Raw genomic sequence first — 346,422 nt, forward strand, 5'->3', positions numbered from 1 at the left:
TGCCCTCACGGCGGTGAGCTACCCGATCTTGATCGACCCGAAACAGTCGCCCTGTTCGATTCGTGCTGAGCCGAACGGTTGGCGTCGCGCATCCCGGCAGCGAACGTGATCACCACGTTTCATGCATCTGGAGGTGCCCACGTGCCGTCATCTCTGCGAGTGGTCAAGCTCGGCGCCCACATCGGCGCTCGGATCGAGGGCGTCGACCTCAGCACCGGCGTCGACGCCAGAACCGCGTCGGCGATCAACTCCGCGCTGCTCGAACACAAGGTGCTGTTCTTCCGCGACCAGCACGGTCTGGACGATGACGGTCAGCTCGCCTTCGGGCAGACGTTGGGCACCCCGACGGCCGCGCACCCGACGGTGACCTCGCGCGAGGGCCGCTTCCTGCCGATCGATTCCCGCTACGACAAGGCCAACAGCTGGCACACCGACGTGACGTTCGTCGACCGGATCCCGAAGGCATCGATCCTGCGCGCCATCACCCTGCCCCCCTACGGCGGAACGACGACGTGGGCGTCCACCGAGGCGGCCTACGAGCGCCTTCCGGCGCCGTTGCGTGCCCTGGCCGAGAACCTGTGGGCCGTGCACACAAACCAGTACGACTACGCCACGCTGCACGACGAACCGGACGCCTCACCCACCGCCGAGCAGCGGTCGTACCGCGACGAATTCGTCTCCGACTACTACGAAACCGAACATCCCGTGGTCCGTGTGCACCCCGAGACGGGCAGGCGGGTGCTGCTGCTCGGCCACTTCGTCAAGAAGTTCGTCGGGCTGGGATCCACCGAGTCGGCCACCCTGTTCGACTTGTTCCAGGCACGAGTCACCAAGCTGGAGCACACGATTCGGTGGAACTGGCAGCTCGGCGACGTCGCAGTGTGGGACAACCGCGCCACCCAGCACTACGCCGTCGCCGACTACGACGATCAGTACCGCCGGCTGAACCGCATCACCCTGGCCGGGGACATCCCGGTCGACATCCACGGCAGGCCGAGCCGCGCCATCGCCCGGCGACGCCTCGGCATATTCCGCGGTGGTCGGTGCGCTGGGAAAAGCGGCATTGGCCAGCTGATCATCGCCGGCACTGCCTGTGTTGACGGCGGCACGAGGGGGCTACCGTGAACTCGTGGCCAGGACCCGCGATCGAGACGCCTGCCCCGGTGCGCTGCAGGTGCACCGGGCGGCAGACGGCGCCTTGGCGCGGATGCGGCTGCCGGGTGGAATGATCACCGCGGCGCAGTTGACGACGCTGGCACGCGCGGCCGTCGACTGCGGTGCGGGCACGCTGGAACTCACGTCGAGGGGCAACCTCCAGATCCGCGGCGTCACCGACACCGGGTCCGTGGCCGAGGCCGCGGCGGCGGCCGGACTACTTCCCTCGCCAACGCACGAGCGTGTGCGCAACATCGTCGCCTCACCGCTGTCGGGACGGGCGGGCTCGACCGCCGACATCCGCGGGCTGATCACCGAACTCGACGACGCCATCCGAGCCGACGCCGAACTCGTTGCGCTGCCCGGCCGGTTCCTGTTCGGCATCGACGACGGGCGCGGCGACATCTCGGGTCTGGCCCCCGACGTCGGCGTGCACTTCGGGGCCGCTGACGCCGCGCTGCTGCTGGCCGGGCGCGACACCGGTGTCCGGCTGCCGAGGAGGTCAGCGGTGCCGACGATGGTCGACGTCGCCAGGCGATTCGCCGCTATACGCGGAAATGCTTGGCGCGTAAACGAACTCACCGATACCGGTCGTCTCCTGGGTGAACTGTCGCCGTCCGTGCCGCCCGGCGCGACGTGGCCTGCTGTAACCCGGCCGCCCGTCGGTTGGCTCGAACAGCACGACGGCCGCATCGCGTTGGGTGCCGCCGTTCCGCTGGGCGTGCTGCCCGCCCGGACAGCGGAGTTGCTCGCCGCGATCGGAGCGCCTTTGGTGATCACACCGTGGCGTTCGGTGCTCGTCTTCGACCTTGCCGAGGACGTCGCCGACGTCGCGCTGCGCGTTCTTGCGCCGCTCGGCCTGGTGTTCGACGAGAACTCGCCCTGGCTGTCGGTCAGCGCGTGCACGGGCAGCCCGGGCTGTGAGCACTCGCGGGCCGACGTCCGCGCCGACGCCGCGGCCGCGGTGGCGCAACCGAGCGCGAGCCACCGCCACTTCGTCGGATGCGACCGGGCCTGCGGTAGCCCGCCCACCGGTGAGGTGCTGGTGGCAACCGGAGACGGATACCGGACGCGCGACGCTCACCCGTAGGGTGATCGCGTGCTCGACTACATCCGCGACGCCGGGGAGATCTACCGGCAGTCATTCGCGATGATCCGCGACGAGGCGAATCTGACGCGATTCCCCGACGACGTCGCCCGCGTCGTCGTGCGGTTGATCCACACCTGTGGTCAGGTCGACGTCGCCGACCACGTCGCGTACCGCGATGACGTCGTCGCCACGACCCACACCGCGCTGGCCGACGGAGCCCCGGTGCTGTGTGACTCGTCGATGGTCGCGGCGGGGATCACCCGGTCCCGGCTGCGCGCCGACAACGAGGTGGTCTCCCTGGTGGCCGACCCGCGCGCCGCCGACCTCGCCGCCCGCCTGGGCACCACCCGCTCCGCGGCGGCCGTCGACCTGTGGGCCGACCGGCTCGGCGGTGCGGTGCTGGCGATCGGCAACGCGCCGACCGCGTTGTTCCGGTTGCTCGAACTGCTCGACGAGGGCGCCCCGACTCCCGCGGCGGTACTTGGTGGTCCGGTCGGCTTCGTCGGCTCGGCGCAGTCCAAACAGGAACTCATCGACCGCCCCCGCGGGATGTCCTATCTCGTGGTGACGGGCCGTCGGGGCGGCAGCGCGATGGCCGCCGCGGCGGTGAATGCGATTGCGACGGAACGGGAATGAGGGGCACGCTATGGGGCGTCGGGCTGGGTCCCGGCGATCCGGAGCTGGTGACAGTCAAGGCGGCACGGGTGATCGGCGAGGCCGATGTCGTGGCGTACCACAGCGCGCGACACGGGAAGAGCATCGCGCGCGGTATCGCCGAACCGTACCTGCGGCCCGGTCAGATCGAAGAGCACCTGGTCTATCCGGTCACCACCGAGACCACCGACCACCCCGGCGGCTACGCCGGGGCGATGGAGGACTTCTACCGCGAGGCCGCCGACCGTATTGCCGCCCATCTGGAGGCGGGCCGCAACGTAGCGCTGCTCGCCGAGGGTGACCCGCTGTTCTACAGCTCCTACATGCACATGCACACCCGGCTCACCGAACGGTTCGACGCGGTCATCGTGCCCGGGGTGACGTCGGTCAGTGCCGCGTCCGCGGCGGTGGCCACTCCCCTCGTCCAGGGCGACGAGGTGTTGACGATCCTGCCCGGCACGTTGCCGGCCGATGAGCTGCGACGCCGGCTCGCCGATACCGACGCCGCGGTGATGCTCAAGCTCGGGCGTTCGTATCCGGTTGTGCGCGAGGCACTCTCGGCAACGGGCCGGTTGGACGACGCGTTCTACGTCGAACGGGCCAGCACTCCGCAACAGCGGGTGTTGGCCGCAGGCGAAGTAGACGACGCCACCGTCCCGTACTTCTCGCTGGCGATGCTGCCGGGCCGACGCGATCGCGAGGCGCCCGCCGGCAGCGTCGCCGTGGTCGGACTCGGCCCGGGCAGCACCGATTGGATGACCCCGCAGTGCCGTCGTGAACTCGCCGCGGCCACCGACCTGATCGGCTACCGCCCCTACCTCGACCGGGTCGGCAACCGGACCGGCCAGCGCAAGCACCCCAGCGACAACACCGACGAACCCGCGCGCGCCCGATTGGCCTGCACACTGGCCGAACAGGGGCGGGCGGTGGCAGTCGTGTCCTCCGGCGATCCGGGTGTCTTCGCGATGGCGACCGCGGTGCTCGAGGAGGCCAAGCAGTGGCCGGGGGTCTCGGTGCGGGTGGTCCCGGCGATGACCGCCGCGCAAGCGGTCGCCAGCCGGGTCGGCGCACCGCTGGGCCATGACTACGCGGTGATCTCGCTGTCGGACCGGCTCAAACCGTGGGATGTGATCGCCGCCCGGCTGACGGCGGCGGCGGCGGCCGACCTGGTGCTCGCCGTCTACAACCCGGCGTCGAAGACCAGAACCTGGCAGGTCGGTGCGATGCGCGATCTGCTGCTCGAGCACCGCGATCCGGGCACCCCGGTGGTCATCGGCCGCGACGTCTCCGGCCCCCGCGAGGAGATCAAGGTGGTACGCCTGGCCGACCTCGATCCCGCCGACGTGGACATGCGCTGCCTGCTGATCATCGGGTCGTCGCAGACGCAGTGGTACACCGACGATGGCGACCGGGTGTTCACGCCGAGGCGCTATCCGGAGTGACCGGTGACCTCGATGATCCCGTGAGCGCCGCGTTCGGCGTCGACCATCGCGTGGGTGACGAACAGATAGCGCCCGGGCTGTTCGAAGCTCAGCTCGACGAAACCGCCTTGGGCCGCTGACAATCCGAGGGTCTGCGCGCCGCCGGGACCCGGTCGCAGCCGGTAATCACCTTCGTGCCACACGGTGTCGAACTGGCCGCCGACGACATGGAACGAGCTGCCCCGGTTCGGCCCGGCCGCCAGCACCCAGATTCGGACCCGCTCCCCGGTGCGTGCAGTCAGCGGAGCGTGGTCGTACTGGTTGGCGTAGCCGTTGAACACCACCAGGTCCGGTTTGTCGGCGGCGACCTTGTCGGCGTCCACCTCGCCGCCCGGCGGGCCGAGGTAGTACTCGGACTGCACGAGAAGGTATTCGCGGTCCACGGGGGCGAGGTCCGGCGGGTCGATGATCACCGCTCCAAACATGCCGTTGGCGATGTGCACCGACATCGGCATCGTCGAGCAGTGATACATCCACACGCCGGCACGGGTCGCGGTGAACCGGTAGCTCAGGCGTTCGCCGGGCGGGATGGTGCGCATGGATACGTCCGGGGCCAGCGCCCCGGCGTGGAAGTCGATCGAATGCCCGATCGTGCCGTCGTTGACCAGGGTGACCTCGAAGACGTCACCGACCTTGCCCCGCAGCGACGGTCCGGGCGCCGAGCCGCCGAATGTCCACTGCCGCTGCGTGATTCCCGGTGACACCTCCCGCGTCGTCTCGGTGACCGTCAGCGTGATGCGGTGGTCGGGCGTCGCGGCGGCCAAGGCGGCGTCACGCGGATTGAAGCCGGGGCCCGGCCGCGTGGTGAGGCTGCGCGCGACGTCGTCCCCGGCGATCGATTCCGGCGCCGCCTCATGGTGTCCCGGATGGTGTGTTCCATCCGCCCGCACCGACATGGTCATGCCCATCTGGCGGTGCCCGGCGATCGAGCACCACCCATCGAGGTCGGCGCCGATCACCCCGGCGTCGAGGACGGCCTGCTCTCCGGGCGCGATGCGGCCGGTCCTGGTCCCGCTCGACAGCACCAAGTCGTGGTGGTCGGATCCGCTGTTGACCAGTGTGACCTCCAAGCGGTTGCCGGCGGGTACCGAAATGTTGTCGGGCACATAGCGCATTCCTTCGATGCGCACCTCGACCCGTGTGGTCTGTCCGGTCGCGGGCACCGATGCCGACGGGGCCAGAGCGACGCCGGTCGCGGACGGGTCCGCGGCCACCGCGGCCGCTGCCGTGAGCACGACGACGGCCAGTCCGGCGGCGGCGACGCCGAGCCGCTGTCGCACCGGCGGTCCGGACGGCGGCGGTCCCGGCGTCGACGGCGTCTCACGGAGCCTGCGTGCCCGCCACACCGCACGGGCCAGCAGCGGCAGGAACGCGGCATAGGACGTCACCACCAAGACCGACGCCGCCAACCGCAGCAGGCTAGGCGTCGGCAGCACACACAACAGAAGCGCGAAGTTGGCGACCGCGAGCCGCCACGGTGCGCCGCGTTCCAATTCGGTTGTCGCCGCGATGGAAGCGGCGCGTCCGCCGACGACGATGGTGGTCAGATAGCTCAGCGCACCCAACAGCACCTGAACCACGAACCCTGCGAGCACCGCCACGGTGAGCGGACCGGCCCTGTCGAGCAGACCGGGCCATGTCGGTGCGGTGGCGAAGGCGACCACGGCGTAGCTCAGCGAGCCCACCAGCCACACGACCCCGCACAGCACCGACAGCGTCGCGAAGCTTCCCGGTCGCTTACGCCGCAATTCGTCGAGATGCGGCCACAGCACGTAGAGCGTCGCCGCGAGGTAACCGAGCGCTCCCGCGGCGGTCACCACCGGCGAACCGGCAACCGCCCCCGACGCAGCCACCGTCAAGCCCCCTACCAGCCCAGGTAACCCACGCCGGGCGGCAACCTCGACTCCGTCGGCCATCCGGGTGCGCAACATCGTCGGCCACAGGGTCACCAACGTGCCCAGCACCGTGAGCCCGACGAAACCGAACAAGTTGACCGCCGCGTGGGCGATGACGAACCGGTCGTGCAGGGTGCCGGGCAGCATCGAGTTGGCCACCGCCACGCCCAGTCCCGCCCCGATCGAAAGCAGCGCTGCGGCAGCGACGTAGTAGCGAACGGTGTCACCGAAGCGTGAGGGCAGCGCGGAGCGCAACTGCCGCACCAAAGTGACGGCGTGGGCCAGCGCCACGGTCGCAACCGCGATGCCACCGGTCAGTACCACCGGCCAGAAGGACAGGACCATGCCGGCCACCACCGCGACCGCGCCGAGGTTGAAAACCGCGAGGGCGCAGGCCTGCCCGGCCCGCGAGGAGTCCGGCGGACGACGCAGAAGCGCATCGGCGAAGTGTCGGCTCCAGATGAGGATCGCGTTACCCGCCGCCCCCAGGCCGAGCACATGGATCAGCAGCCAGCCCGACGCCGGCACGGACCTGTGAACGATCGCAATCACCACAAGTGCTGTGAGCCAGGCGAATACGATCGATCCGACCCGCAGGTGCCACCGGGAGCGGTTCATGTCGGCACCCCGATCGGCCGGCGGCGCGTCGCCGCATGAACGGCAACCCCCGCGAAGGCGAGCACGGCAACGATGTTGAGCACCCCGCCGGCCTGCAGCGCCCACTCCACACCGCGCACGTCTCCGACGACCACCCGCAGCAGCAGCGATGCGTGCAGCAATACGACGGGACCGTACATCGCCGGGGTGTACGGAACCGGGCGGCGCAGCACCGCAGGCATGATGACCGGTGCGTGGGCCATGATCATCGACAGCACGAACCCGAGCATCACGGCGTGCACCACCGCGTCGTAGCCGCCACCGGAGTGCACGGGACCCACCACCAGCCACGTCAGGCCCGGCACCGCCAGCCACGCGTATCCGGCCAGCAGACACACGGCCATGTACCGCGTCAGCCCTGTCGTATGGACCGTGCGCCGGGCGATGTCGAATCGCAGCAGCCAGCAGGTGATGCCCAGGATCGCACCGCCCAACAGCACGAAACCAACTGTCGGCCAGAGTAATTGAACCAAAGCGCCGAGGACCACGGCCGCTGACGACGCGACGAGCAGGACTTCGGCGTTCGTGCCGAACATCGCCACCCTGGCCAGTTCGAGGCGCTCCCCGGCGATGGTCAGGATGAGGAATCCGGCCAGCCAGCCCAGCAGGTCGGACACCGGCAGCCCGGCGGCCCACAGCAGCGCCGCGCCCGTCGCCAGCACAGCGCCCGCCGCCTGCACCAGCACGGCCGCATCCCAGCTGCGCCGCCACAGCGGCACGTAGACCGCCACGAGCAGTCCGGCTCCCACCAGCAGTGCGACGTCAGCGACGCGGCGCGGCGCCGGGCTGACGAGCAGGACGGCGCCCAGGCCCAGGAACGCCGGAGCGAGGAAGCACCACCGCCGGCCCGACGCGACCGCCCGTTCCACCGCGATCACGGTGCCGACGAAGCCGAGCACCAGCAGAATCCCGTGCGCGTCGGCCAATCTCGCGGTATCGATCGGAGCCGGAAGTCCGAGCCGCAACAGCCCCGCGTCCAGCCCGGCCAGCAGTGCGAATGCGCCGGGAACCAGCAGCAGTGCCCGAGCGGGAATCCGGTTCTCAGCCATGGTTTTTCACCACCGGATCAGGAAGGAACAACCGGCAGGCGCCGGGTTCGGCGAACGGGAGCAGGTCCAGGCCGGGCCCGGTCGGCGCGTCGATGCTCTGCAGCAACCCTTCGACGATGCCGAGATGGACCTGGCAGACCACGCTCGGGTAGCGGCGGGCCGCGTCGAGTAGCGGACAGCGCCGAAGCGCCACCCCGCGCTCGGCACCCTCGTCGTCGGGCGCGAAGCCCAGCCGGGCCAGTGCATCGAGGACCGATTGGCGCGCATCACTGTCGGTGCGTGCCGTCTCGTCGGCCAGCTCGCGCCCCCACTCGATGCCGGCGGCGCGGGCGTCGCGTTCGGGGTCGGCGCTGGTGCGGGCGAGGTGTCCGGCGAGGGCGGTGGCAAGACCCGCATAGTCACGGACCCGCACCGCGGGATCGGCCGCCGAGGGCCGATACAGCGCGGCGGGCCGGCCGCGCCCGGCGGCGGGTTCGGTGGCGCGCTCGACGAGGCCGAGGTCGACGAGCGCGTCCAGGTGCTCGCGCACGGTGTTCTGGTGCAGCCCGAGCGTCGCCGCCGCATCAACCGTGCGGACCGGGGCGTGCGCCCGCACATGCTCGAGCACCCTCAACCGCTGCCCCGACAAGGCCACCGGACCAGTCGCCGAACGCGCCGGTGAGGGCCCGAGCGGCGATGCGCTATTTACCACGGAAATTATTGTAGTAAATTGCTAGTTGTAGGACCAGCACAGCCGAAAGGAATCCATCATGACTGTCAACGAGCTGATCGTCGCCACCACACCCGCGGACGCGGAGGCGGCCGAGACGGTCAAGAATCACCACGCTGAGCTGGCCGGACACCTCAAGGAGCTGACGGAGGCGATGGTGTCGGCGGCCGAACGCGGCGCCGGTTTCGAAGCGGCGCGCGCCGCGGCCGTCGAATTCCTGACCGACGAGTTGCTGCCGCACGCCACAGCCGAAGAGGCCCGCCTCTACCCCGCCGCCGCCCATACCGAACGGGCCCGGCCGCTGATCGAGTCGATGATCGCCGCGCACCGCGTCATCGGCGGTCTGGTCGACCGGATTCGCACCGAGCAGTCGCCCGTGCGCGCGGCCGCGGCCGGGCACGCGCTGCGGGTCGTGTTCGAGGCCCACCTCGTCGACGAGAACGACCGGATCCTGCCAATCGTCGCCTCCGACCCGGACATATCGCTGGCAGACGCCCTCGACGGGATGCACGAATTGATCGGCGGCCACCACCATGCCGAAGGCGGGCACAGCTGCGGCTGCGGAGCCGACGCCGAGGAACCCGTGCTCGACGTACGCGACGTGCCGCACTCGATCCGGCACGCCACGGTATTCGGCGCTTTCGACGCGGTTCCGGTCGGCGCCAGCATGGTGCTGGTCGCGCCTCACGACCCGGTGCCGCTACTACACCAGCTGCACGACCGCACAGCCGGCCGGATCTCGTTCGACTACATCGAACGCGGACCGGAGGCCTGGAGGCTTCGCCTCACCCGGATCTGACGCGCCGCGAGCGCTCAGCCCTGTGCAGAATCGGCCCGGCTTGATCCTTACAAGGTTGAGCGCTCGCGACGGTCGAAGGTGTTAATGTCCGGCGCGTGACATCCGTACTCGCCATTCCACGGGGGCCCGAAGATGTAACGCCCGCGTGGCTCGGATCAGTGCTGGGAACTGACGTCGACACGGTCGAGGTCACGCCGATCGGAACGGGCCAGACCGGCGCCACGTACCGAGTGTCGGCGACCTACGGCGGCGATACCGACCTGCCCGCGTCGTTCGCGGTCAAGCTGTCCGCGCAGGACGACGCGGTGCGTGAGCGGGTGGCGCTGGGGTACCGCTCCGAGGTCGAGTTCTATTCGCTGATCGCCGACCGCATGCGAATCCCCGTCCCACGCAGCTTCCATCAGGACATCTCCGACGATGGCACCGACGTGGTCCTGCTCCTCGCCGATATGGCCCCCGCGGTGCAGGGCGACCAGATCGCCGGCTGCAACCCCACCGAGGCGCGACTGGCCGTCGAAGCGTTGGCCGGGTTGCACGGCCCGAGCTGGTGCGCGACCGAGTGGATGGACCTGTCCGCGATCGTCATGCCGAAGCCCGGTGACGTCGAGGCGGCCAAGGGCATGGGTGACGTCTGCAAGATGGCCGCCGACATCGTGATCGACCGGCTCGGCGCGTCGATCAGCGCTGATGACCAGCAAACCCTCACCGCGGCAATGGCTTCGGTGACACCATGGCTGATGGCCGAGCCCGACCGGTTCGCGCTGATGCACGGCGACTACCGGCTCGACAACATGCTGTTCGACCCGGAGCGGACGCGCATCACGGTGGTCGACTGGCAGACCGTCGGCATCGGTCTACCCGCACGCGACCTCGCGTACTTCACCGCGACCAGCCTCGAACCGACGGTGCGCGCCGAGATCGAGCGCGATCTCATCGAGCGTTATCACCGGGCGCTACTGATATACGACGTTCCCGATTACGACCTCGAAACCTGTTGGACGGACTACCGTCTCGGGATGGTGCAGGCGCCGCTGCTGGTCGCGCTCGGTACCGCGTTCGCCACGTCGACCGAGCGCGGCGACGAGATGATGCTGGCGATGCTGAGCCGCGGCTGCCGGGCCATCCGGGAACTGGAGACGATGGAGCTGATCAACTCCTACCGCTGACCCAGTCGACCGCCTCCTGAACCGATGCGACGGTCGTCACCCCGGCAGGCAGCGGCGGGCGGTCCACCATCACCACGGCGATGCCGAGTTCGGCGGCGGCATCGAGCTTGGGCCGCGTCATCGTGCCCCCGCTGTTCTTGGTGACCAGCGCGTCGACGCGGTGCTCGCGTAGCAACGCGAGCTCGTCGTCGTAGCGGTACGGTCCGCGCGACAGCACGAGCTGATACCTGGCCGGCAGCTCCTCGACATCGGGTGGGGTGACGGCGCGGATCAGAAACCACGCGTCAACGTCCCTGAAGGCCGCCGCACCGGAGCGCCCTGTCGTCAGAAATACCCGGACGAAACCCTTGGCGGCAACGGTTTTCGCCGCCTCGACGTCGTTGCCGACGACGATCGCGTCGCCCGGTGGCCAGGCGGGGCGCGCCAGCACCAGATGGGGAAGCCCGACCGCGGCGCAGGCGGCGGCGGCATGGGCGGTCATCGTGGCCGCGTACGGGTGCGTGGCGTCGACGACGGCGTCGACGTGTTCGTCGCGCAGCCAGCGTCGCAGCCCGTCGACCCCGCCGAACCCCCCGATACGCACCTCGCCGACCGGCAGCGCGGGATCGGGCACCCGTCCGGCGAGGGAGCTGATCACCTCGATGTCGGGATGCAGTCGCTCGGCCAGCGCCCGCGCCTCGGATGTCCCACCCAGCAACAGGATTCGCATCAGTGCCGCCCGCGCCGCACCCGGTCCGACGAGTACAGGTAGCTGTCGGCGAAGCCCTCGGCCGCCAGCACGTCGCCGACGACGATCACCGCGGTGCGGGTGATGCCCGCCGCTTTCGTCTGAGCCGCGAGATCGGCCAGTGTGCAGCGCACCAACTGTTGCTGCGGCCACGACGCGAATGCGACTACTGCACAGGGCGTTTCGGGGTGGTAGCTGCCGGCCAGCAATTCCGGAACGATCGTGTCGATCTGCGCGGCCGCCAGGTGCAACACCAGTGTGGCACCCGGCGCCGACAGTGTCCGCAGATCCTCCCCCGTCGGCATCGACGTCGACAGCGTGGCCACCCGCGTGAGAGTGACCGTCTGCGCCACACCGGGAACGGTGAGCTCGCGGCCCAGTGCGGCGGCAGCCGCAGCGAACGCCGGTACACCGGGGACGATCTCGTAGTCGACACCGAGGTCGTCGAGCCGACGGCACTGCTCGGCCAGCGCACTGTAGATCGATGGGTCGCCCGAATGCAGCCGCGCCACATCGAGATTCGCGGCGTGGGCGTCGCCGAGTTCGGTGATGATCTGATCGAGTGTCAGCGGGCCGGTGTCCACGACGCGTGCATCCGTCGGGCACAGCGCGAGCAGATCCTCGGGCATGATCGACCCGGCGTACAAACAGACCGGGCAGCGCTGCAGCAGTCTCTGGCCCCGAACGGTGATCAGGTCGGCTGCACCGGGGCCCGCGCCGATGAAGTAGACGGTCATCGCCTGGTCACCGCCCACTGCGTGACGGGCATCGCGGGGCGCCAGCCCGTGAACCCGCCGAGCGGCTCACCATGCTGATACTCGAAACGCCTCAGATCGCCACCGTGCCGCGAGAACCATTGGCCGATAAGCGCTTCGGATTCCACCGTGACGGCATTCGCGACGAGCCGCCCCCCGGCCGGCAACCGATCGAAGCAGGCCTCCAGCAACCCGGGCTGCGTGAGGCCTCCCCCGACGAAGATGACATCAGGCGGCGGCGCTTGCTCGAATGCCTCGGGCGCCCCGCCCAACGCCTCGACACGCACACCGAATGCGACGGCATTGCGGCCGATACGTTCGCGGCGTCGCTCGTCGCGTTCGAAAGCCACCGCGCGGCAACCGGGCCCACTGCGACACCATTCGATCGCGATGCTGCCCGACCCGGCCCCGACGTCCCAAAGCAGTTGGCCCGGTCGCGGCGCCAGGGCGGTCATTGTCACCGCCCGCACCGGTTGTTTGGTGATCTGTCCGTCGTTGGCGAACATGTCGTCGGGCAGCACTCCGAGTCGCCGCTCGTCGGGCAGGTAGCGCACGGCGACCACGTTGAGGTCGTCGACGTCACCGGGAGGTCGCGCCGCCCATTCCCGCGCGGTCGCGGTCCGGCGCCGCTCCGCGGAGCCGCCCAGTTGCTCGAGGATGATGACCTCGGAATCGCCGCGGCCGGTGTCGGTCAGAAGGCGCGCCAGCGCGGCGGGAGTGGCGCGGTCGCGCGACATCACGACGGCTTGGCCCCCGCGGCGCACCGCGATGTGCGGGTCAGACGACACCAGGCTGATGACCTCGGTGTCGTGCACCGCCCAGCCCACTCGCGAGCAGGCCAGGGTCACCGAGGACACGTGCGGCAGCACCGCCACCTGGTCCGGGCCGTGCAGCCGGATCAGTGAGTTGGCGACGCCGTGCAGCAGCGGGTCGCCGCTCGCCACCACATGCACGTCGCCCTCGGCCCCGTCGAGCAGCGTGCGCAGCGCAGGCAGCATCGGTGACGGCCACTCCCGCCGCGCGGCGGTGATGCTGTCATCGAGCAGCTCGAGTTGGCGCCGAGAGCCGTATATCACGGTGGCCCTTGATAGTTCGGCTCTCGATGACAGAGACAGCCCGGCCATGCCGTCGGCACCGATACCGACGACGACGATCATCGGTGTCCTCTGCTCTTCGCGCAAGCGCTCATCGGGGACCCCCTGCTCATCGCGGCAGCCTCCGCCACACGAACCGCGGCGTCATCCGGAACGCCAGCGCCAGCACCGCCAGCGACGCCGGAACCCATACCGTGCGGCGGTCCTTATGCAGCGCGCGAACGGTGGCGTCGGCGACCTGCCCCGGCGTGCTGGACAGCGGCGCGGGCGCCATGCCCTCGGTCATCCGCCCGATCACGAACCCCGGCCGAACCACGAGCAGGTGGACCCCCGAGCCGTGCAGGGCGTCGGCCAGCCCGCTGCAGAACCCGTCCAGCCCAGCTTTCGCGGACCCGTAGACGTAGTTGGCGCGCCGCACGCGGACACCGGCCACCGACGAGAACGCGACGATGGCTCCGGCACCCGCCCCGCGCATCATCTCCGCCAGCACGGTCAACAGGCTGACCTGGGCGACGAAGTCGGTGTGCACGATCGCTGCGGCGTGCGCGGGATCCTTTTCGGCCAGGCTCTGGTCGCCGAGGACGCCGAAGGCCAGCACCGCGGTGTCGATCGGGCCGTGTTCGGCGACGATGGACTCGACGAGCGGGCCGTGCGCGTCCAGGTCGTCGGCGTCGAACTCGCGCACGTGCACGGCCGCGGCACCCGCGGCGCGCACCGCCGCCACCTCGGATTCCAGCTCGTTCGAGCGGCGCGCCGCCAGCAGCACCACCGCCCCGGGCGCCAGACGCGTGGCCACCTCGAGGCCGATCTCGCTGCGCCCGCCGAAGACCACGACCAAGGGCGCACGAGCGTCAGCCGTGTCTGTCATGGCAGCGATTATGTCCTGCGCTACGGTGAAGCCCGATGGCCCAGTCCAGCCGCCGGGCAACCACCCGGCTCACCGATGACGCGCTCGCGTTCCTGTCCGAGCGTCATCTCGCGATGCTGACGACCCTGCGATCGGACAACTCTCCGCACGTCGTCGCCGTCGGATTCACCTTCGACCCGACCACCCACATCGCCCGCGTGATCACCAGCGGCGGTTCGCAGAAGGCCGTGAACGCCGAGCGGCAGGGTGTCGCCGTGCTGAGCCAGGTAGACGGTGCGCGGTGGTTGTCGCTCGAGGGCAAGGCCAAGGTCAACACCGATCCCGACGCCGTCCGCGACGCCGAACTGCGCTACGCGCAGCGCTACCGCACGCCGCGGGTGAACCCGAAACGCGTCGTGATCGAGGTTCGTGTCGAGCGAGTGCTGGGCTCCTCGGGCCTGCTCCACCGGGTCGAACCCTAGGCCGTCGCGGCAGGACCTGCGGGCACCACCGCCAGGTCGTGCGGTCGGTTGTTCACCGACTCCGCGCCGTCGGCGGTGACGATCACGATGTCCTCGATGCGCGCGCCCCACTCGCCGGGAAAGTAGATCCCCGGCTCGACGGAGAACGCCATTCCCTCCTCGAGCGTCAGCGCGTTACCGGCGACGATGTAGGGCTCCTCGTGCACCGACAGCCCGATGCCGTGGCCGGTGCGATGCACGAACGCGTCGGCCAGACCTTCTGCGGCCAGCACGTCGCGGGCGGCGGCGTCGACCTCTTCGGCGGTGACGCCGGGCCGGACGGCCTCGACCGCGGCCTGCTGGGCCCGCTGCAGCACCGCGTAGCGACGGGCGACGTCCGGGTCCGGTTCCCCGATGCTGTAGGTGCGGGTGGAGTCGGAGTTGTAACCGGGCTCGTACGGTCCGCCGATGTCGACGACCACGATGTCACCGGCGCGCAGTTCGCGGTCCGAGCACTCGTGGTGCGGATCGGCCCCGTGCGGTCCGGAACCGACGATGATGAACGCGACGTCAGAATGTCCTTCGGCGACAATCGCTTCGGCAATGTCGGCCGCCACGTCGGCTTCGGTGCGGCCGGGCACCAGAAAGCCGGGGATCCGGGCGTGGACCCGGTCGATGGCCGCCCCTGCCTTACGCAGCGCGTCGATTTCGGCTTGGTCCTTGATCATCCGCAGCCGGCGCAGCACGTCGGTGGCCAGCACAGGCACCGCGCCGAGCACGCCGGCGAGCGGAAGCAGGTGCAGAGCGGGCATCGAGTCGGTCACCGCCACCGCGAGAGTCCCTGCCCCCAACGACTCGCCCACGAGCGCGTAGGGGTCGTCGCCATCGACCCAGTCGCGCACCGTCAGACCGAGTTCGGGGATTGCGGAGTCCTTGAGCGCCGCCAACTCCAGTCGCGGCACGACGACGGTCGCGTCGCCGTCGGCCGGCAGCACCAGCGCGGTGAGCCGCTCGAATGTCTGCGCGCGTGAACCGACCAGATAGCGCAAGTCGTAACCCGGCGTGATCACCAGGCCCGCGAGACCGGCATCGGCGGCGGCCGATGCGGCGGCACGCAAACGGCTCGCATACACATCGGTGCTGAATCGACTGGACGTCATGGGATTCAGGCTAATCCGGATCGGGGTGGGCGGTGACCGCGTGCTTCTCGTTAGTGTCAGCGATCGCGGCCCGCACGGCTGCAAGCGCTGGCCACTCGGCGCCGGCGGGGATGCGGGCGACGACGTCGGCGAGCGCGCCGGCGGCATCCCTGCCGCGAAAGTAGAGATCGTCTAGCGCGGTGCGCAACTCGAACAGGAGAGCTCCTTGCCGGCGTGCGAGCTCGAGCGCCGTCGCCAACTCGGCTCGCTGGCGGGCTGGATCCGCCGTCTGCGCGCGGAGTCGCAGCAGCTCGGCGTCGTAGAAGTGCATGCCCGTCTCGCGGGCCCTCGCGAGCCCGATCTCGAGCCGTTTGCGCGCGGACTCCGGTTCTCCCGCGGTGATCAACAACCGCCCAAGTATGCCGTCGAAGATGGTGGTGTAGATCTCCACTCCCATCGCACGCATGGAATCGAGGGAGTTCGTCAACGACGCAATGTGTTCGTTGAGAGCCGTCCGATCAACGGGATCGACGCGCGAGATATCCAGTGCACCGAGAGCGGCCTGCCAGGTGGCGCCTACTGGGAGCCACATGTCGAAACCGTGTTGCTCGGCCTCGGTGATCAACTTGGTGGCGCTGACTGCGGCGCGGGCAAACTGGCCCGCCTCGATGCGCAGCCAGGTCTCCATAGACAGCGTGAAGGCATGCAGGTACGGACCATCGGGGAATCGAGCGGCATCGGCGGCACGCGCCGACGCTTCCAGGCCGGCCTCGGCCGCCCGAAGGTCAGCGCGCATCAACGCGGCCACGGCCCGGTAAATGGAATGCATGTCGTTGTCGATGGTTCGTCGCTCTGAACGGCGCAAACCCGCAGTCGCTGAATTCAGAGCAGTCGTGGCGGCGCTCAGATCGCCGCGCATATGCGCCATCGCCCCGTCCAGAGTGTCGATTCCAGAGCGTGGCCAACGTCGTTGCCCGGATCCGTCTCGTAGCGCCCTGATCACCTGAGCGGCTCGGCGCAGGTCGGCGCGGACAAGGTAGTAATTGGCCAAAGCCACCAGAGTCATATACAAGTCGTTGTCGGTCAGGGCTCCGCTCAGCCGCAAACATCGTTCGAGATCTGTCGCGGCGTCCCGGCTTTGATATCCCTCCGCGGTCAGGCTGAGGAGCCCGCGTCCCAGCCGCAGGGCGGCTTCACGTCGATCGCGATCGGCTCCCGCTGCAACGTGATCGAGTTGGGCGAGCCCACGCGTCAGGCAGGTGATCGCCTCGCCGAGGGCACCACGGAGACGGGCGCTGTCGGAGGCGCGGCGGTAGGCCGTCGCCGCGTCGTCGAATCGGTCGGCTGCTTCGTAGTGGCCGGCTACGCGCAGCCAGTCGGGCTCACCCACTTCTGTCATGGCGTCGGCGACTCTGGCGTGGAGCGCCCGCCGGACTGTGGGCGGCGCTAATTCGGCTGCGACTTCGCGGAGTAGCTCATGCCGGAACCGCCAACCGTCGCAACCCCAACGTTCGAGAACGCGCGCACGTTCGAGTTCATCGACGGCCTCGTCGATCTCGCGCTCGCTCAGCTCGGGGACGGTGTAGAGCAGCTGTCGATGGATTTGTCGGCCGATCACGGCCGCAGCCTCGACCACCCGCACCACCGTCGGGCCTGTCCGCAGTCGGGCGAACAACGGCTCGTACAGCGTTTCGGGCACTCCGGCCTCGCTGGTGCCATTGACGATCTGCTCGATGTAGAACGGAACGCCGTCGCAGCGGGCAGCCACCTGCGCCCGCTGATCGGCGCTCATGTCAGCATCGAGTGCGCCGATCAACAAGCCGGATTCGTCCTCCGTCAATGGCCCGATCTCCAGCACCGTGGAATGCCCGAGCGTGTCCGGCGCGACCCCGTGCCGTTCGGTCATAACCGCCATCAATGTGCCGTCAGCCGCATCCAGTAACGCCGCGAGCACCTCACGGCTGGCCGGGTCGAACCAGTGGACATCCTCGGCGACGATCACACCGGCCCGACCGCCCAGACAGGCTTTCAGGTAGGTGGAGATCGCTTCGGAGATCAATTCGTAGAGTTTGCGCCCCTCGGCGGGAACCGGTTCGTAGCCGGCTTGCGCGTCCAGGCCCAGTACGGGGGCCAGCAAGGGGACATAACTCGACACATCCAGCCCGAGCGCATTCAGGTGACCGGTCAGCGCACGTAAGCGTTTGTCCGGCACCGTGTTCCGGTCGATGCCGCATTGGCTCTCGAGCAGCGTGCGTATCGGATACAAGCCGGCGTCGGTGTGAAACGGTGACCCCGTCAACTCCAATACCGCCGCCCCGGAAGCTTGCGCCAACTCGGCCGCAGCGGCCGCTAACCGAGACTTGCCAATCCCCGCTTCTCCCCGCAGGATCAGCCCCGGAGCCGTCAACACACCCGCTTCGGCCATCGCCCAGTACTTTTCGATCTCGGCCAGTTCGCGAGTACGTCCAATCAGCGGGCCGCGGCCGATTGCGCGCCGCCCACGGCGTTCAGCCACGACGCGGTAGTGAACAATGGCGTCGTCCACTCCTTTCACCAACGACGGTCGGCAGGCTGTCATCTCGAACTCGTTGCGTATCAACGGTTCTACGGTGTCGGAGACGACGACGGTGCCTGGTGCCGCGAGTCCCGAGACACGAGCCGCCAGATTGGCGGCCAGGCCGTACACGTCACCCTCTGCGGTGTCGAGATACACGACACCGCGATGCACCCCCACCCGAACGCCGATTCCGAACCCGTAGCGTCTCTTTGCCTGTTCACTCAGCCTGGCGACCTCCGAGGTGATTTGTAAGCCCGCGTGCACGGCCCGGCATACGTCGTTGTCGTGGGCGATCGGGTAACCGAACACTGCGAGAAGTCCGTCCCCGGCGGTGTTGCCGATATAGCCCTCGTAACGCCGCACGGCGCTCAGCACTTGTGTGCGATAGCGGCCCACCAGGAGCCGATAAGTCTCCGGTTCGACGCGCCTCGACAGCACGGTGGAGTCGACCAGATCGGCAAAGAAGATGGTCAGCCGTCGAATCTCGCCCGGCTCGGCCGGCGCCGCCAGCAGGTCTTCCGCTTCGGCGTTCATGCTGTCCGCCGCCAGCACCCTTCCGGCCAGCTCCGACGCCGTGGTCCGATCACCCCGGTTGATCGCGGCGACCGCCTGATCAAGCAACGCATCGATCGACGCCTCACCCGCAACGTGTGTGCAGCCCTTTATCGAGCGCGCCGCATCGTCGCTCATGGAGTTATCGTGGCATCCCTGCGGACCCCATGAGGGTGAAGCGCCGCCTGGCAGGATCTCCGTATGTCTTCTCTGGTCCTGCTCGACGGCGCCAGCATGTGGTTTCGCTCCTATTTCGGGGTGCCCAACTCGATCACCGCGCCGGACGGGCGCCCCGTGAACGCGCTGCGCGGCTTCCTGGACGCCATGGCGACGGTGATCACCCGAGAGCGTCCGGACCGGCTGGTGGTCTGCCGCGACGACGATTGGCGACCGCAGTGGCGCGTCGACCTCATTCCGTCCTACAAGGCGCACCGCGTGCTCGAGGAGAACCCCGAAGACGAGCCCGATGTCGAAGAGGTGCCCGACGACCTCAGCCCGCAGGTCGACATGATCTTCGAGATTCTCGACGCGTTCGGCATCCCGACCGCGGGCGCCGCCGAGTGCGAGGCCGACGACGTGCTGGGCACACTGGTCGCGCGCGAGAAGCGCGACCCCGTCGTGGTGGTCAGCGGGGATCGCGACCTGTTGCAGCTGGTGCGCGATGAGCCGATTTCGGTGCGGGTGCTCTACCTCGGCCGCGGTCTGGCCAAGGCCACCAAATGGGGTCCGAAGGAAGTGGCCGAGACGTACGGGGTGCCGGTGGACCGGGCGGGTCCGGCGTATGCCGAATTGGCGCTTCTGCGCGGCGATCCGAGCGACGGACTGCCCGGCGTTCCCGGCATCGGAGAGAAGACGGCCGCGACGCTGCTGGCACAGCACGGCTCGCTGGAGAACATCCTCGCCGCGGCGAACGACCCGAAGTCGAAGATGAGCAAGGCGTACCGGACCAAGCTGCTCAAAGCCGCCGACTACATCGAGGCGGCGGCCCCGGTGGTCAAGGTGGCCACCGACGCCGAGCTCGACTGGTCCACGCCGAACGACACGCTGCCCCTGGCAGCCGAGCATCCGCGCAAGGTCGTCACACTGGCCGAGGCCTACGGCGTCACGTCATCGATCGGGCGGTTGCAGAAGGCCCTCGACGGGCTCGACGGCTAGCGGCCAACAGGCTTACTTGGGCCTGCCGACCTCGTAGGTGCCCTTGTCGTCCTGGAAGGTCACCGTCACCTGACGCTTGGTGCCGTCGATGCTGACCTCGCAGTTGAACGTGCCACCCTTCTCGACGGTCGGATTCTGGCCGTCATTGCACTTGACGTCCTTGACGTTCGTGGCGCCGTAGCCGTTGGCCTCGTCGGTCAGGATTCGCTGCACCCCGGACTGCGCGGCGTCGATGTCGAGTTTGGTGGTGACGAAGAAACCCGGCTTCCAGAAGCCCAGCACCAGCACGACCGCGACGATCACCGCTGCCAGCAGGCCGATGACGCCACCGATCACCGCCAGGGAACGCTTCGATCCCTCCTCGGCTCCCGGAGTGCCGTACTGCGGGTACTGGCCGTACTGGCCCGGCTGCTGGCCGTACTGGCCGGGTTGCTGTCCGTACTGACCGGCCTGGTCACCGTACTGGCCGGGCTGCTGCTGGTAGCCCGGTTGACCCGGTTGCGCGTATGACTGGCCGTAATGCGGTTGCCCGTACTGCCCCGGCTGTTGATACGCCTGCGGGTTGTACTCGCTGGACTGCTGTCCGTACTGCTCCCCACCCGGGTACTGCTGCGGCGGCTGATATGCCGGCTGCTGGTACTGCGGATACTGCTGCTGCGTCTGCGACGGGTCGTAGGCCGGCGGCTGCCAGGTGGGCGCCGCCTGGGTGGCGTCGCCGCTCTGAGCCTGCCACGGCTGGTTGGCCGACGGATCGCTGGACGGCTGGTCCGTAGGCTGTTCCGGCTGCTGGCCCGGCCACGACTGCGTCGGATCAGATCCCTGCGGTCCGCTCATATCACTCCTTGTTCACCCGCGGCCGAGCCGCGAATACCTGCCCGTCTTGCTCCCGACACATTACCCCGCATCAACAGCGACGACGCCGCGTCGAACGTCGTTTATCGCGCGTTTTGCGGTGGTCCGCAACGCGGTGCTGGGCGCGGCGTTGCGCACCTGGTCGAGCAGGTCGAGAACCTGTCGGCACCAGCGGACGAAATCGCCCGCCGACAGCGGCGATCCGCTGCCCGTCGCGTCCGAGGCGGCCAGCGTGCTGGTCAGGTCGCCGGTGGTGGCCCACCGGAAGATCGCGGCGACGAACCCGTCGTCTGGTTCACGGCTGCCCGTGATGCGGTGGCGCTGCTCGTCGGCGCGCAGCTCGGTCCACAGCCGTCGCGTCTGGTTGAGTGCGCGGCGCAGGCTGCCGGTCGGGATGTCGAAACCCTCGCGACCGCCCGGCGTGTCGCCGCGAGCTTCATAGAGCACCGCGGACACCACGCCCGCCAGCTCGGCGGCGTCGAGACCCTCCCAGATGCCGGTGCGCAGCGCCTCGGCCACCAGCAGGTCACTTTCGCTGTAGATCCGGGCAAGCAGGCGGCCATCGTCGGTCACCTTGGGATCGTCCGCGGCGCCGCCGATGAAGCCTCGTTCGGTCAGCAGCACCACGATCCGGTCGAATGTGCGCGCCAGCGAGTTGGTGGCCGCGACCACCTTCTGCCGGGTCTGTTCGTTGTCCCGCTCGATGCGCAGATACCGCTCGGCCAGCCGCGCCTTCTCCTCCCTGTCGGGCCGGTGATGAACCGGGTGGGAACGCAATTGCTCCCGCAGCGCGGCCAATTCGGGGTCGATGTCGGGTTCGGTTTTCGCGGGGCCGCTGCGCTTGCCTTTTCTGGACGGGACGTCGAGGCGTTCGGCCGCCGAGTTGAGCGCCGACGCAAGGTCGCGCCGTGCGCGGGGGTTGCGGTGCTCGACGCGCTTGGGCAACGGCATGGTGCCCAATGGGGGCGACGTTCCCGAGTAGTCGGCCGACGAGATCCGCCCGGCCCAGCGGTGTTCGGTCAACACGAGCGGGCGTGGGTCCTCGTCGTCGCGGGCCGGTTCGAGCACGACGGCCAAGCCTCCGCGGCGACCGTGGGTGATCGTGATGATGTCGCCGCGGCGCAGCGAGGCCAGCGCGTCGTTGGCGGCCCTGCGGCGCTGCAGCCGCGAGGCCCGCGACTGGGCACGTTCGCGTTCGGAGATCTGCAGCCGCAGCCGCACGTAGTCCAGGATCGAGTGGTCGCCCAGTTCGGCGGTGATCTCGGTGAGGATCCGCTCACCGCGCTCGATGCCGCGACGCAGCCCGACCACCGAACGGTCGGCCTGGTACTGCGCGAACGAACTCTCCAACAGCTTGTGCGCCTGCGCCGGCCCCATCTGCTGGACGAGGTTGATGGTCATGTTGTACGACGGCGCAAAGGAACTGCGCAGCGGGAACGTCCGGGTGGACGCCAACCCGGCCACCTCGGCCGGTTCGACATCCGGGGTCCACAGCACCACGGCATGGCCCTCGACGTCGATGCCGCGGCGGCCGGCCCGCCCCGTCAGCTGCGTGTACTCCCCGGGGGTCAACGGCACGTGTTGTTCGCCGTTGAACTTCACCAGCCGCTCCAGCACCACCGTGCGTGCGGGCATGTTGATTCCCAAAGCCAGTGTCTCCGTTGCGAATACCGCCTTCACGAGCCCGGCGGAGAACAACTCCTCGACGGTATGGCGGAACACCGGCAACATGCCGGCGTGGTGGGCGGCCAGTCCGCGCAGCAGACCCTCGCGCCACTCGTGGTAGTCGAGCACGATCAGGTCGGACTCGGGCAGATCTCCGCAGCGACGATCGACGACCTGGGCGATGCGGGTCCGTTCCTCGTCGGTGGTCAGCCGCAGCGACGACCGCAGGCACTGTTTGACCGCGGCGTCGCATCCGGCGCGGGAGAAGATGAAGGTGATTGCCGGTAACAGCCCTTCGCGGTCGAGCGTGGCGATGACCTCGGGCCGCGACGGCGGACGGTACATGCTCGGCCTGCCCCGGTTGCGGCCGCGACCGCGTGGCTGCCAGTCGGCGAGCCGGTCGGCTTCGCGCCGATGTGCGATGTGCCGCAACAACTCCGGGTCGACCAGCAACTCCCGGTTCGGTTTCGTGGTCCCGCGGGCCGCCCGGGTGGCGCGGTAGTCGAACAGGTCGAACAACCGCTTGCCGACCAGCACGTGCTGCCACAGCGGAACGGGACGGTGTTCGTCGACGATGACCGTGGTGTCCCCGCGCACGGTCTGGATCCAGCCGCCGAACTCCTCGGCGTTGCTGACCGTCGCCGACAGGCTCACCAGCCGCACGTCGTCGGGCAGATGCAGGATGACCTCCTCCCACACCGCACCGCGCATGCGATCGGCCAGGAAATGCACCTCGTCCATGACTACATACGAAAGGCCGTGCAGGGCAGAGGAGTTCGCGTAGAGCATGTTGCGAAGCACTTCGGTGGTCATGACGACCACGTCGGCGTCTCCGTTGACCGACTGGTCGCCGGTGAGCAATCCGATCTTCTCCGGGCCGTATCGCTGCACCAGGTCGTTGTGCTTCTGGTTGCTCAGCGCCTTGATCGGCGTCGTGTAGAAGCACTTGCCGCCCGCCGCGAGCGCGAGGTGAACGGCGAACTCCCCCACGACGGTCTTGCCCGCGCCGGTGGGTGCGCACACCAGCACCCCGTGACCGTTCTCCAGCGCCTCGCACGACCGGCGCTGGAAGTCGTCGAGTGCAAACTTCAGCTGTTCGGCGAAACGGGCTAGCTCGCAGTCCAATTCGCTAGGTGGCATCGTCGTCGACCACATGCCGTGCGGACGTCGGCACGGTGCTGGGCGCTTCCACGGGTTCGGCGGGCTCGATCGGCGCGGCCGCGTCGTCGGGGACGTCCTCGAGCGCGGCCCGCCGCGCCTTGCGCCGGTCATGCAGCCGTGCGATCTGAATCGCGAACTCGAGCAGTACCGTCAGGGCGAGCGCGAGCGCCAGCATCGAGAACGGATCTGATCCCGGGGTGAACAGCGCGGCGAACACGAACAGCGCGAAGATCAGGCCGCGGCGCCACGCCTTGAGGCGCTCGTAGGTCAGCACTCCGACGGCGTTGAGCATCACGATCAGCAGCGGGAACTCGAAGCTGAAACCGAACACCAGCAGCAGGTTGATCAGGAACCCGAAGTACTGATCGCCGGACAGTGCGGTGATCTGGACGTCGCTGCCGACGGTGAGCAGGAAGCCCAACGCGGTGGCCAACACCACGTACGCCAGCACCGCGCCCGCGACGAACAACGTGGCGCCCACGCTGACGAACGCGACGGCAAAGCGGCGCTCCTTCTTGTAAAGCCCAGGTGTGATGAAGGCCCACGTCTGATAGAGCCACACCGGGCAGGCCAGCACGATGCCCGCGGTCAACGCGACCTTCAGCCGCAACATGAACTGGTCGAAGGGCGCGGTGGCGAGCAGGCGGCACTCGTCGCCGGGTGCGATGGTCGCCCGCGACGAGGGCGGCAGGGCACAGTAGGGCCCCCGCAGCCAGTCACCGAGGCTGGGCATTCCGAAGACGCCGTGGGTGTACCAGAGAAAGCCGAGGATGGTCGTGACGACGACGGCAGCCGCCGAGATCAGTAGCCGGGAGCGCAGCTCCTGCAGGTGCTCGACGAGTGACATCGTGCCATCGGGGTTGACCCGCGAGCGCCGTCGGCGAGGATCGAGCTTCTTGAAGAGTCCTGGGGTCTGCACGGCATGCCTACTGACGCGGCAGCGTGGCCGCGGTCAATTGATTCTCGGCGATCAGGCCGGACGTTTGTCCGACGGCTGCTCGGTGCCCGGAGCCGCTCCAGTCTCCGGAGCCGCTCCAGTCTCGGGAGCCGCAGAGTTGTCGACACGCTCCGAGGCGATCGGAGTGGCCGGCGGCGGCGTGTCCGACTTGGAATCGGCCTGCATCTCCTTGATCTCCGACTTGAAGATCCGCATCGACTTGCCCAGTGAGCGCGCTGCGTCCGGGAGCTTCTTGGCACCGAAGAGCAGCACGAATACGGCGATAACGATTACCCAGTGCCAGGGTTGTAGACCACCCATGTAGGTCACCTCCAGACGTCCGGGCCAGTCTACCGTCAGTCGGCCTCCGCGCCGTAGGCGCGCAGCGCGGCTTGCGCCGATTCGCGCACCCTGGCAGCCAGATGGGCGGGTTCGAGCACGCGCACGGCCGACCCGAATCCGAGCACGAACCGGGCCATCCAGTCGTCGGAGGCGTAGGTCATCGCCGCCTCCCAGCCGCCGTCGGGCAGTTCCCGGCTGACCCGCAGCGGGTAGTAGTCGAACATCCACGCCGCTGACCGGTCGATCTGCAGCGCCGCCGACGGCAGGGAGGGGTCCGCGTCGAACAGCGAGGTGTCCGGTTCGGGCTGCACGGCAGGCGGTGGCGGCGCCGACGGTTCGTCGAGGACTTGTGCGTCGACGATGCGGTCGAAACGGAACAACCGCACCCCCTCGGCGGTCCGGCACCACGCCTCCAGGTAGCTGTGGTCGCCGACCAGCACCACCCGAATCGGGTCGACGATGCGGCTGGTCAGCACGTCGTGGGACGCCGAGTAGTAGTCGATCGACACCGCGCGTGCGTCGCGGACCGCCTCCCGCACCGCCGCGGCCGCCTCACTCTCGATCGGCGCGCGCTCGTCGACCGCCGCGCCGTCCTGGCCCACCGTGCCCGCAGCAGACTCGATCTTTGCGATCGCGCTGCGCGCCGCCTCCGGATCGACCATGCCCGGCACGTCGGCCAGCGCGCGCAGCGCCACCAGTACACCCGTCGCCTCCGGGGACGTCAACCGCAGCGGGTGGTCGATGCCTGCGGTGAACGTGACTTCGATTGTGTCGCCGGAGAATTCGAAGTCGATCAGGTCGCCGGGGCCGTATCCGGGCAGACCGCACATCCACAGTTGGTTGAGGTCCTCGCGCAGTTGATTGACGCTGACGCCGAGATCGGAGGCCGCCTCGGCATAGGTGATCCTCGGGTTGGCCTGGAAGTACGGCACCATGTTCAGCAACCGAACCAACCGAGTCGATACGGCCGTCACTGCTGCCCCGCCTGCGCTCTCAACCGGGCCACCACGTCTTCGCGTAACGACTCGGGCTCGAGTGCGACCGCGTCGGGTCCGTAACTGGCGACCTCCCGGGCCAACCGGTCGAACATTCCGATGTCGATGGTGATCACCTCGCCTGCGCGGCCGTTGTGCGACTGCGGAGTCGCCGACGCGGCCCGTTGCCGCAGCGCGGTGCCCTTGCCGTCGGCGATCCACACCTGTGCCTGACCGCTTGACGGCCACTCACCCACCGCGCGCTCGACGACTTCGCGCAGGTCGACGCCTGGTGGCCGCTTGACCGCCCCGGGCGGTCCGACCGTCGTCACCTCGGCCCCGATACGTGAGAGCCGGAACGTGCGCGTGGCGTCGCGGTCGCGGTCGTGTCCCACCAGATACCAGCGGCCCCGGTGGGTGATGACGCCCCAGGGCTCCACCGTGCGGGTGGTGTAGGGGTCGCTGCGCGACGGTCGGTGCGGGAACTGCACGGCTTGTCCGGAATCGATGGCCGACAACAGGATTCCCAGCACCTCCTCGGAACCGCGCAGCCCGGGCAGGGCCGCGGTCGACGTGATCGCCGGTGGGGCATCCACGGCGTCGATGTCGATTCCCGCCGCGCGCAGCTTCAGCAACGCGCCCTGGGTGGCGGTGATGAGCTCCGGCGATTCCCACAACTGCGTGGCCACCGCGACGGCGGCCGCCTCGTCGGGGGTCAGTTCGACCGTCGGCAGCGCGTAGGCCTCCCGGTTGATTCGGTAGCCCTCGGTCGGATCGAATTGCGAAACCCGCCCGGTCTCGAGCGGAATGCCCAAGTCGCGTAACTCGTTCTTGTCGCGCTCGAACATGCGGGAGAAGGCCTCGTCGCTGGCGCTGTCGGCGTACCCCGAAACCGTCTGACGGATCCTCTCGGCAGTGATGAAGTTCCGCGTCGACAGCAGCGCGATCACGAGATTCATCAACCGCTCGACTTTGGAGATCGACACTCGACCCAGCTTAGGGCTTGCCGTCCTCATGCCGACCGCTCACCGGTGTACGAAATCTCGCGCGTCGAAACCGTACGAGGGTGAGCGCTCGCGCCAAAGATGACGCGCTACATGCTGGCGATGAGGCGCTTGACCCGCTCGTCGACCGACCGGAACGGGTCCTTGCACAACACGGTGCGCTGCGCCTGATCGTTGAGCTTGAGGTGCACCCAGTCGACGGTGAAGTCGCGGCCGGCCTCCTGTGCGGCGCTGATGAACTCTCCGCGCAGCTTGGCCCTGGTGGTTTGCGGCGGCGTGTTGACGGCCGCCTCGATGTCCTCGTCGGTGGTGATCCGCGCGGCCAGTCCCTTGCGCTGCAACAGGTCGAACACCCCGCGACCGCGCTTGATGTCGTGGTATGCGAGATCGAGCTGGCTGATCTTCGGGTCGGACAGCTCCATGTTGTAGCGGTCCTGATAGCGCTGGAACAGCTTGCGCTTGATCACCCAGTCGATCTCGGTGTCGACCTTCGCGAAATCCTGGCTCTCCACGGCGTCGAGTTGCCGTCCCCACAGGTCGACCACTTGCTGGATCTGGGTGTTGGGCTCCCGGCTCTGCAAATATTCGACCGCGCGGGCGTAATACTCGCGCTGGATGTCCAGGGCGCTGGCCTGCCTGCCGCCGGCAAGACGCACCGGCCGCCGGCCCGTCAGGTCGTGGCTCACCTCCCGGATCGCGCGGATCGGGTTGTCCAGCGAGAAGTCGCGGAACGCGATTCCGGCCTCGATCATCTCCAGCACCAGCGACGCCGTGCCCACCTTGAGCATCGTGGTGGCCTCGCACATGTTCGAGTCGCCGACGATGACATGCAGCCTGCGGTACTTCTCGGCGTCGGCGTGCGGTTCGTCGCGGGTGTTGATGATCGGACGCGACCGGGTGGTGGCCGAGGACACGCCCTCCCAGATGTGCTCGGCGCGCTGGCTCAGGCAGAATGTCGCGGCCTTCGGGGTCTGCAGCACCTTGCCCGCGCCGCAGATCAACTGGCGCGTGACCAGAAACGGCAGCAGGACATCGGAGATCCGCGAGAACTCGCCGGCCCGCACGATCAGGTAGTTCTCGTGGCAGCCATACGAGTTGCCCGCGGAGTCGGTGTTGTTCTTGAACAGGTAGATGTCGCCGCCGATGCCCTCGTCGGCCAACCGCTGTTCGGCGTCGATGAGCAGATCCTCGAGCACCCGCTCACCCGCCCGGTCGTGGGTGACCAGCTGCGTGAGGTTGTCACACTCTGCGGTGGCGTACTCGGGGTGGCTTCCCACGTCGAGGTAGAGGCGGGCGCCGTTGCGGAGGAAGACGTTCGAACTGCGACCCCACGACACCACTCGCCGGAACAGGTAACGCGCCACCTCGTCGGGACTGAGCCGACGATGACCGTGGAACGTGCAGGTGACACCGAATTCGGTCTCGATGCCCATGATCCGTCGCTGCACCTCATCGAGACTACTTGTTGCTGGGCGGTCACGGAGGGCAAGCCGCGCCGAAGAACGCACCCGACATCGGGTTGACACCTTCGGCGCGGTCCGTAAGGGCGGCGCTGGGCTCGGGCCCTGTGGATAACTTCAGCAGCGTGGACGTCGATTCTGTCAACATGAGCCATGGGGGAAATCGTTGAGGTCGACGTGGCGCAACTCCGCACCGTCGCAGACCGGGTCAGGTCCGCCGCTCACCGGATCGCCGAGATACCTTGGCCCGAGTTGAGTCCAGATGAGCTTCGCGGCGCGGCCGTCGCGGAGGCCGCCGCCACGGGGCGCGCACCGGGGTTCGCCGAGGTCGTCGTCAGCATGCGTGGCTGGGCGCTCGCGGCCCGGAGCTCCGCGGACGCGTTCGAGCGCGCGGAGCAACGCAACGGCGACCGCCTGGGGCGGTGACGCGACCGACCATCGGCCAGGCCGAAGCCTGGCGTCCCGGCGCGCTGAGCCGGCTGGCCGACGGCTGGGACCGCAACGCCCGGTTGGTGTGCGCCTACGCCGACGCCTTGGCCTCCGACTTCGGCTTCTGGACCGGTGCGGCCGCCGACACGGCCCGCGAGCGCGCGGAAAGCATTGTCGCGACGGCCGATACACTCTCGCGCGCCCTGGTGCTCGGCGCCGCGGCGGCCCGCGACGGCGCCGCCCAGATCAGTGCAGCCCGAGACGAGGTCATGGTGGTGATCTCCGCAGCGCGCGAGGAGGGCTTCGCCGTCGACGACGCCGGATCGGTTGCCGTGCACGGTCCACCCTCGCCGCTGCTGATCGCGCTGTCCGGGGGTGTCCCGGCTGTCGCCGTCGAGATGCTCACCGTGCGTGCGGCCGAGTTGAGCGGCCAACTCGATGCGGCGCTGACCCGCCTGGGCGCCGCGGACGCAGACGCAGCCGCCGACATCGCCGAGGCGTTCGCGGTACCGGCTGCCGGTCGTCAGGCCGCCGATGCCGGCGTTGTCGCCGCGTGGCCCTCCACCAGCCAGGACCGGATCGCCGCTCAGATCGCGGCCATGACGCCCGAGCAGCGGCAGCGGTTGATCGAGGATTTCCCCGCGCAGGTGGGTAACACCGACGGCGTTCCGTGGCAGATGAGGGTCGAGGCCAACCGCACCAACGTGGCGCAGGCCGTGCTGCGCGAGCCCGACCCGCAACGCCTCGCGGTGTACCGCGAGCTGCTCGGCGAGATCGACGACCCCGCAGGCGAACACGGCCGCTTGGACCGCCAGCTTCTGGCGTTCGATCCCGACCGCTCATCGCTGGTGGAACTGCATGGCAACGTCGCATCGGCCTCCAGCGTCGCCGTGTTCGTCCCGGGGCTGAACACGACGATCAACGGATCGGCGGCCAACGTCGGGACCGCCCGCAGGTTCGTTTCGGCGACCCGCGGCGACGTCGCAGCCATCACCTATCTCGGCGGTCCGTTTCCGCGCGGCGACAACGTCGTGAGTGGTCTGGCGGCAGCGGCCGACCCGCGATACGCGCTGGCCATGGCGCCGCGGCTGGTCGCCTTCACCGAGGACGTCGACCGCACGGTGGATTCCACCGGCCGCCGCATCCCGGTCACCGTCATCGGCCACTCGTACGGCGGATCGATCGTGGGCACCGCGGAGGCGTTGGGCATGACGTCGGACCGCACGATGTACGTGGCCGCCGCGGGGGCAGGTGTCGGGGTGCACGATCCCGCCGACTGGCACAACAGAAATCCGCATGTGCTGCGCTTTTCCATGACGCCGCCCGCCGATTTCATCACGGCGGTGCAGGGCATCCCGGGCGGCCCGCACGGCGCCGACCCCGACGAGATGCCCGGTGTGATCAGGCTGCCCGCGGGCCGGTACGACGACGGCCGGCCGATGGCCGGGCCGGGTGCCCACTCCGACGTGCTCAACGCGCCCTCCGACGCGTGGCGCGCGATCTTGGGAGTGATCACGGGCGATATCGGCACCGATCGTGCAACCGCGCAACACGCGGGTTGAGATCTGGCCAGAATAAGCCGGTGTGGTCGCGCAGCTCGCCGGTCGACGGGTTCCGGCTGGCCTACGACCGGTTCGGCGCCAGAGGCGCCCCACCGGTGGTTCTGCTGCACGGCTGGCCCGGCAACCGGCAGGACTATCGCCGGGTGGTGCCCCTGCTCGGGGAGGCCGCCGACGTCATCGTGCCGGATCTGCGCGGGTTCGGCGGCTCGGACAAACACGCGGTCGCGATCCGGCACTTCTACAGCGCCACCGCTCAGGCCGGCAGCGTCATCGGCCTGATCAAGGAGCTGGAACTGTCGGCAGTGGTGCTCGCCGGCTATGACGTCGGCAGTCGCGTCGCGCAGAGCATCGCTCGCATGCAGCCGGACCTGGTGCGCTCGCTGGTGCTGTCCCCGCCGCTACCCGGTGCCGGTGACAGGGTCCTGACCGCGAAGGCGCAGAGCGAGTTCTGGTATCAGGCTTTCCATCAGCTGCCGCTGGCGGCGCAGTTGCTCGACGGGAATCCCGATCTGGTTCGCGACTACCTGCGGCACTTCTGGACACATTGGTCCGGGCCAGATTTCGTCGTGACCGAGGACGATATGGAACGGCTGGTGTCCGACTACGGTTTGCCCGGCGCGTTCGCCGCGTCCATCGCGTGGTACCGCGCGGGTGCCGGGATGATCGCTCAGTCGCTCACCGAACTGCCGCCCGAGCGGGCCATCAAGATCCACGTCCCCACCGACGTGGTGTGGCCGCATCATGATCCGCTGTTCCCGGTCGCATGGTCGGACCGGGTGGGGCACTACTTCAGCGATGTCCACGTGCACTTCGCTTACGACGCAGGACATTTCACTCCGCTGGAGTGCCCCGAGCAGTTCGCCGAACTCATCCTCATCCGGGCTCGACCAGCGCCGGGGGCCGACTGACCTATTCCCCGGCGGGTTCGGAGTCCTGCGCAGTCGCCTCCGACTGCGGCAGCAGCGTTTCGAGAGCGGAGCCGGTGATCCGACGAAACGCACGGCGTGGCCGATTGGCGTCCAGGATCGCCACCTCGAGCGTCGAAGGACCCAGCACGCGTTGTTCGGAGCCACCGTTGCCGGCGGCGTGCAGCGCGTCGATCGCGATCTTCATCGCATCCTGCAGGCCGGCGTTCTCGGTGTAAGAGTCGTTGAGAGCAGCGGTGATCGGTTCCGTCGTTCCGCCCATGACCACAAAGTGGGGCTCATCGGCGATCGACCCGTCATAGGTGATGCGGTACATCTCCGGAGGTTTCGATTCGCCGTAGTGGGCGACCTCCGCGACACACAACTCGACCTCGTAGGGCTTGGCCTGCTCGGTGAAGATCGTTCCGAGCGTCTGGGCGTAGATGTTGGCCAGCTGACGCCCGGTGACGTCGCGTCGGGCGTAGGCGTATCCCCGGGTGTCGGCGTACTGGATGCCACCGCGGCGCAGGTTGTCGAACTCGTTGAAACGCCCGACGGCGGCGAACCCGACCCTGTCGTAGAGCTCGCTCACCTTCTGCAGCGAGCGTGACGGGTTCTCGGCGACGAACAGCACACCGTCGGCGTAGGCGAGCGCCACGACGCTGCGCCCCCTGGCGATGCCCTTGCGCGCGAGCTCGGAACGCTCGCGCATCGCCTGCTCGGGCGAGATGAAATAGGGAAAGCTCACGAATCTCCCCGCGCATCGGTCGAACGGTGAACGACGTCCGGGCCGAACGTGTCAGCGCGCGAACGGTTTTCGATCACCGAACGGGCGAACTCCGCGATGCGCTCCTCAGTCACCTCTTCGGCGCCTTCGGCATCGATGATCACCGCCGTCGGGTAGATACCGCGCACGAGGTCGGGCCCGCCGGTCGCCGAGTCGTCGTCGGCGGCGTCATAGAGCGCTTCGATCGCCACCCGCAGCGCCGAATCTCCGTCCGTCACTTGCGAATAGAGCTTCTTCATCGACGACTTCGCGAAGATGGAGCCCGACCCCACCGACTGGTAGCCCTCTTCCTCGACGTTCCAACCGCCCGCCGCGTCGAAGGACACGATGCGCCCGGCCGCTTCCGGGTTCGGGTCGTCGACGTCGTAGCCGGCGAGCAACGGTAGCGCGACGAAACCCTGCAGAGCCGCGCCGAGGTTGCCGCGCACCATGGTCGCGAGCCGGTTCACCTTGCCGGGGAAGGTCAGCGCGACGCCTTCCAGCTTCTCGTAGTGCTCGAGTTCGACGGCATAGAGGCGGGCGAACTCGACCGCGATGGCCGCCGTTCCGGCGATGCCCGTGGCCGTGTAGTCGTCGGTGATGTACACCTTCTGCACATCGCGACTGGCGATCATGTGGCCCTGGGTGGCGCGGCGGTCCCCGGCCATGACGACGCCGCCGGGGAATTTCAAAGCGACGATCGTCGTGCCATGCGGCGCGAAGTCGGAATGAGCGTCACCTGCCTGGGCGCCTGCCCGGTGTGCGGGTAGGAGTTCGGGCGCCTGATGACGCAGAAGTTCAGAGAAGGACGACAAGTCGACGGGGACAGACGGTGCTACCGGGTAGCGGTTGCCAGGGGGGTGGGGAAAGGCCAGCTGATCGCGTTGCGGCCAGGTCACTGTCCGCCCTTCTGTACGTATGCGCGCACGAAGTCCTCGGCGTTCTCCTCGAGAACGTCGTCGATCTCGTCGAGCAGGTCGTCAGTCTCCTCGCTCAGCTTCTCGCGACGCTCCTGCCCGGCGGCCGTGCTGCCGGTGAGGTCGTCGTCCTCGCCGCCACCACCGCCACGCTTGGTCTGCTCCTGAGCCATCGCCGCCTCCTGCGTGAGTTGTCGGCGGGCTCACTGCTGCCCGCCGTGACTCCACATTACCGGTCGCCGCGCCGATTGCCTGCGATAGCGCGGTTAGTTGGTGAGCTGGTCTACCAGTTCGACGGCGCTATCCACCGAGTCCAGCAGGGCTCCCACGTGCGCCTTGCTGCCCCGCAACGGCTCAAGGGTGGGGATCCGGACCAGCGAATCACCGCCCAGGTCGAAAATCACCGAGTCCCAGCTCGCGGCGGCGATATCGGCCCCGAAACGGCGCAGGCACTCACCGCGGAAGTACGCGCGCGTGTCGGTCGGGGGGTTGTCGACCGCGTCCAGCACCTGCTGCTCGGTCACCAACCGCTTCATCGACCCCCGGGCCACCAGCCGGTTGTAGAGGCCCTTGTCCAGCCGCACGTCGGAGTACTGCAGGTCCACCAGATGTAACCGCGGCGCCGACCAGCCCAGGTTCTCACGGTGGCGGAAACCGTCCAGCAGACGCAGTTTGGCGGGCCAGTCCAGGATCTCCGCGCACTCCATCGGATCGCGTTCCAGCAGATCGAGGACGTGGGCCCACAGCTGGACGAGGTCGGCGGCGCGCGGGTCCGGATCGCGGCTGTCCACGAGCTTGGCCACGCGGTCGAGGTACATCCGTTGCAGCGCAAGGCCGGTCACCTCGCGACCGTCGGCCAGCGCGACGGTGGCGCGCAGCGACGGGTCCCGGCTGATCACATGCACCGCGTGCACGGGACGGGCCAGCGCGAGATCGCTGAGGTCCATCCCCTCTTCGATCAGGTCCAGCACCAGCGCGGTGGTGCCGAGCTTGAGATACGTCGAGGTTTCCGACAGGTTCGCGTCGCCGATGATCACGTGCAACCTGCGGTACTTGTCGGCGTCGGCGTGCGGCTCGTCGCGGGTGTTGATGATGCCGCGCTTGAGCGTCGTCTCGAGACCGACTTCGACCTCGATGTAGTCGGAGCGCTGCGACAGCTGAAAGCCCGGTTCGTCGCCAGAGGGACCGATGCCCACCCGCCCGGAACCGGTCACGACCTGGCGGGACACCAGGAAGGGGGTCAGTCCGGCGATCACCGCGGAGAACGGGGTCTGCCGGCTCATCAGGTAGTTCTCGTGCGACCCGTAGGAGGCGCCCTTGCCGTCGACGTTGTTCTTGTAGAGCTGCAGTTTCACGGCGCCGGGCACGCTGGCGACGTGCCGCGCGGCGGCCTCCATCACCCGCTCGCCCGCCTTGTCCCAGATCACGGCGTCCAGCGGATCGGTGCACTCGGGTGCCGAGTACTCCGGATGCGCGTGGTCGACGTACAGGCGGGCGCCGTTGGTCAGGATCATGTTCGCCGCTCCGACCTCGTCCGCGTCGACGACGGGCGGCGGGCCGGCCGACCGGCTGAGGTCGAAACCACGGGCGTCGCGCAGAGGCGATTCCACCTCATAGTCCCAGCGCGTGCGCTTGGCCCGCTGGATCCCGGCCGCCGCGGCGTACGCGAGCACGGCCTGTGTGGAGGTCAGAATCGGATTCGCGGTCGGGTCGGACGGCGACGAGATGCCGTACTCGACCTCGGTCCCGATGATCCGTTGCATGCCGTCAAGCCTAGGTGACGACGGAAAGTAGCCTGCGAGCGTGCCATCCGATCCGGTCGTTCCCGCCCACCTCGACGCAACGCAACGTCAGGCTGCCGAACGCTGGTTCCTCGCGCATGGCCTGCCGGCGGTGCTGCGGCCCAGCCGTTCGGTGCGCCAACTGTGGTCACGCTCGGCCCCCGCCCTGGCCGCGTTCGCGGTGCTGATGGCCAACACCATCGCGGTGGTGTCGTTGACGGGCCAACACGCGATCGACATCGACGGCCGGCCGACGCGCGGCGAATGGTTCGTGCTGGTGCTGCTGATCCTGGTGCTGCCGGCTGCCGCGACGCTCGGCTGGTGGGTGTCGCGCATCCCTCTACAGCGCGGTCGACTCGTGGCCGCCGCGGTCGCCGTTGCCGTCGCTGTGCTCGGAGGTGTGTTCGGCGGTCCGAGCCCGCATCTGTCGAGGAACCTGGTGTGGGTGGCGGTGTCCATCGCGGCGATATTGGCACTCACCGCGGGTGGCGTCGGCTCGATCTTGGGCTGGGCCGCTCGGGTGACTCTCGCGCATCTGTCCGCGGCGGGGTCGCTGCTGCTGCGCGCGCTGCCCGTGCTGCTGCTGACGTTCCTGGTGTTCTTCAACTCACCTGTGTGGCTGATGGGGGCGACGATCTCGCGCATGCGGCTCTGGGTGGCGCTGTCGTTTCTCACTGCGATCGCGGCGGCGTTCGTCGCGTCGGTGATCGTCGACCGGTTGCGTCCCATGATGTACGCCACCGATCCGGACCCGGGGCACGCCGCCAAGCTGGACGACACTCCGTTCGCCGGCATGCCCGATCCTGCGCAGGTGAAGCCGCTGAGCCGGCCCGAGCGCTGGAACGTCTACTTCGTGCTCGCGGTGTCACAACTGGCCCACATCATGGTCGTGGCGACGGTCACCGCGCTGTTGTTCCTGGTGTTGGGGTTGATCCTGCTCTCCCCCGAACTGCTTGCGGCGTGGACGCGTAACGGTTCTGCCGACGGGCGGTTCCTCGGCATGACGATCCCGGTTCCCGATGCGCTGATACAGGTGACGCTGTTCCTCGGAGCGTTGACGTTCATGTACGTCAGCGCGCGGGCGGTGGGCGACGACGCCTATCACGACCGCTTCATCGGCCCCCTGGTCGACGATCTGCGGCTCACGCTCACCGCCCGCAACCGCTACCGGGCCGCCGTTCCGGCGCGCTGAGCGCCGCTAGGAGCGGATCTCACGCACAATATGGCCGTGTCGGACATGCGTCGGGTGCACGACTGGTTCCTGCATCGCGGTCTACCGCTGGTTCTCACTCGACGGGTCCGCTCCGGTGCACTGATCGAACGCGCCGCCCCGATGGTCAGCGGCCTCGGAGCGCTGATCTCGCTGACGATGCTGCTGGCGAACCTCACCGGCGACGATCCGGATATCGGCTATGCGATCCGAATGGGGGTGCTGACCGCACTGTTGGTGGCGGCTCCCTTCGGGTTACACCTGCTGCGCCGCATCGGCACCGCGCACAGCGAGGCCGGTCGCCGGTCGGCGGCGTTGGTGGTGATGGCCGTGTTCGTCTTCGGACTTCCCTTCGCCGACAGCGGCTTCTCGGGGATCGCGGCGGTCGAGGCGGTGGGATTCGCAGTCGTCGCCGTGCTCGCAGTCTGGCTCACCTATCTCGGTATCGGGGCCATCGCCTTGTGGGCGCTTCGGTTCGCCTGGGTGCAACTCGGTGCGCTCGGAACACTGATGAGCCGGGCGCTGCCGCTGTTGATGCTCACCGTCGTCGTGTACTTCACCGGCGAGCTGTGGCAGCTGGCCGCCCGGATGCCCCGGCAACGGCTCTGGCAGACGATAGGCTTCCTGGCCCTCGTTGCGCTGATATTCGTGGTCACCACGATTCGCGACGAGGTTCGGGCGCTGCGCGAAGATCGTGCCGAGCAAGACGATCCGGCCCAGCTGCTCGAGGGTACGCCACTGGCCGTCGAGCCCGGCACGCGCCTGGAACGCACACCGCTGTCGCTGGCCGAGCAGGTCAATGTCGTTGCGGTGATGGTGTTTTCCCAGACGATTCAGGTGGTGTTCTTCACGACCGGACTGTTCGTGTTCTTCCTCGCACTGGGTATCGTGGCGATTCCCGACGACGTCGCGGTGCTGTGGTCGTCGGAGGAGGCTTGTCCGGTCGGCCAACCGCCTTGTCCGGGAACGTGGTTCGGGGTCGACGTGCCTGTGCCGCAGACCATCGTGCACGTATCCCTTTTCGTCGCCGTGCTGTCCGGGCTGTACTTCACGGTCAGCACCAGCGTGGACCCCCTGTACCGGGAGCGCTTCTTCGAGCCCTTGATCGCCGACGTCGCCGTCAGCCTGGCCGGTCGCGACGCCTACCGGACGATGGAGGCAACCCGCTGATCACCGCGAGCGTGCGGTTATGCCCTGTTGCTTACGTCTGCAACGAGTAGCTGTTGGCGAGGTCGTCCTGGGTCACGCAGGCATCCTCGGTGGCGGTGTCGATGACGAGCGGCGATGTGGGGGTACGCGCTTGATACGACCAGCCCTCGGGGAGCGACAGCCTGGCGCCGAGGCATGCGAGGTCGCTCAATTCCAGTGACGGGTCGATGGTCTGACTGTATGTCTGCATCACCCAGCGCCGGCCGTCCGGATCGACGAGTTCGTAGATCTCCCGGCCCGCGTCGAAAGTGAAGATCGCCTTGCGGTCGACCCGGTTCAGTTGATACGGGGCCGGATTCATCGACGCGAGCTTGACGGTGGCTTGCCGCAACATCTCGATACCGCCGAAGCTCTTGCGCTCCAACGTCTCCCGGCCTCTCTTGCCGATACTGCTCATCAGCCAGTACCGCGGCCCGTTGAGCAGTGTGGCGACGGCGTCGTTCTCCTGGGCGATTGCCTTCGCGTCGAGCGCATTCCACAGATCGGCCGGGCAGTCGTTGAGCGGAAACGTGTTGTACACGGTGGCTTCGGCGCCGGACGGCGTGGACTTGACGAGCAGCACTTCGCCGTACCGCTTGCCGAAAACACCGTCCGTGACCGACAGGTCGTCCTCGGACATGACGCGACCGTATCCCTCGACGCGCGCGAGCGTGCGTGAATTGCTGCACAAGCGCGGTGTGCCGTGTGCTGGGCCCACCGCGCAGCGAGGGGAACACGCGCGCTCGCGCACATAAGGAGGGCTACAGGTACTGACCCAGGTTCGACTCGGTGTCGATCGCGCGGCTGGCCGACGAGGTCTTGCCGGTGACCAACGTGCGGATGTAGACGATCCGCTCGCCCTTCTTGCCCGAAATCCGTGCCCAGTCATCGGGATTCGTGGTGTTGGGCAGGTCCTCGTTCTCGGCGAACTCGTCGACGATCGAGTCGAGCAGATGCTGGATCCGCAGACCTTTCTGCCCGGTCTCCAGCACCGATTTGATCGCATACTTCTTGGCCCGGTCGACGACGTTCTGGATCATCGCGCCGGAGTTGAAGTCCTTGAAGTACATGACCTCTTTGTCGCCGTTGGCGTAGGTCACCTCGAGGAAGCGGTTGTCGTCGATCTCCGCGTACATCCGGTCGACGACCTTCTCGATCATCGCCTTGATCGTCAGCGACCGGTCGCCGCCGAATTCGGCCAGATCGTCCTCGTTGACCGGGAGATCCTCGGTCAGATACTTACTGAAGATGTCCTGCGCCGCTTCGGCATCCGGACGCTCGATCTTGATCTTGACGTCCAGGCGGCCCGGGCGCAGGATCGCCGGATCGATCATGTCCTCGCGGTTGGAGGCACCGATGACGATGACGTTCTCCAGCCCCTCGACGCCGTCGATCTCCGAAAGCAGCTGTGGCACAACCGTCGTCTCCACATCGGAGCTCACGCCGGTGCCACGGGTACGGAAGATCGAATCCATCTCGTCGAAGAACACGATCACCGGGGTGCCCTCGGACGCCTTCTCCCGCGCGCGCTGGAAGATCAGCCGGATGTGCCGCTCGGTCTCACCGACGAACTTGTTCAGCAGCTCCGGGCCCTTGATGTTGAGGAAGTAGCTCTTGGCCTCGCGGGCGTCGTCGCCACGCACCTCGGCCATCTTCTTGGCCAGCGAGTTGGCCACCGCCTTGGCGATCAGCGTCTTACCGCAGCCGGGCGGACCGTAGAGCAGCACACCCTTGGGCGGGCGCAGCGAGTACTCGCGGTACAGCTCCTTGTGCAAGAAGGGCAGCTCGACGGCGTCGCGGATCTGCTCGATCTGCCTGCCGAGGCCGCCGATGTCGTTGTAGCTGACGTCGGGCACCTCTTCGAGGACGAGGTCTTCGACCTCGGCCTTGGGGATGCGCTCGAACGCGTATCCGGCCTTGGTGTCGACCAGCAGCGAGTCCCCCGGCCGCAGCTTGCGAGGACGGCTGTCGTCGGCCAGGTCGTCGTCGTAGCCGTCGGGCAGGTCCTCGGCGGCGACCAGCGGCTCGGCGAGCCAGACGATGCGCTCCTCATCCGCATGCCCGACCACCAGCGCGCGGTGGCCGTCGGACAGGATCTCGCGCAAAGTGCTGATCTCGCCGACCGCCTCGAAGTTGCCCGCCTCGACGACCGTCAGGGCTTCGTTAAGGCGGACGGTCTGGCCCTGCTTGAGCGTTTTGGTGTCGATGTTCGGCGAGCACGTCAGCCGCATCTTGCGCCCGGACGTGAACACGTCGACGGTGTCGTCGTCCTGAACGCCCAGCAACACGCCGTAACCACTCGGCGGCTGACCCAGGCGGTCGACCTCCTCGCGCAATGCGAGGAGCTGCTGACGGGCCTCCTTGAGCGTCTCCATCAGCTTGGCGTTGCGAGCGGCGAGTGAGTCGATGCGGGCCTCGAGCTGGTGGACATCTCGGGCGCTGCGCAGACCACTCTGGGGGCCGACCGCGTTCTCCAACTGCTCTCGCAGGACCGCGGCCTCCCGGCGGAGCTCCTCGAGCTCTGCCGCGTCCTCACTGGACAAGCCGGATCCACGGGTGTCGAAACCCTCCGCGGAAGCGTCAGAACGCTCCGATTCACTCATGTTGCGCCCCTCCCCGCACCGAGAGTTGGTGCAGTAACAACTTCAAAGCTACCGGCGATTCAGCCTTCGTGTGCGGTGTACCAATTCGACACACTGGCACCACTGTTAACCTCTCTGATGTGTTGGGCCGACCGAAAGGAAAATCGTGACCCTGAAAGCCCTCGTTACCGGCGTCGCAGCGGCCGCTGTCGTCGGCGGTGCCGCGGCAGGTGTGACGTCCATTGCATCCTCGAACGTCGCCTCCGCACCGACTGTCGCTCCGGTCGTCTGGGACGTTCCGATGCCGCAAGCCCCGGCACCCGACCTCGAAGGCCCGCTTCTGCAGACGCTGCAGGCGCTGGGCACGTCCGGGACGGCCGCCAGTAAGGCGCCGTACGTCCAGGGCGGCATCGGACGCATCGAGAGCCGCGTCGCCGACACCAAACTTCGCGAGGCGGCGGCCGAAGGCAAGTTCCCGTTGACGTTCTCGCTGGCGAATGTCGCCCGAAATGGTGCCGTTGTGTCGGCCGATGTCACCGCGACCTCCGCGACCGGCGGTACGGCCAGCCAGAACATCCAGTTCGTGCCCGGGCCGAGCCCGACCGGCTGGCAGATGGCCAAGCAGTCCCTGATGGCGCTGCTGGCCTCCGTCGGCTAGGAGCCCGGTGCGTCGCACCTCCCGTTTTGCAGTCCTGAGCGCCGTCGCGTTTGCGGCGGCGCTCGGGCTATGCGGATGTGGCGCCGACGAACCGCAACCCCAGCCGCCCGCCGCGGCGGAGTCCTCGCCACCGAGCGCTGCGCCCCCGCCGACGGTGCCGGACCCCGGGTCGACGGTCGCGCCCCTGCCGCCTCCCGAGGCGCTCACCGACGTGCTCGCGCGGATCGCCGACCCCAACATTCCCCCGGCTGACAAACTCCAGCTGATCGAGGACGCCACTGCAGCCGACGGCGAATCGATGGACAAGTTCGCAATCGCGCTGCGCGACGGCGGCTACGCGCCGGTCACCTTCGAGGCGAGGGATCTGACATGGGCCGACGGCGCGAACGGTGTCGTCCAGGCGATCGTCACGGTCAGGAGCGCCAACCCGGCGGCGGGCGAGTTCACGTTCCCGATGGAGTTCCGCTTCGCCGACAACCGTTGGCAGCTGACTCGTTCGACGACCGATGCGCTGTTGCAGCTCGGTCCGGTCCCCACACCGACACCGACGCCGTGAGCCGTCGATGTGGATCGGCTGGCTCGAATTCGACCTGCTGCTCGGCGACGTGCGGTCGCTCAAGCAGAAGCGCTCTGCGATCCGGCCGGTGATCGCCGAACTGCAGCGGCGGTTCGCCGTCTCGGCCGCCGAAACCGGTACCCAGGAGCTGCACCGGCGGGCCAATGTCGGGGTGGCTCTGGTGGCCGCCGACCGCGCACACGTCGTCGAGGTGCTCGACGCCGCCGAGCGCCTGGTGGCCGCGCGCCCGGACTTCGAGCTGCTGTCGGCCCGGCGCGGCTTGCGGCGCAGCACCGACGACTGACCGGCGCGTAACGGGGGCGGGGCGTTGACCGGTTGATCGCCCTCAGCTCATGAGTGCAATCAACCCCTCAAGGTCAGCCGCCGAGCTGTCGTTTGCGTCGCAACGGCATCGGCGCCACCGCGCCCGGCGCCAACTTGCGCACGGTGACCAAGAACGCGGTATGGCCACGCATCGTGTGCTGCGGACGCACCGCCAGACCGACGACGTGCCAATTGCGTTGCATACTCTCCCAGGCCCGCGGCTCGGTCCAGCACTGCTGCTCGCGTAGCGCCTCGACCACCCGCGACAGCTGGGTGACCGTCGCGACGTAGATCATCAGCACGCCTCCGGCGACGAGCGCATCGGCGACGGTGTCCAACACCTCCCAGGGAGCGAGCATGTCGAGGACGGCGCGATCGACCTCCGGCCCGCTGTAGGTGGTCAGGTCGGCGACCACGAGCTCCCAGTTCGGCGGGGCCTCACCGAAAAGGGTCGCGACGTTGCGCTCGGCGTGATGAGCGTGGTCCTCGCGGACCTCGTAGGAGATCACCCGTCCCTCGGGACCGACGGCCCTCAGCAGCGAGCACGTCAGCGCGCCTGAGCCGGCACCGGCCTCCAACACCCGGGCGCCGGGGAAGATGTCGCCCTCGTGCACGATCTGGGCGGCGTCCTTGGGGTAGACCACCTGGGCGCCGCGCGGCATCGACATCACGTAGTCGACGAGCAGAGGCCGCAGTACGAGGAACTGGTCGCCGCTGGTGGACTTGACCACGCTGCCCTCGGGCAGCCCGATCACCGAGTCGAGCGCGATGACGCCCCGATGGGTATGGAACTCCCCGCCGGGCGTCAACACCATCGTGTAGTGACGGCCTTTGGCGTCGGTGAGCTGCACCCGATCGCCGATGGCGAACGGACCGGTCCTTGGCACAGTCCTTCAGCCTGCCAGTAGACGCGCCGCCGCGAGTACCGGGGTTGTCGGACACCGGTCTTAGGCTTGCGCTATGAACGACCGGGACGTGCAGAAGATGCGACGCCCGGCGCTGTCCCCATCGCGGGCCGCCGACTTCAAGCAGTGCCCCTTGCTGTACCGCTTCCGCGCGATCGACCGGCTGCCTGAGCCGTCGTCGGTCGCCCAAGTCCGCGGTTCGGTGGTGCACGCGGCACTCGAGCAGCTGTTCGCGCTGCCGGCCACCCAGCGCGGTCCGGAAACCGCGATGACGCTTGTCGAGCCGGCATGGGACCGCATCGTCGCCGAACAACCCGGCATCGTCGACGAGTTCGCACCTGAGGTGCGGGCCACGCTGCTGACGGAGGCGCGCGCTCTGCTGGCCGACTACTACCGGCTCGAAGATCCGACCCGCTTCGACCCGCAGGGGTGCGAACAACGTATCGAGGTCGAACTCGAGGACGGGACGCTGCTGCGCGGATTCGTCGATCGCATCGACGTCGCCCCTACGGGTGAGATGCGGGTGGTCGACTACAAGACCGGTAAGGCGCCGCCCGAGGCGCGGGCACTCGCGGAGTTCAAGGCCATGTTCCAGATGAAGTTCTACGCGGTGGCGCTGTGGCGCTCGCGTGGTGTGGTACCGGCGCGGCTGCGGCTGCTGTACCTGGCCGACGGTCAGATCCTCGACTACACCCCGGACCTCGAGGAGCTGGCGCGGTTCGAGAAGACCCTGACCGCTATCTGGCGGGCGATTCAGAATGCCGGCGCCACAGGCGATTTCCGTCCGCAGCCGTCGGCGCTCTGCGACTGGTGCGCCCACCACGCGCACTGCCCGGTGTTCGGTGGTACACCGCCGCCGTATCCGGGCTGGCCCGAGGTACCCGATGAGGGGTCGCCGACCGCTGAGGACATCGTGCTCCGCGCAGCGGAGCCTGCTGCGTGACCGACTCTCACTACCGGCGCATCGGCACGGACGACGAGTTCGAGATCTTCGAGTCCACCAACGGCACCCGCAGCAACTGGAATCCCGAACTTCAGCACGGTTCACCACCATTGGCGCTGATGACCAAACACATCGAGGAGCTGGCCGGCGACTCGGGTCTGCGCATCGGCCGGTTGACCCTGGACATCCTGGGCGCTATACCCGTCGCGCAGGTGCGGGTCCGGGCATGGGTCGAGCGCCCGGGAGCGCGAATCTCGCTGATGGTGGCCGAGATGTGTCACACCCGGCCCGACGGCACTCGGCGCGCGGTTGCCCGTGTCACCGCATGGCTGTTGGCGACCAGCGACACGGCCGACGCGGCCACCGACCGCTATCCGCCACTTGTCGAGGGCGATGCCGTCGCGGTGCCACACGGCTGGGTCGGCGCGAAAGGTTACCTGGAGACGGTGAGCTGGCGGCGCCAACCCGACACCGGCGAAACCGGCAACGTGGTCTGGTTGAGTCCACTTGTGCCACTTGTTGATTCGGAGCCGACGACGGCGCTGCAGCGGCTCGCGATGGTCGTGGACAGCGCCAACGGCGCGGGTGCGGCGTTGGACCCGGAGTCCTTCGTGTTCATGAACACCGACACCGCTGTGCATTTGCACCGCCTGCCGACGGGCGACGCCTTCGCGGTGCGCGCCCGCGGCTCGATCGGCCCGGATGGAATCGGGGTGACCACTGCCGAACTTTTCGACCGGCAGGGTTTCATCGGCACCTCGGCGCAGACGCTACTGGTGCAGCGGCGACCGTGAGCGTGACAGTTGTGTGTCACTCCCTCGCCGGTGGTGGCGGCCGCGCTCTGCGAGATATGCCTCGTTGAGGGCGCGCTCGGCGGCGATCCGGCGTCGGGGGCGTCGACGCCGAGGCATCGTCGATCGAAGCCAGTCGGCAGCCGGGCTCGCACGTCCAGGGGTGAAGATTTGCGACGATGTGAGGGCGTCCGCCTTCCCGCTCAGAGTCTGGCTTCATCTGCGGCCGGGGGCGGATGCCAGGCGCGCCATTCCGCGGAGGATCCACGGTGTGTGCCTCGCCATCACGGCCAGGGCTCGGTCGGAGCGGCGCATGGCGCTCCGCGGACCCGGGGTGGGCGTTGATGCTAGTTCGGCTTCGAGTGATCCTGTCCGCGTGCCGAGGCGATCGACCGCAAAGAGTTGCCACGTGCCGGGCACACCCCGCAACTCGACGCTGCCGCGGTCCTCGAAGCCCGTGCCGGAACCGACGACCAGGTCACGAACGGTGCGTGAGACGACGATGTCGCCAGCATCGGCCCGGTCGAGGATCCGCGCCGCAATGTGCACGGCGATCCCCCCGATGTCGTTGTCCAGCAGCAGTTCGCACTCGCCGGTGTGGATACCGGCGCGGATCTCGATGCCCAATGTCGCGGCCTCCGCGCACAAGGCGTTGGCGCAGCGAATGGCCCGAGTAGGTCCTTCGAATGTGATCAGGTGCCCGTCGCCGGTGTGCTGCACCACGGTGCCGCCGAATCGTTCGGTGAGGTCGGTGGTGATTCCACGAAAACGCTGCAGCACCGCTCGCCACCGTTCGTCGCCCATAGCCGCGGCACGTGTGGTCGAGGCAACGATGTCCGTGAACAACACAGTCCGTAGGGCGCGATGTGACTGGGTTGTTGCGGCGTGGCTGCCGGTCAGTAGTTCCTCGATTTCGGCCGCGATCCTGTCTGGCTCCGTGAACCACGGCGCATGGTCGACGCCAGCGAGATCAACCATGCGTGCCCCGGGAATGTGATCGGCAAGGTATCGGCCGCACTGCACTGGAACCACAGGGTCGTCGCACGCGTGAAGAACGAGTGTCGGCACATCGACCGTGGGCAGGATTGGCCTGACATCGATCCGAAATCCTGCCGCGGCTGTCGTTCGCGCCATCCCTGGGCTGGCGAACATGCGCTCCAACATTCCGGCTACGCGTGTCGAGCGGACACCAGAAATGACTGTCTTGGATGCCTCACCGCTGCCCCATGCCGATCGGATGGCCCGGAGGAATCGCTGCGCGTGGGCGATCCACTCCACCGACGCCACGTAGTCCTCACCCAGCTCGCGCACCGCGCGCGCCCGCAACTCCACCGGGTCGAGTTCGACGTCATCCCAGGCGTGGAAGAAGTTGTACGCCGTCGTACCGGCGAGAATCAATGCCCGCGTTCGGGCCGGTCTCGTTGTGGCGAAGAGAATGGCAGCCGGGCCGCCTTCGCTCACACCGAGAAGGGCCGCCTTCCCGAAGCCCGCGGCATCCATGACGGCCTCGATCTCGGCTGCTCGGTCGTCCAGTGTAGGAAGCCGTGGGACGGGGTCCGACAATCCCACTCCGGCCTTGTCGAACAGGAGGATGCGAGCGAACTTGCCCAAATTCTCCATTAGGGACTCGAATTCGGGGAGCGTCCAATACAGCTCGACGTGGCTGGCGAACGACCCCGCCCACACCAACTCCACGGGGCCCTCACCGAACACCTGATACGCCAGGCTGAGATCGCCGCAAGGTGCATACGACGTTTCCGCCACAGCGATCAGCGTACTGCGGCCCGACACTCGACGTACCTTCCAATGCATCATCCCCCGGGCACGACAACGGCGGCTCACCGCGCACATCGGCGCTTGCGAGATCCGCGGCGCGATGACATCGGCGGAATCGCGGTGCACATCGGCGCGCGAGTGAGCGCGCGGGCCGGACCGAATGGGGTATTGGTGTCGTGCACGTTGCGCGACCTGGTTGATGGGGTCGGGTTTGGGGTCGAGGACCGCGGCCCGCACGAACTCGAGGGCGTTCGGCCGACGGCAGCTGTCAGCTGTCGTGTCGACATGACGATGATGGTGAGAACGTCGGCGGCTCAGTGCTGTATCACAGAGGGATCGACCCTTGTAGGGCCTTCGCCGCAAGTGCATGCGTGCGGGCGAACTTCTTCAGCCGGCGGGAGAAGTTGTGGAAGAGCACGACTTGGACGCCTCGTTCCTCAAGGAGGCGAACGAAGTCGATCAGCGCCTCCTCGCTGGAATGCGCGGTCCAGGGACTTGTATCGATGCCCTGCCCGACTAGGTCCGCACCTCGCCCGATCGACAGCACTCGCGCCTCTGGTGGCGCGGCGAATCGATCGCCTGAGGCGTTTGGATCTATGAGCCAGATCCGGCGACCCGCTGGTAGGGCTTGAGTATGGTCGAGCCAATAGAGCCAAACAGACTCTGCCCACGCTGACATAGATCTGCCGTACTGCGCCCGAAGCAGCGGATCAAGGGATAAATGATCTCGGCGGATGAAGGCGTCGTGCACGGCTTTTACGACGCTGCGCACTGTCCCGGAGGCGAGGTAACTGACCGTGCCCCGTAACGGACTTTCCTTCCCGATGTGGAAGAGGTCAGCGAGCGCGTACGTCAGTTGATCTGGTGCACCGACCAATACGATGTCGGAAGCCCCAAGCGACAACACCTCTCCAGCCACTTCGTGGTTGCTCGCACCAGCCGGCCGTCCGGCCATCGTGGCGTCAAGCAGAACTGTGCATTGACGATCCTGCGGCAAAACGTCGAGGAGCTCTGCCTCTACAGAGTGACGCGCGGTCCGCAATACGACATCGCCTGTGTAAAGCAGAGCACGACGCCCATCGTCGAGCAGGTACGCGACCGAACCTGGAACATGCGGCACCGAGACAACCTGAACCTGGATGGCGCCGATCCGGAAATCCAGGCCAGGTTCGACCAGCGTGAGGTGGCCGATCCTTTCGACACGCGAGCCGAGAAGGAGACAAGTGATCTTCGACATGATGACGGGCAGTCCGCCGATGAAACCGTCCAAAACGGCGCCGGCATGATCGCGATGCCCGTGCGAAAGCAAGACTGCTACGTCATCCGAGTCCCCGACGAGTTCGGGTCCGAAGCCCACATCGAGGAGTGCTGACCCTGTGTCGAATCGCACCCGAATTGCGGTCCCGGCCTCAGCACCGGATCCTGCGGACTCGACCGATACCATCGACGAGGGGCCGTCTATCTCGAGGCCGACCGACTTGGGCACGCGGCTGCGCACCCACCTCGCACTCGCCAGTCGTTCGCCGGTCACCAAGGGGTACCACCCAGTCTCAGCAACGACGTCTGACGCGCGATGATGTAGCACCTCCCGTATGACTGGGTCCGACAGGGTGGAGCAGAGGGCAATCGTGTACCGAAACCCGTCGTCGCCGTGGACAAAATCGATGAGGCGAACCCCTGTGATATTGGACGCTGGTTGGCCGAAGAGCTTCCAAACCGTGTCGAGGAACCCGGCCGCGGGCAATGGAGAAGGGCGCGACTCAACGGAGAGCAATTCCCGTGCGCGCTTCCTTGGGCCGAACCAGGCCTTGGTGGTCCGCTCGACAATCGGGTTCCATGCGGCCGATCTCTGATCCGCCATGGCTCTCCATCCTCACCGCGCGTTGACACAAATGGTAGATAGGCCCAGCCGCTGTCCGAGACGAATGGACCGCGTCACCGACCTGTTACACCAAGCCTTCGGTTCTGATAAGCAAGCTGATCGAGGCGTTCGAGTTGGATCCCGGCGACGCACTTGCGGTGCGCGAACTTCCACTGACCTTCGTGCCGCGAATACCGGGTTTGTGCAGCGTTGCCGGCAGTGCGACGTCGCCGCGATCCATCGCACGACAGTATCGGAGAACGAGATCGCGGATCTCGTCCTTGGCGATCAGTGCGTCGGAATACGAGACCGCCGTGGGCATGCATCGACGAAATTCGAACGTCGGTCAGGCCAGCGGCGTCATCTCCTGCAGCATCGTCGGCACCAACTCACTGACCGTCGGGTGGATGTGCATCGTGCGCGAGATCGCGGTGTAAGGCTCCTCGGCGGTCATGATGTCGAGAATCGAGTGGATCACCTCGTCACCACCGACGCCGAGGATCGCCGCGCCCAGGATCTGCTCGGTCTCCGCGTCGACGACCACCTTCATGAAGCCCTGCGTTTCCCCCTTTTCCACCGCGCGACCGACCCGTGTCATCGGACGCTTGCCGATCAACGCCTTTCGCCCCGACTCACGCACCTGCGCCTCGGTCATCCCCGCCCGGCCCAGCGGCGGGTCGATGTAGAGCGCATACGTCGTGATGCGGTCGCTGACGCGACGCGGGTCGTCGTCGAGGAGGTTTGCCGCGACGATCTCGAAGTCGTTGTACGACGTGTGCGTGAACGCACCCTTGCCGTTGCAGTCGCCCATGGCCCAGATGTGTTCGACATTGGTGCGCAACTGATCGTCGACGACGATGTAACCGCGGGCGTCTGTTTCGACTCCCGCATTCTCAAGCCCGAGGTCGTCGGTGTTCGGCGTGCGTCCGACCGCGACGAGCAGATGGGTCCCTGCGATCGGCGGAGCACCGTCGCTCGCGATGACCTCGAAGCCGCTGTGGGTCTTGGTGAATCGGATCGCGTCGGCGTCGAGGACGATATCGATGCCCTCGGCCTCCAGGATGTCTTTCACCGCGGCCGAGACGTCCTCGTCCTCACGCGAGGCCAGCCGCGGCCCCTTCTCCACGACGGTGACCGCTGCCCCGAAGCGGCGGTACATCTGCGCGAACTCCAGCGCGATGTAGCTACCGCCGATGATGACGAGATGCTCGGGAACCGTGTCGATTTCGAGAATGCCGACATTCGTGAGGTAGTCGATGTCGGCGAGCCCGGGCATGTCGGGTGCGACGGCGCGCCCGCCGACGTTGAGGAAGATACGGTCCCCGTGGAGAATCCGGTCGTCGACGCTGATCGTGTGCGGATCGGAGAAGCGTGCGTGGCCGCGGATGAACGTGCACCCGTCCATGCCTTCGAGCCAGGACTCGACGCCGTCACGGTCACCGAGCACGATATTGTCCTTGCGCGCCTTGACCTTCGCCATATCGACGCGCACGTCGCCTGTGCCGACACCGTATTCGGCGCCCCGGCGGGCCAGGTGGGCGGCATGCGCGCTGGCCACCAGAGTCTTGGTGGGTATACATCCGGTGTTCACGCATGTTCCGCCGACGAGTTTGCGTTCGATCACCGCGACCTTCTGTCCCGCCTGCGTGAGCCTACCCGCCAGCGGCGGTCCGGCCTGCCCGGCGCCGACGATGATCGCGTCGAATTGCTCTGTCACAGTTCGCCCTTCACACCAGGCTGACCAGGAACGCGATCAGGAAGCCGCCCCCCACCGCGACGATGTCTTCGAGTATGGCGCCCGGGCGGTCCTGACCGTTGCGCAGGTCGGCGAAACGCTGACGTGCGGCCGCTCCGCCCATCGTGCCCAGCACCGCGCCGATGAGACCCGCTCCGAGCGCACTGTACGTATGAAAGGACGCACTGCCGATCACCGCTCCCGCGAATGCGCCCATGATGAGCCGCGTGATGAATTGCGGCGCCGTCCTACGGCTGGGTGTGCTCGGCAGCTGATCGGTGACCAGTTCGATGAGCAGGAAGATGGTCAACACCGTGACCGTGACCGGATGAGCCATCCACTCCGACCATTTCCCGTCCACGTCGATCCACCCCAGCAGTGCGCCCCAGGACACCACCGCCGGTGCGGTGAGTGCGCGCAGGCCGGCTATGACGCCGACCAGCAATGCGAGTACCAGAATCAGGACCTGCGTCATAGCGACCTCCGGCCGGTGTTATGGACCTCCGGACGCTAACACGCAGGCTGGACCGGGTCGCGCCGAATCACAAGCGACAGAATCGAATGTCGGAGGCCAGGATCGCCTTGGCGCCGATCGAGGCGAGTTCGTCCATGATCTTGTTGACGTCGCGGCGAGGCACCAACGCGCGCACCGCCACCCACGCCGGGTCTGCGAGCGGAGCGATCGTCGGCGACTCCAAACCGGGGGTCACCGCCGTCGCGCTGTCGAGCACGCTGCGGGGGCAGTCGTAATCGAGCATCAGGTACTGCTGGCCACGAACCACACCCTGCACACGGGCCACCAACTGGGCGCCGGTGGGGCTGTCCGTCGCGCCATCCCGCTCGATCAGCACCGCCTCTGAGTCACAGAGGGAATCGCCGAACGCCACGAGGTTGTGCAGTCCCAATGTGCGTCCGGAGCCGACCACGTCGGCGATCGCGTCGGCGACGCCGAGCTGCACGGAGATCTCCACCGCCCCGTCGAGCCGGATCACCGTCGCCTCAATGCCCCGCGCCGCCAGATCTTTTCGCACCAGGTTCGGGAACGCGGTCGCGATCCGCTTACCCGCCAAATGCTCGACCCGCCAATCGCGTCCGGCCGGCGCCGCATACCGGAACGATGACGAGCCGAAGCCCAACGCCAATCGCTCCCGCACCGGCGCATCCGATTCGGCGGCCAGATCGCGGCCGGTGATCCCGAAATCCAGTTGCCCCGATCCGACATAGATCGCAATGTCCTTGGGGCGCAGGAAGAAGAACTCGACATTGTTGACCGGATCGACGACCGTGAGGTCTTTCGGGTCGGTGCGGCGCCGGTAACCGGCTTCGGAGAGGATCTCGCTGGCCGGTTCGGAGAGTGTGCCCTTGTTGGGGACGGCGACGCGAAGAGGGGACATCGGCGAGGAGCCTCTCGGGCGAAGAGCAGACATCACAGCTTCTCGTAGATGTCGTCGAGTGTGAGGCCGCGCGAGAGCATCAGCACCTGTGTCCAGTACAGGAGCTGGCTGATCTCCTCGGCGAGCGCGTCATCGCTTTCGTGTTCGGCCGCCAGCCACACCTCGCCGGCTTCCTCGAGGATCTTCTTGCCGATCCCGTGCACGCCGCCGTCCAGTGCGGCGACGGTGCCGCTACCGGCGGGGCGGGAACGGGCGCGTTCGCTGAGCTCAGCGAACAGGGCGTCGAAGGTCTTCACGGCACGCGATTGTGTCACGCTCGCACCCGTCAGGTCACGCCGGTTTGCCTGCCCCCGTCACGCACGCGCCATGTGCAGTGCGGCGCGGTGACTGAACAACAGGGACGCCCCGATCGGATTCCCTCCACCGGGGTAGGTCTCCCCGGACACGGCCGCCATCGTGTTGCCCGCCGCATACAGCCCGGGGATGGGCCGATCGGAGGTGTCGAGGACGCGGGCGTCGGTGTCGGTGCGCAGCCCGCCCTTGGTGCCGAGATCGGACACCCCGAACGCCGCCGCGCGGTACGGCGGGGTGTCGATAGGTACAAGCGGCGACGCGCCACCGGTGAAGGCCCGGTCGAACGATTCGCGACCGCGACCGAAGTCCTCGTCGACCCCGCGCGCGGCGAACTCGTTGAACCGGCGCACCGTGTCCTCCAATTGCGTTGCCGGAACACCGATCTGGTCGGCAAGCCCCGCCAACGTGTCGGCCTGGACCCACAACCCCCGGATTCGGTACTCGTCGCTCGGCGAGAAGGACACGTTGGTGGCCATGACGGGCGGCTGTTCACCGGCTCGGCTGTCATACACCATCCAGTACGGCGATCCCGCCGTGCCGTCTTTCGTTGCCCGCAGGATCGCGCGGCCCAGCCGGTCGTACGGCGCTGACTCGTTGACGAAGCGCCGACCGGACCGGTCGACGAAGATACCGCCGGTGAAACACAACGCGAACGCGGCGCGACCGTCCGGATGGATCAACCCCGGCGACCACCAGGCCTGGTCCATCAGGTCCACGCTGGCCCCGACGGCGATCGCGGCCCGATGCGCCAAACCCGTGTTGGCCGGGGCGCCCATGGTGTCGCGGGCGCTTCCGGGGACGCCGAATTCGGCCCGCATCGCGGCGTTCTGTTCGAAGCCGCCTGTGGCGAGCAGCACCCCGCGCCGTGCCGTGATCGTGCGACGCTGGCCGTCGCGCTCCACCACCGCACCGACGACGCGACCGCCGTCGACGACCAACTCGACAAGACTGGTGGACAAATGGGCGGTCACGACCGGGTTGTCGGCCATCGCCCACAGGAACCGTCCGACCAACGCCCGGCCGCCGGTGAGCAGATCGGGCTGCGGCGCCCCGAGGCGTTCATGGTCCAGTGGCCCACGGACCAGGCCGGCGAACCGGCCGAGTCGCTCGTCTGGTACCGCCTTGGAGACGATGTGGCGCATGCCGTCGGTGCGCGCCCCGGGCGCCGAACTGTAGTAGTCGGGCCACGGCAGAATTTTGAACGCGAAGTGCTCGTCGCGTTCGAGGTAGTCGATCAGCGCGGCGCCGCCTCGGACATAGGTCTCCTGAAGAGCCGCGGGCGTGCGATCGCCGACGACCTCGCGGTAGTAGCGCAGCGCGTCGTCCATCGAGTCGTCGCAGCCGGCGCGGGCGAGCACCGCATTGCACGGATACCACATTCCGCCGCCGCCGGAGTAGGCGAATGTGCCGCCGAACCGGTCGGTGGCTTCCACGATCGCGACCGAAAGTCCCTCTCGCGCAGCGGTATAGGCTCCGGCCAGTGCTCCCGCGGAGCCGGCGACCACGACGTCGACCGACTCGTCGATGCCGGTCAGACGCTCTCCTCCTGCGGTGCGACCTCGGTGCCCATGTCCTCGAGGTGCTTGCCCTTCGTTTCGGCGACGAACTTCCATACAAACAGGAACGACAGCACCGCGCAGATCGCGTAGAAGCCGTAGGCGATGCCGAGCGAGAAGTCACCGAGTGCGGGGAACGACGCCGTGATCGCGCAGTTCGCGATCCACTGCGCTGCGGCGGCCAGGCCCAGCGCCGCGCCGCGGATGCGATTGGGAAACATCTCACCGAGCAGCACCCAGACCACCGGACCCCAGGACATGCCGAACGACACCACGAACAGGTTCGCGGCCACCAGCGCTATCGGACCGGCGATTCCGTCCAGGCTCGGCTGTCCGTCGACCACCGGCGCCGTGCCGAAGATGACCGCCATCGTGCCGAGGGTGATGGCCATGCCCGTCGACCCGACCAACAGCAACGGCTTGCGTCCGACCTTGTCGATCAGCGCGATTGCGATCAGTGTGGTGACGATGTTGGTGATCGAGGTGATCACGGTGATCAGGAACGCCTGGCCCTCCCCGAATCCGACGGCCTCCCACAGCACGTTCGAGTAGTAGAAGATCACGTTGATGCCGACGAACTGCTGAAACACCGACAGCAGCACACCCACCCAGACGATGCCGTAGAGCCCCCCGGTGGGCTTGCGCAGATCACGCCACGACGGCGGCTTCTCCGACTTCAGCGATTCCCTGATGCGCGTGATCGTCAGTTCGAGGTTTTTTTCTCCCAGCAACCGCGTCAGCACTCGCCGCGCCTCCGGAATGCGGTATGTGGCAACGAGATAGCGCGGTGATTCGGGAATCGTGAACGCCAGCAGACCGTAGACCACCGCGGGCACCGCCATCACGAGGAACATCCAGCGCCAGGCCGGCAACCCAAGCCAGAGTTCCTCGCGCGACCCGCCTGCGATGTGGGCCAGCAGAGCATCGATTGCCAGCGAGATGAAAATGCCCGAGACGATGGCCAGCTGTTGCAGCGAGCCCAGCCTGCCCCGGATCCGCGGCGGTGAGGTTTCGGCGATATAGGCCGGAGCGATGACCGAAGCCACGCCGACGCCGATACCACCTACGACCCGGAAGAGCCCGAACATCCAGATGTTGGTCGCCAGGCCGGTGCCGAAGGCGCTGATGAAGAACAGCAGCGCGGCGATCTTCATCACCGACAGTCGGCCGATCTTGTCGGCGAGTCGGCCGGCGACCACCGCACCCAGAGCGGCGCCGATCAGGGCCGCGGCAACGGCGAAGCCCGTCACGGCCTTGGTGGTCTGGAAGTGGTCCTCGACCGCCGCGACCGCGCCGTTGATGACCGCGCTGTCGTAGCCGAACAGCAGGCCGCCCAGCGCCGCGACAGACGCGATGAGGACGACGCGGCCGCTGTGCTCCGATTCCTCGTAATCCACGCCGGCCGTGGGATCGCCGGCGGGTCCGTGAGTCATGTGAGGCCTTTCCACAACATCGCGTGATGGACGTCACATTCAATCACAGCACCGGTTGTCAGGCGGTCCGTTCTCCGGGCCTCGTCACCAGTTCGGAATGGACCCGGCGAAGGTCCGAGACACGCAATCCGGCGAGCGAGGAAACCTGCCGTCGGCGCGGCCCGGTGGGTACCGCTACGTCGTTGAGCACCACCAGCACCGGGCATCCGGCAGCCTCGGCGGCCGCCGTGCCGGTGACCGAGTCCTCGACCGCCAGACACGCCGCCGGATCGAGTCTCAGAAGCGCCGCCGCACGCTCATACACGTCGGGCGCGGGTTTGCCGCTAGCCACCTCGTCGGCGCAAACCGTCACCGAAAAATAATGCAAGCCAATACTTTCCAATGCCCTTTCGGTCAATGCGCGCAGAGTATTCGTCACGAGTGCGACCGCAATACTCTCTGCGGCAAGCTCTTCCAGCAACTCCTGTGCCCCGTCGCACCATGGCAGACCGTTGTCGAACAGTTCTGCGGTGTAGTCGTGCAGCCATCGGCTCGATTCGGCCATGGCTCGCGGATCGTGCTCGAGGCCGAGGTCGGTGTACACCGTCCGAATGGTGTCCTCGGCGGAGCCGCCGACCAGCGCCTCGCGCACCTGTGGGGTCAGATCACCACCGAGATCGGTGTACAGCGCCGCCAGCGAGATATCCCAGAGCTTCTCGGAATCGACGAGGGTGCCGTCCATGTCGAAGAGGACGGCGCACAGCGCCTCCCCCATTCAGTCCTCCGGGTTGTAGCCGAGGTTGGGCGCCAGCCAGCGCTCGGCTTCGGCCAGCGTCCAACCTTTGCGCCTGGCGTAGTCCGCAACCTGGTCCTGAGCCAACCGGCCCACCACGAAGTACTGCGACTGCGGGTGCGAGAAGTACCAGCCGCTGACCGCGGCGCCCGGCCACATCGCCATCGAATCGGTCAGCTCGATGCCGGTGCGCTTCGTCACGTCCAGCAGCTCGAACAGCGTCACCTTCTCGGTGTGCTCCGGGCAGGCCGGATAGCCGGGGGCCGGTCGGATACCCACGTACTTCTCGCCGATGAGCGCATCGTTGTCCAGCTGCTCATCGGGCTGGTATCCCCAGAACTCCTTGCGGACCCGTTGGTGCATCCGTTCGGCGAACGCCTCGGCGAGCCGGTCGGCGACCGACTCCAACAGGATCGCGCTGTAGTCGTCGAGCGCCGCCTTGAACTCCATGATCTTGTCCTGGCTGCCGAGCCCCGCGGTGACGGCGAACGCGCCGACGTAATCTCGGAGACCCGTTTCCTTGGGGGCCACGAAGTCGCCGAGCGACCGGTTCGGGATGCCGTCTCGGTGCTCGCCCTGCTGGCGCAGGTTGTGCAGCGTGGTCAGCACCTCGGTTCGGGTGTCGTCGGTGTAGACCTCGACGTCTTCGGCATTCAAGCCGACCGCGTTGGCCGGGAAGAATCCGATCACGCCGTTGGCCGTCAGCCACTTCTCCTTGATCAGCGTGTCGAGCATCTCCTGGGCGTCGTCGTACAGCTTGCGGGCCGCCTCCCCCGTGGCGGGGTTGTTGAGGATGTCTGGGAATCGGCCCTTCATCTCCCAGGCGTTGAAGAACGGCTGCCAGTCGATGTACTCGCGCAGCTCGGCGAGGTCGTAGTCACCGAACTCACGCACGCCGAGGCCCTGAGCCGGCACCGGTGGCGTGTAGCCGTCCCATTCGATCGGCGTCCGGTTCGCGCGGGCCTTCTCCAGCGTCAGCATCGGCCGGTCGTTCTTCTGGGCGTGCCGATCACGCAGGGATGCGTAGTCCTTTTCGGTGGCCTCCAGCAGCCCAGCCCGCTGCTTGTCGTCGAGCAGCGCGGCGGCCACCGGGACCGAGCGGGACGCGTCCTTGACCCACACCACCGGACCGCTGCGGCGCGGCGCGATCTTCACCGCCGTGTGGGCGCGCGAGGTGGTCGCACCGCCGATCAGCAGCGGGATCTGCAGGCCTTCGCGTTCCATCTCGACGGCGAAGTTGGCCATCTCGTCCAACGACGGGGTGATCAGGCCGGACAGCCCGACGATGTCGGCGTTGTGCTCCTTCACCGCATCCAGAATTTTCTGGGCGGGCACCATCACCCCGAGGTCGATCACTTCGAAGTTGTTGCACTGCAACACAACCCCGACGATGTTCTTGCCGATGTCGTGGACGTCTCCCTTGACGGTCGCCATCACGATGGTGCCGTTGGTGTCTTTGGATCCGGTGGTACCGGCCTCCTCCTTCTCCGCCTCGATGAACGGCAGCAGGTAGGCGACGGCCTTCTTCATCACCCGGGCTGACTTCACGACCTGGGGCAAAAACATCTTGCCCGACCCGAACAGGTCGCCGACGACGTTCATACCGTCCATCAGCGGGCCCTCGATCACCTCGATCGGTCGCCCTCCCGCCTCGGCGATCTCGACCCGCAGTTCCTCGGTGTCCTCCTCGACGTGGGCGTCGATGCCCTTGACCAGGGCGTGCGTGATCCGCTCGCGGACCGGCAGGGATCGCCACTCGGCGGCGGTCGGATCCTCCGACTTCTCGGTGCTGTTGAACCGTTCGGCGATCTCCAACAGGCGCTCGGCGGCGTCGGCGCGACGGTTGAGCACCACGTCCTCGATGCGCTCCCGCAACTCCGGATCGATCGAGTCGTAGGGCACCAGCGCACCGGCATTGACGATGCCCATGTCCAGGCCGGCCTTGATGGCGTGGAACAGAAACACCGCATGGATGGCCTCGCGGACCGGGTTGTTGCCGCGGAACGAGAACGACACGTTCGAGATGCCGCCCGAGAGGTGCACCCCGGGCAGGTTCTCCTTGATCCACGCGCAGGCTTCGATGAAGTCGATGCCATAGGTGGCGTGCTCTTCGATGCCGGTGGCCAGCGCGAAGCAGTTCGGGTCGAAGATGATGTCCTCGGCGGGGAACCCGACCTCTTCGGTCAGGATCCGGTAGGCGCGACCGCAGATCTCTTTGCGGCGCTCCAGGTTGTCAGCCTGCCCCTGCTCGTCGAAGGCCATCACGACAACGGCCGCGCCGTATTTGCGGCACAGCCGTGCCTCGTGGACGAACTTCTCCTCGCCCTCCTTGAGCGAGATCGAGTTGACGATCGGCTTGCCCTGCACGTTCTTCAGGCCCGCCTCGATGACCTCCCACTTGGAGGAATCGATCATCACCGGCACGCGGCTGATGTCGGGTTCGGACGCGATCAGCCTGGTGAACCGGTCCATCGCGGCGACGCCGTCGATCATGCCCTCGTCCATGTTGATGTCGATGACCTGCGCGCCGACCTCGACCTGCTGCAGGGCCACCGACAGCGCGGTGTCGTAATCCTCGGCCTTGATGAGGTTGCGGAACCGGGCCGAGCCGGTGATGTTGGTGCGCTCACCGATGTTGACGAACAGGGTGTCGTCGTCGATGTTGAGCGGTTCCAGGCCCGAGAGCCGGGTGGCCACCGGGATCTGGGGCACCTTTCGCGGTGGCTTGCCCTCGACGGCCTCGGCGATCTTGGCGATGTGCGCCGGTGTGGTTCCGCAGCACCCACCGACCAGGTTGACGAAGCCCGCCTCGGCGAAGTCGGCGACGTAGCCGGCCTGGCGCTCGGGGGTTTCGTCGTACTCGGCGAACGCGTTGGGCAGCCCGGCGTTCGGGTAACACGACACGAATGTGTCTGCGATTCGAGAGATTTCGGCGATGTAGGGCCTCATCTCCGGCGCGCCCAGCGCGCAGTTGAGGCCGACCGCGAGCGGCTTGGCGTGCCTGACCGAGTTCCAGAATGCCTCGGTGACCTGTCCGGACAGCGTCCGCCCCGATGCGTCGGTGATGGTGCCCGAGATGACGACGGGCCAGCGGCGCCCGCGGTCTTCGAACAGCGTCTCGAGCGCGAACACGGCGGCCTTGGCGTTCAGCGTGTCGAAGATCGTCTCGACGAGGATGATGTCGGCGCCGCCGTCGACCAGACCGGTGGCAGCTTCCAGGTAGGCGGCGACCAGCTGGTCGTAGGTGACGTTGCGGGCGCCGGGATCGTTGACGTCCGGCGAGATTGAGGCGGTCCGCGTGGTGGGCCCCAGCGCTCCGGCGACGTAGCGGGGCCTGTCCGGGGTGCCGACCTCGTCGCAGGCCTTCCGTGCGAGGGCTGCACCGGTGTAGTTCAGTTCGTAGCTGAACTCCTCCATGCCGTAGTCCGACAGCGAGATCGCGTTCGCGTTGAACGTGTTGGTCTCGATGATGTCGGCGCCGGCGTCGAGGTATTCGCGGTGAATCGCCTCGATGATCTGCGGCTGGGTCAGGTTGAGCAGGTCATTGTTGCCTTGAACGTCGCTCGGCCAGTCCTTGAACCGCTCACCGCGGTACCCGGCCTCGTCCGGCCGGTCCCGCTGGATCGCCGTGCCCATCGCGCCGTCGATCACCATGATCCGCCGGCGCAGGGTCGCCGTCAGCTCGTCCGTGCAGTCGGGGCGGACGTTCGGCGTGAAGGTGGTCGACTCAACCGCGGTCATGCGCGCTCCTTCCCTTAGGAAGGCGTCCTTGAGTCTGCCGAGCGTGGCGGATGACGGTGAAGACCGGAATCCGTTGCAACGCCTCTCGACAGGCAAAGTCTACGTTGTCACCCAATCGATTTTCGGACGCCCACGTGGTCGCGGCGGTCGAACCGGTCCGCACTGCGACGCGCACCCATGAGCGAGGGCTGGCGGATCTTGTCGGCACTGTCGTCGACACCTCGGTTAACCAGACTGCCGCCGAGCGAATTTCGTCTCGGTTGGATCCTGCACATCAGCCACGAAACCAGGGTAGTCGGCGCATCAACTCAGCACGTGTGGCGATGGCGCTCCTCCCCGCCTCAGAGGGCTTACGCTGGCCTTGTGACCTTGTCGGATGCGAGCGGTTTCAGACCGCCCGACCTGCCGGAACTGACCGACACGATCGTCGTCGCGGCGTTCGAGGGCTGGAACGACGCGGGTGATGCCGCCAGCGATGCGGTGGAGCACCTCGATGCCATCTGGGAAGCCGAGACGATCGTCGAGATCGACGACGAGGCCTACTACGACTACCAGGTGAACCGGCCGGTGATCAGGCAGGTCGACGGGGTCACGCGGGAACTGTTGTGGCCGTCGATGCGGATTTCGCACTGCCGTCCGCCGGGTGCCGACCGTGACATCGTGTTGATGCACGGCGTCGAGCCCAATATGCGCTGGCGCACGTTCTGCTCGGAGTTGTTGGCGATCGCCGACAAGCTCAACGTGCAGACCGTCGTCATCCTCGGCGCCCTCCTGGCCGATACGCCGCATACCCGGCCGGTGCCGGTGTCGGGCGCGGCCTACTCGTCGGACTCCGCCGCGTTCTTCGGGCTCGAGGAGACGCGGTACGAAGGCCCCACAGGCATCGCCGGCGTGTTCCAGGACGCGTGCGTGCAGGCGGGTATCCCCGCGGTGACGTTCTGGGCCGCGGTCCCGCACTACGTTTCCCAGCCGCCGAACCCGAAGGCGACGGTTGCCCTGCTGCGCCGCGTCGAAGACGTGCTCGACATCGAGGTGCCGCTGGCCGACCTGCCCACCGCGGCCGAAGAGTGGGAACAGGCGGTTTCGGAGATGACCGCCGAGGACGACGAGATCGCCGAGTACGTGCAGTCGCTGGAGGAACGCGGCGATGCCGAGGTCGACATGACCGAGGCGCTCGGCAAGATCGACGGCGACGCGCTGGCCGCCGAGTTCGAGCGCTATCTGCGCCGCCGCGGTCCCGGCTTCAGGGGCTAGGGGTCTCTCCCTCCGCGCGAGCGACCGCATTTGTACAGGGATCGGCGGCGTGCCGCCGTGCAGACACGGCCGCTCGCGGCATGGGGTTCACAGGAGGGGTGCTACCGCTTTTCCAGCGCTTCGGTGCGCGCGCTCATCGAGCGGCCCAGCGCCGCGACTTCGGCGTCCATCTTCGGCAACAGCTCGGGCACCGACTTCAGCGTGGCGCGGTCCCCCAGGCGTGACGCCAGCACCGGCTTGAGCCAGCGCATCAGGCCGACGAACCGCGGGCAGTTGATCTGCCGTTTGCGCTGCTCGATGCCCTTGACGAACAGCTCTCCGCACTCGCGCACCGACGTGGTCTTGCCCAGCGGTCCCGGCAAGGTGTCGAGCATCGCGCGGGCGCTCGGCAGATCCGACTGGCTCTCCCGCACGAGCGGGGTGTCGATCCAGAGCATGTGCGCCGATCCGACGTCGACGCCGTGGTGGGCCACCTCGAGGCGCAACGCGTTGGCGAAGTGCTCGACCGCGGCCTTGGAGGCGTCGTACGGCGCCATACCGGCCGTTGCCGCGTAGGCGGCCGCCGAGGACACGATCAGTACGTAGCCGCGGCGGTCGATCACCGAGGGCAGCGCGGCCCGTACGGTGTTGAACACGCCGACGACGTTGACGTCGATCAGCGTCCGGAACGCCTCCGGGTCGACCTGTAGCACTGACCCGTAGGTCGCGATGCCCGCGTTGGCCATCACGATGTCGATCCCACCGAACCGCTCGACACCCTTGGCGACGGCCGCTTCCATCGCGGCCAGATCGCGCACGTCGGCGACTGCCGTGACCACGCCCTCATTGCCGAACCGCGCCGCGACCCGGGCCAGCCGGTCCCCGTCCAGGTCGGTCAACACCAACTTCGCGCCCTTGTCGTGCAAGCGGCGCGCCACCTCTTCGCCGATACCGTTCGCCCCGCCGGTGATCAGGACGACTTTGCCGTTCACAGAAGCCATGAGCGACAACGTACTCGCCGTTCTACAGCTGAATGCCCAACAGGGCGTCGACGGCGGTCGCCACCGCGTGTCCCGCCTCCGGGTCGTGGCCGCCGTAGCTCAGTGCGTCGGTGCTCCAACCATCCAGGGCGGCAAGCGTTTTGGGGGTGTCGAGATCGTCGGCGAGGTAGCGACGAACCCGGTTCACCACGTCGGTTGCATCCGGCGCGCCGGGCAGCGCGACGGCCGCGCGCCAGCGGGCCAGCCGCTCGGCCGCCTCGGCGAGCACCGCGTCACTCCAGTACCGATCGTCACGGTAATGGCCGGCGAACAGCCCGAGCCGGATCGCCGCGGGATCGACGCCGTCGGCGCGTAACCGTGAGACCAGCACCAGGTTCCCCCGGCTCTTGCTCATCTTGTGGCCGTCCCAGCCGATCATGCCGGCGTGCACGTAGTGACGCGCGAATCTCCGCTCACCGGTGACGGATTCGGCGTGGGCGGCGGAGAACTCGTGGTGCGGGAAGATCAGGTCGCTGCCGCCGCCCTGAATGTCGAGGTCGGTGCCGATGCGGCTCAGTGCGATGGCCGCGCATTCCACGTGCCATCCGGGACGGCCCGGCCCGAACGGCGACGGCCAACTCGGCTCCCCCGGCCGTTGGGCCTGCCACAGCAGCGCATCGAGTTCATCGCCCTTGCCGGGTCGCTCTGGGTCGCCGCCGCGTTCGGCGAACAGCCGACGCATGGTGTCTCGGTCGTAGCCGGATTCGTAACCGAATTGCGCAGTGGCGTCGGCGCGGAAGTACACGTCGGGATACTCAGCGTCCTCGACGATGTAGGCGGCGCCGGACGCCAGCAGCTTTTCCACGACCTCGATGACCTCGGCGATGGCCTCGGTGGCGGCGACGTAGTCGTGCGGCGGCAGCACCCGCAGCGCGGCCATGTCCTCGCGGAACAACTGGGTCTCGCGGTCGGCGAGCTCGCGCCAGTCCACGCCGTCGCGCTGGGCGCGTTCGAACAGCGGGTCGTCGATGTCGGTGATGTTCTGCACGTAGTGCACCCGGTGTCCGGCGTCCAGCCAGACGCGGTGCACGAGATCGAACGCGAGGTAGGTGGCGGCGTGGCCGAGGTGGGTCGCGTCGTAGGGTGTGACGCCGCAGACGTACATGGTGGCCGTATTGCCCGCAGTGACGGGACGGACCTGACGGTCGGCGCTGTCGTAGAGCCGCAGCTGCGGCCCGCGGCCCGGCAACGCCGGTACGACGGGAGCCGGCCACGAATGCATAGTCTCGACTTTAGGCATCGACCTCACCGACATCGCGGGCGGCCGTTGCATTCCCGGTTCAGTTTCTCCAGCGGTTCCGATATGCCGACAGGATCTCCTCGAGCAGCACCTCCTTGAGTTCCGGCCGGCACATTAGCAGGTCGGGCAGGTAGGGGTCGCGCCGGTTGTAGACCAGCTCGGAGCCGTCGATGCGCGATGCGTGAAGACCCGCGGCCTGCACCACTCCGGCGGGGGCGGCCGAATCCCACTCCCACTGACCACCGGCATGCAGATAGGCGTCTACGTCACCGCGCACCACCGCCATAGCCTTGGCGCCGGCGGAGCCGATCCGCACCAGCTGGATGTCCATCCGTTCGCGCAGCCACCACAGCACCGGCGGCGGGCGGTTGGCGCTCGCCGTGATGAGGATGGGACCTTCGGCGCGCGGTGGCGGCGGGGTGACGGTGTCGGTGCGGTAGATCTCGTTGCGGGCGGGAAGCGCTACGGCGGCGTCGGTGATGCGTCCGTTCGGGCCGCCGTCGCGTCGCCACAGTGCGATGTGCACCGCCCAGTCGGTCCGGCGCGGCATGGAGAACTCATGGGTGCCGTCGACCGGGTCGACAATCCACACCCGGTCGGCGGTGACGCGCGATAGATCGTCGACGGCCTCTTCGGAGAGCACCGCGTCGTCAGGCCGTAGGGCGCGCAACCGATCGAGGATCAGCCTGTTGGCCAGCGTGTCCCCTGTGTCGCCGAGGTCGTAGGGGTCGTAAAAGCCCACTTGGTCGCGGACCTTCAACAGCATCTCGCCCGCCTCAGCGGCCACCTCGGCGGCCAGCGCCGCATCGGTCAGGCTCATCAGGTCAGAACGCCGGCCACGGGATCGGGCGGCGCCGATCGGGTGAAGGCATCACCGGATCGGTGAGCAGCGCAACGGTTCTGGAGAGCAACGCGGCGATCTCCCGCTCCGTGACCAGGGTGCACAGGTCGTCGGCCAACCCGTTTCGCAGCTGATCGCGCAGCGTCGCCACCGATTCCAGCGTCTGGTCGTCGACGGGTTTACCGGCCCAGCCCCACAGCACGGTGCGTAGCTTGTCCTCGACATGCAGGGTGACCCCGTGGTCGACGCCGTACACGCAGCCGTCGACGCCGGACAGGATGTGGCCGCCCTTGCGGTCGGCGTTGTTGACCAGCACGTCGAACACCGCCATCCGACGTAACCGGTCGTCGTCGGCGTGCACAAGGGTGACCTCGTCACCCGCGTAGTCGTAGGCATTAAGAATCGGTAGAAATCCTGGCGGAATGCGGCCCGCCGGAAGCAGATCCACCAGTTCCGGACCTGTCGGTCGTTCGTCGTCGCCTTCATCGCCGGGCTGGTCCACCCACAGTTGCACCATGCCCTCACCCGCGGGTCCTTTGCGAATGATGGTGTAGGGCACGATGTTCCACCCCAACGCGGCCGACACCAGATACGCCCCCCGCTCACGGCCGGCCAGCGTGCCGTCGGGGAAGTCCCACAGCGGCGCCTCGCCCGCCACCGGTTTGTAGACGCAATGCACCTGGTGCTGACCGAGATTCGCCTCGCACAGGAAGGTCGCGTTGCTGGCCGACCGGATGCGCCCGATGACGGTCAGCTCGCCGCACCGCAACACCTCTTCGCGGACCGCACCGGCCCCGCAGTCAGATGTCGATGTCATCGTCGGACTCGGCGAAGGCGCCGCGCCGATAGCCGTTCGTGCGCACGCAGATGTGACCCTCGGGGTCCAACGGTTCGTCGCACAGAGGACAGGGCGGGCGGCCTGCCGAGATGACCCGGTTCGAGCGCGTCGCGAATTCGCGTGCGGATTCCGGTGTCAGGAACACACGGACCGCGTCGGGGCCCTCCTCCGCGTCGTCGAGCACGACCGACGCGTCGAACTCGGTCTCCGACACCGCGAGGAGTTCGACGACGACCGTCTGCGCCTCGGAATCCCAGCCCAGTCCCATCGTGCCCACGCGGAACTCCGCGTCGACCGGCGTGATCAGCGGGCTGAGATCCTCGACCTCACCGGTGTCGGGCGGGATCGGCGTTCCGAACCGGCGATTGATCTCGAGCAGCAATGCGGCGATCCGCTCGGCGAGCACGGCAACCTGCTGCTTCTCCAGCACCACCGATACGACGCGCTTGTCATGAACGGCCTGCAAGTAGAACGTGCGGTTGCCGGGTTGGCCGATGGTCCCGGCCACGAATCGGTCGGGTGTGCGGAAAACGTGGATTGCGCGGGCCATGGCACTTCCCAAAATACCGGTTCGGGCTCGTCAGCCGTAATTGCGACTAGCCGGTCGACCCGCCGATGACGGCATCCTGCGGCGGCACCTCTCCGTCAGGAGGGCCGTCTTGGGCGTCGCTCTCGGGCGGTTTGGGCAACAGGCCGGACGTGAGTTGGTCACCGGTGTGGTTGACGTGGATCACGAACGGCCGCACCGACGTGTAGCGGATCACGCTCATCGACGCCGGGTCGGCGGTGATCCGCTGAAAACTGTCGAGGTGGGTTCCGAGCGCATCGGCGACGATCGCCTTGATCACATCGCCATGCGTACACGCGACCCACAGTGCGTCGCCCTCGGACTCCTCGGCGAGTCGACGGTCGTGCTCGCGCACCGCGGCCACCGCGCGGGCCTGCACTTGGGCGAGCCCTTCCCCGTCCGGAAACACCGCGGCGCTCGGGTGCTGCTGCACCACCGCCCACAGCGGCTCCTTGACCAGGTCGGCGATCTTGCGCCCGGTCCAGGCCCCGTAGTCGACCTCCGAGATCCGGTCGTCGACGACCGGTGTCAGGCCCAGCGCCGCGGCCAACGGTTCCACCGTTCGTTCGCACCGCAGCAGCGGCGAACGCACGATTGCGCGGATCGGCAGTGATCCGATGCGCGTCGCCACCGCCTGCGCCTGTTCGCGTCCCTTGTCGTCGAGGTCGACGCCGTCGGATCGGCCCGCGAGCGTGTGCGCGGTGTTGGAGGTCGAGCGGCCGTGCCGCAGCAGGATCACCGTCACGTCGCTGCCACCACACCCGTCCCCAACAAGATCAGCACCACGGTGCCCAGCATGACGCGATACCCGACGAACCAGTACATGCTGTGCCTGACCAGGAACCGCAGGAACCAGGCCACCGCCGCGAAACCGACGACGAACGCGATCACCGTGGCCACGAACAGCTGCGGGCCACTGGCGCTCATCCCTTCGCCGACGGGGTGGAATGCGTCGGGCAGCGAGAACAACCCCGAGGCGAACACCGCGGGGATGGCGAGAAGGAAGCCGAACCGGGCGGCCACCTCGCGGTTGAGGCCGAGGAAGAGCCCCGCACTGATCGTCGCCCCGGAGCGGGACACACCCGGCAGCAGGGCCAGGCACTGCGCGAGGCCAACGATGATGCTGTCTTTCCACGTGAGTTGTTCGACGGTGCGAGCCTGGCGGCCGAAGTACTCGGCGGCGGCGATGACGGCCGAGAACACGATCAGCGCGATCGCGATGGCCCAGAGATTGCGTGCCCCGGTGCGGATCTGGTCCTTGAGCAGCAGCCCGAGCACGGCGATGGGAATGGTTCCGACGATCACGTACCAGCCCAGCCAGTAGTCGGCGTTGCGGTGCGCGGTGACGAACAACCCGTTGAACCAAGCCTTGACGATGCGCGCGATGTCCTTGGCGAAGTAGAGCAGGACCGCGAATTCGGTGCCGAGCTGGGTGACGGCGGTGAACGACGCCCCGGCATCGTCGGCGAAGAACACACGCGAGGTGATCGCCAGATGTCCTGAGGACGATACGGGCAGGAACTCGGTCAGCCCCTGCACTATCGCGAGGACGACCACCTGCACCCACGACATCGCCGGCACGTCCGTCACGACGACGACCGTACCGTGAGCGGGTGTTAGCGACCGGTCCGCGCCACGGGCTCTGCGGAGGCGACGAGATCACGCACCGCCGCGCCCACGCTGCGCCGGTCGGTGAGGTCGATGTCGGTGAGCTTGCGGCTCGACACCGCGACAACGTCCTCCTCGTGCGGGACCGGCCCCGCCAACCGCGGGCGGTAGATCTCGACGACCAGCATCTGACGCTCGACGTGGAACGAGAAACTGCGGCCGTCGCCCACCTGGCCGAAGCCACTGGCGTGCAGACCCGTCGTCATATCCTCGATCACAAACTCCCGGGCACCCACTGCTCGGTCCGCTGCGAGGGTCATGATCGCACCATACCGCTGACGTGGCCGCTAATTGGTAAGCCACGGAGAGCGGATGAAAGCCGACGTGCAGCAGTCTGCCTAGACTGGCGATCCAGTCGATTTCCCGTAAGCACGATCGAGAGCTACCCCTTGCCGCCGCTTGTAAACGCACCGAATCAGCCGCTTCACCGGACTGTGGCGGCACTGGCTATCGTTCCGGCGCTTGTCCTGGTCGGGGGCTGCTCGTCGGGGGGTTCCGACGCGCCGGCCACCATCGCTCCCGCGCAGGCCGCGGTGTCCCCGCCGGTCGCCGGCCGACCGGACGGCGCGGTGCGGCCGTTGGCCGGGGATCCGCAGGCGGCGATCGTCGACGCGGCGAGCGGCTCGTTGGCGGTGCTGACGACGGACCCGGCGGGCCGATCGCAGGTCACGGTGTTTTCCAGGGCGGGCGAAGATGCTGCGACGGTGTCGCTGCCCAGCCCTGCCACCGCGGTGACCGGCGACGGCGAGGGCCATGTCTACGCGGCGACGCGCGGCGGTTACCACCGGATCGACCTGGCCGGCCGCGCCGCCACCAGGGTCGAGGTCGAGGGCCGGCCGGACACTGAGTTCACCGCGATCGCACGGCGGGCTGACGGCCGGCTGGTGCTCGGCAGCGCCGACGGCGCCGTCTACACGATGGGCTCGGACACGACCGTCGCCGCTGAACTGAAGATCTTCGCCCGCGTGGATGAGCTTGTCACACAGGGGAATACGGCCGTGGTACTGGATCGCGCCCAGACCTCGGTGACAGCGTTGACCGAGCGCGGTGACGAGCAGGCACAGGCGCTACGCGCGGGTGAGGGTGCGACGACGATGGTCGCCGATCCGGCCGGCCGGGTGCTTGTGGCCGACACCCGCGGCGACGGACTGCTGGTATTCGGCACCGACCCGCTGATCCTGCGTCAGCGGTATCCGGTGCGCGACGCCCCGTACGGCCTCGCCGGGTCTTCGACGTTGGCGTGGGTGTCGCGAACAGCGGCGAACGAGGTCGTTGGTTACGATCTGGCCACCGGCATCCCCGTCGAGAAGGTGCGATATCGAACCGTGCGGCAACCGAACTCCCTGGCATTCGACGAATCCTCTGGCACGCTGTATGTGGTGTCCGAATCGGGAGCGGGTGTGCAGGTGATCGTCGACGCGGCGAGAGCCCACGAATGAGCGCGATTCACCGCGGACGGATGCCGGCGGCTTGGGAGGACGTCGTCCAGGCCGACCCCTCGGACGACTACGAATGGATTCCGCTGCGGCTCCCGCCGGATGTCACGCGTGTCAGCGCCTCGACCCGGTTGTCGATCGAGGCCGAGTACCGCGGTTGGGAACTCACCCGCGTGCGGCTGTACACGGACGGTTCGCGGCGAGTGTTGTTGCGGCGCAAGAAGACCGCGGCCGGCCGGGCGAACACCCCCGAGCAGCCCGCACAGTGATCGCGTGATGTACGGCGCGCTGCGGCGGGCGCTGTTTCTCGTTGCGCCCGAACGGATCCACACGTTCGTGTTCGCCGTGCTCAGGATCGTCACTTATCCGTCGTGGCCGCGGCGCGCTCTGAAACGGTGGTTGGGACCCCGCGATCCGATACTGGCGAGCACCGTCTTCGGCGTCCGGTTCCCCGGCCCGCTGGGTCTTGCCGCCGGCTTCGACAAGGACGGGAGCGGACTGCACACGTGGGGCGCGCTGGGCTTCGGGTACGCCGAGGTGGGCACGGTGACCGCGCAGGCTCAGCCCGGCAATCCGAAGCCGCGCATGTTCCGGCTACCCGAGGACCGCGCGTTGTTGAATCGGATGGGATTCAACAACCACGGTGCGGGAGAACTTGCGGTGCGGCTGGCCCGGCACCTTCCCGATGTCCCGATCGGGGTGAACATCGGGAAGACGAAGGTCACCCCGGCTGAGGCGGCGGTTCAGGACTACGCCACATCCGCTCGGCTGCTGGGACCGCTGGCGGCGTACGTGGTGGTCAACGTCAGCTCACCGAACAGTCCGGGGCTGCGCGACCTGCAGGCGGTGTCGTCCCTTCGTCCGATCCTGACCGCAGTCCTGGCGGCGACGTCGACACCGGTGCTGGTGAAGATCGCACCGGACCTGTCCGACGAAGATGTCGACGAAATCGCCGATCTGGCAGTCGAACTCGGCCTGGCAGGCATCGTCGCCACCAACACGACGGTGTCGCGTGACGGCTTGGTCACCCCGGGTCTCGACGATCTGGGGCCGGGCGGCATCTCAGGGCGGCCGGTGGCCGGGCGTTCGGTGGAGGTGCTGCGCAGGCTCCATCGCCGCGTCGGAAACCGGCTGGTGCTGATCAGCGTCGGTGGCATCGAAACCGCCGACGACGCCTGGGACCGGATCACTTCCGGGGCCTCTTTGTTGCAGGGGTACACCGCGTTCGTGTACGGCGGCGGGCTGTGGGCCAAGCGCATTCACGACGGCATCGCCCGCCGCCTTCACGAGGAGGGCTTCGGCTCACTGGCCGAAGCGGTGGGTTCGGCGGCCTAACCGGCGCGCTTGCGTTTGCGGATGAACTCACCCGCCTCGGCTTCGCGCTGACGCTTCTCAGCGCGCCGGTCCTTGAGGGACCGTTCGGCCTTCTTCAGGCTTCTTCCCGGTTTCTTGTCAGCCATTGTCGCTCCTTCAGCAGAAGTGGCAATCACTCAGCTGCGACCATACGTCAGTTCCTCGGAAAAGCCAGTCGTGCAGGTAATCGGAGCGCGCAGAGCCGATTTCGCTACTTCTGCTCGTAGGTCGCGTGGATCAGCGCCCGCGCGATCGCGTGCTGGAACAGGTTGAAACCCAGGTATGCCGGAGTCGCATCCTCAGGCAGATCGAGCTTTTCGACGCCGACGGCGTGCACGGCGACGATGTAACGGTGCGGGCCGTGCCCCGGCGGCGGGGCGGCACCAATGAAGCGCTTGAGGCCGGCGTCGTTGCGCAGCGTGAGCGCATCACCGGGAAGCCCGCTGCCGTCACCTGCGCCCGCGGGCAGTTCCGTCACGGTGGCGGGCAGGTTCGCCACCGCCCAATGCCAGAAGCCGGACGCGGTCGGGGCGTCGGGGTCGTAGACCGTGACGGCGAAGCTGCGGGTCTCCTCGGGGAAACCTGACCACGTCAGATGCGGCGAGACGTCGCTGCCCCCAGCGCCCATGATGCCGCTGACCTGGTCATTAGTCAGCGTCCCGCCGTCGGTGAAGGTATCCGAGGACACCGTGAACGTGGGCAGCTCGGGGAGGAACTCGTACGGGTTGTAGTCAAACGCCATGACTCGTCCTTTCGTCTATCAGCAGTTCAGCAGGAAGTGTTCGAGGACCTGGGTACCGAACTTCAACGCGTCAACGGGTACCCGTTCGTCGACGCCGTGGAACAACGCGGTGAAGTCCAGATCCGGCGGTAATCGCAGCGGCGCGAACCCGAAGCAGCGAATCCCCAACTGCGCGAAGGCCTTTGCATCCGTTCCGCCGGAAAGCATGTACGGCACGATGCGGGCGTCGGGATCCACGGACAGGATCGCGCCGTTCATCGCGTCGACGAGATCGCCGTCGAAGGTGGTCTCGTAGGACGGCAGTTCGGTGACCCACTCACGGGTGACGTTCGGGCCGATCAGCTCGTCCACCTCGCGTTCGAAGGCGGCCTGGCGCCCGGGCAGGATGCGACAGTCCACCACGGCTTCGGCGGACGCCGGGATGACGTTGGCCTTGTAACCGGCCTTGAGCATCGTCGGATTGGCGGTGTCGCGCAGGGTGGCGCCGACCACGCGGGCGATCGGACCCAGCTTGGCGATCGCGCCGGCCAGATCCGGCGAGTCGATGTCGAACGAATAGCCGGTCTCCTCGGTGACAGCCTGCAGGAATTGGCCGACCGCGTCGGTCATCACCAGCGGGAACTCGTGGCGGCCGAGTTTGGCGACCGCTTCGGCGACCGCGGTGACGGAGTTGCTGTCGTGGATCATCGAGCCGTGGCCCGCGTGGCTGCGCGCGGTCAGCTTCATCCAGTTCATCGACTTCTCGGCCGTCTCGACCAGGTAGAGCCGTCGCTCCCCGCCGTCCTTGCGCGGCACCGTCAACGAGAAGCCGCCGACCTCGCCGACGGCCTCGCTGACGCCGGCGAAGAGGTCAGGCCGGTGCTTGACCAGCCAGTGTGAGCCGAACCGGCCGCCGGCCTCCTCGTCGGACAGGAACGCGAAGATCAGGTCGCGGGGCGGGGTGATGCCGGCGCGTTTGAAGTGCCGCGCGATCGCGATCAGCATGCCGCACATGTCCTTCATATCGACCGCGCCGCGGCCCCACACGTAGCCGTTCTCGACCGCGCCGGAGAACGGGTGCACGCTCCAGTCGGACGCCTCGGCGGGTACCACGTCGAGGTGGCCGTGCAGTAGCAGCGACCCGCGCGAGCTGTCGGCCCCCTCGAGCCGGGCGAACACATTGCCCCTGCCCGGCGCCCCCGCCTCCACGTATTCGGTCGTATAGCCGACCTCTTCGAGTTGCGCGGCCACCCAGTGGGCGCATTCGGCCTCACCCTTGGTGGTGGCCGGGTCACCGGTGTTGGACGTGTCGAACCGGATGAGCGCGCTTACGAGGTCGACGACCTCCGCTTCGGCGTTGACGGGACCAGTCACAGTGCTAATGGGTAGTGCTCCTCTCGTCCGCCACCATTCGTACCATTGACCTGCCAGCTGGGTTTGGGTCCGCCTCGGGTGATCCGATAGCCTTAGCTGCCCGCAACGAGTCCGAGTGGCGGAATGGCAGACGCGCTAGCTTGAGGTGCTAGTGCCCTATTAACGGGCGTGGGGGTTCAAGTCCCCCCTCGGACACAACACTCACCGGCCGTATCCTCGCACTTAGATGGCGGTTTTCGTGCGTTTTCGGCGACGGTCAACGGGCGCTTTGGACACACTTTGGACACTATCTGCGATCTTCGCGTCGAGATTGACCGCAACCGCATCAAGGTCGCTGTCGAACAAGTCGGCGTAGATCTGCAGCGTCACGCTCGGGTCTTTTTGGCCGAGCATCCGCGACACCGCAAGGACATTCGCCCCCGAGGAGACGGCCAAGCTCGCGCACGTGTGCCGCAGATCGTGCGGCGTGATCGTCTGCACCTTGTGCGCTCGACCGCCCGTTGAACCATCCCGTCGAGTCGTAGCTGGGACGCTTCAAGTACCCGCCGTTTCGCGCCGGGAACAGTAGATCGCCCGCGGAGCGGCCATCGCACCGTGCCGCCAGCCGAGACAGCACCGACGCCGCCACCGGCACCGTACGATTCTCTTTGCTCTTCGTCTGCCCGACCTCGAACTCCTGCCCCACTCAACGGCGTTGCGGTGCACCGGAATACGGTGTATCAGGAACTCGACCTCGGCGACGGTGAGCGCGATCGCCTCACCCCACCGCAGTAAATGCGAGTGTCAGCACCAGGTCGGCGTGACGGCCGGGTTCCTCGGCTAACCGACACACGTCGGCCTCGGTGAGGTGGACCTGGCGTTCCGGTGCCTTTTCGGTTTCTCGCCGCGCTTGAACCGACGTGCCCGGATTGAAAGCCAGTGCGCGGTGCTCGACCGCATCGTCGAGGATGCCGATTGCGCGGTTGACACTGTGGCGGTCGACCCGTTGCGGGTCATCGACGCGGCCCACGCCTTGACGTCCAAGCTGTCGACCTTATTCACCGGGACGCCAGGTGCCAGCATTGGGTGACGCTGTGCACGCACGACGAGGGCAGGATCGAGGTGCTCGTCGCGGTGCCTGACGAGACGGCCGTATCGCTGACCGAGATCGGGCACCGCACCGAGGTCGACAACGACGCCGACAAGCGACCCGCCTGGTTTTACTAACCCGGATTGACGCACACCATCACGGAGGTACGTTTCGGTGCATGCCGCTGCATTACGTTGACCCGCACAAGAAGCACAGCCGCCGGTATGACGCTTGGGTAAGTTTCAGCCGTTCACGTCCCGGACAGTTCTTAGCGCACCACCTTTGGCCTCGTATCGACCCATGGTTGTACCGCGCAACCGGCGGGCGCTATCCATCCATCTTTGGCGGGCCTTCCACGGCCCCGCTGTTGACAACGGGTGCGAAGTCGGGACAACCGCGGGAGCACCAAATCACCTACTTTCATGATGGACCCGATCCCATCGTGACTGCCTCAAACTACGGCGGCCCGAAACACCCCCAGTGGTACTACAACCTCAAGGCGCACCCTGAATGCGAACTGGGCGACGAAAAATTTCTGGCCAGTGAGATCACCGACCCCGACGAATACGCACGTGTCTATGGGCTTGCGGAGCAGGTCTACGCCGGTTGGAGCGACTATCGCCAAAAGACCGACCCGATTGGCCGCCACATCCCTGTCTTTCGGCTCAAACCGCGGTAGCGGGCTAGTAGACGCGGGGCCGGGCAGGCCGCGCCAACAAATATTCGACCCCCACCACCCAAAGAATGAGGGCATCCCCCATCTGACTGCCGCCGCGGTAGTCAGGAATTTTCGAGCTGCGGATTTCTTCGGCCGGATAGGGCCGAGCTCGGGGCTGCGAGGGGGGGCGGCGTCCTGCAACGGCGCATATAGATGGACCGTCAAACACGGATGACAACGTGGCCAGCCATTTAGTCTCCGGGCATGGATCACATCTGGCAGTGGACGTGGGATCGGTACGGACCGAGATACTCGTGGGCGACGTCGGTACTGACGTTCGCCTCGTCACTGCCGCCCTACCTTTTTTGGTCATTCGTTGTTGTCGCTTTCGAGAAGTCCAGTCACTACGTCGAGGTGACCGTCGTGGCCTGTGTCGCCGTGCTGGTGCTGGCGTTAGTCATGGTTCTTCCCGGCAGCCGTTTCCGTCTTGCGCAACGGTGGGCGGCGGGCGATGAGGTCGATCGTGAAGCGGCACTGAAAGACACGTACGCATGGACTCGTGCGACGGGTGTTCGAGCTTTGTGGTTCTTCCCTGTTTGGGCTGCACTTCTCTTGATCGTTGTTGCTGTGATCGCCGGAGCGAGCGGCTGGCGGCTTGTCCAATACGGGATTGTGGGCGCCGTCGCCGCCGGAATCGGCACGGTGCTAATCGGCACGCACACCTTTGGGGAAGGAGCAATGCGACCGGCCAGGGCCGCCCTCTCCGGGGACACCGCGGTTGGAGATTCCCTCCCACGGTCTCGCCCGACTTTTGCCGCTTGGTTAGAACTATCAATCCTGGGTTCCATGTTCGTTTCCTCCGTACTGGGCGCCATGTTGGCCACTGTGCTCGGTCGGAGTGGCGAGTCCCCCGTACTGGCTGTGGTGATCGGATGCGCGTTGACGCTTGGCTTGGGAGTGCCGATCACCGTCGGCGCCGTCGTCTCACCATCACTGAAACCCATTCGCGACCTCGCCGCAGGAACGGAACGTGTCGCGGCTGGCGATTACACACAACGGGTGCTGGTGGTCCAAGACGATGACCTCGGTGCGCTGGCGGCGTCGTTCAACCGGATGCAGGCGGGTTTGGCTGAGCGGCAACGCCTTCAAGCCGCGTTCGGCACCTATGTGGACGCCACACTTGCAACACGTCTGCTCGAACAGGGTGACGATGTGTTCAGCGGTGAGCGTCGCGAGGTGACAGTGATGTTCGTCGATGTTCGCGACTTCACCGCTTTCGCCGAGGCGAACACCGCCGAAGACACGGTCTCCCGCCTCAACGCCTTATTCGAAATCGTGGTGCCTGCCGTCGTCGACGCCGGTGGGCACGTCAACAAGTTTCTCGGCGACGGCGCGCTGGCGGTCTTCGGCGCCCCGAACGACCTCGCGGATCATGCCGACGCCGCGTTGAGTGCCGCGGTTCTGATTCACCGGCTCGTCGTCGAACGATTCGGTGGCGCCCTTCGGATTGGCCTCGGGATCAACACCGGTGTGGTGATCGCGGGCACCATCGGCGGCGGCGGCAAGCTCGAATTCACTTTGATCGGTGATGCCGTCAACGTCGCCGCCCGCGTCGAGCAACTCACCAAAACCACCGGCGATGCGATTCTTCTCACACACCAGACCGTTGACGCCCTGAATGGTCGATCGCCCAGACTAATCGACCGGGGCTCCCACGCCCTCAAGGGGAAGTCATCCCCGGTGCAGATTTTCGGTCTAGACCCAAAGGGCGGCGCTGATTCCTAGGTCGTTCGAGCTGAGGCGACGGCGAAGAGCCGCCATTCGCCGGGCACACCCCTGACGCGATCACAAGGTCGCGCAGCGTACCCGGGTGCTCAGCTTCGGCCACAGCACCTCGTCTTCGGCAGCGTGGTGGTGGTGCAGCACTGAGATCATGTTATTCAGATATGCACCGACGGTGCGGGCCCGGTTCGTGTCGCCTGGATCGACGTCGCGGATGAGCCTCGTCAGATTGTCAAACTCGGCCCGGAATGTCCGGTGAATCATCGCCATCTGAAATGGATCGCTTGGCATGGCAAACCCCCCATCCGCCAGGACCGCCTAATCATAAGACGTGGCCGATGGACGGGTCGGCAAATGGGATCACGCGCGAGGAGCTTCAGTACACGTCGCGCACATAGCGTTTGGTCGCGACCAGCTCACGTTTGTAGCCGTGGGCCTGTTCGTGCGACATTCCGCCGTGCCGCTCGATGATCGTGGTCAATGCGGCGTCGACGTCCTTGGCCATGCGGGTGGCGTCGCCGCAGACGTAGAAGTGTGCGCCGTCGTCGAGCCAGCGCCACACCTCGGCCCCCTGTTCGAGCATCCGGTGCTGGACGTAGACCCGCGACGCCTGGTCGCGGGAGAACGCGAGATCGAGCCGGTCGAGCAGCCCGTCGCGGGCCATGTCTTCGAAATCGTTGCGGTAGTAGTAGTTCTGGTCGCGGTGCTGCTCGCCGAAGAACAGCCAGTTGCGTCCGCGGTGACCCAGGGCCCGTCGCTCTTGCAAGAAGCCGCGGAACGGCGCGACACCCGTGCCGGGGCCGACCATGATCATCGGGATCGAGCCGTCCTCGGGCGGCCGGAAGTGCGGCGAGTGTTGCAAGAAGACCGGCGCCGACGACGCGCGGTCGGCCAGGAAGGTCGAGCAGACGCCGCCGCGCCGGCCGCCGTCGGCGCCGCGGTAGCGCACCACCGACACCGTCAACTGCACCTCGTGCGGACTGACCAGCGGGCTCGACGAGATCGAGTAACTGCGCGGTGTCAACCGGACCAGCACCTCGCGCCACTCGTCGGGATCGGCGTGGACCACGAATTCCTGGACGAGGTCAAGGCCGTTGCGGCCGTTCAGCCACTTGTCCAGCTTGGCCTTGGGTGCTCGCAGCGCCTTGGCGTCGCGGCTGTGTTCGGCGATGAAGCGCACCAGGTCGGGGGTGACCCGGCAGAAGTCGTAGTGCGAGATGAGCGCGTCGCGCAACGACTGCTCGACGCCGTCGATCTCGACGGCGTGCTGACCCGGCATCCCGGTGGCCGCCAGCCACGCGTCGACCATGACGGGGTCGTTGGTGGCGCACACACCGAGCGAATCGCCTGCGGCGTAGGTGACGTCGTGCTCGGAGATGTCGAAACCGAACTGGCGCACCTCTTTTCGGGATGCCCGCCCGGTGAGCACCACGTTGCGGGACAGCGGTACGACGAGGGGACGCGCGCGGGTGAACGGCTGCGCGACGGTGGTGGGCCGCACAAGTGTCGCGACGCTACTGGTCGACGGTGAGATTCCCGGATTCAGCAGTGCGGTGACGTCGTCGGCCCAGCGCCGCATGCGCTCGTCGTCGTAGGCCTCGCAGTCGGCGCGCTCGAGCAGCCGCACCGCGCCGAGGTCGGCCAGCCTGGTGTCGACGGACTTGGCGTGTCCGCAGAAGTCGTCATAGGACCGGTCGCCGATGCCCAGCACCGCGTACCGCACGCCGGTCAACGGCGTCTTCAACGACTGCAACCGGTGCCAGAAGGCCGCACCGTTGTCGGGCGGTCCCCCGTCGCCGAAGGTGCTGGTGACGACGAGCACCTCGCGAGCAGCCACGAGGTCGGCAGGCGCGAGATCATCCATGTTCATCAGGTGCGCGTTGCCGAGTCGTGCGGCCAGCCGCGAGGCGAAGTCCTCGGCGTTGCCGGTTTGCGACGCCCACAGCACGAGCGGCCCGTCGTCGAGCTGCGGCCGTGCCGGTTCTGCGCACGGACGGCCCTGCGCTGCGAGCAGACCGTTGATCCACTGCCTCACCTCGGTGGACACCGGCGCGGAGTCGGGCAGCACAGGGACATCCGCTCCAGCCTCGGCCAGTCCGCTGAAAAAGCCTGACACATAGAGCGATTCCTGCTCGGTGAGCGTCGGGGACGCGACGGCCCGCAGGTCGACCGCGCAGACCTTGAATTCGGGCTGCAACGAGTCGGGGTCGACGGCGTCATTGGTCAACGCGTTGACGGTGAGGCTGTCGCCGTGGTCGTCGTTCCAGTGGAACGGCGCGAAACAACTGCCCGGGCGTATGCGTTCGGTGACAGTAGCGGTCAGCACCGCGCGCCCGCGCCGTGACGTGAGCTCGACGGGTCGCCCATCCTCGATGCCCAATCTCAGCGCGTCCTCGGGATGCACCTCGACGAACGGCTCACCGGTCAGCTTGTTGAGCGACTCGACGCGGCCCGTCTTGGTCATGGTGTGCCACTGGTGTTGCAGCCGACCGGAATTCAGCACCATCGGGTATTCATCGTCGGGCAACTCCCGCGCGTCCATGTGTGGGCGCGCATGAAAGACGGCGCGGCGCGACGGGGTCGGGAACGCGAGCCGGGGCGCGTGTCCGTTCTCGTCGACGAAGTGTTCCTGGCTCACACCGTCGTTGAGGTAGCGGATCGGGTGGCGATCGTTCTCGTCGTCCGGCGGACACGGCCACTGCACGGGAGTTTCCCGCAGCCGCGCGTAGCTGGCACCGCGAAGGTCATAGCCGGTCTTCGGATTCCAGAATCGCCGGATCTCGTCGAAGATCTGCTCGCTGGAGCTGTAGGCGAAGTGCCCGCCGAAGCCCATGTGGGCGGCCACCTCGCAGATCAGCTGCCAATCAGGTCGGGCCTGGCCCTTAGCGCGAATCGACTGCTGCAGCAACGTCAGATTGCGTTCGGAGTTGACCATCACCGCATCGGCCTCCGCCCACATCGCGGCGGGAAGCACGATGTCGGCGTAGGTATTGGTGGCCGTCGCGCGGTAGGCGTCCTGGGTGATGACAAGCTCGGCGGCCTTCAACCCCTCGATGACCGTCGACCGGTTGGCCGCGCTGGCAACGGGATTGGTGCAGATGATCCAGCATGCCTTGATCTCGCCGTCGGCGAGTTTCCGGAACATGTCAACGGTGCCCGGACCGACGTCCGCGCGGATTGTGCCGGGTGCCAGACCCCACTGCGTCTCGACGAACGCGCGGTCCTCCGCTGAGGTCACGGAGCGCTGACCCGGCAATCCCGGTCCCATATAGCCCATTTCGCGCCCGCCCATAGCGTTAGGCTGTCCGGTCAGCGACATCGGTCCGCTGCCCGGCCGGCAGATCGCGCCCGTGGCCAGGTGCAGGTTGCAGATGGCGTTGGTGTTCCAGGTTCCGTGGGTGCTCTGGTTGAGCCCCATCGTCCAACAGCTCAGCCACTCCCCCGCGTCGGCGATCATCCGCGCGGCGAGCCGGATGTCGGCCTCAGCGAGGCCCGTGAGGTGAGCCACCTTCTCGGGTGTGTAGTCGGCGAGGAACGCCGGCATCGCCTCCCAACCCTCGGTGTGGTCGTCGATGAATTCGCGGTCGATGTCACCGTTTTCGACGAGAAGGTGGAGCAGACCGTTCAGCAGTGCGAGGTCGGTGCCGGGTTTGATTTGCAGGTACAGATCGGCGCATTCGGCGGTCGTCGTGCGGCGGGGGTCGACGACGATCAGCTTGGCACCAGTCTTGAGCCGATCGGCCATGCGCAGGTACAGGATGGGGTGACAGTCGGCCATGTTGGAGCCGATGACGAAAAACAGGTCGGTGCAGTCGAAGTCGGTGTAGGAGCCCGGCGGGCCGTCGGCACCCAGCGATTGTTTGAAGCCGGTGCCCGCGCTGGCCATACACAGCCGTGAGTTCGACTCGATGTGCACCGTGCGCAGGAACCCCTTGGCCAGTTTGGTTGCGAGATACTGGGCCTCGATCGACATCTGGCCCGACACGTAGAGTGCCACCGCGTCGGGGCCGCGCTCGTCGATGATCGCCCGCAGCCGTCGGCCCGCCTCGGCGACGGCGTCGTCGACCGGTGTGGGGACCAGTTCCTCATCGCGGCCGGGTCGCAGCATCGCCGAGGTCAGCCGGCCGTCGTCGGCGCGCATCAGCTCGGCGTGGGTCGCACCTTTGGTGCACAGCCTGCCGAAGTTGGCCGGGTGCAGCTTGTCCCCGGTGACCCGCGCGATGACGGGGTTGCCGGTGTCGCGGTCGGTGGCGGTGTGCACCTCGATACCGCAGCCCACGCCGCAGTACGAGCACGCCGTCCGAGTCACCATGGGCGTCAGGCGGGCACCGGCGCGGCTGTGCGGCCGGTCTGCTCGTCGGAACCGGCGCTCGAGGTCTGCATGCGCAGGAACACGAACCAGGTGACGATCGCGCAGATCACGTAGAAGCAGAGGAACACCCAGAACGCGTTGGTGGCGGATTTGGCGTCGCTGACATACGACGCGCGCAGGACGACGTTGATGAACACGCCGCCAAGCGCGCCGACCGCACCGGCGAATCCGATCAACGCGCCGGACATGCTGCGCGACCAGGCGGCCTTGTCCTCGCGGCTCCACTCGTCATGGCCCTGGGCCTTGGCCTCGAAGATCGACGGGATCATCTTGTACGTCGAGCCGTTGCCGATGCCCGAGAGGATGAACAGCAGGATGAAGCCGGTGACGTAGGCGACCATCTGTCCGCCGGTGGCCGCGCCAGTGATACCGTCGTCGAGAACGCCTGCGGTGACCAGGATTCCGGCGGCGAAGATCATCGCGACGAAGGTGTAGAGCGTGATCTTGCCACCACCGATCCTGTCGGCCAGTTTGCCGCCGAAGGGCCGCGCGATCGAACCGAGCAGCGGGCCGATGAACGCGATCTGGGCGGCGTGCAGCGACGCCTGTGCGGGAGTGTCGCCGCCGGCCAGGAAGTTGATCTGCAGCACCTGTCCGAACGCGAACGAGAACCCGATGAACGAGCCGAACGTGCCGATGTACAGAAAGCTCATTACCCAGGAGTGCTTGAATCGCAACGCTTCTGTCATCGCGCCGAGGCTGGACCGCTGGTTGCCGAGGTTGTCCATGAACAGCGCGGCCCCCAGCGCCGCCAACGCGATCAGGACAAGGTAGATGGCGCAGACGATTTCGGGTGCGGTGTTGCTGACGGTGGCGATCACCAGAAGCGCGACCAGCTGGATCACCGGTACGCCGATGTTGCCGCCGCCGGCGTTCAGGCCGAGCGCCCAGCCCTTGAGCCGCTGTGGGTAGAACGCGTTGATGTTCGTCATCGAGGACGCGAAGTTGCCGCCGCCGACTCCGGCCACGGCGGCCACGATCATGAAGGTGGTGTAGGACGTGCCGGGGTTGTTCATCACCCAGAGCGTCGGCACGGTCGGGATCAACAGCAGTAGGGCGCTGACGATGGTCCAGTTGCGCCCACCGAATCGCGCAGGGGCGATGGTGTACGGGATTCGCATGAACGCGCCGACCAGGGTGGGCATCGCGACCAGGTAGAACTTGCCCGCCGCGTCGATGCCGTAGATGTCCTGGGGCATGAACAGCACCATCACCGACCAGATGGACCACACGGAGAATCCGACGTGCTCGGCGAAGATCGACCAGATCAGGTTCCGCTTGGCGATCTTCTTGCCACCGGATTCCCAGGCCTCGACGTCCTCGGCGTCCCAATCTTCAATGGTGCGGCTGCGGCTCAGACTCTTCACAGGCACCAGAGTCGCCCGAACCCATTCCGCATCCGTTGCGTCATCGTGTCGGAAACGTCAACTCCAGCTCACATAGGTAACGAATACGCGTGCGGGGTGCACGAAACCGAGCCGAAACAAATGTGGCCGGGGCCACTCCGCGGCATCTTCAAAGGGCCATCTTCAAAGGGGCCCGCACACCTCGGCGAAAGCGCCGCAGGTCTCAGAACGGCGCCGGTCGCCGGTTCCTCGCGCGTTCGGCCTTGATTCGCGCTGCGTATTCGGCGGCGCGGCTACGCCGTCGCAGCGGCATCATCAGCCCGCGGTCGCAGACTGTCGGCGGGGAGATCGGTGGCGGAGGAAGGTCAGCGGTCGTCGTATCCCACGTCGGAAAGAACAGCCTGCTTCCGGGTTTGGTGGTGTATTTCCGACCGCTCGGCGAGGTCCAGATCACCGTGCCGTCCGGCAGCTGAACATCGTCCCAGCCACCAAATGTCTTGGCTAGATGGTGTTTTCGACACAGGCACTTGAGATTTGACGCATGTGTCGGACCGAACGGATACGGAATGGTGTGGTCGATGTCGCAACGATCGGCTGGCGCACTGCAGCCGGAGGCCCGGCAGTGCAGATCTCGCATGCGCACGAACTGGGCCAAGTCCGCGGACGGGCGGTAACGCGGCTCGGGCTCGTCGCTGGGCAGTTTGATCGGACGGATCTTCGCGCCATCGCGGATCAGTTGGGCCAGCAGCGGTGCAGGCAGGATGTCCTCACCAAGGATGAGTGCTGTGGGCGGCTTGGCCTTCGACTCGCGGACCGTCGGGGTAGGTCCCTGGGACTCGCCGGCTGTCGGGGCAGGTGCCTGGGACTCGCCGGCTGTCGGCTGCTGTAATGCCGCTTCGGCCGCTGACCGCTCGGCGAAAACGTTGACGACGACGTTCGACGACCGCGGCACGTCAGCCGACGGACACGTGTCGGATCCGCAGCGACACGCGAGGCGGTCATTGCCCGAGATCATCGCACCGACCGCGTCCGATCGGCGCTCCCCGGCGGATCGAGGATCGGCATCGCACAGGCCCTGCACCATTGCAGCGATGCGACGTTTGAGAACCGCCCCATCCGTGGCCAGCAGCCGGCCCCACACCGACATAGTTCCTGCCGGATCGTCGATGTCGCCGACCGAGAAGTCTCTGCTGCGCATGGTTGTTTCGCTGTGGCGCAAGGCTTCTGGATCGTACCGCTCGACCCACGCGTCAATTGCCCTCTCGAGCTTGTCATCGGACAGGCGACCCCATTTCGTCGCGCCTTCTGCAAGGGCAGCGTCGATCAAGGCCAGCGCTTCGGCGTCGTAAACGAGCTGTGTGCGCCACGTGAGCGCCGAGACGACGCGGGAGTTAATGGCGCCCTGCAGATACAGCGCCGCAACGCGCGGAAGCCGGTCCCGAAGTGCGATCGCTATCCGCATCTGTGCCGAGGCCCGCCTGTGGCCGACGGTCATAGCGGCCGCGACTTCGGCGGCGGCCGCATCCCAACCGTCGAATGCTGCTCGGTCGTCATCGTCGACTCGGCGGCGGGCGAGTTCGGCGATGGCGGCCAGCCGACGGGCTCCCGCCCTTGCTTCGGCCCGCATGCTCTCCTCGATCGCAGCGGCGACCGCGGCGTCGTCAGCCTCCGAGAACTCCGAGTCGAACATGTGTTCGAGTATGCCACCGCCCACCGACACGTTGACTCATCGGAAATGCGCGCGAACGGCCGAGCCGACAAGACCGTCAGTCAGCGGCGGTCTCCCAGAAGCGCGTGAGCACCCCGGCCCCGAGCGCCGGATCCTGGACCATCCACCAGTGTCCGAGCCCCTCGAGAACTTCGGTCCGCGCGCCGGCACGCTCGGCCGCACGCCGGCGCATGTCCTCGGTTCCGACGTACGGATCCTCGGTGGCGAGTATCGACAGGCCGGGCCGCGAGGCGGCGGTGCCCAACCCGCGCCCGGCTTCGCGGAGAACCGGCTGGGCGGCCGATCGGTACAGCACCAGGATCGCGCGCCCCATCTCCGGGCCTTGGGCCTTCGCCAGCGATGTCGCGATGTCGATTGGCAGCCCGAGATCGGCCATTTGCGCCGTCCTGTCCGCGACCGTGCCGCCCATCATCGCCTCGACCAGTTCCTCGCCGGCTCCGGGCGTCTGCCACACCTGCGCGAGGTCATGCCAGACGTAGTCGGCATCGAACAGCCCCACGACGTCACTGGCCCAGGTGCGCAGGAGATCAGGACGGTGCATCGCCACGTTGACGACGTGACCGCCGCCCCAGTCGTGGCCGACGAGGTCGACCGGTTCGCCGAAGCGCTCCAGTTCGCGCTCGAGCCAATCGCGATAGTCGAGGTAAGTCGCCGCGAAATCGTCGGGCAGCGGTGCGCCGAATCCGGGCGGGGAGAGCCGCACGACGTCATTGCGGCCGAGAGCGTCGACCAAAGGGCCCCAGATCGCGTCAGTCTCCGGATTGCCGTGCACCAGAACGATTGTCATACGGCGATACTAGGGTGTCGCGCGGCTTCCTGGGCCAGCTGCACGCGCGAGGCCAGCCCGAGCTTGGTGTAGACGTGGGTCAGATGCGTCTGCACCGTCCGGTGGGACACGAAGAGCCTTGCGGCGATGTCCTTGTTGCTGAGTCCCTCGGCGACCAACCGGACCACGTCTAACTCGGTCGGCGTCAACGAGGCCCAACCGCTCGACACGCGCTTGCGCTCACCGCGTCCGCGCTGCGCATACGCGATCGCCTCCTCGATCGACAGCGCGGCCCCTTCGTCCCACAAGGCCTCGAACTCGTTCTCGCCGAGGGACTCTCTGAGTAGCGACACCGCTGCCTCGTACGTAGCGTCGTGCACTCGGAGCCGGACCAGCCCCAAGCGTTTCCGCAAGGCGTCGGCTGTGCCGAGGAATCGCGCCGCGTTGCGCTGATCACCGGCCGCACAGGTCAACTCGCCCAGCACCTCGAACGCGTCGGGCGCGATCTGATACGACCGATGGGCGGTCACGGTGTCGAGTGCCCGGCGCACATCCTCATCGGCCTGTGCAATATCACCCTGCGCCAACGCGATTCGCGTGCGATTCACCAGGGCCCGTGCCAGGTGCCATCCGTGCATGAGTGACACGTCGGCGTCGGCGTATTCTCTGGCGGCGCGCAGATCACCTCTGGCGAGTTCGAGCTCCGCCGACGGGATGACGTTCGTGATCGCCGTCTCGGGCTGCGCGTTGATGCGCTGCCATGCCCAATCGCACGCATCGGCAGCCGCTTTCACGTCTCCCTCGGCGAGGACCGCGAAAGCATACGGCGCGTACGCCCACGGTTCGAGATGCGGGCCCAGCGTGTGCGCGGTTTCGATGGCCGCCTCGGCGTAGCTTCGCCCTGTCGCGGGATCGCCCAACCACACATACGCATGCCCGAGGCCGACGCGCGCAAGGTAGCCGTGGAGCACGTCACCAGATGCATCCGCCTCGGTGAGAAGCGCATGCAGGAGTGACGTGCCCTCCTTCAGATCGCCCGTCTGATAAACCGACATCGCCGCACCCCAGTACCGGTTCATCCGCGACATGAACGTGTCCCCGACGGCGTCGGCCAGCGACTGACCCTCCTCACCGGCCGCGATCGCCGAGACCGGATCTCCGACAAGGATGTAGATGAACGCCTTCCAGGCGAGGATCTGGCAGAGCCGCCACCGGTCGTCCAATCGCCGTGCCAGCTCGAGAGCTTCGTCCATGTACGGGTAGGCCGCCTGCGCATCGAACGCGGCCGCGCCTATGCACGACACCAGCACACGAAGCAACAAGACGGGGTCGTCGAGCTCCCGCGCTGTGGCCAAGGCCTGCTCGAGACCCTCCGTGACACCGACGGTGACGGCAAATGCGTACAGCACAGCCCGATCGGCGACCGCACTAACCTGTGCCACGACATCGGACGCCGCGTCCAGACCCGGATCGTCCAGCGCGGCGTTGAACCAGGACAACCCCTCCTGTACCCGCCCGCGCATGAGCCACAGCGGTTGCAGCGAACTCGCGAACCGCAACGCCGCGTCGTTGTCCTGCCGCTCGAGGCTCCACGCGAACGCCGAACGGAGATTGTCGATTTCGATCTCCGCCTGTGAGATGAGGTGTTCGTATTGGGCGCACCCCGGCGCCTCGAGCTGCGCGGTCATCAAGATGTAGTGATCCCGGTGGCGGCCGCGCACAGTGTCGGCTTCACCGGACTCACTAAGTTTGTCCAGCGCGTACTGACGGACCGTTTCCAGTAGCCGGTATCGCGCTCGCCCACTGCTGCTTTCGGCCAACACCAGCGACTTGTCCACCAGGAGCATCAGCAGATCGAGCACCTGGAAGCGTTCGATCTCTCCGCCCGTGGCCACCGCCTGCGCGGCTTCGAGGTCGAAGTCTCCGGCGAACGCCGCCAGCCGCCGGAAGACGACACGCTCGGGTTCGGTCAACATCTGATGCGACCAGTCCACGGATGCTTTGAGGGTCTGCTGGCGACGCACCGCTTTTCGTGATCCGCCCGTCAAGAGACGGAACCTGTCGTGCAGGCCGTCGAGGATCTCCCGTACGGACAGGGCGCGGACTCGGGCGGCCGCCAGCTCGATCGCCAGCGGCATGCCGTCCAGACGCCTGCAGATCTCGCCGATGACCGCGAGTTCGTCGTCCGAGGGAGCGAAATCCGACTGAACATGACGGGCGCGGTCGACGAACAACTCGACGGCTTCGTCGTCGATCGCCAGCGATGCCACTCGCCAGACGACCTCACCCTCGACACCGATCGGTTCACGGCTGGTGACCAGCAGCCGCAGCGCAGGACACCGCTCCAGCAGAGTGGTGATCAGCTCGGCACTGACCTCGAGTAGGTGTTCGCAGTTGTCGAGCACCGCGAGTACCGCACGCCCGCCGATGAAACCGACGATGCTGTCCAACGTCGAGCGACCCGGTTGATCCGGTACCCCGAGCGCTCGCAGCACGGCGACGGGCACCAGATCCGGATCGCTGATCGGAGCCAGGTCCACATACCAGACCGACGGCAGATCGGTGCGATCCGCGATCTGCACGGCCAGCCGCGTCTTGCCCACCCCACCCGCACCCGTCAGCGTCACCAACCGGTTGCCGGTCAGGAGCTCACCGATCTCGCCGATCTGCTTGCGGCGTCCGATGAATCGCGTCAGTTGCGCGGGCAGGTCGTGTCGATGCGCGGCCTCCGCCGTACGCAGGGGCGGAAAGTCGTTGCGGATGTCGGGGTGACACAGCTGCACAACGCGTTCTGGCCGGGGCAGGTCCCGCAGCGGGTGCGATCCGAGATCGCTGAGCCACGTACCCTCAGGCAAATAGTCGACAACCATGGATTCGGTAGCACCGGTCAGCACCGTCTGCCCGCCGTGCGCGAGATCGCGTAGCCGCGCCGTGCGGTTGATGGTCGTCCCGATGTAGTTGCCCTCGTCCCGTAGCTGAATCTCACCGGTGTGCACACCGATGCGCAGCCGAATCGGGGCCAGCGGCGCCTGCTGCAGCGCCAGCGCGCACGCCACCGCATCGCTGGCGCGTGCGAAGGCCAGCACGAAGCTGTCGCCCTCGCCCTGCTCGACGGGGCGGGCACCGTTGTTCATGACCACGAGATCGGCCAGCGTCGCGTCGAGTCGCCGGATCGCCGCACGCATCTCCTCGGGTTGCGAGCCCCACAACCACGTCGACCTCTCGACGTCCGCCAGCAGCAACGTCACCGTTCCGGTCGGCAGTCCGCTCACACCAAGTTCGCTCCACTCGAGTGCGCTCATGCTAGCCAGCATGCGACCCGCGTATCGGCAAAACATCAGCGCAAGCGCGTAGATTTCACCCACGCAGCCCGGTCACAGCCGCCGTTTCAGCCTATCCCTATACGACCGCCCGTCGGGGTCGTACATGAACCGGTACACGGGCTCGGCCCACAGCCGCGTCAGCAGCCCGAGCCGCTCGGCCTTGTGGGGACGCAACCGGCCCGGTGGCCGCGGCCCTCGACGACCGGAGTCATACCACGCCTCCAACGCCTCTGCGGCATCGACGATCTCGCCGACCGCGGCGACCAGGTCGACCAGGCCTCCGTCCTCGCTGCCGTCGTCGGCGCGGTCCAGATGCTCCCGCATCAGTTTCAGCCTGAAGTCGCGAGCGAAGGCGCCCTCTTCGTCGAGCACCGCACAGGACAACTCACTGTCGTGCGTCCACGACCGCCGGTTGAAGTTGTCGCTTCCCGAACACGCCCACACATCGTCGATCACGCAGACCTTTGCGTGTACGTAGACCGGTGTGCCCTCGTGGTTCTCGACATCGAAGATGTGCACGCGGTTCGGTGCGGCACGGTGACACGTCTCGATGGCCTGCCAACGCCCAACCTGGTTGGGTGGCAACGCCAACCGACCGTCGACGTCGGGATACCGCGGCACCACGGCGACCAGATGCAACTCGGGATTGTCCCGCAGCGCGGTGGCGAACAGGTTGGCCACCCGCTTCGACCACAGGTACTGGTCCTCCAGGTAGATCAGCCGACGGGCACGCGGCACCGCCTTGCTGTAGCCCCGTGCGATGCTGCGCTCGCCGTGCGGTGCGAAGTCGTAGGTGAAATGCGCGTCCGGATAGGTCCGCAACACCTGGACGCTGTGCGGACCGCACCGGGGCGGGTCCGGCGGTTGCTCCGGCAACGGATCGGCCGTCATGTCCGCGCCGCCGAGCTTGTCCCGCAGCCATGCCAGGGGGTTCAGCATGTCCAGCGACGCCGGATCGTTCCACCGTTCGCGAAACGTCGTGTCCAGCGCGCCGACCACCGGGCCCTGCAGTCGCAGTTGCACGTCGTGCCACGGCGGATTGTCACCGTAGCGCGGCGACATCTCGATGGCCTGGGGATCACCGCGGTGCGACGCGTCATCCCGCCGCGAGTGACACAGATCGATCCCTCCCGCGAACGCCACATCGCGCTCGGGCTGACCGAGATACCGGATCACGACCAGCTTCTGGTGGTGCGAGCCGCCGATCCGCACCCGCTGGTCCAACAGGACCTCGCCGCCGGCCTTCTCGATGTGCTCGCCCAGATGGCGGTTCTCGTCCTCGCTGTAGGAGAGCTGATCCAGATGCGACCGCCACACCAGGCCCTTGACCACCACCCCGCGTTCGGCTGCGCGGCTGAACAACTCGCGAACAGTCGGCCCGTCGTCGCGCATCTTCTCGTCGGGATCACCACGCCAGTCCGTGAAGAACACGTAGTCGCCCGGTGCAAGCGCCTCCACCTCGGTGACGAGGTGGTCGAAATAGGTCGACCCGTGCACAAGTGGTTCGACGCGGTTGCCGTCGCACCACGCCGGGAGATCCGACGCGGGGTTGCCGCGCTCCTCTGCGCTCAGGAACCACTCCTCGACGTTCACGGCCGCCGCCGCAACAGCCGGTCGCGGTACGAGCGACCATCGGGGTCGAAGATCATCCGGTAGGCAGGTTCGGCCCACAGCCGGGTGAATGGATCGACCCGCTCGCTCTCGTGCGGACGCAGCCGGCCGGGTGGCCGCCGCCCGGAACGGCCCGACCGGTGCCACTGCTCCAAAGTCTCTGCGCATGAGCAGATCTCATCAACGGCGGTGACGGGATCGACCAGCCCCTCGTCTTGGCTGCCGTCGTCGGCACGGTCGAGATGCTCGCGCAGCAGGCGCAGACGCAGATCCCGCGCGAACCTGCCGTCCGCGTCGAGCACCGCGCACGACAGCTCGCTGTCGTGCGTCCATGACCGGCGGTTGAAGTTGTCGCTGCCGACGCAGGCCCACGTGTCGTCGATGATGCACACCTTGGAGTGCACGTAAACCGGTGTGCCCTCGTGATTTTCGACGTCGAACACATGCACCCGGTCGGGTGCTGCGCGCCGGCACGCGTCGAGCGCCAGCTGACGGCCGACCAGCGTGGGCGGCCGGCCCAGACCACCCTCCAGATCGAAGTAGCGTGGCACGACCGCCACCAGTTGCAGTTCGGGATTCGAGGTCAGCGCGTCGACCAACAGGTTGGCGACCTCTTCCGACCACAGATACTGATCCTCCAGATAGATCAGGTTGCGGGCGCGCCGTACCGCTTTCGTGTAGCCGCGTGCGATGCTTCGCTCGCCCTCCTTGGCGAACTCGTACTGGATCAGGGCGTCACCGTAGGTACGAAGCACCTGCACCGCGTGCGGTCCGCAGGCCGGCGGATCCGGCGGCTGCTCCGGTAACGGACGTCGCCGCTCGTGGTCGCCACCGAACCTGTCGCGAAGCCACGCAAGCGGGTTGAACAGGTCCAGCGGCGCCCGCGCCGTCCACCGCTCCCGAAACGTCACATCCAGTGCGCCGATGACCGGGCCCCGCACCTGCAGCTGCACGTCGTGCCACGGCGGCCGCTCTCCGTACCGCCTCGACATCTGCACGGCCTGCGGGTCACCGCGATGCGACGCGTCGTCGCGACGGGAATGGCACAGGTCGATGCCTCCGATGAACGCGACATCGCGGTCCGGTTGGTCGGGATGGCGGAGCAAAACCAGCCGCTGATGATGCGAACCGCCCACCAGCACCCGCTGATCGAGCAAGACTTCCCCGCCGGCGCGCTCGATGGTCTCGGCGAGGTGGCGGTTCTGCTCCTCGTTGAACTGCAGGCGATTCGGATACGACCGCCACATCAGACCCTTGACGAGCACGCCGCGCTCGGCCGCCGCACGGAACAGTGCGGCGACGGTCGGGCCGTTGTCGCGCAACCTCTCGTCGGCGTCGCCGCGCCAGTCGGCGAAGAACAGGTGATCGCCCTCGCCGAGCGCCTCCACCTCCGTAACGAGCCGATCGAAATACGACGCGCCGTCAATCAAAGCCTCGGCCTGGTTGCCCTCACTCCACGCCGGCAGCTCCCAACTGGGGTTGCCGCGTTCACCCGCGGTGAGGAACCATTCGGCCAGCACTGACACCCCGTGGAATGCCCACTCGGCGGAGGATCTACGCCCGAAATAAGTGGCCGGTGAGAGACATATCGCAGAGATCACCGCCTTCGGCATCACTCACGACGAACTGCGCTCCCGGACAACCTGATTCGCGGTCGACGTGCGCCCGAGTTCGTGAGCGAGCGCACCGTCGATGGACGGATGGCGGAAGCGGTGACCTCGCGCCTGCAACGCGGCGGGCAGCACGCGTTGGCTGGCCTCGGCGAGTTCACGCGCCCCCTGCTCACCGAGCAGTAGTCGCGGCCCGAACGACGGTACGGGCACGACGGCCGGACGGCGCAGCACCCGCGCCAGTGTCCTGGTGTAGTCGGCGTTGCGCACCGGATGCGGGGCCACCGCGTTGACGGGGCCGTCCAGCCGGTCGTCGTAGAGCGCGCGGAGATAGACGTCGAGCAGATCGTCGAGCGCGATCCACGCCAGCCACTGTCGGCCGCTGCCCAGCCGACCACCCAGCCCGGCGCCGAACAGCGGCCGCATCAACCGCAGCGTGCCGCCCCGAGCGGACTGCACGATCCCCGACCGGACGGTGACGACCCGCAGCCCCGCCTCGGCGGCCGGGGCCGTCGCCGCCTCCCACTGCCGGACCACCTCGGCCAGGAAGCCGTCGCCGGGCACGCTTTCCTCGGTCAGCACCGCATCATCGCGGTCGGAACCGTAGATGCCGACCGCCGACGCGCTGACGAACACTCCCGGTCCGTCGTCGGTCAGCGCCGCCGCCTCGGCGAGCCGACGGGTCGGTTCGACGCGGCTGTCGCGGATCGCGTCCTTGTGCGCGGCGGTGAACCGGCCGGCGATGGACGCACCGGCTAGGTGCACGACGACGTCGACACCTTTCAGGAGGTCGGGACCCGGCCGATCCGGGTCCCATTGCCGCTCGTCCGGACCCGCCGCCGCCCGTCGCACCAACCGGATCACCCGGTGCCCTCCGGTGCTCAGGAATGCCGTCAGCGCCGAGCCGACCAGGCCCGATGCGCCGCTGACGGCGACGGTGAGCGGCGAAAGCCCGGCGTCGGCGGCGTCGCGGTGGGCGGCCAGGTCGTCGGCCAGCTGGCGATGCCGGTAGACGAACATCGGCCGCAGCACCGCCGCCGGCACCGGCGCCTCGACGCGGTCGTACACCCGGGTGCCGCCGGCGGCCTCGCCGAACTCGTGGATATGGGTCCACCGACCGACCAGGCGCGGGGGCCACGATGCCGGCCCGTCGGAGGACAGCACGTCGACGAAGCGGCGCGGCGGGTCGTAGCGCCCCGGATCGTGTTGGGCGATCCAGCGCAGACCACCCGGCAACCCGAGCACCGCTCGGCCGTCGGCCAGCGACTCCGCTTCCGCGATCACCTTCATCGGCTGCCACGGTGGAACCAGCCGCCGCATCGCTCCGGGCCGTGCGTACCACGCGAACACCTCGTCGAGCGGGAGCCCGATGACACTCTCGTATTCGATTCCCATGTTTCGATATTCGTCACCGTCATACCGATGGATTGCCTCCGGGTGGGGTACCCACGGTCGTAGTCTGACAAGGTCCCGACATCGAAGCGGCCGTCATGAACGGATGGAGTGGGCTCGCCCGCCGAAACGGCAAACGCGTGTATCAGGACCGCCGGGACGCCGGTGAGGTCCTGGCCCGCGAGCTGTTGTCCTATCGCGGTCAGGATGTCGTGGTGTTGGGACTCCCGCGCGGCGGCGTACCGGTCGCCTCGCAGGTCGCCCGTTCGCTGCATGCTCCCCTCGATGTCTTTCTGGTTCGCAAGCTCGGGGTGCCGCAGTGGGAGGAGCTTGCGATGGGTGCGCTTGCCAGCGGGGGCGGCGTGGTGATCAACGAGAACCTGGTGCGCAATCTCGGCATCGGTGACGAGGCGATGCAGGCCGCGATCGCTCGCGAAAGCGAGGAGTTGAACCGCCGCGAGCGGGCCTACCGCGGCGACCGACCGCCGCTCGATCTGACGGGCAGGACGGTGATCCTGGTCGACGACGGGATCGCCACCGGAGCCAGCATGCTCGCCGCGGTGCGTGCCGTGCGGGCCAGGAATCCGGCGCGGATCGTCGTCGCCGTCCCGGTCGGACCGGCGTCGGCGTGCCGGGAGCTAGCCAAGGAAGCCGACGACGTCGTCTGCGCGAGCATGCCGGCGGGATTCGAGGCTGTCGGGCAGGTGTTCGCCGACTTCCATCAGGTCAGCGACGACGAAGTGCGCGAGCTGCTGGCGCCCGGCGAGCCGGGCAGGCAAGGGCGGCAAGGGTTTTAGCGGCGGTCTTCGCCGGAGTCGGCTTGTTCGACGACCGTGGTCTCGTCGTCCGCGCCGGGCTCGCCCCCGTACTCGGGTTGCTCCGCGACGGTCTCGTCGTCGGGGTAGTCCTCGTAGTACTCCGGTTCGGCATCGGTTTGCGCGTCGTTCGCGGTGTCGGTCGTGCGGCCCGACCGCTCCCGCACCGCATCGACGATCAGGAGCACCACACCGATCACGCTGGCCGCGATACAGACCCAGGCGATCAGTTCATTGCTGGTGACGACCGCTGTCACCAGCGCGGCGAGGCCGATGACAGCGAGGACGAGCGCAACGATCAGCATTGATCAACCCTAGGTCAGAATCGGCTCAGTTGTTTCCCCGGTTGAACTGATTGAAGCCGCCACCGTCGTTTCCGGCGCTGGAGTCGACGGGCGCGGCCGAACCGCGCTGCCCGAGCTCCTCGAGTTGGGACTCCAGGTAGGTCTTGAGCCGGGTGCGGTATTCGCGCTCGAACGTGCGCAACTGTTCGAGGCGGCCCTCCAGGACCGTGCGCTGCTGATTGATGGTGCCCATGATCTCCGAGTGCTTGCGCTCCGCGTCGGCCTGCAGGGCATCGGCCTTCTCCTGCGCCTGGCGCAGCTGCGCCTCGGATCGGGTCTGGGCGTCGGCGAGCATCGCGTCGGCGCGCTGGCGAGCATCGGCGACGGTGGTCTCGGCGGTCTGCCGCGCCTCGCTCACAAGGGCATCGGCCTGCGCCCGCGCGTCGGCGAGCAGCTTCTCCGACTCGGCCTTGGCGGTGCTGGTCAACCGGTCCGCGGTGTCCTGGGCGAGGCTCAACACCTTGGCCGCCTTCAACGCCTGCTCTTCGCTGGACTGCGCCGAGGGCGCCTCGTAGGCCGGCTGCGGCGTCGGAGCGGGTTCGGGGGCGGGCTGCTCGTAGACGGGTATGGCCTGTGTCGACTGGCCACCGCCGGAACCGCCGGAAGCCAACTCCTGCTCCAGCTCGGCGACACGCTGCCGGAGATCCGCGTTCTCCTCGATGAGGCGCGTCAACTCGTTCTCGACCAGATCGAGGAACGCGTCAACCTCATCCTCGTTGTAGCCGCGCTTGCCAATGGGTGGCTTGCTGAACGCGACGTTGTGAACGTCGGCGGGTGTGAGCGGCATTGTCGCCCCCTATGAAGTCTGGACAGTCAACCGGTCTCAAAGTGTAAAGCGTGGGTGGAACGTAACTGGCGTCCATCCTGTCACACCAGACGCGGCCGTAGCAGAAGAGGATGAAATTAAGAGCGAATTTCAAACACGGCCGGGGGGCCGCCGATCATTTCGCCGCTCAATTTCTCCCTGGCAAACCACCGCAGAGTGGACGGCCTCAGGCCGCCGCGCCGAAAGCCAGTTGCATGCCGATGAAGGCGACGAGCAGCAGCACCATGATCGACAGGTCGAACCGCACCGCACCTATCGTGAGCTGGGGAATAAGCCGCCGAAGCAGCTTCACCGGCGGATCGGTCACCGTCATGATGATCTCGAGGATCACCACGGTCGCGCCCTTGGGATGCCAGTCCCGGGAGAACGACCGGATGAACTCGACCACGACCCGCGCGATCAGCAGGAGCCAGAAGACGAACAGGGCGAAGCCCAGGATTTCGAAGAAGAGCGACAACGCCGAGGGTCCTCACTACGGGCACAATGTGACTTTTACTACACGGTTGATACAGCCAGGTCGCGCCCGAGGCCGCTCAACCCCGGACGCGACGCCAGCCTACCCGTCTGTGAGCCGCCCTATTGATAGGAGTAGAAGCCGGCCTCGGCGATGCGCCGACGCTCCTCGGCCGTCACGTCGATATCCGCCGGCGACAGCAGGAACACCTTGGTGGCGACCTTGTCGAACGACCCTCTCAGCGCGAAGGCCAGGCCGGCTGCGAAGTCGACGAGGCGCTTGGCGTCGGCGTTGTCCATCGACACCAGGTCCATGATCACCGGGGTTCCGTCGCGGAACCGCTCTCCGATCGTGCGGGCCTCGCTGTAATCCTTCGGCCGCAGCGTGGTGATCTTCGACAGCGGGCTGCCCGCCTCGAACAATTCGGCCATCCTGCGGGGGTCCATGGCCAACGCGCCGCGGGTGGCACCGCGCATCGGGGCGAAACGCGGTGCCGGGCGGTCGAACTCGCGCGGTGCACGCAGTCGCGGCTCGAACCGGTCCTCGTAACCGCGGTAACCGCCGGGCGCGTCGTCGTAGTCGCGGTCGTCGTAGCCGCGGTGCCCCGGGCCGTAACCGTCGTCGTCGAAGCGCTCGTCTCGACTACGGCGCGAATATCCACGCGAGGCGCCGCGTTCGTCGTCCTCGTAGTACTCGTCGTCGTAGTCATCCATCGGGGCCATACCGAAGTAGGCCTTGACTTTGTGAAGTGTGCTCATCGCTCGACCCTTCTCATGCCCTGGACTCTGGTGTCTGTGATGAAGATGTGACTGGAGTGACTACTTCTGGTGAAGGTAGAGGACGTTGCCCCAATAACGCGGTACCGACACGCACACATGTCGAGCCGTGTTTGACCGCTGCTTCGAGATCGTCCGACATCCCGGCCGACAGCTCGAGGCGTTGCGAATAGTCGGCCTGAACCCGCCTGTACTCGGTGTTCACGCGTGCGAACGCCGCGTCCGCGTCCTGGTCCAGCGGGGGTATCGCCATCAATCCGGCGAACTCCAGTCCGGGTGCCGCGTGCGCCGCCGCACACAATTCGTCGACCGAGCCGGGCCGGGTGATGTCGACACCGCCGCGGCTTTCGTCGCCATCGAGGCTCAACTGGATGAAGACGCGCAGCGGTTCGGTCCGTCGGCCGTCGTCGAGGGCGGCGGCCGCCGCGCGGCTCAGGGCGTCGACCAACTTGGCGCTGTCGACCGAGTGCGCCGCATATGCCCACCCGGCTATCGATCGGGATTTGTTGCGCTGTATCCGCCCGACCATGTGCCAGCGAATGGGTCCGACACCCGGAATGGAGGCGATTTCTCGGACTTTATTCGACGCTTCCTGTTCGCGTGATTCGCCGAAAGCTTCACAGCCCAATCGGCGAAGAATAATGACATCGTCGGCGGGAAAGAATTTGGTCACCGGCAGCAATTCGATTTCGGAGACATCGCGTCCTGCGGCCTCGGCGGCGGCGGCGAGCCGTGTCCGCACCGCCGCCAGCGATTCGCTCAGCTCCAGTTCGCGCGATGACGGCACGGTGTCGCTCACTCCATCCACACCAGCGAGGCGAGCCGGCCAGTCGGGGCGTCGCGTCGATGACTGAACAGATTGCGGTCCTCGAACGTGCAGCGCGGGTCGACATCGATGGCGGTAACGCCGAAAGTCGTTAACTGCCGGTGGATTCCGGCTCGCAGATCCAGCGCGGGCGTGTTCTTCGCGCTCGTTGTGCGGCTGCCGGGCAACGCGGTCTCGACCTCGGCGGCCATGACCTCCGGGACCTCGTAATTGCGTCCGCTGATCGCGGGCCCGAGAAACGCCGAGAGGTCCCCGGCGTGCGCGCCGAGCGACAGCATCGCCTCGACGGTGCGCGCCACGACGCCGTTCTGCGTACCGACGCGCCCGGCGTGGACGGCGGCCACCACACCGGCGCGCGCGTCGCCCAATAGAACGGGCACGCAATCGGCGGTGACCACCGCCAATGCCAATCGCGGCGTGGCGGTGACCAAGGCGTCGGTCTTGTCGACCGGGCGCTCCGTGGCTTCGTCGACCACGACGACGCGATTCCCGTGTACCTGATTCATCCACACGATTCCGTCGTCGCCCAATCCGGTGGCGCCGCTGAGCCGTTTGCGGTTGGCGGCCACGGCCTGCGGATCGTCGCCGACGTGGTCGCCGAGGTTGAAAGTGTCGAACGGCGGCGCGGAGACACCGCCGGCCCGTGTCGTGGTCACGCGCCGTATGCGAACCGTCACGGTCGCCAGTATTGCCGGATCAGTGGCGCATGAACGGCGGCACGTCGACGTCGTCGTCATCGTCCCCGCCGATACTTACCGTCGCACCGTTGGTGTGCACCGGCACGCTCGCCGGATCCGCAGGCTCGAACAGCGACGTGCTCACTTTGCCGGCCTTACCCGGGGTGATGCCTTGCCCTTCGGCAGGGCTGACGACCGGTTTGCGTCCCGGACCGGCGGAGTCGAATCCCGCGGCGATCACGGTGACCCGCACCTCGTCTCCGAGCGAGTCGTCGATCACCGTGCCGAAGATGATGTTGGCATCGGGATGAGCGGCGTCCTGCACCAGCGACGCGGCCTCGTTGATCTCGAACAGGCCCAGATCGCTGCCCCCCGCGACCGAGAGCAGCACACCCTGCGCGCCCTCCATCGACGCCTCCAGCAGCGGCGAGTTGATCGCGATCTCGGCGGCTTTGAGCGCACGACCGTCACCGCGCGCCGAACCGATGCCCATCAGCGCGGTGCCCGCCCCGCTCATCACACCCTTGACGTCGGCGAAGTCGACGTTGATCAGGCCCGGCGTCGTGATCAGGTCGGTGATCCCCTGCACGCCGTTGAGCAGCACCTCGTCGGCGCTGCGGAACGCGTCCATCAGCGAGACCGCGGCGTCGCCCATCTGTAGTAGACGGTCGTTGGGAATCACGATGAGCGTGTCGCAGCTCTCCCGCAACGCCTGGATGCCGTTCTCGGCCTGGTTGCTGCGCCGCTTTCCCTCGAACGAGAACGGCCGCGTCACCACGCCGACGGTCAGCGCGCCCAACTTGCGCGCGATCGACGCCACCACCGGCGCGCCGCCGGTGCCGGTGCCGCCGCCCTCGCCCGCCGTGACGAACACCATGTCGGCGCCGCGCAGCAGCTCCTCGATGTCGTCCTTGGCGTCCTCGGCGGCCTTGCGCCCCACTTCGGGATCGGCGCCCGCGCCGAGACCTCGCGTGGAGTCGCGACCGACGTCGAGCTTGACGTCGGCGTCGCTCATCAACAACGCCTGGGCGTCGGTGTTGATGGCGATGAACTCCACGCCCTTGAGGCCCTGCTCGATCATCCGGTTGACGGCGTTGACTCCGCCGCCTCCGATGCCGACCACCTTGATGACGGCGAGGTAGTTGTGTGGGGGGGTCATCGCGATCCCTTCCTCCCAAGTTGTCCGACGACACGCCGACCGGCTTGACAGGCCCTGCAAACCCTAAACCTCAACCAGAGGGTTATAGTTATGTCAAGTTGTTCCGCGCAACCAGAACGGTAGGGCGAGGTCGCGACCTGACGATGCAGGCGCGCCGACACGCGCGACAAATTTTTTTCCGTGCATCGCGCGCTGGACATGCACGAACTCACTTCACGGTCGGCAGGTCCGGACTCGAGACGTCGTAGGTCTTCCCCGGCTGGGTGAGCAACGCCCCGAGTTTGAGCGCCTTCTCCTCGGTCCGGTCGGTCGTTCCCCACACCACCTCCCTGCCGTCGATCAACTGCAGGGTGATAGCCGCGACCGAGGGGGCCGCGATGCGGGCGACCTGCGCGGCGACCTCCGGGCGCAGCGACGTCATCACCTGCAGCGCCGCCTTGGTCGGTTCGTCGTTGGGACCGGGATTCTCGGTGTCGAGGTAGGGCACCCCCGGCGGCGGTAAGCCGATCGCGAAGTCGACGCCGTCGCGGTCGAACAGATGCGGTCCGTCGGGATAGTCCTTGACGACCACCGGCACGCGCTCGACGACGGTGATCCGCAGAGTGGACGGGTATTGCCGCTGAACACGCGCGCTGGCGATGCGCCGGATCGCGGCCACCCGTTCGGCGACGCTGTCGGTGTCTACCTGCAGCAGGGGCGTGCCCGGCGCGACGGCCGCGGCCGCCACGATCTCTTCCTGTGTCACCGCACCCACACCCGTGACCACCGTATTGCGCACCGCCATCGCCGGGGTGAAGTACAGCAGCAGGCCGAGCCCGACGACGATGACGCTGATCAGCGCCGACCACATCAGCACCTTGAGGCCGCGGACGGTTCCGCGGCGCAGTTTTCTGGTATCCCCTGCGGGTTTGCCCAGCGCGCGCCGCTTGGCCTCCCTGCGGGCCTGTTCGATCGCCATGGCGCGGGCCTGCGCTGCGCGGCGCTCCTCACGCTCGCGGCGCGCACGCCGGCGCGGACCTTCGAAATCCGTTGCTGCGGTTGGCGTTTCAGGATCCTGCGGCATCTCCTCCGGTGGCGGGGGCGGCTCCCCCGGCTCGGACGCCGTCGAGGACTCCGGAGACTCCGGGTCACGGTCGATCGGCCCGGTCATCGCGACCCCGGCGTGCTCCGGTTGGCCTTGACGCGCAACGCGGTGACGATCTCCGGGCCGAGCATCGTGACATCACCGGCACCCATGGTGACCACGACGTCGCCCGGTGCGGCGGCCTCGGCCACCCGCGCCGGCACCGCAGAGAAGTCGGGCACGTACGTGCCTGGCACGCTGATGTGTTCGACGACGCTCGCGCCGCTGACGCCCGGGATCGGCTGCTCGCGGGCGGCATAGACATCGAGCACGAACACTTCGTCGGCGCCGTCGAGCGCCTGTCCGAACTCGCGCGCGAATGTCTGTGTGCGCGAATACAAATGCGGTTGGAAGACGACGATCGAACGACCGCCGGCCTGCTCGGTGACGGTACGCAGTGCGCTGAGCGTGGCGCGCACCTCGGTCGGATGGTGCGCGTAGTCGTCGAAGACACGCACACCGTTGGCTTCTCCGACCAACTCGAACCGGCGCCGCACCCCTTCGAAACCGGCCAGCCCGTCGAGCACGACGTCGACCGGCGCGCCGGCCTCGATCGCCGCGAGCACGGCGCCGATCGCGTTGAGCGCCATGTGTCGTCCCGGTACCGCGAGGCGCATCACCCGGGGATGCGGTTCGTCGGCGAACTGGATGTGCGCCACCGCGCCGGTGTCGTGCTGCTCCCAGCTCAACAAGGTGCCCTGCAACCGACGGCTCGGGTCGCTGCCGTAGCGCAGTACGCGGATGCCCAACTCCTCGGTGCGCTCCGCGAGTGCCGCGGCTCCGGGGTCGTCGGTGCAGACCACAAGAGCGCCACCGGGTTTGAGGCGTTCGACGAAGTCGTCGAACACGGCGCCGTAAGCCTCGGCGCTTCCGAAGAAGTCGAGGTGGTCGGCCTCGATGTTCGTCACCACCGCGACATCCGGGCTGTACTCCAGCAGTGAGCCGTCGCTTTCGTCGGCCTCCGCCACGAAGCAGTCACCGCTGCCGTTGTGGGCATTGGTGCCCGCCTCGCCGAGATCACCGCCCACCGCGAACGACGGGTCGAACCCGCTGTGCTGCAACGCCACGATGAGCATCGACGTCGTCGAGGTCTTGCCGTGCGTGCCGGTCACCATGAGCGTCTTGTGGCCCGCCATCAGCTTGGCCAGGACCACCGGCCGCAGGATCACCGGGATACCGCGCCGACGGGCCTCGACCAGTTCGGGGTTTGTCTTGGGAATGGCGGCGTGGGTGGTGACGACAGCGGTCGGCCCATCGGGCAGCAGGTCCAGCGAGGAGGCGTCGTGCCCGATTCGGATCGAGGCGCCGCGGGCGCGCAACGCCGCGACCGCGCGCGACTCCTTGGCATCGGAACCCGACACCAGCCCGCCACGGTCGAGCAGGATGCGCGCGATACCCGACATACCCGCACCGCCGATACCGACCATGTGCACCCGCTGCAGCTCTGCGGGCAACGACTTCGGTTTCACCACAGGCCCTTTCGGGACTCGGCGTGAGCAACCTCCATGGCGATCTCGGCGACCCGTCTGGCCGCGTCTCGGTGACCGGCCAGCGCGGCGCCCGCCGTCATCGTCTGCAACCGGCCGGGATCGGTGAGCAGGTCGACGACGGTCTCGGCGACGAAACCGGGCGACAGGTCGGCGTCGTCGACGATCAGCCCGCCCCCCGCCTCGACCACAGGAAGCGCGTTGAGCCGTTGTTCACCGTTGCCGATCGGCAGCGGAACGTACACCGCGGGCAAGCCCACCGCGGTCAGCTCGGCGACCGTCATCGCACCGGACCGGCACATCGCCACGTCTGCGGCGGCGTAGGCGAGGTCCATCCGGTCCAGATACGGCACCGCCACGTACGGCGGGTCGCCGTCGGCGGGCTCGCGCAGGTCGAGGGTGTTCTTCGGGCCATGTGTGTGCAGCACCGAGATACCTGCTGCCGCAAGATCTTTGGCGGCCCCCGACACCGCCCGGTTCAGCGACTGCGCGCCCTGCGACCCGCCGAACACCAACAACACCCGGGCGTCAGGGGCGAAACCGAAATGGGCGCGCGCCTCGGCCCGCAACGCCATGCGGTCCAGGGAGGTGATCGCCGCGCGCACGGGCACCCCGACCACCTCGGCTGTCCGGCCCAGTCCCGGGTCGGGAACGGCCGAGAGCACCCGCCGTGCCGAGCGGGCGCCGACCCGGTTGGCCCAGCCCGCGCTGGCGTTCGCCTCGTGCACCACCACCGGCACGCGCCTGCTTCGGCGCACACTGCGCGCGGCCAGATAGGCGGGCAGCGCGACGTAGCCGCCGAAGCCGATCACCACGTCGGCCTCGACCCTGTCGAGCAGCGCACGGGTCTGCCGCACCGCCCGGAGCACCCGGAGGGGCAGGCGGAGAAGGTCGGCGGAGAATTTGCGCGGCAGCGGCACCGGCGTGATCAGCTCGAGGTGATAGCCGCGTTCGGGCACCAGCCGGGTTTCCAGGCCGCGCTGGGTGCCGAGAGCGGTGATCCGCACGTCGGGCACGAGTTCGGACAGGGCGTCGGCCACCGCCATCGCCGGTTCGACGTGTCCCGCGGTACCACCGCCCGCGAGGACCACGGAGACTCCCCGGTCGTCCCCCGGCCGCCGAGGGACGGGACCAGTGTCGTTCACCCGTAACGCTGACCTTCCAGTGCGCGCCGCCGGCTATTCTCCGCGCGGCCGCCTCCATGATGCCTTGCCGTCCGAACCGGCCCACCGGCCGTCCGGCGTTTGCGTACGGGCTTGGCCGCCTGTTTGGCCGCGGGCTTGGGCGCTCGGGCGCGCTTTCCGGCCGAGGGTTTGCCGGATCGTTGCGAGCCGCGGCCGTTGAGCCGGTCTCGAACCGCCTCGGTCCGCGGCGGCACATAGGGCGCGGGCAGCGGCAGCCGGAGCAGCCTGTTGACGCGGTCGTCGCGGCCTGCTCGCAGCGCCGCGACCGCCTCCGGTTCGTGCCGCGCCGCGCTTGCCATGATGCCGATCATCAGAAGTGTTGTCGCCGTTGATGTTCCGCCTGCCGAGATGAGGGGTAGCTGCAGTCCGGTCACGGGGAGCAGACCGACCACATAGCCGACGTTGATGAACACCTGGCCCATGATCCACAGCGTCGCGGTGGCGGTGAGCAGGCGCAGGAACGGATCGGCGGAGCGCCGTGCGATGCGCATACCCGTGTAGGCGAACAACCCGAACAAGCAGAGCAGGCCGCCGGCGCCGATGAAGCCGAGTTCTTCGCCGATGATCGCGAAGATGAAGTCGTTGTGGGCGTTGGGCAGGTAGTTCCACTTGGCCGCCCCCTGGCCGAGGCCGTCGCCGAAGACGCCGCCGTTGGCCAGCGCGAACCGTGCCTGGCGGGCCTGGTATCCCGACCCCTGCGCATCGGCGCCCGGGTTGAGCCAGGACTGCACCCGCGCCGACCGGTAGCCCTCGGCCATCGCCAGGACCACGGCCGAGACGACGACCATGAACAGCGAGGACACGAACACCCGCAGGGGCAGTCCGGCGTACCAGAGCAGCCCCAGCAGGATGATGCCCAGCGACACCGTCTGCCCGAGGTCCGGCTGGGCGACGATGAGCGCCAGCGCGACGAATGCGGCAGGCACCAGCGGGATCAGCATCTCCCGCAGCGATGCCTGCTCCATGCGCCGGGCGGCCAGCAGATGCGCACCCCAGATGGCGAACGCGATCTTGGCCAGCTCGGAGGGCTGCATCGAGAACCCCGCGACCACGAACCATCCGCGAGAACCGTTGGACACCGTGCCGATTCCCGGGATCAGCACCAGGATCAACAGCACGATGGTCAGCGCGAAGCTGGAGAACGCCAAGCGGCGCATCAGTTGCACCGGGATGCGCATGGCGACGTAGAACGCGAACAGCCCGATGACCGTCCACAGCACCTGCTTGGCGAACACGACCCACGGCGACCCGTCCTGGTCGTAGGAGTACACCCCGGACGCCGACAGCACCATGGTCAGGCCCAGCGTGGTCAGTAGTGCGGCCACCGCGATGATGAGGTGAAACGACGTCATCGGGCGGCCGAGCCACGCGCCGACCCGGGTGCGGGGCCCCCCGGTCGCGGGCACCGGTTCGGCCGGTTTGTCTTCGGCGCCCGTCCTGCGCAGGCGCAGGCGGGTCAGGATCGTGGCCACCGGCGGTTATCGGGTTAGGGCGCGCACGGCGTCGGCGAACGCGTCGCCGCGGTGGCTGTAGCCGCTGAACTGGTCGAAGGAGGCACCGGCGGGGGCGAGCAGCACGGTGTCGCCGGACTCCGCGAGGCGGCGGGCGGCGTCGACCACGGCGGCCATGATCGCGTCGCCGGAGGCCGCTCCTCCGAGTCTGATCACACTAGTAACAGGACCAACATCCGACCCAATTGTCCCTTGCACCCCAAAATCCTCCCCCGTCACAACCTCGATGACGGGGACATCCGGGGCGTGTCGCGATAACGCCTCGGCGATCAGGGCCCGGTCGCGGCCGATCAACACGGCTCCGACCAGCCGATTTGCTACCGATGCGAGCAGCTCGTCGACCGAGGCGCCTTTGAGAAGGCCGCCGGCCACCCACACCACACGCGGGTAGGCGGCGATCGACGCCCGCGCCGCGTGCGGGTTGGTGGCCTTCGAGTCGTCGATATAGGTGACCCCGTCGACCGTGCCGACCACTTCCGCGCGGTGCCTGCCGACCCGGAAACCGGCGAGCCCGTCGGCGATGGCCGCCGGCGGCACGTCGACGGCACGGGCCAGGGCCGCGGCGGCGAGCGCATTGAGCACCCCGACCGGGCCGGCCACCGGGATCGACGCGGCTTGGGCCAGCGTCCAGCCGTCCTCGGGCGGATCACCGAACGCGTTGTCGACGAGCGTGCCGCCGACGACGCCCAGTTCGCCCGGGCCCGGCTGTCCCAGCCGGAACCCGACGCGAGTCGGGGCGGCCGCCGTCGCGAGCAGACCCGCGGCCACCGGGTCGTCGAGTCCGACCACCGCGACGCGGCCGTCGAGGACGCGGGCCTTGGCGTGGGCGTAGGCGGCCATGGACCCGTGCCAGTCGAGGTGGTCCTCGGCGACGTTGAGCACCACGCCCGCCTCCGGCCGCAGCGACGGCGCCCAGTGGAGCTGAAAACTCGAGAGCTCCACCGCAAGCAGGTCGGACGGTTCGGCGAGCACGTCGAGCACGGGGTTGCCGATGTTGCCGCACAGCACCGCGCGTCGGCCCGCGGCGACGAGCATGTCGTGCAACATCGAGGTGGTCGTGGTCTTGCCGTTGGTCCCGGTGACGACGAGCCAACGCCGCGACGGCCCGAACCAGCCCGCGCGGTCCAGTCGCCACGCCAGTTCCACGTCCCCCCAGATCGGCACGCCCGCTCGCGCCGCGGCGGCCAGCACGGGTGCGGTCGGGGCGAATCCGGGGCTGGTGACGACGAGCGCGTATTGGCTGATGGTGGCCTGGGCCTCGGCGGTGGTGACGACCTTCGCGGGGGTGATCAACCGCTGCAGCGCCAACGGATCGTCGTCGCAGATCGTCAACCGGACGCCGGTGGGTTCGAGCACGGCGCTCACCGAGCGGCCGGTCAGGCCCGCGCCGGTCACCAGTACCCGGGCGCCGGGAACCAGCGGCTCGAGGTGGGTCATGTCAGGCACCGACGGTCGTCAACCACTCGCTGTAGAACAACGCGACGCCGAGCCCGCAGGCGATCGCGGTGAGCAGCCAGAACCGGATGATCACCGTGGTTTCGGCCCACCCCACCAGCTCGAAGTGATGGTGGAACGGCGCCATCCGGAACACCCTGCGACCGGTGGTGCGGAACGCCAGGATCTGCACGACGACCGAGACCACCTCGGCGACGAACAGGGCGCCGAGCACCACGGCCAGCATCTCGGTGCGGCTGGTCACCGAGAGTCCGGCGATGATGCCGCCGAGGGCCAGCGAGCCGGTGTCGCCCATGAAGATCTTGGCCGGGGCGGCGTTCCACCAGAGGAATCCGATGCAGGCGCCCGCGGTGGCCGCGGCGATGATCGCCAGATCGAGAGGGTCGCGCACGTTGTAACAGCCGAGGCCCGGGCTCGTCGCGCAGGCGTTGCGGAACTGCCAGAACGTGATCAGCACATAGGCCGCGCACACCATCGCCATCGCGCCCGCGGCCAGCCCGTCGAGCCCGTCGGTGAAATTCACCGCGTTCGACCACGCGCTGACCACCACGATGCAGAACAGCACGAACAGCGCGGGTGGCAGTGTGACCGTGGCGATCTCGCGCACATAGGACAGTTCGGCGCTGCCCGGCGTCAACCCGTCGGCGTTGCGGAATTGCAGGGCCAGCACGCCGAAGATCACCGCGGCGGCCAGTATGCCGACGGTTTTCGCGGTCTTGTTCAGCCCGAGGTTGCGTGAGCGCCGGATCTTGATCAGGTCGTCGACGAATCCGACGACGGCCAGGGCGCTGGCCAGAAACAGCACGAGCAGGCCGGAAGCCGAGGGCCCCCGACCGTCGATTACGACGCCGACGAGATGGGTGCCCAGGTAGCTGGCCCAGATGCCGGCGACGATCGCGACGCCGCCCATCGAGGGGGTGCCGCGCTTCTTGGCGTGGGTGGGCGGTCCGTCCTCGCGGATCTCGTGGCCGAGTCCCTGCCGGGTGAACAGCCGGATCAGCAGCGGGGTGAGCAGGATCGAGACCGTCAGCGCGATGCCGACGGCGATGAGGATCTGCCTCATGCGTGCGGATCCCGGGTGTCGGCGGGCCCAAGGTCGAGCAACGCTTCGGCGAGCGCGCCGAGGCCGGCCGCGTTGGAGGCCTTCACCAGCACCACGTCGTACGGTCGCAGTTCGGCGCGCAGGAGTTCCAGCGCCGCGTCAGCGTCGGCGACCATGGTGGCCTCAGCCCCCCACGATCCCTCCATCACCGCGCCGTGGTGCATGGCGCTCATAGCCCTCCCGGTTCCGACGACGACGAGTCGTGACACATCTAAGCGCACGGCCAGCCGGCCGATGCGGTCATGCTCGGATATCGCGTCGTCGCCGAGTTCGGCCATCTCGCCGAGCACCGCCCAGCTGCGCCGGCGGCCCCCGCCTCCCCTGCGTCCCCTGCGCTCCGCGCGTGGGCCCTCCGCGCGTGGGCCCTCGCGGGCCATCCACGCCAGCGCCTTGAGACCGGCGCCCATCGAGTCGGGGTTGGCGTTGTAGGCGTCGTTGATGACGGTGACGCCGTCGCTGCGGGTGGCGACCTGCATGCGGTGTTCGGACACGGGACCGGCGGTGGCCAGCGCGGCGGCCACCTGCTCGAGGGACGCACCGCACTCCAGCGCCACGGCCGCCGCGCACAGGGCGTTGGACACCTGGTGGTCCCCGTGTACGGCCAGCGCGACGTCCACGGACTCCGCGCCGGCGTGCAGGGTGAACCGCGGCCTGGCGAGCTCGTCGAGCGTGACCGCCTCGGCCCACACGTCCGCGTCCCGGCCGCCCGGCTCCCGCGACACCTGCACGATGCGCGCGACGGTCTTTGCGGCCATCGCCGCCACCGCGGTGTCGTCGACATTGAGCACAACCGCTCCCGTCGATGGGACAGCTTGCGGCAGTTCGGATTTGGTCTCTGCGATGGCCTCGCGTGAACCGAATTCACCGAGGTGTGCGGTGCCCACGTTGAGCACCACCCCGATCGAGGGTGGGGCGATCGCGGCGAGCGCTGCGATGTTGCCGCGATGCCGTGCCGACATCTCCAACACCAGGAAGTCGGTGGATCGCGTCGCGCGCAACACCGTCCACGGATGCCCGAGTTCGTTGTTGAACGACCCAGGCGGCGCGATCACCTCGCCGAGCGGCGCCAGTACCGCGGCCACCAGGTCCTTGGTCGAGGTCTTACCCGATGATCCGGTGATACCGATGATCGTGAGCCCGCCCGCGACGAGTTCGGCGGCGACCGCACCGGCCAGCTTCGCCAACGCGCCAAGCACGGCTGCGCCCGAACCGTCGACGTCGTGTTCGAGCACCCCCGCTCCGCCGTCGGATGTCTCCGGTGTCGGATGGACGACGACCGCCGGCACTCCGACCGGGCGGGCGGCCAGCACCGCCGCCGCCCCGGCCTGCACCGCCGCGGCGGCGAAGTCGTGTCCGTCCGAGCGGGCTCCCGGCAGTGCGAGGAAGAGGCCTCCGGGCGTGACGGCCCGCGAGTCGAACTCGACGGTGCCGGTGATCCGGGTGGTCGCGGCGTCCGCGTCGGAGATGTCGGCCAACCGGCCGCCGACGATCTCGGCGATCTGAGCCAGCGTCAGGTTGATCACGGCCGGGATCTCCGTGCCTCGAGAGCGCGCGCCAACTCCTCGCGGTCGTCGAACGGCCGGGTGACCCCGGCGCTGGTCTGGCCGGCCTCGTGGCCCTTCCCGGCGACGAGCACGACGTCCCCGGGTCGCGCCCACGCCACCGCGTGCTCGATCGCGGCAGCGCGATCGCCGATCTCGACGATGTCGGCGCGTCCTCGCGCCGCGCCGGCCACGATGGCCGCGCGGATCTCGGCGGGGTCCTCGTCACGCGGATTGTCGTCGGTCACCACCACCAGATCGGCCAGGTCTGCCGCGACGCGGCCCATCGGACCCCGCTTGCCGGCATCGCGGTTGCCACCCGCTCCGAACACGACCGCCAACCGGCCGTCGATCTGCGCCCGCAGCGTCTCCAGCACCGCTTGCAGGGCGCCGGGCTTGTGCGCGTAGTCGACCAGCGCCAGGAAGTCCTGCCCGCGCTCGACGGGCTCCATCCGCCCCGGAACCGTCGCGGTGCGCAGGCCGGGCACGGCCTGTTCGGGTGACACCCCGACAGCATCGAGCAACGCGATCGCCAGCAGGCAGTTGGCCACGTTGTAGCGACCCGGCAGCCCGATCTGCAGATGGTGGTGCACCCCCGCGGGGTCCACTGCGAAGAACTCCTGCGCGTTGCGGCCCACTGTGCGGACGTCCTCGATACGCCAGTCGGCGACGCGGCCGGTCGCGCTGACCGTCACCGGTTCGCGGGCCAGCCTGGCCATCTCCCGGCCGGCATCGTCGTCGACGCACAGCACGGAAAGGTCTGCGCGGTTGGGGGATTCGGGAGCAAACAGTCGAGCCTTGGCCTCGAAGTAGTCCCGCATCGTCGGGTGGAAGTCGAGGTGGTCGCGCGAGAGGTTCGTGAACCCGCCGACCGCGAAGCGCACTCCGTCGACGCGGCCGAGGGTGAGCGCGTGGCTCGAGACCTCCATCGCGACGGTGTCGACGCCCTGCTCGACCATCACCGCGAGCAGCGCCTGCAGATCGGGCGCCTCGGGTGTGGTGAGGACGCTGGCCTGATCGCGTCCGTCGATTCGGATGCCGACGGTGCCGACGAGTCCCGCCGTCCGCTCCGCCGATCGCAGCCCGGCCTCCACCAGATAGGTGGTGGTGGTCTTGCCGGAGGTGCCGGTGACCCCGATGACCCGCAGCCGCTCGGACGGCCGCCCGTAAACCTCGGCGGCCACCTCGCCGAGCACCGACCGCGGTGCCGGATGGACCACGACCGGGATCTGCGCTTCTGATTCCAACAGCGCCAGCCCGTCGGGGTCGGTGAGAATCGCTGCCGCACCGCGTGCGGTCGCCTCGGCGGCGTAGCGGCCGCCGTGCGACGACGCTCCCGGTAGCGCGGCGAACAGGTCGCCCGGCTCGACGTCCCCGCTGCGCAGCGTCACGCCGGTGACGCGGATGTCGGGTACGGCACCGCCCGCGGGCACCGCCTGGACCTGCCCGGCCAGCGGTCCGAGCGCCGCGCCGGCGGGATGGCTGGGTCGCAGGTTCATGGCGTTGACACAGTACCCAGTCGCCCTTCCGCGCCCGCGACATATCGGGGCGGCCCGCAGCGCCGTCAGTCGGCTACCAAGGTCAACCGCGAGCCGGGATCCGGCGACAGCGGCACGTTCTCGCGCTGTAGCAGCCAGGAGGCGATGTTGTGGAACAACGGCGCCGATGTGGTGCCGGGCTGACCGTCGGCCGTGCGCTGCGGGTGATCCATCATGATGGCGACGACGTACCGCGGGTCGTCGGTGGTGGCGATGCCGGCGAAGGTGATCCAGTAGACGTCGCTGTAGTAGCACCCGCAGGCCGGGTTGATCTGCTGCGCGGTGCCCGTCTTCCCGGAGATCTGATATCCCTCGACGGCCGCCTGCGAGCCCGTGCCCTGTTGCACCCCGGTGGGGTCGCGCTGCACCGTGGCCCGCAACATGTGCCGCACCGTTCTCGCGGTCTGCGGCGAGACCACCCGAATGCCTTCGGGGCGGGGCTCGTCGGTGCGGGTTCCGTCGGAAGCGATGGTGGTCTTCACGATGCGCGGCGGGATGCGCACCCCATCGTTGGCGATGGTCTGGTACATGCCCGCCATCTGCAGCAGGGTCATCGAAAGGCCTTGCCCGATGGGCAGGTTGGAGAATGTGCTGCCCGACCACTGGTCGATCGGGGGAACCAGACCCGCGCTCTCGCCCGGCAACCCGACCCCGGTGCGCTGGCCGAGCCCGAACTTGCGCACCATTTCGAAGAAGCGCTCCGGGCCCAGCCGTTGCGCCAGCATCAGCGTGCCGACGTTGGAGGACTTACCGAAGATGCCCGTGGTGGTGTAGGGCATCGTCCCGTGCTCCCACGCGTCGCCGACGGTGACGCCGCCCATGTGGATCGAACCGGGTACCTGAAGCACCTCGTCGGGATTCGACAGCCCGTACTCGATGACCGACGCGGCGGTGATGACCTTGTTGACCGAACCCGGTTCGTAGGGCGAGGACACCGCGGGGTTGCCCAGTTGGCGGTGCTCCTGCCTGCCGATGTCCTGGCTCGGGTCGAACGTGTTGTCGTTCGCCATGGCCAGCACCTCAGCGGTCTTGGCGTCCAGGACGACCGCCGAGACGTTCTTGGCGCCGGACAGGTTCTTGGCCTGCTGCACCTGCTGCTGGACGTAGAACTGGATGTCGTCGTCGATGGTCAGCATGACCGTGGAACCGTCGACCGCGTCGTGGCGGTTACGGTAGCTGCCCGGGATGACCACGCCGTCGGAGCCACGGTCGTAGGTGATCGATCCGTCCGTGCCCGCCAAGACCGCATCCAGTGAATCCTCGAGTCCCAGCAGGCCGTGTCCATCCCAGTCGATGCCGCCGACGACGTTGGCCGCCAGGGAGCCACCCGGATACTGGCGCAGATCCTGTCGCTCCGAACCGACTTCGGGGAACTTCTTGGTGATCGCCTCGGCGATGGCGGGATCGACCGCTCGCGCGAGATAGACGAAAGTCTCGTTGCTCTTGAGCTTCTTGAGGACCGTGGCGGCGTCCGGCTTGTTGTTCAGTCGCGACGCGACCTCGGCGGCGATGTCGCGCAGCCTGCGGTCGGGTTCGGGCGCCTCGGTGCTTTTCGCCCTGGCCTCCTCCAACTGCTTGCGGATCCTCTGCGGCTGGAAGGTCAGCGCGCGCGCCTCGATGGTGAAGGCGAGCTTGTCGTTGTCGCGGTCGACGATCGCCCCGCGAACGGCCTTGTCGACGTCGGTGACCTTGAGCTGGCTCGCCGCCTCGGCCCGCAACCCATCCGCGCGCGGCACCTGTAAGTGGAACAGCTGTCCCGCCGCGACGATCAGCACGAGGAAGATCGCCGCGTTGCCGACTCGATGCCGGAATACGAAAGATGCGCTGCGAAGGCCGGTTTCGGCGATGGGAGCGCGAGTCCGGCGGGCCCTGGCCGAGCGCTCCTGGGAACCGGCGGCCGGTGCCGCTTTACGGGTCTTACGCTCGCCGCGGCTCATGCGCCGGGACCCGCCGGAGGCGCGACCGCGGGGCTGAACTGTTCGGCGCCGGGGACGGGACCCGGCAGCACCTGTGGGTTCGGGATGTGCAGCTCGCCGGGCGGGGCCGTCGGCGCCGAGGGCGGGACCATCGGCCCAGGTGCGGCACCGGCCACCTGCGGTTGTCCCGGAACAATCGGCGGTTGCCCCGGAACAATCGGCGGTTGCCCCGGAACAATCGGCGGTTGTCCCGGAACCGCCTGCGGCACCGCACTGGGGGTTGGCGCGGTACGCGTAGGCATGCGAACGGTGACCTCGCGGGGATCGACGACTCGCGGAGCGGGCGGTCGCGGACCGGGTGGCGGCGGCTGCGGGGTCGCGTCGGGCAGCGGTGTGTTCAGCGGCGGGGGCGGTACGCCTTCGGCCGGTTTGGGTGTGCCGACCACCACCCAGTTACCCGCGGGGTCCTGTACGAGGTGTGCGGTGTCGCGGGACGGGATCATTCCCAGCTCACGCGCGGATTCGGCCAACGCGGGGGCCGCCTGCGCCTCGAGCACATCGCGCTCGAGCGCTTCCTTCTGTTGCAGCAGAGCCTGATTCGTCTCGCGAGCGTTGCCCAGTTGATAGGACCGCTCGGCGGCGTCGGTGGACAACCACAGGGTCGTCCCGAGGCCCATCCCCAGCGAGCCGATCACCAACACCACGAACGGCACCCTGGCCACCAGGGCCCGCGGGCTGAGCTCCACCGAAGCCAGCTTGACGATGAGGCGCTGCCGTAGTGGTGTCCGAACAACCTTGGGCGCCTTGGCTTTTCGCGCCTTGGACCGCGCCTTTGCCTGGCTGGCGCTCTTGGGCCGGCCGGGTGCATCGGTCGGACGCGGGATGGGGTTGGTCTGGGGTGCCGAACGCAGCGGTCGCTGGTCGCGGGTCGGCTTGCGCCGCGCTTGCGGGTCGGCCGAGCGCCGCTGGGCACCACGGGCGGTGCGCCGACGTTCGTCGGCGCGACGGACGCCCTTTGCGCCCTTGGCCTGCTTGGTCTGCTTGGTCTGCTTGGCCTGTTTGGTTTTCACCTGGCTGCCCCCACCTTCTCCAGTGCTCGTAGCCGCACAGGGGCGCTACGCGGGTTCCGTTCGATCTCCTCTGGAGTTGCACGCTCGGCGCCGCGAGTCAGTGCGACGAACTCCGGCTCGTGACCGGGCAGTTCCACCGGTAAGCCGGGCGGCGTCCTGGACGCCGTTGCGGAGGCGAAGGCCGCCTTGACGATGCGGTCTTCGAGTGACTGATAGGCCATCACGACGATGCGCCCCCCGGGAGCCAGAGCGTTCAGCGCCGCAGGCAACGCGTCACGCAGCGAGTCCAGTTCGCCGTTGACCGCAATCCGAAGCGCTTGAAACGTGCGCTTCGCCGGGTGTCCTCCGGTGCGGCGCGCCGGCGCGGGGATCGCCTGATACAGCAGCTCGACGAGCTCACCGGTGGTACGGAACGGTTGTCGCGCGCGCCTGCGGATGAGCTGGGCCGCGATCCGGCTCGCGAAGCGCTCCTCGCCGAACTCTCGCAGCAGACGGGTCAGCGATTGCTGGTCGTAGGTGTTCACCACGTCGGCGGCGGTCAGTTCGGCGTCGGGGTCCATCCGCATGTCCAGCGGCGCGTCGGCGGCGTAGGAGAAGCCGCGCTCGGTGCGGTCGAGCTGCATCGAGGACACGCCGAGGTCGAACAGGACCCCGTCGACCTGACTGGCCCAGTAGCCGTCGTCGCCCAGCACCCTGCCGATGCCGTCGTACCGCGTGCGGACCAGCATCACCCGGTCACCGAACCGTGAGAGGCGCTCGCCGGCGATCCTTAGGGCGTCGGGGTCGCGGTCCAAGCCGATCAGCCGCAGGCCGGGCAGTTCGGTCAGGAAGCGCTCCGCGTGTCCGCCGGCTCCGAGAGTTGCGTCGACAAGCACGGCGCCCTCACCGTCGGAACTCCGCCGTGTCAGTGCGGGTGTGAGTAGTTCGACGCAGCGGTCCAGCAGGACGGGGATGTGTCCGTGGTCGCCGCTGCGCCGTTCCATCGCGTTGCCTCCGTCTAACGCCCCTGCACCGAGGTCCCTGTCCGAGAGCGCGGACCTGGCGTCGGGGAAGTACGCCAGGGCCGGTTCGGGCAGAGGCCGCGATGCACGGGCCGGGTGCCTGTGCCTGCGTCGACCTGTCGCCGAGTCAGATGATGTCGTGCAGAGCTTCATCGGTGGCCGCGGAAAAGTTCTCTTCGTGGGTCTGCTGGTACTCCTGCCATGCGGTGGAATCCCAGATTTCCAGGTAATCGACCGATCCGATCACCACGCAGTCCTTCGAGAGGTTCGCGTAGCGGCGGTGATCGGCCGACAGGGTGATTCGGCCTTGTGCGTCGGGATGCTGTTCGTCGGTGGCGGCGGCGAGGTTCCGTAGGAATGCGCGCGCCTCCGGGTTGCTGCGCGATGCCTGCGACGCCCGTCGGGCCAACTTCTCGAACTCGGCGCGCGGGTAGACGGCAAGGCTGTGATCTTGGCTCTTGGTGACCATCAACCCTCCTGCCAGCGCGTCGCGGAACTTGGCGGGCAGCGTGAGCCGCCCCTTGTCGTCGAGCTTCGGCGTGTAGGTGCCGAGAAACATCTCGTCACCTCCGCCCTGCCAGTCAACGGAGCCCCGGTCGCTCCGTTGCCCGCCACTTTACCCCACAATCCCCCACCTTCCACCATTTGAGTGTCAAAAATCCTGGTGAGTCCCCACAGCACGCCCCACGTTGGGGGCCGTAACGGCGGTAGGACCCCTGCGGGTAGCGCAGTGACAGAGAAAAGCGCAGCTGAGAGGCGTGTGGGCGGCGGTGGGGCGCGGTGGGGTGATCAGCCGCCGAACACACGAAAAAAGGGGCAGCCCGCCGTGCGGGCTACCCCAGTGTCGTGTCAGGGCCTATTCGTCGAAGCGGCGCCGGAAGCGATCCTCCATGCGACTGGCGAACGAACCGCCCGAGCCCTTGCCCCGCTTCTGACGGGGGGCGCCCGGTTCGGCGACCGCCCGGTCGCGCCCACCGGGGATGCGCGGGCCGGTGATGGCGAACACCACACCGCCGAACATCACGATGAACCCGAGGACCGACAGCACCGGAAAGCCACCGATCTGGGTGGCGGGTATCGCGACACCGGCCACCAGCATCGCGAGCCCGAGCACGAAGAGCGCGGCCCCCTGCAGGCGACGCCGCGTCGAGGGTGCGCGCAGCGTCCCGCCCCTGACGCTCGAAGCGAACTTCGGGTCCTCGGCATAGAGCGCGCTCTCGATCTGATCGAGCATGCGTTGCTCATGATCGGAGAGTGGCATTCGTCCCTCCCTCGGAACCCAGGGGCCGACCGCGGCCGTGTCGATGTTCAAAGTCTTGTGTGCCCGCGTTCACGGTCATCTAACAGTCATGATACGAGGTCGATCTGAGCCGTACCACCTAGTTGGATGCCCGATTGTATGACGGACGCCGCCGCCTGGGAGGCACAGGCGACTTCGCTCGATAATGGTTGCAACGACACCGCCCGACACGCGGAGAGGCAGACACAGTTGGCGACATTTCTGATCGATCTGTCGCCGAGCGATATGCAACGCCGGCTCGGTGACGCGCTCGCGGTTTACGTCGACGCGATGCGCTATCCGCGCGGCACCGAGGCTCAGCGGGCGTCGATGTGGCTGGAGCACACCCGCAGGCCGGGATGGAAGGCCGTCGCGGCGGTGTCCGTCGGCGGTGCCGACAAGGCAGATCGAGTCGGCGGTGCCGACAAGGCAGACCGAGTCGGCGGTGCCGACAAGGCAGACCGAGTCGGCGGTGCCGACAAGGCAGACCGAGTCGAGCTGGCCTCCGCCCCGATCGTCGGAATCGCCTATGGCTACTGCGGCGCCCCCGACCAGTGGTGGCAGCAGCAGGTGGTGGCCGGGCTGCAGCGCGTGGGCGCAGACCGCACGCACATCGCTGCTTTGATGACGAGCTACTTCGAGCTCACCGAATTGCACATCCACCCCAGCGCCCAGGGGCGGGGGCTCGGTGAAGCGTTGGCTCGCCGATTGCTCTCCGACCGGCGGGAGTCCCATGTGCTGTTGTCGACGCCGGAGATCAACGGTGAGGCGAACCGGGCGTGGCGGCTGTACCGCAGGCTCGGCTTCGCCGACGTCATCCGTGGCTACCACTTCGCGGGCGATCCGCGGGCGTTCGCCATCCTGGGCCGGTCATTGCCGCTGTGACACCGATTCGACGTCGCCGACGCCTCGGCTCTCCGATTTGACGTCGCCGACGCCTCGGCTCGGTCCCGTCTGGCACGATGACCACGTGCCGGCCCGCCACCGCAGCAGCAGAACCCGCCTGTTCGCACTCGTGATGCTGATCCTCGTCGTGCTTCCGACCGCCGTCGGCTGCGTGCGGGTGCGGGCCTCGATCACGGTCTCCCCCGACGACCGGGTGTCCGGTCAGATCGTCGCGGCGGCAAAGCCGCGAAACGCCGACGACAAAGGCCCGCAGCTGCTGAACAACCTGCCGTTCGCCAACAAGGTGGCGGTCTCGGAGTACAGCCGCGACGACTATGTCGGGTCCCAGGCGGTGTTCTCCGACCTCACCTTCGCCGAAGTCCCTCAGCTCGCCAACATGAATCGCGACGCCGCCGGTGTCGACCTCTCGTTGCGCCGCGCGGGCGACCTCGTCATCCTCGAGGGTCGCGCCGACCTCACCTCGCTCAGCGACTCGGAGGCCGACGTCTCGCTGACCGTGTCGTTTCCCGGCGAAGTCACCTCGACCAACGGGGATCAGGTGTCGACCGAGATCGTCGAATGGAAGTTGCGGCCCGGCGTGGTCAGCACGATGAACGCCCAAGCCCGCTACACCGACCCCAGCGCGCGGTCCTTCACCGGCGCCGCGATCTGGCTCGGCCTCGGCTCCTTCGTGGTGGCGGCCATCATCGGGGCCTTGGCCTACATGAGCCGCGACCAATCGCCGAAAGTGGGCGAAGCCCGCGATTAGCAGTCGGATCGCCGCCGGTCCTCACTTGCTCGGACCACTCATGCAGGCTCTACGCTGAAGGCGTTCGGGGCAGGGTGGTCGCACAGAGAAAGGGGCGCCCGCTGAGCGTGCATGCCACGGCACCGTCAGCCGTCGAGCTGGCCGGCGCCGTCACCGATCAGCTGCGGGGCTATCTGCAGGAGCGTCGCGGTGAATGCGCCTACATGGGCGACGACTACGCCGAAATGACCGCTGCGCTGGAGGAATTCGTGCTTCGCGGCGGCAAGCGGCTACGGCCCGCTTTCGCCTACTGGGGCTGGCGGGCGGTCGCCGACCGGCCCGAGAACCCGCTCGAGCCCGAAATGCTGCGGTTGTGTTCGGCGCTCGAACTGCTGCATGCCTGCGCGCTGGTGCACGACGACGTCATCGACGCCTCCGCGACGCGTCGCGGGCTGCCGACCGTGCACCGGCTGTTCACCGAGCGGCACCGCACCCGTGGCTGGCACGGATCGGCCGAGCAGTTCGGCATGTCGGCGGCGATCCTGCTCGGCGACCTGGCGCTGGTTTGGGCCGACGACATCGTCGCTACGGCCGACCTGTCCGCCGACGCCGCCCTGCGGGTCCGCCGGGTGTGGAGCGCGATTCGCACCGAGGTGCTCGGCGGGCAGTACCTCGATATCGTTGCCGAGGCCAGCGGAGCCGACTCGGTGGCTTCGGCGCTGACGGTCAACATCTACAAGACAGCGTCGTACACGATCACCCGGCCGCTGCAACTCGGCGCCGCCGCTGCAGCCGACCGGCCCGACGTCCAGGCCGCCTTCCACGACTTCGGCACCGACCTCGGCGTCGCGTTCCAGCTGCGCGACGACGTGCTCGGGGTGTTCGGCGATCCCGCTGTCACGGGGAAGCCGTCCGGCGACGATCTTCGGGCCGGCAAGCGCACCGTGCTGTTGGCCGAGGCGGTCGAACTGGCGGAGAAGGCCGATCCCATGGCGGCGAAGCTATTGCGCACCTCCATCGGGTCCACACTCACCGAGGTCCAGGTCAACGAGCTGTGCGGAGTGATCGAGTCTGTCGGCGCGCTGGCCGCGGTGGAGAACCGCATCGAAGAGCTCACCCGCCGCGCGCTCGACACCCTCGATTCGGCCGCCATCGATGCCCATGCCAAGGCGGGGTTGTCCGAACTCGCCCGATTGGCCGCGAATCGAACTGCATGACGATGACGCCCTCACCATCGAAGCTGCCGTCGAAAGTCGGTTTGGCTCAGCATATTTCGCGGTTGACGTCGTTCGCGACCTCACCACAGGCCCAGCCCGCCCGGCTCGGCTTCGTCGGCGCTGTCCTGATCACCGCGGGAGGGCTGGGCGCGGGCAGCACCCGGCTGCACGACCCGCTTCTGGAGTCGGTCCACCTGTCGTGGCTGCGGTTCGGGCACGGGCTGGTGCTGTCTTCGGTCCTGCTGTGGGGCGGCGTGGCACTGATGCTGGCGGCCTGGCTGTGGCTGGGGCGCCGGGTGATCAACCGCACCGAGACCGAATACACGATGGTGGCCACGACGGGCTTCTGGCTGGCGCCGCTGCTCCTCAGCGTCCCGCTGTTCAGCCGGGACACCTACTCCTACCTCGCCCAGGGGGCACTGCTGCGCGACGGCCTCGACCCGTACGTCGTCGGGCCCGTCGACAACCCGAACTCGTTGCTGGACAACGTCAGTCCCATCTGGACCACCACCACCGCGCCGTACGGGCCCGGTTTCATCCTGATCGCCAAGTTCGTGACGATGCTGGTCGGCAACGACGTCGTCGCGGGCACGATGTTGTTGCGGTTGTGCATGCTTCCCGGCTTGGCGTTGCTGATCTGGGCTGCGCCGCGGGTCGCCAGGCACATCGGTGCCGACGGTGCGATCGCGCTGTGGATCTGCGTGCTCAACCCGCTGGTGATCATCCATCTGATGGGCGGCGTGCACAACGAGATGCTGATGGTCGGCCTGATGATGGCCGGCATCGCGCTGGCGTTCGCCGGCCGCCACGTGTGGGGCGTGAGCCTGATCGCCGCGGCGGTCGCCGTGAAAGCGACCGCGGGACTGGCGCTTCCGTTCATGGTCTGGGTGTGGGCCAGAGCCCTGCGAAGCAGGCGCCACTTCTCACCGGTCAAGGCGTTGGTGGCTGCGACGGCGGCGTCGGCGCTGATCTTCACCGCCGTCTTCGCGGTGCTGTCGTTCGCCGCCGGTGTCGGACTGGGTTGGCTCACCGCCTTGGCGGGCTCGGTGAAGATCATCAACTGGCTGACTCTGCCCACTGCGGCGGCCAATCTCATCAATGCCGTCGGCGGCCTCTTCCTGCCGGTGAACTTCTATGCGGTGCTCGACGTCGCCAGGATCATCGGCATCGCGCTCATCGCGGTCTCACTTCCGTTCGTGTGGTGGCGGTTTCGGCACACCGACCGCGAGGCGCTGACCGGTATCGCGGTGGTGATGGTGATCGTCGTCCTCCTCGTGCCCGCGGCGCTGCCCTGGTACTACACCTGGCCCCTGGCGGTGGTGGCCGCGCTGGCCCAGAGCCGGCGGTCGATGGCGATCATCGCGGGCCTGTCGACGTGGATCACCGTGATCTGGAAACCCGATGGGGCACATGGCATGTACTCGTGGCCGCACGTGTTGTTGTCGCTGGCGTGCGCCGTGGTGGCGTGGTACTCGCTGAAGAACGCGCCGGAGTCGCGACCGCGAGTGGTCGATAAGCCACGACCGCGAGCGGTCAACAAGCCAAAGCCTGCGCCCGGCGCACCACCTCACGGGCCTGATGCGAGTGAAGAGCATCAACCGGCCGGGCATTAGCCAGTTCGCCGGTCGTGCCGTCGCGTCGGATCGTCAGCGATGCGTCGGGGGTGAACAACCAGCGCACGATCTCGGTGTCGTGGTAGCCCCCGTCGCGCAGCACGACGAGTAGCCCGGGCAGGCTCTTGACGACGTGGCCGGTGTCGTCGAAGAACACCTTCGGAACCACCACGACTCCGTTGCGCCGCACGCCGATCAGATGGCCGTCCCGTAACTGTTGGTGCACTTTCGTCACCGCGACACCGAGCATCTCGGCGACGGTGGTTAGGTCATAGACGTCCTCAGCGGGATCGAGGACATCCTCGGCGGCCGGAATGCTGCTCACCGCACCGAGTCTAGATGCGATGACCGTCGACCGGAGCCGGGAAACCGCCGCTGCTGCGCTCCGTAACATGTCTGCGGTGGAGGCCTATCCGCGGACCGACCCGCTACTAGGGACCGTGCTCGACGGTCGGTACCGCGTCGACGTCATGATCGCCACCGGCGGCATGTCGGCCGTATACCGAGGGTTGGACCTGCGCCTGGATCGGCCGGTCGCGCTGAAGGTGATGGACACCCGGTATGCGGGTGACGCACAGTTTCTCACCCGGTTCCAGCGCGAGGCCCGGGCGGTGGCGCGGTTGACCGATCCCGGTCTTGTCGCGGTGTACGACCAGGGCGGCGGGCGGGCAGGCGGTCCTCCCCCGTTCCTGGTGATGGAGCTCGTGGAGGGCGGGACGCTTCGGGAACTTCTGCGCGAGCGCGGGCCGATGCCCCCGCACGCCGCCGCGGCGGTGCTCGGCCCGGTCCTCGGCGGGCTGGCCGTGGCGCACCGCGCCGGCCTGGTGCACCGCGACGTCAAACCCGAGAACGTGCTGATCTCCGACGACGGCGACGTCAAGATCGCCGACTTCGGGCTGGTGCGGGCCGTCGCCGAAGCGAAGATCACCTCGACCAGCGTCATCCTGGGCACCGCCGCGTATCTGTCTCCCGAACAGGTCAGCACCGGCGACGCAGACCCCCGCAGCGACGTCTACGCGACGGGCATCCTGACCTACGAACTGCTGACCGGTCGGACCCCATTCGCCGGCGACTCGGCGCTCGCGGTGGCGTACCAGCGGTTGGACAACGACGTACCGGCGCCGAGCTTTGTGATCGCCGGTGTCCCAAGGCAATTCGACGATCTGGTGTTGCGCGCCACCGCCCGCGACCCGGCTCGGCGCTACACCGACGCCGGCGAGATGCGCGACGATCTGGACGCGATCATCGACGAACTCGGCTTGCCGCCGTTCCGGGTGCCCGCGCCGCGCAACTCCGCACAACAGGCGTCGGCTCCCCTCGGCCCTCCTCCGGCGCCCCCTGCTGCGGCCCCACCCGCGCCACGCCAGGCGACCCGGACGCTGGCGCGCGACGACTGGCAAGCCCCCGAACCCGAATACCAGCCGATGTCGGGACGGTTCGCCGGAATCGAGCTCGAGGAGTTCCACTGGGCGCGGCAGCGCGCCAGGCGCGCAATGCTGTTCTGGGTCATCGCCGTGATCACGTTGACGGCGCTCATCGCCGCGGCCGCGTGGACGCTCGGCGGCAATTTACCGAATCTGATCTAGTTACTGTCGGACTCCTCAACGCGGCTCGTTCCTCGCCGCTTGATCGTCGTCCGATTAGTTCTACTGTCGGACTCCTCAACGCGGCTCGTTCCTCGCCGCTTGATCGTCGTCCGACTAGTCGCGCAGCATCTCGGCGACCAGGAACGCGAGCTCCAGGCTCTGCTGGGTGTTGAGTCGCGGGTCGCACGCCGTTTCGTAGCGCCCGGCGAGGTCTGTGTCGGAGATGTCCTGCGCGCCACCGAGGCATTCGGTGACGTTCTCGCCGGTGATCTCGACGTGAATACCGCCGGGATGGGTGCCCAGCGCCCTGTGCACCTCGAAGTAGCCCTGCACCTCGTCGACGATCCGGTCGAAGTGGCGGGTCTTGTAGCCGGTCGACGACTCGTGGGTGTTGCCGTGCATCGGGTCGCACTGCCAGATCACCTGATGGCCGGTTGCCTGCACCTTCTCGATGATCGGCGGCAACAGGTCGCGCACCTTGTTGTTACCCATGCGGGTGACCAGTGTCAGCCGCCCCGGCTCGTTGTTCGGGTCGAGCCGTTCGACGTACTCGACGGCCAGCTCCGGTGTCATCGTGGGGCCGAGCTTGACCCCGATCGGGTTCGCGATCACCTCCGCGAACGCGATGTGCGCGCCGTCGAGCTGCCGGGTGCGCTCGCCGATCCACACATAGTGGGCGGACAGGTCGTAGAGCTTCGAGCCTTGATCCGTCTGTGACAGCCGCAGCATCGCGCGCTCGTAGTCGAGCACCAACGCCTCGTGGCTGGCGTAGATCTCGGCCGTCTCCAGGTTGCGGTTGTCGACACCACACGCGCTCATGAAGGTCAGCGCGCGGTCGATCTCACCGGCCAGCGCCTCGTAGCGGGCCCCCGCAGGCGAGGTGCGGACGAACTCGCGGTTCCAGTCGTGCACCAGATGCAGCGACGCCAGGCCCGATCCCGTCAACGCCCGAACCAGGTTCATCGCAGCACTCGCGTTGGCGTACGCGCGCACCAGCCGCGACGGGTCGTGTTCGCGCACCCCGGGGTCGGGCGCGAAACCGTTGATCATGTCGCCGCGGTAGGACCGCAGACCCAGCGCGTCGATGTCGGCCGAGCGCGGTTTGGCGTACTGGCCCGCGATGCGGGCCACCTTGACCACCGGCACGCTCGCGCCGTAGGTCAACACCACCGCCATCTGCAGCAACGCGCGAAGGTTGGCCCGGATGTGGGGTTCGGTGTTGTTGACGAAGGTCTCCGCGCAGTCGCCACCCTGCAGCAGAAAGGCGTCGCCGCGGGCCACGTCGGCCAGCAGACTCTTGAGCCGCTCCACCTCGGCGGGCACCGTCACCGGCGGGACGCTCTCGAGCACCGTGCGCATGGTCTTCGCCGCCTCGGCATCCCAGGTGGGCTGCTGCACCGCGGGCTTGGCGAGCGCGGCGTCGAGCCGATGCCGCAGCTCATCGGGCAGCGGCGGCAACGGGGGCAGCTGATCGATGGGTACGTCGACGGTCCAGTTCACCCGTTCATGGTAACGGCCCGCGACATGTGCTTTTCACCGCTGGCCCGGCGCTTCGCCCGTGGTCATCAGCTGGAACCGGCGCAAATTGTGGCGAGCGTCGACCAGCGCGTCGTGGGCGTCCCGCGGACGCGGGGGCATCCGCGGTGAACCGCGCTCCTCCCAGAACTGCCGCAACTCGCGGGTGAAGCGCGGTATCGCCGGCGGAAGGTCCGTCATCGGACCCCACAGCTGACACAACACGACGTGGTCGTAGGCCCCCACCCAGGCCCACAGCTCGATCGGCTCGTCACCGTCGATTCCGAAGAAGTCTTCCAGTTCGGCGCGGATCTGCCGGCGCGAGCGCCACAGCTGCGACGCCGGCGGCGGAAGCTTCGGCAGCACATGCTTGCGGACCCAGCTGCCTGCCCGCTCGGGGTTGAATTCGGTTGACACCGCGTAATATTCGCGACCATCCTCGGCGGCAACGCCGATCGAGATCAGCTCGATGGTGCGCCCGTTGTCGATGAATTCCGTGTCGTAGAAGTAACGCACTACGCGGGTTCCTTCTCCGTGGCGGCCACGACCGACCGATCCTTCGGGGCGGGGGCGGCGTGGATCTCGCGGTCGAGCTGCTCGTCGACCTTGGCGTCGTCGGGAAACTTGGGCATACCCGCGACAGCGTCCTGCAGCCACAGCTTGGCCTGGACCACCGGTCGCCGCAGCCAGCGCTCCCGCTCCAGCGCCCGGTGCATCTTGCGCGGGCGATTCGTGTATCGCCAACGGGCCCACGGCGCGTGCGGCCTCGACAACCGGATCGCCCCAACGAACAGCAGCGGCGTCACGAACATCCCCACGAGACCGGTCCACACCTTGCCCTTGAGCAGCACGATGACGGCCAGCATCAGCGTCAGCACCGCGGCCACGACCACACCGGCCCGTGCGACCAACGAGTGATCGTTGCGCCAGATGTCGATGTCGAAGAACGACAGCGGGTTGAAGCCCAGAATCAGCAGGCCGGCGACGGCAACGGCCGCGAAGACCGCATCGACCGAGGTCCTCCCGTCCTCGGCCCAGTACACGTCCTGGAGATGCAGGATCAGCGCGAACTCGTCCAGCACCAGCGCCGCACCGACGCCGAAAAAGATTGCCGCCACCGTGAACTCGGGTACTCCCCCGTCGACACCCAACGTCACCATCGTCACGCCGGAGATCATGACCAGGACCACACCGACCACCACGTGGTGGATGTGCAGCCCAGACCCCCCTCCCCCCGCGACAGAGATGTTGCGCGGCTGCCACCATTTGCGCGGCGCATCGCTGTCGGCATGCCTGCGGATGTACCGCACGATCGTGCGGGTGACGAAGAACGTCAGGATGAACGCGATCAGGCAGTACACGAGGGGCAGCCGCGCGTGCGGGACGCCGAATACGAGGTGTAGGTCCGCGAGCACGCAGAAAACTTACGCCGCCCACTGCGGCCGCGAGGAACAGAATGACCAGCGCGTGTCGTGGGCCGGATACCGGCCGACGCGCGGGGGTGCCCCGATAGTCTGGTCAGCGACATGAGTACATGGCGGTCGCCCGGCGGGCGGGGTTGGGGGCCAACGCTCGCCTGGCGGCTGTTTCAACTGCTGACGCTGGCGGCGTTGGCCTGGGCCGGCTGGCGTGTGCTCGGCCGGATGCCCTACCGCATCGACGTGGACGTCTACCGGATGGGCGGCCAGGCCTGGCTGGACGGTCGGCCGCTCTACGCCGACGGGGCGATGTTCCCCACCAGGGGCGGCCTCGACCTGCCCTTCACGTACCCTCCGCTGGCCGCCGTGGCGTTCGCTCCGTTCGCGCTGATGTCGTTGGAAGCGGCCGCCGTCGCGATCACGGTGATGACGCTGGTGCTGCTCATCGTCGCGGTGACGATCGTGCTGCACCGGTGCGATGTCTGGTCTCAGACGTCGGTGACGGCCGAACCCGCGTGGCTGCGGCAGGCGTGGCTGGCCGCGGCCATCGTCGCGCCGGCGGTGGTGTACCTGGAACCGATCCGGTCCAACTTCGACTTCGGCCAGATCAACGTCGTGTTGATGACGCTGGTGATTGCCGATTGTGTGCCACGCCGGACGCCCTGGCCACGCGGCATGCTCTTGGGGCTGGCAATCGCGCTGAAGCTCACCCCGGCGGTCTTCCTGCTGTATTTCGTGCTGCGCCGCGACGTCCGCGCGGTGGTAGTCACCGCGGTGTCCGCCGTCGCCGCCACGCTGGTCGGGGTGGCGTTCGCCTGGCGCGACTCCCTCGAGTACTGGACCGAAACGGTGCGCAATACCGATCGCATCGGCACGGCGACGCTGAACACCAACCAGAACATCGCCGGTGCCCTGGCTCGGCTGGGGTTGAGCGAGGGGCCACGGTTCGTGTTGTGGACCGCGGCCTGTTTCGCCGTGCTGGCGATCACCGTGTGGGCGGTGCGACGCGTGCTCCACGCCGACGAACCGGTGCTGGCGCTGATCTGCGTGGCGATGTTCGGGTTGGTGGTGTCGCCGGTGTCGTGGTCGCACCACTGGGTGTGGTCGCTGCCGACACTGCTGGTCACAGCGCTGGTGGCGTATCGGAAACGGCACGCGGCGCTGGGCGTCGTGGCCGTCGCGGGCTTTGCGTTGATGGTGTGGACACCGATCACGCTGATGCCCGAGCATCAGGAGACCGCCGCGTCGCTGTGGCGACAGCTGGTCGGCGGCTCCTATGTGTGGTGGGCGATCGCGGTGATCGTGGTCGCCGGCACCGTTGCGGGCACAGCGGCGCCCGCCATGCGCAGCAGGCCGGTGGTCGACGCGGCGCCGGTACCGGCGGTCAACTAGGCGGCCGGGCTCAGCCGGCGGCTACCTGCGGCATGCGGGCCGACGGCTTTGTCGTGTCGTCGGCCCTGCCCTCCTTGATGTCGGCGGCGTAGAGGTCGACGTACTCCTGACCGGACAACCGCATCAACTCGTACATCACCTCGTCGATGACTGCGCGCTCGATGAAACGGTTGCCCGCCAGCCCCTCGAACCGGCTGAAGTCCATCGGCGCGCCGAACTTCACCTGGACCCGGCCGAAACGCCACATCTTGCTGCCGGGCGGGTTGACGACGTCGGTTCCGATCATCGCGACCGGAATGACCGGCACACCGGTCTCCAACGCCAGTCGGGCAAGGCCGGTCTTGCCCTTGTAGAGCCGGCCGTCCGGTGAGCGGGTGCCCTCGGGGTACATCCCGAGCAACTTGCCCTCACCGAGGATCCGCGCCGCCGTGTTCAGCGCGCTCTGCGCACTGTCGGCGTCTGTGCGGTCGATCGGCACCTGACCGGCGACGGTGTAGAACCACCGGGTGAACCAGCCCTTCAGTCCGGTGCCGGTGAAGTACTCAGCCTTGGCCAGGAATGTGATTCTGCGGCTCACCACCAGCGGTAGATAGAAACTGTCTGCGACAGCAAGGTGATTGCTGGCCAGAATCGCCGCGCCCGAGGACGGAAGATGCTCCACCCCTTCGACTTTCGGCCGACCCAGCAACGACAGCAGGGGCCCCATGAAGATGTACTTGAACAGCCAATACCACATGGGCCCTCCCGGTGATCGAACACCGGCCGGTGTTCTGCGACAACTTTACCCACGCACTGTGGATGCGACCACAGCGCGCACGACTATTCCTCGACGGTTACCGGAATGTGCTCATAGCGCCCCGGTGCGGGCGGCTCTGAGCCGTTCGGCCCCGGTTCTGGAGGTGGCGCAGGCGGACCGTCAGGCGGCCCATCCGGTCCCGCCCCGCCGCCGGCCTGGTCCAGAATCGCGCGGACCACGGCGAGCAGGGCGACGCTGTGCTCGGCGATGACGGTGAGCAACGGATGTTGTTCGCCCGCCGCCAGGGCCGCGAGCGCGCACACCGGGCACCAGACCTGCTGGCACTTGCCCGCACCACCGGCGGCCGCCCGGGCCGCGACCAGTCGCACCGCGGGGTCGAGCCGGTCGAGAATGGCCTGCGCGAGAGCCCGTAACTCCGGTCCCAGATCGCCGTGTGGCGTAGTCACTTCGGCCACACCTCCGGATTCGGTCGGAACCGCACTGTCAACTCACACCCTCGCAGTTGCGCGTCTACGACGATGCATCGTCGCAACACGGACGCCAATCGGACCCGGCGCCGCAGTCCGCCCGCGCCGATTATCAGATCGTCGTCGACCCGGCCCAGCGTCAGCGCTGAGGAGTCGACCTGCGGCAACTCTAGCCGTAACCGGTACACCGATTCGAGACCGGAGCCCGACTCGCGGTCGACGATCGGGCGCAGTGGCCCCGGCGGGGGTGACCCGTCGCGACGGCGTGCGCTGTCCAGCAGCTCCCCGAGCGCTTTCGCGCCGATCGGCTCGCCGGCCAGATGCGGCACCATCACGAGTTGGACGTCGCCGATGGTGGCGTCGAGCTGATCGAGGACGGCCTGCTGTTCGGAGATCCGCTCGCTGTACCAGTCGAAGGCGGGATGTTCGGGCAAGTTGCGGTATTCGAACGAATCGTCTTGTACCAGTATCTGATTGACGATCAGCTCGGCAACCTGGACGCCCATCAGCGCCAACGAACCCAGCGTGCGGGCGGCCTCCGCGGCCACCACCCGCTCGGCCGTCATCACCAGGTGCGCGCTGACCCGGGACCCGTCGGTGAGCATTGCGCTGAGCATCTCGGTGCCTGCGCTGATGCGTTCGAACAGACCGACGACGGCCGCGGTGTGCGGGTCGTCGAACCCCGTGGACAGCCGACGGTGCCGCGGCCACGCACGCTCCAGGTACAGACCGAACGTCGCGGGCAGGGTGAGCATGCGCAGTGCGTCGGCGGTCGACGCGCAGTCGACCACGATCCGGTCCCAGTTCCCTGAGGCAGCAAGTTCGCCCACCTCGTAGAGACCGAGCACCTCCTGAACGCCCGGCAGCGCAGAAAGCTCCTCGGGGGCAACGCTTCCCAACTCAGAGTCCGGGAACCTGTCTAACAACAGGCCGGCGATCTCGCGCCACCGCGCCTCGAGCAGGGCCAGCGTGTCCAACGCCAGCGCGTCCAACGATCCGCCACCGGCGTCAGCGTCATCGGTGAACACCCGGGTGGGCCGGCGCAAACCGGTCGGCGCCACGGTGACGCCGAGCACGTCGCCGATGGAGTGCGCCTGATCGGTCGAGACGATCAGGACCCGCAGTCCCGCTCGTGCGTCACGCACGGCGGTGCCGGTCGCCAACGTCGACTTGCCGACCCCGCCCTTACCGACGAACAGGCCGATCTTGGCGACGGACGGGCCGGGGGCATTCAGCTCACTCAGCCTCGACTCGTTTCTTGAGGTCCTTCAACGCGGTGTCCGTAAGGCGCCGTTCGGCTTTGCGCTTCAACAAGCCGATCATCGGAATGATCAGATCGACCGACAGCTCATAGGTGACGTCGGTCCCCGATCCCTTGGGCGACAGTCGATATGCGCCTTCCAACGACCTCAGCAGCGAGCTCGACACCAGCGACCACGTCACCGACTTGCGGTCAGGCGGCCAGACGTAGGACAAGACCATGGTGTCCTTGAGGACGGCGGCATCCAGCACGAGCCGGGCGGTCTTCGGATAGCCGTCAGCGTCGGCCTCGAGCACCTCGGTCTCCTTGTACTCGGCCACCCAGTCCGGATAGGACCCGATGTCCGCGATGACGTCCATGACCGTCGAGGGATCGGCATCGATGTAGATGGTCTGCGCAGTCTTGTCCGCCACGTTGAAAATCTACCCTCCCCTGTCGTTGACGGCCGAACCCTCAGGCCAGCGGTGACACACCCACCGGACGCGTGGCCTCGAGCCGCTGCTTCACCTCGAATGCCATGTTCTTACCCGCGACCCGCCGGCGGTGGTTCATCTTCGCCAGATTCATCCTCGCCAGCTGCCACGCGGCCACCCCCGCCGGTTCAGCGTGCAGAAAATAATGCAGGACGACGCCGTCGAGCACCGCCTCCAACCAGACCTCCATCGTCCCGATGAGCGCCCCCGTGACGGTCCACCGGTGGCCTTTGTCGCCACGATCCTCCACCACCGTCAGCCGCAGGTCGGGCCACCAACGACGCCAGCTCGCAGGGTCGGCGACGTAACGCCCGACCTCGGCGGGATCCGCCGCGACGAACGTGTCGTCAGCGATCTGAATGCTGTTCATGGCATACCAGCTTCACACACGAGCGCGGCTGGCCGGATTCCGGCCGACTAGGCTGGATACGGCAAGAGCAGCCGCATCGAGAGGCCAAGACCGTGCGTGAGTTCAGTGTGCCCGCGTCCTTCACGGTGGAAGAGCACGACAATGTCGTCAGCGCCGTGTTCGACCACGCGCGCGACGATCCCGACCATGTGATCTTTCAGCGCCTCGTCGACGGATCATGGACCGATGTGACGTTCAGTCAGGCGGCCCACCAGATTCGCGCCGCGGCGCTCGGTCTGATCGCCAAGGGCGTGCAACCGGGCGACCGCGTCGCGCTGCTGTCGGCCACCCGCTACGAATGGCCCATCCTGGACTTCGCGATCCTGGCCACCGGTGCGCTCACCGTGCCGATCTATGAGACCAATTCGCCCGAGCAGGTGAAGTTCGTGCTCTCGGACTCCGAAGCCGTCCTGGTCATCGCCGAAACCGACGCGCACGCCGACAAGATCGAGCACCTCAAAGGGGACCTGCCCGGGCTGCGGGAAGTGCTGCGCATCGAGGGCGCCGGCACGTCGGCGCTCGACGAACTCGCCGAGGCGGGAAAGTCGGTCGACGCCGAACAACTCGACGACCGGTTGGCTGGGCTCAAGGCCGCCGATCCGGCGACGCTGATCTACACCTCGGGCACCACGGGTCAGCCGAAGGGCTGCCAGCTGACCCACTCCAACCTGGTGTACGAGATCCGCGGCGCCAAGGACTGCTTCCCGACACTGTTGACCGAGGGCGAGCGCATGTTGGTGTTCTTGCCCCTCGCGCACGTGCTGGCCAGGGCGATCACGCTCGCGGCGCTCGCCAACAAGGTCACGTTGGGCTTCACCAGCGACATCAAGAACCTGGTCGCGACGTTCGCGGTGTTCAAACCGACCCTGGTGGTGTCGGTGCCGCGGGTGTTCGAGAAGGTCTACAACACCGCCCAGCAGAACGCCCGCAACGACGGTAAGGGCCGAATCTTCGAGATGGCCGCCGACACCGCGATCGAGTGGAGCAAGTCGCTGGACACCGGCAAGGCCGGCCTTCTGCTGCGCGCCAGGCACGCGGTGTTCGACCGCCTGGTCTACGGCAAACTCCGGGTGGCGCTGGGCGGCGACTGTCGCGGCGCCATCTCCGGGGGCGCTCCACTGGGCGCACGGCTTGGCCACTTCTACCGAGGGGTGGGACTGACGATCTACGAGGGCTACGGCCTGACCGAGACCAGCGCCGCGATCACCGTCAACCGACTCGACAACGTCAAGGTGGGTTCGGTCGGAACGCCGTTGCCCGGCAACAGCCTGCGCATCAACGACGACGACGAGTTGCTGGTCAGGGGCGGCGTGGTGTTCAACGGGTACTGGAAGAACAAGGAGGAGACCAAGGCGGCCTTCTCCGACGGCTGGTTCCACACCGGTGATCTCGGTGCGATCGACGACGACGGTTTCCTGACCATCATCGGCCGCAAGAAGGAGATCATCGTCACCGCGGGCGGCAAGAACGTCGCCCCGGCGATCCTGGAGGATCGGCTGCGCGCGCATCCGCTGATCAGCCAGGCGATGGCGGTCGGTGACGCCAAGCCCTTCGTCGGCGCGCTGATCACCATCGACCCCGAGGCGATCGAGGGCTGGAAGGAACGCAACGGCAAGAACACCGACGCGTCGGTCGGCGACCTGGCCACCGATCCGGACCTCATCAGCGAGATCGACCTGGCGGTCAAGGAGGCCAACGAGGCCGTGTCCAAGGCCGAGGGAATCCGCAAGTTCCGCATCCTCCCAGTGGATTTCACCGAGGACACCGGCGAGTTGACCCCGACGATGAAGGTCAAGCGAAAGGTGGTGGCGCAGAAGTTCGCCAGCGACATCGAGGCGCTCTATTCGCAATAGAGCAAATTCGACAATCGCCTCGCCTGGGTGTGCCACTGCCAGTTGTCCACCACCCAGCGCCGGCCTGCCGCGCCCATCCGCACCGCACGGTCGGGGTCGGCCAACAGGTCGCTGACCGCCGCCGCGATCGCGCCCACGTCCCAGCCGTCGACCACCACGCCGGTTTCCCCGTCACGCACGGTCTCGGGCGCACCGCCCGACCGGCCCGCCACAACCGGAACCCCCGTCGCGGACGCCTCGAGGTAGACGATGCCGAGACCCTCGACGTCCAGTCCGGCGCCGCGGGTTCGGCACGGCATTGCGAATACGTCGGCCATGGCGTGGTGGGCGGGCAACTCGTCGCTGGGAACGGCGCCGGTGAACACGACGTCGTCGGCCACCCCGAAGCTGTGCGCCAGCTCGTGCAAGGTCGACCGGTAGGGTCCGCCGCCGACGATCACCAACGCGGCACCGAGCACACGTTGCCGGATGGCGGGCATCGCCCGAATCAGCATGTCCTGGCCCTTGCGTGGAACCAGGCGAGACAGACACACGACGACGGGACGGTTGCCCAGCCGATAGCGGGTCCGTAATTCGGCTCGCGCGACCTCATCGGGGGTGAACCGGTCGGTGTCGACGCCCGGCGGCAGGTGTTCGAGCGCGGCGCGCGGCCCGAATGCCGACGCGAACCGGCGCCGGGTGTACTGGCTGACGTAGGTGACCGCATCGGTACCGGATCCGATGCGCCGCAAGGCGTTTCGCGCCAAGGGCAACATCGACCAGCCGACCTCGTGGCCGTGGGTGCTGGCGATCACCCGGCGCGCGCCTGCCCCGCGGGCCAGCGACGCCATCAGCGCGAGCGGAGCCGCCGCACCGAACCACACCGTCTCCGCGGTGGTCTGCTCGATGAGGCGCCGCATCCGGCGGCTCACCGACGGCTCGGGAAGCATGAGCGTGGTCGGGTGCCGCACGACCCGATATGGCGCCTTCCGGTCGAACTCGTCGGAACCCTTCCACTTCGGCGCGTACACCGTGAGCGTGTGGCGCCCTTCGGTTTGGAGGTGGTCGACCAACTCCTGCAGATAGGACTGGATTCCACCTCGCCGCGGCGGAAAGTCGTTGGTGACCAACAGAACCCGTGTCACCTCAGCGACTCGCCCACTGCCGCCACTGGGCGAGCGCCGTATCGAGGTCCATTCCGAGGCTGTCTTGCACCGCCGTCGCGACGTCGGGGTGGCCGGGTCCGCATGCCCGGTGGTACAGCTCGAGCAGCTTGCCGGTGCCGAACCGGTCGGCGATGAACCGGCTGAACCACCAGGCCCGGTCGTAGGCCAGCGACCGGGCGGGCCCGGACAGTTCGGCGTCACCGGGCAGCGTGAGAAGCGAGGCGTCCGGCATCGGCGCCGCGGGTCGGGCGACGAAGTCGGCCACACCCTCGGTGAGCCAGCGGGGCGCATCCGACGCGGTTCGGGCGCGGGCCGCGTAGTGAAACAGCTCGTGGCGCAACACGACTCGCAATGCCGCGTCGCTTCGGTCGACGGCACCGGGAGCGAACGTGATCCGCTCGGGGGTGGTGGTGGCCGCGGTGTGGGCGTCACCGCCGCCGATGGCGGCGAACTGCGCGTCGGTGCCCGCAACGGCGATCACGACCTCGCGCGGCCAGTGCGGGCCCCAGAACCCGGTAACCGCCGCCGCGGCGCCGTCCATCTCGGCCCGGATCCGTGACAGCAACCCTTCGGTCCGCGGCCCGCCGAGATTGATCAACCGGACCGCACGGCCATCGGCGAGCGCGTGAACGCGTGATACCGCGGTCGGCGTGATCAGCGACGCCGGCGTGGCCGGCGTGGCCATCATCGGCACGGACGGAACCTCGGATCGGCCGACGATCAGCAGCGCGCAGATCAGTTCGGCGATGAGTAGCGCCGCGAGCCTAGACCTGCTTCTCGCGTGCGCGACACCCCGGCGGTCAGTAGCGGCGGACGTTGTAGATCGGCGCATTGTCCACCGGGGCGACTCGCACCGGCGTGCCGTAGGTCGAGGCGTGCACCATCATTCCGTCACCGATGTAGATCGCCGTATGCGACGCGTCGGAGTAGTAGTTGACGACGTCACCCGGTTGCATCTGGTCCCGCGACACCGGCTGACCGCCCCGGGCCAGCGCCTGGCTGGAGTGTGGCAGCGAGATGCCGGCCTGTTGGAACGCCCACATCACCAGTCCTGAACAGTCGAACGCGTTCGGGCCCGAACCGCCCCACGAGTACGGCGAGCCGATACGGCTCAACGCGGCCTGGATCACGGTCCCGGAGTGTCCGCTCCCCGGCGGCGCCAAATCCCCGGGTGGGATGGCGCCAGGCGCGGGTGGCGCGGCCATGACCGCGGGATCACCACCGGGCACCGGCGCAGGCGCGGGCAGCGGAGGCATGGGCGGCATGGCGGCGAGTGCCTCGCGCTGATTGGGTGTCAGCGCCTCGTACTGCGACTTCACGACGGCGATCTGCACCTGCAGCCTGCTCTGCTTGGACTGCAGATCCGCCCGGACGGCGGCGGCCTGTTCGGCGGCCGTCTTCGCCGCGGCGGCCGACTTGGCGGATGCCTCTTCGGCCAGCGCCGCCTGCCTCCCGATTTCGCGGTGGCTCTTCATCTGCGCCGACATCTCGGCGGCCATCACGCGCTGCACCGACAACTGATCGATGAGGCCCTGCGGTGAGCCGGCGGTCAGGATCGCGTCCAGTCCATCGGTTCTGCCGCCCATGTATTGAGCTGCGGCAACCTTGTCGACGGCGGTCTGGAAGTTTGCCAACTGTTCTCGGGCCGTGTTGGCCGCCGCCGCATCGGCGGCGTGCTTGGCCTCCGCGTCCCGCTGGATGGCCAGCTTGTCGTCGAGATCGAGCTGGGCCGAGTGCATCGCTTCGGTGGTCTGCTCGGCCTGTCGCGAGAGTTCGTTGAGCTTCGCCAACGCATCGTCTGCCGGGTCGGCTTGCACACCGACCGCGGAGAGCCCCGCGAAGACGGTGATACCGGCGATCGCGGCTACCAGGAGCCGAAAAAACCCGCGAATGGTCAAGCGCCTGCGGTCGAGCCTCAAGATTTTGCGTCCTTCAACGTCCGGAACGAAGCCGTGTCGAATAGCCCTTAGGTCTCAGACAGGTTACGAAACGGCATCGGGGTTGTCCAACAGAAGTTGCAAATTTAACAGGCAGCTCATATTTCGATTCGTCGCCCGCCACGCCGCGTGTCGTCAGGCGACACCTGAATCACCTTCCCGGCGGATGGGTACCAGGCGCAGCCGCGGCGCCAGGCCCACATCGGCGAGCACCTCCAAGGCTCGACGCTCGTCGTCCAACAAGGTGTCGGGTACGCCCAGCAGAACGCTGACGACGCAGTCCTGACATCCCGGTCCGCGGACCGCGCAGTCGTCGCAGTCGATCTTCACCGTGCCCACGAATGGCTCCTCTCGGTCGGTGCGGTCCGCACGCTATCGGGAGGCACCGACAAAATCGCAAGGCCCGCGTGGCAACCCGAAGGTGTCGGTGGGGTTTTCTACCGTCGATCCGTGAGCCAGCTCAGCTTCGCCGACGTCGATCGGCAGGCTGACGTGTCGCTGCACGACACCACGTTCGTGGTCGTCGACCTGGAAACCACTGGCGGGCGGGCCCGTGGTCACCACCCCGACGAGATCACCGAGATCGGAGCGGTCAAGGTGCGCGGCGGCATCGTGCTCGGCGAACTGGCGACGCTGGTGGACCCGGGCCGCAGCATCCCGCCGCAGATCGTGGCGCTCACCGGGATCACCACCGCGATGGTGTGCAACGCGCCGAGGATCGAGTCGGTGCTCCCGGCATTCCTCGAGTTCTCCCGCGGCGCGGTGCTGGTCGCCCACAACGCCGGGTTCGACATCGGGTTCCTGCGGGCCGCGGCCGAACGCTGTGAGATCGCCTGGCCGCGGCCGCCGGTGCTGTGCACGGTCAAACTCGCCCGTCGCGTCCTCACCCGCGACGAGGCGCCCAGCGTGCGTCTCTCCGCGCTGGCCCGCCTGTTCGGCGCGAGCACCACCCCGACGCACCGCGCACTCGACGACGCCCGCGCCACCGTCGACGTCCTGCACGGTCTGATCGAGCGCGTGGGCAACCAGGGCGTGCACACCTACACCGAATTGCGTTCGTACCTACCCGATGTCACCCCCGAGCAGCGGCGCAACCGCCACCTCGCTGCGGGTCTGCCCCACCGGCCCGGCGTCTACCTGTTCCGCGGCCCGGGCGCCGAAGTTCTCTACGTCGGCACGGCCGTCGATCTGCGGCGGCGCGTCGGGCAATACTTCAATGGCTCCGACTCGCGCACCCGCATCAAGGAGATGGCCTCCCTGGCCACCGCGGTCGACCACGTCGAATGTTCGCACGATCTCGAGGCAGGGGTGCGCGAGCTACGCCTGCTGGCTGCGCACGCCCCGCCGTACAACCGTCGATCGAAGTTCCCGCACCGATGGTGGTGGATCGCATTGACGGACGAGGCGTTTCCCCGCTTCTCGATCGTGCGGACCTCCAAGCACGACGCGGTGATCGGTCCGTTCCGCGCACGCGCCGACGCCGTCGACACCGCCGCCCTGCTGGCCCGGTTCACCGGCGTCCGAACGTGCACCAAGAAGCTGGGGCGCGGCGCGGTGCACGGCCCATCCTGCCCCGAACGCGAGCTGTCACCGTGCCCGGCGCCGCGCGACGTGGGCGCCGCCGAGTACGCCGAGACGGTCGCCCGAGCCGCCGACGTGCTGGCCGGGTGCGACGGGCGGGCACTGGCCGCGGTGCTGGCCCAGGTCGCCGACCTCGCTGACCGCGGCCGCTACGAGACTGCGGCGCGCCTACGCGATCACGCCGCCACCGCGATCGACGGATTGTGGCGAGGTCAGCGCCTGCGGGCGCTGGCCGCCATCACCGAATTGGTCGCGGCACGACCCGACGGCAGCGGGGGGTGGCATCTCGCGGTGATTCGCAACGGCCAACTGGCGGCCGCGGGGAACGCGCAGCGCGGTGTGCCCCCGATGCCGGTCATCGACGCGATTTGCACTGGCGCACAAGCTGTTCTGTCGTCGGCGGCACCTTTGGGCGGCGCGCTGGTCGAGGAGACGGCACTGATCGCGCGGTGGCTGCATCAACCCGGAGTGCGCATCGTGCGCGCCGACGACGGCTACTGCTCGCCGGTGCATGCGGCGGGCCGGTGGGCGGCATGGGCGGCGTCGGCGCGCTCGGCGCGGCTCGCCGCGGAACAGCTCGACAGGACAACGCGCTCAGGCTTTTTGCGTGAACCGCACCCAACGCGCCAGGAGCTGTTCGGCCGCCCCGGAGTCGATGGCCTCGACCGCCTTGGCCAGCCCGCTCTCCCAGGCGGGCAACCATTTGGCGTCGCTGGCTAGTCCCGCGTGCGCCACCAACGCGCCCGCGGCGTTGAGGATCACGGCGTCCCGCACCGCCCCCTGCTCGCCACCGAGCACCGCGCGCACCGAGGCCGCGTTGGCCTCGGCGTCGCCGCCGACCAGTTCGGAGATCTCGGCGCGCTTGAAGCCGAACGCGGCGGGGTCGAACTTCAGCCGCTCGACCGTGCCCGCTTGTACCCGCCAGATCGTGCTGGTCGTGGTGGTGGTGAGCTCGTCGAGGCCGTCGTCACCGTGTACCACCAGCACGCTGGACCCTCGGGCCGCGAACACACCGGCCATCACCTCGGCCAGGTCACCCCAGGCGCAGCCCACCAGCCCCGCGCGCGGCGAGGCCGGATTGGTCAGCGGGCCGAGCAGATTGAACACCGTCGGCACCCCGATCTCGCGACGCACCACACCGGCGTGGCGGTACGAGGGATGGAACTGAGGTGCGAACGCGAACCCGATCCCGACCTCGGCCACACTGCGCGCGACTTCGCCGGGACCCAGGTCGATGCGCACCCCGAGCGCCTCGAGCGTGTCGGCGCCGCCGGACAGCGACGACGCGGCGCGGTTCCCGTGCTTGATCACCGGCACCCCGGCAGCGGCGACGACGATGGCCGCCATCGTGGACAGGTTCTGTGTGTTGGCGCCGTCCCCACCGGTACCCACGACGTCGACGGTCGCGGTTCCGATCACGTCGGTCGGCACGCGGCGCGCGTGTTCGAGCATGACGTCGGCGAGCTCGGTAACCTCGGCCGACGTCGGGCGCTTCATCCGCATGGACACCCCGAAGCCGGCGATCTGGGCAGGTGTGGCCGCGCCGGTCATGATCTGGTCCATCGCCCATGCCGCTTGTCCGGTCTGCAGCGACTGACCGGTGGTGAGGCGGCCGAGAATCCGGGGCCACGTGAAGGAATCGGGGTTTTCGGGAGAAGCCACCACGCGATTATGACGAAACGCCGACCCGGGTGGAGATCGACAACTACAAAGCGTCATACTTGCTCTTGTGACGAGCGCTGTAGGGACCTCGGGAACCGCAATCACGTCGCGAGTGCATTCGCTGAACCGGCCGAACATGGTCAGTGTCGGCACCATCGTCTGGCTGTCCAGCGAGCTGATGTTCTTTGCTGGCCTGTTCGCGATGTACTTCACCGCGCGTTCGCAGGCGGCTGGCGAATGGCCGCCGCCGCCGACGGAGCTGAACCTCGTGCAGGCCGTGCCGGTCACGCTGGTGCTGATCGCCTCGTCGTTCACCTGCCAGATGGGTGTGTTCGCCGCCGAACGAGGCGACGTATTCGGGCTGCGCCGCTGGTACGTCATCACGTTCCTGATGGGTCTGTTCTTCGTGCTGGGCCAGGGTTACGAGTACATCGAGCTGGTGAAGCACGGCACGACCATCGCCAGCAGCGCCTACGGCTCGGTTTTCTACATGGCCACGGGTTTCCACGGATTGCACGTGATCGGCGGCCTTGTCGCCTTCCTCATCCTGCTGGCCAGAACCCGGATGAGTAAGTTCACTCCGGCGCAGGCCACCGCCGCGATCGTGGTGTCGTATTACTGGCACTTCGTCGACATCGTCTGGATCGCCCTGTTCGCCGTCATCTACTTCGTAAGATGATCGGCTCGCCGATGTGTCCGATGACCGACTCGCCGATCTGTCCGATGATCGGCTCGTCGTGCCGATCGATCCGATGAGAAGGAGTTCGATGACCGACAAGTCGCGCCGTCGGCTACGCCGGCGCCTGTCAGGTGCTGTGCTGCTGCTGCTCGGACTGGGCGTCGCAGGTGGTCTGGCCGCCACCCTCACGCCCGCGCCGCAGGTTGCGGTCGCCGACGAATCGCAGTCGGCGCTGTTGCGCACGGGTAAGCAGCTGTTCGACACCTCTTGCGTGACCTGCCACGGCGTGAACCTCCAGGGTGTGCCGGACCGCGGTCCCAGCCTCATCGGGGTCGGTGAAGCGGCCGTCTACTTCCAAGTCTCGACCGGCCGCATGCCCGCGATGCGCGGTGAGGCCCAGGCCCCGAACAAGCCCCCGCTGTTCGATGAGGCGCAGACCGACGCGCTCGGCGCCTACGTGCAGGCCAACGGTGGCGGCCCGGTCGTCCCGCGCGACGACAACGGACGCGTCGCGCAGGAGTCGCTGGTGGGCGACAACGTCGCCCGCGGCGGCGACCTGTTCCGCCTGAACTGCGCGTCCTGTCACAACTTCACCGGCAAGGGCGGCGCCCTGTCGTCGGGCAAGTACGCACCCGACCTCGGCGACGCCACGCCCGCGCAGATCTACACCGCGATGCTCACCGGCCCGCAGAACATGCCGAAGTTCTCCGACCGGCAGTTGTCGCCGGACGAGAAGCGCGACATCGTCGCCTACGTCCGCGAGTCGTCGGAGGCCCCCAGCTACGGCGGCTACGGCCTCGGCGGGTTCGGCCCGGCGCCCGAGGGCATGGCGGCCTGGATCATCGGCATGGTGGCCGTCATCGCCGCGGCCCTGTGGATCGGAGCGCGAGCATGAGTCAGCCGGGCAACGGCACCGACAACACCCCGAAGGGCACCGACGCACCCGGTCAGGCCGGCGTACCCGGTCAGCCCACCGACGCCGAGCTGGCCGCGATGTCACGCGAGGAGCTGGTCGAGCTCGGCGGCAAACTCGACGGTGTCGAGATTGTCTACAAGGAGGACCGCTGGCCGGTATCAGACACCAAGGCCGAGAAGCGCGCCGGCCGTGTGGTCTCGTACTGGCTTCTGCTGGGCGGTTTTTCGGGCCTGGCCCTGCTGCTGGTGTTCCTGTTCTGGCCGTGGGAGTACGTGCCCCACGGCTCCGAAGGCGAGTTCCTGTTCGCCCTGACCACGCCGCTGTACGGGTTGACGTTCGGGCTGTCGATCCTGGCAATCGGCATCGGTGCGGTGCTGTACCAGAAGAAGTTCATTCCTGAAGAGATCTCGATCCAGGAGCGTCACGACGGCGCCTCCCCCGAGATTCACCGCAAGACGGTCGTGGCGAACCTGACAGACGCGTTGGAGGGCTCGACGATCAAGCGGCGCAAGCTCGTCGGCCTGTCGCTCGGCATCGGCCTCGGCGCGTTCGGTCTCGGCACGCTCGTGGCGTTCATGGGCGGTCTGATCAAGAACCCGTGGAAGCCGGTGGTGCAGACCGCCGACGGCAAGAAGGCCGTGTTGTGGACATCGGGCTGGACGCCTCGGTACCCGGGCGAGACGATCTTCCTCGCCCGCTCCACCGGCAGCGGCACGTTCGTCAAGGTGCGACCCGAGGACATCGACGCCGGCGGCATGGAGACGGTGTTCCCGTGGCGCGAGTCCGACGGCGACGGCACCACTGTCGAGTCGCACCACCATCTCGCCGAGATCGCGATGGGGGTACGCAACCCCGTCATGTTGATCAGGATCAAGCCACAGGACCTGCCCCGGGTGGTCAAGCGCAAGGGCCAGGAGAGCTTCAACTTCGGCGAACTGTTCGCCTACACCAAGGTCTGCTCGCACCTGGGTTGTCCCGCTTCCCTTTACGAGCAGCAGTCGTATCGCATCCTCTGCCCGTGCCACCAGTCGCAGTTCGATGCGTTGCACTTCGCTAAACCCATATTCGGCCCGGCTGCGCGCGCGTTGGCGCAGCTGCCCATCACCATCGACCAGGACGGGTATCTGGTCGCCAACGGCGACTTCATCGAGCCCGTCGGGCCGGCCTTCTGGGAACGGAAAACAGTATGAGTCCATCACTGCCGAAACCGCCGAAGCTCGCCGAAGTCGCTGCGGCACAAGGCGATGCCGTCGATTCCCGCTACCACCCCTCGGCTGCGGTGCGGCGCCAGCTGAACAAGGTGTTCCCGACCCACTGGTCGTTCCTGCTGGGTGAGATCGCGTTGTACAGCTTCATCGTCCTGCTGATCACCGGCGTGTACCTGACCCTGTTCTTCGACCCGTCGATGGCGGAGGTAACCTACGACGGCGTGTATCAGCCGCTGCGCGGTGTGCAGATGTCGAAGGCCTACGAGTCGACGCTCGACATCAGCTTCGAGATCCGCGGCGGGCTGTTCGTCCGGCAGATACACCACTGGGCCGCATTGCTTTTCGCGGCGGCGATCATGGTGCACCTGGCCCGCATCTTCTTCACCGGCGCCTTCCGGCGGCCGCGTGAGGCGAACTGGGTCATCGGCGCGCTGCTGCTGATCCTGGCGATGTTCGAGGGCTACTTCGGCTACTCGCTGCCCGACGACCTGCTGTCCGGCATCGGACTGCGGGCCGCGCTGTCGTCGATCTCGCTCGGCATGCCGGTGATCGGCACCTGGTTGCACTGGGCCCTGTTCGGCGGCGACTTCCCCTGCGGCGGCGTCGGTTACGAGTGTGCGACCGACGGGTTCTGGATTCCTCGGATGTACGCACTGCACATCCTGCTGCTCCCCGGGATCATGTTGGCGCTCATCGGGCTTCACCTGGCCCTGGTGTGGTTCCAGAAGCACACCCAGTTCCCCGGCCCTGGCCGCACCGAGACCAACGTCGTCGGCGTGCGCGTCATGCCGGTGTTCGCCGTGAAGTCCGGCGCCTTCTTCGCGATGACCGTCGGGATCCTCGGCCTGATGGGCGGTCTTCTGACCATCAACCCGGTCTGGAATCTCGGGCCATACAAACCTTCTCAGGTGTCGGCCGGCAGCCAGCCGGACTTCTACATGATGTGGACCGAGGGTGTGGCGCGTATCTTCCCGCCGTGGGAGCTCTACTTCGGCAACTACACCGTCCCGGCGTCCACCTGGGTGGCCCTGTTCATGGGCCTGGTGTTCACGCTGTTGATCGCCTATCCGTACATCGAGAAGCGACTCACCGGCGACACCGCCCACCACAACCTGCTGCAGCGTCCGCGTGACGCTCCGGTGCGAACCGCGTTGGGCGCGGCGGCGATTGCGCTGTACATGCTGTTCACGCTGTGCGCGATGAACGACATCATCGCGCTGAAGTTCCACATCTCGCTGAATGCGACGACGTGGATCGGCCGCATCGGCATGGTGGTGCTGCCGGCGATCGTCTACTACATCGCCTACCGGTGGGCCGTCGGCCTCCAGCGCAGCGACCGGGAGGTGCTCGAACACGGCATCGAGACCGGCATCATCAAGCGGCTACCGCACGGTGCCTACATCGAGTTGCACCAGCCGCTCGGTCCCGTGGACGAGCACGGTCATCCGATTCCGCTGGAGTACCAGGGCGCTGCCATCCCGAAGCGGATGAACAAGCTGGGCTCCGCGGGAGCGCCAGGTACCGGAAGCTTCCTCACGGCCGATCCGATCGAAGAGCACGAGGCGCTCACCGCGGCTCTGCACGCCGGTGAGCGCAGAGCGCTCACCGCGCTGGCCGAGCACCAGGAACGCAACGGTTCGTCGAACGGTCACGGCTCGCGAGACGGAGACTCGGGCAACGGCCACCATCGAGGCCACCACTGAGCGGGGGCGGGCAAGAACGAAAAGCGCCCGCTTCAAAGGGCTTACGCGCCCTGCTGATCGAGCAGGGCGCGTAGTTCTTTGAGATAGAACCACGGCACGGCGGGCATGGCCAGCGTGACCAAGGCGGTCAGCGCATAGAAGATCCAGGCCGTGACATGGCTGTCGACCGCCATCAAATAGGTGGCCACACCGATCGCCACCATGGCGATGCCGATCGCGCAGGCGATCGCCACCGCGCAGCGCAGCCACAGCAGGTCCACGGCCGTGGACCCGGGCTGAGGCGCCTCGAGCGCGCGCTCCTGGCGCGGCGCCGCGTACGGCAACTTCTCGGTGGGCGGCGTCGGGTCCATCGCCCGTGGCCGACCCGGAGTTGCCTGCGGGGCGGGCGCGGGCCCGGTGTCCTGGAGCTGCGGTGCGTCGGCCAGCGCGTCCCGTCGGGCCCGCAACAGCAGCGGGACCGCTGCGATGATCACCACCGCGGAGATCCCGATGATGGTGTAGAGCAGCCATGGCGTGCCGGTGTCCCCGGACGACTCGGTCGGCCCTCGCCCGAGGTCCACCAGCGCCACCGTCGCGGCGACGCCGGTGCCCAGCGCCACCAGCCAGATCGCCGCACACGAGCCGAGCAGGATGCGATCGGTGCGGTCGAGTTCGCTGGGATCCAGTGCGGGGGTCAACCGCGAGCGCCCCGACGGGTCGGTTTCGTAGGTCATCAGCAGCTGGTCTGTGCGGCGTTGTTGGTGTTCGACGACAGCACGGTGCCGTCGCTCGTGGTGATCGAGCAGTTCAACCGGCTGACCAGGAACAGGCTCGACGCCTGCACCGATCCGACCTCGGACTGCGAGATCGGAGTCACGGTCAGCGACCACGGAATGTAGACGTTGCGCTGGGTCCGGCTACGGCCCGACGCGTCGATATAGGTCACGGTGATGATGTCTCCCGGTGCTTTGGTTCCCGTCACCGAATAGGTGACCTGTCGCGGACCCGAACGCGTCGTCGTGGGTGGTGGCGGCGCCGCCGGCGACGTGGTCTCCGGCGCCGGTGGCGGTGGCGGTGGTGGTTCGGCCGGTGGGGGCGGTGGCGGCGGCGGCTCCTGGGTCACCGTCACCGTCTCGGGCGGCGGCGGTGGCGGCGCTTCGCTTGGCGGCGGCGGCGGTGGCGGCGGCGTGGTGGTCGTGATCTCGTCCTGCACCGGAGGCGCCACGGTCGTGGTCGAGGTTTCGGGTGTCGCGAGGTTGTCGGTGTCGGTGCGGGTCACCAACACCGAGACGGACGCCACCAGCGCGATGGCCGCGATGATCGCCGCCACGCCGACGACCCATGGCCACCGCGGCGGCGCGGGTTGGTCGACCGGCTCAGCCCGGTCGTAGTGGTCGTAGTCGTACAGCGACGAGTCGGCGGGAACATACGGGCCGGCGGTGAACTGCTCGGACTCGGGCGCCGAGTACGCCTGCGAGTAGAACTCCGTCTCGCCGGTGTCCGGCGCAGGCTGGTCACCGGCGGTCGGATCCGGTCCCTGACTCGGGTCCTGACCCTGCTCCCGACTCTCGAATTCCGACTGAAAATCCGACCCTTCGTCATCCGGGGGATTCGGCCCGCTCATTTACGCCTATCCTTCTCGACTACTCAACCGGCGCGGCACGCCACAGACTCCCCGGCTCAGCCGGCGGCGACTGACCGTGCCCCGGCAACATTACCCAACGGCGTCACCGGGGGTGATCCCCCGGCACGGTTCCGGACACAAGTGATGGCCCGATTGTGACCTTGACCGCTGCGCACCGAACAGCAAGCCGGCGATTCGACGGTCAGTGCTTTTCAGGGCCGGTGTAGTACTCGAACGTCAGGCCCGCGACCGTCGTGACCACGAAGCAGGCGCCGGCCACGATGAGCCACGGCAGCCAGAGCGCCACGCCGACGGCGGCGATCGAGGCGGACAGCGCGATGAAGATCGGCCACCAGCTGTGCGGGCTGAAGAAGCCCAGCTCACCGGCGCCGTCGCTGATCTCGGCGTCCTCGTAGTCCTCGGGCCGGGTGTCCAGGCGCCGCGCCACGAACCGGAAGAACGTACCGGTGATCAACGTCAAGCCGGCGGTCAGCACCAGCGCGGTGGTACCGGCCCATTCGACGCCGCCGTACTGGAACATCGCCGTCAGCACCGCGTAGACGATGGCGGCGAGTACGAAGAACGCGGTCAAGAACTCGAACAACCGGGCTTCGATATGCATGTGGTGTCCCTACTTGCTGGCCTGCGTTAGTTGGGGTGCCAGTTCACCGCGACGGGTGTCGAACGGCTTCGTGGTGACGGCGGTCGGCGGCTGGTTGATCGCCCGCAGTGCCTCGGCGTTGGTCTTGCCGTCGATGCGCTGCTGCAGATACGCCTTGAAGTCGTTCGGCTCGACCACGCGCAGTTCGAAGTTCATCATCGCGTGGTAGGTGCCGCACATCTCGGTGCACCGCCCCACGAACGCCCCGGTCTGGGTGATCTCGCTGATCTGGAAGGTGTTGTCGGAGTTGTTCGCCCGCGGGTCCGGCAGCACGTCGCGCTTGAACAGGAACTCGGGCACCCAGAATCCGTGGATGACGTCGGCTGAGGCGATCTGGAACTCGATGCGCTTGCCGGACGGCACCACCAGCACCGGGATCTCCGACGACGAGCCGAGCGTCTCGACCTTGTCGAACGGCAGATATGAGCGGTCCTGCGGATGCTTGCCGGCGATCACGCCGAACGCGGGGTCGTGTGCGCCTTGCTCCTCGCCGTGGCCACCCTCTACGCCCTCGGGGGCGGACGCCACGGCAGCCGCCCGCTCGGGGTCGGCGCCCTCGTAGGTGAAAGTCCCGTCGGAGAAGTTCACTTTCTGGTAGCCGAACTTCCAGTTCCATTGGAACGCGGTGACACTGACCACGACCTCGGGGTTCGACTCCTCGTGCAGCATTCTTTCCTGCACCACCACGGTGAAGTAGAAGAGCACCGAGATGATCAGGAACGGTATGACCGTCAGCACCAGCTCCAGAGGCATGTTGTAGCCGAACTGGCGCGGCAACTCGGTGTCGGTCTTCTTGGCCCGGTGAAACGCCGAGGTCCAGAAGATGAGACCCCACACGATCGCGCCCACGACCAAGGAGGCGATCACCGAACCGATCCACAGTTCACGGTTGACGTGCGCTTCGGGCGTGATGCCCTTCGGCCATCCCAGACCCAGCACCTCCGACCAGCTGCAACCGCTGAGCAGCAACGCCGTAGCACCCAGGACGATTGACAGCGACGCGGTTCGCGCCGCCGCCTTCAGCCCGCGAGGTGTCACGTTGGAGCCTCCTAGAAGTCAGTGACGCGCGACCGCGGTGCGGTCAGTTTCTGGAGCGAATACTACGCAGCGTAGACCACGCCCGGGTGGAGGTCTCAACACACCTCATCTATCTCGCTCGTCGCGTGCGCGGGCAGTTAGTCGCGTGCGCGGGCCGTTAGGCATACTGGCGCCGTGTGCGGAGTGCTGGCCCTGGTGCGTGACCCGTCCGCTGACGTCTCCCCCGCGCTGATCGAAGCGGTGTCCGGCGCATCACACCTGATGCGTCATCGCGGCCCGGACGAGCCGGGGACCTGGTCCGACGACCGGGTGGTGCTCGGGTTCAACCGGTTGTCGATCATCGACATCGCGCACAGCCACCAGCCCCTGCGGTGGGGACCGCCGGACACACCCGACCGGTATGTGCTGGTGTTCAACGGCGAGATCTACAACTACCTCGAGCTGCGCGAGGAACTGGCGGCCCGGCACGGCGTGGCGTTCAACACCGACGGTGACGGCGAGACGATCATCGCGGCGTACCACTACTGGGGCACCGACGCGCTGACCCGGCTGCGCGGCATGTTCGCGTTCGCGTTGTGGGACACCGTCGACGGTGAGCTGTTCTGCGCCCGCGACCCGTTCGGCATCAAGCCGCTCTACCTGGCCACCGGCCCGGGCGGCACGGCGGTGGGCAGCGAGAAGAAGTGCCTGCTCGAACTGGCCGACGAGCTGGGCCTCGACCTCGACATCGACCAGCGGGCAGTTCAGCACTACACGGTGCTGCAGTACGTTCCCGAACCAGAGACTCTGCACGTCGGCATTCGGAGATTGGAGTCGGGTTGCTACGGGCGCGTCCGGCCCGGCGGCGAACTCGAGGTGACCCGCTACTTCCATCCGCGGTTCTCGGCTCAGCCTTTTCCCAGCCCTTCGGCGCCCGGCCGCGAACATGATCGCTACGACGAGATCACCGCGGTGCTCGAAGATTCGGTCGCCAAGCACATGCGTGCCGACGTGACCGTGGGCGCGTTCCTCTCCGGCGGCATCGATTCGACGGCCATCGCCGCGTTGGCCATGCGGCACAACCCGCGGCTGATCACGTTCACCACCGGCTTCGAGCGGGAGGGCTTCTCCGAGGTCGACGTCGCGGTCGCGTCGGCCGAGGCGATCGGCGCCAGGCATGTGGCCAAGGTCGTCAGCCAGGCCGAGTTCGTCGCCGCGCTGCCCGAAATCGTCTGGTATCTCGACGAACCCGTCGCCGACCCGGCGCTGGTGCCGTTGTTCTTCATCGCCCGCGAAGCCCGCAAACACGTCAAGGTGGTGCTCTCCGGCGAGGGCGCCGACGAGTTGTTCGGCGGCTACACCATCTACCGGGAACCGTTGTCGCTGAAGCCATTCGAATACCTGCCGCGGTCGGTGCGACGGTCGCTGGGGCGGGCGTCGCGACCGCTGCCCGAGGGCATGCGGGGCAAGAGCCTGCTGCATCGCGGTTCGCTCACGCTCGAAGAGCGCTACTACGGCAACGCGCGCAGTTTCTCCGACGAACAACTGCGCGCGGTGCTTCCCGGGTTCCGTCCGGAGTGGACGCACACCGACGTGACCGCGCCGGTGTACGCGGCGTCGCAGGGCTGGGACCCGGTTGCGCGCATGCAGCACGTCGACCTGTTCACCTGGTTGCGTGGCGACATCCTGGTCAAAGCCGACAAGATGACCATGGCGAACTCGCTCGAACTGCGGGTGCCCTTCCTCGACCCCGAGGTTTTCGCCGTCGCTTCCCGGCTACCGTATGACCAGAAGATCACAAGGACCACAACGAAATTCGCATTACGACGGGCACTGGAACCCATCGTTCCCGAGCACGTGCTCAACCGGCCGAAGTTGGGCTTCCCGGTGCCGATCCGGCACTGGCTTCGGGCCGGCGAGCTTCAGGACTGGGCTTACTCGGTGGTCGACTCGTCGCAGGCCGGCCATCTGGTCGACCTTGCGACCGTCCGCACCATGCTCGACGAACACCGCGACGGCACAAGCGATCACAGCCGCCGGTTGTGGACCGTGCTGATCTTCATGCTGTGGCACGCGATTTTCGTCGAGCACAGCATCTCCCCGCAGATCGGCGAGCCGACCTATCCGGTGCAGCTGTAGCTACTCGAGCGCCTGCGAGATCTCCTCGGCCGCTTCGTCGCCGTAGGCGTCGCCGAGCCGCTGGATCGCCTCGTCGCGATTCCAGCTCCATTCCTGCGGGCCGGGCGCCTCGAACACGAGCACGGCCACCAGCGAGGCGAGCTGTGCCGAGCGCTCCAGGCTCAGCCCGGCACTGCGACCGGTCAGGAAGCCGGCGCGGAACGCGTCCCCGATGCCGGTCGGGTCGGCCCGGTGCTTCTCCGGCACCACCCCGACGTGGATGAAGGTGCCGTCCGAGCTGACCAGGTCGACTCCTTTGGGGCCGAGTGTGGTGACGCGCAGCCCGATCTGGCTCATCACCTGAGCCTCGCTCCAGCCGGACTTCTGCAGCAGCAGGTCCCATTCGTAGTCGTTGGTGAACAGATACGCGGCGCCGTCGATCAGCTTGCGGATCTCCTCACCGGACAGCCGCGCCAGCTGTTGGGAGGGGTCGGCGGCGAAGGGCAGGCCGAGCCTGCGGCACTCCTCGGTGTGCAGAAACATCGCCTCGGGGTCGTTGGCGCCGACGATCACCAGTTCCGGCTTCCCGATCCGCTTCGTCAGATCGGCCAGCGAGATGTTGCGCGCCTCCGACATCGCACCGGGATAGAACGACGCGATCTGCGCCATGGCCTCGTCGGTGGTGCACACGAACCGCGCGGTGTAGGCGGTCTCGGAGACCAGGACGTTCTCGGTGTCGACGCCGACGGCCTCCAGCCAGCTGCGATAGTCGTCGAAGTCGCGGCCGACAGCACCCACGAGCGCGACGTCGCCACCGAGCACACCGATCGCGAACGCCATGTTGCCCGCGACACCGCCGCGGTGCACGACGAGGTCGTCGACCAGGAAGCTGAGCGAGACCTTCTGCAGGTGATCCGGAAGCAGCTGTTCGGAGAACTTTCCCGGGAACCGCATCAGATGGTCGGTTGCGATCGATCCGGTCACCGCGATTGTCACGAACTCACCCTTCGTTTGTTAAGTCACCTAGGTAACTCTGGTGCGCTAACCTGCCTACAAAAGCACGCCAGCCACTGTAGACAGGCACACTTTCCGACGCACATTTCGGGGGAGCAAATCCATGACCGGTCCGTATCCGCCCGAATACGGCGCTGGACCGACTGGCCCGCAAATGTATCCGCAATCATTTCCGTACCCGGAGAATGTGCCGTCGGGTTATCCGGGCATGCTGCCGCCGCCGGTGCCGTACCGGAAGAAGAAGCGGTGGCCGATCGTCGTGGCGGCGGTGCTGGCCGTCGTGTTGGTCGCGGCCGTCGTCGCGGTCATCGCCACGGCGGGCGGAGACGAGGAGGCGTCCGGTTCGACCGCGCTGAGCGAATCGTCGGCCACGGCCGCCATCCAGGATTATCTGGACGCACTGACCAACGGCGATGACGAGACCGTCGCGCGCCACACCCTGTGTGGGCTGTTCGACGCGGTGAAGGAGAAGCGCTCGGACCTCGCGCTGGCGCGCCTGTCCGGTGACGCTTTCCGTAAGCAGTACCGGCAGGCCGAGGTGACGTCGATCGACAAGATCGTCCAGCCCTCGCCCCACCAGGCGCAGGTGCTGTTCACCATGCGGGTGATACCGGCAGGCGGATCACGCCGAGGCCAGAACGAAGCCCGGGAACAGCAGGCCGTCGCGCAGCTGTTGGCGCAGGACGACGAGATCCTGGTCTGTTCCTACCTGCCACGCACCTCGGGGCAGTACTGACCGACCGGGCGGGAGGTCAGTTGAAGGAGTCGCCGCAGGCGCACGAACCGGTGGCGTTGGGGTTGTCGATGGTGAAGCCCTGCTTCTCGATCGTGTCGACGAAGTCGATGGTCGCGCCCTGCACGTACGGTGCGCTCATCCGGTCCACCGTCAGGTTGACGCCGCCGAACTCCACGGACAGGTCTCCGTCGAGCGACCGGTCATCGAAGAACAGGTTGTAGCGCAGTCCGGCGCACCCACCCGGCTGCACGGCGATACGCAGGGAGAGGTCGTCGCGGCCCTCCTGGTCCAGCAACGCCTTGGCCTTCGCGGCAGCCGCGTCGGTCAGGATCACACCGTGGGTGGCGGTTGCCGTCCCGGGGGTTCCTGCCGACTCTTCCTGAACTGTCATTACGTCTCCTGTAGGCCTCATTGTCGTGGCGCGTACTGACTCAACGGTACCTCGTTGCGCCGCTATTCCCGAGTTTGTCCCCAGGCCTCCTCCCCTGGCTTCCTCCCCAGGCAGTGGCGCCCCCTCGCGGCGGAAGTAACCTGGCAGGCGTGAACCTGCTGGGCCGCAAGAAAGACGACAAGCCGACCGCGGACGCGTCCAATGCCGACGTGTCTGCCGATGTGTCGGACAACACCGCCGCCGAGGCGCAGGAAACCGCCAGGCCCGGCGGCACCACCCCACCCAAGGGCAGACCGACCCCCAAGCGCACCCAGGCGGCCCGCAGGCGCGGTCCGGTGGCGCCCGCCCCGATGACGGCCGCCGAAGCGCGTCGCCGCCGCAAAGAGATGCGCAACAAGATGAGCCGCGAAGAGCGCCGCGAGGAGAAGGCGGCGCGCCGCGAGCAGATGAACCAACGCCGGGAAAGGATGATGGCAGGCGAAGAGGCCTACCTGCTCCCCCGGGACAAGGGACCGGTCCGCCGCTATGTCCGCGACGTGGTGGACGCCCGGCGCAACGTGCTCGGGCTGTTCATGCCGTCGGCCCTGGGCCTGATCTTCGTGATGCTCGCGGTGCCGTCGGTTCAGGTGCAGCGTCTGCTCTCCCCGGCGATGCTCGTGCTGGTGCTGATCATGGTGATCGACGGCTTCGTCCTCGGCCGTCGGGTCAACCGGCTGGTCGACGAGAAGTTTCCGAACAACACCGAAGGTGGCTGGAAGCTCGGCTTCTATGCGGCCAGCCGCGCATCGCAGCTGCGTCGCATGCGCGCACCGCGACCGCAGGTCAACCGCGGCGACAAGGTCACCTGAGCCCGGTGCGCACCCTGGTGCTCGGCGGCATCCGGTCGGGTAAGTCGCACTGGGCCGAAACCGCGCTCGCCGACGAGGCGACCGATGCGCAACCGGTGCGCTACCTCGCCACCGGACCTTCGCCCGCCGACGATCCCGAGTGGGCGGCCCGGGTGGCGGCCCACCGATGCCGCCGTCACGATCGCTGGTCAACCGTCGAAACCACTGACGTCGCAACGCAACTGCGCATGCATCAGGTCGCGACCCTGGTCGATGACATCGGTTCCTGGCTGACCGCGGTGATGGATCGGTCGGAAGTATGGGCTGGCGGCTCGGTCGCCGGGGACGTCGACGACCTGCTCGACGCGGTCGGCGGCTTCGGAGCGCCGCTGGTGATGGTCAGCCCCGAGGTGGGGCTGACCGTCGTACCGGCGACGGCTGCCGGTCGCCGTTTCGCCGACGAGCTCGGATCGCTCAACCAGCGGCTCGCCGCGGTCTGCGATCGGGTGGTGCTCGTCATCGCCGGGCAGCCGCTGGCCGTCAAGGAGCCGGTGTGACGGACTTCCCGGCGGTCCAGCCGCCCGACGCGGAGGTGGCCGCCGCGGCGCGGGTGCGCCAGGACCGGCTCATCAAGCCCCCCGGATCCCTGGGGAGGCTGGAAGACCTCGCGGTCTGGATCGCCTCGTGTCAGGGCGTGTGCCCCCCGCGGCCGCTTCAGCGCCCCCGGGTGGTCGTGTTCGCCGGTGACCACGGCGTCGTCTCGGCTGGCGTGTCGGCCTACCCGGCGGACGTCACCGCGCAGATGGTCGCCAACTTCGATGCCGGTGGCGCGGCGATCAACGTGCTCGCCGAGCTCGCGGGCGCGACCGTGCGGGTCGTCGACATCGCGGTCGACACCGACGAACCGCACTCGCCGTCCATCGGCGCGCACAAGGTCCGCCGCGGCAGCGGCGACATCACGGTCGAGGACGCGCTGAGCGCCGACGAGGTCGCGGCGGCACTCGAGGCCGGCCGCCGTATCGTCGACGACGAGGTCGACTCCGGTGCGGACCTGCTGATCGCGGGCGATATGGGCATCGGAAACACCACTCCGGCAACGACTTTGATCGCGGCGCTCACCGACACCGAGCCGGTCGTGTTGGTCGGGCGAGGCACCGGCGTCGACGACGCCGGCTGGGCCCGCAAGGCCGCCGCCGTTCGCGACGCGCTGTACCGGTGCCGGAACAGCTTCGCCGATCCCGTTGCGCTGCTGCGGATCTGCGCCGGCGCGGACCTCGCCGCGATGGCCGGCTTCTGCGCGCAGGCAGCGGTCCGACGCACGCCGGTGCTGCTCGACGGTCTCGTGGTCACCGCGGCCGCGCTGCTGGCCGAACGCCTCGCACCGGGCGCCCGCCACTGGTGGCGGGCGGGACATCTGTCCACCGAACCCGCCCACGAGGTGGCGCTGAACCGGCTGGGACTCGATCCGATCGTCGACATGGGCATGCGCCTCGGCGAGGGCACCGGAGCCGCGGTGGCGCTCCCCGTCGTGCGGGCGGCGGTGGCCACGCTGACGTCGATGGCGACGTTCGACGAAGCCGGCGTCACGCGTCCGCTCCAGGAGGACTAGCCTGTGATCCGTTCGCTTGCAGGGGCTTTCGCGTTCGGCACCGTCGCACCGGTACGGAGTACGGCCGCGGTCGGTCGCGGTGCGTTGACGGCATTGCCGGTGGCAGGTGCGGCGATCGGCGGGCTGGCGGCCGTCGCCGCGTGGGCGGGGTCGTGGGCCTTCGGGCCGGGACCGCTGGCCGGTGTGCTGGCGGTGGCCGTCGTCGTCGCCGCGACGCGAGCGCTTCACATCGACGGGCTCGCCGACACCGCCGACGGTCTGGGTTGTTACGGCCCGCCGCAGCGGGCCCTCGAGGTGATGCGGGACGGCTCGGCCGGCCCGTTCGGCGTGGCCGCGGTGGTGTTGGCGCTCCTGACGCAGGCATTCACCTTCGGGGGCCTGACAGCCTTCGGTCTGGTGGCGGCGGTCATGTCGGGACGCGTCGCGGCGGTGCTGGCGTGCCGTCGAGGCGTGTCGTCTGCGGCGGGAAGTGCGCTGGGCGCGCGGGTGGCCGGCACCCAATCGTCGGCGGTGGCCGGCGCGTGGATCATCGCCGTCGCCGGGTTGGCCGCGCTCGCGGGCCCTCGGCCGTGGCAGGGCCCCCTGGCCGTCGTCGTCGGGCTGGCGTGCGGCGCGGCGCTGGTGGCGCACTGTGTACGACGCTTCGGCGGGATCACCGGCGACGTGCTCGGCGCCGCGATCGAGGTGACGACCACGATCACGGCCCTGGGGCTCGCGATCCGCTGAGCCGTCCGGCTCAGCCGAGTCGGGCCATCCAGCCGTGGGTATCGGCGAAGGTGCCTCGCTGGATCCCGGTCAACGTGTCGCGCAGCGCCATCGTGATCTCCCCCGGCCCGCCGTCGGCGATGGTGAACTCACCGTCGGCGTGCTTGACGGTGCCCACGGGGGTGATCACCGCGGCGGTCCCGCACGCGAACACTTCGGTGATCTCGCCCGCGGCCGCCTTCTTCTGCCACTCGTCGACGTCGATCTTGCGTTCCTCGACCGCGAAACCGGCGTCGGATGCCAACTGCAGCAACGAATCTCGGGTCACGCCGGGCAGGATCGAGCCACTCAGCTCGGGAGTGACCAGCCGCGCCGACCCGCCGCTGCCGAAGACGAAGAACAGGTTCATCCCCCCCATCTCCTCGACATAGCGGCGTTCGGCGGCGTCCAACCACACCACCTGGTCACAGTCGTTGTCGGCGGCCTGGGCCTGCGCGAGCAGCGAAGCGGCGTAGTTACCGCCGAACTTGGCCGCACCGGTACCGCCCGGGCAGGCCCGCACGTATTCGGTGGACAGCCATACGGAAACGGGTTTGACGCCGCCGGTGAAGTAGGCGCCCGCCGGCGAGGCGATGACCATGTAGCGGTATTCGGTTGCCGGCCGCACACCCAGTCCGGGCTCGGTGGCGAACACGAAAGGCCGCAGATACAGCGACTCCTCACCACCGGCCGGTGGAACCCACTGCTCGTCGACCGCGATCAACTGGCGCAGCGACTCGATGAAGACATCCTCGGGCAGTTCGGGGATCGCGAGCCGCCGTGCCGACATCCGCAGCCGGCGTGCGTTGGCCTCCGGCCGGAACGACACCACCGAGCCGTCCGCCCAGCGGTACGCCTTGAGACCCTCGAAGATCTCCTGCGCGTAGTGCAGCACGATCGCCGACGGGTCGAGTTCGATCGGGCCGTAGGGGATCACGCGCGCGTTGTGCCAGCCCTCACCGTCTACCCCGTCCTTGCGCCAGTCGATCGACACCATGTGATCGGTGTGGTAGCGGCCGAATCCGGGATCGGCCAGGATCGACGCCCGGACCTCGTCGCTCGCCCGGTTCGCGTTGCGCTCGACCGTGAACTCGAGGGGGCCGTCAGTCATGCAGCGATTGTATATCCGCGCGCTACCGGGTTTTTGCCGCGACGAACGGAGGCTTGACCACCTCGCACTCGACCGCGCGGCCGCGCACGTCGACCGTGACGCGGCCTCCGTCGACGATGTCTGCTGCGGTGTCGATCAACGCCAGTGCGATCCCGACTTTCAGTGTGGGAGAAAAGGTTCCAGATGTCGTCACGCCCACGGGGCGCTCACCGTCGAGCACGGTGAGATCTGCCCGCAGCACGCCCCGACCGACGGCCTTCAAGCCACGCAGCAGCCGTGGCGGGCCGGCCTCCTTCTCGGCCAGCAGCGCGTCGCGCCCCCAGAACGTGTCCTTGCGCCAGCCGATGGCCCACCCGCAGCGGGCCTGCAGCGGCGAGAAGTCCAGCGACAGTTCATGGCCGTGCAGCGGATACCCCATCTCGGTCCGCAGGGTGTCGCGCGCGCCCAGTCCCGCAGGCTCGCCACCCGCCGAGACGACGGCCTCGAGCAGCGCGTCGAAGACCACGCCCGAACGGTCCCACGGCGGCAGCAGCTCGTAACCGTGCTCGCCGGTGTAGCCGGTGCGGCAGACCCGTACAGGTACACCGGCGAACTCGGCGTCGGCGTAGCCCATGTAGTCCATGTCGGTCGGCAGCCCCAACCCGCCGACCACCTCCGCCGATTTCGGCCCCTGAACCGCCAGCACCGCGTACGACCGGTGTTCGTCGGTGATGGTGAGGCCGGCCGGCGCCCGCTGCCGCAGCGCGTCGACGACCGCGGCGGTGTTGGCGGCGTTGGGTACCAGAAAGATCTCGTCGTCGGAGACGTAGTAGGCGATCAGGTCGTCGATCACACCGCCGGAATCGTTGCAGCACAACGTGTATTGCGCCTTGCCCGGGCCGATCCGGCGCAGGTCGTTGGTGAAGGCGGAATTGATGTATTCGGCAGCGCCGGGGCCGCGGACCAACGCCTTGCCGAGATGGCTGACATCGAAGAGCCCGACGGAGTTGCGCGTCGAGTTGTGCTCGCTGACGGTTCCCGCGTACGAGACGGGCATCAGCCACCCGCCGAACTCGGCGAAATTCGCGCCGAGTTCGCGATGGCGCTCTTCCAGCGGGCCCTTCGACACGTCCGTCACGCCGATCCACCCTAATGGGGCCAACGAGTTGGCACACTTGTGCAGGTGGTCGACCTCGACGCGCTGCAAGCCGCCGGGATCGCCGACGCCCACAGGCGGGCCGGGCTGATCGCCTACCTCGACTCACTGGGCTTTTCCGCCGAGGACATGGTCGAGGCCGAACGCCGCGGCCGGCTCTTCGGCCTGGCCGGAGACGTCCTGCAGTGGTCGGGACCTCCCACTTACACCCTTCGGGCGGCCGCCGAGCAACTCGGCGTCCCGCTCGCGGACCTGACCCACGCGTGGCAGGCGCTCGGTCTGCGGGTCGCCGGCCCCGACGTGCCCGCGCTGAGCCGCGCCGACGTCGACGCGTTGACGTCATGGCGGACGATCAGCGCGGTGACGGGCCCGGACGCCGCGCTCAACTTCCTGCGGATCGTCGGTGCGGCGATGGCGCGCCTCGCCGAGGCCAGCGGAACGATGATTCGGCTCGCCCAGCCGGACCTGCTGATGACCCACACCCACGACGAGCTCACCACCGCGCGGGCCTACCGTTCGGTTGCCGCGCTCGTGCCCGGCATCTCGGCGCTGATGGACGCGGTGTGGCGCCACCACATCACCAGCGCCAGGGCGTACTTCGAGGACGTCATCCACGACGCGTCGGCGATGGTGACCTGCGGCGTCGGGTTCGCCGACCTGTCGGGGTTCACGGTGCTCACTCAGCGGCTGAGCCCGACGGAGCTGTCCGATCTGCTGGTGGAGTTCAGCGGCGCGGTGAGCGATGTGGTGCACGCCGACGGCGGCCGGGTGGTCAAGTTCATCGGCGACGAGGTGATGTGGGTGAACGCGAGCCCCCACCAGCTGGTCAAGGCCGCGACCGACCTGGTCGATTATCCGCGGGCGCGCCAGGCCGGTCTGGGGGTTCGCGCGGGCCTGGGGTACGGCCTGGTGCTGTCGATCGGCGGCGACTACTTCGGGACCCCCGTCAACCTGGCCGCGCGACTGGTGAGCGCCGCCGCGCCCGGTCAGATACTGGCCGCGGGCGATGTGCGCGACGCGCTGCCCGAGCATCCAGCGGCCCGGCTGGAACCCTTGACGCTCAAAGGGTTCGAGGGCCCGGTCACCGCCTACGACCTTCACGCCGGCTCCTGAAGCTAGGGTTGGGGGTCGTGAGCCCTGCAACCTCTGGATATCAGACCCCGACCGTCACCGTCAGCACGTCGTTGCCCAAACGCAAAGCCGACGGCTCGGTGCTGATCGTTCCCGTGGTGAACGGGGACGACGACTCTGCGGCGAAGGTGGTGGCCAGCCCGTTCCTCGATTCCTCGGCGGTCGCCGAGATCGAGTCGGCGTTGGCGGCGCTGGGCGCCAAAGGCGGCAGCGAGCAGGTCACCCGCGTCATCGCACCGTCGTTACCGGTAAGCAGCGTGCTGGCCGTCGGGCTCGGTAAGCAACGCGACGGATACCCGGCCGATGTCATCCGCCGCGCGGCCGGCGTTGCGGCCCGGTCCCTCAACGGCACCGAATCGGTGGTGACCACCCTGTCCGGTGTGGATCTCGCGGCGGCGATCGAGGGTCTGATCCTCGGCGCATACCGGTTCAGCGAGTTCCGCAGCGACAAGACTGCACCCAAAGACCGCGGCCTGCAGTCGATCATCGCGCTGGCCCCGGATACCAAGTCGGCCACCAAGGAAGCCGCACAACGGGCGGCAGACATCGCGACTGCGGTGGTCACCGCCCGCGATTTCGTCAACACCCCGCCCAGCCACCTGTTTCCCGACGAATTCGCCCGGCGTGCAAAGGCTTTGGGCGAAGCGGCCGGATTGTCGGTCGAGGTGCTCGACGAGAGGGCGTTGGAGAAGGCCGGTTACGGCGGCATCATCGGCGTCGGCAAGGGCTCGTCGCGGCCACCCAGGCTGGTGCGGCTGACCCACAAGGGCGCCAAACGCAAGGGTAAGCGTGTCGCGTTGGTCGGCAAGGGCATCACGTTCGACACCGGCGGGATTTCGATCAAGCCCGCGGCGAACATGCACCACATGACCTCGGACATGGGCGGCGCGGCGGCCGTGGTGGCCACGGTGGCGCTGGCGGCCAAGCAGAAGCTGCCCATCGACGTGATCGCCACAGTGCCGATGGCCGAGAACATGCCGTCGGCGACCGCGCAGCGTCCGGGCGACGTGTTGACCCAGTACGGCGGGACCACGGTCGAGGTGCTCAACACCGACGCCGAAGGCAGGCTGATCCTGGCCGACGCGATCGTGCGGGCGGGTGAGGACAAGCCGGACTACCTGATCGAGACGTCGACGCTGACCGGCGCCCAGACCGTCGCGCTCGGGGCCCGGACGCCAGGTGTCATGGGCAGCGACGAGTTCCGCGACCGGGTGGCCGGCATTTCGCAGGCGGTCGGCGAGAACGCCTGGCCGATGCCGCTGCCCGAGGAGCTCAAGGACGACCTCAAGTCGACCGTCGCCGACCTCGCGAACGTCAGCGGTTCGCGCTATGCCGGCATGCTCGTGGCGGGCACGTATCTGCGCGAGTTCGTGCCGGACGGCGTGCAGTGGGCCCACATCGACATCGCGGGCCCGGCGTACAACACCGGAGGGCCGTGGGGCTACACCGGCAAGGGCGGCACGGGTGTGCCGACGCGGACGATGTTCGCGGTGCTGGAGGATATCGCCGCGAGCGGCTGATCGGGCTGGAGCCGCGAGCGGCTGATCGGGCTAGAGCGGCGAGCGGCTAGGCCGTTCGCCGAGACGGAGTATCGCCGAGACCGACGATATGGCGGTTTTCACTCGCACAGATCCGCCATAACGTCGGTTTCGCCGCTAGACAACCCCCGCCGCTAGACGACCTTGCCGCGCGCGGTGCTGCGCATCACCTGCGGAAACAGGTGTGCGATTCCATAAACGATGTGGGCCTCCGGGGCGACGGGGCGGATCGGCTTGTTCTTCTTGACCGCCGACACGATCGCGTCGGCGACCTTGTCCGGACCGTACCGACGCCGGGAGAACGCCTTTTCCAACTGCGCGCGACGGGCTTCGACCTTGTCCCGCTTGGAAGGGGGCGTGTCGAACCGGGTGGTGTGCACGATGTTGGTGTCGATGACGCCGGGGCACACCGTCGTCAGGCCGACACCCGCTTGGTCCAACTCGGCGCGCAGGCAGTCGCCGAACATGAACACCGCCGCCTTGCTGGTGGCATAGGCGTTCATCGACTGCTGCGGTGAGTATGCCGCCATCGACGAGATGTTCACGACGTGCCCGCCGAGTCCGCGGTCAACCATCCTGCGCCCAAAGGACCTGCAGCAGTTGACGACTCCGCCGAAGTTGATGGCCAGTACGCGGTCGTACTCCTCGCGCGGGGTGTCGAGGAACATGCCTGCGTGCCCGACACCTGCGTTGTTGACGACGATGTCGGGCACCCCGTGTTCTGCGCACACCTTCTCGGCGAACCGCTCGACGGCGTCGGCGTCGGACACGTCGACGGTGTAGGCGTGCGCAATGCCACCGCGCGCGGCGACGTGGGCCGCGGTCTCCTTCGCGGTGCCTTCGTCGACATCGCTGACCACGATCTCGGCGCCCTCGCGGGCGAACGCGAGCGCCGTCGCGCGGCCGATACCGCTACCCGCGCCTGTCACGGAAACCAGTGTGTCGCTGAAGTATTCGCGTGGCCGGCCGACCTGTGCGCGCAGGAGTTCACGGGCGGGTGGCTCGCCACCGAGGAAATCGACGAGCTGCTCGACCGAGCGGGCGATGGCTTGCGGATGCGACATCGGCGACCAGTGCCCGGCGGCGATGTCGCGGCGCCACAACCGCGCGACCCAGTTCTTCGTGTCGTCGTAGACGTACGGCCGCACGAACGGGTCTCTGGTGTTGACGATCAGTTGCACCGGGACATCGACGTAGTGATCGCTTCGCCCGGGTTTCATCGACCGCAGATAGTTCGCCCCGTACACCTTGACGCTCTTGACGGCGTCGGCCTTGTAGGTCGGCGAATGGTGCAGTTGCTCACGCGGGATGCCGTCGCGCACCAACAGGATCTGGCGCACCAGACCCGCGACGAAGCCACGCACGGCGATCGGTGCGACCACCGGGATCGAGAAGAAGCCCATGTAGGCAAAGGACAGGAACTGACTCAGCGCACGCACGAATCGGCGCGGACGCCACGGGCGCAACAGGCTTCGGGTGACGAAGACGTTGAGGTGATCGATGCTGGGACCGGAGATCGAGGTAAACGATGCGACCCGCTCACCGGCACCGGGCCGGGCCAGGTACTCCCACATGGCAGCCGAGCCCCAGTCGTGGGCGAGTACGTGCACCGGTTCGCCCGGGCTGACCGCAGCGACGACCGCGTCGAAGTCATCAGCGTACTGAGACATGCGATAGGCCGAAACCCGTTTGGGCGCAGTCGATTCCCCGACACCACGGTTGTCGTAACGCACGATGCGGAACCGGCCGGACAGCAGCGGCACCACGCCGTCCCACAGCACGTGTGAATCGGGCCACCCGTGCACGAGGACCAGCGTCGGACCGTCGGGATTGCCCTCTTCGTAGACCGCGATCCGCACGTCGTCCGTGCTGTCGACGAATCGCTGCGTGCTCTCCCCCATCACACCTCCCGTGACTTGGCGGAACCGCCGGTACCGTATCAGTGCCCTTCATCCTCCCCCTACCCTCCGGGTGGAGGCACCCGCACACGCAAGCCTTCGTCAGCGCTCGTCGAGTTCCCGCCGAGCCGCGCGTCGGCGCTCGATTCGGCGCCGCTCGTCGTAGTCCCGCATCCGCTGCGGGTAGCCGACTTTCTGCACGTCATAGACCGGGATCTTCAGCCGTTCGGAAAGCCGCCGGGCGCCGACGTCTCCCCCGGCGCGGCGCCGCGTCCACTCCCCGTCGGCGGCGACCAGCACCACGGTGACGTCGGTGACGGTGGTCTTCGGTTCCACGAAAGCTTCGACGCCGGTGTGCGTGGCGACCCATTGCCGGAGATAGTTCAGATCCGCGGCGGGGTCCTTACCCGAATCCCTGCCTTCGCGTTTTCCGCGCCGAAACCTGTCGAGGACTCCCACTCGCGTTCGCACTCCCTCCGATCGCCTGTCTCGATAGTGCCAGAGGAGTGGGTCGGACGGTCTGCGGCGAACTGCGCGTCCGGACGTGACAGGATGGGTATGAACACAATCACCCAGCACGACTGACGATCGTTCAAGGGAGCGAGGGAGTCAATCACATGGCCATCTCTGTTCAGATGCCCGCACTCGGTGAGAGCGTTACCGAGGGGACTGTCACCCGATGGCTCAAGCAAGAGGGTGACACGGTCGAACAAGATGAGCCTCTGCTCGAAGTCTCCACCGACAAGGTCGACACCGAGATTCCCGCGCCCGCTTCCGGTGTGCTGAAGAAGATCATCGCCCAGGAGGACGACACCGTAGAGGTGGGCGGTGAGTTGGCGGTCATCGGTGATGCCGATGAGGACGGCGACTCCGGGGGCTCGGACGACTCCGAGGAAGCGTCGGACGACGAGCAGGGAGAGTCGGACGACTCCGAGGAGGCGTCGGACGACGAGGAGCAGCCCGCCGAAGAGGACAAGCCGGCCGAGGAACCGGCCGCGCAGCCGGAACCCTCCGCCGAGGAGACGGAATCAGAACCGGAGCCCAAGGCCAAGCCCGCCGCGAAGTCGTCGGGTGAGGGTTCAGGTAAGTCCACGCCGGTGCTGATGCCCGAACTCGGCGAGTCGGTGACCGAAGGCACCGTGACCCGCTGGCTGAAGAAGGTCGGCGACAGCGTCGAAGTCGACGAGCCGCTGCTCGAGGTGTCGACGGACAAGGTCGACACCGAGATCCCCTCGCCCGTGGCGGGCACGTTGATCTCGATCACCGCGGAAGAGGACGACACCGTCGAGGTGGGCGGCGAGCTGGCCAAGATCGGTGATACCGATGCCGAGGCCGAACCGGAACCGGAACCCGAACCGGAGCCCAAGGAAGAGAAAAAGCCGGAGCCGAAACCGGAAGAGGAAGAGGAAGAGGAGAAGGAAGAGGAGTCCGAACCGGAGCCCAAGCCCGAGCCCAAGGAAGAGAAGAAGCCCGAGCCCGAGCCCGAGGAAGAGCCCAAGCCCGAGCCCACGGAAGCAAAGAAGTCCGAGCCACAGCCGACGAGCGATTCGGGGCCCTACGTCACCCCGTTGGTGCGAAAGTTGGCCGCGGAGAACAACGTTGACCTCGCCAGCGTGAAGGGCACCGGAGTCGGCGGCCGCATCCGAAAGCAAGACGTCCTGGCGGCAGCGGAGGCCGACAAGGCGCCGGCGGCGTCGACCGATCAGGCGGCCGAAGCCCCGGGAAGGTCGCCCGCTGCGGCTACGGCGTCCGCGGACGCCGAGGCGTCGGCCGCGTCGCTGGCACACCTGCGTGGCACGACCCAGAAGGCCACCAGGATCCGGCAGTTGACCGCGCAGAAGACGCGCGAATCCCTGCAGGCGACAGCGCAATTGACGCAGACCCACGAGGTCGACATGACCAGGATCGTGTCGCTGCGGGCGCGGGCCAAGGCCAGCTTCGCCGAACGCGAAGGCGTGAACCTGACGTATCTGCCGTTCATCGCCGTCGCTGTCATCGACGCGCTCAAGGCGCATCCCAACGTCAACGCCAGTTACAACGAGGAAACCAAGGAGATCACCTACTACGACGCCGAGCATCTCGGTATCGCTGTCGACACGGAGCGGGGTCTGCTCTCGCCGGTGATCAAGAACGCCGGTGACTTGTCGCTCGGCGGGCTGGCCCGCGCGATCTCTGACATCGCCGCACGCGCCAGGTCCGGTGACCTCAAGCCCGACGAGTTGTCCGGTGGGACGTTCACCATCACCAACATCGGCAGCCAGGGCGCGCTGTTCGACACGCCAATCCTGGTGCCGCCGCAGGCGGCGATGCTGGGGACCGGTGCGATCGTCAAACGGCCGCGGGTGATCGCCGACGAGTTCGGCAACGAGTCGATCGGCGTGCGCTCGGTGTGCTACCTGCCGTTGACATACGACCACCGGTTGATCGACGGCGCCGACGCCGGCCGCTTCCTGACCACCATCAAGCGCCGCCTCGAAGAAGGCGCATTCGAGGCCGATCTGGGTCTCTAGAGCGCCTCTAGAGAAGGGCTTGCGCCTGTCGTGTCCGAACCCGTAATCGCGGTCGCGGGATCGTCCGGTCTGATCGGCACGGCGCTGGTGTATGCGCTGCGCGCCACCGACCGCCGTGTACTCCGCATCGTCCGGCGCGCGCCGTCCAACTCCGACGAGGTGTTCTGGAACCCCGACACCGGCGAATTCGACCCGGCGATGCTGGCCGGGGTGGACGCCGTGGTCAACCTGTGCGGGGTCAACGTCGGCGAGAAGAGGTGGTCGGGCGCCTTCAAGCAGAGCCTGCGCGACAGCCGTATCGGACCGACCGAGGTGCTGGCCACCGCCGTCGCCGAGGCCGGGGTGCCCGTGCTGGTCAACGCCAGCGCCGTCGGGTACTACGGCGACACGGGATCCGAGATCACCGACGAGACCGCCCCGGCGGGCGACGGGTTCCTCGCCCAGCTGTGCGTGGACTGGGAGGCCGCCACCTGGCCCGCCCGACAGGACGGCGCCCGGGTGGTCCTGGTGCGGTCCGGGCTGGTGCTGGCGCAGGCGGGAGGGGTGCTCGGCAGGCTCAAGCCGCTGTTCTCGCTGGGGCTGGGCGCTCGATTGGGCAACGGCCGCCAGTACATGCCGTGGATCAGCCTCGAGGATGAGATCCGCGCGCTGCTGTTCGCGATATCGCACGACGAGCTGTTCGGTCCGGTCAACCTCACCGGCCCGGCGCCTGTCACCAACGCCGAGTTCACCACGGCGTTGGGTCGCGCGCTCAACCGCCCGACACCGCTGATGGTGCCCGGGTTCGCGCTGCGCGCGGCACTGGGCGAATTCGCCGACGAGGGTCTGCTCGGCGGCCAACGCGCCATCCCCGCCGCGCTCGAGCGGGCCGGATTCATCTTCCACCACAACACCATTGGTGAGGCGTTGGCGTTCGCCAACGCGCAACCGGAGTAGCGTCGTCGTCATGGCGCATTCGATTCGGGCGGCGACAGAGCCGGTCGAAGTGCGCCGACTGGGCTCGGTCGACTACGAGAACGCCTGGCAGCTGCAGCGAGCGCTCGCCGACGCGCGGGTGGCGGGCGGCCCGGACACCCTGCTGCTGCTCGAACATCCGCCGGTGTACACCGCCGGGCGGCGCACGCTCGCCGAGGAACGGCCGAACCCCGGCGCCGGCACGCCCGTCGTCGACACGGACCGAGGCGGAAAGATCACCTGGCACGGGCCGGGCCAACTCGTCGGCTATCCGATCATCGGCCTCGCCGAACCGCTCGACGTCGTCAACTTCGTCCGGCGACTCGAGGAGTCGCTGATCAAGGTCTGCACCGACCTCGGCGTGCGGACCGGCCGGGTGCAAGGCCGTTCCGGCGTCTGGGTGCCACCCGATGCCAAAGGGCCGGCCCGCAAGATCGCCGCGATCGGGATTCGAGTGGCGCGCGCGACGACGCTGCACGGGTTCGCGCTGAACTGCGACTGTGACCTGTCCGCGTTCTCCGCGATTGTGCCGTGCGGGATCTCCGACGCCGGGGTGACTTCGCTGTCGGCCGAGCTGGGCCGTCGCGTCTCGGTCTCCGACGTCGTCGACCACGTGGCCGACGCCGCGTGCGACGCGCTCGACGGTCGGCTAGAGGTAGCGTTGACGTAGTGACTGTCGCTCCTTCTTCCAATGTCGCCGGCCATCCGGCTCCGGCGCCCAATGTCGCCGGCCATCCGGCTCCGGCGCCCAATGTCGCCGGCCATCCGGCTCCGGAAGGCCGGAAACTGCTGCGTCTCGAGGTCCGCAACGCCGAGACGCCGATCGAGCGCAAGCCGCCGTGGATCAAGACCCGCGCGAAGATGGGCCCGGAGTACCAGGAGCTCAAGGCGCTGGTGAAGCGCGAGGGTCTGCACACCGTCTGCGAAGAGGCAGGCTGTCCCAACATCTTCGAATGCTGGGAGGACCGCGAGGCCACATTCTTGATCGGTGGTGAGCAGTGCACCCGTCGCTGCGACTTCTGTCAGATCGACACCGGCAAGCCGGCCGAACTCGACCGCGACGAGCCGCGCCGGGTCGCCGAGAGCGTGCAGGCGATGGGGTTGCGCTACTCGACGGTGACCGGTGTGGCCCGCGATGATCTGTCCGACGGGGGCGCGTGGCTGTACGCCGAGACGGTCCGCGCGATCAAAGCACTCAACCCGACCACCGGCGTCGAGTTGCTGATCCCGGACTTCAACGGTGACCCGGACCTGCTGCAGCAGGTGTTCGAGTCGCGCCCAGAAGTGTTGGCGCACAACGTCGAAACGGTTCCGCGGATCTTCAAGCGGATCCGGCCCGCGTTTCGTTACGAGCGCAGCCTCGACGTGCTGACGGCGGCTCGCGACGTCGGGCTGGTAACGAAGTCGAACTTGATCCTCGGGATGGGCGAGACGCCCGATGAGGTGCGGGCCGCGCTGACCGATCTGTACGACGCGGGATGCGACATCGTCACGATCACCCAGTATCTGCGGCCCTCGGTGCGCCACCACCCCGTGGAGCGCTGGGTGCATCCCGACGAGTTCGTCGAGCACGAGCAGTTCGCACAACGCCTCGGCTTCGCCGGTGTGCTGGCCGGACCGCTGGTGCGCTCGTCGTATCGTGCGGGTCGGCTCTACGCCCAGACGGTCGCGTCGCGGCCGCCCGTATCCTGAAGCAATGGCGAAAACCCGCAATCCCGAGGCACTGAAGGCCGCGAAGGCCGAAGCCAAGGCAGCTCGTAAGGCGGCGTCCAAACAGCGCCGCAGCCAGCTGTGGCAGGCGTTCCAGATTCAGCGCAAAGAAGACAAGCGTCTGCTGCCGTACATGATCGGCGCGTTCGTGCTGATCGTCGCCGCGTCGGTGGCGCTCGGCATCTTCGCGGGCGGCTTGACCACCTACATGATGATTCCGTTGGGCATCGTGCTCGGTGCGCTGGTGGCGTTCATCATCTTCGGTAGGCGCGCGCAGAAGTCGGTTTACAGCAAGGCGGAGGGACAGACGGGCGCTGCGGCCTGGGCGCTGGACAACATGCGCGGCAAGTGGCGCGTGACGCCCGGTGTCGCGGCGACGGGACACTTTGACGCCGTCCACCGGGTGATCGGCAGGCCGGGCGTCATCTTCGTCGGTGAGGGGTCGCCGTCGCGGGTGCGGCCGCTGCTGGCGCAGGAGAAGAAGCGTACGGCCCGGTTGGTCGGCGACACGCCGATCTATGACGTCATTATTGGCAACGGCGAGGGTGAGGTGCCGCTGGCCAAACTGGAGCGTCACCTCAACAAGCTGCCCGCCAACATCACCGTCAAGCAGTTGGACGCGCTGGAGTCGCGGCTGGCTGCGTTGGGCACGAAGGTCGGCCCCGCCGCGATGCCCAAGGGTCCGCTGCCGGCGCAGGCCAAGATGCGCGGCGTGCAGCGCACCGTCCGGCGACGCTGATCGTCGGCGCCGAGTTCCGCCGAAACAGACGTAATGGTCGAAATCCGACTGAACTTCCAACCAGAGCGTCGGTTTCGGCGCCAGACCTAGCGCGACCTACCGCCGGACCACCGCGGTGTTGGTGAAGCGGTCCTGATAGCCGCGAAAGTCCCGGTCGGTGAACAGCGCGGGAATGACGAGCCCGACCAAGAGCACCCGGACGATCGCGCGGCCGATGCCGACGTGCTCACGGTGATCGTTCGAGGCGACCCGCAGGCCCAGCGCCCACTGACCGGGCGTGAATTCGAACAACCGCACCGACACGGCGCCGATCACCAGCCACACCACCGCGATCGCCGTCGATCCCATCGAGGTGTAGATGAACTCTCGGCCGCCGAGCAGTCCGAAAGCGCCTGCAAACCCCACCAACCCGTAAGCGATGAAGGTGTCGAGCAAGTACGCGGCGATGCGCCTGCCGAACCGGGCGATGGACCCCGGGCCGGTCTCCGGTAAACCGAGGCGCTTGCCAGGAAAGTCGTTGGGTCCCGCGTCGCTGGTCGGATCCGGTCCAGACAGCCAGGACCCGAGTGTGCGGGCCATACACTGAAGGATATGGGACTCGAAGAAGTCCATCGGCCGCCGGCGACTGGCACTGACGTGATTGCGTAACTTCAGCGCAACATTCGGTTGACGACCGTGCAACATCGTGTCCTTAGCGTCAACCCGCGAGTTACTGGATAAAGGAGAAAACTCAGTGGCAGAAAAGACGGCCGACGACATTCTCAGGCTGATCAAGGATGACGATGTCGAATACGTCGACATCCGGTTCTGCGATCTGCCCGGCGTCGTTCAGCACTTCTCGGTCCCGGCTTCGGCCTTCACCCAGGATGTCTTCGAGGACGGCCTGGCCTTCGACGGCTCGTCGGTTCGCGGCTTCCAGTCCATCCACGAATCCGACATGATGCTGCTTCCGGATCCCGCGACCGCACGCATCGATCCGTTCCGCGCCGCCAAGACGCTGAACATCAACTTCTTCGTGCATGACCCCTTCACCCGCGAGGCCTACTCGCGCGATCCGCGAAACGTGGCCCGCAAGGCGGAGAACTACCTGATCAGCACCGGCATCGCCGATACCGCCTACTTCGGCGCCGAGGCCGAGTTCTACATCTTCGACTCGGTGACCTTCGATTCCCGGATCAACGGCACCTTCTACGAGGTGGACTCCGAGGCAGGCTGGTGGAACACCGGCGAACCGGTCGAGGCCGACGGCAGCGCCAACCGCGGCTACAAGGTGCGGCCGAAGGGTGGCTACTTCCCCGTCGCGCCGTATGACCACTACGTCGACCTCCGCGACAAGATGGCCACCAACCTGATCAACGCGGGGTTCACCCTCGAGCGTGGCCACCACGAGGTGGGCACCGCCGGTCAGGCCGAGATCAACTACAGGTTCAACACGATGCTGCACGCGGCCGACGATGTGCTGCTGTTCAAGTACATCATCAAGAACACCGCGTGGCAGGCCGGTAAGACGGTGACGTTCATGCCCAAGCCGCTGTTCGGCGACAACGGCTCCGGTATGCATGTGCACCAATCGCTGTGGAAGGACGGCCAGCCGCTGTTCCACGACGAGTCCGGTTATGCCGGACTGTCCGACACCGCCCGCCACTACATCGGCGGCATCCTGCACCACGCGCCGTCGCTGCTGGCGTTCACCAACCCGACGGTGAACTCCTACAAGCGTCTGGTGCCGGGCTACGAGGCGCCGATCAACCTGGTGTACAGCCAGCGCAACCGCTCGGCGTGTGTGCGGATCCCGATCACGGGCAACAACCCGAAGGCCAAGCGCCTCGAGTTCCGCTGCCCCGACAGCTCGGGTAACCCGTACCTGGCGTTCGCGGCGATGCTGATGGCCGGCATCGACGGCATCAAGAAGAAAATCGAGCCGCAGACACCGGTCGACAAGGACCTCTACGAGCTGCCGCCCGAGGAGGCCGCCAACATCCCGCAGGCGCCCACCTCGCTGTCGGCCGTCATCGACAAGCTCGAACAGGACCACGAGTACCTCACCGAGGGCGGGGTCTTCACCGAGGACCTGATCGAGACCTGGATCTCCTACAAGCGCGAGAACGAAATCCTGCCGGTCCAGATTCGGCCGCACCCGTACGAGGTCGCGCTGTATTTCGACGTGTAACCGAGACGGTAAACATCAGTCGACACTTCGGGCCGGGCGAGTCATTTCGCCCGGCCCGAAGTGCGTCTGCGCGTAGGGTCAACACGCATGACGACCACATTCGACGCCCGTCTTGCCAGTTACTCGTCGCCGCTTCTGAGCCTGTTCCGGATCATCGCCGGATTGTTGTTCGCACTGCACGGATCGCAGAAGCTGTTCGGCTGGCCGGTGGCCTCGCCGGTGCCGATCGAGGCCGGTTCGTGGCCGCTGTGGTGGGCCGGGCTGATCGAGCTCGTGGCCGGCCTGCTGATCGCCGTGGGCCTGTTCACCCGCATCGCGGCGTTCATCGCCTCCGGCGAGATGGCCGTCGCCTACTTCTGGAAGCACTGGCCGCCGCTGGAAGGCCCGTCCGCCAGCTTCTGGCCGATGGAGAACGGCGGCGAAGTCGTGCTCCTGTTCTGCTTCGGATTCCTCGCGATAGCCGGGTTGGGCGCAGGCGCCTGGTCGGTCGACGCCCGGCGCAGGGTCGGTGGCACAGCACCCGGTGGCACAGCACCCGGGCGCGTGGTCACCGGAACGGCGGCACCCGCCGCCGCCACCGCCCAGCCGGTTCAGCGCCGCGGTCTAATGAGCCGCTTCCGTCGGCCCCGTTACTGATCGAGCCGAAGATCCTTGCGGAATCGCTTCATTCCGTCGATCTTCTCGGCCAACGAAGCCCGCGGACCGGCGTAGAACATCCACGGCATGGTGACGATGCCCGTGATGCCACCGGCCTGCGCCCGGTCGAAGTGATCGGGGGTGAACGCGTCGGTCAGCGGGGTCAGCACCTCGAAACCGTCCATCGTCAAACCATTTTCGGCGCGTAGCTCACGCAGCTTGGCGACGCGTTCGAGTGCCCGGTCGGTGGTGATCAGGTCGCCGATCCAGCCGTCGTGGCGCGCCGCCCGCCGCAGCGCGATATCCGAGAGCCCGCCGACGTACACCGGGATCGGCGGCGGTGTCGGCTCCATCTCCAGCTTCGGCGTCTTGTAGAACTCGCCGTCGAACTCGGTCCAGCCCGGCTTCCAGAGTTCCTTCATCAATTCGAGCATCTCGTCGGTGCGCTTACCGCGCCGCGCGAACTGCTGACCCATCAGCGTGAACTCTTCCTCGCACCAGCCGACGCCGATGCCGAGTTCGAGTCGGCCACCGGCCAGCACGGCCGCCGTGCCGATCGCCTTCGCCGCCGAGTACGGGTCGCGCATCGCGGGTAGATACACCGTCGTCACGAACCGCGACCGTGACGTGACGAGGGCCAGCCCACCGATCAGCACCCACGGATCAGGCCAGTCGGTGAACGCCTCCCATCGCCTGCTCCCGTCCTTGGTGTAGGGATACGGCGTCTTCAACGTCTCGAGGTTGACGACGTGGTCCGGGATACCCAGACCTTCGTAACCGAGATCGTCTGCAGCTCTGGCGATCTCGACAACCTCAGCGGTATCGAGGAACGCCAGGCTGACATAGAACTTCATCCGGCGTCCCTTGCCCACGCCGGCTGGATGAACACACCCTCCGCCTCCACCGTGGGCCCGCCCGCGTCGAGCAGATATCCGCGGGCGAACGTCTTGACCCCCTCGGACCGCTCCACGAACGCTTCGGCACGCAGCGGTCCCAGCGGTGTGCCGCGCAGGTAACGCAGCGAAATGGTGCCGGTGAACTTCGGTCGGGTCAGGCCATCGCTGGCCGCCTCACCCAGCAGATGGTCGAGCACCAACGCGCAGATGCCCCCGTGCACCCACCCGGGGGGCCCCTCATAGGCGCCGCTCAGCGTGAACTCGCTCCAACAGCGACCGTCCTCCTCGTGCTGGATGACCATCGGCGGTGCGATCGCATTACGAAGTCCTACAGCGGGATTCGCCCACGCCAGCGGCCGTCCGGTGACCTCGTGCCGCAGGGTCGAGGACACCGGGCGCTGCTTGCTCTCGAGGATCTGCGCGGCTGCCTCGATCTTGGCTTGCGCTTCGTCGACGGCGGTTTCGTCAATCTCGGTGTGCAGGCTGGCGTAGATCAGTCGGCGCACCGCCTCGGTCAACGGACCGTACAGCGCGCGTTGGCGCTCGTACTCCTCGTCGGTGATCACGTCGAACCCGAAATCCATGCTCATCGGCTGTGCCTATCCACTATGTCTCGCCGCCGAAAACCTTGCGCACCACGGCTTTCGCCCGTCTGGTCACCCGCAGGTAATTGTCGAGGAACTCGCCACCGTCGTCGGTGTCCCAACCGGCAGCCACCGCAACGGCATTCAACTGGCGGCCCCCTCCGGGCAGCTGATCGGTCGGCTTGCCTCGCACCAGCACCAGTGCGTTACGGGCACGGGTCGCGGTCAACCAGGCTTGGCGCAGCAGTTCGACGTCGCCCTCGGCGATCAGCTCGGCGGCCCCGATCGCGTTCAGCGACTCGAGCGTCGAGGTGTTGTGCAGCGCGGGCACCTTGTGCGCGAAACGCAGCTGCAGCAGCTGCACCGTCCACTCGATGTCGGCGAGGCCTCCGCGTCCGAGTTTGGTATGGGTGTTGGGGTCCGCTCCCCGCGGCAGCCGCTCGGCGTCCACCCGCGCCTTGATCCGCCGGATCTCCTGCACCGCTTCGGCGGACACCCCGCCGGGTGGATACCGGATCTTGTCGATCATCAACAGGAACCGCTCCCCCAGGTCCAAATCGCCTGCCACGCGGTGAGCACGCAGCAACGCCTGCACCTCCCAGGTTTGCGCGTACCGCTCGTAGTAGGCCTGATACGAGGCCAGCGTGCGCACCAGCGGACCGTTGCGACCTTCGGGTCGCAAGTTCGCGTCGACCTCCAGCGGCGGATCCGAACTCGGCGTCCCGAGCAGGGTTCTCACCTGCTCGGCGACCGTCACCGCCCATTTCACCGCGGCCGATTCCTCTACGCCCGCTTCGGGTTCGCACACGAACATGACGTCGGCGTCCGATCCGTAGCCCAGTTCCCCGCCACCCAGCCGGCCCATGCCGATCACCGCGATCCGCGCCAGCGACCCCCGGTCGGGCGTCTGGGCGCGGATCACCGCTTCCAACGCGGCCTGCAGCACCGCGACCCACACCGACGTCAGCGCGCGACACACCTCGGTGACTTCGAGCATGCCCAGCAGATCGGCGGAGGCGATGCGCGCCAGTTCGCGCCGGCGCAGGGTGCGCGCCGCGGCGATCGCCCGCTGCGGGTCGGAATACCTTGCGGCCGAGGCGACCAGAGCTCCGGCCACCGCATCGGGTTCGGCGTCGAGCAGCTTGGGCCCGTCGGGCCCGTCCGCGTAGGACTGGATGACTTCGGGCGCCCGCATGAGCAATTCGGGAACGTAGGCCGAGGTGCCGAGGACCTGCATGAGCCGCTTGGCGACGGCTCCCTCGTCGCGCAGCGTCGCCAGGAACCACCGCTGTTCGGACAGCGCATCGCTGATGCGGCGGTACGACAGCAGCCCCGCATCGGGATCGGGTGTGTCCGACAGCCAGTTGAGCAGCGTCGGCAACAGCACCTGCTGCACGCGGCCGCGACGGGCGCTGCTCCCCGTAAGGGCGGCCAGATGCGACAACGCGCTCTGCGGTCCTTCGTAACCCAACGCGGCCAGCTGCCGTTCGGCGGCCTCCTGCGTCATACCGTCCGAGATGCTCAACGCCGGTTGGCCGACCGACTCCAACAGTGGTTGATAGAACAGCTTCTCGTGCAGCCGCGACACCCGCAGGCTCTGGCGCTTGAGCTCTTCACGCAACACGCCCAGCGCGTCACGCGTGCCGTCGGGCCGCACGTGTGCGGCCCTGGCCAGCCAGCGCAGCGCCTCGTCGTCGTCCTCGTCGGGAAGCAGATGAGTGCGCACCAGCCGTTGCAGCTGCAACCGGTGCTCGAGCAGCCGCAAGAATTCGTAGGATGCCGTCAGGTTGGCGGCGTCGTCGCGCCCGACGTATCCCTGTTCCCCGAGTGCGGCCAGCGCGGCCACCGTCGACGCGACATGCAACCGCTCGTCGTTACGGCCGTGCACCAATTGCAGTAGCTGCACGGCGAATTCGACGTCACGCAGCCCACCGGTGCCCAGCTTGATCTCCCGTGACCGTTGTCCGGCGGGCACCAGTTCCTCGACCCGCCTTCTCATCGCCTGCACCTCGGGGACGAAGTCCTCACGCTCGCAGGCCGTCCACACCATCGGCATCAGAGCGTCGATATAGGCCTGACCGAGTTCGGGGTCGCCCGCGGCCGGGCGCGCCTTCAACAACGCCTGGAACTCCCACGTCTTGGCCCACCGCTGGTAGTAGGCGATGTGCGAGTCCAGCGTGCGCACCAGCTGGCCGTGTTTGCCTTCGGGCCGCAGCCCCGCGTCGACTTCGAAGAAGGCGTCGGCGGCGAACCGCATCAGTTCCCCCGCCACCCGGGTCGCCAACGCGTCGGCGGGCTCGGTGACGAAGATGACGTCGACGTCGCTGACGTAGTTCAGTTCGCGCGCACCGCATTTGCCCATCGCGATGATCGCGATCCGGGGCGGTGATTCACCCCCGGCCGTCTTGATCGCGAGGTGCAACGCGGCGGCCAGCGCCGCGTCGGCCAGATCTGACAGATGCTCACCGACGGTCGGAAAGGGCAGGACCGGTTCGTTCTCCACCGTCGGCGCCAGATCCAGGCTGGCCAACACCAGCAGCCGGTCGCGGTAGAGCTTGCGCAGCGGCTGCAGCGCGGTCGACGTGTCGGATGCCTCGTCGGCCAGCGCGACGAACATCTCGCGCAGGGTGTCGACGGTCGGCAGAGCGACGTCACCGGCCAGCAACCGCCAGGTCTCCGGATTCGCGACGAGGTGGTCACCGAGGGCCAGCGAGGAGCCCAACAGACTGAACAGCCGGCCCCGCAGGCCCTTGTCGGTGAGCAGGGCACGGTTGAGCTCGTCCCAGTCGTCGCCCCGGCCGGCATTCAGAGCCTCGGCCAGCCGGACCATCGTGCGCAGCGCGGTGTCGGCGTCGGGGGCACGCGACAACGACCACAGAAGCTCGACGTGCGCGTCGGTGGTCCAGCCCAACAGCTCCAGATCCGCGGGCGCGGTGGGTTCGACGAGACCCAGCCGGCCTACGCTCGGCAGCTTCGGACGCTGCGTCGCTGGTTTGGCCACGCCTAAAAGGTATCTCGCCTAGTCGCCTATAGAGACAGGTAGGCCTGCAGCTCGAACGGCGTGACGTGGCTGCGGTAGTTCTCCCACTCCGCGCGCTTGTTGCGCAGGAAGTAGTCGAAGACGTGCTCGCCCAACGCCTCAGCGACCAACTCCGAGTTCTCCATCTGCTCGAGCGCGGCACCGAGACTGCCCGGCAGCTCCTTATAGCCCATCGCGATGCGCTCCTCTGAGGTCAGCGTCCACACGTTGTCCTCGGCCTCCGGCGCCAGCACGTAGTTCTTCTCGATGCCGCGCAGGCCGGCGGCCAGCAGCACCGCGAACGTCAGGTAGGGGTTGCATGCCGAATCGGGGCTGCGCACCTCCACGCGGCGGGAGGACGCTTTGCGCGGCGTGTACATCGGAACCCGCACCAACGCCGAGCGGTTCGCCGCACCCCAGGACGCCGCCGTCGGCGCCTCGCCGCCGTGGACGAGACGCTTGTAGGAGTTCACCCACTGGTTGGTGACGGCGCTGATCTCTTTGGCGTGTTCGAGGATCCCGGCGATGAACGACTTCGCGACGTCCGACAGCTGCAGGGGGTCGTCGGGGCTGTGGAAGGCGTTGGTGTCGCCTTCGAACAGGCTCATGTGCGTGTGCATGGCCGAACCGGGATGCTCGGCGAACGGCTTGGGCATGAACGACGCCCGCACCCCGTCGCCGAGCGCGACCTCCTTGACGACGTAGCGGAATGTCATCACGTTGTCGGCCATCGACAACGCGTCGGCGTAGCGCAGGTCGATCTCCTGCTGGCCGGGCGCGCCCTCGTGGTGGCTGAACTCGACGGAGATCCCCATCTGCTCGAGCGCGTCGATGGCGTGCCTGCGGAAGTTGGGCGCCGAATCGTGGACGGCCTGGTCGAAGTAGCCCCCGTTGTCGGCGGGCACGGGCGGGGTGCCGTCGTCCTCGCCGGGCTTGAGCAGGAAGAACTCGATCTCGGGATGCACATAGCAGGAGAAGCCAAGGTCACTGGCCTTGGCCAACTGCCTGCGCAGCACGTGCCGCGAGTCCGCCCACGACGGGGAGCCGTCGGGCATGGTGATGTCACAGAACATCCGCGCCGAATGATGACGGCCGGAGTCGTCGGCCCACGGCAGCACCTGGAAGGTGGACGGGTCGGGACGCGCCACCATGTCGGCTTCCGAGACCCGGGCGAAGCCCTCGATCGCCGAGCCGTCGAACCCGATTCCCTCTTCGAACGCGCCCTCGAGTTCGGCCGGCGCGATCGCGACCGACTTCAGGTATCCGAGCACGTCGGTGAACCACAACCGGACGAAGCGGATGTCGCGTTCCTCCAGCGTGCGCAGCACGAATTCCTTCTGCCGATCCATGACCGCAGCGTAGGCACCGGCTGTTAAATCGGTGTTACACGGCGGCTGCGTTCACCCGCTTACCGAATGCGGCGCATCTGCGCACCGGTTCGACGGTGCCGCAGCTGGGCTCGCCGGCGGATTTGCGTTCGGTCACCGAAGCCGACGCCGACACCTCTGCGCAGGCCGCGGTCGCGAAGCCGGCCGCGGTCGTGATGATGTCGCTGACCGGAGACGGGCTAACCGGCACCCGCGCGCGCATCGAGCTGCTGCTGCAGGCCAGTCGCGATCCCGCGATATCCGCTGTGTTCCATGCGAATTGGCAGACCAATCTCATGTTGCACCGCCGCCAGCACATCCGCACGCGTGCGGACCTAACCGGCAGGTCGCCTCCACATCGCGTAGAGGGGCGGACTGTCAGCGACCGTCAGCTCCCTCACAGTTTCGAAACCGTGGCGCTCGTAGAGACGTTTGTTGGCTGGGCACGACGCCTCCAAATAGGCCGGCACGCCGTTGCGATCCGCATTTTCGAGAACCGCTCGCAGAAGAACACTGCCGATCCCGTGGCCCTGCAGCGAGGGGCGGACGCCCATGAACGCCAGGTACCAGTGGGGGTCCGACGGATGGTGCTCATCGAGCATCTCGACCAGCTCGATTTGTCGCTGGCACGATGCCTTGTCCCCCGCGGTTTCCACAAGCTCGCGGCCGAACGCTTCGGCTCTGTCGCCATCGACCAGCTGCCGCTCCGGTGGTAACCAGAGCGCCGCTCCTGTGCGTCCGCCGGCCGCATACACCCCGCCATGCGGCCAATACGCATCGACGAGCAGTGAGTAGAACGACTCCGCGCTGCGTCGCCGTTGATCGTCATCGGGAACGATCCACCGGTAGATCGGATCTTCGACGAATGCTGCAACCAGAGTGGCGACAACGTCGGACCGTTCGTCCTCGGTCGCCTGGTGAGCCCGCTCGGCATCAATGGTCGCCATCTGATCCCTCCCGCGGAGGACGCCGCCGCCGACGCGGCCGCAGACTACAGAGTCGCACGGCTGGGGCGCCTGGGCCGCAGAACCAACAGAAACGCCGTCGGATCACCGCAACCCGGCGGGCGGCAGGTCGGCGGTAATCAGTCCGAGGAGCAGGTGGTGTCCGGCGGCGGCACCGCCAGGTCGACGAGGTAGCGGGCGGCGATGTCGTCGACGCATTTGTTGCCCTGGAACACCACGGTGTGCTGAGTGCCCTGGAAGGTCACGAGAGACCCCCCGAGTTGCCTGGCCAGCTCGACACCCGCCTCGTACGGCGTTGCGGGATCGTTGGTCGTTGACACCACCAGCGTCGGCGGCAGCCCCTCCACCTCGAGTTCGTGCGGTTCGCTGGTCGGCGGCACCGGCCAGAACGCGCACGTGCCCAGAGGAGCGTGCCCGGTGAACTCGCCGTAGCTCATGAACGGCGCCGCCTCTCGGACGCGCCGGTCCTCCTCGACGACCTTCGCCCGGTCGGTCACCGCGGGCTTGTCCACGCAGTTGACCGCGACCCGCACGTCGGTCGAGTTGTTGTAGTGACCCTGCGCGTCGCGGCCCATGTACAGGTCGGCCAGCGCGAGCATGGTGTCGCCGCTGCCACGCTCCATCTCGCTGAGCGCCTGCGTCAGGTGCCGCCACAGGTCCGGTGAGTACAGCGGCAGGATGGTGCCGACGATCGCGTCGGAGTAGCTCAGTCCGCGCGGGTCGCGCGTCTTTAGCGGCTTGTCCACCAGCGGGTCGACCAGGCTGTGGTAGACGTCGTTGGCCTTCGCCGGGTCGGTGCCCAGCGGGCAGGCGGCGTTCTTCGCACAGTCGGCGGCGTAGTCGTTGAACGCGGTCTGGAAGGCCGCGGCTTGGCGGACGTTGGCCTCGGTGGGATCGGCGTTCGGATCGACCGCCCCGTCGAGGACCATCGCGCGCACCTTGTCCGGATAGTTCTCGGCGTAGGTGGCCCCGATTCGGGTGCCGTAGGAGTAACCCATGTAGGTCAGTTTCTCGTCCCCGAGTGCCTGGCGCATCGCCTCGAGATCCTTGGCCACGTTGACGGTCCCGACGTTGGAGAGGAAATCCTTGCCCATCTTGTCCTCGCAACGCTGAACGAAGTCCTTGGTCTCCTTCTCGATCTCGGCGACACCCTCCGGCGAGTAGTCGACCTGCGGCTCGGCCCGCAGCCGATCGTTGTCGGCGTCGGAGTTGCACCACAGCGCGGGGGTGGAGTTCGCGACGCCACGCGGGTCGAACCCGACGAGGTCGAAGCGTTGCCGCACCGACTCGGGCAGCGAGCCGACGACGCTGGCGGCGGCCTCCACCCCGGACTCCCCCGGGCCGCCGGGGTTGATGATCAACGAGCCGATCTTGTCGCCGGTGGCCTTGAATCGGATCATCGCGATGCGGGCGACGTCACCGTCGGCCTGGTCGTAGTCCACCGGCACCGATAGCATGCCGCATTCGGCGTCGGCGGGAATCCGCGACCGGTCCGACTGTTGGGTCTGGCATTTGGCCCATTCGATCGGTGTGCCCGGCGGCGGCACCGCGACGACGGCGCGCCCGTCGACCAGATGGCTGCATCCGGTGGCCGCGAGCAGCACAGTGGTCGCGAAGACCCCGATCTTGGCGTTCATGGCTCAACATGCTGCCATGAACCGTCATCCTCGCTGGCTAGGGCGCTATCGCGTGGCGGCCAACAACTCGTCGAGGGCCGCGGCGAAGTCGTCGGCCATGTCCCACAGGTCGGGCAGCAGTTCCGGACAGGACACGATGCCGACGTTCAACGACCCGGACAGCGACATGACGGTGATGTTGAGGCCCGATCCGTGGAAGATCGGGCCGAGCGGATACATCGCCTTGGCCTCGCAGCCCAGGTAGTACAGCGGCACCTGCGGGCCGGGAACGTTAGAGATGACGAGGTTGTGCACCGGCCTCGCGCCGCTCAGCCGGCTCGAAGCGTAAACGCGCATCGCGACACCGAACACCGCCGGGGCGGCGAACTGTGACCAATCCTGCAGCAGCGTCGCGCCGATCGCCGAACTATGTTGTTTGGCAACCGAATTCGCCTCGGCGATGGATTTCAGCCGGGCCGCCGGATCCTCGATGTGGGTCTCCAGCCGCGAGAACATCCCCGACACCTGATTACGACCAGGGCGATCGGAGCGGTCGTGCACCGAGACCGGCACCATCGCTACCAGAGAGTTCTCCGGCAGCTGACCACGGTCGGCGAGGTACTTGCGCAGGACGCCGGAGACCAGCGCCATCACCACGTCGTTGACCTTGACCCCGAAGTGGTTCTTGACGGTCTTGATGTCCTCGAGATCCAGTTGCGCGAAGGCGACATTGCGGTGCCCGGTGACATTCATGTTGAACACTGTCCTCGGGGCCGCGAACGGCGGCGCCATCGAGAGTCCGGAGCGGGCGCGGCGGACCGTGTCGACCACCGACGTGACCGTCATCGGCACCGCGCTGGCCAGCTTCAGCGGCCGCGTCGCGAATTTGACCGCACCGGTGAGAGCGATCTCCAGTGAGCTCGCGTCGCCGGGACCGTCGACGGGATCGGGTGGCAGCGCGTCGGGTTCGGTGCTGCACAGCTGCGACATCAAGCTCGCGCCGGTGACGCCGTCGACGCCGGCGTGGTGCACCTTCGTCATCACCACGAGACGCCCACCGTCCTGCGGATTGGTTCCGTCGACGTTCTCGATCACCCACTTCTCCCACAGCGGGCGGCTGCGGTCGAGCGGCAGTGACGCGATATGACCGCAGATCTCCGCGAGCTCGCGGTGGCCGCCGGGCGCGGGCAGGCCGATGCGATGCAGATGGCGGTCGACGTCGAAGTCCTTGTCCTCCACCCACACCGGATGGTCGAGGTTGAACCGGCTGTCGGCCAGCTTCTCGCGGAACTCCGGCATCGCCTTGATTCGCTGGTTCAACTCGTCACGGAACCGGTCGAACGTGTAACCGCCGGGCATCGTCGAGGTGTCGAGCTCGAGGATCGAGCACACGTGCAGCGGTTGCTGCGCGGTCTCGAGGTACAGGAAGCTGGCGTCGAGCCCGCTGAGCCGTTGCATGTCGGAATGCTATGCCCGGTGAGAGCGGGTGTGAGCAAATCCACTCAACAGGCCTTTTAACATCTCGTGCGCGGAGTGGCAGACTGAGGGCGTCAGCGAACCCGGGGACCGACTGTTCGGCCTCGAGGATTCGACCCGACCCACCCAATTGGGGGACAACGATGTCTGAGCAGACCGTCTACGGGGCTGCCGAGCCCAAACCACGCATGAAAATCCGCACCCTGCATCTGCAGAAGTGGAAAGCCGAGGGCCACAAGTGGGCCATGCTCACCGCCTACGACTACTCCACCGCCCGCATCTTCGACGACGCAGGGATCCCGGTGCTTCTGGTCGGCGATTCGGCCGCCAACGTCGTTTACGGCTACGACACCACCGTGCCCGTGGGCATCGACGAGCTGATCCCTCTGGTACGCGGCGTCGTGCGCGGTGCGCCGCATGCGCTGGTCGTGGCCGACCTGCCGTTCGGCAGTTACGAGGGCGGGCCCCAGCAGGCGCTGGCGACCGCGACCCGCTTCTTGAAGGAAACCGGTGCGCACGCGGTCAAGCTTGAGGGCGGCGAACGCGTGACCGAACAGATCGCAACGCTGAGCGCGGCGGGCATCCCGGTCATGGCCCACATCGGATTCACCCCGCAGAGCGTCAACGGCCTGGGCGGCTTCCGGGTCCAGGGCCGCGGCGATGCCGCCGAGCAGACCATCCACGACGCGATCGCCGTGCAGGAAGCCGGTGCGTTCTCCGTCGTCATGGAGATGGTGCCCGCCGAACTGGCCACCCAGATCACCGGCAAGCTGACCATCCCCACCATCGGCATCGGCGCCGGCCCGAACTGCGATGCACAGGTGCTGGTATGGCAGGACATGGCGGGCATGACCAGCGGCAAGACCGCGAAGTTCGTGAAGCGGTTCGGTGACGTCGGCGGCGAATTGCGCCGTGCCGCAGAGCAATACGCCGACGAGGTGGCCAGCGGAGCATTTCCCGCCGACGAGCACTCCTTCTAGGCGAACTCCGGCTTGCGCTTGGCCAGGAAGGCGTCGACGCCTTCTCGGCCGTCGCTGGAGACCGCGCGCGCGGCGATGACCCGTCCCTCGAGTTCCATCTGTTCCTCGAGCCCGTTGGTGAACGTGCCCAGCAGCAACTGCTTGACCCCACCGTTGGAACCGGCCGAGGTGGCCGCCATTTGATCGGCCAGCTTCGAGGCGCGATCAGCCAATTCGGCGTCCGCGACGACCTCGGTCACCAGCCCCCACTGCGACGCCTCCTGCGCCGTGAGTGTCCGGTTGGTCAGCATGAGCTCCTTGGTCTTGGTGATGCCGATGAGCCGCGGCAGGTAGTAGGAAGCACTGCCGTCGGGGCTCAGGCCCACTCGGGTGTAGGCCATCGTGAACGACGCGGACTCGGCGGCCAGTACCAGGTCGCCGGTCACCGCGAGCGAAAAGCCGGCGCCGGCCGCGGTCCCGTTCACGGCGGTGATCAGGACCGCGTTCATCCGGGCGAACGTCGAGATCGCGCGGTGCAGATCGTCGGCGACGCCCTTGATGTGCGCGCCGCGGTCCGGCGCCGACGCGAAGTCCTTCAAATCCCCACCGGCGCAGAAAAACCGGCCTGACCCGGTGAGCACCACGACCTTGGTCGCGTCGGTGTCGCACTGCTTGGCCGCCGCGGCCAGCTCACGAGTCATGGTGCCGTTCATGCCGTTTGCGGAATCCGGCCGATTCAGCGTGATGCGGGCGATGGCGCCGGTCTGCTCGACGGTCAGCGTTTCGTATTCGGTCACAGGGGGACACTATCTTCTCTGTCCCCGGCACCCTTTGCCCCCGTGTTCACGTGCGTGTGGCAATCTGTCTCGCACCATGGGCAAATCCAGCGACAAGTCGACGCGGCATCTGGAGGTCGAGCGCAAATTCGACGTCGGCGAATCGACCTTGTCGCCGTCGTTCGAAGGTTTGTCGGCGGTGGTCCGCGTCGAAGGATCGCCGGCGCACGATCTGGAAGCCGTCTACTTCGACACCCCCGATCACGACCTCGCGGCGCGGCGCATCACGCTGCGCAGGCGCACCGGTGGTCCGGACGAAGGATGGCATCTCAAACTTCCCGCGGGCCCCGACGCTCGCACCGAGGTCAGGGAGCGCCTTGGCCATGAGGACGAGGTGCCCGAGGCGCTTCGCGACATCGTGCTGGCCGTCGTGCGCGACCGCCCGCTGCGCCCGGTCGCGCGGATCTCAACTCGGCGCACCGTCCACATGCTCTACGGTCCGGACGGGACGCCGGTGGCGGAGTTCTGCGATGACCAGGTGACCGCGTCGGCCGAGCCGGGCGGTCCTGAACAGGCGTGGCGCGAATGGGAACTCGAGCTGGCCGACGGCGCCGACCGGGACCTGCTCGACCGGTTGTCGAACCGGCTGATCGACGCGGGCGCCGAACCCGCGGCCAGCGGTTCGAAGTTGGCGCGCGTGTTGGCCGAATCGTCGGTGCCGGAGGACGCTTTTCGACCGGCCGACCCCGTGCACCGGGCGGTCGCCGAACAGGTCGAGCAGCTGATCGAGTGGGACCGCGCGGTGCGCGCCGACGTGCCGGACTCCGTGCACCAGATGCGGGTGACGACGCGCAAGATCCGCAGCCTGCTACAGACCTCTCGGGACGCGTTCGGCATCTCCGACGACGCCTGGATTCTCGACGAGCTCAGGCAGCTGGCCGCGATCCTGGGAGTGGCCCGCGACGCCGAGGTGCTGGCCGAACGCTATGAGGAAGCCCTCGATGCGCTGTCCGACGAGTTGATCCGAGGGCCGGTGCGGGAGCGGCTGGTCGACGGGGCCAACAGGCGCTACGCATCCGGACTGCGCCGATCGCTGATCGCCATGCGCTCGCAACGCTACTTCCGGCTGCTCGACGCGCTCGAAGGGCTGGTCGCCGCGGAGCCGGCGCCGTCGCAGGACGAAGACCAGCGCGCACAGGCGACGATCGGCGCGGCGTACAAGCGGGTGCGCAAAGCGGCCAAGGCCGCGGCCGCCGCCGAAGCGGACGACGACAAAGACGAGGCGCTACACCGAATCCGCAAGGGCGCCAAGCGGCTTCGATACACAGCCGCGGCGACCGGCGCGTCGAAGGTGTCGGATCGGGCCAAGAGCATTCAGTCGCTGCTCGGTGATCACCAGGACAGTGTGGTCAGCCGGACCCACCTCAGCCAGCAGGCCGAAGCCGCGCACGCCGCAGGCGAGGACACGTTCACCTACGGTCTGCTCTATCGGATGGAGGAGGAGCTCGCGCACCGCTCACGGAAGCAGTTGGACGGCGCGCTCGAGAAGCTCGCCAAGGCGGTCCGCAAAGCGCGGTGACCCCGGGCCCGGGGCGGCCCTGGCCACGGGGCGGATGAGTTGGCCTGTAAGCCGGATTCTGTCCCGCACCACCGCGGATGACCGCGGCGGCGAGGTGGCGACCATCCATCTGGACACACCGTCGCCGGGTGCCTCGAGCGGCCTACCCGCAGGCTCGGGCGAGCAACCCTCGGGCGCCTGCGCGGCCGCAACCAGGTTGCGGCCTTCTTGGCCTTGCTTCGGGTGGGGTTTGCCTAGCCACTCCGGTCACCCGGAATGCTGGTGCGCTCTTACCGCACCGTTTCACCCTTACCTCCCCGAGTCCGAAGACCCGGTGGTGGCGGTCTGTTTTCTGTGGCACTTTCCCGCGAGTCACCTCGGATTGCCGTTAGCAATCACCCTGCTCTGTGAAGTCCGGACTTTCCTCGAAACCCAGGTGAACCTGGATTCCGCGGCCGCCCAGCCAACTCATCCGCGCGTTCAACGTACTGCGTGTGCCCGCTGTTCCGCGAGTTCGACATACTTGGCGCATGGCGCAGGTGCCTCCGGCGCGCTATCTGATGCGCGCCAAGGATCTGGTCGACGCGCGATACGCCGAGGCGATCACCGTCGACGACCTCGCCGCGGCCGCGGGACTGTCCCGCGCGCACTTCAGCCGGATGTTCACCCGCACCTTCGGCGAGACGCCGCGGGCATACCTGCAGACCCGCCGTCTGGAACGCGCCGCGGCGCTGCTGCGCTACACGGATCGCTCGGTCGCCGATATCTGCGTGATGGTGGGGTTGCAGAGCGTGGGATCGTTCACCACAAGCTTCGCCCGCGTGTACGGGCTGCCCCCGGCCGCGTACCGCGCGAGCCTGCCGCCGGCGGCCATCCATGCCCGAGTTCCCAGTTGCATCGTCAAACGCGACACCCGGCCGCCCGCCGACAGTCGGGTGCGCAAGACAGCACACGGGGAGAAGACGAGGAAAGCCGAGCGGCCGTAGCGTCGAGCCATGATCAAAATCGCAAGCGCCCACCTGTGGGTCCACGATCAAGAAGCGGCACTGAAATTCTGGACCGAGAACGTCGGTATGGAAGTGCGGCAGGATGTTTCGCTACCCGATGTCGACGGCATCTTTCGGTGGCTAACCGTCGGCCCGCCGGGCCAGGACGATGTGTCGATCGTGCTGATGGCCGTACCCGGTGAACCGGTCATGGACGAGCCGACCCGTGAACAGGTGCTGGACCTGACCGCCAAGGGATTTGCGGGCACGGTGTTCCTCACCACGGAGAACTGCCAGGCCTCCTATGAGGAAATGCGTTCGCGCGGAGTGGAATTCACTGAAGAGCCGCACGAGATGCCCTACGGCATCGACTGCGGGTTCCGCGATCCGTCGGGCAACAGCGTGCGCCTGACTCAACTCGCGGACATTTCGGCCATCACGGGGTAGCGCACGGCCAGGCCGGCGGACGTCAGGTGCGAGGCCAGGTCGAGCGTGGCGCCGGCCCTGCCGGCGGAGCGGGTTTGATATTCGCGCCGGGGACCTGCGAATTCTGCCAGGCCGCAATGCACAGTCCGATCCTGCCCGGTTTACACCAGCCGCCCGTGCCCGAAACCCCGAGTGAAGTCTGGGACTGATCCCAGCACACCCCGGTGCGCTGGTCCCATACCTCGCCGGCCGTACACTGCGCGAGCGCCGTCGGTGCGGTCAACACTGCGGACGAGATCAACGCAGCGCTGCACACCGAAGCCACCAGGGTGGCCGGAGAAGGTGTCCGGATTCTCATATCGATGCGTCTCCGTCGGTAAGCGGGGCCCATGAGTTTCGGATGCCGGTGGTCACGACGGCGGCCCGATGGTCGTCTGTTCATCGATCACCTTGATGGCATCGAGCACCACGTTCTGCTCGCTCTCGGGACTGTCCGCATTCAGCTGCAGGACGAATAAACCGTCGGCTGCCGGCACAACAACTGTCTTCTGGGCGACGAATCGCGGCTTGCCATTGTCCATGAAAGTGCCGGCGAACGAAATCGAGTCGAAGCCGCCGAAGGAGCCCTTCGTCGGTTCCGCCAATGGCTTGAACTCGGCCATGTCCTCGAGTTGCTCCGGCGCGTACTCGAAGATTTTCGCCGCATCGACGTTGCCGGTGAGTTTGGAGGCGATCGCGTACATGTCGGGCGGATCGTTGGGGTCCTTGGGATTGTCGTAGACGATGGCACCGTAGGCCCATTCCGGCGTCGCCTCCCCCGCGTCACTCCATTGGGGTGGAATGGGGAACTCAAAATTGGGAGTTCCCGGTTCACCGGGTTTGATCGGCGTTTCCGCGATCCCGCTGTCGGTGATGTACTCGTTGATCGTCTCGTCGTCGTCGGCCTGCGGACTGGGTGCTGCCGACGTGCCGATCGTGCTCGTTGCCGAGGTCGTTGTCGCGGCCGCCGTGTCAGCGCTGGAACCGCAGGCCACCAGCCCAAAGCTCAGAGCAACGGCGCAGAGACCGGCGGTCGTTCGTACAGGCAGATTCTTCATCGACTCCTGTCTCCTACGGTCGCTTGTCCGGAACACGAGGCAAGATTTGGCCACGAGCTTAGAGCTGCGAGGACCGGAAATTGGCAGGTTCATCAATTTCATGATCAGTCGGCGTGCCGGCAAGACTCGCGTGACGCCGAGTTCAGAACGGCGGAGGCTTGTAGTTCGCGGCGAGCAACGCTTGGCGTCGTTGCTCGTCGCCAATCAGTTCGCTACGTCTTCGCCGTTCGTGTTGATGCGGTCACGGCGGTCATGTTCGCGAGTTTGCCTGCGCCGCGGCATCATCGCCGTGCGGCCGGGCTTCTCGAGAGCGGCCCGTGCGATCGGCCCGCGGTTGGTCCGCCGCGCCGGTGCGCCGCGGCGTGTCGGTGGGGCGCTCGGGTGAGCGCTACACGCTCGGGCTCATCTTCCACGACGCCGCATAGCGCCTATCGGCGGCGCAGGACGATCACGTTGTCGGACCACAGCGCAGCCTCGCCGTCCGGCGTGGTGACCTCACGCATCGGTGTGCTGATCTGAGCCGGTTCCCATTCGGGCTCAGGCAGTTTCAGCGCCGCGACCACATCCTCGGGCGGTGTTAACGTGTGGTGGTGATCATGAAGTTCGGAAAGCCATGGCGGCGGCGACCCGTGATCGACGATGAGCAGAAGCCCACCCGGCCGAACCGCCCGCGCGGCCGCCTCGAAGATGGCCGTCCGGTCAAGCGGGAACGTGGAGTGCAGGAACTGCGCGTTCACCAAATCGAATTCGCCATCGGGGAAGCTCTGCGACAGGTCGTGCTGCTGAAAAATGATCCGGTCCTCGACCCCGCGCGCGACGGCATCGGCGGCCGCACGCCGCAAGGCGGTTTCGGCGATGTCGACGGCGACGACCCGCCATCCCTTCTCGGCGAGCCACATCGCGTCACCGCCCTCACCGCTGCCCAGATCTAGCGCGATTCCGGGCTCGAGGTCCGACGCCACCTCCACGAGACGGACGTTCGCCCGCCCACTCCAGATGCGATTGCGTTGGCTGTAGCGCTCCTCCCAATGCTGTTTGGCCTCAGGCGTTGACATGTCGGCTCCTTTCGCGGCCCAGCACACCGTGGATTTCAACCCGGCGGCAGCCGCCCCCGCTGACGATGAAATCCCGAATCTCGTCCATTTCACACCACCTTGCAGTCGTCGCGAGAAGCTGCCAAGCTTTCTTGCCATGCAGGCAAAAGACGACGGAGTCGATGCGCGGGTGCGACGCAGGCTGCGCGACCTGCGCACCCAGCACGGCCTGACGCTCGAGGAGGTGGCCCGACGGTCGAACATCGACGTGTCGACGCTGAGCCGGCTGGAGTCCGGCAGGCGCCGCCTCGCCCTCGATCACCTACCGAGACTGGCCGCGGCATTGTCGGTGAGCACCGACGAACTGCTGCGCGCACCGGATGCCGAGGATCCGCGCGTGCGCAGAGGATCCCATACCGCACATGGCATCACGTACTGGCCGTTGACCCGCCAGGCCGCAGGCGGTCTGCACGCGTACAAGATCAGGATCAGCGCCCGGCGCCGAAACCCACCCGCCGAACTTCCCGTGCACGAAGGCCAGGACTGGATGTACGTGCTGTCCGGTCACCTACGGCTGATCCTGGGCGAGCGCGACTTCGCGGTGAAACCCGGTGAGGCGGTGGAATTCTCGACATGGACACCGCACTGGTTCGGTGTCGTGGACGGTCCAGTCGAGGCGATCACGATCTTCGGGCCGCACGGCGAGCGGCTCCATTTACACGACTAGTCCAGGTACGCCGTCTGATTGACCAACCGCACCGAAGCCGCCCCGTCGGGATAGAACTCGGCGATCGACAACGACGCGAGGTCCAGATGCAACCGGTACAGGATGTTCGGGCCGCCGTCCAGCGCCATCCGCAGCAGCGTCTTGATCGGCGTCACGTGCGACACCACCAACACCGTCTCCCCCGCGTGTTCAGCGAGGATCCGTGCCCGTGCCCGGCCGACACGCTCGGCGGCGGAGTCGAAGCTCTCGCCGTCCGGGGGCGCCAGGGAGGTGTCGCGCAGCCAACGCCGGTGCAGGTCGGGGTCGCGTTCGGCCGCTTCGGCGAACGTCAGCCCCTCCCAGGCACCGAAGTCGGTCTCGATCAGGTCGTCGTCGACGGTCACGTCCTGACCGAGCACCTTGGCCGCCGCCGCCGCGGTGTCGTACGCCCGTTGCAGCGGTGACGTGACCACCGCCGCAACGCCTCCGTGCCGTCCGAGATAGCGTGCGGCGGCTTCGGCCTGACGACGCCCGAGCTCGGTCAGCGCCGGGTTCCCGCGCCCCGAGTATCGGCGCTCGACCGACAACTCGGTCTGACCGTGCCGCAGCAGGAGGAACCGCGTCGGCGCACCGCGGGCGCCGCTCCACGCGGTGGGCGTCGACGCCCGATGCGGCTTGGACTCCTCGACACCCGAAGGTATTTCGGCCGCGGCGTTCATCGCCTCGTTGGCCAACCGGTCGGCGTGGCTGTTCTCCGCGCGCGGGACCCACGTGTAGGTGACGCGATCGAAACGGGCGGCCACCGCCGTGGCCTGCTGATGCAGAGTCGCGATGTCCGGGTGCTTGACCTTCCACCGGCCCGACATCTGTTCCACCACGAGCTTGGAGTCCATCCGCACGTCGACCTCGGTGGCCCCGACGCTCGCCGCCTCGCTCAGACCGGCGATCAGCCCGCGATACTCGGCGACATTGTTGGTGGCGTGGCCGATCGCTTCCTTGCTCTCGGCGAACACTGTGGCATGATCCGCCGACCAGACTACCGCCCCGTAGCCCGCCGGCCCGGGGTTGCCGCGCGAACCACCGTCGGCCTCGACGATCACCTTCATCCGCCAGAACCTCTGACCCGCAACAGGATCGCACCGCATTCGGGACAGCGAAGCACTTCGTCGTCGGCAGCGGCGGAGATCCGCGCCAGCTCGCCCTTGTCGATCTCGATCCGGCACGCTCCACACCGGCGGCCCTGCAACTGGCCGGCGCCCGCGCCACCGCGAGCGCGCTGCCGTTCGTAGAGGGCGACCAGGTCGAGGTCGAGCGCCGCGACCAGCTCGTCGCGACGGGAAAGACTCTGGTGGCGTTGCTGATTCAGTTCGGTGTGGACCTCGTCGCACGCGGTCTGCGCGGCGCTCAGGTCGTTCTGCAGTTCGTCGATTTTCGCAAGCGCTTCCTGTTGGTCGCGTTGCAGTTCCTCGCGTCGCTCCATCACCTCGAGCTGCGAATCCTCCAGCGCGGCTTGCCTGCGCTCCAACGTGTCGAGTTCGTGCTGCAAGTCGGTGAGTTGTTTGGCATCGACCGAGCCGCCCGCGAGCAGCGTGCGGTCGCGCTCCTCGCGCTGGCGCACCGAGTCGATCTCGGATTCGAACTTGGCGATCTGCGCATCGAGATCCTCGATCGCGATCTGCAACGCCGCCAGCCGGTCGTTGGCCTCGCGATGCGCGGCCTGGACCTCTGTCAGCCGCTGCTGCTCGGCGAGGTTCTTCACCCGATGCTCCAGCCGAGCAAGCGAAGCATCGAGTTCGGCCAGCGCGAGTAACGACTGTTGTTGAGCTACTTCAGCTTTCATGCTCATCTCTCGACATTCCACGGATCGGTGCGCACGTCCGACACCCGCACGGGCAGCGCTGCACCGAAGTGGGTTTGCAGCAGGTCGGCGGCTTGGCGACACCACGGGTATTCACTGGCCCAGTGCGCAACGTCCACGAGCGCGACCCCCGACGCTCGCCTGTGTTCGTCGGCGGGGTGATGCCGCAGGTCCGACGTGACGTACGCGTCGACGCCCGTGCCGGCGACGAGGCCGAGCAGGGAGTCACCCGCACCACCGCACACCGCGACCCGCGACACCTCCGCGTCCGGGTCGCCGGAGGCGCGCACCCCCCACGACGTGGCGGGCAGCGCTTCGCGCACGCGAGACACGAACGCCGACAACGGTTCGGGACGATCCAGCACGCCGATGCGTCCCAGCCCGGCATCGCCCGGAATCGGCGCCAGCGCGAAGACGTCGAAGGCCGGTTCCTCGTAGGGATGCGCGCCCCGCATCGCGGCCAGCACGTGGCCGCGCAACCGCGCGGGTGCGATGACCTCCACCCGGTCCTCGGGGACGCGTTCGACCGATCCGACGCTGCCGATGGCCGGGGACGCGCCGTCGTGCGGGAGGAACTGCCCGGTTCCGGTGGTGGTCCAGCAGCAGTGCGAGTAGTCGCCGATGCGCCCGGCACCCGCGGCGAACATGGCTTCCCGCAGCGCCTGCGAGTTCTCCGCGGGCACGAAGACGACCCACTTGTCCAGGTCGGGTTCCGCGCTCGCAGGGGCGAGTACCTCCTCGACGGTCAGTCCGAGCGCTTCGGCGAGCGCGTCGGAGACACCCGGCGAGGCCGAGTCCGCGTTGGTGTGCGCGGTGAACAACGCCCGGTCGCTGCGGATCAGCCGATGGATCAGGGCGCCCTTGGCGGTGCTGGCGGCCACGGTGTCGACGCCGCGCAGCAGCAGCGGATGGTGAGCCAGCAGCAAGCCGCGATCGGGTACCTCGGCGACGACCTCGGCGGTGGCGTCGACAGCCACCGTGACCGTCTCGACGGTCTCCGAAGGGTCCCCGCACACCAGACCGACCGAATCCCAGTCCTGCGCCAGGTCCGGCGGGTATGCCGCCTCCAGCACGTCGATGATGTCGGCCAGTCGAGCGCTCACCGCAGCACCTCGGTCATCGCCTCGACCAGCACGGGCCACTCCGGGCGTACCGCCGCGCGCAGGAACTGACCCTCGAGCCCGATGAACGTGTCGCAGCGACGCACGGCAATACCTTTGCGGTTCAGGTGTTTTCGCATCAGTTCGGCATCCGGAACGGCGAACAGGACGAAGGGGGCCGAACCGGTGACGACATGCACGCCGATGCTAGTCAACGCGGCCACCATCTCTGCGCGCACCTCCGTCAGCCGCCGGGCGGCGCGGTCGGCTTCGGCCACCGCCGTGGGCGCGCTGCACGCGGCGATCGCCTCCAGTTGCAGCGTCCCGAGCGGCCAGTGCGGACGCCGTGCCGTCAGCCGCGCCAGGACGTCGGGCGCGCCGAGGGCGTAGCCGACGCGCAGGCCCGCCAGCGCCCACGCCTTGGTCAGGCTGCGCAGAACCACGACGTCGGGTAGGGCTTCGGTGGCCAGCGATGCGGGCTCGCCGGGAATCGCATCGGCGAACGCTTCATCCACCACCACCAGACGGCCCGGCCTGCGGAGGGCGAGCACCTGCTCGCGGGTGTGCAGCACGCCGGTCGGATTGGTCGGGTTGCCGACGACGACGAGGTCCGCGTCCTCGGGCACCGCGTCGGCGGTCAGGGTGTACGGCGCTTCCAGCACCACGTGCACGAAGGGCACCCCGGCCGCGGTCAGTGCCGCCTCCGGTTCGGTGAACGACGGCGCGATCAGGGCGGCGCGTCGTGGCTGCAGGTCGGCCAGCCGCGCGAAACCCTCGGCCGCCCCGGCCAGCAGCACGACCTCGTCGACGGCGCGGTGGTGCCTGCGGGCGACCGCGTCGAGCGCTCGCTGCGTATCGGCCGCACTCGGATACCGGGCGAGTTCGGTCAAGCGGGCCGCGAGTCGGTCGACCAGCCAGGACGGTGGCGCGTCGGCGCGGACATTGACGGCGAAGTCCAGCATCCCCGGGACCACGGCCTGGTCGCCGTGGAAACGCGCGGTCTCGCGCAGCGGACTCACCACATCACGACCCTAGTGCGCTGCCTGGGGTGGTTCTGCGATCGGGGAGAATGGGGTCGTGACCGACATGCTGGCCCCCACGTCCACGGCGACCCGCCCCCAACTGGTGATCTTCGATCTCGACGGCACCCTGACCGACTCCGCGCAGGGCATTGTCTCGAGTTTCCGCCATGCCCTGGGATCGGTCGGCGCCGCGGTGCCCGATGGAGACCTCGAAGGCATGATCATCGGCCCGCCGATGCATCACACCCTGCAGGGCCTCGGGCTCGGTTACCGGACCGACGAAGCGATCGAGGCATACCGGGCGGATTACCGGACCCGAGGGTGGGCGATGAACCGGGTCTTCGACGGCATCCCCGCGCTGCTGGCCGATCTGCGCGCGTCCGGCGTGCGCCTGGCCGTGGCCACCTCGAAGGCCGAGCCGACCGCGCAGCGGATCCTCGCCCACTTCGGTCTGGCCGACTGCTTCGAGGTCATCGCCGGCGCGAGCGTCGACGGCTCGCGCGCGAGCAAGGTCGACGTCGTCGCCCACGCGTTGGCCCAGCTGGACGACATCCCGGAGCGCGTCCTGATGGTCGGTGACCGATCCCACGACGTCGAAGGCGCCGCGGCGCACGGTATCGACACCGTGGTCGTCGGATGGGGCTACGGGAAGGACGATTTCGACGGGCCCGACGCCGCTGCCGCCGCCGCGCACGTCGCCTCGGTTGCGGACCTGCGCGAGGTGCTGGGTGTCTGAACCGCTACACGTGACGTTCATCTGCTCGGGCAACATCTGCCGGTCGCCCATGGCGGAGAAGATGTTCGCCCATCAGATCTCCGAGCGCGGGCTGGCCCACGCGGTCCGGGTGACCAGCGCCGGCACCGGCGGTTGGCATGCCGGCGAGCCCGCCGACCGCAGGGCCAGCCACGTGCTGCGCGAGCACGGGTATCCGACCGCGCACCGCGCCGCCCAGGTCGGCGAGGATCACATGTCGGCCGACCTTGTGATCGCGCTCGGCCGCAACCATGTGCGGATGCTCAAGGAGTTGGGCGTGCCCGCCGAGCGGATCCGGATGCTGCGGTCTTTCGACCCGCGCTCGGGCGCCCATCCGCTGGACGTCGAGGACCCCTACTACGGCGACCACGCCGACTTCGAGGACGTGTTCGCGGTGATCGAAGCGTCGCTGCCAGGTCTGCACCAATGGGTCGACGAGCAGCTCGCCGGCCGGGGGATCGCCAGCTGATGCGCCGGTGGTCCTTCCTGCTGCGGCCGTCATGGCTGGCGCTGTTCGTCGTGGTCGCCGCTTTCGCGTATCTGTGTTTCACCGTGCTGGCGCCGTGGCAGCTGGGCAAGAACACCAAGACCTCACGGGAGAACGCGCAGATCGCGCACTCTTTGACCGCCGAACCGGTCCCGGTGACCTCGCTTCTGCCGAAGCAGGATTCGGCGGCGCCGGACGACCAGTGGCGGCGGGTCACCGCGACCGGACGCTATCTACCGGAGGCTCAGGTGCTCGCACGGCTGCGGATGGTCGAAGGCGAACCCGCGTTCGAGGTGCTCGTTCCGTTCGTCGTGGACGGCGGCCCGACCGTGCTCGTCGATCGCGGCTGTGTCCGGCCGGTACAGGCTTCGGGCGTGCCGGAGATCCCACCGGTGCCCGACGGCACGGTGACGATCGCCGCGCGCTTACGCGACTCCGAGGGGTTGGCGCAAGGGAAAGAGCCGTTCCGGCAGGACGGCATCCAGCACGTGTACTCGATAAACACCGCGCAGATCTCGGCGATCACCGGCGTCCCGCTGGCCGGTTCCTATCTGCAGCTGGAGGCCGATCAGCCGGGCGGACTGGGGGCGATCCCGCTGCCGCATCTCGACGCAGGACCGTTCCTGTCCTACGGCATTCAGTGGATTGCGTTCGGCATCATCGCACCGATCGGTCTGGGCTACTTCATCTTTGCCGAGCTGCGTCAGCGCAGGCGGGAGAAGGCGGCCGAGGAGGCCGCGCAGGCGCGTCCCGACACTCCGCTCACGACGCAGGAGAAGCTCGCCGACCGCTACGGCCGACGGCACTGAGCGCGACCGCCACCCCGGCGGCGGCCAGCTGGACGGCCCGCGACAGCCGCACAGCCCGACGGAGGTCGGCCACCTGCGGCGGCGGCCCGTCGCCGAGCGTCGGCCGGATCTCCAGCTCGTGCGCGTACTGCGTGGGCCCGCCGAGTCGCACCCCCAGCGCGCCCGCGAAGGCGGCCTCCACCACGCCGGCGTTGGGACTTGGGTGGCGGCCTGCGTCGCGCTTCCACGCGCGCAGCGCCGTGACGGGAGAGCCGCCGACCACGGGAGCGCATGCGGCTACCAGCACCGCGGTCGCGCGGGCGGCGAGATGATTCGCCAGATCGTCGAAACGCGCTGCGGCCCAACCGAACCGCGAATAGCGTGGCGAGCGGTGGCCGATCATCGCGTCCAGTGTGTTGGCACCGCGATACACCAGCACTGCAGGGACACCTCCGAGGGCTGCCCACAGCAGCGGCGCCACGTGGGCGTCGGAGGTGTTCTCCGCGACCGACTCCAACGCCGCCCGGGCCAGGCCGGCATCGTCGAGCACCGCGGGATCGCGCCCACACAGTGACGGGAGGAGCCGACGGGCCGCGTCGAGGTCGCCGCTGTCCAGGTGGTGTGCCATCCGGTCGCCGGTGCGCGCCAGGGAGGTCCCGCCCAGCGCGACGAACACCGTGGTCGCCGTGGTGACCGTGGCCGCAAGGGCGCCCCGGCGCAACGACGTTCGTTCCACTGCGGTCCCCAATAGTGCGAGCGCGCCCAGCAGGGTTGCGGTGTGCATGAAGCCCACCGTGCGGGAGTCCGCGTAGCTGCGACGCTCCAAAGCCGCTGCCGTGCTACCGAAGAGCGCCACGGGATGTCCGCGCCGAGGGTCGGCGAACAACCAATCCGCGCCACAACCGGCCGCGATCCCCGCCACCCGCGAGCCTGAAGTCGGCGCAAACACTTCGCGAGCGTCTCACAAGGTGATTCACTCGAACGCATGAGGTTCGGGCCGCCGCGGCACCCGACGCGCGTCGTCGATCTGCTCAATCCCGCCGCCCTGCTCGCGCCGGCGGCCAACGTGATCATGCAGTTGGCGTCGCCGGGGGTGGGCTACGGGGTGCTGGAGAGCCCGGTCGACAGCGGCAACGTCTACAAGCACCCGTTCAAACGGGCACGCACCACCGGCACCTATCTCGCGGCGGCGACCATGGGCTCCGAGTGCGACCGCAAGTTGATCCGCGAGGAGGTCGACCGCGTGCACGCGCTGGTGCGGTCGACCCCGTCAAGTCCGTTGTCCTACAAGGCGTTTGATTCCCGGTTGCAGCTGTGGGTGGCCGCCTGCCTGTACCGCTACTACGTCGACCAGCACGAGTTCCTGTACGGACCGCTCGACGACGAGGCCGCCGATGCGATCTACCTCGACGCCAGGAAGCTGGGCACCACGCTGCAGGTGCGCGAGGACATGTGGCCACCGGATCGCGCCGCGTTCGACGAGTACTGGAAACGCTCACTGGACGAACTGCGCATCGACGAACCGGTGCGCGAACACCTGCACGGGGTGGCCGCAATGGCATTCCTGCCCGCTCCGCTGCGGCTGTTCGCGGGCCGGTTCAACCTGTTCGCGACGACGGGGTTTCTGCCCCACGAGTTCCGTGAGCACATGCAGCTGTCGTGGTCGGGAGGCCAGCAGCGCAGGTTCGAGGCGCTGCTGACGACACTGCGCGTCGTCGACCGCATCGTGCCGCGCGACGTCTGGCTTCTCGGCTACCGGCTTTACCTGTGGGATATGCGGGCCCGGGCGCGCCGAGGCAGGCGAGTCGTGTGAGTGGGCGCGGACGGTATCGAACCGCCGACCGCTGGTGTGTAAAACCAGAGCTCTACCACTGAGCTACGCGCCCCTGCAGGGCAAGCTACACGGCCATGACCTGCGACGAGAAATCCATCAGCCGTTGCGCAGCGCCGCCAGCGCGTCGGTCCACAGCGCCTGATCGCGGGCCTCCCCCGGCTCCTTCATCTCGGCGAACCGGACGATCCCGCTGCGGTCGACGACGAACGTGCCGCGGTTGGCGATACCCGCGGCCTGGTTGAACACCCCGTAGGCCATCGCGACCTCTCCGTGCGGCCAGAAATCCGACAGCACGGGAAACGTGAAGCCGCTCTGCGTCGCCCAGATCTTGTGCGTCGGCGGCGGACCCACCGAGATCGCCAGCGTGGCGGTGTCTTCGTTCTCGTACTCGGGCAGCCGGTCGCGGATCTCGTCGAGCTCACCCTGGCAGATGCCCGTGAACGCCAGCGGGAAGAACACCAGCAGGACGTTCTTGGAGCCCCGGTAACTGCTCAGCGTGACGGGCTGACCGTTCTGGTCCTTGAGCGTGAAATCGGGCGCCTCTGCACCGACCTCGATCACGCGCGCCTCCCCGCTGCCTTCGACTTCGGCTGCACCAGCCGGGTGCCGATCCAGTCGCCGAGGTTGGCCGACGACGTCTGCATCAGCCCGGCGGTGGGCGCCGACTCGGCGATCTCGGCCGGCTGGACGTGCCCGGGTTTGCCGGTCTTGGGCGTGACGACCCAGATGACGCCGTCGTCGGCGAGCGGGGTGATGGCGTCCATCAGCGCATCCACGAGGTCCCCGTCGTCGTCTCGCCACCACAGCAGCACCACGTCGATGACCTCGTCGGCATCCTCGTCGAGCAGCTCACCACCGCACGCTTCCTCGATGTCGGCTCGGATGTCGTCGTCGACGTCCTCGTCCCAGCCCAGTTCCTGTACAACCTGATCTTTTTGGATGCCCAGTCTGCGGGCGTAGTTCGGGGCGTCATCCGCCGCGACCACGGTCGGTCCTCCTTCAGCCGGCTCGGGCGCACGTTGCGCTCGGCATCTCCTAGGCGATTGCCTTGCGCCCTATCGTCGCACGAAGCAGTGCACCCGCACGTGACCGGCAGCAAGGTTGGTCAAATATCCGCTCGGTCAGTACGCGGCATCGCAGAGGTTGAGCGCGGTGGTCTTGGTGTCGTTGAGCCGGGTGATCGCGGCGTTGAACTCGTCGGGCCCGTAGTTGCCGGCGATTGCGGTGGCCACGTCCCTGGCGGCGCCGACCCAACCGTTGAGCGCGTCCCTGAGCTCAGGGCCCAAGGGGTCGGCGATGCTGCGCGCGACCATGTCGGCGCTGTGGTTCAGGGCGTCGATCGCGGGCCTGGCTTTGGCGGGCACGTCGCTGCCGCTCCGGTTGAACGCATCGACGTAGTCGTTGACGGCGGTGATCGCGTCGACGCTGGTGGAACTCAACGTCTCGCACGACGAGTGGATCGCCTCCCGGGTGATCGAGGCCTGCCGTGTCGACTCCCTGGCGCTGGAACTGGCCGCCGACTCCGCCAGGGACGCCGACACCGACGCCCGGTACACCGGCGCCTCGCTCGCGTCGACCTGTGCGGAACCCCCGGTGACGCTGCTACAACCGACGACGACCATGGCGGCGGCGGCCGATATGCCGACCACGAATGCGCCGATCCGCAGCGGTTTCTGCACCAGCGCACCGATGACCACGGCTGCAGACGTTACCGGTTCGGTGCGGCGATCGCCGGTTCATTCCAGTCGGCGACCCCACTGGTGCGTGTTGGGGCAGGATGGGAGAAGGATGTGACCCGTCGCTCACGGTTCGAGCGCAGAAAACATCTGCGCGAGGAGCGTGGGCACCCGAACCGCCTACCAAGGAGCGGAAGTTGACCACCGAGTTCGCGCGCCAGGACCTGGCCCAAAACTCCACCACCGCAGCTGAACACGACCGGGTCAGGGTGATCCGGGAAGGTGTCGCGTCGTACCTGCCCGACATCGATCCCGAAGAGACCGGCGAATGGCTGGAATCGTTCGACCAGCTGCTCGAACAGTCCGGCTCCGCGCGGGCACGCTATCTGCTGTTGCGGCTGCTGGAACGTGCCGGCGAACAACGCGTGGCCATCCCGTCGTTGACGTCGACGGACTACGTCAACACCATCCCCACCGAGCTGGAGCCGTGGTTCCCCGGCGACGAGGACGTCGAACGCCGCTACCGCACCTGGATCCGGTGGAACGCCGCGATCATGGTGCACCGCGCACAGCGCCCGGGAGTCGGTGTGGGAGGCCACATTTCGACCTACGCGTCGTCGGCCGCCCTCTACGAGGTGGGCTTCAACCACTTCTTCCGGGGAAAGTCGCACCCCGGCGGCGGCGACCATGTGTTCATCCAAGGGCACGCCTCGCCGGGGATCTACGCCCGCGCGTACCTGGAAGGCCGCCTGACCGCAGACCAACTCGACGGGTTCCGCCAGGAACACAGTCACCCCGGCGGCGGGTTGCCGTCGTACCCGCATCCGCGGCTGATGCCCGACTTCTGGGAGTTCCCGACGGTCTCCATGGGGCTTGGCCCGATGAACGCCATCTATCAAGCCCGGTTCAACCACTACCTGCATGACCGGGACATCAAGGACACGTCCGATCAGCACGTGTGGGCGTTCCTCGGCGACGGAGAGATGGACGAACCCGAAAGCCGCGGCCTGGCGCACGTCGCCGCGCTGGAAGGCCTGGACAACCTCACCTTCGTGGTCAACTGCAACCTGCAGCGCCTCGACGGGCCGGTGCGCGGCAACGGCAAGATCATCCAGGAACTCGAGTCGTTCTTCCGCGGGGCCGGCTGGAACGTCATCAAGGTGGTGTGGGGCCGCGAATGGGATGCGCTGCTGCATGCCGACCGCGACGGCGCACTGGTCAACCTGATGAACAGCACGCCCGACGGCGACTACCAGACCTACAAGGCGAACGACGGCGCCTACGTGCGCGACCACTTCTTCGGCCGCGATCCCCGCACCAAGGCGCTCGTCGATAAGATGTCGGACTCCGAGATCTGGAACCTCAAACGCGGCGGCCACGACTACCGCAAGGTCTACGCCGCTTACCGTGCCGCCATGGAGCACAAGGGCCAGCCGACGGTCATCCTGGCCAAGACCATCAAGGGATACTCGTTGGGCGCTCACTTCCAGGGCCGCAATGCCACCCATCAGATGAAAAAGCTTGCGCTCGAAGACCTCAAGTACTTCCGCGACGCGCAGCGTATCCCGATCAGCGACGCGCAACTCGAGGAGAACCCGTACCTTCCGCCGTACTACCACCCCGGGCCGGAGGCTCCCGAGATCCGCTACATGATCGACCGCAGGCGCGCGCTCGGTGGGTTCCTGCCCGAGCGTCGCACCAAGACCAAGTCGCTCACGCTGCCCGGCCGCGACACCTATAAAGCGCTGAAGAAAGGGTCCGGTAAGCAGGAGGTGGCCACCACGATGGCCACAGTCCGTACGTTCAAGGAACTGTTGCGCGACAAGGAAATCGGCTGGCGCATCGTGCCGATCATCCCCGACGAGGCGCGCACGTTCGGCATGGACTCGTGGTTCCCGAACCTCAAGATCTACAACCGCAACGGTCAGCTTTACACGTCGGTCGACGCCGAACTGATGTTGGCCTACAAGGAATCCGAGGTCGGCCAGATCCTGCACGAGGGGATCAACGAGGCCGGGTCCTCGGCCAGTTTCATCGCGGCGGGCACGTCCTACTCGACGCACAACGAGCCGATGATTCCGGTCTACATCTTCTATTCGATGTTCGGCTTCCAGCGCACGGGCGACAACCTGTGGGCGGCCGCCGACCAGATGACGCGCGGCTTCCTTCTGGGCGCCACGGCCGGACGCACCACGCTGGTCGGCGAAGGTCTGCAGCACGCCGACGGGCACTCGCTGCTGCTGGCCGCGTCCAATCCCGCGGTGGTCGCCTACGATCCGGCGTTCGCCTACGAGATCGCCTACATCATCGAGAGCGGTCTGAGCCGGATGTACGGCGAGAACCCCGAGAACGTCTACTTCTATATGACGATCTACAACGAGCCGTACGTCCAGCCGCCGGAACCGGACGGTCTCGACGTCGAGGGCCTGCTGCGGGGTATCTACCGCTACCGGCCCGCGCCCGAGAAGCGGTCCAACAACGCGCAGATCCTGGTGTCGGGTGTGGCGATGCCGTCGGCTCTCAAGGCCGCCGAGATGCTCGCCGACGAATGGGATGTCGCCGCCGACGTGTGGTCGGTGACCAGCTGGGGTGAGCTCAACCGCGACGGTGTCGAGATCGAGAAGCAGCGGCTGCGCCATCCGGACCAGCCGGCGGGCACGCCGTACATCACCAAAACGCTTACGGATGCCGCAGGTCCGGTCATCGCGGTGTCGGACTGGATGCGCGCCGTTCCCGAGCAGATCCGGGCGTGGGTCCCCGGCACCTACATCACGCTGGGCACCGACGGGTTCGGCTTCTCTGACACCCGACCCGCCGCGCGGCGCTACTACAACACCGACGCCGAGTCGATCGCGGTCGCCGTGCTCGAGGGTCTGGCGCGCGACGGCAACATCGACCAGTCAGTCGCCGTCGAGGCGGCGAAGCGCTACGAGATCGACGACGTGCTGGCTGCCCCCGAGCAGACTTCGGATCCCGGAGTGGCCTGACGCGGGTCGGTCATGCCGCGAACGGCAGCCCGCGCTTGGAGGTTTCCTCTATAGCGGTGGCGTAGCCTTTAGAGGTGCCTGACAACAGGTTCGTGCCTCCGAAGTCGACGGTCGAGGTTCTCGAGGCCGTTCCCGATTCGGTGCTGCGCCGGTTGCAGCAGTATTCGGGCCAGCTGGCCACCGAAGCGGTGCGTGCGATGGAGGAACGCCTGCCGTTCTTCGCCGAACTCGAGGCGTCGCAACGAGCCAGCGTGCAACTGGTCGTGCAGACCGCGGTGGTCAACTTCGTCGAGTGGATGCGCGACCCGCAGAGCAACGTCAGCTACACCGCACAGGCCTTCGAGGTGGTGCCGCAGGACCTGCGTCGGCGCATCGCTCTGCGGCAGTCGGTGGAGATGGTGCGCGTCACCATGGAGTTCTTCGAAGAGGTGGTTCCACTACTGGCCCGATCCGAGGAGCAGCTGACCGCGCTGACCGCAGGCATCCTGCGCTACAGCCGCGACCTCGCGTTCGCCGCGGCGAGCGCCTACGCCGACCAGGCCGAGGCGCGCGGCGCGTGGGACACCCGAATGGAGGCCAACGTCGTCGACGCGGTGGTGCGCGGCGACGTCGGCCCGGAGCTGCAGTCCCAGGCCGCGGCGCTGAACTGGGACGCCACCGCACCGGCGACCGTCATCGTCGGGCTTCCTCGGCCCGACCGGATCGATCTTGCCAGCGACGACGTCCACGACGTCGTGCGGCGCAACGGCCGGGCTGCGCTGTCTGACGTGCACGGGACCTGGTTGGTCGCGATCGTCTCGGGTGCACTGGCCCCGACCGACAGGTTCCTCGCCGACATGATGTCGGTGTTCGCCGATGGTCCCGTCGTAGTAGGCCCCACCGCAACCACGCTGGCGAGCGCGCACCGAAGCGCGACCGAGGCCATCGCCGGCATGAACGCCGTTGCGGGCTGGTCGGGCGCGCCGCGGCCGGTGTCGGCGCGCGAACTACTCCCCGAACGCGCACTGCTGGGCGATGTGTCGGCGATCGCGGCGCTGGAGACCGAGGTGATGCGGCCACTGGCCGACGCGGGCCCGGCGTTGACCGAGACCTTGGACGCATACCTCGACTCCGGCGGCGCGATCGAGGCCTGTGCACGCAAATTGTTCGTTCATCCAAATACCGTCCGGTACCGCCTGAGACGAATCGCCGACTTCACCGGGCGCGACCCCACGCTGCCGCGCGACGCCTATGTGCTGCGGGTGGCCGTCACCGTCGGCCGACTGGGCCGTCACCCATACCAAACGAGCACAGTAAACATTATCGATCCGGCCCGGTCGGCGCTGCGACCAGCAGCGCTCAACTCCCAGCTCGACAGGGCGTAGATCGCGGGCAGATTTCAGTAGAGTCGCATCACAGACGATTTTGTGGGGTCTCCACAAAAACCTAAGACGAGGTTCATAATCTCTTACACCGCGCGAACCCGTCTTCACAGTGTTCTCTTAATGTGTGCCTCGTAATGATGTGCCTCGTAATGATGTGCCTCGTAATGATGTGTCTCATGAAGCCGTGCTTGCGCTTCTCGCCCCCGGACAGGGCTCCCAGACACCGGGCATGCTCACCGCATGGCTGGAGCTGCCCGGCGCCGCCGAGCGGCTCGCCGGATGGTCCGAGATCAGCGGGCTGGATCTGACTCAGCTGGGCACCACCGCTTCCGCAGAGGAGATCACCGACACCGCGGTGACCCAGCCGCTCGTCGTCGCGGCCACGCTGCTGGCCCATGAGGAACTGACTCGGCGCGGCCTGATCGCCGACAAGACGACCGTGGTCGCTGGCCATTCCGTCGGTGAGATCGCGGCCTACGCGATCGCCGGAGTGATCTCCGCCGACGATGCCGTCAAGCTGGCGGCCACCCGCGGCGCCGAGATGGCCAAGGCGTGCGCGGTCGAGCCCACCGGCATGGCCGCCGTGCTCGGCGGCGAGGAAGCCGATGTGCTCGCCCGCCTCGAGGCGCTCGACCTGGTCCCGGCCAACCGCAACGCGGCGGGACAGATCGTCGCCGCCGGTGCGATCGCCGCACTGGACAAGCTGGTCGAGGACCCCCCGGAGAAGGCGCGGGTGCGCAAGCTGGCGACCGCCGGCGCCTTCCACACCCACTACATGGAATCGGCCCTCGACGGTTACGCCGCCGCGGCCGAGGGTGTAACGAGCGCCGAGCCGAACACGACGCTACTGTCGAACGCGGACGGCCAGCCGGTGGATTCGGCTGCCGACGCCATGAGCAAGCTGGTTGCCCAGATGACGCGCCCGGTGCGCTGGGATCTGTGCACCGAGACGATGCGCCGGCTCGATGTGACCGCGATCGTCGAGTTCCCGCCCGCCGGGACGCTCGCGGGCATTGCGAAGAGAGAACTTCGGGGGGTGCCGACGCACGCCGTCAAGTCCCCCGCTGACCTGGACGGGCTCGCCGAACTCGCATAAGCAGCCTGAGCCAGACACAACCACATAACGATCGTCATTCCCATCAAGTAACACCACTGAATAGAAGGAGCCACCGTGCCCGCCAGTCAGGATGAAATCATCGCCGGTCTCGCCGAGATCATCGAAGAGGTGACCGGTATCGAGCCTTCCGAGGTCACCCCCGAGAAGAGCTTCGTCGACGACCTGGACATCGACTCGCTGTCGATGGTCGAGATCGCCGTGCAGACCGAGGACAAGTACGGCGTGAAGATCCCCGACGAGGACCTTGCCGGTCTTCGCACCGTCGGTGACGTCGTCACCTACATCCAGAAGCTCGAGGAAGAGAACCCCGAAGCGGCAGCGGCCATCCGCGCGCAGATCGAAGCCGATCGGGCATGAGTAGACCTTCCACTGCTAACGGCGGTTTCCCCAACGTCGTCGTGACCGCCGTCACGGCGACCACGTCGATCGCGGCGGACATCGAGAGCACGTGGAAGGGGCTGCTGGCCGGCGAAAGCGGCATCCGCGTCCTCGAGGACGAGTTCGTCACCAAGTGGGACCTGCCGGTCCGCATCGGTGGTCACCTCGTCGACGCAATCGACGACCACATGACGCGACTGGACATGCGACGGATGTCGTATGTCCAGCGCATGGCCAAGTATCTGTCTGGCCAGCTCTGGGAGACCGCGGGCACGCCCGAGGTGGATCCGGATCGCTTCGCCGTGGTCGTCGGCACCGGTCTGGGTGGCGGCGAGAAGATCGTCGAGACCTACGACGCTATGAACGAAGGCGGCCCCCGCAAGGTGTCGCCACTCGCGGTGCAGATGATCATGCCGAACGGTGCGGCCGCGGTGATCGGTCTGCAGCTGGGCGCGAGGGCCGGGGTCATCACCCCGGTCTCGGCCTGCTCATCGGGTTCGGAGGCCATCGCCCACGGTTGGCGTCAGATCGTCATGGGTGACGCCGACATCGCGGTCGTGGGCGGCGTCGAGGGCGGAATCGAAGCGCTGCCGATCGCGGCGTTCTCGATGATGCGCGCGATGTCGACCAACAACGAGGATCCCGAGGGTGCCTCGCGGCCGTTCGACAAGAACCGCGACGGGTTCGTCTTCGGCGAGGCCGGAGCGCTCATGGTCATCGAGACCGAGGAGCACGCCAAGGCACGCGGCGCCCAGCCGCTGGCCCGTCTGATGGGTGCGGGCATCACGTCCGATGCCTTCCACATGGTGGCGCCTGCGTCCGACGGTCTTCGCGCCGGCCAGGCGATGAAGCGTGCGATGGAGACTGCGGGCCTGGAGCCCAAGGACATCCAGCACGTCAACGCCCACGCCACGGCCACGTCCATCGGTGACGTCGCCGAGGCCAACGCGATCCGGTCGGCCGGGGTGGAGCATGCGGCGGTCTACGCGCCGAAGTCGGCACTGGGCCACTCCATCGGAGCGGTCGGGGCGCTGGAATCGGCTCTGACCGTCCTCTCGCTGCGTGACGGCGTCATCCCGCCGACACTGAACTACGAGACGCCCGATCCTGAAATCGATCTCGATGTCGTTGCAGGCGAGCCTCGTTACGGCGACTACCAGTACGCCATCAACAACTCGTTCGGCTTCGGCGGACACAATGTCGCCCTGGCCTTCGGGCGCTACTGAGCGGAAGGAAGTCCTCAGCAGTAATGGCAGGGTCAGCCTCACTTTCCACGGGGGACGGTTTCCCCAACGTCGTCGTCACGGGCATCGCCATGACGACAGCCCTGGCCACCAGCGCGGACGACACGTGGAAGAAGCTGCTGGACGGCCAGAGCGGAATCCGCAAGCTCGAAGATCCGTTCGTCGAGGAGTATGACCTGCCGGTTCGTATCGGCGGGCATCTCCTCGAGGACTTCGACCACGAGTTGACACGCGTGGAACTGCGTCGGCTGTCGTATCTGCAGAAGATGTCAACGGTTCTGAGCCGGCGGGCCTGGGAGAGCGCGGGCACACCCGAGGTGGACCCCAAACGGCTGATGGTGTCGATCGGAACCGGCATGGGTTCGACCGAGGAGTTGGTGTTCAGCTACGACAACATGCGCTCCAAGGGTCTGAAGGCGGTTTCGCCACTGGCCGTGCAGATGTACATGCCCAATGCCGCTGCTGCCGCTGTGGGATTGGAGCGGAAGGCGCGCGCCGGGGTGGTCACTCCGGTGTCGGCCTGCGCATCGGGTTCGGAGGGCATCGCGCACGCCTGGCGCAACATCGTGCTCGGTGAGGCCGACGTCGCGATCTGCGGCGGGGTGGAGACCAAGATCGAGGCGGTGCCGATCGCAGGCTTCGCCCAGATGCGAATCGTCTTGTCCACCACCAACGATGATCCTGCGGGCGCATGCCGCCCGTTCGACAAGGACCGGAACGGGTTCGTGTTCGGCGAAGGAGGTGCGCTGATGATCATCGAGACCGAAGAGCACGCCAAGGCCCGCGGCGCGAACATCCTGGCGCGGATCATGGGGGCCAGCATCACCTCCGACGGCTACCACATCGTGGCGCCGGACCCGAACGGCGAGCAAGCCGGTCACGCGATGACGCGCGCCATTCAGCTCGCCGGGCTGTCGCCCACCGACATCGACCACGTCAACGCGCATGCCACCGGCACCAGCGTCGGCGACGTGGCCGAGGGCAAGGCGATCAACAACGCGATGGGCAGCCACAAGCCCGCGGTGTACGCACCCAAGGCGGCGCTCGGCCACTCGGTCGGCGCGGTCGGTGCCGTGGAGTCCATCCTGACCGTTATGGCGTTGCGCGAGGGCATTATTCCGCCGACGCTGAACTTGCGGAACCTCGATCCGGACATCGATCTGGACGTGGTCGCCGGCGAACCGCGGTCGGGCAATTACCAGTACGCGATCAACAACTCGTTCGGATTCGGTGGGCACAACGTCGCGCTCGCTTTCGGGAAGTACTGACACTCCCCCGGAATCCCAGCGGCTACAGGAGGTATTGAATGACGACCTTGGCGCCCGAGACAGTCGGCGAATCGCTCGACCCTCGTGACCCCTTGCTGCGTCTGAGCACCTTCTTCGACGACGGCAGTGTCGAATTGCTGCACGAGCGCGACCGTTCGGGCGTCCTCGCGGCCGCCGGCACCGTCAACGGGTCGCGCACCATCGCGTTCTGCACGGACGGCACCGTCATGGGCGGCGCCATGGGCGTCGAAGGATGTGCGCATATCGTCGACGCCTACGACCAGGCCATCGAGGAGCAGAGCCCGATCGTGGGCATCTGGCACTCGGGGGGTGCGCGGCTCGCCGAGGGCGTCAAGGCGCTGCACGCGGTCGGCCTGGTGTTCGAGGCGATGATCCGGGCGTCCGGTTACATCCCGCAGATCTCCGTCGTCGTCGGTTTCGCCGCGGGCGGCGCGGCGTACGGGCCCGCCCTCACCGACGTGATCGTGATGGCACCCGAAAGCCGGGTGTTCGTCACCGGACCCGACGTCGTGCGCAGCGTCACCGGCGAGGACGTCGACATGGCGAGCCTGGGCGGTCCGGACACCCACCACAAGAAGTCCGGCGTGTGCCACATCGTCGCTGACGACGAGCTCGACGCATATGAGCGGGGCCGCCGGTTGGTTGGATTGTTCTGCCAGCAGGGACATTTCGACCGTGCCAAGGCCGAAGCGGGTGACACCGACCTGCACGCGCTGCTTCCGGAGTCGGCGCGGCGCGCATACGACGTGCATCCACTCGTCGAGGCGTTGTTGGACGAGGGTGTTCCGTTTGACGAGTTCCAGGCCAAGTGGGCCCCGTCGATCGTCATCGGTCTCGGCCGGTTGTCCGGGCGCTCCGTCGGCGTGATCGCCAACAACCCGCTGCGACTCGGCGGCTGCCTGAACTCCGAAAGTGCCGAGAAGGCGGCGCGATTCGTGCGTCTATGCGACGCGTTCGGGATTCCGATCATCAACGTCGTCGACGTTCCCGGTTACCTGCCCGGCGTGGATCAGGAGTGGGGCGGCGTCGTGCGGCGCGGAGCAAAGCTGCTGCACGCGTTCGGTGAGTGCTCGGTCCCGCGGGTCACGCTGGTGACGCGGAAGATCTACGGCGGCGCCTACATCGCGATGAACTCGCGCTCGCTGGGTGCGACGAAGGTCTACGCCTGGCCGGACGCCGAGGTCGCGGTCATGGGCGCCAAGGCCGCGGTCGGCATCCTGCACAAGAAGAAGTTGGCCGCCGTGGAGGATGCCGCCGAGCGCGATGCGCTGCACGAGCAGTTGGCCGTCGAACACGAGAAGATCGCGGGCGGAGTCGATTCCGCGATCGACATCGGCGTCGTCGACGAAAAGATCGACCCGGCGCACACCCGCAGCAAGCTGACGCAGGCGCTGGCGGAGGCCCCGGCACGCCGCGGCCGGCACAAGAACATCCCGCTGTAACCTTTCGGCGCTCGAACCTTCGGCGCCGAAACGGACGCTTCGGCGGTAATGCGCGCGTGGGACCGACCATTTCGTCGGTCTCGGCGGAAGCGGCGCGGCCGCTACCGTTTGCGCGCTGAGACCACGAACTCCTCGGCCGTCGCCACCACCCGCTCGCGGTCGGCTTCGACCAGCCCGATGCGCGTGCGACGGTCGACGATGTCATCGACGGTCAGCGCGCCCTCGTGGGTCACCGCGTACTCGAATTCCGCCCGCATGACGTCGATCCCGTCGGCGACGGGTTCGGTGGGCCGCTCGCACGCGGCGGCGGCGATGACGTTCGGCGCCTCGGCGCCGAAGCGGGCCACCAGCGAACCCGGCATCTCCGTCGGATAGCGCAGTGTGGCAACGGGATTCGATGGTGCCCCGACAAGCGGCAGATTGCGGGTGCGGCAGCGGGTCGCGGCCAGCCCGCGCCACTCGATCGCCCGGTCGAGCACGTCCTCGGCCATGAAGCGGTATTCGGTCAGCTTGCCGCCGATGACGCTGATGACGCCCGAGGGCGATTCGACGACCGCGTGTTCACGCGAGACGTCGGCGGTGCGGCCGGCACCGGTGTCGATGAGCGGGCGTAAGCCCGCGTAGGCGCCGATCACATCCGACGGGCTCAACGCGACGTCAAGGGCGGTGTTGACCGTGTCGAGCAGGAACCTGACCTCCTCGGGGGCGGGCTCCGGCACGTCGGGGATCGCGCCGGGCGCATCCTCGTCGGTCAGCCCCAGGTACACCCTGCCCAACTGCTCGGGCATGGCGAATACGAAGCGGTTGATCTCGCCGGGTATCGGAATGGTCAGTGCCGCAACCGGATTGCCGAAGGCTGCCGCGTCGAATACCAGATGTGTTCCCCGACTGGGCCGCAGCTTGATCGAGGGATCGACCTCGCCCGCCCACACTCCCGAGGCGTTGATCACGGCGCGAGCGGTGACGTCGAACGACTCGTCGGTGAGCTGATCGGTCAGCCGCACGGAGGTACCGGTGGCGTGCGAGGCCGCCACGCGCGTCAACACCCGGGCACTGTGCTGGGCCGCCGTCCGCGCCACTGCGGTGACCAGGCGGGCGTCGTCGATCAACTGACCGTCGTAGGCCAGGAACGCTCCGTCGAGACCGTCGCGCCGCACGGTTGGCGCCAGTTCGACGGCCCGGCGCACGTCGATCCGCCGCGAGCGGGGCAACACCGACGCCGGCGTGCCCGCCAGCTTGCGTAGCCCGTCGCCGGCGGCGAAGCCGAAGCGCACCAACATCCGTGACGCGGAGTTCATCGACGGAAGCAGCGGGACCAGCTGCGGCATCGCCGTGACCAGATGGGGCGCGTTGCGGGTCATCAGGATTCCCCGTTCGACCGCACTGCGCCGGGCGATGCCGACGTTGCCCGTCGCCAGGTACCGCAGGCCGCCGTGAACCAGCTTGGAGCTCCACCTGCTGGTGCCGAACGCCAGATCGTGCTTCTCGACCAATGCCACGCGCAGACCGCGGGTGGCGGCGTCCAGCGCGATGCCCGTTCCGGTGATGCCGCCGCCGATGACGATGACGTCGAGGCGCTCGCCGTCGGCCAGCGCCGCCAGTTCGGCGTTGCGGCGCGCGGAGTTCAGCGCCGTCGAGCCGGTCACGGTGCCAGGTACCCGTCGAGGGCGTGCGCCAACTCGGTGTCGAGCGCATCGGTGTCCAACAGCTTTTCGACCATCTGCGCGGACTGGATCGCCGACTGGGTGATCAGCAGGCACATCGCCGCCAGCTGACGCGCATCGCCGGCGCGCACGCTGCCGTCGTCCTGGGCGATCTTGATGGCGTGGGTCAACGCGTCGATGAGGATCATCTGACTCGTGCCGAGCCGGTTCGCGATGTAGACCATCGCGAATTCGGGCGCGTCCCGCAGCACCGACATGATGATTTCGTCGTTGCGCAAGTGCCGAGCCACGTCCAGGACCCGCTGCACCAGCGCTTTGCGGTCGGAACCGGTGTCGGGCACCTTGTCGAGCACACCGGCGATTCGCTCGGTCATCAGCGCCGCGAGCACGCCGTTCGTGTCAGACCACCTGCGGTAGATCGTCGGGCGGCTCATGCGCGCGCGACGGGCGATGTCGGTCAGGGTGACGCGCTTGACGCCGACCGCGAGCACGCAGGCCGCCGCGGCGTCGATGATGCGCTCCTCGACCGTCGACTCGTCGTTACGGATTGACGACATATGTAATACTGTAACGCATGACGCGTCCGGATGCTCACACCACCGCTCTCCTACCCCCGATGAAGTGGAACGCCTGGGGTGATCCCGCCGAGGCGAAGCCGCTGTCCGACGGCGTCCGGACGCTGCTCGAACAGGCGCTGGGCGTGACGACGTCGACCACCGAGGAGCTCGAACCCGAACAGGTGCGATTGCGGCCGTCGGCGCTGACCGACGAGGACCGCGACGCGCTCACCGGCATCGTCGGGCGGGAATACTGCCGCGTCGACGATTACGACCGCCTGCTCCGGGCCGGCGGCAAGTCCACGCTGGACCTGCTGCGCCGCCGCGACCCCGGCGAGCAGGACGCACCGGACGCGGTGCTGCTGCCGGGCACCGAAGACGAGATCGCCGCCATCCTGCGCTTCTGCGGTGAGCACCGCATCGCCGTCGTTCCGTTCGGCGGCGGCACCAGCGTGGTCGGCGGCCTCGACCCGATTCGCGGCGAATTCCGTTCAGTCATCTCCCTGGACCTGCGCCGCTTCGACGAACTGCACGTCCTCGACGAGGTGTCCGGCGAAGCCGAACTGGGCGCGGGTGTGACCGGGCCGGATGCCGAACGCCTGCTCGGCGAGCGCGGCTTCTCGCTCGGCCACTTCCCGCAGAGCTTTCAGTTCGCCACCATCGGCGGCTTCGCCGCGACCCGGTCGTCGGGCCAGGGCTCGGCAGGCTACGGCCGGTTCAACGACATGGTGCGCGGCCTGCGGGCGGTCACGCCGGTCGGCGTGTTGGACCTCGGCCGGGCACCGGAGTCGGCGGCGGGACCGGATCTGCGCCAGCTGCTGATCGGATCGGAGGGCGTGCTCGGCGTCATCACGCGGGTGCGGGTGCGGGTCCATCCGAAGCCGACCGCCACCCGCTACGAGGCGTGGTCGTTTCCCGACTTCGCCACGGGCGCCGACGCCCTGCGCGCCGTCGTGCAGACCGGGACAGGCCCGACGGTGATCCGGCTGTCCGACGAGGCCGAGACCGGAGTGAACCTCGCGACCACCGAGAGCATCGGCGAAAAGCAGATCACCGGAGGGTGTTTGGCGATCACGGTGTTCGAGGGCACCGACGCGCACGTCGCCAGCAGACACTCCGAGACGCGCGCGGTGCTCGAGGCCGCCGGCGGCACCTCGCTCGGCGAGGAACCCGCACGCGCATGGGAGCACGGCCGATTCGGGGCGCCCTATCTGCGGGATTCGCTGCTGTCGGCTGGCGCGCTGTGCGAGACGCTGGAGACGGCGACGACCTGGTCGAACATTCCAGCGCTCAAGGCGGCCGTCACCGAGGCGCTCACGAACGCCTTGACCGAAACCGGCACGCCCTCGCTGGTGCTGTGTCACATTTCGCACGTGTACCCCACCGGCGCGTCGCTCTACTTCACGGTCGTCGCCGGGCAGCGGGACAACCCGATCGAACAGTGGCGCAAGGCCAAAGCCGCAGCGTCGGACGCGATGATGCGGACGGGGGCCACGATCACCCATCACCACGCCGTCGGCGCCGACCACCGTCCGTGGATGCGCGACGAGATCGGCGACCTCGGCGTCGCGGTCCTGCGCGCCGTCAAGGACACACTCGACCCGGCGGGAATCCTCAACCCCGGCAAGCTGATCCCATGACGATCGACGGCCGCGTCACGATGCTGACGAACCCCGCCGCGGGGCACGGCAGCGCACCACACGCGGCCGAACGCGCCGTCGCACAGTTTCATCGGCGCGGAGTCGACGTCGTCGCGATCGCGGGCACCGACGCCGAGCACGCGCGCACACTCGTCGAAGGCGCGCTCGAGCGCGGAATGGACGCGCTTGTCGTGGTCGGCGGAGATGGCATCATCTCCCTTGCGCTGCAAGTGCTTGCGCAGACCGATATACCCCTCGGCATCATTCCGGCCGGCACCGGCAACGACCACGCACGCGAGTTCAAGATCCCCACACGCGATCCCGAAGCCGCCGCCGATGTCGTCGTCGACGGCCTGGTCGACGGGACCGCCCAGATCATCGACCTCGGCCGGATCCGCGGCGCCGACGGCACCGACAAGTGGTTCGGCACCGTGATGGCCGCGGGTTTCGACTCGCTGGTGACCGACCGGACCAATCGGATGCGCTGGCCCCACGGCCGCATGCGGTACAACCTCGCGATGGTCGCCGAGTTGTCGAAGTTGCGGCTGCTGCCGTTTCGGTTGTCGTTCGACGGCGACGAGGTGACGACGGAGTTGACGCTGGCCGCGTTCGGTAACACCCGCAGCTACGGCGGCGGCATGCGGATTTGTCCCGGCGCCGATCCGACCGACGGTCTGCTCGACGTGACGATGGTGGCCTCGGCGTCGCGCACCCGGCTGATCCGATTGTTTCCCACCGTGTTCAAAGGCACCCACGTACACCTCGACGAGGTGCGTACCGCGCGGGCGAAGACCATCACCGTCGAGTGCCCCGGGATAAACGCCTACGCCGACGGCGAGTACATGTGCCCGCTTCCGGTCGAGGTGTCGGCGGTCCCCGGCGCGCTTCGGATCCTGACGCCGCGACGCTGACGAGAGTGCCGTTTCATACCCGACCCGCCGGGCGGGCGTATGGGTCCGCACACTCGCGCCGGACCGCCTCGGCTACCCGACTCCTACCCGACTCCGCGGCTGAATGTCGTCGGCTACCCGACTCCGCGGCTCAGCCAGCTCACCTCCGCGCCCGCGCCGCCGTCGCGGTACGGCTCCAGAGCGTCGTCCCACGCGGTCCCCAGCACCGAGTCCAGTTCGGCGGCGAGCGTGTCCGCGCCGGAAGCCATCATCGCCCGCAGCCGCATCTCGCCGACGATCACGTCGCCGTTGGCGCTCATCGACCCGCTCCACAGTCCGAGCTGGGGCGTGTGACACCAGCGATGGCCGTCGACGCCGGGGCTGGGGTCCTCAGTCACCTCGAACCGCAACACCGACCACGAGCGCAGCGCACTGGCCAGCGCGGCACCGGTCCCCACCGGACCGACCCAGTTGGTGACGGCCCGCAGCTGTCCGGGCATGGCCGGTTGCGGTGTCCACTTGAGGTTCGCCCTCGACTGAAGGGTCGACGACAACGCCCACTCGACATGCGGGCACACCGCAGCGGGTGACGCGTGGATGTAGACCACGCCCGTCGTCGCTTCGGCGAACTGGTTCGACGCACGCATTTGCCACTCCTTCGGCTCCACGAGGGACGTCTTCCCCAAGCGGCCTCTTGGAACCGAAATCACAGCTGTGTCGTGCGTGTCTATTGTGCCTTGTGAGACGCGTGTTGCGCTAGTCTGCGCCGAATTCTCTCAGTACTTCGTCAGACACGGCCCGCCACGGCTTGTACGCCCACCGCCCGAAATCGCGGTCGGTGAGCAGGACCAACGCCAGGTCGGCGTCAGGATCGACCCATAAAAACGTCCCTGACTGGCCGAAATGCCCGAACGTGCGCTCGGAGTTCGCCTCGCCGGTCCAGTGCGGCGACTTGCCGCCGCGGATCTCGAAGCCCAGCCCCCAGTCGTTGGGCCGCTGCACACCGAAGCCCGGCAGCACCCCGTCCAGGCCGGGAAACTGCACCGAGATCGCCTCGCCATGCAGCCGCGTGGACACCGTGGCCGGTCGCAGCAAGTCGGCGGCGAACGCCGCGAGATCGGCCACCGTCGATGTCGCGCCGTAACCAGCGGCGGCCGCACCCCCGTCGAGCACGCTGTCGGACATGCCCAACGGTTCGAACACCGCTTCGGTCAGATATCGACCGAATTCGATCTCCGTCGCCTTCTCCAATGTCCCGGCGGCCACCTCGAATCCGTAGTTCGAGTAGACGCGCCGGGCGCCCGGCTCGGCCATCGTCTCCGCCGAGCGCATCGAGTAACCCGACGCGTGCGCCAGCAGGTGGCGCACCGTCGAACCCGGCGGGCCCGCTTCGGTGTCGAGCTCGACGGCGCCCTCCTCCACACCGACCTGCACCGCACGCGCGGCCAGCGGCTTGGTCACCGACGCCAGCGCAAATCGGCGCCGCTGGTCGCCGTGCTCGGCCAGCACCCCGGACGGACCCACCACGGCGGCCGCGGCATTGTGCACCGGCCAGTCGGCCATAGCATCCAAGGCGCTCATCGCGCCGAGCCTACTTGCGCGCGATGTAGTAGTTGTTGATCGGATCGGTGTCGATCTCGCGCACCTGGACGGCGCTGAAGCCGGCATCGGCGAGCATCGACGTGGCGAGCTGATGGCCCCAGCAGGTGCCGAGTCCCGCGCCGTCCAGGCCGAGGGACACTGTCATGCAGTGCATCGTCGAGACCGTGTACAGATACGTGGCCAGCGGCACGCCGACGTTGTCCTCCAGCCGGCTCGAGGCCTTGATGTCGACCATGAGCAGGTAGCCGCCCGGCCGGAGCGCACGATGGATGTTCGCCAGCACCGCGGCCGGCGCGGCCTGGTCGTGGATGGCGTCGAAAACCGTTATCACATCGTAGCTTTCGGCACTGTCGAGGGTGGCCAGGTCCGCGGCGACGAAGGTGGCGTTGGTCAGACCGAGCCGGGCCGCCTCCGCCCGACCCACCTCGAGCCCCTCGTCGCTGAAGTCGATGCCGGTGAACCGGCTGGCCGGGAATGCCTGGGCCATCACGTTGATCGCGTGTCCGCTGCCGCAGCCGAAGTCGGCGACGTCGGCACCCTCGCGCAACCGCTCCGGCAGGCCGTCGACCATCGGTAGGATGACGTCGACGAGCGCGGCGTCGAACACCTCGCCGCTCTCCTCCGCCATCACGTTGTGGAACCGCGGGTACTCGCCGTAGGACAGCCCGCCGCCGGAGCGGAAGCAGCCGATGATCTTCTGTTCGACCTCGGCCAGCAGCGGGATGAACTGTGCGACCCGCGCGAGGTTGTCCGGGCCCGCGGCCCGGGTGAGCACCGCGGCGCGGTGCTGTGGCAGCGAGTACGTGCCCGCCGCCGGGTCGTAGTCGACCACCCCGGCGGCGACCACGCCGCCCAGCCACTCCCGCACATAACGTTCGTTGAGCCCCGCGGCCGCGGCGATCTCAGCGCTGGTGGCAGGGGCCGAACCGGCCATGGTGTCCCACAGCCCGGTCTGGTGGCCGATCGACGACAGGAGGGCAAGGCTGGCGTCGTCGATCGCCGACATCATCCGCGCGGTGAACTCCTCGGTCGACTCCACGGCTGGTCTCTGGTCGATATCCGTCATCGCGTTTCCTTCCGGGGTGCTGAACTGATGTCCGCTGAACTGATGTCCATTGCACAACGAAGCCCCGCGCCGGGCGGTTCAACGGCTAAATCAGTTCGATCGACCTCTTGGCCAGGCCCATCCAGTAACCGTCGATCACCTGCCGTGCCCGCTGTCCGGGATCGCCGGAAGCGCCGAGCGCGACGAACAGCGGTGACCAGTGCTCGATGGTCGGATGCGCGTACGGCATGCCCGGCGCCCGGTGCCGGAAGTCGACCAATGCGTCGACGTCGCCGGCGGCGAACATCTCGGCCGCCCACATGTCGAACTCCGTCGACCAGTCCGGCGGCCGCGCATCCGGTGACGGGTCTCGGAGGAACGGCAGCCCGTGCGTCGTGAAACCTGATCCGATGATCAGCACGCCGTCGTCGCGCAGCGGTCGCAACCGCTCGCCCAATTCGAGGAGCGCCTGCGGATCGAGCGTCGGCATGGAAACCTGCAGCACCGGAATGTCGGCGGCGGGATACATGACTGTCAGCGGAACGTAGGCGCCGTGGTCGAGCCTGCGCCGCGGGTCGTGGCGGACCGGCTCGTCGCCGGACAGCATCGCCTCCACGCGGACCGCCAGGTCGACGGCGCCGGGCGCGTCGTAGGTCGTTTCGTAGTAGCGCTCCGGAAAGCCCCAGAAGTCATAGGTCAGCGGCGTCTCGGTCGACGTCGATCCGATCGTCAACGGCGCCGACTCCCAGTGCGCCGACACCACCAGGATCGCCGCTGGACGCGGCAGCTCGCTGGCCCACGCCGCCAACTGCCTCACCCACAGCTCATCGTCGACGAGCGGCGGCGCACCGTGGGACAGGAACAGCGCGGGAAGCGAATCGGTCATGTGACCAGTGTTCCCCGTGAGCCGATAGGTTGTAACCATGAGTCAAACTGTGCGCGGAGTGATCTCACGAAAGAAGGGCGAGCCGGTCGAGGTCGTGGATGTCGTGATCCCAGACCCGGGTCCGGGCGAGGTGGTGGTCGACGTCACCGCGTGCGGGGTGTGCCACACCGACCTGACGTATCGGGCGGGCGGCATCAACGACGAGTTCCCGTTCCTGCTGGGCCACGAGGCCGCGGGCACCGTCGAGTCCGTGGGCGAAGGCGTGACCAACGTCGAACCCGGTGACTTCGTGATCCTGAACTGGCGCGCGGTCTGCGGCCAGTGCCGGGCCTGCAAGCGTGGCCGCCCGCACCTGTGCTTCGACACCCACAACGCCGCGCAGAAGATGACGCTGACCGACGGCACGGAGTTGACTCCGGCCCTCGGCATCGGCGCGTTCGCCGACAAGACCCTCGTGCACGAGGGCCAGTGCACCAAGGTCGATGCCGCCGCGGACCCTGCCGTGGCCGGGCTGCTGGGATGCGGCGTGATGGCCGGACTGGGTGCCGCGGTCAACACCGGCGCGGTGGGCCGCGACGACACCGTCGCGGTGATCGGTTGCGGCGGGGTCGGCGACGCGGCCATCGCGGGGGCGCGACTGGTCGGCGCCAAGCGCATCATCGCCGTCGACACCGACAACAAGAAGCTCGACTGGGCGCGCGACTTCGGCGCCACCCACACCATCAACGCCCGCGAACTGGACCCGGTGGAGACCATCGCCGACCTCACCGACGGGTTCGGCGCCGACGTGGTGATCGATGCGGTCGGGCGACCGGAGACCTGGAAGCAGGCGTTCTACGCCCGGGACCTGGCGGGAACCGTTGTGCTGGTCGGGGTTCCGACTCCGGACATGACGCTGGAGATGCCGCTGATCGACTTCTTCTCGCGCGGCGGCTCGCTGAAGTCGTCGTGGTACGGCGACTGTCTGCCCGAACGCGACTTCCCCACGCTGATCAGCCTGTACCTGCAGGGGCGCCTGCCGCTGGAGAAGTTCGTCACCGAACGCATCGGCATCGACGACGTCGAAGAGGCGTTCCACAAGATGCACAGCGGGGAGGTCCTGCGCTCGGTGGTGATGCTGTGATGAGCGCTAACGCGAAGAAGGGAGCATCATGAACGGCGGACCGATCGGCCGGGTGGTCACCCACGGCACCTTCGAACTCGACGGCGGCAGTTGGGAAGTCGACAACAACATCTGGATCGTCGGCGACGACTCCGAGGTGGTGGTGTTCGACGCGGCGCACGACGCGGGACCGATCGTCAACGCCGTCGGAGGCCGCCACGTGGTCGCGGTCGTCTGCACACACGGACACAACGACCATGTGACGGTCGCGCCCGAACTGGGACAGGCGCTCGACGCTCCGGTGCTGATGCACCCGGCCGACGACATGCTGTGGCGGATGACGCACCCCGACAGCGACTTTCGTACCGTCGCCGACGGTGACACCCTGCGGGTCGCCGGGACCGAGCTGCACGCCCTGCACACGCCAGGCCATTCGCCGGGCTCGGTGTGCTGGCACGCGCCCGAGTTGAACGCGGTGTTCTCCGGCGACACCCTCTTTCAGGGCGGACCGGGCGCGACAGGGCGGTCGTTCTCCGACTTCCCCACCATCCTCGAGTCGATCTCCGGTCGGCTGGGAAAGCTGCCCGGCCACACCGTCGTCTACACCGGTCATGGTGATTCCACCACCATCGGCGACGAACTCGTGAACTACGACGAGTGGGTGGCCCGCGGCAGCTGAGATGCCTATCGGGCTGGGCAGCTGAGCTGCCTATCGGGCTGGGCAGCTGAGCTGCCTATCCACTAGCTACTCTCCCAGGATGCGCCGCTTCTCGGCCTCGAACTCGGCCTCCGTCAACGCACCCGAATCCCGAAGTGCGGCGAGATGCTTCACCTGCTCGATGCGCACGCCCCGGTCGTCGGGCTGATACGCCGCCGCGGGCGTCGACACCGACCGAAGCGTCGGCGGTGCGTCGACATCGACGATCTCGTCGGGCACCGGCGGTCGCGCGGCCTTGGCGGCGCGTGCGGACCAGATCAGGGCGGCGACGAGCTCGAGCACCCCGAGTGCGGCCAATCCGCCGAACAGCCACACCAGCCAGCCGTACGAACTGCCGTGTCCGAACGAGAGCCGTGGGTTGATGTATCCGTTCACGCTGCCATCGGTCGAGACGCGATAGGCGCCGGCCTCGGCGATCTCGACCATCCAGATCCGCACGCGGGTGTCGCTGTTGACGGTGGTTGTCCCGCCGATGCTTTCGGTCACGACGGGATCGGCCGCACCGTCGGGCGCAGCGATGTTGATGCTGAGCGCGGGGATCGGGAAATCACTCGTCGGTTGGCCGGCGGTCCGGGTGTGGAAGCTGACGGTCACCTCGCCGGCGGGCAACTCGACGCTGCCCGATCCGGGGATCGGCACCTCGCCGTAGGCGTCGAAATCGTCGAACACGAACGCGTTGAGGACCAATGTGACGATGAATCCGACGACGGCGGTGACGAGGGTCGACACGGAGACAACGACGGCGACGCGCGGGGCGACCCTTCCGCTCATGGGCAGAGTTTGACACGGCCCGCGAGCGCGCGGCGTGGTGTTGCCACGGTTACGTCGACCTCCGTCGGCGCCGACCGCCCGCGGGTACTACCGTCGAATACGACCGAACCTGTTGTCCGCACGTCACGGAGGTCGCGATGCCCGAGTCCAGCATCGTCGTGCGGCCCGAGCCGATGGAAAGCGAGTCTTACACCGCCGGTTCGCGCCTGCAGGCCGCCGGCCTGCAGCGGGCGATCAAGCTTTTCGAGGAAGCGGCCGCGGCCGTGCCGGTCCCCAAGCTTCCGCAACCGTTCGTCATCGCCGACTACGGCGCGTCGACCGGCCACAACTCGCTGCTGCCCATCTGCGCGGCAATCGCGGTGTTGCGCAAGCGGACCCGCACCGACCACCCCACCCTCGTCGTGCACACCGATGTGCCGGAGAACGACTTCACCGCACTGTTCCGCACCCTGGCCGAGGATCCGGACACCTATCTGAGCAAAGACTCCGCGGCCTTCGCCTCCGCGATCGGCCGGTCGTTCTACTCGCAGATCATGCCGTCGAGCAGCGTGAACCTCGGCTGGAGTTCGTGGGCGATCCATTGGCTCAGCCGCGTTCCCGCGCCGATCCCCGACCATGTCCACGTGGCCTACAGCCGCGACGAGACCGTGCGCGCCGCCTACGCCAGGCAGGCCGCGACCGACTGGCAGCAGTTCGTCGCGTTCCGCGGTCGTGAACTGCGTCGCGGTGGTCGTCTCGTCGTGATGACAACGGCGGTCGACGAGAACGGAGAGGTCGGGTACCGCTCACTGCTCAGCGTACTCGTCGACACGATCGACGAGCTGGCCGCCGACGGCTTGTTGACGTCCGACGAGGTGCACCGGATGGGCATCCCGATGGTCGGGCGGAGCGAGCAGGACTTCCTGGCGCCATTCGCGCCGAAGGGCCGCTTCGAACAACTCGAGATCGAGCATCTCGAGATCTTCGACGCCGAGGACCGCTTCTGGCAGCAGTACCAAGTCGACGGCAACGCAACAACTTTCGGGGCGCAGTGGGCGTCGTTCTGCAGGGCGGCGGTGTTCCCGATGCTGGCGATCGCACTCGACGGCGGTGCCGGCGACCCTCGTTCGGCCCAGTTCTTCGATCGTCTGGAGGCGGGTCTGGCGGCCCGGGTCGCCGCGGCTCCCGAGAAGACTCAGATCCCGATGGCGCACCTGGTGCTGACCAAACGGCCGACGAACCCCTGAGCCGTCACGCCCTCATGGCCCCGGTTGAGCGGGCAGCTGCGGTGCCGGCACCCACGGCAGACCCGGGATCGTCGGGTACGGCGCAGTCGGAGTCCAGGGCGGCTGGGTCGTCGGCGGGGGTTCCGCCGTGGTGGGCGGCGGCTCGGTCGCCGGAGGCGGCTCCGAGGTAGGTGGCGGTGGCTCCGGCGACGCGGGCGGCGGTTCGGGCGACGGAGGCGGCTCGCTGGCCGTCCGCGTCACCGGCGGAGGCGGCCGATAAACGGTCTGCGGCGCCTGGGTGGCCGGGGGCGGCGGCTCCGCGGTGGTCGGCGTCGTGGGTCGCGGGGTGACCGTCATCGGTGGTGTGGTCGACGCGGGCGCGGGGGCGGACTCGTCGTCGGACATCACCCACAGCACCGCGGCCACCAGCGCGGCCAGCACCACGATGACGCCACCGGCGAGCGGTACCGCCGGATTGCGATACCAGGGCACCGGTCGCGGCGGCAGATCGTCCCAGGACTCGTCCTCGAACTGCATCTGCGGCCGCACGTCGGTTGTACCCGCCGCGGGCGGTCCGTAGTCGTACGGGTCGGTGGCAGCGACCTCGGGCAAATCGTCGGCGTCCGACCACGCCAATGCCCCGAATGAACCGGACTGTGGCGACCCTTCGTCGCCGCCGGAGCCGACCTCGGGGGCCATCGCCGTCGCCGCGGCGGCGGCAGCAGCGGCAGCCCCGGGAGCCGCGGACATGGCGGTCATCCCCTCCTCGACGGTGCCTCGGACGGCCGCCAACCCGCCGCCCACCGCCGGCGCCAATTCGGGGTGGCCCGACGTGATGACCGGCACCCGGAACCGCTCCGAGAGCGAGGTCGTGACGACCGGGATCCGCGCCCCACCGCCGACCGACGCCACGGCGGCGAGATCACGAATCCGGTTGCGCTCCAGGGTCTCCTGCAAAGTATTCGCGAATCCGGTGAGCGGTCCGCGCAGCAGTTCTTCGAGTTCGGTGCGGGTCAGCCGCACGTCGCTGCGGTTCCCGGGCACTTCGGCCACGAGCGAGGTGAACGCCGCCGTGGACAGCCGCTCCTTTGCGCCGCGGCACTGCGCACGCAACCGCGACAGCGATCCGATCGCCGAGGTGCTGGACAGATCGACGGCCCCGGCCGCCGACAGATCCTTGAGGACGTGGGTCAGCAGCGCCTGATCGACCAGGTCACCGGACAGGTCGTGGTGGCGGACGGTCTCGCCGATCTGCGCATAACCGTTACCCGCGTCGAACAGGCTGATGCTGGTTCCGGTCCCGCCGAAGTCACAGAGCGCGATGACGCCGCGAGCGGGCACCCCCGGTTCATCCTGGAGGGAGGTCAGCGCCGCGACCGCATCGGAGACGACGGGCGCCGGCCGGGGCCGCTGGAACTCGGGAACCGCGGCCAACGCACCCCGTAGCGCGTCGACGGCGGCGGGCCGCCAGTGCGCCGGATGAGTGACCGCGATGTTGCCGACGGGACTACAACCTCCCCCGACCGCGTGAAGCATCGCCCGCAGAGCGTCGGCGATCAGGCCTTCGGCTTTGTGAGTGGAGCCGTCCGCGGCGACGATGCCGACCGGATCGCCGACCCGGTCGACGAAATCGGTCAGGATCAGCCCGCGTTCGTTGAGGTTACGGTTCTCGCTGGGCACCCCGATCTCGGGCGGCCGGTGGGGAAACAGCGTCAACACCGGCGACCGGGTCAGGGCGGATCTGCCCACGACGACCGCCGCGAGTTTGGTGGCGCCAACCGATAGGCCTACCCCGTCAGCCATCAGCGGATGGTTCCTGCGCCCGGAATCAACGGCAGATCCAAAGCCGTCACCCAGCCCGGTGAGAGTTGGTTGACCGCGGGCACCGCGTTGAGCGCGCGCAGGCCGGTCGCCAGGCAACCGGCCGCGGCCGCGTCGCGCCCGGAGCCGTCGGTGAACCGGAACGCGGTCTCCTGGAAGATGCTCGGGGTGCCCTCGATGTCGACGCGGTAGACGTCGTTGTCGTTGCCCGACGGCCAGTCGGGCGCCGCGTCGTTGCCGATCCGGTTGACGTGTTCGAGCTGGATGCGGGTCTCACCGCGGTACACGCCGTTGATGGTGAACCGCACGGCCGCGACGTCACCCGGGGCGATGATTCCCTTCGCCGTCCTGCGTTCGGTCGGCGTGACCCACTTGTCCCATGTGGTGGTGATCTCGTCGAGCATGATGCCCGCGGCGTGCGCGATCATCGGAACCGTTGCGCCCCAGGCGAATATCAAGATGTCGGGATTCTCGAGCAGCGGCCGGTACTCGGGCGGCTTGCCGATGCCCATCTCGCGGTCGTAGTCACCGGTGTAGTTGGTGTAGTCGAGTAGTTCGGAGGCACGCACCTTGCGCACCTCCGAACACAGGCCCATCAGCGTCATCGGAAACAGATCGTTGGCGAACCCGGGGTCGATGCCGGTGGTCAGGCACGAAGATTCGCCGAGTTCGCAGGCCTCGGTGATGGGTTCGATCCAGTTTGGCGGGTTCAGATGCATGGTGGGCCAGATCCAGGGTGTCATGGCGGTCGAGCAGACGTCGATACCGGCCCGCAGGAAGCGGGTGATCAGTGCGATGTTGTCCTCGGCGTGACCGGCCGTCGGCCCGTAGTGCACCAGCGCGTCGGGTTCCAGCGCGATCAACGCATCGACGTCGTCGGTCGCGGTCAGCCCCAGCGCCGAACCCAGCCCGCAGATCTCACCGACGTCGCGGCCGACCTTGTCCGGGCTGCTCACACCGACTCCGACCAGCTCGAACAGAGGGTGTTTGACGATCTCGGGGATCACCATCGCGCCCACGAAACCGGTGCCCCAGACCACGACGCGTTTGGCGCCGGAATCCCCAGCTCTCCCAGCCACTGCTCGCCTTTCACTCGGTCCCGCTTTAACACCTTAGGGGCGTCACGGTCCCGACGGCTGCGACGCTACAGATTGATCGGATCGGGCGGAGGCACCGTCCTGGTGCTGTCTTTGAGCGCGGCCTTGAACTGCATCGCGCGGTATGGCCAGCCCGTCGCTGTATTCCATTGCGAGACAACGATTCCGATGCCACCGTCGATGTCGAAGCGCGACCCCGGCAACAGATAGCCGCCGTAGAGCTGGGCGACCCGGCTACCGGAATGGTCTTCGGCTTCCCATGCCGATCCGAGGACGGGGGTCTGGACCGCTGTGGTGTGCATGTTCGAGACCGGTGAGGCCACGACGCGGTAGCCGAGCGCGTACTCCGAGGCGAGAAAGCCGCCGAGGATCCATTTGCCCGGTCCGATGCGACGCAACGCGAGCTCGCCCCATTGTTCACCGGCGGGCGTGACCGGTGTCGCCGATGTCCCCCACGACCACCTCGTCCCGTCGAAACACCAACTGAGATAACGCGTCCTGTCGCCGATGTGCTCCGGACGCACCCGCATCAGCACGATTCCCTTGTCCCGTTGGAAGCCGGTCGCCGCCACGTAGACCCAACCGTCGTCGGGGTCGTAATCCCACGCCCAGCACTGTGCGTGACCGTTGTGCAGGCCGGCGGGGAACTTGGCTTTCTCCCCCAGGTGCGTCCAGCTCACGCCGCTGTCGTGCGAGTGCCAGATCTCGGTCCAGACGATGTTGCCGAAGCCGCGGTTGACGATGGCGTGCAGATACATCGACCCGTCGACGGTCAGCAGGTCCGACGGGATCACCGTGCTGATACCGCCGCGATGCCAGCTTGTGCCTGCGTCGTCGTGCTCGTAGTGCCACAGTTGGCGCGCGTAGTCGGGGTCGCTGCCGCCGGCGCGTTCATAGACGATCGGATGGTCGGCGTCGCCGGTGCCGATCAGGACGACCGGGGACCGCCAATCACCGTGGCCGACTTTGAGCCCCGAGAAGGTGTCCCCGAACACCGACACCAGTTTGCCGTTCGGCGCGATCACCGACGCGCCGAGGTCGGTGCACGTGACACCCCATCGATCGGTCAGTCCCGGACCGGTCAGGTCGGCGGCCTTGCCGTTGAGAAGGGGTTGGCGGGCTCGCCCAATGGGGCTGAGCCTGCGTCCGGCCGCGCCGCCGATCGACGGGTCGCCGGGCACCTAGTAGCAGATCCGGAGACCGCCGGGCTCGCAAATCAGTGGGTACGGCGTGACGGGGATCGCCAAGGGCTCCTTGAACGTCAGAGTCAGCGGCAGTTCGACCATGCCGGGCTGCTCGCCGCAGACCTCACCGTGGATGATCTTGACGCGCCCGGTGAGCGTGGCCCCGTTGAAGGAATAGATCTCCTTCTGCAGGGCGGTGCTGCCGTCGGGGCAGTTGCGGATCGAGTCGAACGTGTTCGCTTTGAACGTCCACTCGCCACCGACCATGTCGGCCTCGGAACCGCCGCGACCCGCCGGGGTGACCTTCAGCCTGCACCCGACCGGGAGGATCAGCGGCTCGCGCAGGTCGCCCACCGTCGGCACGCAGATCGGGAAGATCTCCCAAGTCGTCTCGGCCTGCCCGGCGATCTTGACCGTGTAGACCCCTTCAGGGGTATCGGGAGATTTCACGTCGCCCTGGCCGGCCGCGGTCCCCACGGCGCCGAGTATCAGCCCGAGCGCGAACGCCACGACGCCTAATGTCCGCGCGATCGTCTTGGTCACGTCGTGCCCCTTCAGCCGTCTACGGTGGTGTCGAGTATCTCAGTGTGCACGCAGCGTCGTCACCGCTTTCTCGGCTCCGGTTTCGGCGCTCGTTGTCGAAGGGTAGAGCCGTCGGGTAGAGACGATGCACGCGACCGGCGGGGTGAAGGCATGTGAAACGACTCGTAGCGTGGCTCGCCGTCGTCGCGACCGTGCTGGCCGGGTGCTCCACCGGACAACGCGTGGATCTCGGGGGGTCGTCGAACAACCTGGTCGCCGCGATCGCCGGCGAACCCGACCAGTTGGACCCACACAAGACCAGCGCGTACTTCTCGTTCGAGGTGCTCGAGAACGTCTTCGACACGCTCGTCGAACCGGACGCCGACCTTCAGATGCGGCCCGCCCTCGCCGAGTCGTGGGAGGTCAGCCCCGATCAGTTGTCGTGGACGTTCCATCTGCGGCCGGGCGTGACGTTTCACGACGGCAGCCCGTTCACCGCCGAGGACGTCGTGTTCTCTTATCGGCGCATCATCGACGAGCGGTTGGCCAACGTCGACAAGTTCAGCGCCGTCGTCGACGTCCGGGCCGTCGACCCTTTGACCGTGGTGATCCGGGTCGAACATCCGACGCCGAACCTGTTGACCAACATCGGCGGGTTCAAGGGCATGGCGATCGTGCAGCGCCGCAACGTCGAGACCGGTCAGATCGCCACTCACCCGGTGGGGACCGGGCCGTTCGCGTTCCAGTCTCACAAGAGCGGGGACTCGATCACCCTGACGGGGAATCCGGCGTATTGGGGACCCGCTCCGAAGGTGGCCGGCGTGACGTTCCGCTTCATCTCCGAACCGTCGACGGCGCTGTCGGCACTGCAGGCCGGTGAGATCGACTGGACCGACGCCGTTCCGACGCAGCGGGTGGCGCAGCTTCGCGATGACGACTCGCTGCATCTCGAGGTGACCCCCAGCAACGATTACTGGTATCTCGCGCTCAACGAGGCGCACAAACCGTGGGACGACATGCGGGCACGCCGGGCCGTCGCCTACGGCATCGACCGAAACGCCATTGTGCAGGCCACCAGCTACGGCACCGCGGCCGCCAACCAGCTCGCCATCCCCAAAGGCAATCCGTGGTACGCCGCCTACGACCGCTACCGATACGACACGGACACTGCCGAACGGCTTCTCGACGAGGCGGGGGTCGGCGATGTCGATCTCGACATGCTGGTCACCAGCGAGTATCCCGAAACCGTGACGGCGGCGCAGGTGATCGCGGATAACCTTGCGCCGCTTGGCATCACGGTCAACATCCGCACCGTCGACTTCGCCACCTGGCTGGACGAGCAGAACTCGGGCAACTTCGACATGCTGATGATGGGCTGGCTCGGCAACATCGACCCCGACGACTTCTACTACGCCCAGCACCATACGAACGGAACGAGCAACGCCCAGAAGTACTCCAATCCCGAGGTCGACCGCCTGATCGACGCGGGGCGCGTCGAGACCGATCGGCAGGCACGCTTCGAGCTCTATCGCCGGGCCGCGACAATCATCGCCGACGAGGTCAGCTACCTCTACCTGTACAACCCCTCGGTGATCCAGGCCTGGGGGACCAACCTGTCCGGGTACGAGGCCCGCCGCGACGGGGCCGTGCGATTCCGCGCAGCGAGCCTGACCGGGAGCCAAACACCGTGACCGGCTTGCTCACTCACCCGATCACGCGGTTCCTGGCGCGCCGGTTGGCGTATTCGGCGGTGGTGTTGCTCGGCGTGCTGATCGCGAGTTTCGCGCTGGTGCATCTGGTGCCCGGCGATCCGGTGCGGATCGCGCTGGGAACGCGCTACACACCGCAGGCCTACGAGGCGTTGCGGTCGGCGAGCGGCCTGGACAAGCCGATCGTCGGGCAATTCCTGTCCTATCTCGGCAACGCGCTGACCGGCGATCTGGGGGTCAGTTTCCGCAACGGCGATCCGGTGACGGTGATCCTGCTCGAAAGACTGCCTGCCACAGTGTCGTTGGCGGCGGTCGGGATCGGCATCGCGCTGCTGATCGCCATCCCGGCCGGAATCTGGTCGGCGCTGCACGAGGGCCGGATCGGCGACGCGCTCGTGCGGGTGGGCAGCCAGTTCGGGGTGTCGATCCCCGACTTCTGGATGGGCATCCTGCTCATCGCGTTGTTCGCCTCGACGCTGCACTGGCTGCCGACCTCGGGCTACCGGCCGCTGTTCGACGACCCGGCCGGATGGTTGCGTCATCTGATCCTGCCCGCGCTGACCGTCGGACTGGTGGCCGGCGCGATCATGACGCGTTACGTCCGCTCGGCGGTGCTGGAGGTCGCCGCGATGGGCTATGTGCGTACCGCGCGTTCGAAAGGGCTTGCGCCGCGGGTGGTCACACTGCGCCACACCGTGCGTAACGCGTTGATTCCGATCCTGACCATCACCGGAATCCAACTGGCCACGATCCTGTCCGGGGTCATCGTCGTCGAGGTGGTGTTCGCCTGGCCCGGGCTGGGCCGGCTCGTCTACAACGCGGTGGCCGGGCGCGACTACCCGATCATCCAGGGGGCGGTGCTGCTGATCGCCGCGCTGTTCCTGTTGATCAACCTGGTCGTGGACGTGCTCTACGCCGTCGTCGACCCGAGGATCCGGTTGTCATGACCGGTGCCGCCGAGTCGAGCAGCAGGGTGTCGTCGCTGCGGCTGCTGATCGCCAACCCGGTCACGGCGGTCAGCGCGGCCCTGCTCGCGCTGATCGCATCCGTCGCGGTCACCGCCGATTGGATTGCGCCGCACGGCATCAACGACGTCGACGTCCCGAATGCGCTGCGCCCGCCCAGTGGGACGCACTGGTTCGGCACCGACGAGCTGGGCCGCGATGTGTTGTCGCGGGTGCTGGTGGCGACGCAGGCGTCGATGCGCGTGGCGGTGGTCAGCGTGGCGTTCGCCGTCGTCGTCGGTGTGACGGTCGGCGTGGTGTCGGGTTATCGCGGTGGTTGGCTCGACACCGTTTTCATGCGCGTGGTCGACGTGATGTTCGCGTTCCCGGTGCTGCTGCTCGCCCTCGCCGTGGTGGCGATCCTCGGACCCGGTGTGACGACGACGATCCTGGCGATCGGCATCGTGTACACGCCGATCTTCGCGAGGGTGGCGCGCGCCAGCACCATGAGCGTGCGCGTCGAACCGTTCGTGTCGGTGTCGCGCAGCATGGGCACCGGGCACCTCTACATCCTGAGCCGCCACATCCTGCCCAACATCGCCGGACCGTTGGTCGTGCAGACGTCGCTGTCGCTGGCCTTCGCCATCCTCTCCGAGGCGGCATTGTCGTTCTTGGGGTTGGGGATTCAACCGCCGCAGCCGTCGCTGGGGCGGATGATCTTCGATTCGCAGGGCTTCGTGACGATGGCCTGGTGGATGGCGGTGTTCCCCGGGGCCGCCATCTTCGTCACGGTGCTGGCGTTCAATCTGCTCGGCGACGGTCTGCGCGACGTCCTCGATCCCCGGCAGCGCACGCTGGTCGAAGCCCGCCGGAAAGGGATGCCCCAGTGAGCGATCCGGTGTTGAGCGTGCGCGACGTGCGTGTGAGCATCGGCACGCGGGAGATCGTGCACGGCATCTCGTTCGACGTGTACCGAGGGCAGACCCTGGGGATCGTGGGTGAATCCGGTTCGGGCAAGTCGATGACCGTCCTCGCCGCGACGGGCCTGCTCGATGCGCCCGGTGCGCGGGTCACCGGAACCAGCACGCTGACAACCGAATCCGGCGTTACCCAGCTGGTCGGCGCCCCGAACCGAGTCCTGCGCCGCGTGCACGGCGGCCAGATCGGGTTCGTGTTCCAGGACCCGGGTACGTCGCTGAATCCGCTGCTGACGCTGGAGCGTCAAATCACCGAATCACTCGAGGCGCACCGGCGGATGACCCGACAGCAGGCGCGCGGCCGGGCGCTCGAACTGCTCGAGGCGGTCGGGTTGCCGGACCCAGAATCGCGGTTGGGCGCCTATCCGCATCAGCTGTCCGGCGGGCAGAAGCAAAGGGTGATGATCGCGATAGCGATGGCGTGTGACCCGGCGCTGCTGATCGCCGACGAACCCACGACCGCCCTCGACGTGACCACTCAGGCTCAGATCGTCGAGCTGGTCGCCGACCTGCAGCGCGACTTCGGCACCGCGGTGGTGTGGATCAGCCACGACCTCGGCGTGATCGGGCAGGTCGCCGAGGACGTGGCGGTGCTGCGTGGCGGCGAAGCGGTCGAACAAGCCTCGGTCACCGACGTTTTCGACAAACCTCGCCACGAGTACACCCAAGAGCTGCTCGCCGCGCGGCCGCTCGTCGGGCGTCCGGGTCCGCCCCCGGCGCCCGATGCGCCGGTGCTGTTGGACGTCGACGGTCTCGATGTTCGGTTCGAGGTGAGCACGCCGGTCGGGAAGTCGGGCGTGCACGCCGTCAAGGACTTGTCGTTTCGGATTCGCCGGGGCACCACCTTGGGTCTCGTCGGAGAGTCGGGTTCTGGCAAGTCGACCGTGGCGTCGGCGCTCACCGGCCTGCTGCGGCCCGATGCCGGCACCGCGACACTCGGTGACGCCGACGTGTTCGGCGTGCGCGGGTCGGCGGAGAAGGCGATGCGCAGGCGAATCGGCCTGGTGTTCCAGGACCCGTTCTCGTCGCTGAACCCGCGCGCCCGCGTCGCCGCGGCGATCGCCGAACCGCTGATCGTGCACCGGCTCGCGAAGGGTCGGCACGCCCGCGCGGCCAGGGTGTGCGAACTGATCGACCTTGTCGGTCTGCCGACGTCGTTCGCGTCGCGCTACCCGCACGAGCTGTCGGGCGGTGAACGCCAACGGGTGAGCATCGCCCGCGCACTGGCCGGTGAACCCGAGTTGCTGATCCTCGATGAAGCGACTGCGGCGCTGGATGTTTCGGTACAGGCCAAGGTGCTCGACCTGCTGGCCCGGCTGCAACACGACCTGGGGGTGACCTACCTGTTCATCGCCCACGACCTCGCGATCGTCCAGCGGGTCAGCCATGACGTGCTGGTGATGCGCGACGGTGCGGCGGTCGAGTACCGGCCCGCCGCCGAGCTGTTCGCATCACCGCGCGACGACTACACCCGCGCGCTGTTGGCCGCCGTTCCTCCGGAACGACCCCGCGCTGCTGCGCCGAAATAGCGTTCCCGGTCGCTATTCGGGTGATCGAACAGCCCTCACTTCTCGCTCGCCGACGCCATGAGAAGGTCTAGAACCATGACGCAACTCAGGGGCAAGGTCGCACTGGTGACGGGCGCTTCAGCGGGATTGGGCGCCGCGGTCGCGCAACTGTTCGCCGAACGGGGTGCCACGGTCTTCGGAATCGCGCGCGACGCCGAGCGGATGGCGTCGGTGTTCGAGGCCGTGCCCGGCGGCCGCTTCGCGTCGGTGGATGTGACGTCGTCGGCGGCGTGCGGTGAAGCCGTCGCCCGGTGCGTCGAGGAGTTCGGACGACTCGACGTCCTGGTGAACGTGGCGGGCTTCCACCAGATGCGGCACACCACCTCGGTGACCGACGAGGAGTGGGAACGCGACCTCGCCGTGAACCTGCACGGGCCGTTCTACCTGTGTCGTGCCGCGCTGCCGCATCTTCGCCAGAGCGCGGGCAACATCGTCAACGTCTCGTCGATCGCCGGCGTGGAGGGCGAGGTGTACTCGGCGGGTTACTGCGCGGCCAAGCACGGTCTCGTCGGGCTGACCCGGGCGCTGGCCGTCGAGTACACCAAAGAGAAGGTGCGGGTGAACGCGGTCTGTCCGGGCGGCATGCCGACCGCCCAGACCACCGAGTTCTCCGCGCCCGAAAACGCCGACTGGGACCTCATCATGCGCATCGCGTCGCCGCGCGGCTTCATGGACACCGTCGACGTCGCCAAGACCATCGCGTTCCTCGCCAGCGACGACGCCGCCGCGATCCACGGTGCGGTGTACCGCGTCGACAACGGCAAGGGCGCCGGCTAGAGCAACTTGTGCTCGACGACGGTGGTCAGGTGCGGCTTGCGCCAGCTGCCGGTGACCTTCTCGATCCGTACGCCCATCTCGCCGCGCGCGATTTCCAGCGTCCCCACCTGATTGCGGAAATGAGGCTCGGTGACGGAACGCCATCGGAGCCGCGGCTTGGGCACTTTCGCGGTTTTCGCCAGCGCGTTGCCGACGCTCTCGACGAAGCCGGTGTGGCCCAACCGCAAGATGACCCGTTCGACCGCGGATGTCTCTTTGCGCAGTCCCGAACAGACCACCTGCCAGACTTTGGTGCCCAGCCTGGCCGGCTCGTCGGGCACAGCGTCATCTAGCGAGACCTCCGAAACCCAGCAGTGGTGGACATCGCCACCGAACAGCACGACCGAATCGGGTGCCCGACCGCGCCTTCCGCTCGCCACGTCGATGACCAGATCCTCGAAGCGCCGGAAACTCTCTTGGAAACAGGCCCAGTGGTCGAGGTTGGCGGTAATGCGTACCTTCTCCCCCAACCCGGTGAGCCGTCGTCCCCAGGCGCCGTCGCCCACGGCTTCCGACCACGCTTCGATGTGATGCATTCCGTAGGGCAGCAGGATCGGCAGCGAGCTGGCGAACAGCAGGTGCTCGTAGTTCCCGTCGGCGTTGGCGGTGATCCAGTCCCATTCCTCGTCGGTGGTGATCTGGCGCCGTCCGGGCTTGAGTTGGCGGCCGGTGCGAGCGTCGACGACAATCAGCCGTGCCGTGCCGAGATCGCGACACATGCTGAAATGTGAAACCCCGTCGTCTTTTTCGGCCATCTGCGCTAGTTCGCGAACCGCTTCGGACCCCTGCCTGGTCTCGATGACGCGCTGGAACGTCTGGTCCTTGGCCAGTTCGTCGGGCGACATGTTGCCGAGGTGTTGGTAGATCCAGTAGGCCATCAGCCCGCCGATGATCCGCGTCTGATACCAGTCGGTCTCACGCTTCTCATCGAGCCAAGCCTGCGAGGTGTTCCACTTGTCGTTGATCTCGTGGTCGTCGAACATCATCGACGTCGGAATGGTCGAGAGCATCCACCGCACGACCGGATCGCCCCAGGCGTCCCAGTAGCCGATGCAGTACTCCTCGAAGTCCTCGAGCACCTCGACCGGGCCGTTGGCGTGTACTTCGCGGTCGGCGACCAGATCCTTGATGGTGTCGTTCACCTGATCGGCGTAGAGCTGGTCACCCATCATCAGCAGGGCGTCGGGCCACAGCGCCGACGGCTGGCGCAGCATTCGCATCCCGTATGTGCGCAGCACATCGATGCCCTTCCCCTTGGGGTGCCACCAGTGCTGGTAGGTGTAGGGCGGGTGATGCGGGGCCGAGGCGCGGCAGGACCCGAACAGCAGCCGCAGCGAGCCGTCGCGCGGCATCAACCGGATCCGCGGTTGCGGATAGTCATATCCCCGTGGCGGCCATGCCTTTTCCCCGTCGAGATACACCTCATAGGGGTGCTCGCTGTCGGGGTCGAGGTCGGTCACGCAGACAATCGCGAAGTGGTGACCCTCGACCTCGAAGGTGTCCGCGCGGTTGCCGAGAATCTCGACCGTGCACGGTTCGTCCGTCTCGACCCAGATGGTCGCGTCGGCCTTGCCGACATGGCGGAGCAGGGGACCCACGCGAACCTCGGGCATCGCCCCATCATGCACCCTTATCGACGGCGATGTCGCGGCGGTGACGACTTTCCCGGTGCGCCGACCGCCCCTCAGTGTTCGGGGCGTCGACGTCCGAGGAAGAACGCCAGGCCGATGGCGCCGAAGCCGAGCGTGCCGATCACACCCGCCGAGACCATCAGGAAGATGTCCCTGCCGGTGAGACCGCCGGTCGACGACTCGTCTGACGCCAGCCGCAGCCGGTAGTCACCGGGCAGCGGCGCCTCGGCCGGTTCACTCAAGCCGGGGAACTGCTGGGTCTTACGGACCTCGAATTGACGCTCCCCGCTTGCGGTTTGGGTCCATTCACCCCAGACCGGGGTCGCGCCGTCGAGCAGCACCTTGCGACCGCCGTAGACCCGGTCCTCGCCGACGTCGACGATCTGCCGCACGCGGAACGGCTGGTAACGGGCGTTGGAGTAGTTGACCAACACCGGCACGTTGTCGTAGCGCAGGACGGGCGGCGGAGGCGGCGGCAACGGCAGGCCGACGCCCGGGAAGTAGCCGCCGCCGAAGAAGCTGCCGACGGCGATGTTGGTGGCCGCTTGCACGATGTTGGCCGCGACGGCCACCGGGGTCAGCACGGCCGCGGTGAAGCTGTAGGCCGCGAACCGCGCCGCCTCGAGCACGAGCCGACTCAGCGGCTGGATGTACACGATGCGCGGCCGCATGTCGTAGACGTAGACGATGCGCACCGGCGCCCGGAACGGGTTCATCAGCACCGGGCGGAAGTACTCGTCGTACTCGATCCACTCCGGTCGCCACTGACGCACATTGCTGACCAACTCGAAGTCGCGGTCACGCTTGGCCTCGAATTCGACCTTCGCGCTTGCGCTGGCTTCGGCGCCGTTCAAGCCGAGCGTCATGTCGACCGACTGCTTGAACGCGGCCACGTCCTGCTCGGGGGCGGGCGCAGGCTCCGGTTCGAAAGCCGGCTTCGCGTTGCGTGCCAGTGCGACATCTTCGGCCGGTGCTTCGAGCGTCTCGGGCGCCAGCGTCTCGATCTCCTTGGCGGCATTCTCGATCGACACGGACGGGGTGTCGGATTCCGAACCGCTCTCCTCGCCGGCCGTCGTCTCTGCCACCGTCTTGTCACTCGATGGCGGTGTCGCGGAGTCGGAAGCGGGTGCGACCGCCGCGGACGACGCGGTGGACTTGCCCGGTTCGGCCGGTTCGCGGGTCTCGGGCTTGGTCGCCGGAGCGGCGCCGCTGGTGCTCGGCGCCGCGGATGTCGCGGGCGCCCGCTCGGTTGGCGTCGACCGCTCGACAGTCGGCGTCGACGGCTCTGCCGGCTGGACCGCGGTGCTGGTCTTCGGCTCAGGCGCAACGGGCTCCGGCTCGACGACAGGCTCCTGGGTCCGGGGTTCCTGAGTCTGAGGCGACTGTGGTGCCTGAGTCTGTGGCGCCTGGGTCTGCGGTGCCTGCGTCTGCGGTGCCTGTGTCTGCGGCGCGACCTGGCTGGCCGGCACTTGCGGCTCCGGCACCGACGTCTCCTGCTCCACAGCCACGTCCGGCTCAGGAGCGCTGACTCTGGGTTCCGGGGCGACCGTCGTCACGACGTCGTCGGAATCCGGCTGCGCGACGGCCGGTGCGAGCCCAGCCGTCAGCGCGGTCAGGGAGATCACGGCTCCCGACGCCAGGACGGCGATACCTCGTTTCCGGACATCCCTGCGGAACTCATCCAGCGGAGCACCCATCGTGCCTCCACTCCCTTCTCTGCCTGGTTGGCGCTTGGACGCCGTGCGACACGGTTCGTCGCTGAGACGGAAGCGAGCACCCCGAGGCGCTCCCCCGACGCTGCCGGCCTCACAGAATTCATCGCGCGGACCACCCCGGTGTTACATGCAGTCAGTCCCGCCCGCGATTGCGGGGGACAATCTCCGCTCGGCCGACGAAGTGACGCGACGCGGTTTTCACGCAGTGGGCGCGACCGGAGGGCTTATCTGCCCGGATTCACTGATCCGCCGGGGCACGAGATCCTCCAGGACTGCTGCAACTTCGGCAAAGCCCGGAGAGGCGGCCATTTCAGCCGCGATGCGCCTGCTGGTGTGTCGGTATCGCGGCTCGTCGAGCACGCGCAGGATTTCGCGACGCAGCGCGCGCGGGCTCGGCCGGTCGCTTCTGATCCGTCGACCGACGCCGGCCCACTGAACACGTGCGCCGACCTCCGGCTTGTCTTCCTTGCCGCCTGTGGCGACGATCGGCACGCCGTACCGCAGGGCGTACTGGACGCCACCGTAACCGCCGTTGGTGACGAAAACCGCGGTGCGCGGAAACAGCTCGTCGTACGGCAGATACTCCGCCGCACGCGCGTTCGCGGGCAGTGGCGGCAGAGTGTCCACTGGACGACCGCCCGTCGCCACCACGACAAGGACGTCCTCATCCGCGAGCGCGCGCATCGTCGGACCTATCGCCTGGTCGTAATCGGTGTTGGCCACCGTGCCCTGCGTGACGTGTACGACGCGCCGGGCCTCGCCGAGGTCGGACCACCAAGGCGGCAGCGGCGCCTGTGAACCCGTCGCCGAGAGCGGCCCCGCGAACCGGAGGGTGGGAGGCGCATCGGTCATCGGATATTCGAATGACGGCACCGTGAAGTGAATCAGCGCGTCCGCCCGCCGACCCCAGTTCGGATACCTTCCCGGCATATCCGTTCCGTGCACTTCGCGATGGAGGTCATTGATGATTCCGTTGGCGCCCTTGAGAATCCGATGGTGCACGCCCGCCAGCACGGTGTTGCGGGCCCGGTTCAGGTAACGCGCAGGCGGCAGCCCCAAACCGAACGGCGCGATGTCGCGGCTCTCGATGCAGAGCGGGATCACACAGCACATCACCACCGCGGGGCGCGCGGGACGTGGGAGCCCGAGCAGAAGGGCGGCGCCGACGAAAGCGGGATCGGCGAACACGATGTCGGCGGGTTGGTCGGCGAGCGTAGCGGTCAGCGACTCGTATTCCGTTTTGGCCGGCCGGGCGAAGACGTGCTCGACATCGAAGGCCACCGCGCGAACGCCCTTCAGCCGCGCACGCTCCGGGAACCGTTCCGAAAGAGGCTGCTCGCCGAAGTCCGCCTCGGCGGGCAGTGCGATGAATCGAGCCCCGGTGGCGCGCACCTTCTCGGCGAATCCCGAGCCGGTGATGAAGCGAACGTCATCACCGCGTTCCACGAAGTTCCTGGCAAGCGTCAGAAGCGGTGCGACGTGACCCTGCGCCGGAAACCCAGCGATGATGATCGATGCCATTGCGGGCCCCCGCCCATCCGAAGAATTCGATCTGGTGAGCTAGTATTCATTACTGTGACACCCAAGTCAATGTCTCGGCCCCGCTCCTATCAATCCGAACTGCGCAGGCAGCAGGCGCAGGCAACCAGAGATCGAATCGTCTCGACCGCCGCGACGCTGTTCGCCGCGGACGGCTATGCGCGCACCACGCTCGCCAAGATCGCCGCCGGGGCCGGAGTCTCCGCTGAAACCGTCCAGTCTCAAGGACCCAAGGCGGCGCTGCTGATCGCCGCCATCGAGTACACCGCACTTGGCGCCGTCGGCGAGGATGACATCTTCAATCTCGACATCGGCCGCAGGATTCTTGCCACAGACGACTTCGACGAGGCGGTCGACCTGGTCATAGCCGCGCAGATCGATGTGCATCAACGATCGGCGGACCTCGCGTCCGCACTCATCGGAGGCGCGAACGCCGATCCCGAGTTGGACCGGTACCTCGGTGACCTGATCGCCAGTATCAACAGACAGTTCTCTCGGGTCCTGGAGCACTTCGCGCGTCGCGGTTGGCTGCGCACCGATGTTCCATTCGACGAACTCGTCGAGACAGCAGCAGTGCTCGGCAGCATCGAGTCGTTTCTGCGGATGACCCAGCGGGACGGCTGGAGTGTGGACGCGTACCGGTCCTGGTGCCGGCGAATGCTCCTCGAGACGGTGTTCCGGGCGCCTGTCGAGAACTAAGGCTTACGGCGGCGGAAACCGCCCACCGCCAGCGCGATACCGATCAGCGCGATGATCGGGCCCAGGATCGACCAGGTGGTGGTGTTGCTCATCGGGCTGCCGCCGACCACACCGAAACCCTGGAGGGTGAAAAGCAGACCGAACAGCGCGACGATCACTCCGAGCAGGGCAATGGCGAACCGCATGCCTTCACCTTAGGTGAGCGCACCCGTCGCGAAGCCGTCAGCGGCGCCCTGACAGATACTTCTGATACGCCTCGGCGGCAGCCGCAAGTTCGGGGCGGGCATCGAGCACGGGCTGCATCTTCTGTCGTGCCTGCTCCCGCTTGTAGGGCAGGAACTCCGTCGGGAAATCGCCCTCGTGCGGCTGATAGTCGCGCAGCACGCGGCGCGCGACGGTGGCCTTGTGCACCTCGTCGACGCCGTCGGCGATGCCCATCGTCGGGGCGGCGGCATACATCGCCTGGATCGGGGTGAGGTCGGTGGTGCCCAGCGACCCGAGGATGTGCAGTGCGTTGAACGACACCTCGCGTAAGACCTTCGCCATCGTGAACTTCACCGCGGCGATCTCGGTGCGGGCCTCCTGCGTCGAGGTGTTGTCGATCTTCCACGCGGTCTCGAGGACGAACAGGCGCAGCATCTTGATCATCGCGTAGGACTCGGCGATCTTCTCCTGCACCATCTGGTGTTCGGCGATGATCTTGCCGTGCGACTCGCGGCTGAGCGCCCGCTCGCACATCATGTCGAACGCCAGCTTGCACTGCGCGATTGTGCGCATGGCGTGGTGGATTCGTCCGCCGCCGAGTCGACGCTGCGCCAAGACCTTCGCGCCGTTCTCCGGCCCGAGCAGATGGTCGAGCGGCACGCGCACGTCGCGGTAGACGATGTGGTTGTGGTTGCGCGGCTCGGGCATGATCTCCACGCCGGGCGTCTTGCGCGGGACGACGAACATCCCGTTGGTGCACATCACGAACAGAATGTCGGCAACACGGCCGGCCGAGGTGAACCACTTCTCGCCGTTGATCACCCACTCGCCGCCGTCACGCACGGCGTGGGTCTTGAACAGGTTGGGGTCGCTGCCGCCCTGCGGTTCGGTCATCGAGTAGGCCGAGAACATGTCCTGGTTGAGCAGGGGTTCGAGCCAGCGTCGCTTCTGCTCCTCGGTGCCGTAGGCGGCGAGCATCTCCATGTTGCCGGTGTCGGGTGCTGAGGCGCCGAACATGTGAGGGGCGCCGGCGTAGCGGCCGATGACCTCGTTGAGCAGGCCGAGCTTGAGCTGCCCGTAGCCGGGCCCACCGAGCTCCTTGTCGAGGAAGATCGCCCACAGGCCCTGGTCCTTGACCTCCTGCTGAAGTTCGCGCACGTAGGCCTTGACCGCCGGATCGGGTGAGCGCACCGCGTGCGGGAACACGTGGTCGAGAGGTTCGACCTTCTCTTCGCAGAACTGCTTGACCCAGTCCAGCTTCTGTTGAAACTCCGGTTCGGTGCTGAAATCCCACGCCATGTTCGCAGTCTGTCACCACGCCCGTGACGAGACCCAGCACTCACGCCTCGATAACGCCGCAATCTCGATCTCCAGCCGATCCTGCGTGCCGCATGCCAAAGCGGGTAGACGAACGCTAGGAAGGACGTGACATGACTACGCGTGCGCTCACAGCGCTTCTGGCGGCGGCGGCCGGCCTGCTGATGGCCGCACCACACGCTGCCGCATCGCCCGAGGACGACCTGTGCCGCAGTATGGCGTCGGTGGGATTCACGGGTGACTGCGCGACCCTGACCACCCTCGCCCGGGACGCATGCGCGCAGTTCGCCCGCGGTGCGGATTCAACCGCCGTGGCCGAGAAGTTGGACATCGCGACCAAGGACGAGACGCTGTCGAACTTCATCGTGGCCGGTGCTCGGCTCTACCTTTGTCCGGAGCCCAAGCTAGCGTGACCCGCCGGCGCCGTCGGCGGCGCTAGACTCCGACGGCAATGAATGCCCGTCTCGCCGCCGCCAGGATCGTTGCCGCTGCGGGCGTCGGCATGATCTTGTTCGCCCTGGTCGGGTGCTCGGATTCCGACAAGCCGCAGACACCGCCCGCGTCGTCCGCCGCGCCGGCCCCCGCGGTCCCACCACCGGCAACCGAGGCACCTCGTCGAGAGCTGGCCTCCGATCCGGTGCGCATCGCCGACGATCTCGTCGTCGACGAACGCGCGCTGCGGGACCCGTCGTCGACCGAGGCGGTGAAGAACGCGGCCGCCCAGAGGCAGCAGGCGGCGTACCGGGCGATAGCGCGACATCCCGAGTGGGATCCGACGGTGCGCCCACGCATTGCGCCGGAGTTCTTGAAGATCTACGACCACAACGTGCACGCGCGGCGTGAACTCGGTGTGATGAGCCGGCCGCATGACACGCTGCCCGCGTGGCGGATCGTTCCGCCCACGCCTGTGGACGAGCTCATGACCTATTACCGCCAGGCGGAATCCGAGTTCGGCGTGCCTTGGCACTATCTGGCGGCGATCAATCTCGTCGAGACCGCGTTCGGACGCGTCGCCGGGGTGAGCACGGCGGGTGCGCAGGGGCCGATGCAGTTCATGCCGTCGACTTTCGCCGCCTACGGTGCGGGCGGGGACATTCACTCGCCTCGTGACAGCATCATGGCTGCCGGACGCTACCTGTCCGCCAACGGGTTTGCGCGAGACCGCGACTACGCGCTGTACCGGTACAACAACTCGAACAACTACGTGCGGGCCATCCACGACTACGCCGCCGTCATGGCCGCCGATCCCGCCGGCTTCGACACCTATCACCGGTGGGAGGTCTACTACCTGACAACGGCCGGTGACGTGCTCCTACCGGTCGGGTACGCCGAGACCACTCCCATCCCGGCCGTGAATTACCTCGCCTCAACGCGGGAATCCGCGCCCGACGTCCTGATCTCCGAGCAGAGCTCGCAGATACTCGAGCGCATGCTGGCCGCCAGGAACGGCGCAGGAGCGCCGGAGCGGGCCGAAGCCATCTCACGCGAGTTCCTCGGAACTCCCTACGGCGCAGACACACTCGTCGGTTCGGCGACCGACCCGGAGAATCTGGTGGTCGAATTGTCGCGGGTCGACTGCTTCACATACGCGGATTACGTCGAAGCGCTGAAACGGGCGGGCAACCGCGACGAGTTCATCGCTGCGCTGACCGAGGTTCGCTACAAAGACGGTGTCGTCGGCTTTACCAACCGGAAGCACTTCTTCACCGACTGGGCCGCCGGGTCATCCGCCGTCGCGAACGACATCACCGCGACCCTGAGCCCCAATGCCGTTCAGGTGCACAAGAACCTGAACCAGAAGGACTCCGGTGATGTATACCTGCCCGGCTTGCCGGTCGTTCCCCGGACGGTGACCTACATCCCGAGTGTGCAGTTCGACAACGGCGTGGTGAGCGGACTCCGAACCGGCGATTACATCGGGGCGTATGCCGACGACGGGGGGCTGGACGTCACGCACGTCGGGATCTTCGTCGACACACCGAACGGACCGATGCTGCGGAACGCCTCGTCGCTGCCTTCCGATCAGAGGGTGGTGGACACCCCGCTGTTCGACTACCTCCGAACCGTCCCGGGGGCGGTCGTGCTGCGCCCGGTTCAATAGGTTCGACGCTGGCCTGATCTCTGAATCCGCAGCGGACAATTGCCGCGTCGCACCCATCAGGATGCTCGACTTCGGTCACAATGGAAGCGTCAACGTCTCCACAAGGGGATGAGATCGTGTGGTCGTGGAACAACGTCGTTAGCAGGGCGAAACTCCGTCGATGGGCGGAGCGGGGGGTCGCGATCCGGGCGCGGGTCGTGGATTTCGCCGAGCGGTATCCGTGGGCTGTCGGCGTGTTCGCGGTGCCGTTGACAATCATCGGCTTGGCCGGGGTGGCGCTGTACCCATATTTTTTCGTGCCGCTACTCTTGCTCGGCACCGCGGCTCTCATCCTCGTCGAGGTGTGGGCGGGGCGGCAGGAAGAGGCCGAACACCAGGCCCAGGTGGCCGCGGAACGACGCGCACACCACGATCCGAGTTCGCCGGGGTGGCGGTCCGACGAGCGAGTGCGTGCAGAGGCTGCGGAAGCACGAGCTCGCGCCGCACAGTTGTGGGCGCAAGCAGAAGCCGCCGAAGCGCGAGCGCAGGCGGCCGAGGCGCGGGCCCAGGCGGTCGAGGCGCGGGCTCAGGCGACTCGCCGACAACACGGCGAAGCCGATACCGAAGAGTTCCCGCGCCCGAACTACCCGTAGCCGCTAGGACGTCGCCGCTTCACCAGACGATCTACGCTGGGAGGACGGGGCTCGAACCGCGACCAACGGATCATCGAACCATGGTCACGGTCGGTTGCGGTTAGCGCGTCGTCAAGCCGGACGATTCACGTCGATCCGGGTCAATCGAGTCCAAAGGGACCGGCTCTCACACGAATCATCTCCATTTCGCTTCGGGCCGTAGGTTGCTGGGCTATCAATGTTCCTGCACACCCCGGATGTGTAGTAGGGGGACGTCATGAAGCCATTTGCCATCATCGTCGGGATCGGTCTAGCCGTGTTCGGTCTGTTCTTCGGTACCTCGGAGATCCAAGCGAGTGACGGCGGCGACAGCGCGAAATGCGGTAGCGCCTTCTCACCCGACTTCAGTTACTCCGCTCAAAAAGATCAACTGAACGCACTGGTTCGTGGCGTTCTCGGAAGAACCGACATCGAGGGCGAATGCCGCGACAAGATCGAAAGCAGGAAAATCATCGCTCAGGTGCTAATCGGCGTCGGCGTAGTGGTAGCCATAGGTGGCATCTTCATCCGCACGCGTCAGCAAGAATAACGATTTGTGGCGTTGTGCCGGGAGTCCGGGCAAACTGCCTCGTGGGGACACCCCCAGTATCTCGCGGCGTACGATTAGCGTCATGAGGGCGCTCGTTACAGCACTGGTCGCAGCGGCTGTCGCAGTGGTGCCAATGCAGGTAGCAAACGCAGACCCCGGCGAGGATGCTGCTGCTGCGAACGCAGTGTTCATCTCGCTGCTGACCGAGCGAGGGATGTATAGCCCTGCTCAGGAGAGCGGCCCATACACTGCGCAATACCTCATCAAGACTGGCAGATACGTCTGCCAATACGTGGACCAAGGAATGCCGCTTGAACAGATCCAGGGGGGAATTGTTCGATCGGGAACCGGCTGGGAACCGGACGACCTTCGGAACACTATCTTCGCGGCGCTCTCGATTCGCACGTTCTGCCCCCCGACTCCTTCAGACCGGTCCTACTGACGTTCTCGGCTCCTCGTGCCGCTGCCGCTGCAATGTTGCACCCAGGCTCAACTGGGCACCACGATGCCGTGGTCGTATGCGTAAACGATTGCGGCAGAACGGTCCCGCAGGTCGAGCTTGGTGAAGATGTGGCTGAGGTGGCTCTTTACGGTCACCGTCGAGATGAACAGCTCTTTCGCGATCTCGGCGTTGCTCATACCTTTTCCGATCAGTGTGAGCACGTCGCGTTCGCGCGCCGTCAGCTCGGAGGCGGCGTCATGGGTGCGCGGCGGGTGTACGGCGTTGCGGTATGTGCTGAGCACGCGACCGGTCACCGCCGGATCGAGGAAGCTGTCACCCCTGGCGACCGCGCGCACTGCGCGTATCAGTTCTTCGGCTGAGGAATCCTTGAGGACGAATCCCGCCGCTCCAGCGCGCAGCACCCGCGCCAGAAGTTCGTCATCATTGAACGTGGTCAGCGCCAGCACCGGCGGACCGTTGCGATCGGTGAGCCTTCGAGTGGCCTCGATACCGTCGACTCGTTTCATTCGCAGGTCCATGACGACGACGTCGGGCCGGTGCTCGGCCGCGGCGTCGAGAACTTCGTCACCGTCGGAACATTCGGCGACGATGATGAAGCCGTCTTTGCGGCGCAGGATCCGGCGTAGCCCCGAGCGCACAAGGTCCTGGTCGTCGACAAGGAGGACGGTGATTTCCACGACGTCCATGTCAGGATCCACACCTCTGTCGCCGCTCACGGCCGTTGAGTGGGATTTCGGCCCGCACGCGCCAGAAACCGTTCTGGGGGCCGAGATCAATTGTCCCACCCAAGGTTTCGACGCGCTGGCGCATTCCTCGTAAGCCTCTGCCTTCAGACGTGACAGTGGAGAGAGGGACGTCTGCCATGTCGTTGACGACCTCGAGACTCGCCGTCGACGGTGTGATCGATAACGACACCGATGATCGTGACTCGGGGGCATGCTTGGCGATGTTCGCCAGCGATTCCTGAGTGATCCGGTACAGGGCCAGGCCCGTGGCGGCCGACACCCGGCCGGTCGGTCCGCCGACGTTGGAGGTGACCTTCAGGCCGGCCTTGACGAATCCGTCGACCAGAGGCGCTATGTCGTCGATGCCGGGCTCCGGAGCAATTGTCATCGGTGCGGTGTCGAGGAGTCCCACCGTTCTGCGGATGTCGGTCATGGCATGGCGCCCGAGATTCTCGGCGTGCTCGAGCGCCTCCACCGCGTCGTCGACGTCGCGGTCCTGCTGCAGCGCTCGACGAGCGCCGGTCACGTGCAGCAGCGTCACCGACAGCGAATGTGCGATGACATCGTGCACCTCGCGGGCGATCCGCCGACGTTCATCTGCCACGGCGTGCGCCGCGAGCGCCGCGTGCGCCTCCCGTTGCTCGAGCAGGAGCCGCTGCTGAGCCCGCATCAAGTACCCGACCAGCCAGCCCATGGCGACGAAACTCAGATAAAGCGCAGCCGCGTCGAGCCGATGCGTCGCTGACGCCACCAGAAGCAAGCCGGCCGCCGACGCGGTCGCCAACAGCCCGACGGGAACACCGGCAACGGAGACGACATCGCCGACCATCAGCACCAGCAGGACAGGAGCGAAGTCGGCGTCGATGGGAGTGGCCGTGACGAACAACAGGAGCGCCGCCGCCGTCGACCAACACACCCACACCAGCCATGCGCTGTACTTGACGCCGAACACGAAGAACCGCGTCGCCGGGATGAGTGCGAGAGCCAACGCGACGAGCGCCGTGGGCAGGTCAGAGCGCGGACGCTGCAGCGCTGAAACGATTACGATCAACAGCACGCTGATGTTGGTCAACACGATGAACGACCACGTGAAGCCCAGCGGGATCAACTCGCGGCGTCTGTTGAGCCCGTCCCGCACGTTCCGCGTCACCGCCGGGAGCATCGCATCATTCTAAGAGTGCTCGCAGCAAGCCACCTCCGTCTGGCGAAGGAACCATGCTCCACCTTCGGTAGGAGAAGGAAACCGGCCTTCGGCACGACGCGATGGACAGCGCCGCCTTCATAACGTCGAGTCATGACATGGTCACTGCTACATGAACGTATGGCCTTCATGGCCGATCTCATCGACTGCGCCGCGACAGATTGCGAGGCGGCGCTCTGCTTGGACGACAAGGCGGACGACGTACGCCGGCTGTTCGGCACTGAGGAAGGGTTGCTGTTGTCGTTGCGGCAACGGTGGATCACAATGCTCGCCGCCAAACTCGACCAGGCCGAGTACGACAACGTGCCCGCCGAGCAGGTCCGCGCCGAACTGGCCGCCGCTCACCCTGGCTTGTTTGGGCTGCTCGAGGCCGGGGCCCGCCGGTCAGTGCGGATGCGATCGCTCGCTTCCGGCGATCAGCGCATCCTCGATCTCTACGCGGGCCCGCTCACCGCGCAGAGAACCATCGCGTGACACGTAGCCTCGTCGAAGCGGCAACCCATGCAACGTTGGGCCGATCTGGTTACGCGCCGAGCCCGATGGCTCGTGGTGTGGTTCGCATGTGCAACCGCGGCGCTCGGCGTCTACGGAGCCGAGGTTTACGACCACCTCAGCGCCGGGGGCTTCGACAACCCGGGCAGTGAATCCGCAAGAGCCGCAACGGTTGAGCGGGAAGTCTTCGGCAGTCGCTCTGCGGATGTGTCAGCTCTGTACTCGAGCGCCACGGCGCCGGCCACCTCCCCAGTGGTCGAATCTGAGGTGCGCCGGATAGTCCAGCAGCTCGACCGTGACGCGGTCACCTCGGTGCTCACCTACTACGACACGGGGGACCTACGGCTGCTCAGCCAAAACGGTCAGATCACGCAGGTGATCGTCTCGTTGGCCGGCGACAGCCAAGACGCGAAGATGGCGAACTATGAGCGGATCGAGGGTCAACTTCGCTCCCCTCAGCTCGACACGCAGCTCACCGGCATCTGGCCGGTCTATGCCGATGCACAGGAACGAAGCGACACCGACGCCAAGCGGGCCGAGGTGTACTCCCTGCCCATCGTCATTGCCCTGTGCCTGTTGATCTTCGGCAGCGTGATCGCCGCCTTGATGCCCGCCTTGATCGGCGTGGTCGCGATCGTCGGGGCAACAGCCAGCGTGCGGCTGCTCACCGAGTTCACCGAGGTATCGATCTTCAGCGTCAACATCATCACTCTGCTGGGCTTGGGTCTGGCCGTCGACTATGCGCTGTTCATGGTCGGCCGTTTCCGTGAAGAACTCGCCGCCGCCCACGGCGACGACTGCGATGCGGTCCCCGCGGCGATTCACCGAACGTTGGCGACGGCCGGACGCACCGTCATGTTCTCCGGACTCACCGTCGCGGCCGCACTGTCGTCACTGCTTTTCTTTCCGCAGGTTTACCTGCGATCCATGGCATATGGCGGCATCGCCGCGGTACTCGTCGCAATGATCGCCGCGCTCTCGATCCTGCCCGCCGTGTTGACGCTCCTCGGACGCAGGATCGATGCCGGTCGCGTCTTTCGTCGGCGACCGGTTGAGCAAGGACGTGCCTGGTGGGCGACGTGGGCCCGCGCCGTCATGCGTCGACCAATGGTCACGGTGCTCGTGGTTCTCGTCGTGCTGGGAACTCTTGGTTGGCCGTTCCTGTCGTCGAGTTGGGGCGGTATCGACTACCGCGTCCTGCCGTCCGATGCACCCGCTCACCGCGCGGCCGACACCCTTATCAGTCAGTTTGGTGGAGACGAAACCTCCGCGGCCACCGTGGTGCTCCAGCGCGCCGGCGAACCTGAAGCGGCAGCGGTCGTCAACGACCTGGCTGAGGTGCCCGACGTTGTCGAGGTGCGGCCGGTAGCCGAGGACGGCGATCACCGGCTCCTCCAAGTGCACTGGAACGGCAACAGTCAAAGCGAGGCGTCCCGCGCGGTCATCGACCAGCTACGCGCGATCGATCCTCCCGGCGATGCCACCGCATTGGTGGGCGGCACGACCGCCGAAACCGTCGATCTGCTCGACTCCTTGCGCCGAACTCTTCCGTGGATGGCGGTGTTCGCCTCGCTGGTGATGCTCGGCCTGTTGTTCATGGCGTTTGGCTCAGTTGTGTTGCCGGTCAAGGCGATTCTGATGAACGCTGCGTCGCTGACTGCCTCGTTCGGTGTGGTGACGTGGATCTTCGCCGACGGCCACCTGGAAGGGCTGTTGCGCTTCGAGTCGCAGGGCTTCCTCGATGCCACCCAGCCGGTGGTGATGCTCGCCGTACTGTTCGGGCTGTCGATGGACTACGAAGTGTTCCTCCTGTCGCGGATCCACGAACAGTGGCGGCTGACGGGCGACAACACGCACTCGGTCGCCGCGGGTGTTCAGCTCACCGGACGGATCATCACCAACGCTGCCCTACTGCTGGCCGTGGTGATCGGCGCCTTCGCGATGTCCGGATTGGTGTTCATGAAGCTCATCGGCGTGGGCATGATGGTGGCGCTGTTGATCGACGCCACCGTGGTACGGGCGGTGCTGGTGCCCGCCACAATGGCACTGCTGGGCAGATGGAATTGGTGGGCTCCCCCACCGCTGGCCCGGTTCTGGGAACGCTACCGGCGGAGGCCGGAAGGGGGTTTTTATGCACCACAGGAAGCGGACCAGCCGGCGTCGACTTCGTCCACTCGCTGAGCTTGCAACCCGGGAATGCAGCGCCACATGACTCGCAGCACCACGCGTCGCGGCGGGGCGCTCACCATGGCGACCTGCTGCTTCACTGCCTACACCGCCGTCATGCTGCGGCTCGAGCGGCGAATGCGACTCACCGGTGGGCCGGGAATCGTGCCGTTCGAGTTGGCGGGAAACCCGACTCGCGCCGCGCAGATCATGACCCGCTGGGGCCCCGACGGCCGGCGCGCCGCCCGGTTGTCGCTGTGGCTGGACTTCGGGTACATGTCGACCTACGGCGCGCTGACCGCGCTTCTGCTCGAGCATGTCCGCCGCATGCGCGGGCACCCCGCCGCTCTAACCGCCGTCGTGATCCCGGCCGTGGCGGCTGACGCAGTGGAGGGAGTGTCGTTACTCAAGGTCCTCGATGGCTCAGAGGTCGACGTGCATGCTCGTCGTGCTCGAAGTGCCGCCATCGTCAAGTTCGTTGTTCTCGGCTGCGCTATCGGCTACTGCCTCATCGGGGGATCCCATCGACTCGTCAGCGCGTAGAGCGTGGAGCGAGTCCGCCCACCAGGAGGTCGACGAGTTGCGCCGCGAAGGCACGGTCGAGCGGACGGTCGATGATCGTTGCCCGGGCCAGCGCGGTGCCCAGGAAGGCGTCGATCACCAGCGACAGGTCGAAGTCGTCACGAATCTGTCCGCGCCGCTGGGCACGTTTCAGCAAGTCATGGACGCGCGCGTATTCCGGCTCCACCACTCGACTGCGAACTAGTCGTGTCGACTCAGCGCTGGCCGACAGATCGGCCAGCATGCCGGGCAAGGCGGCCCGCGCCTCCGGTGCGGCGAATTCCGCGACCGCCCACTCGTAGGCCTCGAGCAGGTCGGTGACCACGTCACCGGTATCCGGGATGGAAAGCGCCTTCGTCTTACCGAAGACCGCCTCGAACACCAGCGCCAACTTGGTCGGATAGCGCAGGTACAGAGTCGGCTTGCTCACCCGTGCGCGCGCAGCGACGGCTTCCATCGACAATCCCGGGTAGCCGACCTCGAGGAGCAACTCGCGCGCGGCCGTCATGATCGCCGCGTCGATTGCGGGATTTCTTGGTCTTCCCCGTGGCTTCACAGCGTCGTATCATATACGGTACGTATAGAAAACTAAGGGAGGGGCGATGTCTCCAACCGAAATTCCAACCCAGAAACCGCGGGCACACCGCCGTCCTGTCCCGGCCGAGCCTTTGGTGGAAGGCGGGTACGATTACGCGGACGCGTTCGAAGTCGAAGTGGCCGAGTCGGATTCGCGGGTAGCCGAACAGTTCATGCGTGACGCACTGGAACGCTCGGCGCCGGCGCTGCGATCGCTCGTCCTATTGGTGCACCGACACGTTTTGAGATTTCGATTGGGCCCACTCGCGGCACCCGACCACGTGCTGGGCTGGCGGATACTGACGTCCGAACCCGACGTGGTGCAGTTGGAGGCGCAGGGACCCATCGGTCGCGGCGTTCTCGTGCTGCGCCGCGTCACGCCGGCCCGTGGCGTGCTCTCGACCTTCGTCTTCTTCAGGCACCCGGTGGCCCCGGTGATTTGGACCATCGTCGGACCCGCGCACCGCAGGGTCGCGCCGTACTTGATGGAGCGCACGGTGTCTCGGTGACGTGGACCGACACTGTGCAGCGCCGAATGATAACGAACAGGCGGTGGAAACGCCGGACGTGCGGTCTCCGACGTCCCTCGGCTGATGCCGTCACCAGCACGGCCCGCTGACCGGTGGAAGCCGAACGAGATCGGTTTGATTGCGACACCCGGAGTCGCCCGGGGCGCGCCCCCCACGACGACGAAACCCCGCTAGATTGACCCCAGATTGAGCGACCCGAGGTTGAGCGAACCCGGCCACAGCGAACCCGGCGACAGCGACGGTCCCGACGTGCACAACACCATGCCGGGTGTGGCGAAAGCGGAGTCACAGCCGCACAACTGCACGCCGTTGATGACGCCACAGCCGGGTCCTGCCGGGGCGGGTATAACAGGCGATGGGACGGCATTGGCCACACCCCCCGCGCCTAGTCCCAGAACGCTGAAGCCCGAGGCGCAAGCGAATACGACCGCAAAAATGGTGTTCTTGAACTTCACGGCGCACCCCTATTAGTTCCAGACAGCACGGACCACTCCGAAACTGCTCTCTCTTATGCTGCACTTGTTGAGGGCACATAGGAACCCAGTTCCCGATTTTCGCCAGTTGCTGCGACCGCAGACCCCGCCAGCACCGGAATCACCCGCGGTACCGCGGCGCGCGGTCACAGGTCGCGGTACTGCTTTGCTGGTGACGTCGGCGCCGGCGGCCATTGCGGGCCCGCGTCGACGTAGCGGATGCGGAGCCGGGGCCGGATCCACCCCGATCTTGCTGGACTGCTCGACCGCGGTATTCAACGCCGACTTGGCCACCAAGTGAAGGCAAAACACCATCTGACGTGGGGCGGGCGGGGCTCGAACCCGCGACCAACGGATTATGAGTCCGCGGCTCTAACCGACTGAGCTACCGCCCCCGGCGCGCTGCGCGGCAACCATCGTCCCACATCGTGATGTGCCCACCTCTCAGCGACTATTTCGCTCCCAGCGATTCTTTCGCTCAGAGGTGGGCACCCAGACTGGTGCCCTTCCCGCGGCCGTCACGCGATGTCTGCGTACACCGGCTGCCCGTCGTCGCCGATCGAGTAGCGGTCGGTGCCTGACGCCACCCGCGGGGCGTCGGCCCCCAGCGATACGGCGATCTTGTTGCACGCGTTGCGCATGACGTCCAGCGTCAGCTCGAACGCCTGCTTCTCCGAGAAATGGTGCCGCACCCCCGCCGCCACCTCCACTCCGATGCTCGCCGGCGACCAGATCAGCGCATCGACGTACCGCAGCGCCGACTTCTGCGCTTCGGTCAGGTTCTCGGCGGATTCGTAGTCCTCGATCTGCCCGTACATGTCCTCCGACCCGCCCGAGTCCAGTGCGTCGCGGTCGCGAAGCGACTTGCACAGCCGGCAGTGGTGCTGCGCCGCACCCCGCAACCGTACGATCTCGGCCGTCACCGGGTCGAGCGACCGCAAGCGTGCCACCGCCGGCGCGAACCCGTTGAGCAGCGCGTCGACGGGGTCGGACTCGTGGTTCCATTCGACGACGCTGACGTAGCCAGGTCGGCCCAACCCCAGCGCCTCACATCCCGCCCACACCCGCGGCACGAAGTCCGCGATGAAGATCGTCGTCACTGTGCGAAAGGCGTTGTCGCCCACGGTCGCCAATAGTCGCTTCCGTTGGTTGTCGCCGATACCGGACACATCCGTCGCGAACTGCTCCGCGAACGCCGCCACCACCCGGTCGGCTTCGGTGGATTCTTCGATCAGGTCGACTTCCACCGCCAGCGGCGGCAACGACAGCGACCTGCCGCACGTCAACCGGATCAGCGTGTCCCGTCGGCTGTCACCCGACGACATCGCCACCAAGCCGGCGATCCGATCGGCAAGCTCATCAGCGCCCACGCAATGATTATTGCGCCTGACTGACCGACGACATGTGAAAGTCCGGAATCCGCAGCGACGGCATCGCCGCCCGCGTCGCCCAGTCACCCCACTCGCGCGGCAACGTGACCTCGCTGACGCCCGCCTCCGTCGCGCGGCGCAGCAAGTTCAGCGGACTCTCGTTGAACCGGAAGTTGTTGACCGCCGCCGTCACCTCGCCGTCCTCGATCAAGTACACGCCGTCGCGGGTCAGTCCCGTCAGCAGCAGCACCGCCGGATCGACCGCCCGCAGGTACCACAGCGTGCTCAGCAGCAGTCCGCGCTCGGTCCCCGCGATCAGGTCCGCCGGCGCCGACTCGCCACCGGTCATCAGCAGGTTGTCCGCCGGCACCGCCGGGGGCGCGTCGAACTCCGCGGCCGCAGCCCTCGAATACGCCAACGAATTGATCGCACCGCTGCGGATCCAGTCCACCCGACCGATGTCCATACCGTTGTCGAAAACCGAAACCCGTTCCGACGACGTGGACGTCGCGACGAACGGTGTACAAGCCAGCCCATCGGCGAACGGATCGGAGTACAGCGTCAACGGCAGATCGGTGAGCCGCTCCCCCACCCGGGTACCGCCGCCCGGCGCCGAGAACGCCGTGCGCCCCTCCTGCGCGCCCCGGCCGTCCATCGCCCAGGTCAGGAAGATCATCAGGTCGGCCACCGCCGACGGCGGCAGGATGGTCTCGTAGCGTCCGGCAGGCATCTCCACCGTGCGTCGTGCCCACCCCAGGCGCATCGATAACTCGTCCAGCATGGATTCGATTGACACACAGGCGAAGTCGGCGGCGCTGACACCGACCCACGCGCTCGCGCCGTCACGCTTGCCATTGATCTCCACCGAACCCGTCGGCTGCGTGTGCCGACGCCGCAGTCCGCCCGACGTCGCCACGAACGTCGTCTCCAGGATGTGCCGCGCATACCCGTACAGCCGGTCGCTGCCGCGGAATCCGCGGGCGAGGCCTCCGGCCACCGGCAGGAACACCTCCGCTCCGGTGCTCGGCACCGGATCATCCCAATCGGGTGGTGCGTCGCCGCCGGCCAGCAGCGGCGCGCTGTCGCGAGCCTCGGGCGCCGAGCGCGCGGCCTCCTGGGAGGCGGCCACCAGACCCGGGATCGTCGACGGGTCGACCTCGCTGGACCGCACCGAGCCGACATGTGATCCGCCGTCTCTGCGCACCACCGAAACCACCGTCGTGTAGCGCGTCGTCGATTCGCCGTTGGTGGTCATCGAGTTGCCCGCCCACCGTAAGGACGCGTCGGCGCGGTCGGTCACCAACACGATCGTCTCGTGGGCCCCGCCCAACCGGGTCGCCTCGGCCAGCGTGACCTCTACCACCTGCTGTGCGGCGATCATCGCTTACCGTCCGCCTTCCGCGCGGGTGTTGAGCACGTTCACCCCGCGGAACAACGCCGAGGGGCAGCCGTGGCTCACGGCGGCCACCTGGCCCGGTTGCGCCTTGCCACAGTTGAACGCCCCGCCGAGCCGCCACGTCGACGGTCCACCGACGGCTTCCAGCGAGCCCCAGAAGTCCGTCGTCGTCGCCTGGTACGCCACGTCGCGCAGCTGCCCGTCGAGCCGACCGTCGCGGATGCGGAAGAAGCGCTGCCCGGTGAACTGGAAGTTGTAGCGCTGCATGTCGATTGACCAGCTCTTGTCTCCGACGATGTAGACACCGTCGTCCACGCGCGCGATCAGATCGTCGGTGCTCACCTGGTCGGCGCTGGGCTCCAGCGACACGTTGGCCATCCGCTGGAGCGGCACGTGATGCGGCGAATCGGCGTAGGCACAGCCGTTGGAGCGCGCCTCCCCGAGCCGCGGTGCGAACACCCGGTCCAGTTGGTAGCCGACGAAGACACCGTCACGCACCAAATCCCACTTCTGCGCCTGCACTCCTTCGTCGTCGAAACCGATTGTGGCCAGACCGTATTCGACGGTCCAGTCGGCGGTGACGTTCATGACCGGAGAGCCGTAACGCATAGTGCCGAGCTTGTCAGGCGTGGCGAACGACGTACCCGCATACGCCGCCTCATATCCGATCGCCCGGTCGTATTCGGTGGCGTGGCCGACGGATTCGTGGATCGTCAGCCAGAGATTCGACGGGTCGATGACCAGGTCCGTCGGCCCCGCCGCGACGCTGGGCGCCTTGACCTTCTCGGCCAGCCACGTCGGCAGCATGGCCAGTTCCTCGGTCCAGTTCCACACGTCGTCGCCGGCGACGTACTCCCAGCCGCGTGCCGTTGGCGGCGCCAGCGTGCGCATCGTCTCGAACGTTCCGGCCGCGGCGTCGACGGCGACCGCCTCCAGCGACGGCTGCACGCGCACCCGCTGTTGGGTGATCGACGAACCGAAGGTGTCGGCGTAGAACGTCTGCTCCTTGGCGGTGTGCAGTCCCGCCGAGACGTGGTCGACGCCGTCTGCGGCCAACAGCCGCCCCGAGTACTCGCCGAGCACGGCCAGCTTGTCGGCGGTCGCGACGGTGAACGGGTCGACCTCATAGTCGGAAACCCATGTGAAATCGGAGTAGACGGGTTCGGCGGCGAGTTCGATGCGCTCGGCGTTGAGCGCCGCCAGTGTCTTGGCCACCCCCACGGCGCGGCGCGTGGTCTGCGCCGCGACGTCCGCGCTGAGCTCGGCATGGGACGCAAATCCCCATGTCCCGTCGACGATCACGCGGACCGCCAAGCCGATCTCCCGGTCGATCACCGACGTCTGCAGTTCGCCGTCGCGCAACTGCAGGAACTCCGAAGTGATCGCGTGGATGCGAAGGTCGGCGTAGCCGGCGCCTGCGGCCAGCGCCGCCGACGTCGCCGCGTCCGCCAGCGCTTTCCGCGGCAGGTTGACGAACGCGTCGTCGACTCGTCGGGTCGCTGTCACGCCACCACCGTAGTGGTGACGTGCGCGGTGAGCGTGGATCAACGCGTGACGGCGCTGGTGCCGGCCACCGTCAACTCCAACGCCAGCGCCGTCCCGCACAGCGCGGCGACGATGAGGAACGCCCACCAGTCAATCGTTTTGGGACCCGACGGCGCGGCGGAGATCTGGCCGGCGCCACCCCGCGCGGTGATCGCATCGCCCATCTCGTCGGCACGCCGCAGCGCGACGGTGATGGCCGCGGCCAACAGATCGATCGCCTCGAGCCACCACCGCCGCCATCGGCTCCGACGGCGTGCGTGGACCGGTTTCGGCCTGAGATTGCGCGCGGCGTGGAGCACGCGGAACTCGTCGATCAGCATCGGGAACGCGCGCAGCGCCAACGCCAGCGCCACCGCCCACTCGTCGACCGGCACCCGGAACACCCGAAGCGGCCGGCCCAATCTCGCGACAGCAGGCGCGATTTCGGCGACATTCGTCGTCCACGAAACCATCGCCCCGAGCCCGAGCAGCACGATCGAGAGCGCGGTGATGCGCAGGAAGTTCAACAGACCGCCCAGCCCGACATCGACCGCACCCAAAGAGACGATCGGGCTGCCGCCGGCGAAGGTGGCCGTCAACCCGCCGAGGAAGAGGAGAACCCACAGCCAGGACGGCACCGACGGGAGCACGCCGCGCGGGATGTTGGCCAGCCGCGCCGAGACCAGCACCAGCACCGCGACCGCGCCGATCGGCACCCATCCCGGGTAGAATGTCATCAACACGCCGATGGCCGCGACGAGCAAGAGCTTTGTGCCGGCCCAGAGTTGGTGAACCACGCTGTTGCCGGGCACTGGCCGCAGCAGCACCACACCCCTGCGCTGGCGACGCCTCGTCGGTGCTGTCACGGGAGACCTCCCGCAGCCGTCGGTGCGGGCACCAGCACGCCACCTTCCAGATGCAATGTGCGCGGGCACAATTCGTCCAGCCCCACGAAGTCGTGGGAGATCACGACGACGGTGAGTCCGGCGCGGCGGCGCAGCTCCACCAGCAGTCGCAGCAGCCCGCGCTGGCTCGTGGCGTCCAGGCCGGCCAGCGGCTCGTCGAGGATGAGGGCGCGCGGCGAGCGGGCTAGCAGCCCGGCGAGGACGACGCGACGCATCTGGCCTCCGCTGAGCTGATCGATGCGCCGTTCTGCCAGCGTCGCATCGAGGCCGACCGTCGACAGCGCTTCGTTGACCCGGCCGCGATCACGCGGCGAAAACCCGGCGGCCGAAGCAATGTCGAGGTCGACCCGGCTGCGCATCAGCTGCAACCGCGCCGCCTGGAACGAGATCGCAACGGCGCCAACCTGATCCGATGCCGGTTTACCATCGAGCAGGCATGTGCCCGCCGTGGGCTCGGTGAGGCCCGCCATGATCCAGGCCAGCGTCGACTTGCCTGACCCGTTCAGGCCGTGGATCAACAGGCCGTCACCCTCATGCACCGCGAAGGTGAGGTCGCGCAGCGCCGTCGCGGCCCACGGCGTCCCGCGCCCGTACTCGTGGCTGACGTCCACGAGTTCCAGTACCGGGGCTGCTTCGGTTCCCGGTGCGACGGTCGCGACCGGCGCATCGGCGGATTCCACCATGTCGGTGTTGTCGGCGGCGCCTCCATTTCCGGTCAGGTCGACCGTGCGATCGGCGGCGTCGGCCTCGTCGTTGTAGTGGGTGATGTGCACCAGCGACATCTGGTGGTGCCGCGTCAATCCGGACAGCACCGACATCAGTCCCTCGCGGCCCTGCTGGTCGACCATGCTGGTGACCTCGTCAGCGATCAACAGGGACGGTTCGCGCGCCAGCGCCGCCGCGACGGCAAGCCGCTGTAGTTCACCGCCCGACAGCCCTCCGGTGTCGCGTTCGGCCAACCCGTCCAGGCCCACCTCGGTGAGCAACTGGCCGACGTCGGTGGCCTTGCCGGGTGGCAGCCCCCAGACGACGTCGTCGGCGACGCGGGTGCCGAGCACCTGACTCTCCGGATGCTGCATGACGACCGCCGTGCCGCCGATGCGGCCCAGCCCGACGGCACCCGGCCGTTCGATGGCGCCCGACGTCGGTTCGCGCCCGGCCAGTATCAGCATCAGCGTCGTCTTGCCCGAGCCGTTGGCGCCCGTCACCGCGAGGTGCTCACCCGGTTCCACGTCCAGCGACACCGGACCCAGCGCGTCATGGTCGGCGCTTGGATAGCGGAAGCGGACGTCGCGCAGTCGTGCTGGCACCGGGGCGATCGCGCCCACGTCTTTGGAGGACTCCAGTTTGTGGACATCGGGGATGCCGGCCAGCCGCTCCATCACCCGCGACAGGGCCCACCACCCGACGAGGCTGACAAAGGTGATCGACATCACCCCTGCGCTGAAGAACAGCAGCGGCCAGTAATCGAGCGCGGTCGCGAAGTCAGTCTTGAGTCGCTCGGCCGCGCCCTCCATATCGGGGATGCGGGCAATCACCGCAGCGAGGCCGTTGACGTTGGCGGTGACGGACTCGAATATCAGGTGACGCAGCCGCGCCAGAACCGACAACGCCACCACCCCCGCCGCGCCGAACACCGCCCCGGCGAGCAGCGCCGCGAACAGCACGGTCGGGGTGCCGCGTCCGCGACGCTTGACGATGCCGGTCAGCCCGCCGATATAGGCGCAGTTCACCACGGTCATGAATCCGCCCATGCCCGCGATCAGGAACGCGATGATGCCGCCGGCGACGGTCGCGGTGAGCAGTACCCGCAACCGGTATCGGTAGGCCAGCAGCCCCATCGGCACCGTGCCCAGCAGCGACAACCCCGCCGCGAAGGGGACGACCACGGAGATGATCGCGGTCGCCGCGCACAGCGCCGCCATGACGGAGGCCTGCGCGAGTTCGACGGGACGTAAACGACCGGTATGGCGAGTTCGGCCCCCGGTCGCGGTCATTGCACGATTCTGCCAGCCGCGATCGGGCCGTCCACACGGCGCTGTGATCGCTGGAGCCGGACGAGCGTTCGGAACACATAATGTGGTCGCCATGACGCAGACCCTCGGAGCCGATCTGCTGTCCGTGGTCGCCCGGATCAACCGACTGGCCACGCAGCGGGCCCGTCTGCCCCTCGGCTATGCCCAGGCACGGCTGCTGTCGACGATCGAGGATCAGGGCGAGGCCCGCATCTCCGATCTGGCCGCGCTCGACCACTGCTCACAGCCCACGATGACGACCCAGGTCCGCCGCCTCGAGGAGGCGGGCATGGTGTCGCGAACCGTGGACCCCGAGGACGCCCGCGCGGTACTGATCCGCATCACGCCGCAGGGGGTGGACACGCTTCGGCAGGTGCGGTTGGACCGCGGCGCGGCCATCGATCCGTACCTCGAACGGCTCGACGCCGCCGACCGCGAGACGCTCACCGAGGCGGTGCGTGTATTGCGACGGTTGCTCGACGACGCCTCGGCCCGCGACACGATCACCGCCCCGCTCACGTGACGGCGCTGCCGACCAGCAGCCCGACGACAAACGTCGCGGCGACGGCGGCTGCGCCCAACGCGAGTTGGCGCAGCGACGCGAACCACAGCGGTTTCTTGGTGAAACGCGATGCGACGCCACCGGCGATCAACAGCCCGAGCCCGCCGCACAGCAGGCCCAGCCAGAGGGTCTCGAACCCGAGGAGATACGGGATCAGCGGCGCCATAGCGCCGATCGCGAACGTGACGAACGACGACCCCGCCGCGATGTAGGGGGACGGCTTCTCGGTGGGATCGATGCCGATCTCCTGCACGAGATGAAAGTTGATCGCCCGGTTCTCGTCGCGGTGGATCTCCTCGGTGGCCGCCGCCGCCGTCTGGGACGACATGCCCATCTGCGTCAACGCGTCGGCGAGTTCAGCCTTCTCGGCTTGCGGATGCATGCGGAACGCGCGGCGCTCGACAAGGACTTCGGACTCTATTTGTTCGTTTGCGGTCTTCACAGAGGTGTATTCGCCCAGCGCCATGGAGAAGGCGCCGGCCGCCAACCCGGCGAATCCGCTGAGCAGCACGGTCTGCGCGGCGGCCGTCGCGCCCACGCCTGCAATCAGTGCGGTGTTGGAGACCAAGCCGTCCATGGCGCCGAACGTCGCAGCCCGAAGCCATCCGCCGCTGACATCACTGTGGCGGTGGTCGAACTCGTGCGGATGCCACCACCCGCGCTGCCGGTCTGAGTTCCTCATGGCCTGATTCAACTCCGGCCGCCGGGGCGCAGGGTCACTCAGGTCCACCTTGGTTTGTGACATCACAGTTTGCGCAGGCGCGCGGAAGGCTACCGTCGAGTCATGACCACCACTGCCGAACATCTGCGCAATGCGCTCGACGGACGTTGGCGCGATGTGAAGAACCGGATGCGTGAGGAGCTCTCCAACGAGATCTTTCGACCGCACTACACCCCCAACACCGTCATCGCCCGTACGAAGGTGGCCGAACAGCTCAAGATCATGGCGGCTATGGGGGCCGCCGAGGACGGCTTCAAGAAGGAGCACGGCGGCAACGGTGACGTCGGTGCGGCCGTCACGCAGATCGAGATGCTGGCGATGAGCGATTTGTCGCTGATGGTGAAAGCCGGTGTGCAGTGGGGGTTGTTCGGCGGGGCCATCGAGAACCTCGGCACCGAGCGACACCACGAGAAGTACGTCAAGCCGGTCATCGACTGCGAGCTTCTCGGCTGCTACGCGATGACCGAGACCGGCCATGGCAGCAATGTGCAAGCGTTGGAGACCACCGCCACCTACGATCCGGCGACCGAGGAGTTCGTCATCGACTCCCCGACACCGACCGCACGCAAGGACTACATCGGCGGGGCCGCCGAAACCGCCCGCATCGCCGCTGTTTTCGCCCAGCTGATCACTCCCGACGGGGAGGGCCACGGTGTGCACTGCGTGCTGGTGCCGATCCGAGACGAGGACGGCAACGACCTGCCCGGGGTGACGACATCGGACTGCCACTACAAGGGTGGTCTGCCCGGCGTCGACAACGGCCGGATCCAATTCGACAAGGTCCGCGTTCCGCGGGAGAACCTGCTCAACAGGTACGGCGACGTCGCGCCCGACGGTACCTACAGCTCACCGATCGAGAGCCCCGGCCGCCGGTTCTTCACCATGCTCGGCACCCTGGTTCGGGGCCGGGTCACGGTAGGGGGCAGCGCAGCGGCCGCGGCTCGCGTCGCGCTCGACATCGCCACGCGATATGGGTTGTTGCGCAGGCAGTTCGAGGCGCCGGGCGAGGACCACGAAGTGGTCATCATGGACTACCTGGTGCACCAGCGCCGGCTGCTGCCGTTGATCGCGGAATCGTATGCGCTGCAGTTCGCGCAGAACGAACTCGTCGCCAAGTGTCATGACCTGCAGAGCGCCGAGGATCCCGACCCGGAGGAGCAGCGTGAGCTCGAGGGTCGCGCGGCCGGGCTGAAGGCCGCCAACACGTGGCACGCCACTCGCGCGATCCAGGAGGCGCGCGAGGCCTGCGGCGGCGCGGGCTACATGGCCGAGAACCGGTTGATCGCGTTGAAGGCCGACACCGACGTGTTCACCACTTTCGAGGGTGACAATCACGTCTTGACGCAATTGGTGGCCAAGCAACTGCTCACCGCGTACGCCGACGACGTCAAGAGCATGAGTCCGGTCGAATGGGTGCGGTTCGCGGCGAACTTCGCCGGTGAGCGGGTGCTGAAACGCACTGCGGCCGAGACGATCATGCAGACGATCCTCGACACTCGGCAGGACAACGAGGAGGAAGGCAGCCTGTTCAACCGCGGCACCCAGGTGCAGATGTTCGAGGACCGCGAGGAGTACATGATCTCCACGGTGGCGCGCCGGTTACAGGGCAAGTCGAAGGAGATGAGCGAGTTCGACGCGTTCAACGCGGTGCAGGACCATGTGCTGCACTGCGCCCAGGCCCACATCGACCGGGTGATCCTCGAAGCGTTCGTCGCCGGGATCGACGCGTGCGAGGACGAAGAGGCCCGCAAGATACTGAACATGGTGTGCGATCTGTACGCGCTGTCGGTGATCGAAAAGGACCGAGCGTGGTTCATCGAGCACCGGTTCATCTCGACCGAACGCGCGAAGGCCGTCACCCGTGGCGTCAACGAACGTTGCCGGACGCTGCGCCCGTACGCCGAGTTGCTGGTCGACGGGTTCGGCATCCCCGAACAGTTGCGCTACGCCGAGATGTTGCACCCCGAGCGCATCCCCGATGCCGATGAGCACGTGGAGCAGGACGCGATCAGCGCGGGCACTATCGGGCCGAAGTAACGGCAAACCGTGGGGCTGGCCCGTCATCACCGGACGACGGACCAGCCCGTACATTACCCTCAGCCGGCGGCCAACTCCTTCTTCCCGTACACCCGCTCCATCAGAGCGGTGTCGCCGTGAATCCTCACGGCGACCGTCTTACCGTCGCGGATCGTGAATACGTCTGCATCACGGCCGGTTTGGCCATCGACGTGGATTTCGGTGAGCACGACGACGGTGTCGCCCTCGGCGATCATCTGGTCGACCCTGATGGTGATCGGCTTCTGCGCGAGGCGGCCGAGGTACTCCATCAGCTCCGTCTTGCCGTGGTAGGTGCCGCTGACGGCGCTCTCGCCGGGCTGAACCCATTCGATGTCGTCGTCGAACAGACCCATGAGTGACTCCATGTCTGCGGCGGCGAATGCCTCGTACCCGCGTCGGACGAGTTCCTTGTTTTCCTGCTCGGACATTTCGATCCCCTTTGTGCGCATTCGATAACTTCGGCCGCGAGCGCGTGGCCGGTCTTGGGAGTCGCACGTGTGCAGCTCCCGGGATCAGTCAGACCGTTCGCCGCCGCAACAGATTATCCGCCTCGGACACGGCCAAATGAGCGGATCGGCCGACAAAGTTCTGACGATTGCAGAGTTTCGAGCGCGGTCGGCCGCGCCCCCGGCACCGCCGCCACCCAAGGACCTAGTTACGGCGAGGCGGCGACTGCCCGCTCGGCCTGGCGGCACGCACTGGCTGCCGGGGGTTTGCGTCAAGGTTCGTTCGGGTCCACCGGACGCCTCGCGATGACGATGAAGAACCCGCCCTCGCGATGGCCGCTGATTATCATTCCGAGGTTGACCAGCATGCGCTCGAACCCGCTGCCGAGCCGCTCCGGTTTGAACAGCAGCTCGTCTTCAGTCATTACCTTGAACGGCTCGGTCTTGGGAATCGCGTGCACGAACTCGAAGCCGATCTTTTCCAGCCAGCCGATCACTTCGCCGACAGTGTGCTTCGATTCGTGCGGGTTCTTGTATTGATCCATGAACCATGACCGGCGTTTCTGCGTGCTGACGTAGGCGTCCACGGCGTGGCGATCAAGAAACATGAAGCGATCGTTGGTGGCGTTGAAGGCGACGCGACGGATGTCCGTGGCTAACCGTCCGTACTTGTGGTACAGGCCGATCATGATGTAGCCGCCTGGCCGCACGAGCCGCGAGATTGACTCGAAACCGAGCTGGGGATCGCTCGTGTGGTGCAGCACTCCGTTTGAGATGACCAGGTCGAACGTGCCGGGTTTGAATGCCGGCCTGAACAGATTCATCTGCAGAAAGTGGGCGCGCTTCAGATCGTTCTGCTGCTTGAAGGCGGTTGCCATCTTCAGCGAGTTGAGGCACAGGTCGGTGCCGATCACCGTACGTCGGATGGCGAGAAAGTTGGTGAGCTGCCCTGTCCCGCAACCGCATTCGATCACACGCGCGCGGTATGGAATCTGATCGTCAAGCAGCTTGGCGAACACTGCCTTTCGCGCTTTGTCGATCAAGCTGCCGACGTTGTCGAAGTCGTCGTAGTTGGGAAATGGGTTCTCTTCGTAGAACGCCTTGATCTTCTCGGTAACGTCCTCCTTCGAATCATCCCACTCGTTCGGCATGAAAAGTGACGGGATGCCGTCTTGGACGGGATAGTGCCGCTGACACAGCCGGCAGTTGAAGCCGTCGGCTTGAATCCCCAGAGTTTCGCTGCCGCAGCGCGGGCAGCATAGGTGCTCGGAATATTCCCTGAAGAAGTTGTCAAGCTCTGAATGAGGCACACCAAATTCTAATGGCGTGTTGGCCGTGAAAGGATTTGGCTCCAGGGGGCGGCCTGATCTGGCCTCGCCTGGGTGGCGGCGGGGTGTCGTGGACGGTCTGTGCCCCACTTCGGTGACACGCTGTATCGGTTATGACGGCTCTACTTGGCCCCACCTCAGCGTGGTCGTGTTCGGATGGTCCGGATCGCCGGTCACAGAGGTCAGGCGTGCGAGGGTGTCCCGGGTGCAGCAGTTGGAGGCGATTCGGCGTGATCATCGGGTCGAGGGGCTTTCGGTTAGGGGGTTGGCCGACAAGCACGGGGTGCATCGGCCACGGTGCGCCAAGCGTGGGCGTCAGCGGTGCCGCCTCCGCGCAAGACCGCCGCGCGGTCAGCGCCTCGGTTGGGTCCGTTCAAGGCAGCGTGGCCCGGGACTGGGCGGCCGAGCAGATGCTGTTGGCGCCGATACCGCGCTGAGTCTGGCCCCGCTGGTGGACCGCTACGCCCAAGGTGTTCGCCGCACATGGTGGCCCGCCGAAGGTGCTGCGCCGGGACAACGGCTCGGAGACGGTTTCTCAAGCACTGCAACGGTTCTCGAGAACAAGACCGGCATGGTCTACATCGCGCCGGGCTGCCTGGGATCATGGCTACATCGCCTCGTTCAACAACCGACTGCGCAAGGAGTGTCTCCACCGCAACCACTGGAACACCTTGTTGGAGGCCGCGTGCTCATCGGCGACTTCAAACACGACCACAACCACCGGCACTGCCACTCCGTCTTGGGCTCCCGCACTCCGGCCGACTACGCTGCGGCCCACTGGTGCAGCCACACCCCGGTCACCTGCAGCGATCTCCTGAGAACGGATCAAACGAAACCCGATTCTAGAACCGGGTCGACTCAATAACGGGGACTCGCCAGTAACTGTGGCCTGATGATTTGTGCCTGATTCTTTTTGGGCTAGACTTGCTCAAATTCTTCCAGGTGAATTCGCCTGACCTACTGTATTCGCAAAGTTCCGGAATCATGCGCGGATGTCGTTGGGGATGAGTGCGGTGAACCCTGGAGGAAGCCGGGATCCGCGGATCGTCAATTTGCGAGTGGTAACTCAGAAAAGTGCGTACAGCGTGAACGGAACACTGATCTGGACCACACCGATGAACCCCGCAACCCCCAGCAACAATATGATCAGACCCATGACCCAGTAGGCCCTGTTTACAACAGCGTACCGGCCGAACTCTGTCAGCAATCGCCAGGTATATACGGCGCGGCGCATCAGTCGAGCACCGTCGAAATCTCGAACAATTCCCGGTTCTCACGGCCGGGCTGCATTCGTTTGTCCAGTACGTGGTCTTCGAGAATCAGATAGTCCATTTCGGTATTCATGAAACACCGGTAAGCGTCCTCGGGGGTGCAGACGATCGGCTCTCCCCGGATGTTGAACGAGGTGTTGACCACCACGGGACAACCCGTCAGCTGCTCGAACGACGTCAGAACGTTGTGGTAAAACGGATTTGTTTCCCGCGAGACAGTCTGGACGCGCGCCGAATAGTCGACGTGGGTAACCGCCGGAATCGACGACCGCACTTGGTTGACCTCACTGAAGAGGTCGTCCGATCCATTGGTGCTGGCGTTGGTTCGTATCTCGTCCCGGACTGGACTGACCAACAGCATGTACGGGGAAGGTATGTCGAGGTCGAAATAGTCTTTCGCTCGTTCCTCGAGAACCGATGGGGCGAACGGGCGGAACGACTCCCGGTACTTGATCTTGAGATTCATGACCGACTGCATCTCCGGTGACCGCGCGTCGCCCAGGATGGAACGATTGCCGAGTGCCCTTGGTCCGAACTCCATGCGTCCGGTGAAGAGGCCAACGACGTTGCCTTCCGCGATGAGTTCTGCGATCTTGCGTGCTCGCTCGCCGGTATCCGGCAGCGTCTCGAACGGGTAGCCGCGGTCGGACAAGTACCCAGCGATCTCGCTCGCGGAGAACTCGGGTCCGAGATATGCCCCCTGCATGCAGTCACCTGTGACGGGTCGAGGATTTCCGCCGGTCTGATACCACGTGTGCAGCGCAGCCCCTAGGGAACCGCCGGCATCGCCGGCCGCCGGCTGGATCCAGATGTCGGTAAACGGCCCTTCGCGGAGCAACCTCCCGTTGGCGACGCTGTTGAGGGCGACACCACCCGCAAGGCAGAGGTTCTTCTCGCGGGTCACCGCGGCCGCGGTCGCGGCCATCCGCATCACGATCTCTTCCGTGACGTCCTGGATGGAGCGCGCGATGTCCATCTCTCTGCGAGTGATGGTGCCTTCCGGAGGACGCGGAGGCCCGCCGAAAAGTTCGGCAAAACGATCGTTTGTCATCGTGAGGCCACCGAGAAAGTCAAAGTACCTGAGATTGAGTTCGATTGAACCGTCGTTGTGGATGTCGACGAGGTTGTCGGTGATGAGGTCCACGTATTTCGGCTCACCGTAAGGCGCGAGGCCCATAAGCTTGTATTCGCCTGAGTTGACCCGGAATCCGCAGAAATAGGTGAACGCCGAGTACAGCAGTCCCACCGAGTGTGGGAACCGCATTTCGCGATGGATCTCCAGCTGGTTGCCGGCCCCACGGCCGATGCTCGCCGTTGCCCACTCGCCGACTCCATCCATCGTGAGGACTGCGGCCGACTCGAACGGTGAGGGGTAGAAGGCGCTCGCGGCGTGACTCTCGTGATGCTCGGTGAAGTACAGCTCCGACGGCACCTGATAGCCGAGCGCTTTCAGGTTGCGTTCGATCTCGTACGTGATCCAGAGTTTCGTTCTCAGCCACTGCGGAAGCGCCGTCTGGAACGATCGAAAGCCCCGGGGGCTCACGGCACCGTACGTCTTGATGAGACGAATTAATCTCGTTATCGGCTTCTCGTAGAAAGCAATTGCATCGATCCCCGCGCGGTCGACGCCTCCTGCCCGGAGGCAATACGCGACGGCGTTCTTCGGGAACCCCGGGTCATGCTTGACGCGGGTGAAGCGTTCCTCCTGCGCGGCCGCAATGATCTGACCATCTCGGACCAGAGCGGCAGCCGAGTCATGGTAGTAGGCGCTGATACCCAGAATGTTCATCGCTTCAACCCGAGATTTGGATATATGGCTCGCGCAACAAGTTCCGCGCCCCGTTCGTTGGTGTGCGAATTGTCCATGAACACGGCTTCCTTCACGCCGTCCAGTTCATCGGCGAAATTGAGGACCGGAGGAGCGATGAGCGCTGTCGCGTCACGAAAAGCCGCTCCCACGCCCCACTCATCCGGGCTCGCGAATTGTTCGGCATCACCACCCTCAGTGGTGTATGCAGTGGGCTGCCACACGAATACGGGTTTGAAGCCGTAACTCTTTGCCAAGTTTTCGATGACGTCGATCGCCCTCTCGTAGAGGTGCACAGCGTTTCGAGCCCGCTCCTGGGTCAGCTCCGCAGTGGGCGCCGGTCCCGCCTGTTTGGAATTCGACCTTAGGGCGAGGCGCGTCAGAATACTATGGGTGGAGTAGAAATCCACGACGGAATCCTTGACGGAGAGCCCCGAGCCGCGCATCCGCGCCCTTTCCACCGCCTCTCGTACAAAGAGTCCCCCGGGATATGTCGGGTCGGTGGTGAGCCCCTCAACCTGCTCGGCCACGTCGTTCACACCGTCGTAGAAAACCACGACATCGGGCGCGTGCCCCTCACTGAGCAACTGTTGGAGTAAGGAGAGTTCCTGCCAGATGCCCCACGCGACCTGACCGTAATTGCTGACCCGGACCGGAACGCCGTCTTCTTCGGCGAGTCGAGCGACGTAGGAAGGGATCGTGTACAAATCGCGTTGACCGTAGCCCCACATCGTCGACCCGCCGAACAAGTACACCGATGTGGCGTCGTCGCCCACTCCCTCAGCGATATAGGTCTTGCGGGCGCGGTCGGCAATGTTGATGTATCTGCCCTTGTAGTCTTGACTCACCATGCCTAATAGCGGCACATATACGTTGTTGGTGTAGATGTTCCCGAATTCGTTGAACCAGTCGCCAGCCCAGTCTTGATCCGCCGCCATAGAAGCCGACGACATTTGCGCGGTGAAGATGTCCTCCCACGTACCTTCTTTGCCTCCGACGCGAACTCCGCCGTGGGGAGCCCAGTGGGGGAACGCGAGCCCGATCATGAGATCCACGACCGCCAACAACACCGCGGCACGAATGGCCACCACCGCAAGATGTTTCGCACCCGCCGCACGTCCTCTTGGTTTGACCACTACGTCCGGCTCGACACTGAACTGGCGGCGAGCCATCGCCGGATCGGAGACGCGCGGTTTCGTGACCCAGGTGCTTTCCGCAGTGATGCCGGGTGAAGCGAGAAGTTTGCGGCCGAAGAGGCGAAGATAAAGGGATACCGGCGTTATCACGACGAAGTAGACGAGCGCCAACACGACCGTCGACACGAGTCGCCCGACCCACGCCGCCACCCTGGCGATGCCCGCGTCGATTGTCGACCCGACGGCCGGCCAGGCGACCGAGCACAATGCCAGCCCTATCACCACGAACGTGAGCAGGACGGCTCCGAGTCGCACATCGAGTAGCCACAGGACCGCAGCGACCACCAGCCCGCCGCAGGTCCGAAATGCGGAGGCCTTCAGGGCTGCAGCCCGTCGGGATCGCCGGTCTTGTCCATTGGAGGGCGCTGAACTCACATCGCGCGCCCACCATTCGTACTCGCCGTGGACTGTGGCGGCCTCGTCGTGCTTCTCGCGGAGCATCCCTCCCCCTACCGATGCGCTCCCACTTCGTACCTCAGACCAGCTCTCAAATGCGTCCTTTCCGCGGCTGGTGTCGGTAGTGCGATGGAACCTAGCATTCAGGCGACGCCGATGTCGCCGAAACGGTACGCGCCGCCAAAATTCTTCGTTCAGGGGGTCGGGAAGACACAGGCGGGAGGCTCAACATTGCGATCATGAATGTCATCGAATGCCGCGCCCCTGAAAGGAATGCCTGAGACTCCAATATGTTGCAGGTCGCGACACTTGGGACATCGCAGCTCCGCACTGCAAACATTGGCTCCCCCGGCTGGACTCGAACCAGCAACCCTTCGGTTAACAGCCGAATGCTCTGCCAATTGAGCTACAGGGGACTGCTCACCCGCGATCTCGCTCTGCGCGGGACGGGGGTTGACTCTAGCGTACGTGTCGGCGGCGCCGCCAATACGCCGCCTCCGCTCGCGCTCTCAGGTACGTGAGGCAGGATGGAACGCAAACACCTCGTCTGGAAGGGACCCCGTGATCGGGTATTTCGTCGTATTGGGTGTCGGCTATGTACTCGGCTCCAAGGCCGGCCGCCGCCGATATGAACAGCTCGCCGGCACCTACAAGGCGGTCACCGAGAGCCCCACCGCCAAAGCCGTACTCGACGCCGGACGACGCAAGATCGCCGACCGGGTGTCACCGGACCCACCGATGATCAAGTTGACCCAGATCGACAACGGAACCGAGATCATCGGACCCGAGACTGCGCAGGTGAGGAAGGTCCGTTAACGGTACGGATCAGTGATCGTCTGGCCGGGAAGCAGGGGGCCCGTGTTGACGCCGACTTGGCCCTGATCTAGGCCGATCTGCGGAGTACCGACATTGATGCCGTTGCCGTTCGAGACGCCGAGGCACCGGCCGTCCTCCTTGTTCCCGAACCACGCCAGGCATTGGCTGAGCGGCGGGGCCGCGTCGGATTCGGACAGCACGGAGGCCGCAAGCGGTGCCGCGACCGCGGCCATGGCGATCGCGCCTGCGGCGATGAACCGCCGCGCCCGGTTGTTGGTCGATGTCACGTGCACGCCTTCCTGACCGTTCCCACGGTGTACAGCGCGCCCACCATATCGCGTTACCGGGGACTACGCAGAGATGTCGTCTCCGCTGGCCTGCTCGAGCAGGCTGCGCCGATACGCCTCCATCGCGACCAGGTCACCGAACAACGCGTGGTACTCGTCGCCCTGCTCGACCGGCGACATGCGCTGCAGCTTCGACTTGACCTCGGCGATCTGCCGCCCCACCCAGACCTCTTGCAACCGGGCCAACACCCCGCCGATGTAGCGCGGCAACCGCTCGTCGTCGTCGACGTTGACGGCTTCCACCCCGAGTTCGTTGACCAGGCTCGCCGCCGCGGGCGTCTCGGTGTGCGATCGGACCGTCTCGATCCATTGCGCGCCGGACTGGCCCGTGGACGTGCCACCGGCGGCGTCGACGGCCGAGCGCACCGCGGCGTAACCCGGGTGTGTGAAGCTCTCGACCGTCAGCGAATCGAACACCGGCCCCGCGAGCGCCGGATACTGCAGGGCGGCTTTGAGCGCCTCGCGCTGCGGCCACAGCGTCGGGTCCGCGGGGTCCGGTCGCGCAGCCGGGTCAGGCGTACGCGCCCCGCGTGGCTGCGGCTGCTCGCCTGCCGCGCGTCTGCGACCGGCGCGTTCGGGCATCCCCCGCTTCTGCGCTTCCTCGCGCACCCGTGTCAACACCTGCGCCTCGTCGGCCCAGCCCACCCAGCCCGTCAGCCGCCGCGCATACTCGTCGCGCAGCATCGGCTCCTTGATGCGGGCCACCATAGGCACGCATCGGCGCAGCGCGGCGACTCGGCCCTCGGCGCTGTCGAGGTCGTGTTCGGCCAGTGCGGTGCGAATTGCGAACTCGAACAACGGTGTTCGTCGCGCCACCAGGTCGCGCAGTGCACCGTCGCCGAATTGAAGCCGGATGTCACACGGATCCATCCCGGCCAGTTTCTCTTCTGAGGCCACCGCGACGAACGACTGGCCCGCCAGGTTCTGCTCACCCTCGAACGCCTTGATAGCCGCGGCGCGGCCCGCGGCGTCGCCGTCGAAGACGTAGATCAGCTCACCGCGAAAGAAGTTGTCGTCCATCATGAGTCGACGCAGCATCGACAGGTGCTCATCGCCGAACGCGGTTCCGCACGACGCCACCGCTGTCGTCACGCCGGCCAGGTGCATCGCCATCACGTCGGTGTAGCCCTCGACAACGACGGCCTGATGGCCTTTGGCGATGTCGCGCTTGGCCAGATTCAACCCGAACAGGACCGACGACTTCTTGTACAGAACGGTTTCGGGGGTGTTGACGTACTTGGCTTCCATCGGGTCGTCGTCGAAGATCCGGCGGGCGCCGAAGCCGATCACCTCGCCGCCACTGGCCCTGATCGGCCACAGCAGTCTGCGGTGGAAGCGGTCCATCGGGCCGCGTTTGCCTTCGCGCGACAGGCCGGCCGCTTCGAGCTCCTTGAACTCAAAACCCTTGCGCAGCAGATGCTTTGTCAATGTATCCCAGCCCGACGGCGCGAAGCCGCAGCCGAACCGTTTGGCCGCGTGGCCGTCGAAGTTGCGCTCGATCAGGTACTGCCGCGCGGGTGCGGCCTCGTCGGACTCCAGCGCAGCCGCATAGAACTCCTGTGCCGCCGCGTTGGCGGCGAGCAACCTGCTGCGGCTGCCGCGGTCGCGCTGCACATTGGTGGTCGATGCGCCGGTGTAGGTGATCGTGTAGCCGACGCGGTCGGCGAGCAGTTCGACCGACTCGACGAAGCTGACGTGCTCGATCTTCTGGACGAAGGCGTAGACGTCGCCACCCTCACCGCAGCCGAAGCAGTGGAAGTGGCCGTGGTTGGGCCGCACGTGGAACGACGGCGACTTCTCGTCGTGGAAAGGGCACAGCCCCTTCAGGGAGTCCGCGCCCGCGCGCCGCAACTGCACGTAGTCGCCGACGACGTCCTCGATGCGGACCTGGTCGCGGATGGCCGCGATGTCGCGATCAGGAATGCGGCCGGCCACCGGGCCAGTCTAGAGCGCCCTGCGCGAACCCCTAGGCGGGTTCCAACCGCTCGAGGCGGCCCTCGGTGAAGGACGCGACCTGGTCGATGACCACCCGCAGGCGCGCGCCGTCGTCACCGGCGGCGTTGAACGCCGGCACGAAGATCGGGTCGAGCGTCGCCGGTGCGCCCGCGGCGACCCACGCCACCACCCGGCGCACGCGCTCGCGCTGGCGTGCCTGCAGTTCCAGATGCCGCGGATCCGACATGATGAACTGCAGCGCCAGGATCTTGAGCACCGCCACCTCGGCCCGCACCAAGTCAGGAACGCGCAGGTCGGCCCGGTAACGGACCAGCGGTCCCCGACCGGCTTCCTCGCGGGTCGCCGCGATCGCCGCTGACGCGAACCGGCCGACCAACTCGCTGGTCAGTCTCTTGAGCGCGACCGATGCCGCGAGCGTGCCGTCGTACTTACCCACCGCGGCGACCACCGGCAGGCCGGACAGCCGCGCCGCCGCAGCCACCAGATCGTCGGACCGCAGCCCGGCGCCCATCCCGCTCGACTCCCCCAGCCGACCCAGCTCGGCCGCCGCATCGGCGTCGGCCAGAACCCGCATGTCGATGCGGCCGGACACCACACCGTCCTCGACGTCGTGCACCGAATACGCAACGTCGTCGGCCCAGTCCATGACCTGCGCCTCCAGGCAGGGTTTCTCGGCGGGCGTGTCGGCGCGCACCCAGTCAGCGGCGGGCACGTCGTCCTCGTAGAAACCGAACTTCGCCTGCCGTGACCCGCGCCGCCACGGATACTTGGTGACGGCGTCCAGCGCGGCCCGGGTGAGGTTCAGCCCCGCGCTCTCGCCCTGTGTGTCAACCACTTTCGGCTCGAGGCGGGTCAGGATTCGGAAGTTCTGGGCGTTGCCCTCGAAGCCGCCGCAGTCGGCGGCGATCTCGTTCAGGGCCCGCTCGCCGTTGTGACCGTAGGGCGGATGACCGATGTCGTGGGCCAGGCCGGCGAGGTCGACGAGGTCGGGGTCGCAGCCCAGGCCGATCGCCATGCCGCGGCCGATCTGGGCGACCTCCAGCGAATGCGTCAGCCGGGTGCGCGGAGTCTCACCCTGGCGCGGCCCGACCACCTGGGTCTTGTCGGCCAACCGGCGAAGCGCCGCGCAGTGCAGCACCCGTGCCCGGTCGCGCGCGAAATCGGTGCGGTGCTCGGTGTCGGTACCCGGCAACGCGGCACCCTTCGGCGGCTCCACCACCCATCGCTGGCGGTCGAACTCGTCGTAGGGATCTGCATAGGGATCTGCGTTGCCTGTCACCGCCGGATAGTCTGCCAGCACCAACCGGCCCGACGGCGGTGCGCACTAGATTGGCGGACATGCGTCTCGTCCGCTTGCTGACCCTCGTGCTCGTCATGCTCATCGCCGGCGCGCTCATCGCACCGACGGCGACGGCCGAGCCGCCGTTTCGACTTCCGGGCTACGTCACCGACAACGCCGGTGTGCTCGACAACGCCGGCCGGGCGGATGTGACCTCGGCGGTCAACTCGCTCTACGACAGCAGCAGGACCCGGCTGTGGGTCGTCTACGTCGACTCGTTCTCCGGTCAGCCGGCCGAGACGTGGGCGCGCAACACCATGCGCGTGAGCGACCTGGGCTCTTTCGACGCGCTGCTCGCGGTGGCCACGGTCGACCGCTCGTACGCGTTCCTGGTGCCCGACAGCGCGACCGAGTTGAGTTCGAGCCGAGTGCAGAGCGTGCGGCGCAGCGGCATCGAACCCGCGCTGCGTCAGAACGACTGGGCCGGAGCGGCGGTCGCGGCGGCCGACGGACTCGCCCAGTCGGGCAGCTCGGGTTCGAGCTTGTCCTGGACCGGAGTGCTCATTGCCCTCGGAGTGATCGCGCTCGCGGTGGTGGTGTTGATGGTCTGGCGCCGGCGGCGACAGCGCAAGCGTCGGGAGGCCGAGTTCGCCGCCGCGCGCCGCGTCGATCCCAGCGACCCGCAGGCGTTGGCGGGGGTATCGCTGGATGCCCTCGACGATCTGTCGCGAGCGATGGTCGTCGAGGTCGACAACGCGGTGCGCACCAGCGACCACGAATTGGAGTTGGCCGTCGAGGAGTTCGGGACTACGCGGACCGAGCCGTTCACGCGGGCGGTCAACAACGCGAGAACGACGCTGGCCCAAGCGTTCAACGTCCGGCAGATTCTCGACGACGCCATCCCGGAAACCCCTGCGCAGCGTCGCGACCTGCTGACCCGCGTGGTGGTCGCGGCGGCCAAGGCCGACCGTGAGCTGGACGCACAGCGGGACGCGTTCTCCGAGTTGCGGAACCTGGTGATCAACGCGCCGTCCAAACTGGACTCGATGACCCAGCGGGTGGTCGACATCACCGCCCGGCTCGAGCCGTCACGCCAGAAGCTTGCTCAACTGCACAGCGAGTTCGACGCGACGGCCCTGAGTTCGGTGACCGGCAACGTGGACGCGGCCAAGGAACTGCTCGACTTCGCCGACGAGAGCATCAGTCGCGGGCGTGACCTGGCCGCCCGTCCGGTGCCGGGACAGCAGAGCGAACTCGTCGAATCTGTGCGTGCCGCGGAGTCGGCGTTGGTGCAGGCGCGAGGTCTGCTCGATGCGGTGGACAGCGCCGCCAGTGACATCCGTCGCGCCGCTGCCACGCTGCCCGCGGCGATCGAGGACATCCAGAACGGCATCAAGCAGGCCGGTGCCCTGTTGCAGCAGGGCGCCGTGCCGCAGGCCGCGCAGCTGGCCGAGGCGCGTGACGCGGCAGCGGCCGCTGTCGCCGCCGCACAGCGCTCGAAAGCCGCTGACCCGCTTGGTACTTTCACCGAACTGACGAAGGCGGACGCGGATCTCGATCGGCTGCTGGCCGCCGTCGAGCAGGAGCGGGAGGCTGCCGAACGGCTCAACCGAGCGTTGGACGAGGCGCTGTTCACGGCGCGGTCGCGGGTTCGGTCGGTGTCGGACTTCATCGACACCCGTCGCGGCATCGTCGGTCCCGAGGCCCGCACCCGGCTGGCCGAGGCCGTCCGTCAGATCGGCGCAGCCGAAGAGCGGCGGGCGACCGATCCGGCCGAGGCCGTCAAGCATGCCAACGGCGCGGCGATGCTCGCGTCGCAGGCGCAGAATCTGGCCAACGCCGACGTTCAGAACGCGCACAGCTCGTATATGGGTCCGTTCGGCGGCGGCCGCGGCGGTGGGGGCAATATGGGCGCGATCATCGGCGGCATCCTCATCGGTAACATCCTCAGTGGCGGAATGCGCGGCGGCTTCGGCGGTTTCGGCGGCGGCGGATTCAGCCCCGGTTCGTTCGGTGGCTCCGGCGGCGGCGGAATGTTCGGGGGCGGCGGGCGCTTCTAGCGCATCCTTCACCACCGCGCGCGGATCCTTCACCACCGCGAGCGTGCGTGTTTGCGCACGACATGCCGCGGATATGGAGCGGTTCGTGCACTTTCGTCGCTCCGCGAATGTGCGGAAAGTGCTGCGCCACAACGGCGTGTCGTCGACAGACCCGCACGCTCGCGACAGAGGAACTAGCAGCCCTTGAGCCGAGCGGCGAGGTAATCGCTGACGTTGTCGAGCGACACCCGGTCCTGCGTCATCGCGTCGCGCTCGCGGACCGTGACGGCGTGATCCTCGAGCGAGTCGAAGTCGACCGTCACGCAGAACGGGGTGCCGATCTCGTCCTGGCGACGGTAGCGCCGCCCGATCGCCCCCGCGTCGTCGAACTCGACGTTCCAGCACTTGCGCAGTTCGGCGGCGAGGTCGCGCGCCTTCGGTGAGAGCGCCTCGTTGCGCGACAGCGGCAGCACCGCGGCCTTGACCGGCGCCAGCCGCGGATCCAGCCGCAACACGGTGCGCTTGTCGACACCACCCTTGGCGTTGGGCGCCTCGTCCTCGGCGTAGGCGTCGACGAGGAACGCCATGAACGACCGCGTAAGGCCCGCCGCCGGCTCGATCACATAGGGAACGTATCGGGTGTCGTTGGCCTGGTCGTAGTAGGACAGGTCGACGCCGGAATGCTTTGTGTGCGTGGACAAGTCGAAGTCGGTGCGGTTCGCGACACCCTCGAGCTCACCCCACGGGTTGCCCTGGAATCCGAACTTGTACTCGATGTCGACGGTGCGGTCGGAGTAGTGCGACAGTTTCTCCTTCGGATGTTCGTAGAGCCGCAGATTGTCGCGGTCGATGCCGAGTTCGACGTACCACTGCAGCCGCTCGTCGATCCAGTACTGGTGCCACTCGCGGGCGGTCGACGGCTCGACGAAGAACTCCATCTCCATCTGCTCGAACTCCCGGGTCCGGAAGATGAAGTTGCCCGGCGTGATTTCGTTGCGGAAGCTCTTGCCGGTCTGCGCGATGCCGAACGGCGGCTTCTTGCGTTGCGTGGTCACCACATTCGTGAAGTTGACGAAGATACCCTGCGCGGTCTCCGGCCGCAGATAGTGCAGGCCCTCCTCGGTCTCGATCGGACCGAGGTAGGTCTTGAGCATCATGTTGAAGTCGCGCGGTTCGGTCCACTGGCCCTTGGTGCCGCAGTCCGGGCAGGCGATCTCGCTCATCGCCACGGATTCGGGGTCTGTAAGACCCTTCTTCGCTCCGTGCTTTTCCAGATACGCCTCCTGCAAATGGTCCTGCCGATGGCGCCTGTGACAGTTGAGGCACTCGACCAGCGGATCGTGGAACACGTCGACGTGCCCGGACGCCACCCACACCTCACGGGGCAGGATGATCGACGAGTCCAGGCCGACGACGTCGTCGCGGCTGGTGACCACCGATCGCCACCACTGGCGCTTGATGTTCTCCTTGAGCTCGACGCCCAACGGGCCGTAGTCCCAAGCCGATTTGGTGCCGCCGTAGATCTCCCCCGCCTGGTAGACCAGACCGCGCCGCTTTGCCAGGTTCGCGACGGTGTCGATGATCGAAGAAGATGAAGCCACGACTGCATAGCCTAGCGACACCCTCACCGCCGACGAGCGACCGCATTTGCCCAACGACACGCCGCGGATTCGTGGACAGACACGGTCACTCGGCGAAGGGTGGGCCACCGCAGTCCGGCGTTGACATGCATAGAAGCGCATGTATGGTGGGTCGTAATGAAAATCGTTTCCACTTTGGCCGACGGTCGCGTCGCCTCCGCGGACGCCCACGACCACGGCGGCGCGCCCTACGCAGACCTGCCGCCCCGCGACGTGCTGGATACCTCGGGTGACCTGCTGCGTGCACTGGCCGCTCCGGTGCGGATCGCGATCGTGCTGCAGTTGCGCGAGTCGGCGCGCTGCGTGCACGAACTCGTCGACGTGCTGGCCGTTCCCCAGCCGTTGGTCAGCCAGCACTTGCGGATCCTGAAGGCGGCGGGCGTCGTGGCCGGTGAACGGTCCGGACGCGAAGTGATGTATCGCCTCGTCGATCATCACCTCGCCGACATCGTCGTCGCCGCGGTGACGCACGCGGCCGAGGCCGGCGAGTGAATACGTGTCAATGAGCATGGGGGTCCGCGCGACGCGACAGCGCGCGGCGATCGCGACCCTCCTGGAGAGCCTCGACGAGTTCCGCTCCGCCCAGGAACTGCACGACGAGCTGCGGCGGCGCGGCGAGGGCATCGGCCTGACCACCGTGTACCGCACGCTGCAACAGATGGCGGCCGCCGGCGTCGTCGACACGTTGCGCACCGACACCGGCGAGTCGGTATACCGCCGCTGCTCGGACGACCACCATCACCACCTGGTGTGCCGCGCGTGCGGTTCGACGGTGGAGATCCAGGGCGGTGACGTCGAGACCTGGGCCGCCGACATCGCCCGACAGCACGGCTTCTCCGACGTCAGCCACACGATCGAGATCTTCGGCGTCTGCGGCGAGTGCGCAGCGGCGAACGGTTCAGCCGACTAGTGCGCGGCGCACCTCGGCGCCGGTGGCCAGCACCATGAGGATCAGCGTGCGCAGCGCGTCGTCGGTCAGCCCGGCGGCCGGAAAGTTGTAGCGCAGCAGCACATCCGCGGCCTTCTTGGAGTTGCGCTTGGCTCCGGCGGCGACCTGCTTGGGTGCGCTCTTGGATGCCAGCGAGACCGTGCCCAGCAGCGTGTTGTGGGCGTGCTCGGCGACCGCGGCGCGCAGCTTGGCGTCCAGCGGAAGGTCCCACGCCAGGATCTGGGTCAGCGATACCAACTCCAAGCCCTCGGCGACCGGAACCGTGCGCAGCGAGGCGAACGTCTCGTCGTGGTGGACGGTGACCGCCCCGTCGGCCTCACGCGTCACGGGCAGGACGCCTTCGAGGATCTCGCCGAGCCGTTCCTGCAGTGCCATCAGGCTCTCCCGCTCAGGTACATCATTCGGCTCTGCCGCTCAGGTACATCATTCGGCTCGGCCGCTCAGGTACATCATTCGGCTCGGCCGAAGCGGCGGTTGCGGTTGACGTACTCTTCGCAGGCAGCCCACAAGTCGCGGCGGTCGTAGTCCGGCCACAACTTGTCCTGGAACACGAATTCGGCGTAGGCGGCCTGCCACAGCAGGAAGTTGCTGGCGCGCTGCTCCCCCGAGGTCCGGATGAACAGGTCCACGTCGGGGATGTCGGAACGATGCAGGTGTTTCGCGAACGTCGCCTCGTTGATGCGGTTCGGGTTGATCTTGCCGTCGACCGCCAACTGCGCGATCTCGCGCGTCGCCTCGACGATCTCGGTGCGCCCCCCGTAGTTGACGCAGTAGTTGATCGTGATGACGTCGTTGCCGACGGTCATCTGCTCGGCGATGTCGAACTCCTTGATCACGCTGCGCCACATGCGGGGCCGCGAGCCGACCCAGCGCATCCGCACACCCATGTCGTTGAGGTTCTCCCGGCGGCGACGCACCACCTCCCGGTTGAAGCCCATCAAGAAGCGCACCTCTTCGGTGCTGCGTTTCCAGTTCTCGGTGGAGAACGCGTAGACCGTCAGGTGTTTGATGCCGATTTCGATTGCGCCACAGGTGATGTCGATGAGGACGGCCTCGCCCATCTTGTGCCCCTCGGTGCGGTGCAGGCCACGCTGGGTGGCCCAGCGCCCGTTGCCGTCCATGACGACGGCGACGTGGCGGGGCACCTGCTCGGCCGGGATCCGCGGCGCGGCCTCCTTCGACGTGTGCTGCGGCGGGCGCGCGAACCGGCCGTTGGTGCCCGGCGGAATCTCAGGGAAGACGACGGGCCACGTCGACTTGTCGGGGAACGTCGGGTAGTCGTCAGGCGCCGGGGGCAGCTGAGGGTAGCTCGGCGGAGCCTTCTTCCTCCGCCCATCCCGTTCGCTTGCCATGGGCCACATCATTCCCGACCAGCCGCACATGCTGGTCGCCGACACTCCTATCCACCCGGTACACCCGTTCCACCAGCGGCAACGTCCGCAATTGGCGCTCCAGGTGCCACTGCAGATGGGCGGCCACCAGCCCGCTGGCCTGGCTGCGGTGCGACGTCGTGGACGTCTCGGCGTACTCCCAGTCCCCGTCGTGCAGCGCGGCCATCAGATCGAGCACCGCCTGGGGCGGCGTCACCGACCCGGAGGGCCGGCAGTGCACGCACACGCTGCCTCCAGCCGCCACGTGGAACGCCCGGTGGGGACCGGGCGCAGCGCAACGGGCGCATTCGGTCAACGCCGGAGCCCAGCCCGCGATCCCCATGGCGCGCAACAGGTACGCGTCCAACACGAGCTCACGAGACCGGCCCCCGTCGGCCACCGCCCGCAACGCGGCCACCGTCAGCCGGTGCAGCGCGGGCATCGGGGCGCGTTCCTCACCGGCCAGGCGTTCTGCGGTCTCCAGCACCGCGCAGGCGCAGGTGTAGCGGCCGTAGTCGCTGACGATGTCGGAGGCGAACGCGTCGATGGCCTGTACCTGGGTGACGATGTCGAGGTTGCGGCCCGGATGCAGTTGAACGTCGATGTGCGCGAACGGCTCAAGCCGGGCGCCGAACTTGCTGCGGGTGCGCCGCACCCCCTTGGCCACCGCCCGCACCAACCCGTGATCGCGGGTGAGAAGTGTCACGATGCGGTCGGCCTCGCCGAGCTTGTGCTGGCGCAGCACCACCGCCCGGTCCCGATACAGCCGCATCGGTTCAGTCTCCCACTGCGGTCCGTCAGATTCCGATCCGCACCGCCGATAAGCTTTCACTCGATGGTCAAAAACACGCGCTTCCCCACCCTCACTCAACAGCTCTTCCAGCTCGCGAGCGGCTCGGTCACGTCGGTGGAACTGGTTCAGCGCTCCCTCGACGCCATCGCGGCCAGCCAGCCGACGCTCAACGCGTTCCGGGTGGTGCTCACCGAGCAGGCCCTGGTCGACGCCGCCCGTGCGGACCGCAAACGCTCGACGGCCCAGGATATTTCGAAGTATCCGCTGCTGGGCATCCCCATCGCCGTCAAGGACGACGTCGACGTCGCGGGCGTCCCGACCAGGTTCGGCGCCGACGGCAACATCCGTCCGGCCGCACGGGACGCCGAGGTGGTGCGGCGGTTGAAGGCGGCAGGCGCGGTCATCGTCGGCAAGACCAACACCTGCGAACTGGGTCAGTGGCCGTTCACCAGCGGACCCGCCTTCGGCCACACCCGCAACCCGTGGTCGCGCGACCACACCCCCGGCGGTTCGTCCGGCGGCAGCGCCGCCGCGGTCGCGGCCGGGCTGGTGACCGCCGCGATCGGTTCCGACGGGGCAGGCAGCGTGCGTATCCCCGCCGCGTGGACGCATCTGGTCGGCATCAAACCGCAGCGCGGCCGGATCTCGACGTGGCCGCTGCCAGAGGCGTTCAACGGGATCACGGTCAACGGTGTGCTGGCGCGTACGGTCGCCGATGCGGCGCTGGTGCTCGACGCCGCGTCCGGCAACGTTGCCGGCGATCGCCACCAACCCCCGCCGGTCAAGGTGTCGGAATACGTGGCGCAGGCGCCCGGTCCACTGCGGATCGCGATGTCGACGAAGTTCCCGTTCACCGTGTTCCGGGCCACGCTGCACCCCGAGATCCAGGCGGCGATGTCCGTGGTCGCCGCTCAGCTCCAGGATCTCGGGCACGGCGTGTTCACCGCCGAACCCGACTACAGCCTGCAGATGTCGTGGAACTTCCTGTCCCGGTCGACGTCGGGACTGCTGGACTGGGCGGACCGGCTCGGCCACGACGTCACGCTCGACAAGCGGACCAAGGCCAACCTGCGCACGGGCCGGCTCTTGTCCGAGCACGTCCTGCGCAAGGCCCGCGCCCGCGAGACCCGTGCGCACCGTCGCATCGGATACATCTTCAACATCGCCGATGTGGTGCTGGCGCCGACGACCGCGCAGCCGCCTCCGAAGGTGCACGAGTTCGACGAGCTCGGCGGGCTGGCCACCGACCGCACGATGATCAAGGCGTGCCCGGTGACCTGGCCGTGGAACCTGCTGGGCTGGCCGTCGATCAACGTGCCGGCCGGATTCACCTCTGAAGGCCTGCCGATCGGCGTTCAGCTGATGGGCCCGGCCAACAGCGAACCGTTGCTGGTCTCGCTGGCCGCGGAACTGGAGGCGATCAACGGTTGGACGGTGCGCCAGCCCGAGCCGTGGTGGCTCCCCGCACCCGCGCCCGACCCCGAATCCGCGGCGTCCGAGGAGCCGGCAGCGGCCCCCGACCGGCGCGAAGACGAGGACGTCTCCGACGAGGTCGCGTAGAGTCTGCCGACATGAGAGCGCTGAGTTACGCGTGCGCGGTTGCGGTTCTGGCGTTGGTGGCCGGCTTGGTGACCGGGATCCCGACCGCGGCCGCTGACAACAAGCGGTTCAACGACGGTGTGGTGGCCAACGTCTACACCGTGCAGCGGCAGGCCGGCTGCGACACCGACATCAAGATCAACCCGAAGCTGCGTCTGGCCGCCGAATGGCACACCAACGACGTGCTCAACAACCGCGCGCTCAACGGCGACATCGGCTCGGACGGCAGCACGGTGGCCGACCGGGCGCGCAATGCCGGCTACGCGGGCGCGGTGACGGAGACGGTAGCCATCAACCCCGCGCTGGCGATGAGCGGCATCGAGCTGATCAACCAGTGGTACCACCGGCCGGACTACAAGGCGATCATGTCCGACTGCTCCAACGTCGACATCGGCGTGTGGTCGGCGAACGCGATCGACCGAACGGTGGTCGTGGCGGTCTACGGCAAGGGCGACGGCGCCCCACCGGCGCACGGCCCCGGAAGGCCGTTCGGGGAGCCCGGCTCGGGCGCCCAGAGCTGACGCGTCAGAAGCCCAAGCGGCCCAGTTGTTTCGGGTCGCGCTGCCAGTTCTTGGCGATCTTGACCCTCAGGTCGAGATAGACCTTCGTGCCCAGCAACTTCTCGATCTGCTGGCGCGCGGCGGTGCCCACCTCACGCAACCTCGCGCCGCCCTTGCCGATGACGATGCCCTTCTGGCTCTGGCGTTCGACGAACAGGATGGCGTGCACGTCAATCAGATCGCCCTGCTCCGGTGTGCGGCCCTCCCGCGGGGTGACCTCCTCGATGACGACGGCCAGCGAGTGCGGTAGTTCGTCACGCACACCTTCGAGCGCGGCCTCGCGGATCAGCTCGGCCATCAGGGTCTCCTCCGGCTCGTCGGTGAGCTCGCCGTCGGGGTAGAACGCCGGCCCCGGGGGCAATTTGGCGGCGAGCACGTCGACCAGTACGTCGAGGTTGTCGGCCGCGGTCGCCGACACCGGAACGATCTCGACGTCGGGACCGACCAGCTCGCTCACGGCGACCAGTTGCGCCGCGACGCGGTCCCTGGGCACCTTGTCGATCTTGGTGACGATCGCGACCAGCGTGGTTTTGGGCGCGACCGCGCGGATCTGCTCGTGGATCCAGCGGTCGCCGGGACCGATCTTCTCGTCGGCGGGGATGCACCATCCGATCACGTCGACCTCGGAGTAGGTGTCCTTGACCAGATCGTTGAGCCGCTGCCCCAGCAACGTGCGCGGGCGGTGCAGGCCCGGGGTGTCGACGAGGACGATCTGGAAATTCTCCCGGTGCACGATCCCCCGGATGGTGTGCCGGGTGGTCTGCGGCCGGTTCGACGTGATCGCGACCTTCGCGCCGACCAGGGCGTTGGTCAGCGTCGACTTGCCGGTGTTGGGCCGCCCGACGAAACAGACGAAGCCCGAACGGAATTCGTCCTTCACACCGGGCGTCCGGATCGGTCGGTGACGATCACCGCCGCGTCGGCCGACAGCTCGCGCACCGCCGCCACGCCCGCGTCGTCGGAGGAACCGCCGAGCAACACCGCGGCCTCCAGACCGGTCGCGCCACTGGACACCGCGGCGGCCACGGCGGCCTGTAAGGCGGTCAGCTCCAACGCCGTCAGCGCTACCGGAGCCGCCGCGTAGGTGCGGCCGTCGCGGTCGCGCACGGCGGCGCCGCTGCCGGCCTCGGCCCTCGCCATCGCCCCGCGGGCCAATGTCACCAGCTTGGCGTCCTCGGCGTCGAGGTCAGTCATCGCGCTCGTCGTCTCCCTCCGGGGTCTCCGTTCGGCTGACCAGCACCGTGCCGATGCGCACCCGGCCGCGATGGTCCGGCCCGCCTTCGGCCTGCAGCCGCAGCCCGTCCCACGTCACCTCCGCGCCCGGCAGTGGAACGCGGCCGAGTTCGAGCGCAACGAGGCCGCCGACGGTGTCCACATCGAGATCGTCGTCGAACTCGATGTCGTAGAGCTCCCCGAGGTCCTCGATCGGCAGCCGGGCCGAGACGCGATAGCGGTTGTCGCCCAAGTCTTCTACGGGCACCACTTCGCCGGCGTCGTACTCGTCGACGATCTCGCCGACGATCTCCTCGAGCACATCCTCGATGGTGACCAGTCCCGCGATCGCGCCGTACTCGTCGACCAGCAGGACCATGTGGACGCGGTCGCGTTGCATCTCACGAAGCAGCTCGTCGAGCGGCTTGGAATCCGGGACGAACACCGTGCGCCGCATGACATCGGAGACCTTGGTGCCGCGACCGCCGTCGGTCGAGTAGTACGTGCGCTGGACGAGGTCTTTGAGGTAGACGACCCCGACGATGTCGTCGACGTTCTCCCCGATCACCGGGATCCGGGAGTGGCCGCTGCGCACGGCCAGTGAGGTCGCCTGCCCTGCCGTCTTGTCGCTTTCGATCCACACCATCTCGGTACGCGGCACCATCACTTCGCGGGCCGGGGTGTCACCGAGTTCGAACACCGACTGGATCATCCGCCGCTCGTCGTCGGCCACCACGCCGCGCTGCTGCGCCAGGTCGACCACCTCGCGCAGCTCGATCTCGGAGGCGAACGGTCCGTTGCGGAATCCGCGGCCGGGTGTCAGCGCGTTGCCGATCAGCACCAGCAGGCGGCTGATGGGCGTCAGCAGCACCGAAAGTGCCTGCAGCGGAAGGGCGGCCAGCAGCGCGATCGTGTAGGCATGCTGTCTGCCGAGCGTCCGGGGACCGACGCCGATCACGACGAAGCTCACCACCACCATGATCGCGGCGGCGGCGAACAACCCCCACGTGACCCCGAGGTGCCCGTCGAGGTAGGCGGCCAACAACACCGTCGGCCCGACCTCGCAGGCGATGCGCAGCAGCACGATCAGGTTGATGTATCGCGGGCGTTCGGCCATCACCTTGGCCAGCCGCACCGCTCCTGGTCGTTCCTCGCGGACGAGTTCCTCGACGCGCGCCATCGACACCGTGCTCAAAGCCGCGTCGATCGCCGCGAACAACCCGCCGAAGAAGACGAGGACGATCGCGAAGATCAGTTGTCCGACGCCGGTCACAGCTCGTCGAAGTATCGGGAGTTGTCGAGAAGCCTGCGTTCTTTCTCGGACTGGCGGTCGTGGTGGTAGGCCTCGACCTGTGCCGCGACCCATTCCTCGAGCAGTTGACGTTGCAGGGTGAACATCTCTTTCTCCTCGGCCGGCTCGGCGTGGTCGTAGCCCAGCAGGTGCAGCACCCCGTGCACGGTCAGCAGCGCCAGCTCCTGGCCCAGCGAATGCCCGGCCGCAGCGGCCTGATCGGCCGCGAACTGCGGGCACAGCGCGATGTCACCCAGCATGGCCGGACCGGGTTCGGGCGCGTCGGGCCGACCGCCCGGTTCCAGCTCGTCCATCGGAAAGCTCATCACGTCGGTGGGTCCCGGCAGGTCCATCCACCGCATGTGCAGGTCGGCCATCGCCGCGGTGTCGAGCAGCACCATCGACAGCTCGGCCGCGGGATTGACCTTCATCTTGCGGATGACGAAACGGGCGACGCTGATCAATTCCTCTTCGGAGACGTCGATGCCCGACTCGTTGGACACCTCGATGCTCATATCGGCCGCTACCGCCTGGACCGGCCGCCAGAGGCACGTCGCTGCGCCCGGTTCAGCTGCGCCGGCTCTTCGGATCTGGCGTAGGCGTCGACGATGTCGGACACCAGCCGGTGTCGCACGACGTCGGCGCTGGTGAGCTCGGCGAAGTGGATGTCGTCGATGCCGTCGAGAATGCGCATCGCGGTCTGCAATCCCGAGGCCGCCCCGCCGGGCAGGTCTACTTGTGTGATATCGCCCGTCACAACGATTTTCGAGCCGAACCCCAACCGGGTCAGGAACATCTTCATCTGCTCGGCGGTGGTGTTCTGTGCCTCGTCGAGGATGATGAACGCGTCATTCAACGTGTTGTGGGTGAGCAGGAAATCCTCGGTGACGTATAGCGAGTCGTCCGCCGCCACTCGAATACAGACTGCCTCTTCGGTGCCCGCGGGCTCGATGCGGTCGACGAATCGCATCGGCCTGCCTCCGCCGGCCGCGTCATACTTCGCGATCTTGCGTGCGAGCCGAAACGGGACTATTCCCTCTGGGAGGCGAATGTCGAGGATGTGCGCATCGGCTCGGTGGCGAACCTCCCGTCCCCGGGCCATCCCAGGGTTGCGTCCCTGAGCCTTCCGCGTGCGTCGGTATACCACTCCCCCCAGCGACCGAACGAGGAACGTCACATCGTCGGCGAGTTGTTCTGACGCCGTTCCGTACTGTACCCGGCGTGTCCGGCCGTTCTGGGTCACTGGGCCGCCGTCGGCGTCCAACAGGCCTTGCAGAACCGCCAGTCGAACGTCCGGAGAATTTCGCAAATATTCGAAGGGGACGAACTTGTCGTCGAAGCGGGCACCTGCAAGCGCGAGCTTGCGCATCGCTGTCGTGACCGGGTTCTCACTACGGCCGCCCCCGAGTCGTCCCACCAGCACGTAGTCAATCTCGGACTTCTTCTCGACGATGATCCCCGGTATCAGCCGCTGCAACGCGTCCGCTAGTTCCGGGTCACTCGTCGCAAAGCTGGGCGAACTACGAGTCGAAACACATCCGTCGCCGAGTAGAAGCCCCAAGGCGTAGGGATCAAACGGAACAGGCTCCGGTTCAAAGGCGACTGGGGCGCTGAGCAAGGGCAACTCGTAGCGGTGATAGTGAGCGGCCCGAAGATTGCCAATCATCTCCTTGGTCTGCAGCACTCGAAGAGGTCTACCTCGTCGCTTGTCGTGACGGGTGTGTACCGCCCACAGGTGATCACCCGAAGCCAGCGTTGATGAACCGTCCTGCGTGTAGACGCGGTAAATCTCTTTGAAGCCTTGCGGATAGATCCCGAGCACCTCAGTCGGACGGCCATCGGAGCCAATCACGAAATCGCCGATCTTGAGGTCGCCGATCGCCTCGAAACCCCTTGGCGTCAACACCCTGGTGAACAAAGGTTGTGCGCGGCCACGCATGTACCCCAGCGGCGCCACCTCGATTACCCCGGCGCTCATCAACTTTGGGATCAGCTCGGGGTCCATCATGTCGTGCAGCGCGTCGTAGAGCGGACGCAGGTACGGGTCGATCTTCTCGCTCAGCGTGCCCGGCAGGAAGCCCAACCGCTCCCCCGCCTCGACGGCCGGCCGGGTGAGGATGATCCGCGACACCTGCTTGGACTGTAATGCGTTGACCGCCTTGGCCATTGCCAGATACGTCTTGCCCGTTCCAGCGGGGCCGATGCCGAACACGATTGTGTGCGCGTCGATCGCGTCGACGTAGCGCTTCTGGTTCAGCGTCTTGGGCCGGATCGTCTTGCCGCGCCGCGACAGAATGTCGAGGGTGAGCACCTCGGCGGGCGACTCGTTGCCGGTGCCGGTGAGCATCCCCACGCTGTGTCGCACGACATCGGGGTTCAGCGTCTGGCCGTTGGCCACGATCGCGATGAGTTCGGAGATCACCCGTTCGGCCAACGCGACGTCGGCGGGCTCACCGGAGAGGGTCAGCGCATTGCCGCGCACATGGATGTCGGCCGCCAGGATGTGCTCGAGTTCACGCAGATTCTCGTCGGCGGAACCCAGTAGGCCCACGACGTAGGGGGGCGGCACATCGATCCTGGAGTTGCTGCTGCGTACCGACTCAGAAGGCTGATCAGAGTCAGCGGTCGTTTCGCGGGGCGTCAAGAGGGTTCAGTGCCTGCTTTCTGTTTCTTGCCTGGTCGTGGCTGCGATGCTGCCCAGTTTACCGCTGGTAAGCGACACGACCCAATGGTCAAGGCGGCCGCGTATCACGACCATCGACCGGTCAGCACCCCCAGCGCCCCCAGCGCGACCGCCGCGGCGCTAGAAGTCCGCAGCACGTCCGGCCCCAGGCGCACGGCCGTCGCACCCGCATCCGACAGCGCGGCGAGTTCCTCGTCGGTGATCCCGCCCTCCGGACCCACCACCAACGTGACCGAATCAGCTTCGGCCACAGCCAACTCGGTCAGGCGTCGGGTCGCCGATTCGTGCAACACGAGCACCACCGGCTGGTCGCGCAGTCGGTCGGCCAACTCGGCCGTCGACACCGGCCCGCTGACCTCGGGAATCCGGGGTCGCCGGGACTGCCGGGCAGCTGAGCGCGCCACCGCCCTCCATCGCCGCAGACCCTTGTCGACCTTGGCAGCCGTCTCCCAGCGCGCCACGCACCGCGCCGCCTGCCACGCCACGAAGCCGTCGGCACCGGCCTCGGTGGCCAGTTCGATCGCCAGCTCGGAGCGATCCGACTTGGGCAGCGCCTGCACCACGGTGACGGTCGGTGACGGGGGTCGCACGAAGCGCCGGTCCAGCACCCGCGCGGTCAACCTGCCCTTGCCGACCTCGGCGACCTCGCAGTGCGCCAGTTCTCCGGCGCCGTCGCTGAGCTGGAGCCGCTCACCGGGCCGGATGCGGCGCACATTGGCGGCGTGAAAGCCCTCGTCGCCCTCGACGACCGCGAGTTCACCGATTGCAGGCAGGGCGTCGACGTAGAACATGGCGGCGGTCACGGCTCGTACACCCGAAACTGCGCTGGGGGTCGTCGATCGCGGTTCGGAGACGCAGCCCTCAGCGCAATCTCGCGCATAGGCTTCGGCACGGGCGCCGCCCTGTCAGCGGCCGCTGAACGTCTCACGCAGCCGGCTGAACAGCCCGCCGCCGCTCGTGGCGGTCGGCTGGGCGGAGCGCACTTCGGGGACGTCGCGGGCCCGCTTGGCCTTGAGTTTGCGCAACAGTTCAGCGTCCTCGTTGTCCAGCCGCGACGGCACCACGACATCGATGTGCGCATGCAGGTCGCCCCGCACCCCGGAGCGCAGGTGCGGCATGCCGTGACCGCGCAGCGTGACGATGCCGCCCGGCTGGGTGCCGGACGGGATCGCGATCTCGGTCGGGCCGTCGAGGATCGCGTCGACGGTGACGGTGGTGCCCAACGCCGCGTCGACCATCGGAACCGAGATCGTGCAGTGCAGGTCGTCGCCGTCGCGCAGGAAGGTGGGGTGCGGCTGCTCGTGCACCTCGACGTACAGATCGCCTGCGGGTCCCCCGCCGGGTCCGACCTCGCCCTGCGCGGCCAACCGCACCCGCATGCCGTCGCCGACGCCGGCCGGGATCTTCACGCTGATCTCGCGGCGGGCCCGCACGCGGCCGTCGCCGCCGCAGCGGTGGCAGGGATCGGGGATGACCTCGCCGACGCCGCCGCACACCGGGCAGGGCCGCGACGTCATGACCTGGCCCAGCAGCGAACGCTGCACCGTCTGGATCTCGCCGCGACCGCCGCAGGTGTCGCAGGTCACCGGGCTGGAATTGCCGTGTGTGCCCTTGCCGTGGCACAGGTCGCACAGGATCGCGGTGTCGACGGTCACCTGCTTGGTCACGCCGGTGGCGCACTCGGACAGGTCGAGTCGCATGCGCAGCAGCGAATCCTGACCGGGCCGCACCCGGCCGACGGGCCCCCGTGTGGTGGTGCCGCCGCCGAAGAACGCCTCGAACACGTCGCCGAGGCCCCCGAAGCCGCCGGAGAACCCGGCTCCGTTTGCCGCCGATGCCAGCGGGTCGCCGCCGAGGTCGACGATGCGGCGTTTCTCCGGATCGCTGAGCACCTCGTAGGCGGCGCTGATCTCCTTGAACCGTGCCTGGGCCCCTTCGTCCGGGTTGACGTCAGGATGCAGTTCACGCGCCAGCCTGCGATAGGCGCGCTTGATCTCCGCATCGGTCGCGCCCTTGCTCACTCCGAGCAGCCCGTAATAGTCGCGTGCCACGCTGACTTGCCTGACCTTCCACCAGTGCCGGTGTCTACCGGCTGCCTAAGACTTCCCCGATATAGAGAGCAACCGCAGCGACATTAGCGATAGTTCCCGGATAGTCCATTCGGGTGGGGCCCAATACCCCCATGCCGCCGTACACCTTGCCCGAACTGCCGTACGCGGTCGTCACCACCGAAGTGCCCGCCATCTCCTCGGCCTCGGTTTCGTGGCCGATACGCACGGTCACCTTGCCGGCCTCCTGCTGTGCCGCCAAGAGTCGCAGCACCACCACCTGCTCCTCGAGCGCCTCGAGCACCAACCGCAAGGAGCCGCCGAAGTCGGCGGTGTTGCGGGTGAGGTTGGCGGTGCCGCCCAGTAGCAGACGCTCCTCGCGGTGCTCGACCAACGTCTCGACCAGCACGGTCGCCGACCGGCCGACCGCGTCGGCCAACCCGCCTTGCCCGTCGAGGTGCGATGCCAGGTCCGACACCGCGATCGATGCCGCCGCCAACGCTTTGCCCTCGAGAGCCTGTCCGAGCAGGTCGCGCAGTTTGATCACGTCGTGCTCGTCGAGGGCGTCGCCGAGTTCGACGATGCGCTGGTCGACCCGGCCGGTGTCGGTGATCACCACGAGCAGCAGCTTGGCCGGGGTGAGCGCGACCACCTCCAGACGACGGACCGTCGAGGTGGACAGCGTCGGGTACTGCACGATCGCGACCTGGCGCGTCAGCTGCGCGAGCAGCCGCACGGCGCGGCGCAGCACGTCGTCGAGGTCGTGACCGGATTCCAAAAACGACAGGATCGCCCGGCGCTCCGAGGCGGACAGCGGCTTGACTTCGTCAATGCGGTCGACGAACTCGCGATAGCCCTTCTCGGTGGGCACGCGCCCCGAGCTGGTGTGCGGCTGGGTGATGTAGCCCTCGGCCTCCAGTACCGCCATGTCGTTGCGCACCGTCGCACTGGACACCCCGAGGTTGTGCCGCTCGACGAGCGTCTTCGACCCGATCGGCTCCTTGGTGGCCACGAAGTCGGCGACGATCGCGCGCAGCACCTCGAACCGGCGGTCGTCGGCGCTACCCATGTCTGCTCACCTGCCCCTCGCATCGCGTTCGACCTATTTTACGGGCACCAGCAGCGTCGATAGCGTCCGAGCGGCTGTGGCCCCGTGCGCGGGTCCGGTGCACTAACCTGCTACGTGTTGCCGGCGTGACATCCATCGGGGGGGACGACGCGAAGGACGTTGACCCGATGATCTTCAAGGGAGTGCGGGAGGGCAGACCCTATCCCGACCACGGACTGTCGCATCGCCAGTGGGCGCAGATCCCCCCGCGCCAGATCCGGCTCGACGAGTTGGTCACCACCACCACGGTGCTCGCGCTCGACCGATTGCTGTCCGAGGATTCGACGTTCTACGGCGACCTGTTCCCGCACGCGGTGCGATGGAAGGGCATCATCTACCTCGAGGACGGCTTGCACCGCGCGGTGCGGGCCGCGTTGCGCAACCGCACGGTGCTGCATGCGCGCCTGTTCGACATGGACGTTGCGTCAACGGCCGACGCGTGGGCCTAGGCGTCACAGGTTCGGACACGGTTTCACCGAACCGATTGACCCGCATGTCCTTTCGACGACGGCGCGCCGGCGGCCTCTCCCAAGTCCGCGCCCAAGTCCGCGCCCAGGATGCGGTCCGACAACAAGCCCAGGCATGACAGGTTGGGGAAGCCCGGCCCCTGCGTGAGTCCGGCCAGACCCGGCAGGAAAAGCTTCGGCCGCAACCCGGACACGGCGAGGTCGTCGCCGATGGCCTCCTGCAACACGTCCGGGGTCAGCGGCGCGCCAAGACCCAGTTCCAGCAGATCCAACGCGTCCTGGCCGAGCAGCGGCACGAACCACATCGCGTCGGCACCCGAACCGTCGATCACCAGATCGAATCCATGCACCGTCTCGAGCGACTCACCGCCCGCAGTTGTGCTCAGCGTCAACCGGATCCGGCCCTCGCGGGCGACTGCGTGCGCGACTCGGCCCCGTAGGTGGCGGATCCGGTCGTCGGCGAGCAACGCCTCCTGGACGCGCGCCGAGAACACCCCCCGATCGGTCCGCAGGAGCGCGTCGCGTCGCTCGGCCATCGTCAGGCTGGTCCAGCCGGTGGGATCGGAAAACAGCGTGTTCTCGAAGAAACCCTCACCGCGGGTGAACAGCGTCACCTGCGGCGAGATCACTGTGATCGTCGAAACCCGGTGCCGGAAGAGCTCATTGAGCATCGACGCCGCGGTCTCTCCCCCGCCGATGACGGCCACGCGTTCGGCGCGGATCAGCTCGTGCTGCGCCGCGCGATGCCAGAACTGCGCGATCGAGAGCACCCGCGGATTGCCGGGCAGGATGGAGCGCTCCGGCTGGCCGGGGCCGGTGATCATCAACCCCTCGGCGGTCACGGTGCGGTCGGGCGTGTGCAGCGCCCACCGCGGTTCGCCGGATTCGGTGTCGGCTGTTTCGATCGAGATGCCCCGCACCTCGCCTCGGACCACGTTCATCTCGACATTGCCCGCGACCCAACGCAGGTACTGGCTCCACCTGCGATGGGTGGGAGCGGGCCTTCCGCGGTCGACCCATTCGGCGAACTGGCCCGTCGAGATCAGGTACTGCTGCCAGCTGTGCCGGGTCATGCGCTCGTCGAGTTCGGCATTGCGGCGCGGTACCAGCGCCGAGCGGTACGGGAAACCGACGTCCTTCTCCGGGCTGGTGCCCAGCCGGTGTTGTCCGTCGGTCCAGCCGCCGTCGGCCTGCCAGTTGGCGGCCACGCCCGTCTTCTCGACGGCGACGACCTCGGGCACGTCGATGCCCATGTCGCGGAGTTCAGCGGCCTTGGCGGCGAGGGCGACGGCCTTCGCACCCGCGCCCACCACCGCCAGTGTCCGGCTCATGAAACGACCTCTCGGAGCGATTCCTGCCACATCGCCTGCAGTGCGGCGACGTCTTCGGCGGTCAGAATGTCGGGAAGCGTGCGCCATTGCGTGCCGAGCACCGGGGAGTCGCTGTCGCCGAGCACCGCAGCCAGCACGGTCAGTTCGTGCCGGACCGCGAGCCGCGGCTCGGGCAGCGGCGACACCCCCGCCAGCAGTGCCCGGTCCGGGCGCAGCGCACCGCCGTCGAAGCCCGCGTGCACGCGGCCAAGGAAGTTGAGCAACACCTGCGGTTCGGGCAGCGCCGCCAGGCGTTCGGCGGTTTCGGGACGCAGATAGCGCAGCAGTCCGTAATCGATTCCGTCGCCGGGGATCTCGCCGACATCGCGGGCCGTCTGCACCCGCAGCGGATAGATCGCGGTGAGCAGACCGACGGTGTCGGAGGTGTCGACGGTGTCGAGGGTGGCGACGAGGCTGTCGGCGCGCCCGTGGGTCTCCAAGGCCAGCAGCGGCGGTGGGGTGTCCTGGCCGCGCTGCAGCCGCCAGCGGGTGACGGTGCGCGCGGCTGCCGCGGCCAGCAGGTGTGGGGTGGGTTCGGATGCGTTGAGCAACCGCACGGTCAGGGCCGTGTCGGCCACCGCCATGGAGACGACGACGTCGCCGAGCCGATCGGTCTGAGGGCACAGCCGGCGCGCCCCGAGCGGCGGGTCCGCGCCTTCGAGTTGGGCCGCCCAGAAGTCGGCCGTGTCAAGTGTGTACGCCCGCTCGCGCAGCAGCCTCGACCAGCGCCGGTAGCTGGTGTGCTCCCGGATGGGCGCCGGCTCGCGGCCGGACGCGACGGTGTGCCACGCCGCGTCCAGTTCGGCCAACACGATCCGCCAGGACGCCGGGTCCGCCGCCAACACGTGGGCGCTCAGCAGCAGGATGCCGGGGCCGCCGGGCGGGTGCAGCCACACCGCGGCGAGCATCGAACCCCGTTCGGGGTCAAGGCGTTCCACCGACCGACGAGCCTGTTCGGAAACGGCCTGAACGAGGGTGGCGTCCGTATCGCCGTGCACGAGCACCTTGGTCAGCGGATCGCGTGCCTCCTGCTCGACGAGCGTCATCGTCTGCCGGTCCAGCCGGCTCCGCAGCACCGGATGACCCTCGATCACCGCGCGAAGGATCTGCTGGAGTCGCTCTCCGGTGATGCCGTCGGGCAACCGGATCGCCTCGGTCTGCGCCAGCCGCCGCGGGTCGCCGCGCTCGTAGAGCCAGTGCGCGTTGGGCAGCACGGGGGCGGGCCCGCCGGGGTCGTCGTCGTGTCCGGCGACCGCCGACTCGTTCTCGACGGCCTCCGCGAGCTCCCGCAATGTCGCGCACTGCAGCATCAACTTGGCGCGCAACGGGATTCCGCGCCTGCGGGCGGCCTGCACCACCGAGAGCGCCACGATGCTGTCCAGGCCCAATGCGAGGAGGTCCGCGTCGACGTCGATGGTGCGGCTGTTGGTGGCGTCGGGGCCGTCGAGCAGCTCGCAGAGCACGGCCGCCAGCGCCTTCTCGGTCTCGGTCTCGGGGGCGGTGCATGGACCCTCCGCGACCGCGATGGCGTTCAGTGCGGCCTCGTCGACCTTGCCATGCGCGGTCAGCGGCATCCGGTCGACGACCACGATCGAGTGCGGAACCATATAGCGCGGCAGCCGTTTTGACACCAGGGCGCGCAGTTCTGAGACGGCGGGTGCGGGCTCGGCGGCGACGAATGCCACCAATTGCGGCCCCCACCGTTGTCGGCGCACCGCAACGTGGGCATGCCCTACCGCGGGATGGCTGTGCAGCACCGCCGCGATCTCCGTCGGCTCGACGCGGAACCCGCGGATCTTCACCTGCGCGTCGGAACGCCCGAGGAACTCCAGCGCCCCGTCGGGTTGGCGCCGCACCACGTCACCGGTCCGGTACATGCGCTCGCCCTGCCCGAACGGGTCGGCCACGAACCGGCACGCGGTCTCGGCGAACCGGCCCAGATAACCGCGGGTCAATTGAGCGCCCGACAGGTACAACTGGCCCGGCACTCCGTCGGGAACCGGCCGCAGCCACGAGTCCAGTACGTAGGCCCTGCTGGGTGACGTGGGATGCCCGATGGTCGGCCGATCGTGCTCGGCGATGGTGGCGACGACCGCCTCGACTGTGGTTTCAGTTGGGCCGTAACAGTTGTAGGCCGCCATGCCGGTGCGCGCACATTCGTCACGGATCAGGTTCCACGCCGGTATCCCGACGGCCTCGCCGCCGAGCGCCAGCACCCCGAGCGGCACCGTGGTGAGCAGTCCGACCGCGTGCAGTTGGGCAAACATCGAGGGGGTGGTGTCGATCAGGTCGATCCCGTACCGGCCGATGGTCTCGACCAGGGCCTGGGCGTCACGCTGGACGTCGTCGTCGACGATGTGCACCGCGTGACCGTCGAGCAGAGCCGCCAGCGGTTGCCAGGCGGCGTCGAAGGTGAACGACCAGGCGTGCGCCACCCGCAGCGGGTGGCGCAGCCGAGCCGCAGCCGGGCGCAACACGTTTCGGGCGTGGTCCTCGGCGTAGGCCAGCAGCGCCTGGTGGGTTCCGATGACGCCCTTCGGCCTGCCGGTGGTGCCGGAGGTGAACACCATGTACGCGGTCTGGCCCGGCAGCGCGGCCACCGGCCGGAAGTCCTCGGCGGGCTCGGCCGTGGCCTCGGCGAGCAACTCGTCGTCGATGACGACCGCCGCGCCGCACTGGTCGAGGATGTCGGCGATCCGCTCCGCCGGCATCCCGGGATCCAGCGGCACGATGACGCCGCCGGCCTTCAGCACCGCCAGCATCGCGACGACATACCGCGGTCCCCGCGAAAGGCGAATCGCGACAGGCGTTTCGACGCGTACGCCCTTCGACACCAGCGCGGCGGCGAGCTGATCGGCCGCCTCATCGAGTTGCCGGTAGGTGAGTTCGCCGCCGGACCAACTCAGCGCCGGAGACCCCAAGCGCGCACTCGCGGTTTCGGCGAACGCGGTGTGCACGCCGAGATGTTCGCTGGCCGGTGCGGGGCGGGCGGTCGCGATGCCGCCCTCGCCGTCGAGCAGGACACTGACCTCGCGCAGCGGGCGATCCCACCCGGTGACCAATCGCTGGGTCGTGGTGAACAACCTGTGCCCGAGCGACTCGGGACTCATCTGGCCGAGCGCCCCCTCGACGACCTCGACCAGGACCGTGAGCTCGTCGTCGATCAAGTGCGCGGCGATGGTGACCGGAAAGTGCGACACGCTCTCCAATGCCGCCGGCCGGAATGTCGCGCCGTTGGCGACGAAGTCGCCGTCGCCAACCAGGCCGCCCGGCGGGAAGTTCTCGTAGACGAGCAGGGTGTCGTACATCTCGCCGATGCCACCCAGGGACCGCAGTTCGTTGTGGGGTAGGTATCCGTGGTCGCGCAGTTTGGCCGCTTCACGTTGCAGCGCAACACATTGCGCGCCCACCCGGACGGATGGATCCAGCCGGACCCGCAGCGGCACCGTGTTGATGAAGAGCCCGACCATGGTTTCGACACCGGACAGCTCGCCGGGACGCCCCGACACCGTCACGCCGAACACCACATCGGCGCGGTCGGTGAACGTCGAAAGCACTGTCGCCCAAGCCATCTGGACCAGGGTGTTGACCGTCACACCGAGAGTGCGGGCGGCCTCCGCCAGTCGCCGCGTCGTGTCCCGATCCAGGCTCAGCTCGGTGCGGTGCGGTTCGCCGGTGGGCGGTTCCCCCGAGGTGAGGGCGGGCGTGACGAGCGTCGGACCGTCGAGGTCGGCGAGGTGCTCACGCCACAGAGCGCGGCTGGTCTGCTGATCGCGGCCGGCGAGCCAACCGATGTAGTCGCGGTACGGGCGCGGCGGCGGAGGGAGCACGGCCGGGTCACCGCCCGAGCGGTACAGCGAGATCAGCTCGCCGACGAACAGGGGCAGCGACCAGCCGTCGATGATGATGTGGTGGGCGACGACGACAAATCGCCAGTGCGATTGGGACACCTCGATCAACAGGAACCGGATCGCCGGTCCACGTTCGAGGTTGAACGGCCTGCGCCGTTCGTCGGCCTCCAGCGCATCGACCTCGTCGGCCGTCGCGGTGATGTGCCGCCATGGCAGCTCGACGCGGTTCGGCACGATCTGGACCGGCTTGCTCTGTGCCCGAACGAAACTCGCACGCAGGTTGGGATGGCGGTCGAGCATCGCCGCGGCGCACTCGCGCAGCAGGTCCGCGTCGAGCGAGCCGGTGACGTCGGCCGCCATGGTGATGACATAGGGGTCGTCGCCGCCATCCTCGGCGGCGCTCAGCTGAGCCAGCGAAAACAGTCCCTGCTGCAGCGGGCTGAGCGCCATCACGTCCTCGATGGCGACCGTCGGTCCGGCCTTGGTTGAGGTCACGTCGCGCCCTCTTGCGACGCCGACCACATCGACGTGACCGCCGCCAACTCGTCGGCCGACAGTCCGGAGGCCGCCATCGGCTCGTGATGGACGTCGGGCGTCTCGGTCCCCGCGTCGGCGTCGACCTTGGCTGCGAGCTCGTGGATCGTGGGGTGCTCGAACACCATTCGCGCGGTGAGCGCCAGTCCCGCGTCGCGGGCGCGGGCGGCGAGCTGGACCGCGAGGATGGAATCGCCCCCGAGCTCGAAGAAGTCGTCGGTGCGGTTCACCTCGGGCACGTCCACGACGTCGGCGAGCAGCGTTGCCAGCACCCGTTCGGTTCCGGTGCGCGCGGATTCGGCCGGACCCGCCGGCGCCGGCGGGCGACGCTGCTCGACGACTTCGATGTACTCCAGTTCACCGTCGGCGGTCCAGCGCCCGCGCCTGCCCGTCGCACGAAGGTCGGCGCCCGTCTCGTCGATGACGTGCTCGTAGACGTCGCCGACCACGCCGATCGCCACCGGATCGCGCCAGCCGTCGAGCACGCTGGCCGATGCCGCCGCGCTGAACCGCCGCACCAGGTGGCGCTCGTCGCGGTCGGCGATCTGCACATCGCGCACCCGTTGGCCGGGATCCTCGGCGAAGGCGGCCAGCACGCGGTTCAGCCAACGGACGAACCGTTCGGCGGTGCTGCGCCGGTACAAGTCGGTGCGATAGATGACGTGACCGCGGTAGCCGTCCTGGGCGCCGAAGAAGTTCACCGACAGGTCGGCGTGCGCGACGTCGAACGGCGGCTCGAGCGCGGTGAACGTGGTGTCGCCGTCCGGCCGCGACTCGATCACCTGGTCGGCGGGCAGCGCCTCCCGCACATGCACGACGACACCGAACAGCGGGTTGCGCGACAACGACCGTGCCGGGCTGACCGCGTCGACCACCTGATCGAACGGGAGGTCCTGATGGGCGTACGCCTCCAGCGCGGTATCGCGGGCCCGGCGCAGCACCTCCCGCAGCGTCGGGTTGTCGGTCAGGTCGTTTCGCAGCACCACGATGTTGATGAAGAAGCCGACGAGCTGGTCGAGTTCGGCCTCGGTGCGGCCCGCGACCGGGGTGCCCAGGGGGATGTCAGGACGCTCACCGGCCTTGTGCAATGCGACCGCGACGGCCGCCTGCAACAGCATGAACTCTGTGACACCGAGTTCGGAGCTCAGTTCGGCGAGCTTGGCGCGGGTGGTGGCGTCGATACCGAACTCGACGGCGTCCCCCTCTCCGCTGAGTACCGGTGGGCGAGGGAAATCCGGTGCCAAGCCAGGGTTTTCGTGCATACCGGCCAACTGCTGGCGCCAGTAGTCGCGCTGCGCCGCGACCGGCCCGTCGGTTACGCCGAGCAGGGCCGCCTGCCACGCCGCGTAGTCGGCATACTGGACCGGCAGGGGCGCGAATCCCGGTGCCTCACCGGCGCGCCGGGCCCGGTAGGCCGTCAGCAGGTCGGTGAACAGCACCATCGCCGACCAGTGGTCGGCGGCGATGTGGTGAACCACCAGCGACACCACGTGCGCATCCGGCGTCGCCAGCACGGCGGCGCGAACGGGTGGGTCGGCTTCGAGGTCGAAGACGTGCCTGCGCTCCCTGCCGAGCTCGGTGTCCAGCCAGTCGTCGTCGGCGCCGTGGGCGCGGCGCACCGCGACCTCGAGATCGTCGTTGACAATCTGGTATGGCGCGCCATCGATTTCGCGGTATGTCGTGCGCAGCACCTCGTGCCGGGCCACCACGTCGTGTACCGCGTGCACAAACGCCTCGGTGTCGCAGGGCCCGTTGATGCGGGCCGCGAACGGGATGTTGTTGACCGGGCTCGGACCGTCGATGCGGTACTGGAACCACATGCGCAGCTGTGAGGCCGACATGAGCAGCGGTCCGTCGTGCGGGACGGGGACCAGCTTGGGGCGGGTGGGGCCCTCGGCGGCGGAGCACGAGTCGATCCGTTGGGCCAGGGCAGCCACGGTGCCCAGCTCGAAGACCGCGCGCACACTGATGTCGACGTTGAACGCAGTGCGCACCCCGGCAACGAGTTTCGTGGCCAACAGCGAATGGCCGCCGAGGTCGAAGAACGAGTCGTCGGCGCCGATGCGGTCGCGTTCGAGGAGTTCGGCGAACAGGTCGGCGACCCGGCGTTCGGTACCCTCGGCCGGCTCGCGGAACGCGGCACCGGAGCCGATGTCGGGCTCAGGCAGTGCCGCCCGGTCGATCTTGCCGTGCGCGGTGATCGGGATCTCGTCGATCACGACGTAGGCGGCCGGAGTCATGTACTCCGGCAGTGCGGCGGCGACCCGGTTGCGGATTCGCTCGACGTCCACGGATTCGACGTCCTCGGCCGGGGTGACATAGCCGACGAGGCTCTTGCCGATACTGGGCAGATCGCTGACCACCACGACCGCCTGGCCGACACTGGGGTCGACGGAGATCGCCGCCGCCACTTCGCCGAGTTCGATGCGGAAGCCACGGATCTTGACCTGCTCGTCGGCGCGGCCGACGAACTCGATGTCGCCGTCGCCGTTGCGACGGGCCAGGTCACCCGATCGGTAGAGCCGGCCGCCGGCGCTGAACGGATCGGCGACGAACCGCTCCGCGGTCAGCTTGGGCCGATCGTGATAGCCGTGCGCGACATGCGTTCCGCCGATGTAGATCTCGCCGATCACTCCGACGGGGACCGGCCGCAGGGCGTCGTCGAGCAGGTGGATCTGGGTGTTGATCTTCGGCTTGCCGATGGGCACGATGCGGGTGCCCTGCTTACCTTCGACCTTGTAGCGGCTCGCGTTGATGACCGTCTCGGTCGGTCCGTAGAAGTTGTGCAGCAGTGCGTCGAAGGTGGCGTGGAACTTGTCGGCCAGCTCGCCGGGCAGTGCCTCGCCGCCGATGGGCACGCGTTGCAGGGTCCGCCACTGGTTGACGCCGGGCAGCGACAGAAACAGGCCCAGCAGAGAAGGCACGAAATGCATTGAGGTGATGCCCTCGTCGTGCAGCAACTCGGTGAGGTATCCGACGTCGCGCAGACCGTCCGGGCGCGGAATCACCAGCCGGCCCCCACACGCGAGCATGCCGAAGATCTCGGCGATCGAGACGTCGAAGCTCGGTGATGCGACCTGCAGCAGCCGCTCGTCCTCGTCGATTTCGTACTCGCCCTTGAACCAGACGAAGTACTCGGCGACGGGCCGGTGAGGCACCGGAACACCCTTGGGCAGGCCGGTCGAACCCGAGGTGTAGATCAGGTAGGCGGTGCTGTCCGGGTACAGCGGGCGCACGCGCTCGAAGTCGGTGGGGTTGGTGGTGCGGTACCCGTCGAGGTCGGTGATCGGTTGGCTGATGGTCAGTTTCGGATCGGAGTCCGACAGGATGAACGTCAGCCGATCCTCGGGGTAGGTCGGGTCGACGGGCTGGTACACCGCGCCCGCCTTGATCACCCCGAGCGCGGTGATCACCAGCTCCAGTGAGCGGTCCAGCAGCACCGCCACGCGGTCCTCGGTGCCGATGCCCCGCTCGATGAGCCAGTGCGCCAACCGGTTCGCCGACTCGTTGAGCTCCTGGTAGCTGTAGTTCCGTCCCTCGTAGACCACGGCGACCGCGTCGGGTGTGCGGGCGGCCTGCGCCTCCACCAGTGCCGTCATCGTCGCCGGGGCGGTGTCGAACTCCTCTCCCGCCGAGACCCGGCGCAACCATTCGGCGTCGCCGGGGCCCATCAGGTTTAGTGCGCTGATGGGAAGATCGGGACGCCGCAGCGCGTCGTCGAGCAGCACCGCGTAGTGCTCGAGCATCTGGCGTACCAGCGCCGCGTCGAGGACCTCGACGAGGTACTCGGCCTCCACCACGACCCCGGGCGCGTCGAACTCCACCATGAAGCCCAACGGCAGCTGGGTGAGATGACTGCGCAATTCGGCTCGGCGGCAGGTGATCCCGGGCGGCTTGAAGCCCTGGCGGTCCGCCCCGCGCGCACCGAAGGTCACCCGCGTCATCCGCTCCACACCGTGGCGGCGATCCGGGTTCAGTTCGCGCACCACCCTGTCCAGGTTCACCCGCTGATGGGCGAACGCACTGACCGCGGTGTCACGGGCATGTGCGAGGACGTCGCGGAAGCTCTCGTGAGCGCCGGGGCGCAAGCGCAGGGCCACCGTGTTGCCGTAGTAGCCGATCACGTCCTCGACGTCGGACGTGCGGTTGAGAACCGGTGTGGCGACCAGGAAGTCGTCGGCGTGGGTGTAGCGCTGCAGCAGCACCCCGAAGGCCGCAAGCAGCACCATGTACGGTGTCGCGCCGGCCTCCTTGGCCAGCGTGGCGACCCGCTCGACAGTCGCGTCCGGTAACTGCAGCGTCAGCCGCTGCGAGCGCCAGTTCGTCGGCACCGCAGAGCCGTTCGGACCCGGCAGCTCCAGCGGCTCCGGCGGATCGGCGAGCGTTTCGCGCCAATGGTCCAAGTCCTCGTCGACCGGGCCGAGCGTGTGGGACGGCGGTGTGACCGCGGGGGCCAGTGCTTCACCGACGTACGCGCTGGTGAGATCGCCGAAGAAGACCTGCCAGCAGCCATCGTCCCAGGCGATGTGGTGCGCGACGAGCAGCATGACGTGTTCGTCGGGGGCGGTGCGCACGACGGTGAGCCGCAGCGGCGAGTCGGTGCCCAGGTCGAAGGGGGCGCCGAACTCACGCTGGGCCAGCACCTCGAGGCGGAGCCGGCGCGCATGCTCGGACAGCTCGGTCAGGTCGTGCACGGTCCAGCCCGGGGTCAGGTCGTCGTGGACGGTCGGCTGGGGTTCGCCGTCGTCGTCGATGCCGTAGGTGGTGCGCAGCGTGGCGTGTCGTGCGGCAACGGCGTTGACGGCGTCGTGCAGCCGGGCGACGTCCAGGTCACCGGTGAGCCGGTAGGACAGGCAGATGTTGAGGATGGCACCCGTCGGGTCGGCGGCTTGGACGAACCACATGCGGCGCTGTCCGTCAGCCAGTCCGGCGTGGACAACGTTCGACGTGTTCTGAGTGCGCAGTCCGCGCTCGGCGAGCTTGCGGCGCAGCAGCTCCAGCCGGCGGTCTTCGGCCTGCCCGCGGATAGCGACGGAGTCAGTCAGGTCGGTCACGGGTGGTTCACCTTCTCGGATCGTTCTGTGCTGTCGAGGTCGACGATGAGTTCGCCGGCGGTGATGCCGCCGAGCAGGACGGCCAGCGACACCTTGTGGCCGGTCGCCCGCTGCAGCCGCGTACGGAGGTCCAGGGCCAGCAGTGAGTCCACCCCCAGGTCGAGCAACGATGTGTCGAGGTCGATCGAGCCCGCATCGAGGTTGAGTACCGCCCCAAGCTCCGCCCTGACCAGCGCCGTGGTGTCGGCGGCGGGTTCGGTTGTGGGCGTGCCCTTCTCGGCGGACTCGGCGGTCCGGCTTTCGAGGAACACCCGCAACCGGTCCCGATCCGCACTGAACAACAGCGGGTCTTGGCTGTGGTCGCGCAGGCTGGCCTCGACGACGGCCTCCGGCGACATCGCCAGCAACCCCGACCGCTCGATCTTGGTGACCTCGGCTGCGTCGGCGATCCCGCTGCCGCGCCACAGTCCGAACCTGGCCGCGACGCAGTGCTGCCCCTTGGCCCGCAGCTGGCCCGCCATCACGTCCAGCATCCGATTGGCGGCCGAGTACGCCGCGTGTCCGCGCCCGCCCCACACGCCGGACACCGAGGAGCACACCAGGATTCGAGCGTCGCGGCGCATCGGCCAGAGCTCGGCCATTCCGGCAAGTCCACCGATCTTGGCGGCCGCCGCTTCGGTGAACGCCTCCGGTGTGAGCGCGCCGCGATCGGCGAAGGTCGCCGCGCCCGCGGCATGGATGAGCAGGGACGCGCCGTCGCCGCCGAACTCCTCGGCCGCGATGGCCACCTGCTCGGTGCAGGTGATGTCGCAGCGCGGCGCGACCACGTCGAGATCGGTTGCGAGCCCCGCGAGTTCGGCTTTGAACGCGTCATCGACGCCGCGACGGCTGAGCAGCACGATGCGGCGTGCCCCGTGGGCGGCCAGATACCGCGCGAAATGCCCGCCCACCGCCCCGTTACCGCCGGTGATCACGACGTCGTCGAACACGCCGGGCGCCGAGAGCCACGACGGTGCGGGCTCCACAGCCTCTCCGACGGAGCGCAGGAAAACCATTGGGCCCGAACCATCGTCGCGCACTGCCGTCTCATCGGCGCCGGACAGGAGCGCGCCTACCGCCGCAGCGGTGAGGGCGTCGTCGGGTTCCCAGCACGGCAGGTCGAGATGCCTGAACGCCTGCTCGGGTCGCTCGAAGCCCAGACTGCGGTGCATCGCCGCCAGCGCGGTCTGCGCGGGCAAAGCGACCGGCTCCCCGGCCTGGACCTGCTCACCGCCGACCGTCACCAGGCACACCGTGCGGCAGTGGGGTCCTGGCAGGTCCACGTAATCGAGCAGGCCCTCGCCGACGAGCTGGGAGATCTCCTGGGCGGCGCGTTCGGCGTCGGGATGGTCCAGCAGGGGCGCGACCGCGACGACCACCTCGGCCTCGCCCGGCTCGACGACTTCGGATCCGTTGTGTTGCAATGCCACCCGCAATCGCTCACCGAGCGGCCCGCACGGACCGGCAAGCTCGACGACCGCGACGCTTTGCCCGGCGTCCTTCGATCGCGCAGCGGTGAGGTCCCATTTCTCGCGGGCGACGGTGATCCCGTGAACCGGGGCCAAGGGCTGCGGTTGTGCCCACAGCCGCACCGCACGCATCGGCGCGTTCGGAAAGCCGCGCAACCGGGGTTGCGCGGCGACGTCGACCAGGTCGGTCCAACGGAATTCGGGATTGGCCACCGCGGCGGCGGCGATGTTGGCCGACACCGCGTCGATGAGCGAAAGGTCACGATGCCCCGACCCGAAGACCAGTGAGTCCTCGTCGGCCAGCAGGTCCCCCAACGCGAAGAGCAGGGCCGGATGCGCCGACATCTCAATGTAGGCCGCGGCACCTCGGCGCCCCGCGGCCGCGACCGCGCGGTCGAATCGCACGGTGTTGCGCAGGTTCTCGTACCAGTAGGAGGAAAAGCAGGTGCCCGCGGGCACTACCTCGGCGTTGGTGGAACCGATGAACTCGATTGGAGCGTCGACGAACTCGCCGTCCGGGAGCATCGCAAGCAGATCCTCGCGCACCCGCTCCAGCGCACTGGTGTGTCCGGGGTAGTCGACGTCGAGTTCGCGGGCGAACAGCCCCTGTTCGGTCGCGGCCGCCACGAGCGCGCCGATCGCGGCGCGCTCCCCCGACACCGCCACCGACGCGCCGGCGTTGACCGCCGACACCTCGAGCCAACCCGGGGTCGACTCCATCAACCGCTCGGCGTCCGCCAGCGAAACTCCCAGCGCCGCCATACCGTAGTCACCGGAGAGCCGCTCGACGGCCTTGGCGCGGGCGACGACCACCGCGGCCGCGTGAGGCAGCTCGATGCTTCCGGCGACGTAGGCGGCGGCAACCTCACCGAGGCTGTGCCCGACCACCAGGTCGGGCACGATTCCGCAGGAGCGCCACATGTGCGCCAGCGCGACGGCATGGGTGAACTGCGCCGACTGGATCTGCGTCTGCGACCAGAGCCCGCCGTTGGTCTCAGCGGTCAGGTACGGCAGCGGCGAGGGCTCCCCTGCTGCGACGAACGCCTCGGCGCACCGGTCGACGTGCATGCGGTACACCGCAGACTCCCGGTAGCCGTCCGCCCCCATCGACGGCCACTGGTTGCCCTGCCCCGGGAAGACGAAAGCCGTTCGCGCCCCAGTTGCTTGCGACGAGCGCGCCACCAACGGATGCGAACCGCCGTCGGCGATCGCGCGGAGACCTGCGGCCAGTTCTGCGGTGGTGGCGGCGCGCACCACCGCGCGGTGCCTGCGCACCCGCCGGGTCCGCAACAAGGCCGCAGCGACCGCCGCCACGTCCGGCTCACGATCGAGATAGCGCAGTATCGCCGCGGCGTCGGCGGCGAGGAGTTCCTCGGCGTGCGCACTCAGCACGACGGGCACCCGGCCGTCGGGGAAACCGATGGACATCACGCCGCCTCGGGCGGGATCGACGGCACCGACACGATCACATGGGCGTTGGTGCCGCTCATGCCGAACGCGGTGACGGCGGCCAACCGCTCACCGTTGACGGCCGGCCAAGGAGTCAGCTCCGATGCGAGCCGCAACCCCTGGCTGTCCCAGTCGATTTCGCGGCTGGCCTCGTCGGTGTGCAAGGTGGCGGGGATCGCGCCGTGTTCGGCGGCGATGAGCACCTTGGCCAGGCCGAGCCCGCCCGCGGCGGCCTGCGTGTGGCCCAGATTCGACTTCACCGAGCCGAGCAGTGGGCCTTGGCCGGGCCGGGTGGCGCCGTAGGTCCCGGCCAGCGAGATCAGCTCCGTGCGATCCCCGAGCCGGGTACCGGTGCCGTGCCCTTCGACCATCCCGATGTCCTGCGGGCGCAGAACGCTCTGTTCGAGCGCCCGCGCGAACAACCGCGCCTGCGCCTGCCCGCTCGGCGCGGTCAGGCCGACGGAGCGGCCGTCCTGGTTGAGGCAGGTCGCCCGCAATTCGGCGAGGACATGGCGTCCGTCGCGGAGCGCCCGCGACCGGCGCTGCAGGACGAACATGGCCGCGCCCTCGGCCCACACGGTGCCGCTGGCTTGAGCGCTGTAGGGCCGGCAGTGGCCGTCGTCGGAGAGCGCGTGTTGTTTGGAGAATTCGACGAAGAAGCCGGCCGAACCCATCACACAGACACCTCCGGCCAGTGCCAGGTCGCATTCTCCGGACCGCAGCGACTGCGTCGCGGTGTGGATCGCGGTCAGCGTCGACGAGCACGAAGTGTCGATGGTCAACGCGGGCCCGGCCAGGCCCAGGGTGTAGGCGATGCGCCCCGAGATCACGCCGAGCGCCGTGCCCGACATCAAATGCCCCGTGAGGTCGGACAATTCGGCCAGGTCGGGTCCGTAACCCATCACCGACGCGCCCACATAGCAGCCGGCGTCGTGACCCGCGAGGTCGTCGGGGTTGATGCCGGTGTTCTCCAGGGCCCGCCACGCCACGCGAAGCGCAACCCGCTGCTGCGGATCCATCGCGACCGCTTCCCGTGGCGAGATCCCGAAGAATTCCGGATCGAAATCGGCTGCCCCGGACAGGAATCCGCCGAGATCGTGGATGCGTTTGAATCCGTCGCGCACCGAACCGTCGAGAATGTCGCGGACCGGCCATCCGCGGTCCCGCGGAAACGGGCACAGCCCCTCGCGTCGGTCGACCAACAGGTCCCAGTAGTCCTCGGCGGTTTCGATCCCTCCCGGCGCCTCGATCGCCATGCCCACGATGACGATTGGATCGTCGCTGACGCCGTCGGGCGCGCTAACCGGCATTGACCAACTCCGCCACGGCATCGAGATGGTCGTTGATGTAGAAGTGCCCACCGTCGAACAACGACAGCGTGAAGGCGCCCGAAGTGTGAGTTTCCCATCCGCGCAACATGTCCGAGCTGATTCGGTGATCGTCGCGGCCACCGATGGTGTGAATGTCGGCGGCGAGGCGAGCGTCGGGCTCACACGCATAGCGGTTGAACGCCACATAGTCCGCCCGCACCGCGCGAACGAGCAAGTCGATGAAGTCCTCGTCGGCCAACAGGCGGGGGTCGGTTCCGCCGAGGTCGACCATGTTGGCGACGACTTCGGCCTCGGCGGTCGGCAGGCGCGGTGAGGTGGCGATGGTCGATGGCGCCTGGCTCGCCGAAACCCACAGCTGGCGAACGGGAACACCGGTGCGCTCGGCCACGCGGCCGAACTCGAACGCGATCACCGCACCCATGCAGTGGCCGAACAACCGCAGCGGCCCCAGTTCGGACCAGTTCCCCGCGGCGAACAGATCGGCGGCCAAGTCGGGCACCGTCTCCGGTGCGGGATGGCTCAGCCGGTCCGCGCGCTGCGGGTACTGGACCACGTACGCGTCGTCACCGGTGCGGGCCAACGCCGACGCGAACGGCCGGTAGGCCGCCGCCGCGCCGCCGGCATGAGGGAAGACGACGGTCGCACCGTGTGATGACTGCCCGGTGGAACGTTTGATCCAGGGTGCGAAGGTCAGCCGGCTCCGTTCGTCGATCATCGGGTCGCAGTCGCGTTGGGACGGCGTCGAAGACTGCGCAGGTACGGTGAGCGGGCCTGCGATTCCGCGGTGAGAACGCCCATGTATTCCTCCGTGTGATTAGCGCAGGCTGTCCTAAATCGGAAGTGAGGTTACCCTATCCTTCTCGACGCTGACACGCCACGTCGCCGCTGCGCCGAGGGCGATCCCGGCTCTCGCGCGCGTTTACTGCCTCGCGCAGCTGTACCGGTCCTGACGTGCGCGGCGAGCGGCTACCCGTCCGCGCGGCCATCACCCAGATACGGGTGCCCAACCCCACCGGCCGCGTGACGAGTGGCGGTCGCTACGTAACGTGAAGCCGTCGGTTACGAGCACACCTCTCGAAGGGATCGCGATGGATCTGGCAGGCGTCGGTATCTGGAGTTCGCAATTGCGCTACGGCGATCACGGCGAAGCGGCCGAGGCTGCCGCGGAGTTGGAGGATCTCGGGTTCTCGGCCCTGTGGATCCCCGACGTCGGCGGGCCGGTCCTCGATTCGGTGGAGAACCTGCTCTCGGCGACGAAGAGGGTGGTGATCGCAACCGGGATCCTCAACCTGTGGATGCATGAGCCCGCCGATGTCGCCGCTCGCTACGCGTCACTGACCGACACCCACGGCGAGCGCTTCCTGCTGGGCATCGGGGTCAGCCATGCGCCGCTGATCGACTTCAAAGAACCAGGGCTCTATCGCAAGCCACTCGCCGCGACCCGCAAGTACCTGGACGCGATCGATGCGACTCCGCAGCCGGTTCCGGTCGCCAACCGGGTGCTCGCGGCGCTGGGCCCGAAGATGCTCGAGCTCGCCGCGACCCGCGCACGCGGAGCGCACCCCTATCTGGTCACCCCGGACCACACGAGCTACGCCCGCGACCGGCTCGGCCAGGGCCCGCTGCTGCTCCCCGAGCAGACCGTCCTGCTCACCACCGACGCCGACCAGGCACGCGCGCTCGGAACCGATTGGCTGCGTTCGTATCTGGCGCTGCCCAACTATGCCAACAACCTTCTGCGGTCGGGCTTCAGCGAGGAGGACGTGGCGACGGTCAGCGACCGGTTGTTCGACGCGATCATCGCCTGGGGCGACGAGGAGACCGTGCTGAACCGCGTTCAGCAGCATCTCGACGCCGGCGCCGACCACGTATGCGTGCAGGTACTCACGGCAGATCCGCGGGAATTCCCGCGGGATCAGTGGCGCCGGCTGGCCAGTGCCCTCCGCTGAGGCCCTAGGCTGACGACTCGAGTTCGGAGAGTACTGCCGCGCTGTCCATCTCGGCGACCTCCAGGTACACCTCGGCAACCGCGTGGAGTCGCTCACCGTCGGGTTCGCGGCCGACGAGCCGTTCGGCGAGTTTCGCGACGCACCGGCTGGCGAACATGTCGGTGACCATCACCGTCGGGGTGTCCAGCCAGTCGCGCACCCGGGCGATCACCTGGGTGGCCAGCACGGAATCTCCACCGAGGGAGAAGAAGTCGTCGTCCACACCCACGCGAATGTCGTCGTCGGCGTCGAGCACGTCTTCGACGATCGCGACCAAAGCAGACTCCAATGGGGTGGCCGGCGCCCGATATGCCTGTGCCGCAGGGGGTTCGGTGTTGGCCAATAGGCACGCCACAGCCTTGCGGTCGATCTTGCCGTTGACGGTGAACGGGATGCGGTCGGCCACCGCGATGATCTTCGGAATCATGTGGGCGGGGACGAGATCGGCCATGGCTGCGGTGACCGTTCGCGCGTCGACCGCGGGATCATCGGTGCGCACCAACGCCGCGAGCACGTCACGCTCACCGGGGATGACGGCGGCCACCGCTGCGTCGACTCCGGTCACCCGCTTGAGCGCGGCCTCGACCTCGCCGAGTTCGATGCGGTATCCGCTGATCTTGACCCGGTGGTCGACACGGCCGACGAACTCGAGTGTCCCGCCGGGAAGGTAGCGCACGAGATCGCCGGTGCGGTACCAGATCCGACCCTCGTGTTCGACGAACTTCTCGGCGGTCAGATCCGGTCGGCCGCGGTACCCGCGGGCGATTCCGCGGCCGGTGAGCCACAGTTCGCCGGGGACCCAGTCGGGGCAGTCCGATCCGTCCGCGGCCACCACGCGGCAGGCGTTGTTCGGGAACGGGATGCCGTAGGGCACCGATGTCCAGTGCGCGGGCGGATCGCCGACCTCACAGATCGTGCCGTGCACCGCGGTCTCGGTCGCGCCGCCCAGTCCGGCGGCGCGCACGTTCGGGGCCGAGTTCCGCAGGGCCCGAATCAGTTCCGGCCGCACCCAGTCACCGCCGAGTAGGACGACTCGCAAGCTGGTCAGCCGGTCACCGCCGACCTCCAGCAGCATGTCGAGCCAGCCCGGCATCCAGTTCAGGAACGTCACGCCGTGCCGTTGGATCAATTGCGCCCAGGTGTCCGGATCACGACGCTGATCCTCGTCGACCACCACGACCGCACCGCCCGCACGCAGCAACGCGAAGATCTCAAGCACCGACATGTCGGCTTCCAGCGAGGCCAGCGCCAGGCTGCGATCGCCCTGGTTCAGTGCGAAGTGGTCGGAGATGAACTCGATGGTGTTCATCACCGCGTCGTGCGTGAGTTCCACACCCTTGGGTTCACCGGTCGAACCCGAGGTGAACAGCACGTAGGCAAGCGAATTCGGATCGACCCGGGCGGGTTGCGCGTCGGCGCCGCGGAGTGCCGCGTCGGCGACCGATACGACGGGCAGGCCGGTGTGGTTCGTCCCGGCGCCGCCGCACACGAGCACCGCGGCCACCGCGCTCGAATCGAGGATCTTCGCGGTGCGTTCGGCGGGTTGGTCCGCGCCGATCGGGAGGTAGGCGGCGCCCGTCGCGAGGATGCCGAGCACCGCGGGGATCTGCTCGGCGCACTTGGGCCCGATCAGGGCAACGAGGTCACCGGGGCGAACACCGTTGTCGCGCAAGGTCGCAGCGATGCTCAGCGCGCGGCTGCGGAGGTCGCCGTAGGTCAGCTCGCCGTCGCGGCTGAAGACTGCCGGGGCGTCGGGGTTGGCGAGCGCTTGGTCGAAGAACCCGTCGTGGATCGCTTCTGCGCTGGGTGGCGCGGTGGTGCTGTTGACGGCCTGCCGCACCGCTCGCTGCGTTTCGGGCACCGCGGGCGGATCGGGCGCGTCCCAGGCGGTGTCGTCGGTCGCGAGCCGGGTCAGCTCGGCGAGGTGGTAGGCGAACATGGCCTCGGCCACACCGGGCCGGAACGCGTCGACGCGCACGTCCCAGTTGATCATCAGGCCCTCGACGAGAGGGGTCGCCTGCGCGTCGATCAACACCTGCGGGCCTTGCGAGATCGTCCACACGGGCGACCCGAACTGGTCGGTGACCTCGCCTGCGAACAGATCGCCGAGCCCCAGTGCACTGGTGTAGACGATCGGAGCCAGCACCTGGTTGCCGCGGTGACGTCCGAGGTCACGCAGCACCGACAAGCCGGAGTAGCTCGAGTGTCGAGCGGTGTTGTGCAGGGTCTCCTGAACGGCGCGGGCTCGCTGCGCGGGCGTGCGGGTTTCGGTGAGGTCGACGTCGAGCATGAGCGAGGATGTGAAGCAGCCGACGAGCTTCTCGACGTCGGGATGGAACGGCTCGCGACCGAACATCGGCAGGTTCAGCAGGAACCGCGAGCCGCTCGACCAGCGGGCCAGCGCATGGGAATACGACGCCGCGACGGCCATCGCGGGCGTGATGCCGCGGCGGTGGGCCGCGGCGAACAAGGCGTCGCGGGTGGCGACGTCGAAGATGTGCCAGAGCCGCACACTGCGCCGGGCGTCGTCCTGTTCGCCGAGCGGAACCAGGGGCAGCGCCGGTGCTTCCGGAAGGTCGGGAATGCGCTCGGCCCACCACCGCACATCCTCCTCGGACGGGCCGGGGTCCGACGCGGTCAATGCCGCCCGGTACTCGCGATAGGTGTACCGCAGTTCGGGAAGGTCGGCGCCGCGGTAGAACACCGCAAGGTCGGCCATGAACTTGCGGTAGCTCACCGCGTCGGCGGCGTTCATGTCCATGTCGACGTGCAGCCGGGTGCGCCCGTCGGCACGCAGCGACAAGCTCAGCTCGAGCACGTCGCCGTCGAGAATCTGGTGCGACTTCTCGCGCCGGATGGCTTCGAGGCGCTGCTCGGCGGTCTCGGCGTCCAGGTCGCGCAGGTCGTGAACCGTCACGGGCAGGCCCCGGTCACCGATCCGCTGTGTGCCGTCCGGGAGAATCTCGACGCGCAACATCGGATGGCGCGCAACGAGTTCCGTCGCCGCGAGCTGCAACCGCTCCGGGTCGACGCCCGCGCCGTCGAATTCCACGTACAGGTGCGCGGCCACCCCACCCAATTGTTGATCGTCGTTGCGGCCCAACCACATCGCGTGCTGCATCGGCGCCAACGGGAAGGGGTCGTTCTCGTCGCCGGTCTTCGCAGACTGGAGAACCCGCTCGGGGGCGCCGCTGCCGGATCGGTCAACCACCAGCGCCGACCAGGCCGCCACGGTGGGGTTCTCGGCGAGCGCGGCGAAGTTGACGTCGATGCCCTGCTTGCGCCACCGGCCGGACAGCGACATCATGCGGATCGAGTCGAGGCCGCAGGCGATCAGGTCGGCGTTCGGATCGACCTCGTCGGGACTCACCCCGAGCAGTTCGGCGACCTCCTCGCGGACGGTGCGATCGGTCGTGCGCCCTGTCATGCGATCGGTCGGCGAACCAGTCTGACCCACACCCACGCGTCCCTCCGGATTAGTACAGGCTGCCCTAACTAACCCGGGGGACGCTACCTTATATTCGACACACCGAACACACCTACCCCAAGGGGTCGCATCTCCTATGAGCACCGGTTTCGAGCAGCGCCCACCAGCAGAACGGCCGCTTGCGAAGGGCGGGCTCGGCGACCTCACGACTGGGTTCGTGCCGTTCCCCGCCGACCGCGCCGACGAGTACCGCCGGGCGGGCTACTGGACCGATGAACCACTGGAGTCGCTCCTGACCGATGCCGTCGCGGCGTGGCCCGACCGGACCGCGGTGATCGATGACCACGTCAGCTACACGTTCGCCGAGCTGGACGCGCGTGCCGATCGGATCGCGGCGGCGCTGGCCGACCGCGGTATCGCCCCCGGCGACCGGATGCTGCTTCAGCTGCCTAACACCTGCGAGTTCGCGGTGGCGTTGTTCGGCGTGCTGCGGGCAGGCGTCGTCCCGGTGATGTGTCTGCCGGGGCACCGGTCCGCCGAGCTGAACCACTTCGCCGCGGTCAGCGGTGCGGTGGGACTGATCGTGCCCGATTCGGTCGGCGGCTTCGATTACCGTGAGCTCGCCGACGAACTCGTCGGGAACAACCCGCAGCTGCGGCACGTGTTCGTCCACGGAGAGCCGGGACGGTTCCAATCGTGGTCTGCGCTGGCCGATTTCGACGGCCCACGGGTCGAACGCCCGCCCGTCGACCCCGATGCGCCCGCACTTCTCCTCGTCTCCGGCGGCACCACGGGCTTGCCGAAGCTCATCGCCCGGACCCACAACGACTACCTCTACACCGCCAGGACGAGTGCGCAGGAGTGCCGCCTCACCGGCGACGACGTCTATCTCGTGGTGCTGCCCGCCGGACACAACTTCCCGTTGGCGTGCCCCGGACTGCTGGGGTCGATGAGCGTCGGCGCGACGTCGGTGTTCACCACCGACGCCAGCCCCGAGGCCGCGTTCGCGCTGATCGACAAACACACGGTCACGGTCACCGCGCTGGTCAACGCGCTGGCCAAGGTGTGGACCCAGGCATGCGAATGGGAACCCGTGCTGCCGACGTCACTGCGACTGGTCCAGGTCGGCGGTTCGCGGATGACACCGCAGGAGGCCGAGTATATCCTGTCCGGGCTCACCTCAGGGTTGCAGCAGATTTTCGGCATGGCCGAGGGCATGCTCAACTTCACCCGCCCCGGCGATCCCGTCGACGTGGTGGTCAACACCCAGGGCAGGCCGATGTCCCCGCACGACGAGATGCGTGTGGTCGACGAGTCCGGCGCGGAGGTGGCTTCCGGCGAGGAAGGCGAACTGCTGGTGCGGGGCCCCTACACGCTCAACGGCTACTACCGCGCCGACGAGGCGAACGCGCGCTCGTTCACCGCCGACGGCTTCTACCGCAGCGGCGACCGCGTACGCATCTTCGCCGACGGTCCGCGCGCCGGCTACGTCGAGGTGACCGGCCGCATCAAGGACGTCATCCACCGCGGTGGTGAGACGGTGTCGGCATCGGACCTCGAAGAGCACCTGTTCGCACACCCGGCGATCTACGCCGCGGCCGCGGTGGCTCTGCCCGACGACTTTCTCGGCGAGAAGATCTGCGCGGCAGTTGTTTTCAAGGGCGCTCCCATCACGCTGGCCGAACTCAACCGGTTCCTCGACGAGCGCGGCGTGTCGGCGCACTGCAGGCCCGACGTGTTGGCGCCGCTGCCCGCGCTGCCCAAGACAGCGGTCGGCAAGGTCGACAAGAAGAAGGTCGTCACTCAGTTGACGTCGTGACGCGAGGGCGGCCGGACGCCCTGCCACGCGCCGCCGAAACTGAAGCTCTGCAGCAAATTTCGACAATTTTTCGTGCAAATCTTCAGTTTCGGCGGGTTCGGCGGTCAGGACACCTCGACCGCCTGCGGTGCGTCGAGCAGCTCGACGAGGCGTTCGCAGACCGCTGCTGCCGTCGGGTACTCCCATAGCAGTGTCGGCGGCAACGGCAATCCGGTCTGCTTCTCCAGCTGCTTGAGCAGCCCGACGGTCATGATCGAGTCGACGCCGACCTCCACCAGCGGCAGGCCGGTGTCGACGTCCGCCTCGGCCACGCCCAGCTGTGCGGCCACGGCGGCAGTGACGATCGCTGCGATGCGGTCGGGATCGGCATCGACCAAGCTCGCGTCGGGTGCGTCCTCGCGTGCACCCTCGTACGCCGTTGGCGCCACGTCGGCCAGCATCGGCACCGACGCGGCCGCCGGAAGCACCGGCAGCACAACGATATTCGAATCGTCATGGCGCATCGCCAGGTCGAGCGCCCGCATCGCCTCGTCCGCTCCGATCGTGTCCATGCCCAGCGCATCCAGTTGTGCCGCCACGAAGCCGGAGGTCGACCCCATGCCCAGGCCCCGCCAGGCGGTCCAGGCGACGCTGACGGTGCGGTCGCCCAGAGCCCGCCGGTGTCGCGCCATTCCATCGAGAAACGAGTTCGCGCACGCGTAGGCACCCTGGCCGGGGAAGCCGGCGAGGTAGCCGCACGACGAGAACAGCACCAGCCAGTCCAACTGTTCGGGCGGAAACACCTCGTGAAGGGTCAGCGTCCCGTCGACCTTGGGACGCATCGCCGCGCTGAAATCCTCGGGCGTCGTGTTGACCAGCAGCGCACCCGCCTCGACACCGGCCGCGTGAATCACCCCGCGCACGGGAGGCAGGTCGCGCAGCGCGGCGCGCAGTTCGTCGGCCGCTGCGGGCGCGGCGATGTCCAACGCCGCCACGCGTACGGACACACCGCGCTCCTCCAGCGTCGTGACCGTGTGGACGAGGTTCGAATCCGATTGCCACTCAGAGCGATCGGGCATACCGCTGCGCGAGAGCAACACCAGTCGACGTGCGCCGATGTCGGCGAGTCGTCGTGCCATCCGCAGGCCGAGCGCGCCGGTGCCACCGGTGATGACATAGGTGCCGGCGGCCGAGCACTGCATCGGCGCTCCGGTCCCCCGGCCCGCCGCCGACAGGCGCGCCGAGTGGGCGGAGCCGTCGCGGAAAGCCACGACCGGTTGGCCCTGCACCGAGGCGAGGACCCCGACCGGGAGTTCGGTTGTGGTCACGTCGATCACGCCGCCGAAGACCTTCGGATGTTCGGCGGCCGCGACCCTGGCCAGCCCCCACAGCGGTGCGTGCAGCACGTTCGCGCCCTCGTACACGCCCTGCGTGAGCACCCACATCCGCGCCTTGGCGCCGGAGTCGAGCAGCCCACGCAGCGTACGGGTCACCACGCCGACCGATCGTTCCGGCGTGTCGTGCGCGCTCGGGAGCACCAACACGACGGTGTCTCGGTCGAAGGACTCTGCCGCAGAAACGATCTCGAACGCATCGCCGTAGAGCACAGTGGGCACGCCGGCGGCCGACAGGTCCCGCGTCACGAACTCGCGGGTGGCGGCATCGCCGCCGATGACGACGACCGCCCCGGGCCGACGGTCGGCCTGCCACCGCACCGGCTGCCACGAGACGCGGTGCAGCATCCGGGAAACGTCACGGCCGGAGGGGTTTTCGAGCTGTTCGAAGGACATGCCCGTCAGCGAGGCGAGGACCTTGCCGGACTCCTCGGCAAGCAATACGTCGGTCGCGGTGGTGCCGGGCCTGCGCCGCGCGTGCAGCAACGCCACCGCCGGTGGGCAGCCGTGTACCTGCACGCGATCGATGTGGGCGGGCATGCGCAGCCGCGGCGGCCCGTCGAACACCGTGGAGGCCGCGGAGGTCGCCGCGTCCAGCAGCGAAGCCCAGGTGTCAGGCGTCGTGCGGTCACCGCGCGCGGCCACCCTGGCAAGCAGTTCGCCGTCACCGCCGTGCAATTCGAGGATCTCCCAATCGAATCCCATGGCGGCGACACCCAATGTCGCGAGCGTGTCCACGACATGATTCGGCGGCAGTGGATCTCGGCAGCCGTCGCGAGCGGCCGACTCGTCGAGCACCCCGCCGAGGAGATCCTCGATGTCGTCGTCGGCCGCGACCACCGCGCTGCTGTGGGTCAACCAGCCGCCGTCGACGGCGTCCTCGTCGTCGTCGACGAGGCGGGTGGCCAGGGTCAGACCGCGGTCCTGCAGGACCACCTGCACGTCACGGGCGCGTCCCGGCGCTACCGGGGTCCGCAACCGGACGTCGACGAGGTCCCTGCCCGCGCGGTCACGGTGCGTGTCCAATTCGCCGGCCGCACCGAGGAAGGTGTTGATGAGGACGGCGGCGGGCACGATCTCAGTGCCCTTCACCGGGTGATCGCCCGGATACGGGCGCGAGTCGAGGTCCACGCGCGTCTGCCACATCGTGGAGGCCACCGCACCGGTCACCTGAATCCGGCCGCCGAGCAGCGTGTGGGTGTCGACGTCGTGCACACCTCGGCCGCCGGGCGGAGGGGTCGGTGTGCGCCAGAAGCGGCGGTGTTGCCACTGCGTCACCGGAAGACCGGAGACCCAGGGCGCCGACCGGAGTCGGTGCTCGACCGGCGCACCATGGCAGTGCAGCGCGGCGACCGCCGTTGCCAGCGAACGCATCTGGGGGCGGTCACGACGTAACAGCGGGACGACGGCATGCTGGCCGGCACCGCTCGCCGTGAGGGTCTCGACGATCGAGTGGGCCACCACCGGGTGCGCCGACACCTCGAGGAACAGCCGATGCCCGTCCTCGACGGCCGCCGAAACGGCTTCGGCGAAGCGCACCCGGTCGCGCAGGTTGGCCACCCAGTAGCGCTGATCGCGTGGCGCCACGGAGCGGGGATCGGCCAATGCCGTTGTGTAGAGCGGAATCTCGGCTGCGCGCGGCGGTGGGAGGTGGGCCGTGAGACGTCCGAGCTCACCGGTCAATGCGTCCATGGCGGGGCTGTGGAAGGCGACGTCGGTGTTGACGCGGCGGACCATGAAGCCCTGACCGGCCCATTCCCTGCAGATGTCGTCGACCGCACCCACGGCGCCCGATATCACCGTCGACTCGGGCGACGCGCTGATCGCCGCGACCACATCGGTCCGCCCAGCCAGCCGCCGCTCGGCCTCGGCGAAGGGGAGCCGAACGAGCGCCATCGCGCCCCTGCCCATCACCGAGCGGAAGCCGCGGGCGCGATAACACGCCACCGCGGCGCCGACGGCCAGATCGAAGACCCCTGCGGTGACGCATGCCGCGACCTCGCCGACCGAGTGTCCGATGACCGCCGCCGGTGTGACGCCGCGCGAGCGCAGCATCGCGGCCAGGCCCACCTGCATCGCGAACGTCAGCGCCTGCACCTGATCGGTCCCGCCGAGTTCCCCTGTGCTCAGCGCACGGCGCGCCGAGAACCCCAACTCGGCGGTGAACACCGGGTCGATGGCGTCTATCACGTCGGCGAATTCTGATGCCGCCGTGAGCAGTTCACCGCCCATACCGGTCCAGTGCGAGCCGTGGCCGGAGAACACCCAGACCGCGCCGTTCACCGCGGCGGGCAGCACCGTACCGGTCACCACGGAGGGGTCCGGGACATCCTCGGCGAGTGCGGTCAACCCGGCCGCCGCACCATCGGTGTCGTCGGCGACGACGGCGGCCCTCGCCGGTTCGTGCGAACGCCGCGCCCACAGGCTGGCCGCGACGTCGCCGATCGGCGCAGGGTGGTCGCGGAGGTATTCGGCGAGCGCACCCGCCTGTGTGCGCAGCCGGGCGACGTTGCGCGCCGAGACGGGAATGACCGCCGGAAACTGGTGTGCCGGTAGGGGTTTCGGGGACAGATGCGCGGTCGGCGCTTCCTCGAGAAGCACGTGCGCGATGGTTCCGCCGTAGCCGTAGCTGCACACCGCGGCACGCCGGGGCGCATCGTCGGAACTGTCCCAGGCTTCGACCCGCGTCGGGACCCGCAGTCCGCTGGTGGCCCAGTCGACGGCCGGGGTCAGCGAGTTGATGCCCGCCGTCGGAGGAATGGTCCGGTGGTGCAGCGCCAGCGCGGCCTTGATGAGCCCCACCACTCCGGCACCGCCTTCGAGGTGGCCGACGTTGGGCTTCACCGACCCGATGCGGCACGGCGCGTCGGCGGGTCGGTCCGTACCGTAAACCGCTGCGAGGGCGCCCACCTCGGTTGGGTCACCGGCAGGGGTGCCGGTGCCGTGCGCCTCGACGTAGCCGACGCTGGCCGGCGAGATGCCTGCGAATCGGCATGCGCGGCGGAACATGTCGGCCTGCGCGTCGCCGTTGGGCGACATGATGCCGACGGTACGTCCGTCCTGCGCCACCGCACCGCCCCGCACGACCGCGTACACGTGGTCGCCGTCGCGCAGCGCGTCGGCGAGGCGCTTGAGCACCACCACGCCGGCGCCTTCACCGCGTCCGTAGCCGTCGGCCGAAGCGTCGAAGGTCTTGCACCGGCCGTCGGGCGCGGTCGCGCCTGCCACGTCGAGCACCCGGGTCAGGCCCGGGCCGATCAACGCGCTGACCCCGCCCGCCAGCGCCAGCGACGTCTCACGGGCAGCGAGCATCTGACACGCCTGGTGCACCGCGACCAGTGAGGCCGCGCACGCCGCGTCGAGCGCGACGCTGGGGCCGCGCAAGTCGAGCAGGTGTGAGACGCGGTTGGCGATGCCGCACAGCGACGTCCCGATGCCCGTCCACGCCTCGATCCCCGGCAGGTCTTCCATGATCAGCTTGCCGTAATCGTCGGAGTTGACGCCCATCAGCACCGCGGTGTCGCTGCCCGCCAACGATTTCGGCGGAACGCCCGCGTGTTCGAGTGCCTCCCAGCTCACCTCGAGCGCCAGCCGCTGCTGGGGGTCCATCAGCTCCGCCTCGCGCGGTGAGACGCCGAAGAACTCGGCGTCGAACCCCGGCAGGTCGTCGAGGAACGTTCCCCACCGGGTGAGGTCCTTGAGCACCGCGGCGTTGCGGGGATCGCGCTGAAGGTACGGCTCCCAGCGCTCCCGCGGCACCTCGCGGACGTCGCTGCCGCCGTCGAGCAGGAAGTTCCAGAACTGTTCCGGGGTGCCGATCGCACCGGCCACGCGGCAACCGATCCCGATGATCGCGATCGGGTCGGGGCGTGGGGAATCGTCGGACGGGGCGGTATCGGTCACGTCAGAAGCGTCCAGCCTGGATAGCCTTGCCTAAGAAGCCACACGCCATGGCGGCCATATTGGCATAACCGCGCCCATTTGTGGGACCTACGCAGGCCGCGTGACCGTGGTGCCGATCACGTTCGAATTGGCTTGCCGCGACGCCGATCCGCCGCCGCACCCAACCGCCACCGCCGAGCCGTCACAAGGCGCGAACGGCGAGCGGCTCGTCGCTGCCCGACACCCGGATGTCGACGCTGCGGATCTCTGAGGTGGGGATGCTCGTCGCCGCGGACAGCCCGGTCGCCTCGTCGCCCGCGGGTCGCCACGAACCCACCGCGGTCTCGACGCCGTCGCGCGTCGTCACCACGATGTCGTAGCTCTCGACGTCGCGGGCCCAGTCCTTGGTGTACTCGCAGGCCCAGTTGAGCTCGGTGCCCCACTTCTTCTCGGTCACCGCGAGTTGGGCGGTCAAACCCTGGCGCTGACCGGGCTGCATCGGCTCCATCGCCACCGTCTGCGAGGTCGTGCGGGGAAAGACCGTCGCGCCCACGACGCCGCCGAGGACGGCGAGGGCCGCCGCGACCGCGACGGTCGCCGCGAGCATCGCCCGGCGTGACCGCCGCTCGCGCCTGCCCGCGGCACGCGCCAGCGACGCGATGCCTGCGGAGCGGTCGGCCTCGGGCGTCTCGCCCAGATCGGTCAGCGCGACGGCCTCCTCGCGGCTGAGCGCGCCGAGGATCGCCGGCATCTCGGCGAGGTCGGTCAGCTCGGCGGCGCGTGCCGGGTTCGCGGCGAGGTAATCCTCATAGGTGCGACGATCCTCCACGCTGAGTGCGCCGAGCACGTAGGCCGCATCCCATTCCGCGAGGTTGTCGTCGGGCGTCCGGTCGAACTGTTCACTCATTGGACGACCCCCTTCTCCTGCAGCGCAATCCGCAACGCCCGCAACGCGTAATGAAGCCTGGACTTGACGGTGCCCGGTGCGATCCGCTCATGCTGGGCGATGTCGGCGACAGTCTGCCCGAGGTAGTACGCGCGCACGATCGCGGTGCGGTGGTCGACGCTGAGCGATTTCAGCGCGTCGGCGAGTATCCACTTGTCGACCGCGGGCCCGATCGCGTCGAGCGACGGCCGCTCGGGCAGGTCGTCGGTCTGCAACTCCCGGCTGAAGCGTGCACTGCGCCGGTCATCGATGACGAGGTTGCGCGCTACGGTGAACAGCCACGCCCGCGCCGCGTCATCCGGTTGCAGGATCTCCGGTTTGCGCCACAGCCGCAGCAGGGCTTCCTGCACGACGTCCTCCGCGAACGGCATGTCACCGCGGGTGAGCCGCAGCACGTACCGCAGCAGCGCCTGGCTGTGCTCGTCGTGGATCGCGCGCAGCAACTCGGCCTGCGCGGGGTCGGGAGTCATCGCTCATCCACCGCAGTCGTCATCGTCGAGCACAACGACGTTCACCGCTCAATCGTTCAACGCCCGGCCCGCGAAAATGAGCTTATGCGCGAGAAATCGGCGAGTTTTCGCTTACAAGCTCAGTTTCGGCAGTCACTCAGGTGAGCAGATCGCGGACCACCGCATCGGCCAGCAGCCGGCCGCGGTCGGTGAGCACCAGCCGGTCGGCAACCCGGCTCAGCAGTCCGTCGGCGACCGCCACCGCGGCCCGCTCCCGTTCGGGTGCGCTCAGCACGCTTGTCGGCAGCCCGTCGCGCAACCGCACCCGCAGCATCACGTCCTCGATGTGCAGGGTGGCGGCGTCGAGGCGTTCGTAATCGGCCACCGGCAGCGAGCCGTCGGCCAGCGTCTGCGCATATGTGCTCGGGTGTTTGACGTTCCACCAGCGCACCGCGTTGACGAAACCGTGCGCGCCCGGTCCCGCACCCCACCACTGGCCACCGTTCCAGTAGCCGATGTTGTGCAGGCACTCACCGCCCGGCCGGCTCCAGTTCGAGACCTCGTACCAGGCGAAACCGGCGGCTACCAGGCGCGCGTCGAGCAACTCGTAGCGGCGGGCCAGCACGTCGTCGCCGGTCGGCACGAGCTCGCCGCGCCGGACCCGCCGGGCCATGGCCGTCCCGTCCTCGATGACCAGCGCGTAGGCCGACACGTGGTCGACACCGGTTTCGACGACGGCGTCGACCGAGCGCAGCAGGTCGTCGTCGGACTCCCCCGGCGTGCCGTAGATCAGGTCGAGGTTGACGTGGTCGAAACCCGCGGCGCGGGCCTCTCGCGCCGCGGCGAGCGCCCTGCCCGGCGAATGCGTCCGGTCGAGCACCGCCAGCACATGCGGAGCCGCCGACTGCATGCCCAACGAAATCCGGGTGTATCCGGCCGCGCGCAGCTGGTCGAACAACTGCGCAGACGTCGATTCGGGGTTGGCTTCGGTGGTGACCTCTGCCGCCGCGGCCAGCGGGAAGTGCGCCCGCACGGCGTCGAGCACCGCGGCCAGACCGGACCCGCCCAGCAGCGACGGCGTGCCGCCGCCGACGAACACGGTGTCGACCTCGGGGACGTGGCCCAGGTGCTGCGCGGCCAGCGTCAACTCCGTACGCAGCGCCGCGAGCCACGCGTCCGGGTTGACGCCGCCCAGCTCGCCGGGTGTGTAGGTGTTGAAGTCGCAGTACCCGCAGCGGGTGGCGCAGAACGGCACGTGGATGTACACGCCGAACGGCCGCCCCTGCGTCGGGGTCAGCGCTGGCAGCGCCGCCACCGTCGCGGCGGGGCCGGCTGCGGTTCGGGTCATGTCAGCGATTGTCCGCCTGCACGCGAGATTGCACTCACGCAGGCGTGCACTCGAACTTCCGATGCGTGGATACAGTCTCGACGAAGTTCCGCTCACCATGAGCGCAAATCTCCCCCGGTTAGGGCTGGTGGGGGGATCCGTGGCACAATTGGCGGCGTGACTGCCGCCCGCATCTTCCCCAAGCGTGTATCGCTGGTGGCGCGCCGGCACGTCGACTTCAAGCGCGTGTGTACCTGTTGTTGTCTGCCTTGCGCTTGATCTAGGTCCCCAGCCCACCCGTACGTACAGCTGGCCGCCGGATCTGCGCCGCCGGACAGCCACCCGGTAATCACGCGCGATTCGAACGCCGGCTCCACCGAGGAGCCACCCCATGACCACCGCGGAATCCAAACCGAGACCCGCCAAGAAGACCCGTGCCGAAGGGCAGTGGGCGCTCGGGTACCGCGAGCCACTGAACGCCAACGAGCAGTTCAAGAAGGACGACGACGCGCTCAACGTCCGCGCTCGGATCCTCGACATCTACTCGAAGCGCGGCTTTGACAGCATCGACAAACAGGACCTGCGCGGCCGCATGCGCTGGATGGGTCTCTACACCCAGCGTGAGCAGGGCTACGACGGCACCTGGACCGGCGACGAGAACGCCGACTTGCTGGAGGCCAAGTACTTCATGATGCGGGTGCGCTGCGACGGCGGCGCGCTGAGCGCCGCGGCACTGCGCACCATCGGCGAGATCTCCACGGAGTACGCCCGCGACACCGCCGACATCAGCGACCGCGAGAACGTGCAATACCACTGGATCCAGATCGAGGACGTGCCACAGATCTGGGAGCGGCTGGCCGCGGTCGGGCTGCAGACCACCGAGGCGTGCGGCGACTGCCCGCGTGTGGTGTTGGGCGGCCCGCTGTCCGGTGAGTCCCTCGACGAGGTCCTCGACCCGAGTTGGGCCGTCGACGAGATCGTGCGCCGCTACATCGGCAACCCGGCGTTCTCCAACCTGCCGCGCAAGTACAAGACCGCGATCTCGGGCCTGCAGGACGTCGCCCACGAGGTCAACGACGTCGCGTTCATCGGAGTCAGCCACCCTGAGCATGGACCCGGCCTGGACGTGTGGGTGGGCGGCGGTCTGTCGACCAACCCGATGCTCGCCCAGCGCCTCGGTGCGTGGGTGCCGTTGGAAGAGGTCCCCGACGTCTGGGAGGGCGTGACATCGGTCTTCCGCGACTACGGCTACCGGCGGCTGCGCAGCAAGGCGCGGCTGAAGTTCTTGATCAAGGACTGGGGCGTAGAAAAATTCCGTGAAGTCCTCGAACAGGAGTATCTGGGCCGCAAGCTGATCGACGGGCCGGCGCCCGAGCCGGTCAAGCACCCCATCGATCACGTCGGCATCCAGAAGCTCAAGAACGGGCTCAACGCCGTCGGCGTCGCGCCGATCGCGGGCCGGGTATCCGGCACCATCCTGACCAAGGTGGCCGACCTCGCCGAGGCGGCGGGCTCGGACCGGATCCGGCTGACCCCGTACCAGAAGCTGGTGATCCTCGACGTCGCCGACGACAAGCTCGACGAGCTGGTCGCCGGACTCGACGCGCTGGGCCTGCCGTCGCGGCCGTCGGCGTGGCGCAAGAACCTCATGGCGTGCACCGGCATCGAGTACTGCAAGCTGTCGTTCGCCGAGACCCGCAACCGCGCGCAGGTCCTGGTCCCCGAGCTGGAGAAGCGGCTCGAGGACATCAACGCGCAGCTCGACGTGCCGATCACGGTGAACATCAACGGCTGCCCGAACTCTTGCGCCCGCATCCAGGTCGCCGACATCGGGTTCAAGGGCCAGATGGTCGACGACGGTGACGGCAACTCGGTCGAGGGTTTCCAGGTGCACCTGGGCGGCAGCCTCGGCCTGGACAGCGGATTCGGGCGCAAGCTACGCCAACACAAGGTGCTGGCCACCGAGCTCGGTGACTACGTCGACAGGGTCGTCCGCAATTTCGTGAAACAACGAGAGCAGGGCGAGCGTTTCGCTACGTGGGCGATACGAGCAGACGAGGCGGATTTGCGGTGACGGATTTGATGAACGAGATCGAACTGCAGGCGCTGGCCGAGCGCGGTGCCGCCGAACTCGACGGGGCGAGTGCCAACGACCTGTTGCGCTGGACCGACGAGCACTTCGGCGACGCCGGCGGGCCGGCCAATGGATCCGGCTATGTGGTGGCCTCGAACATGCAGGACGCCGTGCTCATCGATCTGGCCGCGAAGGTGCGGCCCGGCGTCGACATCCTGTTCCTCGACACCGGATACCACTTCGTCGAGACCATCGGCACGCGCGACGCCGTCGAGGCGGTCTACGACGTCAACATCGTCAACGTCACGGCCGAGAAGAGCGTGGCCGAGCAGGACGAGTTGTTCGGCAAGAACCTGTTCGCCCGCGAGCCCAACGAGTGCTGCCGCATGCGCAAGGTCGAGCCGCTGTCCAAGGCACTGCGCGGTTACTCGGCCTGGGTGACCGGCATTCGCCGCGTCGAGGCGCCCACGCGCGCCAACGCGCCACTCATCAGTTGGGACAAGGCCTTCGGGCTGGTGAAGATCAATCCGCTGGCGGCCTGGACCGACGAGGACATGCAGGCCTACATCGACGCCAACGGTGTGCTGGTCAATCCGCTTGTCTACGAGGGGTATCCGTCGATCGGCTGCGCACCGTGCACAGCGAAGCCCGTCGAAGGCGCCGATCCCCGCAGCGGCCGCTGGGCCGGGACCGGCAAGATCGAGTGCGGGTTGCACGCCTCGTGAGGTCACAATGACGCTCGTGCTGACCGCGCACGGCAGCGCCGACCCACGTTCGGCGGCGGTGACGCATGCCGTCGCGGGCCGGGTCAGGCGGCTGCGGCCGTGGCTCGACGTCCGTCCGGCGTTCCTGGAGCAGAACGGCCCGACCCTGCTGGACACCTTGCGCGCTCTGGACCGCCCCGGTGTGGTCGTACCGTTCTTGTTGGCCAGCGCGTTCCATGCGCGGGTCGACATCCCCTCGATCATCGAGGAATCGGGCGCGATGGTCGATCGGGCCGAGGTGCTCGGCGAGGATCCGGCGCTGTTGACGGTATTGCGTCAGCGGCTGGCCGAGCTCGGCGTCTCCCCCGATGACGAGGGCGTGGGTGTCCTCGTGGTCGCGGTCGGGTCGTCACGTCCGGATGCGAATGCCCGGACAGCGACGGTCGCCCGGGTCTTGCGGTCCGGAACCCGTTGGGCGGGAGCCGAAGTGGCGTTCGCCACCGGACCATACGCCGATGTCCCCGATGTCGCCGACCGCCTACGCGCCCACGGCGCCGAACGTCTGGTCATCGCGCCGTGGTTCCTGGCGCACGGTCTGATCACCGATCGCGTCACCGGATACGCTGTGGCGCAAGGCATCGCGATGGCCGAACCGCTCGGATCGCACAACCTCGTCGCAGCGACGGTGTTGGACCGCTACGACGCGATCGCCGCGGGCGCCGCGGCCGCCGCCTGACCCGTCGTCAGGGCCGAACCTCGAACACGTTGTTGAACGGTGTCTGTGCGGCCAGGCGGAACCGGCTGAACCCGGCTCCGGTCACCACGTCGCGGATGCGGGCCGGACCCGCCTGAGTGCCCAGCGCCATCCCGACCGGCTGCGCCATCGACGACGGCGTGCACAGCAGCGTGGAGAAGCCGTAGTACGCGCGCCCGATCGGGTTGAGGTTGTCTTCGACCCGATCACCGGCGGCCGGTTCGACCACCATCCACGTACCGTCCTGCGCGATGACCTCCCGGATGTGGCGCGCCGCACCGATCGGATCACCCATGTCGTGCAGGCAATCGAACATCGTCACCAGGTCGTACGGTCCACCACCGAAGGCGTCGGCGGGCGCGACCCGGAAATCGACCGCTGCCGCTGTCCCCGTGCGTTCACGGGCGACCTCGATGGACTCCGCGTGACCGTCCACGCCGACGAACGTCGACGCCGGAAACGCTTGTGCCATCAGCAATGTCGATGCTCCGTGGCCACATCCCACGTCGGCCACCGTGGCACCGGAAGCCAGTTTGTCCACGACGCCGTCCAACCCCGGAAGCCAATCGTTCACCAGGTGCGCGGTGTAGGTCGGGCGGAAGAACCGTTCGCATCCGACGTGGACATCGGTGTTGTGATCGCCCCAGCCGACACCGCGACCCGTCGATGCCGCCTCCACGACCCGGGCGGCATCCGCCGCGGTTCCGTGGGCGATCTGGAACAGGCCGCCGACGAAGGCCGGGCTGGTCTCATCGGTGAGGGCCACGGCCTGCTCGGGGGGAAGCCGGTAACGCCCGGCCTCAGGGTCGTACTCGACGAACGAGCCGGCCGCTTGCGCGTTGAGCCACTCGCGGGCGTAGCGCTCGTCGGTGCCGGTGCGCTCGGCCAACTCGGCGGGCGTGCTCGGCCCGTGTTCGGTCAGCGACCGGTAGTACCCGAGGCGGTCGCCCATGACCACGAGGGCGCAGTTGAGCGCGGCGCCCGCCTCCTCGACCGCGCGGAAGACGAAGTCCATCAGCTTGTCCGGGTCGACCAGGGTCGGTGTGCTCGAGGTGTTCATACGAGCAACCCAACCAGGCCAACAGCCGCACGGGATGGGGCAATTGCCCCATTTTCGGCCGGAAATCAGGCCTTGGTCAGCGCTTCGTCGTCGGCCCTGTCGCTGGCCGGGACATGCGTACCGCCCGGCAGCGGAGGCACCCGGGTGGCGCGGACGTAGACCGTGTCGCCTTCCCTGAGGCCGAGCGCTTCGGCGTCTCCCCGGGTGATCTGCGCGGTGAACGGCGTTTGGTCGGTCGCACTGTGCAACTCGACGCGGACCTCGAAGCCCAACATGACGATCCGGTCGATGATCGCGCGCACCACCCCCGTCGACTGCACCGACTCGTCGGTGGAAGCGATCGCCATGTCCGGGTTGCGGCCGACGCGGATATCGTGCGGACGCACCAGCGAACCGTTCAGCGACGACACCGCGCCGAGGAACGACATGACGAACGCGTTGGCGGGCGCATCGTAAACCTCGGCGGGCGAACCGACTTGTTCGATGCGTCCCTTGTTCAGCACCGCGATCCGGTCGGCGACGTCGAGGGCCTCGGATTGATCGTGGGTCACCAGCACCGTGGTGACGTGCACCTCCTCGTGCAGCCGGCGCAGCCACGCCCGCAGGTCCTCACGCACCTTGGCGTCGAGCGCGCCGAACGGTTCGTCGAGCAGCAGCACCTGCGGATCGACCGCCAGCGCGCGGGCCAGCGCCATGCGCTGACGCTGGCCGCCGGAGAGTTGATTCGGGTAGCGGGTCTGGAAACCGGCCAGCCCCACCACTTCCAGGAGGTTGTCGACCTTCTCCCTGATCTCTGCCTTGGGCCTTTTGCGGATCTTCAGCCCGAACGCGACGTTGTCGCGCACTGTGAGGTGCTTGAACGCGGCATAGTGCTGGAACACGAAACCGATGCCGCGGCGCTGCGGCGGCACGTTCGTGACGTCACGTCCGTTGATCGTGATGGTGCCGGTGTCGGGCTGGTCCAGGCCGGCGATGGCCCGCAGCAGCGTCGACTTGCCCGACCCGCTGGGTCCGAGCAGTGCGGTCAGCGAGCCGGACGGCACCTCGAAGTCGACGTTGTCCAACGCGGCGAAGTCACCGTAATGCTTGTTCGCTCCGCGCACGACGATTGCGTTCGTCATCTGTTCTTCTCCCTACGCCTTGCCCGCCCGGACCCGCCGCGCGTCGAGGACCAACTGCGCCACCAGCACCACCACCGCCACCGCCATCAGCAGCGTCGACACCGCATAGGCGCCGTATTCGGCGCCGCGGGTGTAGCGGTCCGACACCAACAGTGTGAGCGTTTGCGAGCTTCCCGGCAGATTGGACGACACCATCAGCACGGCGCCGTACTCGCCGAGGGTGCGCGCGATCGTCAACACCACGCCGTACGTCAGACCCCACCGGATGGACGGCAGCGTCACCCGCCAGAACGTCTGCCACCACTGCGAGCCCAGCGTGGCCGCGGCCTCTTCCTGATCGGTACCGATTTCGTGCAGCACCGGTTCGACCTCGCGGATCACGAACGGCACCGTCACGAAGACGCTGGCCAGCACGATGCCGGGGAAACCGAAGATGATCTTGAACCCGAGGTTGTTCTCCACGAAGCCGAAGAGCCCCGCCGAGCCCCACAGCAGGATCAGCGCGACGCCGACCACCACCGGCGACACCGCGAACGGCAGATCGATGACGGCCTGTAGCGCGCTCTTTCCCCGGAACTTGTTGCGCGCCAACACCAACGCCGTGGGTACGCCGAACAACACGTTGAGCGGCACGACGATGGCGACCACCAGAAGCGACAGGTTCAGCGCCGATATCGCGGCCGGGGTGCTGATCGATTCGACGAACGCACCGATGCCCGGCGAGAACGTGCGCCACAGGATCAGCCCGACGGGCACGACGACCAGGACGACGACGTAGGCCAGCGCGAGGTAGCGCAGCAGATGCTTGACCGCGGGCGACAGGATCATTGCGCCAACTCCCGTCGCGCAGCACGCGAGCCGACCGCGCGCAGTATGAACAGCATAACGAACGAAATCAACAGCAGCACAATCGAAATCGCCGCCGCACCGGTGCGGTCGTCGTTCTCGATCAGGGTGCGGATCCACTGCGATGACACCTCGGTCTCACCGGGCACGGCACCACCGATCAGGACCACCGAACCGAATTCGCCGATCGCGCGGGAGAACGCCAGACCGGCGCCCGACAGCAGCGACGGCAGAAGCGCGGGCAGCATCACCCTGGTGAAGATGATCCAGTTGTTGGCGCCCAACGACGCTGCGGCCTCCTCGATTTCGCGGTCCAGTTCCAGCAACACCGGTTGCACGGACCGCACCACGAACGGCAGCGTGACGAACAGCAGCGCCACCCCGATGCCCCACCTGGTGTGCTGTAGGTGCAGCCCCACCGGACTGGCCGGCCCGTAGAGCGCGAGCATGACCAGGCTGGCCACGATCGTCGGCAGCGCGAACGGCAGGTCGATCACCGAATCGATCAGCCGCTTGCCGACGAAGTCGTCGCGCGTGAGCACCCACGCCACCAGCAAGCCGAACACCAGGTTGACCACCGTCACCCCGAACGACACGCTCAGGGTCACCTTGAACGACGCGATGGCCGCGTTCGATGTGACCGCCAGCCAGAACGCCTGCCAGCCGCCGCCTGCCGCCTGCCACAGGATCGCGGCAAGGGGCAGCAGCACAATGATGCTCAGCCAGATCGTCGCGGCTCCCACCCGCAGCGACGTCGTCCCGTGACGACGTTCGAGGAATCGGGACCCGCGGCCCGGCTCACCACCGGTGAGCTCGGGCCGGGTCACGACGGAAGAGGTCATCCGGTCGCCTGGGTGTAGATCTTGGTGATGGAGCCGTTGGTCTTGTCGAACAGTTCGGGATCCAGCTTCTCCCAGCCCCCGAGGTCCTGGGCGGTCCACAGCTTGGCGGGCGCGGGGTACTTGTCCCTGAACTCCTCGAGCACGGCGGGATCGACGGGCCGGAAGCCGGCCTCCGCCCACAGCTTCTGCGCCTCCGGGGTGTAGATGAAGTTCTTCAGCGCGTTCGCCTTGTCCAGGTGCGCGCTCGACGTCACCACCGCGACCGGGTTCTCGATCTTGAAGGTCTCCGGCGGGTTCACGTGCTCGAGGTCAAAGTGCAGCGCCTCGTTCTCGTAGGCCAGCAGCACGTCGCCGCTGCCCTGGCGGAAGACGTCGGTGGCCTCACGGCCGGAACCCGGGCGCAGCTTGATGTGCTGGGTCACCAGCTCGGTGACGTAGTCGAGCCCGGCCTGGGGATCCTGACCGCCCTTGCTGGCCCACGCGTACGGCGCCAGAAGGTTCCACTTGGCCGACCCGGAGCTCAGCGGGCTGGGCGTGATGACCTCGACGCCGGGCTTGAGCAGATCCGGCCAGTCGCGGATGTTCTTGGGGTTGCCGGGGCGCACCGCGATCGAGACCACGGACCCGAACGGGATGCCCTTGGTGGCGTCGGCGTCCCAGTCCTCGGCCACCTTGTCGGCCTTGACCAGGCGGGTGATGTCGGGTTCGACGGAGAAGTTCACGATGTCAGCGGGCTTGCCGTCGACGACAGCGCGCGACTGATCGCCCGAGGCGCCGTAGGACGTCGTCACGCCGACACCCTTACCCTCCGGGGTGGCGGCGAACGCGGGGATGATCTTGCTCCAACCCGGCTCGGGCACGGCGTACGCGACGAGCGTCAGCGTCGTGTCGGCGCCGTTGCCGCCGCCCTCCCCTGCCACGTCGCTCGAACCGCCGCCGCACGCGGCGAGCACGGTGGCGGTGGTGGCCAGCGCCGCAACGGCGCGCCAGGTTCTGCGGATGTCGACCATCGGTGACCTTTCGTTGGGGGACTTCGGTGGTACCCGACCCGACGGGAAGGCGATGGATCAGCGCGAGGGCGTCATCCCACAGCCGTTACCGACGCCGAACCGCGGACGGGCGGAGGAGTCAGCAACAACAACGGACATCAGCAACAGCGCTCAAACTCACGGCAATGAGGGCCAGCACATGGCCGCTCTTGTTGCCGGACGCTGTTTGCATGGCGCGAAGCCTAACAGAATTCTCCCAACCTGCTCGGTGAGCGTTTCGGCGGCGTCAACGCGTGAACAGCCACATGACGATCACCAGGATCAGCAGGATGACGAGCACCAACGTCACCCGGGACCGCGGCATCCCGCCGCTCACTGGTCGGCGTCCCGTTCGTCATGGCGAAGGTGGCGAAACAGCCTGATCCCGTTACCGAGGGCGCCGTCGAGCACGACCGCGGTGCCGTACGCCAGCGCGAGCACCACCGGCATCACCACCGCGGTCTGGGCGACGAACGGCAGGCCGGTGAGCCAGAGTTCGACACCGTCCCACCAACTCAGGAAGCCACCCACGCAGCCAGCGTAGCGATGCGAAGATGGGCACGTGCCCGCCGACACCACCTGCATCGTGGCCGGCGGCGGTCCGGCGGGTATGATGCTCGCGTTGCTGCTCGCCCGCGCCGGGGTCGACGTCACGGTCATGGAGAAGCACGCCGATTTCCTCCGCGATTTCCGTGGTGACACCGTGCATGCCAGCACGCTGCGACTGCTCGACGAGTTAGGGCTGTCCGACGAATTCGCAGCTGTTCCGCACCGCGAGATCGACACGTTGTCGATGACGGTGCAAGGCACGCCGGTCACCATGGATCTGCGGCGAATTCCCGGGCCCCACAAGCACATTGCCCTGGTGCCGCAGTGGGATTTCCTGGAATTGCTGGCCACCGCCGCCGCGCGGGAGCCGTCGTTCACCTTGCTGCGCAGCACCGAGGTGCTGGGACCGATCCGTCACGGCGACAGGGTGGTCGGTGTCCGCTACCGCGGCGCGGACGGTGCGGTGCGCGAGATGCGCGCGGCGTTGACCGTCGCCTGCGACGGGCGGTCGTCGACGCTACGCACCGCGATGGGGCTGGAGCCGAAGAACTTCGGTGTTCCGATGGATGTCTGGTGGTTTCGGGTGCCCCGCGATCCCGAGGACCCGCACGGGCTCGCCGGTGTCCTCGGCGCCGGGGCCGCGCAGATCGTCATCGACCGCGGTGACTACTACCAGTGCGCGTACGTCATCCCGAAGGGCCGTGACGCGCAGTTGCGCGCGCGGGGTATCGAGTCGCTGCACCGCGGTGTGGTGGCGCTGGTGCCGTGGCTGGCCGACCGCATCGGGGCGGTGACGTCATTCGAGGACGTGAAACTGCTCGATGTGCAACTGAACCGGTTGCGGCGCTGGTACGGCGACGGCCTGCTGCTGATCGGCGACGCCGCCCACGCGATGTCGCCGGTCGGCGGGGTGGGCATCAACCTCGCGGTGGCCGACGCCGTGGCCGCGGGTCGGATCCTGGCGCGTCCGTTGCGCGACGGCACGCTGTCCACCCGGCATCTGGCGCGCGTGCAGACGCGGCGCTGGCTGCCCGCGGCGTTGATCCAGTCGGTGCAGAAGGTGATCCACCGCCGTGTCATCGCGGCCGCGGTCGCCTCGACCGGGCGGGCCGAGGCGCCGTGGTTCGTGCGCGTCGCGGCCGGGCTGCCGATGTTGCGTCAAGTGGCGGCCTACGGGGTGGCGATCGGTCCCCTTCCGGAACACATTCCGGCCTTCGCCCGCCGTTGACGGGTCAACGAGTAGACGCCGAGCGCGTCGGCAGTCGATGATGTCGGCATGGTTCTGCAACAATCCGGGCCGTCGGACGGGTCAACGGAGACGGAGAACGGGGCGAAGCCCGCCCAGGCCGTCATGGCGAACACCCCGTTGACCGTGACCGCCCCGACGCCGTACGCGCCCACCGGAGCGTTGCGAAACCCGTTTCCGCCCATCGCCGACTACGGCTTTCTGTCCGATTGTGAGAACACGTGCCTGATCTCCTCGGCCGGTTCGATCGAGTGGTTGTGCGTGCCACGCCCGGACTCGCCGAGCGTGTTCGGCGCCATCCTCGATCGCGGCGCCGGCCACTTCCGGTTGGGGCCCTACGGCGTGACGGTGCCCTCGGCCCGGCGCTACCTGCCCGGCAGCCTGATCCTGGAGACGACGTGGCAGACCCACACCGGATGGCTGATCGTGCGCGAGGCGTTGGTGATGGGCCCGTGGCACGACCTGGAGACCCGCTCGCGCACCCACCGCCGCACGCCGATGGACTGGGATGCCGAGCACATCCTGCTGCGCACGGTGCGATGTGTGAGCGGCACCGTCGAACTGGTGATGAACTGCGAGCCCGCGTTCGACTACCACCGCATCCCCGCAACATGGGAGTACTCGGCGCAGGCGTACGGCGAGGCGATCGCGCGGGCCACCCGCGACGCCGACGCCCATCCCACGCTTCGTCTCACCACCAACCTGCGGCTCGGCCTGGAGGGCCACGAGGCGAGGGCGCGCACCCGCATGAAGGAGGGCGACAACGCGTTCGTCGCGCTGTCGTGGTCCAAGCACCCGGCGCCGCAGACCTATGACGAGGCCGCCGACAAGATGTGGCAGACCAGTGAGGCCTGGCGCCAATGGATCAACGTCGGCGACTTCCCCGACCACCCGTGGCGGGCCTACCTACAGCGCAGCGCGCTGACGCTGAAGGGACTGACCTACTCCCCGACCGGTGCGCTGCTGGCCGCGCCGACCACGTCACTGCCGGAAACGCCGCAGGGCGAACGCAACTGGGACTACCGCTATGCGTGGGTGCGTGATTCGACGTTCGCGCTGTGGGGCCTCTACACGTTGGGGCTCGATCGCGAGGCCGACGACTTCTTCGCCTTCATCGCCGACGTGTCGGGTGCGAACAACGGTGAGCGACACCCACTTCAGGTGATGTACGCCGTCGGTGGCGAGCGCACCCTCTTGGAGGAGGAACTGCGCCACCTGTCCGGATACGACGGGGCGCGGCCGGTGCGCATCGGCAACGGCGCGTACAACCAGATGCAGCACGACATCTGGGGCACCATGCTGGATTCGGTGTATCTGCACGCCAAGTCGCGCGAGCAGATCTCCGACACGCTGTGGCCGGTGTGCAAGCAGCAGGTCGAAGAGGCGATCAAGCACTGGAAGGAACCCGACCGCGGGATCTGGGAGGTGCGCGGCGAGCCGCAGCACTTCACGAGCTCGAAGATCATGTGCTGGGTGGCGCTGGACCGCGGCTCCAAGCTCGCCGAACTGCAGGGCGAGAAGTCCTACGCCCAGCAGTGGCGTGCGATCGCCGAGGAGATCAAGGCCGACGTGCTCAAGCACGGTGTCGACTCCCGCGGTGTGCTGACGCAGCGTTACGGCGACGACGCGCTCGACGCCTCGTTGTTGCTGGCCGTGCTGACCCGGTTCCTGCCGCCCGACGATCCGCGGGTGCGCGCGACGGTGCTGGCGATCGCCGACGAGCTGACCGAGGAAGGCCTGGTGCTGCGCTACCGCGTCGAGGAGACCGACGACGGGCTGTCCGGCGAGGAGGGCACCTTCACGATCTGCTCGTTCTGGCTGGTTTCGGCGCTGGTCGAGATCGGCGAGATCAGCCGCGCGAAGCATCTGTGTGAGCGGCTGCTGTCGTTCGCCAGCCCGCTGCACCTCTACGCCGAGGAGATCGAGCCGCGCACCGGCCGCCATCTCGGCAACTACCCGCAGGCGTTCACCCACCTGGCGTTGATCAACGCGGTCGTGCACGTGATCCGGGCCGAGGAGGAGGCCGACAGTTCCGGGGTGTTCGTCCCGGCCAACGCCCCGATGTAGCTCGCGTTTCCCAACAGCAGACGCGAAGCTGCTCCCTCTCGGTTGGAGCGGGCAGTTGCGCGACTATTCGGCTGGGCAAGGACTGGGGCAAGGGCAGCTCGCAAGAGAATTAGGCCTTCCCAACTGGCTATTCACGAATTACCTTGAATAGGTGACTACACAACCCGCGGTGAAGCGGGCGTTCAAGAATCGGTTGTACGGAGAGTTCGCACGCATCGGCAAGGCGCTGGCCAGCGCCCCCCGCTTGGAAATTCTCGAGGTGCTGGCGCAAGGCGAGCGCACGGTCGAGTCCGTGGCGGCCGAGACGGGGCTTTCCGTCGCCAACGCGTCGCGCCACCTGCAGCAGTTGCGACAGGCCCAGTTGGTGCGCACTCGACGCGAAGGATTGTTCGTCCACTACCGACTGGCCGGCGCCGAGGTGTCCGCGCTCGTACTGGCGCTGCGACGCACCGCAGAAGAGCACCTCGCCGAGGTGGATCGTGTCGTGCGCGACTTCCTCGGCGACCGGCACGGTTTCGAACCCGTGACGCCCGACGAACTCGCCCGACGCCTGTCCGACGACGGTGTCGTGCTGCTGGATGTGCGTCCCGCACAGGAGTACGCGGCAGGACACATCACCGGAGCGCTTTCGATGCCGGTGTCCGATCTCCCGGGTCGGCTGGCCGAACTCCGTGCCGACAAGGACTATGTCGCGTACTGCCGAGGACCCTACTGTGTGTACGCCGACGAGGCGGTGGCATTGCTACGCGCCAATGGCTTCATGGCACAACGACTTTCCGAGGGATTCCCGGAATGGAAGCTTGCGGGCCGCCCGGTCCGCACGGCGTCATAGGAGGACACCATGAAGCGTGCAGTGATCATCGGCTACGGCGCCGTGTGCTACGTCGTGTTCCTGGCGGCGTTTCTGTATGCCATCGGCTTCGTCGGCAACTTCGTGGTGCCTCGCTCGGTCGACAACGGCGTCTCAGCGTCCGTCGGTGAAGCCCTCGTCGTGAATGTGTTGCTACTAGGACTCTTCGCCGTTCAGCACAGTGTGATGGCGCGGCCCGGGTTCAAGCGGTGGTGGACGAGGTTCGTGCCGTCGACGATCGAGCGCAGCACCTACGTGCTGATCGCGAGTATCGCGCTCTTCGTGCTGTATTGGCAGTGGCGCACCATGCCGACGATAATCTGGGACGTCACGTGGCCGCCCGCCGTCTTCGTTCTGTGGACGTTGTTCGCACTGGGCTGGTTGACGGTTCTGGCGTCGACGTTCATGATCAATCACTTCGACCTGTTCGGTCTGCGCCAGGTGTATCTGGCGTGGCGCGGCGAGCCGTACACGAACCTGCCCTTCCGTACCTCGATGCTGTATCGCACTGTGCGCCATCCGATCATGGTGGGTTTCATCATCGCCTTCTGGGCAACGCCCACCATGACCGCGGGCCATCTGCTCTTCGCGCTGGTCACCACGGGTTACATCCTGATCGCAATCCGCCTCGAAGAGCGCGATCTCACCGCCGCTCTCGGTGACGACTACCGCGGTTACCGAGACCGGGTCGGCGGCCTGATACCCAAGCTGCACCGGCACACACACGGGGCGCCCGACCCGACGGTCCGGCCGGCATGACCTCACCACTCACCAAGAGCGGCATCGACCTGATCCCGATCGTAGATGAGGGCCTCGGCAACTCCGCGTATCTCGTCGACCTGGGTGACGGCCGTGCACTGGCCGTCGACGTCAGCCGTGATCTCCGCGCGGTACACAAGGCCGCAGCCACACGGAACCTGTCGGTGGCCTTCGCGGCAGACACCCATCTGCACGCGGACTTCCTTTCCGGGGCAGTCGAACTCGCCGCCAAGTCGGGCACCAGCGTCCTGGCGTCGGCGGCGGGACATCGCGAGTTCGCACACACCGGCCTGTACGACGGTGACGAAGTGGACCTGGGTGGACTTCGACTGCGCGCGCTGCTCACCCCCGGCCACACGTACGAACACATGGCGTACCTCCTGCTTGATGGCAGCCGCGAGGTCGGCGTCTTCACCGGTGGCTCGTTGATCGTGGGATCGACGGCCCGCACCGACCTCGTCTCGGATGGACTCACCGACGAGCTGACCCGAGCGCAATATGCGTCGTTGCGGCGGCTGGCCGGGCTGCCCGGCGACGTCGGGGTCTGGCCGACCCACGGTGCCGGATCGTTCTGCTCGGCGCCCGCAGGCGCCGAGCGGACCAGCACGATCGCCCGCGAGATCGCCACCAATCCATTGCTCGCGGCGTCTGACGAAAACGCCTTCGTATCAGAGCTTTTCGGCTCACTGGGCAGTTATCCGCCTTACTTCCGCAGGCTGGGCGAGCTCAACCGGATCGGGCCGCCGCTGCTCGATGGCGAACCCCTCCTGGCGCCGCTGAACGTCGACGAGGTTCGCAGCAGGCTCGCCGATGGTGCGGCACTCGTCGACGCCCGCCCGATGGACCGCTACGCGGCCCGCCACATCCCCGGTGCGATATCCATACCGCTGCGACCGGTATTCGGTAGCTGGTTGGGGTGGCTGGCACCGCCTCACCGACCGCTCATCATCGTGCGCGACGACCACCAGGATGCGGCAGAGATCGGTTGGCAGGCAGCCAAGATCGGCTGCGACACCGTCGTGGGTGAGCTGCACGGCGGAATGGACGCGTGGGTGGCCGCCGGACATGCCACGGCGAGCATGTCCCTGGTGCGGCCGACAGACATCGGCGCTCGCCATGTTCTCGACATCCGACAGGAATCCGAATTCGCGAGCGGCCACGTACCCGGCGCTCAGCACATCGAACTGGGCCGGGTCGGCGCCAAGGTGGCCGATGTCCCCGACCGGCCTACGGTGGTGATGTGCGGCCACGGTGAACGTGCGATGGGTGCCGCGAGTCTGCTGGAGGCGGCGGGGCACCGCGGCCTGGCGGTGCTCGACGGTGGACCCGGCGACTGGACGAAGGCCACCGGCCGCCGACTCGAGAGCGGCGTATGACCGTTAGGCCACCGCCGCCGCGGCTCGGCCTGCGCGCCAATCTATTTCAGTTCCTCCTGCTCGTCGCCGTCAACGCGCTCGTCGGCGGCATGGTGGGGCAGGAACAGACGGTGCTGCCGCTGCTGGCGGAGCGACACTTTGCGCTGACCGGTTACACCTTCCTATGCACCTATGTGCTGGCATTCGGCATCACCAAGGCTGCCGCCAACTATTTCGCGGGCAGGTGGTCGGACCGCTTCGGCCGAAAGCCGGTCCTGGTGGTGGGCTGGCTGCTCGCGATCCCCATACCGCTGCTGTTGATCTGGGCGCCGTCATGGGGATGCGTCGTCGCCGCCAACGTGCTGCTCGGGCTCAGCCAGGGACTCACCTGGTCCACGACCGTGGTGATGAAAATCGACCTCGTCGGCCCCCGGCAGCGCGGGCTGGCAATGGGTTTCAACGAAGCGGCCGGATACGGGGCCGTCGCAGTGACCGCCGTCGTCGCCGGATATCTCGCCGCCCACTACGGGCTGCGGCCGGCGCCGTTTCTGCTCGGTCTGTGCTATGCGGTGATCGGGCTTGCGGTCAGCGCGGCTCTGGTGCACGAGACGCGAAGCCATGCCCGTCTCGAGGCCGGCCACCACGGGGACGTCGGCGCCGAGGCGACCAACCGCGAGATCTTCGTGCACACCTCATTCACGGAACCGGCCCTGTCGTCGGCGAGCCAGGCGGGCCTGATCAACAACCTGAACTTCGGGCTGTCGTGGGGTTTGTTCCCGATCCTGTTCGCCAGCACCGGTATGCCGATCGAGCGCATCGGCATCCTCGTCGCCGTGTATCCGGCTGTCTGGGGTCTGGGGCAGGTCCTCACCGGTGCGCTCTCGGACCGGTGGGGCCGCAAGCGTCTGATCACCGCGGGCATGCTCGCCCAGGCGGTCGCGCTGGCGATGATCGCCAACGTTGACACCTTCACGTGGTGGGCACTGGCGGGCACCCTGCTCGGCGCGGGCACGGCCATGGTCTACCCGACCCTGCTGGCCGCGGTCGGCGATGTCGCGCACCCGCTTTGGCGTGCGCGCGCCGTGGGGATCTACCGACTGTGGAGAGACAGCGGCTATGCCGCCGGGGCGATCGTCGGAGGGGCCACGGCCGACCTGTGGGGTCTGCGCGCTGCGGTGTGGGTCGCCGCCGGCTTCACCGTCGTCTCGGCGATCGTGGTCGCGGCGCGAATGTACGAGACACACCCAACGTCGCAGCCGACCGGGCGACACTCGAGTTGATCCACGGGCGAGACCTTACTTCGCCGCGTTGGCGAGCATGTCCTGCGCGATGGTAGCCGCCTCGTCGCCAATCGAGTAACTGCACGCCCATGCCTCAACGGTCAGGTTCGACGCGGTCGACAGCGCATGTTGACACGCCCAGCCGTCGGCATCCTGTTGGGTCGTGACCTGAGTGATCATCTCACCTTCGGTGCGGACCTCACCGAGCTCCCACAAGTACGAATCTCCCGAACTGTCAACGGTGACAGTGGAATTGGCGCAACCCTCCCACGCCGACCTGGACTTGTCGAAAAAACGCTGCGCCTCCTCGGCGGAGCTGTAGAGCACCGCGGTCTGTTCGACCCAATGGTCGTTGTCCTCCTGCGGCTCTCGGGCCACCTGGTCGCGCACGTCGGTCCATCCGCTGCCCGCGTACACCGGCCCCTCGGCGCCGTACATGGCACCGAGGCACTCGCGCTCCGACACGTCGTCGGAATGATCGGTCATCTCGTCGAGTTCGCTTGTGACCTTCATCGTCGTCGAGCCCATGATTCCGTTCACTTCACCGATGGTGACCAATACGTCGTCGAGCTTCTCAGCGGTCAGCTCCGGCACGTCGAACGACCCGGACTGGCCACGCACGGCCATGCCCGCAACGGTGCTCACACAGCCAGTCAGCACAGCCGACGTCACCACGACGACACCCGCGATGAACAGCCGCGACGCCGTGCCGAATGGAGTCACCGCGTCATTGTGACCGACTTCCGGCCGATTCGCGGCGTCGATGACAATTTCGCGGCGCGTTCAGGACCGGCCGATCTTCTCCAGCATCAGGTCGGCGACCGCGCTCGCCTGCCGGGCGCCGGTCGGACTGGGTCCGGCGACATCGGCGATCTCCACCTCCACGATGCAATCGCCGGCCACCCCGAGGGCCCGCTGAATCGTCGACCCGGCGTCCTGCATCAGCACCGCCGAGACGATCTCGTCGTCGACACCGACCTCGGTGATCCGGCTCGATCCCTGTGCGCCGCGGTCGGGTTGGTTCAACACCAGCGTCTGGCCGTTGCATCGGTGCCACTTGTCGGCCGACGTGGCGAAGAACCCCTGCGCGGCATCGGCGTCGACGAACTCGACCACGCCGAAGAACCCGGTAACGGTCGGACCGTTGGCGTCGCCGCCGGCCCACGACTGGCTGACCACCGACCGCACCGGGCTGGCCTGATACACGACCTTCTCCAGCCGGTATCCGGTGCTCACACAGTCGAGCGGCGTTGCTTCCGACTGCCCCACACCCTGCAGCAGCATGTCGGCGCCACCCTCGACGACCTGGCCCATGAGGCCGCTGGCCCCGAACATCGTGGTCAGTTCCTCGGCGGTGGGCAGCGCCTGGTCGAGCATCCGGTTGGGCGACGGTTTGACGACCTCGGCGACCTGCGGGGCCGGCGCATCGACGGCGGGCGTCGAACAGCCGACGACGATCGCGCATGCGCCCACCGCCGCCGCCGTCATCGCCGCCGAGCGCACGATGTCCTACTTCTTGGCCTTGTCGGCGGACGAGTCGGTGGACAGGGCGGCGACGAACGCCTCCTGAGGCACCTCGACCCGGCCGATGGTCTTCATCCGCTTCTTGCCTTCCTTCTGCTTCTCGAGCAGCTTGCGCTTGCGGGTGATGTCCCCGCCGTAGCACTTCGATAGCACGTCTTTGCGGATCGCGCGGATGTTTTCGCGAGCGATGATCTTCGAACCGATCGCCGCCTGCACCGGAACCTCGAACTGCTGACGCGGAATCAGCTCCTTGAGCTTGGTGGTCATCTTGTTGCCGTAGGCGTACGCCGACTCCTTGTGCACGATCGCGCTGAACGCGTCAACCGGCTCGCCCTGCAGCAGGATGTCGACCTTGACCAGGTCGGCTTCCTGCTCACCGGCCTCCTCGTAGTCCAGGCTGGCGTAGCCGCGGGTGCGCGACTTCAGCGCGTCGAAGAAGTCGAAGATGATCTCGCCCAGCGGCATCGTGTAGCGCAGCTCCACCCGCTCGGGGGAGAGGTAGTCCATGCCGCCGAGTTCGCCGCGCCGCGACTGGCACAGCTCCATGATGGTTCCGATGAACTCGCTCGGCGCGATGATCGTGGTCTTGACCACCGGCTCGTAGACCGTGCGAATCTTGCCGTCCGGCCAGTCCGACGGATTGGTCACCGTGACCTCCGAATTATCTTCCTGCACAACGCGATACACGACGTTGGGTGAGGTGGAGATCAGGTCGAGGTTGAACTCGCGCTCGAGGCGCTCGCGGGTGATCTCCATGTGCAGCAAGCCCAGAAAGCCGCTGCGGAAACCGAATCCGAGCGCCACCGAGGTTTCCGGCTCGTACGTCAGCGCCGCGTCGTTGAGTTGCAGCTTGTCCAGCGCGTCGCGCAGGTCCGGATAGTCCGAGCCGTCAACGGGATACAGCCCCGAGTAGACCATCGGCCGCGGCTCCCGGTATCCGGTGAGCGGTTCGGCCGCGCCGTTGCGCGCCGTCGTCACGGTGTCGCCGACTTTGGACTGGCGCACGTCCTTCACACCGGTGATGAGGTAGCCGACCTCGCCGACGCCGAGACCGGCGGAGGCCTTGGGTTCGGGCGAGACGATGCCCACTTCGAGGAGTTCGTGGGTGGCGCCGGTGGACATCATCTTGATGCGTTCGCGCGGGACGATCTTGCCGTCGACGACACGGACGTAGGTCACCACACCGCGGTAGGTGTCGTAGACCGAGTCGAAGATCATCGCGCGCGCGGGCGCATCCGCATCGCCGACCGGCGGCGGCACCTCGCGCACGACGTGGTCGAGGAGGTCTGCCACCCCCGCGCCGGTCTTTCCGGAGACCCGCAGCACGTCTTCGGGTTCGCAGCCGATGATGTGGGCGAGCTCGGCGGCGTAGCGGTCCGGGTCGGCGGCGGGCAGGTCGATCTTGTTGAGCACCGGAATGATGTGCAGGTCGCGATCCAGGGCCAGGTAGAGGTTCGCCAGCGTCTGCGCCTCGATCCCCTGGGCGGCGTCGACGAGCAGCACCGCACCCTCGCACGCCTCCAGCGCTCGCGACACCTCATAGGTGAAGTCGACGTGGCCCGGGGTGTCGATCAGATGCAGTACGTAATCCTCGCCGTCGACCTTCCCCTGTAATTTCCATGGCAGCCGCACGTTCTGCGCCTTGATCGTGATGCCGCGCTCGCGCTCGATGTCCATCCGGTCGAGGTACTGCGCGCGCATGTCGCGATCGGCGACGACGCCGGTGAGTTGCAGCATCCGGTCGGCCAGCGTCGACTTGCCGTGATCGATGTGGGCGATGATGCAGAAGTTCCGGATCTGCGCCGGCGCCGTGAAGGTCTGATCGGCGAAAGTGCTGATGGGAATCTCCTGGTGAAGGCGGACTTCGGGTGCCACCAGCGTATCCAGGCGGCACCCGAAGCACACAATCGCGCCGAGCGGCGCTCGCTTATGCTCGGAAATATGCCTGCGTCCTGGAGACCACTGCAGACATTCCAGAGGTTTGCAGAGAATCTGGTGTTCAACGAGGCGCCGAAGATCATCCGTCAGATCGGGCAGTCAGAAACCGTGCAGCGCGGTATCCAGCAGGGCATCCGGATCGGTTTGGACGCGATCGCGGGCGCATCCAGGGACGAGACGCCGGCCATCGCGGCCGGACGACCGGTCAGCCGTAACTTCGTGCCCACCGCTCATCGCGCCCGCACGTTGGTGTACGCCCCCGACCTGGACGGCCGGGCCGACCCCGGCGAGATCGTGTGGACGTGGGTGGTCTACGAGGATGATCCGACACAGGGCAAGGACCGACCGGTTCTGGTGGTCGGGCGCGACAGGTCCACGCTGCTCGGCCTGATGTTGTCCAGTCAGCAGCACCACCGCGACGATCCGAACTGGGTGGCCATCGGGACCGGCACCTGGGACTACGAGGGGCGTGCGAGTTGGGTGCGGCTGGACCGGGTGCTCGACGTACCCGAAGACGGCATCCGCCGCGAAGGGGCGATCCTCGCCCGCGAGAAGTTCGAGGCCGTCGCGGCCCGGCTGCGTGCCGAATACTCCTGGAGCTAGCCTCCCGACTGCGCGAGTGACCGTGTCTCCGCGCGACACGCCGCGCGGGTGTGGCACTCCGCGGTCGCTCGCGGATTCTTATCGTGGCTCCCGCCACATCTGTCTTATCGTGGCTCCCGCCACATGGGCCACATGCGCGGGCCGCCATCGGGCAACGTGATCTCGCCGGTGACGTCGAACCCGAAGCGCTGGTAGTAGGCGATGTTGTCGGGGTTGCTGGACTCGAGGTAGGCGGGGGCGTGCTCGGCGTCGCAGCGGTCGAGGCGCGACCGCATCAGCGCCTGCCCGTATCCGCTGCCGCGCACGGTCGGATCGCTGCCGATCACCCCGAGGTACCAGTGCGGCTCCTCGGGGTGCTGCTCCTTCATCAGGTCTGCGACGACCTGACCCCGCCGCACATTGGCTCCCAATGCCCGGAAGAACGCCGGCATCATCCGCAGCTCCTGCCGACCGGTCTGTTTCCACTCGCCCGGCGGGTCCCACAGCGCGGCGGCGCCGATGCGCCCGCCGCCGGCCACCTCGACCCCTTCGGTGCGCAGGAAATGATGACGAATCATGGTGGCGAACATCCGTCCGAGGCCCCGCTCCCGCGCAGCGTCGTTCGGCAGCATCCACGTCATCACCGGGTCGTCATAAAACGCGCGCGCCAGTACCCGCGACATCTCGGGTGCGTGCCGCCGCGTCGCCGGAGCGACCTCGACGTCAGCCACGGGTGATGTAGGCCTGCAGCTGCTCCTGCTGCGCTTCGAGCTCTTCCATCCGCGTCTTGACGACGTCGCCGATGCTCACGATGCCGACCAGCCTGCCGTTCTCCATCACCGGCACATGCCGGACCCGGTTGGTCGTCATCAAGGCGCTCAGGCTGTCGACCGAATCGTCCGGAGCGCAGGTCGCCACCAGCGTGGTCATGATCTCCGACACCGGCTGGGTGAGCAGTTCGGCGCCTCGGCGGTGCAGCGCCCGGACGACATCGCGCTCAGAGACGATCCCGATCAGACCGTCGGGCGACACCACGACCATCGCGCCGATGTTGTGCACCGCCAGTTCCGTGAGCAATCCCGAGACCGACGTCTCGGGGGTTATCGTGGCCACCGCGGCGCCCTTGTTCCGCAACACGTCCGCGATTCGCATCTTCGCCTCCGCTCGTGATGTTCCTCACAGGCTAGGTCGGACGGACTCGGCGCGGAAGGCTTTGCGAGGTTGCAACCCGGTCACGTCTGATCGCGCAGTTGCCAAAAGGTGTTCCGGCCGCGGAAAGTCGAGCACACGCCTGCCGGGACACCATCACGGGACTTTTACCGGAGCCACCTCGACGCGCGTCTCGGGTATATGTGGGGCCATGATCGAGGTCACATTGCTTGGCACTGGAAGCCCCATCCCTGACGCCCACCGGGCGGGCCCGTCGACCCTTGTGCGCGCCGGCGGGCAGACATTCCTGATCGACTGCGGTCGCGGTGTGCAACAACGTCTGACCGCCGCGGGCGCCCCCGCGAACGGATTGTCGGCGCTGCTGTTGACACATCTGCACAGCGACCACATCGCAGACCTGGGCGATGTGATCATCACGCGGTGGGTGTCGACGTTCACGCCCGAGCAGGCTCCGCTGCAGATCATCGGACCGCCGGGCACCGCGGAAGTGGTCGAGCACACCCTCAAGGCGTTCGGCTTCGACATCGGATACCGCATCGCGCACCACGCCGACCTGACGGCGCCACCCCCCGTCGAGGTGCACGAGTACACCGAGGGTGAGGTGTGGAATCGCGACGGCGTGACGATCCGGGTCGCGCCGACCGACCACCGCCCGGTCGCCCCGACCATCGGCTTCCGCGTCGAGCACGCCGACGCCTCGGTGGTGCTGGCCGGCGACACCGTCCCCTGCGAGACCCTCGACGAACTGGCGGCAGGCGCAGGAGCGTTGGTGCACACCGTGATTCGCAAGGATCTGATCGACAGGATGCCCATGCAGCGCATCCGCGACATCTGCGACTACCACTCGTCGGTCGAACAGGCGGCGGCCACCGCGGCGCGGGCAGGAGTCGGAATTCTGATCCTCACCCACTTTGTGCCCGCGATCGAACCCGGACAGGAAGACGACTGGCGCGCACTCGCCGCGTCGGTTTTCGACCGGCAGATCGAACTCGGTGACGATCTGCTTCGCGTGGAGGTCCATCCCGGCATGTCCGTCAAGCCTGCCGGGTGATCGGTCAGGCCAGGCGGGTGATCTCGACGACGACGTCGAGGTCGGTCGAGCCCTCGCCGGAATAGATGCCCTTTAGCGGGGTGACATCGGAGTAGTCCCGGCCGACGCCGACGCTGACGTACTGCTCGTTGATCGCGGCGTCGTTGGTGGGGTCGTAGTTCCACCAGCCACCGGTCCACGCCTGCACCCAGGCGTGACTCTGCCCGTCAATGGTGTCCCCGATCACCGCTTTGCGCTTGGGATGCAGATAGCCCGATACGTAGCGGGCGGGAATGGCCATGGAACGCAACAGGATCAGCGTCAGGTGGGCGAAGTCCTGGCATACCCCCTTGCCTTCGCGTAACGCGTCGAGGCCTGAGGAGTGCACCCCGGTGGTGCCTGCGACGTAAGCCAACTCGCTGCGCACCCAGGACGCGGCGGCGGTGACGGCCTCCAGCGGCGTGTGGTCCTTGACGATGCGTTGACCGACCCGCCGTATCCGCTTGCTCGCCGGCGTGTAGTGGGTGGGCGCGAGCACCTCGTCGAATCTGTCGACGACCGCCTCGGATTGCAAGTCCTCCCACGTCACGTCATGTTCGGGCATCTGGTCGGCATCGGTCTCCACAACCGATGACGAGGTGACCTCCAGTTCGGTGTGCGGTGCGTGCAGGTCGAAGGCCGTCACCGCGGTGCCCCAGTAGTCGACGTACCGGTAATTGCGGGTGGCCGGGACGGTTTCGACACGGTTGAGGATGACGTTCTGGCGCGAGTCCGAGCGCGGCGTCAAGCGCGCCTCGTTGAAGGAAGCCGTCACCGGCGATTTGTATGCGTAGCCGGTCGAGTGCACCACCCGCATCCGCCACATTGCTGTCTCCTCTTCACCGTCTGCTCTTCGCCCGAGGACTGATCGCTGCGCCAGCGGCTCATCGTCAGAGTTCACCTTCTTCGATGACGAGTGCGCCGTTGTGACCTGCGTCGTGCCACGCCACCCAGGGCGCGGAGTGGAAGTACTGCAGCGCCAACGCTTCACCGACATCGAAACACGTCTTCTGCAGGTCGGCCAGCCGCTGTTCGAGCGACTCCAGAAGCACGCCGGGACGCATGAACTCTAGTTCGCTACGCGCCCTGCCGAGGAGCCTCTGCGCCTCGGCGGTGGCACCCAGGCGGCTGTGCGGACGGTTCATCAACTCGTCGAGGCTGTGTTCGGCAAGCCGCAACGAATAGAAGATGGAACGTGGGAAAAGCCGGTCCAGCAACATGAATTCGACGACGCGACCTGCGTCGAGCACACCACGGTAGGTGCGCAGGTAGGTGTCGTGTGCCCCTGCCGAACGCAGCAGCGTCACCCACGCCGGTGATGATGCGCTGTCCCCGACCCGCGAAAGCAGCAGCCGCACGGTCATGTCCACACGTTCGATGGCGCGACCGAGCACCATGAAGCGGTAGCCGTCGTCGCGGGACAACGTCGAGTCGGCCAATCCGGCGAACATCGCGGCGCGCCCTTCGACAAAAGAGAGAAACTCGTGCGGGCCAAGGCGTTTGGCGGCTCGCTCCCGCTCGGCCAGCGCGTTGTAGGTGGTGTTGAGGCACTCCCAGATCTCGGTGGACGTGACTTCTCGTGCGCCGCGGGCATTCTCGCGGGCCGCCGAAACGGCGTCGACGATCGATCCCTGCGTGCCGCGACTGAAGGCGACGATGTCGGTCAGCGACCACACGTCCAGCGGCGCGTCGGGAGCCTGCATCCCCAGCACCCGCAGCAGGGTCCGCGAGGCCTGGTCGGGGTCGACGCTGGAGTCTTCGAGCAGTTGATGGACGGTCACATCGAGAATGCGGGCGGTGTCGTCGGCGCGCTCGACGTATCGTCCGATCCAGTACAAGGATTCGGCGTTGCGGGCCAACATCAGCGCACCACCCCCTACTGCTGCTGTTGCTGTTGATCTTGGTTCTGCCCGTCGCCGCTCTCGACCTTCGGCCCGCGCGCCGACTTGGGCAGTTTGCGCACCACTTGCGCGGCACCGAGTTCGCGGTCGGCCACCGAGGTGCGCGACGCGAGCACCCAGGTGTCCTTCGACCCGCCGCCCTGGCTGGAGTTGACCACCAGCGAACCCTCAGGGAGGGCGACCCGCGTCAGCCCGCCGGGCAGCACCCACACGTCGTCGCCGTCGTTGACCGCGAACGGGCGCAGGTCGACGTGCCGTGGGGCCAGCTGGTCGCCGATTTGGGTGGGCACGGTCGAGAGCTGCATGACGGGCTGGGCGATCCAGCCGCGCGGGTCGTTGCGGATCTTCTTGGCGACCGCGGCGAGCTCTTTTTCCGATGCGTCCGGACCGAACACGATGCCGTAGCCGCCCGAGCCCTCGACCGGTTTGATGACGAGCTCGTCGATGCGGTCGAGCACTTCCTCGCGTTCCTCGTCGAGCCAACATCGGAAGGTGTCGACATTGGCCAGCAGCGGTTTCTCGCCGAGGTAGTACTCGATGATTGTCGGCACGTACGTGTACACGAGTTTGTCGTCGCCGATGCCGTTGCCGACCGCGCTGGAGATCACCACGTTGCCCGCCCGGGCGGCGTTGAGCAGGCCGGCGACACCGAGCACCGAGTCGGGCCGGAACTGCATCGGGTCGAGAAACGCGTCGTCGATGCGGCGGTAGATGACGTCGACCTGCCGCTCCCCCTCGGTGGTGCGCATGTACACGGCGTTGTCGCGGCAGAACAGGTCGCGACCCTCGACGAGCTCGACACCCATCTGGCGGGCCAGCAGCGAGTGCTCGAAGTACGCCGAGTTGTAGACGCCGGGTGTGAGCACGACGACGGTGGGATCGGCGACGTTGTTGGCCGCCGCACTGCGCAGCGCCCGCAACAGATGCGACGAGTAGTCACCGACAGCGCGCACGCGGTGGGTGGCGAACAGGTTCGGGAAGACCCGCGCCATGGTGCGCCGGTTCTCCATCACATATGAGACCCCCGACGGTGAGCGCAGATTGTCCTCCAGCACCCGGAAGTCGCCCTTGGCGTCGCGGATGAGGTCGATGCCCGCGACGTGGATCCGCACCCCGTTGGGCGGGACGATGCCCGCGGCCTCGCGGTGGAAATGCTCGCAGGAGGTGATCAGCCGGCGGGGGATGACGCCGTCGCGAAGGATTTCCTGCTCGCCGTAGATGTCGTCGAGGTAGAGCTCGAGCGCCTTGACACGCTGGATGATGCCGCGTTCCAAACGCGTCCACTCCGCCGCGGAGATGACCCGCGGCACCAGGTCGAGCGGGAACGGACGTTCCTGCCCGGACAGCGAGAACGTGATGCCTTGGTCGACGAAGGCGCGACCCAGCGCCTCGGCACGAGCTTCGAGCTCGGAGGCATCCGACGGGCCGAGCTCGGCGTAGATGCCCTTGTAGGGGCCCCGCACGTTGCCCTGGGAGTCGAACATCTCGTCGAAGGCCTTGGCGTAGCTTCCAAGATCGCGATAGCCGGCGAAGACGCCTTGATATCGCCTTTCCTGCCGATGGGGGCTCCGCGACGCTCGTGCGGACTCGGTCGGAAGCGTACTCAGGCTCACTCCTGCCATGCTGCAACACTTCGGCCGTTTCGGCAGGCCAGCGGACTCACTTTGGGCATTTACCCGCTCCGCTGGTAGCCTGAACCCTCGCTGCCCGCGTGCCGGGCGCCTACCAGACTTTGGAAAACCCCTACAGGATTTACGAAGGACTACACGCGTGGCCAACATCAAGTCGCAGGAGAAGCGCAACCGGACCAACGAGCGCCGCAGGCTGCGTAACAAGTCGGTCAAGTCGTCGCTTCACACGGCGGTGCGCGGCTTCCGGGCGGCGGTCGAGGCCGGCGACAAGGAGAAGGCCCAGGAGCTGTTGGCGTCGACCAGCCGTCAGCTGGACAAGGCCGCCAGCAAGGGCGTCATCCACAAGAACCAGGCCGCCAACCGCAAGTCGGCGTTGGCTTCCGCGTTCAACAAGCTCTGAGGTTCAACAGGCCCTGAGGTTCAACAGGCTCTGAGATCCGTTCAGCAGGTTCTGAGCCGTTTCGTCCGCTCAATCTGCGATGAGCTCGGCGACGCGCCGCACCGTCGCCTCCAGCGCGTAGTCCGCATCCGCGGCGGCCCCTTTGACATCCGCGTTCAGCGCGGCCACCAACCGCATCGCCTCGGCGACGGTGGTGTTCGACCATCGCCTCGCCTGCTTCTGCGCCTTCTGCACCCGCCACGGCGGCATGCCCAGCTCTGACGCCAGCCGGTAGGGGTCGCCCGACAACGGCCGCACCCGCGCGATGGTGTGCACCGCCTCGGCCAGGGCGTCGGCCAGCACGACATGCGGTTCGCCGCGCATCATCGCCCATCGCAGGGCCTCGGCCGCCCCTGCCACGTCGCCGACGACCGCCTTGTCGGCGACGTCGAACCCCTTCACCTCGGCCTTGCCCGAGTGGTAGCGGCGCACCGCCGCGGCGTCGACGGCCCCGCCGGTGTCGGTGACCAACTGCGAACAGGCCGCAGCCAACTCGCGGATGTCGGAACCGATCGCGTCCAGCACCGCGGTGACGGTGTCCTCGCCGACCTTGACCTTCAACGCGCGGAACTCGCGCCGCACGAAGTCGGCGCGTTCGGCGGCCTTGGTGATACGCGCGCACGGGTGCACCTGCGCGCCGAGTTTCTGGAGCTGATCGGCCAGCGCCTTGGCGCGCCCGCCACCGGAGTGCACGACGACGAGCATGGTGCCCGGCGGCAGGTCGGCCGCGGATTCGGCGATGAGCGCGGCGGCGTCCTTGCCCGCCTCGGCCGCCGACTCCAAGACCACCACCCGTTCATCGGCGAACAGCGACGGGCTCAGCAATTCGGCCAGTTCGCTGGTGCTGACCTCACCGGCGCGCAGGCGGTCGACCGGGATGTCGTGGATACCGGCCAATTTGCGCGCCTCCCGAAGGACCGCCGCCACCGCCCGTTCGACCAGCAGCTCCTCGTCCCCGAGCACCAGGTGCAACCGCGACGCTTCGCTCACTCGACGATCGTGTCACGGCCACCTGACAACCCCGACACCGTCCACGCCAGCAGGCAGACCGCGCCGGCGCCCGCCGCGATCCGCACCCATCGGAACCGCCACGCGAGCACCACCGCGGTTCCCGCTGCCGCGGTCAGCATCACCCCGGAAAGACCGGACGGCACCGACACCGAGGACCCCGGAACGCCCGCCGCCCAGCGGGCCACATGCAGCAGCCACCACACTTCCGGCCCGGTGAAGCGGATCAGCAGGTCGGCGCCGGCGGGCCAGATCTTGCCCAGCGCGGCCGCGGCGGTGCCGAAGACCGTGATCGGCGGAATCACCGGGGCCACCGCGACGTTGGCCGCGACCGATACGACGCTGAACGTGCCCGCCATCCCGGCGACCAGCGGTGCGGTGACCAGTTGTGCGGCGGCGGCCACGCTGATCGCGTCGGCGGCCGGCTTGGGCCAGCCACGACCGACAAGGCGCCGCGACCACACCGGCGCGACAACGATCAGAGCCGCGGTGGCCGACACCGACAGCGCGAACCCGACGTCGACGGCCAACTCCGGTGATCCGATCATCAACGCCAGCACGCTGGCCGACAACGCGGGAATGGCCTGTCGGCGGCGGTGCGACAACACCGCCAACAACGTGATCGCACCCATCACCGCGGCGCGCAGCACACTCGCCGTCGGCTGCACGACCACCACGAACGCGAGCAGCGCGATCGCCGCCAGGGCGACGGCGGCCCGTGGCCCAATCAGTCCCGCGGTCAGCAGCACCGCCCCGCACACGATCGTCACGTTCGCCCCGGAAACCGCGGTCAGATGTGTCAATCCCGCCGCGCGGAACTCGGCCGTCGTCTGGCGCGGTACGCCCGCGGTGTCGCCGAGCACGAGCGCAGGCAGCATCGCGGCCTGATCGGCGGGCAGTGACCGTCGCGCCGCCTCGGCGAACCCGCCGCGGACCTCGGAGGCGGCGCGTTGGACGGCGGACGCCTCGCCGTAGGTGGGATCGCCGATGGCCGACAGCACCGCGACGCTCAGATCGCGCCGCGTCGGTTGTCCGACGCGCACTCGAAACGCCACGGGGGTCCCTGCGGTCAGGTCTCCGATGCGGCTGCTCGACGCGAAAACCACGACGCGCCCGGGCATTTCGCGTCCATCCAACGCCATCAGCGAACCGCGGAACATCGTCCGGTTGCCACCGAGCGCACGCGGGTTCTCCGTCGGGGTGACCACGACGGTGGCGGCCGCGCCGTAGCGCTGGGTGACCGGATGATGGCGCACCTCGTCGACCCGCAAACCGATCGCGATCGCAAAGCCCGCCGCCACCAAACCGACCGCCACGACGGTCGCGCCGACACCTTTCCCGCCGGTCGCCGCCCGCCGGCCACTACCCCACCACCCCAGCGCCGCGGTCGCCACCGCCGCCCCCACGGCGGCGGCGACTGACCCGCCGACCGGCCACAGGATCCCGGCGGCCGTCACCGCCCAACTGGTCAGCGCCGCCGGGACGAGGCGCAGATCGAGTGGGGCCGCGTCGGCGTCCGCCACCGGCGTCACACATGGACGAGGTCGCGCAGCTTGTTCAGCCGCGCCGGTCCGATGCCGTCGACGTCGCCGAGCTGGTCGACGCTGGTGAACGGGCCGTTGGCGTCGCGCCAGGACACGATCGCAGCGGCGGTCACCGGCCCGATTCCGGGGAGCGTGTCCAGTTCCTCGACGGTCGCGGTGTTCAGGTTCACCTTGCCGCCGGCCGGTGTGCTGCCATCGCCCGACGATGGCGTGTCCGTCGAAGCGGGTGCCGCGACACCCGTGCTGACCGAGCTCCCCATGGCTGCCGGTTCACCCGTCGCCGGAGCGATCCCCACGACGATCTGCTCACCATCGGCGATTCGTCTCGCCATGTTCAGCCCCACCAGGTCAGCACCGTCCAGGGGCCCACCCGCCGCGGTGAGCGCGTCGGCGATCCGAGCGCCCTCCGCCAGGGTGACCAGCCCCGGCTTGTGCACCAGGCCCACGACGCTGACGACGACGGGTCCTGCCGACTCCTGCGACGCGGCGCCCGGCGTCGGGCTCGCCGACGAAACCATCTGCACAGGTGGCAATTTGGCCGCTGCGACCGCGGGAGTGTCGTCGCGCAACAGAACGAACACCGTCACCAGAACGGCGACGAGACCGACACCGCCGAGCGCAACGACACCGGCTCGGCCTGGATCTGCGCGCACCGCGGCGATCCAACCGGCCGCGCCGCTGCCGGCGGATTCCGGCAACCAGCGCGTCAATGACGTGTCGGATCGCCGTTCCTCATCGGCGGGCTCGGGCTCCGCTTCGGCACCCAGCCTGCGCTGCACGCGCTCGGCAGGCAATTCGGTTCGCATGCCTGTGAAGTTAGGCGCGGCCACCGACCGCCGGGCCCGCCAGCGGTGGCCGGCGACGCGCCCTGTGGATGAAATGAGCGTTGGGGACAGGGCCGATGTCTACAGTGTTGCTGTGGATCGTCGAGTGCCGATGGTCGCCGCCATCGCGTTCGCGGTGCTGTACGCGGTTGCGCTGCTGATGGTTCCGGCGCTGCCCGGGATCGACCGCCCCGGCCTCGACATCGTCACCCACCTCAATGAACACTCCGGCGCAATACGGACCCAGGCGCTGTTACAGGCGTTCGGCTCACTGGCTCTGGTCGTGGTGCTCGGCCATGCCCGCGACCGGCTCGCGGGTCCGTACGCCTTTGTCTTCACCATCGGGTCGGCCGTCGTCCTCGTCCAGATCAGCATCGCGACCTGGTTCACGGCTGGATTGTCGTTGCATCCTGCCGATCTCGGCTCCGGAACGGCGCGGGCGCTCGCCGACGTGGTGGCCATGTGGGGTCCCATCCTGACCGTGGCCGACATCATGGTCGCCGCTCCGATTCTGTTGGCCGCCAACGAGGGCCGATTCCCTCGCTGGCTCGGCATGGTCGCCGCGGTCTTCGCCGTCGAGCAGTTGATCGAGACCATCACGATCATCGGGCCGTCGGGTAGCTTCATCTCGCCGGGCGGTGCGATGAACCTGTACCTCGGGGGTCCGTTGTTCATCCTGTTCTTCCTCGCACTCGGGGTGGCGCTGTCGCTGCCCGACGCATCCGAAACACCGGCGCTGCCGGCTGGCGCCCATACCGTCGCCGACGAGTCCGGCAATACCGACGTCGCCGACAAGTCCGGCTCGGAAGACGGCGCCGAACGCGATCCGCAATAGCACAGCCGCGCTGCACGGACGCACTAACATTTCCCCGGTGGCGACGTTGCAGCGGTTCACCGACCGTCGGGTTTTGATCACCGGAGCGGGATCGGGCATCGGCCAGGCGACGGTCCTACGGATCCTCGACGAGGGTGGCACCGTGGTCGCCGCCGACGTCAGCGAGGCCGGGTTGTCCGATACCGAGGCCAAAGCCGGTGAGAACGCCGCCGGGCTCACCACCGTGGTGATGGACGTCGGCAGCGAGAATTCGGTGATCACCGGGGTCGCACGCGCCGTCGCCGCGATGCGCGGGCTGGACGCGCTCGTCAATGCCGCGGGCATCCTGCGGTCGTCACACTTCACCGACACCACCCTCGCCGACTTCGAACAGGTCCTGCGCGTCAACCTCATCGGGACGTTTCTGGTCACCCGCGAAGCCCTGCCCGCGCTGCGCGGCGGCACTGCACCGGCGGTGGTCAACTTCAGCTCGACATCGGCGAACTTCGCGCATCCCTACATGTCGGCTTACGCGGCGTCCAAGGGTGGCATCCAGGCCATGACGCACACCTTGGCACTGGAGTTCAGCAAGCAAGGCATCCGGTTCAACTGCGTCCAACCGGGGTCGATCTCGTCGGGGATGACAGACGGCACAGGGCGATCGGGCCAGAGCGTGGGACCGGGCCTGCCGGAGGACGCCGATTACACGCTGTTCAGCAAGATCATGCCGACACAGCCCGTCGACGGTGACGGAATGTTCGCCAAACCCGACGCCGTCGCCGCCGTCGTCGCCATGCTCGCCGCGCCGGAGGCCTACTTCGTCACCGGCACCGAGGTCCGCATCGACGGCGGAACCCACATGTGATCGATTGGCACCGAGGAGTTTTCGTGACGACACCCGCCCGGCCGCTACGCGTCATCCAGTGGACCACCGGCAACATCGGCCGCCGGTCGCTGCACGCCATCATCGGGCGCGGCGATATGGAGCTCGTCGGCGTCTACGCTCACGGCGCGGACAAGGTCGGCGTGGACGCAGCAGAACTGGCCGGCTGGCCGGAACCCACTGGGGTGAAGGCCACCAACGACATCGACGCGCTGCTGGCCCAACGGCCCGACGCCTGCTGCTACAACCCGCTGTGGCCCGACGTCGACGAGCTGACCCGGCTCCTCGAGGCGGGCGTCAACGTCTGCTCGAGCGCGGCGTGGATCACCGGGGGCAAACAGTCGCCCGGCGACCTCGACCGGATCCGAAAGGCCTGCGAAAAGGGCGATTCCACGATCTTCGGCAGCGGAGCGCATCCCGGTATGAGCAACATGGTGGGAATGGTGCTCTCCGGTGCCTGTGAACGGGTCGACGAGATCCGCATCACCGAGTCGGTGGATTGTTCGACCTATGAATCGGCGGGAACACAGACCGCGATGGGCTTTTCGCAAGACCCGGACACCCCCGGGCTGGCGGCGAGTGTGCGGCGGGAGAGCGAGGTGTTCGCCGAGTCGGCGGCCATGATGGCCGACGCGATCGGCGCCAAGCTCGACCGGATGACTTTCGACGTCACGTTCACCGCGGCCACCGGCGATTCCGATCTCGGGTTCATGCGGATTCCGGAGGGCACAGTCGCCGGTGTCTACGGCTATCACCGCGGCTGGGTTGGCGAGAAGAACGTCGTCAGCGTCGGATTCAACTGGATCATGGGTGAGCACGTCACCCCGCCGAAGCCGCTCGAACACGGCCATGTCATCCAGGTGTTCGGGTTACCGAACATGCGCACGGTGCTGCATTGCCTACCGCCGAAGGACTGGACCGAACCGGGCTTCATGGGCCTTGGCATGATCTACACCGCGCTGCCGGTGACCAACGCCGTACCCGCGGTGGTCGCTGCGCCGCCGGGCATCGTGACGCTCAAGGACCTGCCCCCGGTCACCGGACGCGTCGCGGTGTGATCGGCCGCCGAGCACACAGCGGGGTACGGTCTTTCCGCAATTTTCGTACCACGTTGAGCGCTCAGCGAAATCGTGGCGCGTCACCGAAGTCGTTGTGCGAGGGTGGCTTTCCCCGGTCCGTCCAAATCGTCCAGCGCAGCCGGCCGTCCCGTCATCGCCAACATCAGCGCCTCCCCCGGCCCGGTCACCTCGGCGCCCTGCCCGTGACTCCAGTCGACGTCCGTCGCGCACAAGCGCAGCCCGCGGATCCGCCGCCCTGCCCCCAGTCGCGGATTGCCCGGGATCAGCGGCAGGATGCGCGCGAGGCGATCTGCGGGGATGGTGCGCGGGCGGTCGAGCGCACGACGGATGTCCTGGTGGTGGACCGTACCGTCGACGAAACCGATCATGCCGCCCAGGCGTGCCGTGAGGCCACTCGGATACAGATGACGGTTCAGATACGCGAGCAACTCATCGGGTGACAGACCCGCGAATTCGTCGACACCGACCTGATTCGCGTTCACCACCATGCCCTTGGCGAACCGCGTGAGCAGACCTGCGGGACCGAGCTCCTCGTAGCTGACCACATGTGCCACAATGTCTTTGACCGTCCACTTGGTACACAGGCTTGGGCGATACCACTCGTCGGGTGTCAACTCGCCCAGGAACTCCGCGAGGTCGGCCCGCTCGGCGCGCGTCAGGTCCTTGAGGTCGGCGCCGCCCGCCGTCACTGCGCCTCCCGCTCGAGCAGCTCACCGTACCGGCGCAGATACAGCGGCCAACCGGCATCACCGCCGACACCTGAAGCAACGGAATCCCACCCGTCGCCGTGACGTTCGATGTGGCGATGCTCGAGGCTGACGCGCGTGCGGCCGTCCGCTTCGGCGGTGAACACCACCTCCACCTCGCTGCACCGCGCCGGATCGGCTTCGAGCTGCCATGTCGTGCCGATGTCCCACGAGAAGACGATGCGATGCGGAGGGTCGACGACGAGCACCCGCGCCCACGCGCACACGCTGCCGTCGACACCGCGGTCATAGATCCGCCCGCCGACTCGGGGTTCCAGCACCGTCTCCGCGATCGGCACGCTCAGCAGGTTGTGTTCGCGGGGCTTGAAATCGCCGAATCTCTCAGTGAACACCCGAAACGCCCGCTCCAGCGGCGCGTTGACGGTGATGTCGTGGCGGATGACCGCGGATTGGGCTGAGGTCATGGGGTGTCTCCTTCGCTCTCGACTATCTCTTTGAATCCGGCCAGCGCCTGCATCCAGAAGCGGTCGAGTTCGGCCCGCATGGCGGCCAGGCCCGCCGGGTCCAGTTGATAGACGCGGCGGGTGCCGTCGGCGCGGTCGCACACCAACCCGGCGAGCTTGAGCACCTTGAGGTGTTGTGAAACCGCCGGCCGGCTGACCGGAAGTTCGCGGGCCAACTCCCCTACCGCCATCGGCCGGTGCGCGAGACGTCCGACGATGGACCGCCGGGTGCGGTCAGCCATCGCCACCCACGCATCGCCCTCTTGGTAAGCCAGCACGAACGGTAAGTTATCACTTACCAATGGACGCCGCAATCATTCCGGAGGCACGGAGGGGGTTAGGGCGTGTCTGACAAAGGTTTCGGGTGTTGTGCCTGAGGCTTGAGGGATGTCGCGATTTGAGTTGTTGTCTGATGCCCAGTGGGCATTGATCGAGGATCTGTTGCCGGTGCGGACAGGCAAGCGGGGCAGGCCTTTCCAGAATGCCCG

The 346,422-nt window shown here is 67.7% G+C and carries 310 protein-coding genes, 4 tRNA genes, 1 other RNA gene and 9 pseudogenes (1 of these 324 cut by a window edge); 121 read left to right on the forward strand and 203 right to left on the reverse strand.

Features of this window, described 5'->3' with window-relative positions; translation table 11 throughout:
* Nucleotides 1-9, reverse strand: partial view of an ABC transporter permease gene (locus tag AU193_RS00280; protein WP_064420350.1) — the start only. The gene continues 639 nt to the left of window position 1, outside the view; only the first 9 of its 648 coding nucleotides appear in the window; its start codon is at nucleotides 7-9; the stop codon falls past the left edge of the window.
* Between the two features lie 132 nt (nucleotides 10-141).
* Between AU193_RS00280 and AU193_RS00285 the strand changes: the two are divergent.
* The 4 genes and pseudogenes from AU193_RS00285 (at nucleotide 142) to AU193_RS00300 (ending at nucleotide 4,341) form a co-directional block, all read left to right on the forward strand.
* Nucleotides 142-1,075 (forward strand): annotated as a pseudogene (locus tag AU193_RS00285) (TauD/TfdA dioxygenase family protein).
* A 54-nt stretch (nucleotides 1,076-1,129) separates the two neighbouring features.
* On the forward strand, nucleotides 1,130-2,245 hold the full coding sequence (gene cobG, locus AU193_RS00290) for a precorrin-3B synthase (RefSeq protein WP_064420351.1): 1,116 nt from the start codon (nucleotides 1,130-1,132) through the stop codon (nucleotides 2,243-2,245).
* A gap of 9 nt (nucleotides 2,246-2,254) precedes the next feature.
* Nucleotides 2,255-2,881: a precorrin-8X methylmutase gene (locus AU193_RS00295; RefSeq protein WP_064420352.1), complete on the forward strand. Its 627-nt coding sequence runs from the start codon at nucleotides 2,255-2,257 to the stop codon at nucleotides 2,879-2,881.
* Nucleotides 2,878-4,341, forward strand: coding sequence for a precorrin-2 C(20)-methyltransferase (locus AU193_RS00300; protein WP_064420353.1), 1,464 nt, complete (start codon nucleotides 2,878-2,880; stop codon nucleotides 4,339-4,341). Before AU193_RS00295 ends, AU193_RS00300 begins: the two co-directional genes overlap by 4 nt.
* On the opposite strand, the gene AU193_RS00305 is transcribed toward AU193_RS00300, so the two are convergent.
* Genes AU193_RS00305 through AU193_RS00315 form a run of 3 tightly spaced genes read right to left on the reverse strand, consistent with a single transcriptional unit; the run spans nucleotide 4,329 to nucleotide 8,672 of the window.
* On the reverse strand, nucleotides 4,329-6,893 hold the full coding sequence (locus tag AU193_RS00305; protein WP_064420354.1) for a multicopper oxidase domain-containing protein: 2,565 nt from the start codon (nucleotides 6,891-6,893) through the stop codon (nucleotides 4,329-4,331). The genes AU193_RS00300 and AU193_RS00305 overlap by 13 nt on opposite strands.
* Entirely contained in the window at nucleotides 6,890-7,981 is a 1,092-nt protein-coding gene (locus AU193_RS00310; protein ID WP_064420355.1) for a hypothetical protein, read from the reverse strand. The genes AU193_RS00305 and AU193_RS00310 overlap by 4 nt, the downstream gene beginning before the upstream one ends.
* Nucleotides 7,974-8,672 carry a metalloregulator ArsR/SmtB family transcription factor gene (locus AU193_RS00315; protein WP_064420356.1) on the reverse strand — a complete coding sequence of 233 codons (699 nt, stop codon included), beginning with the start codon at nucleotides 8,670-8,672 and terminating at the stop codon, nucleotides 7,974-7,976. Before AU193_RS00315 ends, AU193_RS00310 begins: the two co-directional genes overlap by 8 nt.
* A 58-nt stretch (nucleotides 8,673-8,730) precedes the next feature.
* Here AU193_RS00315 and AU193_RS00320 point away from each other — a divergent pair, with 58 nt between their 5' ends.
* Both AU193_RS00320 and AU193_RS00325 read left to right on the forward strand, forming a co-directional pair.
* Nucleotides 8,731-9,489 carry a DUF2249 domain-containing protein gene (locus AU193_RS00320; protein WP_064420357.1) on the forward strand — a complete coding sequence of 253 codons (759 nt, stop codon included), beginning with the start codon at nucleotides 8,731-8,733 and terminating at the stop codon, nucleotides 9,487-9,489.
* A gap of 95 nt (nucleotides 9,490-9,584) precedes the next feature.
* Nucleotides 9,585-10,655, forward strand: a complete 1,071-nt coding sequence (locus AU193_RS00325; RefSeq protein WP_064420358.1) for a phosphotransferase family protein — start codon at nucleotides 9,585-9,587, stop codon at nucleotides 10,653-10,655.
* On the opposite strand, the gene AU193_RS00330 is transcribed toward AU193_RS00325, so the two are convergent.
* The 4 genes from AU193_RS00330 to AU193_RS00345 are packed head-to-tail and all read right to left on the reverse strand — an operon-like array spanning nucleotide 10,639 to nucleotide 14,099.
* Nucleotides 10,639-11,364: a cobalt-precorrin-6A reductase gene (locus tag AU193_RS00330; RefSeq protein WP_064420359.1), complete on the reverse strand. Its 726-nt coding sequence runs from the start codon at nucleotides 11,362-11,364 to the stop codon at nucleotides 10,639-10,641. The two genes, AU193_RS00325 and AU193_RS00330, sit on opposite strands and share 17 nt — an antisense overlap.
* A complete protein-coding gene (cobM, locus tag AU193_RS00335; protein WP_064420619.1) occupies nucleotides 11,364-12,119 on the reverse strand; it encodes a precorrin-4 C(11)-methyltransferase in 756 nt (251 codons plus the stop codon). The genes AU193_RS00330 and cobM overlap by 1 nt, the downstream gene beginning before the upstream one ends.
* On the reverse strand, nucleotides 12,116-13,294 hold the full coding sequence (locus tag AU193_RS00340; protein ID WP_064420360.1) for a bifunctional cobalt-precorrin-7 (C(5))-methyltransferase/cobalt-precorrin-6B (C(15))-methyltransferase: 1,179 nt from the start codon (nucleotides 13,292-13,294) through the stop codon (nucleotides 12,116-12,118). Before AU193_RS00340 ends, cobM begins: the two co-directional genes overlap by 4 nt.
* A gap of 46 nt (nucleotides 13,295-13,340) precedes the next feature.
* Entirely contained in the window at nucleotides 13,341-14,099 is a 759-nt protein-coding gene (locus AU193_RS00345; protein ID WP_064420361.1) for an SDR family NAD(P)-dependent oxidoreductase, read from the reverse strand.
* A 35-nt stretch (nucleotides 14,100-14,134) separates the two neighbouring features.
* On the opposite strand from AU193_RS00345, the gene AU193_RS00350 reads away from it, so the two are divergent.
* Complete coding sequence (locus tag AU193_RS00350) at nucleotides 14,135-14,560, forward strand: F420-dependent biliverdin reductase (protein WP_064420362.1); 426 nt, start codon at nucleotides 14,135-14,137, stop codon at nucleotides 14,558-14,560.
* On the opposite strand, the gene AU193_RS00355 is transcribed toward AU193_RS00350, so the two are convergent.
* Nucleotides 14,557-15,699, reverse strand: coding sequence for a Xaa-Pro peptidase family protein (locus AU193_RS00355; RefSeq protein WP_064420363.1), 1,143 nt, complete (start codon nucleotides 15,697-15,699; stop codon nucleotides 14,557-14,559). The genes AU193_RS00350 and AU193_RS00355 overlap by 4 nt on opposite strands.
* Nucleotides 15,700-15,709: 10 nt before the next feature.
* A complete protein-coding gene (locus tag AU193_RS00360; RefSeq protein ID WP_082682773.1) occupies nucleotides 15,710-18,925 on the reverse strand; it encodes an adenylate/guanylate cyclase domain-containing protein in 3,216 nt (1,071 codons plus the stop codon).
* A gap of 63 nt (nucleotides 18,926-18,988) precedes the next feature.
* Here AU193_RS00360 and AU193_RS00365 point away from each other — a divergent pair, with 63 nt between their 5' ends.
* Entirely contained in the window at nucleotides 18,989-19,942 is a 954-nt protein-coding gene (locus AU193_RS00365; RefSeq protein WP_064420364.1) for a 5'-3' exonuclease, read from the forward strand.
* A gap of 12 nt (nucleotides 19,943-19,954) precedes the next feature.
* Here the strand turns inward: AU193_RS00365 and AU193_RS00370 are convergent, their stop codons facing one another.
* The 7 genes from AU193_RS00370 to pafA form a co-directional block, all read right to left on the reverse strand.
* Nucleotides 19,955-20,776, reverse strand: a complete 822-nt coding sequence (locus tag AU193_RS00370) for a DUF4333 domain-containing protein (protein ID WP_064420365.1) — start codon at nucleotides 20,774-20,776, stop codon at nucleotides 19,955-19,957.
* 60 nt (nucleotides 20,777-20,836) lie between these two features.
* Nucleotides 20,837-23,599 (reverse strand): RNA helicase, encoded by a 2,763-nt coding sequence (locus tag AU193_RS00375; RefSeq protein WP_156425063.1) that lies wholly within the window; start codon nucleotides 23,597-23,599, stop codon nucleotides 20,837-20,839.
* Nucleotides 23,589-24,539 carry a twin-arginine translocase subunit TatC gene (gene tatC, locus AU193_RS00380; RefSeq protein ID WP_064420367.1) on the reverse strand — a complete coding sequence of 317 codons (951 nt, stop codon included), beginning with the start codon at nucleotides 24,537-24,539 and terminating at the stop codon, nucleotides 23,589-23,591. Before tatC ends, AU193_RS00375 begins: the two co-directional genes overlap by 11 nt.
* A 51-nt stretch (nucleotides 24,540-24,590) precedes the next feature.
* Nucleotides 24,591-24,878, reverse strand: a complete 288-nt coding sequence (gene tatA, locus AU193_RS00385; protein WP_064420620.1) for a Sec-independent protein translocase subunit TatA — start codon at nucleotides 24,876-24,878, stop codon at nucleotides 24,591-24,593.
* A 35-nt stretch (nucleotides 24,879-24,913) separates the two neighbouring features.
* Nucleotides 24,914-25,873: a YafY family protein gene (locus tag AU193_RS00390; RefSeq protein ID WP_064420368.1), complete on the reverse strand. Its 960-nt coding sequence runs from the start codon at nucleotides 25,871-25,873 to the stop codon at nucleotides 24,914-24,916.
* Nucleotides 25,870-26,859 (reverse strand): YafY family protein, encoded by a 990-nt coding sequence (locus AU193_RS00395; protein WP_064420369.1) that lies wholly within the window; start codon nucleotides 26,857-26,859, stop codon nucleotides 25,870-25,872. Before AU193_RS00395 ends, AU193_RS00390 begins: the two co-directional genes overlap by 4 nt.
* Nucleotides 26,860-26,966: 107 nt before the next feature.
* A complete protein-coding gene (pafA, locus tag AU193_RS00400; RefSeq protein WP_156425064.1) occupies nucleotides 26,967-28,325 on the reverse strand; it encodes a Pup--protein ligase in 1,359 nt (452 codons plus the stop codon).
* Between the two features lie 165 nt (nucleotides 28,326-28,490).
* Between pafA and AU193_RS00405 the strand changes: the two genes are divergently transcribed.
* From AU193_RS00405 to AU193_RS00415, 3 genes are read left to right on the forward strand one after another with little or no spacing between them, the layout of a single operon-like run.
* Complete coding sequence (locus AU193_RS00405; RefSeq protein ID WP_064420371.1) at nucleotides 28,491-28,763, forward strand: hypothetical protein; 273 nt, start codon at nucleotides 28,491-28,493, stop codon at nucleotides 28,761-28,763.
* Nucleotides 28,760-30,328 (forward strand): alpha/beta hydrolase, encoded by a 1,569-nt coding sequence (locus tag AU193_RS00410; protein ID WP_064420372.1) that lies wholly within the window; start codon nucleotides 28,760-28,762, stop codon nucleotides 30,326-30,328. The genes AU193_RS00405 and AU193_RS00410 overlap by 4 nt, the downstream gene beginning before the upstream one ends.
* A 20-nt stretch (nucleotides 30,329-30,348) precedes the next feature.
* Nucleotides 30,349-31,236 carry an alpha/beta fold hydrolase gene (locus AU193_RS00415; protein WP_064420373.1) on the forward strand — a complete coding sequence of 296 codons (888 nt, stop codon included), beginning with the start codon at nucleotides 30,349-30,351 and terminating at the stop codon, nucleotides 31,234-31,236.
* A gap of 1 nt (nucleotide 31,237) precedes the next feature.
* On the opposite strand, the gene prcA is transcribed toward AU193_RS00415, so the two are convergent.
* The 4 genes from prcA to dop all read right to left on the reverse strand — a co-directional run bounded on the left by prcA (nucleotide 31,238) and on the right by dop (nucleotide 34,679).
* Entirely contained in the window at nucleotides 31,238-31,981 is a 744-nt protein-coding gene (gene prcA, locus AU193_RS00420) for a proteasome subunit alpha (protein ID WP_064420374.1), read from the reverse strand.
* A complete protein-coding gene (gene prcB / locus AU193_RS00425; RefSeq protein WP_064420375.1) occupies nucleotides 31,978-32,898 on the reverse strand; it encodes a proteasome subunit beta in 921 nt (306 codons plus the stop codon). The genes prcA and prcB overlap by 4 nt, the downstream gene beginning before the upstream one ends.
* Nucleotides 32,895-33,089: a ubiquitin-like protein Pup gene (locus AU193_RS00430; RefSeq protein WP_064420376.1), complete on the reverse strand. Its 195-nt coding sequence runs from the start codon at nucleotides 33,087-33,089 to the stop codon at nucleotides 32,895-32,897. The genes prcB and AU193_RS00430 overlap by 4 nt, the downstream gene beginning before the upstream one ends.
* Nucleotides 33,090-33,182: 93 nt before the next feature.
* On the reverse strand, nucleotides 33,183-34,679 hold the full coding sequence (gene dop / locus AU193_RS00435; protein WP_064420377.1) for a pup deamidase/depupylase: 1,497 nt from the start codon (nucleotides 34,677-34,679) through the stop codon (nucleotides 33,183-33,185).
* Between the two features lie 40 nt (nucleotides 34,680-34,719).
* Here dop and AU193_RS00440 point away from each other — a divergent pair, with 40 nt between their 5' ends.
* Both AU193_RS00440 and AU193_RS00445 read left to right on the forward strand, forming a co-directional pair.
* On the forward strand, nucleotides 34,720-35,889 hold the full coding sequence (locus AU193_RS00440; RefSeq protein WP_064420378.1) for a hypothetical protein: 1,170 nt from the start codon (nucleotides 34,720-34,722) through the stop codon (nucleotides 35,887-35,889).
* Nucleotides 35,890-35,919: 30 nt separating this feature from the next.
* Nucleotides 35,920-37,077: a hypothetical protein gene (locus AU193_RS00445; RefSeq protein ID WP_064420379.1), complete on the forward strand. Its 1,158-nt coding sequence runs from the start codon at nucleotides 35,920-35,922 to the stop codon at nucleotides 37,075-37,077.
* Nucleotides 37,078-37,108: 31 nt separating this feature from the next.
* On the opposite strand, the gene AU193_RS00450 is transcribed toward AU193_RS00445, so the two are convergent.
* A complete protein-coding gene (locus AU193_RS00450) occupies nucleotides 37,109-37,735 on the reverse strand; it encodes a hypothetical protein (protein WP_064420380.1) in 627 nt (208 codons plus the stop codon).
* A 121-nt stretch (nucleotides 37,736-37,856) separates the two neighbouring features.
* Nucleotides 37,857-39,698 carry a proteasome ATPase gene (gene arc / locus AU193_RS00455; protein ID WP_064420381.1) on the reverse strand — a complete coding sequence of 614 codons (1,842 nt, stop codon included), beginning with the start codon at nucleotides 39,696-39,698 and terminating at the stop codon, nucleotides 37,857-37,859.
* A 145-nt stretch (nucleotides 39,699-39,843) separates the two neighbouring features.
* On the opposite strand from arc, the gene AU193_RS00460 reads away from it, so the two are divergent.
* From AU193_RS00460 to AU193_RS00470, 3 genes are read left to right on the forward strand one after another with little or no spacing between them, the layout of a single operon-like run.
* Nucleotides 39,844-40,335, forward strand: coding sequence for a hypothetical protein (locus AU193_RS00460; RefSeq protein WP_064420382.1), 492 nt, complete (start codon nucleotides 39,844-39,846; stop codon nucleotides 40,333-40,335).
* A gap of 7 nt (nucleotides 40,336-40,342) precedes the next feature.
* Entirely contained in the window at nucleotides 40,343-40,891 is a 549-nt protein-coding gene (locus tag AU193_RS00465) for a hypothetical protein (protein WP_156425065.1), read from the forward strand.
* A 7-nt stretch (nucleotides 40,892-40,898) separates the two neighbouring features.
* Nucleotides 40,899-41,195 (forward strand): DUF503 domain-containing protein, encoded by a 297-nt coding sequence (locus AU193_RS00470; RefSeq protein WP_064420383.1) that lies wholly within the window; start codon nucleotides 40,899-40,901, stop codon nucleotides 41,193-41,195.
* 73 nt (nucleotides 41,196-41,268) lie between these two features.
* Here AU193_RS00470 and AU193_RS00475 read toward each other — a convergent pair whose 3' ends face one another.
* Nucleotides 41,269-42,102 carry a tRNA (adenine-N1)-methyltransferase gene (locus AU193_RS00475; protein WP_172798162.1) on the reverse strand — a complete coding sequence of 278 codons (834 nt, stop codon included), beginning with the start codon at nucleotides 42,100-42,102 and terminating at the stop codon, nucleotides 41,269-41,271.
* A gap of 73 nt (nucleotides 42,103-42,175) precedes the next feature.
* Here AU193_RS00475 and AU193_RS00480 point away from each other — a divergent pair, with 73 nt between their 5' ends.
* Nucleotides 42,176-43,063 carry a RecB family exonuclease gene (locus AU193_RS00480; RefSeq protein WP_064420384.1) on the forward strand — a complete coding sequence of 296 codons (888 nt, stop codon included), beginning with the start codon at nucleotides 42,176-42,178 and terminating at the stop codon, nucleotides 43,061-43,063.
* Complete coding sequence (locus tag AU193_RS00485) at nucleotides 43,060-43,857, forward strand: thioesterase family protein (RefSeq protein ID WP_064420385.1); 798 nt, start codon at nucleotides 43,060-43,062, stop codon at nucleotides 43,855-43,857. Before AU193_RS00480 ends, AU193_RS00485 begins: the two co-directional genes overlap by 4 nt.
* A 213-nt stretch (nucleotides 43,858-44,070) precedes the next feature.
* On the opposite strand, the gene AU193_RS00490 is transcribed toward AU193_RS00485, so the two are convergent.
* The gene (locus AU193_RS00490; RefSeq protein ID WP_064420623.1) at nucleotides 44,071-45,618 is read right to left on the reverse strand and encodes an adenylate/guanylate cyclase domain-containing protein; all 1,548 of its coding nucleotides are present in this window, start codon (nucleotides 45,616-45,618) and stop codon (nucleotides 44,071-44,073) included.
* A gap of 70 nt (nucleotides 45,619-45,688) precedes the next feature.
* Between AU193_RS00490 and AU193_RS23465 the strand changes: the two are divergent.
* Nucleotides 45,689-45,919 (forward strand): annotated as a pseudogene (locus tag AU193_RS23465) (hydrolase); the annotation flags it as partial.
* A gap of 36 nt (nucleotides 45,920-45,955) precedes the next feature.
* Here AU193_RS23465 and AU193_RS22990 read toward each other — a convergent pair.
* The 10 genes from AU193_RS22990 to metH all read right to left on the reverse strand — a co-directional run bounded on the left by AU193_RS22990 (nucleotide 45,956) and on the right by metH (nucleotide 58,476).
* The gene (locus AU193_RS22990) at nucleotides 45,956-47,491 is read right to left on the reverse strand and encodes a hypothetical protein (protein WP_156425066.1); all 1,536 of its coding nucleotides are present in this window, start codon (nucleotides 47,489-47,491) and stop codon (nucleotides 45,956-45,958) included.
* An 85-nt stretch (nucleotides 47,492-47,576) separates the two neighbouring features.
* Nucleotides 47,577-47,813 carry a hypothetical protein gene (locus AU193_RS00505; RefSeq protein ID WP_064420388.1) on the reverse strand — a complete coding sequence of 79 codons (237 nt, stop codon included), beginning with the start codon at nucleotides 47,811-47,813 and terminating at the stop codon, nucleotides 47,577-47,579.
* 24 nt (nucleotides 47,814-47,837) lie between these two features.
* Nucleotides 47,838-49,208, reverse strand: coding sequence for an FAD-containing oxidoreductase (locus AU193_RS00510; RefSeq protein ID WP_064420389.1), 1,371 nt, complete (start codon nucleotides 49,206-49,208; stop codon nucleotides 47,838-47,840).
* A gap of 10 nt (nucleotides 49,209-49,218) precedes the next feature.
* Nucleotides 49,219-49,701 (reverse strand): DUF4126 family protein, encoded by a 483-nt coding sequence (locus AU193_RS00515; RefSeq protein WP_064420390.1) that lies wholly within the window; start codon nucleotides 49,699-49,701, stop codon nucleotides 49,219-49,221.
* Between the two features lie 67 nt (nucleotides 49,702-49,768).
* Nucleotides 49,769-50,620 carry an ATP phosphoribosyltransferase gene (hisG, locus tag AU193_RS00520; RefSeq protein ID WP_064420391.1) on the reverse strand — a complete coding sequence of 284 codons (852 nt, stop codon included), beginning with the start codon at nucleotides 50,618-50,620 and terminating at the stop codon, nucleotides 49,769-49,771.
* Nucleotides 50,621-50,652: 32 nt separating this feature from the next.
* Nucleotides 50,653-50,934, reverse strand: a complete 282-nt coding sequence (locus tag AU193_RS00525; protein ID WP_064420392.1) for a phosphoribosyl-ATP diphosphatase — start codon at nucleotides 50,932-50,934, stop codon at nucleotides 50,653-50,655.
* A gap of 39 nt (nucleotides 50,935-50,973) precedes the next feature.
* The gene (locus AU193_RS00530; RefSeq protein WP_064420624.1) at nucleotides 50,974-52,509 is read right to left on the reverse strand and encodes an FAD-binding protein; all 1,536 of its coding nucleotides are present in this window, start codon (nucleotides 52,507-52,509) and stop codon (nucleotides 50,974-50,976) included.
* Nucleotides 52,506-53,963, reverse strand: a complete 1,458-nt coding sequence (locus AU193_RS00535; RefSeq protein ID WP_064420393.1) for a sugar porter family MFS transporter — start codon at nucleotides 53,961-53,963, stop codon at nucleotides 52,506-52,508. The genes AU193_RS00530 and AU193_RS00535 overlap by 4 nt, the downstream gene beginning before the upstream one ends.
* A 58-nt stretch (nucleotides 53,964-54,021) precedes the next feature.
* Nucleotides 54,022-54,705, reverse strand: coding sequence for an HAD family phosphatase (locus tag AU193_RS00540; RefSeq protein WP_064420625.1), 684 nt, complete (start codon nucleotides 54,703-54,705; stop codon nucleotides 54,022-54,024).
* Between the two features lie 12 nt (nucleotides 54,706-54,717).
* Complete coding sequence (metH, locus tag AU193_RS00545; protein WP_064420394.1) at nucleotides 54,718-58,476, reverse strand: methionine synthase; 3,759 nt, start codon at nucleotides 58,474-58,476, stop codon at nucleotides 54,718-54,720.
* A gap of 363 nt (nucleotides 58,477-58,839) precedes the next feature.
* Between metH and AU193_RS00550 the strand changes: the two genes are divergently transcribed.
* Complete coding sequence (locus AU193_RS00550) at nucleotides 58,840-59,730, forward strand: PAC2 family protein (protein WP_064420395.1); 891 nt, start codon at nucleotides 58,840-58,842, stop codon at nucleotides 59,728-59,730.
* 101 nt (nucleotides 59,731-59,831) lie between these two features.
* On the opposite strand, the gene AU193_RS00555 is transcribed toward AU193_RS00550, so the two are convergent.
* The 8 genes from AU193_RS00555 to AU193_RS00590 are packed head-to-tail and all read right to left on the reverse strand — an operon-like array spanning nucleotide 59,832 to nucleotide 66,164.
* Nucleotides 59,832-60,710: an SDR family oxidoreductase gene (locus tag AU193_RS00555; protein WP_064420396.1), complete on the reverse strand. Its 879-nt coding sequence runs from the start codon at nucleotides 60,708-60,710 to the stop codon at nucleotides 59,832-59,834.
* Between the two features lie 22 nt (nucleotides 60,711-60,732).
* On the reverse strand, nucleotides 60,733-61,971 hold the full coding sequence (gene mshC, locus AU193_RS00560; protein WP_064420397.1) for a cysteine--1-D-myo-inosityl 2-amino-2-deoxy-alpha-D-glucopyranoside ligase: 1,239 nt from the start codon (nucleotides 61,969-61,971) through the stop codon (nucleotides 60,733-60,735).
* A 58-nt stretch (nucleotides 61,972-62,029) separates the two neighbouring features.
* Nucleotides 62,030-62,809 (reverse strand): 3'(2'),5'-bisphosphate nucleotidase CysQ, encoded by a 780-nt coding sequence (locus tag AU193_RS00565; RefSeq protein WP_064420398.1) that lies wholly within the window; start codon nucleotides 62,807-62,809, stop codon nucleotides 62,030-62,032.
* 4 nt (nucleotides 62,810-62,813) lie between these two features.
* Complete coding sequence (locus AU193_RS00570) at nucleotides 62,814-63,647, reverse strand: SCO1664 family protein (protein ID WP_156425067.1); 834 nt, start codon at nucleotides 63,645-63,647, stop codon at nucleotides 62,814-62,816.
* Nucleotides 63,631-64,218: a DUF3090 domain-containing protein gene (locus tag AU193_RS00575; protein ID WP_064420400.1), complete on the reverse strand. Its 588-nt coding sequence runs from the start codon at nucleotides 64,216-64,218 to the stop codon at nucleotides 63,631-63,633. The genes AU193_RS00570 and AU193_RS00575 overlap by 17 nt, the downstream gene beginning before the upstream one ends.
* Nucleotides 64,219-64,264: 46 nt before the next feature.
* Complete coding sequence (locus tag AU193_RS00580) at nucleotides 64,265-64,981, reverse strand: histidine phosphatase family protein (protein ID WP_064420401.1); 717 nt, start codon at nucleotides 64,979-64,981, stop codon at nucleotides 64,265-64,267.
* Nucleotides 64,978-65,808: an undecaprenyl-diphosphate phosphatase gene (locus AU193_RS00585; protein ID WP_064420626.1), complete on the reverse strand. Its 831-nt coding sequence runs from the start codon at nucleotides 65,806-65,808 to the stop codon at nucleotides 64,978-64,980. Before AU193_RS00585 ends, AU193_RS00580 begins: the two co-directional genes overlap by 4 nt.
* Nucleotides 65,809-65,852: 44 nt before the next feature.
* Complete coding sequence (locus AU193_RS00590; RefSeq protein ID WP_064420402.1) at nucleotides 65,853-66,164, reverse strand: hypothetical protein; 312 nt, start codon at nucleotides 66,162-66,164, stop codon at nucleotides 65,853-65,855.
* Between the two features lie 174 nt (nucleotides 66,165-66,338).
* Between AU193_RS00590 and AU193_RS00595 the strand changes: the two genes are divergently transcribed.
* From AU193_RS00595 to AU193_RS00605, 3 genes are read left to right on the forward strand one after another with little or no spacing between them, the layout of a single operon-like run.
* Nucleotides 66,339-67,343: a YncE family protein gene (locus tag AU193_RS00595; protein WP_082682774.1), complete on the forward strand. Its 1,005-nt coding sequence runs from the start codon at nucleotides 66,339-66,341 to the stop codon at nucleotides 67,341-67,343.
* Nucleotides 67,340-67,609, forward strand: a complete 270-nt coding sequence (locus tag AU193_RS00600) for a DUF5703 family protein (protein ID WP_064420404.1) — start codon at nucleotides 67,340-67,342, stop codon at nucleotides 67,607-67,609. The genes AU193_RS00595 and AU193_RS00600 overlap by 4 nt, the downstream gene beginning before the upstream one ends.
* A gap of 7 nt (nucleotides 67,610-67,616) precedes the next feature.
* On the forward strand, nucleotides 67,617-68,675 hold the full coding sequence (locus tag AU193_RS00605) for a quinone-dependent dihydroorotate dehydrogenase (protein WP_064420405.1): 1,059 nt from the start codon (nucleotides 67,617-67,619) through the stop codon (nucleotides 68,673-68,675).
* Here AU193_RS00605 and AU193_RS23715 read toward each other — a convergent pair.
* From AU193_RS23715 to AU193_RS00615, 3 genes are all read right to left on the reverse strand, one after another.
* The gene (locus AU193_RS23715) at nucleotides 68,672-68,800 is read right to left on the reverse strand and encodes a hypothetical protein (protein WP_256364322.1); all 129 of its coding nucleotides are present in this window, start codon (nucleotides 68,798-68,800) and stop codon (nucleotides 68,672-68,674) included. The two genes, AU193_RS00605 and AU193_RS23715, sit on opposite strands and share 4 nt — an antisense overlap.
* Nucleotides 68,801-68,904: 104 nt before the next feature.
* Nucleotides 68,905-69,435, reverse strand: a complete 531-nt coding sequence (locus tag AU193_RS00610; RefSeq protein WP_064420406.1) for a YbhB/YbcL family Raf kinase inhibitor-like protein — start codon at nucleotides 69,433-69,435, stop codon at nucleotides 68,905-68,907.
* A gap of 18 nt (nucleotides 69,436-69,453) precedes the next feature.
* Nucleotides 69,454-70,797 (reverse strand): M20/M25/M40 family metallo-hydrolase, encoded by a 1,344-nt coding sequence (locus tag AU193_RS00615; RefSeq protein WP_172798176.1) that lies wholly within the window; start codon nucleotides 70,795-70,797, stop codon nucleotides 69,454-69,456.
* Nucleotides 70,798-70,897: 100 nt separating this feature from the next.
* On the opposite strand from AU193_RS00615, the gene AU193_RS00620 reads away from it, so the two are divergent.
* Nucleotides 70,898-70,983, forward strand: a tRNA-Leu gene (locus AU193_RS00620).
* 27 nt (nucleotides 70,984-71,010) lie between these two features.
* Here AU193_RS00620 and AU193_RS00625 read toward each other — a convergent pair.
* On the reverse strand, nucleotides 71,011-71,268 hold the full coding sequence (locus AU193_RS00625; protein WP_082682776.1) for a tyrosine-type recombinase/integrase: 258 nt from the start codon (nucleotides 71,266-71,268) through the stop codon (nucleotides 71,011-71,013).
* A gap of 277 nt (nucleotides 71,269-71,545) precedes the next feature.
* Complete coding sequence (locus AU193_RS00630) at nucleotides 71,546-71,797, reverse strand: hypothetical protein (protein WP_064420408.1); 252 nt, start codon at nucleotides 71,795-71,797, stop codon at nucleotides 71,546-71,548.
* A gap of 56 nt (nucleotides 71,798-71,853) precedes the next feature.
* On the opposite strand from AU193_RS00630, the gene AU193_RS22995 reads away from it, so the two are divergent.
* The 3 genes from AU193_RS22995 to AU193_RS00640 all read left to right on the forward strand — a co-directional run bounded on the left by AU193_RS22995 (nucleotide 71,854) and on the right by AU193_RS00640 (nucleotide 74,300).
* Complete coding sequence (locus AU193_RS22995; RefSeq protein WP_156425068.1) at nucleotides 71,854-71,994, forward strand: hypothetical protein; 141 nt, start codon at nucleotides 71,854-71,856, stop codon at nucleotides 71,992-71,994.
* Between the two features lie 41 nt (nucleotides 71,995-72,035).
* On the forward strand, nucleotides 72,036-72,536 hold the full coding sequence (locus tag AU193_RS00635; protein ID WP_064420409.1) for a nitroreductase/quinone reductase family protein: 501 nt from the start codon (nucleotides 72,036-72,038) through the stop codon (nucleotides 72,534-72,536).
* Between the two features lie 243 nt (nucleotides 72,537-72,779).
* A complete protein-coding gene (locus AU193_RS00640; protein ID WP_064420410.1) occupies nucleotides 72,780-74,300 on the forward strand; it encodes an adenylate/guanylate cyclase domain-containing protein in 1,521 nt (506 codons plus the stop codon).
* 60 nt (nucleotides 74,301-74,360) lie between these two features.
* Here the strand turns inward: AU193_RS00640 and AU193_RS00645 are convergent, their stop codons facing one another.
* The 9 genes from AU193_RS00645 to AU193_RS00685 form a co-directional block, all read right to left on the reverse strand.
* Nucleotides 74,361-74,588, reverse strand: coding sequence for a hemerythrin domain-containing protein (locus tag AU193_RS00645; RefSeq protein ID WP_082682777.1), 228 nt, complete (start codon nucleotides 74,586-74,588; stop codon nucleotides 74,361-74,363).
* An 85-nt stretch (nucleotides 74,589-74,673) separates the two neighbouring features.
* On the reverse strand, nucleotides 74,674-78,609 hold the full coding sequence (locus tag AU193_RS00650; RefSeq protein ID WP_172798164.1) for a bifunctional nitrate reductase/sulfite reductase flavoprotein subunit alpha: 3,936 nt from the start codon (nucleotides 78,607-78,609) through the stop codon (nucleotides 74,674-74,676).
* A gap of 5 nt (nucleotides 78,610-78,614) precedes the next feature.
* Nucleotides 78,615-80,042 (reverse strand): nitrate/nitrite transporter, encoded by a 1,428-nt coding sequence (locus tag AU193_RS00655; RefSeq protein WP_082682778.1) that lies wholly within the window; start codon nucleotides 80,040-80,042, stop codon nucleotides 78,615-78,617.
* Between the two features lie 196 nt (nucleotides 80,043-80,238).
* On the reverse strand, nucleotides 80,239-81,705 hold the full coding sequence (locus tag AU193_RS00660; protein ID WP_064420628.1) for an HNH endonuclease signature motif containing protein: 1,467 nt from the start codon (nucleotides 81,703-81,705) through the stop codon (nucleotides 80,239-80,241).
* A gap of 76 nt (nucleotides 81,706-81,781) precedes the next feature.
* Nucleotides 81,782-82,531, reverse strand: coding sequence for an alpha/beta fold hydrolase (locus tag AU193_RS00665; RefSeq protein ID WP_064420413.1), 750 nt, complete (start codon nucleotides 82,529-82,531; stop codon nucleotides 81,782-81,784).
* Nucleotides 82,528-85,812 (reverse strand): LuxR C-terminal-related transcriptional regulator, encoded by a 3,285-nt coding sequence (locus AU193_RS00670; RefSeq protein ID WP_253867526.1) that lies wholly within the window; start codon nucleotides 85,810-85,812, stop codon nucleotides 82,528-82,530. The genes AU193_RS00665 and AU193_RS00670 overlap by 4 nt, the downstream gene beginning before the upstream one ends.
* A gap of 72 nt (nucleotides 85,813-85,884) precedes the next feature.
* The gene (locus AU193_RS00675) at nucleotides 85,885-87,426 is read right to left on the reverse strand and encodes a phospholipase D family protein (RefSeq protein WP_064420414.1); all 1,542 of its coding nucleotides are present in this window, start codon (nucleotides 87,424-87,426) and stop codon (nucleotides 85,885-85,887) included.
* Entirely contained in the window at nucleotides 87,423-88,970 is a 1,548-nt protein-coding gene (locus AU193_RS00680; protein WP_064420415.1) for a phospholipase D-like domain-containing protein, read from the reverse strand. The genes AU193_RS00675 and AU193_RS00680 overlap by 4 nt, the downstream gene beginning before the upstream one ends.
* A gap of 90 nt (nucleotides 88,971-89,060) precedes the next feature.
* Entirely contained in the window at nucleotides 89,061-90,449 is a 1,389-nt protein-coding gene (locus AU193_RS00685) for a TIGR01777 family oxidoreductase (protein ID WP_064420416.1), read from the reverse strand.
* 95 nt (nucleotides 90,450-90,544) lie between these two features.
* On the opposite strand from AU193_RS00685, the gene AU193_RS00690 reads away from it, so the two are divergent.
* Nucleotides 90,545-91,243, forward strand: a complete 699-nt coding sequence (locus AU193_RS00690) for a phosphoribosyltransferase (RefSeq protein WP_064420417.1) — start codon at nucleotides 90,545-90,547, stop codon at nucleotides 91,241-91,243.
* Here the strand turns inward: AU193_RS00690 and AU193_RS00695 are convergent.
* The 20 genes from AU193_RS00695 to AU193_RS00790 all read right to left on the reverse strand — a co-directional run bounded on the left by AU193_RS00695 (nucleotide 91,240) and on the right by AU193_RS00790 (nucleotide 112,512).
* Complete coding sequence (locus tag AU193_RS00695; protein ID WP_064420418.1) at nucleotides 91,240-91,566, reverse strand: phage holin family protein; 327 nt, start codon at nucleotides 91,564-91,566, stop codon at nucleotides 91,240-91,242. The genes AU193_RS00690 and AU193_RS00695 overlap by 4 nt on opposite strands.
* Before the next feature lie 25 nt (nucleotides 91,567-91,591).
* Nucleotides 91,592-92,392, reverse strand: coding sequence for a DivIVA domain-containing protein (locus AU193_RS00700; protein ID WP_064420419.1), 801 nt, complete (start codon nucleotides 92,390-92,392; stop codon nucleotides 91,592-91,594).
* Between the two features lie 205 nt (nucleotides 92,393-92,597).
* Nucleotides 92,598-92,888: a YggT family protein gene (locus AU193_RS00705; protein WP_059098939.1), complete on the reverse strand. Its 291-nt coding sequence runs from the start codon at nucleotides 92,886-92,888 to the stop codon at nucleotides 92,598-92,600.
* Between the two features lie 119 nt (nucleotides 92,889-93,007).
* A complete protein-coding gene (locus tag AU193_RS00710; RefSeq protein WP_064420420.1) occupies nucleotides 93,008-93,643 on the reverse strand; it encodes a cell division protein SepF in 636 nt (211 codons plus the stop codon).
* A gap of 13 nt (nucleotides 93,644-93,656) precedes the next feature.
* On the reverse strand, nucleotides 93,657-94,460 hold the full coding sequence (locus AU193_RS00715) for a YggS family pyridoxal phosphate-dependent enzyme (protein ID WP_253867527.1): 804 nt from the start codon (nucleotides 94,458-94,460) through the stop codon (nucleotides 93,657-93,659).
* A complete protein-coding gene (gene pgeF / locus AU193_RS00720) occupies nucleotides 94,457-95,164 on the reverse strand; it encodes a peptidoglycan editing factor PgeF (protein ID WP_064420421.1) in 708 nt (235 codons plus the stop codon). Before pgeF ends, AU193_RS00715 begins: the two co-directional genes overlap by 4 nt.
* A 19-nt stretch (nucleotides 95,165-95,183) precedes the next feature.
* Complete coding sequence (ftsZ, locus tag AU193_RS00725; protein ID WP_064349978.1) at nucleotides 95,184-96,323, reverse strand: cell division protein FtsZ; 1,140 nt, start codon at nucleotides 96,321-96,323, stop codon at nucleotides 95,184-95,186.
* Nucleotides 96,324-96,531: 208 nt separating this feature from the next.
* Nucleotides 96,532-97,473, reverse strand: a complete 942-nt coding sequence (locus AU193_RS00730; RefSeq protein ID WP_064420422.1) for a cell division protein FtsQ/DivIB — start codon at nucleotides 97,471-97,473, stop codon at nucleotides 96,532-96,534.
* Nucleotides 97,470-98,873 carry a UDP-N-acetylmuramate--L-alanine ligase gene (gene murC, locus AU193_RS00735; protein ID WP_064420631.1) on the reverse strand — a complete coding sequence of 468 codons (1,404 nt, stop codon included), beginning with the start codon at nucleotides 98,871-98,873 and terminating at the stop codon, nucleotides 97,470-97,472. Before murC ends, AU193_RS00730 begins: the two co-directional genes overlap by 4 nt.
* A gap of 38 nt (nucleotides 98,874-98,911) precedes the next feature.
* Nucleotides 98,912-100,078 (reverse strand): undecaprenyldiphospho-muramoylpentapeptide beta-N-acetylglucosaminyltransferase, encoded by a 1,167-nt coding sequence (gene murG / locus AU193_RS00740; protein WP_064420423.1) that lies wholly within the window; start codon nucleotides 100,076-100,078, stop codon nucleotides 98,912-98,914.
* Nucleotides 100,075-101,580: a putative lipid II flippase FtsW gene (gene ftsW / locus AU193_RS00745; RefSeq protein WP_172798177.1), complete on the reverse strand. Its 1,506-nt coding sequence runs from the start codon at nucleotides 101,578-101,580 to the stop codon at nucleotides 100,075-100,077. Before ftsW ends, murG begins: the two co-directional genes overlap by 4 nt.
* A gap of 15 nt (nucleotides 101,581-101,595) precedes the next feature.
* Entirely contained in the window at nucleotides 101,596-103,074 is a 1,479-nt protein-coding gene (gene murD, locus AU193_RS00750) for a UDP-N-acetylmuramoyl-L-alanine--D-glutamate ligase (RefSeq protein ID WP_156425069.1), read from the reverse strand.
* Nucleotides 103,067-104,146 (reverse strand): phospho-N-acetylmuramoyl-pentapeptide-transferase, encoded by a 1,080-nt coding sequence (mraY, locus tag AU193_RS00755; protein ID WP_064420426.1) that lies wholly within the window; start codon nucleotides 104,144-104,146, stop codon nucleotides 103,067-103,069. The genes murD and mraY overlap by 8 nt, the downstream gene beginning before the upstream one ends.
* Nucleotides 104,143-105,708, reverse strand: a complete 1,566-nt coding sequence (murF, locus tag AU193_RS00760; RefSeq protein WP_064420427.1) for a UDP-N-acetylmuramoyl-tripeptide--D-alanyl-D-alanine ligase — start codon at nucleotides 105,706-105,708, stop codon at nucleotides 104,143-104,145. Before murF ends, mraY begins: the two co-directional genes overlap by 4 nt.
* Nucleotides 105,705-107,225 (reverse strand): UDP-N-acetylmuramoyl-L-alanyl-D-glutamate--2,6-diaminopimelate ligase, encoded by a 1,521-nt coding sequence (locus AU193_RS00765; RefSeq protein ID WP_064420428.1) that lies wholly within the window; start codon nucleotides 107,223-107,225, stop codon nucleotides 105,705-105,707. Before AU193_RS00765 ends, murF begins: the two co-directional genes overlap by 4 nt.
* A gap of 65 nt (nucleotides 107,226-107,290) precedes the next feature.
* Nucleotides 107,291-109,201, reverse strand: a complete 1,911-nt coding sequence (locus tag AU193_RS00770) for a penicillin-binding protein 2 (RefSeq protein WP_064420429.1) — start codon at nucleotides 109,199-109,201, stop codon at nucleotides 107,291-107,293.
* Complete coding sequence (locus AU193_RS00775; protein ID WP_064420430.1) at nucleotides 109,198-110,250, reverse strand: hypothetical protein; 1,053 nt, start codon at nucleotides 110,248-110,250, stop codon at nucleotides 109,198-109,200. Before AU193_RS00775 ends, AU193_RS00770 begins: the two co-directional genes overlap by 4 nt.
* A complete protein-coding gene (gene rsmH, locus AU193_RS00780; protein ID WP_172798166.1) occupies nucleotides 110,247-111,404 on the reverse strand; it encodes a 16S rRNA (cytosine(1402)-N(4))-methyltransferase RsmH in 1,158 nt (385 codons plus the stop codon). The genes AU193_RS00775 and rsmH overlap by 4 nt, the downstream gene beginning before the upstream one ends.
* Nucleotides 111,379-111,810, reverse strand: coding sequence for a division/cell wall cluster transcriptional repressor MraZ (mraZ, locus tag AU193_RS00785; RefSeq protein WP_059098924.1), 432 nt, complete (start codon nucleotides 111,808-111,810; stop codon nucleotides 111,379-111,381). The genes rsmH and mraZ overlap by 26 nt, the downstream gene beginning before the upstream one ends.
* A gap of 297 nt (nucleotides 111,811-112,107) precedes the next feature.
* Nucleotides 112,108-112,512 carry a DUF3040 domain-containing protein gene (locus tag AU193_RS00790; RefSeq protein WP_064420432.1) on the reverse strand — a complete coding sequence of 135 codons (405 nt, stop codon included), beginning with the start codon at nucleotides 112,510-112,512 and terminating at the stop codon, nucleotides 112,108-112,110.
* Between the two features lie 228 nt (nucleotides 112,513-112,740).
* On the opposite strand from AU193_RS00790, the gene AU193_RS00795 reads away from it, so the two are divergent.
* The 4 genes from AU193_RS00795 to AU193_RS00810 all read left to right on the forward strand — a co-directional run bounded on the left by AU193_RS00795 (nucleotide 112,741) and on the right by AU193_RS00810 (nucleotide 116,993).
* Complete coding sequence (locus tag AU193_RS00795; protein WP_064420632.1) at nucleotides 112,741-113,415, forward strand: N-acetyltransferase; 675 nt, start codon at nucleotides 112,741-112,743, stop codon at nucleotides 113,413-113,415.
* A 133-nt stretch (nucleotides 113,416-113,548) separates the two neighbouring features.
* Complete coding sequence (locus tag AU193_RS00800) at nucleotides 113,549-114,184, forward strand: DUF3153 domain-containing protein (RefSeq protein ID WP_064420633.1); 636 nt, start codon at nucleotides 113,549-113,551, stop codon at nucleotides 114,182-114,184.
* A 107-nt stretch (nucleotides 114,185-114,291) separates the two neighbouring features.
* Nucleotides 114,292-115,380 (forward strand): bifunctional (2E,6E)-farnesyl/geranyl diphosphate synthase, encoded by a 1,089-nt coding sequence (gene idsA2, locus AU193_RS00805; protein WP_064420433.1) that lies wholly within the window; start codon nucleotides 114,292-114,294, stop codon nucleotides 115,378-115,380.
* A 2-nt stretch (nucleotides 115,381-115,382) separates the two neighbouring features.
* Nucleotides 115,383-116,993, forward strand: coding sequence for an alpha-(1->6)-mannopyranosyltransferase A (locus tag AU193_RS00810; protein WP_064420634.1), 1,611 nt, complete (start codon nucleotides 115,383-115,385; stop codon nucleotides 116,991-116,993).
* Here the strand turns inward: AU193_RS00810 and AU193_RS00815 are convergent.
* Entirely contained in the window at nucleotides 116,914-117,318 is a 405-nt protein-coding gene (locus tag AU193_RS00815; protein ID WP_064420434.1) for an Rv2175c family DNA-binding protein, read from the reverse strand. The genes AU193_RS00810 and AU193_RS00815 overlap by 80 nt on opposite strands.
* 67 nt (nucleotides 117,319-117,385) lie before the next feature.
* Between AU193_RS00815 and AU193_RS00820 the strand changes: the two genes are divergently transcribed.
* Entirely contained in the window at nucleotides 117,386-118,579 is a 1,194-nt protein-coding gene (locus tag AU193_RS00820; protein WP_064420635.1) for a protein kinase, read from the forward strand.
* A 114-nt stretch (nucleotides 118,580-118,693) separates the two neighbouring features.
* Here AU193_RS00820 and AU193_RS00825 read toward each other — a convergent pair whose 3' ends face one another.
* The 3 genes from AU193_RS00825 to AU193_RS00835 are packed head-to-tail and all read right to left on the reverse strand — an operon-like array spanning nucleotide 118,694 to nucleotide 121,509.
* On the reverse strand, nucleotides 118,694-120,079 hold the full coding sequence (locus AU193_RS00825; RefSeq protein WP_064420435.1) for a class II 3-deoxy-7-phosphoheptulonate synthase: 1,386 nt from the start codon (nucleotides 120,077-120,079) through the stop codon (nucleotides 118,694-118,696).
* 33 nt (nucleotides 120,080-120,112) lie between these two features.
* Nucleotides 120,113-120,610 carry a polyadenylate-specific 3'-exoribonuclease AS gene (locus AU193_RS00830; RefSeq protein ID WP_064420436.1) on the reverse strand — a complete coding sequence of 166 codons (498 nt, stop codon included), beginning with the start codon at nucleotides 120,608-120,610 and terminating at the stop codon, nucleotides 120,113-120,115.
* Nucleotides 120,610-121,509: a hypothetical protein gene (locus tag AU193_RS00835; RefSeq protein ID WP_064420437.1), complete on the reverse strand. Its 900-nt coding sequence runs from the start codon at nucleotides 121,507-121,509 to the stop codon at nucleotides 120,610-120,612. Before AU193_RS00835 ends, AU193_RS00830 begins: the two co-directional genes overlap by 1 nt.
* Before the next feature lie 111 nt (nucleotides 121,510-121,620).
* Between AU193_RS00835 and AU193_RS00840 the strand changes: the two genes are divergently transcribed.
* On the forward strand, nucleotides 121,621-122,904 hold the full coding sequence (locus AU193_RS00840) for a glycosyltransferase 87 family protein (RefSeq protein WP_064420438.1): 1,284 nt from the start codon (nucleotides 121,621-121,623) through the stop codon (nucleotides 122,902-122,904).
* A 10-nt stretch (nucleotides 122,905-122,914) separates the two neighbouring features.
* On the opposite strand, the gene AU193_RS00845 is transcribed toward AU193_RS00840, so the two are convergent.
* From AU193_RS00845 to AU193_RS00865, 5 genes are all read right to left on the reverse strand, one after another.
* Nucleotides 122,915-123,640 carry a 1-acyl-sn-glycerol-3-phosphate acyltransferase gene (locus tag AU193_RS00845; RefSeq protein ID WP_064420439.1) on the reverse strand — a complete coding sequence of 242 codons (726 nt, stop codon included), beginning with the start codon at nucleotides 123,638-123,640 and terminating at the stop codon, nucleotides 122,915-122,917.
* An 83-nt stretch (nucleotides 123,641-123,723) separates the two neighbouring features.
* Nucleotides 123,724-124,107: a hypothetical protein gene (locus AU193_RS00850; RefSeq protein WP_064420636.1), complete on the reverse strand. Its 384-nt coding sequence runs from the start codon at nucleotides 124,105-124,107 to the stop codon at nucleotides 123,724-123,726.
* The gene (locus AU193_RS00855) at nucleotides 124,104-125,363 is read right to left on the reverse strand and encodes an ArsA family ATPase (RefSeq protein ID WP_064420440.1); all 1,260 of its coding nucleotides are present in this window, start codon (nucleotides 125,361-125,363) and stop codon (nucleotides 124,104-124,106) included. Before AU193_RS00855 ends, AU193_RS00850 begins: the two co-directional genes overlap by 4 nt.
* A 1-nt stretch (nucleotide 125,364) precedes the next feature.
* Nucleotides 125,365-125,802, reverse strand: coding sequence for an SRPBCC family protein (locus tag AU193_RS00860; protein ID WP_064420441.1), 438 nt, complete (start codon nucleotides 125,800-125,802; stop codon nucleotides 125,365-125,367).
* 40 nt (nucleotides 125,803-125,842) lie between these two features.
* A complete protein-coding gene (locus AU193_RS00865) occupies nucleotides 125,843-126,232 on the reverse strand; it encodes an SRPBCC family protein (RefSeq protein WP_064420442.1) in 390 nt (129 codons plus the stop codon).
* A gap of 92 nt (nucleotides 126,233-126,324) precedes the next feature.
* Here AU193_RS00865 and AU193_RS00870 point away from each other — a divergent pair, with 92 nt between their 5' ends.
* Nucleotides 126,325-128,124: a long-chain fatty acid--CoA ligase gene (locus AU193_RS00870; protein ID WP_064420443.1), complete on the forward strand. Its 1,800-nt coding sequence runs from the start codon at nucleotides 126,325-126,327 to the stop codon at nucleotides 128,122-128,124.
* Here the strand turns inward: AU193_RS00870 and AU193_RS00875 are convergent.
* The 4 genes from AU193_RS00875 to AU193_RS00890 all read right to left on the reverse strand — a co-directional run bounded on the left by AU193_RS00875 (nucleotide 128,112) and on the right by AU193_RS00890 (nucleotide 131,545).
* The gene (locus AU193_RS00875) at nucleotides 128,112-129,248 is read right to left on the reverse strand and encodes a glycosyltransferase family 4 protein (RefSeq protein ID WP_064420444.1); all 1,137 of its coding nucleotides are present in this window, start codon (nucleotides 129,246-129,248) and stop codon (nucleotides 128,112-128,114) included. The two genes, AU193_RS00870 and AU193_RS00875, sit on opposite strands and share 13 nt — an antisense overlap.
* Nucleotide 129,249: 1 nt before the next feature.
* On the reverse strand, nucleotides 129,250-130,101 hold the full coding sequence (locus AU193_RS00880; RefSeq protein WP_064420445.1) for a hypothetical protein: 852 nt from the start codon (nucleotides 130,099-130,101) through the stop codon (nucleotides 129,250-129,252).
* Complete coding sequence (ripC, locus tag AU193_RS00885) at nucleotides 130,070-131,188, reverse strand: peptidoglycan hydrolase RipC (RefSeq protein ID WP_064420446.1); 1,119 nt, start codon at nucleotides 131,186-131,188, stop codon at nucleotides 130,070-130,072. The genes AU193_RS00880 and ripC overlap by 32 nt, the downstream gene beginning before the upstream one ends.
* Before the next feature lie 153 nt (nucleotides 131,189-131,341).
* Nucleotides 131,342-131,545: a hypothetical protein gene (locus AU193_RS00890; RefSeq protein WP_064420447.1), complete on the reverse strand. Its 204-nt coding sequence runs from the start codon at nucleotides 131,543-131,545 to the stop codon at nucleotides 131,342-131,344.
* Between the two features lie 111 nt (nucleotides 131,546-131,656).
* Here AU193_RS00890 and AU193_RS00895 point away from each other — a divergent pair.
* A pseudogene (locus tag AU193_RS00895) lies at nucleotides 131,657-133,444 on the forward strand (DEDD exonuclease domain-containing protein); the annotation flags it as partial.
* Here AU193_RS00895 and trpD read toward each other — a convergent pair.
* A complete protein-coding gene (gene trpD / locus AU193_RS22605; RefSeq protein ID WP_371259113.1) occupies nucleotides 133,382-134,506 on the reverse strand; it encodes an anthranilate phosphoribosyltransferase in 1,125 nt (374 codons plus the stop codon). The pseudogene AU193_RS00895 and the gene trpD sit on opposite strands and share 63 nt — an antisense overlap.
* Before the next feature lie 10 nt (nucleotides 134,507-134,516).
* On the opposite strand from trpD, the gene AU193_RS23000 reads away from it, so the two are divergent.
* The 4 genes from AU193_RS23000 (at nucleotide 134,517) to AU193_RS00925 (ending at nucleotide 138,955) form a co-directional block, all read left to right on the forward strand.
* Nucleotides 134,517-135,128: a heme-copper oxidase subunit III gene (locus AU193_RS23000; protein ID WP_064420451.1), complete on the forward strand. Its 612-nt coding sequence runs from the start codon at nucleotides 134,517-134,519 to the stop codon at nucleotides 135,126-135,128.
* 73 nt (nucleotides 135,129-135,201) lie between these two features.
* The gene (locus AU193_RS00915) at nucleotides 135,202-136,023 is read left to right on the forward strand and encodes a c-type cytochrome (protein ID WP_172798178.1); all 822 of its coding nucleotides are present in this window, start codon (nucleotides 135,202-135,204) and stop codon (nucleotides 136,021-136,023) included.
* The gene (locus AU193_RS00920) at nucleotides 136,020-137,234 is read left to right on the forward strand and encodes a ubiquinol-cytochrome c reductase iron-sulfur subunit (RefSeq protein ID WP_064420452.1); all 1,215 of its coding nucleotides are present in this window, start codon (nucleotides 136,020-136,022) and stop codon (nucleotides 137,232-137,234) included. Before AU193_RS00915 ends, AU193_RS00920 begins: the two co-directional genes overlap by 4 nt.
* The gene (locus AU193_RS00925; protein WP_064420453.1) at nucleotides 137,231-138,955 is read left to right on the forward strand and encodes a cytochrome bc complex cytochrome b subunit; all 1,725 of its coding nucleotides are present in this window, start codon (nucleotides 137,231-137,233) and stop codon (nucleotides 138,953-138,955) included. Before AU193_RS00920 ends, AU193_RS00925 begins: the two co-directional genes overlap by 4 nt.
* Before the next feature lie 41 nt (nucleotides 138,956-138,996).
* Here AU193_RS00925 and AU193_RS00930 read toward each other — a convergent pair whose 3' ends face one another.
* From AU193_RS00930 to AU193_RS00945, 4 genes are all read right to left on the reverse strand, one after another.
* Nucleotides 138,997-139,668 carry a DUF2561 family protein gene (locus AU193_RS00930; protein WP_064420454.1) on the reverse strand — a complete coding sequence of 224 codons (672 nt, stop codon included), beginning with the start codon at nucleotides 139,666-139,668 and terminating at the stop codon, nucleotides 138,997-138,999.
* Entirely contained in the window at nucleotides 139,668-140,558 is an 891-nt protein-coding gene (locus tag AU193_RS00935) for an MmpS family transport accessory protein (protein ID WP_064420455.1), read from the reverse strand. The genes AU193_RS00930 and AU193_RS00935 overlap by 1 nt, the downstream gene beginning before the upstream one ends.
* Nucleotides 140,559-140,760: 202 nt before the next feature.
* Nucleotides 140,761-141,180, reverse strand: a complete 420-nt coding sequence (locus tag AU193_RS00940) for a cytochrome c oxidase subunit 4 (protein WP_064420456.1) — start codon at nucleotides 141,178-141,180, stop codon at nucleotides 140,761-140,763.
* A gap of 9 nt (nucleotides 141,181-141,189) precedes the next feature.
* Nucleotides 141,190-142,257 (reverse strand): cytochrome c oxidase subunit II, encoded by a 1,068-nt coding sequence (locus AU193_RS00945; protein WP_064420457.1) that lies wholly within the window; start codon nucleotides 142,255-142,257, stop codon nucleotides 141,190-141,192.
* A 174-nt stretch (nucleotides 142,258-142,431) separates the two neighbouring features.
* On the opposite strand from AU193_RS00945, the gene asnB reads away from it, so the two are divergent.
* Complete coding sequence (gene asnB / locus AU193_RS00950; protein ID WP_064420458.1) at nucleotides 142,432-144,375, forward strand: asparagine synthase (glutamine-hydrolyzing); 1,944 nt, start codon at nucleotides 142,432-142,434, stop codon at nucleotides 144,373-144,375.
* On the opposite strand, the gene AU193_RS00955 is transcribed toward asnB, so the two are convergent.
* Nucleotides 144,376-145,350, reverse strand: a complete 975-nt coding sequence (locus AU193_RS00955) for a carbohydrate kinase family protein (protein WP_064420459.1) — start codon at nucleotides 145,348-145,350, stop codon at nucleotides 144,376-144,378.
* A 121-nt stretch (nucleotides 145,351-145,471) separates the two neighbouring features.
* Between AU193_RS00955 and AU193_RS00960 the strand changes: the two genes are divergently transcribed.
* Nucleotides 145,472-146,104 (forward strand): hypothetical protein, encoded by a 633-nt coding sequence (locus AU193_RS00960; RefSeq protein WP_064420460.1) that lies wholly within the window; start codon nucleotides 145,472-145,474, stop codon nucleotides 146,102-146,104.
* A gap of 16 nt (nucleotides 146,105-146,120) precedes the next feature.
* Here the strand turns inward: AU193_RS00960 and AU193_RS00965 are convergent, their stop codons facing one another.
* Complete coding sequence (locus AU193_RS00965) at nucleotides 146,121-146,495, reverse strand: iron-sulfur cluster assembly accessory protein (RefSeq protein WP_064420461.1); 375 nt, start codon at nucleotides 146,493-146,495, stop codon at nucleotides 146,121-146,123.
* Nucleotides 146,496-146,644: 149 nt separating this feature from the next.
* Here AU193_RS00965 and AU193_RS00970 point away from each other — a divergent pair, with 149 nt between their 5' ends.
* The 4 genes from AU193_RS00970 to AU193_RS00985 are packed head-to-tail and all read left to right on the forward strand — an operon-like array spanning nucleotide 146,645 to nucleotide 149,657.
* The gene (locus AU193_RS00970; RefSeq protein WP_064420462.1) at nucleotides 146,645-147,343 is read left to right on the forward strand and encodes a DUF3043 domain-containing protein; all 699 of its coding nucleotides are present in this window, start codon (nucleotides 146,645-146,647) and stop codon (nucleotides 147,341-147,343) included.
* A 5-nt stretch (nucleotides 147,344-147,348) separates the two neighbouring features.
* Nucleotides 147,349-147,879: a bifunctional adenosylcobinamide kinase/adenosylcobinamide-phosphate guanylyltransferase gene (locus tag AU193_RS00975; protein ID WP_064420463.1), complete on the forward strand. Its 531-nt coding sequence runs from the start codon at nucleotides 147,349-147,351 to the stop codon at nucleotides 147,877-147,879.
* Nucleotides 147,876-148,931, forward strand: a complete 1,056-nt coding sequence (cobT, locus tag AU193_RS00980; RefSeq protein ID WP_064420464.1) for a nicotinate-nucleotide--dimethylbenzimidazole phosphoribosyltransferase — start codon at nucleotides 147,876-147,878, stop codon at nucleotides 148,929-148,931. Before AU193_RS00975 ends, cobT begins: the two co-directional genes overlap by 4 nt.
* A 3-nt stretch (nucleotides 148,932-148,934) precedes the next feature.
* Nucleotides 148,935-149,657 carry an adenosylcobinamide-GDP ribazoletransferase gene (locus tag AU193_RS00985; protein ID WP_064420465.1) on the forward strand — a complete coding sequence of 241 codons (723 nt, stop codon included), beginning with the start codon at nucleotides 148,935-148,937 and terminating at the stop codon, nucleotides 149,655-149,657.
* 10 nt (nucleotides 149,658-149,667) lie between these two features.
* Here the strand turns inward: AU193_RS00985 and AU193_RS00990 are convergent, their stop codons facing one another.
* Both AU193_RS00990 and gcvT read right to left on the reverse strand, forming a co-directional pair.
* Complete coding sequence (locus AU193_RS00990; RefSeq protein ID WP_064420466.1) at nucleotides 149,668-150,786, reverse strand: branched-chain amino acid aminotransferase; 1,119 nt, start codon at nucleotides 150,784-150,786, stop codon at nucleotides 149,668-149,670.
* Between the two features lie 22 nt (nucleotides 150,787-150,808).
* Entirely contained in the window at nucleotides 150,809-151,903 is a 1,095-nt protein-coding gene (gcvT, locus tag AU193_RS00995) for a glycine cleavage system aminomethyltransferase GcvT (protein WP_064420467.1), read from the reverse strand.
* Between the two features lie 45 nt (nucleotides 151,904-151,948).
* Between gcvT and AU193_RS01000 the strand changes: the two genes are divergently transcribed.
* Together AU193_RS01000 and AU193_RS01005 are read left to right on the forward strand one after the other, a co-directional pair.
* Nucleotides 151,949-153,034 carry an adenylate/guanylate cyclase domain-containing protein gene (locus AU193_RS01000; protein ID WP_064420638.1) on the forward strand — a complete coding sequence of 362 codons (1,086 nt, stop codon included), beginning with the start codon at nucleotides 151,949-151,951 and terminating at the stop codon, nucleotides 153,032-153,034.
* Nucleotides 153,035-153,051: 17 nt separating this feature from the next.
* Nucleotides 153,052-154,572: a leucyl aminopeptidase gene (locus tag AU193_RS01005; protein WP_064420468.1), complete on the forward strand. Its 1,521-nt coding sequence runs from the start codon at nucleotides 153,052-153,054 to the stop codon at nucleotides 154,570-154,572.
* Nucleotides 154,573-154,724: 152 nt separating this feature from the next.
* Here AU193_RS01005 and AU193_RS01010 read toward each other — a convergent pair whose 3' ends face one another.
* Both AU193_RS01010 and AU193_RS01015 read right to left on the reverse strand, forming a co-directional pair.
* Nucleotides 154,725-156,491, reverse strand: a complete 1,767-nt coding sequence (locus tag AU193_RS01010) for an SDR family oxidoreductase (RefSeq protein WP_064420639.1) — start codon at nucleotides 156,489-156,491, stop codon at nucleotides 154,725-154,727.
* A 99-nt stretch (nucleotides 156,492-156,590) separates the two neighbouring features.
* Nucleotides 156,591-156,947: a hypothetical protein gene (locus AU193_RS01015; RefSeq protein WP_064420469.1), complete on the reverse strand. Its 357-nt coding sequence runs from the start codon at nucleotides 156,945-156,947 to the stop codon at nucleotides 156,591-156,593.
* Between the two features lie 158 nt (nucleotides 156,948-157,105).
* On the opposite strand from AU193_RS01015, the gene sucB reads away from it, so the two are divergent.
* The 5 genes from sucB (at nucleotide 157,106) to AU193_RS01040 (ending at nucleotide 162,401) form a co-directional block, all read left to right on the forward strand.
* Nucleotides 157,106-158,998, forward strand: a complete 1,893-nt coding sequence (gene sucB / locus AU193_RS01020) for a 2-oxoglutarate dehydrogenase, E2 component, dihydrolipoamide succinyltransferase (RefSeq protein WP_082682781.1) — start codon at nucleotides 157,106-157,108, stop codon at nucleotides 158,996-158,998.
* Nucleotides 158,999-159,028: 30 nt separating this feature from the next.
* Complete coding sequence (locus AU193_RS01025; protein ID WP_064420471.1) at nucleotides 159,029-159,934, forward strand: TIGR01777 family oxidoreductase; 906 nt, start codon at nucleotides 159,029-159,031, stop codon at nucleotides 159,932-159,934.
* Nucleotides 159,935-159,944: 10 nt separating this feature from the next.
* Nucleotides 159,945-160,622 (forward strand): lipoyl(octanoyl) transferase LipB, encoded by a 678-nt coding sequence (lipB, locus tag AU193_RS01030; RefSeq protein ID WP_064420472.1) that lies wholly within the window; start codon nucleotides 159,945-159,947, stop codon nucleotides 160,620-160,622.
* 116 nt (nucleotides 160,623-160,738) lie between these two features.
* The gene (gene lipA, locus AU193_RS01035; protein ID WP_064420640.1) at nucleotides 160,739-161,644 is read left to right on the forward strand and encodes a lipoyl synthase; all 906 of its coding nucleotides are present in this window, start codon (nucleotides 160,739-160,741) and stop codon (nucleotides 161,642-161,644) included.
* A 4-nt stretch (nucleotides 161,645-161,648) separates the two neighbouring features.
* On the forward strand, nucleotides 161,649-162,401 hold the full coding sequence (locus AU193_RS01040; RefSeq protein ID WP_064420473.1) for a DUF4191 domain-containing protein: 753 nt from the start codon (nucleotides 161,649-161,651) through the stop codon (nucleotides 162,399-162,401).
* Nucleotides 162,402-162,497: 96 nt separating this feature from the next.
* On the opposite strand, the gene AU193_RS01045 is transcribed toward AU193_RS01040, so the two are convergent.
* The gene (locus tag AU193_RS01045; protein ID WP_064420474.1) at nucleotides 162,498-162,980 is read right to left on the reverse strand and encodes an RDD family protein; all 483 of its coding nucleotides are present in this window, start codon (nucleotides 162,978-162,980) and stop codon (nucleotides 162,498-162,500) included.
* A gap of 154 nt (nucleotides 162,981-163,134) precedes the next feature.
* Between AU193_RS01045 and glnA (AU193_RS01050) the strand changes: the two genes are divergently transcribed.
* Together glnA (AU193_RS01050) and AU193_RS01055 are read left to right on the forward strand one after the other, a co-directional pair.
* Nucleotides 163,135-164,571 (forward strand): type I glutamate--ammonia ligase, encoded by a 1,437-nt coding sequence (glnA, locus tag AU193_RS01050; RefSeq protein ID WP_064420475.1) that lies wholly within the window; start codon nucleotides 163,135-163,137, stop codon nucleotides 164,569-164,571.
* An 87-nt stretch (nucleotides 164,572-164,658) separates the two neighbouring features.
* Nucleotides 164,659-165,078: pseudogene (locus tag AU193_RS01055) on the forward strand (DoxX family protein); the annotation flags it as partial.
* 122 nt (nucleotides 165,079-165,200) lie between these two features.
* Here AU193_RS01055 and AU193_RS01060 read toward each other — a convergent pair.
* The 8 genes from AU193_RS01060 to AU193_RS01095 all read right to left on the reverse strand — a co-directional run bounded on the left by AU193_RS01060 (nucleotide 165,201) and on the right by AU193_RS01095 (nucleotide 175,112).
* A complete protein-coding gene (locus tag AU193_RS01060) occupies nucleotides 165,201-166,061 on the reverse strand; it encodes a TIGR03619 family F420-dependent LLM class oxidoreductase (protein WP_064420477.1) in 861 nt (286 codons plus the stop codon).
* The gene (locus AU193_RS01065) at nucleotides 166,058-166,693 is read right to left on the reverse strand and encodes a PaaI family thioesterase (protein ID WP_064420478.1); all 636 of its coding nucleotides are present in this window, start codon (nucleotides 166,691-166,693) and stop codon (nucleotides 166,058-166,060) included. Before AU193_RS01065 ends, AU193_RS01060 begins: the two co-directional genes overlap by 4 nt.
* A gap of 16 nt (nucleotides 166,694-166,709) precedes the next feature.
* Nucleotides 166,710-169,688, reverse strand: coding sequence for a bifunctional [glutamine synthetase] adenylyltransferase/[glutamine synthetase]-adenylyl-L-tyrosine phosphorylase (locus tag AU193_RS01070; protein WP_064420479.1), 2,979 nt, complete (start codon nucleotides 169,686-169,688; stop codon nucleotides 166,710-166,712).
* 26 nt (nucleotides 169,689-169,714) lie between these two features.
* Complete coding sequence (gene glnA, locus AU193_RS01075) at nucleotides 169,715-171,055, reverse strand: type I glutamate--ammonia ligase (RefSeq protein ID WP_064420480.1); 1,341 nt, start codon at nucleotides 171,053-171,055, stop codon at nucleotides 169,715-169,717.
* 34 nt (nucleotides 171,056-171,089) lie between these two features.
* Entirely contained in the window at nucleotides 171,090-171,296 is a 207-nt protein-coding gene (locus AU193_RS01080) for a hypothetical protein (RefSeq protein WP_064420481.1), read from the reverse strand.
* Nucleotides 171,297-171,408: 112 nt separating this feature from the next.
* Nucleotides 171,409-172,020 carry an N-acetyltransferase gene (locus AU193_RS01085; protein ID WP_064420482.1) on the reverse strand — a complete coding sequence of 204 codons (612 nt, stop codon included), beginning with the start codon at nucleotides 172,018-172,020 and terminating at the stop codon, nucleotides 171,409-171,411.
* A 137-nt stretch (nucleotides 172,021-172,157) separates the two neighbouring features.
* Nucleotides 172,158-173,675 (reverse strand): alpha/beta hydrolase, encoded by a 1,518-nt coding sequence (locus AU193_RS01090; RefSeq protein ID WP_064420483.1) that lies wholly within the window; start codon nucleotides 173,673-173,675, stop codon nucleotides 172,158-172,160.
* Between the two features lie 45 nt (nucleotides 173,676-173,720).
* On the reverse strand, nucleotides 173,721-175,112 hold the full coding sequence (locus tag AU193_RS01095) for a wax ester/triacylglycerol synthase family O-acyltransferase (RefSeq protein ID WP_064420484.1): 1,392 nt from the start codon (nucleotides 175,110-175,112) through the stop codon (nucleotides 173,721-173,723).
* A 161-nt stretch (nucleotides 175,113-175,273) separates the two neighbouring features.
* On the opposite strand from AU193_RS01095, the gene panB reads away from it, so the two are divergent.
* Nucleotides 175,274-176,110, forward strand: a complete 837-nt coding sequence (gene panB, locus AU193_RS01100; protein WP_064420485.1) for a 3-methyl-2-oxobutanoate hydroxymethyltransferase — start codon at nucleotides 175,274-175,276, stop codon at nucleotides 176,108-176,110.
* Here the strand turns inward: panB and AU193_RS01105 are convergent.
* Nucleotides 176,107-176,886 carry an enoyl-CoA hydratase/isomerase family protein gene (locus AU193_RS01105; RefSeq protein WP_064420486.1) on the reverse strand — a complete coding sequence of 260 codons (780 nt, stop codon included), beginning with the start codon at nucleotides 176,884-176,886 and terminating at the stop codon, nucleotides 176,107-176,109. The genes panB and AU193_RS01105 overlap by 4 nt on opposite strands.
* 76 nt (nucleotides 176,887-176,962) lie before the next feature.
* Here AU193_RS01105 and AU193_RS01110 point away from each other — a divergent pair, with 76 nt between their 5' ends.
* Nucleotides 176,963-178,444 (forward strand): CYTH and CHAD domain-containing protein, encoded by a 1,482-nt coding sequence (locus tag AU193_RS01110; protein ID WP_064420487.1) that lies wholly within the window; start codon nucleotides 176,963-176,965, stop codon nucleotides 178,442-178,444.
* Nucleotides 178,445-178,475: 31 nt separating this feature from the next.
* Here AU193_RS01110 and rnpB read toward each other — a convergent pair.
* Nucleotides 178,476-178,894: RNase P RNA component class A (gene rnpB / locus AU193_RS01855), an RNA gene on the reverse strand.
* 59 nt (nucleotides 178,895-178,953) lie between these two features.
* Here rnpB and AU193_RS01115 point away from each other — a divergent pair.
* Together AU193_RS01115 and AU193_RS01120 are read left to right on the forward strand one after the other, a co-directional pair.
* On the forward strand, nucleotides 178,954-179,409 hold the full coding sequence (locus AU193_RS01115; RefSeq protein WP_064420488.1) for a helix-turn-helix transcriptional regulator: 456 nt from the start codon (nucleotides 178,954-178,956) through the stop codon (nucleotides 179,407-179,409).
* 9 nt (nucleotides 179,410-179,418) lie between these two features.
* Complete coding sequence (locus tag AU193_RS01120) at nucleotides 179,419-179,856, forward strand: VOC family protein (RefSeq protein ID WP_082682782.1); 438 nt, start codon at nucleotides 179,419-179,421, stop codon at nucleotides 179,854-179,856.
* Nucleotides 179,857-180,245: 389 nt separating this feature from the next.
* Here AU193_RS01120 and AU193_RS01125 read toward each other — a convergent pair whose 3' ends face one another.
* Nucleotides 180,246-181,025 (reverse strand): LpqN/LpqT family lipoprotein, encoded by a 780-nt coding sequence (locus tag AU193_RS01125; RefSeq protein WP_253867531.1) that lies wholly within the window; start codon nucleotides 181,023-181,025, stop codon nucleotides 180,246-180,248.
* A 209-nt stretch (nucleotides 181,026-181,234) separates the two neighbouring features.
* On the opposite strand from AU193_RS01125, the pseudogene AU193_RS22615 reads away from it, so the two are divergent.
* A pseudogene (locus AU193_RS22615) lies at nucleotides 181,235-181,357 on the forward strand (2OG-Fe(II) oxygenase); the annotation flags it as partial.
* A gap of 3 nt (nucleotides 181,358-181,360) precedes the next feature.
* Here AU193_RS22615 and AU193_RS01130 read toward each other — a convergent pair.
* Nucleotides 181,361-181,987: a class I SAM-dependent methyltransferase gene (locus AU193_RS01130; RefSeq protein WP_064420642.1), complete on the reverse strand. Its 627-nt coding sequence runs from the start codon at nucleotides 181,985-181,987 to the stop codon at nucleotides 181,361-181,363.
* Between the two features lie 136 nt (nucleotides 181,988-182,123).
* Between AU193_RS01130 and AU193_RS01135 the strand changes: the two genes are divergently transcribed.
* Complete coding sequence (locus AU193_RS01135) at nucleotides 182,124-182,693, forward strand: helix-turn-helix domain-containing protein (protein WP_064420490.1); 570 nt, start codon at nucleotides 182,124-182,126, stop codon at nucleotides 182,691-182,693.
* Here AU193_RS01135 and AU193_RS01140 read toward each other — a convergent pair.
* The 4 genes from AU193_RS01140 to cobC are packed head-to-tail and all read right to left on the reverse strand — an operon-like array spanning nucleotide 182,690 to nucleotide 186,592.
* On the reverse strand, nucleotides 182,690-183,778 hold the full coding sequence (locus tag AU193_RS01140) for a bifunctional RNase H/acid phosphatase (RefSeq protein ID WP_064420491.1): 1,089 nt from the start codon (nucleotides 183,776-183,778) through the stop codon (nucleotides 182,690-182,692). The two genes, AU193_RS01135 and AU193_RS01140, sit on opposite strands and share 4 nt — an antisense overlap.
* Entirely contained in the window at nucleotides 183,775-184,512 is a 738-nt protein-coding gene (locus AU193_RS01145) for a zinc ribbon domain-containing protein (protein ID WP_064420492.1), read from the reverse strand. The genes AU193_RS01140 and AU193_RS01145 overlap by 4 nt, the downstream gene beginning before the upstream one ends.
* 2 nt (nucleotides 184,513-184,514) lie before the next feature.
* On the reverse strand, nucleotides 184,515-185,633 hold the full coding sequence (locus AU193_RS01150; RefSeq protein ID WP_064420493.1) for a Nif3-like dinuclear metal center hexameric protein: 1,119 nt from the start codon (nucleotides 185,631-185,633) through the stop codon (nucleotides 184,515-184,517).
* Nucleotides 185,630-186,592 (reverse strand): Rv2231c family pyridoxal phosphate-dependent protein CobC, encoded by a 963-nt coding sequence (gene cobC, locus AU193_RS01155; RefSeq protein WP_253867541.1) that lies wholly within the window; start codon nucleotides 186,590-186,592, stop codon nucleotides 185,630-185,632. Before cobC ends, AU193_RS01150 begins: the two co-directional genes overlap by 4 nt.
* 124 nt (nucleotides 186,593-186,716) lie before the next feature.
* Here cobC and AU193_RS01160 point away from each other — a divergent pair, with 124 nt between their 5' ends.
* The 3 genes from AU193_RS01160 to AU193_RS01170 are packed head-to-tail and all read left to right on the forward strand — an operon-like array spanning nucleotide 186,717 to nucleotide 188,702.
* Complete coding sequence (locus AU193_RS01160; protein WP_064420643.1) at nucleotides 186,717-187,388, forward strand: HAD-IA family hydrolase; 672 nt, start codon at nucleotides 186,717-186,719, stop codon at nucleotides 187,386-187,388.
* On the forward strand, nucleotides 187,381-187,875 hold the full coding sequence (locus tag AU193_RS01165) for a low molecular weight protein-tyrosine-phosphatase (protein WP_064420495.1): 495 nt from the start codon (nucleotides 187,381-187,383) through the stop codon (nucleotides 187,873-187,875). Before AU193_RS01160 ends, AU193_RS01165 begins: the two co-directional genes overlap by 8 nt.
* A complete protein-coding gene (locus AU193_RS01170; RefSeq protein WP_064420496.1) occupies nucleotides 187,875-188,702 on the forward strand; it encodes an SURF1 family protein in 828 nt (275 codons plus the stop codon). Before AU193_RS01165 ends, AU193_RS01170 begins: the two co-directional genes overlap by 1 nt.
* Here the strand turns inward: AU193_RS01170 and AU193_RS01175 are convergent.
* On the reverse strand, nucleotides 188,656-189,630 hold the full coding sequence (locus AU193_RS01175; protein ID WP_064420497.1) for a cobalamin biosynthesis protein: 975 nt from the start codon (nucleotides 189,628-189,630) through the stop codon (nucleotides 188,656-188,658). The two genes, AU193_RS01170 and AU193_RS01175, sit on opposite strands and share 47 nt — an antisense overlap.
* Before the next feature lie 36 nt (nucleotides 189,631-189,666).
* On the opposite strand from AU193_RS01175, the gene AU193_RS01180 reads away from it, so the two are divergent.
* The gene (locus tag AU193_RS01180; protein ID WP_064420498.1) at nucleotides 189,667-190,494 is read left to right on the forward strand and encodes an oxygenase MpaB family protein; all 828 of its coding nucleotides are present in this window, start codon (nucleotides 189,667-189,669) and stop codon (nucleotides 190,492-190,494) included.
* A 1-nt stretch (nucleotide 190,495) separates the two neighbouring features.
* Here AU193_RS01180 and AU193_RS01185 read toward each other — a convergent pair.
* The 4 genes from AU193_RS01185 to AU193_RS01200 all read right to left on the reverse strand — a co-directional run bounded on the left by AU193_RS01185 (nucleotide 190,496) and on the right by AU193_RS01200 (nucleotide 192,212).
* Nucleotides 190,496-190,567, reverse strand: a tRNA-Val gene (locus tag AU193_RS01185).
* A 44-nt stretch (nucleotides 190,568-190,611) separates the two neighbouring features.
* Nucleotides 190,612-191,076, reverse strand: a complete 465-nt coding sequence (locus AU193_RS01190) for a peroxiredoxin (RefSeq protein WP_064420499.1) — start codon at nucleotides 191,074-191,076, stop codon at nucleotides 190,612-190,614.
* Nucleotides 191,073-191,501, reverse strand: coding sequence for a DUF3052 domain-containing protein (locus AU193_RS01195; protein ID WP_064420500.1), 429 nt, complete (start codon nucleotides 191,499-191,501; stop codon nucleotides 191,073-191,075). Before AU193_RS01195 ends, AU193_RS01190 begins: the two co-directional genes overlap by 4 nt.
* 135 nt (nucleotides 191,502-191,636) lie before the next feature.
* The gene (locus AU193_RS01200) at nucleotides 191,637-192,212 is read right to left on the reverse strand and encodes a hypothetical protein (RefSeq protein WP_172798169.1); all 576 of its coding nucleotides are present in this window, start codon (nucleotides 192,210-192,212) and stop codon (nucleotides 191,637-191,639) included.
* 176 nt (nucleotides 192,213-192,388) lie between these two features.
* On the opposite strand from AU193_RS01200, the gene aceE reads away from it, so the two are divergent.
* The 7 genes from aceE (at nucleotide 192,389) to AU193_RS01235 (ending at nucleotide 202,012) form a co-directional block, all read left to right on the forward strand.
* Nucleotides 192,389-195,178: a pyruvate dehydrogenase (acetyl-transferring), homodimeric type gene (gene aceE, locus AU193_RS01205; protein ID WP_064420501.1), complete on the forward strand. Its 2,790-nt coding sequence runs from the start codon at nucleotides 192,389-192,391 to the stop codon at nucleotides 195,176-195,178.
* Between the two features lie 74 nt (nucleotides 195,179-195,252).
* Nucleotides 195,253-196,542, forward strand: a complete 1,290-nt coding sequence (locus tag AU193_RS01210; RefSeq protein ID WP_064420502.1) for a CdaR family transcriptional regulator — start codon at nucleotides 195,253-195,255, stop codon at nucleotides 196,540-196,542.
* A 184-nt stretch (nucleotides 196,543-196,726) separates the two neighbouring features.
* A complete protein-coding gene (locus AU193_RS01215; RefSeq protein WP_172798170.1) occupies nucleotides 196,727-197,638 on the forward strand; it encodes an ACP S-malonyltransferase in 912 nt (303 codons plus the stop codon).
* A gap of 75 nt (nucleotides 197,639-197,713) precedes the next feature.
* A complete protein-coding gene (gene acpM, locus AU193_RS01220) occupies nucleotides 197,714-198,016 on the forward strand; it encodes a meromycolate extension acyl carrier protein AcpM (RefSeq protein WP_064420504.1) in 303 nt (100 codons plus the stop codon).
* The gene (kasA, locus tag AU193_RS01225; RefSeq protein WP_064420505.1) at nucleotides 198,013-199,263 is read left to right on the forward strand and encodes a 3-oxoacyl-ACP synthase KasA; all 1,251 of its coding nucleotides are present in this window, start codon (nucleotides 198,013-198,015) and stop codon (nucleotides 199,261-199,263) included. The genes acpM and kasA overlap by 4 nt, the downstream gene beginning before the upstream one ends.
* Before the next feature lie 23 nt (nucleotides 199,264-199,286).
* On the forward strand, nucleotides 199,287-200,549 hold the full coding sequence (gene kasB / locus AU193_RS01230) for a 3-oxoacyl-ACP synthase KasB (RefSeq protein ID WP_064420506.1): 1,263 nt from the start codon (nucleotides 199,287-199,289) through the stop codon (nucleotides 200,547-200,549).
* 38 nt (nucleotides 200,550-200,587) lie between these two features.
* Nucleotides 200,588-202,012: an acyl-CoA carboxylase subunit beta gene (locus AU193_RS01235; RefSeq protein WP_064420507.1), complete on the forward strand. Its 1,425-nt coding sequence runs from the start codon at nucleotides 200,588-200,590 to the stop codon at nucleotides 202,010-202,012.
* Between the two features lie 101 nt (nucleotides 202,013-202,113).
* Here AU193_RS01235 and AU193_RS01240 read toward each other — a convergent pair whose 3' ends face one another.
* A complete protein-coding gene (locus AU193_RS01240; protein ID WP_064420508.1) occupies nucleotides 202,114-203,658 on the reverse strand; it encodes a glycerol-3-phosphate dehydrogenase/oxidase in 1,545 nt (514 codons plus the stop codon).
* Nucleotides 203,655-204,233 carry a TetR/AcrR family transcriptional regulator gene (locus AU193_RS01245; RefSeq protein ID WP_064420509.1) on the reverse strand — a complete coding sequence of 193 codons (579 nt, stop codon included), beginning with the start codon at nucleotides 204,231-204,233 and terminating at the stop codon, nucleotides 203,655-203,657. The genes AU193_RS01240 and AU193_RS01245 overlap by 4 nt, the downstream gene beginning before the upstream one ends.
* 59 nt (nucleotides 204,234-204,292) lie before the next feature.
* On the opposite strand from AU193_RS01245, the gene AU193_RS01250 reads away from it, so the two are divergent.
* Nucleotides 204,293-205,873, forward strand: a complete 1,581-nt coding sequence (locus AU193_RS01250; RefSeq protein WP_156425077.1) for an FAD-binding oxidoreductase — start codon at nucleotides 204,293-204,295, stop codon at nucleotides 205,871-205,873.
* On the forward strand, nucleotides 205,870-206,784 hold the full coding sequence (locus tag AU193_RS01255) for a diacylglycerol kinase (protein ID WP_064420511.1): 915 nt from the start codon (nucleotides 205,870-205,872) through the stop codon (nucleotides 206,782-206,784). Before AU193_RS01250 ends, AU193_RS01255 begins: the two co-directional genes overlap by 4 nt.
* Before the next feature lie 113 nt (nucleotides 206,785-206,897).
* Here AU193_RS01255 and AU193_RS01260 read toward each other — a convergent pair whose 3' ends face one another.
* The 4 genes from AU193_RS01260 to AU193_RS01275 form a co-directional block, all read right to left on the reverse strand.
* Complete coding sequence (locus AU193_RS01260; RefSeq protein ID WP_064420645.1) at nucleotides 206,898-207,410, reverse strand: DUF3145 domain-containing protein; 513 nt, start codon at nucleotides 207,408-207,410, stop codon at nucleotides 206,898-206,900.
* 109 nt (nucleotides 207,411-207,519) lie between these two features.
* A complete protein-coding gene (locus AU193_RS01265) occupies nucleotides 207,520-208,344 on the reverse strand; it encodes a serine hydrolase (RefSeq protein ID WP_064420512.1) in 825 nt (274 codons plus the stop codon).
* 10 nt (nucleotides 208,345-208,354) lie between these two features.
* On the reverse strand, nucleotides 208,355-209,431 hold the full coding sequence (locus AU193_RS01270) for a class I SAM-dependent methyltransferase (protein ID WP_064420646.1): 1,077 nt from the start codon (nucleotides 209,429-209,431) through the stop codon (nucleotides 208,355-208,357).
* 85 nt (nucleotides 209,432-209,516) lie between these two features.
* The gene (locus tag AU193_RS01275) at nucleotides 209,517-210,296 is read right to left on the reverse strand and encodes a dioxygenase (protein WP_064420513.1); all 780 of its coding nucleotides are present in this window, start codon (nucleotides 210,294-210,296) and stop codon (nucleotides 209,517-209,519) included.
* Between the two features lie 37 nt (nucleotides 210,297-210,333).
* Between AU193_RS01275 and AU193_RS01280 the strand changes: the two genes are divergently transcribed.
* Both AU193_RS01280 and AU193_RS01285 read left to right on the forward strand, forming a co-directional pair.
* Nucleotides 210,334-211,419 carry an S-(hydroxymethyl)mycothiol dehydrogenase gene (locus AU193_RS01280; protein WP_064420514.1) on the forward strand — a complete coding sequence of 362 codons (1,086 nt, stop codon included), beginning with the start codon at nucleotides 210,334-210,336 and terminating at the stop codon, nucleotides 211,417-211,419.
* A 28-nt stretch (nucleotides 211,420-211,447) separates the two neighbouring features.
* The gene (locus AU193_RS01285) at nucleotides 211,448-212,077 is read left to right on the forward strand and encodes an MBL fold metallo-hydrolase (RefSeq protein WP_064420515.1); all 630 of its coding nucleotides are present in this window, start codon (nucleotides 211,448-211,450) and stop codon (nucleotides 212,075-212,077) included.
* 66 nt (nucleotides 212,078-212,143) lie between these two features.
* On the opposite strand, the gene AU193_RS01290 is transcribed toward AU193_RS01285, so the two are convergent.
* A complete protein-coding gene (locus AU193_RS01290) occupies nucleotides 212,144-212,887 on the reverse strand; it encodes an SHOCT domain-containing protein (protein ID WP_064420516.1) in 744 nt (247 codons plus the stop codon).
* 137 nt (nucleotides 212,888-213,024) lie between these two features.
* On the opposite strand from AU193_RS01290, the gene AU193_RS01295 reads away from it, so the two are divergent.
* Nucleotides 213,025-214,113, forward strand: coding sequence for an SAM-dependent methyltransferase (locus AU193_RS01295; RefSeq protein ID WP_064420517.1), 1,089 nt, complete (start codon nucleotides 213,025-213,027; stop codon nucleotides 214,111-214,113).
* Between the two features lie 12 nt (nucleotides 214,114-214,125).
* Here the strand turns inward: AU193_RS01295 and AU193_RS01300 are convergent, their stop codons facing one another.
* The 4 genes from AU193_RS01300 to AU193_RS01315 form a co-directional block, all read right to left on the reverse strand.
* The gene (locus tag AU193_RS01300) at nucleotides 214,126-215,895 is read right to left on the reverse strand and encodes an Hsp70 family protein (protein WP_064420518.1); all 1,770 of its coding nucleotides are present in this window, start codon (nucleotides 215,893-215,895) and stop codon (nucleotides 214,126-214,128) included.
* Nucleotides 215,895-216,923 (reverse strand): hypothetical protein, encoded by a 1,029-nt coding sequence (locus AU193_RS01305; RefSeq protein WP_064420647.1) that lies wholly within the window; start codon nucleotides 216,921-216,923, stop codon nucleotides 215,895-215,897. Before AU193_RS01305 ends, AU193_RS01300 begins: the two co-directional genes overlap by 1 nt.
* A gap of 134 nt (nucleotides 216,924-217,057) precedes the next feature.
* On the reverse strand, nucleotides 217,058-218,140 hold the full coding sequence (locus AU193_RS01310; RefSeq protein WP_064420648.1) for a DUF4185 domain-containing protein: 1,083 nt from the start codon (nucleotides 218,138-218,140) through the stop codon (nucleotides 217,058-217,060).
* A 51-nt stretch (nucleotides 218,141-218,191) separates the two neighbouring features.
* The gene (locus tag AU193_RS01315) at nucleotides 218,192-218,737 is read right to left on the reverse strand and encodes a hypothetical protein (protein WP_064420519.1); all 546 of its coding nucleotides are present in this window, start codon (nucleotides 218,735-218,737) and stop codon (nucleotides 218,192-218,194) included.
* Nucleotides 218,738-218,889: 152 nt separating this feature from the next.
* Here AU193_RS01315 and AU193_RS01320 point away from each other — a divergent pair, with 152 nt between their 5' ends.
* The 5 genes from AU193_RS01320 to AU193_RS01340 all read left to right on the forward strand — a co-directional run bounded on the left by AU193_RS01320 (nucleotide 218,890) and on the right by AU193_RS01340 (nucleotide 224,691).
* Nucleotides 218,890-220,407, forward strand: coding sequence for an ABC transporter substrate-binding protein (locus AU193_RS01320; RefSeq protein ID WP_064420520.1), 1,518 nt, complete (start codon nucleotides 218,890-218,892; stop codon nucleotides 220,405-220,407).
* Entirely contained in the window at nucleotides 220,404-221,372 is a 969-nt protein-coding gene (locus AU193_RS01325; RefSeq protein ID WP_064420521.1) for an ABC transporter permease, read from the forward strand. The genes AU193_RS01320 and AU193_RS01325 overlap by 4 nt, the downstream gene beginning before the upstream one ends.
* Nucleotides 221,369-222,259, forward strand: coding sequence for an ABC transporter permease (locus AU193_RS01330; RefSeq protein ID WP_064420522.1), 891 nt, complete (start codon nucleotides 221,369-221,371; stop codon nucleotides 222,257-222,259). The genes AU193_RS01325 and AU193_RS01330 overlap by 4 nt, the downstream gene beginning before the upstream one ends.
* A complete protein-coding gene (locus tag AU193_RS01335) occupies nucleotides 222,256-223,875 on the forward strand; it encodes an ABC transporter ATP-binding protein (protein WP_064420523.1) in 1,620 nt (539 codons plus the stop codon). Before AU193_RS01330 ends, AU193_RS01335 begins: the two co-directional genes overlap by 4 nt.
* Before the next feature lie 75 nt (nucleotides 223,876-223,950).
* Nucleotides 223,951-224,691, forward strand: coding sequence for an SDR family NAD(P)-dependent oxidoreductase (locus tag AU193_RS01340; RefSeq protein ID WP_064420524.1), 741 nt, complete (start codon nucleotides 223,951-223,953; stop codon nucleotides 224,689-224,691).
* Here the strand turns inward: AU193_RS01340 and AU193_RS01345 are convergent.
* The 3 genes from AU193_RS01345 to AU193_RS01355 form a co-directional block, all read right to left on the reverse strand.
* Nucleotides 224,688-226,343, reverse strand: coding sequence for an alkaline phosphatase D family protein (locus AU193_RS01345; protein WP_064420525.1), 1,656 nt, complete (start codon nucleotides 226,341-226,343; stop codon nucleotides 224,688-224,690). The genes AU193_RS01340 and AU193_RS01345 overlap by 4 nt on opposite strands.
* Before the next feature lie 71 nt (nucleotides 226,344-226,414).
* Nucleotides 226,415-228,058 (reverse strand): hypothetical protein, encoded by a 1,644-nt coding sequence (locus tag AU193_RS01350; protein WP_064420526.1) that lies wholly within the window; start codon nucleotides 228,056-228,058, stop codon nucleotides 226,415-226,417.
* Nucleotides 228,059-228,274: 216 nt separating this feature from the next.
* Nucleotides 228,275-229,597, reverse strand: coding sequence for a glycosyltransferase (locus AU193_RS01355; RefSeq protein WP_064420527.1), 1,323 nt, complete (start codon nucleotides 229,595-229,597; stop codon nucleotides 228,275-228,277).
* 54 nt (nucleotides 229,598-229,651) lie between these two features.
* Here AU193_RS01355 and AU193_RS01360 point away from each other — a divergent pair, with 54 nt between their 5' ends.
* Nucleotides 229,652-230,314 carry a TetR/AcrR family transcriptional regulator gene (locus tag AU193_RS01360; protein ID WP_064420528.1) on the forward strand — a complete coding sequence of 221 codons (663 nt, stop codon included), beginning with the start codon at nucleotides 229,652-229,654 and terminating at the stop codon, nucleotides 230,312-230,314.
* Here the strand turns inward: AU193_RS01360 and AU193_RS01365 are convergent.
* Nucleotides 230,311-230,499, reverse strand: a complete 189-nt coding sequence (locus tag AU193_RS01365) for a hypothetical protein (protein WP_064420529.1) — start codon at nucleotides 230,497-230,499, stop codon at nucleotides 230,311-230,313. The genes AU193_RS01360 and AU193_RS01365 overlap by 4 nt on opposite strands.
* A 37-nt stretch (nucleotides 230,500-230,536) precedes the next feature.
* Complete coding sequence (locus AU193_RS01370) at nucleotides 230,537-231,817, reverse strand: acyl-CoA dehydrogenase family protein (RefSeq protein ID WP_064420530.1); 1,281 nt, start codon at nucleotides 231,815-231,817, stop codon at nucleotides 230,537-230,539.
* 131 nt (nucleotides 231,818-231,948) lie between these two features.
* Here AU193_RS01370 and AU193_RS01375 point away from each other — a divergent pair, with 131 nt between their 5' ends.
* The 6 genes and pseudogenes from AU193_RS01375 to AU193_RS23775 all read left to right on the forward strand — a co-directional run bounded on the left by AU193_RS01375 (nucleotide 231,949) and on the right by AU193_RS23775 (nucleotide 235,578).
* Nucleotides 231,949-232,248 carry a DUF732 domain-containing protein gene (locus tag AU193_RS01375; protein ID WP_064420531.1) on the forward strand — a complete coding sequence of 100 codons (300 nt, stop codon included), beginning with the start codon at nucleotides 231,949-231,951 and terminating at the stop codon, nucleotides 232,246-232,248.
* Nucleotides 232,249-232,286: 38 nt separating this feature from the next.
* A pseudogene (locus AU193_RS23765) lies at nucleotides 232,287-233,204 on the forward strand (lytic murein transglycosylase); the annotation flags it as partial.
* Nucleotides 233,178-233,936: a DUF1460 domain-containing protein gene (locus AU193_RS23770; RefSeq protein ID WP_371259121.1), complete on the forward strand. Its 759-nt coding sequence runs from the start codon at nucleotides 233,178-233,180 to the stop codon at nucleotides 233,934-233,936. The pseudogene AU193_RS23765 and the gene AU193_RS23770, both read left to right, overlap by 27 nt.
* Before the next feature lie 197 nt (nucleotides 233,937-234,133).
* On the forward strand, nucleotides 234,134-234,568 hold the full coding sequence (locus AU193_RS23410) for a hypothetical protein (RefSeq protein WP_064420533.1): 435 nt from the start codon (nucleotides 234,134-234,136) through the stop codon (nucleotides 234,566-234,568).
* Nucleotides 234,569-234,824: 256 nt separating this feature from the next.
* Nucleotides 234,825-235,136, forward strand: coding sequence for a hypothetical protein (locus AU193_RS01390; RefSeq protein ID WP_064420534.1), 312 nt, complete (start codon nucleotides 234,825-234,827; stop codon nucleotides 235,134-235,136).
* 133 nt (nucleotides 235,137-235,269) lie between these two features.
* The gene (locus tag AU193_RS23775) at nucleotides 235,270-235,578 is read left to right on the forward strand and encodes a DUF732 domain-containing protein (RefSeq protein ID WP_371259122.1); all 309 of its coding nucleotides are present in this window, start codon (nucleotides 235,270-235,272) and stop codon (nucleotides 235,576-235,578) included.
* Nucleotides 235,579-235,625: 47 nt separating this feature from the next.
* Here the strand turns inward: AU193_RS23775 and AU193_RS01400 are convergent, their stop codons facing one another.
* Nucleotides 235,626-236,285, reverse strand: coding sequence for a response regulator transcription factor (locus AU193_RS01400; RefSeq protein ID WP_064420536.1), 660 nt, complete (start codon nucleotides 236,283-236,285; stop codon nucleotides 235,626-235,628).
* A gap of 1 nt (nucleotide 236,286) precedes the next feature.
* Nucleotides 236,287-237,486, reverse strand: coding sequence for a sensor histidine kinase (locus tag AU193_RS01405; RefSeq protein WP_064420537.1), 1,200 nt, complete (start codon nucleotides 237,484-237,486; stop codon nucleotides 236,287-236,289).
* Between the two features lie 132 nt (nucleotides 237,487-237,618).
* On the opposite strand from AU193_RS01405, the gene AU193_RS01410 reads away from it, so the two are divergent.
* The 3 genes from AU193_RS01410 to AU193_RS01420 are packed head-to-tail and all read left to right on the forward strand — an operon-like array spanning nucleotide 237,619 to nucleotide 240,726.
* A complete protein-coding gene (locus AU193_RS01410; RefSeq protein ID WP_064420538.1) occupies nucleotides 237,619-237,999 on the forward strand; it encodes a hypothetical protein in 381 nt (126 codons plus the stop codon).
* Between the two features lie 27 nt (nucleotides 238,000-238,026).
* Nucleotides 238,027-240,198, forward strand: coding sequence for an MMPL family transporter (locus tag AU193_RS01415; protein ID WP_064420539.1), 2,172 nt, complete (start codon nucleotides 238,027-238,029; stop codon nucleotides 240,196-240,198).
* Nucleotides 240,199-240,225: 27 nt separating this feature from the next.
* Nucleotides 240,226-240,726, forward strand: a complete 501-nt coding sequence (locus AU193_RS01420) for a hypothetical protein (RefSeq protein ID WP_156425072.1) — start codon at nucleotides 240,226-240,228, stop codon at nucleotides 240,724-240,726.
* Here the strand turns inward: AU193_RS01420 and AU193_RS01425 are convergent.
* A complete protein-coding gene (locus AU193_RS01425; RefSeq protein ID WP_064420541.1) occupies nucleotides 240,716-241,252 on the reverse strand; it encodes a TetR/AcrR family transcriptional regulator in 537 nt (178 codons plus the stop codon). The two genes, AU193_RS01420 and AU193_RS01425, sit on opposite strands and share 11 nt — an antisense overlap.
* A gap of 163 nt (nucleotides 241,253-241,415) precedes the next feature.
* On the opposite strand from AU193_RS01425, the gene AU193_RS01430 reads away from it, so the two are divergent.
* Entirely contained in the window at nucleotides 241,416-241,829 is a 414-nt protein-coding gene (locus AU193_RS01430) for a hypothetical protein (RefSeq protein WP_064420542.1), read from the forward strand.
* Between the two features lie 815 nt (nucleotides 241,830-242,644).
* Here AU193_RS01430 and AU193_RS01435 read toward each other — a convergent pair.
* The 6 genes from AU193_RS01435 to AU193_RS01460 form a co-directional block, all read right to left on the reverse strand.
* Nucleotides 242,645-242,718 (reverse strand) — tRNA-Ile (locus AU193_RS01435).
* Between the two features lie 123 nt (nucleotides 242,719-242,841).
* On the reverse strand, nucleotides 242,842-243,648 hold the full coding sequence (locus tag AU193_RS01440; RefSeq protein WP_064420649.1) for a carboxymuconolactone decarboxylase family protein: 807 nt from the start codon (nucleotides 243,646-243,648) through the stop codon (nucleotides 242,842-242,844).
* 52 nt (nucleotides 243,649-243,700) lie between these two features.
* Nucleotides 243,701-245,074 (reverse strand): metallopeptidase TldD-related protein, encoded by a 1,374-nt coding sequence (locus AU193_RS01445; protein ID WP_064420543.1) that lies wholly within the window; start codon nucleotides 245,072-245,074, stop codon nucleotides 243,701-243,703.
* Nucleotides 245,075-245,077: 3 nt separating this feature from the next.
* Complete coding sequence (locus tag AU193_RS01450; RefSeq protein ID WP_064420650.1) at nucleotides 245,078-246,595, reverse strand: TldD/PmbA family protein; 1,518 nt, start codon at nucleotides 246,593-246,595, stop codon at nucleotides 245,078-245,080.
* A gap of 38 nt (nucleotides 246,596-246,633) precedes the next feature.
* The gene (locus AU193_RS01455; protein ID WP_064420544.1) at nucleotides 246,634-247,479 is read right to left on the reverse strand and encodes an energy-coupling factor transporter transmembrane protein EcfT; all 846 of its coding nucleotides are present in this window, start codon (nucleotides 247,477-247,479) and stop codon (nucleotides 246,634-246,636) included.
* Nucleotides 247,476-249,515 (reverse strand): ATP-binding cassette domain-containing protein, encoded by a 2,040-nt coding sequence (locus AU193_RS01460; protein ID WP_064420545.1) that lies wholly within the window; start codon nucleotides 249,513-249,515, stop codon nucleotides 247,476-247,478. Before AU193_RS01460 ends, AU193_RS01455 begins: the two co-directional genes overlap by 4 nt.
* A gap of 91 nt (nucleotides 249,516-249,606) precedes the next feature.
* On the opposite strand from AU193_RS01460, the gene AU193_RS01465 reads away from it, so the two are divergent.
* A complete protein-coding gene (locus tag AU193_RS01465; protein WP_064420651.1) occupies nucleotides 249,607-250,056 on the forward strand; it encodes a MarR family winged helix-turn-helix transcriptional regulator in 450 nt (149 codons plus the stop codon).
* Here AU193_RS01465 and AU193_RS01470 read toward each other — a convergent pair.
* Nucleotides 250,049-250,777, reverse strand: a complete 729-nt coding sequence (locus tag AU193_RS01470) for a VIT1/CCC1 transporter family protein (RefSeq protein ID WP_064420652.1) — start codon at nucleotides 250,775-250,777, stop codon at nucleotides 250,049-250,051. The genes AU193_RS01465 and AU193_RS01470 overlap by 8 nt on opposite strands.
* A 102-nt stretch (nucleotides 250,778-250,879) precedes the next feature.
* On the opposite strand from AU193_RS01470, the gene AU193_RS01475 reads away from it, so the two are divergent.
* The gene (locus tag AU193_RS01475) at nucleotides 250,880-252,853 is read left to right on the forward strand and encodes an acyl-CoA dehydrogenase (protein WP_064420546.1); all 1,974 of its coding nucleotides are present in this window, start codon (nucleotides 250,880-250,882) and stop codon (nucleotides 252,851-252,853) included.
* A gap of 59 nt (nucleotides 252,854-252,912) precedes the next feature.
* On the opposite strand, the gene AU193_RS01480 is transcribed toward AU193_RS01475, so the two are convergent.
* Both AU193_RS01480 and AU193_RS01485 read right to left on the reverse strand, forming a co-directional pair.
* Nucleotides 252,913-253,302 carry a nuclear transport factor 2 family protein gene (locus AU193_RS01480; RefSeq protein WP_064420547.1) on the reverse strand — a complete coding sequence of 130 codons (390 nt, stop codon included), beginning with the start codon at nucleotides 253,300-253,302 and terminating at the stop codon, nucleotides 252,913-252,915.
* Between the two features lie 290 nt (nucleotides 253,303-253,592).
* Nucleotides 253,593-254,630 (reverse strand): methyltransferase domain-containing protein, encoded by a 1,038-nt coding sequence (locus AU193_RS01485; protein ID WP_156425073.1) that lies wholly within the window; start codon nucleotides 254,628-254,630, stop codon nucleotides 253,593-253,595.
* 326 nt (nucleotides 254,631-254,956) lie between these two features.
* On the opposite strand from AU193_RS01485, the gene AU193_RS23780 reads away from it, so the two are divergent.
* Nucleotides 254,957-255,085 carry a hypothetical protein gene (locus AU193_RS23780; RefSeq protein ID WP_371259115.1) on the forward strand — a complete coding sequence of 43 codons (129 nt, stop codon included), beginning with the start codon at nucleotides 254,957-254,959 and terminating at the stop codon, nucleotides 255,083-255,085.
* Between the two features lie 796 nt (nucleotides 255,086-255,881).
* Here AU193_RS23780 and AU193_RS01490 read toward each other — a convergent pair.
* The 3 genes from AU193_RS01490 to AU193_RS01500 all read right to left on the reverse strand — a co-directional run bounded on the left by AU193_RS01490 (nucleotide 255,882) and on the right by AU193_RS01500 (nucleotide 259,734).
* Nucleotides 255,882-257,708: a carbamoyltransferase gene (locus AU193_RS01490; RefSeq protein ID WP_064420549.1), complete on the reverse strand. Its 1,827-nt coding sequence runs from the start codon at nucleotides 257,706-257,708 to the stop codon at nucleotides 255,882-255,884.
* A complete protein-coding gene (locus tag AU193_RS01495; protein WP_156425074.1) occupies nucleotides 257,705-259,363 on the reverse strand; it encodes a GDSL-type esterase/lipase family protein in 1,659 nt (552 codons plus the stop codon). Before AU193_RS01495 ends, AU193_RS01490 begins: the two co-directional genes overlap by 4 nt.
* Nucleotides 259,364-259,658: 295 nt before the next feature.
* Nucleotides 259,659-259,734: transfer RNA gene (locus AU193_RS01500), tRNA-Asn, on the reverse strand.
* 145 nt (nucleotides 259,735-259,879) lie between these two features.
* Here AU193_RS01500 and AU193_RS01505 point away from each other — a divergent pair.
* Nucleotides 259,880-260,134, forward strand: coding sequence for a hypothetical protein (locus tag AU193_RS01505; RefSeq protein ID WP_064420551.1), 255 nt, complete (start codon nucleotides 259,880-259,882; stop codon nucleotides 260,132-260,134).
* On the opposite strand, the gene AU193_RS01510 is transcribed toward AU193_RS01505, so the two are convergent.
* The 3 genes from AU193_RS01510 to AU193_RS01520 all read right to left on the reverse strand — a co-directional run bounded on the left by AU193_RS01510 (nucleotide 260,131) and on the right by AU193_RS01520 (nucleotide 263,716).
* Nucleotides 260,131-260,421: a hypothetical protein gene (locus AU193_RS01510; protein ID WP_371259116.1), complete on the reverse strand. Its 291-nt coding sequence runs from the start codon at nucleotides 260,419-260,421 to the stop codon at nucleotides 260,131-260,133. The two genes, AU193_RS01505 and AU193_RS01510, sit on opposite strands and share 4 nt — an antisense overlap.
* 63 nt (nucleotides 260,422-260,484) lie before the next feature.
* Nucleotides 260,485-262,416, reverse strand: a complete 1,932-nt coding sequence (gene dnaG, locus AU193_RS01515) for a DNA primase (RefSeq protein ID WP_064420553.1) — start codon at nucleotides 262,414-262,416, stop codon at nucleotides 260,485-260,487.
* Nucleotides 262,417-262,447: 31 nt separating this feature from the next.
* Nucleotides 262,448-263,716 (reverse strand): deoxyguanosinetriphosphate triphosphohydrolase, encoded by a 1,269-nt coding sequence (locus AU193_RS01520; protein ID WP_064420653.1) that lies wholly within the window; start codon nucleotides 263,714-263,716, stop codon nucleotides 262,448-262,450.
* A gap of 59 nt (nucleotides 263,717-263,775) precedes the next feature.
* Between AU193_RS01520 and AU193_RS01525 the strand changes: the two genes are divergently transcribed.
* The gene (locus tag AU193_RS01525; protein ID WP_064420554.1) at nucleotides 263,776-265,776 is read left to right on the forward strand and encodes a TPM domain-containing protein; all 2,001 of its coding nucleotides are present in this window, start codon (nucleotides 263,776-263,778) and stop codon (nucleotides 265,774-265,776) included.
* Between the two features lie 173 nt (nucleotides 265,777-265,949).
* On the opposite strand, the gene AU193_RS01530 is transcribed toward AU193_RS01525, so the two are convergent.
* A complete protein-coding gene (locus AU193_RS01530) occupies nucleotides 265,950-267,356 on the reverse strand; it encodes a glycine--tRNA ligase (RefSeq protein ID WP_064420555.1) in 1,407 nt (468 codons plus the stop codon).
* A 156-nt stretch (nucleotides 267,357-267,512) separates the two neighbouring features.
* Between AU193_RS01530 and AU193_RS01535 the strand changes: the two genes are divergently transcribed.
* Nucleotides 267,513-267,887 carry a metalloregulator ArsR/SmtB family transcription factor gene (locus tag AU193_RS01535; RefSeq protein WP_064420556.1) on the forward strand — a complete coding sequence of 125 codons (375 nt, stop codon included), beginning with the start codon at nucleotides 267,513-267,515 and terminating at the stop codon, nucleotides 267,885-267,887.
* Nucleotides 267,888-267,897: 10 nt separating this feature from the next.
* Complete coding sequence (locus tag AU193_RS01540) at nucleotides 267,898-268,305, forward strand: Fur family transcriptional regulator (RefSeq protein WP_064420557.1); 408 nt, start codon at nucleotides 267,898-267,900, stop codon at nucleotides 268,303-268,305.
* Here the strand turns inward: AU193_RS01540 and AU193_RS01545 are convergent.
* The 3 genes from AU193_RS01545 to recO all read right to left on the reverse strand — a co-directional run bounded on the left by AU193_RS01545 (nucleotide 268,294) and on the right by recO (nucleotide 270,486).
* Nucleotides 268,294-268,719, reverse strand: a complete 426-nt coding sequence (locus AU193_RS01545) for a hypothetical protein (protein WP_064420558.1) — start codon at nucleotides 268,717-268,719, stop codon at nucleotides 268,294-268,296. The genes AU193_RS01540 and AU193_RS01545 overlap by 12 nt on opposite strands.
* 74 nt (nucleotides 268,720-268,793) lie before the next feature.
* On the reverse strand, nucleotides 268,794-269,696 hold the full coding sequence (locus tag AU193_RS01550) for a decaprenyl diphosphate synthase (protein ID WP_064420559.1): 903 nt from the start codon (nucleotides 269,694-269,696) through the stop codon (nucleotides 268,794-268,796).
* Nucleotides 269,626-270,486 carry a DNA repair protein RecO gene (recO, locus tag AU193_RS01555; protein WP_064420560.1) on the reverse strand — a complete coding sequence of 287 codons (861 nt, stop codon included), beginning with the start codon at nucleotides 270,484-270,486 and terminating at the stop codon, nucleotides 269,626-269,628. The genes AU193_RS01550 and recO overlap by 71 nt, the downstream gene beginning before the upstream one ends.
* A gap of 63 nt (nucleotides 270,487-270,549) precedes the next feature.
* On the opposite strand from recO, the gene AU193_RS01560 reads away from it, so the two are divergent.
* On the forward strand, nucleotides 270,550-272,067 hold the full coding sequence (locus AU193_RS01560; protein WP_064420561.1) for an amidase: 1,518 nt from the start codon (nucleotides 270,550-270,552) through the stop codon (nucleotides 272,065-272,067).
* Nucleotides 272,068-272,078: 11 nt separating this feature from the next.
* On the forward strand, nucleotides 272,079-272,627 hold the full coding sequence (locus AU193_RS01565) for a CAP domain-containing protein (RefSeq protein WP_064420562.1): 549 nt from the start codon (nucleotides 272,079-272,081) through the stop codon (nucleotides 272,625-272,627).
* Between the two features lie 4 nt (nucleotides 272,628-272,631).
* Here AU193_RS01565 and era read toward each other — a convergent pair whose 3' ends face one another.
* The 10 genes and pseudogenes from era to hrcA form a co-directional block, all read right to left on the reverse strand.
* Entirely contained in the window at nucleotides 272,632-273,546 is a 915-nt protein-coding gene (era, locus tag AU193_RS01570) for a GTPase Era (RefSeq protein ID WP_064420563.1), read from the reverse strand.
* Complete coding sequence (locus tag AU193_RS01575; RefSeq protein ID WP_064420564.1) at nucleotides 273,543-273,860, reverse strand: hypothetical protein; 318 nt, start codon at nucleotides 273,858-273,860, stop codon at nucleotides 273,543-273,545. The genes era and AU193_RS01575 overlap by 4 nt, the downstream gene beginning before the upstream one ends.
* Nucleotides 273,853-275,151, reverse strand: coding sequence for a hemolysin family protein (locus tag AU193_RS01580; protein ID WP_064420565.1), 1,299 nt, complete (start codon nucleotides 275,149-275,151; stop codon nucleotides 273,853-273,855). The genes AU193_RS01575 and AU193_RS01580 overlap by 8 nt, the downstream gene beginning before the upstream one ends.
* On the reverse strand, nucleotides 275,148-275,684 hold the full coding sequence (gene ybeY / locus AU193_RS01585) for an rRNA maturation RNase YbeY (RefSeq protein ID WP_064420566.1): 537 nt from the start codon (nucleotides 275,682-275,684) through the stop codon (nucleotides 275,148-275,150). Before ybeY ends, AU193_RS01580 begins: the two co-directional genes overlap by 4 nt.
* Nucleotides 275,685-275,692: 8 nt before the next feature.
* Nucleotides 275,693-276,028: pseudogene (locus AU193_RS23480) on the reverse strand (PhoH family protein); the annotation flags it as partial.
* Between the two features lie 258 nt (nucleotides 276,029-276,286).
* Nucleotides 276,287-277,108, reverse strand: a pseudogene (locus AU193_RS23785) (LAGLIDADG family homing endonuclease); the annotation flags it as partial.
* Nucleotides 277,097-277,813 (reverse strand): annotated as a pseudogene (locus tag AU193_RS23490) (PhoH family protein); the annotation flags it as partial. The pseudogenes AU193_RS23785 and AU193_RS23490, both read right to left, overlap by 12 nt.
* Nucleotides 277,814-277,917: 104 nt before the next feature.
* Nucleotides 277,918-278,655 (reverse strand): 16S rRNA (uracil(1498)-N(3))-methyltransferase, encoded by a 738-nt coding sequence (locus AU193_RS01595; protein WP_064420568.1) that lies wholly within the window; start codon nucleotides 278,653-278,655, stop codon nucleotides 277,918-277,920.
* Nucleotides 278,656-278,757: 102 nt separating this feature from the next.
* Nucleotides 278,758-279,903, reverse strand: a complete 1,146-nt coding sequence (dnaJ, locus tag AU193_RS01600) for a molecular chaperone DnaJ (RefSeq protein ID WP_064420569.1) — start codon at nucleotides 279,901-279,903, stop codon at nucleotides 278,758-278,760.
* 34 nt (nucleotides 279,904-279,937) lie between these two features.
* Nucleotides 279,938-280,969, reverse strand: a complete 1,032-nt coding sequence (gene hrcA, locus AU193_RS01605; RefSeq protein WP_064420570.1) for a heat-inducible transcriptional repressor HrcA — start codon at nucleotides 280,967-280,969, stop codon at nucleotides 279,938-279,940.
* A gap of 167 nt (nucleotides 280,970-281,136) precedes the next feature.
* Here hrcA and AU193_RS01610 point away from each other — a divergent pair, with 167 nt between their 5' ends.
* Complete coding sequence (locus AU193_RS01610; protein ID WP_064420571.1) at nucleotides 281,137-281,457, forward strand: type II toxin-antitoxin system VapB family antitoxin; 321 nt, start codon at nucleotides 281,137-281,139, stop codon at nucleotides 281,455-281,457.
* 23 nt (nucleotides 281,458-281,480) lie between these two features.
* Here the strand turns inward: AU193_RS01610 and mbtG are convergent, their stop codons facing one another.
* From mbtG to AU193_RS01640, 6 genes are read right to left on the reverse strand one after another with little or no spacing between them, the layout of a single operon-like run.
* Nucleotides 281,481-282,806, reverse strand: a complete 1,326-nt coding sequence (gene mbtG, locus AU193_RS01615) for an NADPH-dependent L-lysine N(6)-monooxygenase MbtG (RefSeq protein WP_064420572.1) — start codon at nucleotides 282,804-282,806, stop codon at nucleotides 281,481-281,483.
* A complete protein-coding gene (locus tag AU193_RS01620) occupies nucleotides 282,803-287,146 on the reverse strand; it encodes a non-ribosomal peptide synthetase (RefSeq protein ID WP_064420654.1) in 4,344 nt (1,447 codons plus the stop codon). Before AU193_RS01620 ends, mbtG begins: the two co-directional genes overlap by 4 nt.
* A gap of 41 nt (nucleotides 287,147-287,187) precedes the next feature.
* The gene (locus AU193_RS01625; protein ID WP_064420655.1) at nucleotides 287,188-292,275 is read right to left on the reverse strand and encodes a non-ribosomal peptide synthetase; all 5,088 of its coding nucleotides are present in this window, start codon (nucleotides 292,273-292,275) and stop codon (nucleotides 287,188-287,190) included.
* Nucleotides 292,276-292,280: 5 nt separating this feature from the next.
* Nucleotides 292,281-295,220 carry a mycobactin polyketide synthase MbtD gene (gene mbtD, locus AU193_RS01630; RefSeq protein WP_064420573.1) on the reverse strand — a complete coding sequence of 980 codons (2,940 nt, stop codon included), beginning with the start codon at nucleotides 295,218-295,220 and terminating at the stop codon, nucleotides 292,281-292,283.
* Complete coding sequence (locus tag AU193_RS01635) at nucleotides 295,220-296,551, reverse strand: polyketide synthase (RefSeq protein WP_156425075.1); 1,332 nt, start codon at nucleotides 296,549-296,551, stop codon at nucleotides 295,220-295,222. The genes mbtD and AU193_RS01635 overlap by 1 nt, the downstream gene beginning before the upstream one ends.
* Nucleotides 296,541-297,287 carry a thioesterase II family protein gene (locus AU193_RS01640; protein WP_064420575.1) on the reverse strand — a complete coding sequence of 249 codons (747 nt, stop codon included), beginning with the start codon at nucleotides 297,285-297,287 and terminating at the stop codon, nucleotides 296,541-296,543. The genes AU193_RS01635 and AU193_RS01640 overlap by 11 nt, the downstream gene beginning before the upstream one ends.
* A gap of 373 nt (nucleotides 297,288-297,660) precedes the next feature.
* On the opposite strand from AU193_RS01640, the gene AU193_RS01645 reads away from it, so the two are divergent.
* Nucleotides 297,661-298,521: an LLM class F420-dependent oxidoreductase gene (locus tag AU193_RS01645; protein WP_064420576.1), complete on the forward strand. Its 861-nt coding sequence runs from the start codon at nucleotides 297,661-297,663 to the stop codon at nucleotides 298,519-298,521.
* Between the two features lie 4 nt (nucleotides 298,522-298,525).
* On the opposite strand, the gene AU193_RS01650 is transcribed toward AU193_RS01645, so the two are convergent.
* Nucleotides 298,526-301,987 carry a non-ribosomal peptide synthetase gene (locus tag AU193_RS01650; RefSeq protein WP_064420577.1) on the reverse strand — a complete coding sequence of 1,154 codons (3,462 nt, stop codon included), beginning with the start codon at nucleotides 301,985-301,987 and terminating at the stop codon, nucleotides 298,526-298,528.
* A gap of 136 nt (nucleotides 301,988-302,123) precedes the next feature.
* Here AU193_RS01650 and AU193_RS01655 point away from each other — a divergent pair, with 136 nt between their 5' ends.
* Nucleotides 302,124-303,806 carry a (2,3-dihydroxybenzoyl)adenylate synthase gene (locus tag AU193_RS01655; RefSeq protein WP_064420578.1) on the forward strand — a complete coding sequence of 561 codons (1,683 nt, stop codon included), beginning with the start codon at nucleotides 302,124-302,126 and terminating at the stop codon, nucleotides 303,804-303,806.
* Nucleotides 303,807-303,910: 104 nt separating this feature from the next.
* On the opposite strand, the gene AU193_RS01660 is transcribed toward AU193_RS01655, so the two are convergent.
* The 4 genes from AU193_RS01660 to hemW all read right to left on the reverse strand — a co-directional run bounded on the left by AU193_RS01660 (nucleotide 303,911) and on the right by hemW (nucleotide 311,804).
* Complete coding sequence (locus AU193_RS01660) at nucleotides 303,911-309,082, reverse strand: type I polyketide synthase (RefSeq protein ID WP_064420579.1); 5,172 nt, start codon at nucleotides 309,080-309,082, stop codon at nucleotides 303,911-303,913.
* A gap of 181 nt (nucleotides 309,083-309,263) precedes the next feature.
* Nucleotides 309,264-309,968, reverse strand: a complete 705-nt coding sequence (locus AU193_RS01665) for a hypothetical protein (RefSeq protein ID WP_064420580.1) — start codon at nucleotides 309,966-309,968, stop codon at nucleotides 309,264-309,266.
* The gene (locus AU193_RS01670; protein ID WP_064420581.1) at nucleotides 309,965-310,477 is read right to left on the reverse strand and encodes a sigma-70 family RNA polymerase sigma factor; all 513 of its coding nucleotides are present in this window, start codon (nucleotides 310,475-310,477) and stop codon (nucleotides 309,965-309,967) included. The genes AU193_RS01665 and AU193_RS01670 overlap by 4 nt, the downstream gene beginning before the upstream one ends.
* Nucleotides 310,478-310,613: 136 nt before the next feature.
* Nucleotides 310,614-311,804 (reverse strand): radical SAM family heme chaperone HemW, encoded by a 1,191-nt coding sequence (gene hemW / locus AU193_RS01675; protein WP_064420582.1) that lies wholly within the window; start codon nucleotides 311,802-311,804, stop codon nucleotides 310,614-310,616.
* Nucleotides 311,805-311,960: 156 nt separating this feature from the next.
* Here hemW and AU193_RS23790 point away from each other — a divergent pair, with 156 nt between their 5' ends.
* From AU193_RS23790 to AU193_RS01690, 4 genes are all read left to right on the forward strand, one after another.
* The gene (locus AU193_RS23790) at nucleotides 311,961-312,062 is read left to right on the forward strand and encodes an Ms4527A family Cys-rich leader peptide (RefSeq protein ID WP_353612135.1); all 102 of its coding nucleotides are present in this window, start codon (nucleotides 311,961-311,963) and stop codon (nucleotides 312,060-312,062) included.
* A 112-nt stretch (nucleotides 312,063-312,174) separates the two neighbouring features.
* Complete coding sequence (locus AU193_RS01680; RefSeq protein WP_064420583.1) at nucleotides 312,175-313,857, forward strand: nitrite/sulfite reductase; 1,683 nt, start codon at nucleotides 312,175-312,177, stop codon at nucleotides 313,855-313,857.
* Between the two features lie 8 nt (nucleotides 313,858-313,865).
* On the forward strand, nucleotides 313,866-314,582 hold the full coding sequence (locus AU193_RS01685; protein WP_172798181.1) for a phosphoadenylyl-sulfate reductase: 717 nt from the start codon (nucleotides 313,866-313,868) through the stop codon (nucleotides 314,580-314,582).
* A gap of 7 nt (nucleotides 314,583-314,589) precedes the next feature.
* Entirely contained in the window at nucleotides 314,590-315,297 is a 708-nt protein-coding gene (locus AU193_RS01690; RefSeq protein WP_064420585.1) for a sirohydrochlorin chelatase, read from the forward strand.
* Between the two features lie 7 nt (nucleotides 315,298-315,304).
* Here AU193_RS01690 and AU193_RS01695 read toward each other — a convergent pair whose 3' ends face one another.
* From AU193_RS01695 to AU193_RS01720, 7 genes are all read right to left on the reverse strand, one after another.
* Nucleotides 315,305-316,375: a class I SAM-dependent methyltransferase gene (locus AU193_RS01695; RefSeq protein WP_064420586.1), complete on the reverse strand. Its 1,071-nt coding sequence runs from the start codon at nucleotides 316,373-316,375 to the stop codon at nucleotides 315,305-315,307.
* Between the two features lie 65 nt (nucleotides 316,376-316,440).
* A complete protein-coding gene (locus tag AU193_RS01700) occupies nucleotides 316,441-317,496 on the reverse strand; it encodes a sulfate/molybdate ABC transporter ATP-binding protein (RefSeq protein WP_064420587.1) in 1,056 nt (351 codons plus the stop codon).
* A 12-nt stretch (nucleotides 317,497-317,508) separates the two neighbouring features.
* Nucleotides 317,509-318,324, reverse strand: coding sequence for a sulfate ABC transporter permease subunit CysW (gene cysW, locus AU193_RS01705; RefSeq protein WP_064420588.1), 816 nt, complete (start codon nucleotides 318,322-318,324; stop codon nucleotides 317,509-317,511).
* Nucleotides 318,321-319,184 (reverse strand): sulfate ABC transporter permease subunit CysT, encoded by an 864-nt coding sequence (cysT, locus tag AU193_RS01710; protein WP_064420589.1) that lies wholly within the window; start codon nucleotides 319,182-319,184, stop codon nucleotides 318,321-318,323. Before cysT ends, cysW begins: the two co-directional genes overlap by 4 nt.
* The gene (locus AU193_RS01715; RefSeq protein ID WP_064420590.1) at nucleotides 319,181-320,194 is read right to left on the reverse strand and encodes an extracellular solute-binding protein; all 1,014 of its coding nucleotides are present in this window, start codon (nucleotides 320,192-320,194) and stop codon (nucleotides 319,181-319,183) included. Before AU193_RS01715 ends, cysT begins: the two co-directional genes overlap by 4 nt.
* A gap of 118 nt (nucleotides 320,195-320,312) precedes the next feature.
* Nucleotides 320,313-320,405, reverse strand: a complete 93-nt coding sequence (locus AU193_RS23795; protein WP_371259118.1) for an Ms4533A family Cys-rich leader peptide — start codon at nucleotides 320,403-320,405, stop codon at nucleotides 320,313-320,315.
* A gap of 140 nt (nucleotides 320,406-320,545) precedes the next feature.
* Nucleotides 320,546-320,743: a hypothetical protein gene (locus AU193_RS01720; RefSeq protein WP_064420591.1), complete on the reverse strand. Its 198-nt coding sequence runs from the start codon at nucleotides 320,741-320,743 to the stop codon at nucleotides 320,546-320,548.
* 31 nt (nucleotides 320,744-320,774) lie between these two features.
* On the opposite strand from AU193_RS01720, the gene AU193_RS01725 reads away from it, so the two are divergent.
* The 6 genes from AU193_RS01725 to AU193_RS01750 all read left to right on the forward strand — a co-directional run bounded on the left by AU193_RS01725 (nucleotide 320,775) and on the right by AU193_RS01750 (nucleotide 328,318).
* Nucleotides 320,775-321,989: an FAD-dependent oxidoreductase gene (locus AU193_RS01725; RefSeq protein ID WP_064420592.1), complete on the forward strand. Its 1,215-nt coding sequence runs from the start codon at nucleotides 320,775-320,777 to the stop codon at nucleotides 321,987-321,989.
* Nucleotides 321,990-322,037: 48 nt separating this feature from the next.
* On the forward strand, nucleotides 322,038-324,074 hold the full coding sequence (locus AU193_RS01730) for a glycoside hydrolase family 15 protein (protein WP_064420593.1): 2,037 nt from the start codon (nucleotides 322,038-322,040) through the stop codon (nucleotides 324,072-324,074).
* A 151-nt stretch (nucleotides 324,075-324,225) separates the two neighbouring features.
* Nucleotides 324,226-324,906, forward strand: coding sequence for a metalloregulator ArsR/SmtB family transcription factor (locus AU193_RS01735; RefSeq protein ID WP_064420594.1), 681 nt, complete (start codon nucleotides 324,226-324,228; stop codon nucleotides 324,904-324,906).
* Nucleotides 324,907-324,915: 9 nt separating this feature from the next.
* Complete coding sequence (gene mddA / locus AU193_RS01740) at nucleotides 324,916-325,683, forward strand: methanethiol S-methyltransferase (RefSeq protein ID WP_064420595.1); 768 nt, start codon at nucleotides 324,916-324,918, stop codon at nucleotides 325,681-325,683.
* Nucleotides 325,680-327,059 (forward strand): rhodanese-like domain-containing protein, encoded by a 1,380-nt coding sequence (locus AU193_RS01745; protein ID WP_064420596.1) that lies wholly within the window; start codon nucleotides 325,680-325,682, stop codon nucleotides 327,057-327,059. The genes mddA and AU193_RS01745 overlap by 4 nt, the downstream gene beginning before the upstream one ends.
* Entirely contained in the window at nucleotides 327,056-328,318 is a 1,263-nt protein-coding gene (locus AU193_RS01750) for an MFS transporter (protein ID WP_064420597.1), read from the forward strand. The genes AU193_RS01745 and AU193_RS01750 overlap by 4 nt, the downstream gene beginning before the upstream one ends.
* 15 nt (nucleotides 328,319-328,333) lie before the next feature.
* Here the strand turns inward: AU193_RS01750 and AU193_RS01755 are convergent, their stop codons facing one another.
* The 3 genes from AU193_RS01755 to lepA are packed head-to-tail and all read right to left on the reverse strand — an operon-like array spanning nucleotide 328,334 to nucleotide 331,750.
* Nucleotides 328,334-329,041, reverse strand: coding sequence for a sensor domain-containing protein (locus tag AU193_RS01755; RefSeq protein WP_064420598.1), 708 nt, complete (start codon nucleotides 329,039-329,041; stop codon nucleotides 328,334-328,336).
* A 60-nt stretch (nucleotides 329,042-329,101) separates the two neighbouring features.
* Complete coding sequence (locus AU193_RS01760; RefSeq protein ID WP_064420599.1) at nucleotides 329,102-329,821, reverse strand: sensor domain-containing protein; 720 nt, start codon at nucleotides 329,819-329,821, stop codon at nucleotides 329,102-329,104.
* 6 nt (nucleotides 329,822-329,827) lie between these two features.
* Nucleotides 329,828-331,750: a translation elongation factor 4 gene (lepA, locus tag AU193_RS01765; RefSeq protein WP_253867544.1), complete on the reverse strand. Its 1,923-nt coding sequence runs from the start codon at nucleotides 331,748-331,750 to the stop codon at nucleotides 329,828-329,830.
* A gap of 33 nt (nucleotides 331,751-331,783) precedes the next feature.
* On the opposite strand from lepA, the gene AU193_RS01770 reads away from it, so the two are divergent.
* A complete protein-coding gene (locus AU193_RS01770; RefSeq protein ID WP_371259119.1) occupies nucleotides 331,784-332,383 on the forward strand; it encodes a type II toxin-antitoxin system PemK/MazF family toxin in 600 nt (199 codons plus the stop codon).
* Nucleotides 332,384-332,487: 104 nt separating this feature from the next.
* Here AU193_RS01770 and AU193_RS01775 read toward each other — a convergent pair whose 3' ends face one another.
* Together AU193_RS01775 and AU193_RS01780 are read right to left on the reverse strand one after the other, a co-directional pair.
* Nucleotides 332,488-333,093, reverse strand: a complete 606-nt coding sequence (locus tag AU193_RS01775) for a GNAT family N-acetyltransferase (RefSeq protein ID WP_064420601.1) — start codon at nucleotides 333,091-333,093, stop codon at nucleotides 332,488-332,490.
* Nucleotides 333,086-333,514, reverse strand: a complete 429-nt coding sequence (locus tag AU193_RS01780) for a CBS domain-containing protein (RefSeq protein ID WP_064420602.1) — start codon at nucleotides 333,512-333,514, stop codon at nucleotides 333,086-333,088. The genes AU193_RS01775 and AU193_RS01780 overlap by 8 nt, the downstream gene beginning before the upstream one ends.
* A 208-nt stretch (nucleotides 333,515-333,722) precedes the next feature.
* Here AU193_RS01780 and AU193_RS01785 point away from each other — a divergent pair, with 208 nt between their 5' ends.
* Nucleotides 333,723-334,583, forward strand: a complete 861-nt coding sequence (locus AU193_RS01785; RefSeq protein ID WP_064420603.1) for a ribonuclease Z — start codon at nucleotides 333,723-333,725, stop codon at nucleotides 334,581-334,583.
* Nucleotides 334,584-334,587: 4 nt separating this feature from the next.
* Here the strand turns inward: AU193_RS01785 and AU193_RS01790 are convergent, their stop codons facing one another.
* From AU193_RS01790 to AU193_RS01800, 3 genes are all read right to left on the reverse strand, one after another.
* Nucleotides 334,588-335,427 (reverse strand): transglutaminase family protein, encoded by an 840-nt coding sequence (locus AU193_RS01790; protein WP_064420604.1) that lies wholly within the window; start codon nucleotides 335,425-335,427, stop codon nucleotides 334,588-334,590.
* A gap of 64 nt (nucleotides 335,428-335,491) precedes the next feature.
* On the reverse strand, nucleotides 335,492-336,463 hold the full coding sequence (locus tag AU193_RS01795; RefSeq protein WP_064420605.1) for an alpha-E domain-containing protein: 972 nt from the start codon (nucleotides 336,461-336,463) through the stop codon (nucleotides 335,492-335,494).
* A gap of 14 nt (nucleotides 336,464-336,477) precedes the next feature.
* On the reverse strand, nucleotides 336,478-338,124 hold the full coding sequence (locus tag AU193_RS01800; protein ID WP_082682784.1) for a circularly permuted type 2 ATP-grasp protein: 1,647 nt from the start codon (nucleotides 338,122-338,124) through the stop codon (nucleotides 336,478-336,480).
* A gap of 148 nt (nucleotides 338,125-338,272) precedes the next feature.
* Here AU193_RS01800 and rpsT point away from each other — a divergent pair, with 148 nt between their 5' ends.
* Entirely contained in the window at nucleotides 338,273-338,533 is a 261-nt protein-coding gene (gene rpsT, locus AU193_RS01805) for a 30S ribosomal protein S20 (RefSeq protein ID WP_064420607.1), read from the forward strand.
* Between the two features lie 69 nt (nucleotides 338,534-338,602).
* Here rpsT and holA read toward each other — a convergent pair whose 3' ends face one another.
* From holA to AU193_RS01820, 3 genes are read right to left on the reverse strand one after another with little or no spacing between them, the layout of a single operon-like run.
* Entirely contained in the window at nucleotides 338,603-339,562 is a 960-nt protein-coding gene (holA, locus tag AU193_RS01810; protein WP_064420608.1) for a DNA polymerase III subunit delta, read from the reverse strand.
* Nucleotides 339,559-341,103 (reverse strand): ComEC/Rec2 family competence protein, encoded by a 1,545-nt coding sequence (locus AU193_RS01815; protein ID WP_064420657.1) that lies wholly within the window; start codon nucleotides 341,101-341,103, stop codon nucleotides 339,559-339,561. Before AU193_RS01815 ends, holA begins: the two co-directional genes overlap by 4 nt.
* 5 nt (nucleotides 341,104-341,108) lie before the next feature.
* Nucleotides 341,109-341,930 carry a ComEA family DNA-binding protein gene (locus tag AU193_RS01820; RefSeq protein ID WP_064420609.1) on the reverse strand — a complete coding sequence of 274 codons (822 nt, stop codon included), beginning with the start codon at nucleotides 341,928-341,930 and terminating at the stop codon, nucleotides 341,109-341,111.
* Between the two features lie 112 nt (nucleotides 341,931-342,042).
* On the opposite strand from AU193_RS01820, the gene AU193_RS01825 reads away from it, so the two are divergent.
* The 3 genes from AU193_RS01825 to AU193_RS01835 are packed head-to-tail and all read left to right on the forward strand — an operon-like array spanning nucleotide 342,043 to nucleotide 344,703.
* Nucleotides 342,043-342,783 carry a hypothetical protein gene (locus tag AU193_RS01825; protein ID WP_253867533.1) on the forward strand — a complete coding sequence of 247 codons (741 nt, stop codon included), beginning with the start codon at nucleotides 342,043-342,045 and terminating at the stop codon, nucleotides 342,781-342,783.
* Between the two features lie 37 nt (nucleotides 342,784-342,820).
* Entirely contained in the window at nucleotides 342,821-343,627 is an 807-nt protein-coding gene (locus AU193_RS01830) for an SDR family NAD(P)-dependent oxidoreductase (protein ID WP_172798173.1), read from the forward strand.
* A gap of 23 nt (nucleotides 343,628-343,650) precedes the next feature.
* Nucleotides 343,651-344,703: a hypothetical protein gene (locus AU193_RS01835; RefSeq protein WP_064420659.1), complete on the forward strand. Its 1,053-nt coding sequence runs from the start codon at nucleotides 343,651-343,653 to the stop codon at nucleotides 344,701-344,703.
* 80 nt (nucleotides 344,704-344,783) lie between these two features.
* Here the strand turns inward: AU193_RS01835 and AU193_RS01840 are convergent, their stop codons facing one another.
* The 3 genes from AU193_RS01840 to AU193_RS01850 are packed head-to-tail and all read right to left on the reverse strand — an operon-like array spanning nucleotide 344,784 to nucleotide 346,176.
* Nucleotides 344,784-345,413: a maleylpyruvate isomerase family mycothiol-dependent enzyme gene (locus AU193_RS01840; protein ID WP_064420610.1), complete on the reverse strand. Its 630-nt coding sequence runs from the start codon at nucleotides 345,411-345,413 to the stop codon at nucleotides 344,784-344,786.
* Nucleotides 345,410-345,895: an SRPBCC family protein gene (locus AU193_RS01845; RefSeq protein ID WP_064420611.1), complete on the reverse strand. Its 486-nt coding sequence runs from the start codon at nucleotides 345,893-345,895 to the stop codon at nucleotides 345,410-345,412. The genes AU193_RS01840 and AU193_RS01845 overlap by 4 nt, the downstream gene beginning before the upstream one ends.
* A complete protein-coding gene (locus AU193_RS01850) occupies nucleotides 345,892-346,176 on the reverse strand; it encodes a helix-turn-helix transcriptional regulator (protein ID WP_064420660.1) in 285 nt (94 codons plus the stop codon). The genes AU193_RS01845 and AU193_RS01850 overlap by 4 nt, the downstream gene beginning before the upstream one ends.
* Nucleotides 346,177-346,422 lie beyond the last annotated feature (246 nt).

Origin of the sequence: Mycobacterium sp. GA-1285 (genome assembly GCF_001499905.1) — a bacterium.
Classification (GTDB): Bacteria; Actinomycetota; Actinomycetes; order Mycobacteriales; family Mycobacteriaceae; genus Mycobacterium.

Bases quoted from the DNA above. Each gene is read 5' to 3' on its own strand.
- AU193_RS00300 (WP_064420353.1), top strand. From the start codon at position 2,878: ATGAGGGGCACGCTATGGGGCGTCGGGCTGGGTCCCGGCGATCCGGAG.
- AU193_RS00305 (WP_064420354.1), bottom strand. From the start codon at position 6,893: ATGAACCGCTCCCGGTGGCACCTGCGGGTCGGATCGATCGTATTCGCC.
- AU193_RS00310 (WP_064420355.1), bottom strand. From the start codon at position 7,981: ATGGCTGAGAACCGGATTCCCGCTCGGGCACTGCTGCTGGTTCCCGGC.
- AU193_RS00320 (WP_064420357.1), top strand. From the start codon at position 8,731: ATGACTGTCAACGAGCTGATCGTCGCCACCACACCCGCGGACGCGGAG.
- AU193_RS00330 (WP_064420359.1), bottom strand. From the start codon at position 11,364: ATGCGAATCCTGTTGCTGGGTGGGACATCCGAGGCGCGGGCGCTGGCC.
- cobM (WP_064420619.1), bottom strand. From the start codon at position 12,119: ATGACCGTCTACTTCATCGGCGCGGGCCCCGGTGCAGCCGACCTGATC.
- AU193_RS00340 (WP_064420360.1), bottom strand. From the start codon at position 13,294: ATGATCGTCGTCGTCGGTATCGGTGCCGACGGCATGGCCGGGCTGTCT.
- AU193_RS00345 (WP_064420361.1), bottom strand. From the start codon at position 14,099: ATGACAGACACGGCTGACGCTCGTGCGCCCTTGGTCGTGGTCTTCGGC.
- AU193_RS00350 (WP_064420362.1), top strand. From the start codon at position 14,135: ATGGCCCAGTCCAGCCGCCGGGCAACCACCCGGCTCACCGATGACGCG.
- AU193_RS00355 (WP_064420363.1), bottom strand. From the start codon at position 15,699: ATGACGTCCAGTCGATTCAGCACCGATGTGTATGCGAGCCGTTTGCGT.
- AU193_RS00360 (WP_082682773.1), bottom strand. From the start codon at position 18,925: ATGAGCGACGATGCGGCGCGCTCGATAAAGGGCTGCACACACGTTGCG.
- AU193_RS00365 (WP_064420364.1), top strand. From the start codon at position 18,989: ATGTCTTCTCTGGTCCTGCTCGACGGCGCCAGCATGTGGTTTCGCTCC.
- AU193_RS00370 (WP_064420365.1), bottom strand. From the start codon at position 20,776: ATGAGCGGACCGCAGGGATCTGATCCGACGCAGTCGTGGCCGGGCCAG.
- AU193_RS00375 (WP_156425063.1), bottom strand. From the start codon at position 23,599: ATGCCACCTAGCGAATTGGACTGCGAGCTAGCCCGTTTCGCCGAACAG.
- tatA (WP_064420620.1), bottom strand. From the start codon at position 24,878: ATGGGTGGTCTACAACCCTGGCACTGGGTAATCGTTATCGCCGTATTC.
- AU193_RS00405 (WP_064420371.1), top strand. From the start codon at position 28,491: ATGGGGGAAATCGTTGAGGTCGACGTGGCGCAACTCCGCACCGTCGCA.
- AU193_RS00430 (WP_064420376.1), bottom strand. From the start codon at position 33,089: ATGGCTCAGGAGCAGACCAAGCGTGGCGGTGGTGGCGGCGAGGACGAC.
- dop (WP_064420377.1), bottom strand. From the start codon at position 34,679: ATGCAACGGATCATCGGGACCGAGGTCGAGTACGGCATCTCGTCGCCG.
- AU193_RS00445 (WP_064420379.1), top strand. From the start codon at position 35,920: ATGGCCGTGTCGGACATGCGTCGGGTGCACGACTGGTTCCTGCATCGC.
- AU193_RS00450 (WP_064420380.1), bottom strand. From the start codon at position 37,735: ATGTCCGAGGACGACCTGTCGGTCACGGACGGTGTTTTCGGCAAGCGG.
- arc (WP_064420381.1), bottom strand. From the start codon at position 39,698: ATGAGTGAATCGGAGCGTTCTGACGCTTCCGCGGAGGGTTTCGACACC.
- AU193_RS00470 (WP_064420383.1), top strand. From the start codon at position 40,899: ATGTGGATCGGCTGGCTCGAATTCGACCTGCTGCTCGGCGACGTGCGG.
- AU193_RS00480 (WP_064420384.1), top strand. From the start codon at position 42,176: ATGAACGACCGGGACGTGCAGAAGATGCGACGCCCGGCGCTGTCCCCA.
- AU193_RS22990 (WP_156425066.1), bottom strand. From the start codon at position 47,491: ATGGCGGATCAGAGATCGGCCGCATGGAACCCGATTGTCGAGCGGACC.
- AU193_RS00505 (WP_064420388.1), bottom strand. From the start codon at position 47,813: ATGCCCACGGCGGTCTCGTATTCCGACGCACTGATCGCCAAGGACGAG.
- AU193_RS00515 (WP_064420390.1), bottom strand. From the start codon at position 49,701: ATGACGCAGGTCCTGATTCTGGTACTCGCATTGCTGGTCGGCGTCATA.
- hisG (WP_064420391.1), bottom strand. From the start codon at position 50,620: ATGTCCCCTCTTCGCGTCGCCGTCCCCAACAAGGGCACACTCTCCGAA.
- AU193_RS00535 (WP_064420393.1), bottom strand. From the start codon at position 53,963: ATGACTCACGGACCCGCCGGCGATCCCACGGCCGGCGTGGATTACGAG.
- metH (WP_064420394.1), bottom strand. From the start codon at position 58,476: ATGACCGCGGTTGAGTCGACCACCTTCACGCCGAACGTCCGCCCCGAC.
- AU193_RS00555 (WP_064420396.1), bottom strand. From the start codon at position 60,710: ATGGCTTCTGTGAACGGCAAAGTCGTCCTGATCACCGGCGGGGCGAAC.
- mshC (WP_064420397.1), bottom strand. From the start codon at position 61,971: ATGCATTCGTGGCCGGCTCCCGTCGTACCGGCGTTGCCGGGCCGCGGG.
- AU193_RS00565 (WP_064420398.1), bottom strand. From the start codon at position 62,809: ATGAGCCTGACCGATGCGGCGCTGGCCGCCGAGGTGGCCGCTGAGGCG.
- AU193_RS00570 (WP_156425067.1), bottom strand. From the start codon at position 63,647: ATGACATCGACATCTGACTGCGGGGCCGGTGCGGTCCGCGAAGAGGTG.
- AU193_RS00575 (WP_064420400.1), bottom strand. From the start codon at position 64,218: ATGGCCCGCGCAATCCACGTTTTCCGCACACCCGACCGATTCGTGGCC.
- AU193_RS00585 (WP_064420626.1), bottom strand. From the start codon at position 65,808: ATGTCGTGGGTGCAGGTGGTCGTCCTCGCGATAGTGCAGGGGCTGACC.
- AU193_RS00590 (WP_064420402.1), bottom strand. From the start codon at position 66,164: ATGACCCTCGCAGCGGACCGAGCAGTGGGTGCCCGGGAGTTTGTGATC.
- AU193_RS00600 (WP_064420404.1), top strand. From the start codon at position 67,340: ATGAGCGCGATTCACCGCGGACGGATGCCGGCGGCTTGGGAGGACGTC.
- AU193_RS00605 (WP_064420405.1), top strand. From the start codon at position 67,617: ATGTACGGCGCGCTGCGGCGGGCGCTGTTTCTCGTTGCGCCCGAACGG.
- AU193_RS23715 (WP_256364322.1), bottom strand. From the start codon at position 68,800: ATGGCTGACAAGAAACCGGGAAGAAGCCTGAAGAAGGCCGAACGGTCC.
- AU193_RS00610 (WP_064420406.1), bottom strand. From the start codon at position 69,435: ATGGCGTTTGACTACAACCCGTACGAGTTCCTCCCCGAGCTGCCCACG.
- AU193_RS00635 (WP_064420409.1), top strand. From the start codon at position 72,036: ATGCCGCTGCATTACGTTGACCCGCACAAGAAGCACAGCCGCCGGTAT.
- AU193_RS00640 (WP_064420410.1), top strand. From the start codon at position 72,780: ATGGATCACATCTGGCAGTGGACGTGGGATCGGTACGGACCGAGATAC.
- AU193_RS00645 (WP_082682777.1), bottom strand. From the start codon at position 74,588: ATGCCAAGCGATCCATTTCAGATGGCGATGATTCACCGGACATTCCGG.
- AU193_RS00650 (WP_172798164.1), bottom strand. From the start codon at position 78,609: ATGGTGACTCGGACGGCGTGCTCGTACTGCGGCGTGGGCTGCGGTATC.
- AU193_RS00660 (WP_064420628.1), bottom strand. From the start codon at position 81,705: ATGTTCGACTCGGAGTTCTCGGAGGCTGACGACGCCGCGGTCGCCGCT.
- AU193_RS00665 (WP_064420413.1), bottom strand. From the start codon at position 82,531: ATGACAATCGTTCTGGTGCACGGCAATCCGGAGACTGACGCGATCTGG.
- AU193_RS00670 (WP_253867526.1), bottom strand. From the start codon at position 85,812: ATGAGCGCACTCGAGTGGAGCGAACTTGGTGTGAGCGGACTGCCGACC.
- AU193_RS00685 (WP_064420416.1), bottom strand. From the start codon at position 90,449: ATGGGAATCGAATACGAGAGTGTCATCGGGCTCCCGCTCGACGAGGTG.
- AU193_RS00690 (WP_064420417.1), top strand. From the start codon at position 90,545: ATGAACGGATGGAGTGGGCTCGCCCGCCGAAACGGCAAACGCGTGTAT.
- AU193_RS00695 (WP_064420418.1), bottom strand. From the start codon at position 91,566: ATGCTGATCGTTGCGCTCGTCCTCGCTGTCATCGGCCTCGCCGCGCTG.
- AU193_RS00700 (WP_064420419.1), bottom strand. From the start codon at position 92,392: ATGCCGCTCACACCCGCCGACGTTCACAACGTCGCGTTCAGCAAGCCA.
- AU193_RS00710 (WP_064420420.1), bottom strand. From the start codon at position 93,643: ATGAGCACACTTCACAAAGTCAAGGCCTACTTCGGTATGGCCCCGATG.
- ftsZ (WP_064349978.1), bottom strand. From the start codon at position 96,323: ATGACCCCCCCACACAACTACCTCGCCGTCATCAAGGTGGTCGGCATC.
- AU193_RS00730 (WP_064420422.1), bottom strand. From the start codon at position 97,473: ATGACCGGGCCGATCGACCGTGACCCGGAGTCTCCGGAGTCCTCGACG.
- murC (WP_064420631.1), bottom strand. From the start codon at position 98,873: ATGGTCGGTATCGGCGGTGCGGGTATGTCGGGTATCGCGCGCATCCTG.
- mraY (WP_064420426.1), bottom strand. From the start codon at position 104,146: ATGAGGCAGATCCTCATCGCCGTCGGCATCGCGCTGACGGTCTCGATC.
- AU193_RS00765 (WP_064420428.1), bottom strand. From the start codon at position 107,225: ATGAACCTGCGACCCAGCCATCCCGCCGGCGCGGCGCTCGGACCGCTG.
- AU193_RS00770 (WP_064420429.1), bottom strand. From the start codon at position 109,201: ATGAGCCGCGGCGAGCGTAAGACCCGTAAAGCGGCACCGGCCGCCGGT.
- rsmH (WP_172798166.1), bottom strand. From the start codon at position 111,404: ATGAAGCTCTGCACGACATCATCTGACTCGGCGACAGGTCGACGCAGG.
- mraZ (WP_059098924.1), bottom strand. From the start codon at position 111,810: ATGTTTCTCGGCACCTACACGCCGAAGCTCGACGACAAGGGGCGGCTC.
- AU193_RS00790 (WP_064420432.1), bottom strand. From the start codon at position 112,512: ATGCCACTCTCCGATCATGAGCAACGCATGCTCGATCAGATCGAGAGC.
- AU193_RS00800 (WP_064420633.1), top strand. From the start codon at position 113,549: ATGCTGATCCTCGTCGTGCTTCCGACCGCCGTCGGCTGCGTGCGGGTG.
- AU193_RS00810 (WP_064420634.1), top strand. From the start codon at position 115,383: ATGACGCCCTCACCATCGAAGCTGCCGTCGAAAGTCGGTTTGGCTCAG.
- AU193_RS00820 (WP_064420635.1), top strand. From the start codon at position 117,386: ATGTCTGCGGTGGAGGCCTATCCGCGGACCGACCCGCTACTAGGGACC.
- AU193_RS00840 (WP_064420438.1), top strand. From the start codon at position 121,621: ATGAGTACATGGCGGTCGCCCGGCGGGCGGGGTTGGGGGCCAACGCTC.
- AU193_RS00845 (WP_064420439.1), bottom strand. From the start codon at position 123,640: ATGTGGTATTGGCTGTTCAAGTACATCTTCATGGGGCCCCTGCTGTCG.
- AU193_RS00865 (WP_064420442.1), bottom strand. From the start codon at position 126,232: ATGAACAGCATTCAGATCGCTGACGACACGTTCGTCGCGGCGGATCCC.
- AU193_RS00880 (WP_064420445.1), bottom strand. From the start codon at position 130,101: ATGCGCCGATCTACAACGTCCGCCGCTACTGACCGCCGGGGTGTCGCG.
- trpD (WP_371259113.1), bottom strand. From the start codon at position 134,506: ATGACGCTTTGTAGTTGTCGATCTCCACCCGGGTCGGCGTTTCGTCAT.
- AU193_RS00915 (WP_172798178.1), top strand. From the start codon at position 135,202: ATGAGAAGGAGTTCGATGACCGACAAGTCGCGCCGTCGGCTACGCCGG.
- AU193_RS00920 (WP_064420452.1), top strand. From the start codon at position 136,020: ATGAGTCAGCCGGGCAACGGCACCGACAACACCCCGAAGGGCACCGAC.
- AU193_RS00925 (WP_064420453.1), top strand. From the start codon at position 137,231: ATGAGTCCATCACTGCCGAAACCGCCGAAGCTCGCCGAAGTCGCTGCG.
- AU193_RS00930 (WP_064420454.1), bottom strand. From the start codon at position 139,668: ATGACCTACGAAACCGACCCGTCGGGGCGCTCGCGGTTGACCCCCGCA.
- AU193_RS00935 (WP_064420455.1), bottom strand. From the start codon at position 140,558: ATGAGCGGGCCGAATCCCCCGGATGACGAAGGGTCGGATTTTCAGTCG.
- AU193_RS00940 (WP_064420456.1), bottom strand. From the start codon at position 141,180: ATGCATATCGAAGCCCGGTTGTTCGAGTTCTTGACCGCGTTCTTCGTA.
- AU193_RS00960 (WP_064420460.1), top strand. From the start codon at position 145,472: ATGACCGGTCCGTATCCGCCCGAATACGGCGCTGGACCGACTGGCCCG.
- AU193_RS00965 (WP_064420461.1), bottom strand. From the start codon at position 146,495: ATGACAGTTCAGGAAGAGTCGGCAGGAACCCCCGGGACGGCAACCGCC.
- AU193_RS00990 (WP_064420466.1), bottom strand. From the start codon at position 150,786: ATGACTGACGGCCCCCTCGAGTTCACGGTCGAGCGCAACGCGAACCGG.
- AU193_RS01010 (WP_064420639.1), bottom strand. From the start codon at position 156,491: ATGGGGGAGAGCACGCAGCGATTCGTCGACAGCACGGACGACGTGCGG.
- sucB (WP_082682781.1), top strand. From the start codon at position 157,106: ATGGCCATCTCTGTTCAGATGCCCGCACTCGGTGAGAGCGTTACCGAG.
- lipB (WP_064420472.1), top strand. From the start codon at position 159,945: ATGGCGCATTCGATTCGGGCGGCGACAGAGCCGGTCGAAGTGCGCCGA.
- AU193_RS01040 (WP_064420473.1), top strand. From the start codon at position 161,649: ATGGCGAAAACCCGCAATCCCGAGGCACTGAAGGCCGCGAAGGCCGAA.
- AU193_RS01045 (WP_064420474.1), bottom strand. From the start codon at position 162,980: ATGGCCCGCACACTCGGGTCCTGGCTGTCTGGACCGGATCCGACCAGC.
- AU193_RS01060 (WP_064420477.1), bottom strand. From the start codon at position 166,061: ATGAAGTTCTATGTCAGCCTGGCGTTCCTCGATACCGCTGAGGTTGTC.
- AU193_RS01065 (WP_064420478.1), bottom strand. From the start codon at position 166,693: ATGAGCATGGATTTCGGGTTCGACGTGATCACCGACGAGGAGTACGAG.
- glnA (WP_064420480.1), bottom strand. From the start codon at position 171,055: ATGGATCGGCAGAAGGAATTCGTGCTGCGCACGCTGGAGGAACGCGAC.
- AU193_RS01080 (WP_064420481.1), bottom strand. From the start codon at position 171,296: ATGCGCGCGCGGGTGCCGGTTAGCCCGTCTCCGGTCAGCGACATCATC.
- AU193_RS01085 (WP_064420482.1), bottom strand. From the start codon at position 172,020: ATGGCGACCATTGATGCCGAGCGGGCTCACCAGGCGACCGAGGACGAA.
- AU193_RS01090 (WP_064420483.1), bottom strand. From the start codon at position 173,675: ATGAACGCCAAGATCGGGGTCTTCGCGACCACTGTGCTGCTCGCGGCC.
- AU193_RS01095 (WP_064420484.1), bottom strand. From the start codon at position 175,112: ATGCAACGGCTCAGCGGGCTCGACGCCAGCTTCCTGTACCTCGAGACC.
- panB (WP_064420485.1), top strand. From the start codon at position 175,274: ATGTCTGAGCAGACCGTCTACGGGGCTGCCGAGCCCAAACCACGCATG.
- AU193_RS01110 (WP_064420487.1), top strand. From the start codon at position 176,963: ATGGGCAAATCCAGCGACAAGTCGACGCGGCATCTGGAGGTCGAGCGC.
- AU193_RS01115 (WP_064420488.1), top strand. From the start codon at position 178,954: ATGGCGCAGGTGCCTCCGGCGCGCTATCTGATGCGCGCCAAGGATCTG.
- AU193_RS01120 (WP_082682782.1), top strand. From the start codon at position 179,419: ATGATCAAAATCGCAAGCGCCCACCTGTGGGTCCACGATCAAGAAGCG.
- AU193_RS01125 (WP_253867531.1), bottom strand. From the start codon at position 181,025: ATGAACCTGCCAATTTCCGGTCCTCGCAGCTCTAAGCTCGTGGCCAAA.
- AU193_RS01130 (WP_064420642.1), bottom strand. From the start codon at position 181,987: ATGTCAACGCCTGAGGCCAAACAGCATTGGGAGGAGCGCTACAGCCAA.
- AU193_RS01135 (WP_064420490.1), top strand. From the start codon at position 182,124: ATGCAGGCAAAAGACGACGGAGTCGATGCGCGGGTGCGACGCAGGCTG.
- AU193_RS01140 (WP_064420491.1), bottom strand. From the start codon at position 183,778: ATGAAGGTGATCGTCGAGGCCGACGGTGGTTCGCGCGGCAACCCCGGG.
- AU193_RS01145 (WP_064420492.1), bottom strand. From the start codon at position 184,512: ATGAAAGCTGAAGTAGCTCAACAACAGTCGTTACTCGCGCTGGCCGAA.
- cobC (WP_253867541.1), bottom strand. From the start codon at position 186,592: ATGCTGGACTTCGCCGTCAATGTCCGCGCCGACGCGCCACCGTCCTGG.
- AU193_RS01160 (WP_064420643.1), top strand. From the start codon at position 186,717: ATGCTGGCCCCCACGTCCACGGCGACCCGCCCCCAACTGGTGATCTTC.
- AU193_RS01170 (WP_064420496.1), top strand. From the start codon at position 187,875: ATGCGCCGGTGGTCCTTCCTGCTGCGGCCGTCATGGCTGGCGCTGTTC.
- AU193_RS01180 (WP_064420498.1), top strand. From the start codon at position 189,667: ATGAGGTTCGGGCCGCCGCGGCACCCGACGCGCGTCGTCGATCTGCTC.
- kasA (WP_064420505.1), top strand. From the start codon at position 198,013: ATGAGTAGACCTTCCACTGCTAACGGCGGTTTCCCCAACGTCGTCGTG.
- kasB (WP_064420506.1), top strand. From the start codon at position 199,287: ATGGCAGGGTCAGCCTCACTTTCCACGGGGGACGGTTTCCCCAACGTC.
- AU193_RS01235 (WP_064420507.1), top strand. From the start codon at position 200,588: ATGACGACCTTGGCGCCCGAGACAGTCGGCGAATCGCTCGACCCTCGT.
- AU193_RS01245 (WP_064420509.1), bottom strand. From the start codon at position 204,233: ATGTCGTCAATCCGTAACGACGAGTCGACGGTCGAGGAGCGCATCATC.
- AU193_RS01250 (WP_156425077.1), top strand. From the start codon at position 204,293: ATGAAGTGGAACGCCTGGGGTGATCCCGCCGAGGCGAAGCCGCTGTCC.
- AU193_RS01255 (WP_064420511.1), top strand. From the start codon at position 205,870: ATGACGATCGACGGCCGCGTCACGATGCTGACGAACCCCGCCGCGGGG.
- AU193_RS01260 (WP_064420645.1), bottom strand. From the start codon at position 207,410: ATGCGTGCGTCGAACCAGTTCGCCGAAGCGACGACGGGCGTGGTCTAC.
- AU193_RS01265 (WP_064420512.1), bottom strand. From the start codon at position 208,344: ATGAGCGCCTTGGATGCTATGGCCGACTGGCCGGTGCACAATGCCGCG.
- AU193_RS01270 (WP_064420646.1), bottom strand. From the start codon at position 209,431: ATGACGGATATCGACCAGAGACCAGCCGTGGAGTCGACCGAGGAGTTC.
- AU193_RS01275 (WP_064420513.1), bottom strand. From the start codon at position 210,296: ATGACCGATTCGCTTCCCGCGCTGTTCCTGTCCCACGGTGCGCCGCCG.
- AU193_RS01280 (WP_064420514.1), top strand. From the start codon at position 210,334: ATGAGTCAAACTGTGCGCGGAGTGATCTCACGAAAGAAGGGCGAGCCG.
- AU193_RS01285 (WP_064420515.1), top strand. From the start codon at position 211,448: ATGAACGGCGGACCGATCGGCCGGGTGGTCACCCACGGCACCTTCGAA.
- AU193_RS01290 (WP_064420516.1), bottom strand. From the start codon at position 212,887: ATGAGCGGAAGGGTCGCCCCGCGCGTCGCCGTCGTTGTCTCCGTGTCG.
- AU193_RS01295 (WP_064420517.1), top strand. From the start codon at position 213,025: ATGCCCGAGTCCAGCATCGTCGTGCGGCCCGAGCCGATGGAAAGCGAG.
- AU193_RS01300 (WP_064420518.1), bottom strand. From the start codon at position 215,895: ATGGCTGACGGGGTAGGCCTATCGGTTGGCGCCACCAAACTCGCGGCG.
- AU193_RS01305 (WP_064420647.1), bottom strand. From the start codon at position 216,923: ATGGTGATCCCCGAGATCGTCAAACACCCTCTGTTCGAGCTGGTCGGA.
- AU193_RS01330 (WP_064420522.1), top strand. From the start codon at position 221,369: ATGACCGGTGCCGCCGAGTCGAGCAGCAGGGTGTCGTCGCTGCGGCTG.
- AU193_RS01340 (WP_064420524.1), top strand. From the start codon at position 223,951: ATGACGCAACTCAGGGGCAAGGTCGCACTGGTGACGGGCGCTTCAGCG.
- AU193_RS01345 (WP_064420525.1), bottom strand. From the start codon at position 226,343: ATGCCCGAGGTTCGCGTGGGTCCCCTGCTCCGCCATGTCGGCAAGGCC.
- AU193_RS01350 (WP_064420526.1), bottom strand. From the start codon at position 228,058: ATGGGTGCTCCGCTGGATGAGTTCCGCAGGGATGTCCGGAAACGAGGT.
- AU193_RS01355 (WP_064420527.1), bottom strand. From the start codon at position 229,597: ATGGCATCGATCATCATCGCTGGGTTTCCGGCGCAGGGTCACGTCGCA.
- AU193_RS01365 (WP_064420529.1), bottom strand. From the start codon at position 230,499: ATGCGGTTCGCCATTGCCCTGCTCGGAGTGATCGTCGCGCTGTTCGGT.
- AU193_RS01370 (WP_064420530.1), bottom strand. From the start codon at position 231,817: ATGGCGTGGGATTTCAGCACCGAACCGGAGTTTCAACAGAAGCTGGAC.
- AU193_RS01375 (WP_064420531.1), top strand. From the start codon at position 231,949: ATGACTACGCGTGCGCTCACAGCGCTTCTGGCGGCGGCGGCCGGCCTG.
- AU193_RS01390 (WP_064420534.1), top strand. From the start codon at position 234,825: ATGAAGCCATTTGCCATCATCGTCGGGATCGGTCTAGCCGTGTTCGGT.
- AU193_RS23775 (WP_371259122.1), top strand. From the start codon at position 235,270: ATGCAGGTAGCAAACGCAGACCCCGGCGAGGATGCTGCTGCTGCGAAC.
- AU193_RS01400 (WP_064420536.1), bottom strand. From the start codon at position 236,285: ATGGACGTCGTGGAAATCACCGTCCTCCTTGTCGACGACCAGGACCTT.
- AU193_RS01405 (WP_064420537.1), bottom strand. From the start codon at position 237,486: ATGCTCCCGGCGGTGACGCGGAACGTGCGGGACGGGCTCAACAGACGC.
- AU193_RS01410 (WP_064420538.1), top strand. From the start codon at position 237,619: ATGACATGGTCACTGCTACATGAACGTATGGCCTTCATGGCCGATCTC.
- AU193_RS01415 (WP_064420539.1), top strand. From the start codon at position 238,027: ATGCAACGTTGGGCCGATCTGGTTACGCGCCGAGCCCGATGGCTCGTG.
- AU193_RS01420 (WP_156425072.1), top strand. From the start codon at position 240,226: ATGACTCGCAGCACCACGCGTCGCGGCGGGGCGCTCACCATGGCGACC.
- AU193_RS01425 (WP_064420541.1), bottom strand. From the start codon at position 241,252: ATGACGGCCGCGCGCGAGTTGCTCCTCGAGGTCGGCTACCCGGGATTG.
- AU193_RS01440 (WP_064420649.1), bottom strand. From the start codon at position 243,648: ATGTCGTCGGGTGACAGCCGACGGGACACGCTGATCCGGTTGACGTGC.
- AU193_RS01445 (WP_064420543.1), bottom strand. From the start codon at position 245,074: ATGATCGCCGCACAGCAGGTGGTAGAGGTCACGCTGGCCGAGGCGACC.
- AU193_RS01460 (WP_064420545.1), bottom strand. From the start codon at position 249,515: ATGACCGCGACCGGGGGCCGAACTCGCCATACCGGTCGTTTACGTCCC.
- AU193_RS01465 (WP_064420651.1), top strand. From the start codon at position 249,607: ATGACGCAGACCCTCGGAGCCGATCTGCTGTCCGTGGTCGCCCGGATC.
- AU193_RS01470 (WP_064420652.1), bottom strand. From the start codon at position 250,777: ATGAGGAACTCAGACCGGCAGCGCGGGTGGTGGCATCCGCACGAGTTC.
- AU193_RS01475 (WP_064420546.1), top strand. From the start codon at position 250,880: ATGACCACCACTGCCGAACATCTGCGCAATGCGCTCGACGGACGTTGG.
- AU193_RS01480 (WP_064420547.1), bottom strand. From the start codon at position 253,302: ATGTCCGAGCAGGAAAACAAGGAACTCGTCCGACGCGGGTACGAGGCA.
- AU193_RS01490 (WP_064420549.1), bottom strand. From the start codon at position 257,708: ATGAACATTCTGGGTATCAGCGCCTACTACCATGACTCGGCTGCCGCT.
- AU193_RS01495 (WP_156425074.1), bottom strand. From the start codon at position 259,363: ATGCTCCGCGAGAAGCACGACGAGGCCGCCACAGTCCACGGCGAGTAC.
- AU193_RS01525 (WP_064420554.1), top strand. From the start codon at position 263,776: ATGCGTCTCGTCCGCTTGCTGACCCTCGTGCTCGTCATGCTCATCGCC.
- AU193_RS01535 (WP_064420556.1), top strand. From the start codon at position 267,513: ATGAAAATCGTTTCCACTTTGGCCGACGGTCGCGTCGCCTCCGCGGAC.
- AU193_RS01540 (WP_064420557.1), top strand. From the start codon at position 267,898: ATGAGCATGGGGGTCCGCGCGACGCGACAGCGCGCGGCGATCGCGACC.
- AU193_RS01545 (WP_064420558.1), bottom strand. From the start codon at position 268,719: ATGGCACTGCAGGAACGGCTCGGCGAGATCCTCGAAGGCGTCCTGCCC.
- AU193_RS01550 (WP_064420559.1), bottom strand. From the start codon at position 269,696: ATGGCAAGCGAACGGGATGGGCGGAGGAAGAAGGCTCCGCCGAGCTAC.
- recO (WP_064420560.1), bottom strand. From the start codon at position 270,486: ATGCGGCTGTATCGGGACCGGGCGGTGGTGCTGCGCCAGCACAAGCTC.
- AU193_RS01560 (WP_064420561.1), top strand. From the start codon at position 270,550: ATGGTCAAAAACACGCGCTTCCCCACCCTCACTCAACAGCTCTTCCAG.
- AU193_RS01565 (WP_064420562.1), top strand. From the start codon at position 272,079: ATGAGAGCGCTGAGTTACGCGTGCGCGGTTGCGGTTCTGGCGTTGGTG.
- AU193_RS01575 (WP_064420564.1), bottom strand. From the start codon at position 273,860: ATGACTGACCTCGACGCCGAGGACGCCAAGCTGGTGACATTGGCCCGC.
- ybeY (WP_064420566.1), bottom strand. From the start codon at position 275,684: ATGAGCATCGAGGTGTCCAACGAGTCGGGCATCGACGTCTCCGAAGAG.
- hrcA (WP_064420570.1), bottom strand. From the start codon at position 280,969: ATGGGTAGCGCCGACGACCGCCGGTTCGAGGTGCTGCGCGCGATCGTC.
- AU193_RS01610 (WP_064420571.1), top strand. From the start codon at position 281,137: ATGATCTTCAAGGGAGTGCGGGAGGGCAGACCCTATCCCGACCACGGA.
- mbtG (WP_064420572.1), bottom strand. From the start codon at position 282,806: ATGAGCCGGACACTGGCGGTGGTGGGCGCGGGTGCGAAGGCCGTCGCC.
- AU193_RS01620 (WP_064420654.1), bottom strand. From the start codon at position 287,146: ATGGCGCTCAGCCCGCTGCAGCAGGGACTGTTTTCGCTGGCTCAGCTG.
- mbtD (WP_064420573.1), bottom strand. From the start codon at position 295,220: ATGTCCATCGGTTTCCCCGACGGCCGGGTGCCCGTCGTGCTGAGTGCG.
- AU193_RS01635 (WP_156425075.1), bottom strand. From the start codon at position 296,551: ATGCCGGTTAGCGCGCCCGACGGCGTCAGCGACGATCCAATCGTCATC.
- AU193_RS01640 (WP_064420575.1), bottom strand. From the start codon at position 297,287: ATGATCGACGAACGGAGCCGGCTGACCTTCGCACCCTGGATCAAACGT.
- AU193_RS01645 (WP_064420576.1), top strand. From the start codon at position 297,661: ATGGATCTGGCAGGCGTCGGTATCTGGAGTTCGCAATTGCGCTACGGC.
- AU193_RS01650 (WP_064420577.1), bottom strand. From the start codon at position 301,987: ATGACAGGGCGCACGACCGATCGCACCGTCCGCGAGGAGGTCGCCGAA.
- AU193_RS01655 (WP_064420578.1), top strand. From the start codon at position 302,124: ATGAGCACCGGTTTCGAGCAGCGCCCACCAGCAGAACGGCCGCTTGCG.
- AU193_RS01665 (WP_064420580.1), bottom strand. From the start codon at position 309,968: ATGAGTGAACAGTTCGACCGGACGCCCGACGACAACCTCGCGGAATGG.
- AU193_RS01670 (WP_064420581.1), bottom strand. From the start codon at position 310,477: ATGACTCCCGACCCCGCGCAGGCCGAGTTGCTGCGCGCGATCCACGAC.
- hemW (WP_064420582.1), bottom strand. From the start codon at position 311,804: ATGACCCGAACCGCAGCCGGCCCCGCCGCGACGGTGGCGGCGCTGCCA.
- AU193_RS01680 (WP_064420583.1), top strand. From the start codon at position 312,175: ATGACCACCGCGGAATCCAAACCGAGACCCGCCAAGAAGACCCGTGCC.
- AU193_RS01685 (WP_172798181.1), top strand. From the start codon at position 313,866: ATGAACGAGATCGAACTGCAGGCGCTGGCCGAGCGCGGTGCCGCCGAA.
- AU193_RS01690 (WP_064420585.1), top strand. From the start codon at position 314,590: ATGACGCTCGTGCTGACCGCGCACGGCAGCGCCGACCCACGTTCGGCG.
- AU193_RS01695 (WP_064420586.1), bottom strand. From the start codon at position 316,375: ATGAACACCTCGAGCACACCGACCCTGGTCGACCCGGACAAGCTGATG.
- AU193_RS01700 (WP_064420587.1), bottom strand. From the start codon at position 317,496: ATGACGAACGCAATCGTCGTGCGCGGAGCGAACAAGCATTACGGTGAC.
- cysW (WP_064420588.1), bottom strand. From the start codon at position 318,324: ATGATCCTGTCGCCCGCGGTCAAGCATCTGCTGCGCTACCTCGCGCTG.
- cysT (WP_064420589.1), bottom strand. From the start codon at position 319,184: ATGACCTCTTCCGTCGTGACCCGGCCCGAGCTCACCGGTGGTGAGCCG.
- AU193_RS01715 (WP_064420590.1), bottom strand. From the start codon at position 320,194: ATGGTCGACATCCGCAGAACCTGGCGCGCCGTTGCGGCGCTGGCCACC.
- AU193_RS23795 (WP_371259118.1), bottom strand. From the start codon at position 320,405: ATGCAAACAGCGTCCGGCAACAAGAGCGGCCATGTGCTGGCCCTCATT.
- AU193_RS01730 (WP_064420593.1), top strand. From the start codon at position 322,038: ATGGTTCTGCAACAATCCGGGCCGTCGGACGGGTCAACGGAGACGGAG.
- mddA (WP_064420595.1), top strand. From the start codon at position 324,916: ATGAAGCGTGCAGTGATCATCGGCTACGGCGCCGTGTGCTACGTCGTG.
- AU193_RS01745 (WP_064420596.1), top strand. From the start codon at position 325,680: ATGACCTCACCACTCACCAAGAGCGGCATCGACCTGATCCCGATCGTA.
- AU193_RS01750 (WP_064420597.1), top strand. From the start codon at position 327,056: ATGACCGTTAGGCCACCGCCGCCGCGGCTCGGCCTGCGCGCCAATCTA.
- AU193_RS01770 (WP_371259119.1), top strand. From the start codon at position 331,784: ATGCCTGCGTCCTGGAGACCACTGCAGACATTCCAGAGGTTTGCAGAG.
- AU193_RS01780 (WP_064420602.1), bottom strand. From the start codon at position 333,514: ATGCGAATCGCGGACGTGTTGCGGAACAAGGGCGCCGCGGTGGCCACG.
- AU193_RS01785 (WP_064420603.1), top strand. From the start codon at position 333,723: ATGATCGAGGTCACATTGCTTGGCACTGGAAGCCCCATCCCTGACGCC.
- AU193_RS01790 (WP_064420604.1), bottom strand. From the start codon at position 335,427: ATGTGGCGGATGCGGGTGGTGCACTCGACCGGCTACGCATACAAATCG.
- AU193_RS01795 (WP_064420605.1), bottom strand. From the start codon at position 336,463: ATGTTGGCCCGCAACGCCGAATCCTTGTACTGGATCGGACGATACGTC.
- AU193_RS01800 (WP_082682784.1), bottom strand. From the start codon at position 338,124: ATGGCAGGAGTGAGCCTGAGTACGCTTCCGACCGAGTCCGCACGAGCG.
- AU193_RS01820 (WP_064420609.1), bottom strand. From the start codon at position 341,930: ATGCGAACCGAATTGCCTGCCGAGCGCGTGCAGCGCAGGCTGGGTGCC.
- AU193_RS01845 (WP_064420611.1), bottom strand. From the start codon at position 345,895: ATGACCTCAGCCCAATCCGCGGTCATCCGCCACGACATCACCGTCAAC.
- AU193_RS01850 (WP_064420660.1), bottom strand. From the start codon at position 346,176: ATGGCTGACCGCACCCGGCGGTCCATCGTCGGACGTCTCGCGCACCGG.